Annotated in this window: 467 protein-coding genes, 5 tRNA genes, 1 other RNA gene, 3 pseudogenes and 1 riboswitch (2 of these 477 only partly in view); of the genes and pseudogenes, 209 read left to right on the plus strand and 267 right to left on the minus strand. The window is 60.5% G+C overall.

The window, feature by feature from the left end:
* On the plus strand, positions 1-318 hold the final stretch of the coding sequence (locus K6118_RS03560) for an esterase-like activity of phytase family protein (RefSeq protein WP_247118844.1). Its footprint begins 711 nt before the window's first position; only the last 318 of its 1,029 coding nucleotides appear in the window; its start codon lies off the left edge, out of view; it ends in the stop codon at positions 316-318.
* 9 nt (positions 319-327) lie between these two features.
* The gene (locus tag K6118_RS03565) at positions 328-1,221 is read left to right on the plus strand and encodes a sulfotransferase family 2 domain-containing protein (protein ID WP_247118845.1); all 894 of its coding nucleotides are present in this window, start codon (positions 328-330) and stop codon (positions 1,219-1,221) included.
* Positions 1,222-1,306: 85 nt separating this feature from the next.
* On the opposite strand, the gene rpmB is transcribed toward K6118_RS03565, so the two are convergent.
* Positions 1,307-1,594 carry a 50S ribosomal protein L28 gene (gene rpmB / locus K6118_RS03570; protein ID WP_247118846.1) on the minus strand — a complete coding sequence of 96 codons (288 nt, stop codon included), beginning with the start codon at positions 1,592-1,594 and terminating at the stop codon, positions 1,307-1,309.
* A 241-nt stretch (positions 1,595-1,835) separates the two neighbouring features.
* Between rpmB and K6118_RS03575 the strand changes: the two genes are divergently transcribed.
* Positions 1,836-2,387 carry a hypothetical protein gene (locus tag K6118_RS03575; protein ID WP_247118847.1) on the plus strand — a complete coding sequence of 184 codons (552 nt, stop codon included), beginning with the start codon at positions 1,836-1,838 and terminating at the stop codon, positions 2,385-2,387.
* Here the strand turns inward: K6118_RS03575 and K6118_RS03580 are convergent.
* Both K6118_RS03580 and K6118_RS03585 read right to left on the minus strand, forming a co-directional pair.
* Complete coding sequence (locus K6118_RS03580; RefSeq protein WP_247118848.1) at positions 2,384-2,902, minus strand: O-acetyl-ADP-ribose deacetylase; 519 nt, start codon at positions 2,900-2,902, stop codon at positions 2,384-2,386. The two genes, K6118_RS03575 and K6118_RS03580, sit on opposite strands and share 4 nt — an antisense overlap.
* A gap of 2 nt (positions 2,903-2,904) precedes the next feature.
* Positions 2,905-4,647, minus strand: coding sequence for an amidase (locus tag K6118_RS03585; protein WP_247118849.1), 1,743 nt, complete (start codon positions 4,645-4,647; stop codon positions 2,905-2,907).
* A gap of 120 nt (positions 4,648-4,767) precedes the next feature.
* On the opposite strand from K6118_RS03585, the gene K6118_RS03590 reads away from it, so the two are divergent.
* A complete protein-coding gene (locus K6118_RS03590) occupies positions 4,768-7,788 on the plus strand; it encodes a helicase-related protein (protein ID WP_247118850.1) in 3,021 nt (1,006 codons plus the stop codon).
* 3 nt (positions 7,789-7,791) lie between these two features.
* On the plus strand, positions 7,792-8,247 hold the full coding sequence (locus K6118_RS03595; RefSeq protein WP_247118851.1) for an RNA-binding S4 domain-containing protein: 456 nt from the start codon (positions 7,792-7,794) through the stop codon (positions 8,245-8,247).
* Positions 8,248-8,263: 16 nt separating this feature from the next.
* On the opposite strand, the gene K6118_RS03600 is transcribed toward K6118_RS03595, so the two are convergent.
* Complete coding sequence (locus K6118_RS03600; RefSeq protein WP_247118852.1) at positions 8,264-8,629, minus strand: hypothetical protein; 366 nt, start codon at positions 8,627-8,629, stop codon at positions 8,264-8,266.
* Between the two features lie 230 nt (positions 8,630-8,859).
* Between K6118_RS03600 and fdxA the strand changes: the two genes are divergently transcribed.
* The 6 genes from fdxA to K6118_RS03630 all read left to right on the plus strand — a co-directional run bounded on the left by fdxA (position 8,860) and on the right by K6118_RS03630 (position 13,596).
* Positions 8,860-9,195 (plus strand): ferredoxin FdxA, encoded by a 336-nt coding sequence (gene fdxA / locus K6118_RS03605; protein ID WP_247118853.1) that lies wholly within the window; start codon positions 8,860-8,862, stop codon positions 9,193-9,195.
* A gap of 538 nt (positions 9,196-9,733) precedes the next feature.
* The gene (locus K6118_RS03610) at positions 9,734-10,234 is read left to right on the plus strand and encodes a CarD family transcriptional regulator (protein WP_247118854.1); all 501 of its coding nucleotides are present in this window, start codon (positions 9,734-9,736) and stop codon (positions 10,232-10,234) included.
* Positions 10,235-10,401: 167 nt separating this feature from the next.
* On the plus strand, positions 10,402-11,718 hold the full coding sequence (locus K6118_RS03615; protein WP_247118855.1) for an ATP-binding protein: 1,317 nt from the start codon (positions 10,402-10,404) through the stop codon (positions 11,716-11,718).
* Positions 11,719-11,741: 23 nt separating this feature from the next.
* Positions 11,742-12,062, plus strand: coding sequence for an STAS-like domain-containing protein (locus K6118_RS03620; RefSeq protein WP_247118856.1), 321 nt, complete (start codon positions 11,742-11,744; stop codon positions 12,060-12,062).
* Positions 12,063-12,070: 8 nt separating this feature from the next.
* Positions 12,071-12,499: a hypothetical protein gene (locus K6118_RS03625; RefSeq protein ID WP_247118857.1), complete on the plus strand. Its 429-nt coding sequence runs from the start codon at positions 12,071-12,073 to the stop codon at positions 12,497-12,499.
* 215 nt (positions 12,500-12,714) lie between these two features.
* Positions 12,715-13,596, plus strand: a complete 882-nt coding sequence (locus K6118_RS03630; protein ID WP_247118858.1) for an RNA polymerase factor sigma-32 — start codon at positions 12,715-12,717, stop codon at positions 13,594-13,596.
* A gap of 3 nt (positions 13,597-13,599) precedes the next feature.
* Here K6118_RS03630 and K6118_RS03635 read toward each other — a convergent pair whose 3' ends face one another.
* Positions 13,600-14,415, minus strand: a complete 816-nt coding sequence (locus tag K6118_RS03635; RefSeq protein WP_247118859.1) for a thermonuclease family protein — start codon at positions 14,413-14,415, stop codon at positions 13,600-13,602.
* Positions 14,416-14,468: 53 nt separating this feature from the next.
* Here K6118_RS03635 and K6118_RS03640 point away from each other — a divergent pair, with 53 nt between their 5' ends.
* Both K6118_RS03640 and K6118_RS03645 read left to right on the plus strand, forming a co-directional pair.
* The gene (locus K6118_RS03640) at positions 14,469-15,404 is read left to right on the plus strand and encodes an aminotransferase class IV (RefSeq protein ID WP_247118860.1); all 936 of its coding nucleotides are present in this window, start codon (positions 14,469-14,471) and stop codon (positions 15,402-15,404) included.
* Complete coding sequence (locus K6118_RS03645; RefSeq protein ID WP_247118861.1) at positions 15,401-16,147, plus strand: sulfotransferase-like domain-containing protein; 747 nt, start codon at positions 15,401-15,403, stop codon at positions 16,145-16,147. Before K6118_RS03640 ends, K6118_RS03645 begins: the two co-directional genes overlap by 4 nt.
* A 15-nt stretch (positions 16,148-16,162) precedes the next feature.
* On the opposite strand, the gene K6118_RS03650 is transcribed toward K6118_RS03645, so the two are convergent.
* Positions 16,163-17,713: a sensor histidine kinase gene (locus K6118_RS03650; RefSeq protein ID WP_247118862.1), complete on the minus strand. Its 1,551-nt coding sequence runs from the start codon at positions 17,711-17,713 to the stop codon at positions 16,163-16,165.
* A 282-nt stretch (positions 17,714-17,995) separates the two neighbouring features.
* Between K6118_RS03650 and K6118_RS03655 the strand changes: the two genes are divergently transcribed.
* Positions 17,996-18,763 carry an alpha/beta fold hydrolase gene (locus tag K6118_RS03655; RefSeq protein ID WP_247118863.1) on the plus strand — a complete coding sequence of 256 codons (768 nt, stop codon included), beginning with the start codon at positions 17,996-17,998 and terminating at the stop codon, positions 18,761-18,763.
* Between the two features lie 33 nt (positions 18,764-18,796).
* Here K6118_RS03655 and K6118_RS03660 read toward each other — a convergent pair whose 3' ends face one another.
* Positions 18,797-19,357 carry a Crp/Fnr family transcriptional regulator gene (locus K6118_RS03660; RefSeq protein WP_247118864.1) on the minus strand — a complete coding sequence of 187 codons (561 nt, stop codon included), beginning with the start codon at positions 19,355-19,357 and terminating at the stop codon, positions 18,797-18,799.
* Between the two features lie 58 nt (positions 19,358-19,415).
* Here K6118_RS03660 and K6118_RS03665 point away from each other — a divergent pair, with 58 nt between their 5' ends.
* Together K6118_RS03665 and K6118_RS03670 are read left to right on the plus strand one after the other, a co-directional pair.
* Positions 19,416-19,994, plus strand: coding sequence for a hypothetical protein (locus tag K6118_RS03665; protein WP_247118865.1), 579 nt, complete (start codon positions 19,416-19,418; stop codon positions 19,992-19,994).
* A gap of 89 nt (positions 19,995-20,083) precedes the next feature.
* Positions 20,084-20,160: transfer RNA gene (locus K6118_RS03670), tRNA-Arg, on the plus strand.
* A gap of 203 nt (positions 20,161-20,363) precedes the next feature.
* Here K6118_RS03670 and K6118_RS03675 read toward each other — a convergent pair.
* Positions 20,364-20,438, minus strand: a tRNA-Gly gene (locus K6118_RS03675).
* Positions 20,439-20,613: 175 nt separating this feature from the next.
* On the opposite strand from K6118_RS03675, the gene K6118_RS03680 reads away from it, so the two are divergent.
* From K6118_RS03680 to K6118_RS03695, 4 genes are all read left to right on the plus strand, one after another.
* Positions 20,614-21,129: a prolyl-tRNA synthetase associated domain-containing protein gene (locus tag K6118_RS03680; RefSeq protein ID WP_247118866.1), complete on the plus strand. Its 516-nt coding sequence runs from the start codon at positions 20,614-20,616 to the stop codon at positions 21,127-21,129.
* Positions 21,130-21,269: 140 nt separating this feature from the next.
* The gene (locus tag K6118_RS03685) at positions 21,270-22,214 is read left to right on the plus strand and encodes a tetratricopeptide repeat protein (protein ID WP_247118867.1); all 945 of its coding nucleotides are present in this window, start codon (positions 21,270-21,272) and stop codon (positions 22,212-22,214) included.
* 8 nt (positions 22,215-22,222) lie between these two features.
* On the plus strand, positions 22,223-22,888 hold the full coding sequence (locus K6118_RS03690) for an LON peptidase substrate-binding domain-containing protein (protein ID WP_247118868.1): 666 nt from the start codon (positions 22,223-22,225) through the stop codon (positions 22,886-22,888).
* Positions 22,889-22,921: 33 nt separating this feature from the next.
* Positions 22,922-23,116, plus strand: coding sequence for a Trm112 family protein (locus tag K6118_RS03695; RefSeq protein ID WP_247119423.1), 195 nt, complete (start codon positions 22,922-22,924; stop codon positions 23,114-23,116).
* On the opposite strand, the gene K6118_RS03700 is transcribed toward K6118_RS03695, so the two are convergent.
* From K6118_RS03700 to K6118_RS03725, 6 genes are all read right to left on the minus strand, one after another.
* Positions 23,113-23,310, minus strand: coding sequence for a hypothetical protein (locus K6118_RS03700; protein ID WP_247118869.1), 198 nt, complete (start codon positions 23,308-23,310; stop codon positions 23,113-23,115). The two genes, K6118_RS03695 and K6118_RS03700, sit on opposite strands and share 4 nt — an antisense overlap.
* 11 nt (positions 23,311-23,321) lie before the next feature.
* Entirely contained in the window at positions 23,322-23,690 is a 369-nt protein-coding gene (locus K6118_RS03705; protein WP_247118870.1) for a histidine triad nucleotide-binding protein, read from the minus strand.
* A gap of 268 nt (positions 23,691-23,958) precedes the next feature.
* Entirely contained in the window at positions 23,959-24,477 is a 519-nt protein-coding gene (locus tag K6118_RS03710) for a hypothetical protein (RefSeq protein WP_247118871.1), read from the minus strand.
* Positions 24,478-24,601: 124 nt separating this feature from the next.
* Complete coding sequence (gene hslU, locus K6118_RS03715) at positions 24,602-25,909, minus strand: ATP-dependent protease ATPase subunit HslU (RefSeq protein ID WP_247118872.1); 1,308 nt, start codon at positions 25,907-25,909, stop codon at positions 24,602-24,604.
* A 4-nt stretch (positions 25,910-25,913) separates the two neighbouring features.
* Entirely contained in the window at positions 25,914-26,483 is a 570-nt protein-coding gene (gene hslV, locus K6118_RS03720; protein WP_247118873.1) for an ATP-dependent protease subunit HslV, read from the minus strand.
* Between the two features lie 83 nt (positions 26,484-26,566).
* Positions 26,567-28,108, minus strand: a complete 1,542-nt coding sequence (locus tag K6118_RS03725) for a UDP-N-acetylglucosamine--peptide N-acetylglucosaminyltransferase SPINDLY family protein (RefSeq protein ID WP_247118874.1) — start codon at positions 28,106-28,108, stop codon at positions 26,567-26,569.
* Positions 28,109-28,270: 162 nt separating this feature from the next.
* On the opposite strand from K6118_RS03725, the gene hisB reads away from it, so the two are divergent.
* The 5 genes from hisB to K6118_RS03750 are packed head-to-tail and all read left to right on the plus strand — an operon-like array spanning position 28,271 to position 31,360.
* Positions 28,271-28,870, plus strand: a complete 600-nt coding sequence (hisB, locus tag K6118_RS03730) for an imidazoleglycerol-phosphate dehydratase HisB (RefSeq protein ID WP_247118875.1) — start codon at positions 28,271-28,273, stop codon at positions 28,868-28,870.
* An 18-nt stretch (positions 28,871-28,888) separates the two neighbouring features.
* Positions 28,889-29,545: an imidazole glycerol phosphate synthase subunit HisH gene (hisH, locus tag K6118_RS03735; RefSeq protein ID WP_247118876.1), complete on the plus strand. Its 657-nt coding sequence runs from the start codon at positions 28,889-28,891 to the stop codon at positions 29,543-29,545.
* On the plus strand, positions 29,545-30,276 hold the full coding sequence (hisA, locus tag K6118_RS03740; protein WP_343269906.1) for a 1-(5-phosphoribosyl)-5-[(5-phosphoribosylamino)methylideneamino]imidazole-4-carboxamide isomerase: 732 nt from the start codon (positions 29,545-29,547) through the stop codon (positions 30,274-30,276). Before hisH ends, hisA begins: the two co-directional genes overlap by 1 nt.
* Entirely contained in the window at positions 30,270-31,034 is a 765-nt protein-coding gene (hisF, locus tag K6118_RS03745; protein WP_247118878.1) for an imidazole glycerol phosphate synthase subunit HisF, read from the plus strand. The genes hisA and hisF overlap by 7 nt, the downstream gene beginning before the upstream one ends.
* Complete coding sequence (locus K6118_RS03750; protein ID WP_247118879.1) at positions 31,034-31,360, plus strand: phosphoribosyl-ATP diphosphatase; 327 nt, start codon at positions 31,034-31,036, stop codon at positions 31,358-31,360. The genes hisF and K6118_RS03750 overlap by 1 nt, the downstream gene beginning before the upstream one ends.
* A gap of 59 nt (positions 31,361-31,419) precedes the next feature.
* Here the strand turns inward: K6118_RS03750 and K6118_RS03755 are convergent, their stop codons facing one another.
* The 4 genes from K6118_RS03755 to K6118_RS03770 all read right to left on the minus strand — a co-directional run bounded on the left by K6118_RS03755 (position 31,420) and on the right by K6118_RS03770 (position 35,488).
* The gene (locus K6118_RS03755; RefSeq protein WP_247118880.1) at positions 31,420-32,742 is read right to left on the minus strand and encodes a globin-coupled sensor protein; all 1,323 of its coding nucleotides are present in this window, start codon (positions 32,740-32,742) and stop codon (positions 31,420-31,422) included.
* Positions 32,743-32,818: 76 nt separating this feature from the next.
* Positions 32,819-34,384: a PAS domain-containing sensor histidine kinase gene (locus K6118_RS03760; RefSeq protein ID WP_247118881.1), complete on the minus strand. Its 1,566-nt coding sequence runs from the start codon at positions 34,382-34,384 to the stop codon at positions 32,819-32,821.
* 55 nt (positions 34,385-34,439) lie between these two features.
* Positions 34,440-35,123 carry a Crp/Fnr family transcriptional regulator gene (locus K6118_RS03765; protein ID WP_247118882.1) on the minus strand — a complete coding sequence of 228 codons (684 nt, stop codon included), beginning with the start codon at positions 35,121-35,123 and terminating at the stop codon, positions 34,440-34,442.
* Positions 35,124-35,399: 276 nt separating this feature from the next.
* A tRNA-Ser gene (locus tag K6118_RS03770) sits at positions 35,400-35,488 on the minus strand.
* Between the two features lie 390 nt (positions 35,489-35,878).
* Here K6118_RS03770 and K6118_RS03775 point away from each other — a divergent pair.
* A complete protein-coding gene (locus K6118_RS03775; RefSeq protein ID WP_247118883.1) occupies positions 35,879-36,271 on the plus strand; it encodes an energy transducer TonB in 393 nt (130 codons plus the stop codon).
* A 459-nt stretch (positions 36,272-36,730) separates the two neighbouring features.
* Here K6118_RS03775 and K6118_RS03780 read toward each other — a convergent pair whose 3' ends face one another.
* The gene (locus K6118_RS03780) at positions 36,731-39,019 is read right to left on the minus strand and encodes a methyl-accepting chemotaxis protein (protein WP_247118884.1); all 2,289 of its coding nucleotides are present in this window, start codon (positions 39,017-39,019) and stop codon (positions 36,731-36,733) included.
* A 265-nt stretch (positions 39,020-39,284) separates the two neighbouring features.
* Here K6118_RS03780 and K6118_RS03785 point away from each other — a divergent pair, with 265 nt between their 5' ends.
* Entirely contained in the window at positions 39,285-40,463 is a 1,179-nt protein-coding gene (locus K6118_RS03785; protein WP_247118885.1) for a BaiN/RdsA family NAD(P)/FAD-dependent oxidoreductase, read from the plus strand.
* 285 nt (positions 40,464-40,748) lie between these two features.
* Here the strand turns inward: K6118_RS03785 and K6118_RS03790 are convergent, their stop codons facing one another.
* The 6 genes and pseudogenes from K6118_RS03790 to K6118_RS03815 all read right to left on the minus strand — a co-directional run bounded on the left by K6118_RS03790 (position 40,749) and on the right by K6118_RS03815 (position 48,298).
* On the minus strand, positions 40,749-42,977 hold the full coding sequence (locus tag K6118_RS03790) for a HAMP domain-containing methyl-accepting chemotaxis protein (protein WP_247118886.1): 2,229 nt from the start codon (positions 42,975-42,977) through the stop codon (positions 40,749-40,751).
* 644 nt (positions 42,978-43,621) lie between these two features.
* A pseudogene (locus K6118_RS17485) lies at positions 43,622-43,855 on the minus strand (RrF2 family transcriptional regulator); the annotation flags it as partial.
* A 62-nt stretch (positions 43,856-43,917) separates the two neighbouring features.
* Positions 43,918-45,177, minus strand: a complete 1,260-nt coding sequence (locus tag K6118_RS03800; protein ID WP_247118888.1) for a molybdopterin molybdotransferase MoeA — start codon at positions 45,175-45,177, stop codon at positions 43,918-43,920.
* Complete coding sequence (locus tag K6118_RS03805) at positions 45,170-45,505, minus strand: hypothetical protein (RefSeq protein WP_247118889.1); 336 nt, start codon at positions 45,503-45,505, stop codon at positions 45,170-45,172. The genes K6118_RS03800 and K6118_RS03805 overlap by 8 nt, the downstream gene beginning before the upstream one ends.
* Before the next feature lie 14 nt (positions 45,506-45,519).
* A complete protein-coding gene (gene moaA, locus K6118_RS03810) occupies positions 45,520-46,497 on the minus strand; it encodes a GTP 3',8-cyclase MoaA (RefSeq protein ID WP_247118890.1) in 978 nt (325 codons plus the stop codon).
* Positions 46,489-46,637, minus strand: a riboswitch (molybdenum cofactor riboswitch). It overlaps the preceding gene by 9 nt.
* Positions 46,638-46,693: 56 nt before the next feature.
* A complete protein-coding gene (locus tag K6118_RS03815; RefSeq protein WP_247118891.1) occupies positions 46,694-48,298 on the minus strand; it encodes a nitrate- and nitrite sensing domain-containing protein in 1,605 nt (534 codons plus the stop codon).
* 170 nt (positions 48,299-48,468) lie between these two features.
* Between K6118_RS03815 and K6118_RS03820 the strand changes: the two genes are divergently transcribed.
* The 10 genes from K6118_RS03820 to K6118_RS03865 all read left to right on the plus strand — a co-directional run bounded on the left by K6118_RS03820 (position 48,469) and on the right by K6118_RS03865 (position 61,973).
* Entirely contained in the window at positions 48,469-49,821 is a 1,353-nt protein-coding gene (locus K6118_RS03820; RefSeq protein WP_281500627.1) for an MFS transporter, read from the plus strand.
* A 46-nt stretch (positions 49,822-49,867) separates the two neighbouring features.
* A complete protein-coding gene (locus K6118_RS03825) occupies positions 49,868-51,511 on the plus strand; it encodes an MFS transporter (RefSeq protein WP_247118893.1) in 1,644 nt (547 codons plus the stop codon).
* A gap of 28 nt (positions 51,512-51,539) precedes the next feature.
* Positions 51,540-55,283, plus strand: a complete 3,744-nt coding sequence (locus tag K6118_RS03830; protein ID WP_247118894.1) for a nitrate reductase subunit alpha — start codon at positions 51,540-51,542, stop codon at positions 55,281-55,283.
* A gap of 11 nt (positions 55,284-55,294) precedes the next feature.
* Positions 55,295-56,854, plus strand: coding sequence for a nitrate reductase subunit beta (narH, locus tag K6118_RS03835; protein ID WP_247118895.1), 1,560 nt, complete (start codon positions 55,295-55,297; stop codon positions 56,852-56,854).
* Positions 56,851-57,561, plus strand: a complete 711-nt coding sequence (gene narJ / locus K6118_RS03840; RefSeq protein WP_247118896.1) for a nitrate reductase molybdenum cofactor assembly chaperone — start codon at positions 56,851-56,853, stop codon at positions 57,559-57,561. The genes narH and narJ overlap by 4 nt, the downstream gene beginning before the upstream one ends.
* Positions 57,562-57,573: 12 nt before the next feature.
* Positions 57,574-58,254: a respiratory nitrate reductase subunit gamma gene (gene narI / locus K6118_RS03845; protein WP_247118897.1), complete on the plus strand. Its 681-nt coding sequence runs from the start codon at positions 57,574-57,576 to the stop codon at positions 58,252-58,254.
* Between the two features lie 2 nt (positions 58,255-58,256).
* Complete coding sequence (locus K6118_RS03850; protein ID WP_247118898.1) at positions 58,257-58,709, plus strand: hypothetical protein; 453 nt, start codon at positions 58,257-58,259, stop codon at positions 58,707-58,709.
* Positions 58,710-58,726: 17 nt separating this feature from the next.
* Positions 58,727-59,380 (plus strand): carbonic anhydrase, encoded by a 654-nt coding sequence (locus tag K6118_RS03855; protein WP_247118899.1) that lies wholly within the window; start codon positions 58,727-58,729, stop codon positions 59,378-59,380.
* Between the two features lie 128 nt (positions 59,381-59,508).
* Positions 59,509-60,738 carry an alginate export family protein gene (locus tag K6118_RS03860; protein ID WP_247118900.1) on the plus strand — a complete coding sequence of 410 codons (1,230 nt, stop codon included), beginning with the start codon at positions 59,509-59,511 and terminating at the stop codon, positions 60,736-60,738.
* A gap of 65 nt (positions 60,739-60,803) precedes the next feature.
* A complete protein-coding gene (locus tag K6118_RS03865) occupies positions 60,804-61,973 on the plus strand; it encodes an NnrS family protein (protein ID WP_247118901.1) in 1,170 nt (389 codons plus the stop codon).
* Between the two features lie 24 nt (positions 61,974-61,997).
* On the opposite strand, the gene K6118_RS03870 is transcribed toward K6118_RS03865, so the two are convergent.
* The 4 genes from K6118_RS03870 to ubiT are packed head-to-tail and all read right to left on the minus strand — an operon-like array spanning position 61,998 to position 66,182.
* Positions 61,998-63,746 (minus strand): pyridoxal phosphate-dependent decarboxylase family protein, encoded by a 1,749-nt coding sequence (locus tag K6118_RS03870; RefSeq protein WP_247118902.1) that lies wholly within the window; start codon positions 63,744-63,746, stop codon positions 61,998-62,000.
* Positions 63,747-63,754: 8 nt separating this feature from the next.
* Entirely contained in the window at positions 63,755-64,681 is a 927-nt protein-coding gene (ubiV, locus tag K6118_RS03875; RefSeq protein WP_247118903.1) for a ubiquinone anaerobic biosynthesis protein UbiV, read from the minus strand.
* Entirely contained in the window at positions 64,672-65,655 is a 984-nt protein-coding gene (gene ubiU / locus K6118_RS03880) for a ubiquinone anaerobic biosynthesis protein UbiU (protein WP_247118904.1), read from the minus strand. The genes ubiV and ubiU overlap by 10 nt, the downstream gene beginning before the upstream one ends.
* Complete coding sequence (ubiT, locus tag K6118_RS03885) at positions 65,652-66,182, minus strand: ubiquinone anaerobic biosynthesis accessory factor UbiT (RefSeq protein WP_247118905.1); 531 nt, start codon at positions 66,180-66,182, stop codon at positions 65,652-65,654. Before ubiT ends, ubiU begins: the two co-directional genes overlap by 4 nt.
* A gap of 514 nt (positions 66,183-66,696) precedes the next feature.
* On the opposite strand from ubiT, the gene K6118_RS17290 reads away from it, so the two are divergent.
* Positions 66,697-66,822 carry a hypothetical protein gene (locus tag K6118_RS17290; protein WP_281500576.1) on the plus strand — a complete coding sequence of 42 codons (126 nt, stop codon included), beginning with the start codon at positions 66,697-66,699 and terminating at the stop codon, positions 66,820-66,822.
* A 46-nt stretch (positions 66,823-66,868) separates the two neighbouring features.
* Here K6118_RS17290 and K6118_RS03890 read toward each other — a convergent pair whose 3' ends face one another.
* On the minus strand, positions 66,869-67,213 hold the full coding sequence (locus K6118_RS03890) for a PilZ domain-containing protein (RefSeq protein ID WP_247118906.1): 345 nt from the start codon (positions 67,211-67,213) through the stop codon (positions 66,869-66,871).
* 169 nt (positions 67,214-67,382) lie between these two features.
* Between K6118_RS03890 and K6118_RS03895 the strand changes: the two genes are divergently transcribed.
* The 3 genes from K6118_RS03895 to cysK all read left to right on the plus strand — a co-directional run bounded on the left by K6118_RS03895 (position 67,383) and on the right by cysK (position 70,100).
* Positions 67,383-68,144, plus strand: coding sequence for a lysophospholipid acyltransferase family protein (locus K6118_RS03895; RefSeq protein ID WP_247118907.1), 762 nt, complete (start codon positions 67,383-67,385; stop codon positions 68,142-68,144).
* A 141-nt stretch (positions 68,145-68,285) separates the two neighbouring features.
* Entirely contained in the window at positions 68,286-69,140 is an 855-nt protein-coding gene (gene epsC, locus K6118_RS03900; RefSeq protein ID WP_247118908.1) for a serine O-acetyltransferase EpsC, read from the plus strand.
* 42 nt (positions 69,141-69,182) lie between these two features.
* Positions 69,183-70,100, plus strand: coding sequence for a cysteine synthase A (gene cysK / locus K6118_RS03905; RefSeq protein ID WP_247118909.1), 918 nt, complete (start codon positions 69,183-69,185; stop codon positions 70,098-70,100).
* A gap of 86 nt (positions 70,101-70,186) precedes the next feature.
* Here cysK and K6118_RS03910 read toward each other — a convergent pair whose 3' ends face one another.
* The 5 genes from K6118_RS03910 to bamJ all read right to left on the minus strand — a co-directional run bounded on the left by K6118_RS03910 (position 70,187) and on the right by bamJ (position 75,062).
* Entirely contained in the window at positions 70,187-70,534 is a 348-nt protein-coding gene (locus tag K6118_RS03910) for a hypothetical protein (RefSeq protein WP_247118910.1), read from the minus strand.
* A gap of 88 nt (positions 70,535-70,622) precedes the next feature.
* Positions 70,623-71,690 (minus strand): AI-2E family transporter, encoded by a 1,068-nt coding sequence (locus tag K6118_RS03915; RefSeq protein ID WP_247118911.1) that lies wholly within the window; start codon positions 71,688-71,690, stop codon positions 70,623-70,625.
* Positions 71,691-71,807: 117 nt separating this feature from the next.
* Positions 71,808-72,581, minus strand: a complete 774-nt coding sequence (locus K6118_RS03920; protein ID WP_247118912.1) for an SDR family NAD(P)-dependent oxidoreductase — start codon at positions 72,579-72,581, stop codon at positions 71,808-71,810.
* A gap of 99 nt (positions 72,582-72,680) precedes the next feature.
* The gene (locus K6118_RS03925) at positions 72,681-73,724 is read right to left on the minus strand and encodes a ZIP family metal transporter (protein WP_247118913.1); all 1,044 of its coding nucleotides are present in this window, start codon (positions 73,722-73,724) and stop codon (positions 72,681-72,683) included.
* Positions 73,725-74,024: 300 nt separating this feature from the next.
* Positions 74,025-75,062, minus strand: a complete 1,038-nt coding sequence (gene bamJ / locus K6118_RS03930) for a BamJ family beta-barrel-assembly machinery protein (protein ID WP_247118914.1) — start codon at positions 75,060-75,062, stop codon at positions 74,025-74,027.
* Positions 75,063-75,216: 154 nt separating this feature from the next.
* Here bamJ and K6118_RS03935 point away from each other — a divergent pair, with 154 nt between their 5' ends.
* Together K6118_RS03935 and K6118_RS03940 are read left to right on the plus strand one after the other, a co-directional pair.
* Complete coding sequence (locus tag K6118_RS03935) at positions 75,217-75,483, plus strand: DUF3253 domain-containing protein (protein ID WP_247118915.1); 267 nt, start codon at positions 75,217-75,219, stop codon at positions 75,481-75,483.
* 24 nt (positions 75,484-75,507) lie between these two features.
* Positions 75,508-75,867, plus strand: coding sequence for an Hpt domain-containing protein (locus K6118_RS03940; protein WP_247118916.1), 360 nt, complete (start codon positions 75,508-75,510; stop codon positions 75,865-75,867).
* A 14-nt stretch (positions 75,868-75,881) separates the two neighbouring features.
* On the opposite strand, the gene yihA is transcribed toward K6118_RS03940, so the two are convergent.
* The 5 genes from yihA to rpmH all read right to left on the minus strand — a co-directional run bounded on the left by yihA (position 75,882) and on the right by rpmH (position 79,308).
* A complete protein-coding gene (gene yihA / locus K6118_RS03945) occupies positions 75,882-76,535 on the minus strand; it encodes a ribosome biogenesis GTP-binding protein YihA/YsxC (protein WP_247118917.1) in 654 nt (217 codons plus the stop codon).
* Positions 76,536-76,547: 12 nt separating this feature from the next.
* Complete coding sequence (yidC, locus tag K6118_RS03950) at positions 76,548-78,323, minus strand: membrane protein insertase YidC (RefSeq protein WP_247118918.1); 1,776 nt, start codon at positions 78,321-78,323, stop codon at positions 76,548-76,550.
* 17 nt (positions 78,324-78,340) lie between these two features.
* On the minus strand, positions 78,341-78,658 hold the full coding sequence (gene yidD / locus K6118_RS03955; protein ID WP_247118919.1) for a membrane protein insertion efficiency factor YidD: 318 nt from the start codon (positions 78,656-78,658) through the stop codon (positions 78,341-78,343).
* On the minus strand, positions 78,658-79,065 hold the full coding sequence (gene rnpA / locus K6118_RS03960; protein ID WP_247118920.1) for a ribonuclease P protein component: 408 nt from the start codon (positions 79,063-79,065) through the stop codon (positions 78,658-78,660). The genes yidD and rnpA overlap by 1 nt, the downstream gene beginning before the upstream one ends.
* 108 nt (positions 79,066-79,173) lie before the next feature.
* Positions 79,174-79,308 (minus strand): 50S ribosomal protein L34, encoded by a 135-nt coding sequence (rpmH, locus tag K6118_RS03965; RefSeq protein WP_081611445.1) that lies wholly within the window; start codon positions 79,306-79,308, stop codon positions 79,174-79,176.
* 303 nt (positions 79,309-79,611) lie between these two features.
* On the opposite strand from rpmH, the gene K6118_RS03970 reads away from it, so the two are divergent.
* On the plus strand, positions 79,612-81,006 hold the full coding sequence (locus K6118_RS03970) for a sensor histidine kinase (protein ID WP_247118921.1): 1,395 nt from the start codon (positions 79,612-79,614) through the stop codon (positions 81,004-81,006).
* A 9-nt stretch (positions 81,007-81,015) separates the two neighbouring features.
* Positions 81,016-81,930: a P1 family peptidase gene (locus K6118_RS03975; protein ID WP_247118922.1), complete on the plus strand. Its 915-nt coding sequence runs from the start codon at positions 81,016-81,018 to the stop codon at positions 81,928-81,930.
* On the opposite strand, the gene K6118_RS03980 is transcribed toward K6118_RS03975, so the two are convergent.
* Complete coding sequence (locus K6118_RS03980) at positions 81,914-82,450, minus strand: hypothetical protein (protein ID WP_247118923.1); 537 nt, start codon at positions 82,448-82,450, stop codon at positions 81,914-81,916. The two genes, K6118_RS03975 and K6118_RS03980, sit on opposite strands and share 17 nt — an antisense overlap.
* Before the next feature lie 162 nt (positions 82,451-82,612).
* On the opposite strand from K6118_RS03980, the gene K6118_RS03985 reads away from it, so the two are divergent.
* Positions 82,613-82,689: transfer RNA gene (locus K6118_RS03985), tRNA-Arg, on the plus strand.
* A gap of 67 nt (positions 82,690-82,756) precedes the next feature.
* The gene (locus K6118_RS03990) at positions 82,757-83,308 is read left to right on the plus strand and encodes a hypothetical protein (protein WP_247118924.1); all 552 of its coding nucleotides are present in this window, start codon (positions 82,757-82,759) and stop codon (positions 83,306-83,308) included.
* A 21-nt stretch (positions 83,309-83,329) separates the two neighbouring features.
* On the opposite strand, the gene K6118_RS03995 is transcribed toward K6118_RS03990, so the two are convergent.
* From K6118_RS03995 to K6118_RS04010, 4 genes are all read right to left on the minus strand, one after another.
* Positions 83,330-83,920 carry a GNAT family N-acetyltransferase gene (locus K6118_RS03995; protein WP_247118925.1) on the minus strand — a complete coding sequence of 197 codons (591 nt, stop codon included), beginning with the start codon at positions 83,918-83,920 and terminating at the stop codon, positions 83,330-83,332.
* Between the two features lie 97 nt (positions 83,921-84,017).
* Positions 84,018-84,869, minus strand: a complete 852-nt coding sequence (locus K6118_RS04000; protein WP_247118926.1) for a dienelactone hydrolase family protein — start codon at positions 84,867-84,869, stop codon at positions 84,018-84,020.
* A 106-nt stretch (positions 84,870-84,975) separates the two neighbouring features.
* On the minus strand, positions 84,976-85,206 hold the full coding sequence (locus K6118_RS04005) for a hypothetical protein (protein WP_247118927.1): 231 nt from the start codon (positions 85,204-85,206) through the stop codon (positions 84,976-84,978).
* Between the two features lie 26 nt (positions 85,207-85,232).
* Positions 85,233-85,448, minus strand: a complete 216-nt coding sequence (locus K6118_RS04010; protein ID WP_247118928.1) for a DUF3126 family protein — start codon at positions 85,446-85,448, stop codon at positions 85,233-85,235.
* Between the two features lie 198 nt (positions 85,449-85,646).
* On the opposite strand from K6118_RS04010, the gene K6118_RS04015 reads away from it, so the two are divergent.
* Together K6118_RS04015 and K6118_RS04020 are read left to right on the plus strand one after the other, a co-directional pair.
* The gene (locus K6118_RS04015) at positions 85,647-86,057 is read left to right on the plus strand and encodes an Hpt domain-containing protein (RefSeq protein ID WP_247118929.1); all 411 of its coding nucleotides are present in this window, start codon (positions 85,647-85,649) and stop codon (positions 86,055-86,057) included.
* Between the two features lie 100 nt (positions 86,058-86,157).
* A complete protein-coding gene (locus tag K6118_RS04020; RefSeq protein WP_247118930.1) occupies positions 86,158-86,616 on the plus strand; it encodes an MmcB family DNA repair protein in 459 nt (152 codons plus the stop codon).
* On the opposite strand, the gene K6118_RS04025 is transcribed toward K6118_RS04020, so the two are convergent.
* Positions 86,586-88,610: an HD domain-containing phosphohydrolase gene (locus K6118_RS04025; RefSeq protein ID WP_247118931.1), complete on the minus strand. Its 2,025-nt coding sequence runs from the start codon at positions 88,608-88,610 to the stop codon at positions 86,586-86,588. The two genes, K6118_RS04020 and K6118_RS04025, sit on opposite strands and share 31 nt — an antisense overlap.
* Positions 88,611-88,779: 169 nt before the next feature.
* On the opposite strand from K6118_RS04025, the gene K6118_RS04030 reads away from it, so the two are divergent.
* Both K6118_RS04030 and K6118_RS04035 read left to right on the plus strand, forming a co-directional pair.
* Entirely contained in the window at positions 88,780-89,445 is a 666-nt protein-coding gene (locus tag K6118_RS04030; protein WP_247118932.1) for a transglutaminase-like cysteine peptidase, read from the plus strand.
* Between the two features lie 84 nt (positions 89,446-89,529).
* A complete protein-coding gene (locus K6118_RS04035; RefSeq protein WP_247118933.1) occupies positions 89,530-90,906 on the plus strand; it encodes a YuxH family protein in 1,377 nt (458 codons plus the stop codon).
* 33 nt (positions 90,907-90,939) lie between these two features.
* Here the strand turns inward: K6118_RS04035 and K6118_RS04040 are convergent, their stop codons facing one another.
* From K6118_RS04040 to K6118_RS04055, 4 genes are all read right to left on the minus strand, one after another.
* Entirely contained in the window at positions 90,940-91,488 is a 549-nt protein-coding gene (locus tag K6118_RS04040; RefSeq protein ID WP_247118934.1) for an ActR/PrrA/RegA family redox response regulator transcription factor, read from the minus strand.
* Positions 91,478-92,833: an ActS/PrrB/RegB family redox-sensitive histidine kinase gene (locus tag K6118_RS04045; RefSeq protein ID WP_247118935.1), complete on the minus strand. Its 1,356-nt coding sequence runs from the start codon at positions 92,831-92,833 to the stop codon at positions 91,478-91,480. The genes K6118_RS04040 and K6118_RS04045 overlap by 11 nt, the downstream gene beginning before the upstream one ends.
* 2 nt (positions 92,834-92,835) lie before the next feature.
* Positions 92,836-93,594, minus strand: a complete 759-nt coding sequence (locus K6118_RS04050) for a hypothetical protein (RefSeq protein ID WP_247118936.1) — start codon at positions 93,592-93,594, stop codon at positions 92,836-92,838.
* A gap of 250 nt (positions 93,595-93,844) precedes the next feature.
* Entirely contained in the window at positions 93,845-94,414 is a 570-nt protein-coding gene (locus K6118_RS04055) for an ankyrin repeat domain-containing protein (protein WP_247118937.1), read from the minus strand.
* Between the two features lie 226 nt (positions 94,415-94,640).
* Here K6118_RS04055 and K6118_RS04060 point away from each other — a divergent pair, with 226 nt between their 5' ends.
* Genes K6118_RS04060 through K6118_RS04070 form a run of 3 tightly spaced genes read left to right on the plus strand, consistent with a single transcriptional unit; the run spans position 94,641 to position 96,317 of the window.
* On the plus strand, positions 94,641-95,171 hold the full coding sequence (locus tag K6118_RS04060; RefSeq protein ID WP_247118938.1) for an SCO family protein: 531 nt from the start codon (positions 94,641-94,643) through the stop codon (positions 95,169-95,171).
* Positions 95,168-95,599 carry a YcgN family cysteine cluster protein gene (locus K6118_RS04065; RefSeq protein ID WP_247118939.1) on the plus strand — a complete coding sequence of 144 codons (432 nt, stop codon included), beginning with the start codon at positions 95,168-95,170 and terminating at the stop codon, positions 95,597-95,599. Before K6118_RS04060 ends, K6118_RS04065 begins: the two co-directional genes overlap by 4 nt.
* A 13-nt stretch (positions 95,600-95,612) precedes the next feature.
* A complete protein-coding gene (locus K6118_RS04070; RefSeq protein WP_247118940.1) occupies positions 95,613-96,317 on the plus strand; it encodes a M48 family metallopeptidase in 705 nt (234 codons plus the stop codon).
* On the opposite strand, the gene K6118_RS04075 is transcribed toward K6118_RS04070, so the two are convergent.
* Complete coding sequence (locus tag K6118_RS04075) at positions 96,314-96,694, minus strand: group III truncated hemoglobin (RefSeq protein ID WP_247118941.1); 381 nt, start codon at positions 96,692-96,694, stop codon at positions 96,314-96,316. The genes K6118_RS04070 and K6118_RS04075 overlap by 4 nt on opposite strands.
* Positions 96,695-96,794: 100 nt before the next feature.
* Complete coding sequence (locus tag K6118_RS04080; RefSeq protein ID WP_247118942.1) at positions 96,795-98,798, minus strand: transglycosylase domain-containing protein; 2,004 nt, start codon at positions 98,796-98,798, stop codon at positions 96,795-96,797.
* A 173-nt stretch (positions 98,799-98,971) separates the two neighbouring features.
* Between K6118_RS04080 and K6118_RS04085 the strand changes: the two genes are divergently transcribed.
* Complete coding sequence (locus K6118_RS04085; protein ID WP_247118943.1) at positions 98,972-99,535, plus strand: TetR/AcrR family transcriptional regulator; 564 nt, start codon at positions 98,972-98,974, stop codon at positions 99,533-99,535.
* Positions 99,536-99,630: 95 nt separating this feature from the next.
* On the plus strand, positions 99,631-100,194 hold the full coding sequence (locus tag K6118_RS04090) for a NifU family protein (protein ID WP_247118944.1): 564 nt from the start codon (positions 99,631-99,633) through the stop codon (positions 100,192-100,194).
* Positions 100,195-100,223: 29 nt separating this feature from the next.
* Here K6118_RS04090 and K6118_RS04095 read toward each other — a convergent pair whose 3' ends face one another.
* Entirely contained in the window at positions 100,224-101,270 is a 1,047-nt protein-coding gene (locus K6118_RS04095; protein WP_247118945.1) for a polysaccharide deacetylase family protein, read from the minus strand.
* Positions 101,271-101,475: 205 nt separating this feature from the next.
* Between K6118_RS04095 and tsaB the strand changes: the two genes are divergently transcribed.
* The gene (gene tsaB, locus K6118_RS04100; RefSeq protein WP_247118946.1) at positions 101,476-102,129 is read left to right on the plus strand and encodes a tRNA (adenosine(37)-N6)-threonylcarbamoyltransferase complex dimerization subunit type 1 TsaB; all 654 of its coding nucleotides are present in this window, start codon (positions 101,476-101,478) and stop codon (positions 102,127-102,129) included.
* 14 nt (positions 102,130-102,143) lie between these two features.
* Positions 102,144-102,638 (plus strand): ribosomal protein S18-alanine N-acetyltransferase, encoded by a 495-nt coding sequence (rimI, locus tag K6118_RS04105; protein ID WP_247118947.1) that lies wholly within the window; start codon positions 102,144-102,146, stop codon positions 102,636-102,638.
* A 14-nt stretch (positions 102,639-102,652) separates the two neighbouring features.
* Here the strand turns inward: rimI and K6118_RS17610 are convergent, their stop codons facing one another.
* Positions 102,653-102,955, minus strand: a complete 303-nt coding sequence (locus K6118_RS17610; protein WP_425531535.1) for a sulfurtransferase TusA family protein — start codon at positions 102,953-102,955, stop codon at positions 102,653-102,655.
* A gap of 119 nt (positions 102,956-103,074) precedes the next feature.
* Between K6118_RS17610 and K6118_RS04110 the strand changes: the two genes are divergently transcribed.
* From K6118_RS04110 to K6118_RS04195, 18 genes are all read left to right on the plus strand, one after another.
* Positions 103,075-103,485 (plus strand): Ros/MucR family transcriptional regulator, encoded by a 411-nt coding sequence (locus tag K6118_RS04110; protein WP_247118948.1) that lies wholly within the window; start codon positions 103,075-103,077, stop codon positions 103,483-103,485.
* Between the two features lie 135 nt (positions 103,486-103,620).
* Positions 103,621-104,055, plus strand: a complete 435-nt coding sequence (locus K6118_RS04115; protein WP_247118949.1) for a Fur family transcriptional regulator — start codon at positions 103,621-103,623, stop codon at positions 104,053-104,055.
* 21 nt (positions 104,056-104,076) lie between these two features.
* Complete coding sequence (locus K6118_RS04120) at positions 104,077-104,982, plus strand: lysophospholipid acyltransferase family protein (RefSeq protein WP_247118950.1); 906 nt, start codon at positions 104,077-104,079, stop codon at positions 104,980-104,982.
* Positions 104,983-105,131: 149 nt separating this feature from the next.
* A complete protein-coding gene (gene miaB / locus K6118_RS04125; RefSeq protein ID WP_247118951.1) occupies positions 105,132-106,535 on the plus strand; it encodes a tRNA (N6-isopentenyl adenosine(37)-C2)-methylthiotransferase MiaB in 1,404 nt (467 codons plus the stop codon).
* A 43-nt stretch (positions 106,536-106,578) separates the two neighbouring features.
* The gene (locus tag K6118_RS04130; protein ID WP_343269907.1) at positions 106,579-107,616 is read left to right on the plus strand and encodes a PhoH family protein; all 1,038 of its coding nucleotides are present in this window, start codon (positions 106,579-106,581) and stop codon (positions 107,614-107,616) included.
* A gap of 11 nt (positions 107,617-107,627) precedes the next feature.
* On the plus strand, positions 107,628-108,203 hold the full coding sequence (gene ybeY, locus K6118_RS04135; RefSeq protein ID WP_247118953.1) for an rRNA maturation RNase YbeY: 576 nt from the start codon (positions 107,628-107,630) through the stop codon (positions 108,201-108,203).
* Entirely contained in the window at positions 108,187-109,086 is a 900-nt protein-coding gene (locus K6118_RS04140; RefSeq protein WP_247118954.1) for a hemolysin family protein, read from the plus strand. Before ybeY ends, K6118_RS04140 begins: the two co-directional genes overlap by 17 nt.
* Positions 109,079-110,725 carry an apolipoprotein N-acyltransferase gene (gene lnt, locus K6118_RS04145; RefSeq protein WP_247118955.1) on the plus strand — a complete coding sequence of 549 codons (1,647 nt, stop codon included), beginning with the start codon at positions 109,079-109,081 and terminating at the stop codon, positions 110,723-110,725. Before K6118_RS04140 ends, lnt begins: the two co-directional genes overlap by 8 nt.
* A 38-nt stretch (positions 110,726-110,763) precedes the next feature.
* Positions 110,764-111,495 carry a tRNA (guanine(46)-N(7))-methyltransferase TrmB gene (trmB, locus tag K6118_RS04150; protein WP_247118956.1) on the plus strand — a complete coding sequence of 244 codons (732 nt, stop codon included), beginning with the start codon at positions 110,764-110,766 and terminating at the stop codon, positions 111,493-111,495.
* A 253-nt stretch (positions 111,496-111,748) separates the two neighbouring features.
* Complete coding sequence (rimP, locus tag K6118_RS04155; RefSeq protein WP_247118957.1) at positions 111,749-112,276, plus strand: ribosome maturation factor RimP; 528 nt, start codon at positions 111,749-111,751, stop codon at positions 112,274-112,276.
* A gap of 60 nt (positions 112,277-112,336) precedes the next feature.
* The gene (nusA, locus tag K6118_RS04160; protein WP_247118958.1) at positions 112,337-113,995 is read left to right on the plus strand and encodes a transcription termination factor NusA; all 1,659 of its coding nucleotides are present in this window, start codon (positions 112,337-112,339) and stop codon (positions 113,993-113,995) included.
* 36 nt (positions 113,996-114,031) lie between these two features.
* Positions 114,032-114,661: a DUF448 domain-containing protein gene (locus K6118_RS04165; protein WP_247118959.1), complete on the plus strand. Its 630-nt coding sequence runs from the start codon at positions 114,032-114,034 to the stop codon at positions 114,659-114,661.
* Position 114,662: 1 nt separating this feature from the next.
* Positions 114,663-117,290, plus strand: a complete 2,628-nt coding sequence (gene infB, locus K6118_RS04170; protein WP_247118960.1) for a translation initiation factor IF-2 — start codon at positions 114,663-114,665, stop codon at positions 117,288-117,290.
* Positions 117,291-117,326: 36 nt separating this feature from the next.
* Positions 117,327-117,749 (plus strand): 30S ribosome-binding factor RbfA, encoded by a 423-nt coding sequence (gene rbfA / locus K6118_RS04175; RefSeq protein WP_247118961.1) that lies wholly within the window; start codon positions 117,327-117,329, stop codon positions 117,747-117,749.
* Positions 117,750-117,752: 3 nt separating this feature from the next.
* Complete coding sequence (gene truB / locus K6118_RS04180) at positions 117,753-118,652, plus strand: tRNA pseudouridine(55) synthase TruB (RefSeq protein ID WP_247118962.1); 900 nt, start codon at positions 117,753-117,755, stop codon at positions 118,650-118,652.
* Positions 118,653-118,672: 20 nt separating this feature from the next.
* The gene (gene rpsO, locus K6118_RS04185; protein ID WP_247118963.1) at positions 118,673-118,942 is read left to right on the plus strand and encodes a 30S ribosomal protein S15; all 270 of its coding nucleotides are present in this window, start codon (positions 118,673-118,675) and stop codon (positions 118,940-118,942) included.
* A gap of 235 nt (positions 118,943-119,177) precedes the next feature.
* Positions 119,178-121,346: a polyribonucleotide nucleotidyltransferase gene (pnp, locus tag K6118_RS04190; protein WP_247118964.1), complete on the plus strand. Its 2,169-nt coding sequence runs from the start codon at positions 119,178-119,180 to the stop codon at positions 121,344-121,346.
* Between the two features lie 136 nt (positions 121,347-121,482).
* Entirely contained in the window at positions 121,483-122,877 is a 1,395-nt protein-coding gene (locus tag K6118_RS04195) for an NAD(P)H-dependent flavin oxidoreductase (protein WP_247118965.1), read from the plus strand.
* 69 nt (positions 122,878-122,946) lie between these two features.
* Here the strand turns inward: K6118_RS04195 and K6118_RS04200 are convergent, their stop codons facing one another.
* From K6118_RS04200 to K6118_RS04215, 4 genes are all read right to left on the minus strand, one after another.
* On the minus strand, positions 122,947-123,414 hold the full coding sequence (locus K6118_RS04200; RefSeq protein ID WP_247118966.1) for a GNAT family N-acetyltransferase: 468 nt from the start codon (positions 123,412-123,414) through the stop codon (positions 122,947-122,949).
* Positions 123,411-123,929 (minus strand): GNAT family N-acetyltransferase, encoded by a 519-nt coding sequence (locus K6118_RS04205; protein ID WP_247118967.1) that lies wholly within the window; start codon positions 123,927-123,929, stop codon positions 123,411-123,413. The genes K6118_RS04200 and K6118_RS04205 overlap by 4 nt, the downstream gene beginning before the upstream one ends.
* Positions 123,901-124,878, minus strand: a complete 978-nt coding sequence (locus K6118_RS04210) for a bifunctional helix-turn-helix transcriptional regulator/GNAT family N-acetyltransferase (protein WP_247118968.1) — start codon at positions 124,876-124,878, stop codon at positions 123,901-123,903. Before K6118_RS04210 ends, K6118_RS04205 begins: the two co-directional genes overlap by 29 nt.
* Positions 124,879-125,023: 145 nt before the next feature.
* On the minus strand, positions 125,024-125,386 hold the full coding sequence (locus K6118_RS04215) for an SH3 domain-containing protein (protein WP_247118969.1): 363 nt from the start codon (positions 125,384-125,386) through the stop codon (positions 125,024-125,026).
* A gap of 260 nt (positions 125,387-125,646) precedes the next feature.
* Between K6118_RS04215 and K6118_RS04220 the strand changes: the two genes are divergently transcribed.
* From K6118_RS04220 to K6118_RS04230, 3 genes are all read left to right on the plus strand, one after another.
* Positions 125,647-126,639, plus strand: a complete 993-nt coding sequence (locus K6118_RS04220) for a 2-hydroxyacid dehydrogenase (protein WP_247118970.1) — start codon at positions 125,647-125,649, stop codon at positions 126,637-126,639.
* A gap of 105 nt (positions 126,640-126,744) precedes the next feature.
* Positions 126,745-128,547 carry a translation elongation factor 4 gene (lepA, locus tag K6118_RS04225; protein WP_247118971.1) on the plus strand — a complete coding sequence of 601 codons (1,803 nt, stop codon included), beginning with the start codon at positions 126,745-126,747 and terminating at the stop codon, positions 128,545-128,547.
* A gap of 329 nt (positions 128,548-128,876) precedes the next feature.
* Complete coding sequence (locus tag K6118_RS04230) at positions 128,877-129,677, plus strand: hypothetical protein (protein WP_247118972.1); 801 nt, start codon at positions 128,877-128,879, stop codon at positions 129,675-129,677.
* Positions 129,678-129,681: 4 nt separating this feature from the next.
* Here the strand turns inward: K6118_RS04230 and K6118_RS04235 are convergent, their stop codons facing one another.
* Positions 129,682-129,894 (minus strand): hypothetical protein, encoded by a 213-nt coding sequence (locus K6118_RS04235; RefSeq protein WP_247118973.1) that lies wholly within the window; start codon positions 129,892-129,894, stop codon positions 129,682-129,684.
* 15 nt (positions 129,895-129,909) lie between these two features.
* The gene (locus K6118_RS04240; protein ID WP_247118974.1) at positions 129,910-131,520 is read right to left on the minus strand and encodes an EAL domain-containing protein; all 1,611 of its coding nucleotides are present in this window, start codon (positions 131,518-131,520) and stop codon (positions 129,910-129,912) included.
* A gap of 195 nt (positions 131,521-131,715) precedes the next feature.
* On the opposite strand from K6118_RS04240, the gene K6118_RS04245 reads away from it, so the two are divergent.
* Positions 131,716-133,764: a S9 family peptidase gene (locus K6118_RS04245; RefSeq protein WP_247118975.1), complete on the plus strand. Its 2,049-nt coding sequence runs from the start codon at positions 131,716-131,718 to the stop codon at positions 133,762-133,764.
* Positions 133,765-133,886: 122 nt separating this feature from the next.
* Complete coding sequence (locus tag K6118_RS04250) at positions 133,887-134,321, plus strand: hypothetical protein (protein ID WP_247118976.1); 435 nt, start codon at positions 133,887-133,889, stop codon at positions 134,319-134,321.
* A gap of 352 nt (positions 134,322-134,673) precedes the next feature.
* On the opposite strand, the gene K6118_RS04255 is transcribed toward K6118_RS04250, so the two are convergent.
* Positions 134,674-136,554, minus strand: coding sequence for an amidohydrolase (locus tag K6118_RS04255; RefSeq protein ID WP_247118977.1), 1,881 nt, complete (start codon positions 136,552-136,554; stop codon positions 134,674-134,676).
* Between the two features lie 129 nt (positions 136,555-136,683).
* Between K6118_RS04255 and K6118_RS04260 the strand changes: the two genes are divergently transcribed.
* Positions 136,684-138,012: a putative O-glycosylation ligase, exosortase A system-associated gene (locus K6118_RS04260; RefSeq protein ID WP_247118978.1), complete on the plus strand. Its 1,329-nt coding sequence runs from the start codon at positions 136,684-136,686 to the stop codon at positions 138,010-138,012.
* A gap of 4 nt (positions 138,013-138,016) precedes the next feature.
* On the opposite strand, the gene K6118_RS04265 is transcribed toward K6118_RS04260, so the two are convergent.
* Positions 138,017-138,370, minus strand: a complete 354-nt coding sequence (locus K6118_RS04265; protein WP_247118979.1) for a hypothetical protein — start codon at positions 138,368-138,370, stop codon at positions 138,017-138,019.
* Positions 138,371-138,411: 41 nt separating this feature from the next.
* Positions 138,412-139,431, minus strand: coding sequence for a phage shock protein operon transcriptional activator (gene pspF / locus K6118_RS04270; RefSeq protein ID WP_247118980.1), 1,020 nt, complete (start codon positions 139,429-139,431; stop codon positions 138,412-138,414).
* Positions 139,432-139,642: 211 nt separating this feature from the next.
* On the opposite strand from pspF, the gene K6118_RS04275 reads away from it, so the two are divergent.
* From K6118_RS04275 to K6118_RS04305, 7 genes are all read left to right on the plus strand, one after another.
* Positions 139,643-139,810, plus strand: a complete 168-nt coding sequence (locus K6118_RS04275) for a hypothetical protein (protein ID WP_247118981.1) — start codon at positions 139,643-139,645, stop codon at positions 139,808-139,810.
* A 162-nt stretch (positions 139,811-139,972) separates the two neighbouring features.
* Complete coding sequence (pspA, locus tag K6118_RS04280; RefSeq protein WP_247118982.1) at positions 139,973-140,710, plus strand: phage shock protein PspA; 738 nt, start codon at positions 139,973-139,975, stop codon at positions 140,708-140,710.
* A 41-nt stretch (positions 140,711-140,751) separates the two neighbouring features.
* Complete coding sequence (gene pspB / locus K6118_RS04285) at positions 140,752-140,979, plus strand: envelope stress response membrane protein PspB (protein ID WP_247118983.1); 228 nt, start codon at positions 140,752-140,754, stop codon at positions 140,977-140,979.
* On the plus strand, positions 140,966-141,355 hold the full coding sequence (pspC, locus tag K6118_RS04290) for an envelope stress response membrane protein PspC (protein WP_247118984.1): 390 nt from the start codon (positions 140,966-140,968) through the stop codon (positions 141,353-141,355). The genes pspB and pspC overlap by 14 nt, the downstream gene beginning before the upstream one ends.
* Before the next feature lie 110 nt (positions 141,356-141,465).
* A complete protein-coding gene (locus tag K6118_RS04295; RefSeq protein WP_247118985.1) occupies positions 141,466-142,050 on the plus strand; it encodes a nuclear transport factor 2 family protein in 585 nt (194 codons plus the stop codon).
* A gap of 85 nt (positions 142,051-142,135) precedes the next feature.
* Positions 142,136-142,696, plus strand: coding sequence for a PAS domain-containing protein (locus tag K6118_RS04300; RefSeq protein ID WP_247118986.1), 561 nt, complete (start codon positions 142,136-142,138; stop codon positions 142,694-142,696).
* 165 nt (positions 142,697-142,861) lie between these two features.
* A complete protein-coding gene (locus K6118_RS04305; protein ID WP_281500635.1) occupies positions 142,862-143,413 on the plus strand; it encodes a PAS domain-containing protein in 552 nt (183 codons plus the stop codon).
* On the opposite strand, the gene K6118_RS04310 is transcribed toward K6118_RS04305, so the two are convergent.
* Positions 143,410-144,744, minus strand: a complete 1,335-nt coding sequence (locus K6118_RS04310; RefSeq protein WP_247118988.1) for a spinster family MFS transporter — start codon at positions 144,742-144,744, stop codon at positions 143,410-143,412. The genes K6118_RS04305 and K6118_RS04310 overlap by 4 nt on opposite strands.
* Before the next feature lie 142 nt (positions 144,745-144,886).
* Here K6118_RS04310 and K6118_RS04315 point away from each other — a divergent pair, with 142 nt between their 5' ends.
* Positions 144,887-145,303 (plus strand): SufE family protein, encoded by a 417-nt coding sequence (locus K6118_RS04315; RefSeq protein WP_247118989.1) that lies wholly within the window; start codon positions 144,887-144,889, stop codon positions 145,301-145,303.
* Between the two features lie 72 nt (positions 145,304-145,375).
* Here K6118_RS04315 and K6118_RS04320 read toward each other — a convergent pair whose 3' ends face one another.
* From K6118_RS04320 to pdxR, 4 genes are all read right to left on the minus strand, one after another.
* Positions 145,376-146,743 (minus strand): sodium-dependent transporter, encoded by a 1,368-nt coding sequence (locus K6118_RS04320; protein ID WP_281500580.1) that lies wholly within the window; start codon positions 146,741-146,743, stop codon positions 145,376-145,378.
* A gap of 143 nt (positions 146,744-146,886) precedes the next feature.
* Positions 146,887-147,669, minus strand: a complete 783-nt coding sequence (locus K6118_RS04325) for a hypothetical protein (protein WP_247118990.1) — start codon at positions 147,667-147,669, stop codon at positions 146,887-146,889.
* Complete coding sequence (locus tag K6118_RS04330; RefSeq protein WP_247118991.1) at positions 147,653-148,402, minus strand: carbonic anhydrase; 750 nt, start codon at positions 148,400-148,402, stop codon at positions 147,653-147,655. The genes K6118_RS04325 and K6118_RS04330 overlap by 17 nt, the downstream gene beginning before the upstream one ends.
* Positions 148,403-148,471: 69 nt before the next feature.
* Positions 148,472-149,887: a MocR-like pyridoxine biosynthesis transcription factor PdxR gene (pdxR, locus tag K6118_RS04335; RefSeq protein ID WP_247118992.1), complete on the minus strand. Its 1,416-nt coding sequence runs from the start codon at positions 149,885-149,887 to the stop codon at positions 148,472-148,474.
* A gap of 107 nt (positions 149,888-149,994) precedes the next feature.
* Here pdxR and K6118_RS04340 point away from each other — a divergent pair, with 107 nt between their 5' ends.
* The gene (locus K6118_RS04340; protein ID WP_247118993.1) at positions 149,995-150,657 is read left to right on the plus strand and encodes a pyridoxamine 5'-phosphate oxidase family protein; all 663 of its coding nucleotides are present in this window, start codon (positions 149,995-149,997) and stop codon (positions 150,655-150,657) included.
* Between the two features lie 352 nt (positions 150,658-151,009).
* Here the strand turns inward: K6118_RS04340 and K6118_RS04345 are convergent, their stop codons facing one another.
* Complete coding sequence (locus K6118_RS04345; protein WP_247118994.1) at positions 151,010-151,969, minus strand: DMT family transporter; 960 nt, start codon at positions 151,967-151,969, stop codon at positions 151,010-151,012.
* A 146-nt stretch (positions 151,970-152,115) separates the two neighbouring features.
* Here K6118_RS04345 and K6118_RS04350 point away from each other — a divergent pair, with 146 nt between their 5' ends.
* A complete protein-coding gene (locus tag K6118_RS04350; RefSeq protein WP_247118995.1) occupies positions 152,116-152,586 on the plus strand; it encodes an Lrp/AsnC family transcriptional regulator in 471 nt (156 codons plus the stop codon).
* Positions 152,587-152,595: 9 nt separating this feature from the next.
* Here the strand turns inward: K6118_RS04350 and K6118_RS17295 are convergent, their stop codons facing one another.
* Both K6118_RS17295 and K6118_RS04360 read right to left on the minus strand, forming a co-directional pair.
* Positions 152,596-153,111, minus strand: coding sequence for a J domain-containing protein (locus K6118_RS17295; RefSeq protein ID WP_281500581.1), 516 nt, complete (start codon positions 153,109-153,111; stop codon positions 152,596-152,598).
* Positions 153,112-153,247: 136 nt separating this feature from the next.
* Complete coding sequence (locus tag K6118_RS04360; protein WP_247118996.1) at positions 153,248-153,631, minus strand: VOC family protein; 384 nt, start codon at positions 153,629-153,631, stop codon at positions 153,248-153,250.
* 164 nt (positions 153,632-153,795) lie between these two features.
* On the opposite strand from K6118_RS04360, the gene K6118_RS04365 reads away from it, so the two are divergent.
* Both K6118_RS04365 and K6118_RS04370 read left to right on the plus strand, forming a co-directional pair.
* Positions 153,796-154,467, plus strand: coding sequence for a DNA-3-methyladenine glycosylase I (locus K6118_RS04365; protein WP_247118997.1), 672 nt, complete (start codon positions 153,796-153,798; stop codon positions 154,465-154,467).
* Positions 154,468-154,572: 105 nt separating this feature from the next.
* Positions 154,573-155,010: a tellurite resistance TerB family protein gene (locus tag K6118_RS04370; RefSeq protein ID WP_247118998.1), complete on the plus strand. Its 438-nt coding sequence runs from the start codon at positions 154,573-154,575 to the stop codon at positions 155,008-155,010.
* 62 nt (positions 155,011-155,072) lie between these two features.
* Here the strand turns inward: K6118_RS04370 and K6118_RS04375 are convergent, their stop codons facing one another.
* Positions 155,073-156,767 carry a phosphoenolpyruvate carboxykinase gene (locus tag K6118_RS04375; protein WP_425531540.1) on the minus strand — a complete coding sequence of 565 codons (1,695 nt, stop codon included), beginning with the start codon at positions 156,765-156,767 and terminating at the stop codon, positions 155,073-155,075.
* Between the two features lie 256 nt (positions 156,768-157,023).
* Between K6118_RS04375 and K6118_RS04380 the strand changes: the two genes are divergently transcribed.
* From K6118_RS04380 to trxA, 14 genes and pseudogenes are all read left to right on the plus strand, one after another.
* Positions 157,024-157,734, plus strand: coding sequence for a response regulator transcription factor (locus K6118_RS04380; RefSeq protein ID WP_247119000.1), 711 nt, complete (start codon positions 157,024-157,026; stop codon positions 157,732-157,734).
* Positions 157,703-159,403, plus strand: coding sequence for a stimulus-sensing domain-containing protein (locus tag K6118_RS04385; RefSeq protein ID WP_247119001.1), 1,701 nt, complete (start codon positions 157,703-157,705; stop codon positions 159,401-159,403). Before K6118_RS04380 ends, K6118_RS04385 begins: the two co-directional genes overlap by 32 nt.
* A gap of 3 nt (positions 159,404-159,406) precedes the next feature.
* The gene (locus tag K6118_RS04390) at positions 159,407-159,871 is read left to right on the plus strand and encodes an HPr kinase/phosphorylase (protein ID WP_247119002.1); all 465 of its coding nucleotides are present in this window, start codon (positions 159,407-159,409) and stop codon (positions 159,869-159,871) included.
* A complete protein-coding gene (gene rapZ, locus K6118_RS04395) occupies positions 159,849-160,757 on the plus strand; it encodes an RNase adapter RapZ (RefSeq protein WP_247119003.1) in 909 nt (302 codons plus the stop codon). The genes K6118_RS04390 and rapZ overlap by 23 nt, the downstream gene beginning before the upstream one ends.
* Positions 160,758-160,789: 32 nt before the next feature.
* On the plus strand, positions 160,790-161,188 hold the full coding sequence (locus tag K6118_RS04400; RefSeq protein WP_247119004.1) for a PTS sugar transporter subunit IIA: 399 nt from the start codon (positions 160,790-160,792) through the stop codon (positions 161,186-161,188).
* Between the two features lie 12 nt (positions 161,189-161,200).
* Positions 161,201-161,482: an HPr family phosphocarrier protein gene (locus K6118_RS04405; protein WP_247119005.1), complete on the plus strand. Its 282-nt coding sequence runs from the start codon at positions 161,201-161,203 to the stop codon at positions 161,480-161,482.
* 105 nt (positions 161,483-161,587) lie between these two features.
* Complete coding sequence (ahcY, locus tag K6118_RS04410) at positions 161,588-162,874, plus strand: adenosylhomocysteinase (protein WP_247119006.1); 1,287 nt, start codon at positions 161,588-161,590, stop codon at positions 162,872-162,874.
* A 24-nt stretch (positions 162,875-162,898) separates the two neighbouring features.
* A complete protein-coding gene (metK, locus tag K6118_RS04415; protein ID WP_247119007.1) occupies positions 162,899-164,068 on the plus strand; it encodes a methionine adenosyltransferase in 1,170 nt (389 codons plus the stop codon).
* A 130-nt stretch (positions 164,069-164,198) separates the two neighbouring features.
* Positions 164,199-166,559 (plus strand): sensor histidine kinase, encoded by a 2,361-nt coding sequence (locus K6118_RS04420; RefSeq protein WP_247119008.1) that lies wholly within the window; start codon positions 164,199-164,201, stop codon positions 166,557-166,559.
* An 8-nt stretch (positions 166,560-166,567) separates the two neighbouring features.
* Positions 166,568-167,047 (plus strand): tRNA (adenosine(37)-N6)-threonylcarbamoyltransferase complex ATPase subunit type 1 TsaE, encoded by a 480-nt coding sequence (gene tsaE, locus K6118_RS04425; protein ID WP_247119009.1) that lies wholly within the window; start codon positions 166,568-166,570, stop codon positions 167,045-167,047.
* Positions 167,044-167,775, plus strand: a complete 732-nt coding sequence (locus K6118_RS04430; protein WP_247119010.1) for a nucleotidyltransferase family protein — start codon at positions 167,044-167,046, stop codon at positions 167,773-167,775. The genes tsaE and K6118_RS04430 overlap by 4 nt, the downstream gene beginning before the upstream one ends.
* Entirely contained in the window at positions 167,772-170,804 is a 3,033-nt protein-coding gene (gene addB, locus K6118_RS04435) for a double-strand break repair protein AddB (RefSeq protein ID WP_247119011.1), read from the plus strand. The genes K6118_RS04430 and addB overlap by 4 nt, the downstream gene beginning before the upstream one ends.
* On the plus strand, positions 170,801-174,241 hold the full coding sequence (addA, locus tag K6118_RS04440) for a double-strand break repair helicase AddA (RefSeq protein ID WP_247119012.1): 3,441 nt from the start codon (positions 170,801-170,803) through the stop codon (positions 174,239-174,241). The genes addB and addA overlap by 4 nt, the downstream gene beginning before the upstream one ends.
* Positions 174,242-174,380: 139 nt before the next feature.
* Positions 174,381-174,704, plus strand: a pseudogene (gene trxA, locus K6118_RS04445) (thioredoxin); the annotation flags it as partial.
* 71 nt (positions 174,705-174,775) lie between these two features.
* Here the strand turns inward: trxA and K6118_RS04450 are convergent.
* From K6118_RS04450 to K6118_RS04510, 13 genes are all read right to left on the minus strand, one after another.
* Entirely contained in the window at positions 174,776-175,117 is a 342-nt protein-coding gene (locus K6118_RS04450; protein WP_247119014.1) for a cupin domain-containing protein, read from the minus strand.
* Positions 175,117-176,436: a bifunctional folylpolyglutamate synthase/dihydrofolate synthase gene (locus K6118_RS04455; RefSeq protein WP_247119015.1), complete on the minus strand. Its 1,320-nt coding sequence runs from the start codon at positions 176,434-176,436 to the stop codon at positions 175,117-175,119. The genes K6118_RS04450 and K6118_RS04455 overlap by 1 nt, the downstream gene beginning before the upstream one ends.
* Before the next feature lie 69 nt (positions 176,437-176,505).
* On the minus strand, positions 176,506-177,378 hold the full coding sequence (accD, locus tag K6118_RS04460; RefSeq protein ID WP_247119016.1) for an acetyl-CoA carboxylase, carboxyltransferase subunit beta: 873 nt from the start codon (positions 177,376-177,378) through the stop codon (positions 176,506-176,508).
* Positions 177,378-178,217 (minus strand): tryptophan synthase subunit alpha, encoded by an 840-nt coding sequence (gene trpA, locus K6118_RS04465; protein WP_247119017.1) that lies wholly within the window; start codon positions 178,215-178,217, stop codon positions 177,378-177,380. The genes accD and trpA overlap by 1 nt, the downstream gene beginning before the upstream one ends.
* Positions 178,218-178,220: 3 nt before the next feature.
* Entirely contained in the window at positions 178,221-179,429 is a 1,209-nt protein-coding gene (trpB, locus tag K6118_RS04470) for a tryptophan synthase subunit beta (RefSeq protein ID WP_247119018.1), read from the minus strand.
* A gap of 45 nt (positions 179,430-179,474) precedes the next feature.
* A complete protein-coding gene (locus K6118_RS04475) occupies positions 179,475-180,119 on the minus strand; it encodes a phosphoribosylanthranilate isomerase (protein ID WP_247119019.1) in 645 nt (214 codons plus the stop codon).
* A gap of 71 nt (positions 180,120-180,190) precedes the next feature.
* On the minus strand, positions 180,191-181,027 hold the full coding sequence (locus K6118_RS04480) for a crotonase/enoyl-CoA hydratase family protein (RefSeq protein WP_247119020.1): 837 nt from the start codon (positions 181,025-181,027) through the stop codon (positions 180,191-180,193).
* 74 nt (positions 181,028-181,101) lie between these two features.
* Positions 181,102-182,457, minus strand: a complete 1,356-nt coding sequence (locus tag K6118_RS04485) for a M1 aminopeptidase family protein (RefSeq protein ID WP_247119021.1) — start codon at positions 182,455-182,457, stop codon at positions 181,102-181,104.
* Positions 182,458-182,562: 105 nt separating this feature from the next.
* Positions 182,563-183,222 (minus strand): B3/B4 domain-containing protein, encoded by a 660-nt coding sequence (locus K6118_RS04490; protein WP_247119022.1) that lies wholly within the window; start codon positions 183,220-183,222, stop codon positions 182,563-182,565.
* A 134-nt stretch (positions 183,223-183,356) separates the two neighbouring features.
* Complete coding sequence (locus tag K6118_RS04495; RefSeq protein WP_247119023.1) at positions 183,357-185,579, minus strand: 3-hydroxyacyl-CoA dehydrogenase NAD-binding domain-containing protein; 2,223 nt, start codon at positions 185,577-185,579, stop codon at positions 183,357-183,359.
* Positions 185,580-185,602: 23 nt separating this feature from the next.
* Positions 185,603-186,808, minus strand: a complete 1,206-nt coding sequence (locus tag K6118_RS04500) for an acetyl-CoA C-acetyltransferase (RefSeq protein WP_247119024.1) — start codon at positions 186,806-186,808, stop codon at positions 185,603-185,605.
* A 20-nt stretch (positions 186,809-186,828) separates the two neighbouring features.
* Complete coding sequence (locus K6118_RS04505; RefSeq protein ID WP_247119025.1) at positions 186,829-188,622, minus strand: acyl-CoA dehydrogenase C-terminal domain-containing protein; 1,794 nt, start codon at positions 188,620-188,622, stop codon at positions 186,829-186,831.
* 63 nt (positions 188,623-188,685) lie between these two features.
* Entirely contained in the window at positions 188,686-189,141 is a 456-nt protein-coding gene (locus tag K6118_RS04510) for a MerR family transcriptional regulator (protein ID WP_247119026.1), read from the minus strand.
* A gap of 228 nt (positions 189,142-189,369) precedes the next feature.
* On the opposite strand from K6118_RS04510, the gene K6118_RS04515 reads away from it, so the two are divergent.
* From K6118_RS04515 to K6118_RS04530, 4 genes are all read left to right on the plus strand, one after another.
* Positions 189,370-189,735 carry an Mpo1-like protein gene (locus tag K6118_RS04515; RefSeq protein WP_247119027.1) on the plus strand — a complete coding sequence of 122 codons (366 nt, stop codon included), beginning with the start codon at positions 189,370-189,372 and terminating at the stop codon, positions 189,733-189,735.
* A 122-nt stretch (positions 189,736-189,857) separates the two neighbouring features.
* Positions 189,858-190,703 (plus strand): hypothetical protein, encoded by an 846-nt coding sequence (locus K6118_RS04520; RefSeq protein WP_247119028.1) that lies wholly within the window; start codon positions 189,858-189,860, stop codon positions 190,701-190,703.
* Between the two features lie 96 nt (positions 190,704-190,799).
* Positions 190,800-191,741 carry a sulfite exporter TauE/SafE family protein gene (locus tag K6118_RS04525; RefSeq protein ID WP_247119029.1) on the plus strand — a complete coding sequence of 314 codons (942 nt, stop codon included), beginning with the start codon at positions 190,800-190,802 and terminating at the stop codon, positions 191,739-191,741.
* Positions 191,741-192,499 (plus strand): TIGR02186 family protein, encoded by a 759-nt coding sequence (locus K6118_RS04530; RefSeq protein ID WP_247119030.1) that lies wholly within the window; start codon positions 191,741-191,743, stop codon positions 192,497-192,499. Before K6118_RS04525 ends, K6118_RS04530 begins: the two co-directional genes overlap by 1 nt.
* A gap of 11 nt (positions 192,500-192,510) precedes the next feature.
* Here K6118_RS04530 and K6118_RS04535 read toward each other — a convergent pair whose 3' ends face one another.
* Positions 192,511-192,780, minus strand: coding sequence for a sulfurtransferase TusA family protein (locus tag K6118_RS04535; RefSeq protein ID WP_247119031.1), 270 nt, complete (start codon positions 192,778-192,780; stop codon positions 192,511-192,513).
* A 158-nt stretch (positions 192,781-192,938) separates the two neighbouring features.
* On the opposite strand from K6118_RS04535, the gene K6118_RS04540 reads away from it, so the two are divergent.
* On the plus strand, positions 192,939-193,811 hold the full coding sequence (locus K6118_RS04540; protein WP_247119032.1) for an SDR family oxidoreductase: 873 nt from the start codon (positions 192,939-192,941) through the stop codon (positions 193,809-193,811).
* A 27-nt stretch (positions 193,812-193,838) separates the two neighbouring features.
* Here the strand turns inward: K6118_RS04540 and K6118_RS04545 are convergent, their stop codons facing one another.
* The 4 genes from K6118_RS04545 to K6118_RS04560 form a co-directional block, all read right to left on the minus strand.
* Entirely contained in the window at positions 193,839-194,624 is a 786-nt protein-coding gene (locus tag K6118_RS04545; protein WP_247119033.1) for a helix-turn-helix transcriptional regulator, read from the minus strand.
* 241 nt (positions 194,625-194,865) lie between these two features.
* Entirely contained in the window at positions 194,866-195,090 is a 225-nt protein-coding gene (locus K6118_RS04550) for a hypothetical protein (RefSeq protein ID WP_247119034.1), read from the minus strand.
* Positions 195,091-195,321: 231 nt separating this feature from the next.
* Positions 195,322-196,017, minus strand: coding sequence for a dethiobiotin synthase (bioD, locus tag K6118_RS04555; protein WP_247119035.1), 696 nt, complete (start codon positions 196,015-196,017; stop codon positions 195,322-195,324).
* Positions 196,014-197,171 carry an aminotransferase class I/II-fold pyridoxal phosphate-dependent enzyme gene (locus tag K6118_RS04560; RefSeq protein ID WP_247119036.1) on the minus strand — a complete coding sequence of 386 codons (1,158 nt, stop codon included), beginning with the start codon at positions 197,169-197,171 and terminating at the stop codon, positions 196,014-196,016. The genes bioD and K6118_RS04560 overlap by 4 nt, the downstream gene beginning before the upstream one ends.
* A 234-nt stretch (positions 197,172-197,405) precedes the next feature.
* On the opposite strand from K6118_RS04560, the gene bioB reads away from it, so the two are divergent.
* Positions 197,406-198,359 carry a biotin synthase BioB gene (bioB, locus tag K6118_RS04565; protein WP_343269908.1) on the plus strand — a complete coding sequence of 318 codons (954 nt, stop codon included), beginning with the start codon at positions 197,406-197,408 and terminating at the stop codon, positions 198,357-198,359.
* A gap of 3 nt (positions 198,360-198,362) precedes the next feature.
* On the plus strand, positions 198,363-199,622 hold the full coding sequence (locus K6118_RS04570; protein WP_247119037.1) for an adenosylmethionine--8-amino-7-oxononanoate transaminase: 1,260 nt from the start codon (positions 198,363-198,365) through the stop codon (positions 199,620-199,622).
* A 21-nt stretch (positions 199,623-199,643) separates the two neighbouring features.
* On the opposite strand, the gene K6118_RS04575 is transcribed toward K6118_RS04570, so the two are convergent.
* The 6 genes from K6118_RS04575 to K6118_RS04600 form a co-directional block, all read right to left on the minus strand.
* On the minus strand, positions 199,644-200,990 hold the full coding sequence (locus tag K6118_RS04575; RefSeq protein WP_247119038.1) for a methyl-accepting chemotaxis protein: 1,347 nt from the start codon (positions 200,988-200,990) through the stop codon (positions 199,644-199,646).
* 180 nt (positions 200,991-201,170) lie between these two features.
* Positions 201,171-202,142 carry a zinc transporter ZntB gene (locus tag K6118_RS04580; protein ID WP_247119039.1) on the minus strand — a complete coding sequence of 324 codons (972 nt, stop codon included), beginning with the start codon at positions 202,140-202,142 and terminating at the stop codon, positions 201,171-201,173.
* Complete coding sequence (locus tag K6118_RS04585; protein ID WP_247119040.1) at positions 202,139-203,122, minus strand: mechanosensitive ion channel family protein; 984 nt, start codon at positions 203,120-203,122, stop codon at positions 202,139-202,141. Before K6118_RS04585 ends, K6118_RS04580 begins: the two co-directional genes overlap by 4 nt.
* Positions 203,123-203,287: 165 nt before the next feature.
* The gene (locus K6118_RS04590; RefSeq protein WP_247119041.1) at positions 203,288-204,040 is read right to left on the minus strand and encodes a Bax inhibitor-1/YccA family protein; all 753 of its coding nucleotides are present in this window, start codon (positions 204,038-204,040) and stop codon (positions 203,288-203,290) included.
* 120 nt (positions 204,041-204,160) lie between these two features.
* Positions 204,161-206,695 (minus strand): ABC transporter permease, encoded by a 2,535-nt coding sequence (locus K6118_RS04595; RefSeq protein ID WP_247119042.1) that lies wholly within the window; start codon positions 206,693-206,695, stop codon positions 204,161-204,163.
* The gene (locus K6118_RS04600) at positions 206,692-207,417 is read right to left on the minus strand and encodes an ABC transporter ATP-binding protein (protein WP_247119043.1); all 726 of its coding nucleotides are present in this window, start codon (positions 207,415-207,417) and stop codon (positions 206,692-206,694) included. Before K6118_RS04600 ends, K6118_RS04595 begins: the two co-directional genes overlap by 4 nt.
* Before the next feature lie 77 nt (positions 207,418-207,494).
* Here K6118_RS04600 and K6118_RS04605 point away from each other — a divergent pair, with 77 nt between their 5' ends.
* From K6118_RS04605 to K6118_RS04615, 3 genes are all read left to right on the plus strand, one after another.
* Positions 207,495-208,169: an arylesterase gene (locus K6118_RS04605; RefSeq protein WP_247119044.1), complete on the plus strand. Its 675-nt coding sequence runs from the start codon at positions 207,495-207,497 to the stop codon at positions 208,167-208,169.
* Between the two features lie 53 nt (positions 208,170-208,222).
* Entirely contained in the window at positions 208,223-208,825 is a 603-nt protein-coding gene (gene thpR / locus K6118_RS04610; RefSeq protein WP_247119045.1) for an RNA 2',3'-cyclic phosphodiesterase, read from the plus strand.
* Between the two features lie 149 nt (positions 208,826-208,974).
* Positions 208,975-210,546: an alkaline phosphatase D family protein gene (locus K6118_RS04615; protein ID WP_247119046.1), complete on the plus strand. Its 1,572-nt coding sequence runs from the start codon at positions 208,975-208,977 to the stop codon at positions 210,544-210,546.
* A 3-nt stretch (positions 210,547-210,549) separates the two neighbouring features.
* Here K6118_RS04615 and K6118_RS04620 read toward each other — a convergent pair whose 3' ends face one another.
* Positions 210,550-211,413, minus strand: coding sequence for a fructosamine kinase family protein (locus tag K6118_RS04620; RefSeq protein ID WP_247119047.1), 864 nt, complete (start codon positions 211,411-211,413; stop codon positions 210,550-210,552).
* A gap of 5 nt (positions 211,414-211,418) precedes the next feature.
* Positions 211,419-211,892, minus strand: a complete 474-nt coding sequence (locus K6118_RS04625; protein WP_247119048.1) for a low molecular weight protein-tyrosine-phosphatase — start codon at positions 211,890-211,892, stop codon at positions 211,419-211,421.
* 85 nt (positions 211,893-211,977) lie between these two features.
* Here K6118_RS04625 and K6118_RS04630 point away from each other — a divergent pair, with 85 nt between their 5' ends.
* The 3 genes from K6118_RS04630 to K6118_RS04640 are packed head-to-tail and all read left to right on the plus strand — an operon-like array spanning position 211,978 to position 213,464.
* Positions 211,978-212,676 (plus strand): NAD-dependent deacylase, encoded by a 699-nt coding sequence (locus tag K6118_RS04630; RefSeq protein ID WP_247119049.1) that lies wholly within the window; start codon positions 211,978-211,980, stop codon positions 212,674-212,676.
* Positions 212,677-212,687: 11 nt separating this feature from the next.
* Entirely contained in the window at positions 212,688-212,984 is a 297-nt protein-coding gene (locus K6118_RS04635) for a 4a-hydroxytetrahydrobiopterin dehydratase (protein ID WP_247119050.1), read from the plus strand.
* Positions 212,985-213,044: 60 nt separating this feature from the next.
* A complete protein-coding gene (locus K6118_RS04640; RefSeq protein ID WP_247119051.1) occupies positions 213,045-213,464 on the plus strand; it encodes a cupin domain-containing protein in 420 nt (139 codons plus the stop codon).
* Between the two features lie 3 nt (positions 213,465-213,467).
* Here the strand turns inward: K6118_RS04640 and nudC are convergent, their stop codons facing one another.
* Positions 213,468-214,436, minus strand: coding sequence for an NAD(+) diphosphatase (gene nudC / locus K6118_RS04645; protein ID WP_247119052.1), 969 nt, complete (start codon positions 214,434-214,436; stop codon positions 213,468-213,470).
* An 84-nt stretch (positions 214,437-214,520) separates the two neighbouring features.
* On the opposite strand from nudC, the gene ffs reads away from it, so the two are divergent.
* From ffs to K6118_RS04700, 11 genes are all read left to right on the plus strand, one after another.
* Positions 214,521-214,617, plus strand: an RNA gene (ffs, locus tag K6118_RS04650) — signal recognition particle sRNA small type.
* A gap of 112 nt (positions 214,618-214,729) precedes the next feature.
* The gene (locus tag K6118_RS04655; protein WP_247119053.1) at positions 214,730-216,505 is read left to right on the plus strand and encodes a DNA polymerase III subunit gamma/tau; all 1,776 of its coding nucleotides are present in this window, start codon (positions 214,730-214,732) and stop codon (positions 216,503-216,505) included.
* Between the two features lie 23 nt (positions 216,506-216,528).
* Positions 216,529-216,852, plus strand: coding sequence for a YbaB/EbfC family nucleoid-associated protein (locus K6118_RS04660; RefSeq protein ID WP_247119054.1), 324 nt, complete (start codon positions 216,529-216,531; stop codon positions 216,850-216,852).
* A gap of 10 nt (positions 216,853-216,862) precedes the next feature.
* Positions 216,863-217,390, plus strand: coding sequence for a hypothetical protein (locus K6118_RS04665; protein WP_247119055.1), 528 nt, complete (start codon positions 216,863-216,865; stop codon positions 217,388-217,390).
* On the plus strand, positions 217,387-217,680 hold the full coding sequence (locus K6118_RS04670) for a GIY-YIG nuclease family protein (protein WP_247119056.1): 294 nt from the start codon (positions 217,387-217,389) through the stop codon (positions 217,678-217,680). The genes K6118_RS04665 and K6118_RS04670 overlap by 4 nt, the downstream gene beginning before the upstream one ends.
* The gene (locus K6118_RS04675; RefSeq protein WP_247119057.1) at positions 217,643-218,215 is read left to right on the plus strand and encodes an ABZJ_00895 family protein; all 573 of its coding nucleotides are present in this window, start codon (positions 217,643-217,645) and stop codon (positions 218,213-218,215) included. The genes K6118_RS04670 and K6118_RS04675 overlap by 38 nt, the downstream gene beginning before the upstream one ends.
* Before the next feature lie 86 nt (positions 218,216-218,301).
* Positions 218,302-218,829 (plus strand): ABZJ_00895 family protein, encoded by a 528-nt coding sequence (locus K6118_RS04680; protein WP_247119058.1) that lies wholly within the window; start codon positions 218,302-218,304, stop codon positions 218,827-218,829.
* A 14-nt stretch (positions 218,830-218,843) separates the two neighbouring features.
* Complete coding sequence (gene recR, locus K6118_RS04685) at positions 218,844-219,452, plus strand: recombination mediator RecR (RefSeq protein WP_247119059.1); 609 nt, start codon at positions 218,844-218,846, stop codon at positions 219,450-219,452.
* Positions 219,449-219,790: a putative quinol monooxygenase gene (locus K6118_RS04690; protein ID WP_247119060.1), complete on the plus strand. Its 342-nt coding sequence runs from the start codon at positions 219,449-219,451 to the stop codon at positions 219,788-219,790. Before recR ends, K6118_RS04690 begins: the two co-directional genes overlap by 4 nt.
* The gene (locus K6118_RS04695; RefSeq protein ID WP_247119061.1) at positions 219,787-220,182 is read left to right on the plus strand and encodes a GFA family protein; all 396 of its coding nucleotides are present in this window, start codon (positions 219,787-219,789) and stop codon (positions 220,180-220,182) included. Before K6118_RS04690 ends, K6118_RS04695 begins: the two co-directional genes overlap by 4 nt.
* Positions 220,183-220,326: 144 nt before the next feature.
* A complete protein-coding gene (locus K6118_RS04700; protein ID WP_247119062.1) occupies positions 220,327-220,752 on the plus strand; it encodes a hypothetical protein in 426 nt (141 codons plus the stop codon).
* Between the two features lie 118 nt (positions 220,753-220,870).
* On the opposite strand, the gene dapE is transcribed toward K6118_RS04700, so the two are convergent.
* From dapE to K6118_RS04715, 3 genes are all read right to left on the minus strand, one after another.
* The gene (dapE, locus tag K6118_RS04705) at positions 220,871-222,019 is read right to left on the minus strand and encodes a succinyl-diaminopimelate desuccinylase (RefSeq protein ID WP_247119063.1); all 1,149 of its coding nucleotides are present in this window, start codon (positions 222,017-222,019) and stop codon (positions 220,871-220,873) included.
* Positions 222,020-222,026: 7 nt separating this feature from the next.
* Positions 222,027-222,872: a 2,3,4,5-tetrahydropyridine-2,6-dicarboxylate N-succinyltransferase gene (gene dapD, locus K6118_RS04710; protein WP_247119064.1), complete on the minus strand. Its 846-nt coding sequence runs from the start codon at positions 222,870-222,872 to the stop codon at positions 222,027-222,029.
* A 111-nt stretch (positions 222,873-222,983) separates the two neighbouring features.
* Positions 222,984-223,676, minus strand: coding sequence for a pyrimidine 5'-nucleotidase (locus K6118_RS04715; protein WP_247119065.1), 693 nt, complete (start codon positions 223,674-223,676; stop codon positions 222,984-222,986).
* Between the two features lie 89 nt (positions 223,677-223,765).
* Between K6118_RS04715 and K6118_RS04720 the strand changes: the two genes are divergently transcribed.
* Together K6118_RS04720 and K6118_RS04725 are read left to right on the plus strand one after the other, a co-directional pair.
* Positions 223,766-225,430, plus strand: a complete 1,665-nt coding sequence (locus K6118_RS04720) for a sensor domain-containing diguanylate cyclase (RefSeq protein ID WP_247119066.1) — start codon at positions 223,766-223,768, stop codon at positions 225,428-225,430.
* Between the two features lie 43 nt (positions 225,431-225,473).
* A complete protein-coding gene (locus K6118_RS04725) occupies positions 225,474-226,697 on the plus strand; it encodes a DUF2336 domain-containing protein (RefSeq protein WP_247119067.1) in 1,224 nt (407 codons plus the stop codon).
* Between the two features lie 136 nt (positions 226,698-226,833).
* On the opposite strand, the gene argB is transcribed toward K6118_RS04725, so the two are convergent.
* The 4 genes from argB to K6118_RS04745 all read right to left on the minus strand — a co-directional run bounded on the left by argB (position 226,834) and on the right by K6118_RS04745 (position 230,594).
* Complete coding sequence (argB, locus tag K6118_RS04730; protein ID WP_247119068.1) at positions 226,834-227,736, minus strand: acetylglutamate kinase; 903 nt, start codon at positions 227,734-227,736, stop codon at positions 226,834-226,836.
* Positions 227,737-227,796: 60 nt separating this feature from the next.
* A complete protein-coding gene (locus K6118_RS04735) occupies positions 227,797-228,516 on the minus strand; it encodes a lysoplasmalogenase (RefSeq protein WP_247119069.1) in 720 nt (239 codons plus the stop codon).
* A gap of 136 nt (positions 228,517-228,652) precedes the next feature.
* Complete coding sequence (locus tag K6118_RS04740; protein ID WP_247119070.1) at positions 228,653-229,930, minus strand: MFS transporter; 1,278 nt, start codon at positions 229,928-229,930, stop codon at positions 228,653-228,655.
* A gap of 25 nt (positions 229,931-229,955) precedes the next feature.
* Positions 229,956-230,594 (minus strand): cation efflux transmembrane domain-containing protein, encoded by a 639-nt coding sequence (locus K6118_RS04745; protein WP_247119071.1) that lies wholly within the window; start codon positions 230,592-230,594, stop codon positions 229,956-229,958.
* A 178-nt stretch (positions 230,595-230,772) separates the two neighbouring features.
* Here K6118_RS04745 and K6118_RS04750 point away from each other — a divergent pair, with 178 nt between their 5' ends.
* Complete coding sequence (locus K6118_RS04750; RefSeq protein ID WP_247119072.1) at positions 230,773-231,879, plus strand: succinylglutamate desuccinylase/aspartoacylase family protein; 1,107 nt, start codon at positions 230,773-230,775, stop codon at positions 231,877-231,879.
* 12 nt (positions 231,880-231,891) lie between these two features.
* On the opposite strand, the gene K6118_RS04755 is transcribed toward K6118_RS04750, so the two are convergent.
* Positions 231,892-232,194, minus strand: coding sequence for a hypothetical protein (locus tag K6118_RS04755; RefSeq protein WP_247119073.1), 303 nt, complete (start codon positions 232,192-232,194; stop codon positions 231,892-231,894).
* Positions 232,195-232,359: 165 nt separating this feature from the next.
* Between K6118_RS04755 and hemH the strand changes: the two genes are divergently transcribed.
* Positions 232,360-233,370 (plus strand): ferrochelatase, encoded by a 1,011-nt coding sequence (hemH, locus tag K6118_RS04760; RefSeq protein WP_247119074.1) that lies wholly within the window; start codon positions 232,360-232,362, stop codon positions 233,368-233,370.
* 13 nt (positions 233,371-233,383) lie between these two features.
* Here hemH and K6118_RS04765 read toward each other — a convergent pair whose 3' ends face one another.
* On the minus strand, positions 233,384-233,863 hold the full coding sequence (locus tag K6118_RS04765) for a copper chaperone PCu(A)C (RefSeq protein WP_247119075.1): 480 nt from the start codon (positions 233,861-233,863) through the stop codon (positions 233,384-233,386).
* Between the two features lie 290 nt (positions 233,864-234,153).
* Between K6118_RS04765 and K6118_RS04770 the strand changes: the two genes are divergently transcribed.
* Both K6118_RS04770 and K6118_RS04775 read left to right on the plus strand, forming a co-directional pair.
* Positions 234,154-235,269, plus strand: a complete 1,116-nt coding sequence (locus K6118_RS04770; RefSeq protein ID WP_247119076.1) for a sugar-transfer associated ATP-grasp domain-containing protein — start codon at positions 234,154-234,156, stop codon at positions 235,267-235,269.
* 41 nt (positions 235,270-235,310) lie between these two features.
* Positions 235,311-236,501: a DegT/DnrJ/EryC1/StrS family aminotransferase gene (locus K6118_RS04775; protein WP_425531541.1), complete on the plus strand. Its 1,191-nt coding sequence runs from the start codon at positions 235,311-235,313 to the stop codon at positions 236,499-236,501.
* Positions 236,502-236,524: 23 nt separating this feature from the next.
* Here the strand turns inward: K6118_RS04775 and pip are convergent, their stop codons facing one another.
* On the minus strand, positions 236,525-237,508 hold the full coding sequence (gene pip, locus K6118_RS04780) for a prolyl aminopeptidase (protein ID WP_425531536.1): 984 nt from the start codon (positions 237,506-237,508) through the stop codon (positions 236,525-236,527).
* Between the two features lie 235 nt (positions 237,509-237,743).
* Here pip and K6118_RS04785 point away from each other — a divergent pair, with 235 nt between their 5' ends.
* The 4 genes from K6118_RS04785 to K6118_RS04800 are packed head-to-tail and all read left to right on the plus strand — an operon-like array spanning position 237,744 to position 241,322.
* Positions 237,744-238,883, plus strand: a complete 1,140-nt coding sequence (locus K6118_RS04785) for an MlaE family lipid ABC transporter permease subunit (RefSeq protein ID WP_247119079.1) — start codon at positions 237,744-237,746, stop codon at positions 238,881-238,883.
* Complete coding sequence (locus tag K6118_RS04790; RefSeq protein WP_425531537.1) at positions 238,880-239,692, plus strand: ABC transporter ATP-binding protein; 813 nt, start codon at positions 238,880-238,882, stop codon at positions 239,690-239,692. The genes K6118_RS04785 and K6118_RS04790 overlap by 4 nt, the downstream gene beginning before the upstream one ends.
* Positions 239,693-239,697: 5 nt before the next feature.
* A complete protein-coding gene (locus K6118_RS04795; RefSeq protein WP_247119081.1) occupies positions 239,698-240,672 on the plus strand; it encodes an MlaD family protein in 975 nt (324 codons plus the stop codon).
* The gene (locus K6118_RS04800) at positions 240,669-241,322 is read left to right on the plus strand and encodes an ABC-type transport auxiliary lipoprotein family protein (protein ID WP_247119082.1); all 654 of its coding nucleotides are present in this window, start codon (positions 240,669-240,671) and stop codon (positions 241,320-241,322) included. Before K6118_RS04795 ends, K6118_RS04800 begins: the two co-directional genes overlap by 4 nt.
* Here K6118_RS04800 and K6118_RS04805 read toward each other — a convergent pair.
* The 3 genes from K6118_RS04805 to K6118_RS04815 form a co-directional block, all read right to left on the minus strand.
* Entirely contained in the window at positions 241,298-242,485 is a 1,188-nt protein-coding gene (locus tag K6118_RS04805; RefSeq protein WP_247119083.1) for an MFS transporter, read from the minus strand. The genes K6118_RS04800 and K6118_RS04805 overlap by 25 nt on opposite strands.
* A 146-nt stretch (positions 242,486-242,631) precedes the next feature.
* Positions 242,632-242,976: an antibiotic biosynthesis monooxygenase family protein gene (locus tag K6118_RS04810; RefSeq protein ID WP_247119084.1), complete on the minus strand. Its 345-nt coding sequence runs from the start codon at positions 242,974-242,976 to the stop codon at positions 242,632-242,634.
* Positions 242,973-243,296 (minus strand): NIPSNAP family protein, encoded by a 324-nt coding sequence (locus K6118_RS04815; RefSeq protein WP_343269910.1) that lies wholly within the window; start codon positions 243,294-243,296, stop codon positions 242,973-242,975. Before K6118_RS04815 ends, K6118_RS04810 begins: the two co-directional genes overlap by 4 nt.
* Before the next feature lie 80 nt (positions 243,297-243,376).
* On the opposite strand from K6118_RS04815, the gene K6118_RS04820 reads away from it, so the two are divergent.
* A complete protein-coding gene (locus K6118_RS04820) occupies positions 243,377-244,078 on the plus strand; it encodes an ArsR/SmtB family transcription factor (RefSeq protein ID WP_247119086.1) in 702 nt (233 codons plus the stop codon).
* Here the strand turns inward: K6118_RS04820 and phaR are convergent.
* Positions 244,075-244,665, minus strand: coding sequence for a polyhydroxyalkanoate synthesis repressor PhaR (phaR, locus tag K6118_RS04825; protein ID WP_247119087.1), 591 nt, complete (start codon positions 244,663-244,665; stop codon positions 244,075-244,077). The genes K6118_RS04820 and phaR overlap by 4 nt on opposite strands.
* A 159-nt stretch (positions 244,666-244,824) precedes the next feature.
* Here phaR and K6118_RS04830 point away from each other — a divergent pair, with 159 nt between their 5' ends.
* From K6118_RS04830 to rraA, 5 genes are all read left to right on the plus strand, one after another.
* Complete coding sequence (locus K6118_RS04830) at positions 244,825-244,983, plus strand: hypothetical protein (RefSeq protein ID WP_247119088.1); 159 nt, start codon at positions 244,825-244,827, stop codon at positions 244,981-244,983.
* A complete protein-coding gene (locus K6118_RS04835; RefSeq protein ID WP_247119089.1) occupies positions 244,976-246,217 on the plus strand; it encodes an alpha/beta fold hydrolase in 1,242 nt (413 codons plus the stop codon). Before K6118_RS04830 ends, K6118_RS04835 begins: the two co-directional genes overlap by 8 nt.
* Entirely contained in the window at positions 246,218-246,940 is a 723-nt protein-coding gene (locus K6118_RS04840) for a class I SAM-dependent methyltransferase (protein ID WP_247119090.1), read from the plus strand.
* A gap of 141 nt (positions 246,941-247,081) precedes the next feature.
* Complete coding sequence (locus K6118_RS04845; protein WP_247119091.1) at positions 247,082-247,294, plus strand: SMc00767 family acetate metabolism repressor; 213 nt, start codon at positions 247,082-247,084, stop codon at positions 247,292-247,294.
* 5 nt (positions 247,295-247,299) lie between these two features.
* On the plus strand, positions 247,300-247,806 hold the full coding sequence (rraA, locus tag K6118_RS04850) for a ribonuclease E activity regulator RraA (RefSeq protein ID WP_247119092.1): 507 nt from the start codon (positions 247,300-247,302) through the stop codon (positions 247,804-247,806).
* 123 nt (positions 247,807-247,929) lie between these two features.
* On the opposite strand, the gene metW is transcribed toward rraA, so the two are convergent.
* Complete coding sequence (gene metW / locus K6118_RS04855) at positions 247,930-248,529, minus strand: methionine biosynthesis protein MetW (protein ID WP_343269911.1); 600 nt, start codon at positions 248,527-248,529, stop codon at positions 247,930-247,932.
* A gap of 2 nt (positions 248,530-248,531) precedes the next feature.
* On the minus strand, positions 248,532-249,668 hold the full coding sequence (metX, locus tag K6118_RS04860; protein WP_247119094.1) for a homoserine O-acetyltransferase MetX: 1,137 nt from the start codon (positions 249,666-249,668) through the stop codon (positions 248,532-248,534).
* A 202-nt stretch (positions 249,669-249,870) separates the two neighbouring features.
* Here metX and hisC point away from each other — a divergent pair, with 202 nt between their 5' ends.
* The 3 genes from hisC to K6118_RS04875 are packed head-to-tail and all read left to right on the plus strand — an operon-like array spanning position 249,871 to position 253,102.
* Complete coding sequence (gene hisC / locus K6118_RS04865) at positions 249,871-250,986, plus strand: histidinol-phosphate transaminase (RefSeq protein ID WP_247119095.1); 1,116 nt, start codon at positions 249,871-249,873, stop codon at positions 250,984-250,986.
* Positions 250,979-251,902 (plus strand): prephenate/arogenate dehydrogenase family protein, encoded by a 924-nt coding sequence (locus K6118_RS04870; protein ID WP_247119096.1) that lies wholly within the window; start codon positions 250,979-250,981, stop codon positions 251,900-251,902. The genes hisC and K6118_RS04870 overlap by 8 nt, the downstream gene beginning before the upstream one ends.
* A gap of 3 nt (positions 251,903-251,905) precedes the next feature.
* On the plus strand, positions 251,906-253,102 hold the full coding sequence (locus K6118_RS04875) for an MFS transporter (RefSeq protein ID WP_247119097.1): 1,197 nt from the start codon (positions 251,906-251,908) through the stop codon (positions 253,100-253,102).
* Here K6118_RS04875 and K6118_RS04880 read toward each other — a convergent pair.
* From K6118_RS04880 to ftsE, 4 genes are read right to left on the minus strand one after another with little or no spacing between them, the layout of a single operon-like run.
* Positions 253,083-254,036, minus strand: coding sequence for a DUF2125 domain-containing protein (locus K6118_RS04880; RefSeq protein WP_247119098.1), 954 nt, complete (start codon positions 254,034-254,036; stop codon positions 253,083-253,085). The two genes, K6118_RS04875 and K6118_RS04880, sit on opposite strands and share 20 nt — an antisense overlap.
* Complete coding sequence (locus K6118_RS04885) at positions 254,033-254,617, minus strand: YdcF family protein (protein WP_247119099.1); 585 nt, start codon at positions 254,615-254,617, stop codon at positions 254,033-254,035. Before K6118_RS04885 ends, K6118_RS04880 begins: the two co-directional genes overlap by 4 nt.
* Before the next feature lie 9 nt (positions 254,618-254,626).
* Positions 254,627-255,505, minus strand: a complete 879-nt coding sequence (locus K6118_RS04890; protein ID WP_247119100.1) for a cell division protein FtsX — start codon at positions 255,503-255,505, stop codon at positions 254,627-254,629.
* Positions 255,506-255,508: 3 nt separating this feature from the next.
* Entirely contained in the window at positions 255,509-256,198 is a 690-nt protein-coding gene (gene ftsE / locus K6118_RS04895; protein ID WP_247119101.1) for a cell division ATP-binding protein FtsE, read from the minus strand.
* Between the two features lie 230 nt (positions 256,199-256,428).
* On the opposite strand from ftsE, the pseudogene K6118_RS17490 reads away from it, so the two are divergent.
* From K6118_RS17490 to K6118_RS04910, 4 genes and pseudogenes are all read left to right on the plus strand, one after another.
* Positions 256,429-256,527 (plus strand): annotated as a pseudogene (locus K6118_RS17490) (zinc finger domain-containing protein); the annotation flags it as partial.
* A gap of 78 nt (positions 256,528-256,605) precedes the next feature.
* Positions 256,606-257,496, plus strand: coding sequence for a DUF3426 domain-containing protein (locus K6118_RS04900; RefSeq protein WP_247119102.1), 891 nt, complete (start codon positions 256,606-256,608; stop codon positions 257,494-257,496).
* A 6-nt stretch (positions 257,497-257,502) separates the two neighbouring features.
* Positions 257,503-258,057: a phosphoribosyltransferase gene (locus K6118_RS04905; RefSeq protein WP_247119103.1), complete on the plus strand. Its 555-nt coding sequence runs from the start codon at positions 257,503-257,505 to the stop codon at positions 258,055-258,057.
* 40 nt (positions 258,058-258,097) lie between these two features.
* Positions 258,098-258,586, plus strand: coding sequence for a response regulator (locus K6118_RS04910; RefSeq protein WP_247119104.1), 489 nt, complete (start codon positions 258,098-258,100; stop codon positions 258,584-258,586).
* Here the strand turns inward: K6118_RS04910 and lysA are convergent.
* From lysA to argH, 3 genes are read right to left on the minus strand one after another with little or no spacing between them, the layout of a single operon-like run.
* Positions 258,523-259,797, minus strand: coding sequence for a diaminopimelate decarboxylase (gene lysA / locus K6118_RS04915; protein ID WP_247119105.1), 1,275 nt, complete (start codon positions 259,795-259,797; stop codon positions 258,523-258,525). The two genes, K6118_RS04910 and lysA, sit on opposite strands and share 64 nt — an antisense overlap.
* Before the next feature lie 41 nt (positions 259,798-259,838).
* Positions 259,839-259,955 (minus strand): LPS translocon maturation chaperone LptM, encoded by a 117-nt coding sequence (gene lptM / locus K6118_RS17615; RefSeq protein ID WP_425531538.1) that lies wholly within the window; start codon positions 259,953-259,955, stop codon positions 259,839-259,841.
* A complete protein-coding gene (gene argH, locus K6118_RS04920) occupies positions 259,952-261,319 on the minus strand; it encodes an argininosuccinate lyase (RefSeq protein WP_343269912.1) in 1,368 nt (455 codons plus the stop codon). The genes lptM and argH overlap by 4 nt, the downstream gene beginning before the upstream one ends.
* A 128-nt stretch (positions 261,320-261,447) precedes the next feature.
* Between argH and K6118_RS04925 the strand changes: the two genes are divergently transcribed.
* Positions 261,448-262,035: a TlpA disulfide reductase family protein gene (locus tag K6118_RS04925; RefSeq protein WP_247119107.1), complete on the plus strand. Its 588-nt coding sequence runs from the start codon at positions 261,448-261,450 to the stop codon at positions 262,033-262,035.
* A 40-nt stretch (positions 262,036-262,075) separates the two neighbouring features.
* On the opposite strand, the gene K6118_RS04930 is transcribed toward K6118_RS04925, so the two are convergent.
* Positions 262,076-262,753, minus strand: coding sequence for a glutathione S-transferase family protein (locus K6118_RS04930; protein WP_247119108.1), 678 nt, complete (start codon positions 262,751-262,753; stop codon positions 262,076-262,078).
* 122 nt (positions 262,754-262,875) lie between these two features.
* Positions 262,876-264,507, minus strand: coding sequence for a hypothetical protein (locus tag K6118_RS04935; protein ID WP_247119109.1), 1,632 nt, complete (start codon positions 264,505-264,507; stop codon positions 262,876-262,878).
* Between the two features lie 196 nt (positions 264,508-264,703).
* On the opposite strand from K6118_RS04935, the gene K6118_RS04940 reads away from it, so the two are divergent.
* Positions 264,704-265,573, plus strand: coding sequence for a TrmH family RNA methyltransferase (locus tag K6118_RS04940; protein WP_247119110.1), 870 nt, complete (start codon positions 264,704-264,706; stop codon positions 265,571-265,573).
* A 98-nt stretch (positions 265,574-265,671) separates the two neighbouring features.
* A complete protein-coding gene (locus tag K6118_RS04945; RefSeq protein WP_247119111.1) occupies positions 265,672-266,904 on the plus strand; it encodes a hypothetical protein in 1,233 nt (410 codons plus the stop codon).
* A 78-nt stretch (positions 266,905-266,982) separates the two neighbouring features.
* On the opposite strand, the gene K6118_RS04950 is transcribed toward K6118_RS04945, so the two are convergent.
* The 8 genes from K6118_RS04950 to gluQRS all read right to left on the minus strand — a co-directional run bounded on the left by K6118_RS04950 (position 266,983) and on the right by gluQRS (position 275,530).
* Positions 266,983-267,858 (minus strand): 3-hydroxybutyryl-CoA dehydrogenase, encoded by an 876-nt coding sequence (locus tag K6118_RS04950; RefSeq protein WP_247119112.1) that lies wholly within the window; start codon positions 267,856-267,858, stop codon positions 266,983-266,985.
* A gap of 87 nt (positions 267,859-267,945) precedes the next feature.
* Complete coding sequence (locus tag K6118_RS04955; protein WP_247119113.1) at positions 267,946-268,875, minus strand: electron transfer flavoprotein subunit alpha/FixB family protein; 930 nt, start codon at positions 268,873-268,875, stop codon at positions 267,946-267,948.
* Positions 268,875-269,621, minus strand: a complete 747-nt coding sequence (locus K6118_RS04960; protein WP_247119114.1) for an electron transfer flavoprotein subunit beta/FixA family protein — start codon at positions 269,619-269,621, stop codon at positions 268,875-268,877. Before K6118_RS04960 ends, K6118_RS04955 begins: the two co-directional genes overlap by 1 nt.
* A 187-nt stretch (positions 269,622-269,808) precedes the next feature.
* Positions 269,809-270,375, minus strand: a complete 567-nt coding sequence (locus K6118_RS04965; protein WP_247119115.1) for a cob(I)yrinic acid a,c-diamide adenosyltransferase — start codon at positions 270,373-270,375, stop codon at positions 269,809-269,811.
* A gap of 12 nt (positions 270,376-270,387) precedes the next feature.
* Positions 270,388-270,585, minus strand: a complete 198-nt coding sequence (locus K6118_RS04970; protein WP_247119116.1) for a twin transmembrane helix small protein — start codon at positions 270,583-270,585, stop codon at positions 270,388-270,390.
* A gap of 107 nt (positions 270,586-270,692) precedes the next feature.
* Entirely contained in the window at positions 270,693-273,809 is a 3,117-nt protein-coding gene (locus K6118_RS04975) for a calcium-binding protein (protein WP_247119117.1), read from the minus strand.
* A 485-nt stretch (positions 273,810-274,294) separates the two neighbouring features.
* Positions 274,295-274,513, minus strand: a complete 219-nt coding sequence (locus K6118_RS04980) for a hypothetical protein (RefSeq protein WP_247119118.1) — start codon at positions 274,511-274,513, stop codon at positions 274,295-274,297.
* A 156-nt stretch (positions 274,514-274,669) separates the two neighbouring features.
* The gene (gluQRS, locus tag K6118_RS04985) at positions 274,670-275,530 is read right to left on the minus strand and encodes a tRNA glutamyl-Q(34) synthetase GluQRS (protein ID WP_247119119.1); all 861 of its coding nucleotides are present in this window, start codon (positions 275,528-275,530) and stop codon (positions 274,670-274,672) included.
* A 280-nt stretch (positions 275,531-275,810) separates the two neighbouring features.
* Here gluQRS and K6118_RS04990 point away from each other — a divergent pair, with 280 nt between their 5' ends.
* Complete coding sequence (locus tag K6118_RS04990) at positions 275,811-276,386, plus strand: HNH endonuclease (protein WP_247119120.1); 576 nt, start codon at positions 275,811-275,813, stop codon at positions 276,384-276,386.
* Positions 276,387-276,401: 15 nt separating this feature from the next.
* Here K6118_RS04990 and K6118_RS04995 read toward each other — a convergent pair whose 3' ends face one another.
* Positions 276,402-276,980 (minus strand): DUF7010 family protein, encoded by a 579-nt coding sequence (locus K6118_RS04995; RefSeq protein ID WP_247119121.1) that lies wholly within the window; start codon positions 276,978-276,980, stop codon positions 276,402-276,404.
* Between the two features lie 188 nt (positions 276,981-277,168).
* Here K6118_RS04995 and K6118_RS05000 point away from each other — a divergent pair, with 188 nt between their 5' ends.
* Entirely contained in the window at positions 277,169-277,660 is a 492-nt protein-coding gene (locus K6118_RS05000) for a hypothetical protein (protein WP_247119122.1), read from the plus strand.
* A gap of 78 nt (positions 277,661-277,738) precedes the next feature.
* Here K6118_RS05000 and K6118_RS05005 read toward each other — a convergent pair whose 3' ends face one another.
* The 3 genes from K6118_RS05005 to K6118_RS05015 are packed head-to-tail and all read right to left on the minus strand — an operon-like array spanning position 277,739 to position 279,417.
* A complete protein-coding gene (locus tag K6118_RS05005; RefSeq protein WP_247119123.1) occupies positions 277,739-278,344 on the minus strand; it encodes a demethoxyubiquinone hydroxylase family protein in 606 nt (201 codons plus the stop codon).
* 4 nt (positions 278,345-278,348) lie between these two features.
* Positions 278,349-278,831: a disulfide bond formation protein B gene (locus K6118_RS05010; protein WP_247119124.1), complete on the minus strand. Its 483-nt coding sequence runs from the start codon at positions 278,829-278,831 to the stop codon at positions 278,349-278,351.
* 4 nt (positions 278,832-278,835) lie between these two features.
* Positions 278,836-279,417: a YqaA family protein gene (locus tag K6118_RS05015; protein WP_247119125.1), complete on the minus strand. Its 582-nt coding sequence runs from the start codon at positions 279,415-279,417 to the stop codon at positions 278,836-278,838.
* Between the two features lie 122 nt (positions 279,418-279,539).
* Here K6118_RS05015 and K6118_RS05020 point away from each other — a divergent pair.
* Positions 279,540-279,624, plus strand: a tRNA-Leu gene (locus K6118_RS05020).
* 178 nt (positions 279,625-279,802) lie between these two features.
* Complete coding sequence (locus tag K6118_RS05025) at positions 279,803-280,564, plus strand: sulfotransferase family protein (RefSeq protein ID WP_247119126.1); 762 nt, start codon at positions 279,803-279,805, stop codon at positions 280,562-280,564.
* Between the two features lie 125 nt (positions 280,565-280,689).
* On the opposite strand, the gene K6118_RS05030 is transcribed toward K6118_RS05025, so the two are convergent.
* Positions 280,690-281,427: a hypothetical protein gene (locus K6118_RS05030; protein WP_247119127.1), complete on the minus strand. Its 738-nt coding sequence runs from the start codon at positions 281,425-281,427 to the stop codon at positions 280,690-280,692.
* Positions 281,428-281,592: 165 nt separating this feature from the next.
* Here K6118_RS05030 and K6118_RS05035 point away from each other — a divergent pair, with 165 nt between their 5' ends.
* Positions 281,593-282,882, plus strand: coding sequence for a serine hydrolase domain-containing protein (locus K6118_RS05035; protein ID WP_247119128.1), 1,290 nt, complete (start codon positions 281,593-281,595; stop codon positions 282,880-282,882).
* Positions 282,883-282,958: 76 nt separating this feature from the next.
* Here the strand turns inward: K6118_RS05035 and K6118_RS05040 are convergent, their stop codons facing one another.
* The 11 genes from K6118_RS05040 to pabB form a co-directional block, all read right to left on the minus strand.
* Complete coding sequence (locus K6118_RS05040) at positions 282,959-283,372, minus strand: ExbD/TolR family protein (RefSeq protein WP_247119129.1); 414 nt, start codon at positions 283,370-283,372, stop codon at positions 282,959-282,961.
* 9 nt (positions 283,373-283,381) lie between these two features.
* Positions 283,382-283,993: an energy transducer TonB gene (locus tag K6118_RS05045; RefSeq protein WP_247119130.1), complete on the minus strand. Its 612-nt coding sequence runs from the start codon at positions 283,991-283,993 to the stop codon at positions 283,382-283,384.
* Positions 283,994-284,250: 257 nt separating this feature from the next.
* The gene (locus K6118_RS05050) at positions 284,251-285,603 is read right to left on the minus strand and encodes a tetratricopeptide repeat protein (RefSeq protein WP_247119131.1); all 1,353 of its coding nucleotides are present in this window, start codon (positions 285,601-285,603) and stop codon (positions 284,251-284,253) included.
* Between the two features lie 4 nt (positions 285,604-285,607).
* Positions 285,608-286,228: an energy transducer TonB gene (locus K6118_RS05055; protein WP_247119132.1), complete on the minus strand. Its 621-nt coding sequence runs from the start codon at positions 286,226-286,228 to the stop codon at positions 285,608-285,610.
* Complete coding sequence (locus tag K6118_RS05060; RefSeq protein ID WP_281500646.1) at positions 286,228-286,629, minus strand: ExbD/TolR family protein; 402 nt, start codon at positions 286,627-286,629, stop codon at positions 286,228-286,230. The genes K6118_RS05055 and K6118_RS05060 overlap by 1 nt, the downstream gene beginning before the upstream one ends.
* 66 nt (positions 286,630-286,695) lie before the next feature.
* Complete coding sequence (locus tag K6118_RS05065) at positions 286,696-287,115, minus strand: ExbD/TolR family protein (protein WP_247119134.1); 420 nt, start codon at positions 287,113-287,115, stop codon at positions 286,696-286,698.
* Between the two features lie 20 nt (positions 287,116-287,135).
* Positions 287,136-287,663, minus strand: a complete 528-nt coding sequence (locus tag K6118_RS05070) for a MotA/TolQ/ExbB proton channel family protein (RefSeq protein WP_247119135.1) — start codon at positions 287,661-287,663, stop codon at positions 287,136-287,138.
* Complete coding sequence (locus K6118_RS05075) at positions 287,650-289,014, minus strand: MotA/TolQ/ExbB proton channel family protein (protein WP_247119136.1); 1,365 nt, start codon at positions 289,012-289,014, stop codon at positions 287,650-287,652. The genes K6118_RS05070 and K6118_RS05075 overlap by 14 nt, the downstream gene beginning before the upstream one ends.
* Position 289,015: 1 nt before the next feature.
* On the minus strand, positions 289,016-289,789 hold the full coding sequence (locus K6118_RS05080; RefSeq protein WP_247119137.1) for a DUF3450 domain-containing protein: 774 nt from the start codon (positions 289,787-289,789) through the stop codon (positions 289,016-289,018).
* Between the two features lie 967 nt (positions 289,790-290,756).
* On the minus strand, positions 290,757-291,638 hold the full coding sequence (locus K6118_RS05085; RefSeq protein ID WP_247119138.1) for a fumarylacetoacetate hydrolase family protein: 882 nt from the start codon (positions 291,636-291,638) through the stop codon (positions 290,757-290,759).
* 12 nt (positions 291,639-291,650) lie between these two features.
* The gene (gene pabB / locus K6118_RS05090; protein ID WP_247119139.1) at positions 291,651-293,495 is read right to left on the minus strand and encodes an aminodeoxychorismate synthase component I; all 1,845 of its coding nucleotides are present in this window, start codon (positions 293,493-293,495) and stop codon (positions 291,651-291,653) included.
* Between the two features lie 246 nt (positions 293,496-293,741).
* On the opposite strand from pabB, the gene K6118_RS05095 reads away from it, so the two are divergent.
* Complete coding sequence (locus tag K6118_RS05095) at positions 293,742-294,623, plus strand: transporter substrate-binding domain-containing protein (protein ID WP_247119140.1); 882 nt, start codon at positions 293,742-293,744, stop codon at positions 294,621-294,623.
* Positions 294,624-294,718: 95 nt separating this feature from the next.
* Here the strand turns inward: K6118_RS05095 and K6118_RS05100 are convergent, their stop codons facing one another.
* Positions 294,719-295,108 (minus strand): MAPEG family protein, encoded by a 390-nt coding sequence (locus K6118_RS05100; RefSeq protein WP_247119141.1) that lies wholly within the window; start codon positions 295,106-295,108, stop codon positions 294,719-294,721.
* Positions 295,109-295,117: 9 nt separating this feature from the next.
* Positions 295,118-295,507 carry an MAPEG family protein gene (locus K6118_RS05105; RefSeq protein WP_247119142.1) on the minus strand — a complete coding sequence of 130 codons (390 nt, stop codon included), beginning with the start codon at positions 295,505-295,507 and terminating at the stop codon, positions 295,118-295,120.
* Positions 295,508-295,610: 103 nt separating this feature from the next.
* On the opposite strand from K6118_RS05105, the gene K6118_RS05110 reads away from it, so the two are divergent.
* Positions 295,611-296,204 (plus strand): SRPBCC family protein, encoded by a 594-nt coding sequence (locus tag K6118_RS05110; protein WP_247119143.1) that lies wholly within the window; start codon positions 295,611-295,613, stop codon positions 296,202-296,204.
* Positions 296,205-296,216: 12 nt separating this feature from the next.
* Here the strand turns inward: K6118_RS05110 and K6118_RS05115 are convergent, their stop codons facing one another.
* From K6118_RS05115 to K6118_RS05135, 5 genes are all read right to left on the minus strand, one after another.
* Positions 296,217-296,396: a hypothetical protein gene (locus tag K6118_RS05115; protein WP_247119144.1), complete on the minus strand. Its 180-nt coding sequence runs from the start codon at positions 296,394-296,396 to the stop codon at positions 296,217-296,219.
* A 132-nt stretch (positions 296,397-296,528) separates the two neighbouring features.
* Entirely contained in the window at positions 296,529-297,518 is a 990-nt protein-coding gene (locus K6118_RS05120; RefSeq protein WP_247119145.1) for a glycosyltransferase, read from the minus strand.
* A 97-nt stretch (positions 297,519-297,615) separates the two neighbouring features.
* Positions 297,616-298,752, minus strand: coding sequence for an acyl-CoA dehydrogenase family protein (locus tag K6118_RS05125; RefSeq protein ID WP_343269914.1), 1,137 nt, complete (start codon positions 298,750-298,752; stop codon positions 297,616-297,618).
* Positions 298,753-298,938: 186 nt separating this feature from the next.
* Entirely contained in the window at positions 298,939-299,307 is a 369-nt protein-coding gene (locus K6118_RS05130) for a hypothetical protein (RefSeq protein ID WP_247119147.1), read from the minus strand.
* A 113-nt stretch (positions 299,308-299,420) separates the two neighbouring features.
* Complete coding sequence (locus tag K6118_RS05135) at positions 299,421-300,197, minus strand: hypothetical protein (protein WP_247119148.1); 777 nt, start codon at positions 300,195-300,197, stop codon at positions 299,421-299,423.
* A gap of 213 nt (positions 300,198-300,410) precedes the next feature.
* Here K6118_RS05135 and K6118_RS05140 point away from each other — a divergent pair, with 213 nt between their 5' ends.
* Positions 300,411-300,896 carry a hypothetical protein gene (locus K6118_RS05140; RefSeq protein ID WP_247119149.1) on the plus strand — a complete coding sequence of 162 codons (486 nt, stop codon included), beginning with the start codon at positions 300,411-300,413 and terminating at the stop codon, positions 300,894-300,896.
* A 130-nt stretch (positions 300,897-301,026) separates the two neighbouring features.
* Here K6118_RS05140 and K6118_RS05145 read toward each other — a convergent pair whose 3' ends face one another.
* The 3 genes from K6118_RS05145 to K6118_RS05155 form a co-directional block, all read right to left on the minus strand.
* A complete protein-coding gene (locus K6118_RS05145; protein ID WP_247119150.1) occupies positions 301,027-301,557 on the minus strand; it encodes a hypothetical protein in 531 nt (176 codons plus the stop codon).
* Between the two features lie 15 nt (positions 301,558-301,572).
* Positions 301,573-301,872, minus strand: a complete 300-nt coding sequence (locus tag K6118_RS05150; RefSeq protein ID WP_247119151.1) for an SCP2 sterol-binding domain-containing protein — start codon at positions 301,870-301,872, stop codon at positions 301,573-301,575.
* A 68-nt stretch (positions 301,873-301,940) separates the two neighbouring features.
* Positions 301,941-302,684: a DUF748 domain-containing protein gene (locus tag K6118_RS05155; protein ID WP_247119152.1), complete on the minus strand. Its 744-nt coding sequence runs from the start codon at positions 302,682-302,684 to the stop codon at positions 301,941-301,943.
* Between the two features lie 290 nt (positions 302,685-302,974).
* On the opposite strand from K6118_RS05155, the gene K6118_RS05160 reads away from it, so the two are divergent.
* On the plus strand, positions 302,975-304,408 hold the full coding sequence (locus K6118_RS05160; protein ID WP_247119153.1) for an EAL domain-containing protein: 1,434 nt from the start codon (positions 302,975-302,977) through the stop codon (positions 304,406-304,408).
* Positions 304,409-304,419: 11 nt separating this feature from the next.
* Entirely contained in the window at positions 304,420-305,310 is an 891-nt protein-coding gene (locus K6118_RS05165; protein ID WP_247119154.1) for a TIGR01459 family HAD-type hydrolase, read from the plus strand.
* 11 nt (positions 305,311-305,321) lie between these two features.
* Here K6118_RS05165 and K6118_RS05170 read toward each other — a convergent pair whose 3' ends face one another.
* Positions 305,322-306,323, minus strand: a complete 1,002-nt coding sequence (locus K6118_RS05170; protein ID WP_247119155.1) for a protein phosphatase CheZ — start codon at positions 306,321-306,323, stop codon at positions 305,322-305,324.
* Positions 306,324-306,710, minus strand: coding sequence for a response regulator (locus tag K6118_RS05175; RefSeq protein ID WP_247119156.1), 387 nt, complete (start codon positions 306,708-306,710; stop codon positions 306,324-306,326).
* 358 nt (positions 306,711-307,068) lie between these two features.
* On the opposite strand from K6118_RS05175, the gene K6118_RS05180 reads away from it, so the two are divergent.
* From K6118_RS05180 to mutL, 7 genes are all read left to right on the plus strand, one after another.
* Positions 307,069-308,097 (plus strand): bifunctional riboflavin kinase/FAD synthetase, encoded by a 1,029-nt coding sequence (locus K6118_RS05180; RefSeq protein ID WP_247119157.1) that lies wholly within the window; start codon positions 307,069-307,071, stop codon positions 308,095-308,097.
* Positions 308,098-308,234: 137 nt separating this feature from the next.
* Positions 308,235-308,774 carry a response regulator gene (locus tag K6118_RS05185; RefSeq protein ID WP_247119158.1) on the plus strand — a complete coding sequence of 180 codons (540 nt, stop codon included), beginning with the start codon at positions 308,235-308,237 and terminating at the stop codon, positions 308,772-308,774.
* Between the two features lie 242 nt (positions 308,775-309,016).
* Positions 309,017-311,851 (plus strand): isoleucine--tRNA ligase, encoded by a 2,835-nt coding sequence (gene ileS, locus K6118_RS05190; protein WP_247119159.1) that lies wholly within the window; start codon positions 309,017-309,019, stop codon positions 311,849-311,851.
* Positions 311,851-312,390, plus strand: a complete 540-nt coding sequence (gene lspA / locus K6118_RS05195) for a signal peptidase II (protein ID WP_247119160.1) — start codon at positions 311,851-311,853, stop codon at positions 312,388-312,390. Before ileS ends, lspA begins: the two co-directional genes overlap by 1 nt.
* Positions 312,387-312,833: a DUF3035 domain-containing protein gene (locus K6118_RS05200; protein WP_247119161.1), complete on the plus strand. Its 447-nt coding sequence runs from the start codon at positions 312,387-312,389 to the stop codon at positions 312,831-312,833. Before lspA ends, K6118_RS05200 begins: the two co-directional genes overlap by 4 nt.
* 225 nt (positions 312,834-313,058) lie before the next feature.
* Complete coding sequence (locus K6118_RS05205) at positions 313,059-313,418, plus strand: hypothetical protein (protein ID WP_247119162.1); 360 nt, start codon at positions 313,059-313,061, stop codon at positions 313,416-313,418.
* Positions 313,419-313,475: 57 nt separating this feature from the next.
* The gene (gene mutL / locus K6118_RS05210) at positions 313,476-315,371 is read left to right on the plus strand and encodes a DNA mismatch repair endonuclease MutL (protein ID WP_247119163.1); all 1,896 of its coding nucleotides are present in this window, start codon (positions 313,476-313,478) and stop codon (positions 315,369-315,371) included.
* Between the two features lie 3 nt (positions 315,372-315,374).
* On the opposite strand, the gene K6118_RS05215 is transcribed toward mutL, so the two are convergent.
* Positions 315,375-317,759: a patatin-like protein gene (locus K6118_RS05215; protein WP_247119164.1), complete on the minus strand. Its 2,385-nt coding sequence runs from the start codon at positions 317,757-317,759 to the stop codon at positions 315,375-315,377.
* 248 nt (positions 317,760-318,007) lie between these two features.
* On the opposite strand from K6118_RS05215, the gene K6118_RS05220 reads away from it, so the two are divergent.
* Entirely contained in the window at positions 318,008-319,048 is a 1,041-nt protein-coding gene (locus tag K6118_RS05220; protein ID WP_425531539.1) for a hypothetical protein, read from the plus strand.
* A gap of 101 nt (positions 319,049-319,149) precedes the next feature.
* Here the strand turns inward: K6118_RS05220 and K6118_RS05225 are convergent, their stop codons facing one another.
* The 3 genes from K6118_RS05225 to K6118_RS05235 all read right to left on the minus strand — a co-directional run bounded on the left by K6118_RS05225 (position 319,150) and on the right by K6118_RS05235 (position 324,421).
* A complete protein-coding gene (locus K6118_RS05225) occupies positions 319,150-322,185 on the minus strand; it encodes a TonB-dependent receptor domain-containing protein (RefSeq protein ID WP_247119166.1) in 3,036 nt (1,011 codons plus the stop codon).
* Between the two features lie 521 nt (positions 322,186-322,706).
* Positions 322,707-323,273: a 16S rRNA (guanine(966)-N(2))-methyltransferase RsmD gene (rsmD, locus tag K6118_RS05230; protein ID WP_247119167.1), complete on the minus strand. Its 567-nt coding sequence runs from the start codon at positions 323,271-323,273 to the stop codon at positions 322,707-322,709.
* Positions 323,270-324,421, minus strand: coding sequence for a pseudouridine synthase (locus K6118_RS05235; RefSeq protein WP_247119168.1), 1,152 nt, complete (start codon positions 324,419-324,421; stop codon positions 323,270-323,272). Before K6118_RS05235 ends, rsmD begins: the two co-directional genes overlap by 4 nt.
* Before the next feature lie 113 nt (positions 324,422-324,534).
* Here K6118_RS05235 and K6118_RS05240 point away from each other — a divergent pair, with 113 nt between their 5' ends.
* Complete coding sequence (locus tag K6118_RS05240) at positions 324,535-324,990, plus strand: nucleoside deaminase (protein WP_247119169.1); 456 nt, start codon at positions 324,535-324,537, stop codon at positions 324,988-324,990.
* 26 nt (positions 324,991-325,016) lie between these two features.
* On the opposite strand, the gene K6118_RS05245 is transcribed toward K6118_RS05240, so the two are convergent.
* Positions 325,017-325,637, minus strand: coding sequence for a class I SAM-dependent methyltransferase (locus tag K6118_RS05245; protein ID WP_247119170.1), 621 nt, complete (start codon positions 325,635-325,637; stop codon positions 325,017-325,019).
* Between the two features lie 155 nt (positions 325,638-325,792).
* Here K6118_RS05245 and K6118_RS05250 point away from each other — a divergent pair, with 155 nt between their 5' ends.
* On the plus strand, positions 325,793-327,127 hold the full coding sequence (locus tag K6118_RS05250) for a mechanosensitive ion channel family protein (protein WP_247119171.1): 1,335 nt from the start codon (positions 325,793-325,795) through the stop codon (positions 327,125-327,127).
* Between the two features lie 107 nt (positions 327,128-327,234).
* Positions 327,235-327,672, plus strand: a complete 438-nt coding sequence (locus tag K6118_RS05255; RefSeq protein WP_247119172.1) for a hypothetical protein — start codon at positions 327,235-327,237, stop codon at positions 327,670-327,672.
* A gap of 12 nt (positions 327,673-327,684) precedes the next feature.
* Here the strand turns inward: K6118_RS05255 and K6118_RS05260 are convergent, their stop codons facing one another.
* Both K6118_RS05260 and K6118_RS05265 read right to left on the minus strand, forming a co-directional pair.
* A complete protein-coding gene (locus K6118_RS05260; protein WP_247119173.1) occupies positions 327,685-328,536 on the minus strand; it encodes a D-amino-acid transaminase in 852 nt (283 codons plus the stop codon).
* A 12-nt stretch (positions 328,537-328,548) separates the two neighbouring features.
* Positions 328,549-329,781 (minus strand): MFS transporter, encoded by a 1,233-nt coding sequence (locus tag K6118_RS05265; protein WP_247119174.1) that lies wholly within the window; start codon positions 329,779-329,781, stop codon positions 328,549-328,551.
* Between the two features lie 262 nt (positions 329,782-330,043).
* On the opposite strand from K6118_RS05265, the gene K6118_RS05270 reads away from it, so the two are divergent.
* Positions 330,044-330,622 carry a class I SAM-dependent methyltransferase gene (locus K6118_RS05270; RefSeq protein ID WP_247119175.1) on the plus strand — a complete coding sequence of 193 codons (579 nt, stop codon included), beginning with the start codon at positions 330,044-330,046 and terminating at the stop codon, positions 330,620-330,622.
* 8 nt (positions 330,623-330,630) lie between these two features.
* On the opposite strand, the gene K6118_RS05275 is transcribed toward K6118_RS05270, so the two are convergent.
* The 9 genes from K6118_RS05275 to cysG form a co-directional block, all read right to left on the minus strand.
* Positions 330,631-331,560, minus strand: coding sequence for an alpha/beta fold hydrolase (locus K6118_RS05275; protein ID WP_247119176.1), 930 nt, complete (start codon positions 331,558-331,560; stop codon positions 330,631-330,633).
* Positions 331,561-331,579: 19 nt separating this feature from the next.
* Positions 331,580-331,879: an HNH endonuclease gene (locus K6118_RS05280; protein ID WP_247119177.1), complete on the minus strand. Its 300-nt coding sequence runs from the start codon at positions 331,877-331,879 to the stop codon at positions 331,580-331,582.
* Positions 331,880-332,004: 125 nt separating this feature from the next.
* Complete coding sequence (locus K6118_RS05285; RefSeq protein ID WP_247119178.1) at positions 332,005-332,763, minus strand: GGDEF domain-containing protein; 759 nt, start codon at positions 332,761-332,763, stop codon at positions 332,005-332,007.
* A 229-nt stretch (positions 332,764-332,992) separates the two neighbouring features.
* The gene (gene gcvA, locus K6118_RS05290) at positions 332,993-333,922 is read right to left on the minus strand and encodes a transcriptional regulator GcvA (RefSeq protein WP_247119179.1); all 930 of its coding nucleotides are present in this window, start codon (positions 333,920-333,922) and stop codon (positions 332,993-332,995) included.
* Positions 333,923-334,039: 117 nt separating this feature from the next.
* Positions 334,040-334,795, minus strand: coding sequence for a phosphoadenylyl-sulfate reductase (locus K6118_RS05295; protein ID WP_247119180.1), 756 nt, complete (start codon positions 334,793-334,795; stop codon positions 334,040-334,042).
* Positions 334,792-335,316, minus strand: a complete 525-nt coding sequence (locus tag K6118_RS05300; RefSeq protein ID WP_247119181.1) for a DUF934 domain-containing protein — start codon at positions 335,314-335,316, stop codon at positions 334,792-334,794. Before K6118_RS05300 ends, K6118_RS05295 begins: the two co-directional genes overlap by 4 nt.
* Positions 335,303-336,958: a nitrite/sulfite reductase gene (locus tag K6118_RS05305; protein ID WP_247119182.1), complete on the minus strand. Its 1,656-nt coding sequence runs from the start codon at positions 336,956-336,958 to the stop codon at positions 335,303-335,305. The genes K6118_RS05300 and K6118_RS05305 overlap by 14 nt, the downstream gene beginning before the upstream one ends.
* Positions 336,959-336,969: 11 nt before the next feature.
* Positions 336,970-337,293 (minus strand): DUF2849 domain-containing protein, encoded by a 324-nt coding sequence (locus tag K6118_RS05310; protein ID WP_247119183.1) that lies wholly within the window; start codon positions 337,291-337,293, stop codon positions 336,970-336,972.
* A gap of 12 nt (positions 337,294-337,305) precedes the next feature.
* Positions 337,306-338,718, minus strand: a complete 1,413-nt coding sequence (gene cysG, locus K6118_RS05315) for a siroheme synthase CysG (protein ID WP_247119184.1) — start codon at positions 338,716-338,718, stop codon at positions 337,306-337,308.
* Positions 338,719-339,181: 463 nt separating this feature from the next.
* On the opposite strand from cysG, the gene K6118_RS05320 reads away from it, so the two are divergent.
* A complete protein-coding gene (locus K6118_RS05320) occupies positions 339,182-339,844 on the plus strand; it encodes a Fe2+-dependent dioxygenase (protein WP_247119185.1) in 663 nt (220 codons plus the stop codon).
* A gap of 3 nt (positions 339,845-339,847) precedes the next feature.
* Here the strand turns inward: K6118_RS05320 and K6118_RS05325 are convergent, their stop codons facing one another.
* From K6118_RS05325 to gloB, 3 genes are all read right to left on the minus strand, one after another.
* Positions 339,848-340,885: a hypothetical protein gene (locus K6118_RS05325; RefSeq protein WP_247119186.1), complete on the minus strand. Its 1,038-nt coding sequence runs from the start codon at positions 340,883-340,885 to the stop codon at positions 339,848-339,850.
* Between the two features lie 103 nt (positions 340,886-340,988).
* A complete protein-coding gene (locus tag K6118_RS05330) occupies positions 340,989-343,136 on the minus strand; it encodes a prolyl oligopeptidase family serine peptidase (protein WP_247119187.1) in 2,148 nt (715 codons plus the stop codon).
* A gap of 79 nt (positions 343,137-343,215) precedes the next feature.
* A complete protein-coding gene (gene gloB, locus K6118_RS05335) occupies positions 343,216-343,980 on the minus strand; it encodes a hydroxyacylglutathione hydrolase (RefSeq protein ID WP_247119188.1) in 765 nt (254 codons plus the stop codon).
* A gap of 143 nt (positions 343,981-344,123) precedes the next feature.
* Here gloB and K6118_RS05340 point away from each other — a divergent pair, with 143 nt between their 5' ends.
* A complete protein-coding gene (locus K6118_RS05340) occupies positions 344,124-345,860 on the plus strand; it encodes an N-acyl-D-amino-acid deacylase family protein (RefSeq protein WP_247119189.1) in 1,737 nt (578 codons plus the stop codon).
* A gap of 126 nt (positions 345,861-345,986) precedes the next feature.
* On the opposite strand, the gene K6118_RS05345 is transcribed toward K6118_RS05340, so the two are convergent.
* Both K6118_RS05345 and K6118_RS05350 read right to left on the minus strand, forming a co-directional pair.
* Positions 345,987-346,760, minus strand: coding sequence for a hypothetical protein (locus K6118_RS05345; protein WP_247119190.1), 774 nt, complete (start codon positions 346,758-346,760; stop codon positions 345,987-345,989).
* Entirely contained in the window at positions 346,742-348,148 is a 1,407-nt protein-coding gene (locus K6118_RS05350; RefSeq protein WP_247119191.1) for an FAD-binding oxidoreductase, read from the minus strand. The genes K6118_RS05345 and K6118_RS05350 overlap by 19 nt, the downstream gene beginning before the upstream one ends.
* 247 nt (positions 348,149-348,395) lie before the next feature.
* Here K6118_RS05350 and K6118_RS05355 point away from each other — a divergent pair, with 247 nt between their 5' ends.
* Positions 348,396-350,756 (plus strand): bifunctional diguanylate cyclase/phosphodiesterase, encoded by a 2,361-nt coding sequence (locus tag K6118_RS05355; RefSeq protein WP_247119192.1) that lies wholly within the window; start codon positions 348,396-348,398, stop codon positions 350,754-350,756.
* A gap of 15 nt (positions 350,757-350,771) precedes the next feature.
* Here K6118_RS05355 and K6118_RS05360 read toward each other — a convergent pair whose 3' ends face one another.
* Positions 350,772-351,056, minus strand: coding sequence for a hypothetical protein (locus K6118_RS05360; protein ID WP_247119193.1), 285 nt, complete (start codon positions 351,054-351,056; stop codon positions 350,772-350,774).
* 357 nt (positions 351,057-351,413) lie between these two features.
* On the opposite strand from K6118_RS05360, the gene K6118_RS05365 reads away from it, so the two are divergent.
* A complete protein-coding gene (locus tag K6118_RS05365) occupies positions 351,414-353,114 on the plus strand; it encodes an alpha-amylase family glycosyl hydrolase (protein ID WP_247119194.1) in 1,701 nt (566 codons plus the stop codon).
* Positions 353,115-353,449: 335 nt separating this feature from the next.
* On the plus strand, positions 353,450-354,205 hold the full coding sequence (locus K6118_RS05370) for an SDR family oxidoreductase (RefSeq protein ID WP_343269915.1): 756 nt from the start codon (positions 353,450-353,452) through the stop codon (positions 354,203-354,205).
* Here K6118_RS05370 and K6118_RS05375 read toward each other — a convergent pair.
* The 3 genes from K6118_RS05375 to folE form a co-directional block, all read right to left on the minus strand.
* Positions 354,202-355,059 carry a trypsin-like serine peptidase gene (locus K6118_RS05375; RefSeq protein WP_247119196.1) on the minus strand — a complete coding sequence of 286 codons (858 nt, stop codon included), beginning with the start codon at positions 355,057-355,059 and terminating at the stop codon, positions 354,202-354,204. The genes K6118_RS05370 and K6118_RS05375 overlap by 4 nt on opposite strands.
* Entirely contained in the window at positions 355,049-355,474 is a 426-nt protein-coding gene (gene hisI, locus K6118_RS05380; RefSeq protein ID WP_247119197.1) for a phosphoribosyl-AMP cyclohydrolase, read from the minus strand. Before hisI ends, K6118_RS05375 begins: the two co-directional genes overlap by 11 nt.
* Positions 355,475-355,573: 99 nt before the next feature.
* Positions 355,574-356,203 (minus strand): GTP cyclohydrolase I FolE, encoded by a 630-nt coding sequence (gene folE, locus K6118_RS05385; protein WP_247119198.1) that lies wholly within the window; start codon positions 356,201-356,203, stop codon positions 355,574-355,576.
* 303 nt (positions 356,204-356,506) lie between these two features.
* Here folE and K6118_RS05390 point away from each other — a divergent pair, with 303 nt between their 5' ends.
* Entirely contained in the window at positions 356,507-356,935 is a 429-nt protein-coding gene (locus K6118_RS05390; RefSeq protein ID WP_247119199.1) for an iron-sulfur cluster assembly scaffold protein, read from the plus strand.
* Positions 356,936-356,999: 64 nt separating this feature from the next.
* Positions 357,000-357,257, plus strand: coding sequence for a hypothetical protein (locus tag K6118_RS05395; protein WP_247119200.1), 258 nt, complete (start codon positions 357,000-357,002; stop codon positions 357,255-357,257).
* A 70-nt stretch (positions 357,258-357,327) separates the two neighbouring features.
* Here K6118_RS05395 and K6118_RS05400 read toward each other — a convergent pair whose 3' ends face one another.
* Positions 357,328-357,501: a hypothetical protein gene (locus tag K6118_RS05400; protein WP_247119201.1), complete on the minus strand. Its 174-nt coding sequence runs from the start codon at positions 357,499-357,501 to the stop codon at positions 357,328-357,330.
* 579 nt (positions 357,502-358,080) lie between these two features.
* Between K6118_RS05400 and K6118_RS05405 the strand changes: the two genes are divergently transcribed.
* Positions 358,081-359,592 (plus strand): FMN-binding glutamate synthase family protein, encoded by a 1,512-nt coding sequence (locus tag K6118_RS05405; protein ID WP_247119202.1) that lies wholly within the window; start codon positions 358,081-358,083, stop codon positions 359,590-359,592.
* A gap of 126 nt (positions 359,593-359,718) precedes the next feature.
* On the opposite strand, the gene K6118_RS05410 is transcribed toward K6118_RS05405, so the two are convergent.
* The 5 genes from K6118_RS05410 to K6118_RS05430 all read right to left on the minus strand — a co-directional run bounded on the left by K6118_RS05410 (position 359,719) and on the right by K6118_RS05430 (position 363,312).
* A complete protein-coding gene (locus K6118_RS05410) occupies positions 359,719-360,195 on the minus strand; it encodes a tetratricopeptide repeat protein (RefSeq protein WP_247119203.1) in 477 nt (158 codons plus the stop codon).
* Entirely contained in the window at positions 360,196-360,555 is a 360-nt protein-coding gene (locus K6118_RS05415; RefSeq protein ID WP_247119204.1) for a B-box zinc finger protein, read from the minus strand. It abuts the gene before it with no gap.
* 219 nt (positions 360,556-360,774) lie between these two features.
* Positions 360,775-362,190, minus strand: coding sequence for a protein adenylyltransferase SelO family protein (locus K6118_RS05420; RefSeq protein WP_247119205.1), 1,416 nt, complete (start codon positions 362,188-362,190; stop codon positions 360,775-360,777).
* Between the two features lie 2 nt (positions 362,191-362,192).
* Positions 362,193-362,780 (minus strand): nitroreductase family protein, encoded by a 588-nt coding sequence (locus K6118_RS05425; RefSeq protein ID WP_247119206.1) that lies wholly within the window; start codon positions 362,778-362,780, stop codon positions 362,193-362,195.
* A 22-nt stretch (positions 362,781-362,802) separates the two neighbouring features.
* A complete protein-coding gene (locus K6118_RS05430; RefSeq protein WP_247119207.1) occupies positions 362,803-363,312 on the minus strand; it encodes a GNAT family N-acetyltransferase in 510 nt (169 codons plus the stop codon).
* A gap of 135 nt (positions 363,313-363,447) precedes the next feature.
* On the opposite strand from K6118_RS05430, the gene K6118_RS05435 reads away from it, so the two are divergent.
* The 5 genes from K6118_RS05435 to K6118_RS05455 are packed head-to-tail and all read left to right on the plus strand — an operon-like array spanning position 363,448 to position 367,896.
* On the plus strand, positions 363,448-364,743 hold the full coding sequence (locus K6118_RS05435; protein WP_247119208.1) for a PQQ-dependent sugar dehydrogenase: 1,296 nt from the start codon (positions 363,448-363,450) through the stop codon (positions 364,741-364,743).
* Positions 364,730-365,137, plus strand: coding sequence for a c-type cytochrome (locus tag K6118_RS05440; protein ID WP_247119209.1), 408 nt, complete (start codon positions 364,730-364,732; stop codon positions 365,135-365,137). The genes K6118_RS05435 and K6118_RS05440 overlap by 14 nt, the downstream gene beginning before the upstream one ends.
* Positions 365,088-367,127, plus strand: coding sequence for a TonB-dependent receptor (locus K6118_RS05445; protein ID WP_247119210.1), 2,040 nt, complete (start codon positions 365,088-365,090; stop codon positions 367,125-367,127). Before K6118_RS05440 ends, K6118_RS05445 begins: the two co-directional genes overlap by 50 nt.
* 33 nt (positions 367,128-367,160) lie before the next feature.
* Positions 367,161-367,592, plus strand: a complete 432-nt coding sequence (locus tag K6118_RS05450; RefSeq protein WP_247119211.1) for a hypothetical protein — start codon at positions 367,161-367,163, stop codon at positions 367,590-367,592.
* A 40-nt stretch (positions 367,593-367,632) separates the two neighbouring features.
* Positions 367,633-367,896, plus strand: coding sequence for a hypothetical protein (locus K6118_RS05455; RefSeq protein WP_247119212.1), 264 nt, complete (start codon positions 367,633-367,635; stop codon positions 367,894-367,896).
* A gap of 113 nt (positions 367,897-368,009) precedes the next feature.
* On the opposite strand, the gene K6118_RS05460 is transcribed toward K6118_RS05455, so the two are convergent.
* From K6118_RS05460 to K6118_RS05475, 4 genes are all read right to left on the minus strand, one after another.
* Positions 368,010-368,216: a cold-shock protein gene (locus K6118_RS05460; protein WP_247119213.1), complete on the minus strand. Its 207-nt coding sequence runs from the start codon at positions 368,214-368,216 to the stop codon at positions 368,010-368,012.
* A 217-nt stretch (positions 368,217-368,433) separates the two neighbouring features.
* The gene (locus K6118_RS05465) at positions 368,434-369,033 is read right to left on the minus strand and encodes a methyltransferase family protein (RefSeq protein WP_247119214.1); all 600 of its coding nucleotides are present in this window, start codon (positions 369,031-369,033) and stop codon (positions 368,434-368,436) included.
* 25 nt (positions 369,034-369,058) lie between these two features.
* On the minus strand, positions 369,059-370,315 hold the full coding sequence (locus tag K6118_RS05470) for a serine hydrolase domain-containing protein (RefSeq protein WP_247119215.1): 1,257 nt from the start codon (positions 370,313-370,315) through the stop codon (positions 369,059-369,061).
* A gap of 66 nt (positions 370,316-370,381) precedes the next feature.
* The gene (locus K6118_RS05475) at positions 370,382-371,305 is read right to left on the minus strand and encodes a fatty acid desaturase family protein (protein ID WP_247119216.1); all 924 of its coding nucleotides are present in this window, start codon (positions 371,303-371,305) and stop codon (positions 370,382-370,384) included.
* A 192-nt stretch (positions 371,306-371,497) separates the two neighbouring features.
* Between K6118_RS05475 and K6118_RS05480 the strand changes: the two genes are divergently transcribed.
* Positions 371,498-373,378, plus strand: a complete 1,881-nt coding sequence (locus K6118_RS05480; RefSeq protein WP_247119217.1) for an alpha/beta hydrolase family protein — start codon at positions 371,498-371,500, stop codon at positions 373,376-373,378.
* A gap of 183 nt (positions 373,379-373,561) precedes the next feature.
* Entirely contained in the window at positions 373,562-375,100 is a 1,539-nt protein-coding gene (locus K6118_RS05485) for a peptide MFS transporter (protein WP_247119218.1), read from the plus strand.
* 108 nt (positions 375,101-375,208) lie between these two features.
* Here K6118_RS05485 and K6118_RS05490 read toward each other — a convergent pair whose 3' ends face one another.
* On the minus strand, positions 375,209-375,976 hold the full coding sequence (locus tag K6118_RS05490) for a c-type cytochrome (RefSeq protein WP_247119219.1): 768 nt from the start codon (positions 375,974-375,976) through the stop codon (positions 375,209-375,211).
* Positions 375,977-376,349: 373 nt separating this feature from the next.
* On the opposite strand from K6118_RS05490, the gene K6118_RS05495 reads away from it, so the two are divergent.
* The 3 genes from K6118_RS05495 (at position 376,350) to K6118_RS05505 (ending at position 379,655) form a co-directional block, all read left to right on the plus strand.
* Positions 376,350-377,783, plus strand: coding sequence for an amidohydrolase (locus K6118_RS05495; protein ID WP_247119220.1), 1,434 nt, complete (start codon positions 376,350-376,352; stop codon positions 377,781-377,783).
* Complete coding sequence (locus K6118_RS05500) at positions 377,780-379,042, plus strand: amidohydrolase family protein (protein WP_247119221.1); 1,263 nt, start codon at positions 377,780-377,782, stop codon at positions 379,040-379,042. The genes K6118_RS05495 and K6118_RS05500 overlap by 4 nt, the downstream gene beginning before the upstream one ends.
* A 106-nt stretch (positions 379,043-379,148) precedes the next feature.
* Positions 379,149-379,655, plus strand: coding sequence for a GNAT family N-acetyltransferase (locus K6118_RS05505; RefSeq protein ID WP_247119222.1), 507 nt, complete (start codon positions 379,149-379,151; stop codon positions 379,653-379,655).
* Positions 379,656-379,661: 6 nt separating this feature from the next.
* On the opposite strand, the gene K6118_RS05510 is transcribed toward K6118_RS05505, so the two are convergent.
* The 4 genes from K6118_RS05510 to K6118_RS05525 form a co-directional block, all read right to left on the minus strand.
* Positions 379,662-380,264 carry a cytochrome b family protein gene (locus K6118_RS05510; protein WP_247119223.1) on the minus strand — a complete coding sequence of 201 codons (603 nt, stop codon included), beginning with the start codon at positions 380,262-380,264 and terminating at the stop codon, positions 379,662-379,664.
* Positions 380,265-380,596: 332 nt separating this feature from the next.
* Complete coding sequence (locus tag K6118_RS05515) at positions 380,597-381,172, minus strand: LemA family protein (RefSeq protein WP_247119224.1); 576 nt, start codon at positions 381,170-381,172, stop codon at positions 380,597-380,599.
* On the minus strand, positions 381,160-382,230 hold the full coding sequence (locus tag K6118_RS05520; protein WP_247119225.1) for a hypothetical protein: 1,071 nt from the start codon (positions 382,228-382,230) through the stop codon (positions 381,160-381,162). Before K6118_RS05520 ends, K6118_RS05515 begins: the two co-directional genes overlap by 13 nt.
* A gap of 58 nt (positions 382,231-382,288) precedes the next feature.
* Complete coding sequence (locus tag K6118_RS05525; RefSeq protein ID WP_247119226.1) at positions 382,289-383,185, minus strand: hydrogen peroxide-inducible genes activator; 897 nt, start codon at positions 383,183-383,185, stop codon at positions 382,289-382,291.
* 260 nt (positions 383,186-383,445) lie between these two features.
* Here K6118_RS05525 and K6118_RS05530 point away from each other — a divergent pair, with 260 nt between their 5' ends.
* Positions 383,446-383,895 (plus strand): hypothetical protein, encoded by a 450-nt coding sequence (locus K6118_RS05530; protein WP_247119227.1) that lies wholly within the window; start codon positions 383,446-383,448, stop codon positions 383,893-383,895.
* Positions 383,896-383,907: 12 nt separating this feature from the next.
* Here the strand turns inward: K6118_RS05530 and K6118_RS05535 are convergent, their stop codons facing one another.
* The gene (locus K6118_RS05535) at positions 383,908-384,876 is read right to left on the minus strand and encodes a contractile injection system protein, VgrG/Pvc8 family (protein ID WP_247119228.1); all 969 of its coding nucleotides are present in this window, start codon (positions 384,874-384,876) and stop codon (positions 383,908-383,910) included.
* Positions 384,877-384,899: 23 nt separating this feature from the next.
* On the opposite strand from K6118_RS05535, the gene K6118_RS05540 reads away from it, so the two are divergent.
* Entirely contained in the window at positions 384,900-385,283 is a 384-nt protein-coding gene (locus K6118_RS05540; protein WP_247119229.1) for a hypothetical protein, read from the plus strand.
* Here the strand turns inward: K6118_RS05540 and K6118_RS05545 are convergent.
* From K6118_RS05545 to K6118_RS05765, 45 genes are all read right to left on the minus strand, one after another.
* Positions 385,280-385,483, minus strand: a complete 204-nt coding sequence (locus K6118_RS05545) for a tail protein X (RefSeq protein WP_247119230.1) — start codon at positions 385,481-385,483, stop codon at positions 385,280-385,282. The two genes, K6118_RS05540 and K6118_RS05545, sit on opposite strands and share 4 nt — an antisense overlap.
* Positions 385,483-385,875 (minus strand): phage tail protein, encoded by a 393-nt coding sequence (locus tag K6118_RS05550; protein WP_247119231.1) that lies wholly within the window; start codon positions 385,873-385,875, stop codon positions 385,483-385,485. Before K6118_RS05550 ends, K6118_RS05545 begins: the two co-directional genes overlap by 1 nt.
* 3 nt (positions 385,876-385,878) lie before the next feature.
* On the minus strand, positions 385,879-388,587 hold the full coding sequence (locus K6118_RS05555; protein ID WP_247119232.1) for a phage tail tape measure protein: 2,709 nt from the start codon (positions 388,585-388,587) through the stop codon (positions 385,879-385,881).
* A gap of 280 nt (positions 388,588-388,867) precedes the next feature.
* Positions 388,868-389,146: a phage tail assembly protein gene (locus K6118_RS05560; protein ID WP_247119233.1), complete on the minus strand. Its 279-nt coding sequence runs from the start codon at positions 389,144-389,146 to the stop codon at positions 388,868-388,870.
* Positions 389,147-389,189: 43 nt separating this feature from the next.
* Positions 389,190-389,699: a phage major tail tube protein gene (locus K6118_RS05565; RefSeq protein WP_247119234.1), complete on the minus strand. Its 510-nt coding sequence runs from the start codon at positions 389,697-389,699 to the stop codon at positions 389,190-389,192.
* Between the two features lie 30 nt (positions 389,700-389,729).
* Complete coding sequence (locus tag K6118_RS05570) at positions 389,730-390,905, minus strand: phage tail sheath subtilisin-like domain-containing protein (protein ID WP_247119235.1); 1,176 nt, start codon at positions 390,903-390,905, stop codon at positions 389,730-389,732.
* 22 nt (positions 390,906-390,927) lie between these two features.
* Positions 390,928-391,407, minus strand: a complete 480-nt coding sequence (locus tag K6118_RS05575; RefSeq protein WP_247119236.1) for a transglutaminase-like cysteine peptidase — start codon at positions 391,405-391,407, stop codon at positions 390,928-390,930.
* Positions 391,408-391,588: 181 nt separating this feature from the next.
* Positions 391,589-391,906 carry a hypothetical protein gene (locus tag K6118_RS05580; protein WP_247119237.1) on the minus strand — a complete coding sequence of 106 codons (318 nt, stop codon included), beginning with the start codon at positions 391,904-391,906 and terminating at the stop codon, positions 391,589-391,591.
* 12 nt (positions 391,907-391,918) lie between these two features.
* Positions 391,919-394,504, minus strand: a complete 2,586-nt coding sequence (locus K6118_RS05585; protein ID WP_247119238.1) for a phage tail-collar fiber domain-containing protein — start codon at positions 394,502-394,504, stop codon at positions 391,919-391,921.
* Positions 394,501-395,052, minus strand: a complete 552-nt coding sequence (locus K6118_RS05590) for a phage tail protein I (protein ID WP_247119239.1) — start codon at positions 395,050-395,052, stop codon at positions 394,501-394,503. The genes K6118_RS05585 and K6118_RS05590 overlap by 4 nt, the downstream gene beginning before the upstream one ends.
* A 4-nt stretch (positions 395,053-395,056) precedes the next feature.
* A complete protein-coding gene (locus K6118_RS05595) occupies positions 395,057-395,944 on the minus strand; it encodes a baseplate assembly protein (RefSeq protein ID WP_247119240.1) in 888 nt (295 codons plus the stop codon).
* A complete protein-coding gene (locus K6118_RS05600; RefSeq protein WP_247119241.1) occupies positions 395,941-396,282 on the minus strand; it encodes a GPW/gp25 family protein in 342 nt (113 codons plus the stop codon). Before K6118_RS05600 ends, K6118_RS05595 begins: the two co-directional genes overlap by 4 nt.
* On the minus strand, positions 396,279-396,494 hold the full coding sequence (locus K6118_RS05605; protein WP_247119242.1) for a hypothetical protein: 216 nt from the start codon (positions 396,492-396,494) through the stop codon (positions 396,279-396,281). The genes K6118_RS05600 and K6118_RS05605 overlap by 4 nt, the downstream gene beginning before the upstream one ends.
* 13 nt (positions 396,495-396,507) lie before the next feature.
* Positions 396,508-397,116, minus strand: a complete 609-nt coding sequence (locus K6118_RS05610; protein WP_247119243.1) for a phage baseplate assembly protein V — start codon at positions 397,114-397,116, stop codon at positions 396,508-396,510.
* Positions 397,106-397,678 carry a hypothetical protein gene (locus K6118_RS05615; RefSeq protein ID WP_247119244.1) on the minus strand — a complete coding sequence of 191 codons (573 nt, stop codon included), beginning with the start codon at positions 397,676-397,678 and terminating at the stop codon, positions 397,106-397,108. The genes K6118_RS05610 and K6118_RS05615 overlap by 11 nt, the downstream gene beginning before the upstream one ends.
* Complete coding sequence (locus K6118_RS05620; RefSeq protein WP_247119245.1) at positions 397,679-398,188, minus strand: hypothetical protein; 510 nt, start codon at positions 398,186-398,188, stop codon at positions 397,679-397,681.
* Complete coding sequence (locus tag K6118_RS05625; RefSeq protein WP_247119246.1) at positions 398,188-398,841, minus strand: hypothetical protein; 654 nt, start codon at positions 398,839-398,841, stop codon at positions 398,188-398,190. Before K6118_RS05625 ends, K6118_RS05620 begins: the two co-directional genes overlap by 1 nt.
* Before the next feature lie 135 nt (positions 398,842-398,976).
* A complete protein-coding gene (locus tag K6118_RS05630) occupies positions 398,977-401,328 on the minus strand; it encodes a Mu-like prophage major head subunit gpT family protein (protein ID WP_247119247.1) in 2,352 nt (783 codons plus the stop codon).
* A gap of 2 nt (positions 401,329-401,330) precedes the next feature.
* Positions 401,331-401,702 carry a hypothetical protein gene (locus K6118_RS05635; RefSeq protein WP_247119248.1) on the minus strand — a complete coding sequence of 124 codons (372 nt, stop codon included), beginning with the start codon at positions 401,700-401,702 and terminating at the stop codon, positions 401,331-401,333.
* A 296-nt stretch (positions 401,703-401,998) separates the two neighbouring features.
* Positions 401,999-402,895, minus strand: coding sequence for a phage minor head protein (locus K6118_RS05640; RefSeq protein ID WP_247119249.1), 897 nt, complete (start codon positions 402,893-402,895; stop codon positions 401,999-402,001).
* Complete coding sequence (locus K6118_RS05645) at positions 402,892-404,364, minus strand: phage portal protein (protein WP_247119250.1); 1,473 nt, start codon at positions 404,362-404,364, stop codon at positions 402,892-402,894. The genes K6118_RS05640 and K6118_RS05645 overlap by 4 nt, the downstream gene beginning before the upstream one ends.
* 4 nt (positions 404,365-404,368) lie before the next feature.
* A complete protein-coding gene (locus K6118_RS05650) occupies positions 404,369-406,015 on the minus strand; it encodes a hypothetical protein (RefSeq protein WP_247119251.1) in 1,647 nt (548 codons plus the stop codon).
* Entirely contained in the window at positions 406,012-406,602 is a 591-nt protein-coding gene (locus tag K6118_RS05655; RefSeq protein WP_247119252.1) for a phage protein Gp27 family protein, read from the minus strand. The genes K6118_RS05650 and K6118_RS05655 overlap by 4 nt, the downstream gene beginning before the upstream one ends.
* A 2-nt stretch (positions 406,603-406,604) precedes the next feature.
* Positions 406,605-406,913, minus strand: coding sequence for a VpaChn25_0724 family phage protein (locus K6118_RS05660; RefSeq protein WP_247119253.1), 309 nt, complete (start codon positions 406,911-406,913; stop codon positions 406,605-406,607).
* Positions 406,910-407,227 (minus strand): DUF2730 family protein, encoded by a 318-nt coding sequence (locus tag K6118_RS05665; protein ID WP_247119254.1) that lies wholly within the window; start codon positions 407,225-407,227, stop codon positions 406,910-406,912. The genes K6118_RS05660 and K6118_RS05665 overlap by 4 nt, the downstream gene beginning before the upstream one ends.
* Positions 407,224-407,481 carry a TraR/DksA C4-type zinc finger protein gene (locus K6118_RS17495; RefSeq protein ID WP_247119255.1) on the minus strand — a complete coding sequence of 86 codons (258 nt, stop codon included), beginning with the start codon at positions 407,479-407,481 and terminating at the stop codon, positions 407,224-407,226. Before K6118_RS17495 ends, K6118_RS05665 begins: the two co-directional genes overlap by 4 nt.
* Positions 407,474-408,082 carry a 3TM-type holin gene (locus K6118_RS05675; RefSeq protein ID WP_247119256.1) on the minus strand — a complete coding sequence of 203 codons (609 nt, stop codon included), beginning with the start codon at positions 408,080-408,082 and terminating at the stop codon, positions 407,474-407,476. The genes K6118_RS17495 and K6118_RS05675 overlap by 8 nt, the downstream gene beginning before the upstream one ends.
* The gene (locus K6118_RS05680) at positions 408,079-408,660 is read right to left on the minus strand and encodes a glycoside hydrolase family 108 protein (protein ID WP_247119257.1); all 582 of its coding nucleotides are present in this window, start codon (positions 408,658-408,660) and stop codon (positions 408,079-408,081) included. The genes K6118_RS05675 and K6118_RS05680 overlap by 4 nt, the downstream gene beginning before the upstream one ends.
* An 81-nt stretch (positions 408,661-408,741) precedes the next feature.
* The gene (locus tag K6118_RS17500) at positions 408,742-409,164 is read right to left on the minus strand and encodes a helix-turn-helix domain-containing protein (RefSeq protein ID WP_247119258.1); all 423 of its coding nucleotides are present in this window, start codon (positions 409,162-409,164) and stop codon (positions 408,742-408,744) included.
* Between the two features lie 3 nt (positions 409,165-409,167).
* Positions 409,168-409,884: a gp16 family protein gene (locus tag K6118_RS05690; protein WP_247119259.1), complete on the minus strand. Its 717-nt coding sequence runs from the start codon at positions 409,882-409,884 to the stop codon at positions 409,168-409,170.
* Positions 409,885-409,894: 10 nt separating this feature from the next.
* Entirely contained in the window at positions 409,895-410,164 is a 270-nt protein-coding gene (locus K6118_RS05695; RefSeq protein WP_247119260.1) for a hypothetical protein, read from the minus strand.
* A gap of 3 nt (positions 410,165-410,167) precedes the next feature.
* A complete protein-coding gene (locus tag K6118_RS05700) occupies positions 410,168-410,338 on the minus strand; it encodes a hypothetical protein (RefSeq protein WP_247119261.1) in 171 nt (56 codons plus the stop codon).
* Positions 410,339-410,439: 101 nt separating this feature from the next.
* A complete protein-coding gene (locus K6118_RS05705; protein ID WP_247119262.1) occupies positions 410,440-411,282 on the minus strand; it encodes a ParB N-terminal domain-containing protein in 843 nt (280 codons plus the stop codon).
* On the minus strand, positions 411,279-411,947 hold the full coding sequence (locus tag K6118_RS05710; RefSeq protein ID WP_247119263.1) for an MT-A70 family methyltransferase: 669 nt from the start codon (positions 411,945-411,947) through the stop codon (positions 411,279-411,281). The genes K6118_RS05705 and K6118_RS05710 overlap by 4 nt, the downstream gene beginning before the upstream one ends.
* Positions 411,944-412,315, minus strand: a complete 372-nt coding sequence (locus K6118_RS05715) for a hypothetical protein (RefSeq protein ID WP_247119264.1) — start codon at positions 412,313-412,315, stop codon at positions 411,944-411,946. Before K6118_RS05715 ends, K6118_RS05710 begins: the two co-directional genes overlap by 4 nt.
* The gene (locus tag K6118_RS05720; RefSeq protein ID WP_247119265.1) at positions 412,302-412,511 is read right to left on the minus strand and encodes a hypothetical protein; all 210 of its coding nucleotides are present in this window, start codon (positions 412,509-412,511) and stop codon (positions 412,302-412,304) included. Before K6118_RS05720 ends, K6118_RS05715 begins: the two co-directional genes overlap by 14 nt.
* Positions 412,489-412,851, minus strand: coding sequence for a hypothetical protein (locus tag K6118_RS05725; RefSeq protein WP_247119266.1), 363 nt, complete (start codon positions 412,849-412,851; stop codon positions 412,489-412,491). Before K6118_RS05725 ends, K6118_RS05720 begins: the two co-directional genes overlap by 23 nt.
* The gene (locus K6118_RS05730) at positions 412,848-413,585 is read right to left on the minus strand and encodes a DUF3164 family protein (protein WP_247119267.1); all 738 of its coding nucleotides are present in this window, start codon (positions 413,583-413,585) and stop codon (positions 412,848-412,850) included. The genes K6118_RS05725 and K6118_RS05730 overlap by 4 nt, the downstream gene beginning before the upstream one ends.
* 84 nt (positions 413,586-413,669) lie before the next feature.
* Positions 413,670-413,939 (minus strand): hypothetical protein, encoded by a 270-nt coding sequence (locus K6118_RS05735; protein ID WP_247119268.1) that lies wholly within the window; start codon positions 413,937-413,939, stop codon positions 413,670-413,672.
* Between the two features lie 109 nt (positions 413,940-414,048).
* Positions 414,049-414,237 (minus strand): hypothetical protein, encoded by a 189-nt coding sequence (locus K6118_RS05740; protein ID WP_247119269.1) that lies wholly within the window; start codon positions 414,235-414,237, stop codon positions 414,049-414,051.
* 16 nt (positions 414,238-414,253) lie between these two features.
* Positions 414,254-415,198: an AAA family ATPase gene (locus K6118_RS05745; protein ID WP_247119270.1), complete on the minus strand. Its 945-nt coding sequence runs from the start codon at positions 415,196-415,198 to the stop codon at positions 414,254-414,256.
* Positions 415,199-415,215: 17 nt separating this feature from the next.
* Complete coding sequence (locus K6118_RS05750; RefSeq protein ID WP_281500590.1) at positions 415,216-417,147, minus strand: transposase domain-containing protein; 1,932 nt, start codon at positions 417,145-417,147, stop codon at positions 415,216-415,218.
* Positions 417,144-417,638: a hypothetical protein gene (locus K6118_RS05755; RefSeq protein ID WP_247119272.1), complete on the minus strand. Its 495-nt coding sequence runs from the start codon at positions 417,636-417,638 to the stop codon at positions 417,144-417,146. The genes K6118_RS05750 and K6118_RS05755 overlap by 4 nt, the downstream gene beginning before the upstream one ends.
* Positions 417,635-418,525 (minus strand): ParB/RepB/Spo0J family partition protein, encoded by an 891-nt coding sequence (locus K6118_RS05760; RefSeq protein WP_247119273.1) that lies wholly within the window; start codon positions 418,523-418,525, stop codon positions 417,635-417,637. Before K6118_RS05760 ends, K6118_RS05755 begins: the two co-directional genes overlap by 4 nt.
* A 200-nt stretch (positions 418,526-418,725) precedes the next feature.
* Positions 418,726-419,025 (minus strand): helix-turn-helix domain-containing protein, encoded by a 300-nt coding sequence (locus tag K6118_RS05765; protein ID WP_247119274.1) that lies wholly within the window; start codon positions 419,023-419,025, stop codon positions 418,726-418,728.
* 221 nt (positions 419,026-419,246) lie between these two features.
* On the opposite strand from K6118_RS05765, the gene K6118_RS05770 reads away from it, so the two are divergent.
* Complete coding sequence (locus K6118_RS05770) at positions 419,247-419,672, plus strand: hypothetical protein (RefSeq protein WP_247119275.1); 426 nt, start codon at positions 419,247-419,249, stop codon at positions 419,670-419,672.
* Positions 419,673-419,843: 171 nt separating this feature from the next.
* Positions 419,844-420,170 carry a hypothetical protein gene (locus tag K6118_RS05775; RefSeq protein WP_247119276.1) on the plus strand — a complete coding sequence of 109 codons (327 nt, stop codon included), beginning with the start codon at positions 419,844-419,846 and terminating at the stop codon, positions 420,168-420,170.
* A gap of 925 nt (positions 420,171-421,095) precedes the next feature.
* On the opposite strand, the gene K6118_RS05780 is transcribed toward K6118_RS05775, so the two are convergent.
* The 12 genes from K6118_RS05780 to K6118_RS05835 form a co-directional block, all read right to left on the minus strand.
* Positions 421,096-422,088, minus strand: a complete 993-nt coding sequence (locus tag K6118_RS05780) for a type II secretion system F family protein (RefSeq protein WP_247119277.1) — start codon at positions 422,086-422,088, stop codon at positions 421,096-421,098.
* A 3-nt stretch (positions 422,089-422,091) separates the two neighbouring features.
* Positions 422,092-423,084, minus strand: coding sequence for a type II secretion system F family protein (locus K6118_RS05785; RefSeq protein ID WP_247119278.1), 993 nt, complete (start codon positions 423,082-423,084; stop codon positions 422,092-422,094).
* Between the two features lie 2 nt (positions 423,085-423,086).
* Positions 423,087-424,745 (minus strand): TadA family conjugal transfer-associated ATPase, encoded by a 1,659-nt coding sequence (locus K6118_RS05790; RefSeq protein WP_247119279.1) that lies wholly within the window; start codon positions 424,743-424,745, stop codon positions 423,087-423,089.
* Between the two features lie 174 nt (positions 424,746-424,919).
* Entirely contained in the window at positions 424,920-426,134 is a 1,215-nt protein-coding gene (locus K6118_RS05795; protein ID WP_247119280.1) for a CpaE/TadZ family protein, read from the minus strand.
* Positions 426,135-426,146: 12 nt separating this feature from the next.
* Complete coding sequence (locus K6118_RS05800; protein WP_247119281.1) at positions 426,147-426,902, minus strand: CpaD family pilus assembly lipoprotein; 756 nt, start codon at positions 426,900-426,902, stop codon at positions 426,147-426,149.
* A 15-nt stretch (positions 426,903-426,917) separates the two neighbouring features.
* Complete coding sequence (locus K6118_RS05805) at positions 426,918-428,375, minus strand: type II and III secretion system protein family protein (RefSeq protein WP_247119282.1); 1,458 nt, start codon at positions 428,373-428,375, stop codon at positions 426,918-426,920.
* Positions 428,375-429,271: a Flp pilus assembly protein CpaB gene (gene cpaB / locus K6118_RS05810; RefSeq protein ID WP_247119283.1), complete on the minus strand. Its 897-nt coding sequence runs from the start codon at positions 429,269-429,271 to the stop codon at positions 428,375-428,377. The genes K6118_RS05805 and cpaB overlap by 1 nt, the downstream gene beginning before the upstream one ends.
* Positions 429,272-429,388: 117 nt before the next feature.
* Positions 429,389-429,877: an A24 family peptidase gene (locus K6118_RS05815; protein ID WP_247119284.1), complete on the minus strand. Its 489-nt coding sequence runs from the start codon at positions 429,875-429,877 to the stop codon at positions 429,389-429,391.
* Positions 429,878-429,981: 104 nt separating this feature from the next.
* Positions 429,982-430,173 carry a Flp family type IVb pilin gene (locus K6118_RS05820; protein WP_247119285.1) on the minus strand — a complete coding sequence of 64 codons (192 nt, stop codon included), beginning with the start codon at positions 430,171-430,173 and terminating at the stop codon, positions 429,982-429,984.
* A 472-nt stretch (positions 430,174-430,645) separates the two neighbouring features.
* Complete coding sequence (locus K6118_RS05825) at positions 430,646-431,203, minus strand: TadE/TadG family type IV pilus assembly protein (RefSeq protein ID WP_247119286.1); 558 nt, start codon at positions 431,201-431,203, stop codon at positions 430,646-430,648.
* Positions 431,190-431,786, minus strand: a complete 597-nt coding sequence (locus K6118_RS05830; RefSeq protein WP_247119287.1) for a TadE/TadG family type IV pilus assembly protein — start codon at positions 431,784-431,786, stop codon at positions 431,190-431,192. Before K6118_RS05830 ends, K6118_RS05825 begins: the two co-directional genes overlap by 14 nt.
* A 21-nt stretch (positions 431,787-431,807) precedes the next feature.
* Positions 431,808-433,355, minus strand: a complete 1,548-nt coding sequence (locus K6118_RS05835) for a pilus assembly protein TadG-related protein (protein ID WP_247119288.1) — start codon at positions 433,353-433,355, stop codon at positions 431,808-431,810.
* 309 nt (positions 433,356-433,664) lie between these two features.
* On the opposite strand from K6118_RS05835, the gene K6118_RS05840 reads away from it, so the two are divergent.
* From K6118_RS05840 to K6118_RS05855, 4 genes are read left to right on the plus strand one after another with little or no spacing between them, the layout of a single operon-like run.
* The gene (locus tag K6118_RS05840; protein WP_247119289.1) at positions 433,665-434,927 is read left to right on the plus strand and encodes a TadE/TadG family type IV pilus assembly protein; all 1,263 of its coding nucleotides are present in this window, start codon (positions 433,665-433,667) and stop codon (positions 434,925-434,927) included.
* A 4-nt stretch (positions 434,928-434,931) separates the two neighbouring features.
* The gene (locus tag K6118_RS05845) at positions 434,932-435,435 is read left to right on the plus strand and encodes a TadE/TadG family type IV pilus assembly protein (RefSeq protein WP_247119290.1); all 504 of its coding nucleotides are present in this window, start codon (positions 434,932-434,934) and stop codon (positions 435,433-435,435) included.
* 14 nt (positions 435,436-435,449) lie between these two features.
* Positions 435,450-435,932, plus strand: coding sequence for a TadE/TadG family type IV pilus assembly protein (locus tag K6118_RS05850; RefSeq protein ID WP_247119291.1), 483 nt, complete (start codon positions 435,450-435,452; stop codon positions 435,930-435,932).
* A gap of 33 nt (positions 435,933-435,965) precedes the next feature.
* Positions 435,966-437,057, plus strand: a complete 1,092-nt coding sequence (locus tag K6118_RS05855; RefSeq protein ID WP_247119292.1) for an alpha/beta fold hydrolase — start codon at positions 435,966-435,968, stop codon at positions 437,055-437,057.
* Here the strand turns inward: K6118_RS05855 and hisN are convergent.
* Complete coding sequence (gene hisN / locus K6118_RS05860; RefSeq protein WP_247119293.1) at positions 437,049-437,843, minus strand: histidinol-phosphatase; 795 nt, start codon at positions 437,841-437,843, stop codon at positions 437,049-437,051. The genes K6118_RS05855 and hisN overlap by 9 nt on opposite strands.
* Before the next feature lie 122 nt (positions 437,844-437,965).
* On the opposite strand from hisN, the gene K6118_RS05865 reads away from it, so the two are divergent.
* Positions 437,966-439,072 (plus strand): NAD(P)/FAD-dependent oxidoreductase, encoded by a 1,107-nt coding sequence (locus tag K6118_RS05865; RefSeq protein ID WP_247119294.1) that lies wholly within the window; start codon positions 437,966-437,968, stop codon positions 439,070-439,072.
* Positions 439,073-439,087: 15 nt separating this feature from the next.
* On the opposite strand, the gene K6118_RS05870 is transcribed toward K6118_RS05865, so the two are convergent.
* Both K6118_RS05870 and K6118_RS05875 read right to left on the minus strand, forming a co-directional pair.
* Complete coding sequence (locus K6118_RS05870; RefSeq protein ID WP_247119295.1) at positions 439,088-439,348, minus strand: GlsB/YeaQ/YmgE family stress response membrane protein; 261 nt, start codon at positions 439,346-439,348, stop codon at positions 439,088-439,090.
* A 24-nt stretch (positions 439,349-439,372) separates the two neighbouring features.
* Positions 439,373-439,579 carry a YqaE/Pmp3 family membrane protein gene (locus K6118_RS05875; RefSeq protein WP_247119296.1) on the minus strand — a complete coding sequence of 69 codons (207 nt, stop codon included), beginning with the start codon at positions 439,577-439,579 and terminating at the stop codon, positions 439,373-439,375.
* Positions 439,580-439,813: 234 nt separating this feature from the next.
* On the opposite strand from K6118_RS05875, the gene K6118_RS05880 reads away from it, so the two are divergent.
* Positions 439,814-441,472 carry a pentapeptide repeat-containing protein gene (locus K6118_RS05880; RefSeq protein WP_247119297.1) on the plus strand — a complete coding sequence of 553 codons (1,659 nt, stop codon included), beginning with the start codon at positions 439,814-439,816 and terminating at the stop codon, positions 441,470-441,472.
* A 9-nt stretch (positions 441,473-441,481) separates the two neighbouring features.
* On the opposite strand, the gene K6118_RS05885 is transcribed toward K6118_RS05880, so the two are convergent.
* The 3 genes from K6118_RS05885 to typA form a co-directional block, all read right to left on the minus strand.
* A complete protein-coding gene (locus K6118_RS05885; RefSeq protein WP_247119298.1) occupies positions 441,482-441,919 on the minus strand; it encodes a gamma-glutamylcyclotransferase in 438 nt (145 codons plus the stop codon).
* A 104-nt stretch (positions 441,920-442,023) separates the two neighbouring features.
* Positions 442,024-442,329: a putative quinol monooxygenase gene (locus K6118_RS05890; RefSeq protein ID WP_247119299.1), complete on the minus strand. Its 306-nt coding sequence runs from the start codon at positions 442,327-442,329 to the stop codon at positions 442,024-442,026.
* Between the two features lie 153 nt (positions 442,330-442,482).
* Complete coding sequence (typA, locus tag K6118_RS05895; protein WP_247119300.1) at positions 442,483-444,318, minus strand: translational GTPase TypA; 1,836 nt, start codon at positions 444,316-444,318, stop codon at positions 442,483-442,485.
* 260 nt (positions 444,319-444,578) lie between these two features.
* Here typA and K6118_RS05900 point away from each other — a divergent pair, with 260 nt between their 5' ends.
* Complete coding sequence (locus tag K6118_RS05900; RefSeq protein WP_247119301.1) at positions 444,579-445,448, plus strand: hypothetical protein; 870 nt, start codon at positions 444,579-444,581, stop codon at positions 445,446-445,448.
* Here K6118_RS05900 and K6118_RS05905 read toward each other — a convergent pair.
* The 3 genes from K6118_RS05905 to K6118_RS05915 all read right to left on the minus strand — a co-directional run.
* Positions 445,445-446,494: a glycosyltransferase family 4 protein gene (locus K6118_RS05905; RefSeq protein ID WP_247119302.1), complete on the minus strand. Its 1,050-nt coding sequence runs from the start codon at positions 446,492-446,494 to the stop codon at positions 445,445-445,447. The two genes, K6118_RS05900 and K6118_RS05905, sit on opposite strands and share 4 nt — an antisense overlap.
* A 9-nt stretch (positions 446,495-446,503) precedes the next feature.
* Entirely contained in the window at positions 446,504-447,385 is an 882-nt protein-coding gene (locus tag K6118_RS05910; RefSeq protein WP_343269916.1) for a UDP-2,3-diacylglucosamine diphosphatase, read from the minus strand.
* 682 nt (positions 447,386-448,067) lie between these two features.
* A protein-coding gene (locus K6118_RS05915; protein WP_247119304.1) for a TonB-dependent receptor plug domain-containing protein crosses the window boundary here: on the minus strand, positions 448,068-450,061 show its 3' portion. 622 nt of this gene lie beyond the right edge of the window; only the last 1,994 of its 2,616 coding nucleotides appear in the window; its start codon lies off the right edge, out of view — the gene reads right to left on this strand; the stop codon is at positions 448,068-448,070.

The following is a 450,061-nucleotide window of genomic DNA, read 5'->3' on the forward strand; positions in this document are numbered from 1 at the left end:
CCGCCCAAGGATTTTGCCGCCACCGATGCCGCGACGCTTTCAAACGGCGATGTGCTTCTGCTCATGCGCTATTATTCACCGCTCAAGGGCAGTGCCGCCAAAATCCTCCGCATCAAGGCGGCGGACATCAAACCTGGTGCTGTGGTGCATGGCGAGCTGCTGGCGACCCTGCGGCCGCCCCTCAGCGTCGACAATATGGAAGGCCTGACGGTGATCGAACGGCCGAATGAGCCGCCGCTTCTCCTGATCATCTCGGACGATAATTTCCGCCTGACCCAGCGCACGCTTCTTATGGCCTTCACGCTGGGCGCCGGGTAAGAAGGCCCGATGGACAAGGGACAGAATGAACAGGTCTCGGCGCTTGTCGAGCAGGCCCAGGCGCTTCTGTATGACGAGGCGGCCGAGGAAGCGCACGCGCTGATCCGGTCCGGCCTTGAGGTTCATGACCATGTGCGGCTGTGGCGTTTCCTGCGCCGGATACTCCTGATCCTCGGGGAGGAGGAAGAGGCCGCCGCCGTGATGAAGCGGGTGATCGATCATATCCATGCGCCCACGCCGGGGGAGCTGGCGCTTGCGAGCTCACCCAAGTCGGCGTTCACGCGGCTTCAGAAGCACAAGATGCTGTTCCTGCATATCCCGAAATGCGGCTCCACCACCATCAAGGACATGCTCTATTATTCGCTCACGGGTGCGCGTGGCGAAGGCCATGCCCATTCGCTTCTGGCGAAGGAAGCGCCCTATGCCTATGAGGATCGGCGCACGCTGGGCCGGGACTATGCCGACTGGTTCAAATTCCTGGTGGTCCGGGACCCCATAGCCCGGCTCAGGTCCTATTACCGGTTCAACCTGGTCTTCACCAATGACCTGTCGAAGGAAGTGCCGGGACGGGAAACCTATTTCGGGCTCGACCTGCAGCCGGACTATGACACGTTCCTCAAACACCTGCCACGCTACCGGCAGATATTCCGGACCTTGCGGGCCCATACCAACCGGCTGTCTGACATTGCAGGCCATGACCCGGCCATTTTTGATTGGATCGGCACCGTTCGGGCCATGGATGAGCTGCGCGCGCGGCTTAGCGCCCAGTCGGGGGTCGACATCCCGCCGATCCATAATTTCCGGTCACACGAAATGGCGACCATTGAGCCCAACCAAGCCCTTGAGGCTCAGGCGCGGGAGCAGTATGGCGCCGACTATGCGGCCTTCGGCCAGTATTTCTGACGGCCCGCCCCGACGTTCCCACAAATGAAAAGCGCCGCAGCCGGTGGGCCGCAGCGCTTCATGGAATTCTTTGTAAGAAAGAAGCTTAAGCTGCAGCTTGCTTCTTCTTGATTTCCTTCTTCAGCTTCAGTGCAGCAGCCGACAGGTCTGCGTCACGGGCTTTGAGGAGGAAATTGTCGAGGCCGTTGTTGTGCTCAACGGAGCGCAGAGCGTGCGCGGAAACACGCAGGCTGACGGAGCGGCCGAGAATGTCTGAAAGCAGCGTGGTTTTCAGAAGGTTCGGCAGAAAACGGCGGCGGGTTTTGTTGTGAGCGTGGGATACGTTGTTACCCGTCATCACACGCTTACCGGTCAATTCACATACACGCGACATGTTTCGTTATCCTTGTTTTTCTATCAGGGAACAGCCCCTGAGAATCTTTATGATCCATGTAGCCAGGGCGCTGACGTGCGCTATGACTGGCGGCGTGGATAGGCGATTCGCGGCGAGAGGTCAAGCTTTATTGGCTTCTAAGGCCCAGAAAAGCGCCCTATTCGCCTATTTTACACCCCCGTTCAGGAGGGATTGACAGCGCTCCCACACCGGCGCAGGTTATGCCGTCGATGGGGGTTTTATGAACCATAGTTTACTGCGCTCGGGTGAGAGTCACCAGTTCGAGAATTTCTGGCGGTCGGCCTGGCCGCGCCAGGGAATGCCGACAAGCGACCAGCTTGATTTTGACCGGTTGGGGTCCCTCAGGGACTTTCTGATCATCGGCCGCTATACGCCGGGTATGACGCCCTCCATGGTTATCACCCATGTCGGCAAGGGCATCACCGATATCCTGAATGCCGATGTCACAGGCTCCAATTATTTCGATACGCTGGGGGAAGCGGACCGTTCGGTCGTGATCCGCGTCTATGATGCCCTCATCGCCAACCCGTGCGGGCGCTGGCGGATCATGCGCTACGGCTACGAAAAAGGCATCCAGCTACCTGTCGACACCACCACCTTCCCGTTCCGGGATGCAGAAACCGGGGCCATTTATATGGGGGCGCTGAACATTCCGCTTGATGATGCTGTCCCCGCGGGGCTTGCAGGCCGGGCGCTGACGACCGAAACCGGCAGCATGGCGGAATGGCTGAATATGGGCCAGGGTATGCCCCATGACCTGATGCTGGCTTAGGCTGTGGTGTTTACCGCACGCTGATATTGCCGTGTCGCGCTTGCCCCGAAACAGACGAACCGAATGTCCTGAAGGCTGGTTGCCGGATGCTCGGCCAGCCATGCCCGAACGGCTTTGGTGGCAACTTCGGCGGCCTGTCCGACAGGGTAGCCATAAGCCCCGGTGCTGATGGCAGGGAAGGCGATGGAGGTGAAGCCGTGGGCTTCAGCAATATCCAGGCTCGTGCGGTAACAGCTGGCCAGCAAATCGGCCTCGCCTGCATCTCCCCCACGCCAAATCGGACCTACGGTATGGATGACGAAGCGGGCGGGCAAAAGGTAGCCTTTGGTAATCTTGGCATCCCCCACCTCACAGCCACCGAGCGGGCGGCATTCTTCCTGAAGTTCAGGCCCAGCTGCGCGGTGGATCGCACCGTCGACACCGCCGCCACCCAGAAGCGAACGATTGGCTGCGTTGACGACAGCATCGACTGCTTGGGCTGCGATATTGCCCTCAATGACATTGAGTACGGTCACGGCTAAAGAGCCGGCCGGTTTTTCGCGAATCCGGCGGCGGCCTCAAGCTTGCGTCCGACCGCGAGAAGCTGGTCTTCGCGGAACAGGTTGCCCCACAGGGTAATCGCGTGCGGTACGCTCCTTATCGGGCGTGGGCCGTCGGCCTTGGTGCCGGTCAGCAGCTTGGTCTCACGCTTTTCCATGGCGGTTGGCAGCGTCAGGCTCGGGTAGCCGGTGTAGTTGCTGATCACCAGGATATCGTCGTTCCAGTTGGGGCAGACGATGACGTCCACATCCTTATAGATATCGGCCATCATTACCATCACCTGGCGGCGGAAGCGGTCCAGCTGCAGTGATTCGACCGCCGAATGGAAGCGCGCGGCGCGGAACAGCGTCGGCCAAGCGTTGGTCTGCTGGGACACAAGCAGGTCGTCCCGGTCGGAGAGCGTCAGCTCTTCGAACGCGGCGGCGGCTTCCACTTCCAGGTTGGTCAGCAGGGTTTTATAGGGCAGGTCCGGCAGGCTGATCTTCTTGAAGCGGAAACCGAGGCCCTTGAGCGTCTTGAGCGCGGCGCGGTCCGCGTCTGTTGCCTCCGCCTCGAACCAGGCCGGGTCGTAGCCGAGGGTGATGTCGGCGTCCTTCATGGCTGGGCCGTCGTAGGCGAAGCCCATGTCTATGGCATAGGGGTCCTTGCCGTCCGGGCCATTGAGCGCCGCAATCACCAGCGGCGTGTCCTCGACCCCGCGGCACAGGGTGCCGACCTTGTCGAGCGACCAGCATAGCGGCATCGCGCCGGTGCGCGGCACCCGGCCGAAGCTGGGCTTGAGCCCGGTCACGCCACAGCGCGAGGAGGGCGAAACGATGGAGCCGTATGTCTCCGTCCCGATCGAAAAGCCGCATAGCCCGGCGGCGGTGGCGGCGGCCGACCCGGCGCTGGAGCCCGATGAGCCTTCATCCCGGTTCCAGGGGTTGCGGGTGACGCCGCCGAACCATTTGTCGCCCCACGCCAGCGCCCCCATGGTGCTTTTGCCCAGGAGGACGGCACCGGCCTCACGCAGGCGGCTTGTGACAGCGGCGTCATCCTTCGGCACGCGGTCGCGGTAAGGGGCCGCGCCCCAGGTGGTCAGGATATCCTTGGTGTCGAACAGGTCCTTCAGCACATAGGGGATGCCGTGCAGCGGCCCCCGGTCATGGCTCGCCTTCAATTCCGCGTCTGCCTGTTTGGCCTGGGCGCGGGCGAGGTCGGCGGTCAGGGTGACGAAGCATTCCAGCTCCCCGGCGTATCGGTCGATCCGCTTCAGGTAAATCTCGGTCAGCCGCGCCGAAGTGATCTGCCCGGTATGGACCCAGTGGCTGAGCGCGGTCAGCGGCGCGAAGGCGATGTCTTCATCGCGCTTGGGCAGCGCACCCGGTTTTCCCCCGGCGAGCGTGACCTTATTCTCCTGCGCGGCATAGGTCCGGCCCGGCAGGCGCGGGTCGAAGATCAGCGCCGGAACGTCATGTTCTGTCAGTTTCACGTGGGCGCGGCGGAGGCGGATCCGGTCGACTGCTTCTTCGAGCGTGTCGAAAATCTGCGCGCGCTCAGCCGGGGTATAATGGACGTCCATCAGCTTTTCGGCGACGCTCAGCTCTTCCGGGCTTTTGATCGGAACATCGGCTTTGGCGGGTGCCCCCGCGGCGACACTGCTGACGATTCCGGTGGCGGCCAAACCGCCGACGGCCCCCGCGCCTTTCAGGATCTGGCGCCGGTTCAAAAGATTGGACATATCGCGTCCCCCTTATTTTCTCCCACGAACGTTCCTAACTATAGGGTTTCCTTTTGGCGCCGGAAACCGCTATTAGGCGAAGAGGGCCACACGAGTAACGGAATTTAGTACGAGCGTACCATGGCGGGGATCATCAAGGCGGTATTGGGGCCGACCAACACGGGCAAGACCCACTATGCGGTTGAGCGGATGCTGGGCTACGCCTCGGGCGTCATGGGCTTCCCGCTAAGACTGCTCGCGCGCGAGGTCTATGACAAGGTCGTCGCCATCAAGGGCAAGCGCCAGGTCGCCCTCTTGACCGGTGAGGAGCGCATCGTGCCCGAAGGCGCGCGCTATTTCCTCTGCACCGCCGAAGCCATGCCGCGTCATACCATGGCCGACTTTGTCGCCATCGATGAAATCCAGATGGCGGCGGATACCCAGCGCGGCCATGTTTTCACCGACCATCTTCTCAATACCCGCGGCCGCCATGAAACCCTGTTCCTCGGCGCCAGCACCATGGCGGGCATCATCCGAAGGTTGGTGCCGGAAGTCGAAATTGTCGGGCGGGAGCGTTTTTCCAACCTGTCTTTCGCCAAGGCCACGAAGCTCACGCGCCTGCCGCGCCGGAGCGCGATCGTCGGGTTTTCGGCAAGCGATGTTTATGGCCTCGCCGAGCTGATGCGCCGGCAAAAGGGCGGTGCCGCCATCGTCATGGGCGCTTTGTCCCCGCGCACGCGCAACGCGCAGGTGGAGATGTACCAGTCGGGCGAGGTGGAATATCTCGTCGCCACCGACGCCATCGGCATGGGCCTCAATATGGATATCGCCCATGTGGGCTTCTCATCGCTGACCAAGTTCGACGGCCGTACATTCCGGGACCTGACCGCGGCTGAAGCCGCGCAGATCGCGGGCCGCGCCGGGCGTTACCAGAAGGACGGCACCTTCTCGACTCTGTCGGGCGGTGACCCGATGGACCCGATGATGGTGGCGCAGATTGAGGAGCATCAGTTCGATGCGGTGAAGCGGCTTTATTGGCGGAATCACCGGCTCGATTTCGGCACGCTTGCCCGGCTCGAACGCTCGCTGGAGATGCCCGCGACCATCGATGGCCTTCACCGCGTGCGCGATACGGTCGACCTTCTGGCGCTCAAGGCGCTCAAGGCCGATCCGAAGATCGCTGAGCGCGCGACAGACCCGGCTGCGGTCGAAAGGCTTTGGAATATTTGCCAAATTCCGGATTTCCGCAAACTTTCCCGGGAAGATCACGTCGGCTTGCTTCGCCGTATTTTCGTTGACCTGATGGGTCCGGCGGGTGTGATCCCGCATGACTGGGTCGCGGCTCAGGTGAAGCGCCTTGACAACTGCCACGGTGACATAGATACCTTGGCCGGTCGAATTGCCAGCATCCGCACCTGGACGTACGTCTCGCACCGGAAAGGCTGGCTTGAGGATGCCGCCCATTGGGCGCATGTAACACGCAGTGTCGAGGACAAACTGTCCGACGCGTTGCACGAAAGATTAACCCAGCGTTTTGTGGACAGGCGTACAGCTGTCCTCATGCGCTCGCTCAGGCAAAGGGGCCAACTCAGCGTGAGCATCGATGCTGAAACGAACCAGGTCTCGGTCGAAGGACACGAGATCGGCGAACTCCAAGGTTTTTCCTTCCGCGTAGACCCGGAAGCTGGCGGCGACGAACGGAAGACCCTGCAATCGGCTGCGGAAAGCGCCCTGCAGGTTGAACTGACCCGGCGCGCCAAACTGTTTGCCAATGTCGGCTTTAAGACGCTGGCCTTCGACTTTTCCGAAGGACTCGACAAGCCGAAGGTCTTGTGGGAAGGCGCGGCGATCGCGACCGTCCATGACACAGGCGCGTTGTTCGCACCCAGGGTGAAGCTGGTCGCTTCGACCCTGCTGACCGGTGAAAACGCTGACCTCGTGCGCGAAAAGACCCAGGAATGGCTCGATACCCGCATCGCCGAGAAGATGGAGCCGCTGGTCAAGCTGGCCCAGGAACTCAACGGTGACATCGAAGCCCCCGAGGGTGCCGCGCCTTTGAGCGGGCTTGCACGTGGTGTTGCATACCGGCTTGTTGAAAATTACGGCGTCATCAGCCGCGCGGCTGTGGCGGAAGACCTCAAGCAGCTCGACCAGGATGCGCGCAAGGGCCTGCGCCGCTTCGGCATCCGCATTGGGGCCTCCAGCCTTTATATCCCGCTCATTCTGAAGCCGCACGCCAACGAACTGCGCCTGATGATGTGGGCGATGGCAGGCAAGCGCGAAGGCCTGCCGGCCCTGCCGACGCCGGGCATGGTCTGGGTCGACATCCAGGAGGGTGCACCCAAGGAATTCTATGAGCTTGCGGGCTTCCAGATCGCCGGTAAAAAGGCCGTGCGCGCGGACATGCTCGAGCGTCTCGCCGACGCCGTGCGCCCCTTGGGCCAGGGCGGCGAATGGTTCGAAGTCACTCCGGAAATCATGGGCCTCGTCGGCCTGTCGGGTGAGGATTTCGCCGACGTGATGCAGGCCGCGGGCTATAAGCACGAGGTCCGTCAGGTCCCCGCCGCCAAGAAGGCTGAGACGACTGAAAAGTCGTCTGAAGAGGGTGCAACTGTTGCAGAGGCGCCTGTTGCAGATGCAACAGAAGCGGCCGCAACTGTTGCAGAATCGTCGGCTGAGACGACTTCCGAAGCGCCTGCCGAGACCGCTGAACCGGCCGCTGAGGCACCCGCCGAAGCATCGGCAGAATCTCCGGCAGATGCATCGGCAGAAGCGCCGGCAGAAGCTCCGGTCGAGACGCCTGCTGAGACTCCGGTAGATGCCTCCGCCGAAGCCTCCGAAGAAGCTGCCGCTGAGGTACCCGCCGAAGCAGGCGAGGGTGAGCTGGTTGACCGTTTTGTCTTCCAGTGGGCCCCGCGCCGCAAACCCCGCCCGGAAGGCGCTGGCCGTCCGCGCAAGGGTGGCCGGGACGCGAAGGGCGGTGCCCCGCGCGGTGACCGTGGCAAAGGCAAGCCGGGTGCCCGCAAGGGCGGCGACCGTGGCGACCGTGGCGGTGCCCGCCCCATGAGTGCGCGTCCGCCGAAGAAGGACAAGCCGGTCGACCCCGATTCGCCATTCGCGGCGCTGATGGGGCTCAAGGACCAGCTCGCCAAGAAGAAGTAAGCCATGCCGGGTAAGACCGGAAAAGGCAGCAAAAGTAGCGGGGCGGCAAGCCCCGCTGCGTCCTCCCCGCCATCAGACGCTAAAATCCGCCTCGACAAATGGCTGTGGCACGCGCGCTTTTTCAAGACCCGCACGCTGGCCGCCGGGGTGTGCCGCGCGCGCTCAATCCGCCTCAACGGTAGCCATGTCAGTAAGGCAAGCGTGAGCGTCGGCGCGGGCGACGTGCTGACCTTCCCGCAGGGCGACCGCATCCTCACCGTGCGCGTGCTGGCGTGCGGCGAGCGCCGGGGTCCCGCGCCCGAAGCGCAGGCGCTTTATGATGACCTGACGCCGCCGCCCCTGAAGCCGGATGACCCGGAAACGATGAAGACCGCGCCGGTCGCCACGCGTGACCGCGGCGCGGGCCGCCCGACCAAGGCCGAACGCCGCGCGACCGATAAACTGAAGGATTGGGACTGAGAGTCGAACCCGCTTTTCAGCTCTGGTTCCTGCGGAGCATCCGCCGATGGTTCATGGCACGCAGAAGCGCACGGTATTGGCGATAATAGGGCACAGAAACCGTGACAAGTATGGCGGAGATGCAAGCAATTGCGATCGCGCCACGGCCCAACGGTCCCGGCAGGGTATTTTCAATCAATATGCTGATCGTAGTTGGCAGGACCAGAACCGTGACCATTCCGATCAGAGCTGAAGCAATGCCCATGTACAGGACGTACCCTGCCGGCTGGTACTCCGACCTCAGGTGCCATTTCCATAGCTGCACGAAAACAGGCAGGGCGATGCCCGCCGATACCGCCATGGCGGCGACCACCGCGAGAATATGGAGCAGGATATCTGCCACGGGGATGTGCCTCCTTCAGGGTTGTCGGTAAAGCTGCGTTCTTGCCTCAGCCTATATTGGCCGTCCCCCCGCGCCCACGCAAGCCCGCCGCACAGTCCCAACCTTCGTTCACTTAAGAAACTCTTTGCCCGGCTGCGGCATAAAATCCATTGCCCCCACGCGCGCTTTTGGGCATAAAACCTTTCAAACATGCATGTATTTTGCCCACGGAACGTTAAGGGAGACACCCGATGACCTATATCGTCACGGAAGCCTGCATCAAATGCAAATATACCGACTGCGTTGAAGTCTGTCCGGTCGACTGCTTCTACGAAGGCGAGAATATGTTGGTCATCAACCCCAACGAATGCATTGACTGCGGCGTGTGTGAGCCCGAGTGCCCGGCCGAAGCCATCCTGCCGGATACCGAGGACGGCCTGGAGGAATGGCTGGAAATCAACACCAAATATTCCGAAAGCTGGCCGAACATTACCGTCAAGCGCGACCCGCCGGCCGACGCCGACGACTGGAAGGGCAAGGACGGTAAAGCCGACCTCTTCTCCGACAAGCCGGGCCAAGGCGACTAAGATACCGACTAAGTCAGGCGCTTACCGCCCAAGCCGCTTGCGCGCACGGCTACAGCCTGTCCGTGCAGCACGCTTAGGCGTTGAAATACCGTCGAGAATCCGTCTGAACCGGGCCATGTGCCCGGTTTTTTCGTGGGGGCCGGGCGGCACCCCGAACCCGTGAAAAACCGTGAAACAAAGCAATAGAGCCAAAAACGCGCGGTTTATGCTGTAAAAAACACAATTTTTGTGCTATATAATAGCCATTGGCGTGGCCTGTGTGGCACGGGCCATGTGCGTGGGTGGCTGGCACCACCATAAAATCTTACGCGAAAAAAGCTCCCGATGTGTCCTGCGCGGCATAGGGATTTTTTTGGCGCACAAGAAACGCAGGACAGCGTGTTTCCCTGTCCTGACGGGTTTCGTGACGGACCGGGCCGGGAAGCTTGCCCTCAGTCCTCCCCGGCGGCGGAAGCGCCCCTGGGGTTTCGCGCAACCCGATGCCAAGGTCAGGCCCCTCCGGGGGTCCGTTAACAGTTAAGAAGGACAAAAGACCACCATGGCAAAATCGAACAAGCATCCCTATGCCGTTGGCGATTACATCGTATACCCGAAGCATGGCGTCGGCCGGATCACCGAGCTGGAGACGCAGGAAATCGCCGGGCTGGCGCTGGAGCTTTACGTTATCCGGTTTGAAAAAGAACGCATGACCCTGCGTGTCCCGACCAACAAGGCGGAAGTCAGCGGTATGCGCCGCCTGTCGTCCGACGCGACGCTCAAGGAAGCCTTCACGACCCTCAAGGGCAAGGCCAAGATCAAGCGCACGATGTGGAGCCGCCGGGCCCAGGAATATGAAGCCAAGATCAACTCGGGGGACCTGGTCTCCATCGCCGAAGTGGTGCGGGACCTGCACCGCGGCGCCGACCAGCCTGAGCAGTCCTACAGCGAACGCCAGATCTATGAGGCCGCCCTCGGCCGTCTGGCCCGCGAACTCGCCGCGGTCGAGGATATCGACGAAGCCGCCGCGATGGTGAAGCTGGAGAAGGAACTGGCCGCTTAATAAGCCGCGCCATTTTCTGAAGCGATCAAAGAACCCGTCTCACACCGAGGCGGGTTTTTTGTTGGGGGGGGGAGCGGTCACTAACGGCTTTTTTCTTATATTGGATCACGGCCATTGACGCATGAGCGTCACATTCAAGTCGGGCGTTATTATAAGAGAAAGTTGAAGTGATGAAGTTTGAGATATCAGGCTCAATGTTTCCGGTTAATAAACTTAAAAATAGAGCTTCGGAGACAAGTGGGCACATTATCGCTCAGAATTTCATAACAACATTTCCAAGGGATTTCATAATTGGCTTTGCTTCTCGTTTGCCTGCGATACTATTATTAATATCCTCTGACACAGGTATTGGTAGTGAAGAAGGATTTGAGTCGTATATGAAGCTGAGAACGGCAGCTCAAAAAAAGCGGAATACTATTCGTGCCCAGAAGCTGCATCGGCGTGCGCAGGCATACAAACATTGGCGTCGTACGGAGAATATCCGCAAATATATAAATCCAAATTATCGTGAGGGCTCACGATGGCGCTTACGTTATGAGAAATATGAACGGCAGTATTTGGCTTTACCAGCACAGCTGAGTCTTAGTCATAACTATGAAGAGACAGTTTCTTTTTTACATGATTTTAGGAAGTGCATCTTCGAGGATCGCTGTCCCCTTCAATTGGATTTTACAACGTTGAAACATGTCAGCCCTGGGGCGGCTCTTGTGTTAGTTGCGGAAATTGATCGATGGCGGAAACTATTCAAGTTTCGCCCTAAGGCTGTCGACCTTGAAAAATGGGACACAAAAATTCGCCACCTACTTAAACAAATGGGCTTTTTCAATGTATTAAATGTGTCCAACGCCCCGACGGATGAACTTTCAGAGGTTGATGCGGCCCCAGACGGCGTTATTTCGGAGTTCTTAGAATTTACATCTTCAGATAAAGTGGTAGGAGAACTGGCGATCTCCCTTAGGCAGAAGCTGGAAGAGCTCGCGGGAGAGGGTATGCCTGAACGTGGAGGACTATATCGTTCAATCTCTGAGGCTATGACGAACGTTTTAAAGCACGCCTACCCTGACGAAATTAGAAACAGCGTTTCATGCCTACCTGATCGGTGGTGGATGTCTGGGTCATTTCGTAGGGATCAGAGACGCATGACGGTTATGTTCTTTGATCAGGGTGTTGGGATTGCAAAAACGCTTCCACGTAGGTTTGGCTGGGAACAGATCCAAGGCTTCCTAGCGAAGCTAGGGCTTACTCAAGATGACGCGTCGATGATTCGAGCTGCTATGGAAATGGGAAGAAGCCAAACAGGAATGCCGTATCGAGGTAAGGGGTTGCCTGATATCCGTGCCTTGATTGACAAACTTGGAGAGGGACGTTTGCGTATTGTCAGCGGTGCAGGTCACTACCAGTATACTTCAGAAACTGACGTGACCTTGAAAAACCACTCAAAATCATTAGGTGGTACGCTGATACAATGGGACTTTATGATTTAGAAACCAAATGAACCGGAATCAGTATGGACACCGTTATAATTGATGTCGGAAAAGATTTTTCTGTTGCTCCAGCGGGGCGCAATCTTTCGGATGGGCCCAATAGCGGCGAGCGTTTCCGAAAAGACTTTCTTGTGCCAGCTCTGAAAGAAAACAGGCACATCCTCATAAAGCTTGATACTGCCGAAGGCTACGGCTCTTCATTTTTAGAAGAAGCCTTTGGGGGGCTTGTTCGAGAGGAAGGTTTTTCGGCTAAATTATTATCAACGCTTTTAGATTTTGAAACCATAGATGCGAACCTAGTCCCTGAAATTCAACAATATATTCTTGAAGCTCAGTCTAAGTAGCGTGCATCATGACGTTTGATGCTTCGAACATAATTACAATTGTTATAGCCGTACTTGGAATTCCTTGCGCAATTTGGGCTGTTCGTAGGTCGGAACTGACCAAGAGAATTGAAGACGTAATTAATTTGATTGACGCGACGGAGAACCTTGGCGAGGTCTACTGGCAAAAAGAGCATCCGGATCCAGATGCCCTAGCTATGGAAATTAAGCTCAAGAATTGTTTGTCCAGAATTTCGCTAGAGATTGAGCAGCTCGCAAACAACTATTTTTCGTTCAGGCCTAAAGCACAAATTCAATATATTGCTTTCAAACAAGCGATCACTGACGGGACATTTGAGCAGCGTCCTCATGCCCCTAACATTTCCAAATTAGACAGAATATATAATAGCCGCCAGAATCTTGACCAGGCGGTAAGGGACGGTAGGAAGCTGTTATAGCTCCGAGTTGCTCTATTAAGCGGATATTCTTAAACCACTAGCCAGGGCAGCCTTCGGGGCGCCGATTTCTTGTCTTACGCAAAACGTCCCCCCTCACCCCCCACCCCAATCGCTTTTTTTCATCTCTCGGCTTCACAAAATCGTCGCTGCTCTCTTGACAGACTGAACGAGTAATGCCATGCATTAATCAAGGTCATTAAAACGGGAGGGAAGGGATGTCCCGGCTTAATTGGGCTACGGGCGACGACCGTCGTCTCATTCGCTTTGCCATGCGCGCGCCGATGCTGGACCGCGCCGAAGAATCCGAGCTTGCCATCGCCTGGCAGCAGGAGCGTGATGAACACGCGCTCAAAAAACTCACCGAAGCACACCTGCGCCTCGCCGTCGCCGCGGCCAGCCGCTACCGCCATTATGGCCTGCAGACCGCCGACCTCATCCAGGAAGGCTCCGTCGGGCTGATGGAAGCCGCCTTCCGGTTCGAGCCCGAGCGCGATGTCCGCTTCTCCACCTATGCCTCCTGGTGGGTGCGCGCCGCGGTGCAGGATTATGTCCTCCGCAATTGGTCGATCGTCCGCACGGGCACGACCAGCGCGCACAAGGCGCTCTTCTTTAATTTGAAGCGCCTGAAGGCCCGCATGGGCGTGGACCCGGACCGGCCGCTCAGCTTCACCGCCCGCAACCAGATCGCGGATGAAATGGGCGTGCGGCTGTGTGACGTCGAGGCCATGGAAGGCCGCCTGACCGGCGTTGACCGTTCGCTCAATGCGCCGGTGGCCGACGAATCGGCGCAGGAATGGCAGGACCTGCTCATCAGTGACGGCCCGGCGCCCGAACAGGTGTGCATGGAACATCATGACGGTGACAGGAAGGCCCAGCTTCTGGCCGAAGCCATGACCCACCTCACCGAACGCGAAAGCTTCATCATCCGCGAACGCCAGCTGAAGGATGAGGGCGTGACCCTCGCCGTGCTCGGCAACCAGCTCGGCATCTCGAAGGAGCGGGTGCGCCAGCTTGAGGTGCAGGCGCTCGGCAAACTGAAGGATGCGCTGGTGCAGACGGTGGGGGACCCGGTCTCGGCCGGTCTCGCGCACGGTTAAGGGCTAACGCGCTTTAGAATTTGTTCTCTCCAGAACACGGAGGCGGCCCGGGCCTGGGACTATCAGGCGCGGGCCGCTTTTTTGGTCCACGAACCCGCGCAGCTCGACCGTCGCCCCGGTGAGGGTGAGCGGGTCGAGGCCTTGAGCGCGGAAGGTACGCAGGGCACGCACGGGGATTTCCGCGGTGACGTCGCTGCGCCAGGTGGGGCCGAAATTCAGATAGACGGTGTCGCCGACCCGCGTGGCCCCCGTCACTTTGCCGCGGACGATCTGGAACCAGCCGGGCCTCACGTTGCCGGGCTTCGCGGGCACGGCGCGGAAGCTCTTATAGCGCCACAGCCCGAGGCGCTTCGCCCGCGCGGCATCCTCGGCCTTATAAAGCGCGGTGAGCCCGGCGTGACGGCGGGGGCTGGGGAACACCAGCACCGCGCCCATCGCCACCAGCTTTTCCTGCAGCCAGCTGCCGTCCGGCAGGACCACGGCCGCGACCCTTTCGCCCAGCCGGTCCGTCTGTTTGCCCTCGCACGCGAGCGTGAGGGTCTGGCCCTTGATGAGCTTTGCCAGCGCGTCCCGCGCCTCACGGGCATAGGGCCAGCTTTTATAGGCAGCGCCCTTCCCCCACAGCTCCGGCGCCTTGACCATCGCGAGCCGCACGGTGTTGCCGTCCTTCGCGGTGAAACGCGCGCCGTCGAGCACGCGGGTGACCGTCGCCTGCCCGCACGCGCTCAGGTCCTCGGGCAGGGGCGTGGCCCCCGCCGCGAAAGTATGCGCCAGGGTCATGAGCGCCATCAGCGCCGCTTTATGGAATTTCGTCCGCATCCTGTGCCATGCTATTCACGAACAAGACTGTTTGACAAGAAAGGCGACCCCCTGTGGCCCACGGTACCCATGATTATGTCGACGACCCGCGCAACCGCGATATCCTGATCAACATCAGCGGCACGCTTTACCCGCGTGAGGAGGCCAAGGTGTCGGTGTTCGACAGCGGCTATATCCTCGGCGATGGCGTGTGGGAGGGCCTCAGGCTGCATGACGGCGTGCTCGTCTTCCTCGACCGTCACATGAAGCGCTTGTACGAGGGCGCCAAGGCGATCGACATGGATATCGGCCTGACGAAAGCCGAGCTTGTCGCGCGGATTTATGAGACCATCGAGGCCAACGGCATGCATGACGGCGTCCATATCCGGCTGATGGTCACCCGCGGCATCAAGGCGACCCCGTACCAGGACCCGCGCATCACGGTGACGCCGCCGACCATCGTCATCATCCCGGAATATAAGACCCCGAAGGCGAGCGAGACCGAGGCGGGCATGCGGCTCTTCACCGTGCATGTGCGCCGGGGCGCGCCGGACGTGCAGGACCCCAAGCTCAACAGCCATTCCAAGCTCAACTGCATCACCGCCTGCATCCAGGCCGCAAAGGCGGGTGCGGACGAGGCGCTGATGCTGGATCCGCACGGCTTTGTCGCCACCTGCAACTCGACCCACTTTTTCATCGTGCGCGACGGTGAGGTCTGGACCTCGACCGGGAAATACTGCCTCGGCGGCATCACCCGGCAGATGGTGATCGAAGTCGCGCGCGCAGCCGGGATAACGGTGCGGGAGAAGGACTTCAGCCTCACCGATGTCTACGGTGCCGATGAAGCGTTCGTCACCGGCACCTTCGCGGGGCTGGTGCCCGTGAGCGAGGTAGACGGCCGGGTGCTGGGCGAGGACAGCCCCGCGATACCGGGGCCGATGGTCACGCGCCTGCGCACGCTGTACCGTGCGGCGATCGAAGCCGAGGTCGCGAAAGGGCGCGGCCAATGAGTGCGGGAGCCGACGGCGTCACCCGCATCGCCATGTGGTCGGGGCCGCGCAATATCTCGACCGCGATGATGCGCTCGTTCGAAAACCGGCCCGACACGGTGGTGGTCGATGAGCCTTTCTACGCCACTTTCCTCAAGGAGACCGGCATCGACCATCCGGGCCGCGACGCCGTGCTCGCCTCCCAGTCGACCGACTGGCGCACGGTGGCGGATCAGCTCACCGGGCCTGTCCCTGCGGGCAAATCCGTCTTCTACCAGAAGCATATGAGCCACCATATGCTCCCCGGCATGGGGCGCGACTGGATGGCGGGGCTGACCCACGCTTTCCTGATCCGCGAACCCGCGCGCATGCTGGCGAGCTATGTCAAAACCCGCGAGGAAGTCACGCTCGAGGATCTCGGCCTGCCGCAGCTTTCCGATCTATTTGGGTGGGTGTCCGACCGGCTCGGCAGCGCGCCGCCAGTGGTGGACAGCCGCGCCGTGCTTGAGGACCCGGAAGGTCAGCTTTCGGCGCTGTGCGCGGCGCTCGGCATCCCGTTCGACCCGGCGATGCTGTCCTGGCCCGCGGGCAAGCGCGACAGTGACGGCGTGTGGGCGCCCTGGTGGTACGAAAGCGTCGAACGTTCGACCGGTTTCATGGCGCCGCCCGAAGGCCCCGCGCCCACGCTTGATGCCCGGCTGCAAAGAATCGCCGACGCCGCCCAGCCCTATTATGACGACCTGGCGCAATACCGCCTCGGCTGACGCTCCGCAGGGGCGTCAGGGGACGTCCGGCAGGTTCTTTTCCCGCATGTTACAGGGGAAGGTGAGGGTGATGCAGGTGCCTTCGCCCGGCGTGGACTGGATGTCCATGCTGCCGTCGAGGAGCGTCATGAAGCGGTGGACGAGCGGCAGGCCGAGCCCGGTGCCGGCATGGCTGCGGGCATAGTCGCTCTGGATCTGGCCGAACAGGCTCATGGCGATCTCGATATCCTTTCGGCTCATGCCGATGCCGGTGTCCCGGACCGTGATGACATAGCCGTCTTCCGCCGGGTGGCCAGCGATCGTCACCTGTCCGCCGGAGCCGGTGAATTTCACCGCGTTCGACAGGATATTGAGCACCACCTGGCGGATGATGCGGGCGTCGCTTTTGATGCTGCCGTCTTCGCATTCGTTCACGAGGGTCACGTTGCGTTCGATAGCGTTGGAGGCGACGATCTTCAGGCAGGCGGCGACTTCCTCGGCCGGGTTCACGGTTTCGGCATAGATGTCATAGCGCCCGGCCTCCAGCTTGGAGATGTCCAGAATATCGTTGATGATGGTCAGAAGATGCTGGCCGCTATCGCGGATCAGCTTCAGATATTCCTTGTTCTTCTTGCCTTCCACCTTGCCGTAAAGCTCCAGCGAGACCAGCTCGGTAAAGCCGATGATGGCGTTGAGCGGCGTACGGATTTCATGGCTCATGGACGCAAGAAAGGCGGACTTGGCCCGGTCGGCTTGCGCCAGTTGGTCAACCATCTTGCTGGCGCGGCGAAAGAAATAGCCGAGCGACATCACCACCACGAGCAGAAGCGCGAGCGCCGGCACGGCCATATCCCTGACAAGCTGCATCCCTGGCCGGCTCGCCCGCCAGGTGAAACCGCCCAGCGCTGCCCCGAACGGGTCATAGGCGGCGAGCATGGCCTTTCCCTTATCGGTGCCGGGGGCGCTGAATCGCAGGTGTTGAATAGCGTTGTTATCGCCCAGCTCTTTGAGAATGGCTGGGGTCATGTGACCGAGGAACACAATCAGCGGCCGCTTCTCCGGCAAGCTGTTCTTGAAATCGATGGCGCCGGTTTGGGTGAGGCGGCTGGCCCCGAAGGCGAGCAGGTCGCCCTGGACCCGGGCAAGCCCGGACACGGTAGACGGTGTATGGCCGTTCGTCTTGGGCATGATGGCAGGCAGGCGGCTCAGGACCGCATCGACAATCAGGTGCGGGGCGGGCAGGCCTGCATCGAACCGGCTATAGATCACGCTGGCGTCAGGCCGGAGGACAATAACCCCCTGCACCTGTTTGATGCCGTCGACACTTTCACCCAGGGTGGCGTCGATCCAGGCGATATCTTCCTTGAGGAGGATATGTTCAATCGCTACATCCCACCAGGCATTGTCTTCGGCGAGGACGGCAAGCTGTTCGCGGTATGCGGTGATGGTGCGGCCGACCACTTTGCGCTCGGCCGAAAAGGACTCCGCGTCACGGCTTTTGGCGGCGATGAAGCCGAAACCGACGAACGCCACGATGCTGACGGCCACCGCGATAATTACAGGGGTTATAAGTTTGCGGAAATACATCCAATGCCTCAATCCGACCCACCAGCATTCATATGACAGACTAAAGATTAATGTTCGGTAATATTCATGGGTGAAAGTGAGGGAATCGGTTGGAAATGCACTTTTTGCCCCAAAAGAGACGATGCCTGCACCGGGATCACTTGCAGGCATTTGTGCGTTCCCTTATGGATTGAGCCGAAAAAACCGGACGTAGTTTCCGGGGGTGGCGGTGCTTGCAGATTCCAGACCTTTCCCCACCCTTCGAATCGCTCTTAAAAAAATGCCGTGAAAAAAAGCGAGGATATGATGAGATCATTTTATTCAGCAAAGCACGATGGTCGGCTCAGATATCACGATCTGCCGGGGGACGGCATACCGCTGATTTTCTTCCATGGCCTTGGCTGCGCGTCGTCTTGCGACTATCCGGCCGTGGCGGCCGATGAGCGCCTGCGCGGCCGCCGGATACTGCTCGTGGATTTTCTGGGCTCCGGCTTCAGCGACAGGCCGGAAAGCTTCGCCTATACGGTTGACGCCCAGGCCGACCTGATGGCGGTTTTCATCCGGCATCTGGGGGTCGAAAAAATAGACCTGTTCGGCCACAGCATGGGCGGCACGATCGCGATTGAAACCGCGTACCGGCTGGGGGCTATCGTCGACCATCTGATGTTGGGGGAACCCAATCTCGAAGGCGGTGGTGGCACGTTCAGCCGCCAGGTGGCAGGTATGGCCGAAGCAGACTATGTCGCGCACGGCCATGACAATCTGGTGCAGGCCGCGGCTGCCGACGGCAATGATATCTGGGCGAGGTCGATGGCGGTGAGTGCGCCCTATGCCGTCCACCGTGGGGCGGCATCCCTGGTCGCGGGCAGCGACCCGCTTTGGCGCGACAGGCTGTTTGGCCTGACGTCCCGCCGGACCATGATTTTCGGCGAACGATCGCTGCCGGACCCGGACATGCAGCGCATGAAAGACGCGGGCGTCGGCGTTCAGGTCGTGGCGGACGCCGGCCATTCGATGGCGTGGGAAAACCCGGCGGGCCTTGCCGCCGCCATCAAGGCCGCGCTCGGCTAAACCGCACAGACGGTTTAGCCCGCCTCACTCTATCTACGGAGTGGTATCCACTCGCTTTTGCCGTTTGGCCATTTCGCGATAAAGCGCCTCGGGGCTGACGCCGATCTCATCGGCTAGCTGCCTCCACTCCCCTTTCGGGGGCAACTGACCGTACCAGCCCTGCCAGGTATCCAGCCGTGCCGACACCGTTCTCAGCGAGAGTATCTCACTGCGGAGGCGGGCATTCTGCACAGTTCTCGCCAGATGGGCCGTCAGCCCCTCGGCGAAGTCCGGGTCGGCGCGAAAGCGTCCGAGAAGTGCCCGTTTCGGAATATGCGCCACGCTGGCGGCTGTTGTGGCGACCCCGTCACAGTGGTAATGCGCCGAAAACAGCGACGCCTCGGCCAGAATTTCACCCGGGCCCGGTCGTTGCAGGATAAGCGTGCTGCCATCTTCTTGACGGCGGACCAAATTCAGCTGACCGGTCAGCACCACATGCAAGGCGCCTGCAGCCTCCCCCTGACGGAACAGGCATTGGTCAGGGGCCAGGGACAGCTCTCGGTCCTGCATGGAAAGAAGGGAGGGGATAATGTCATGTAACATGATCAATATCATGTCTTGTGACCCGGTCCTGTGGCAAGCTGCAAAAATTATATCAAATGAGGATCTCCCGATGATCAGATATCTTCTTGCCGCCACCCTCCTGTGGGCTTCGGGGGCCGCGAGCGCGCAGCAGCCTGCCTCACACCCTGCAGCCATGATGCACCATGGCGAATCTGGGATGATGGATATGCCGACCTCTGCCGAGCCCAAGGAGACGGGACAGGCGGCGTTCGCGGCCATCCAGGAAATTGTTTCCATCCTTAACGCGGACCCGGATACTGACTGGTCGAAAGTCAACATCGAGGCGCTCAGGCGTCACCTCGTCGACATGAACAATGTGACGCTCTATGCGCAGTCCACAGCGACCCCTATTGCGCATGGGATGCAGTTCACTATCACCGGCCAAGGGGCGGTTCGGGGCTCGGTCCAGCGGATGGTCCTGGCCCATGCAAAAACCATGAACGGGTGGCACGGATGGTCGTTCGCCGCCAAGACGACCCCTGATGGCGCGACCTTGACTGTTACGGTGCCGACTGCGGCAGACCTTGAAAAACTCAGGGGGCTAGGTTTCATCGGTGTCATGGCGAGCGGGATGCACCATCAGCATCATCACCTGATGATCGCCACCGGTATGGCGCCGCATAAATGAACGAACCCACCGGCAGGCGGGCACAAAACGTATCGGGCGGATTGATCACCCCTTGGGGCTATGATACAAGGCACGCGGTTTTCTGGTCTGGCCCCGTAGCTCAGCTGGATAGAGCATCAGATTCCTAATCTGAGGGCCACTGGTTCGAATCCAGTCGGGGTCACCAATGATTTCAAGAGGTTATGTGCCATGATGGCGCTGACCTCTTTTTTCATGTCCGCCCTATGTCCGCAGTTTTGGGTTGGGAGAGCTCTTTAGCTATCCAAGCGGAACATGGCGAGGTTTTTCCTGAAACGGCATTTTGGGAAGGGCCGGAAAAACAAAAAGCCACCGTTATCGGTGGCTTTGTTTTCTCCCCCGGAGGGAGAATGGAGCGGGCGATGAGATTCGAACTCACGACCCTAACCTTGGCAAGGTTATGCTCTACCCCTGAGCTACGCCCGCTCAATCAGCGTATCGCTTGCGGTCAGTACCGCTTGCGTGGCGGGATAATAGCCAACCGCCTTTCCTTTGCAAGGGGTTTTTTTACATTTTTGTATTTTTCGGGTAACTGTATGATAAATAATTAATTTCACGCATTTTGCGTGCCTTATTCCGGTGCCCGAAAGGACCCTTGTTTATGGAATCACCCGCGACCGAAGCCGACCTGATGGCTTTCCTCCAAGACCTTGGAATCGAGACCGAAACTGTGCGCCACGAGCCCGTCTTCACGGTGGAGGAAGCGCAGGAGCACAGGGGCGAGCTTGCGGGCGGTCACTGCAAATGCCTGTTCGTGCGCGACAAGAAAAAACGCCGGGCGCTGATCGTGGTCGATGAAAACCGCCGGGTCGATCTGGCGGGGCTTGCGGAACAGACCGGCCTTGGCCGTCTGTCGTTCGGAAGCGCCGACAGCCTGAAGGCCATGCTCGGCGTGGTGCCCGGCTCGGTCACGCCGTTCGCGCTTGTCAACGCGCGGGTGACGGACGGGGGTGAACCGCCGCTGATGGTCGTGCTCGATGCCGCGATGCTCGGCCACGCGCTGCTTCATTATCACCCGCTTCATAATGCCGCGACCACCGCGATTGCGCCGGATGACCTGTTGCGTTTTATCCGGGCCTGCGGCTATGAACCGCTGATCGTCGATATGGACGCCTGACCCAGCGGCCGCCCGGCTGAGAATCTTCGCAGAGAATCTTCGCTGAGAATCTTAGCGGAGAATCTTCATTGGCAAGAGGGGGCTCCCCGTCCTATGGTCGGGGGGAATCGGGCCCCAAAAGTATAAGAGCATTAAAGACCATGACTGACATGATCGCAGGCGGCGCTGGCGCCACCGAAGACCTGATAAAATCGGCCGACCTCAAAAGCTTTGGCGAGGATGTGATTGTCGCCTCACGCGAGGTGCCGGTCATCGTCGATTTCTGGGCCGACTGGTGCGGGCCGTGCAAGCAGCTGATGCCGGCTTTGGAAGCCGCGGTGAAGGCGGCGGGCGGCAAGGTCCGGCTCGTCAAGGTCAACGCCGATGAAAACCAGGCGCTGTGCGGCCAGCTGCAGGTTCAAAGCCTGCCGACGGTGCTCGCCTTCTGGCAGGGCCAGCCGGTGGACGGCTTCCAGGGCGCTATCCCGCCAAGCCAGCTGAATGTGTTTATTGACCGCCTGACTAAGCTGGCGGGCGAAGGCGGCGCACCCGCCAATGACGATGAGGCGATGATCGCCGAAGCGCTTGCCCACGCCGACGAGCTTCTGGCCGCGGGCGAAGCCATGCAGGCGGTGCAGATTTACCAGCAGATCCTCGGACACGATGACAAAAACGCCGGCGCGCTCGTCGGGCTCGCTGATGCAGCGGTCAAGCTGGGCAAGGCCGATCAGGTTCAGGAAATTCTGAACCAGGTGCCGGAAGACGCCCTCAAGGACGCGAAACTGGCCGACCGCGTGAGCGGCATCAAGACGGTGCTGGAGCTCGCCGAGCAGGCCAAGGGCCTCGCCTCCCCGGTCGAATATGAAGCCATGATCGCCGAGGACCCGCAGAACCATCAGGCGCGCTATGACCTGTCGCTGGCGGAAGCCGCGCGCGGCAACATGGACGGTGCCGCCGATGCGCTTCTCGGCATCATCATGCGGGACCGCGAGTGGCAGGACGATGCCGCGCGCAAGCAGCTTCTGAAGCTGTTCGAAGCCGCCGGGCCCACCGATCCGTTCACGGTCAAATACCGCCGGCGCCTGTCGTCGGTTCTGTTCAGTTGAGGCCGGGGATGACGGAACAAAAACAGCGCACGCTTGTCCTGCCGTCCGTCATCCCGGTTTTTCCGCTGAGCGGCGTTATCCTGCTGCCCGGCTCCAGCCTGCCGCTCAATATTTTCGAACCCCGCTATCTCCAGATGGTGCGCGACGCGGTCGCGGGCCACGGCCTCATCGGCATGATCCAGCCGGAGGAGGCGGACAGCATACGCGAAAACCCAGCCCTCAAGTCGGTCGGTTGTGTCGGTATCCTCGGCCCGGTCAAGGAAACCGGGGATGGCCGCCTTGTGGTCCGGCTGAAGGGTGTGTCGCGCTTCCGTGTAGGCAGCGAGCTTCGGGTCACCACGCCTTACCGGCAGGTGCAGGCGGACTGGTCGCCTTATGAGACCGACCAGACCGACTGGCACCAGGGCGACCACGGCGTGGAGCGTGGGCCGCTTCTCGATGCGCTCAAGCGGTATCTGGACCTGCGTGGGCTGGAGGCCGACTATGACGCCATCGCCTCGGCGCCCGATACGGTGCTTGTGAATACGCTGTCGATGATCGTGCCGTTCGGCCCGGCCGAGAAGCAGGCGCTTTTGGAGGCCCGCACCGTGGGCGAACGCGGCGGCATCCTCACCGGGCTCTTGCTCATGGCGCTCAGTTCCACTATGCACCAGGCACCGGGCGCCCGGCACTGAGGCGCAGCCCATCAGTAAGAAGGATTCGTGACCATGCCGACCGCCAAGCAGCGCAGCAGCACCGACCCCAAGCTTCTCGAAATCCTCGTCTGCCCGGTGACGCGCACGACGCTGGAGTATGACGCGGAAAAGCAGGAGCTGATCAGCCGTGCGGCCGGGCTCGCCTTTCCGATCCGTGACGGTATCCCTATCCTGCTCGCCGACGAAGCCCGCGAGCTGGACGGCTAGCGTCCCTTATCCAGCTTATAGACGAGCGCGAACCCTGCGAGGCAGGCGGCGATGACAAGGACCATGTTGGCCTTGAGGAAGCTGCCCCAGGGCTCGCCGAGGTCGAGATAGCCGACCGCACCGCCCACCGTGATCACGATGATATCGAACAGGATGAAGGCCAGAAGCCGGACGGCGTGCCGCTGTAGCTGCATGAGGCTTGGGCTCAGAGCGTTTCGCGCGTGAGCATGGGCCCCAGCGGGCGGCCACCGAAGATGTGGATATGCAGGTGCGGCACTTCCTGGTGGGCGTTCACACCGGCGTTCGCGAGGATGCGGTAGCCGGGTTCGACCAGTTCCAACTGCTTCGCGACCGTGCCGACCGCGCGGAAGAAGCCGGTGACCAGCTCGGCGGGCGCGTCGGCTGTGAAGTCCGCCATCGAGACATAATCACCCTTCGGGATCACCAGTACATGGATGGGCGCCTGCGGGTTGATGTCATGGAAGGCGAGGGCGAAGTCATCCTCATAGACCTTGTTGCACGGGATCTCGCCCTTCAGGATTTTCGCGAAGATATTATTCTGGTCATAGGCCATGGCGGGCTCCCTTCCGGCAAGGCGCGACAGGCGCCATTTTCTTGATCAGTGTCACCCCGGGACTTGATCCCGGGGTCCATACCCCAGTGGATACAGCGGTATATGGTTCAGGTATCGCATGGATACCGGGGTCAAGCTCCGGTATGACAAGCTAGGGGATATGAGGGGTGCAATCAACGGCCATAATGACTGTGTGGTCACCCTACAGAATGAATTCCGACAGGTCGCTTTCGGCGAGGATGTTTCACCCGTTTTATCTCAGTGGCCTTCAACGGGAAGGCAGGCCCAAGTTCGGTAGAACCTCGCCGCGAATTTGCTCATAATAGTCCTGAATTGCGGTCACGACCTCCATCGTGGGTTTGACCAGATAGCCTAATCTCATTTGGATAGGGGTCAGCTCGTGCGTGGATGGGTTTGGCGTCAGATACAGGTAAAACCGGAAGCCGTGGTATATAAAAATCACGCCGAAGCCTTGGATTGTGTCCCACGGATACAGCTGATCACCCCAGGTGAGACCTTCGGGGGCCAGAACGAGCTTTGGCCGTGTCAGGGCCCATTTCATCAAGTAAAACCCGATGCCCAGGAAAAGGACCCCCAGTATCCAAGCCAAAGGATAGTTTGTTTCAAAAGCCGGGTGTGGGACAAGGTCAAGCGCGAGCGCGATGAACGCGGCCCCAAGAATCGGCACGGTACTGAAGATGAGGCCATACTGGAATGTAGCAGGCGGGAATTCTATCCTGTCAGGTAGGGCGTCGGACTTATATCTTGCTTGCTGACCCTCATTCATCCGTCACCCCCTCCGTGTTCGTAAAAATATGGCCCCCGGGATCAGGCGGCGCAGGTGCCAGTTTTGCAACCCCGGGGTGACACGGTAGGAGATTCGACCGGATCGTTCAATCCGCTGAAGCGGCCTACAGAATAAACTTCGACAGGTCGCTTTCGCCGGTGACTTCGCCCATCTGCTTGCCGACGAAGGCGGCGTCGATGGTCACGGTGGCGCCGGCCTGGTCGCTGGCGGTGAAGGAGATGTCCTCCAGCACTTTTTCAAGCACCGTATGCAGCCGCCGCGCGCCGATGTTTTCCACCGTCTCGTTGAAGTGGGCGGAGATGCGGGCGATCTCCTTGATGCCGTCCTCGGTGAAGTCGAGCGTCACCTCCTCGGTGCCCAGAAGCGCTACATACTGGCGGATCAGGCTATAGTCCGGCTCGGTCAGGATGCGGACGAAATCGGCTTCGCTGAGCGCGTCCAGCTCCACCCGGATCGGCAGGCGGCCCTGCAGTTCCGGCAGCAGGTCCGACGGTTTCGACAGATGGAACGCGCCCGAGGCGATGAACAGGATATGGTCGGTCTTGATCACGCCATGCTTGGTGGAAACCGTGGTGCCTTCGATGAGCGGCAGCAGGTCCCGCTGCACGCCTTCGCGGCTGACATCCCCGCCACGCATGTCGGCGCGCGCGCAGATCTTGTCGATCTCATCGATGAAGACGATGCCGTGCTGTTCGACGAGGAAGATGGCCTCGCGGGTGATGACATCCTCATCCACCAGCTTGTCGGCTTCCTCGGCCATTAACTGCTCGTAAGCGTCGGAGACCTTCAGCTTTTTCTTCACCGTGCGGCCGCCCATGGCCTTGCCGAACATGTCGGAGAGGTTGAGCATGCCGACGCTCGCGCCCGGCATCCCCGGCACCTCGAACTGCGGGAACGGGCTCGTGGTGTCGGCCAGTTCCAGCTCGATTTCCTTGTCGGCCAGCTCGCCCTCGCGCAGCATCTTGCGGAATTTCTGGCGCGTGGCGTCGCTCGCGCCGGGGCCGGTCAGCGCATCGAGCACCCGGTCCTCGGCCTGGATCTCGGCCTTGGCACCGACTTCGGCGCGCTTCTTCTCGCGCGTCATCAGGATCGCGCTCTCGATCAGGTCACGGATGATCTGCTCGACATCGCGGCCGACATAGCCGACCTCGGTGAATTTGGTCGCCTCGACCTTGATGAAGGGCGCTTCCGCCAGCTTGGCGAGCCGGCGGGAGATTTCGGTCTTGCCGACACCGGTCGGCCCGATCATCAGGATATTCTTGGGCAGCACCTCTTCGCGCATCTGGCCGTCGAGCTGCTGGCGGCGCCAGCGGTTCCTGAGCGCCACGGCCACGGCGCGCTTGGCGTCCTTCTGGCCGATGATGAAGCGGTCGAGCTCGGAAACGGTCTCGCGCGGGGAAAACTCGGGCATACCCTTACTCCTTACTGTCGCTCTCGAGGCTCTCGAGAATGATATTATTGTTGGTATAGACGCAGATATCGGCGGCGATGCCCATGGCCTTGCGGGCGATATCCTCAGCCGGCAGGTCCTGGTCATAAAGCGCGCGCGCGGCGGCGAGCGCATAGTTGCCGCCCGAGCCGATGGCGACCACGCCGTGTTCGGGTTCCAAGACATCGCCGTTGCCGGTGACGACGAGGCTCACGTCCTTGTCGACCACGATCATCATCGCCTGAAGCTGCCTGAGGTATTTGTCCGTCCGCCAGTCCTTGGCGAGTTCGACACAGGCGCGGGCCAGTTGCCCGGGGTGGCGCTCAAGCTTGGCCTCGAGCCGTTCGAACAGGGTGAAGGCGTCGGCGGTCGCGCCCGCGAAGCCGGCCAGCACCTTGCCGCCGCCCAGGTGGCGCACCTTGCGCGCATTCGCCTTCATCACCGTGTCGCCGACCGAAACCTGGCCGTCGCCCGCGATGACGACCTTGCCGCCCTTGCGCACGCTGCAGATGGTGGTGGCGTGCCAGGTGGGGAGCTTGTCGTTGAATTGGGTCATGGGAAACCTTCTTGTGTTTGTCTGAAGTCTGGTCTGGATATATGGAGCCTGGGCGATATTCTCAAGGGCCTGTTTCCCTGACGCTATTTCACCGCGATTTGTCTCCAGGCTGCCAATTGTGCTGTGTCCTGGTTATCGTTGGTAACTGGCAGGATATTGAAGGTGGCGGAATAGTTACTGAAACTCTTGCCGAATTTTTTGGAATTCTTATAGCTGTATCCAGTCGTAACCGTCTGCAACAGGAATGATTTTACTCCTTTGTCGGAGGCAGCCTTTTGCGCCGCCCGCATTGTTTCTAGCCAGACACGATAAGCTCCCATGGGGTTATCATCGTGGACCTCAACTGTTAGCGTGCTGCCTGAATACGAATAGCTTCTTACTTTTGGAGAACCAAAGTAATATCCGGTGGTGAAATGTTCGAGTGGAATGGATGGCAAACCAAGAATGAAAGAGGTTTCCCAGTTGTTTGCATAAACATTGGAAATTTTGTCCACTGAGTGAGCGATTTTTTCTTTTAATTTGTCAGCTTTGTCATGGTCTCCCGCAGCCTCTGCTACTGCAGCCTCAAGCTTCATACAGCGCAGATTGGTACATACTAGCTGTTGTTTGGCCGCTATCGAAACCGCGCCCGGAATATCGCCGCGCTCTAGTTTATTGTATGCAGTTTCGAGCTTTACGTCTTCGTTGAAAGAATAGCTCTTGCTGATCCATAGGTGTCGATTAGCCAAGGAGGGATACTGAGCAAATACTTGCCTTTGCAGCGTCCTGGCCTTTTCTCCACTCATTTCGGGCGACAACATGCTCAATAATTGCGAGGCATTGTCAAAACGATGGGCCAGCCCTTCAGACCTGCTGTATGCGATCAGCAGATTACCAAGGTCATGGTGTAGTTCAGCGGAGCTTAGAGCATGGATCAATAGCTGACTTGCTTCGTCGGGACGTCCTTGGTTTTGGAGAATAAGAGCGAGGCTAATAAAGCCGTTATCCGAGGGACTGATCCGGAGTAGCCGTTGGTAGCCAATTATAACGTCATCAATGCTGTGAGCTTTGAATGCAATATTTTCATATAGCATGTGCGCGAAAACGAAATCGGGATTGGCATTGGAAAAGGCGCGGGCCCGCTTGAGCCAAACAGGCGACCTCTTGTCGAAATAGCCGACAAAAATGTCGAGAGCTTCGACAGTTTGTTGGCGTATGTGGGTTTCTAAGGGGTCATCGGGTACATTGGTGAGATTTTGCGCCTCGGCGAGATCGGCCTTCATCTGCGTATAATTATGTGCTTCGTAATCCAGTTTAACCCGAGCAATGGCTACGGCATATCGCTGATCCGGGGTCAGCTTGTCCTTATATTGAGCTAGGAAGTGATCGCATGTTTTGGCTTTCTTGTAGAAAGCTGGCGGAGTTAGCTTTTGTGCTGGTTCTGTTGCGCTGAACAGACAGTCCCGGAGCGGTAGGTATTGGACGCTGGTGTTCACGGACGAGGGCTTTTCGTCTGGTAGGCCAGGGAATGATAGCTGGCCTTCAGGGTGATCATCGCCGGGTAGACGGCCTATTTCCTGAGCAATGGCTGCGGAAGGCGCGCCAAGGATTCCTACAGCAAGTATAGCAATAAATAAGCTTTTCATCGGGGCCCCCTTCCCTGTCAAAACACGTAGGTTTATCAACTGTTTCAAAAGAAATTGTTCGTCTGATGCCCAGAATATGCTTATTAGCAAGGCTATCAACCGTTTTACCGGCCTTTTTTGTCCCATAATGGGCAAGGTCGATAGGAAGCAGGAGCGAGAGACATGCGCATTGCCGCATATGACAGGAAAACCAAGGAGACGTCGATCGACGTCGCGCTCAATCTGGATGGCACCGGTATCTACGATGTCCATACCGGTATTGGCTTCCTCGACCATATGCTGGAGCAGCTGTCGCGCCATTCGCTCATCGATATCGAACTCAAGTGCGAGGGCGACCTGCATATCGACGGCCACCACACCACGGAGGACTGCGGCATCGCGCTCGGCACCGCGGTGAAGAAGGCGCTGGGCGGGATGAAGGGTATTACCCGTTACGCCAATGCCTATATCCCGATGGACGAAACGCTGACCCGCGCGGCGATCGATATTTCCGGCCGGCCGTTCCTGGTCTGGCGGGTGGAGTTCCCGCGCGACAAGATCGGTGAAATGGATACCGAGCTGTTCGAAGAATTCTTCCGCGCCTTCGCGTTCGCCGCCGGTGTGACGCTGCATGTGGAAAATCTCTACGGCACCAACAGCCACCATATCATCGAAAGCTGTTTCAAGGCGCTGGCCCGCGCGCTGCGTGCCGCGGTCGAGATCGACCCGCGCAAGGCCGATGCGGTACCCAGTACCAAAGGCACCCTGGGCGACAGCCTCTAAGCGACGACGGAGAGTGTGATGAGTGAAACCGTCGCCATTATCGATTATGGCTCCGGCAACTTGCGGTCGGCAGAGAAGGCGCTGGCCCGTGCAGGCGTCGAAGCCGGCCTTGATAGCCGTATTATTGTAACCGACAAGCCGGACGTGGTGGCATCCGCCGACCGCGTCGTGCTGCCGGGCGTTGGCGCCTTCGGTGACTGCCGCCGTGGGCTTCTCGCCATCGATGGCCTCAAGGAGGCGATCCGCGAAGCGGTGCGGGTAAAGGGGCAACCCTTCCTCGGTATCTGTGTCGGGATGCACCTGATGGCGCGCGAGGGCCATGAACACGGCACCCACCAGGGCATGGGCTGGATCGACGGCGTGGTCGAGAAAATGGAACCTGCTGATGGGAGCCTCAAGATCCCCCACATGGGCTGGAACGAGATCGAGCTGACCGATGCGGGCCGCGCCCATCCGGTCGCTGGTGTCATCGAGCCCGGTGACCACGCCTATTTCGTCCATAGCTACCATATGGCGCTTGCCGACAAGTCGGCGCTATTGGCGACCACCGACTACGGCATGGCGGTCACCGCCATCGTGGGCGAGGGCAATATCATCGGCACCCAGTTCCACCCGGAAAAAAGCCAGAAGGTGGGGCTGAAACTGTTGCGTGCGTTTCTGGAGTGGCGGCCATGATTACCCTTTACCCCGCAATCGACCTCAAGGACGGCAACTGCGTGCGCCTCTTCAAGGGCGACATGGACGCGGCTACTGTTTTCAATGACGATCCGGCAGCGCAAGCCGAAGCCTTCGTGCAGGCAGGCTGCCCGTGGCTGCACCTTGTCGACCTCAATGGCGCTTTCGCGGGTGAGCCGGTCAACGCCGCGCCTGTGGAAGCGATCCTTAGCCGCGTCGATGTGCCGGTGCAGCTCGGCGGTGGTATCCGCGATATCGCGACGATGGAACGCTGGCTCGCCGCCGGTATCTCACGGCTTATCCTCGGCACGCTCGCGGTGAAGAACCCCGCGCTTGTCAAGGAAGCCTGCCACCTGTTCCCGGGCAAGATCGCCGTCGGTATCGACGCCAAGGGCGGTATGGTCGCGGTGGAAGGCTGGGCCGAAGCCAGTGAACTCGAGGTGACCGAACTCGCGCGTCAGTTTGAGGACGCGGGCGTGGCCGCGATCATCCATACCGACATTGACCGGGACGGCACGCTCACGGGCGTAAACGCCGAAGCGTCCTCCGCGCTCGCGGAGGCGGTCAGCATTCCGGTGATCGCCTCGGGCGGCGTGAAGGACCTTGAGGACATCCGCCGCGTGGTCGCCGCAGGCAACCTTGAAGGCGTGATCACCGGCCGGGCGATTTACGACGGCGGCATGGACCTCCACGCGGCCCTCAAGATCGCGGCAGGAGAAGGTGAATGCTGAAAGCACGCATTATCCCTTGTCTTGACGTTAAAGACGGCCGTGTTGTGAAGGGCGTAAATTTTGTCGACCTCAAGGACGCGGGTGACCCGGTCGAGCAGGCGCGGGTGTATGATGCCGCGGGCGCCGACGAACTCACCTTCCTCGACATCACCGCGAGCCACGAAAAACGGGATATCCTGCTGGATGTGGTGAGCCGCACGGCCGAGGCCTGCTTCATGCCGCTGACCGTCGGCGGCGGCGTGCGCACCGAAGAAGATGTGCGCAAGCTGTTGCTCGCGGGCGCCGACAAGGTTTCGCTGATGACCGCGGCGGTCAAGAACCCGGACATCGTCCGGCAGCTCGCCGAGAAATTCGGCTCCCAGTGCATTGTTGTCGCGGTGGACGCCAAGGAAGTGGCGCCCGGTAAGTGGGAGGTTTTCACCCACGGTGGCCGCACGCCCACCGGCATTGATGCTGTGGAATATTCCAAACAGGTGGCCGCGCTGGGTGCGGGTGAAATTCTGCTGACCAGCATGGACCGGGACGGCACGCGTGAGGGCTTCAACATTCCGCTCACGCGCGCGATTTCGGACGCGGTGTCGGTGCCGGTGATCGCCTCGGGCGGTGTCGGCACGCTCGACCATCTGGTCGAAGGTATCAGGGACGGCCACGCCTCGGCGGTGCTGGCGGCGTCCATTTTCCATTTCGGCGACTATTCGATCGCCGAAGCCAAGGCCCATATGATCCGGGCCGGAATCCCGATGCGGGAGATTGACTGATGACCGACCGATTGGACACCCTCCGCCGTCTTGAGGCCCTGCTGGCTGAACGTAAAAACGCCGACCCGGACACCAGCTATGTCGCCAAGCTCTACAAGAAAGGCGACCGCAAGATCGCCCAGAAGGTGGGCGAGGAAGCGGTCGAGATCGCCATGGCGGTGGCGATGGATGACCAGGACGGCATTGTGGGCGAAGGCGCGGACCTTCTGTTCCACCTGATGGTTCTCCTTGAAGCCCGCGGCCTGACGCTCGGCGATATCGCCGACGAGCTTGCCCGCCGTGAAGGCCTGTCCGGCCTCGTCGAAAAGGCATCCCGCCCAGACTGAAACCCGGCAGGGGGTAAGCCTGGGTCCGAATCTGGGCGGTGCAGGATGCGCGGCGCTTTCTAGCGCGCCACGCCTTCCAGAAATTTGTCCACCGAGGTATTCAGCTGTTCTGTCAGCATTTGCAGGTGGCCTGTTGCTTCTAAGACTTCCGCGGCGTTGCCCTGGTTCTTCTGGGTGAAGCTGGACACAAGCGCGATGCTGCTGGAGACATCCTGCGTGCCGCGCGCGGCCTCCTGAACATTCTGGGCGATCTCGTGGGTCGCGGCGGTCTGCTCCCGCACGGTATGGGCGATCTGGCCGGAAATCTGGCCTACCGATTCGATGGTTTCCGCGACCGATTTGATCGAGTTCACGGTGGCGTCCGTTGCGGTCTGCATGCCGGCGATCTGCTCGTCGATCTCCTCGGTTGCGCGCGCGGTTTCCTGCGCCAGGCTTTTTACTTCGCTGGCGACGACGGCGAAGCCGCGCCCGGCATCGCCCGCCCGCGCGGCCTCGATGGTGGCATTGAGCGCCAGCAGGTTGGTCTGCGCGGCGATATTCTGGATCAGGCTGACCACCTTGCCGATGCGCTCGGCGGCTGCGCTGAGCGAGGTGATGTCCTCATTGGTGGTGCGCACCTGTTCGACCGCGCGGTCGGTCGAGCTGGCCGATTGTTGGACCTGGCGTTCGATTTCCTGCAGCGATGCCGACATTTCCTCAGCTGCGGCCGCGACGGTGCGGACGCTGGTCGAGGCTTCCTCGGATGCGGCGGCCACCGCGACGGTCTGCTGTTCGCCGTCCTGGGCGTTTTCCGCGACGATTTCGGCGATGGATTTCAATTGCCCGACCGAGGTCGCGACCCCGGCGAGGGACTGACGCACCTCATCTACGAACGAAAGCGAAGCTTCGAGCGTGGCCCTTTGTTCGTGGGTCATGGCCTCGAAATAGACGCTGATCGCCATGTCCATGTCCAGATAGATGGCGCGGGTGATGGCCGTGTTGGCAAGCGCCGCGCGCTCCAGGTCATTATGATACTTTCGGAACATGATCTGGCAGATTTTGCCAAGCACGAAACTGTAGGCGGCCAGATACCAGCGGGGTTCAAGCCCGATGCGGTTGTGGGCGAGGCCGATGCGTTTGACGCTTTGGAAATAGCTGTCATTGAAGCGGTCGCACATGAGGCTCCGCCAGTGGTTATGCTGTGCTTTCTTCAGGCGTGGCAGGCGGGCCGTGTCGCCAATGATGGCGGCAAGCCCGGGTACGCGCATCACATGCTCATAGAAACTGTCCAAAATGTCCGGTAGCGCCGGTTCTATGGCTTCCCACAGTTCCGGCAATATGGCGATATGATCTTCGCCGACGGCCAGGAAGGCCAGCCTGTTTTCCCTGTCGAATTCATCCAATTTTTCTCTCCCTAACCGCACCCATGGTGATCGCTGCTCTGTGTCAGCTTTGAAAAGGGGCGGGTGCCTGTTTCTATTATGGTGGTCCTATGGTTCGTGATGGGGGAAAGTCTACGAAAACGGTCGTGCCTTGGCCGGGGTCGCTTTCGATGGTGAGGTCTGCTTCGTGCAGGTCGCAATAGGCCTTGGCCATGCTGAGACCGAGGCCAAGCCCGCCCTGATATTGGCTCTTGAGCGGGCTATGGAGTTTGGTGAATTTCTTGATGGCATCTTCGATGCGGTTTTTTTCCATGCCGCAGCCATTGTCGGCGACCGAAACGCGGACACCGCCGTCGTCGCGTTCATAGGCATCCACATGCACCCAGCCGCCGCTGTCGGTGAATTTGATGCTGTTGACGATCAGGTTGAGCAGCACTTGTTTTATACGCAGGGCGTCGCCGGTTACCCGGGGCAGGGCCGGGGCGATCTTGGTCCGGAGGATGACACCCCTTTCGTTGGCCCGGCCGTTGGCCATGGTTTGGACGGCATGGATGACGTTCTCGAGGTCGACGTCGTCTTCATGCAGGTCGACGATGCCGAGGTCGACCTTGGACATTTCCAGAATGTCTTCCACAAGTTCGCTCAGATGGGTACCCGCCATGTTGATGTCACCGGCATATTCCTCGATCTTGTCGAAGGCGGCGTCGGTTTTCGGCAGGGTCGCGATCAGGCTCGAATAGCCGATTACGGCGTTGAGCGGCGTTCTGAGTTCATGGCTCAGGTTGGCGAGAAATTCGCTTTTCGAGCGGTTGGCCTCGGTCTCGCGGATCAGCGCGGAGGCCATCTGTTCCTGCAGGCTCTCGCTTTCGGTGATGTCCTGTACTGATCCGATCATCAGGCGCGGCTTGCCATCCTTGTCCATCTGGGCTTTACCGATTTCCCGGACGGTGCGGATTTCACCGTCGGGCCGGACGATACGGTGGTTGATGTCATAGCGCTCCGCCGGGTCCTCAAGCGACCGCGCGACCGCGGCTTCCACCGCGGCACGGTCGTCCGGATGGATGAAACTCAGGAAGATGTCGTAGGTGGGCGTCAGGACTTGCGGCTCCATCCCGAAAATGCGGTAGACCTCATCGGACCAGAAAAGCTCGCCATTGGCGATCTGCCAGTCCCAGCTGCCGATCTGGGCCAACTGCTGGGCGAGGACGAACCGTTCCTCGGCGCGCTCCAGCTGTTCCAGCGATTGCTTGAGCTTGATTTCCCGGTCCACCACATATTGGAGCGCGGTCTTCAAGGGCGACAGGTCGGTCAGGATCACGCCGAAATAAAGCTGGCCGTCCACCATCTTGCGGCTGATGGTGGCGCCGACCTCATAGATATGATCCCCCTTGCCCAGAAGCGGCACGGTCCCGCGCCGGCTCATCAGATAGGTTTCCTGGCCGCTGTCGACGAAACTTTTGAAAAGTCCGGCGTGGGCGGCCCGGCGCTGTTTCGGGATCAGCATATCGATCGACATGCCGATCAGGTCTTCCCGGTCATAGCCGGTCAGGTCCCGGGCGCCATTGTTGGCAAAAACGATATTGCCATCGGCGGTTACGACCAGAAAAGCGTCCTGGGCGATATCGATCAGCTCGGAGATCAGCGGTTGCAGGCCTTGTGTCATGCAGTGCCCCCGCCTTGATGGGCAGCTATATGCTGGCTGACCTTGAAAGGATACATCACCCCGCGCATGGCAACATCGCTTTCAGGTCCCGGATGGCGTTTCTCAGGAACTCGGCATCATTGATCAGCAGGGTATCCCCATCCTTGAGGAAGTATCCCGCGGCGCACAGGTCGCCCAAGGTCCGGCTGACCTGGGCTTTCGACAGGCCGGAAACCAGGCTCAAGTGCGTTTGGGTCATGGCAAGTGGAATTGGTTCGCCTGCAACAGGCATAATATTGTTGCCGTGGGTCCTGATCCAGATTTCGGCGATCAGGGCGGTCAGTTTAGCGGTGGCATCGCCAAAATTGGTGACTGTCCCGCGCATCCCGCAGTGGAGGACATTCTGTCTCAGCGCCCTCAGGATCCATTCCTGGTTCTCGGGGCGGTCCTGAAGCCACGCCAGGATGGTTTTCCGCGGGACGGACGTTACCGTTGTTCTGGAAAGCGCGATCATGTCCACCTTGATCTCGCCTGGGATCAGGGCGAAGGCAGGGGCATAGTCCCCCGGGACAAAGATTTGTGGGCAAAAAATGCGGCCGCAGGGCAGATTGGCCGTGGTGGCCAGACAGCCTTCGCGGACAAGATAGAGCGACCCAAGCGGTTGATGCCGTGAGGCAATCTTTGACCGCTTTTCGAAACGCTCGATCCGTCCAGAATCCGTTATGACACGTTCTAGAGTAATGTTCCGCTCGTCCAGCATAGACCCCCGCTTCCATGCCTCGATTCCCCCGCTATTTTACAAGCCAACCTGTAACTAAGCTCTTAACAGCCCTAGCGATATCGGCGGCTCATCGTATGCAACAATCATAGAATTTTGATATTTCAAAACCAGCGCTATGTCGTTGCATATGCAACAAAGTGATCACATTCTGCCAGCGGGACGGGAATTATTGTCGGGGTGGGGGTATTTGTCGCTCATCCTGCGTTTTCGCGGCCAGCGAGGCTGGGGAAATTAGGATATTTTTTCCAGGATGAATGGCGGAGCCGGAGGGATTCGAACCCTCGAGGGGCAGGACCCCAACACGCTTTCCAGGCGTGCGCCTTAAACCGCTCGGCCACGGCTCCGTTCGAGAGAGCATACCAAGCCAGCCCCATAGGGGCGCTCAGCTGCGGGGCGCACTATAGCTATCCTGATCCCGATGGCAAGAGGGAAATACAGCTACACCGGAATTCTGCGCCGGAATTCTGCATCGGAATTCCGCATCGGGGAAAGCCCGGTAGGGGCCGGGTGTTAATCATCTATCGCGTCTATAGTGCTACTTTCAGGCGCAACCCGGTTTGACAGATTGGAAAATAGGCTAGATTACCGAGGGGAACCCGTGCTCGGGGGTCGACAGGCTGCCGGAAATAGTGCAGGTAACCTTAATGATAAATTAACCATAATTCTTATCAGTGTCTTTACCTGCGTTTCATATCATACGCTGGTGTCCGGTAAGAGAAACGGGGAGAATACGCATGATTCAAAGGGTAACGGCAGGCCTGGCTGTCAGGCGTGCTATCGCCGCCGCGATGGTCGTTTTGGTGACAGGCTTTACCATGTCGATGCCTGCGCGCGCCGACGCAATGTCCGATTGGCGCCATAAACTTGTCCAAAAAATTGGTCACGCCCACATTTACCCGCGTGCTGCAATTGCACGTGAGATCGAGGGTGTCGCCAAGGTAAAAGTCACGATCGACCGTGACGGCAAGATCACTAATTATGAAGTGGTGGAAGCGACGGGGCAAAGCGTCCTCGATAACGTAATCCCCAAAATCATGAAAAAGCTGGATCCGCTGCCCAAGCCGCCGGCAAGCCTGTCGGATGCGAACCTGACGTTCGTTATTCCGTTTGCCTGGCGTTTGCGCTAACGCAGCCAGTATATATATAGCGATCTGATGTGAAGAGCCCGCCTGAGCGCGGGCTCTTGCTTTTTCAGGGGCCGAAAAGGCGTATGGTCCGCCGGGTGAAGGCTCTGGGGCGAGGGGGGCTTGTTCTTGTCGGCCGTGCGAAAACGCAAGCCAGGTCTTATGCCTCTCCCCTCCTCTTTAATCTCTCCTCCTTAAGGCGCCAGAGCGGTACGGTGTGGCTGGGGCCAACTTGGGGCCGCCGGTCCCCGTATGTCCGGCCTAGGGGCGTGTACGGCGAAGGGCGGTATCCGCGGCGTCCAGCAAGGCGTGCCATGCGCTAGAACCGTGCGGAATGCGGGCACAGGGCATGGTGGCGGTGAATATGCCGGAACAGGCCCTCATCTCCTGCAAGAGAGGCGCGGCCATAAAAAAAGCCCCGCCGGAGCGGGGCTTTTGTTCTGGATGAAGGCGGATGCTCGCTTAGGTGCGGATCGTCTTCAGGAAGCTTTCGACCTGGCCGCGAAGCTCGTCCGACTGCTGGGTCAGCAGTTGAGCGGCGGACAGAACCTGCGTCGCGGCGGAGCCGGTCGAGGTTGCGCCCTGGTTCACGGCATGGATGTTCGAGGTCACTTCTTCCGTACCCGTGGACACTTCGGCCACGTTGCGGGCGATTTCCTGGGTCGAGGCATCCTGCTCTTCAACCGCCGAAGCAATCGATACCGACGTGGATTCGATCTCGCCGATGATCGACTTGATCTGGTCCATGGCACGGACGGCCAGGTTGGTGGCCTGCTGCATGCCGTCGACCTGTTCGCTGATTTCCTGGGTGGCCTTGGCGGTCTGGTTGGCGAGGCTCTTGACCTCGCTGGCGACCACGGCAAAGCCCTTGCCGGCATCACCCGCGCGCGCCGCCTCGATGGTGGCGTTGAGCGCGAGCAGGTTGGTCTGCTCGGCGATATCGTTGATCAGCTTGACCACGTCGCCGATCTTCTGGGCGGCGTTCACCAGTTCAGCCACGTCATTGCTGGCGTTTTCGGTCCGGCTCACGGCGTCGCGGGCAGAAGCGGACGACTGGTTGGTCTGGCCGGTGATCTCACGGACGGAGGACGACAGCTCTTCGGCTGCCGATGCCACCATCTGGGCATTGGAGCTGGCCTGCTGGGCAGCGTTCGCCACGACTTCCGATTTTTTCGACGTGTCGTCTGCGGTTTCGGCCATCGAGCGGGCAGCGTTTTCCATTTCGCCTGCCGAGCGGGACACGCCTTCCACAACAGCCATGACCGATGCTTCGAACTGGTCGGCAAGGTCCAGCATCGCCTGACGGCGTTCCTCGCGGGCAGTTTCTTCCTGCTCCTGTTCGCGGATGCGGCGGGCTTCTTCTTCCTCGCGCTGCTTGCGCTCGGCTTCTTCCTGGCGGACGCGCTCGGTTTCTTCACGTTCGCGCTGTTCGGTCTCAAGCCGCTGGCGTTCGACAGCGTTTTCCTTGAACACCTGCACCGACCGGGCCATGTCGCCCATTTCGTCGTTGCGTTCGGCGTTCGGAACTTCGACTTCCAGGTTGCCCTGGGCCAGCACCATCATGGTGTTTGACAGAGCATTGACCGGGCGGACGACACGGAACAGGACCACGATACCCGCGGCACCGCCCATGGCGATCACGAACAGCAGCAGGAAGCCGGCCGTCCACAGGCTGCCGGTTGCAGCGCTGACGGCGTTTTCATTGAGTTCCCTGGAAAGCTTGCCGGCATAGTCCGCCATCGCCATTACGGGGGCGGCGGATTTCTGGCTCAGCTGAACCCATTCCATCGGCGTCATGCCATAGTTGACAACATAGTTGCCGTTTTCATCGGCATCGGCTTCATCCGACAGGTCATAGAGGTTGAAGCGGGTGTTTTCGAAATCGGTGAAGAAGGTGTCCTTGATCGCCTTGATGCGTTTCTGCAGGGCATCTTCGGTGGTGTCCGGGCGGGCAATCGAAACCGAATGGATGATCGCCATCGCCTGGTTCCAGGCAGCCTGGCCGACACCGCCATAGCGGGCGCCCTGTTCACGCTTGATCGCGGAAATCTGCTCGTGCGCAGCGATGTTCTCACCCAGCGAGGCCGACTCGCGGGTGGCATATTCGATCATCAGCCACAGCTGGTGCTTGAGCATCATGACTTCGCTGATGCGGTCGTCGCCGAAATCATAGTTCTGTTCGAGCGCGTCCCGGATCGATGCTGCGGTTTCGATCAGGTCGGTCATGTAAAGGGTGGCGCTGCGGCCGCGCATTTCTTTCTTGCCGGTGGAGGTCAGGTCGGCGTCAATTTTGCTCAGGTGGTCCTGATAGGCCTTATACTGGTCGGTGAGCTTCTTCTCGGTGGCCTGGAAGCGCTTGTTGACGGCCTTGTACATCTGCTCGTTGTAGGACTCGCCATCGAACGGCGGCAGCTTCTTGAGCCGCGCCTGGATGTTGTTATAGGCATCTGCCACAACACGCCGGTTGGTCTTGATCAGGTTCAGGAAGTCCGCGTCCGCGGCGCCCTTGAAGCCATAGGCCGTATAGGTCGCGGTCCGTTCGGCACCGAGCGCCATTTTCATCTGGACGATGTCGTCGATCAGGACGTTGATGCTCATGGCATCCTCGGCACGCTCGCGCTTATCCCAAGCGTTCTTCATCTGGAGGCCTGCCAAGGCCATGACGATCAGCATCAAGGTTGCTGTCACGGCAAAAAGCAGGTTTCGGATACTGAAAAGACGTCCTTTGGAGACGGTATCAAGCGCGGCCATATGGAATGCCCCTTGTCATTCGACGAACAAAAACATTAGAGAACAGAGGTTATTTGACCCAATACATTGCACAAGGCAGTTAATGAATCATAAAGACAGGTGTCCCACTGCCTATTTCCCTGGAGTTCCCCTTTAGGTTGGCATGATAGTAACGCTTCATTTCTTGTTATCAACAGTCTCGTTGGATAAAAGCGCCATCAGCGCGAAAATTGAGGCCAGCCGGTCATTGATACCTTGTCGCAGTATGGAAAAGGACATCTGAGGAATGGCTGAATGGGATGCGATCATCGTTGGCGCCGGGGCCGCAGGGCTGATGTGCGCCCAGGTCGCGGCCGGGCGGGGCCTCAGGGTTTTGGTGTTGGAGCGCAGCAAAAAGCCGGGGGCCAAAATCCTTATCTCCGGGGGCGGGCGCTGCAATTTCACCAACATCGATGTGCGGCCGACATCTTACCTCAGCGAGAATCCCCACTTCGCCAAATCGGCGCTCAGCCGTTACACGGCGTGGGATTTCATGGATCTTCTGGCGCGCCACGGAATCACCTGGCATGAAAAGACGCTGGGGCAGCTTTTCTCCGACCAGGGCGCGCGGGCGGTGCTCGATGCCCTGCTGGCGGAATGCCGCACGGCAGGGGCCGAAATTCGCTGCGGCCAGGCGATTGAGACGGTCGGGTATGAGGATGGCCTTTACCGGCTCACCCTGGAGGACGGCGGCCATCTCACCGCGCCCAGGCTGGTGATCGCGTCGGGCGGTGTCTCCATCCCGAAAATGGGGGCGACAGGCTTCGCCTATGATATCGCCCGCCAGTTCGGGCTTGAGATCGTGCCGCCCACGCCGGCGCTTGTGCCTTTCACCTTCGCGGATGACGACCTCGCCTTCATGCAGCCGCTGGCGGGCGTTGCCGCCGACAGCATTGTCAGTGTCGGGAAAACCTCGTTCCGCGAAGCCTTGCTGTTCACCCACCGCGGGCTTTCAGGCCCGGCGATCTTGCAGGTGTCCTCCTATTGGCATCCGGGGGAGGCGGTGACGATCAACCTGCTGCCGGATGGGCCTGAGGTGCTGGGCTGGCTGAAGGCCGAGCGGCAGCACCGCGCCAAGGCGGCCCTCAAGACCGTGCTTGCCGAAAAGCTGCCGGCCCGGCTTGCCGACGCCATCGCTGCGTCCTGGCCGGGGACGATGGCGGGCCTGTCGAACAAGGACCTTCAACAGGTAGCCGACAGGCTGGGCGCCTGGACGCTCACACCTTCGGGCACCGAAGGCTTCAAGAAAGCGGAGGTCACGCGCGGCGGCGTCTCCACCGACGACCTCAGCTCCAAAACCCTGGAAGCCAAGGCCATGCCCGGCCTCTATTTCATCGGCGAATGCGTCGATGTCACCGGCTGGCTCGGCGGCTATAATTTCCAGTGGGCCTGGGCCAGCGGCTGGGCCGCCGGTCAGGCGCTGTAAGTAACTAAAATATATATGTGACGGTACAGCATATATTGTGAATATTCCCCCTTTTAGTCACCCTAAAAGAGTCCTGGAAGCGAAAGTCGGAGAGCTTCGCTGTACATCAAAAATCGCTGAGGGCCTTTTGGCGCTGAAAGCCGGCTACCCTGATTTTTCGGCCGATGTCGACGATGCTGACTATTGCAAGGACCTGGAATTCGCCAGTCCCAACCAACTGGCGAAGATCATTTCCGGGGAAATCAACGCCACACTCTACCCTGCCGAAAGCTTCCGCCGACAGCCCTATCCAACTGCGGCCATAACCTTGCGGATATTTGCAAAGAAGCTGTCGGTCGCCGCCTTTACCCGGTTGGATACGCTGGAGACCTCCTGCGCGGCGCTCAGCACTTGTGTCGCGGCCGCCTGTGTTTCGGTCGCGCCGGTTGCGACATGGGCTATATTCTCGTTTACCTCGCGTGTGCCTTTGGCGGCCTCCTGAATGTTGCGGGCGATTTCGCCTGTAGCCGCCTGCTGCTGTTCGACCGCAGCGGCAACAGCGTTCGCCAGTTCAGCCGTTTCACGTACGGCAGCCCGAATTTCACTCATCGAACTTGTCGCAATACCGGTCTTTTCTTGCACGGCAAGAATTTGGCGTTCGATCTGCTCGGTCGCCTGTGCCGTTTGGCTGGCCAGGTTTTTCACCTCGCTGGCAACAACAGCAAAGCCCTTTCCGGCCTCGCCTGCACGGGCCGCCTCAATTGTGGCGTTGAGTGCAAGCAGGTTGGTCTGTTCGGCGATGTCGTTGATCAGGTGCACGACCTCTGATATCGCCTGAGATGCAGCAACAAGTTCCTCCATCACGGTCGCCGCATGTTCGGTCTTGTCAGCTGCCTGATTGTTGGCCTGATACGAGCGTTCGATTTGTTGACCGATTTCCGAGATCGAGGCTGTCAGCTCTTCCGTCGCGCTCGCCACGGTTTGGACATTTACAGTCGCTTCCTCGGCTGCCGCGGCAACGGTGTTGGATTGGGAGCTTGTCTGGCCTGCCGTGCTGCTCATGGACCGGGCTGTGCTTTCCAGTTCTGCGCCCGCAGAGGTTACCATCTGTAGTAGCTCGGACGTTTGCGTATCGAACTCGCGTGTCAGGTCTGCCATGTTGCGGGCAAGGGCTTCCTTGCGTTCGGCTTCCTCTCTTTCTCGACGCGCTTCTTCTTCACGCCGCGTCCGCTCAGCATCCATCTGGTCTTTCTCCAGCTTGCGGCGGTGTTCCTCATCGGCCTTAGCTTGGGCCTCAAGGCGTAATCGTTCTATGGCGTTTGCCTTGAACTTCTGTATGGCCTGCGCCATGGCGCCTAACTCGTCGCCCCGGCCAAGGTTGGGGATGTCGACATCATTATTCCCGTCGGCCAGAACGCCCATTATTCCTGTCATATTGACGAGCGGTTTTATTACAGACCTGTTGAGGAGGAAAAGAACCACGATAGAGATTACCATGCCGACGGAAAGCAGCAGCCAGTTCAGGGTAACAAGGCTGTTCACCTGATCGACCGCCTGTTTCGAATCCTGATCCAGAAGTTTCTTCTGATTGGCAGTCATGCCACCTGTGCGGTTACCTGTATCGTCTTGGATGCCCGCCAGGATATCCAGGATCGCGTTCGCTCGGGGGGCGGCTTCGGTTACCAGCATAAAGTTCGCCATGTTCCATTTATTCGAGGAACGAATTTCAAACATGCGCTGCGGAATTGGGGCGAACTGGTTCCGGGCTGCGGACAAGGCCTTGAAGGCCGTCCGCTGAGACTTCGTCATCAGGCGCACATTCTTGCTGAGGTCCGCGAAGCGCTTCTCGTTCTTGGCCCAGGTGCCATTGAAATTGTCTCTGAAGCGGGTATCGCCTGACAGCAGATATGCTCGAATGTTCGCCAAGCTCATCGCCATGGAGCCTCGCACGTCCGCCATGATACCCAAAAGGTTCTTGCGGTCCTTGTTCGCAGCAAGCGTGATTTCTTCGTCGATAAGCGCTGTGATCTGCTTGATGATTTCGCCTGCGAGCGGGGCGGCTTCGTTCAGCAGAATTTCACTTGCAGGCAATTCCGCAGGGCTGTGGGCTATGACTTCCACTTTTGCCTGGGCGTCGCGGAATTCTGCCAGAGTGGTTTTGACCTTGGCGAAGTCCTTCACGTTCTCCTGGTTTGTCCAGGAATTGGATAAACCTTCCATGGCCGTAACGGTTCGGTCGATGTCTTTCCAGACTGCGGCGCGTTCTGCCTTGAAGGACGGATTGCCTGTCAGCATCCAGCCCCTCAGTGCGGCAAGAGATGCATATATGTCGGAAACCAAAGTCGCACTGGCATTGGCTGTAGGAACCCTCAAGGTTACGGTTCGCTGTGAAATATCGCCGATATTTGAGCTTTTGCTAACACTTAGCAGAACCGCGACGATGAAGATTGCCATCAAGCCTGAGAATGCTGCAATCAGGCGCGTCCGTATGCTGGTGTTTCCAGAAAGGAGGGAACTCAGAGATTTTTGTGTCATATTCTACCCTGTGGCGTACGAACGCCCCTTTTTTGTATTGTAATCACGCAGCGCCGGCCAGAAGACATTCCTCGAACCACAGGCCCCGATCTGTGTTGGAAATTTTTCGAAATTTCCCAACGCAATTGGGTTCCAATAGTGAGAAGGCTGACAGTGAAAACCTAATTTTCTATAAAAATCCCATCACTTAAAATAGTGGGGAAACCGAGACATCATATTTTGGAAAACTACGTACAACCTGAAGCGCCTACGCTGCAGAGAAAATAGGGGAACCATGCCCCTTATTATCTGGCAAAGACCAAGGATTTTCATCGTATTTTTATGTGTCGTTTAGTCTGGCCGATTGAATCTAATTCACATCAGATAGTTGTAAGGGCTTGCTCCATCATACCGTGAAGTTTCCGTACGCTGGCTCACGTGCCAAGCCAGATAAGATGCGTTTTGGATTGCTCAGGCGCAGCAAGTTGAAGATCTATCGCAGCCTGGGTATGAAAGTGGATGGTGAAAGTGGGGCACCAAATTTATGGCCACCTCCAGAGTACCTGTATTTCATGATTCTGAGGATATGCTCCCGGGCTATCTTATGCTGTTTCCTCACAGGTTCAGTGTCGGGGGGGACACGGTATAAATCTATAGATGTATAATTAAAGAAATTCCCGCAATCTGGTGCTCTGCTCCAAGGGGACCAGATCGGCAAGGCTGTATCGGTCAAGCGTGTCAAAGAAGCTGCCGAGCGCCTCATTCAGGACGCCCTTAAGCCGGCAGGCTGGGGTGATGACGCACCTGTTGCCAGCACCGAAGCATTCGACGAGCGGGGTTCCCTGCTCGATCTCCCGCACCAGCTTGCCGATATTGATATTTTCCGGGCGGTCCGCGAGCGCGAGGCCGCTCCTGTTTGTGGGGCTGGGTCAGGCCTTGTTCAAGAGCACGACCTTGCTGGTTAAAGAACGCCCGGCCGTATGGGCAGCCAGTCCACCAGCGTTCCGGCGGGCAAACAATCCGTTCCTTCGGGCAAGATGAGCCAGGCGTTACTGGCGGCAAACGGCCGTGTCTGGAAGGACTGCTGGCATGTATCCGGCGTGGCGGACACCATGCCATCGTCATCGACGCTTACAGTCCCCATCAGGAAGGCTGTCTTATCGGCAGGGCCTTTGCAATCGGCGGCCAGCCGCGCCTTCCGGGGAGCTTCCGGCGTATCGCCGGTGAGCGCGCGCACGAAAGGATAGACAAAGACGCGGAGCGCGAGCGCGGTCGAAATGGGGTTGCCGGGGAGGCCGAAAAAATAGCGGCCATCGGGCAGGACCGCGAACAGCACCGGTTTGGCGGGCTTGATCCGCGCTTTATGGAAGATGATGTCGGCGCCCATGTCTTCCAGCACGGGCCGGACGAAATCATACTGACCAGCGGAAATGCCCCCGGTGGAGAGAATAATATCCGGACCCTGGTCGAGCGCCTTTTCAAGGGCTGCCGCAAAATCTTGCGGCGTATCTCGGACAGTCATTGCGCCTTTGATTTCCATCCCGAGCTCGGGCAGGTGCCGTTCGCCATAATGCCGCGTGGCGTTGTAGATATGGCCGGGTAAAAGGGGCGTGTCGAAATCGTCGGTAATTTCCTGGCCGGTCGAAATCCAGAAGGCCGAGGGCGCCTGATAGACCGGCACCCGGCCCAACCCGACCGCGCTCAGGAGCGGGATATGCGCGCTGGTCAAGCGGGTTCCTGCGGCCAGCAAGGGCTTTCCGGCCTCAATATCCTGACCGACGCGGCGGACATGCTGGAAGGCGGGATAAGGCGCCGTGAAGGTTAGCTCTTCATGATTCCAGCTGGCGGCTTCGACCGGCAGGACCGTGTCGGCGCCTTCGGGCAAGGGCGCGCCGGTCATGATCTTGACGGCGGTACCGGGATGAAGGTGTGACAGCTCGGCACTGTCACCGGCGATACTGGCGCCCGCAACGCGCAACACAATGGGGGATTCTGCTGTCGCACCCGCAACATTTTCGGCGCTGAAGGCGAAACCGTCCATGGCCGAATTGTCGAAGCTCGGAACCGAGATGGGTGCGGCAAGGAACCGGGCCAGCACCTTGCCGACGGCATCAGCGGGGGACAGATTCACGAATGGAAGGGGCCGCGCCTCGCCGAGCAGGATATCGAGGGCGTGATCATAGCCGATCATGCTTCTGTTTACATGGCAGCAGTCAGGCATCGTAAATCTCCCCATCCGTGGCGGAGCGGGGTTTTCGGTCCCGCCGGATATCGACCTGAAAGGCCACTTCCAGGTCTCCGATCGTTGTCTGAAGGCCTTCGCGCGTGGTGCGTTCGATAAGCTCCGACGCGATCATGTGACGGGGGACCGTGAGATTGAGGCCGTCGAGCTGCATCTCGGCTTCCGCTGTGGCGGCGACGGTCCAGCGCAGCGATGTCATGCCCGGCGGTGTGAATTCGGCCGCGAGCTCTCGCCCCATGACCAGGGCGGTGGCCTCGGCGCGGGCAAGCTTGAACAGGATTCTCTTTTCTTCAAGGCGCAGTTTCACCGGATTTTCCTCCTCTAGCCGCCGATGGCGGAAAGGTTGCGGGTCATGCCGGTCACACCGTCGGCGAGCCTGTGACCCGCTGTCTTGCGGCGGACGGCTGCGATAAGGCGGTCCCGGAACTCGGTCATCTGGTCGTCGGACTGAAGCCACTGGCGCATGGGAATGCCGAAATCACCGAACAGACACAGATGCAGTTTGCCGAGGCTTGAAAAACGAAGGCGGTTGCAACTGGCGCAGAAATCCTTGGAATAAGGCGCGATCAGACCCACGCTGCCTTTGAAATCCGGATGGACGAAATCATTAGCCGGGCCGGCATCCGCAGCCTTCAGCTTCGGCGTCCAGCCCCCGGCCGCGAGTTTTCCGGTGATAACATCGGCGTCAATATGATGGTCGCGGAAGAAAGCGGCATGGTCGCCGGTTTCCATGAGCTCAATGAAGCGCACATCAAGCGGCCTGTCCTTGGCGAGCGCAAGAAAGCCATCGATCTCATGGTCATTGACCCCCTTCATCAGGACGGCGTTCAGCTTGACGGTTTCGAAACCGGCCTCAAAGGCAGCGTCGATACCGCGCATCACTTCGAGGCAGCGGTCATGCCCGGTGATGGCATGGAAGGTTGCGGGGTCGAGGCTGTCGAGGCTGACATTAAGGGCCCTGATACCGGCAGTCGCCCAGGTTTGTGCGCGCTTTTCCAGCCGGTAGCCATTGGTGGTGAGCGCCAGCTTCTGGATGCCGGGCACGGCGGCAATGGTTTCGGCGATGGCGTCGAAATCCGGCCGGATCGTTGGCTCGCCACCGGTGAGACGGATTTTCGTAAGCCCGAGCGACGCAAACACTGTCGCCGCGCGCCGAAGCTCATCCAGCGTCAGTGGTCCCGGCCCCGCGCATTTTTTAAACCCGTCCGGCAGGCAGTAGCTGCAGCGGAAATTGCAGGCCTCGGTGAGCGAGAGCCTGAGATAGCGAAATGTCCGGCCGAAGCCATCCTCAAGCTGCACAAGCGGTCTCCTTTCCAAATACGAGAGGCCGGTCCGTTTCCGGTTCCGACCCGGCAGCCGTTCGGCTGCGGCCTGACCGCCCTATCCTTTGTTCCCTTGCGGGGGACGTAGGCGGCCAGGCTTCGGAGCTCAGCAGTCTGAGAGAATCAGTAACCCGGCGGAGAAGGGACCAGCTTGATTGAGATCAAGCGTCTGTTCAGGTCCCGGTCAGAATTTCGATATCGCCATATTCGGGGTGCGGGCAGGCGTCGTCGCCGACGCGCGGACATTGGCTGGCGAGATCGGCATCGCAGAAGCCGCACAGGGCGTAGGCATCCGGCATCTTGAGCCGGTCGCTTTCGACCTCGAACCCGTCGTTACGAAACTTCTGCAGCGTGCGCGAGAATGTTTCCGGCCGCATATCAAGATAGGCGGCAATGATGGATTTCTCATACGGCAGGTGGATGGTCATATCCGGGCTTTTCTGGTTGATCGCCAGCCGGAGCAGGAACCAGCCCACGCGTTCCTGCACAGTACGGAGCCGCGATAGTTCAATCTGCTGCACCAGGCGCTGGGAACGGAGCGAAACGGCATTGAGCATATTGACCGCAAGCCGCGGATTGGAATGCAGGCGCTGGCGGATGATCGGCGCCGGGATGGACAGCAGAAGCGCCCGTTCGACCACCTGGGCGTTCACGGGTGCGGGCACGTTGAGGAAGACGGCGGACTCGAGAAGCGTTTCGCCAGCGCCAAGCATCTGCAGGATCGCCTCCTCGCCGCTTTCGAGGCCGTTATAGACCTTCACCCAGCCTTCGAGAACGATATAGAGACGAGGCGCAGGCTCGTCGCGCAGGAACAGGAGCTTGTCCTTGCCGTATTCGCGTACCTGGGCGAAGCTCAGGAGCTCATCCAGTTCATTGTCTTCAAGGCCCGAGAAGGTCGGCAACGATTTCAGGAACGGCCGGAAATGACCGACATGGCTGATCATCGCCCTGGTTTGACCCGTTGATGCCGCTTCCTTTAGTCCTGCGCCGCAGAGTGTCTCGACCAGGCGTGCCTCGACCGTGTGCAGGCAGTCGATCATGCGGGTCAGGAGGTCGTACCAGGTTTCCCCTGAATAGCGCTCGACCTCATGGGGCGGGGCGCCTTCTTCCAGAAGCGTGTTGATGTCCTTGAGGGCATCCATGTCGCGGTCTTTCACCACGTCCTGAAGGAGCGCAATCTGTGACGGCGACGCCAGGGCCTTGAAGGTTTCGAAATAGGTTTTCTGTTCCGCGATCAGGGCGACGAACCGGTCGCAGAATTCCTGGTTTCGGAAGGCGAAAGTATGGAACCCGCGGGCGCCGAGCGCGCGTTCCATCCCGACGCGCTCCTTCCATTGCAGGAAATTGGCGTAAGCCGAAACCAGTGCGGAGTTGTGCCCAGGTTCACGTTGCGCCAGCTCGATCATGGCATCGATCGTCGGGACGGTCAGGCTGAAGGTATAGCTGTTGAGCGCTTGGGTGTAGCGGACGGACAAGAGCCTGATCTTGTCACGAAGCTTGCCGATGTCGTCATACTTTACGAAGAGATATTTGAGCCGACCGGCGAACCCTGACGGCAACACGGCCATGACATCTTCGCGCGCCTGAAAGGCGCGCAGATCTTCGACCGCAGCATCGACAGCCTGATTCTGGTCCTGAAAGCGCTCCGCAAACACTTTTCCCAGGCTATCCAGGAAAAGCCCTGCACAGCCGCGCTCGCGCTGGATTTGATGAACCACTTCCCCCAGCTTGTGCAGAAGCTCCTGCACCAGCTTGGTTTTTTCCGTCGTTGCTTCCATTTCTGTGTCTTCCCTGTCCAAGAAGGTGAGCCACGAGCAAAGGCCGGTGCAACTCCCCACCTTCGGACGTCCTTCTTGTCTACGTCCCTGCCTTGCTCACCCGGCTTACAGAGAAAAGTCCGCAAAACCCTTGATATGGATCAAACGAGCACCAGCCCCTTCCAGCAATGATGCGGTCAATCTTGGAGTCGAATCTTTGTCAGGAGGCAAATGTGACAACCGAACCGGCAACCCTTGGAGAGAAGCGACAGGCCCTTACGGCCAGTACGCTCGCCTTCACCGTCTGCTTCGCCGTCTGGACGATCTTTTCCATCATCGGGATCAAGATCAAAAGCCAGCTCGGCCTTAACGACACCGAATTCGGCCTTCTGGTCGCAACCCCCGTGCTCACCGGCTCCTTGAGCCGATTGTTCCTCGGTATCTGGTCTGACCAATATGGCGGACGCATCGTCTATGTCAGCCAGATGCTGTTCACGGCCGTGGCGGCTTTCCTGCTGACCAAGGTCACAAGCTACGAAATGTTCCTCCTCGCCGCGCTCGGTGTCGGTTTCGCCGGTGGCAGTTTCGCGGTCGGCGTCGCTTATGTCTCGCGCTGGTACCCGAAAGAGCAACAGGGCACGGCCCTTGGTATCTTCGGCATGGGTAACGTCGGCGCGGCCGTCACCAACTTCGGTGCTCCCTTCCTTTTGGCGGCCATGGGCGGTCGGTGGCAAGGTGTCGCCCAAGTCTATTCGATCATACTGGCGATCACGGCGGTGCTGTTCTTCGTGTTGACCAAGGATGACCCGGTTCACGCGGCCAACAAGGCGTCCGGTCACAAGCATCCGGGCTTCTTCGAACAGCTTGAGCCTCTGAAGAACCTGCAGGTCTGGCGCTTTTCGCTCTATTACTTCTTCGTCTTCGGTGGCTATGTCGCCTTGGCCCTGTGGCTGCCGCGCTACTATGTCGGCGCCTATGGGCTGGACCTGAAGACCGCCGGTATGCTGGCGGCGGCCTATGCCCTGCCGGGCAGCATCTTCCGGGCCCTAGGCGGCTGGCTGTCCGATAAATATGGCGCCCGGACGGTGATGTACTGGACCTTCATCGCAGCTGTGATCTGCACCTTCATCATGTCCTACCCGGCCACCGACTATACGGTCGCCGGCATCAAGGGCCCGATCGCCTTCAACATCACCATCCCCTTGGGGGTCTTCGTGGGCCTCACCATCGTGCTCGGCTTCTTCATGTCGCTCGGCAAGGCGGCCGTCTACAAGCATATCCCGGTCTATTACCCGAACCATGTCGGCTCGGTCGGCGGCACCGTTGGCCTGATCGGCGGCTTGGGCGGCTTCTTCCTGCCTGTGACCTTCGGGATCATGAACGATGTCATCGGCGTCTGGACCAGCTGCTTCATGCTGATGACCATACTGGTCGCCCTCGCCCTTACCTGGATGCATTTCGCCATCCGGCGGCTTGAAAAGAGACGCATCCCCGAACTGCGCGGACCGCGCAATCTGCCCGAACTCGAAGGCCTCAAAGGCTAGGTCCATGGGCCCCGCAAGCGCGGGGTCCCATACCCGGAGAAAAACAATGCATGACACTAACGCAAAAACCGAGCTCAAAATTACGGGCCATGACATCAGGGGCTGGAACCCGGATGACGATGCCCAGTGGGAAGCCCAGGGCAAGAAGATCGCGACCCGCAATCTGTGGATTTCGATCCCGTCGCTCCTGTGCGGTTTCGCGGTCTGGCTTTACTGGGGCATCATCACGGTTCAGATGCTGAACCTGGGCTTCCCCTTCAGCCAGGGACAGTTGTTCACCCTCTCGGCGATCGCCGGCCTGTCGGGAGCGACGCTTCGTATCCCCAGCAGCTTCTTCATCCGGATCGCGGGCGGGCGCTATACCATCTTCCTGACCACTGCACTCCTGATGATCCCGGCTGCGGGCACCGGCTTCCTGCTTCAGGATCCGAACACGCCCCTGTGGCAGTTCCAGCTGATGGCGCTCCTCAGCGGCTTCGGCGGCGGTAACTTCGCATCCTCCATGTCGAACATCAGCTTCTTCTATCCGAAGAAGGTGCAGGGCTATGCCCTCGGCATGAACGCGGGCCTCGGCAACTTCGGTGTCACCACCATGCAGATTGTCGTGCCGCTCGTGATGACCTTCGCGCTGTTCGGCGGCGCGGGCCGGGTGCTCAAGAACACGTCAGGCACACTGATCGGCAAAATTCCGGCGGGGACGGAGACCTATATCTTCAACGCCGGTTGGGTCTGGCTGTTGTTCCTGGTGCCGCTGGCCTTCGCCGGCTGGTTCGGCATGAACAATATCCGGGATGAGCATGTCTCGCCCGATGCCGGTGCGGCGCTACCTGCCTTCGGCAAAATCCTCGGTATGCTCGGGATCGGCCTCGCCACAGCGGCCTTCGGCCTGTGGCTGATGCTGCCGGCCGCCATCGGCGGCTCCGGGCTCGAACTCAACAAATGGATCGTCCTGCCGATCGTGATTGCGCTCACGCTCCTCTTGATGAAGCTGATCCCGGGCAAGATCCAGGCGAACCTGAAGCGCCAGTTCCAGATTTTCGACAACAAGCACACCTGGGCCATGACCATCATCTATACGATGACCTTCGGCTCCTTCATCGGCTTCTCGGCCGCCCTGCCGCTCGCCATCAAGGTGGTGTTCGGCTACCAGCACCTGATGGTGGACGGCGCCATGACCCACACGACCGTCAACCCCAACGGTCCGTCGGCTCTGATGTTCGCCTGGATGGGCCCGTTCATCGGCGCGCTCATTCGCCCGATCGGCGGCATGTGGGCCGACAAGATGGGTGGGGCCAAAGTGACCCAGATCATCAGTGTCGTCATGGTCGCTTCTGCGCTCGGCGTCGCCTACTTCATGAAGGCGGCTTACGGCTCCGCGACCCCGGAACAGTTCTTCTATCCGTTCCTGGTGCTGTTCATCATCCTGTTCGCGGCCACCGGCATCGGCAACGGCTCGACCTTCCGCACCATTGCCATGGTGTTCAACAAGGAACAGGCGGGTCCCGTGCTCGGCTGGACCTCGGCGGTGGCAGCCTATGGCGCCTTCATCATCCCCAAGGTGTTCGGTGAAGAGATCAAGGCCACCACGCCTGAGTATGCCCTCTATGGCTTCGCGGTCTTCTACACCGTCTGTGTCCTGATCAACTGGTGGTTCTACCTGCGCAAGAACGCCTACGTGAAAAACCCTTGAGCGCAGCCTGAGATAACGGAGACAAACCATGAGTAACTTTATCGACAGGCTCAGCTACCTGACGCAAACGCCGGAGACCTTCTCGAACGGGCACGGCATCACCACCGACGAAAGCCGGACCTGGGAACGCGGCTACCGCGGCCGCTGGGCGCACGACAAGGTCGTACGTTCCACCCACGGGGTCAATTGCACGGGCTCGTGCAGCTGGAAAATCTACGTCAAGAACGGCCTGGTCACCTGGGAAACCCAGCAGACGGATTATCCGAAAACCCGGACCGACCTGCCGAACCATGAACCGCGCGGTTGTGCCCGGGGCGCCAGCTACAGCTGGTATCTCTATAGCGCCGCCCGGCTCAAATACCCGATGATCCGCAGCCGCCTTCTCGAGCTCTGGCGCAAGGCCAAGGCCGAGCATGGCGACCCGGTCGACGCCTGGGGCAGCATCGTCTCCGACCCCAAAAAGGCGCGGGAATACAAGAAAGTCCGCGGTCTCGGCGGGTTCGTGCGCGCCGACTGGGATGAGGTCAACGAAATCATCGCCGCCAACAATATCTATACCGCCAAGGAATTCGGCCCCGACCGGATCATCGGCTTCTCGCCGATCCCGGCCATGTCGATGGTCTCCTACGCCGCCGGCAGCCGCTACCTGTCGCTGATCGGTGGTGTGTGCATGTCCTTCTATGACTGGTACTGCGACCTGCCGCCTTCTTCGCCGCAGACCTGGGGCGAACAGACGGACGTGCCCGAAAGCGCCGACTGGTACAATTCGGGCTATATCATCGCCTGGGGCTCCAACGTGCCGCAGACCCGCACGCCCGACGCTCACTTCTTCACCGAAGTCCGCTACAAGGGCACCAAAACCGTGTCGGTGACGCCGGATTATTCCGAGGTTGCCAAGCTGACTGACATCTGGCTCAACCCGCGCCAGGGCACGGACAGCGCCATGGCCATGGCCATGGGCCATGTGGTGCTCAAGGAATTCCACGTTGCCGGCAAGTCGGAATATTTCGACGACTATTGCCGCATGTATACCGACATGCCGTTCCTGGTCCGGCTCGATGAGCGCGACGACAAGCTGATCCCGGCCCGCCTGCTCAGGGCGTCCGACTTCGCGGATGGCCTCGGTGAAAGCGAGAACGCAGACTGGAAAGCCACCATCCTGGACGGCAACACCGGCAAGATCTGCGTGCCCAACGGCACTATCGGCTCGCGCTGGGACAAGTCCAAGAAATGGAACCTTGAGCTCAAGAATGTCGCCGATGGCAGCGATGTCTGGCCGAGGGTGTCGCTGGAGAAGGTGGTCGATACCATCGAAGCGGTTGCTTTCCCTTATTTCGGCAATCTGGAGCATGAGCAGCCGATCTTCCAGCATACCGACCACGAAAGCGTCCTGGAGCGTAACATTCCGGTCAAGACGATCGAGACCAAGGACGGCCCCGTGAAGGTGGCCACGGTCTATGACCTGATGGTTGCCAACTATGGCGTCGACCGTGGCTTCGGTGGCGGCAATGTCGCTGCGTCCTATGACGACGATGTGCCCTACACCCCGGCCTGGCAGGAGAAGATTACCGGCGTGCCCAGGGACCGGGTTATCCAGGTTGCGCGCGAGTTCGCCACCAATGCCGACCAGACCCGGGGCCGCTCGATGGTCATTCTCGGCGCTGCCGTCAACCACTGGTACCATATGGACATGATCTACCGCGGCATCATCAACCTCCTGGTGATGTGCGGCTGTATCGGCAAATCCGGCGGTGGCTGGGCCCACTATGTCGGCCAGGAAAAGCTCCGCCCGCAGACCGGCTGGCTGCCGCTCGCGTTCGGGCTCGATTGGTCCCGCCCACCCCGGCAGATGAACTCCACCAGCTTCTTCTATAACCACTCCAACCAGTGGCGCTATGAGAAGCTCAGTGTCGATGAAATTCTGTCGCCGCTGGCTGATAAGGAAAAATGGGAAAACATCACGCTTCTCGACTGCAACGTGCGTTCTGAACGCATGGGCTGGCTGCCGTCGGCCCCACAGCTAAACGTCAATCCTCTTAAGGTGGGGGCCGACGCAGCCGAGGCCGGCCAGAAGGCAAGCGACTATGTGGTGGCAGGCCTCAAGGCCGGCACCATCGGATTTGCCTGCGAGGACCCGGACGACCCGAAAAACTTCCCGCGCACCATGTTCATCTGGCGCTCGAACATCCTCGGGTCTTCCGGTAAGGGCCACGAATATATGCTGAAGCACCTTCTGGGGACCCAGCATGGCCTTCTCGGCAAGGACCTGGGCGAAACCGGGGGCCAGAAACCCAGTGAGGTGGTCTGGCACGATGAAGCGCCTGAAGGTAAACTGGACCTGGTGGTCACGCTTGACTTCCGCATGTCCACCACCTGTGTTTACTCGGACATCGTGCTGCCCTCTGCCACTTGGTACGAGAAGAACGACCTCAACACGTCCGACATGCACCCTTTCATCCATCCGCTGACCCGCGCGGTCGACCCGGCGTGGGAAAGCCGCAGCGACTGGGACATCTACCGTGGCCTTGCCGAGAAATTCTCGGCCCTGTGCGACGGTCACCTGGGGATGGAGCGCGACGTGGTTACCCTGCCGATCCTGCATGACACGCCGGGTGAAATGGCCCAGGCGCTTGATGTCCGGGACTGGAAGAAGGGCGAATGCGACGCTATCCCCGGCAAGACCATGCCGGCGATCGTCGAGGTGGTCCGGGATTACCCGAGCACCTACAAGCGCTTCACGGCCCTTGGGCCGCTCCTTGGCAAGCTTGGCAACGGCGGCAAAGGCATCAACTGGAACACCGACGACGAGATAGAGCTCCTGGGCCGTCTCAACGGCACGCATATGGAACCTGGTGCCAATGAAGGGATGCCCAAAATCGTGACCGACATTGACGCGGCCGAAGTGGTGCTTTCTCTGGCGCCGGAGACCAACGGTCATGTCGCTGTCAAATCCTGGGCGGCGCTGGGGAACGTCACGGGGCGTGAGCACACGCATCTGGCGCGGCCGAAGGAAGATGAGAAAATCCGCTTCCATGACATCAAGGCGCAGCCTCGGAAAATTATCAGTTCGCCGACCTGGTCCGGGCTTGAGGACGAGCATGTCAGCTACAACGCCGGTTATACCAACGTCCATGAACTGATCCCCTGGCGGACGCTCACCGGCCGTCAGCAATTCTATCAGGACCATGCATGGATGCGTGATTTCGGCGAGGGCTTCTGCGTCTACAAGCCGCCGGTCAATACCAAAACCATCGCACCGGTGATCGACAAGTTCGCCCGCGGCCACAAACAGGTGACCCTGAACTGGATCACGCCGCACCAGAAATGGGGCATCCACTCCACCTATTCCGACAACCTTCTGATGCTGACGCTGAACCGGGGTGGCCCGGTGGTGTGGGTTTCGGAAATCGACGCCCGCAAGATCGACGTCAAGGACAACGACTGGATCGAACTTTACAACACCAACGGCGCCATCATGGCGCGGGCGGTGGTGAGCCAGCGTGTCCCCGAGGGCATGACCATGATGTATCACGCCCAGGAAAAAACCATCAACACGCCGGTCTCTAACACCACGGGCGGCCGCGGCGGCATCCATAACTCGGTCACGCGGGCGGTGGTCAAGCCGACCCACATGATCGGCGGCTATGCCCAGCTTTCCTACGGCTTCAACTATTACGGCACGGTTGGCTCTAACCGGGACGAGTTCGTGGTCGTACGCAAGGTCGACAATATCCAGTGGGGCGAAGAAGCCGCCACGACGGCAGCCGAGTAGGAGCAAGAGACATGAAAATACGTGCACAAATCGGCATGGTCCTGAACCTCGACAAATGTATCGGCTGCCATACCTGTTCGGTAACCTGCAAGAACGTCTGGACCAGCCGCGAAGGCGTTGAATATGCCTGGTTCAACAATGTTGAATCCAAGCCGGGCGTCGGCTACCCGCGCGACTGGGAAAACCAGAAGCGCTGGAACGGCGGCTGGGAGCGCAAGGCCAACGGCAAGATCCAGCCCAAGCTTGGTGGCAAGTTCCGCCTGTTGGCCAAGATTTTCGCCAACCCGGACCTGCCGGAGATCGACGATTATTACGAGCCCTTCACCTTCGACTATGCCCATCTTCAGAACAGCCCGGAGGTAAAAACCCCGCCGACCGCGCGGGCGCATTCCATTATCACCGGGCAGAAGATGGAGAAGCCGGAATGGGGCCCCAACTGGGAAGAAATCCTGGGCGGCGAGTTCGAGAAACGCAGCCAGGATTATAACTTCCAGGGCGTCGAGAAGGAGATTTACGGCCAGTTCGAAAATACCTTCCTGATGTATCTGCCGCGCTTGTGCGAACACTGTCTGAACCCGACCTGCGTGGCCTCGTGCCCGTCGGGCGCCATCTACAAACGCGAGGAAGACGGTATCGTCCTGATCGATCAGGACAAATGCCGCGGCTGGCGCATGTGCGTGTCCGGTTGCCCCTACAAGAAGATTTACTTCAACTGGCAATCCGGCAAGTCGGAGAAATGCACCTTCTGCTACCCGCGGATCGAGAACGGCGACCCGACGGTGTGCTCGGAAACCTGCGTCGGTCGTATCCGCTATCTGGGTGTATTGCTCTATGACGCCGACCGGATCGAGGAAGCCGCCTCCACCGAGGATGAGCAGAATCTCTATGATGCCCAGTGCGGCGTGTTCCTGAACCCGCACGACCCTGAGGTGATCAAGCAGGCCAAAGCGGACGGCGTGCCGGACAGCTGGATCAGTGCTGCCCAGCGGTCGCCGGTCTATAAGATGGCGATGGAATGGAAAGTGGCCTTCCCGCTGCACCCGGAATACCGGACGCTGCCGATGGTCTGGTACATCCCGCCGCTGTCGCCGATCCAGAGCGCCTACAATGAAGGCAAGATCGCGGGCGATGACATCATGCCGGATGTGAAAAACCTGCGCATTCCGGTCAAATATCTCGCCAACATGCTCACGGCGGGTAAGGAAGAGCCGGTGGTCCATGCGCTGGAGCGTATGCTGGCGATGCGCAGCTATATGCGCGGCAAAAGCATCGGTGGCCAAGGCAATGTGGATGTGCTCGACCGGGTCGGTCTCGATGAGGCCACGGTCGCGGATATGTACAAGATCATGGCGCTGGCCGACTATGATGACCGCTTCGTGATCCCGACCAACCACCGGGAATATGCCGGCAAAACCCCATTCGACAATGACATCGCCTTCGAAAGCAAGGCCGCTTGCGGCTTCAGCTTCGGCAATGGCTGTGCGTCGTCGGCACGGTCCGGCGGCCTGTTCGGTGGCCCGACCCACCATAACACCATGAACGGCAAAGCCGGCGACGTAAGGAGATCATGATGAAAAGCCTCAAGATACTCGGCCTTCTGCTGGCCTACCCGACCGATGAGCTTAAGGCTCATGCGGGCGATCTTCGGGCGGTTCTTGAAGACGAAGCCTTGGTGCCAGCGAAAATTCGCCGCCGCCTGGATGCTTTCATCGGTGAGATCGGCCGCCGGAATATTCTTAATCTGCAGGAAGAGTATGTCCGTCTGTTCGACCGTAGCCGGGCTCACTCGTTCTATTTGTTCGAGCATGTACATGGCGAAAGCCGGGACCGCGGCCAGGCCATGGTTGACCTGACGGACCTTTATAAGCGCCATGGTTTTACGCTCGCCGCGCGCGAACTGCCGGACTATCTGCCCTTGTTCCTGGAATTCCTGTCGGTCCTACCGTTCGAGGAAGCGCAGGAGCTTCTGGGCGAAACCGCCCATATCCTCGCCGCTATAGGCGCCAAACTGAAGGCGAAGAAAAGCGGCTATGCCCATGTGTTCGCAGCCCTGGAAGCGCTCACGGGTGTCGAAGTCGACCCGCGCTTTGTCGAACAGGCGGTCGAAGAGGCGAAGAGCGAGGACACCAGCCTCGAAGCACTCGACAAGCAGTGGGAGGAAACCCCCGCTTTTGACGGTGCGGGTACCCCCGCAGCCTGTGGGGTCTGCCCCCAGGCGACGCATCATCTGGCCAACACCGCCCCGACCGGGGCGGACCATCAACAAAGTCAGCAATAGGAGGGCCGAGCCATGACATATCTCAATGATTTCTTCTTCGGCATCTATCCCTATATCGCCATCGTCGTCATGGTGGGAGGGTCGATCCTCCGCTATGATCAGGACCCCTATACCTGGAAGGCGAGCTCAAGCCAGCTTTTGAGCCGGCGGGGTGTGCGTGTCGGCAGCAACCTGTTCCATGTTGGTATCCTGCTTCTCTTCATGGGGCATTTCGTCGGGCTTCTGACCCCTGAAGCGCTCTATGAATGGGTGATCACGCCGGCGGCGAAACAAAAGCTCGCCATGATCGCGGGCGGCATTTTCGGGACGCTCTGCTTTATTGGCATGACCATCCTGATCATCCGTCGGCTGTTTGACCCGCGTATCCGCGCCACCAGCCGGCCGGCCGATATCCTGATCCTCCTGATCCTCTATGTGCAGCTGATCCTCGGGCTCGGCACCATTCCGTTTTCGGCGGAACATGCTGACGGTAGTTCGATGATCGCGCTCGCCGAATGGGCCCAGCATATCGTTACCTTCCGGTCTGGGGCTGCGGCTTACGTGCTGCATGAGCCGGTCGTGTTCAAACTGCATATCGTGCTGGGGCTCACTATCTTCCTTCTGTTCCCCTTCACCCGGCTCGTCCATATCCTGTCGGCCCCGGTCAAATACCTGTTCCGGTCCGGCTACCAGATCGTCCGCAGGAGGGCCTGACCATGCCGCTTTATGTCAATACTGTCGAAATCACCGACGACGAGGTGTTCCGCGAAATGCAGTTCCATGCCGCCGCCACCCGCGAAGCCGCGCGGGATGAAGCCGCGCGGGCACTCCTGATCCGGGAGCTGCTGCGCCAGCGCGCGGTCGAGAAAGGCTTTCTGGCTGAGGATGCCACCGGCGAGGACTTCGACGCCGGAATCATGGACCTACTGGGGGCCGAGGTAACGACGCCCGAACCCAGCGCGGAGGTTTGCCGCCGCTATTATGAGCAGAATGTCGACCGCTTCGCTGTGGGCGAAAACAGTGCTCTGCCATCGCCGTTCGAGGCGGTGGAAGGCCGTATCCGCCAGTATCTGCAGACAAGGAGCATTCGTCATGGAATTCAGTCTTACCTGCTGGACCTTGCTCATCAGGCAAGAATTGCGGGCTTTGATCTGGCCGCAAGCCTTTAAGCGCGGGGGCAGGTATCATGGTGGATGCATACCAGGGTCTGATCGAAGGATACCGCACGTTCCGGCGGGAATATCTGGACAAGCAGTTCGATGCATACCGGTCCTGGGCTTCGAAAGCCCAGAACCCTCGCACCCTGATTATCGGCTGTAGCGACAGCCGCGTGAACCCGGCGATCCTGACCCATGCCGGTCTCGGCGAGATTTTCGTCGTCAACAATGTCGCCAACATCGTGCCACCCTATGAAAAGGGCAAGTCGCACCACAAATCGCTCGGCGCCGCGATCCAGTTCGCGGTCAATCATCTGAGGGTCGAACATATCATCGTCATGGGCCATTCGGGCTGCGGCGGAATTGCGGCCTTGATGGCGGCAGATCCCGCGGCCCGGTATGACGCCGACGATGACGATTATATTGCCGATTGGGTGTCGATCCTTCAGCCCGCGCGTGAGGCTGTTGAGGTTTGTTGCGACGCCCATGTGCCGGACCATGAGAAACGGGCGCTTGCCGAAATGGAGGGCACGCTCGTCTCCGTCAGCCACCTGATCAGCTACCCATGGGTCAGGCAGGCAGTGGACGCAGGCGTGCTCAGCCTGCACGCCTGGTATTTCCATGTTGATTCCGGTGAGCTCCTGACCTTCAGTTCAGAAAAGGGCCGTTTCTGTCGGGTGTGACTGATTGGCAACATGCTCAGGTATTTTTTGTGGTTTGTCCAAATAAAACATGGACTTGATCTGGATCAGGCAAAGACGGGTCAGGGGCCGATAAAAGGAAGCATACACGGCTTTCAAGGAGTAGACCGATGAAAAAAAGCCCCCTCATGCTGGCTGCAAGTGCTCTTGTTCTGATGAGCGCGATGCCGGCAGTCGCCGCCGAGACTGAAGACAATGCGTCTGACATATTTGCCAAGGGCAAGGCCGGGCTCGATTTTCGCTACCGGTTAGAGAATGTCGACCAGACCGGCTTCTCGAAGCAGGCAACCGCATCCACGCTTCTGACGAAACTTCATTATGAAACAGCCTCTTACAAAGGTTTCAGCGGGTTTCTTGAGGCCACGAATATCACTGTGCTCGGTGAAGCGACCTACAACAGTACGGTCAATGGCAACACCACCCGCCCGGTGGTCGCCGATCCGTCGGGGACCGAGCTCAACCAGGCTTATCTCCAGTATAAGGGTGACCAGGTCACGCTTAAATTCGGTCGTCAGGGCGTCAACCTGGATGATCAGCGTTTCATCGGCACCGTTGCCTGGCGCCAGAATGACCAGACCTACGATAGCGCGGTCGCCATACTCACGCCGGTCAAGAACCTGACGGCCATCTATGGCTATGTCTGGAACGTTAACCGCGTGTTCGGGGACGATCATCCGCTTGGTAATCTCTCGACCAACGCACATCTGATCAATGTCAGCTATTCGGGTTTCGACTTCGCCAAGATCACGGCTTACGGCTACCTGCTCGACCTGAATGACGTGCCGGTTTACGGCCTGTCATCGGCCACCTACGGTGTGCGCGTCGCGGGCAGCCACAAGGCAGGCTCGGTCAAGGTCGGCTATCAGGCTGAATATGCCACCCAGTCGGACTATAAGGATAACCCAAAGAATTTTAGCGCCGATTTCTGGCATCTGGGCGCCAGCGCGGGGGCCTCGGGCGTGACGGCCAGCTTGGACTATGAGCTTCTGGGTGCCGATAATGGCGTCGGTTTCCAGACACCGCTGGCCACCCTCCATAAGTTCAACGGTTGGGCCGACAAGTTCCTGTCCACCCCGGCGACCGGCCTCAAGGACGTCTATGGCAGTGTCGCCTACAAGGTTCCCGGTGAGGGTGCTTTGAGCGGCCTGCTGGTGAAGGCCGTCTATCACGACTTTTCGGCGGATGTCGGCGGTGCCCACTATGGTCATGAATGGGATTTTCTGGCGTCCAAGAAGTTGACCAAAAGTGTGTCCGCTTTGGTGAAAACAGCCTTCTATAGCGCGGATAGTTTCGCTACCGATACGACCAAATTCTGGGTCATGCTCACGGCGAAATTCTAAGGTGATGCCTCCGGGGTGTGGCTTGCCGTGCCCCGGGGGACAAGACAGGGACAGAAAGGTATATTATGGCACGCGCGCGATACCAGGGTCCGGCTTTCCTGAGCCACGGTTTTCGTCCCTTCTTTCTGGGGGCGGGGGTCGTGGCGTTCCTGCTGGTTCCAGTATGGCTGTGGCTTTTCCTCACAGGCCAAGGGCTGCCCTCCGGCATGGCGCCACTAGATTGGCACCGCCATGAAATGATTCTCGGTTATCTGGGGGCCGTGGTTACAGGCTTCCTCTTGACGGCGATCCCGAACTGGACCGGGCGGCTGCCGCTCAGCGGTAAGCCCCTGCTTGCACTGTTCCTGCTGTGGGTCGCGGGCCGGGTGGCTCTTCTCCTGCCTTTGGGGCCGATGGGGGCGGTGACCGACAGCCTGTTCCTGCCTGTCGTCGCCTTTTTCGCGGGGCGTGAGGTGGTCGCGGGCAAGAACTGGCGTAATTTGCCGGTCGCTGTCTTTGTCGGCCTGTTTGCGCTGGCGAATATCCTCTTTCATCTTGAGGCCGCTGGTGTGCTGGCGACGGCATTTTCCGTGCGCGCTGCCCTCGGTGTCCTGATCTTGCTGATTTCGCTGATCGGTGGGCGGATCGTGCCCAGCTTCACCACCAATTGGTTGATCAAATCGGGTGCCTCGGCGCGCCCGGTACCCTTTGGCCCCTATGACAAGACCGTTCTTGTCCTCACAGGTCTTGCCCTGGGCCTTTGGGTATGCCTGCCGGATGGCGCGGTGACGGCTGCTTCCCTCCTCACCGTTGCCGTCCTGCAGGCGGTCCGGCTCTGGCGCTGGAAAGTGTGGGCCGTGGGACCGAGCGCCATCGTGCTTGTTCTCCATGTCGCCTACGCCTGGCTGCCGGTGGGTCTCGCGCTATTGGCGGCGTCTGACCTCCTCCCCCCCAAGGTTGCGCCAAGCCAGAGCGCAGGGGTTCACGCCCTCACGGCCGGCCTCATGGCCATGATGACCGTGGCGGTGATGACCCGCGCCACCCTTGGCCATACCGGTCGGGCCCTCGCAGCCGGCAGGGCCGGGACGGTGCTATATGGTCTTTTATTCCTGGCAGCGGTTACCCGTGTGGCCGCACCGCTCGTCGCGGCGTATGAACCGCTCCTGATGGCGTCGGCGACATTTTGGAGCCTTGCCTTCCTCCTGTTCACGCTGCACTTCGGCAGCATGATGCTACGGCCGCGCGCCGGGGGCTAAGCTTTGAGGGTATCCTCTGCTCCTTTAAGTGTTCAGGAAGGTTGCCAGCTCCTCACTCAGTTGGTCGCGTAATTTATCCTCGGCCCAGAAGGGGTTCATGAACACCATGCGCAACAGCACCAGATGGTCGTCATCCAAGGGTCCGTCATAGGTGCCCGTGTGGCGTTCGATCATGAGGCGGTGGCTTTTGACCCCCAGCGTGGTTTTGGAAACCGCAAAATCCGGGCTTGTGGCAAAGCGGTCGTACATGGCCTCGGTCGCGGCATTGGCGGCCTTGAGGCTGTCGCCCTCCCGGGCCAGTGAGAAGCACAGGATATTGGTGTCCGTGGGCTCAAGCGGGCGGAAGGCAGGTACCAACTGCGCCAACCGGTCCTTGACCTGGCGGCAGGCCCCAATGGTTGCCGCGATCACACCGCCCATGCCGCCCGCGTCGAAGCCCAGGGTTTTGCCGGTAAGCCAGGTGGCGGTAGCGCCTGCGGCCGAGCGTGACCCTTCAAGCGTGGTCGACCATTTGTCCGGCATCTCGAGCTGACGCTCAAGATAGGGCGCCTTGAAACTGGACACGGCATAGGCCTGGGTATCACGGGTCAGGATGGCCCCGCAGGCATAGGGCACATAGCCCAGTTTGTGCGGATCAATGGTGACCGAATGAACCCGCGAGATGCTGGCCAGTGCTGCTGTGTTGGAAGGGCTCAGGGCGTCGGCTGGGTTCGGCCCCCGCAGCATGGAACACAGGAAGCCGCCATAAGCGGCATCGACATGATGCCAGATGTCCCACCCGCGCGTGGCGCGGGTTTGGTCCAGCACGTCCTGGACCCGGTCGATCGGGTCGATCTTGCCGGTCTCGGTGGTGCCGGCGACACTGACGACCATGGTGATCGGACGCCCGGCCTTGTCGGCGTGGTCTATTTGCTCCTGAAGCGAGGCGATGTTGAGCCTGCCCATATCATCGAGGGCGATGGGCCAGAAGCTCTCCTCGCCGAAACCGAAGACATTGGTGGCCTTGGTCCAGGAGAAATGCTTGTTCTCCGGCACCAGAAGCACGGGGCCACGGTAGGGCAGGCCGAAGGCCGCCGTCATGCGTTCGCCGAAAGCATAGGGATTGCTGGCGATGCCGCTGTAGCCGCGCAGGTCGTCAAGTCGCACGTCATACTCATTGAGGAGCGCGCCGAACCGGTGCCAGCCCATGTGGCCCGCCTCCATCAGGGGGAGCGTCAGGCCGCGTTTCTCCGCCAGATAGAGCGCCAGGCTCAGCCAGTGATCCTGGCGGAAGCGGGCGCGCCAAACCGCTTCGAAATTGGCTACGGTCCCGCCGCCGGTTATGTGGCCATGGGCCTTGGCTGGGTCGTACCCCACCATGGTGGCCAACATGGCGATGACGTCGGTTTCGATCCGGGTTCCGACCCAGGACGCGTCGCGGCAGGTATTGTTCGGGTTGTGGAGCAGGGCGGCGAAATGGCCGAGAAGCGCGGGCAAGCTCAGGTCCGCCACCATATGGCCGATATAGCGCGGCGTATATTTCGGCATCTCGTGGCTCAGAAGTTCCGTCAGCGTCTCAAGCCCCTCGGTCATGGCCGCGCGGGCCCTGAGGTAGGGGGCTGACTGCCGCTCCTCGGCTGTGGAGATGGGCGGGTCGCCCGGAAACAGCCCCTTGCGCCAGTTGAACCAATGGTCGAGCACGGCCTGAAACTCGGCGCCAGTCCAGGCTGCGTTCTCGGCCTTGGGCCCCAGGAAAAAGGCCTTGTAGGCCTTGGATATAGTCGTTTCTGGCATGATTGACCTCAACAGGGCTGAGCGGCGGCGCTTGCTTCAAGGGTGGCAAGGCCTTCCATGCCGTGGAAGAAGCCGTTGGCAAACCGGGCATCCGGCAGCAGGGCCGCCAGCCGGTGCGTGGCCTCCTCGCCGCTGATCCAGCCGGCCAGGCGCGCCCGAAACAGGTTCGTGATCTTGATCATGTCGGCCGCATGGGGTGACAGGCGGAACCCCCGGATGCCGATCTCAGCCAGCCGGGGCATCTCCTCCAGCAGGTTCACATAATGGTGCGACAGTGTCTGTAGGCCGTTGATGGCCAGGAAGGACTGATGGTCGAGGGTTTCGACCGTCAGGCCGTCCGGGTCCTTCTCGCAGACATATTGGCAGCTGTTTTTCGCAAGGCCATGCGCCCGGGCATGGAAGCAGCGTGCGGAGATGGCGAGCGGAATACGCCCGAACACCTGTACTTCCAGCCGGGCGGTTGCGACAGAGGCCAAGGCTTTCAGGCTGTCTTCCGGGAGCTCGGCATTGAGGCTGATGCGCCGGGCGCCTTCGGCCTCGAAGAATTTGAGCGTGGCTTCGTTATAGACATTGACGGTTGGCCCAACGGCATAGGCCTTGCCCGCCAGCAAACTGCAGGCCGCCATATCGCCCGCTTCCACCAGATACTCGTCCGCCATCGCCACCATGTCGGACACGGCGGCCATGTCTTTCCGGTCCATCGCCAGCTGAAGGCACGAAAGGATGACCTGCTTGCCGCCTGCCTTGAGCCTGTCGAGGATGGCTTCATAGTGCGGCACCAGAAACGGCCTGCGTTTGGCGCAGACGGCTTCGCCGAAATAGACCACATCGATATCGGCCTCATCGGCGATGCGGAAATAGAAGTCGCGGACTTTCTCAGGGGCCCAATTGAACAGAAGCGGGCCGAGGGACAGGTCTTTGGTTGCTACATCCATTTTTTTGCATACGCTCCTGTCGTATTCTGATGGCCTTCCGACAGCCCGGCCATGTCGAGCGTTGCCCGGCCCCCGGCCGCCGCGGTGTCGACCGCGCGGCGGAAGTCCGTTACCACCTGTTTGACATAGGCCTTGCCGCGCTGGCGCCCTTCGATCTTGAGGGCGGTGACGCCTGCCTTGGCCAGCTCCGGCAGGATCGCGGAAATATCAAGGCTCGTCGGCTCCTCGAACAGGTAGCCCGCCTCGCCGCCTGCCTTGAAACGGCCCTTGCACAGGGTCGGGTAGCCTGCCTGTTCATGCGCCCCGAAGCGGTTGATGGTGAAACCGCCCAGCCGGCTTGTCAGGATGTCCCCCTCGTTGACATAGGCGACATGGCTCGCGGGCGAACAGACACCATTGCGGTTCGGCGACTTGCCGGTCACGTAGGAGGACAGGGTACAGCGGCCTTCCGCCATCGGGCACATGCCGCCGAAAGCGAAGACCTCGGTCTCGATATCGATCTCGCCATTGAGCTTGGTGATGTCCGGCACGGTCAGCACGCGCGGCAGCACCACCCGCTTCACGCCGAACCGCTGACCGTAGAAATTGATCGCCTCGGCATTCGAGGCCGACGCCTGCACCGATAGGTGCAGCCGGAGGTCCGGGTAGGTTTCGCGTGCGTAAGCCAGAAGCCCGATATCGGCGAGGATGAGCGCATCGACCTTCAGGTCATGCGCGGATTTGATGGCGGCGCGCCACGGCGCATCGTCGCCCGCGCGGGCATAGGTGTTGACGGCCAGGAACACCATGGCGCCGCGCGCGTGGGCATAGTCCAGCGCTTCGGCCAGCTCCTCGCGCGAGAAATTGAGGCCGGGGAAATTGCGGGCGTTGGTCTCGTCCCGAAAGCCCATATAGACCGCATCGGCGCCGGCATCGACCGCAACACGGAGCGCCGCCGGTGTACCGGCAGGACAGACAAGTTCGAGCTTTTTCATCGTGCCGGGCTCCCGTTCAGAAAGCCTGTCCCGCCTCCGTACCGAACCCAAAGGCTTGTTCCGGCATCGAGGAGCCGCGCAGCAGGACTAGCCAACGGGCCGCAGGCGGACAGGACCTCAGCTCTCAGGTCTATATCCTCACTGTCGATGGCATTCCGGAGCGTAAGCATGGCTTCGGTGTCGCCTTCGATGCTGATCTCGCGGGAGAAGAACAGAGCGTCGCCATCCAGCGAGCCTTCGAGCATCTGCACGAGCCGGACAAAATTGCCGCTGATTCGGACATCGGCTGGCAGACGACTGTTGCGGGTCGCCGTCGCGGTCACCCTGTGGGCATGAATTTCCAGGAGGAAGCCGATGTCGGAGCCATCGGGCGTGATGAGAAAATGGTGGCCGACGATCGGCTGCAGCCGCCGGACCACCGCCTGATGACGGCGGCACATATGCCGCGTGATCAGGCTGAGAAGGTGATTGAGCGGCATCAGCGGCAAGGGGCGTACGAGCAATCTTGCGATCGTGGCCGGGGGCATAATCCGAGGCATTTTTCCTGGTCCTCCATACTCTGAATGGCAGGACCTTAAAGGGGCACACAGGTGTCCGGCTTGATGTCAGTCAAGTGGTTCAAGATTGAGCGGCGGGCACTCAGCTTTTTCAACAACCGCATCGATATGGGTGCGATCGCCATGCGCTCCTTCCTTCTCGCCTGAGGAGGGCTGTTCGGTTGCGGACAGCAGACTGTACGTTTCCGGACACCTGCAGCACCGGCAACAAAAGGTCAAAAATACAAGTCATTGAATTATAATGGTTTTACATGTTGGCACGCCGGTTGCTGAGAGAAGGCTACATAAAACAAATATAGACACCGACAGCAAAAACCCGAGCGCTCGACAGCCCTGCCTAAAGACAGTCCCGAGTTTCTCGACAGCGAGGAGAATAAAAATGTTCATGACCCAAGTCACCGCAGCAAAACCCCGTGCCGGTTTCGCCCCGGCTCAACCCGGTTTCATCCGGCGCCGCAGCCGCCGCTACAAATAGCAGGTTCCGATGACCAAGACCCTCACTGCCCCCGGGCGGCGCAGGCACAGTCGTGCCGCCGCCCGGTCTTTTTCATTTTCATTGATGACGCTCGGCTACCGCTACCGCCGGTTCCGCGCGCGCGTGCTGAGCTGACGGACCTCCGTCCGCCGCGTCCAACGCTGGCTGTGTTTCCGGCGGGTTATTGAAGGCCGAGCGGGTCCTCGGCCGGCGCGACCGGCTTTTCCGACAGGGCGGCGCCCGATCCTTCCGCGAATTTCTTGAGCATCAGGTCAGGTCCGGCGATGATGGCGAGCCCCAGCTGGGCCGACCCCTGCCATTTCACCTCGGTCGCGAACTCGCCCAGGCCGTCAATCGTCAGGATCAGCTCATCTCCGATGCTGAGGTCGGTCTCACAGGTGATCAGCGTCCCGGCGGTTGATACGTCCCGCACCTCGCACGGAAATTGCCGGTCATCCTCTGTCGTCAGCGTGCCGTGCCACAGCACGGGCAGGCGGTTATCGCGGCGTTTTTCCATGGTTGTCATGGCGGTCGTCTCTCCCACATGAGCCAGTTTGCCGTGGCAGGCTAACCGATTTTTTTCTTGTGTAAAACCCGCTTAAGATGGCAATGGCTAAAGCCAGCCGCAGCGAGGGCGGCCCAAAGCCATGACGGCCAGCGTCATAACGAAAAGTGCCACAAAGGGGAGCAAAAGCGTGTCCGGTATCTTCAATGCCATCAGGTCGGTTCTGTTCAATGTGGTCTTTTATCTCTATATCACGCTGTTTCTGGCGTTCATCATGGTGCCGCTTGCGCTCCTGATGAAGTCGGACAGGGGGGTCCGTGGCGCCATTCTGGTTTTCTGTAAAACCACCCTGTGGCTTGCCCGTGTCATCATGGGCATCAAGCTGGAAATCCGCAACGCCGAGATGCTGCCCAAATCCGGCGCCTTCATCCTCGCCGCCGCGCACCAGAGCTATATGGACCCGATCATCACCTATACGCTCAGGAGCGACGTCACCGCGCTGGCCAAAAAGGAACTGTTCAGCCTGCCGCTTCTGGGCACCGTGTTCCGCAAGATCAAGATCGTCCGCATCGACCGCCAGTCCAAGACCGCGCACCGCGCCATGGATGCGGTTGCTGACCATGTGGTTGAGCTTGGCCGCCCGCTGATCATCTATCCGCAGGCGACGCGTGTGCCCATCGGCCAGACCCGCAAGCTCAAGAGCGGCAGCTACTTCCTGCAGGAGGACACCGGCCTGCCGGTTTATACCGTGGCCACCAATACCGGGCTTTTCTGGACCAAGGGCTTCTGGCACAGAAGCGGCACTGCCGTGTTCGAAATCACCGGCGAAATTGCTGCGGGCACCAAGAAAGAAGACTTCATGGCCGAGCTTGAGGACAAGGTGGTCGCGCGCTCCAATGCGCTGGTCGCCGAGGCGGGCTATGCCGCCCTGTTGCCGAAACCGTCAGCCTAATAATGGGCGATAGGGGGAAATATATTTTCTCCCGGTAAAGTTATTGTCCTGTCAGTGTGAAGAAATTCTAGTGTGCGGCGGCTCTTGTAGATAGCCCCCGCCCTCCTAACCTGTTATAAATAGCGAGGGAGAGCCCCTGATATGACCAAAATTACCGATACATCCACGAGCCTTGAAGATATCGCCGCGCGGCTGAAGGAGCAGCATGCTGTTTACGGCAGCCTGACCGGCCTGTCGCTCGGCAAGATCGGCGACCTATTGAACCGCACCACGGCGGTTATGTTCCCACACTATTCGGTGGCTGAGGAAGACGGGCTGAGCCTTGAAGACAGGCTCGCCGGTCTTGAAGACGCTTTCTTCAAGCTCGTCGACCGTCTGTGCAAGGACAATGTCGGCTGCGCGCGCCGCCTGGTGCAGGGCTTCCTGGCTGACCTGCCGGATATCGCCGCAGTGGCCTACACGGACGCCAAGGCGCTGTATGAAGGCGACCCGGCGGCCGAATCGATCGAGGAAGTCATGCTGTGCTACCCCGGCTTTTATGCCGTGGTGGCCTACCGCATCGCCCATGCGCTGATGAAGCGCGAGGTGCCCTTGCTGCCGCGCATGATTACCGAATATGCCCACCAGAAAACCGGGGTCGACATCAACCCCGGCGCCCGGATCGGCCATTCGCTGTTCATCGACCACGGCACTGGCGTGGTGATCGGTGAAACCGCGGTTCTCGGCAACAATGTCAAAATCTACCAGGGGGTCACCCTGGGCGCGCTGCGGGTCGACCGCGAAGAACGCGCCAAGAAACGCCACCCGACCATTGAAGACAATGTGGTCATCTATTCCGGCGCCACGATCCTGGGCGGCGACACGGTCGTCGGTCATAATACGGTGATCGGCGGTAACGTGTGGCTGACCCGCTCGGTCCCTGCCTGGTCGCGCGTGATGTTCCGTCCGTGCGACACCGAAGAGATCGTCCCGATCCGGACCCGCAAGAAGGCCTGACCCGCCTTCAAAGCCTGACAAGAAAAGATAAAGGACAAGCCCATGAAAGCTCAGTCGATCCTCGACACCATCGGCCGTACGCCCCATGTGCGCATGAGCCGCCTGTTCCCGGACCATGAAGTCTGGGTCAAACAGGAACGGGTCAACCCCGGCGGGTCGCTCAAGGACCGTATCGCCCTTTCGATGATTGAGGCGGCGGAAAAAAGCGGTGAGCTGGCGCCGGGCGGCGTGATTGTTGAGCCGACCTCCGGCAACACCGGGATCGGCCTTGCCATGGTCGCGGCCGTCAAAGGCTACCGGCTGATTATCGTGATGCCTGAATCCATGTCGGTCGAACGCCGCCAGATCATCGCAGCTTATGGCGCCGAACTGGTGCTGACGCCGAAGGAAGAAGGCATGAAGGGCGCGATCGCCAAGGCGCTGGAGCTGGTGGAAAGCACCCAAGGCGCCTGGATGCCGCAGCAGTTCGGCAACCCGGCGAACCCGGCGGTGCACCGCGATGTCACCGCCCATGAAATTCTCGCCGACTTCCCGGAAGGCATGGATTATCTGATCACCGGTGTCGGCACCGGTGGCCACCTCACCGGCACGGCCCAGACGCTGAAGCAGGCGTGGCCGGGCCTGAAGGTCATCGCGGTGGAGCCGAGTCTGTCGCCGGTTCTGTCGGGCGGGGCTCCGGGCCCGCACCCGATCCAGGGTATCGGTGCCGGTTTCATCCCGGACGTGATGGAGACCGACCTCCTGAGCGGCGTTCAGCAGGTGGATCCCAAGGACGCGATGGACATGGCCCGTGCGGCCGCGCGCACCGAAGGCGTGCTCTGTGGCATTTCCTCAGGCGCCACGCTGGCGGCCATCAAGGCACAGCTGAAGGAAGCCCCGAAGGGCACCCGCGTCATCGCCTTCTGCTACGACACCGGCGAACGCTACCTTTCAGTCCCGGACCTGTTCCCAGCGCCCTGATAGAGCGACTGCCAAACCAAATAAAAAGGGCCCTGCCGATCGATCGGCGGGCCCTTTTTCATGCACTTGGTCGTGCAGAAAGCTGGTTATTCGTCTTCGTCAACCGGGCTCATGCCGCCCGATTCCATGCGCACGATCAGGGCGACATGGTCGCCGCGGATCGCCAGTTCCTTGTAGGCGCCGCGCGGCAGCGGAATACCGCGTTCAATACAGTGGTTGAGGACTGCCGCGCCGACTTCACGGCTTGAGAAGACGATCGAGTCCGACCCATCGGTCAGGTCGAAGCGGACGGTCACGTCCCCATCTTCATCCAGGAAGGAGATCACGTCCTTGAGCGGCGGGTTGCCGGACATGCCCTTGCCTTCAAGGATTGGACGCAAGGCGAGGACGAGTTCCTCGTCGGAAAAAATGAGACTGCGTGATTCGAGAATCATACCTCGGCCTAACCTGATACCCTTTGAATTTTCGCCAATTTAGTCAGAAATCGCCTTGAAAGGAAAGGGCTTTTCTTGCGTACACGCGTCAGCTGGCCTGTGCCTCGTCATGGGCGCGGGCCCGCCAGGCGCGGATGACGGCGTTGGCCAGTGTCGCCAGCGGGATTGCGAAAAACACGCCCCAGAAGCCCCACAAGCCACCGAACAGCAGGATTGAGATGATGATGGCATTGGGGTGCAGCTTCACCGCCTCAGAGAAGAGCAGCGGCACCAGAAGGTTGCCGTCCAGCGCCTGCAGCACGAAATAGGCGGTCGCGGCGATGACGAAATCGGGGCTCATGCCCCACTGAACGTAGGCGACCAGAAGCACGGGCACTGTCACCGCCGCCGCGCCGAAATAGGGGATGATGACGCTGAGACCGGTCGCCACCGCAAGCAGCGTGGCATAGCGGAGGCCAAGCACCTGATAGAGGATGAAGGCGGCGATGCCGCAGATCAGGATTTCATAGACCTTGCCGCGGGCATAGTCGCCCGCGCGTTCCAGGCTTTCGTGCCATACCTGTTCCAGCACCGGCTTGTCATGCGGCAGGAAGCCGGTGACCCAGCCGAGGATCTGCTCCTTGTCCTTGAGGAAGAAGAAGACCATCACCGGCACCAGTACGGTATAGACGATCAGGCTGACAGCACTTGTCAGGCTGGTCAGGGAATATTGCACTAGGCGCGGGCCCAGGTTGGCGACCTCGTTGCCCATGCGCTCCAGCCAGCCCTGCGCCTGCACCTCCGAGATAATGTCCGGGAAGCGGGCATGGAGGCCGAGGAAACCGGCCTGAAGCCGGGCGATCATCTTGGGGCTGTCATTCACGAACTGGCCGATCTGCTGGACAAGCGGCGGCATGACCGCGAGCAGCGTGATGACTGACAGAAGCAGGAAGCTGATGAACACAAACAGAAGCGCGATCATCGGCCGCGCGCCCCGGCGTTCCAGCCAGCCGATCGGCCCGTCCAGCAGGAAGGCGAGCACAATGGCGGCGATGGCGGGGGCCAGCATATGGCCGAAGAAGCTGAAGGCGAGCACGGCAAACAGCAGCACGACCAACAGGAGAACGACCTGCGGGTCCGACAGGGTCCGGCGGAACCAGTTGCTGATCATGTTCATGCCCTGTGTCTCCTTAGGGGGCGCCTTCATTGTTGGGGTCAACCCCTTATCTGGCGCGGGATATGGGCGGTTTCAAGGCCGTGATAGGTGTCCGGTGTTTTCCGGCAAGCTTTGGTATCAGCCGTGCTGGCCGGTAGAGGTGCCGCCGTCGACCACGACATTGGCGCCGTTCATATAGGCGGCTTCCTGGCTCGCGAGATAGAGCACGGTTTTGGCGACATCGGCCGGGTCGGCGGGGCCGCCCTTCGGCAGGCCGCCCGCGAACTTGCTCATGTCGCCGCCGATATCGGCGAGCGCGCGCTCGAACATCGGGGTGCGCATCGGCCCCGGCGAGACCGCATTGATGCGGATGCCTGCGTCGGCGTAATCCAGCGCGGCGCTTTTGGTCAGGCCGATCACTGCGTGTTTGCTGGTGCCGTAGGCCGCCATCCATTCCGCGCCCGAACGCGACAGGATCGACGCGATATTGATGATGGTGCCGCCGGGCTTCGGTGCGTTCTTCAGCATGGTGCGGATTTCATGATGCATGGCGTGCCACACCCCCATGACGTTGGTGCGGAACACGTCCTCGACCATGGCGATGTCCTGGTCGGCGAACCGGGCGGCGGTGTGGCTGATCCCGGCGTTGTTGACCGCGATATCGAGCCTGCCTGCCTCAGCTGTTGCAGCGGCAACAAAATCGGCGACCAGGCTGTTGTCGCGCACATCGGCGTGGTGATAGTGGGTTTTGCCAGGGTAATGGCGGGTTTCATGGGCCACGCGCGCGCCTTCTTCGTCGATGAGGCCGCAGAAATGCACAGTCGCGCCTTCGCTCGCGAAAGCCTTGACGATGGCTTCACCGAACCCTGACGTGCCGCCGGTTACAAGCGCGGTCTGGCCTTCAAAACGCATGGAACATCCTTTCGAAACTCGCGCATGGCTACCCTTTTTCGGGGCCGCGGGGCAAGTAAAATCAACGCCTGAGCAAGGGCAGAGGTCGCGGGGGGAAGCCTAGTGGCTGTGGCTATGGCCGTGGTGGTGGATGTGCACTGTGGGCAACAGGACCGAAAAGAACTTGCGCGCGCCGGTGTGTATGAGGATCGCGCAGACGCACGCCAGCCACAGCGAGAACAGCACATAGCCCCCGGACGGCAGTTTGACATCGAAGGGCAGCAGTTCGACCACGAAGGCCGCCGCGATCCAGAGCGCAACAGTCCAGGGCGCGATTTTCTGCAGGCCGTGATAGCCGCCAACCACAAGCGTGCGCACCCCGGTGTCATGTGGCTGCTTGTAAAGCTGCAGGAGAATGCCGCCCGCGACCAGGATCAGCAGAAGCCCCGGTGCGATGAAGCGGCCGACCGCGGCAATGGTATCGACGGCATGATAGGCGCCGTGCACCAGCGTCGTGTCGAGCGGTCCCGCGACGTGATAAAGATAATGGGCATAGATAAGCGCGGTCACGAACAGGATGCCGAGCGCGGTACCGACCCTGTGGGCGCGCATGGTCTCCGGCTTCGGGGCCGTGCTGTGGTGCTCCAGCGGGTGCAGGATGACATGGAGGAGCGAGCCCGCGGCGAACGCCTGCCAGTAGCCGATCAGCGGTACGCCCCACCAGTCGGAAGCAAAGATCGCCATCAGATAGCCGATCACGGTCATGGCGCCGAGCGCGGCCAGCACGGCGATGCCGCCGGTGGTCGTCAGCACGGGGCGCAAGAGCCACCACACGGCGATCGCGACACCGATCCGGTGCAACAGAACCCCGCCGGCCACAAAGTCCCCTTGCGGGCTGTTTTTGGCCAAGGCGAGGATGGCGCCGTCACTGGTGGCATGGACCACAAGCGCAAGGGCAGCGACCAGCATCACGATACGGTGCGTCGACTGTTCGGGCTTATGGAAGACGAATTCGGCAATCCAGGGCAATGAAAAGCCGAGGATGGCGATCATAAGGCCTAAGAGACCGGCGTGTTCCAGCGCTTCAGGCAGCAGGGTCAGCGTGATAAGCCCGAGCACGGTCATCAGTACGAATCCGTCCAGCCCGCCCTTAAGCGCAGGCATACGCGTCACCGCGCGCGCAAGCAACGGCGCGGCCAGAAGGACCAGGACGGACAGTATCAGGGCGTAATCCAAAACAGATGACCTTAACGCAACATATGATGTACAGTTATAATATCACAATATGGAAAGCCAACCTAAATCTTCAAGGGTGACGATTTTATCAGGCCTGAAGGCTGGCCGGTTTGCCCCGGTTTGAGCGCCTAATCCATGCGGAAACGGCGCCCCAGGTGGGGATTTCGTAAGAAAAAGGGGCGCCGCATGGGCACCCCTTCATAATCTTTATGGTTTTACCTGAATGACTTAGCTGTCGACCGAGATCAGCTCGACCGTGAAGATCAGCGTGGCGTAGGGCGGAATACCGGCGCCTGCGCCATGCTCGCCATACGCCAGGTCATACGGCAGGAAGAATTCATATTTGCCGCCTTCTTTCATCAATTGCAGGCCTTCGGTCCAGCCTTTGATGACGCGGTCAAGCGGGAAGGAGGCCGGTTGGCCGCGCTTGTAGCTCGAATCGAACACGGTGCCGTTGGTCAGCTTGCCTTCGTAATTCACCGTGACGTTGGACGTGGGGCTCGGCGATTTGCCGGTGCCTTCGGTGATGACCTTATACTGCAGCCCGCTGTCCGTAACGTGAACGCCGTCCTTCTTGGCATTTTCTTTCAGGAAGTCAGCCTGCTGGGTCTTGAACTTTTCCATCTGGACCTTGGCTTCGGCTTCAGCTGCCGCCATGTCTTTCACGCCCAGAAGCTCGACATCGAAGATCAGCGTCGAGTTCGGCGGGATGACATTGCCAGCGCCATGTTCGCCATAGGCGAGGTCAGCCGGGATGGTGATTTCCCATTTGTCGCCGACATGCATCATCTGCAGCGCTTCGATCCAGCCGGGGATCACGCGGCCAAGCTGGAACTGGGCCGGGCCGCCATGGCGTTCGCTGGCATCGAACACTTTACCGTCGATGGTGCGGCCTTCGTAAGAAACCTTGACGATGTCTTCCTTGGTCGGGCTTTTGCCGGACGCATCACCGGATTTCAGGACTTTATACTGCAGCCCGCTGTCGGTGACATGGACGCCGTCCTTGTCCTTGTTGGTTTCGAGATAGGCCTCGTTTTCCGCCTTGTAGGCGTCAGTGTCGGTCATGGATTTCGATACTTTCTGTTCCGGGGTGGTGGCGCCAGCCTGATTGTCGGCCGCCTTTTCGACCGGTTTTTCAGCTTGGGCCTCAGCTGCCGTTGTTTTATCGGCCGCTTTGTGGGACTGGTCCTCATCCTTCTTGCCACAGGCTGCCAGGGAGGCGCCGAAGGCGAGAAGAAGAACTGCCGTCTTGATTGAGCTTTGCATAGAAGGCTTCCTTTTTGGCATGATGGCGGACCCTACCCTGTGGGGCCCATGCGCGAAAGAAAAAAACGCGGAACTTGGGTGGAAAAACCAAGGAAAGGCTTGGTGCTCCGGCAGGAGGGCGTATTGAGTATATCCAGACAAGGAGACAGGCCCCATGGCCGTAGGTGATGACGCGATCCGCAGTGAAATACTGAAGCAGATTACAGGGGACAAATCGGTCGCCCCCCGGGAGGTTGCCGAAGCGCTGGCGGAAGAAGGCTCCGATTGGCGCAAGCTGTTGCCGCGCGTGCGCCTCGCGGCCACCAAACTGCACGGGGAAGGCCTCCTGGTTTTCATCCGCAAGCGGAAAGTGGTGGGCCCCGAAGGCCTGAAGGGCGTTTACCGGCTGGCGCGTCCGGGGCTGATGGACGACAGTGAATAAGATGAACAGGAGAGGATAACGGCGATGGCGGAGACTTTGGCAATCGTGGATCAACGGGTACTCGACCAGCTTGCCGAAGATGTCGGCGCGGAAACCCTGCCTGTGTTGATTGCGTCGCTCAAGCGTGAGATTGCCGGGGCGCAGGCTGCGCTGCCGGAGCATCTGGCCGCGGGCGATATGGAGCAGCTGGAGATCGGCTCCCATGCGCTCAAAAGCGCGGCGCGCAGTTTCGGGGCCATGCGGCTGGGGGAAGCTTGTCTGGCGCTTGAGGAAGCTGCCCGTGACGGTGCGGGAGAGGAGGCCCTTCACGGCCTGATGGATAAGTTTCTGGCGCAGGCGGAAGAAACGCTGGCGGCGTTCGAGCTGATGTTCGGGGCGCTGTAGGCTTGAGGTGCAGCTCAGCTTGACGTCAGTGAGGCGACTTCGGCGCGAAGCTCCGGCAGGCCCCAGCCCTTTTCGGAGGAGCTCGGCATCACCAGCGGGTGGCAGGCGATGAAGGTTTTGGCATCGGCTTCCGTCTTGGCGATGATTTTTTCCTGCTCAGCTTTGTTGAGCTTGTCGAGCTTGGTGAGCACGATCTGGTAATTGACCGCGGCCTCATCAAGCATCTTCATGATCTCGCGGTCGTTTTCCTTCAGCCCATGGCGGCTGTCGATCAGCAGCATTACGCGCCTGAGGTTCGGCCGTCCGCGCAGGTAGGTCTTCACAAGCTTGGTCCATGCCTGGACCTTCTTGCGTTCGATCTTGGCATAGCCATAGCCCGGCAGGTCGACCAGATAGGACAGCTGGTCCAGCTCCCGGCCCATTTCGAAATAGTTGAGCTCCTGCGTGCGCCCCGGCGTGTTGGAGGTGCGGGCGAGCGACTTGCGGCCGGTCAGCGCGTTGATCAGGCTTGATTTGCCGACGTTCGAACGCCCGGCAAACGCCACCTCCGGCCGGTCGGCCGTCGGCAGGGTCTCCAGCGACACCGCGCCTTTGATAAACTCCACCGGGCCGGCAAACAAAAGCCGGCCACGGTTGAGGTCTTCATCGCTGTAAGTCTCTTCGCTCACGCAGGGCGTCCTTTAGGAAGATGTCTTCGACAGGCCGGCCAGACGGGCGTCTTCCCGGCGCATGATCACCCACTGCTGGAGGATCGACAGCGTGTTGTTGCAGGTCCAGTAAAGCACCAGGCCGGCGCTGAAGCGGGCCATGATGAAGGTGAACACCAGCGGCAGGAACTGCATTACCTTCGCCTGGGTCGGGTCCATCTGGGCTGACTGCGGGTTCATCTTCTGCTGCAGCCACATGGTGAAACCCATCAGCATCGGCAGCACACCGATGGCGATCGCGGTCGGCGGCGTCCAGGGGATCAGGCCGAACAGGTTGACGATGGTCAGGTGATCGGCGGCCGACAGGTCATGGATCCAGCCGAAGAAGGGCTGGTGGCGCATCTCGATCGTCACATACAGCGTTTTATAGAGCGCGAAGAAGACGAACGTCTGCGGGATCATCGGCAGGCAGCCTGCGGCCGGGTTGATCTTCTCGGCTTTGTAAAGCGCCATCATTTCCTGCTGCTGGCGGGCTTTGTCGTCCTTGTAGCGTTCCTGGATCGCCTTGATCTTCGGCTGGGCCCGTTTCATGTGGCTCATGGAGCGGTAGGATTTGCTGGCGAGCGGGAACAGGAGCAGCTTCAAGATCATGGTCATCAGGATGATGGCGACACCATAGTTGCCGGTGATCTGGAACAGCCAGTGCAGGCCGTGGAAGATCGGCTTGGTGAAGAACCAGAAATAGCCCCAGTCGACCGCCTTGTCGAAGTCGGTGATGCCATACTTGGCCTTGTATGCGTCGATGACCTTGACGATCTTGGCGCCGGCATACAGGTGGTTCGTGGTCTCCACGGTTTGGCCCGCGGGAACATCCGTCCAGTTCTGGACGAAATTGACGTCGTAGCTGATTTGCCCGGCACTGTTGGTGTTGCGCTCCATCCGGGCGCGGGCCACCTTGGCTTTGGGGTCCGGGACCAGCGTTGCCATCCAGTATTTGTCGGTGATGCCGATCCAGCCGCCGGTACCGTCGGTGCCTTTGGTTTCGAAGTCGCCATCTTTGGTGAGGTTCTTGTAGGTCTTTTCCTCATAGATGCCGTCGAAGACGCTCATCGGGCCTTCATGCAGGATGTAGAGGCCGGAGGTCTTCGGCTCACCCTTACGCGTGATGATGCCGTAGGGCGCTACTTTCATCGCGGCGCCGCTGGTGTTGATCACGCTCTGGTCCACGGTGAACATGAATTTGTCGTCGACCGAGACTTTCATCAGGAAGCGCGTGCCCTGGCCGTTGTCCCACGCCAGTGTCACCGGCTGGTCCGGGGTCAGCGTGTCATGGTCGGCGGTCCAGACGCTCATGTCGGTCGGCAGGGCACCTGCCGGGGTGCCCGCGGGGGCGACCCAGCCGAAGCGGGCGTAATAGCCGTCCGGCTTGTTCTCGGACGACAGCAGGCGGACCTTTTTGGAATCTTTGTCGAGGCTGGTGGTGAAATTGTTGAGGATGATATCGTCGAAGGTGGCGCCGCGGAGGTTGATGGAACCTTTCAGTTCCGGCGTGTCCACGGTGACCTGGCCGACATTCTCAAGAACCGGGGCCTTCTGGGCCGGGGCGCTGCTCGGGACGCCGCTTTCCGGCGGGGCGATCTTGTCGCCGGCCGCTTTCGCGGTTTCACCGGTTTTGGCCTCCTGGGCGATCTGAGCCTGCTGCGCCTCTTGCGCTTTCTGCATCTTCGGGCCGAGGACGAAATACTCGTAGCCCATAAAGAACGCCAGCGACAGCACGGCGAAGAGGATAAAGTTCTTATTGTCACCCATGAGACGAAACACCCTGATTAGTCTTGCCGGTCTTGGCCGGCCTGGTCAGTCTTGTCATGCCTGCAGCCCGGCATGGTATCGCCTTTTGGCACAGGATCGTAGCCGAATCCACCCCAAGGATGGCAGCGTGCGACGCGCTTTATTGCCAGCCATCCGCCCTTAAGTCCACCATGAAGACGAATTGCCTCCAAGGCATAGGCGCTGCAGGTGGGCTGATACCGGCAACGGGCCGGGAAAAGCGGTGAGATGAAAAGCTGGTAGAAGCGCACAAACCCTACGGCCAGAAGCCCGATCGGAGAGAGGGGTTTTTCCCGGTTTTCCGCTGATTTTGGCACTATGGCTTCCTGGGCCCCTTGTTGGCGTCGCGGGGTCTTAGATCGGCACCCTCGGCCAGTTTTGCAAGGGCCCACTTGAGATCGGACGCCAATTTCGTGAAGGGATATTCGATGGCGGCCTGGCGTCCGACCACGACATAGGACCATCCCTTTTGGCCCTTTTCCGGCAGAATCGCCCGTGCTGTTTCCTTCAGCCGCCTGCGCGCCCTGTTGCGCATGACGGCGTTGCCGACCTTTTTGGAGACGGTGAACCCGGCCCGTGGGTCATGGTCGCCGTCGCCGGGCATCGCCTGGATGATGAAAGCGGGCGTCACCCATTTGCGGCCGGTGCGGGCCACGGCAAGATACTCGGGCCGCTTTTTCAGGCGGTCCATCTTGGTATCCGGCATGTCCTTGGGCTGCGACATCGTGGGATATGTCCCTGAAAACAAGAAAAGCCGACCGGATATCTCTCGGTCGGCATTCTCTATCGTGTGGTGTGGCACCCTTTCGGGCACCAGGCCTTGCTGCCTGTCTTAGGCGGACAGACGCTTACGACCGCGGGCACGACGTGCGTTCAGCACTTTACGGCCACCAACAGTAGCCATGCGCGCACGAAAACCGTGACGGCGTTTGCGGACCAGCACACTCGGTTGATAGGTGCGTTTCACTTGTCTTACTCCAGCTTATCGCCCGGCAGGGTGCGACTGCGCAAAAGCCCGGCGTCCAAATTTCGAGCGCGGTATATAGCCGTGCATAAAAGCGAAGTCAACAGCGTAAGCCGTGGTATCTCCGCCATGAGGGAGCTTTTTTATCATATTTTGATGTCTCACGCCCCCGGTTTTTGTGGTGGCGGTGGCGAATCCCAGTTAAACAAATGGTCTGAGCCCGGTTCCGCGTAATATTATTACCCGGTCTCTCAAGAGGCTTTTGTTTACTTGCTTTTAAACGCCGGATGGGATTCATAGCGTTCTATGCCCGAGCATTACCGACCTTTCACCTCAAGCCTGAGGTCCCGGCTTCTGATTCTCACCTTCCTCTTCATGATGGTGATGTCGGCGTTCGTCTATGTGCCGGCGATTGCGACCTACCGCCAGGATTTCCTGGAAAAACGCATGGAAAACGCCCAGATCGCGGCGATGGCGCTGGAGGAAGCGCCGAATCATGCTGTCAGCCCGGCCCTGGAGCATGAGCTGTTGAAAACGGCCGGGGTTATCGCGGTGATTCTGAGGCGGGAGGACATGAGCCTGTTCCTGGGCTTCGATGTCATGCCGGAATCGGTCGACGCCACCTTCGATATGCGCAATGCGTCCCTGGGTACGCTGATTGTGGATGCCTTCGGTACGCTCAAGGCCCGTGGCCACAGGATCATCCGGGTGGTCGGCATGCCGATGGTGCCCAACACGCGCTGGCTCGAGGTCACGCTCGATGAGGGCGAGCTCTATGCCGCGCTCACCAATTATTCGAACAATGTCCTGATTCTCTCGATCGTCATTTCGCTGTTTACCGGGATTCTCGTCTATCTCGCGCTCCATTGGCTTATGGTCCGGCCGATGCGGCGGGTGAAGGACAGTATCGTCGCCTTCCGCCGCCAGCCTGAAGCGGTGCGCCGTGCGCCCAAAACCAGCCCGCGGACGGATGAGATCGGCCTGATGGAGCGGGAGCTTCTGAGGATGCAGGATGAGGTGCGCCAGAGCCTCCTGCAGAAAAGCCATCTGGCCGCGCTCGGGGAAGCGGTGGCCAAGATCAACCATGACCTCCGCAATATCCTCTCGACCGCGCAGATTGCGTCCGATGCCCTGCAGACGGTCGAACATCCGCGGGTGCAGAAGATTTCCCGCCGCCTTATGACGGCGGTAAGCCGGGCGGTGGCCCTGTGCGAAAGCACGATTCGCCACGGCAAGGCCGACGATCCGGAACCGGAGAAGGAATGGGTGCCGCTGCTGCCCATCGTCGACGATGTCGCGCTGCTGCTCGGGCTTAATGAAGAAGAACATTTCACTTTCGATGTCGATATCACCGAGGACCTGAAGGTCCTTGCCGATGCCGAACAGCTGCACCGGGTGCTTCTGAACCTGTGCCGCAACGCGCGCGAGGTGCAGACCGCGGAAGGGGCTATCGCCATCCAGGCGCGCAAGGATGCGGACGGCACCGTGCATATCACCATTACCGATAAGGGCCCCGGTATCCCGGAGCATGTGCTGCCGTCGCTCTTCAAGGCGTTCAGCTCGGCCCGGGCAGGCGGTACCGGCCTCGGGCTCGCCACCGCGCGGGATATCGTGCTGGCCCACGGCGGCCAGATCATGCTGGAGAAAACCGGGCCCGAGGGCAGCAGCTTCCTGGTCTGCCTGCCGGGCGTGGAAGACTAGGGGCCCGCGATGGTCACGATCAGCGCCAAACCCGGCCCCAGCGATTCGTTTACCGATATTGACGGCCTCCGCGTCGGTCAGGCCCATGATGCGGCTGTCCGCACCGGGGTGACCGTGATTCTGCCGGACGCGCCTGTCGCCATGGGCGTGGATGTACGTGGCGGCGGCCCCGGCACGCGCGATACCGATGCGCTCGACCCCACCTGTCTTGTGGATAAGGTCCACGGCCTTGTTCTTTCCGGCGGCTCCGTCTTTGGCCTGGCCGCCGCGGACGGTGTTGCCGCGGCACTGTCTGAACGCGGCATCGGCCTGCCGCTGGGTCCGCGCGCGGTGCCGGTGGTGCCGTCGGCGATCCTGTTCGACCTGATGAACGGCGGCGACAAGGATTGGGGCACGGAGCCACCCTACCGGCGCCTCGGCGTGCAAGCACTTGATGCTGTAAGCGTGGATGTGACCGAAGGCGCGGCGGGTGCTGGCTATGGTGCGCGCGCGGGTGGCAGGGCAGGCGGCATCGGCACGGCAAGCCTGGTGACGGATGACGGCCTGATGGTGGCGGCGATTGTCGCGGTCAACAGCTTCGGGGCGGTGATGGACGGCACGCCGGAGCATGGCACGGTCGACCTACCCAAGCTGGGGCTCGTCGGTGCCAACACCACCATCGGTGCGGTGGCCACCAACCTCACACTCGATAAGGCCGCCTGCACGCGGCTGGCCATCATGGCGCAGGACGGCTTCGCCCGGGCGATTCGCCCGATCCACACCCCGTTCGATGGCGATACGATCTTCGCCATGTCCACCGGTGCAAAGCCGCTAGACGGCCCGCTCGCGCCGGTCATGGCGGTCCTGGGCACCTTGTCTGCGGACTGTATGGTCCGGGCGATAGGGAAAGCGGTGAAGGCGGCAGGCGTTACGACTGGGGCTTGAGCCCGGCCAGCCGCTGACGCTCATCCACGACAAATTTCTCGATAATTCCAGCTTGTGATTCTGCGGCTTCCGCGACGCTTGCGAGCGCCGGGTCGGTGGCGGCGATGAGCTTATCCAGCCGGCTCGCGGTCTGGCTCAGCCGCGTCAGCGCGGCTTGCGCGTCATACCAGGCATCCAGCCGGGCCTCAGCCGCCGCTTCGTCAACCTTGGCGACAGCTTCGCGGTAGGCCAGCGTGTCGGCCTTGAGGTCGGTCTTGATTTCAGTGAGGAGCGCATCGGCCTCAGCGGCGGTTTTGGGCAGGGTGTCCTCGGTCCGTCTGGTCGGGGCTGCGGGCTCCGCATGGGTGCTGGCGCGCTGTTGGTCGGCGGGCTTTTTCGCGGGATGAAGCGGCTTGGTGCGGGCGGACTGGTCCGGCAGCGGTTCGGAAAGAGTCGGCCATGTGTCGCCCCTGCCTGCGCAGGCCGCCAGAAGGCCACATAAAACGAGTGGAAACAGGTTTTTAGCGCTGCCGAATTTCATGAAAAGGCCTTATTTTCTATGTGCTTCCTACCCTAAGGCTAACTTTCCTTTGTGGCGGAAACAAGAAAAAGCGATTTCCCTCTTGCAATATAAAAGCAATCTTATTAGGTTCCGCCGCACACCGCAGCCGGAACACTGGTGGTGGTGACATTTCGATGGTATGCGCCGGTAGCTCAGCTGGATAGAGCATCAGACTACGAATCTGAGGGCCGGGGGTTCGAATCCTCCCCGGCGCACCACTCGAAACAGAACAAACCCGCCTCCCCGGCGGGTTTTTTGTTTTGGGCTTAGGCTGGGGAGGTGGTGATGCGGTTGTTTCTGGACGAGGGCGAACGGCAATTGCTGGCGCGACTGGGTGCAGGTGTGTCGAACGTATCCGTTTATCGGACGGGGATGTATCCAACTGCCGTTGTGTTCACAGTACCGGACTGTAGCCAAATCAAACTTTTTGCCACTGAAGAAGTGATAGATTCGGAATTCGAGGTGTTTCCGGCACGGGCCTCTGCTGGAGGTGTCGGTGATGCGCCCGGCATGACTATGGATTGGATGGTAGGCCTACCTGTGGTGCGTGTCAGTATATTGCGAAAGTCGGAGTGGATTGAAGCAGCTGACAACGAGACGAAAGCCTTGATGTTGGGTGGCTCCGAAGGGGCGACAGTTCAGCATGAGGGTAAGTCACAAGATATTCCGGCAGGGGCCTTATCTGAGGTCAGTTTGGATGCTGGAATTGAAATAGAGTTCGATGACGGACGGACCCTCCTTGTGGCGACCTCTATGTTTCCATATGCGCTATACGTTTCGGGGTGTGATTTTTCAGAGTCATCCGATGCCCAGATTTATGAACGGCAGTCACTCTAAGGTCAGTATGTCGCCGCTAGCTCAGCGCGCTTTCCGCCACATGCGCCAAAGCGGCGGGCTTCCCTTTACGGGCGTGACCTCTTCCATAAGCTCGAACCCGTGGTTTTGGTAGAAGCCCAGATTGTCGCGCTTCGAATTCTCCAGATAGGCCGGCATGTGGGCTGCATCGATGGCCTTGAGCGCCTGGCGCATCACAAGGCCGCCGAGTCCCTTGCCCTGCTTGCCGGGGCGAACGCCGATCGCGAACAGATAATAATGTGGTTCCGCCGGGTGATTCTTGGTCATGAAGGCGTCGATCGCCAGCGAGCGGAGAACCGCGCGCGGGCCGCCATAACGCAGGATGGGGTATGCAAGCGACAGCGTGCTCAGGAGGCTGAGGTCTTTGCCTACGCCCGGCGGCAGCCATAAGGCCCCGGCGCTGCCGTCCGCCGTGACATGGCCGAAGCCGTCCTTCAGATACAGGTCCCGCGCGAGCCCCGTGAAGGTGGGCTTAAGCGCCTTCACGTTCCGGAATGTCCACAGGTTCATCGGGTCGTCGGCGAAGGCATCGGCAATGATGCCCCCGATCAGGGTATGGTCGGCCGGGGTCAGGGGTCTGACGTCAGGCTGCATCGGGCGTCTCCACAAAAATGAATATGTTTCACTTTATGGGGTGAGACGGGAAATGCAAGCCCGGGCTGACGGTATGCGCAGGCCCGGGCAAGCTGGGTCAGCCAAGTTTATCCTTCAGGAAGGTCATACTGCGCCCCCAGGCCAGGTCGGCGGCCGCCTTGTTGTAGCGCGCGGCGTTGGTGTCATTGTTGAAGGCGTGCTGGACGCCGTCATAGATGAAAAGCTGATAGTCGACGCCAGCCGCCTGAAGCGCCGCCTTGTAGGCGTCGATACCTTCGCCGATGCGTTTGTCGAGCCCGGCGTAATGCAGCATCATCGCGGCCTTGATATGGGAGGCCGCCTCGGCGGAAACCTGCCTGCCATAATAGGCGACACCGGCACTGAGGTCCGGCGCGTGTGCTGCGAGCTGGTTGACCATGCCGCCACCCCAGCAGAAGCCCATGGCCCCTACCTTGCCGCTTGAGGCAAAATGATCGACCGCGGCGACCAGGCTCGCCACCGTGTGGGGATCCTCGAGCTGATAGATCATCTTGCGGGCTTCATCCTCATCCGCAGGTGTGCCACCCATGGGGGACAGCATGTCCGGCGCGACGGCATGAAAGCCTGCCAGCGCAACCCGGCGGGTGACATCCTTGATGTGCGGGTTGAGGCCTCTGTTTTCATGGATGACAAGAACGGTCGGTCGTTTTTCCGCCGGGCTGTCCGCCCGATCGGCGACATAGGCCATCAAGGGCCCGGTGGACAGCTTGAGCGTGACGGACCCGGTCTTCAGCCGCGGGTCGTCTTCGGGGATGACCGCGGCGGCGGCATAGTTATTCTGGAGAAGCGGCAACAAGGTGGCCGCGGCGGCGGTACCTCCCGCCAGAAACGCCAGACGTTTGAGAAACGCCCGTCGTCCCATCGTGCCGTGGGTGAAGCTGTCGTAAAGATCGATGATATCCTGGCGCATGGCATCCTCCCCTTTGATCAGGGCAGTTTACCATGAAATGGCTGTGGCCAGAATAGAGCCAGAATAGAAGATGGGAAGGGGGCGGAGGCCCCCAGCTCTTGCCCTGCTAGTCTTTCTTCAGGCTGACGATGTCTTCCATCATTTTGCGCTGTGACCGGTCCCGCACCACCATGAAGGCATGGATGGCGAGGATGGCCCAAAGCACGAAGCCCGCCCCGAAAAAGACGAAGGTGAACCAGGATACGACCCAGAAGATGCCGCTGATGATGGCCTGGATCGGCTTGCCGGACAGAAGAAGCGCCAATGGCGGCGCGAGAAAAGCGATGAGATACAGCATGGTCAGTCCCCCCTGTTTGGCCTGCCTTACACTTTGGGCAGGTCTTCCTCGATGACGCACATATGGAACTGGAACGACACCTCGCCCTCGTCTTCGTCCCGGTAGGCGACGCCGATGAATTCGTCGGCGAGCATGACCTCAACGGAATCGTCGGCGTTCGGGCGGCGAACCAGTCTGATCTTGTCATTGTTGAAAGTGGTCTGCAGATAGGCTTGCAGGCGTTTGATTTCAGTCGGGTTCACCCTGGTTGCTCCTTATTCTTGTGCACTATGCAGTTGCCATGGTTTATCCAAGCCGAGGGACAGGATGCAAGAAAAACTGGACCAAATGGCTCATTCGATGCCGATTCGGTGCGTTGAGACTTGTCTGGGCCGTGGGATCGGGTAACGTGAGGCGCCATAAATACCCTCTAAAAATACCCTCTAATGGGCGGAGTTTGTATGAGCGACACCGACGACAATGAGTTTTCCTACGCCAATGATGCGGAACTGGTCGGTCAGTTCCTCAGCTGGACTGAGGGAGCGCTCACCGAGCTTCGGGAATTGACGGACGGGATGGCGGAGGTCGAGTCGAAATCGAGCCCGACGGTGGAACGCGTCTATGACCTCGCTCACAATATCAAGGGTATGGGCGCCAGCTTCGATTATAGCCTGATGACGGAGGCCGGCGCGTCCCTGTGCAATTACATCAAGAAGCTGGAGGACGGCGCCACCGCCAGCCGCCGGGTGATTGATGCCCATGTACGGGTGTTCGAGGTGGTGATCCAGAACAAGATACGGGGGGACGGTGGTCCGTCCGGCCAGGCGCTCATCGATCGTCTCGCAGCCATGATTGCCGAGGAACGGGGCTAAAAGTTCCCTTTTTGTTCTTTTTTCTTGCCTTTAAATCGAGGGCTTTTCATCCTGTCTGCCTGTCATGGCTGCGCCCATGGCTTCAGGATGGGGACACCTGATGACCCAAACAGACACAATCACCCGCGGTGCCGCCCGGCTGTTGACCGAGCTTGGTTTTGCCCCGCTTGCTGAGGTGCCGCTCACCAACGGGCGCCGGGCCGATTTGGTCGGTATCGGCCGTACGGGGGAGCTCGTGGTGGTGGAGGTCAAGTCCGGTCTGCAGGATTTCAGAAGCGACAATAAATGGCCCGAGTATCTGGCCTATGCCGACCGCTTCTTCTTCGCGGTCGATCGCGATTTCCCGTTTGAGGTGTTGGACGAGGAAGCGAGCTTGCCCGCACGCACCGGCATCATCATCGCTGACCGCTTCGGTGGCGATATCGTGCGGGAGGCCGCCGTCCATAAAGTCAATGCCGCGCGGCGGAAGAAGCTGACGCTCAGTATCGCGCGGCTCGGCACCTCCCGGCTTGCAGCCGGGCTTTATGGTCAGGTGTCGTCGCTCATGCGTTCGCCGTAGCTCTGCCAGCGCGCGCGGCCACCCTTGTTTTCCAGAATGTTCTGGAGCGCGGCCACCGTGCGGCGTTCATAACGCGTCCCGGCATCCCCGTGCAGGATGTCGATGGCTTTGTCGAAGCCGAGGCCGTCCCGGTGCGCGCGGGCTGAGACCATGCCGACGAAGGCGTTGGCGACCGACAGCACCCGGGCGCCGGGTTCGATCGCCTCACCCTTGAGGCCGTCGGGTTCGCCGCTGCCGTCCCAATGCTCGCGCATCTCACCCAGGATGCGGGCAACCGGGCCTTTGAAATCAAGACCTGCCACAAGGCTGGCGCCTTTCTGCATACTGTCACGCACAAGCGCCAGCTCATCGGGCGTGAGCGGGGTTTCTTTGGTCAGGATATCGATGGGCACGAAAATTTTGCCCAGGTTCACAAGCTGTCCGGCGATGCCGACGCTTTCGACCATATCCTCATCCCAGCCCATCTCACCGGCGATGACGCTGGCGACATCGGCCACGCGTTCGGAATGGTGGCGGCTCCAGGGGTCACGCGAATCGATGATTTCGGTCAGCGTGGTGACCAACTGCTTGAACAGCGTCTCGCTGCGTTCGCGCGCGCTGACAAGTTCGGTGATATCCTGCATCACCAGAAGCGCGTTTGCGTCTGCGTCGCCGCGCGCTTTCAAGGGCAGGGTTTCGGTCTGGAATGTCCGGGTGTCGCCGCCGACTTTGAGGTCGAGCTGAAGCTGGCTTTTCGTACCCTGGGCCGCTTTGGTCACCGCGTCCTGCAGCAGGGTGGTGGTTTCATTGTCGAACGCGGTGCCGAGGCGCCGGTCCTTAAGCTCGCCCACCGGCAAGCCGGTGATTTCCCCGACCTTCGTGTTGGCGAAATGGACGGTCATGCTGTCATCAAGCGCGGCAATCGCGGTTGGTTGACTGTCGCTGACCGACTGCAGGAACTCACTGAGCGCACGGTTGCTTTCGCTGAGTGCGGTCTGTTCGCGGTAGGAGGCTTCCAGCCGTCTCGACACACCGTGGCGCCACACCAGGATAAGGGCGGCAAGCACGAACAGGGTGGCGAGCGATAGTGTGATGATCAAGCTGTTGCGGCGGCTGTTGATATCGGCGAGCGCTTCATCAGCATCGATGGTGCGCACCAGAATCCACGGCACCGGAGCGCTAAGCTCGCGGCCGGTGACCAGCACCTTCACCCCGGCGTAATTGTTGAGAATTTTGAAGGCCCGGGGTTCGCGCGCGGCGAAGCTTGCGGCCGGGTCTACCCGTGCCTCGCCCAGGCGGCCGCCGCCCTTGAGCGGGGTGATCGGGTGGACGAGGTCACCATCACCGCGGGTGACGATGTAGGTTTCCGCCGTCTGGCTTTGGGCGCCGGGTTGGTCCAGGGTTTTGAGGAATTCGCCATCCAGCGGGCGGGCACCGATGACCCACACGGTTTCCTTGCCCTTTTGGCCGCCCATGCCTTCGTCTGAGGTAACCGGTGCACCAAACAGCACAAGCGGGGTCTTGTCAGCAAGCTCGGGGCCGAGGGCGATGAAGGAACCGCGGCTGTCCGCCGGCCATTCGCCGGGGCGCAACACCGGCATCCCCGTGGTCATGACAAGCGGGGTGCCGTCGCTCTTGATCAGTGCGAGCCCGGCGCGGCGCGGCCGTTTGACGTTGGCGGCGACCTTGTCGATCGGCGTGTTCTGGTGGAAGCCGCTGCGTTCCGCCGTGGCGGAGAGCAGGGAGTAGACATAACCGCGCTGGGCCTCGGCGGCTTCGGGTGAGGCGGCAGCCATCATCTGGCCGGCATAAAGCTGGATGGAGGCATCGCCCGCGACATCCTCAACGCTGGACAGGTAGCGGTTGAGCCAGGCGGAAACCTCGGCTGTGCGGCTGTCGGCCACCAGGTCCAGCCGGTCATGCCAGCGTTCCATATTGCGTTGGGATTCGGAGGCGGCGAAGCGGAGGATGAGGAAAAGCCCGGCCGCCAGTGCGATCAGAAGCCCTCCTGCCACGATGAGATATGATTTCCCTGATCCGCTCGACTGTGCCACCCTTTGCCCCTTTCCGTATCCGTTTGACGCATCCGCGTCAGGCGGTATGTTGGTACAGAATACCGATTGGCTCAAACTATTTCGATTTGATTTTATGGTTCACCGCAAGGGGTTGAGTAAGTTTATCTGTTTGGCGCTGCTGTTTTTTGCGGCCTCGCCCCTTCATGCCGCGCCGGTGCCGATGAAACTGTTCGGCAGCCGGGAGATCATGTCGACCAACATGAAGGCTTTCACGAAATGGTCCGACATGTGGCGCAAATATAATTTGCCGCGTACTGCCGACCAGCCGCAAACGTCGCTGCCGCCCCAAAATGAGGGCGCGGAGCTGAAGTGCGCCGGGCTTGAACGCATTGCCTGCGGGCGCAAGGCCTGGAACAGCCTCATCGAGGCCCAGAAGGGCAAGCCCGAGCGGGAACAGCTCGATGCCGTCAATCTCTATATGAACAAGTCGCCCTATATCATCGACCCGGTGAATTGGGGTGTGCCGGATTATTGGGAAACGCCGGACGAGTTTTTCCTCAAAGACGGTGATTGCGAAGACTATGCGATCAGCAAATATATCACGCTCAAGCGCCTGGGTGTGGACCCGGACACCATGCGGCTCGTGATCGTACAGGACGAAAACCTCCGCGCGGCCCATGCCATTCTGGCTGTCGCCCTGAAGGGGGTGACCTATATTCTGGATAACCAGGTCAACACGGTTTTGCCGGACACCCAGATCCTGCATTACAGGCCGGTTTATTCGATCAATGAAAGTGCATGGTGGCTGCATCAGGTGCGCCGTTTTTCACACTAAATTAAGGACTTGTGTGTTGAAGTTGCGCCGGTCCGATGTGGCAGATTAAGGGCCCAATCAAGGGGCGAAGTACGAGTAGCGGGTATGAGCAGTAAGACAAAAGTCATTGAACAGATGGTTGATTATGTGCACCAGCTGCGCCGTCACACGGACGGTCGCCGCGCGGTTCACATCAGGCTTTCTGCGCTTGAACGCCCCTACCGTGAGGAACATTACCGGCTGTTTTGCGCGTCTACGTTGCGCGGCGTCATCACCAAGTTCGGGGGCACGATCTTTTCCCTGCCCAATACCGACCTTGTCCTGATCACAAAGGGGGCAGCAGTAGACAATATCGATCCGCAATTGACGCTGATCCGGCGCAAGCTCCGCGGCTCCAGCCTGATCGCAAGCCAGGACCCGGCCCAGGGGGTCAGCGACGCCTTCGTTGAATGGTTCGACCTTGAAGCCCAGTATGCGGATTTCCGCAGTTATATCGATGCCCTTGCGGCGTCATTGAGTGGGGATGAGGAGGCTGCGCCCGCGCAGACCACCCGCAAGGCCCCGGCCAGGAAAGCCCAGCCCCCGCTTGTGGCGTTGCCGGCAGAGTTCGAAGGCGATGAAACTTCAAACCTGCTCGCGGAAATCAAGCGCAAGATATTGGATGGCGACGCGATGACGCCGCCCCGGCCCGCGCCCAGCCGTAAAATTCGTTTCGTCCAGATATCTGCTCCCAAACAGGCGGTTGAGCAGAAGGAGCTGGACCCCGACCTGTTGATCACGCTTTTCAAGGCGCTGCGCGGCACCGACGTGACAGGGCTTCTGAGGCGTCAGTGCGTGATGGCGATTATGGGCGATGAGGAACCGATGGAGGTTTTCGTCCATCAACAGGTGCCGCAGAAGCTGCTTTTTCAAAAGCTGTTTAAAAGCGAAGTGCTCGCGCCCAACCGCTGGCTCAGCGGCTATCTGGATGATTATGTCACCACGCGCATACTGCATTCGCTGCCGTCGATGGAGGCGGAAAAATCCCTGGCATCCAGTATCCGGGTAACATCCTCGGGGGTGATGTCGGAGGCTTTCGAGATGTTTGACCAGTCTCTCGGTCCGCAGCCGCGCAGCCGGGTGATTTTGGAATTCACCGTCCTCGACATGATGGCCAACCCGCATCTCTATATGGCGGCCGTGCGCAAGGCGACGGGCAAGGGGTTCCGCCTCGCCCTTGCCGATATGGACCCGATTTCCTTCTCCTGGCTCGACCAGGCCCATTTCACGGCGGCCTTCGTCAAGATCCGCAAACCGGACTTGCCGGAATCCGAATGGCTGACACCTGAACTGGAAAGTTCCATCAGCTACAAGGTGGACAGGATCGGTATGGCCCGCGCGATCTTTGATGGCTGTGACAGCCCGGAAGACATCGAACTCGGCCACAGGCTCGGCTTCACCCTGTTCCAGGGCGACGCCGTCGACCCGCTGACCAAGGCCTGATTTTCAAGCTATTTTGGAAGCCCGCGCGGCCCCTTATTGGGGCGAGCGTTTGGCGAGAATACGCTGAAGCGTACGGCGGTGCATGTTCAGGCGCCGGGCGGTTTCCGACACATTGCGGTCGCAGAGCTCATAGACGCGCTGGATATGCTCCCATTTGACCCGGTCGGCCGACATGGGGTTTTCCGGCAAGGGCGGGGTGCCGCCTTCGATGTTGAGAAGCGTGTTGGCGATCTCTTCCGGGTCGGCGGGCTTGGCGAGGAAATCGACCGCGCCGGCTTTCACCGCCGCCACGGCGCTTGCGATATTACCGTAGCCGGACAGCATGACGATGCGCATGTCACTGCGGATCTGCCTGAGCGTCGGGACGAGGTCGAGCCCATTGCCGTCCGCCAGCTTCATGTCGAGTACCGCATATTGCGGGCGCTGGTTGGCGGCGATCAGCGCGGCTTCTTCCAGCCCCTCAGCGTCAAAGACGGTGAAACCGCGTCGTTCCATGCTGAGTTTCAGGCGCGAGCGAAACGCCTTGTCGTCTTCAACGATCAAGAGACGCTTTTCGTCGCTCCGGCTCACATCATCCGTCATCGCTTTCCTCCTCATCCGCATCCGTATATTCGTCGAGGTCGCCACGGCGCCAATCAATCGCGACCCTGGCACCGCCTTGGGGCGACCGGTCGAAGGTCACCGTTGCGCCCGTGCGTTCTAGCAGGGTTTTGGCGATAAACAAGCCCAGACCCAGCCCACCATCGCGGCCTGCGGCCAATTGGCGCGTCGTAACATAGGGTTCCCCCAGCCGTTTGACAATCTGCGGGTCGAAGCCTGGGCCATCATCGTCGACCGTAATCGAAATACTGTCCGGGTCCCAATAGGTGCGGATTTCCACCACGCTATTGGCATAGCCTGTCGCGTTTTCGACAATGTTGCGCACGGCATGGACCAGCTCGGGCAGGCGCCTGACTGTCAGCATCCCCTCCTTGACCGTGGCGAAGCGGATATCGACACCCCGGCCTTCATGCGGGGCGGCGGCTTCCCGGAGGATGGCCTCAAGCGCCATATAACTGAAATGGTCCTGTCCGTCCGTGCGGCGCAGTTCCCGCAGCTCCGACAGGATGCCGCGGCACCGTGTGGCCTCCGCAACGATAAGTTCCAGGTCGTTTTCCGTGTCCGGGTCGCCCGCTTGGGCCTTAAGGGTTTCAAGCCTGTCACGGGCAGCCAGCAGGATGGTGCCGAGCGGTGTGCCCAGTTCATGGGCTGCCGCCGCGGCCAGTGTGCCGAGCGCGGACAGGCGCTGTTCCTGCTCAAGCGCGATCTGCGTGGCGGTCAGGGCCTGGGCGCGGTACCGCCCTTCGCGCACGACCCGCGCCATGTAAAGCGCCAGGAACATCAGCGTGAAACACAGGCTGACCCACAGCCCGGCCATGACCAACCGGTGGATCTTGGGCGGCGTGCCGTTCCAGGGCAGCGGAAACGGGGTGAAAGCAAGGGCCGTAACCAGGATCAGCGACAGGACGATCAGGAACTTGGTGCTGGTCCTGCCGAGGATCGATGCGGACACGGTTGTCGGCGCGAGCAGGAGGATCGAGAACGGGTTCGCCAGGCCGCCGGTGACGAATAGAAGCGTCGCCAGGTGGGCAAGGTCGAACGCCAGATGCGCGGCCGCCTGCCTGTCGCTCAGCCGCGTGTTGGCATCGGCCCGAAAGGAAAACCACAGGTTCAGCATGGCTGACGTCAGCACGATCGGGACCGTGATATGGGGACGGACATCGAAATGCAGCACCAGGCCAACGACACCGAGCGCGGCCAACTGGCCCGCCACGGCCATCCAGCGGATCAGCACCAGCGTGCCGAGGCGGACACCGCCGCCGTGGGCGAGGTCGAGGTCGCTGTCGACCAGGATCAGGTCGTCCGAGGCTTTGTGGCTTTGTGGCACGGTTACAGGCCTCCCGTCAGGAAAAAGGATGTCGCCATCATGATTATAAGCAGGATTAACGCTTCTGCCACCAGCACCATGCGGCCTGCCTGGGCGATGTCTATCGCATTCAGGCGGGCGCGGCCGTCCTTGGGGCCGATCCAGCGTGGGGCACCGTCGCCTTTTTTGATTGCGGGGCCGGAATCGAACGCGAGCGTCAAGCCTTCAGCGACCACGGCCAGCGGCCACAGGCGAAGCGGCAGCCTACCGGTGACGGGGGCGGCAAGTCCCCGGACGGCACCGGCCCTGGACCCCGGCAGGATGAGGGGGCTCATCGCAAGCGCAAGCGCCGACAGGGCCGCGGCAGGGAGCGACGTGAGGGTATAGAAAAACGTGGCGGCAGCATAGAAAGGCCCGCTGGGTCGTCCGGCGCCTTCCGGCGCGCCACGGGCAATCAGCGCGGCGAGAAAGCGGAACGGCAGGAAAAAGGCAAACCCGCCCGCGGCGAACAGGGTCAGCCCCGCGACCACGGTTTCCGAGAAGGTGAAGACCAGCCGTTCGGCCCCGCGCCGCGCCGCATTATAGTGGTTTTCCGATTGACGATCGGGGCCGCTGCTCGCACTTTTCCGGGCATCCTGAAGAACCTTGTCCCAGCCGCGGCGCTGTCTGACCATCAGGGTCAGCAATACGGCGCCGACCGCCATGCCGGTTGAGCCACTGGCGACCAACTTGTTCAGCCACAAGCCAGCCCATGCGAGCGCAGGGAGCAGGGCAAAAAGCACGATTAACCCACGGACCCGCCGTTCCGTGGTAGAGCGTTGCGGCCGGTTGAGACGCGTGTCCAACAGGGCGGCGAGACGTGCGATAAGGTCGTCCGGTCCCGGCAGCTTGCCAAGAAGGGCCTGCGACCCGAGAACAAGGTCAATAAGGAAAGCCAGGCCAAACAGGGTTAGCCAACTGACGATTGCGTGCCCGTAAGCCAGAAGGCCCTCCCTGTTTTATCCCGTGTGTTGGATGGTGACCCGGCCTGGATCAATAATCCATGGCGCCGGCTTCTTTCAGCACGTCGATCATGCGGCGGCTGCGGCTCAGCCGGGCATATTCAAGCGCGGATTTGCCGGTAAGGTCCTGGACGTTCGGGTCCGCCCCGGCTTCGAGAAGCAGGGAGACGACACGAAGCTTACGGCCGCGGACGGCCTTGATCAGCGCGGTTTCCTGGGAGATGTCGGTCTTGTTTGGGTTGGCATGATGCTCAAGAAGCAGTTTGACCATCGGGACATCCCCGGCCCCGGCTTTGCGCATGAGCGCGGTTTCGCCGCGGGTTTCTTCGGCCACATCCGGGTCTGCATGATACTTTAGCAGCAGCTTCACGACGTCCATGTCACCGCCATCCACAGCCATCATGAACGCGGGCATTCCGTCGCTGCGCTGGCGCGTATCGGGCGAAACACCCTTGGAAAGAAGCTCGGTCATCTTGTTGATATCCCGGTCCTTGATCGCCTTCATAAGGTCATATTGCGGGGACATGGCATGAGCGACCGAGAAGAAACCGCCGACGAGGACGATGGTCAGGAAGACGAACGCGCGTTTAATCGCAAACATGGAAACTCCGTTTTCACTTATTTGTCATTGAGGCTGTCGGGGTGACGGTCTTTCCGTGACATGTGCGGTACATATTTCTATAACACCGGCAGGATCACAAGCCCTCCGGTGGTTTTTTCGGGTCTGGGTAGATCACAAAAAATGGAGATGTGACATGAAAATTGTACGGCTGATGTTATGGGCTGCCGTCGTTTTGGTCGGGATATTTTTTGTAGGACGCCATTTCATGACGGCGCAAGACGCGGGATCCGGCCCCGGCGGACCGTTTACCCTGACATCGCAGACCGGTCAAAAAGTCTCCGATACCGATTTTCGTGGCCGTTTCATGCTGGTTTATTTCGGCTACACCTACTGCCCGGATGTCTGCCCGCTTGAGCTTGAAAAGATGAGCCGCGCGCTTGAGACCCTGGACAAGGAAGGCTACGACACCACGCCCTTGCAGCCGATCTTCATTTCGATCGACCCTGAGCGCGACACGGTCAAGGAAATGGCCGAATACGTGCCGCAATTCTATCCGCGCCTTCTGGGCCTGACGGGGACACCTGAAGAAATTGCCAAGGTCGCCAAGGAATATAAGGTTTATTATAAGAAGCGGGTTGTGAAGGACTCGGACGGTTACCTGATGGATCACCAGTCGATGATCTTCGTCATGGGGCCGGACGGCAAGTTCCAGCGCATTTTCTCCAGCCGGAATACGCCTGACCAGATGGTGGCGGCGCTCCGGCCGGTTCTAACGAAGGTCAAAGACACCAAGTGACAGCTTTCTGGAAAGAAAAATCGCTCACCGAGATGAGCCGCGAGGAGTGGGAATCGCTCTGCGACAGCTGTGGCAAATGCTGCCTGCACAAGCTGGAGGATGAGGATACAGGCGAGATCCATTATACCGATATCGCCTGCCGCTTCCTCGACCCGGAGACCATCAAGTGCGGCAAATATTGGGTGCGCCAGCGCTTTGTCGGCAACTGTGTCGTCATGACTGCGGATATGCTGGACAAGCTGCCCTGGATGCCGTCCACCTGTGCATACCGGCTGCTTTATGAAGGCAAGGACCTGCCGGAATGGCACCCGCTTGTGAGCGGCGACCCTGACAGCATGATCAAAGCCGGAAAAACCGTGAAAGGCCGTGTGGTCGATGAGCGGGAAGCCGGTGACTTTGAAGACCATCTGGTCGATTGGCCAGCCTGAAGGAAGGGCGCTGATGGCGGAAGAACTCCGGCTGATACTTGATGGTCAAGACGTGCCGGTAAAGGTTCGCCGTAACGCACGCGCGAAAAAAATGATCCTCCGGGTCTGCAGCCGCACGGGCGACGTGCGGCTGACGCTGCCGACGCGGGTCAGGCTATCCGCCGCCGAAGATTTCGTTCTAAAACATACCAGCTGGCTGGTTGCCGAACGCGGCAAGCTCATCTCTACCGAAAGCCTCGGGGACGGCGATAGGGTGTCGTTCCGGGGGCAGCCGCATACCATCCGTTTCCTCGGGTCGGGCGGTCGTACCGTCACCCTGCAGGATGGGCAGTTGCTGATCGGCGGTCCTGCCGATATGGCGCCGTCCCGGTTGGAGAAGTGGCTGAAGGCTGAAGCGCGGATACAGCTGAATGCCCGCGCCCAGTATCACGCCGGGGCGCTTGATGTGGTTTTTGCCCGTGTCAGCATCGGCGATATGCGCAGCCGCTGGGGCAGCTGTTCAAGCCGGGGCACGCTTCGCTTCAACTGGCGCCTTATCATGGCGCCCGATGCCGTGCTCGATTATGTCGCCGCGCATGAAGTTGCGCACCTTCTGGAAATGAATCATTCGGACCGCTTCTGGGCCCATGTCGAACGCTGTGTGCCGGATTACCGCGCGCACCGCCGCTGGCTCCGCTCCGACGTGGGCGCGGGGCTCATGTCGGTCAGTTTCGGCTAGCTTGCCTGCGGGCGGAAGAACAAGCCTTGTTGCAGGCTGTCGGCGATGCGGTGGGCGCGTTCAACGGCCTTCTCTGCAAGCGCGGGGGACAGCATTTCAGGCGCGGTCTGTTCAAACAGGGTCAGCCACTCGGTGAACAGCTCGGGCGTCAGGTCGGGCAGCATCTGATGCACTTCGAACGGATTGCCCTTATAGGCGGGCGTCCCCAGAAGGATGGTGACCCAGAAGTCGGTTAGCCGTTTGAAATGGACGGCCCAATGACCATCCAGCCGTTCGTTGAAGATCGGCCCCAAGTCTTTATGCGCGCGGACGCGGTCATAAAAGGCGACGACGAACGCATGGATTTCTGCCCGGCGGGCCGGATCTGTCTGCGGCATGGTATTGTCCCTGAGCTTACGCATAACTGTTTGTTGGCTTCATCGGGCATATCCCTTCGGGCGGTGAAGCGCAAGCGAGCGATTGACGCAGGCTGTCGGCTTAGTCTCCGCCGAACAGGCGGCTGAAAAAGCCCTTCTTCTTTTTCTTCTTCTGCGGCGGCGGGACCTGTTCCGCGGTTTTGGCTGCGGCGTCATACATGCCGGCGTCCGCGAGGAGCGGCCTGACCGGATGGCCGATATGGGCATCGAGCATATAGTCCGCCCAGATGCGGGCGGGCAGGCCGCCGCCTGTTACCCATTTCATCGGTGAGCCGTCGTCATTGCCGACCCACACGGCGGTCGTCAGGTCGCTGGTGAAGCCGACGAACAGCGCATCGCGGCTGTCCTGCGAGGTGCCTGTCTTGCCGGCAATCGGGCGGTCGATCGCGGCGTGGCGGCCGGTGCCGGACCTGACAACCGCGGTCAGAAGCTCGACCATCTTGTCGACGATCGGCCGGGCGAGCACGGGCACGAGCGGCGTGGGGGCACGCCTATACAGGACTTCGCCTTCAAGCGAGGTGATCTCGACAATGCTGTAGGCCTCAGCCCGGAAGCCGCCGTTGGCGACGGCGTCATAGGCGCTGGCCAGGTCGGTCAGGTGAATTTCCTCACTGCCCAGCGGCAGGCTGGGAACCGGCTGCACAGGGGTGGTGATGCCCAGCCGGTGTGCCATGGCGACCACATTGTCGAGCCCGACCTTCTCGGCGATTTGGACTGCAATGGTGTTGATCGAGTGGGCGAAGGCATCCTTCATGGTCATTTCGCCACGGAATTTATTGTCATAGTTCTTGGGTGCCCAGCCGTTGATCATGATCGGGGTGTCGTCGAACTTATCATCCGGCTCGATCCCGGCTTCGAGGGCGGTGAGGTAAGCGAATAGCTTGAAGGCCGACCCCGGTTGCCTGAGGGCCTGTGTCGCCCGGTTGAACTGGCTTTTGGCATAATCCTCACCGCCGACCATGGCGCGCACGGCACCGTCCAGGTCAAGCGAGACAATCGCCCCTTCCGTGGCGTGGTGTTTGGCGCCTTCGGTCTTGAGGCCGCGGTCGAGCGCGAGGGTGGCGGCGCGCTGGGCGGCGGGGTCGAGCGTCGTGTAGATGATCAGCGATTGCCCGGCCGCTTTCGGCAGCAGGCGATAGGCCTCCCCGGTCACCCAGTCGGTAAAGTAGCGCACGTCGCGCCCGGCAACGGCGCTGACGATATGGGGCGGTTCCTTCTTCAGCTTGATCGCGGCAGATGGCGTCAACACGCCAGTTTCGACCATGGTGTCCAAAACCACCTTGGCCCGTTCCCAGGCACCGTCCGGGTTGATGTGGGGCGCCAGGCGCGAGGGTGATTTCACCAGCCCCGCCAGCATGGCCGATTCGGTGATCGACAGGGTGCGGGCGCTGTGGCCGAAGAATTTGCGTGAAGCGGCATCGATGCCATATGCGCCACCGCCGAAATAGACCCGGTTCAGATACAGCGTCAGGATCTGGTTCTTGGTGAATTTCTGTTCCAGCCATAAGGCGAGCAGCAGTTCCTGCGCCTTGCGCTTGATTGTCCGGTGGCTTGAAAGAAACAGGTTTTTGGCCAGCTGCTGGGTCAGCGTGCTGCCGCCTGCGCGCACGCCGCCTGCCCGCAGGTTGGTCAGCACCGCCCGGGCAAGGCCGCGGAAGTCGATGCCGACATGTTCGAAAAAGTGCCTGTCTTCCACAGCGACGATGGCGTGGACCATCGAATCCGGAATTTCGCGGAAAGCGACCCAGTCACCATAGATCGGGCCGGTGCGCACCAGCGTCGCACCGTTCGATGCCTTGACGATCACCGCGGGGTCGGTTTCGCCGGGCAGCGGTGGGTTATCCAGGTCCGGCATGTCGAGCGACAGGTAGAAGATGCCGACAAGCCCGAGGATGAAACCCCAGACCCCGGCGACTGCAAGGCCATACACGATCCGCCTGATAAGCGGCTTGCGGGCTTTTTTCTGTGCCGTGTCGGTGGGGGCGACGGGCTCGCGGCGGCGGCCCTTATGGGGGGCATCCGACTTTTTGGCCTTCTTCGTCTTGTTGTCCGTGCGTTTCGCCACGCGCTTCCTTTCCGTCCCACAGTCCAGGCACGCCCATTTCGGGCGCATGCCAGCATGGCGGCAAAATAAGGCAAAGTTACGGGGGGCGGCAAGGCTTGTCGCACCATGGGGTTATTTCAATTTGACCGAACATTCGGTTGGGAATAACATGAGGATGTAAACAGGAGACTGCCATGGCCCGCCCGGCGCGACTGACAAAGACAGGCCTTGCCGAAAAACTGAGCCCGGTGTTTGAGCGCTACGGCTATGACGGGGCGAGCCTGTCGATGCTGGCAGCGGCCACGGGGCTTTCGAAGGCGAGCCTTTATCATCATTTTCCCCGCGGCAAGGAAGACATGGCGCTCTATGCGCTCGCCCACGCGGGCGCCCGGCTTCAGAAGCTGATTTTGGCGCCGCTTGCAGGCAAGGACGACCCGCGCGACCGGCTTGAGGCATCGCTTGCCGGCACCGGTCGCTATTATGGCGGCGATATCCCGCACTGCCTGATGAACAGCTTGCTCCTCGGTGAAGGGCGGGTGCTTTTCGCCGACAGGATTGCGACGGCCGTGACGGCATGGCGCCAGGGTTTGATGGCGGCTCTCAGCGACAGTGGTGTGCTGGGTGCCGAAGCAGATTCCTGGGCGCGGGAGATGATAGAACGTATCCAGGGCGCCTTGGTTTTGTGCCGGGTTTCTGGCACGCGGGAGCCCCTGGAGACTTGCCTGGATGCGCTGATTTCCGAGCTTCCTCTTTCCTAAAATTTGACGGCTGTCTATAAGGTGCGGCGCATTGACCCTTGACGCGCGCGCTCAAAAGCCCCAAATCAATCCCGAGAAATAAGAAGGATTCAGTCATGTTTATCGAAACCGAGCCGACACCGAACCCCGATACGCTGAAATTCCTGCCTGGGCGCGTGGTGATGGAGCGTGGCTCCGCCAACTTCCCCGATGCGGAGAGCGCCGTGGGCGCCAGCCCGCTTGCCGAGGCGATGTTCGCCCTGTCGGCCGTGCGCGGCGTGTTTCTCGGCTACGATTTCATCACCATCACCAAAGATACCGGTGAAAACTGGGACAGCCTGAAGCCTGCGGTGCTGGCGGCACTGATGCAGTTTTATGCCTCCGGCATTCCTGCCTTCATCGAACATGCATCCTCAGGGGAAAATGCGGTTGATGAAGATGAGGCCGATGCTGACATCATTGATCAGATCAAGACCCTCCTTGATGAAAAGGTCCGCCCGGCGGTCGCGGGTGATGGCGGCGACATCGTCTATCGCGGCTTCAAGGAAGGTGTGGTTTATCTGCAGATGCAGGGCGCATGTGCAGGCTGCCCCAGCTCGACCCTGACCCTCAAGCACGGGATCGAAAACCTGCTCAAATATTATGTGCCGGAAGTCACCGACGTCCGCGCCGTTGAGTGATCAGGGCCATTGAGTAAGCGGCAGGCCGGTTAGTCGAGCTTGCCGCCCGGCACCAGGAAGAATTTCCCATACCAATACCAGCGGCCATGGCCTGCGGGCATGGTGCAGTTGATGCGGTTCCGCCCTTTGGGGAACGGCTTGTCGAACCGGACTTCGATCCGGTTACCGGCAAGCCGCATCAGCTTGGCCGGGCCGCCCAGATGGCTGGGGTAGCAGGCCAGCGCGCCCAGGCCCTTTACCATATCATCGACGGTAAAGCCGAAAAGCGGCGGGTTGCGGTCATCGGTCACCAGCGGGTTGAGGGGCACGACATCGCTGACCGGCAGGGCGATCGCCTGGCTCACCAGCTTGAAGCGGGTCATGTCGCCATAATGTTCATTGATCGGAAAGCGCGGCAGCGCGAAGGGGTCGCTCCACTGCGCCGCGGCGCCTGAAACCTGAGCGAAAGCGGCCGTGAAGCCTTCTTTCATGACCGCTTTCTTGATGTCCAGATCATACTCACCATAAGGATAGGCAAACAGGGTCGGCTTTTCCCCCAGTTCATCTTCGAACCGCTTGTTGGCGGCTTTGATGTCGGCGATGGCGGCTTTGACCCCGGCGTGCGGCATATGCATGTGGCTGGCCGAATGATGGCCGATTTCGACACCGTCGGCTTTAAGCGCGCGGATGTCGTCCCAGGTCATGTAATTGCTGCTGCCTCTGTCGACCGCATCGGTGGAGACAAACAGGGTCATGGGGATGCCGGCGGCCTTGAGGCGCGGCCAGCCGTTCACAAAAACAGACTTGTATGCGTCATCGACAGTGATGGCGATGGTGCGCGGGGGCAGGTCCTCACGCGCCTTCAACCTGCGGACAATTTCCCCTAAAGGCAGAAAATGGTAGCCGCCGGATTTGAGCAGGGCGATCTGGGCCTCGAACTGGTCTATGCGGATATTGGTCGAGGGGATGCTATCCTCGCCGATGCGGTGATAAAGCAGGACCACGGCCGACTGGTCAGCGGCGGCAGGAAAGGCAAAAAACCCTGTCGTGGCCAGCCAGATTGATAGAAGCCTCAGGACAAATTTAAACCGATACACCGTCATTTCCCCTTGTCATCAGGACGCTAGTCTTGCCTTGTTTGCGCCAAGCTGGCAAGACGATGTGCGAATATTGGTGCATCAAGGTGCGCCATGTGGGAAGCGTGTCCGGGGTGCATGGAAGCCGTTGATACCTCTCCGGGTTGAACCCGTCTGCCCACGCTATGGTATAATGACTTTCGTCTCAAAGCAGGACCGCTCATTCATGACGATTCTCGCCATCGATACATCGGAGGCTTATTGCAGCGCCGCACTTGTGCGAGGAGGCAATGTGCTGGCTTCCCGCTGTGACAATATCGGCCGGGGCCATGCCGAGCACCTGCTGCCCATGATCGAAGGGCTCCTGGAGACAGCGGGCACGGGCTACCCGGATATAAGCCGGGTCGCGGTCACGTGTGGCCCCGGTACCTTCACGGGGCTCAGGATTGGCTTGTCGGTTGCGCGCGGTTTGGCGCTGGGGCTTGGCGTTCCCTGCCTTGGCCTGTCCGGGCTTACCGTTTTGGCGGCAGCGGCTGAAGGCGATGGCCCTGTTCATGCCGTGATGACCGGCAGGGGCGGTCAGGCTTATCATCAGGCGTTCGAGGGCCGCAGTGAAGACGGCTTGCCCATGCCGATATCCGAGCCCGCTTCCTTGCCGGTTGATGAAATCCTCCGCCGGATCACGGCGACCCCGGGCCGGATTGTCGGGAGCGGCAGCCCTTCCGTGATGCCTGGGGCGGTTCCCACAGGGGGCATTGACCCCGAGGTTCTGGCATCGCTTGCAGAGACCCTTGCGCCAGAGAGCTTCCCGCCTGATCCGCTTTATCTGCGGGCGGCGGACGCGGCCAAAGCAAAGCCGCTGCTACCTGTCGCGCCATGACGGGGCACGGGCGAATGGCTGCTCTGCACATGGCTTTCGTCAGCCTGGAGGGCGAAAACGGGCCTGACCTTTTGTCTCATCTGCATGAATTGGCATTTGCCGGGCAAGACGAAAAGCCGTGGTCGGCAGAAGAGTTTCGCCAAATGGTGGTATTGCAGGGAGTATCGGCTGCAGTGGCCTATGTCGATGAAATTCCTGTGGGATTTGCTCTTTGGCGTCGGGTGCTCGATGAAGCGGAGCTTATCACCATCGGGGTGGTGCCGGCAGCCCGCGGCCAAGGGTATGCCCGGCACATGCTGACTTTTATCGGGGAACAGCTAAAAGCGGCGGGTGGAGAAAAACTGTTCCTTGAGGTCCGGGCAGATAATGCGCCCGCAATTGACTTATACCGGAGTTCGGGCTTTCAAGAGATCGGCCAAAGAAGGCGGTATTATCAAACTCAAAGTGGTAAACGTGTTGATGCGCTTTGTTTAATGTTAATTCTAAATAATCCAGATGCTGATAAATGAAATAAAATGATTCATTACTTCTTTACTTGAACTTCAATTACGATTAACTGTAGCGTGTTGACAGGGGGACGGCTGGCAGCGTCGACGTCCGCAGATATGAATGATGGGAGCGAATGGGTGTCGGTTTCCGACAAAATCTCATGCCCCAAGGACCGGATCGAGCGTACCAGCGGTTCGTTTGACCGTGTTTTTTCATAGACGATGCTTGCTATATCCCCGTTAACCAATGTGTCCAGGAACAGACGTGTTTTCACGAATGCCATGGGGCACGTGGTGCCGCGTAGATCGAGGGTCCGCCGGGGGCTGGTGGTCTGCATAGGAAGACGGCTCCGGGAAGTTAAATATTATTTTGTCTCAATAAGGCTTTCGGATCGGGAAAGCAAAGGCAAGTAGGAAAAACGTGGCCACAGCCGCCTGGTAAAGTGGAACGAGGGTTATGGAAGACAAAGATATACAGAAAGAAGAATTGCTGGCACTGACGACAGATATTGTGGCGTCGCATGTTGCCAACAACGAAGTTGCCGTTGACGATCTCCCCAATCTCATTCGTCAAGTTTATGGCACGCTGGCCGGTTTGGGTGGGTCACAGGCAGCTGAAGAAGAAAAGCCTCAGCCTGCTGTGCCGATCAAGAAGTCCATCACGCCGGACTATATTGTCTGTCTGGAAGACGGCAAGAAGCTCAAGATGCTGAAACGCCATCTGAAGACACAATATAATATGACCCCGGAAGACTATCGGGAACGCTGGGGTTTGCCCATGGACTATCCCATGGTTGCGCCCAATTACGCCGACCAGCGGCGGGAACTGGCCAAGAAAATCGGCCTGGGCCGCGGACGCAAGAAATAATCTAAAAATCTACTATTTTTACAGCAAGCCGGGTGTCCCAAATCAGGGGATGCCCGGCTTGCTCTTGCCTGTCCCATGTGCCATCTTGCGGACATAAAGTATCAGTATTGAAAACCCGAGGAGCCTGACGAGGTCATGGATAACGCCAACCCGGACATTGAAGCCCTTTGCCTGCAAAAAGGTATGCGGATGACGGACCAGCGACGGGTCATTGCCCGTGTACTGACCGAGGCAACAGACCATCCGGACGTTGAAGAGGTCTATCGCCGGTCGACAGCTGTCGATTCGGGGATCAGCATCGCCACCGTATACCGGACCGTGCGGCTCTTTGAGGAAGCAGGCATCCTGGAGCGTCATGATTTCCGTGATGGCCGCTCGCGCTACGAGGCCGTGACGGAAGAACATCATGACCATCTCATCAATGTGGAAACCGGCGAAGTGCTGGAGTTTCATAATGATGAAATAGAAGTGCTTCAGGAAGAAATTGCACGCCGGCTGGGATTCAAGCTGGTGGATCACCGGATGGAGCTGTATGGCGTGCCGGTGGACCGGGACAAAAAGGGCTCTTGAGTAGGGGCCGCGGAGTGAGCGATGGCGGAAGAATATGGCGGGCTGAAATCCAACCTGGGCTCTGAGGGCTGGTCCCTTCTGGGCTATGCCCGCGTTGCTGCCGCGCTTGTCGTCACGGTTCCCCTGGCTTCCCTTCAATATCTGATGGTCAATTTTGTGCCTGGCGCCTGGTGGCCGGTCGCGGGGCTTTGGCACCGGACAATCACCGCCCTTCTGGGGATCCGGGTTACGGTTGTCGGGCAGGAACGGCATGAAGGGCCGGTTCTCTATGCCGCCAACCATATCTCCTGGCTTGATATCATGGTGCTCGGCGGCTTGTTACCGAACGCCAGCTTTATCGCCAAATCCGAAATTTCCGGTTGGGGGGTCATTGGCTCCCTGTGCAAGCTTCATAAAACCGTATTTGTAAACCGCTCGCGCCGCACCGATAGTGTGCGCCAGCGCGACAGCCTGACCGAGCGGGTGCGCGGCGGCGACAGCCTCATCCTGTTCCCTGAAGGCACATCGACAGATGGCATGCGTGTCTCGCGCTTCAAGTCGGCGCTCTTTTCCGTGGCCGAACAGGCGGATGCGGCGACGGAACATAATCTGGTCATCCAGCCGATCACGCTGGCCTATACCGAAATGAATGGGATGCCGCTTATCCGCTCGCAAAAGCCCTGGGTTGCCTGGGTTGGCGATATGGAGCTTTTCTCCCACCTCCGGCAGTTCCTCGGCCGGGCCCGGGTGGAGGCGACGCTGGAATTTCATGCTCCGATCACGCTTGCGGAGGCCGGTGGCCGTAAGGAACTGGCCGCTTATTGTGAGCGCGAAATCCGCATGGGGCTCGAGCGGGCACACCGTGCCGAACTGCGCCATGGTCCGCGTGCAGGCCTGCCGGCACCGGCCGAGTCTCCGCTTCTGGGCGGGGACCAGCGCCTGGCCTAGGCCTTGGGCCCGCTTCCAAGGTTGACTCCTGAAGCTTGTTTGGTAGTCTCCGGCACCTTTTTGAGGGTCCCGGTGATGGCACGAAAATGCCCGATAACCGGGGCTGTGGCTGAGATAGATGATGTCCGAGCAGTGGACAGGAGTGCGCCGTGAGTAAGAAAGTCCATATCAAGACCTATGGCTGCCAGATGAATGTTTACGACAGTAAGCGTATGGCGGATGTCTTGAAGCCGCATGGCTATGAACTGTCGGACGACGCTGAAAACGCCGATCTTGTCATCCTCAACACCTGCCATATCCGTGAAAAAGCGGCCGAGAAGGTCTATTCCGAAATCGGCCGCCTGCGCGCCACCAAGGATGAGAAGGCGGCCGACGGCAAAAATATGTTCATCGCCGTTGCTGGCTGCGTCGCCCAGGCCGAAGGGCCGGAGATGATGCGCCGCGCGCCCGCGATCGACATGGTCCTCGGGCCGCAGACATACCACCGCCTGCCGGACATGCTGAAGGCAGCGGAAGAACAGCGCACCGGTGGGCGCCGGTCTGCCCGGGTGCTCGATACCGACTTCCCGGTCGACACCAAGTTCGACCACCTGCCGGATGACAGCACGTTCGACGGCCCGGCCGCGTTCCTGACCGTGCAGGAAGGCTGCGATAAATTCTGCACTTTCTGCGTGGTGCCCTATACCCGCGGCGCCGAATATAGCCGCCCGGTGGCGGACATTGTTGCGGAAGCGAAACGATTGGTCGCGAAGGGTGTGGTCGAGATCACGCTCCTCGGCCAGAACGTCAACGCCTATCACGGCGATGACGGCCAGGGTGGCACCGCCTCCCTCGGCGAGCTCATCGCTGAGCTCGACAAGATCGAAGGCCTCGGCCGTATCCGCTACACCACCTCGCACCCGCGCGATATGGATGATGAGCTGATTTTCGCGCACCGCGATGTGGCATCCTGTATGCCTTACCTGCATTTGCCGGTGCAAAGCGGGTCTGACCGTATCCTCGATGCCATGAACCGCAAGCATACCCGCGAAGACTATTTCGCCATCATCGACCGACTTCGGGCAGCAAACCCGGACCTGGCCCTGTCGTCCGACTTTATCGTCGGTTTCCCGGGCGAGACGGATGAGGATTTCGAAGCCACGCTCGACCTTGTGCGCCGGGTGAAATACGCCCAGGCCTACAGCTTCAAATACAGCCCGCGCCCGGGCACGCCCGCGGCAATCCTGGAGGAGCAGGTCCCCGAAGATGTGAAAAGCGAGCGCCTGGCCCGCCTGCAGGACCTGTTGAATGAGCAACAGTTGGCGTTTAACGAAGCTTCTGTCGGCAAGGAAATGGACATTCTGCTGGAGCGCGAAGGCAAATATCCCGGTCAGCTTCTGGGCCGTAGCCCCTACCTTCAGGCGGTCCATGTGGATGTCTCATCGGCTGACAATGCGCTGGACGCGGGGGCCGATAAACCATACAGTGAATACATGGGCCGATTGGTTCGCGTGAAAATCGTCGAAAGCGGACCGAACAGTCTCAAAGGGGAACTTGTCAGCACGCTTTCGTGAGGACGAAGGAGGCTGGCAAACAGGAGCCGCGAACCATTTGAATATGCACGCCAAGGCCAGCTCAGCGCCCGCACTCTCGGGTAAAGCGTCCGACAACCGCAAGAAAGTGGTTGAATTCGAAGATAACCGTCTCGCCGCCGTCGTTTTTGGACAGCATGACCGAAATCTAGCCCGTATCGAACAACGCCTCGGCGTTGTGCTCATCAACCGTGGCAACCGCATCGCGATCGAGGGCTCACCCGAGAGCACCAAGGTGGCGCGCGAAGTCCTGAACGATCTTTATGAAATGGCGCGTGATGGCCGCTCGATCGACATCGGTGATGTCGACGGCGCCGTACGCATGGCCGAAGGCTTACGCCCCGAAGGCACGGAGCCGCCGGCCTCCAACCGCCCGACCCAGATGATGCCGCGCGTCGACAGCGACATGAAAATCACCACCCGCAACCGGGTGATCATGCCGCGCACGCCCGGCCAGGCGGACTATATCCGCAAGCTTAGCAAAAACGACATGGTGTTCGGTGTCGGCCCCGCGGGGACCGGCAAGACCTACTTGGCCGTCGCCATGGCGGTCGCCCGGATGCTGGCGGGCGAGATCGACCGCATCATCCTGTCGCGCCCGGCGGTGGAAGCGGGGGAGAATCTCGGCTTCCTGCCCGGTGACCTGAAGGACAAGGTCGACCCCTACCTGCGACCGCTTTATGACGCGCTTTATGACATGATGCCGGCCGAACAGGTTGAAAAACGCATCGCCAGTAACCAGATCGAGATCGCACCGCTTGCCTACATGCGTGGCCGGACGCTTTCAAACGCCTATGTCATCCTGGACGAAGCCCAGAACACGACGCCGATGCAGATGAAAATGTTCCTCACCCGTTTTGGTGAAAACAGCCGCATGGCGGTCTGTGGTGATATAAGCCAGGTCGATCTGCCGAAAAATACCCGCTCGGGTCTTGCGCACGCGCTTGATGTCCTTGATGGTATCCAGGGCATCGCCGTAACCCGTTTCACCGGAGCGGATGTGGTACGCCACCCGCTTGTGGGCCGAATTGTCGACGCATATGGTGACGACGACGGCCGCTGATATAGAAGACCATGACAGACGATATTCCTCCCAGTAGCATCGGCCGGCCGACGATTAACGCGTTGCCCGGCCTCACCTTCGATCTTGATCTTGCCGATCCTGGCTTGGGGGACGATGCCGCCGTTCAGGCGACCCTTGAAGCCGCTGCCGTTCAAGCCCTTTCCGAAGCGCTGACACATCCCGATGCCGCGATGGAGCTTTCCGTGCGTGTGGTCGGGAACGACGAAAGCCAAACGCTCAACCGGGACTATCGCGGCAAGGACAAGCCGACAAACGTGCTGTCATTCCCGGGGGTTGAGCCCGATGACCTGTCGGATGCTTTCCGCCTGTCCAAAATGGGCGGTCCGCCCGTGATGCTGGGGGATCTTGTGATCGCGGCACCCGTTGTGGTGCGCGAAGCGGCGGAACAGGACAAACCCCTCCTCGACCATTTGAGCCACCTGACGGTGCACGGCATCCTGCATTTGCTCGGCTACGACCATATCGAGGATGAAGAGGCTGAGGAAATGGAAGCGTTTGAAGCTGAAATCCTCGCGCATCTCGGCATAGAGGACCCCTACAGGGTGGAGCATGACGATGACCGATGACCGCGCCAAAAACGGCGGCGGCTTCTGGCGCGGCCTGAAGGAAAAACTGGGGTTCCGGTCCCAGGAAGTCACCTTGCGCGAAAGCCTGGAAGAAGCGCTTGAGGAGCATGAGGACGAAGCCCACGGCCAGACCCTGGGCCAGGAAGAGCGCAAGATGCTCTTCAACGTGCTCGAATATGGCGCGCTGAGGGCCTATGACGTCATGGTGCCGCGCGCCGACATCATCGGCGTCCCTGTGGATACGGACTTCAACGGCCTGATCCGGCTGTTCGCCAATGCGGCACATTCCCGGATGCCGGTCTACCGCGATACGCTCGACGACGTTCTCGGCATGGTTCATGTCAAGGACGCGCTCAAGGTCATGGCGGACGGTGATAACACGTCCGATTTCCGGATGGCGTTGATCCAGCGGCCCGTTCTCTATGTCGCGCCGTCAATGAAGGTGATCGACCTTCTGGCTCGGATGCGGGCGACCCGGACCCACATGGCCATCGTGGTCGACGAATATGGTGGTACGGACGGCCTGGTGACGGTTGAGGATATCGTTGAGGAAATCGTCGGTGAGATCGAAGACGAGCATGATGTCGTCACCGAGCCCGAACTGGTGCCACTGCCGGGTGGCGGCTATGACGCCGATGCCCGCCTGGAGGTGGAGGAACTTGAGGAAGTGCTCGGGTTCGACCTACTGCCTGAAGGCGACCGCGAAGATGTCGATACGCTCGGTGGGCTGGTGTTCAGCCTCGCGGGTTCCGTGCCTGAAATCGGAGAAGTCATCGTTCACGATAGCGGATGGCGTTTTGAGGTTGTCGATGCCGACCCCAGGCGCATATACAAGGTACGCATCCATCCGCCCGTGAAGGACCAGCTGCCAAGCGATGACTGACCAAAACACGCAGACCTATGGTGCGGGGCCTTATGTTGCCCGCGCGCTCGACTGGCTTGACAGCCGCCCGGGGATAACACGACGCGCCTTCGCTTTCCTGCTCGGGCTTTTGCTGTCGCGCACCTTTTCGCCGGTGAACGCGTTCCCGCTTCTGTTCGTTGTGATCCCCTTCATGATCCTGCTGATCGACCGCGCCCGAAATGGCCGCGACGCTTTCGCCCAGGGCTGGTGGGTTGGCTTCGGCCTTTTTGTCATGGGGATGAACTGGGTCGGCTATAGCTTCACCCAGCAAAGCGCGATCCCGGCCGCCCTGGGGCCTGTGGCCGTCATCATCATGGCAGCGGTGCTGGCACTTTATATTGCCGTGACCTTCTGGGTCGCCTGGCGGCTGTGGCCCAAGGGCCCGTCGCGTATTCTTTATTTCGCGGCGGTCTGGACCCTGATGGAAGTCGCGCGCGGGACCTGGTTTACCGGGCTGCCATGGCTGCTTGTCGGCTCCGCCTGGTCGGACTGGCTTCCGGTTGCGCAGAGCGTTCTGTGGCTCAGCGTTTACGGCCTCACCTTCCTGACCATGCTGACCGCGGGCAGCCTCGTGGTGCTGATCGACAAGGGGACCGGCTGGCGCCGCTTCGGCTGGGCTGTGGGCGGGACACTGTTGATGGCGGCGGTCGCGCTTGCCGGTTTCATCCGGCTGGAAGAGGGCAAGACCCATTATCATATCGGTCTGTCCATGCGTCTTGTGCAGGCCAATGTGCCGCAGAAGGAAAAATGGGTCACACGGCTGATCGACGATCATTTCGAGCAGTATATGAAACTGTCGCGCCAGGGGGATGCCCATGGCCGCGCCCACGGTATTCGCCTGCTCATCTGGCCGGAAACGGCAGTCCAGCGGGAGGATTTCGACCGGGAAGGCTCGCTCCTGCGCTGGCAGGTTTCGCGGCTTCTGGAATATGGCGCCTTCGCCATCACCGGCGCCCCCCGGTATGAGCGCAAGGCGGATGGCCTCCATTTCTACAACAGCCTGTTCGCGATTAATTCCCAGGCAGACCTGTTTGCCCGCTATGACAAGGTCAAGCTGGTGCCGTTCGGCGAATATATCCCGTTCGAAAGCTTCTTCAAAAAGCTGGGCCTTGAACAACTGGTCGGTGGGTCGGCTTTCACGTCGGGGGAACGCCATCAGGTCATCCACCTGCCGGGCATCCCGACCTTCTCGCCGCTTATCTGTTATGAGGTCATCTTCCCGGGCCATGCTTTCCCGCCGGGGCAGCGGCCGGACTGGCTGCTGAATATCACCAACGACGGTTGGTTCGGTATGACCGAAGGTCCGCACCAGCATCTGGCGCTTGCGCGGCTTCGGGCGATCGAGGAAGGCCTGCCGCTCGTCCGGTCCGCCGGTACCGGCATCAGCGCCGTCATTGACCCCTATGGCCGGATCATCAACCAGATGGGCCTGGGCCGGAAGGGCGTGCTGGAAAGCCCCTTGCCGCGTCCGAACCCGGCGCCGATGATCCCGTCCGCGCTCAGGATTATGCTGACGCTCATCCTGTCGGCGGTGATCATCATGGTGCGCATGTGGCGTCACACCATCCCGGGGACGTCCGCGGATCAGGATTCCAAGGACGCCGAAGAGGCAAAATAGCCTTTGCGTGCGCCCGCCTTTGCGCTATAGGGCGGGCCATGACCGATACGCCTGAAAATAACACCGAAGACAAGACCGGCTTTGTAGGCCCGGAGCGCCGCTTTTTCGGCCGCCGCAAGGGCAAGCCGCTGTCGGGCCGCAAGCAGTCCATGATGGATGAGCTGTTGCCGCGCCTTTCTGTCACTGTGCCTGAAGGCGACACCATGATCGACCCGGCGGCGCTGTTTGGCGCGCCGAAGAAAGAACTATGGCTAGAGATCGGGTTCGGCAAGGGCGAACATCTGGCCTGGCAGGCCCAGGCGCACCCGGACGTGGGCCTGATCGGCTGTGAGCCGTACCTCAACGGTGTGGCCGGTCTTCTGGCGCACATCGAGGATAACGATATCCAGAATATCCGCATCTATGGCGACGATGCCCGCCATGTGATCTGGAAGCTGCCGGACGCGTCGGTTGACCGGGTCTTCCTGTTGCATCCGGACCCATGGCCGAAGACGCGCCATGCCCGCCGGCGGTTCGTTGGCCGCCATAACCTGGATGATCTTGCGCGGATCATGAAGGACGGGGCTGAATTCAGGGTGGGCACCGACCATCCGATCTACCGCGAATGGACCGCGCTTCAGATGAGCGGCCGGACCGATTTCGAATGGCTGGCGAACGGCCCCGAAGACTGGCTTACCCGCCCGGACGATTGGCCGGAAACCCGCTATGAAGCCAAGGCGCTTGAAGGCCGGGCAACCTATTTCCGCTTCCGGCGCGTGCCCCGCGGCTAAGGACCGAATCGGTCCTCGCTTCAGACCCCGGCAAGCCCATGTGGCTTTGGCGTCTCAAAGGCAGGCGGTGCCTATAATTCTTCACTTGCCCGAGCGGCCCACAGGCGTTATATAGATGCCGCTTCTCCTAGAGTATTGGTCTTTATTCCGGGAGTGGGCTTAGGCCCACTGTTGCGATAGCCTATACCCTAAGAACTGTGGCCGTGTAGCGTTTTGGCCCCGGCAAGAGCCGGAAGCAGAAAGGACTGGATTGGTGAGCGAAGCCGCGAATCAGATTGCTGAGATCATTGAAAATACCGTCGAATCCCTGGGGTTTGAACTGGTACGGGTCACCTATGGCGGTGGCCGGAAACCGACTCTGCAAATCATGGCCCAGCGGCCTGACGGCACCATGAGCGTTGATGACTGTGCGCGCCTGTCGCGTGAAGTATCGCTGATCCTCGATGTCGAAGATCCACTGCCGGGGGAATATCTCCTCGAAGTCAGTTCACCCGGTATCGACCGGCCGCTGACCCGGCCGAAGGATTTCGAACAATGGGTCGGCTTCGACGCCAAGGTCGAGCTCGGTACGCAGATCGATGGCCGCCGGCGGTTCCGCGGGCGTATGCTGTCCTTCGATGGCAAGACGCTGGTGATGGATACCGACGAAGGTGAAGTTTCGCTGGACTTTGATGATATTGCCAAGGCGAAGCTGCTCCTGACGGATGAGCTTCTGGAAGCGGTGCAGAAACAGGCCCGTAACCATGACGATGCCGAGGCGGAAGTCCTGGCGGAAAAATAGAGTTTTTGGCAGGCGCCGGGGGCCTTGGTCCCGTGCCTCAAAAGCAATGGAGTGAATGTAATGGCACCTGCTGTCAGTGCAAACAGGCTGGAACTGCTGCAAATCGCGGACATGGTTGCCCGCGAGAAGGCGATTGATAAAGATATCGTGTTGGAGGCGATGGAAGAAGCCATCCAGAAAGCAGCGCGGTCTCGCTATGGTGCGGAAAACGAAATCCGGGCCCAGATCGACAAGAACACCGGCGACATTCGCCTGTTCCGCGTTCTGGAAGTGGTTGAAGACGTCGAAAATCCGGCGGTGGAAATCAGCCTCGAAGACGCCCGCGAAGACAAGCCGGACGCCGAAGTGGGTGACTATCTGGCCTCGAGCCTGCCGCCGATGGACTTCGGCCGTATCGCGGCCCAGACCGCCAAGCAGGTCATCGTCCAGAAGGTGCGCGACGCTGAGCGTCAGCGCCAGTATGACGAATATAAAGACCGTGTCGGTGAAGTGATCACCGGCATCGTCAAGCGCGTTGAATATGGCAACGTGATTGTGGATCTCGGGAAAGCCGAGGCGATCATGCGCCGGGATCAGGTTATCCCGCGGGAGCATATCCGCCAGAACGAGCGTATCCGTGGTTACATTTACGAAGTCCGCCGGGAAAACCGCGGCCCGCAGATTTTCATGTCGCGGACGCGCCCCGAATTCATGGCCTCCCTGTTCGCGCAGGAAGTGCCGGAAATCTATGATGGCATCATCGAGATTCGCTCGGTCGCCCGTGATCCGGGTTCGCGCGCCAAGATCGCCGTTATCTCGAATGACAGCTCGATCGATCCGGTCGGTGCCTGTGTCGGGATGCGCGGCAGCCGCGTGCAGGCTGTTGTGAACGAGCTTCAGGGCGAGAAGATCGACATTATTCCGTGGTCGCCCGATGTGGCTTCCTTCATCGTCAATGCACTGCAGCCGGCCGAAGTGACCAAGGTGGTGCTGGATGAAGAACGTACCCGGGTTGAAGTCGTGGTGCCGGATGAGCAGCTTTCGCTCGCCATCGGCCGTCGCGGCCAGAACGTGCGTCTGGCGTCGCAACTGACCGGCTGGACCATCGATATCATGACGGAAGCCGAGGAATCGGAGCGCCGTCAGGAAGAGTTCATGGCGCAGAGCCGCCGCTTCATGGAAGCGCTCGATGTCGATGACACGCTGGCGCACCTCCTGGTGGCTGAAGGCTTCACCGAGCTTGAAGAAATCGCGTATGTCGAGCCGGAAGAACTTCTGTCCGTCGAAGGCTTCGATGAAGACCTGGTGACCGAACTTCAGCGTCGTGCCCGTGACTTCCTGGAAGCCGAAGCCCGTGCCGCTGATGAACGCCGGGTCGAGCTGGGCGTTGAAGACGCGCTCGCCGATGTTGAAGGCCTGACGCCGCAGATGCTGGTTGCTCTCGGTGAAGCCGAAGTGAAGACGCTTGAAGACTTCGCCGGCTGTGCCGCCGATGAGCTGACGAGCAAGGAAGATGGTATCCTGAAGGGCTTCTCTCTCGCAGAGGATGTCGCCAGCGATATGATCATGTCCGCACGTGTGGCTCTGGGCTGGATTTCGGCTGAGGATGCTTTCGGCGGCAACGAAGAAGCTGCGGAAGAAGGTGATGTTGAAGCGGAAGCTGCGGCTGAAACTGAAGCTGAAACTGAAGCCGCTCCGGCTGCTGAGGCACCGGCCGTGGAAGAAGAGCCTCGGGCCTAAGGTCCGGGGCCCGCACCGAAGATCGGCAGGGTAACCATGCGGGAACGACGGTGCGTCTTGAAAATGCAGGCCGAAGCAGAGGAAAGTCTGGTTCGGCTGGTCCTTGACCCTGATGGCACCCTGGTGCCGGATGTGGCGGCCCGTCTGCCGGGACGCGGTGTATGGGTCAGTGCCGATGCGGCGCTGATTGACGCGGCGGTAAGTTCGGGGCAGCTCGCGAAAGCGGTTAGCCGGTCCTTGAAGACCGGGGTTCCGCGGAGCGCGGTGCCAGAGGACCTTTCGGCGCAGATCGACCGGCTTTTGGTCAGGCGCCTTCTGGACCGGTTGGGGCTTGAACAGCGCGCCGGTCACGTGGTGACAGGCTTTGACAAGATCAAAGCCGCGCTGGCGAAAAGAGGGGCGGGCAAGCCGCGCCTCCTGCTCGCCGCCACCGACGGTGCCGACGACGGGCGCCGGAAATTGAAGGCCGCTGTGGGCGATACTGTGCCCGTGGTAGCGCTGTTTGACCGGGAAGCGCTTTCGAAAGCGCTCGGTCGGGATAATGTTGTGCATGTGCTGCTGATGAACAGCGGCGGTGCCGATAAGTTTGAGGCCGATGTTGGCCGATTGATGATGATGCGTGGGGTTGCCCCACTGACTTGTGACGCACAAGGGAACGAAGGTTAATATGAGCGACGAGAAAAAACTTACGCTGTCTGGACGTACGCTGGGTGTCAACAAAGGTGTTGAGACCGGGCAGGTACGTCAGAGCTTCAGCCATGGGCGCAGCAAGGCAGTGGTGGTTGAACGCAAGAAAAAGCGCGTTCTGACCAAGGGTGAAACCCCGGCTGCGCCACAAACCGGACCGGCCCAGAAACAGAAAACTTATGTGCCCAAGCGCCCGGCATCTGACGCAGGTCAGAGCCTGACCAACGCCGAGCAGGAAACCCGCATGAAGGCGCTTGAAGACGCCAATCGTCGTGCCGAGGAAGAAAAGCGCCGAGCCGAAGAAGAGGCCGAGCGCCGTGCCAAGGAAGACGCTGAGCGCAAGAAGCGCGAAGCGGCTGAAGCGGCGGCTCAGGAAGCCGCAGCCCATGACGATGAAGCCGATGCCCGCAAGCGCGCGGAAGAAGATGCCAAGCGCAAGGCCGGGTTAGAGGCCAAGCGCAAAGCCGAAGCCGAAGCCGAGAAGAAGGCTGCGGACGAACTGAAAGTACGTGAAAAGGCCGAAGCGGAAGCCCGCAAGAAAGCCGACCTTGAAGCCCGTACCGTGCAGCTCAAGAAGGCGAGCGAGGCGCGTCAGGCTACGACGACCGAACAGGACGAAGAAGGCCGCCGTCGTGGTGGCAAGCGTACCAAGAAGGCCGGCGTCCCGGCACAGCAGGAGCGCCCGGCCCGTGGTCGTGGCCGTGGTGATGACCGCCGTTCTGGCCGCCTGACCCTCAACCGTGCGCTTGAGGGCGAAGAAGCGCGTCAGCGCTCGCTCGCAGCTTACAAGCGGGCGCAGGCCAAGAAACGCGGCAACCATGGTATGGACGCCAACAACCAGCCCAAACAGGCGCGTGAGGTCACGATCCCTGAAGCCATCACGGTCCAGGAACTTGCCAACCGGATGGCCGAGAAAGCCACCAGCGTGATCAAGACGCTGATGGGTATCGGCGTCATGGCGACGATCAACCAGACGCTTGACCAGGATACCGCCGAGCTGGTGGTTACCGAATTTGGCCATGCACCGAAGCGCGTGAGCGCGGCCGACGTTGAGATCGGCATGGTGGGCGAGGCCGATGCGGCTGAGGATCTGCTGCCGCGCGCGCCGATCGTGACTGTTATGGGCCACGTCGACCACGGTAAAACCTCGCTTCTCGATGCTCTCCGCAAAGCTGACGTGGTGTCGGGTGAGGCCGGGGGCATTACCCAGCATATCGGCGCCTATCAGGTCGATGTCGGCAATCAGAAGATCACCTTCCTTGACACGCCGGGCCACGCTGCCTTCACGCAGATGCGGGCGCGCGGTGCCAGTGTGACCGATATCGTGGTTCTGGTGGTGGCAGCCGATGACGGCGTGATGCCGCAGACGATCGAAGCCATCAACCACTCGAAGGCTGCTGGCGTGCCGATGATTGTTGCCATCAACAAGATGGACAAGCCGGCTGCCAACCCGGACCATGTCCGCCAGGAACTGCTGCAGCATGAAGTTGTGGTCGAAACCTTCTCGGGTGATACCCAGGAAGTGGAAGTTTCCGCCAAGACCGGTGCTGGTCTCGACAAGCTCAAAGAAGCCATCGCGCTTCAGGCTGAAATCCTTGAGCTGAAGGCCAACCCGAACCGCTCCGCCGAGGGCGTCGTTGTCGAAGCCGAGCTGGACAAGGGCCGCGGGCCTGTGGCCACCGTGCTCGTGCAGCGCGGTACCCTTCGGGTGGGTGACATTTTCGTCGCCGGTCCGGAATGGGGCCGTGTGCGGGCGCTTGTCAACGACCGTGGCCAGCAGGTGAAAGAAGCAGGCCCCAGCCAGCCGGTAGAGGTTCTGGGCGCCAATGGCACGCCGGGTGCTGGTGATGAGTTCGCCGTCGTTGAAAACGAGGCGCGTGCCCGTGAAGTCACGGCGTATCGCCAGGATCTCATGCGTGACAAGCGCCATGCCGCCGCCGCCGCACCCAAGACGCTGGAGTCCATCTTCTCCCAGATGAAGGAGAATGAAGGCCTCATGCAGTTCGACGTGGTTGTCAAAGGCGACGTTCAGGGCTCGGTCGAAGCCATCACCCAGGCGCTTGCCAAAGCCGGGAACGAGGACATCCAGTGCCGCGTGATCCACGGGGCTGTTGGCGGTATCACCGAAACCGATATTGCGCTTGCGCAGGCTTCCGGTGCCCTGGTGATCGGCTTCAACGTCCGCCCGAACAAGCAGGCGCGTGACCTTGCCGAAGCCGAGGGCATCACCATCAAATATTATTCGGTCATCTATAACCTGATCGATGATGTGAAAGCCGCGATGGCCGGTGAGCTTGGCCCCGAATTCAAAGAGAATGTCGTTGGCCGTGCCGAAATCCGCGATGCCTTCCAGGCTGGCAAGGCCGGCAAGGCCGCAGGCTGCTTCGTGGTCGAAGGCAATATCCGCCGCGACTGCAAGGCCCGTATCCTGCGCGACGATGTCATCATCTATGAAGGCGAGATCGACAACCTTCGCCGCTTCAAGGATGACGTCAAGGAAGTCCATTCCGGTCAGGAATGTGGTCTGACGTTCGAAAATTACCATGACTTCAAAGCCGGTGACGTGCTTGAAGTTTACGAACTCGAAGAAATCCAGCGCACGCTCTAGGCGGCGCTGGTTTTCCAGGAAAGACGAGGGCACATCATGTCCAGGTCTCAGCATTCAGGCGCGGGCGGGCCAAGCCTGCGTCTCTTGCGCGTGGGGGAGAACATCCGTCACGCCATGTCCGCTATCCTGACCCGCGGCGAGGTTCAGGACCCGGCGCTGAATACCGCTTCGATTACGGTCTCTGAAGTCAGGGTCAGCCCGGACCTCCGGAACGCGACCATTTTTGTCATGCCGCTCGGCGGTGACAAGGAGGGGGCGATCGTGAAGGCGCTCAACCATCATGCCACCTTTATCCGCGGGCAATTGAGCCGCTCGGTGACCATGAAATATATGCCGCGGCTGAGGTTCCTCATCGACGAAAGCTTCGATGAAGCCAGTCATATCGAGGCGCTTCTGAAGGACCCGCGTGTGGTCCGGGATCTCGAGCACGACGAGCCCCAAGAAGGCGATGAAGACTAGGCCATGGCCCGTAAGCGTAAAGGTGAAAAGGTTGATGGCTGGCTGGTCATCGACAAGCCGCTTGGTATCTCCAGCGCCAAGGTGGTCGGCACGGTCAAACGTGTGACCAACGCGCAGAAGGTCGGCCATGGCGGCACGCTCGATCCGCTTGCCAGCGGTATCCTGCCCATCGCGCTTGGCGAAGCCACCAAAACCATGCCCTATATTGTCGATTCCACGAAGGAATACGCCTTCACCGTCGGGTGGGGCAAAGCGACCGATTCGGACGACCTTGAGGGCGCTGTCATCCACGATGGCGGCAGGGTCCCCGATCGGGCGGAAATCCTCGCGGTTCTGCCGGAATTTACAGGCATCATCGAACAGGTTCCACCCGCCTACAGCGCCATCAAGGTGGACGGCAAGCGCGCCTATGCCCTCGCACGCCAGGGTGAAACGGTCGAACTGAAGCCAAGAAATATTGAAATTCAATCACTTAGTGTAACAGGCCATGATGCCGAGAAAGGTGAGACCACCTTCCATGTGAGCTGCGGCAAAGGCACCTATGTGCGCTCGCTCGGACGGGACATTGCGCTCAGGCTCGGCACCTATGGTCACATCACTATGCTCAGGCGTTTGCGCGTTGGTCCGTTCGGTCTTGAAGGATCGATTTCTCTGGCATTGCTCAGTGACTTAGGCCATAGTGCGCGCGCTCGGGCCGTAATTTTACCGCTTACGACTGCGCTGGACGACATCCCGGCGGTAGCCGTGACGGTACCGGAGGCAGACCGCATCAGATGCGGACAATCCCTCCACCTACCCGATGCCAAGCTTGGTACGATTGTACTGATGGATGGTGATACGCCTCTGGCGATTGCCGAAAACATCGATGGTACGGTTAGGTCCAGGCGGGTCTTCAATATGTAATCTTTTTTAGGAGAAGATCGATGTCGATTACTGCGGAACGCAAACAAGAAGTTATCAACGAATACGCCGTCAAAGAAGGCGACACCGGTTCGCCGGAAGTACAGGTTGCTATCCTGACTGAGCGTATTGTTAACCTTACCGAACACTTCAAAGACCACAAAAAGGACAATCACTCCCGCCGTGGCCTTCTGAAGCTGGTGAACCAGCGGCGTAGCCTGCTGGATTATCTGAAAGCCAAAGACAGCGCGCGCTATCAGACTCTGATTGGCCGCCTGGGTCTTCGGAAGTAAGGTTCTTCAAAGCAGGGCCGGTTCCAAGGAGCCGGCCCTCCTGCTTTTCCCGGGGGCACTTCACGGAACCGATTGGTCGGAAGGGCTTCTGCTGATAAGTCAGGAAATCACATCGCCTGGGCTTTAATGAGGGAGCCCGGGTTTATTCGCAAAGCGGGGCATATCCATAGGGGGTGTGCCGGGGTCAGACGGCAAGGTTAGTGCGATACCCGTCTGGCTGCTGAAAGGTTAGAAAATGTTCAATATTCATCGCAAAGAAATCGAATGGGGTGGTCGTACCCTGGTACTTGAGACCGGCCATGTGGCCCGTCAGGCAAGCGGTGCCGTTATGGCAACCTATGGCGACACCACCGTGCTGTGTACGGTTGTTGGTGCCAAATCCCAGCGCCCTGGGCAGGACTTCTTCCCGCTCACGGTAAACTATCAGGAAAAATTCTACGCAGCCGGCAAGATCCCGGGTGGCTTCTTCAAGCGTGAAGGCCGTCCGAGCGAGAAGGAAACGCTGACGAGCCGTCTTATCGACCGTCCGATCCGCCCGCTGTTCCCGGATGGGTTCAAAAACGAAGTGCAGGTTGTCTGCACGGTCATGAGCTACGACATGGAAAACGATTCCGACATCGTTGCCATGATCGGTGCTTCTGCCGCCCTGACGCTGTCCGGTCTGCCGTTCTTCGGCCCGATCGCCGGTGCCAAGGTTGGTTACAAGGATGGCGAATACATCCTGAACCCGACCATTGAAGAACTTAAGGAAAGCGAGCTTGAGCTCACGGTTGCGGGTACCCGCGAAGCCGTGCTGATGGTGGAAAGCCAGGCCAAGGAACTTTCCGAGGAAGTCATGCTCGGCGCCGTTGTCTTTGGTCATGAGCAGCAGCAGAAGGTTATCGATGCCATCATCGACCTCGCCGAAGCTGCCGCCAATGAGCCGTGGGAACTGCCGGAAGGCCGTGACAACACGGACCTCAAGGCGAAAATCGCCGAGATCGCGGAAGACGACCTGCGTGCTGCTTACGCCATTACCGCGAAGCAGGACCGTGTCCTCAGCATCAAGGCCGCCAAGGACAAAGTCTTCGAAGCCCTCGCCGACATGATGGCGGAAGATGCGGAAATCACTGACCAGCTGGTCGGCGGCCTCCTCAAGAAGCTCGAAAGCGACATTGTTCGCGGCAACATCATCAAGACCGGCAAGCGTATTGACGGCCGCGCCCTTGATGAAGTCCGTACGATCGTTTCCGAAGTTGGCGTTCTGCCGCGCACCCACGGGTCGGCTCTCTTCACCCGCGGTGAAACCCAGGGCATGGTTGTTGCCACCCTCGGCACCGGTGACGACGAGCAGATCATCGATGCGCTTGAAGGCAGCTATCGCTCCGGCTTCATGCTGCACTATAACTTCCCGCCCTATTCGGTCGGTGAGTGTGGTCGCATGGGCTCGCCTGGGCGTCGCGAAATTGGTCACGGCAAGCTTGCTTTCCGTGCGGTTCAGGCGGTTCTTCCTCCCAAGGAAGAATTCCCTTACACCATCCGTCTCGTGTCCGAGATCACCGAATCGAACGGCTCGTCCTCGATGGCGACCGTCTGTGGTTCGGCTCTTGCCATGATGGATGCCGGTGTGCCGATCACGCGTCCGGTTTCCGGTATCGCCATGGGTCTGATCAAGGAAGGCGACGACTTCGCCGTTCTCTCCGACATCCTGGGTGACGAAGATCACCTCGGTGATATGGACTTCAAGGTTGCCGGTACCGAAAAGGGTGTCACTGCACTGCAGATGGACATCAAGATCAACGGCATCACCAAAGAGATCATGGAAGTCGCGCTCCAGCAGGCCAACGGTGGCCGTGCGCACATCCTCGCTGAGATGAGCAAAGCGCTGACCGGGGCTCGTGAAGAGCTGTCGGCTCACGCTCCGCGCATCGAGACGATCAAGATCCCGACCGACAAGATCCGTGAAGTGATTGGTACGGGTGGTAAGGTGATTCGCGAAATCGTCGAAACCACTGGCGCCAAGATCGACATCGAAGACGATGGCACGATCAAAATCGCATCGGCTGATCTTGCGAAGATCGACCAGGCGAAAAACTGGATCCTCGGCATTGTGGCCGAGCCGGAAGTTGGCGCGATCTATAAAGGTAAGGTTGTCCGCATCATGGACTTCGGTGCCTTCGTCAACTTCATGGGCAGCCGCGATGGCCTCGTCCATATCTCGGAACTCGTTGAAGAACGTGTGGAAAAAGTCACCGATGTCGTCAACGAAGGCGACGAGGTTTACGTGAAGTGCCTCGAAATCGATGGCCGTGGCAAGGTTCGCCTCTCCATGCGTGTCGTGAACCAGGAAACTGGTGAAGAGATCCCGGATGCGCGTCCGCCGAAATCCGGCCCGCCGAAGAAGGACCGTCCGAAGCGCGACTAAGAGCAGTTGACGCTACGGCATTAATTGAAAAGAAACCGGCGTGTGGTAAAGTCACGCCGGTTTCGCCCTTTAAGGGAAGGGCGCAAAATACCCCGTAGGGGACCGGATTTCGGTGGGGGTGTATTGGGAGAGTTTGATGAGTTTTTCGCTGAATTCGATCCGTCTGGCCGGTAAGGACGTTCTGCCGCTTATTGAAGGCGGCAAGGGCGTTGCCATTTCGACCGGTGCGAGCTCCGGCCCATGGGCTGGCGCAGGCGGTATCGGTACCGTGTCCGCCGTCATTACCGACGCGTATGACGAGCATGGCAATGTTATCCCGCATATCTACAATGGCCGCACCCGCCGGGAGCGCCATGAGGAAATGATCGACTTTTCGATCCGGGGCACCATCGACCAGGTGCGCAAGGCGTGGGAGCTTTCCCGCGGTGAAGGTTTCATAAATATCAACATGCTGTGGGAGTTGGGCGGCGCCCAGCGCATCCTGCATGGTGTCTTGGAAAAGACCCGCGGCATGATCCACGGTGTGACCTGTGGCGCCGGTATGCCTTATAAGCTTGCCGAGCTCGCCCAGAAATACGGCGTGCATTATTATCCGATCGTATCTTCCGGCCGCGCGTTCAACGCGCTGTGGAAGCGGGCTTACAAAAACGTCGCCGACCTTCTGGGCGGTGTCGTTTACGAAGACCCGTGGCTCGCCGGCGGTCATAACGGCCTCTCGAACGCCGAAGACCCGACCAAGCCGGGGGACCCGTACCCGCGTGTGCTTGAGCTCCGCAAGATCATGCGGTCGCTCGGGCTCGACCATGTGCCGATCATCATGGCCGGTGGCGTGTGGAACCTGAAGGAATGGAAAGACTGGATCGACAATAAAGAGCTCGGCCCGATCATGTTCCAGTTCGGTACCCGTCCGCTCTTAACGAAGGAAAGCCCGATTTCCGACCGCTGGAAGAAGAAGCTCATGGACCTGAAACCGGGTGACGTGCTTCTGCAGAACTTCAGCCCGACCGGCTTTTTCTCGTCGGCGATCAAGAACCGCTTCCTGGGTGAACTGGTGGGCCGCAACGAGCGCCAGATCGAGTTCCGCACCGAGAAGGATGAGGACTTCAACGCTGAGCTGACGGTCGACCGCAAGACCTATATCGTCCGCCGCGAAGACCTGGGCAAAGCCGAAGCCTGGATCCGTGAAGGCTATGAGCGCGCGCTCAAGACCCCGGACAACAGCATCATTTTCGTCGACGCCGAAAAATGCGCCGAAATCCGCAAGGATCAGGCCGATTGTGTCGGCTGTCTAAGCCAGTGCCGCTTCTCGGCCTGGGCGGACAACGAAAAGAACAGCAGTGGCCGCCTGGCCGACCCGCGCAGCTTCTGTATCCAGAAGACGCTGGATGATGTGGCGCACGAAGGCTCGATTGACGACAACCTCGTCTTCGCCGGTCACAACGCCTTCCGCTTCGCGCGCGACCCCTTCTATTCGAACGGCTTCATCCCGACAGTGAAGCAGCTCGTCGACCGGATCGTCACCGGCGACTAACGGCCACGAACATGAAATCAAAAAAGGCGGGGCCTCGGCTCCGCCTTTTTTGTTGCTTAGCTCCGGGCCTCAAAAGTCTTCAAGCGCCCGCTTCATGTAAACCACGTCGGCTTCGGGGTTGAAGTTGTAGGGCTCGATGTCCTCGAAGCCGAGCTTGCGGTAGAGCGCGACGGCGGCCTCCAGCCGTTCCAGGCTATCGAGCAGCATGGTCTGGAAACCGAACGCTTTGGCGTCCGTCATCAGGCGCTCGCAAATCTTGCGGCCCGCGCCGGTGCCTTGCGCTTCCGGCAGCACATAAAGCCGCTTCATTTCGCACACGCCGTCCCCGAGGTCCCGGAGGGCGACGGCGCCCACGGGTTTGCCGTCCAGCTTGGCCAATAGCACATGGACGAAACCTTCGGGGAAGCGCGCCATTTCACCCTCAAAATCCTGGAAGCCAAGGTCGATGGGCAGCCACTCGGAAAAGGCGCGGAAGATTTCCTTGGCGGCGGCCAGGTCTTCCGTGCTTTCAGCTTTTTCTATGGTCAAGTCCGTCATGATGGTCGCCACTCCATATAACAATCGGTGCCTTCATACTCGTCTGCACCGGGGTTTTTCGTGAGCCTGAAGTCCAGGGCCTCGTAAAGATGCATCGCCGGCTTCAGTTTGGTGTGGGTTTCCAGAAAGAGACGCACACCGTCGGGCTGGGCCTTATACCAGTCGATGACGGCTTGGCACAGTTTGCGGCCGATGCCATAGCCTTGCGCCGCAGGGTCGACGCCCAGCTTGGTTAGCTCGTAGGCGCCGCCGCCGTCCGCGCGTACCGCAACGGTGCCGACGGGCTTGCCGTCCAGAAGTGCGAAGAAAATCTCACCGCCCTTGGCGATAATCTCCCCTTCCGGGTCGCGGAGCACCTTCAGATGCACGGGCTCAACTGTGAAATATTTTTCAAGCCAGGCGAGGTTAAGGTCATGAAAGGCCTGGCGGTGCACAGGGGCGTACGGCACAAGGCTGACGGTCCCGCGCCCGGCCAGGCGACTGCCTTCAGGCTGCTTCGGTCGTGCGGTCGGCATTGCGGCCCTCCCATTCCATATAATAGTTGGCACGCTCATAAGGGCTGGGCGCGGGCGGCTCCTTGGCGACGAAATTCAGGGTTTCATACAGCCGGATCGCGGGCTTGAGGACCGTGTTGGTCTCGAGGAACAGCAGCGTGCCGCCGCGGGCCTCGAACCGGCGGATGACTTCCTCGCACAGCGCCCGGCCCATGCCGCCGCCCTGTGCCGTGGGGTCGACGCCCAGCTTGGTCAGCTCGAACACGCCTTCCGAGGTCGGCTTCAAGGCCACGGTGCCGACGGCCCGGCCGTCCCGGATTGCGAAGAATATCTCGCCGCCCTTGGCGAGAATCTGGCTTTCGGGGTCACTGAGCACGGTTTCATCGATGGGTTCGATGACGAAATATTTCTTCAGCCAGTCGACATTGAGGTCATAGAAAGCCTGCCGGTATTTGACGTCAAACGGTTCAATGGTGAAGGGCGCAGGCTGGCCCGCGGCCAACTTCTCACTGGCGCGGGCATACAGTCCCTTGTTGGCAAGGCTTGTCTCCAGTCCGGTGATGCCGGCCAGAATGTCGGCGCCGCTTTCCTCGACCGCTTCCTTGACCGCACCTTCGAGGGCTGCCCACAAAGGGGTGCTGCGCTTCACGATTTCCGCGCCTTTTTCGGTGAAGCCGATCACCTTCTGGCGCGCGTCATCACCAGGCTCAGCCTCCAGATAACCAAGACTGATCAGCTTCTTCACCGTCTGGCTGACGGCCGAATGGGAAAAACCGGCGAGCCGGGCAATATCGCTGATCGGCATGGCACCGCGCTCGGCCAGGGCATAGACCACATAGAAATAGCTGGCCTTGAAGTCCATCCCGGCTTCTGCGTAAAGCCGTTCGGCATCGGTGCTGAGGGTTTCCAGGAGGCGGCGCATCCGCGTGCCGAGTCCCAGTTCGAAATATAACTCGTTAGACGACTGCATGGGGGGATCCTTACATCATACTATGCAAGAAATTATGTAAGTACTTATATAAACCGGTCAATCAAAATAATCTGACGCTCAGATAAGCGATATTTGTCTGTGGGAAAAAGCGTGGAAATCCATCAGGAATGCAGGATTTCCGCGCTTATTTGAACTCTTCGCGCGGGAAGACACCCCAGAGGTACTTGCGCTCGGTCCAGGCCTTGGTGCCATCGATCTCAAGCCGGCACCAAGTACCCTGGCAGGCGAGCAGGTCCCCGATAACCCCCGGGTCCGCGGTCAGGCGCAGGGGCGAGCGTGGGTCCGGGTCGGCATACAGCTTATGCATCCGGCCCGTGATCATCGCGGTCCGGTGCCCGGTCAGTAGGGTCACGTGAATCCAGCCGGTAGCGCCGTCGATATCCTTGACCTGGCGCCAGGGGCCATCTTCGTCCACCACCTCGAACGGTAGCCCCTTGAGGGTATAGACCCATTCGATCGGATACTGGCGGCCGGGGCCTGTGCGCATATAGGCCTTCTCGGCGTGAAGCGAAACATAGCGTGGCAGCGGTGCGCCGCTTGGCCCTGTGGTCGCGGCCGATGATGGCAGGGCGCTAACGCTAGAGAGTAGGCTAAAGGTCAGGATCAGTGAAAAAATGCTGAAAAAGCGCCGCATCTGTGCATGTCCCCCGTCGCTTGGCGTTTGATTGAGGCGCCACCTTCTGGTACAGAAGCCTGAGTCTGAAACCGGGCAGCCTTTTCGCCCGTCAGAAAAGGTTATTTTACCGCATGAGTCAAACAGGAAACCGAAACCGGCCCAAGGTTGTGGTCACGCGTAAGCTGCCGGACATTATTGAGACCCGGATGGCAGAGCTGTTCCATGTGTCCCTCAATCTTGCCGACAAGCCGTATGACCAGGAGGCCCTGAAGGCCGCCGTGGCGGATGCCGACGTGCTGGTGCCCACCGTGACGGACAAGATCGATGCGGACGTCATTGCCGCGGCCGGTGACAAGCTGAAGCTGATTGCCAACTTCGGTGTCGGGGTCAACCATATCGACCTGGCCGCCGCGCAGGCGAAGGGCATCACCGTTACCAACACGCCGGGTGTGCTGACCGAAGACACAGCGGACCTGACGATGGCGCTTTTGCTTGCTGTGCCGCGCCGCCTGTTTGAAGGCGAGAAAATTCTGCGCGCAGGCGACTGGACCGGCTGGACGCCTACCTTCCTGATGGGCCACCGTATCCAGGGTAAGCGCCTTGGCATCATCGGCATGGGCCGCATCGGCCGCGCGGTCGCGCGCCGCGCCCAGGCCTTCAACATGGCGGTGCATTACCATAACCGGACCCGCCTGCCGGAAGAGGTGGAGACCGATCTCGAAGCCACCTTCTGGGAGGATCTGGACCAGATGCTGACGCGGATGGATTTCGTCTCGGTCAACTGTCCGCTGACCGAAGAAACCCATCATCTTCTGAACCGGGACCGGTTGAAGAAGCTGCAGGCCCATGCCGTGATCATCAACACCGCCCGCGGTGAGATCATCGATGAAGAAGCGCTCGCCGACCTCATCGAAGTCGGCCGTATTGCAGGCGCGGGCCTTGACGTGTTCGAGGCCGAACCCGAGATCAACCCCAAGCTTCTGGAGCTCGATAACGTGGTGCTGACCCCGCACATGGGCTCGGCCACCATCGAGGCCCGTGTGGCGATGGGGGAAAAGGTGCTGATCAATATCCGCGCCTTTGTCGACAAACACCGGCCGCCTGACCGGGTGCTGCCCTACTGACGGGCGCTGAGGCGACTGATTAAAACGGGGGGCGGCAACTGGTGCCGTCCTTCTCTTGTTCCGGCGGTGTGCGGAGCAGCTTTTGAAACGAGTAACTGAACGGCCATGACCGAGCTTAAAAATATTCGCAACTTTTCCATCATTGCCCACATCGACCATGGCAAGTCGACGCTGGCGGACCGGCTTATTCAGTCCACTGGCGCGCTGACCGACCGGGAGATGAAGGCGCAGATCCTCGATTCGATGGATATCGAGCGCGAACGCGGCATCACCATCAAGGCGCAGACCGTGCGGCTGGAATATAAGGCCCAAGACGGTGAGCATTATGTGCTCAATCTGATGGATACGCCCGGTCACGTCGACTTCGCCTATGAGGTCAGCCGCTGCCTTGCTGCGTGCGAGGGCTCGCTTCTCATCGTTGATGCTAGCCAGGGCGTTGAGGCCCAGACGCTGGCCAACGTCTATCAGGCGATCGAGAACGACCATGAGATCGTGCCTGTTCTCAACAAGATCGACCTGCCGGCAGCCGAGCCCGAAAAGGTGCGCGAGCAGATCGAGGATGTCATCGGGCTCGATGCGTCGGAGGCCGTGCTGTGTTCGGCCAAGTCCGGCATTGGCATCGACGACGTGCTGGAAGCCATTGTGACGCGCCTGCCGGCGCCTGAGGGCGACAGGAATGCGCCCCTCAAGGCCATGCTGGTTGACAGCTGGTATGACAGCTACCTCGGCGTTGTCGTGCTTGTGCGCGTGATCGACGGCAGCATCAAGAAGGGCCAACTGGTCAAGATGATGGCGGCAGGGACCGACCACCAGATCGACCGGGTCGGTGTCTTCACGCCGAAAGGCGTCATGGTACCTGAACTCGGCCCGGGCGAGATCGGCTTTATCACCGCCTCGATCAAGGAAGTGGCCGACACCCATGTGGGCGATACCATCACGGATGCGAAAAAGCCGTGTGCCAAAGCACTGCCGGGCTTCAAACCCAGCCGGTCGGTGGTCTTCTGCGGTCTGTTCCCGGCCGATTCGTCCGAGTTTGAGCGCCTGCGCGATGCGCTGCAGAAGCTTCGGCTCAATGACGCCAGCTTCGAGTTTGAGGCCGAAAGCTCGGCCGCGCTCGGCTTCGGTTTCCGCTGTGGCTTCCTTGGGATGCTGCACCTGGAGATTATCCAGGAGCGCCTGTGGCGGGAATTCGATCTGGAGCTCATCACCACCAGCCCCAGCGTTATCTATAAAATCTATATGACCGACCGCACGATGGTCGAGCTGCATAACCCGGCCGATATGCCTGAGGTGGTGCGGATCGACCATATTGAGGAACCCTGGATCAACGCTACAATCCTGGTGCCGGATGACTATCTCGGCGCGGTCCTGAAGCTTTGTGAAGACAAGCGCGGTATTCAGGATGACCTGACCTATGCCGGTAACCGGGCGATGCTCAAGTACCGTCTGCCGCTCAACGAAGTGGTCTATGATTTCTATGACCGCCTGAAGTCGGTCAGCCGCGGCTATGCGAGCTTCGATTATGAGCTGGCGGGCTATGTGGAATCCGACCTGGTGAAAATGTCGATCCTTGTCAATGCCGAGCCGGTGGACGCGCTTGCCATGCTTGTACACCGTAGCCAGGCTGAGGCCCGTGGCCGCGCGCTGTGTGAACGCCTCAAGGACCTGATCCCGCGGCAACTGTTCAAGATCCCGATCCAGGCGGCGATCGGCGGCAAGGTTATCGCCCGCGAGACTATTTCCGCTATGCGCAAGGACGTGACCGCCAAATGTTACGGCGGCGACGTCACCCGGAAGAAGAAGCTTCTGGAGAAGCAGAAGAAGGGTAAGGCGCGTATGCGCATGTACGGTAAGGTCGAAATACCGCACGATGCCTTCATCGCCGCACTTAAAATGCGCGAAAACTGAGGTAATTCAATCCGTTCGGTGAATTCTTTATATCTTCAAGTTCATCTTGGCGGTTACTTGAAATAAAATAGATCAGGGTGCTTTTTTGTTTACCCGTTGTTAACAGCTCTTCGGGTATAAAGAAGCTGCTGATACAGCTCAATAGCTCCCTTGATCTGACTGTGTCGCGCGGAACCGTCTGTCCTCCCCCGATAGCGGTTCCGCATTTTTTTGTGCCGCATTCGTGGCTTAGCCTCTTGCATCAAATCGATGAATGACTTTCAATGGCCCAAAGCAGGAGCAGGCACTTTATGCGGGCATTTTGGAAGCTATCAGGCGTACTAGCGGCAATGGTCTTATGGGCCGTGCCGGTTTTCGCCCAAAGTCTTGACCTTCAGAACGACCCGCGCCAGCTGGGGCTTGATATCTATGGTGATATCAAGCGCGAAGTTCCGCCCGCAACCGTCGGGCTCAAGCTCGGCGAGCTGATCCAGATTTACCGGTTCCGCTGCACGCGCGTGACCGATTATCAGCTCTTCACCGTCCGCGCCAACCTCATCGACATCAAGGTCAAATGCAGCGGCGACCCGCTTTATGGTGTGACTGTGGCGTCGAACGGCTATGTGGCTGTGTATGGCGGGAATGGCATCCTTGGCGAGCTCGACCGGCGGGATGCGGTGATCTACAGCTTTGCCGCCGATGGCGCGCTCGCCCGCGATTCCCGCCTGACGGTCAAGCAGGCTGTCAGCGAAACCGTTGACCGTATGGACCTGACCCAGGGCTATAACTGGGTCTATATGTTGGGTATGGCCGGATTGATCCTGCTGATCGGGGTCGGGGGGGTGATGATCTGGTTCAAGGCCTGGCGCCGCCGCAAAGGCCGTCCGCGCAAGCGCCGGATCAGCGAACCCTTAAGGCGCAGTTCCACCCTCACGACAACGGCCGCCAAGGATATCCTGGTGCTCGAAAGCGAGCGCGTCATGCCGCATATCTACAGGCACCCGTCGGGGGTTTTCATCGCGCAGGGCCGGCGTGGCAAGCGGCGCTTTTTCAACTCCATCATCTGGGCTGTGACCTATCGGATACTGGGGTGGAAACTGTTCCAGACCGTTCCGCCCAAGGTGGAAACTGCGCCCGAAGATCATCAGTAGGCCATCAGTGGCCTGTGGGGGACTTCCAGTTGATGCCGGTCACCAGCGAAATCAGGTTCGCGGTCAGGACCAGGAACGCCACCAGGGCGGCGAACTGGATATAAAAGGCGGGGATCAGCGGTACCTCCCCCAGCTTGGTGCGTTTCTCACGCCAGCGGGCGAACAGCCACACGACAAGCGACGCCACAAGCCCGACGATATTCATTCTAAGCGACACAGGGGTATCTCACGGTTATTCGGTTTTGGGGCTGAAGTCGGGCTTGCCGAAATAGAAGCCCTGGCCGAAATCGACATTGAGTGACCGTAGGAAGTCGGCCTGATACTGGGTTTCGACATGTTCACCGATGGTTTTGATGCCGAGGTCCGCACACAGGCGCACGATCGACAACAGGAAGGTGGGCGAATACTCGGGCTCGGCCATGCCCTCGACGTAGGAGCCGTCGATCTTGACATAATCGACGTTGAAGGCGCGCAGATACTGATAGCCTGATGCCCCGGCCCCGAAATCATCCAGGCAGAGGTGATAACCCATCGCCTTGATGTCATTGAGGATGCCCTGCACGGTATCCAGGTTCTTGATCGCGGTGGTTTCCGTCAGCTCCAACAGGATGGAGCGGGACACATCCTTGGACTGGGACAGCAGTTTTACCAGCTGGTCGACATAACGGCCGCTATCGAGCGTCCGGCCGGAGATATTGAGCGCCAGCTTCAGCGGCGTGCCCAGCTTTTTCATCTTGCGGATATAGTCGGTCGCCTTGCGGCAAACCGCCAGGTCGAACTCCTCGATCATGCCGACATCTTCGGCGAAGCGGATGATCTCGGTCGGGGTTCCGTCCTGTATGCCGTCGTCGAACCGGCTCAGCACTTCGTTATGGTGGACCTCGCCGGTGGTCAGCGACATCACCGGCTGGAAGGCGATCTTGAAGGTGCCGGTCTCGATCATCGAACGGATGCTGGAAACGCGCCGCTGTGTGGCGCTTGCCATATCGTCATAAGCGGCGGACAGGCGGTCGAAGCTGACACTGCCGGGGTCTTCGCAGAATTTGGCGAGAATATAGGAAAGCGTCCGCAGGACCTGGTCTTCCGAAATCTGCTGGGTGTCGGATGCCAACGTGGAATAGGCGGTCTTGAGCCGGACATTCTCATCCACCTTGCCGAGACTGTCGCCCAGGATGCTGCCGTCGGCCTTGGCCCGGTGCAGGAAGGCGAAATGCCGGTCGCCGATCTGGCCCGCGAGCTCCCCGTCCACGGACAGGGTCTTGAGGTGGGCGGCAACGCGGTGGAGGAGGGCGCGCATATATTGCGGGCCGAACTTCTGGCGGGCTTCATCCAGCCCTTCCACCTCAACCGCAGTCATATAGAGATTGTTGCCTGCCGGGTTCTCTTTCATCGTGCGAGAGGCAAGGTCCATGAATGTCTGCTGGCTCAGGAGGCCGGTTTCCCGGTCCATGCCGTCATCGCGGCTGCTGCTGCCGAGCGGTGCGGCACGGAGCGCGAGGAAGATACGGCCGTCCGCGTCCGGCATCCGGAGCGCAAAAAGCCTGAGGGCATGGTTGCGGCCGCTGCCGGCGATAAAGCGGATCGGGATCGGCCCGATACGGCCTTTGTGGGTCAGGTGCAGGAGGAGGGCGGCGAACACGTCGCGGTCATCGCTGTCGATTGTGTTAAAGATATTGCCGCCAACAAGGCTGGCGCCCGGCTTGGCGCCGATGCGTTCCACGGCCCCGCCTTCGAAAAGGATCAGGCCGTCCTTGTCGATTTCAAAGAAGATTTCCGCCGCAGCAAAAGCAAACGCGACAAATCGCTCACGTTCCTTTTTCAGCTCTTCCATCTGGCCCGTCATACCGTCTCCGTCAGTCGGCCCCCGCGTCTTACCCTACCTATAGGAGCCTTGCGCGTTAAAGGCTATCCAAAATGCCTGGCTGGTCAGTTCGGGAGTAAATTTTCAGGGCGTACACCGGAATTTTACTTGCCCCGCGCCGGTTGGCATGGCTTCTGGTAGGACGCATTATAAACAAATCAAAGGGGGAGGATGACGATGTTCCTACGTGGCATTTTCATGGTGGCCCTGGCGGCGATGAGCCTGAAGGCCGTCGCCGACGACACCAAAATCGACTATCAGGATATCTTCAATCTCGAATACGCCTCAGATCCAAGGATCACGCCGGACGGCAAATCGGTCGTCTATGTGCGCAATTCCATGGACATCATGACCGACAGCACCCGCGCCAACATCTGGACTGTGGGGCTCGACGGCAAGGGCCATAAGCCGATCCTGTCCGGCAAGGCCAACTACCGGATGCCGCGTTTCTCGCCGGACGGCACGCGCATGGCTTATGTGTCCTCGGTCGAAGGCAAGACGCAGATCTATGTCCGCTGGCTCGCCACGGGGGAGACCGCGCGGGTAACCGACTTGCAGTTTGGTCCCAGCTCGCTGGCCTGGTCGCCGGACGGCACCCAGATCGCCTTCACCATGTTTGTGCCCAAGAAGCAGAAGACCTTTTTCTCCCTGCCCGCGAAGCCCAAGGGCGCCAAGTGGGCCGGTCCCGCGCAGGTGATCGATCGCGCCACCTACCGCATCAACGAAGTCGGCTATCTGCCGCACGGCTATACCCAGATTTTCGTGGTCCCCGCCGATGGCGGCACGCCCCGGCAGGTGACCAAGGGGGACTATAACTACGGCGGCCAGATGGCCTGGATGCCGGACAGTAAAACCATCGTCCTGTCGGTCAACCGCTCCGAAAACTGGCAGCTCAACCCGCTTGAGAGCGAGATTTACACGCTGGGCATCGATGACGGCAAGCTGACGCAGCTCACCCACCGCAAGGGCCCGGACGCAGGCCCACAGGTGTCGCCGGACGGCAGTCTGATCGCCTATGTCGGCTTCGACGACAAGGGGATGCAAAGCCAGAACCAACAGCTTTATGTTATGGGCGCGGACGGCAGCAACCCACATATGCTGACGCCGGACCTGGACCGTGCCATCGCCGAGTTCCAATGGAGCAAGGACGGCAAGGGCCTTTACTATAGCTATGACGACCGTGGCACCCGCCATGTGTCCTACGTCACGCTCGCAGGTGCTGGCCGCAAGATCACCGGCAAGGTTGGCGGCCAGTCGCTCGGCCGTCCCTACACCAGCGGTGATTTCCGCGCGGCCCCTGATGGCCGTGTCGTCTTCACGCTGGGCCGCACCGAACGTCCGGCTGACCTGGCGGTTGTGGACCGGATCGGCCGCGTAACGCCGATCACCGCGCTCAACGAGGACATCTTCGGCCACAAGAAGCTGGCGGGTGTTGAGGAGCTGAATTTCGATTCCTCCGTCGACAAGACGCCGATCGAAGCCTGGCTGATGAAGCCGGTGGATTTCGACCCATCGAAGAAATATCCGCTGCTTCTGGAAATCCACGGCGGCCCGCACGCGGCCTACGGCCCGGATTTTGCCGCCGAGGACCAGCTTTATGCCGCCCATGGCTATGTGGTCGTTTACGTCAACCCGCGCGGCAGCACCTCGTATGGCGCGGCGTTCGCCAACATGATCCATCATGACTATCCGTCGCACGACTATGACGACCTGATGGATGCGGTGAACCTGGTGATCGGCCAGGGCTATATCGATACCGACCAGCTTTATATCACCGGTGGCTCCGGCGGCGGTGTGCTGTCGGCCTGGACCATCGGCCACACCAACCGCTTCCGCGCGGCCGTGGTGGTCAAGCCGGTCATCAACTGGACCAGCTTCGTGCTGACCGCCGACTTCAGCCCTTATTTCGTCAAATACTGGTTCCCGGACATGCCGTGGAACGCGCAGGAAACCTACTGGAAGCATTCGCCGCTCGCCTACGTCGGCAATGTGAAGACCCCGACCATGATGATGGTCGGCCAGGAGGATTACCGCACCCCGGATTCGGAGACCGAGCAATTCTATGAAGCGCTTAAGCTTCAGGGCATCGATTCCGTCATGGTGCGCATCCCGCAGTCCGGCCACCATATCGCCGCCAAGCCCAGCAACCTGGTGCAGAAGGTCGGCAACATCCTCGCCTGGTTCAAAGACCATGACGGCAAGGACGAGAAAAAAGCGGCCGAGTAAGAGGCTCACTGCTGAAGCAATAGAAAAGGGCCCCGCTTGGGGCCCTTTTTGTTTGGATAAACGCTGCGACTTCTGAATATTGGACTATGTTGAATTTATATTTGCCAGGGGAGAGTCACTAAGTGACCGGTGTAGGGAAAGGTGTGGAGAGATTGGGTATAAAGGTATTGGCGTTTTGGCTCGTCCTTTGCCTGCTATTCCCTCTAATTGAGAAGGTTTCTCCAGTCGGGTCAATTTCCCCTTTTCTGCTGGTTCTGGATAAATGCATGGGACTGGCAAATGACACCAATTGGGGTTTTTTATTTGCAGCCCTCATTATGTCGTTCATCCATATCCTTCTCTATTGGGGAGGTGGGCGGTATGTCGCAAACCATAAGTACCGAGCCACGCATTTGGCATTGGCTGCGGGGACTTTGTTGGGGGTCGGTGCTTTGAGGGGAGATGTATTTCCGGTGTACGGTCTTTTGGCCCTTGGTTTGGCCTGCATATATTTTTTCGGTAAGCGTGCTGGCCCTGCATTTTGGTGGGTTAGTTCGGTGTTGTTAATTATGATGTGACTGCCTCTGGGCATTCTGGGAGTAAGCCTAATTCCCCAGTCACAAGCTCCCGGCCTTAATCTGAAGCTGGGTACGTCGGGCAACTGGTTTCCAGACGAAAAAGAGCAGAAAATTAATTGCGGTGGCCGGTTTTCAGAGGCCTCTTGAGAAGTGAATAAACTATGAGAGCAGACATTAAAGCAAATCTACTGACGTTAGCGACGCCGGTGATTTTTATTGGTTCCGCATTTTTGTGGCCGTGGCCGTATCCACTTATTTCTCTGGTGTTTTTATTGGGACTCAATCTCGCGATCATGGAAATTGGCAGTTGTCCGCATTGTGGTAATAGCTTGTTCTGGAGGGCAAACGGATACTATGCGCCGTGGGCGTCTAGAAGATGTAGCCAGTGTGGTTCACTGGTTGACGAATAGAGCACAATACCTACACGACTACAATAGAAGGCTCCCGGCCTTGACCGGGAGTTTTGTTTTATAGGCGTTTGGGCTTGCTGCGCAGCAGGGGCCTCAGCACCTTCTTCCGGTGCCTCATAGACCACCTTGCCTTTCACCATCGTCAGCACCGCGTGGCCCTTGGGGATTTCCATGGGGTCGACGGTCATCAGGTTGATGTTGAAGGCCGAAAGGTCCGCATCCTTGCCCACGGTGATGCTGCCCAGGTGATCTTCCTGGAAACTGGCATAGGCCGGCCACAGGGTGAACATCTTCAGGGCCTGTGCGCGGGTGACAGCCTCCTCCGGGTGCCAGTCCGGCGCCTGGAAGCCCTTCAGGTCATGGCGGTAAACGGCGGCGTAAAACTCGATCATCGGGTCACCGCGCTCGACCGGCGCGTCCGAGCCGCCGGGGACGATGTTACCGTCCTTGATCAGCGTCTCCCACGCGTAAGCGCCTTTGAGGCGGTCTTCCCCCAGGCGGGCCGGGGCGAAGTGGAAGTCCCCGATCGCGTGCGAGGGCTGCATCGACGGGATGATGCCCAGCGCGTGGAAGCGCGGAATGTCCGCGGGGTTGATGATCTGGCTGTGTTCGTCGCGCCAGCGCGGGTTGGCGATCTTGCGCTCGCTCACCGGCACATCGTTGAAGGCCTCCTGGTACCAGTCCAGCAGCAGCCGGTTGCCCCGGTCACCGATGGCGTGGGTGCAGACCTGGAAGCCCATCTTGAGCGCCTGTTCCATCACCGGCAGCACGTCGCTTTTTTCCGATACCAGCAGGCCGCTGGTGTCAGCGTCCGAATAGGGCTGAAGAAGCGCCGCGCCGCGGGAGCCGAGCGCGCCATCCATATAGAATTTGATCGCGCGGGCGATGATGCGGCCGTCGGCATTGCGGCTGATGCCGCCTTCGAACAGATAGTGCGCGTCTTCCGGGATCACGGCGTTATAGACACGGATGCCCACGTCGCCCGCATCGGCTTCGCGTTCCAGAATTTTCACGTCGGTCCAGGGCACGGACATATTGTGCAGCCCGGTCCAGCCGTAATGGGCGTATACCTCGGCGCCGGTCTTGAGCGCCTTGGCACGGGCCTCCGGCGTCTCGGCCGGGATCAGCGCGTGCACCAGGCCTTGCGCCGCGTCGATCAGCATGCCTGTGGGCTCACCCATCTTGTTCTTGAGGATTTCGCCACCGAACGGCGGTTTGGTGCTGGCGTCGATGCCAGCCGCCTTGAGGGCGGCGCTGTTGGCCACCACCGCATGGCCGTCAGCCCGGCCCAGGATCACCGGAATATCGGGGATGACATCATCCAGGTCCCAGCGGGTGGGGAAGCGGCCTTCGGGCCAGCCGGTCTCGATCCAGCCGCGACCGATCAGCACGTCGGACGGGTGGCCCGTACGCCAGTCGAGGATTTTGGTCTTCAGCTCGGCGATGGATTTGGTGCCTTCGAGGTTGAGCGTCAGCTCGCGCTCGCCGATGCCGGCCAGGTGCGCGTGCGCGTCAACAAAGCCGGGGAACAGCGTGGCACCTTTGAGGTTGATGACCTTGGTATCCGGCCCCACCAGCGCCTGCGCGTCGGCCTTGTTGCCGACATAGACGAAGCGGCCGCCGCTGATCGCCACGGCTTCGGCCTCAGGGTTGCTGTCATCCGCCGTATAGATGGCGCCGCCCCAGACGACGGTGTCGGCAGGGGCCATGGCTGGCGCTGCGGCGGTGTCCTGGGCCGCGGGCGCGTCCTGTGCCCAGGCGGAGGTCGTCCAGGCGGCGGCCGCCAGTGTGAAAACGGCGCATATACTAGTAATCAAGCGCATCAAGCCTCTCCCAATTTTGTGTTTCCTGAATGCTATGGCCGAAATCGGCCCTGTCAAGCGATTGGCTTGCTTGGGGCATACGGTTTCGGGCAGTATAGCGCCGACGAACCGAAGGGGCAGACGGGGTTTATGCGCGGTATTCTGGTTTCATTGCTGATTTTCATGTGGGTGCCGATCATGGCGTTCAAGCCCCATATCGGCATTCTTGTGTGGTCCTGGGTGTCCACCATGAACCCGCACCAGCAGACTTTTGACTTCGCGCGCACCTTCCCGTTCCTGAACTTTGCCGCTGCGGCGACCATACTGGGGATTGTCCTCAGCAAGGAAAAGCAGCGCATACCCGCGCATCCGATCATCATTATCCTGGTTATGTATTTCCTGTGGGTGTGCGTGACCACGGTGCTGGCGATGGACCCATCGGAGAGCTTCGGCAAGTTCAGCCAGTTCTCCAAATCGCTGCTGTTCGCGGCCCTGTCGGTGGCTGTGATGCGGTCGCCCAGCCGCCTCAAGGCTTTCGTGTGGGTGCTTGCCCTGTCCATGGGCTATTTCGGCATCAAGGGTGGCCTTTATACCATCATGACCGGCGGTAGCGGCCGTGTGCAGGGCGGCGGCGGTATGCTGGAGGATAACAACCAGCTTGCCATGGCCATGGCGATGACCGTGCCGCTGGCTTTCTATCTCTGGCGGTATCCGCCGATCGAGAAGCTGAAAATGCCGCTTCTGGGCGCGGCCGGGCTTGTGATGCTGTCGGTGATCGGCACCCAGTCCCGCGGTGGTTTCGCGGCCCTTGCCGCCGTGATGGCGATGATGCTTCTCAAGACCCGGCGTAAGATCGCCATGGTGGCGCTTCTGATCCCGATCGCGATCGGTGCATATGCCTTCCTGCCGGACAGCTATAGGAACCGGATCAAAAGCTCTGAGCACGCCACCGAGGATTCGAGCTTCCTCGGCCGGGTGGTCATGTGGAAATTCTCCTCCAACCTGGCGGACGACCGGCCGGTGCAAGGCGGTGGCTTCAACGTCTTCTATGTGCCCAGGGCGTTGGAGCTTTACCTGCCGCCGGGCCATAAGGGGCGCGCGCCACACTCCATCTATTTCGAGGTTCTCGGCGAACATGGCTATACCGGCCTGTACCTGTTCCTCACCATCATCTTTACCGGTTATTATGCGGCTGGAACGGCGGCTAGGCGGTTCCGGCGACATGAGGAAACGCGCTGGATCGGGGACTTATGCGGCGCGATCCAGCTCAGCATCATCGGCTATGCGGTTGGCGGGCTGACCGTGAATATCGGTACCTTCGAATATTTTTACGACCTGCTGGCTGTGATCGTCATGGCGACTGCCGTGGGCGATAAAATCCTTGAGCGCGGTGAGGAGAAGGTGCCCGTGCTGGCATCCGCCGAACCGGAGGATGAAGAACTGCCGGACAAGGACAAGAAATGGTCCCCTTACGGCTGAGGCCTTAGGCCTGGCCGTCTTTCTTGCCGTCTTCTTTGGGGGGCTTCTGTGCCTTGTCGAGCCGGTCGGTGAAGGCGCTTGAGCGGCTGCGGCGGAACAGCGCCGCCAGAATGCCGACGATCGCCGCAAGGACAAGTACGATGCCGAAAAGGATGGCAAAGCCGAGAATCCAGGTGGTGAGGCTGTGCATCGAGCCGCAATCGTCGCCACACAGGGCGGCATAAGGGTTGCCGACCCAGAAGCGGAAACCGCCATACACCGTGATCGCCAGCACCAGGAGCACGATAATCTGCCGCGTGGTGACGATGGCTCCGGCGCGGCCGCGTTTGCGTTTCTCTATGAAGACTTTCTCTGACATGGCGGCACTATGATCGGGCAGAAGCCAACAATCAAGCCATATCAGAGGAGACCATGCTTCCTGAGGCCATGGCGGAACTGGTCGTAGCTGAGGCCGGTGTAACCGGCGGCGGCGCGCTGGTTGAAGCGGCAGGCTTCAAGCGCGGTTTCATAGAGCTTCTTTTCATAAGCGGCGGCATCGTTGCGCAGGTCGAACGGTTCTGTCGGCAGGGCAGGCGTGACGGGGGCGGGGGTCCCGGTCGCGGCGCTTTCTTCCTTTACCGGTTTGATGGCGGCTTTCGGGCGGAAGGGGCTTTCGAACGGGTCGAACACGATGTGGGAGACGGGCTCCTCGCCGTCCCAGGCGCAATAGAGCGCGCGTTCGACCACATTCTTGAGTTCCCGCACATTGCCGGGCCAATGGTAGGCCAGCATGGCCTGAAGCGCGTCATCGCTGAAGCCGGGAAATTGCAGCCACTCCAGCTCCCGCGCCATCGCCCGGCCGAAATGGTTGGCGAGCACGGGAATGTCCTCAGGCCGTTCCCTGAGGGGCGGCACGGTGATGACGTCGAACGCCAGCCGGTCCAGCAGGTCGTGGCGGAAGGTGCCGCGCTCAGCGGCAGCGGGCAGGTCGATGTTGGTGGCGCCGATCACCCGGACATCGACCGAGATGGTCTCATTGCCGCCGACGCGCTCGAACTCGCCATATTCGATGACGCGCAACAGCTTTTCCTGTGCCGCCATGCTCATGGTGCCGATCTCATCAAGGAACAGGCTGCCGGTGTCGGCGGCCTCAAAACGGCCGGCGCGGCGGCCCCTTGCGCCGGTGAAGGCACCGGGTTCGTAACCGAACAGCTCACTTTCCAGCAGTGTTTCGGCAAGTGCGGCACAGTTCATCTTCTGGAACGGCTGGTTCCAGCGGTTGGACAGATAATGCAGGCGCGCGGCAATCAGCTCCTTACCGGTGCCGCGCTCGCCGATCACCAGCATCGGCCGGTCCAGGGGCGCGGCGCGGCTGATCTGGTCCATCATGTCGAGGAGGGCGGGGGAAGAGCCGAGGATCTGGTCGTTTGTGCGTGCCATGTGCCACTATTTAGTAATTTTCACCATATTATGGTAAATAATATCAGGCTGAGATTGTGAATATTCAAGGTGAAAAATAAAAATATAAATAAATCAATGACTTACGAATTTTATAAAAACTGGCACACCCGATGCAAATAAGGGAAATGTCAGCGACACAAAGACTGACAGTCACAATAAGACAGCGAAACAAGACTGAAGGACTAAAGAGATGAACAAGATGATGCACCTGACCCCCGCCCTTTCCGTTTTGAACGGTTCGGTCCGGGAATTCGACGGGATCGTTGCCTGCTTCGGCATGACCCGCACGTCGGATGAGCGTCTGCCGCTTGCCGGCCGTCGCCAGCGTCGCCAGGCTCGTCGCCGCCGTCTGATGTAGTCTTGACCTTAGGCCCGGCACCCGGAAAACCGGGGTCGGGCCAGCGAAAAAGAGGCCTAAGCCCATTCGCCCAGGGAGACATCCTGAAAAGGGAGACAGTCCTAAAAAAATGGCTAACAAAGCCCGGGACACACGCGAGGAAAAATCGAAAGGACAATAAAAATGGGTATCTTTTCCCGACTGAGTGACATCGTTAACTCGAACATCAACGCCATTCTCGACCGGGCGGAAGATCCGGACAAGATCATCCGCATGGTCATCCAGGAAATGGAAGACACGCTTGTCGAGGTGCGTTCGAGTGCCGCCAAGACCATCGCCGACCGCAAGGATATCGAGCGCCGGATCACCAAGCTTGCCCACGTCCAGCGTGACTGGGAGAAAAAGGCCGAGCTCGCTATCTCCAAGGGCCGCGACGACCTGGCCAAGGGTGCGCTCATCGAGAAAGCCAAGGTTGCCGATATGGCCGCCCATCTTGAGGAAGAGCTGAAGCACATCGAAGATGCGCTGACCCGCAACGAAGAAGATGTGATCAAGCTTGAAGCCAAGCTGCGTGAGGCCCAGGCCAAGAAAGCGTCCATTCAAGCGCGGCACAAGTCTGTCTCCAATCAGGTGCGCGTACGCAAGAACCTGTATGACAACCGCATCCATGACGCCTTCGAGCGTTTCGAGAAGGTCGAACACCGGCTGGACCGCATGGAAGGCGAGGCTGAGGCGCTCGGCATGGGCCGTACCGAAAACCTGGCGGATCAGATCGGCGCTCTTGAAGCCGATGACGATATCGAAAAGGAACTGGCTGCCATGAAGGCGAAGGCCCAGGGCGGCAAATCCACCTCGGTTCCGGCCAGCGCTCCGGCCTCGAAAACCAAGAAAGCCACCCCAAAGAAGACGGCGTCGAAATAATCGGCGCCGCCCCACAAGAAGAATAAAGGGAGGCCTAAGCCATGGACGTACTGCCGATACTGCTAGCGGTTATCGTCGCCCCGATCTGGATTATCTTTCACTATATAACCAAGTGGAAACAGATGAAGGGCATCTCGGCCGAAGACGAAGCGTCGCTCGGTGACCTGCGTACCTCAGCCGACCGGCTGGAGGAACGCCTGCGGACGATGGAGCGCATTCTGGACGATGAAATCCCCGACTGGAGGAGCCGTCATCATGACAAACTTTAACAAACGGCCGACCCGGCTATACAAGGACCCGCGCCACGGGCGTGTCATGGGTGTCTGCGCAGGCCTCAGCGACTATTTCAGCATGAATGTCCGCGCCATCCGCATCCTGGCCATCATCGGGGTGTTCATGTCCGGTGGCTGGCTGATCCTGGCCTATCTGGTGCTCGGCTTCGCGCTCGACCCCAAGCCGGAGGACCTCTACACCGACGACCGGGAAGAAGAATTCTGGCGTCAGACGCGCCGCTCGCCGGACTATACCGCCGCTGAGCTCCGCCGCCGCTTCCGTGACATCGAACGCCGCACGGCGGACATGGAAGCCTATATGACCAGCAAGCGTTTCCGCCTCGAACGCGAGCTTAAAGCGCTCGAGGACTAGGAGAAGGTCTTAACGAGATTTCCCTTTCTCCCAGAAAGAGAAAATCCAAGGACGGAGTTCACCATGAAACTCCGTCCTCTTTTTTAGAAAAAATAAGCGAGGAGGAAGCGATGTCATTCATTCATACGGTTCCGGCGGTGGCGATGGCCGCGATTGCCATATCTGTGCCCGCGGCAGCTGGAGATGCTGATCCGGTGGTAGATGTAGGACCGGGCGTGACCATGCCAGAGGCGATGGGAAGCGCTGCTGCCACACATGGTCCCCTGTATGACGCGATCAGGGCGGCGGACCTGCGTCTTTTCCATGTCTCATTCGACCTGTGCGACCCTGATGCCCTTGCCACTATGGTGACGGACGACCTGGAGTTTTTCCATGACCGCAACGGCGTCGTTGCCACGTCCGGCGCCCAGTTTATCCGGGACTTCCGGGACCACTGTCGGAAGCAGAAGGCCGGGACGGACTTTCTTTCCCGCCGGGAATTGATCCCCGGCAGCCTCCGGGTTTACCCGCTTGGCCCCAACCGGGCTTTCGAGATGGGCAGCCACCGCTTCTTCAAACTGACGCCGGGCGCGCCCGATCAGCTGACCGAAACCGCGCTCTTTGCCCATGTTTGGGCAAAGGTGGATGGCAGCTGGAGGCTGGAACGGGTCATAAGCTATGATCATAAGGATGCCCCGAAACCAATGCCCAGATAGGTACTGTGACACTTTTTCAGTGTTGCTAGTTGCCTGACATCGTCCCCGCATATAGTATGTAAATGTCTGTGTTGGGGACGGATTTATGCATCAGATTATTGAGAGCAGCCCGCTCTTCCGCACCATTTATAAGGTGTGGGACAAATTAAGAGACGAAGACCAGGTCGTGCCGACGCGCGACCGGTTCAATCCGATGGCGCTCGGGTCGGATTTGGAGAATGTCGTGTTGGTCGAACGCGTGGACCGGGGCCGGTATGAATACCGGGTCATGGGAACCGCGGTCAGCACCCGGATGTCGTCAAATCCTGTCGGCACCAATATTCTCGATTATTTCCTGCCAGACGCTCAGGAATTCCTCACGGACTGGTTTGAGGCCATGACCTTCCAAGCCTGCGGCGTGGTCACTGAGCTGGACATGGTCTACAAGAACGATCCGAACCGGTCGGTCTGTATCTTTGGCCTGCCGATCCGCGGCAAGGGCGGTAAGGGCTATTATTATCTGTTTGGCAACCAGGCCAGGAAGCCGAAGCCGGGCGAACAGCAGCTCGACGGTGTGGTCAGCGCAGGCGAATATTTCCTGGAATGCACGGGCATTGATATCGGGGCCGGGTTGCCGGACCTGCCTAATATGCCGGCGCGCCCATAGCTCCCTCCCAGGGGTGATAAACGGCTCTATATTTACTTTGGTTTAGCCTTCTTTAACATGACGTCGGCTATCTTGGACCTAGCTTGAGGTGCGAATGCGTATGCCGCCATGTTCGCTGGCGGTCTCAGGTGTATGGTGCGGCAGCCATGTAAACGCGAATATGTCATGCAGGAGGTGCATGTGCCGGGTGGCCATTTCTCCAAATTTTTTAATATCTGGGCATCTTTCCGCAGGGATGGAGAGACCGTGCCCTTATGGCCGAGCGTCAAGCCCATGGCGTTTGGTGATCTCCTGACCGATGTTATGCTTGTGCGGAAAAATGAGGACGGCGAGTATCGTTTCCGTCTACTTGGCTCGGCCATCAATCAGCGTATGGGGTCGGACCCCGTCGGTCAGAGCATCCTGAGTCTTATGCATCCACGAGTCCATGAGTATATTCTTCGCTGGTTCGACCTGGTTATTACCCAGCCGTGCGGGGCCATCAGCGATGCGGACATTCTGTTCGAACGGCCCTCTAACATACGGGTCAAGTCGATCTGTCTGCCCATTGCGGATGCCAGCGGGAAGATAGACACATTCATGTACTGGAATGATATCCAGGGGCTTGCCGGCTATGGCAATTTCGGCGCCTTCCGGATGCTTGGCGCCAAATATTTCATGGTCGAAGCGGTCGATATCGGCGCCGGTGTTCCCGAAGGCCCGGCTTGGGCCGGTTAAGACTGTTCAGCCAGCCGTTCCTCTTCCGCGATCACGGCCTTGGCGAAGGCCTTGCGGCCCCACAGAAGAAGCCCAAGACACAGCGGCGTGGTAATCGCCGCCACCAGTGCCATGGAATAATTGAGCTTCATCTCATCACCGAAGACATGGTCGGTGAAAAAGCCGATGAGCCAAGGGCCGGAACCGTAGCCGATGATGTTGGTACACAGCACATAGAAGGCCGTCACCTGCCCGCGCATCTGGTTGGGGGTGATGATATGAAGCCCGGCAAAGGCCACACCCGAAGGCAGGTTCAGAAACAGGTTGGAGACCGCCAGCACCATCCACACCACATGGGTGTCCTGGATGAAGGGCAGGGTCATCGCCGGGATCGCGAAGCCAAGCGGGGCGACGATCATGGCCCGGATATGGGCATCCTTATAACCTTTGCGGAACAGGCGGTCGGCCAGCGTGCCGCCGAGCAACAGCCCCATGGGGCCGGTGATGATGGCAATGCTGCCAAAGGTCTTGCCGACCTCGGCCGGGTTCAGGCCATGGAAGCGGTTGAAGAAAAGCGCGAGGAACATGAGCGTGCCGAAGCCGAGCATCGCCACCGCCGAAATGCCGAAACAGATACCGGCATAAGCCCGGAACCGGCTAAGCATGTGGCGGGCAACCTCCGACACCGGGACAGCCTTGGCAGCCCCCACCATGCCCTTGCGGGACGGTTCCTTGATCGTTCCGATCAGGAGGGCGAGCAGAATCCCCGGCAGGCCGACAAGGACGAAGGTCTTCTGCCAGTGGCCGATGGTCCCCAGGCCGGGAACGGTCCAGTCCGGCATATGCGCGGCAATCTGGATCACCCAGCCGCCGACGATGAAGGCCAGGGCCGACCCGACGGGAATACCCATGGAATAAACCGAAAGCGCGGTCGCAAGCCTATGTTTCGGGAAACTGTCAGCCAGCAGCGACCCGGCAGCGGGGGCCAGGGTGGCTTCGCCCGCGCCAACCCCGATCCGGAGGAGAAACAGGTGGATGAAGTCCCGCGCGAAGGCGCCCAGGGCGGTCATGATGCTCCAGACAATAAGCCCGACGGTGATCAGCCCGCGGCGGCTTCTGCTGTCGGCGATGCGGGCGCAGAACAGCCCGAAGACGGTATAGAAGATCGCGAAGGCATAGCCTGTCAGCACCCCGAATTCGGTATCGCTGATCTTGAAGTCGGCTTTGATTGAAGGGCCGAGAAGGCCGAGGATCTGCCTGTCGATGAAGGAAAAAGTGTAGATGATCAGAAGCAGAAACACCATATACCAGGCGTAGGCCGGGCGTGGATACCCGGTTGGCTGATCTGACATAAGGCCTCCCCTTTTTCCCGTGTCAGGCGTTTGGCCTCTCGGCGATTTGGCCTTTTCTTGAGGCTGCCGATCCGATAGACCTTGCCTTCATTAAGTTGGGCACTGGCGCCCGCTGTCAAGCAAGTTGGAGCGAAAAGCGAGAATGGCCACCCTGGATACGACCCTTGAAGACGTGATCGATACCTTCGAGTTTCTGGACGACTGGGAGGATCGTTACCGCTATGTGATCGACCTTGGCCGCAAGCTGCCGCCCCTCGACGCCAGCGAAATGACCGACACCTACAAGGTGCGCGGTTGCCAAAGCCAGGTCTGGCTCATCCCCGAAATGGACGCCGAAGGCCGCATTCAGCTGCGCGGCGACAGTGACGCTCATATCGTCAAGGGCCTGGTGGCCTTGATGCTCTTGATCTTTTCCGGCAAGACGCCCGCGGAAATCCTGGCGACCGACGCCCGCGCCATCCTCGACAAGCTCGGCCTGTCCGCGCATCTGTCGCCCATGCGGGCGAACGGGCTGTTCTCGATGGTCGAACGCATCCGGGATATTGCCGAAAAGGCCTGATGCGGGCTTTTCGCCGGGCAAGAAAAAGGGGCCACGTGGGCCCCTTTTGTGTGTCTGATGAGTGTCGCAGCCTTAACCGGTGATCGTCGCATAGATAATATTGGCGAAAATCACGGCGATGGCGATCGGGCACACATAGCGCACCAGGAAGTACCAGACCCGGAAGCTCTTGTCCTGGATTGCCAGCTCTTCCATCATCGCCTTGCGGCTGACGAACCAGCCGACGAAAATCATCATGAACATCGCGCCGATAGGCATCAGGATGTTCGAGGCGATATAGTCCTTCAGGTCCATAATGCTGAGACCGAAGATATGGACATTGGCAAGCACGTTGCCTTCCTGGCCGAGCGACGAGAAAATGCCGAGGGCGAAGGCCGCGAAGCCCATGGTGGCCGTGGTCTTGATCCGGTTCCAGCCCATGCGCTCTTCCATGTAGGATACAGCCGGTTCCAGAAGCGAGATCGAACTGGTAATCGCTGCGACGCCCAGAAGCGCGAAGAAAAGCGGCCCCACAATGGTGCCACCCGGCATCTGGCCAAAGGCGATCGGCAGGGTGACGAACACCAGGCCCGGGCCTTTGGAAGCCTCAAGGCCCGGATAGCCGAACACGATCGGGAAGATCGCCAGGCCAGCCAGCAGGGCAACCATGCTGTCGGAGGCTGTGATGATGAAGGCCGAGCGTGGGATGTTGACGCTTTTCGGCAGGTAGGAACCGTAGGTCATCATCGAGCCCATCGCGAGCGAGAGCGAGAAGAAGGCGAGGCCCATGGCGCTGAGTATGTTGTTGACGGTCAGCTTATGGAAATTCGGCTCGAACAGGAACTTGATCGCTGCGTCGAAGTTACCGGTGACACCGGAATAGACCACCAGCAAGATGAGGATGATGAACAGTGCCGGCATCAGGACTTCAACTGCTTTTTCAAGGCCGCCCTGCACACCGCGTGCGACGATGCCGACGGTGATGGCCATGAACAGGAAGTGGTAGACGATCGGCTCGAACGGTTCGGCAATAAAGCTATTGAAGGTCGATTCCGACGTCGCTGCGGTCCAGCCCGTGAAGCCCATGGCAGCCTTGCCGATATAGGCAAGGACCCAGCCACCGACCAGCGAATAGAAGCTGATGATGATAAAGGCGCCGACGATGCCCGACCAGCCGAGCAAGCTCCATGCTTTGCTACGGCCTTCTTCCGAGGCGATCTTGGTCATGGAGTTAACCGGCGACATCTGCCCGCGTCGGCCAAGCGACAGCTCGGCGATCAGGCACGGTGCGCCGATCATGAAGGCGCAGATAAGATAGACCAAGACAAAGGCGCCACCGCCTCCTTGGCCTGCTACGTATGGAAATTTCCAGATATTCCCCAAACCGACGGCACTGCCCACCGCGGCCATAAGGAATGCCCAGCGTGACGACCACTGAGCATGTTGTGATGATCCAGCCATGTAACCCGTTCTCCCCTGTTACATATTTTCATTGGGTCCCGCCTCCCCAGCCGGCGGGTGTGAATCGGGCGCCATCATAGGACCACGAAAGCGGCTCGGCCACCTGAAAATGGAGGGGCTCCGGCGGGAGGGGCCGGTCGCGGCTATTTCTGGGTATCGAGGACCGCGCAATATTGGCCTTGGGCCTTGATGCTTTGGCACAGGTTCTCGGCTTCCTGGTGGTCGTTGAGCCGGACACCAAGCCTGACGGCGAAGCCATGCACGTCCACTTCCCACTGGTCCAGGATACCGGCGAGCGCGGGGAACATTTTCTCCAGCGTCGGCTTGTTTGCTTTCGCGTGCTCCAGCGACCGGTAGGAGGCCAGATGCACGAACCAGCGCCCAAGCGGGGACTGGGACGCGGGCCGCGTCACCGTCATGGCGTGGCTGCTCGTGTGCCGGACCGTGGCCCGGTGGCTGCTGGTCATGCTGCTCATCGACGGCAGGCCGTTCCCAAGCGTGGGCATGGGTGCGGCCGCGACATCCATGGCCTGAAGCTGCTGGGCGATCATCGCCAGGTGGCGTCCGGCTTCATCGCTGATCGTGCCGTTGGCCAGATAGTCGTTGCCGCAGCGCAGGGAAACATTGCCCTGATAGCCGGCATTCATCAGCTCGGCATACAGCTTGCGGGCGACGATCGGCTGGCCGCCGGTTTCATAGGCCAGCGCCTTATAGAACTGGTCGGACGGGGCCGCGAGCGGCTCGGAGGACAGGATCTTGATGGCATCGTCTGCCCGGCCTTCGCACAAAGCGGACTGGACCGCGGGCGATGCCGCACGGGTCGGGCCTGGCCCCATGGCGCTGGGAGACGGGCCGCCGACGCAGGCCGCCAGCATGGCGAGGGGCACAAGGCCCAGGACGGCTTTAAGCTTAGTGAGGCTGCGCATCGAGGATGATCCGGTTGTTGCGGGGCTGCTGGTTGCGGGCGTTTTCCCCCATGATCGACTTGATGGCGTTGATCTGTTTGGCGGAAAACTCGATCGGGGTCTTCAGCACGTACCAGTTGACGCCCTCGGTACAGGGCGGTGTGGTCAGCGACCCCATATAGCGGTAATAGGTCTTGTTGTTCGGCATCAGGTCGCGGGCATTGATCTTGATGTTGGGCAGGTCGATGGCCTGGTCCGGTTCGATCGGCAGGTTGGGCCAGATCTCCTCGGCGGCGAGGTTTTCTTTGCCTTCGCGGACAAGAACCGCGACCACAGCGAGGCTGCCGTCCTTGGCCTGATGAACGAAATGAATTTCCATCGGAAACTTGAGGCCGACGACCGTATGCTCAGCCGGGGTATGGAAATGGAAGCTCTTGAGCTCGTAGCGCTTGTTGCCGACGTCCAGCCAGCTGCCGCTCGGATAGCTCATGACAATGGTATGGCGGTTGTTCTTCAGAACCAGGGGCGCGACCTGATAGTCGGTCTTCAGCTGGTGCAGGATCGCGGGCTCCGTGCCTTCGATATTGATGGGCGATTGCATGGCCCCGCCGTCGCACGTGGCATAGGCGGGGGACAGGCTACCCCAGGCCTTCTGGCCGTTGCTGCCTGAATAGCTCCAGCTGGTGTCGGCGGATGCCGCGGTCGATACAGCCATGACGCCGGCCAGGAACGCCAGCGAAAATTTCCCAAACATATGCAAGTCTCCCTGTGTCGCCCCCTTGTAGGGAGGCGTCCGCGCAAGGCTACTATGCCGGGCGGCCGATTAAAAGCCTGTTTCTTGGCGGATGGCGCTGGCCAAGTTCTTGAGCCGGTTATCGATTTCACCGTCCGGCATATTGGCGAAGCCGAAGAGAAGCCCATGTCGGGGCGTGGCTTCCCGGTAGGTGGCGGACAGGGGCACGGCGCCGATACCAGCTTTATGGGCCAGGGGCGCCAGCTGTGTATCAGGTATATGGGCCAAGGCCGGGCGCCGGAACGCCGTGACATGCAGGCCGGCATCGGTGTTATCAAACTCGAAATAGGCGCCCAGATGTGCGGCAGCCTTCTGGAACAGCGCGAGCCGGTGCCGGTGCACAGTGCGCAGGTTCCTGAGGTGGCGGGCGAAATGGCCTTCCTCAATAAAGCGGGTCAGTTGAAGCTGCGGGCCGATTGCGGGGAAGCCCTCGGTCGCGGCGCGGTGGCGTACCACGCGCTCCACCAGCTCATGCGGCAGCACCAGGTAACCGAGCCTCAGCGCGATATAAAGCGCCTTCGAGAAGCTGCCGCCATAGATCACGCGCTGGCCGCCATCCAGCCCTTGCAGGGAGCTCACCGGCCGTCCGGCATAGCGGAATTCGCTGTCGTAATCGTCCTCCAGGATCAGCGCGCCGGTCCGGGCCGCCCAATCGAGAAGCTCCAGCCGCCTTTTAAGCGGCATGGTCTGCCCCAGCGGATACTGGCGGGAGGGGCTGACCACCAGAAGACCCGCCGCACCCTCCGGCACCATGGCACCGTCCGCATCGACGCCCGTGTGTCGCTTGGGGTGGGGCAGCGTGGAGACCGCGGCGCTCAGGCCCGGATAGCCCGGGTCTTCCAGAACAAGGGCCCGGTCCGCGGGCACCACGCTTTCCGCCAAAAGCCTCAGCCCCGGTTGCACGCCGGAGATGATGATGATCTGGTCCGGGTCCGCCACCACCCCGCGGGCGGCATGGAGGTAGGTGGCGATCGCCGAACGGAGCGGGCGATACCCGGCCGGGTCCATATGCTGCAGATGCTCCTTGGTGGCATGACGCCAGACACTGCCGCCGATCCGCGCCCACAGCGCGGTGGGGAAGGCATCAAGCGCGGGCATGCCGGCAAGCGGCCGGTTGGGCGTGAAACGCTGGTCCCGGACCGGAGTGTCGGCGGATGGGGCCAATTGCAGATACTGGTCCGGCAGGTCGGCGGTGATGAAGGTGCCTGCCCCTTGCCGGGTTTCCAGGTAGCCTTCGGCGATCAACTGGTCATAGGCTGCCAGCACGGTATTGCGGGAAAGGGAGAGCCGCGTGGCCAGGGCCCGGCTTGCTGGCAGGCGTTCGCCCGCGCTCAATTGGCCCTTCAGCACCGCATGCCGCAGCAATTGGGCCAGCTGTTCGTTAAGCGGGGTATCGCCGTCAGCGTCCAGCCCGGGAGTGAGGAGTGACGCAACCATATCCTTCATGGAATTGGACCTGTAAATTTTACAATATTGGACCTTTTGACAGGTTCAATTATGCACCAGTCTGGCCCTCAAGCATAGAGCTTCTGAAACGGATGAAGGCCAGATATATGAGTGATTTTGTAAGGCATGACCGCAACCGCGTCCGGCGCGGCCACAAGCGCGCGACCTACGACCGGGACACGGTCTATGCCATTTTGGACAGCCACTTCCTGTGCCATGTCGGCTTCGAGATGGATGGCCAGCCCCATATCATCCCGACCAGCCATTGGCGGGAAGGCAACCGGCTTTACTGGCACGGCTCGTCCGCCAGCCGGATGATCCGGCACCTGGCGGCGGGCAACCCGGCGTGCGTGACCGTGACCCAGCTTGACGGGCTGGTGCTGGCGCGTTCGGCCTTCTCCACCAGCGTCAATTACCGCTCCGCCGTCTGCTACGGCACGCCCGGGCTTGTGGAAGACGACGCCGAGTTCGACCGCCAGATGAAACTGTTCTTCGACCGGCTCGCCCCCGGGCGCTGGGAGCAGCTACGGCCCATGACGGATCAGGAGCGCAAGGCCACCTCCATGCTGGTGATGGAAATCGACGATGCTGCCGCCAAGGTGCGCGCGACCGGCCCGGGGGATGGCGAGGAGGCGGACTGGCCCGTCTGGGCGGGGCATGTGCCCCTCCATACGGTCCAGTCCGTTCCCGTCCCGGCACCGGAAGGCGCCCGCGCACCGCTTGATCATCCATTGATGCCCGCTTACGGCTGGCGTGCTGAAACCGCCTGACTGAAAGCGCGTCTCATGCTATAACGCTTCCCCGGCCATAGGGGCCGGATGACCGCAAAGGAGAAGCGACATGGGCAAGACGTCCAGCCGCGTCACCGTGCGGAACCCGGTGGTGAAAGCCGCCGCAGTCCTCCGCAAGGGTGGCGCACACGGTAAAAGCCGCAAGGCGATGCGCCGAGATGACAAAGTGAAACTGAAACGGGAGACCGAGCGTGAAAGCTGGCCTCCCGTTTTTCATTTATGGGGGATAAAAGAGCCCGGCCCAAAAAAGAACCCGGAAAGATGCCGGGGAGGCGTCTGTCCGGGTCAGGGGGAGAGCCCTCTGGGGTGAGAGCTATGGAGGTCCGTTAGATCATTGCGGTTGGTCGGTCTCAGTGCACAGCACGGGGGTCATCGGGCGGTTCCTGCTGGTCCGGCGTTTGAGGGCGGCGAAGGCGCTGCGGACGTTCAGGCCAAGGGCCGTGACCATGCCGGTAAAGATGAAGGCGAGGCCCAGCCATTCTGCCGGTCCTGGGTGCGCGCCGAGGATCAGGATGCTGAGGACAAGGCTGACCGCCGGTGTGGCCGTATTCAGAACCGAAGCCCGGCCCGTGCCGAGGGTGGCGATGGCGCGGCCGAACAGCAGCACGGCGACGATGGAGGACACCACACCCTGCCAAACGGCCTGAAGGACAAGCTCCTTCGTGGGGAGCGCCATCAGCGCGGGCCAGTGGGCCACCAGGACAGGCAGCAAAAGAATAGCGGAGATGAGCGAGATACGGGCCGTCGCAGTCCGCGCATTGACCTGCCACTTCTTGAGCATCAAGCCGAAGCTGGCCCACATCAGGCCACCCATGAGGAACAACAGGTCACCCCGAAGGGATGTTCCATGATCGGCCGCACTGAGGGCGAGCCCGCCGATGCCTGCGAGGATGAACAAAGCACCAAGCGCCCTGTTGCGGCTAATCCTGTCACCCAGGATAAAGTGCCCGCCGATCAGGCTGAAGACCATCACAGCGGATGGGATCAGGAGCCCGGCATGGGCGGCGGGGGCATAGGTCAGCCCTTCCGCGACCGTAAGCGTATAGCCCGCGCCCGCAGCGGCCGTCATCGCCAGTGCCTGACCCCAGTCCTTGAGCCGCATGGGTCCGCGAAACGCGAACGGCAGCAGGATCAGCCCGGCAACGGTGAAACGGAGCAGCACGATCATGAGAGGCGAGAAATCGCCCGTGACACCAAGGGCGGTGACGATGGGCCAGCCGCCCCAGATGATGGCGGCACCGAGCCCGGCGGCGAGGCCGGTTTTCATGTCTTTGGAGGTGACGTTGGACATTTTTGTCTCCTTGCTGTCGGAAACAAAAATATAGGTGGCCGTGCGTGTTGATTCTTCGCAAAGACATCGGATATGTGATAAAAATATATGAAAAATTCACCATGTAAGGTGAAAAAAATAATCAATAGCCAAAATGGAAAGAATTAATGACTGAGCACGATAGTTTTGATATCAAGATCATGAATTGCTTGCAGGAAAACAGCCGCCAGACCGCTGAGGTGATCGCAGCAAAGGTCGGACTGTCGCCTGCCGCGACCCAGCGCCGGATCAAGGCGCTTCGGGATAATGGCACCATCCGCAAGGAAGTGGCGATCCTGTGCCCGGATGCCCTTGGCGGCCGGACGACTTTGATCGTGCAGGTGAATTTCTCCTGCGGGGGTGAAACCTCGATCGAAACCTTCAAGCAGCAGATGCTTCAGGTGCCGGAGGTTCAGCAGTGCTATTATGTCACCGGAGAGTTCGATTTCATCCTGGTCATGACGGTGAAGGATATGAAGGATTATGACCGCATCACGCGGAAATGGTTTTTCAAGAACCCGGCGATCGGCCGTTTCCAGACCATCGTCGCCATCGATACCTACAAGCAGGGTTTCAACATACCACTGAATGCGGCGTGAGGCTGGGCCTCAGGCGGATTTGTCCTTGAGGAGGTCGTAAGCCATCTGGATCGCGTGGAAGCGTTCGGCGGCGGCCGGGTCCCCCCGGTTGGCGTCCGGGTGGTAAAGCTTGGCAAGCTTGCGGTACTGGCTTTTGACCGCATCGGCACCGGCGCCGGGGTCCAGTTCCAGCGCGTCATAGGCGGCATGCTCGTTCGCGGTGAAACCGTCCTCCCCCACAGCGCCGCCCCATTCGAAGGTGCGGGCGCTGGCGAATGCGTCGGACGACTCGCTCGCGTCATTCATGTGGCGGCGGGCTTCTTCGTCGCTCATGCCGGCGAAGAAATCCCAGTTTTTGTTATATTCCGCGGCGTGCGGACGGCAGAAATACCAGCGTTCGCGCGTGCCGGGGGATTTGGGAGCCGGATGGTCGCCGCGTTCGGTGCAGCCGGAATAGTCGCACATGCGAACGGGCTCGGCGTCCGTGTTGCGGCCGTATTCGCCCCAGCGGGGAAATCCAAAGCTTTTGATATGGTCGTTTGCCATAGCGCTCAGTATATCAGGTCCGGATTAAAATTTTGCTAGCCGGGCGGACAGTCCACCTCGGCGCGGGGCAATGGTTTAGCGCACGCTTAGGGTCGCTGTCCATGACTGACTTTTCTGGCCCTGCGGGCGCTTTGGATCAGTCCTTCAGCCGCCAGGGCGGATAGCGCCGGTTTTCGCCCGCATGATACAGGCAGAGGCGGTTGCCCGCGGGGTCCCGCAGATAGGCTTCCCGCCACAGCCAGCGCTGGTCGGTCGGCTGGGCCTCGAAACGGATGCCCTCGGCTTCGAGGCGCTTCACCTCGGCGTCGACGTCCGGCACTTCGAAATAGACGAGGCCGGTGCCAGTATTGGTGCTGTCACCCTCAACCTTATGGAGGGAGAAGGTGGCCTTGCCGTTCGGCAGCTCGAACCGGGCATAATGGTCGTTCGAATGCACGATCAGCCTCAGGCCCAGGGTGCGGTAGAAAGCGATGCTGGCATCCAGGTCGGTGGCACCGAGCGTGACTTGGTTCAGGTCCATGCTGTCATCCTTCAAGGCTTATTTGTAAATAATTTTCTTTATAAATAAGCGCGTGCGCGCGAAATGCAAGCGGCCAGCCCGGGCAACAGTGCCCTTGTCCCAAACCGGTCCCGGCGCTAGCATCGCGCGCATACAAGAATATAAGCGGCGTGGAGGAGCATGAGATGCGCACATTCGATGAAATCTGGGCCATCGCGGCGGAGCGTAAGGGTGGGGACGCCGCCGTGGAAGCGCTGATGCCGGAGCTCAGGACGGCAGATGAAATCCGTGCGCTTAGCGACGACCGCGTGCTCGCCACCATGGCGCGGGTGGTGTTCAATTCCGGCTTCAACTGGAAAGTCATCGACAAGAAATGGCCGGGGTTCGAGGAAGCCTTCGAAGGCTTCGTGCCTGTGCGCTGGAAATTCATGTCCGACGACGACCAGGACAGCCTCCTGAAGGATACCCGCATCGTCCGCCACGGCGCCAAGATATTGTCGGTCCGGGACAATGCCATTCTGGTCTGCGACCTGGAGGACGAGTATGGCAGCGCGGCCGGTGCCATCGCCGATTGGCCGGTGACGGACCAGGCCGGACTTCTTGAAATGCTGAAGAAACGCGGCAGCCGCCTCGGCGGCCACACCGGGCAGTATTTCCTGCGCTTTCTAGGTAAGGACGGTTATGTGATGTCGAAGGATGTGGTCGCCGCGCTCGTGCGTGAAGGCGTGGTGGAAAAGGAACCCACCTCCAAGGCGGCGTGGAAAGCCGTGCAGGATGCGTTCAATACCTGGGCCGCGCAGTCCGGCCGCCCGGTCGCGCATATCTCCCGCACGCTCGCGCTGTCGGTTGGTGTTTGAGCCGCGCTTTATCGCGCCGGGAATGCATTTTGCCGCGTGGGGGCTTCGGTCCGGCGCTGTGGTCTGCTACAAGACAAGTTACGAAGAATAAGAAACGGATATCCGATGTTTGACCGTGTAAGTCACCTTCTTGGTCTCAAGCCCAAACACCATTCCCACCATGACGGCCTCGCGCTCGCGACCGCCGCCCTTCTCGTGCAGGTCTCCAAGGCTGACGGCGACTTCTCCGCCGATGAACGCGCGCTGCTTCTCGGCTGCCTTGAGGACCAGTTCAATCTGGAATCCGATATCGCCGACGAAATTCTCGCCCGGGCCGAGCGCGAACAGGATGACGCCGCCAGCCTCTATGTCTTTACCCGTGCGGTCACGCGGGAGCTGGACCAGGATGGCCGGCAGGAGATCGTGCGGCTTCTGTGGCGTGTCGCCTTCGCCGACAACCAGATCGACAATTTCGAAGAAAACGCCCTCGCCAAAATCGCCGGCCTCCTCGGCGTCACCGCCCACGACCGCATCCGCCTCAAGCACGAGGTGATGGCGGAATAGGCAAAGAAAAACGCGGAGAGTTGAGCCCTCCGCGTTTTCTGCATTCCGGAATTTGAACCGTTTTATGCCACTTTGGGCGCAGCGGCCATTACAGCGTCGTCGACATGGTCGGCGAACGTGTCGAAATTCTCGATGAACAGACCCACAAGATGCTGGGCCTTGGCGTCGTACGCGTCCTTGTCCGCCCAGGTTTCGCGCGGGTTCAGGATCGTCGCATCCACGCCGGCGACTTCTTCGGGGACTTCGAAGCCGAAGTGCGGGTCGATGCGCATGGGCGCGCTGTTCAGGCTGCCGTCGAGGGCGGCGTGCAACAGCGCACGGGTCGCCTTGATCGGCATCCGGCTGCCAACGCCGTAGACACCACCGGTCCAGCCGGTGTTGACGAGCCAGCAGTTGACGCTGCCTTCCGCGATCTTCTTGCGGAGCAGGTCGCCATAGACGCTCGGGTGCCGGGGCATGAACGGGGCGCCGAAGCAGGTCGAAAAGGTCGCCTGCGGCTCCTTCACGCCGATTTCGGTGCCGGCCACTTTGGCGGTGTAGCCCGAAAGGAAGTGGTACATGGCTTGCTCAGGCGTCAGCCGGGCGATCGGCGGCATCACGCCGAAGGCGTCGGCGGTCAGCATGATGATGTTCTTCGGCTTGCCGCCACGGTTTTCTTCCGAGGTGTTCGGAATGAAATGGATCGGGTAAGCGCCGCGGGTGTTCTCGGCCAGCGTGGCGTCGTCCAGGTCCAGTTCGCGGGTCATCTCGTCCATCACCACGTTTTCAAGCACGGTGCCGTAGCGTTTGGTGGTGGCGTGGATTTCCGGCTCGGCTTCTTCCGACAGGCGGATCATCTTGGCGTAGCAGCCGCCTTCGAAGTTGAAGACGCTGTCGTCCGACCAGCCGTGCTCGTCATCACCGATCAGCGTACGGGAGCTGTCCGCCGAAAGCGTGGTCTTGCCGGTGCCGGAAAGGCCGAAGAAGATGGCGACGTCGCCTTCCGGGCCGATGTTGGCGGAGCAGTGCATCGGCATGATGCCCTTCTCAGGCAGCAGATAGTTGAGGATCGAGAAGACCGATTTCTTGTTCTCGCCGGCGTAGGACGTGCCGCCGATCAGCACCAGCCCGCGCTTGAAGTTGACGGCGATCACGGTTTCCGAATTGGTGCCCATGGTCGCGGGGTCGGCTTTGAAGCTCGGCAGGTTGATGATGGTGAACTGCGGCGCCATGGTCGCCAGTTCGTCTTCGGTCGGGCGGACAAGCAGCGTGCGGCAGAAAAGGCTGTGCCAGGCCAGCTCACCGACGGTGCGGACGGCAACCCGGTGCTCGGGGTCGGAACCGCCCCACAGGTCCTGCACGAAAACGTCCTTATCCTGCATGTGGGCAAGGAAGGCCTGATAGATGGTCTCGAATTGCTCCGGGCTCATGGGCTGGTTGGTCTTGCCCCACCAGACCGTGTCTTCGGTGGTTTCGTCGCGGACAGTGAATTTGTCCTTGGCCGCGCGGCCGGTGTGCTTGCCGGTCTTGACCACGAGCGGGCCGTGCTTGGCCATCTGGCCCTCGCCGCGGCGAATCGCTTCTTCATAAAGGTGGGGAGTATCGAGATTCCAGTATTGATTAGCGGTGCCGGTAATACCCTGGTCTTCCAGGCCGACACTGCTCAGACGGGCGCCAAAGACTTGCAACGTCTTGTCCTCCAAGTGATAGTTAGGGGCGGCTTTGCGTGTGGCTTGCAAAGCATTAAGCGCCGGGCCCTGCCTGCCGCTAAAAAGCATCTGGGGTCCGGTCATATTGTTGCCCGGTCGAGCGATCGGGAATGACGGCTAAATTTGCGGAAATGGCCCCCAAAATCAACTTGATTCTGACCGTAAATCAATTGATAGCGCTGTCATTTCAGGGACTTATGAAATTCTCTATAAAGCAGGGGGCCTTACGGTTGCCGTGCCGCGGCCACGATTTTGTCGCAAATGCTTCTTAACCGTGGCAATGAGGTGGTTTAAGGTACAGAACAACGAGGTAGAGGGGAGCCCCATGACAGCAACGATCGCCCTGGTGGATGACGACCGGAATATCCTGACGTCGGTGACGATGGCGCTGGAGGCCGAAGGCTTCCGTGTGCGCACGTACCCTGACGGACAGAAAGCGTGGGATGCGCTTCAAGGCAACCCCGCAGACCTTGCCGTCATCGATATCAAGATGCCCCGCATGGACGGGATGGAGCTTTTGCGCAAGCTGCGTGAAATCACCGACATGCCGGTAATTTTCCTGACCTCCAAGGATGAGGAGATCGACCAGCTTCTCGGCCTCCGGATGGGCGCGGATGATTATATCGGCAAGCCCTTCTCCCAGCGGCTGCTGATCGAACGGATCCGGGCTTTGCTGCGCCGTGTCGAAATGAACAAGCGCGCGCCGGAAGCGACCCCGACTGAGGAGGTGGAGGAAATCCTGATGCGCGGCAAGCTGGTCCTGGACCCGCTTCGCCACCGTGTCACCTGGGACGGCAAGGACGTGACGCTGACGGTGACTGAGTTCCTGATCCTGCAGACGCTGGCACTCCACCCCGGTCACGTCAAAAGCCGGGACCAGTTGATGGACGCGGCCTATACCGACGACGTCTATGTGGACGATCGGACGATCGACAGCCACATCAAGCGCCTGCGCAAGAAGTTCCGCGCGGTCGCCGAGGATTTCACCGCCATCGAAACCCTCTATGGTGTCGGTTACCGTTACCGAGACGCCTGAGCCCGTGAAAGACACCCCGACAAGCGACCGGTCTTCCTCCTCCTTGTCTGAGGGGAGCGCGTCTGCCAACCAGCCGCGCCATTATACCCGCGGCCTGTCGCCCTTGATGATCCGCATCATGGCGATCAACGCCATCGCGCTTCTGATCCTGGTGGGCGGGGTGCTTTACCTCAATCAGTTTCGCCAGAACCTGATCCATGCCCGGGTTGAGGAACTGACGGTACAGGCCGAGATTATCGCAGGCGCCCTCGGTGAAGCGGCGGCAGGCGGGCCGGAAGCGACCGAGATCGACCTTGCCCCCGCGCGCCAGATCATCACCCGTCTCGTCGGGCCCACCGACAACCGGGCGCGCCTGTTCGCGAACGACGGCCGCATGATCGCCGACAGCCGCTTTCTCGCGGGCGACAAGCGCCTGATTGAGGAGGAGCTGCCCCGGCTCGATTCCGAACCGAGCCTCAGGGACGACATCAGCGAAACGCTGCACCGGTTCCTCGACAGCATCAGCCGCAAGATAGACGCGCCCGAAAATGTCGACCGCCCCGGCATGCGCGCGGAGGATTTCATCGAGGTCCAGTCAGCGCTGGCAGGCGCGCTTTCGGTTCAGCTCAGGAAGCGGGAGGACGGCAAGCTTGTCATCAATATCGCGGCACCCGTGCAGCGGTTCCGCCGCGTCCTCGGGGCACTGCTGCTGACCGCGCAGACCGAAGATATCGACGCCATTGTCCGCGCCGAACAGATGGTCACCCTGAAGGTCTTCTTCGGGGCGCTTGGGGTGACGATCCTCCTGTCCTTCTTCCTGGGACGCACGCTTGTGCGGCCGGTCCGGGTGCTGGCACGCGCGGCTGAACGCGTCCGCCGCGGGATCGGGCGGGAGGAAAGCATTCCGGAATTCGCCGAACGGCTGGATGAGATCGGCGACCTGTCCCGCTCGCTCAGTGACATGACACGCGCGCTCTACCGCCAGATCGACGCGGTTGAACAGTTTGCGGCCGATGTCGCCCACGAAATCAAGAACCCGCTGTCGTCGATGCGGAGCGCGCTCGATACCCTGCCGCTTGCCACCAAGCCCGAGCAGCGGGACAAGCTGTTTGCCATCCTGCAGGAGGATGTGAAGCGTATCGACAGGCTGATCACCGACATTTCCGATGCCTCGCGCCTGGATGCCGAACTGACAAGGGGGGAGGCCGAGACGATCGACCTCGGCTATATGCTGTCGGTTTTGGTGGATGCCTACCGCACCACGCAGTTGCCGGAGGGGATCAGCCTTCAGTTCGAAGAAGGCGTGCCCGGCGTCTATATGGTCCGGGGGATCGAGGCGCGGCTTGGCCAGGTCTGGCGCAATTTCATCGATAATGCCGTCAGCTTCAGCCCCGATGGCGGCACCGTGAGCGTGACCCTCGCCATCCGGGAAGGCTTCGTTGTACTGGCGGTGGAAGATGACGGCCCGGGCCTGCCTGAGGGGTCTGAAGAAAAAGTGTTCAGGCGCTTCTATTCCGAACGGCCGGAAACCGAAGCCTTCGGCGGTCATTCCGGGCTTGGGCTCGCCATTTCCAAACAGGTGATTGAAGCCCATGGCGGCTGGATCATGGCTGAAAACCGGCTGGATGAGGACGGCAATGTCTTGGGCGCGCGTTTCATGACCGGCTTGCCGGTTGCGGCGGAGGACTAAGCCATGTCCGGCCTGCCCTCCCTTCATGGCACTGTGATTGCGCGCTCTGGCGCGGGCATCCTGCTGATCGGCCCGTCGGGCGCGGGCAAGTCCGACCTGGCGCTCAGGCTGATCGACCGTGGCGCGCAGCTGGTTGCGGATGACCAGGTGCTGGTTGAGGTGCGGGACGGCCTTATCCATGCCACGCCGCCTGCGCGGTTGGCGGGGCTGATGGAGATCCGGGGGCTCGGTATCGTGCCCATGCCCTATGTTCATGATATCCCGCTCTCCCTGGTGGTTGAGCTAGCCGCCGCTTCCGATGTGCCCCGCCTGCCTGAAAAGCAACAGTTCAGCCTTTGTGGGGTCGATCTGCCGCTTGTACGGTTGAATGCGTTTGAAGTTTCCACCCCGAATAAAATAGAGTTGGCGCTCACCCACCCTGAATGGATTGCAAGTGAGGGCGACAATGACCGAGACACCGATAGCTGACCCGGCTGAAGACGGCAGGCGCCAGCTTGTGATCGTCACGGGGCTTTCGGGCGCGGGCAAATCCTCCGCGCTCAATGCGTTCGAGGATATCGGCTACCAGGTTATCGACAATCTGCCGCTGACGCTTCTGTCCGACCTTCTGAACGAAATGATGACCGGTGACGACAGGCGGCCGATCGCGGTCGGGATCGATTCCCGCACCCTGCATTTCTCGCCTGGCCAGTTTACCGAAGCCGTTCAGGGCCTGAGGACACGCCCGGACATTCATCTGCATGTGCTGTTCATGGATGCGGCCGACGATGTGCTGATGAAGCGCTTTTCGGAAACCCGCCGGGTGCATCCGCTGGGGGAGGGCAAGCTGCTCAGGGCAGCCATACGCCAGGAGCGGGACCTGATGGCGGCGATCCGCCCGGTGATTGACGGCCTTATCGACACCAGCACGCGCACGGGGGCGGAAACCCGCCGGGTGGTCCTCAGCCGGTTTGCCGCGCACCAGTCCCCCGATATGATCGTCACCTTCATGTCGTTCGGATTCGCGAATGGCGTGCCCCGGGACGCCGATCTGGTCTTTGATGTGCGCTTTCTCAGGAACCCGCATTATGTGCCTGACTTGAAGCCGCTCACGGGCAGGGAAGAGGCTGTCGCCAACTATGTGCGCGCCGATGAAGCCTTCGGTCCCTTTGTCGATAAGGTCACGGACCTTCTCGGCTTTTTGCTGCCGCGCTACCAGGCGGAGGGAAAATCATACCTGACGCTTGCTTTTGGCTGCACGGGCGGCAAACATCGGTCTGTAACGATGGTCGAAACCCTTGCCCCGCAAATGGCGCTGGACGGGTTGGCCGTCAACCTGTACCACAGGGAGCTTAGCGGTGACGAAGGCCGCTGAAGGGGTCTGATGCTGAGGGAGAGACGACTAAGATGATTGGCATGGTGTTGGTAACGCACGGCCGGCTGGCGGAAGAATTCGTCGCAGCGACCGAACATGTCGTTGGCGGGCAGGATCAGATCCGGGCGATTTGTATCGGCCCCGATGACGATATGGAACGCCGCCGCCGTGAAATCATGGATGCCGTCAATGAGGTCGACAGCGGCCAGGGCGTCGTGCTGCTGACCGACATGTTCGGCGGCACACCCTCAAACCTCGCCATTTCGCTTCTGGAAAAGGACCGGGTCGAGGTCATCGCCGGGATCAACCTGCCGATGCTGATCAAGCTTGCCAGCGTCCGCCAGGGCGCCACGCTGCCTGAAGCGGTTGAAGCCGCCAAGGAAGCCGGGATCAAATATATCAATGTCGCCAGCCAGGTGCTTGGGGGCTGATGGCGGCGCGGTATGAGTGACAGTAGCTTTTCCCGTGATGTAACCATCGTCAACACCCGTGGCCTTCATGCCCGCGCCTCCGCCCGGTTCGCCCGCGAGGCAGGCACCTTCGATGCCATCGTCCATGTCGCCAAGGACGGTACCCAAGTGGTCGGCACGTCGATCATGGGGCTGATGATGCTGGGGGCGGCAAAGGGCGAAACCATCATCATCTCCACCGAAGGACCCGCCGCCGGGGACGCGCTCGACGCCTTGTGCGCGCTCGTTTCCGACAGGTTCGGGGAAGAAGACTAGGCTTCAGCAACGCCTTCCCTTGTCTATATAAAGAAATCTTTATCTTACGTTTGATGCCTGCTATAAGGGCCGCTAAAGGTACCTATAGTATAAGCAGGATGTCTCATGACCGATTATAAAGTAGCCGATATTTCGCTGGCCGACTGGGGGCGGAAAGAAATCAACATCGCTGAAACCGAGATGCCGGGCCTGATGGCTCTCCGTGAAGAATTCGGCGAAGAGCAGCCGCTCAAGGGCGCCCGTATTGCTGGCTGCCTGCATATGACCATCCAGACTGCGGTTCTGATCGAAACGCTGACGGCGCTTGGCGCTGAAGTGCGCTGGTCCAGCTGCAACATCTTCTCGACCCAGGATCATGCCGCGGCCGCGATTGCCGCGACCGGCGTGCCTGTCTTCGCCTGGAAGGGTGAGACCGAGGAAGAGTTCGACTGGTGTATCCATCAGACCATCAAAGGCCCGGACGGCTGGGTCCCGAACATGATCCTCGATGATGGCGGCGACCTCACGGTCATGATGCACAATGATTATCCCGAGCTGATGGACGGCGTGAAGGGTATCTCGGAAGAGACCACCACCGGTGTGATGCGTCTTTACGAAATGGCCAAGGAAGGCCGCCTGTCTGTACCGGCCATCAACGTCAACGACAGCGTGACCAAGTCCAAGTTCGACAACCTTTATGGCTGCCGCGAAAGCCTGGTCGACGGCGTCAAGCGCGCGACCGACGTGATGATTGCCGGTAAGGTTGCTGTGGTCTGTGGCTACGGTGACGTGGGCAAGGGCTCGGCCGAATCGCTCCGGAGCCAGGGCGCGCGCGTCATGGTCACTGAAATCGACCCCATCTGCGCGCTGCAGGCCGCGATGGAAGGCTATGAAGTTACCACGATGGAAGACGCCGCGGCGCAGGGCGATATCTTCGTCACCTGTACCGGCAACAAGGACGTCATCACGCTCGACCATATGCGCGAGATGAAAGACCGTGCCATCGTCTGCAACATCGGCCACTTCGACAGCGAGATCCAGATCGCGTCGCTTTCCAACTACAAATGGGAAGAAGTGAAGCCGCAGGTCGATGAAGTCATCTTCCCGGACGGCAAGCGCCTGATCGTGCTCGCCAAGGGCCGCCTCGTGAACCTCGGCTGCGCCACCGGCCACCCGAGCTTCGTGATGTCCGCCAGCTTCACCAACCAGGTGCTGGCGCAGATCGAGCTGTGGCACAACCACGCGAACTACGACAAGAACGTCTATGTGCTGCCGAAGCACCTGGATGAGAAAGTGGCGACGCTGCACCTGGGCAAACTGGGCGCGAAGCTGACCCAGCTTTCCGCTGAGCAGGCCAAATATCTCGGCCTCAAGGTCGAAGGCCCGTTCAAGCCTGATCATTACCGTTACTAATTCAGTCCTTCGGAGGGCAGCCGTATGAAAGACTATCTCTTCACCAGTGAATCGGTATCCGAAGGCCACCCGGATAAGGTGGCCGACCGGATTTCCGACAGCATTGTCGACCTGTATCTGGGGGCAATGCCGGAAGCCCGTGTGGCGGCCGAAACAATGGTTACCACCAACCGGATTATCGTGGCTGGTGAAGTGCGCGGGCCCGACAGCGTCACTCATGACGATATCGAGCGCGTTGCCCGTCAGGCCGTGCGCGATATCGGCTACGAGCAGGAAGGCTTCCACTGGAAGACAGCGGATTTCCAGAATTACCTGCACGAACAGTCGGCTGACATTGCCATGGGCGTTGACGCCGCGGGCAACAAGGATGAAGGCGCTGGCGACCAGGGCATCATGTTCGGCTATGCCTGTGACGAGACCGAAAGCTACATGCCGGCCCCGATCGACTATGCGCACCGTATCCTGAAATCGATGGCCGAAGCCCGTCATTCGGGTACGGCGCCGATGCTGGAGCCGGATGCCAAAAGCCAGGTGACCCTCCGCTATGTGAACGGCCGCCCGGTTGGTGCCACCAGCGTTGTGGTCTCGACCCAGCATAACGCCGCCATCAGCCAGGATGACCTGAAGGAACTGGTGCGCGGGCATGTTGAAGGCGTCCTGCCTGAAGGTTGGATGTGCCCCGAGGATGAGTTCTATGTGAACCCGACGGGCCAGTTCATCATCGGCGGGCCGGACGGTGACGCGGGCCTCACGGGCCGCAAGATCATCGTCGACACCTACGGCGGGGCTGCCCCGCATGGTGGCGGTGCCTTCTCCGGTAAGGACCCGACCAAGGTTGACCGCTCGGCCGCTTATGCCGCGCGCTACCTTGCCAAGAACGTTGTGGCGGCGGGGATCAGCTCCAACTGCACCATCCAGCTTGCTTACGCCATCGGCGTTTCCAAGCCGCTCGCGGTCTATGTCGACCTCTGGGGCGGTGAGCATAATATCGATCCGGCGCGTCTGTCGGACGTGTTGCAGCAGATGGTGAACCTGAGCCCGCGTGGCATCCGGGAGCATCTTCAGCTCAACAAGCCGATCTATACCCGCACCTCGTCCTACGGTCACTTCGGCCGCAAGCCGACCGACGATGGCGGCTTTTCGTGGGAAAAGCTCGATCTTGTCGACGCGCTCAAGGCGGAGTTCGGCCTGTAAGCTGCTGGCCGCTTGAAAACAAAAGCATACCTTGTCTAGCCCGGCCCTGCCGGGCTAAACTTTTTCCTGACATTTTCCTGGCCATTTAGCAGGCCATCTATCTGGCCGCTTCGGGGGAGACACACGGCAGGTGACGGTGGATATAGGCGTTCATCCTTGGTACTGGATCGCCGCGGTGCTGGCTGCGGTCGCCTGGGCGTCGCTCGGCCTCTATGCGCTTTGGCGCGCGGGCCGGATGACCGACCGGGCGCAGGGCCTGCAGGACTTGGCCGATTTCCTCGATTCCATGATCCGCACCGACCATCGGCATCCGATCTGGCTGTGGCCGGACGGGCGGCTTCAGGCTGACGCCGGCACGCTGATGCTGGTGGGGCGTCCGTCGGCTGCCACCCTGGATGACCTGGCGGACAGCGGCGGCCTGCCCGCAAGCACGGTGGCGGAAATACGCACCGGGCTCGACAAGGGCGGCGATGTGCCCACCCCGTTGGTGATCGACCGGGGACAAGGCCGTCCGCGTCTGATCGTCGACCTCCAGTGGCTGCCGGTCGGTGACGCGCGCTGGCCCAGCTGCATCCTGTGGCTGGAAGAAAGCCTGGAACGCCCGGCAAGCGCGGGCCGCCAGGGCGTACGGGCGCTGGAGCTCAGGCTCAAGGAACTGACGCGCGTCTTCAACAGCGTGCCGTTCCCGGTGTGGGTGCGCGGCCCAAATTATGAACTGGTTGAGGTCAACCAGGCTTATGTCGATGCAGTCGATGGCGATAGTGTCGCCGATGTGGTTGGCCGTGGCCTGGAGCTGTTCGACCGTGGCAGCCTAAGCGCCGCCCGCAAGGCGCGGGAGGAAGGCACCCGCGTGCGGGAGCGCCGCTTTGGCGTGATCGACGGCCAGCGCCGCGCCTTTTCGCTGACCAACCTGCCCCTGAAGGACGGCACCATCATGGGCATCGCGGTCGATGTCACCGGTGAGGAAGAAGCGCTGAATGAGCTGAGCCGTGTGCTCGAAGCCCAGTCGGAGACGCTCAACCGGCTCAGAAGCCCAGTGGCGATTTTCGGACCGGGCCAGACGCTCCGCTTCTACAACAGCGCCTTCGCCCGCCTGTCGCACCTGTCCGAGGACATGCTGTCCTCCGAAATCCGCCATAGTGAGCTTCTGGATGCCATGCGTGAGAAGCGCCGCCTGCCTGAACAGGCCGATTTCTCCGCCTGGAAGAAAAGCGTGCTCAGGCACTATACCTCGCTTCTGGAGCCCTATGAGGAAATGTGGCACCTGCCGGACGGCACCGCCCACCGTGTTGTCACCCAGCCGCATCCCTTGGGTGGTCTCCTGATTCTGTTCGAGGATGTCACCGACAAGCTGGCGCTTGAACGCTCCTACAACACGCTGATCGCCGTGCAGCAGGAAACCCTGGATAACATGCGCGAAAGTATCGCGGTGTTCGGCTCCAACGGGCGGCTGCAGCTGTCGAACCCGGCCTTCCAAAGCCTGTGGCGGTTGGATGATGATGCGCTTGACGGCAACCCGCACCTGTCGGAGCTGGTGAAAAGCCTGGACCTCAAACCGGCCCCGAAGGTCGGGAAAGGCCAGCCGGATTTCAAAAAGAACCTGGCAAGCTGGGTTGCTGCCCGCAAACACAAGACCGGCCGCTGGTACCGGGGCGACGGTCTGGTGATCGACTATACCATCGTGCCCCTGCCTGATGGCGGCGTCATGCTGACCCAAAGCGACGTGACCGACAGTTTCAAGGTCGAACAGGCCCTGCGTGAACGTTCCCACGCGCTTGAAGCCGCCGACAAGCTCAAGAGCGAGTTCATCACCAACATGTCCTACGAACTCAGGACACCGCTCAACTCCATCATCGGCTTTACCGAGCTTCTGGACCAGAAAATCTTCGGGGACCTCAACGACCAGCAAAGCAGTTATGTGAAGGACATCCTGTCCGCCGCGGGTACGCTCAAGGACCTGGTGGCAGACGTGCTTGACCTCGCCGTCATCGAAGCCGGCGAAGCCCGGGTGGAACTGGGCGAGGTAGATGTCGAAGCCGCGCTCAAGGAAGCGGCGACCCTGGCACAGGAACTCGCCCGCAAGGTCGATGTGTCCTTGAAGGTCAGCTGCCCTGTCCCGACCGGACTTGTGGAGGCGGACGAGCGCAGGCTTCGGCAGGCTTTCTACAATATGGTCTCCTCCATGCTGAATTTCGCGCGCTACGGCGGCGAATTGGACATCACGCTCACCGGCCGGAAGAAAGATGTCACGGTGACGATTTCGAACGCCGATTCGGGCCTGACCCCGCGGGAACGCGACCGTCTTGTCGAAACCGTCGCCATGGGCGCGAGCCCCGGCGGGCGGCGGGCGACCGGTCTTGATTTGGCGCTGGTGCGCAGTATTGTGGGCCTCCATCATGGCAGCCTGGTGCTCGACCCGTTTGAAAGCGAAGGCCTGCTTCTCAGCCTCACCCTGCCGCGGCATCACCCCGCTGGCAAAGAACCGAAGTAACCGCCTCCATGGCTGCGACCGTCCGTATGCAAATTGACTGTGCCGATGAACAGGCGACCGCGGCGCTTGCCGCCCGGCTTGCCGCGCGTCTGCAGGCCGGTGACCTGGTCGCGCTGACCGGGGACTTGGGGGCCGGGAAAAGCACGTTCGCCCGCGCCTTCATTCGCGCCCGTCTTGCGGACGATATGGCCGAAGTCCCTAGCCCGACCTTCACGCTGGTCCAAACCTATGACGACCCCGAAGGCGGGGAGATCTGGCACGCCGACCTCTACCGCCTGACCGAGCCTGAGGAAGCCTACGAACTCGGCCTCGATGAAGCGCGCGAAGACGCCATCTGCCTGATCGAATGGCCGGATCGGATGCCGGCTGACTGGTGGCAGGGCGCCCTGTCGCTCGATTTCACCATCGGTGAGAAGGGTGTTCGTCATGTGGTCGTCTCAGGCGACAATGCGGCTTGGGTCCCCCGGCTTGAGGGGCTGGCGCCATGAAGGCGCTGCAGGACATGAAAGCCATGGTGCTGGCCGCTGGCAAGGGCACACGCATGCGCGCACTGTCGGACCGTCTGCCCAAGCCACTGGTGCCGGTCGCGGGCCGCACGCTGATCGACCGTATTCTCGACCATCTGAAGGCAGCTGGCATTCAGAAGCCGGTGGTGAATATCCATCATCTGGCCGACCAGATGGAAGCGCATCTGGGGGACCGTGTCGTCATATCCGACGAACGCAACGCGCTCCTCGAAACCGGTGGCGGCGTCAAGAAAGCGCTGCCGCTTCTGGGCGATGACCCGGTGTTCGTCATCAACAGCGATGCGCTCTGGACAGATGGCCCCGGGGACAGTGCGCTCAAGCGGATGCATGATCATTTCGTATCCGAAACAATGGATGTCCTGCTCCTGCTCGTCGCCCGTGAAGATGCGCTTGGCTATGACGGCAAGGGTGATTTCCTGTGTGATGTCACGCCGGATAAAGCCGTGCCGCTGACCTTCCGGGGGGAAGCGCCAGAGGCTCCGGTCATGTTCGGGGGCGTGATGATCGTCAAGCCCACGCTCTACCGTGACATGCCCGAAGGCGCCTGGTCGAACCTGCTGATTTTCAAGCAAGCGGCCGCTGCGGGGCGGCTTTACGGCCTCCTCCATGACGGCGCCTGGATGCATGTGGGTACGCCCGAAGCGATCGAAGCCGCTGAAGCGCGCCTGAAGGCCCTGGGGGCGGCATGACGCGCGCGCCCCAGATGCCAGCCGCGCGGATGCCGGTCTATACCATCGCGGCGACCGACGCGTTCGCGGATGCGCTTGCGACCGGGCTCATCGCCCAGGCCGATGCGGGCGCTACGCCGCTTGTCGATACCACCATCCTGCTGCCGAACCGACGCGCCTGCCGGACGCTGCGTGAAGCCTTCCTGCGCGCCTCAGGCAACCGGCCGATGATCCTGCCGGTCATGCGGCCGATCGGCGACGTGGAGGATGAGGATATCAGCTTCCTCGGCGCCGGGTTCGGGCTCGACCTTTCGGGCCTCATGCCCGCCATCCACCCGGTCCGACGTCAGGCGCTTTTGATGCGCCAGGTCGAACGCCTGCCGCTTGGCCCCGGTGACAAGCCGGTCGCCCCGGCGCAGGCCTGGCGGCTGGCGGGGGAGCTCGCCCGCCTGATGGACCAGGTGGAAACCGAGGGCAAATCGTTCGAAGGCCTCAAGGATCTGGTGCCGACCGAGCTTGCCGCCCACTGGGATGTTACGCTTGAGTTCCTGAAAATCGTCTCCGAAACCTGGCCGCAGATTCTGGCGGATGAGGGCGCGATGAACCCGGCCGCGCGCCGGGATCGGCTCATTCGCATGCTGGCGGAAAGCTGGCAGGCCAACCCGCCCAAGGGCCGGATCGTCGCGGCGGGCTCCACCGGTTCGGTCCCGGCGACGGCCGAGCTTCTTTCCGTTATCGCCCGCCTGCCAAACGGCGCCGTGGTGCTGCCGGGGCTCGACCAGGGCCTTTCCGATACGGCGTGGGACGCCATCAGCTTCGATGACCCGTCGGCGGCGGCCAGCAGCGTCACCCACCCGCAGGCGGCCCTGAAGGCGCTTCTGAATGTCATGGGCGTCAACCGGCATGAGGTGCAGCCCTGGACCGGTTCTGAGGGCATGCAGGCGCCAGCCGTGCGCGCCCGGCTGATCCGCGATGCGCTTTTACCCGCGCAGGAAACCGACAGCTGGCAGGCGATGGGCTATCAGGCCCTGCCGGATGCTGAGCTGTTCCGGGGCTTGACCACGCTTGTCGCCCCGACGCGGCGGGAAGAAGCCGACGCCATCGCCATCATGATGCGGGAGGCGTTGGAGACATCCGCGCGTACCGCGGCCCTCATCACGCCGGACCGGCAGCTCGCCCGCCATGTGCAGGCGGCGCTCGGCCGCTGGGGCATCAAGGTGGACGATTCCGGCGGTACGCGGGTTCTCAATACCATGCCGGGACGCTTCCTTGGGCTGATCGCCACGGCGGCGGGCGAAAATTTCGCGCCGGTGCCTTTGCTGGCGCTCTTCCAGCATCCGCTGACGGCGGTGGGGCAGACGCGGGAGGATTTCCTTGCTGCCGTGCGCCGGTTCGACCATTTTGTCCTCCGAGGCGTGCGGCCGGCGGGCGGCCTTGATGGCCTTCTCGCCCGTGCGCGGCTGGTGGCGAAAGACAAGAAGGCCGACTTTTCGGACGCCGACCTCGCCATCATCAAAAAGGCCTGTGCGGCCCTGGCGCCGTTTGAAGCTGCGTTTGAGGCCAAAGCCCCGCTTGCCGAGCTTCTGAAAGCCCACCTGACCGCCGCCGAAGCGCTGGCGGCGACGGACGCGGATGAAGGCAAGGACCTGATCTGGAAGGCCGAGGACGGCGGCGCGCTTGCGAACGCGCTCAGTGACCTGATCGCCGAGGCAGACGGCCTCCTTGGCCCGGTCGCGGCGGAAGGTTACGCCGCGCTGTTTGCCGAACTGTTGGCCGAGGTGACGATCCGCCCAAGCTGGGGCCGTCACCCGCGCCTCAATATCTGGTCGCCCTTGGAAGCCCGCTTGCAGCGCGCGGACCTGATGATCCTCGGCGATCTCAATGAAGGCACCTGGCCCATGGAGATCAAGCCGGACCCCTGGATGAACCGGCCGATGCGCCATGCCTTCGGGCTCAAGCCGCTCGAACGCCGGATCGGCCAGTCGGCGCATGATTTCGTGCTCGCCGCCTCCGCCCCTGATGTGGTGCTGACCCGGGCGGAAAAGGTGGACGGCTCGCCCACGGTGCCGAGCCGCTGGTGGTTCCGCCTCGAAGCCTTGGCAGGCCGGTCGCTCCCGCGTGCGGACCGCTACCTCGCCTGGGCGGAAAGCCTGATCAGCGCTGAGCGCCCGGCCCCGGTGAAACCGCCCGCGCCGCGCCCGCCGCTGGCTGCGCGCCCGAAAAAGCTCTCCGTCACCCAGGTCGAAAACTGGATGCGGGACCCCTACGGTCTTTACGCCCAGAAGGTCTTGGGCCTTCGCCCGCTCGACCCCGTGGATGACAAGCCGAACGCTGCCAAGAAGGGCACGCTGCTTCATGAAGCGCTGGAGATTTTCCTCTCAGAAGATGGCCCTGTCACCGGCCCCGCGGGTCTTACCCGGCTTTTGGAGGTGGGCAAGCGGGTGTTCGATACGGTCGCGACCCAGCCTGCCGTTCACGCCTTCTGGTGGCCGCGTTTCGTGCGCATCGCCGAATGGTTTGTGGCGCATGAAGCAAAGCGCGCCGAGACGTTTGAGGTGGCGGCGGTCGAAACCTGGGCCGAGATGGCGCTCAGGGGCACCGACTTCACGCTGATCGCCAAGGCCGACCGCATCGACCGCAAGCGCGAGGACGGCGCGCTCACCATCATCGACTATAAAACCGGGAATGTTCCGTCATCGAAACGGGTTGAGGCGGGCTATGCGCCGCAGCTGCCGCTTGAGGGTCTGCTCGCCGAAGCGGGGGCGTTTGAAGGTGTTGCAGCTGCAACAGTTGACGACATGGTGTTCTGGGAGCTCAAGGGCGGGGACCCGGTTCAGAAACAGAGCCGCCCGATCAAGGATGTGCCGGCCACGATCGCAGGTGCCGAAGCCGGCCTCCGCCGCCTGATCGACGCCTTCTCGGATGAGGCCACGCCTTATCTTTCCAACCCACGCCCGACCATCACCGGTTACGGCGACTATGACCATCTGGCGCGGGTCAAGGAATGGCGCAATGCTGACGATCCCTTCGATGAAGGGAGCAGTTTATGAGCACGCGCATGACATACGAACAGGCGCGCGCGACCGACCCGATGCTCACCGCCTGGGTGGGCGCGTCGGCGGGGACAGGCAAGACCCACGTGCTGACCGCGCGGGTCTTGAGGCTGATGCTGACCGGCACGCCGCCTGAGAATATCCTGTGCCTGACCTTTACCAAGGCCGCGGCGGCGGAAATGAAAACCCGTATCTTCGCCGAGCTTGGCCGTTGGTCTTTGATGAGCGATGACGTGCTGGCCGAGGAGATTTCCCGCCGGACCGAAGAATATGCCGATGAGGCGATGCTTTCGCGTGCACGACAGCTGTTCGCGGCGGTGCTCGATCTTTCCGGCGGGCTGCAGATCCAGACTTTCCACAGCTTCTGCCAAGCGCTTCTGGGCCGCTTTCCGCTGGAGGCTGGCATGGCGCCAGGATTCGAAGGCATGGACGAAGCCGAAGCGCGGGAGGCCATGGCGTCGGCCCGCGACCAGATGCTGTCCGCGACCCGCGCGAAGGGCGCAGGAGACCTCTCCGGCGCGCTGGATACGGTCGCGGGGCTCGTGACCGAAAACACGTTCGACGAAGTGGTGGCGAGCCTGAGCTTCGAGGCTGCGACACTCGACAAGGCTGAACGCACCTATGGCGGCCTTCTGGGCATGACGGCGGCGCTTTACCGCGCGCTCGACCTCACGCCCGGAGAACAGGCGGAGGACTTGATCCGGGCGGCGGTCCCCGATGCGGCGTTCGATGCCGCAGGCGTTCGGGCACTGATGACCGGCCTGCTCGCGGGCACGGTGGCGGAAGCCAAGATGGGGCAGGCGCTCGCCGATTTTCTCGCGGCTGAAGATGGCAAGCGGCCCGACCTGTTCGCGGACTACGCGGGTGTGTTCCTTACCCAGAAGGATGAACCGCGCGCCCGGGTCGCCAACAAGAAAACGCTGGAGGCAGGTACCGGCCTCGACGAGGTCATCGAGAAGGAACAGGCGCGCCTGATGCGGCTGATGGACCGGCTGAAGCGGCTGAAGGTCGCCACCGCCACCACGGCTTTGATGACGCTCGGTGTCGAGCAGCTTAGCCGCTACCGTCATATGAAGGCCGAGCGCGGGCTGGTGGATTTCGACGATATGATCGACCGCACGGTGAAGCTGCTTGACCGTGCCGAGGTCGCGCCGTGGGTGCTGTTCAAGCTCGACAGCGCCATCGACCATATCCTGGTTGATGAAGCGCAGGACACCAACGCTATGCAGTGGCAGGTGGTGGAAACGCTGGCGGCGGAGTTTTTCTCGGGTGAAGGCGCGCGTGATGTGGTGCGCACGCTGTTCGCGGTGGGGGATGCCAAACAGTCGATCTTCTCCTTCCAGCGGGCTGATCCGCGCGAGTTCGTCGCTGCGCGCGACCGGGTGTTCGCCCGCGCGTTCGAGGCCGACTATGAAGCCGAGACCGTGCCGCTCAACCTCTCCTTCCGCTCGGGCGGGGCTGTGCTCGGGCTCGTTGATGCCGTGTTCCACGCGGAAGCGGCGGCCAGCATCGGCCTGTCGGCGGACGATGAGGCGGTGGAGCACCGCTATATCCGCGAAGGCCATGGCGGCCTTGTCGAGCTGTGGCCGCTTGAGGAACCGACGCCGGAAGCCGATGACGCCGCTGAGGATGAAGGCTGGGTGCCGCCGACCCGTCAGGAAAGCGCGCACGATGCCGAGCAGCGCACCGCCTGGCGCATTGCCCGCCGTATCCGGGCCATGCTGGACGAGGGTGAAATCCTCGAATCGAAAGGCAGGCCGATCCGGGCGGGGGATATTCTCGTCCTCGTGCGCCGCCGCACTGCTTTCGTCGATCATCTGGTGCGCGCGCTCAAAGCCACGGGCATCCCGGTCGCGGGCCGGGACCGCATGGTGCTGACAGATGAGCTGCCGGTGATGGACCTGCTCGCGCTCGCGCATTTCGCGCTGTTGCCGACCGATGACCTGACGCTCGCGACCGTGCTCAAAAGCCCGTTTGTCGGGCTGGATGACGACGCGCTGTTCCGCCTGGCGCATGGCCGCAAGGGCACGCTGTGGCAGGCGCTCTATGCCAAGCGGAATGAGACGCCTGAGTATAAAGCGGCCTACCGTGACCTTGTCGACATCATGAACGCGGCGGACAGGCGCACGCCGTTCGAGTTCCTGAGCCATGTGCTGACCGAGCTTGGCGGCCGCATGAAGCTCTCGGCCCGGCTGGGGGCTGAAATCCATGACCCGGTCGATGAGCTACTTGAGGAAGCGCTCAGGTTCGAGCTGACCACGTCTGCGTCCCTGCAGGCCTTCGTCCAGCGCGTCGAAGGCGGCGGTACCCAGATCAAGCGGGATATGGAAGCCGCGGGCGGCATGGTGCGCATCATGACAGCGCACAGCGCCAAGGGCCTTCAGGCGCCGATCGTGTTCCTCTCGGACCTCGTCGGCCTGCCGGACATAGGCCGGGACGCGCGCGTGCTGCCCTTGCCGTCCGCCATTCCGGGCCAGCCGTCGCTTCTGATCTGGACATCACAGGGTAAGGACCTTGCCTTCATCGAGGAGATGAAAGGCGCGCTCAAGGCCAAGCAGTTGGCCGAATACCGGCGGCTTCTCTATGTGGCGCTGACCCGCGCGGAGGACCGGCTCTATGTCGCCGGATGGCAGGGCGCGGGCGAGCCCGATGAGCATAGCTGGTTCGGTGCGATCACCGACGGCTTTGACCGCATCGGTGCCGAAAGCCTGGAGCTGACGCCCGGCTATAGCGTCCGCCGTTTTACGGTACCGCAAACAGCCGAGGTAACGCCTGAGAAGACCACCGAGGCCGCGCCCACGCGGGCTGCCGCCCCGGCGTGGCTTTATAATCCGCTTCCCGAAGAACCGCTGCCGCCACGGCCGCTGGCGCCGTCCCGCCCCGATGACGAGGACCCGGCGGCCACCAGCCCGCTGACGCTGACCAAACGCGGGCGCTTCTTCCGCGGCCGGGTGATTCACGCACTCCTTGAATGGTTGCCGGATATGGCACCCGAAAACCGCGAGGCCGCGGCCATGGCTTATCTGGGCCGTTTGCCGGAGGTGCCGGGCGGCGAATCGGCTTCGCTGTGGGCGGAGGTGAAGGCCATCCTCAATCATGCCGATTTCAGCGCTCTGTTCGCGCCCGGCAGCCGTGCCGAGGTGCCTGTCGCCGGGATCGTCGGCACGCGGGTGATCTCCGGCCAGGTCGACCGTCTGGTGGTCACCGAAGGCGAAGTGCTGATTGTCGACTATAAAACCAACCGCCCGCCGCCGGATGACGTTGCCGCGGTGGCGGCGGCTTACGTCAAGCAGATGGCGCTCTATGCCCGGGCGCTCGAAGCGGTCTATCCGGGCCGCACGGTGCGCGCGCTTCTGTTGTGGACAGATGCCGCCCGGTTGATGGAAATCCCGAAAACCTTGATGGATGAAGCCCTTAGCCAGATGGGGCTTTAGGGTATATCTTGCGTTTTTTCACGTGAGCGTTACTAAACCTTGACCCGTGACGGCACCATTCTTACCTTAAGAAACGAAGCGCCCTTTTGGCAGAATTTAGTCCCGCCGCCGTGGCCGGACTCCGCGTAAGAAAGAAAGACAGATTATGGCAACCATCACCGTTACCGATGAGGATTTCGAAGCGAAAGTCGCGAATTCCGACAAACCCGTTCTTCTCGATTTCTGGGCCCAGTGGTGCGGTCCGTGCAAGATGATCGGCCCGGTTCTCGAGCAGATTTCCGGCGAGCGTGACGATATCGTCATCGCCAAGATGGATATCGACGACAACCCGGAAACCCCGACCCGCTTTGGCGTGCGTTCGATCCCGACGCTCCTGATCTTCAAGGGTGGTGAAGCTGTTGCCTCGACCATGGGCGCCAAGCCGCGCGCCCAGCTGGAAGCCTGGATCAACCAGTCGATCTAAACTGGTCTCCCCAGAATGACGAAAGGCGCCTTTCCGGGGCGCCTTTTTTGTTATCCGACCATTTCACCCGGTCAGTGCGCGGGCGTGTCCTCAAGCGGGATATAAGTGCGGTTCGGGTCATCGAAAATGAGCGTCACACGCGCCGGTGCGTTCGGGTGGTTGACGATCTCATGGGGCGTACCGGTGGGGATAAGGCGGCTGTCACCGCTTTGAAGTTCCACCGGGTCCTGATCTTCGATTTCCAGGGTGACCGAGCCTGCGCTCACGATCAGCATTTCATTGGCGTTGTCGTGGCAGTGTTTGCCGCAGCGCGCGCCTGAATGGATGAACATGCTGGCGGCCTTGAAGTTGGACGGGTTGGCGCTGTGCCAGACAAGGTCACCCCACGGGTAGGTTTCTGTCACGTCAGTCATCAGGCCGGATACTCCCCAATTTCCCTCAGCACGTTGCCTGCCAGGTAAAGCGAACCCCCGATCAGCACGAAGGGCGGCCTGTCGGCATGTGCCTTGTCTGTCACCATTTGTAGGGCGGAAGGCACGTCCTTGGCAAGGACACCGCTGATGCCGACATCGGTGGCGGCGGCGGCGAGGTCCGCCGGGTTGGCGGCGCCGTCTTCACCTTCGATCGGTACGGCGATCACGCGGTCGACCAGGCCTGAAAGCTGTTTGAGGTAGCCGGGGGCGTCTTTCGTGCCCATCATGCCCAGGATCAGCGTCACCGGCCGTTCAACGGCATCGAGGCGCTTGATATAGTCGCGGATCATCTCCGCCGCCCCCGGGTTGTGCCCACCATCGAGCATCAGGATCGCCCCATCAGGCAGGATATCGTTATAGGACGTGTTCCTCAGCGCCTGCAGACGCGCGGGCCAACGTACCCAGCCGAGGCCAGCGCGGATCGCGGCATCGGGGATGCTGACGGCTTGCTGTGCGTGGGCGAGGGCAATCGCCATGCCGGCGTTTGTCACCTGATGCGCGCCCGGTAGCACCGGCATCGGCAGGTCGATGGCTGAGCCCCAGTCCTCATAGCGGAAGCCCTTGTCCCCGGCGAGAAGGGTGGTCTGCCAATCCCGGCCATTCAGTTTGGGAGTGACGCCAAGGCTTGCGGCGACAGCGCTGATGCAGGTTAGCCCTTCGGCCGACTGCGGCCCGACGATAAGCGGTGCACCGGCCTTGATGATCCCGGCCTTTTCGCCCGCGATATCGGTCACCGTGTTGCCCAGGAACTGCTGGTGGTCAAGGCTGACGGGTGTGATGCCGACAGCCGCTGGGTTCGTGATGACGTTGGTGGCGTCCAGCCTGCCGCCGAGGCCGACTTCCAGGATGCACAGGTCCGCTTCCACGCGGGAGAAGGCGAGGAGGGCGGCGGCGGTCGTCACCTCGAAGAAGGTGATGGCGTCCGGGCCGTTCGCGCGCTCGCATTCCTTCAGGATGTCGGTGAGGTCGTCTTCCGGGATCAGCTGGCCCGCGACCCGGATGCGTTCGTTGAAGCGCACCAGATGCGGCGAGGTGTAAACATGGACACGGTGTCCAGCGGCTTCGGCGAAGGCACGGAGGCTCGCGACCGTGGAACCCTTGCCGTTGGTGCCGGCGATATGGACGACCGGCGGCAGTTTCCGTTCCGGGTGGCCCAGCTTTTCAAGAAGCCGGTGCATCCGCCCGAGCGATAGGTCGATCTTCTTCGGGTGCGGGCCCATCAGGCGGGCAAGGACGGCGTCGCTCTTCGGTGCGGTCATGATGGTGGCCGGATGCCCCCTAAGGTATGGGGGGCTCATGGCCCCCCGGATACGCGTTGATACTGTAGCTTATTCGGCGGCGCGGCGTGTGTGTCTGCCGCCCATCAGGAGGCCGAGCACCGTGCCCAGCTGGTCCTTCATTTCATGGCGGTGGACGACCATGTCGACCATGCCGTGTTCATGCAGATATTCGGCGCGCTGGAAACCGTCCGGCAGCTTTTCGCGGATGGTCTGCTCAATCACGCGCGGGCCGGAGAAGGCGATCATCGCGCCCGGTTCGGCAATCTGCACGTCGCCCAGCATGGCGTAGGAGGCCGACACACCGCCCGAGGTCGGGTCGGTAAGGACGACAACATATGGGATGCCAGCGTCCCTAAGCATCTGCACGGCAACCGTGGTGCGCGGCATTTGCATCAAGGACAGGATGCCTTCCTGCATCCGCGCGCCACCCGAAGCGGTGAACATCACGAACGGGGCTTCGATTTTGAGCGCATGACGGGCGCCAGCGATGATGCCGTCACCCACGGCCATGCCCATGGAGCCGCCCATGAAGAAGAAGTTCTGGATCGCGACGACGGTTTCAACACCGCCGATCTTGCCGACAGCGACCTTGATGGCGTCCTCGTCACCGGTTTTGGCGCGGGCGGCCTTCAGGCGCTCGCTATAGCGCTTGGTATCTTTGAACTTGAGGGGGTCAACCTTCACCGACGGCAGGTCGATAAGGTCATAGACCTGATTGTCAAAAAGGGCGTCAAACCGGTTGGTTGGTGGCACGCGGTCATGATGGTCGCAGTGCGCACAGACATACTGGTTGGCGATGAATTCCTTCTGGAAGATCATCTGGCCGCAGCTTTTGCACTTGTGCCAAAGATTGTCCGGGGTCTCCCGCGGGTTCAGCACTTTTTGCAGTTTCGGTTTAACATAGTTGGTGAGCCAGCTCATCAGCAGCACCCCTTTTCTTGTTTTGCCGTCCTCACACCTTCGGCGAGATGACGGGTAAAGTCCAGCACATCCTTGACCATGCCGGCCGTGGCCTTGCCGCTCTCATCCAGCCCGCTTGCGATGGTCTGCACGATGGCGGAGCCGACAACGGCGGCATCGGCGACGGACGCTACGGAACCGGCCTGTTCCGGCGTGCGGATACCGAATCCGACGGCAACTGGCAAGTCTGTTTGTGCTTTGATGCGGTCAACCGCGGCTTTGATGTCCTCGGTCGTGGCAGATTTGCCGCCGGTCACCCCCGCAACCGCGACATAATAGACGAAGCCGCTGGCGCCATCGAGGATGGTGGTCAGGCGCGCGTCGTCGGAGGTCGGTGTCGCGAGGCGGATGACATCGATGCCCGCCTTGTTGGCGGGCAGGCGCAGTTCTTCGTCCTCCTCGGGCGGCAGGTCGACGATGATCAGGCCGTCGACACCGGCGTCAGCCGCGTCGGTCACGAACCGGTCGATGCCGTAAGCATAGACCGGGTTGAAATAGCCCATCAGCACGATCGGCGTGCCCGCGTTACCCGCGCGGAAGTCCCGCACCATCGACAGCGTCTGCTTCATGTTGGCACCCGCGTGCAGCGCGCGGTGGGCGGCCAGGTCGATCGCCGGGCCGTCGGCGGCCGGGTCGGTGAAGGGCATGCCGAGCTCGATGATATCGGCGCCTGCGTCCGGCAGGCCCTTGAGAATCTCAAGCGAGCTTGCATGGTCCGGGTCGCCCGCGGTGATGAAGGTCACGAACGCGGAACGGCCTTCGGCCTTCAGGGCGGCAAAGGTAGCTTCAAGTCGGCTCATAACTCAGATCTCCTGCCCAAGCGCAGCTGCGACGGTGAAGATGTCCTTGTCGCCGCGGCCCGACAGGTTGAGGACGACGATATGGTCCTTCGGCAGGCTTGGCGCGGTGCGGATGATATGGGCGAGGCCGTGGCTGGATTCGAGCGCAGGGATGATGCCCTCGGTCCGGCAGCACAGCTGGAAGGCTTCGAGCGCCTCATCGTCGGTCGCCGAGACATAATTCACCCGGCCCTGTTCATGCAGCCAGACATGCTCCGGCCCGATACCCGGGTAATCGAGCCCGGCAGAGATGGAGTGGGCTTCGATGATCTGGCCGTCTTCGTCCTGCAACAGGTAAGTGCGGTTGCCGTGCAGCACGCCCGCGCGCCCGCCGGTGATGGAGGCCGCGTGCTTGTCGGTGTCGACACCGTGGCCCGCGGCTTCAACCGCATACATGGCGACGTCCGCGTCATCGAGGAACGGGTGGAACAGCCCCATGGCGTTCGAGCCGCCGCCGACGCAGGCGACAAGGCTGTCCGGCAGGCGGCCTTCGGCCTCCATGATCTGCTCACGCGTTTCGCGGCCGATGATCGACTGGAAATCCCGCACCATCATCGGGTAGGGGTGCGGCCCCGCGACCGTGCCGATGATGTAGAAGGTATCATGGACGTTGGTGACCCAGTCCCGGAGCGCGTCATTCATCGCGTCCTTGAGGGTGGCGGAGCCGGAGGTCACCGGCTGGACCTCAGCGCCCAGAAGCTTCATGCGGAAGACGTTCGGTTTTTGCCGCTCAATGTCCACCGCGCCCATGAAGACGGTGCATTTAAGCCCGAAGCGTGCTGCGACGGTGGCGGTTGCGACACCGTGCTGGCCCGCGCCGGTTTCGGCGATCACCCGGGTCTTGCCCATGCGCTTGGCCAGAAGCACCTGGCCGATGGCGTGGTTGATCTTGTGCGCGCCGGTGTGGTTCAGCTCTTCGCGCTTGAAATAGATTTTCGCGCCGCCCAGGTGCTCGGTCAGCCGTTCGGCATAATAAAGCGGGCTCGGGCGGCCGATATAGACGCGGTTCAGATAGTCCAGTTCCTTCTGGAAATCCGGGTCGGCCAAAGCTTCGCGGTAGGCGCGCTCGACATCGTGCACCAGGGGCATCAGGGTTTCGGAAACATATCGGCCGCCATATTTGCCGAAGTGGCCCTTCTCATCCGGGCCGGTGCGATAACTGTTGAGCGCCATGACCAAAAACTCGCGAAAAAATACTTGGTTTATATCTGGGGTTCCTTACCTAACGGCTTTTGCCGCCCTAAGGAAGGCCTCAATTTTGTCGCTTGATTTTTGTCCGGGGGCACTTTCGACGCCGGAGGAGACATCAACCGCGATCGCGCCGCTCGCCTTCACCGCCTCGGGCAGGTTTTCGGCGGTCAATCCACCCGCCAGCAGCCAGGGCCGGCCGAGCGTTTGGCCTTGCATCAGCTCCCACGGGAAGCTGACGGCATTGCCGCCCGGAAGCGTGGCGCCCTCAGGCGGTTTGGCGTCGAACAGGAAGGCGTCCACATAGGGCGCGAAGGCCTTGGCCGCCTTGATGTCAGCGGCGTCGCGGACACCGAATGCCTTGATCACGGACACGCCGAAATCGTCCTTGAGGGCGATCACGTCCTCAGGCGTTTCGTCGCCGTGAAGCTGCACCCAATCCAGGTCGAGCGCATCGACGGCGGCTTCGATCATGTCATGGTCTTCATTGACGAACACGCCGACCCGCTCGGTCGAGCGCGGCAGGTGCGGGCGAAGCGCGCGGGCTTCCCCCAGTGTCAGGTGGCGCGGGGAGCGGTCGAAAAAGACAAAGCCGAGCCAGCGGGCGCCATAGAAGGCGGCGAGGTTGGCATGGACGGCGTCACGGATACCGCAAACTTTGACACGAACGGACATGGGCACTGCTCAGAAGGCCGATAGGTTACACCAAGCGGGTCGGCGCCGACTGCATGGCCCGTGGGGCACTGTCAGTCATCGCTTTCCATCAGGGGGGCGAACGTGACCGTCTGGCGTGTGAGCGCGGCTGTGGCCGCTTTCATCAGGTCCTCACCCAACAGCATGCCGCTGTTCCAGGTAGCGACATAGTCCAGTCCGTCCGCGACCGAATGGTCCCGCGAATGATTGAGTACCGCCTTTGTGCCTGCAACCGCAAGCGGACTTTTGCTCGCAATCGTTTCGGCAAGGGCGAAGGCGGCTTCGATGGCCTCACCCCGGTCGGGCGCCACGGCATTGACGAAGCCGTATTTGTCGGCCTCCTGCACGGTGAATTTGCGGCCCGTGAGTGCCAGTTCGCGCAAGATACCGTTCGGCAACAGGTAAGGCGCGCGCTGAAGCGTGCCGACATCGGCGACGATGGCGACATTGATTTCCTGAATCGCAAACCAGCAGTCTTCCGACGCCACGCGCATGTCGCAGGCGGAGATAAGGTCGATCCCGCCGCCGAGGCAGGCACCGTGGATGGCGGCGATCACGGGGGCGCGGCACTGTTCAATCGCGGTGAAACAGTCCTGCAGCCACAGGATATGACGGCGGAGCTTTTCGCGCACGCGGGCCGGGTCGGCGTCACCGGGGGTGAAGAGGCTTTCCCCGCTTTCCTTGAGGTCGAGCCCGGCGGTGAAATGCTTGCCTTCGCCCGACAGCACGACGGCGCGGATGTCGGATTGTGTGTCCAGATGCCGGAAGACCTCACCGATCTCCCGGAACATGGCCCGGTTCATGGCATTGAGCTGGTCCGGCCGGCTCAAGGAGACATGGGCGACGGCGTCCTTCACCGTCAGGGTCAGGGTTTCATAGGTCTTGGTCATCCGTGTGCTCCCATCCATTTTGGCCGCGCGGCCTTATTCCCAATATTGGGCAAAGCCGCGCCAGGGCCAGCGGATCAGTCCACTTTTTTCAGGAGGCTATGATAGTCGGCGGCCCGCTGGAGGGTCTTTTGGGCCTTGCCGTCCTGCATCCAGTGTTCAACCAGCTTCTTCACCGCCTTGTTGGGGGCATGAGCCACCAGATAGGGGGCAAGTTCGCTGTTTTTGGTGCTGATGCCGGTGAAGGTCTGCCTGAGCGCGCCGACCATCTGCCGGAAGCCGCCTTCGCCCGCCAGATCGTCGATCAGGCAGAACATGAGCTTGGCGGTCGCGGGCGAGAAACTCTTGCCCGAGCTGTCGGCCTTGGCGGCACTGAAGGCAGCCTCCTTGATCGCCTTCATGTCCATGCCGTTCGCGAGGTCCATCGCCAGCGACATGAGGCCAGCACGCCAGCTGCCCTGGTCGCCCGTGGGCGCGTCCGGCATCCACTGGATGACCATGTCCTGGCGCAGGTCCGTGAGCTCATCCGCGGTCGGCGTGTAGGCAAGCGGCAGGGCAAGGAAGCCCGGCGCCGTAGCGTGGCCGTCCCCCGCGGGCAGGTCGATCACCGTGGTGGTGGCCCCTGCCGGAGCCGCACCCAGCCAGGTGCTCAGAAGTTTTGAGGTTTCGGCCAGCTTGACGCCGAGGCTTTCGGCAAGCTCACCGTTGCCGTCCATATAGAAGGCATCGACACCCGGGAAATGCGCGTTTTCATATGGCCCGACCGCGACCATGGGCGGCGGCAGGTCCCGCGTGCCATGAAGGCGAACGGTTTTCCGGCCCCCTGCTTCTTTCTCGCCAACGACCTGCAGCGCGCTGGCGACTTTCAGGTCAGCGGGGATTTCAAGCTGCATGTCGGCCTTATAGTGGCTGGCGGCATAAAGCGCCGTCAGGGCATCCACATTTGCCGCCGCCGGGGCGGGGTAGGCGAAATTCCAGAACTGGATCAGCGAAAACTGGGGTCCCGGCGTGCCGACACCATAGATGCCACCGGCATATTGCGGACTGAAGCTGCCGCGATAATAGAGGTTCAGGTCCATACTGTCGCCCGGTGCCAGCGGGGTGGCCAGCGTGACAGTCGCCTGGTTTACCTGCACCTCGGGGGCGCCTTGAAGTTTCGTCAGCTGTTCCGAGACGGTCAGTTGCTGTTTATTGCCGTCAAGCGCCTTGCCGATATGAAGCCCGCTGTTGAGCGTGACGGGCAGGCGGGTCAGCGTGCGGCCGCTTTCGTTGCGGATGCTCAGGCGGCTTGCGCCCAGAAACTGGCGCCGGGCCACATCCATCTTCAGCACCACATAGGCGCTTTGGATGCTGACAACGGGACGGCTCGCCGCAGTTGCGGGCACGGCCCAGAACATCATGAAGCTGAGACAAATCAGAAGACTTTTGCGCATGTCAGGCATTTCCCCAAAAGCATTATGCGTGGTTTGTTTTTGTAACTTCGCTACACCGACAAAATTCTAGGCCAAGATCAAGGCGAAAATGGTGCGGGCCCGGCGTCATTCCGGCGCGGATTCCACAAGGCCGTCCTGGCAGTAGCGGAGGATCAGGGTGTCCGCAATTTCCGCGGCCGCCTCAACATGGGCGACATCGACATTGAGGCCATAAAGCACGAAGATCAGCTTTTCCGTTTCCTCAGTCACCGCCGTGCGCGCGCTGTCCGAAAACGGTGTGCCGAACGGGCCTTTGTCATCGGCCAGAAGCGGCAGGCCTTCAAGGTTGACCGGGCCGCGGCCCACGCCTTCGTAACTTTCACCCGCGCGGCCAACGCGCAACAGGATGTCCCCATCAATCTTGCCCGCGTCATAACAGCCGATCGGCAGGCCGGTCATCAGCGAGGTCAGGTTGCCGCTGTCGACCACATTATTGATGCGGTAAAGCCCCTTGCCAGCGACGATGCGGCGCGTGAGCGATTCCGAGGACGGCCGGTAGCGGCTCGGGTCCTTGCCGCAAGCCTTGAAGGCCGCCCGGACGTTTGCGATCACCGGGTCTGAGCTCGCGGCCTCGCCCATCAGTTCCGAAAGCCTCAGCTCCGCGCCTTCTTCGAGCGACCGGAGAAGCTCATCGGGCGACGGCCCCACCGTCACGTCATAATCCAACATGCCCACATGAACGGGAAACCCCAACCCCGCAAAGGCCGGGTCAATCTTGAACGCCATAGAAAACTCCTTGATGGCGCCAGCTTAATCCATTCGCAGAAGGCTTCAAGTCCGGGCTGGCCCCTCCAAGCAAAAAGGGCCGCCGTGGGGCAGCCCTTTTCGGTTGGTTCTGTAGGTCCCGGAAGACGTGCGGATTACGCCGCTTTCTTGGCCGGGATTTTGCCGCGGCTGTCGCCCGGCTTGTAGAAGGTCTCACCCTTCGCGGCCATGTCCCTGAGAAGCTGCGGCGGCGTGAAGCGTTGGCCGTAGGCTTGCGCCAGACGGTCGGCTTCAGCGACGAACGCAGCCACACCCATGGTGTCGATGAAACTGAAGGGGCCGCCGGTCCAGGGGGCGAAGCCCCAGCCGAAGATGGCTCCGATGTCACCCGATGCGGTGTCACGCAGAACACCTTCCTCGAAGCAGCGTGCGCATTCGACCGCCATGCGGACCATCAGGCGGGATTCAACTTCGTCCACGCTCGGCTGGTCAGCGGCCAGCGGGAACTCCTCCGCGAGGCCCGGCCACAGATATTTCGGGCTGCCGTCTTCAGGATAGACATAAGCGCCCTTGCCGTTCTTGCGGCCGAAGCGTTCCAGGTCCACCACCATCTTCTCGACAAAGCCGTCAGCGGGCGAGGGCACATACTTGTCACCCAGCGCCTTCTTGGTGGCCTGGCCGACCTTGTAGGAAAGGTCGATCGCGACTTCGTCACCAACCGCGAGCGGGCCCACCGGCATCCCGGACATTTTGCCTGCGTTTTCGATGAGGGCAGGGTTCACGCCTTCCTTGACCATGGCATAGCCTTCCTGCACGTAGGTGCCGAAGCAGCGGCTGGTGTAGAAGCCGCGGCTGTCGTTCACCACGATCGGGGTCTTGCGGATCTGGCTGACATAATCAAGCGCGAGCGCGAGGGTTTCGTCATCGGTTTTCTCACCCATGATGATTTCCACGAGCGGCATCTTGTCGACCGGCGAGAAGAAGTGAATGCCGATGAACTGGTGCGGACGGCCGAAGTTTTTGGCCAGGCCGGTGATCGGCAGCGTCGAGGTGTTGGACGCGAACACCACATCCTTGCCGATAACGGCTTCGGTTTTTTGGGTAACGTCCTTCTTGATGTCCTCGGCTTCGAACACGGCCTCGATGATCAGGTCGCAGTCCTTGAGGTCATCATAGTTATCGGTCGGGATGATGTGAGAGAGCAGCGCATCGCCCTTTTCCTTCGTGGTCTGGCCACGGCCGATGCCTTTTTCAACCAGCTTGCGGCTATAGTCCTTGCCCTTTTCGGCGGCGGCCATGTCGCGGTCCAGAAGCACCACATCCATACCGGCTTTCGCCGAAACATAGGCCACGCCCGCGCCCATCAGGCCCGCGCCCAGCATGCCGAGGCGCTTTACTTGTCTGCGCTCGAAACCTTCAGGCCGCAGCGAGCCTTTCTCGACCGCCTGCTTGTTGATGAAGAGCGAGCGGATCATGTTGCCGGCTACCGGGTCCTTCAGCAGGCTCATGAAATATTTGCTCTCGATCCGGATCGCGGTGTCGAAATCGACGATGCCGCCTTCATAAAGACACGACAGGATCGCCTGGATCGCCGGATAGTTATGCTGCGTCTGCTTCTGGGCCATGGCGTTGGCGCCGATGAAGGTTTGAACGGCCGCCGGGTTCATGGCACCTGCGCCACCCGGATATTTGAAACCCTTCTTGTCCCACGGTGCGATCGCGGACGGGGACTTCTTGACCCAGGCTTTGGCCGCTTCGACCACTTTGTCGGTCGGGACCATTTCCTGGACGATCCCCATGCCGAGCGCAGCCGGGCCTTTGAAAGGCTTGCCGGTGGTGATGGCACCGGCTGCCGCCTGGATACCGATGATGCGCGGCAGGCGCTGGGTGCCACCGGCGCCTGGCAGCAGGCCAACCTGGACTTCCGGGAAGCCAAGCTGCATGGAGGCGTCATCGGTGATCACGCGGTAATGGCAGGCCAGCACCAGCTCGAAACCACCGCCGAGCGCGAGGCCATTGACGGCGGCTGCGAACGGCTTGGTGCCTTCCATGGCGAGCACTTTCTTCGGCTTGCCGCCGGTTTCGATCTTGCGGAAGATTTTATTGAGGCGGAAAGCGCCTTCGAACTGTTCCTCAAGCGACTGTTTGCCGCCGGCTTGCGCGCCGAGCATGTTGAGGTCGGCGCCTGCGAGGAACGCGGGCTTGCCGGAGGTGATGACGGCGCCTTTGATGGCGTCGTCGGCCAGAACCTTATCAACCAAGGCGTCGAGGTCGTTGATCAGGTCTGCGTTGAAAACATTCATGCCGGTGTTCGGCAGGTCGATGGTCAGCGTGGCGATACCGTCGCTGTCGACGTCAAAACGGATGGTGTCAGTCATTGTGTCTACTCCCCGTGACAGCGTTACACACGTTCGATGATGGTGGCGGTGCCCATGCCGGCGCCGATGCAGAGCGTGGCGAGCGCGGTGGACTTGCCCGACCGCTCCAGCTCATCCAGCACGGTGCCGAGGATCATGGCGCCGGTGGCCCCAAGCGGGTGGCCCATGGCGATGGCGCCGCCGTTCACGTTCATGTCCGAATGGTCGACATTCAGGGCTTCCATGAAGCGGAGGACGACCGACGCGAAGGCTTCGTTAAGCTCCCACACGTCAATGTCGGACGCGGTCATGCCGGCGCGCTTGAGTGCCTTCTGGGCCGCGAATTCCGGACCGGTGAGCATGATCGTCGGCTCGGAGCCGATCGAGGCGGCAGCGCGGATACGGGCACGCGGCTTCAGGCCGAGGCGCTCACCTGCTTCCTTGGTGCCGACGAGGATCGCGGAGGAGCCGTCCACGATGCCGGAGCTGTTGCCGGCGTGGTGAACGTGGTTGATCTTTTCGAACTCCGGATATTTCTGCAAGGCGACATTGTCGAAGCCCAGGTCACCCATCTGGATGAAGGACGGCTTCAGGGCGCCAAGCGACTGCATGGTGGTTTCCGGCCGCATATGTTCGTCATGGTCGAGCACGGTCATGCCGACAACGTCTTTGACCGGCACGATGGATTTGGCGAAGCGATTGTCATCCCAGGCGGCTTTCGCGCGCTTCTGGCTTTCGACCGCGTAGGCGTCCACGTCATCGCGGCTGTGGCCGTATTTGGTGGCAATCAGGTCGGCCGAAATGCCCTGCGGCACAAAGTAGCTGTGGAAGGCAACCGACGGGTCCACCGGCCAGGCGCCGCCGTCCGAGCCCATGGGCACGCGGCTCATGCTTTCGACACCGCCACCGATGGCCATGTCGGCCTCGCCGGAGATAACCTTTGCGGCAGCGATGTTCACGGCTTCAAGACCTGAGGCGCAGAAGCGGTTGACCTGGAAACCGGCGGTGGTTTCGGCGTAACCGGCGTTGATGGCGGCGACGCGGGCGATATCCGCGCCCTGTTCACCGACCGGCGACACGCAGCCGAGGATCACGTCGTCAACCGCCGAGGTGTCGAGGTCATTCCGGTCCCGGACGGCTTGCAGCATCTGGGTCGCCAGCTGGATCGGCGTGATCTCATGCAGGCTGCCATCGGCGCGACCGCGGCCGCGGGGCGTGCGGACTGCGTCGTAAATATAAGCTTCGGTCATTCTCTTAAGCTCCCTTGGAATTAGAAGTTGGCGGCATCAAGCGCCATGACTTCGTCGGCACCGGCTTCAAGTTCTGCAAGCAGCGCCCCCGTTTCAGGCATGCGGCGTTTCATGTAGTAGCGGCCGGTCACAAGCTTGGTTTCATAGAAGGTAGGATCGTCCGTGCCTGCGTCCAGCGCGTCGGCGGAAACTTTTGCCATTTTGGTCCACATCAGGCCCAGAAGCACATGGCCGAACAGGTGCATATAGGCAACCGAACCAGCCCCGGCGTTGTCCGGGTTGGCCATGCCGTTCTGCATCAGCCACATGGTTGCGGCCTGAAGGTCCTTGAGGCCAGCGCCCAGGGCGTCGGTGAAGGGACGCAGGCGGTCATCGCCCTTGGCGGCTTCCCGCACTTCGGTGGCATATTTGAAGAAGGCCTGCATGCCGCGGCCGCCGTTGGCGCCCAGCTTGCGGCCAACGAGGTCAAGCGCCTGGATGCCGTTGGTGCCTTCGTAAATCTGGCAGATACGGCTGTCGCGTACGAACTGTTCCATGCCGTGTTCGGCAATATAGCCGTGGCCGCCGAACACTTGCTGGGCGTTGACTGCGTTCTCGAAGCCGCGGTCGGTGAAGACGCCCTTGATGACCGGGGTCATCAGGCTGACCATGTCATCGGCCCACTGGCGCTCTTCCTCGGTTTCAGCCTTATGGCTCAGGTCGACCAGCAGCCCGCACCACAGCGCGGCGTTCCGTGCGGCCTCATTGAAGGATTTGCTGTTCATCAGCATGCGGCGCACGTCCGGGTGCACGATGATCGGGTCGGCCGGTTTGTCCGGGGTTGCTGCGCCCTTGAGCGAGCGGCCCTGAATACGGTCTTTCGCATAGTCGACCGCGTTCTGGTACGACACTTCCGAATGCGACAGGCCCTGGATACCAACGCCGATCCGCGCCGCGTTCATCATGATGAACATGGAGCGGAGGCCCTTGTTGGCTTCGCCGATCAGGTAGCCGGTGGCGCCGTCATAGTTCAGCACGCAGGTCGAGTTGCCGTGGATGCCCATCTTTTCCTCGATCGACCCGCAGACGACACCGTTGCGGTCGCCCAAGGTACCTTCGTCATCGACCATGACTTTAGGGACGAGGAACAGCGAAATGCCTTTCACGCCCTTGGGGGCATCGGGCAGGCGTGCGAGCACCAGGTGGATGATGTTCTCAGCCAGGTCATGTTCGCCCGCCGAGATGAAGATTTTGGTGCCGGTGACTTTATAGGACCCGTCTTCCTGCGGCTCGGCTTTGGTGCGCAGAAGGCCAAGGTCGGTGCCGCAATGCGGCTCGGTGAGGTTCATGGTGCCGGTCCAGCGGCCCTCGATCATCGGCGGCAGGAACTTGTTCTTGAGTTCATCCGAGCCGTCAATGTTGATGGCGGCGATGGCGCCTGCGGCCAGGCCATTATACATGGCGAAGCTGTGGTTGGCCGAAACCATCATTTCCTCAAGGCAGAAGCCGAGGACGTGGGGCAGGCCTTGTCCGCCATATTCCGGGTCCTGGGTCAGGCCGGCCCAGCCGCCTTCGACGAATTTCTCGTAGGCTTCCTTGAAGCCCTTCGGTGTGGTGACCGAGCCGTCTTCGTGGCGGGTGCAGCCTTCCTGGTCACCCGAATGGTTGATCGGCTGAAGCTCGTTTTCGCAGAATTTAGCCGCTTCATCGAGGATCGCGTTCACAAGGTCGGGGGTTGCGTCGGCAAAGCCGGGCAGGTTCGAATACTGACCGATGTTCAGCACGTCATTCAGCAGAAAAAGCTGGTCTTTCACAGGGGCGCGATAAATAGGCATGATAATCCTCAGATAGTGGGTTTGATCTTTATGGTCTGTTGAAAGCGGGGGGAGAGCGGTGGCTCAGGCGGTTTTCCGGGGCGCGTAAACGCCCAGGGGCTCGCCCGTGTCACGGCGGACCCAGGTCCCGGTCTTCCGGTTTTTCTTCAGGTTGGCCAGGAGTTCGCAGAACTCCTGCAGCTCATCGATGGTGGCGTTGATGTCGTCACGCTGGGCTTCAAGCGCGTCGATCCGGTCACGGCAGCGTTCGATGGTGACGGCGCGCTGGGTTTCCCGCCCGTCGCCGACGTCATAGAGATCGAGCATTTCACCGACTTCCTGCAGGCTGAAGCCGACGCGCTTGCCGCGCAATATCCAGGCGAGGCGCGCATGGTCGGCGCCACTATAGATGCGGTTCTGTCCCTGGCGTTCGGGCAGAAGCAGCCCCTGGTCCTCATAGTGCCGCAAGGTCCGGGGCGTGACCCCAAACTCATCGGCGAGTTCTTTGATGCTGTATGTCTTCGACGCGACCGTGGTCATGTCACCCTTCCCTTAACTTAATGCACGTCATTAGGTAGTTGACGTTAACGTTAACGTCAAGTCCCGTAAAGATGCCGGATAGATCGGATTTGCTAGGGGCTTGGTTTCGCACTATATTTTCTGGACGGGAGAGTTTGATTTTAACGGGAGGTCTGGGAGGCCGTAGCGGAAACGGCAGCGACTCAGACTGCAAGCGCCTGGATAGCAGCGCTTTAAGGGGAGACCAAAATGGCACCGAAATTCGAGAGTTTCAGGGAATTTTTCCCTTATTATCTGGCAGAGCACGCCAACCCGGTATGCCGCTCGCTTCATTATGTCGGCACTTTGTTGGCCACCGCGGTGTTCGCCTATGCGCTCTATAGCCGCACCTGGTGGCTGCTGCTCGTCTACCCGCTGATCGGCTACGGCTTCGCCTGGGTCGGCCATTTCGTGTTTGAGAAAAACAAGCCCGCCACCTTCGATTATCCCCGCTGGTCGCTGATCGGCGATTATAAGATGCTCGGTCTGTGGCTCACCGGTCGCTTGGCGCCCGCGATGGAAGACGCGCTCGAAAAACATGGCCGCCGCAACAGCAAAGGGGCCGCCGCCCACTGACGGTTATGTCGCTGCGGATACGTGCCCATCGGCAGGGTTTGTCTACAATTTAATTTATATTGTTGTCTTCATGCGCCCGTGCCAAAAGCAAGCGTTGGGTGGCGTGACTTTCGAGGATGGCAATGGGCAGCAGTGAAGGGCGGGTGCAACAAGCTGGCGTGCGGACGAAAATCCTTTTTTCGCCACAGCCGAGTTGGGAACCTGCGCTTAGGTACTTTCTGCCCGGCCTTTCCCTGACATTCCTCCCATTCGACACGCCGGGGCTGGACCCTGATGCCTATGATATTGTGGTGCCGTTGTCGATCGAGTGGGAACGCTGGCTGAACCAATCTGCACCAGGGGCGTTTGCCAGCCGGGCCCTGTTCCCTTCGGACGAGGTGATCTCACTGTGCGATGACAAGGTCGCTTTCTCTCGCTTCATGGTCGCCAAGGGGTTAGGCAATTATGTGCCCGCTATCGGTGGTGACACTGGCTATCCTTATGTCCTCAAGCAGCGGCATGATGTGTGGGGTAGATATACCAAGGTCATCGCGGAACCGGCGGATGAAGCAGCCCGCTTGAAAGAGCTTGAGCCCGGGGAATGGTTCAAACAACAATTCATGCCAGGCAGAGATGAATTCACAACGCATATGCTTGTCTCGGAAGGCTTTGTCGTCTTTGCCTGCACAGTCAAATACGAGTTCGCCAAAGATCAGCATGTGCATAGTAAAGGCGACCAGCCCACGAGGCGGTCCGTTGTGGATCACGGACATTTATACCGCCTGTTTGCCGGTATTCTCGGGCTCTTGGGCTACGAAGGCCTGTGTTGCGTTGACTATAAGCTGGCTGACGGGGTGCCGAAGATTTTCGAGATCAACCCGCGAATGGGGGCGTCGCTGTGTTATGCGGCTGGTCCAGCCATGCAAAGCTATCAGAATGCCGTGGCGCGCCGCTTTTTGAGTCAGCAGCCAGAAGCCCGGCGGGCTTAAGGGCGCAATTCTGTCGGCTTTATTTGCATTTGCGGGTAAGTTTGGGTACCACAGAAAAATAAGCCTTTTCTGTCCTCTTTTTAGGTCGGATTCAGCATGACCCTTTATCTACCCATCGCTGAGCTTTCGATGAATGTTTTCATTGTGCTCGGTATGGGAGGTCTTGTGGGCTTCCTTTCTGGGGTTGTCGGCGTCGGTGGCGGCTTCCTGATGACCCCGCTCCTGATCTTTATCGGCATCCCGCCCGCGGTGGCGGTGGCGACACAGTCCAACCAGATCACCGCGGCATCGGTTTCCGGCGTGGTCGCCCATTGGCGGCGCGGGACAGTTGACGTCAAGATGGGCGTGGTGCTGATCGTCGGCGGCGCCATGGGGTCCTTCATGGGCGCGACCGCCTTTTCCTACCTGCGCGCGCTTGGCCAGGTCGATCTCCTGATCTCGCTCGCTTACGTCCTGTTCCTCGGCGCCATCGGCGGTTTGATGTTCTGGGAAAGCGTGCGTGCGATCGTCCGGGCGCACCGCGGCTATGTGCCGCCGCGTAAACCGCGGGAGGACCGGCACAAGGCGTGGATCCACGCGCTGCCCTTCAAGATGCGCTTCCGCAAGTCCAAACTTTTTATCTCGGCGCTGTTGCCGCTGGCGATCGGCATGTTCGTCGGCCTTCTGTCCGCCATCATGGGCGTCGGCGGCGGCTTCATCATGCTGCCGGCGATGATCTATCTCCTCAATATGCCGACCAATGTGGTGATCGGGACCTCACTGTTCCAGATCATCTTCGTCACCGCGCTCACGACCGTGTTCCATTCGGTTAATACGCAGACGGTGGATATCTTCCTCGCCATGCTGCTCCTGCCCGGGGCCGTCATCGGCGCACAATTGGGCGCGCGCGTCGGCGTCCGGCTGAAGGGCGAGCAGCTCCGCGCCATCCTGGCTGTGTTGGTTCTCATCGTCTGCGTCAAGGTCGCGCTCGGCCTTGTGGTACAGCCGGATGAGGTCTATTCGGTGGCCGATGTGGATGAGACGGGAGGGCAGCACTGATGCGCATCCGTCTTGCCGTCTTTCTCGCGCTATTCTTCGGGGTTCTGGCCTCGCCCACGCACGCGCTGGTGACCGATCTTTCGAACCGGCATATCGAAATCCGCTACAGCTTCTCAGGCGCGGACCTCATTCTGTTCGGCGCGGTCGGCGCGACGCCGATCGGGGCGCCGCATGACCCCTATGATGTGGTGATCGTTGTCCGCGGGCCCGAACTGCCGACCCTGGTCCGGCGCAAGGAGCGCGTGGGCGGTGTGTGGATTAACCGGCATGTGGCCAGGTTCCCGTCCGCGCCCGGCTATTATGCCGTCGCCACCAACCGGCCGCTCAATGAAATCGCGGCGCCGACCGTGTTCGCGACCTACGGAATCGGTTACGAAAACCTGCCGCTTGTGGCCGAAAGCCCGCGCGGCCTGGTGGCGCCGGACCCGAACTTCAGGAAGGCGCTTTACCGGCTCAGGAGCGAAGAGGGCCTGTACCGCCAGGGCCTCGATACCGTCAACCTGATCTCGGAAGGCCTGTTCCGGACAGACGTGCACCTGCCCGCGAATGTGCCGATCGGCGAGTTCCAGGTCGATACCTTCCTGTTCCAGCAAGGCAGCCTGAAGGCGCGCAACCGCATTAACCTGACTGTGGGCAAGGAAGGGTTTGAGCGCACGGCTTATACCTTCGCCCACTCGTACCCGTTCTTTTACGGCATCACGGCGGTGTTCGTGGCATTGTGCGCGGGCTGGCTGGCCGGGGTTATCGGCCGCAAATAGGCCGCTTAGGGCTACTCGCTTTCGCTTTCGCTTCCGCGGTCGCCTTTTTCAATTTCGAACAGATATTTGCCGTCCTGGACGTGGGCCATGATCAGCGCATGGCCGGCCATGCGGCAGAAGGCGGGCATGTCATGCACAACAGCCGGGTCGGAGGCGACGACGAGCAGCATGTCCCCGGTGTTCAGCTCATCCAGTTTACGGCGGGCGCGCAGGACGGGCATCGGGCATAACATGCCGGTGACATCCAGGCGGGCCGCAAAACGATCTTCGGGGGTCTTCACTACTCTACTCAACCTTTGGCTTGGTTTGGCGCAGGCGGAAACTGCGCTACCATCATGTTGATTAAGAATAAAGTTAATTTCTCAATACCACGTTAACGGTCCCGTGATCGCGGGGGTGTGCGGTGGTTGGGAAAGGCATCAAGGGAAAGGGCAGCAGCATGTTTCAAAACGACCTGATGAAAGGGCAGCGTATCCTGGTTACCGGCGGGGGCACCGGGCTCGGCAAAGCCATGACCGAACGCTACATGAGCTTAGGGGCCGATTGCGTCATCTGGGGCCGGCGCAGTGGTGTTCTCGAAGAAACCGCCGCCGAGCTTATGGCCAAAACCGGCGGCGTGTGTGAGGCCATGGCGGTCGATATCCGTGACCCGATGGCGATTGAGGCCGCGGTGGAAGCCATTTGGGACAAGGCGCCGCTCACCGGCCTCGTCAACAACGCCGCGGGCAATTTCGTCTCGCGCACGGAAGACCTGTCGCCCAACGCGTTCAACGCCATCGCCAGCATCGTCATGCACGGCACCTTCAATGTCACCAACGCGGTGGGCAAGCGCTGGCTTGAGGGTGGCCTCAAGGGCAACATCCTCTCGATCGTCACCACCTGGGTTTGGACCGGGTCGGCTTATGTGGTGCCGTCCGCCATGTCGAAGGCGGGCGTTGCCGCGATGACCCAGTCGCTGGCGGTTGAATGGGGCAACCGGGGCATTCGCCTCAATGCCATCGCGCCGGGGCCGTTCCCGACCAAGGGCGCGTGGGACCGGCTGATGCCGGGCACGGGCGAAGGCCGGGACTATATCGACACCGTGCCGATGAAACGGGTGGGGGAGTATGGTGAGCTTGCCAACCTCGCCACCTTCCTGATGGCGCCGGGGGCGGATTATGTTACCGGGCAGATCATCGCCATCGACGGCGGCCAGATGCTGACCGGCGGCGGCACTTTCTCCATGCTCGAACAGCTCACGGACGACCAGTGGCAGATGATGCGCGCCCAGGTCAAAAGCGCCAATGAAGCCAGCCGCAAGGAACGCGGCTGACCGGCACGGGGGCGTAAAGGCCGGGGTCTATTCGTGCAGGAGGCCGAGCCTCAGCGCCATGGGCAGGATTTCGCGGGTTGAGGAAACCGCAAGGGCTTCGCGCAGTTCCTTGATGTGGAAGCTGACGGTGGGGGCGGAGACCCCCATCCGGTCCGCGATCTGGCTGTTGGTATAACCGGCATACAGCTGTTCCAGCACTTCAAGCGGACGACCCTTGATGCCGACCTTCGCGGCCCGCTCCCGCCGTTCGAGCGGCTGGTAGAAGGTGTGCATATAAAGCGCTGCCAGATGCACCTGGTTGCCGTATTCGGCCATGATCTCACGCAGGCGGTCTATCGGCTCGGCACAGTGAAAGGAAACCTCGCCGTGGCTGCGGCTGAGCGGGTGGTAAAGCGGGAAGCCGATGGCCGAACGGATGCCATAATGCGCGGCCCGCGCCAGAAGATGATCATAATCGGCATAGTTGGGGTCGTTAGGGTCAAGAATTTCCCGCGCCATATAAAGTGGCTGCATGGAATGGGTCTCGATCTGATGGAGCATCGGGTGGATGTTCTGATAGTTCCGGGCCAGGTATTCCTGCACGGCCTCCTTGGGCAAGGTGGTGATCCAGGTGCGGCCCGAAAGCGCTGCCTTGAGCGAGACGGTATCGCCGGTTTCAACTTCTTCGACCGTGGACCGGGGGGACATATAGCCGTAGCCATAACTGGCAGCCTTGAAGCCGCGTTCGGTGATGTAATCCAGAAGTAGTTGCCATACTTCGTGGCTGGTTTCGGCTTTCTCCATCTGGCCGATCAGCGTGCTAACGCTTTCCACTGAATTTGCTCCAAACTGACAATCGTTACTGATGCATTGTCCGCGTCAAGTAGGGCACAAGGTGCCGGGGCAAGCAACAGAAACTTCCCAAGGATAATCTCTGGTTTAGGTGCGCGGGGAACTAGAAGGCCCGCTCCCGGGTCAGGGAGCGGGCCTTTGACCGGAGTTGGGTTTGCTCCGGTCTTAACGGGCGGTTTGGGTGCCGGGTGCTGAGAGAAGCCCGCCCGTTATCTCTTGAATTTTAGTGAAGGACCACTTCGTCCGGCCGCATGGAACCGGCGGCGCGTTCGGTCAGATGCTGATGGATCGACAGCCACAGGCTGAAGCCTTCCTCATCCCCGAGCGCCTTCATCTTGACGAGGGCTTCATCGGCATAGACGAGTGCTTTCAGGCCAAGGTTTTTGAGGAGATTGTCTGCAACAAGACCGAAATAGAAATTGGGGTCGAAGGCTTGAGGCTGTTGCATGATATGGCTCCTTGGCAATGCGAACTGGGGCTCGGGTCAACTTGCCTAAGGAGAGAGCAACAGCCGTGCCAGTTTTGCCATTCGCCGGAAAACCGGGGGCTTGCACAGGATTGATCCGGAAGTGGCCATCCGCAGCGGCCTGTCAAGAGGACAAAGCTGCCGGGCGGGCGGCAAAAACAGTCGGTAAGGCTTGCCTGTGGGAAACCGGTTTATGGAGGTGTGTGGGGCGGGTCAGACCGCGGGCGGGTCCAGCTCGACAAGGCCTGTCAGGTCCGGCGCCTGTTGCCAGGGTTCAGCCCCGTGAAGGCGGGGAATGCCGATGACGGGAAGCTTGGTCCAATGGCGGATTTCGGCCAGCGTATCGTCAAAATCAGGGGTGTCGCCCGTGCTTTCGCTTACGACGATGCCGCGCACGTCAAGCCCGCGCGCCTGCATGGCCTCCAGCGTGGAAATAATGTGGGACAGCGTGCCCAGGTAGCTGCCCGCCACGATGATGGCGCTGAGGTCCAGGTCCCCAATCCAGTCGGCGACCAGCTTGTCGTCAGTCAGCGGCACGAACGCACCGCCGACGCCTTCAACCAGCGTGAAGACGGGATGGTCAATCACCTTCCGGCAGGTCTCGATCAGCAGGTTATAGTCCAGCACCTTGCCTTCAAGCGAGGCCGCCATCGAGGGCGCAAGTGGGGCCTTGTAGCGGAAGGGCGAAATGGTATCGAGCGTGGCTTCATCAAGCCCCTGGCCCATGGCGGAGGCGATGATTGCGGTGTCGGTGCCCTCCATCTCACCCTCGGTGATGCCGCTGATGATCGGCTTGATCGCACCGACCACATGGCCCGCCTGCCGCAGCTGGTGGGTGAGTGCAGCCGTGACCAGCGTCTTGCCGATCTCGGTGCCGGTAGCGGTGATGAATAGGCCTTTCATGGTCATCTATTTAACCCCAGTTTTGTCGCAACTTCAATCAGCCGGGCGACATCTTCGTCCCGGTGGCTCGCCGAAAAGCTGAACCTGAGGCGCGAGGTGCCTTCAGGCACGGTCGGCGGCCGGAAGGCGATCACCTTGAAGCCTTCGTCCGCCAGCCTGGCCGAGGCCGCAAGCGCGTCGGTTTCGGTGCCGATCACCAAGGGGACAATCGGCGTTTCCGGCGTGGGCAGGCCCATGGCGGACGCGAACGTGCGGGCAAGCTTCACCGGCCGCGCCACCATCTCGGCATCGCTTTCAATCAGCTCCAGCGCCTTGAGGGCCGCGCCCACCGCTGCGGGTGGCAGGCCGGTGGTGTAGATGAAGGACCGCGCGCGGGTCTTCATCAGGTCGATCACCGGCTTGGATGCCGCGAGATAGCCGCCGTAGGCGCCAACCCCTTTCGAAAGCGTCCCCATCTGCAAGGGCACAAGGCCTTCCGCGCCGGTGGCGTGGGCAGACCCGCGCCCGCCGCCGATGGTACCAAGCGCGTGGGCGTCATCATTCATCAGCCAGGCGTCGTGCGCCAGGGCAAGTTCGCCGAGGTCCTTGAGCGGGGCAATGTCACCGTCCATCGAATAAACGCCGTCGACGACAATGAGGGCGCGTCCGTGGTTCCCGCGTTCGCGCGCCATCAATTCTGTCGCATGTGCAACATCATTATGGCGGAAGGTAAGGACCCGCGCGCGGCTCAGCTGCATCCCGGCGTGGATGCAGGTGTGGACCAGTTCATCGGCGAGGATCAGGTCATCCTTGCCAACCAGCGTCGGGATAATGCCGACATTGGCGAGGTAGCCGGAGCCGAACACGCAGGCATCCTCCGTGCCCTTGATGGCGGCGATCTTCGCTTCGAGCGCGGCATACAGCGGGTGGTTGCCGGTCACCAGCCGGCTTGCGCCTGCGCCTGCGCCGTAGCGCGCGGCGGCGTCGCGCGCGGCTTCAACCACGTCCGGGTGGGTTGAAAGACCGAGATAATCATTGTCGGTGAAGCTGATAAGCGAAGGGCCGCCTGCGACCGACAGCGCCATCGCGGCCGTCCGTTCCGTATCGACAAGGCGGCGGCACTGGTTCTTGGCTTCAAGGGCCGCGAGTTTTTGGACGGCAAAATGGTTGAGGCTCAGCATTGGGCTCCCTTTCCTGCCCGCCTTCCCTAAGGCTAGGGGACCGTACCGTCAAGTTAGCTTTTGCGCCGCTCACGCCTCAGTGTTTTTGCTTGACTTCGGCCCTGCCCCCCGCGAGGGTGCCGCCAAATGGTCGTAAAACCAAAAACAAGGAAGAGGCCCATCATGAACGCCCCGATCACCGTCACCCAGGAAGACAAACAGCCCCAGCAATCTCCTGTCGCCGGCGCGCCCGCCATGGATGCCCCCGTAAGGCATGACTGGACGCCCGATGAGATCATGGCGCTGTTCGACAAGCCGTTCATGGACCTTGTCTATGAGGCGCAGGGCGTTCACCGGCTCTATCACGACCCCAACAAAGTGCAGTTGAGCCAGCTTATCAGCATCAAGACCGGTGGCTGCGCCGAGGATTGCTCCTACTGCTCGCAGTCGTCCAAGCACCAGAAGACCACGGGGCTTTCCGCCACCAAGCTGATGGAAGTTGAGCGTGTGGTCGCCGCGGCGAAGAAGGCCAAGGCCGGTGGCGCCAGCCGCTACTGCATGGGCGCCGCCTGGACCAGCCCGAAGGAGCGCGATATGGACACGCTCCTCGCCATGGTCGAAGGCGTAAAGGCCGAAGGGCTGGAAACCTGCATGACGCTGGGGATGCTGGACAAGTGCCAGGCAGACCGCCTGGCCGACGCGGGCCTCGACTATTACAACCATAATGTCGACACGTCGGAAGAATTTTACGGCGAGATCATCACCACCCGCACTTATCAGGAACGGCTGGATACGCTCGCGCATGTGCGCGCGGCGGGCATCAATGTCTGTTCGGGCGGCATCGTCGGCATGGGCGAAAAGCGCGAGGACCGCGCGGGCATGCTGCGTACGCTCGCCAACCTGCCGGAGCATCCGCAAAGCGTGCCGATCAACATGCTGGTCGCCGTGCCAGGCACGCCGCTTGAAAATGTCGACAAGCTCGACCCGTTCGAGTTCGTCCGCACCATCGCGGTCGCCCGTATCATGATGCCCAAGTCGGAAGTCCGTCTCTCCGCAGGCCGTCAGGAAATGTCGGAGGAATTGCAGTCGCTCTGTTTCCTCGCGGGTGCGAGCAGCATCTTCTATGGCGAGCAGCTCCTGACCACGGCGAACCCGGAAAACAACAAGGACATGGCCCTTTTCGCGAAGCTGGGCCTGAAGCCGGCGTAAATCATGACCGGCACTCCTGATTGGTTCCGTGAGGGCGCAGAGCATATCTGGCTGCCCTACACGCAGATGAAAACCGCGCCCGCGCCGCTCCCTGCGGTCAAAACCGAGGGCGTGCGCATCACGCTCGCGGACGGGCGGGAGCTGATCGACGGCATCGCCAGCTGGTGGGCCGCAGCGCACGGCTATAACCATCCGCACATCCTTCAGGCAGTGAAGAGCCAGCTTGAGACCATGCCGCACGTGATGTTCGGCGGGCTGGTCAACGAACCCGCGCTCAAGCTTTCCACCCGCCTCGCGGCGATGCTGCCGGGGGACCTGAACCGCTGCTTCATCGCCGAATCCGGCTCGGTGTCGGTGGAGGTCGCCATGAAGATGGCAGCGCAATATTATCTGAATCGGGGTGAGCGCAGGTCCAAGTTCGTGCATTTTCGCGGCGGCTATCATGGCGATACGCTCGGCACCATGTCGGTCTGCGATCCGGATGAGGGCATGCACGGCCATTTCAAGGGGCTCCTGAAGGAGAACCTGCTGGCTAACCTGCCGCGCACCGAGGCGGAAGCCGCAGCCTTCACCGATTTTCTGATCGCCAACAAGGACGACGTGGCGGCCGTGATCACCGAGCCGCTGGTGCAGGGCGCGGCGGGCATGGTGTTCCATGGCCCGGAAACACTGCGCTGGCTGCGCGAAGCCTGCGATGCCGCCGATGTGCTTCTGATCGTCGATGAAATCTTCACTGGCTTCTACCGGACCGGCACCCAGTTCGCCATTACCCAGGCCGGTATCGTGCCCGATATCGTCACGCTTTCGAAGGCGCTGTCCGGCGGGGTATCGCCCCTGTCGGTCGCAGTTGCGCGCGATGCGGTGTTCGATGCCTTCTATGACGATGACCCGCTGAAGGCGCTGATGCATGGGCCCACCTATATGGGTCATGCGCTCGGCTGCGCCGCCGCCAATGCCTCGCTCGACCTGTTCGAGCGGGAAGACTACGGCGTGCGGGTCACTGCCATCTCGGATCAGCTCGCCACCGAGCTAGCGCCGTGCCGGTCGCTCCCCAACGTCAAGGACGTGCGGGTTAAAGGCGCGATCGGCGTGGTGCAGCTTGAGGACGCCTCAGCCATCCAGGCACTTCGCGCCAAATTCGTCGAGGTGGGTGTGTGGATCAGGCCGTTCCATGACATCGTCTACCTGACGCCGTCGCTGACCATCGGGGCGGACGACCTCAGTTTCCTGACGAATGCTATTCACAAGGTGCTGAGCATCTGACTTTTAGCGTGCCCCTGCAGGTCAGGCGGCGTGTTCCTGTCTGGCGGAACCACCAGCCAGCGCTTTGTCGGCAATGTCATCCAGAAGCCGCATGACTTCTTTTGATGCCTCGCAGGCTTCATGAACACATTCGATGGCCCCGCTGAGGTCCCCCATATTGTAGCAGCGGACGGCTTCGATGCCCGCGGCATGAACATGGCGGTGTGGGTCCTGCAGCGCGTGCCATTCCGGCAAGGCGGTGAAGGCCGGGTCTTTCTGGGTGTCGTACCATTTGCCGAGACGGCAGCCATGGTGGTCCAGAAGCTCGTCGGCATTCAGTTGGGCACGCCCGGCCAGCATCTGCGACAGCTTGCGCATCCAGACCATATGGTCCGACTTGGCGGCATAGACGGTGGCGACCTTGCCGGCGCGGTCCATCAGCGGCGGCATCGCATCCACGGCGGTCTGTTCCGAGCCTTCCAGCATGGTGATGACCTCTTCCACGCTGGCGACGTTCTTGGTGCACATCTCGGCAATCACCGCCACACCTTCGGAGACTTCCTGCGAGGCCTGGGTCTGCTGGGTCAGCGTGGCACTGACTTCCTGCACCCGCAGGATGACATTGTCGACCTGGGCGGAAATCTGGCGGATTTCTTCACCCGAGGTGTGAATAATATCGCGCCCACGCGCCACCCGTTCGCCGCCTTCATGCATGGAGGTGACGATGGCGGCCATGTCGGACCGCAGGTGGTTGATGCGCTCGCGGATCACCTCGGTTGCCTTGGCTGTCTGGTTGGCGAGGCTTTTGACCTCCCCGGCGACGACCGCGAAACCTTTACCAGCCTCCCCCGCGCGGGCGGCTTCGATGGTGGCGTTGAGCGCCAGCAGGTTGGTCTGCTTGGCGATGTCCTCGATTTCCTTGACGATGGCGCCGATCTGCTCGGACGCGGCGGAGAGGGAATCGACCTTTTTGGCGGCCCCTTCCACGGCATCGGCGATTTCTTCCATGGTTCGTTCAGCGCCTGCTGCGGCCTCGGTACCGCGGGCCGCGCTCTCGGCGACATGGCCCACTTCATCGGCCACGCCTTCGGCGCTTTCTGCAATGGAATTGACGGATGCTGCCAGTTCTTCCACCGCGGCGGCAATGGTCTGGGACTGGCTGTCCACTTCCTTGATCTCGCGCACCATCTCCGCAACGCTGGTGACACTGCTTGTGGTCGTCACCGCCATATCGACCGTACGGGCGAGGCTGGAGATCGCGCGCTTTTGGCTGGTTATGGCAAGGCTTTTGATTTTTTGGGTGAGGGGGTCGTGCCCTTCCGGCACATCGTCAAAACGGCCTTCGATCAACAGATCGATCAGGCCTTCCACGTCCGAACGCTCGGTCATAACTGCTCCCATGTCAGATGGGGAAGCTGTGCTCCCGCACTGGCCTCCGCCCGTCTCTTCTCCCCCGCAGATGCACCTGTTTCCAGGCCGCATAGCGACAGATACAATATTTAAAATTCTAGGGAAATCGGAAAAATCAATTTCTGGTAGCTAGGCATGGTGAGGTGGTGGAATGCCGTTCTAAAGCCAGCCGCCGCGCCGGAAATAGAGGAGAAGCGCGACCGCGACGCTGACACATCCGGCGGTGACCCACCAGAAGGCGGAGGCATCGTTCGCCCCCGGCATGCCGCCGACATTGATGCCCAAAAGCCCGGTCAGGAAACTGAGCGGCAGGAAGATCGCCGCAACGATGGACAGGGTATACATGTTGCGGTTCAGCCGGTCCGAACTTTCGGCCACAAGCTGTTCCTGGCTGAACTGCAGGCGTTCGCGCGCGGCGTCCAGATCCTCGATATGACGGGCAAGAACGGCATGGCCTTCGCGCAGGCGCCTTGTCGCCTTCTCGCCCAGCCATTCGACCGCCAGTTCGCGCAGTTCGCCAACGGCCTGCCTGAGCGGGGTGAGATACCGGCGCAGCGCCAGCACACGCTGGCGCAGGTCGATAAGCGTGTGGCGCATTTCAATGTCGGCGCTTTTGAGCATGTCTTCCTCAAGCGCGTCGACTTCGTCGAGCAGGTCGTTCACCGGCGGGCCGAGGTTGTCGATGATATTGATGGTGAGACCGACGATAACCTCAGATGCCTTTGCGGGCTTGCCGCTCGCCTTCAGCCGGTCGATCAGCTTCTGCGCGGCAAAGACACGGCGGCGCTGACCGCTGATGATATGCCTGCCGTCGCTCCAGATACGCAGCGAGACCATATCCTCCGGTTCTGATTCCGGGTTCAGGTTGGCGCCCTTCAGGATGACCAGATATTCCTTGCCGAATTCTTCGACCCTCGGCCGGGTGTCCTCGGCGCACAGGGCGTCGATCGTGGTTTCGTCCAGGTAAGGGGCGGCCTTGTGGATCGCTTCCTTCGCGCCCTTGCCGGAGACGTCGAAATGCAGCCATACGGGCGGCATCTCCTCGCTCAGGCTGACTTCTTCGCCGCTCCCCGGTTCCTTTTGGTCGCCGGGGTCGAGATAATAGCAGTTGAGAAGCGCCTTCTTGCTCATGACTGGACCTCAGGGCTGACTGCGGCGGCAGGCAGGCCGCCCTTGATATGCAGGTCACGCTGCGGGAACGGAATTTCGATGCCGTTTTCCGCGAACTTGTGCCAGATCGCTTTCATGACGTCGGACTTGGGGCCGCGCCGGCCTTCGGTGACGTCATCGACCCAGAAATAGAGCGCGAAATTGACCGAGCTGTCCGCGAAGGCATCCAGGAAGCATTGGGGCTCCGGCTCATGGGCGCAGCGCGGATGTTCATGCGCGGCCTCCAGCAGCAGCTTTTCCACAAGATCGATATCGGAGCCGTAGGCGACACCGACCGGAATCTCGACCCGGCCTTTTTTGGTTGTCAGCGTCCAGTTGGTGACCCGGCCGGTGATGAAATCCTCGTTCGGCACCATCACCTCGCGGCCGTCGAAGGTCTCAATGAGGCTGTAGCGCGCGCTGGTGTGGCGGACGAAGCCCTGCGTGCCGTCGGAAAGCTCGATCAGGTCGTCGACCTCCACCGATTTTTCAACCAGCAGGATGATGCCTGAAATGAAGTTGGAGGTGATCTTCTGCAAACCGAAACCGACACCGATGCCGACCGCGCCGCCGAGCACGGCAAGCGCGCCGAGATTGATGCCGAGAAGGTCGATCGCCGAGATGCCGAACACCAGGTAAATCAGCAGCGTCAGCGCCTTGGCCAGCAGCGTGCGGTTGCTGGCGCGCACGCTGTGCAGCCGGTTCACCTGCTTTTCCGCCATGTCGGAGACAAGGCCCGCGAGCCACATGAACATGGCGACGATCAGAAGCGCCTTCACAAGCCGGTAAGGCGTGATGGAGACATCCATGAAATGGAAGGTCAGCGCCTCCGAATCGAGGAGGGTCTGGACAGGCGTGAGATAGCCGAGCGCCCCCGCGGCGAACAGCGCGGCGAGGAGGGCGAGAAACCCGAGCTTCGCCCAGGATGATTTCGGCAGAATGATCGACCCAAGGACCGACATAACGGCGGTAAGCTCCCCTATGAGTAGAATTTGGGCCATCATCCCCGAAAAAAGCCCGTTTGTCACGAGCTTAGCTGAAGCGCCCTTTGGGGGAGGGGTGGGGCAGGACAAAGAAAAAGCCCGGCCAAGAAGGCCGGGCTTTCCGTGTGGTTATGTCCCGCGCGTTTAGCGGCGGTCGCCCATGAGGCGCAGCAGCATCATGAACAGGTTGATGAAGTCGAGATAGAGGCTCAGGGCACCCATTACGGCGCCTTTGGCTGCCATTTCACCCGACTGCATGTGGAAGTAGCTGTCCTTGATACGCTGGGTATCGTAGGCGGTCAGGCCTGCGAAGATCAGCACACCGGCGACCGAGATGACAAACTCCAGCATCGTCGAATGCATGAAGATGTTCACCACGCTCGCGATGATCAGGCCGAAGAGGCCCATCATCAGGAAGGTGCCCATGCCCGAGAGGCTTTTCTTCGTCGTGTAGCCATACAGGCTCAGCGCGCCGAACGAGGCGGCGGTGATGAAGAAAGTACGGGCGATGCTGACATCAGTATAGATCCAGAAGATCGAGGCCAGCGACACGCCGAAGCAGGCGGCGAAAGCCCAGAAGATCATCTGAAGCGCTTGGGCGCTCAGCTTGTTGATACCGAAGCTCATCACCATCACGAACGCGAGCGGCGACAAAGTGGCAGCCCAGCCAAGCAGGGTCGGCTTCATCTGCATCCCGTACTGGGTCAGCTGCTGATGGAAAAACACACCGCTCAAGGCGTCGCTGTGTGCAACCAGCATGGCGATGATGCCTGTGAGCAGCACGCCGGAGGCCATATAGTTATAGACCTTCAGCATGTAAGCCCGAAGGCCTGCATCAAACTCGGCAGTTTGGGTGTGCGTGCGCGCACCCGTTTGGAAATTGTAACGTTCGACCATTTCTTCTCCCCTAAAGGGTTTATTGTCAGTTGCGCCTAATATGGGGATTAAACCCCCGGCTTGCAACAGATACCGGATGAAATTCCCGCCAGTTTCGGACGGACCGTTCCTGGCGCGCGATTACTCGTTCCGAAGTACCGCATTTGGCTTCACTGAAAGCGCCCGCCAGCTTGAGGCCATGCCGATCACAACGGTGACGACAAGGCTGACAGAAACGGTCAAAAGCATGGGCACGGGCAGGAAATGGAACTCCATTTCCATCACATGCTTCACCACGATCCAGCCCGCCAGGCTGCCGAGCCCGAGCGCGATCAGCGCGGTGATCAGGCCAATGAGCGCAAACTCCATCAGGTAGGCGCCCAGTACCTGTTTGCGGACCGCGCCGACCACCTTGAGGATGACGGAATCATACACCCGCTGGCGGAAGCCGGCGGCGATAGCACCGGCGAGCACCAGGATGCCCGCGATGATGGAAACAAGCGCGGTCGCGCGCACGGCGGTGCCGACCTGGCCGAGCATGTCATTGAACTTACTCAGCACATCCTTCATGCGCACGGCGGTGATGTTGGGGAAGGCGTTCGTGAGCACGCGGTGGGCGTTCGCCTCCGCATCCCCCGCGGCCTTCAGGGTCGCCATATAGGTATGGGGCGCGGCCCGCAGCGTATGCGGGTCAAACAGGATGACGAAGTTGAAGCCGAAGGTACCCCAGTTGATCTCCCGGAGCGAGGCGATGCGCGCCTTCACGTCGCGCCCGAGCACCGTGATGGTCATAGTGTCACCGACCTTGAGGCCGAGCCCGTCGGCGGCTTCCTTGCCGAGGCTGATCTCGGGCGGGCCGTCATAGCCCGCGGGCCACCAGTTGCCCGCGACCACATGGCTGCCTTTCGAGAGCGTGTCCATATAGCTGAGGCCCCGGTCGCCGCGCAGCACCCAGCGTACATTTTCCGCCACCTTTTTGGGGTCCGCGGGCACGCCGTTCAGCAGTTTGATGCGGCCACGCAGGGACGGCACGACGGTGACGTCACTCACGCCCGCAAGGCCCTTGGCGGTCTTTTCGAAATCGGCGAGCTGATAGCGCTGGATATCCAGCATGAAGAAAGCGGGCGCCACGCTCGGCACCTGGTCCTTGATGCGCTTGTCCATATTGCCTTCGATGAGTGCGAGCGTGGCGAACAGCGTGAGGCCGAGCCCGAGCGACAGGACGACGGCACCGGTGGCAGCACCGGGCCGGTGCAGGTTCGCGACCGCGAGACGCCTTAGCACGCCTTTGGGCCGGGGGGCGTGCGCTGCCGTGCGTTCAAGAAGCCAGCTCACGAAGCGGAGCAGAAGCAGCGTCAGCGCGGCGCCGCCCATGAACCCGGCGGCAAGCAGATGGTTGGTGGCAACCCCGACCGCGAGGGCGGCGATGGCGAGCGCGGCCATGATCACCAGCAGGATATAGCGCTTGCGCGGCCGCCGCTTTTCAGGCGCAACCAGCGCGCGGAACAGCCGCACGGCAGGCAGGTCCCGCGCTTTCGCAAGCGGCCAGACGGTGAAGGCGACGGTGATCAGGATGCCGTAAAGGGCCGCAAGCCCAAGCGCGACCGGGTAGACCCCGCCGTCCGGCCTGATGGGCAGGCTGTCCGGCAGGAAGCGGGCCAGGATGCCGGGCAGGAAGGCCCCCAGGATCAGCCCGGCCACGATGGCGGCAAAGCCGATCAGCAGCACCTGGGTGAAATAGGTCGCGAACACCGTACTGCCGGGCGCGCCCAAAATCTTGAGGGTGGCGATGGTGCGGGTCTTCCGGTCCATATAGCCCTTGACCGCGTTGCCGACACCGACGCCGCCGACCACCAGCGCGGAGATGCCGACGAGGGTCAGGAACATGCCCATCTGTTCGATGAAGCGGCGCATCCCCGGCGCGCCGTTTGACCGGTCACGCAAGCGCCAGGTGGCGTCCGGGAAGCGGGTTTTCAGGGCTTTCACCACCGTCTTCGGCGGCAGGGTTTCCGGCAGTTTGACCTTGTAATAATAGTTGACCAGGCTGCCGAGCGTCACGAGGCCGGTTTTCTCAAGGGCGGCGCGTCTTATCATTACGGTCGGGCCGAGCTCGAAGCCCATGTTGGCCTTGTCGGGCTCACGCCCAATAAAGGCGCGGATATCGGCGGTGATGTTGCCGAAGGTCAGCTTGTCGCCCAATTTCACGCCCAGTCTGTCAGCCAGCATCGGGTCCACCGCGGCGCCCCATGAACCTGCGCGTTCCTCAAACAGGGCGGCGTTATCAAGCTCCGGCGTGGTGACGAATTTGCCGTATAGCGGATAGGCGCTGTCGACCGCGCGCAGTTCCACAAGGGTCGAGCGGTCACCGCCCTGTTTTCGTGCCATGGTGCGCAGCCGGGCGGATTTGGACACCGTGCCCTGGCTTTCAAGATAGGCGAGCGCGTCAGGGGCGATCTGGTTCTGGAAAATATTGACCTCGATGTCCGCGCCGAGGATCGACCGGCCTTCCCGGTCCATGCCGTCTTCGATCGCGCGGGTCAGCGAGCCGACCGCAGCGATGGCGGCGACACCGAGGATCAGGCAGGCCACGAACACGCGGAAGCCGGACAGCCCGCCCCGGAGCTCCCGGATCGCCAGCCTTATGGCGACCGGCAGGCCTTCGTTGCGGCTGATCATGGCTTGGCCGTTTCAGCGACAGTGACGGAGGCGGTGTCGCCCGTGTCATCCACGATGCGGCCATCCGCCATTGAAATCACCCGGTCGCAGCGGTCCGCCAGGTTGGGGTCGTGGGTGACGAGCACGAGGGTGGAGCCGCGTGTCTTCGCCATGTCGAACAGCAGGTCGATTACCGCGCGGCCGGTCTTGCCGTCCAGGTTGCCGGTCGGTTCATCGCCAAACAGGATCGAGGGTTCAGGCGCCAGCGCGCGGGCCAGCGCCACGCGCTGCTGTTCGCCGCCCGAAAGCTGGGCCGGATAATGCTCCATCCGGTGGGCGAGGCCGACGTTTCCAAGCTCGTGTGCTGCGCGGTCGAAGGCATCGTTGATACCGGCGAGCTCCAAGGGCACGGCGACATTCTCAAGGGCGGTCATGGTCGGGATCAGGTGGAAGGCCTGCATCACGATGCCGATGCGGCTGAGACGGTGACGGGCCAGCGTGTCTTCATCAGCGCTTTCAAGGCGGAGGCCATCGACCGTGACGCTGCCTTCAGTGGCCTGCTCAAGCCCGGTCATCAGGCTCATCAGCGATGACTTGCCGGAGCCCGACGGCCCGACGATGCCGACGCTCTCGCCCTTCATGATACTGAAACCGATGTGCTTGAGGATGTTCACAGGCCCCGCCCCGGAGGAGAGGGTGAGGGAGACATCTTCAAGGGAGATGAGAGCCGTTTTGTCAGCCATTGTAATTTTCCGCCTTCGCTGCCACGTTTATAGGGTCAGATGTTTTTATCATTCAGGAAAAGGTAGGAGCGCCACCAATGCCGGTCAACCGCCAGCGTCGTCACTTTCTGTTGTTTTCCGCGCTTTTCACCCTTTTTTGTACGGTTTTCGCCCCGGCGCAGATCTTTGCTGCCGATAAAGCCGTGCCCGCCTACCGCATCCTCGCCTTTGGCGACAGCCTGACCGCGGGCTACGGCCTCAATGTCGGCGAAGGCTTCACCGAGGTGCTTCAGGCGTGGCTGACCACCCATATGGGCAAGCCGGTTGAGGTGGTGAATGGCGGTGTTTCGGGTGACACGTCCACCGGTGGCCGCTCCCGGCTTGATTGGGCACTGGGGGGCTTTAAGGACGGCAAGCCCGATCTGGTGATCCTGGAGCTCGGCGCCAATGACGGCCTGCGCGGCGTTGACCCGCACATCACCGCGGGGAATATCGATGCCATGGTGAAGACGCTGACGGACCGCGGCATCAAGGTGCTGGTCGCGGGCATGAAATCACCGCCGAACCTCGGGCAGGATTATGCCGATGTGTTCGACCCCATTTATGAGACCGTCGCCAAAAAATATGGCGCGATGCTGTATCCTTTCTTCCTTGACGGTGTCGCCGCCAACCCGGCGCTCAATCAGGCGGATGGGCTGCACCCGAACCCGAAGGGCGTAAAAATTGTCGTCGGACGCATTGGACCGGTGGTGCAGGCGGCACTTTTGCGCTAGAGTTAGTATGTCGGGCGGCCCTTAGCCCGATATCTTGATATAGGGGACAGGCTATGGTGCGTTTGTTTGTCGGCCTTGAACTACCGGACACCATGCGCGATGCGCTATGGGATGTCCGGGCAGGCGTGGAGGGCGCGCATTGGCAGCGCGATGATCAGCTCCACCTCACCCTCGCTTTCATCGGCGATGTTCCACACAAAGTCATGCGGGAAATAGAAGGCGAGCTGTCACGCGTCAGCTTCACGCCGTTCGCGCTTCAGCTCAAGGGTGTCGGTCTCTTCGGCAAGCCCGGTCAGCCGAAGGCCCTGTGGGCCGGGGTCGAGAACCCGGAGCCGCTGAGGCACTTGCATGAAAAGATCGTTCATGCCCTCGGCCGGATCGATGTCGAGGTGGAACGGCGCAAATACAAGCCGCATGTCACGCTCGCGCGCTTCCGCCGTGGGGCTTATGCCCGCATCGGCGACTGGCTCACCGAAAATGAAAAGCTGACCACCTTCCCTGAGACCATCGAGCATTTCACGCTCTTCTCCAGCCAGCTTACCCACCAGGGCTCCTACTATACCGCAGAGGCGCGCTTCGGCCGCGCGCTGGCGGGGGAGCCTGAGGCGGATGAGTATGATGAGCCCCATGCTTTCGCTGAGGCCCACGCCTGGTAAGCCCACTTTTCGCCGTCCGTCCGGGGCGGCGAAAACATATTTGTAAACTCCCTTTCCCAAGGTAAGGCTGAAGGGTATGACAGTGCTGTCATCCTTTTGTCACCCATAGGCTTTTAAGACGTATAGAGTCATTCGTTCGGGGAGTTATCATGAGCAAAATTTCACGGCGCGAGTTGATCCGCGCAGCTAGTCTTCTGGGTCTTGCGGCTTTCAGTCGCCCGGTCCTGGCAGTGCCACAGTGGATCACCGGCAAGCCCAGGTTCATCGATTACCCCTTCAAGCTCGGCGTCGCTTCGGGGGACCCAACCCCGACCGGTGTCGTCCTTTGGACCCGGCTGGCACCAGCGCCGCTTGACCGCACGGCCGTAGGGGCGGACCCGATCCCGGTCGGCTATGAAATCGCCGCGGATGACCGTTTCCGCAAGATCGTGCGGACCGGCCATGTGGTTGCCCACCCGGAAAACGCCCATGCCGTCCATGTCGATGTGGAAGGCCTCGAAAGCGGCAGGCCTTATTGGTACCGCTTCCGCGTAGGCGATGAGGTCAGCCCGGTGGGCCGTGCGATGACCGCCCCTGCCATGCTGGCGCCCACGGACCATCTCCGCTTCGCCGTGGCCTCCTGCCAGCATTATGAGCAGGGCTATTATACCGCCTACCGCGATATGGTGGCGCAGAACCCGGACCTGGTCGTGCACCTGGGCGACTATATTTATGAATTCAGCTATTCTGGCAGCAAAGTGCGGCGGGCTCCGGTTAAGGTGGCGCGCACGCTCGATGAATACCGCCTCCTCTATGCCACCTACAAACAGGACCCGGACCTGCAGGCCGCGCACGCGCACACCAGCTGGTACCTCAACTGGGACGACCATGAGGTGGCGAACGATTATGCCGGCATCTATGACGCCAAGTATGAGCCGACCAAGAGCTTCCTTCTGCGCCGCGCCGCCGCCTACAAAGCCTATTTCGAGCACCAGCCGCTGCGCCGCGCGGCCAAGCCGATCGGCCCGAACGCCTTTATGTACCAGCGCGCGGCTTTTGGTGATCTCCTCGAATTCAACATGCTGGATACCCGCCAGTACCGGGACGACCAGCCGTGCCAGACCCCGGAAAACGGCGGCTGGCGCCTGATCGACGACACCTGCAAGGAACGGCTGGACCCCAAACGCACCATTCTGGGGATGGAACAGGAACACTGGCTTCTCGGTGGCTCGGGCCTCGGGCGCAGGCCGGTCAAATGGAACGTCATCACGCAGGGGATGCTCTTCTCCAAGCATGACTTCAAGCTGGGGCCGGGAGAACAGTTCGGCAGCGAATATTGGGACGGCTATGTCGGCTCCCGCGACCGCGTGCTCGATGTCATCGAGAAGCGCAAGGTTTCGAACCCGGTTATCCTCGGCGGTGACGTGCACGCCTATTATGTCTGCGATGTGAAGAAGGATTTCGACGATCCGAAATCCGCGACGGTGGCGAGCGAGTTTGTCGGCACCTCGATCACCAGTGGCAACAGCCACCATTACCAGAATGTCAAATCGCTGCCTGACAACCCGCACATCAAGCTCTATGACGGCCGCTACCGCGGCTATATCCTGTGTGATGTCGACAAGAAGCGCTGGCAGAGCGACCTGCGTATCGTGAAGGACGTTACCTCGCCTGAGCTGAACGCCTCGGTGCTCAAAAGCTATGTGGTTGAAGACGGCGTGGCCGGGCCGCAGGAAGCGTAAGCGTCAGACTCCGAAGCGGTCGAGGATACGCTCGACCGCGCCCACATAGCCGCCACCGAACAGCCGCACATGCACGAGAAGCGGCCACAGCTGGTAAAGCGCCATGCGGTCCTCATGGAAGCCGGGCGCGAGCGGCATGATGTCCCCATAGGCCTCAAAAAATACCGGGTCGAGCCCGCCCATGAGCGCGATGAAAGCCAGGTCCATCTCCCGGTCGCCATAGGAGATGGCCGGGTCGATGAAGGCCGCTACCCGGTCACCATCGATCAGGATATTGCCGGACCAGATGTCGCCATGCAGCAGGCTTGCCTCCGGCCGGTCCGGGATCAGGGACGGGAGTTTTTGGGCGAGCTTTTCGGTGCGCATCATGGTCGCGGGGCTCAGCCGCCCGGTGCGGGTGCAGGCCCCGGCCATGGCAAGCAAGCGGCGTTCGCCAAAGAAGCTGCACCAGCTGTCGCTTTCCGCATTCTCCTGTGGCAGCGGGCCGATCACGGTGTCTGTTTCGAATCCGTAACGAAGGCCTGTTACCTTATGAAGCGCGGCGACATGGTGCGCGACATCGATGCTGGCAGCGTGTCTGTCGGTTGGTCCCGCGTGCGTGATATGCTCCATCACCAAGATGCCGTCGGCCTGGAACAGAACCTTCGGCACCGGCAGCGGTGAGTGGTCCTTAAGGTAAGTGAGCATCATGGCTTCAAGGCCGGTGTTGTCCGCCTGATCGGCGCGCGGGCGCTTGGCCACCACCTGTCTGCCGTCCGCGAGTGTCAGGCGTGAGACATCGGCGACATCACCACCCGCCATCGGGCGGCTGGCCACGACCGCGGACCCCAGGGCTTTTTCAAGCTGTATTTTGAGGGGCGCGGCCATGGCGGTCAGAAATGTGTGTCGCGGATTTTGGCGAGGAGCCCCTCGGCCGCATCCATCGCCGCGGCGTAGCAGCTGTCGAACTGGTCGCGGTGGCCATAATAGGGGTCCGGCATTTCATCGAGCGGCAGCTCCGGTGCATGGGTCAGGAACAGGCCGATCTTGTGCTTATGCGCGTCGGGAGAGCGCTCCATCAGCGTGTCGTAATTGTCCCGGTCCATGGCGAGGATATAGTCGAAGGTCTCGAAGTCTTCCTGGGTGACCTGCCGGGCGCGCTGGTAGGAGATATCCACCCCGCGCTTCTTGGCGGTTTCCTGCGCGCGTCTGTCCGGTGCTTCGCCTGCGTGGTAACGGGTGGTGCCGGCGCTATCGATGGTCATCTTGTCCAGAAGCCCGGCTTTCTCCGCCGCCGCCCTGAACGCGCCCTCGGCCATCGGCGAGCGGCAGATATTCCCCATGCAGACAAAAAGTACCTTGACCACTTTGCACTCCCTTAAAGCTGGTTTAATAACAGGTAACCCATCGGGGCTGATATAAAAAGGGGTGCGGGAAAAAGTGGGGGACGCCATGGGGACATTCAGTAACATCGTGATCCTGACCGGCGCGGGCATTTCCGCCGAATCCGGGATCATGACCTTCCGGGATGCTGGCGGCCTGTGGGAGCAGCAGCGCATCGAGGATGTGGCGACGCCTGAGGCTTTCGTGCGCGATCCGGCCCGTGTGCAGGCCTTCTATAACGAACGCCGCGCGGCTCTTTATACGGTGGCGCCCAACCGCGCGCATGAGGCGCTGGCCCGGCTTGAGCGCGAGTATCCCGGCACCGTTACCATCGTCACCCAGAATGTGGATGACCTGCATGAGCGCGCGGGTTCAAGCCGTGTCGTCCATATGCATGGCGAGCTTCGGAAAGTGCGCTGCCGCATGTGTGGCAATGTGATCGAGTGGGAAGACGATGTCGAGGAGGACAGTGGCTGCCCGGATTGCTGTACGGTGGGTAGGCTCCGGCCCCATATCGTCTGGTTCGGTGAGGTGCCGCTATACATAGACGAGATCAGCAGCCTTCTTGAAGAGGCGGACCTGTTCATCTCCATCGGCACCAGTGGCGAGGTTTATCCGGCCGCGGGCTTCGTCATCGAAGTCAAGGAGCATACCCACACCATCGAAATCAATCTGGAGCCGAGCCGCGGCGCCAGCCTGTTCGACGAATGCCGCCAGGGCCCGGCGGGGATCCTGGTGCCCGCGCTAGTCGATGAACTTTTAAGCTAAAGGAACAGAAAATGAGCCGACCGACCGAACTGAGCGCTGACGCGCGCGACGAAGCCATGAAGACCCTGCCGGGCTGGGCTTACCATGAAAGCGGCAAAGCGATTAACAAGAGCTTCAAGTTCGCTGATTTCTCCGAAGCCTGGGCCTTCATGAACCGCGCGGCACTTCTTGCCGAAAAAATGGATCACCACCCGGAATGGTTCAATGTCTATAACCGCGTCGAGGTGCGCCTGACCACGCATGACGCCGGTGGCATCACCCAGTTCGATATCGATATGGCCGCCGCGATGGAGCGCTTCGCGGCCTGAAGCCAGAACCGTTCAGTTCCGAGTTCGAAAAGCACTCTGACCCCGTAAGAGGAGGCTGATATGCGGACTTTTCTGATTGCCATGGCGGCGGCTGCCGCACTTACCGGTGCCGCGTCGGCAGGTGAGGCCCACAAGCTTCTGGAAACCGATAAAACGGTGATCGGCGGGCCGATCACTTATCCCTCCGGCCCTGCGCAGATCACTGCGGTGACGGTGACGATCGACCCCGGTGAGGAAAATGGCTGGCACCTCCATCCGGTGCCAACCTTCGGCTATATCGAGACCGGTGTCTTGACTGTCTATTACAAAGGCGGAGAGAAGCGCGTGTTCCGGGCAGGTGAAGCGGTGGTCGAAGCCCAGAATGTCATCCACAAGGGCCGCAACGAAGGCACGGAGCCTGTGACCATGCGGGTTTTCTATGCCGGGGCCACCGGTGTGCCGACAACCGTCATGAAGCAGGACTATAAGGGCGGGGACTAAACCTTAAGCTTCGTCCAGCCAGGTCTTGACCAGCGAATGGGCGATGGCGAAGGACGGCGGCACCAGGCGGTAGGGGTGCTCGCCCCGCATGCTGGCGCGCACGTCATCCTTGGTGATCCAGACGGCATCGGCGATTTCCGATTCCTGCAGGCTGATCTCTCCTTCCTCGACCCAGGCTTCGGCGCCGATCATCAGGGACGAGGGCCACGGCCATGGCTGGCTGGTGATATAGCGCACCTTGGTTGCCCTGAGGCCGACTTCCTCGAACACTTCGCGCGCGACCGCTTCTTCCATGCTTTCGCCCGGCTCCATGAAACCGGCGAGCGCGGAATAGTGGCCTTCGGGCCAGCCCTTGCCGCGCCCGACCAGCGCCATGTCGCCCCGGCGCACCAGCATGATGACCACCGGGTCGGTGCGCGGGAAATGGTGCGCGCCGCAGGCCGGGCATTCGCGTTCATACCCCGCCTTGATAAGGCGGCTTTCCGCCCCGCACTTGGCGCAGAAGCGGTGGCTTTCGTGCCACAAAAGCATGCTTTTGGCATGCGCGATGATGCCGAGGGACGGGTGCGGCGGTGTGCTTTCCAGCTTGAAGGCGATGCCGCGGCCGTCCCGGAACTTGGCGCCTTCGGGCTCGAACATCTCGGCGAAGTCATCGGCGCTGCCGTCCAGCAGGCAGGCGTAGCGCGGGGCGCCCGCGTCGAGGCCGAGGAAGATGGTGTTCAGCGTTGGCAGGAAGCGGAGCCGCGAGGGTTTCTGCCAGGCGATATCGCCCATGGCGTCGGTCAGGATTCGGGTGTCCGCTGTCAGCTGGAGCTTACCGTCTTCCGCTTCGCGGCTTTCCCCGGCCATCAGGACGACTCGCGCATCATCCTGCGTCAGGTAATCCCCGAAAATCTCGGGGTCGGTGCGCAGATGTTCGGCGCGGTCGAGCGGATTGCCGGAAAAGGCGGTCTGGACGGCTGAAAGCGGCATGGAAAACTCCTGATTTGCACCCCCATTACCTAGAGCGGTCACATAACCCTTGCAAGTGCGCACAAGAATCGCCATATACAGCCGCGGGAGAGCCGGCGGACATTCCGCTCGCCAACCCGGTCAGGTCCGAAAGGAAGCAGCCGTAACGAGTTGTGCATGGGTCGTTTTGGCCCTCCCACCCTTCCAAAATTCCGTGGCAGTTTTTAGTTGGCGCCGTCTGCGCCAAAGCCCTTCCGCTTGCGCGTCGTTCCTGCTAGTCATGACACTCACGTTTTTGAGGGAGATGACGGCCAATGGCTGACGTGAAAGGCGAAGAAAACTACCGCGTGCTCGCGCGCAAATACCGCCCTGCCGATTTCGATAACCTGATCGGGCAGGAAGCGATGGTGCGCACGCTTTCAAACGCCATCGACAGCGGCCGTCTTGCCCATGCCTTCATCCTTACAGGCGTCCGTGGGGTGGGGAAAACCACCACCGCCCGCATCATCGCCAAGGCGCTTAACTGTACCGCGCATGATGGCCCGACCATCACGCCCTGCGGCGTGTGTGAAAACTGTAAGGCCATCGCCGAAAGCCGTCATGTCGACGTGCTGGAAATGGATGCCGCCAGCCGCACGGGCGTGGATGACATCCGTGAGATTATCGAAAGCGTGCGCTATGCGCCGGTCAGTGCCCGCTACAAAATCTATATCATCGACGAAGTGCACATGCTGTCGAAGAACGCCTTCAACGCGCTTCTGAAAACGCTTGAAGAACCGCCGGAGCATGTGAAATTCATCTTCGCGACCACCGAAATCCGCAAGCTGCCGGTGACCGTGCTTTCCCGCTGCCAGCGCTTCGACCTGAAGCGTGTGGAGGCTGATGTGCTGGTCGCGCACCTTGCCAAAATCATCGATCAGGAAGGCTGCAAGGCCGAGGAAGGCGCGCTGAAGCTGGTCGCTCGCGCGGCCGAAGGTTCGGTGCGGGATAGCCTGTCGCTGCTTGATCAGGCCATCGCCCACGGTGCCGGTGACGTGACGGAAACCCAGGTCCGCGACATGCTGGGCCTGGCCGACCGCGCCCAGGTGCTGGACCTGTTCGAATCGTTGATGAAGGGCGATGTCGTTGCTGCGCTTGGCACGCTCAGGAAGCAATATGATTCAGGCGCCGACCCCAGCGTGGTCCTCAATGACCTGCTGGAAGTAACCCATTGGCTGACGCGCCTGAAGGTCACGCCGGAGGCGGGCTCAGACGTGCTGGTCTCGGAAGCCGAGCGCACCAAGGGCGCCGAGATGGCGAAAACGCTGGGGATGCCGCACCTGACCCGGGCGTGGCAGATGCTGCTCAAAGGCCTCGGGGAAGTTCGCACCGCGCCGAGCCCGATCGCCGCGGCTGAAATGGTCCTCATCCGGCTGTGCTATGCCGCCAACCTGCCGAGCCCGGCGGACCTGATCAAGCAGGTTCAGGGCGGTGGTGCCGTGGCGGCCGGGGGCGGCGCGCCCGCGCCCGCAGGCGGCGGCAACGTGACCGCGATGGCAGGCCATGCGGTCAGCCAGGCGGCAAGCGGCGGGCCGACCGCCCAGATGACCAACAGGGCAAGCGCACAGGTGCTGGCGCTCAACCCCGCCGGTGGCGCCGATCATCCGCTCCACCCGATGCCGATCAATTTTGAAAAACTGGTCGCGCTTTTCAATGCCGAACGCGAGCCGACGCTCGCCGTCATCCTCAAGGATCATGTGCGGCTGGTGGACTATAAGCCCGGCTCCATCACCTTCAACCCGTCCGACAAGGTCCCGGCCGATTTCGTCATGCGGGTGAAGGCATGCCTCAAGCGCTGGACCGGGACCGACTGGGCCATCACCATCACCCATGAAGGCGGCCAGTCCACCGTGCGGGAACAGGAAGTCGCGCGTGACAAGAAGCATAAGCAGGAAGCGCTGGAGGAGCCGATCGTCAAGGCGCTCCTCGCCGCTTTCCCGGATGCCCAGCTTCTGGCCGTACGGGACCGCCGCGCGAGCGAAGACGACCTCTCCATCGAGGATGCGCTGCAACACGCGGTGGATGAAGAAACCGGTGATTTCGATTTCTAATATATTTTCCAAGGGATAGCCCGATGAAAAATCTCAGCGAAATGCTCAAGAAAGCCCAGGAAATGCAGTCCAAGATGGGCGACATGCAGGCCGAACTCGACAACGTCGAGGTGGAAGGCACCGCGGGCGCGGGCATGGTGACGGTGGTCCTCACCGCCAAGGGTGACCTCAAGAAAGTCACGCTTGACCCCAGCCTGTTCACCGCTGAGGACAAGGAAGTGGTGGAAGACCTGATCGTCGCCGCCCACGCGCAGGCCAAGGCCAAGGCGGCCGACGTGATGCAGTCGCGCATGAAGGACCTCACCGGCGGCATCGACCTGCCCGCCGGCTTCAAGATGCCTTTTTAAGGGGCCTCAAATGCCGGCGTGGCCTGTCATATTGATGATCGTAATCATTGGTGTACTGGTCTTCATGATTGTTGTCACCGTCAGGCGATTGGCCCAGGAACGAGAGGAGCGAGCTGCTCGTGCCCGAGAAGATGAGCGACTGAGGGCAGCGGAGCAGGCCAAAGCAGAACGCGAGGCTGTCATTGAGCGAGAGAGATGTCAGGAGTTCCGGGAGCGGCTCGTGGTGCAGCTACAGGAAATGCCACTTCTTGAAGGAATGTATAAATTAATTTCATACCAAGAACGTCGGTACAGCTACTCTCTAAAGCAAGCGGCGCCGATTGATCCATTTGAAGTCTTTTCGGCGCATTCACGGCAAGACGTGACCGCCGCAAGAATGGCTGTGCAGAGCCTGGTAGGCTTTACCCACAGAGCTGTTTCCTATCAGCAAAAGAATGATGGGGTACTGCCCCGCGATGATGCCTCAAAAAACTACCCGGGATTTTCCCCCGATGTATATGAAGATGCTTGGGAATGGGCACTTTGGAGCTGTCGTTGACTGACGACCCTAGCTCTTTTTCCTGCTTCGTCTATGTCATCGGCAGCATCAGGGACGGCGAGGTCCGGACCTATGTCGGCTGGACAAACAACCTTGAAAAAAGAATTGCTACCCATAATAGTGGAAAAGGGGCCAAATCTACACGGGGGCGCGAATGGGTTCTTCTCTATAGCGAAGAATTCAAGACCCGTGGCGAGGCAATGAGCCGGGAGTGGCACCTGAAACGGGACCACAAATTCAGGGGGGCATTACGTGACACATTCAGAAAACAATATGGAAGAGACGGCTGAGGCCGTTCCAGTACAATCGGGCGTGACATCGCAAGGCGCAGGGCCATCGGTAGAGCTTCTGCCGGACGCTCAACCGGTTGGCAAATATGTAAAATATTATCTACTGATCAATGTTGCGGTGGTTGTCCTCCTGGGGATTGTCGTCGCTCTCACTGGCTTCGACCCAGGCAGTAGCATCGGGGTTGCCGTTATCATCTGCGCGGCAATGGCGACACATCACAAGTTCATTATGGATAATGGCAGGGCTTTGCTTCCCGTAGAACGCCGCAAACTGGCCTGGTGGGCAAATGTCTTCAACATCCTGCTCACCATAGCTGTGGCTCTTCCTATTGTGGGGCTTGCAGCCTTGGCAGGGCAGTTAGACACTCTTGGAATTAAGGAAGCGGATTTGTCCGTAGTGTTTGTTGCCTTCCTCATCATTGTCGGTGGCGCAATTCAATATTTTGGAATCTGGTTCTCGCTGGGGCGGAGCAGCAAATTCAGCCTGAAGGCTTATGAAGAGAAACGGGCCAAACAGGCAGCGCAGGAAGGCTAAGCCCGGATGAAAAGTGAAAGTTTGGGTTGCGCCGGGCGGTCGGGAGTGGCACCTGAAACGGGACCACAAATTCAGAGGTGTATTGCGTGAAAAATATAAAGATGCCTGCGGCCGAGGATGAGGCCCGCGCGGCCCTTTCTGCTACCGTTTCCACCGACCTGCCGGTAAAGCCCTATGTGATGCGGTATTTGCTGCTGTCCTGGGGCATCGGCCTTCTCCTCAGCCTCCTATTGGTGGTGCTGCATAAAAATGCTTTCGGGACGGTCGATTTTGTCATGCTCCTGGCCGCGCCGTTTGTGGGCTACAGCTTCACACAGCACCAGGGGCGGCCCTTGTCGCCGGGTGAACAGCAGCGTCTGTCCTATTGGGCCATGTTCGGCGGGATAACGACCGAGGTTGCGGCCATTGGGGGCCTCTGCGCCCTGTTGGCGGCGGCGGGGAAACTGTCCGCCCTATTGGCGCAGGTACCGGATACGGTCCTCAAAGCCAATCCCGTTGTTCTTGCGCTTGTGCTCGCCTTGGGGGCTTTCGTGCAATATTTTGTGCTGTGGCTGCTGTTCGGCCTTGGGACCCAAATCCATCCTGTGGCATACAAGGGGTCGGACGACACCTGAACGGGACCTTTTCTATGCCGCGCAGCCACGGAAGTGACATTGATACGCTGATCCAGCTTCTGTCGAAGCTGCCGGGGCTTGGGCCGCGCTCGGCGCGCCGGGCGGTTCTGCAGCTTCTGAAGAAGAAGGACAGCGTCATGGTGCCCCTGGCCACGGCGCTTCATGACGTGGCGGACCGGGTGCGCATTTGCGGGACGTGCGGCAATATCGATACCACCGACCCCTGCCATGTGTGTGTGGACAACAGGCGCGACCGCACTACCGTGTGCGTGGTTGAAGATGTCGCCGACCTGTGGGCGCTCGACCGCTCGGAAACCTATAAGGGGCTTTACCATGTGCTTGGCGGCACGCTGTCGGCGCTTGATGGCGTCGGGCCGGAGGAGCTGAATATCGCGCCCCTGATGGCGCGGGTGGCGGCCGGTGATGTGCAGGAGGTCATCCTCGCGCTCAACGCCACGGTCGACGGCCAGACCACCAGCCATTACCTGGCTGAGCGGATGGCGGACAGCGGCGTCAAGGTCACCGCGCTTGCCCACGGTGTGCCGGTGGGCGGCGAGCTGGATTATCTGGATGACGGCACGCTGGCGGCAGCGCTTAAAGCGCGCGGGATGGTGAGCGCATGAGCGGACTTCTCTATAGCGTCAGGGTCTGGGTCGACCCGGAGCGGGGCGAGGACTATATCGCCTGGCTTACTGGCGGCCATGTGGCGGAAATCGCGGGGGAACCCGGTGTGCTGTGGGCGCACCTGGCCCGGCTCGATGAACCCGACGCAGACGGCTGGGTTGGCTTCCGCACTCTATACGGTTTCGAAAGCCGGGCGGCGTTCGACGCCTACCAGAATGGCGACCTTTACAAATCCTTTGCCCCTGCATGGCAGCAATATGCCGGGCTGTTCCGTATTGAGCGTGAAACAGGCCCTCTCCTTGAAAGCCACGGCAGCGACGGAAAGACTGAACAATGACCGACAAGATTACCCATAAGGGCGGCTGCCACTGCGGCACCGTGCGCTTCGAAGTGCAGGCGCCCGCCGACATTACCGCCAGCCGCTGCAATTGCAGCATGTGCTCGAAAACCGGCTTCCTGCATGTATTCGCGGGCCCGGATGAGTTCACCATCACCTCGGGCGCGGATGCCTTGAGCGAATACCGCTTCAACTCCGGCGTGGCGCGGCATCTGTTCTGCAAGACCTGCGGCGTGAAGGCCTTTTATGTGCCGAGAAGCCACCCTGAAGGCTGGTCGATCAACGCCAACTGCATCGATGCGGATACCATCGCATCCCTCACGATCGAAGAATTCGACGGCGCCAACTGGGAAGCCAATGTCGCTAAACTCAGGGCCGAACACCCGGTTTGACGCAGGTGTGCCCCAGCTGGCTAACCACCTGAAATAAAAGAGCAGATTTGGATAGCTGCCTTTTTTCCGCCACCTTTTCGCCATGGATTTGACGGGGAGCGCTCCTAGAGACTCGCATAGGGTTTTAGTCTAAGGAGATTGTTCATGGCTCACCCTGTTAAACTGCTCGCAGCATCCCTGCTGCTTGCCGGCTCCGCCACGCTTGTGACCCTGCCGGTTCTTGCCCAGGACACCGCGCCCGGGAAACAAGCCCAGGCCGAAACCGCAAAAGCCAAACCCGGCAAAGCGGCCAAGGCCAAACATCATGTCAAACACAAGAAACTGAACCCCCTGCGGACGCGCCAGCGGCAGGAGTGGAAAGACATGGTGGCGGCGCAGAAGAAAGCCCTCGAAAACCCGTCCTTAAGCGCCGACGCCAAGGCCACGCTGAGAAAACAGCAGGTTGAGGAGCGGAAGGCGATGGTCAAACGCCATAAGGAAGAACGGGCGGCTTACCGTGCCGAGCGCAAGAAGAAGGCTGAAGAAAAGGCCAAGCAAAAGGCTGAAAAAGCAGCCAAGAAGGCCAAGTAGGACCAAGGCGTCCCTAACGCCTGAGGTCAAAGCCTGTAGCAGAATGAACAAAACCCCGGACCGTCATGGTCCGGGGTTTTGTTATATTGGGGTTTTGTTGTCTCAGCGTGTCTGTGGATCACCCCAACAGGCGGCTGATGATCTCTTCGTATATGTCGGTCAGCGCATGGATGTCGCTGACGGCGACATGCTCATCCACCTTGTGCATGGTCGCGCCCACAAGGCCGAATTCGACCACCGGGCACATGTCCTTGATGAAGCGCGCGTCCGAGGTGCCGCCGGTCGTCGACAGGATGGGTTTCTTGCCCAGCCGGTGTTCGATCGCGTCGGAGACCGCGATCGACAGCGGGCCTTCCTCGGTCAGGAAGCTGTCGCCCGACAGGTGCCAGTCGATCTCATACGTCACCCCCGCAGCGTCCATGCGGCGGGTCAGCTCAGCCCTTAAGGCCTCCGGCGTATATTCATTATTGAAGCGCACGTTGAAGCGCGCCGAGGCCTCACCGGGGATGACATTATGGCTGTCGTTGCCGACATCAATGGTCACCACCTCCAGGTTCGACGGCTGGAAATGTTCGTTGCCGTCATCGAGCGGTTCCCGGTACAGCTCGGTGACGATCTTGTTGAGGTCCGGGATCGGGTTATGGGCCTTGTGCGGGTAGGCGACATGGCCCTGGATGCCGTGCACGGTGATAACACCGTGCAGGCTGCCGCGACGGCCGATCTTGACCATTTCCCCGACCTCCTCGGGGTTGGTGGGCTCACCCACCAGGCAATAGTCGATGGTTTCGTCCTTTTCCCTGAGCCAGTCCAGCACCTTGCGCGTGCCGTTGATCGCCATGCCTTCCTCATCACCCGTGATCAGGAAGGAGATCGAGCCCGCGGGCTTCTTGTCCCGGTTTTCGATGAAGCGTTCGGCGGCGCAGACGAAGGCGGCGATGGCTGATTTCATGTCCGCCGCGCCCCGGCCGTAAAGCTGGCCGTCTTTCACATCCGCCGCGAACGGGTCCATGGTCCATTTGCCCGCGGCCCCCACCGGCACCACGTCGGTGTGGCCTGCGAAGCAGAAGTTCGGGCCTTTCTTGCCCAGGCGGGCATAAAGGTTCGGTACCGGGTCTGTACCTTCTTCCTCGAACACCAGCTTGTGGCATTTGAAGCCGAGCGTGGTCAGCACGCCCTTGAGGTAATCCAGCGCGTCGCCCTTGTCCGGCGTCACGCTTTCATGGCGGATCAGTTCCTGCGACAGGGTGACAGGGTCAAGCGGCATCATGGCGCGGTCAGTCCCGGAGGAGATCGTTGATCGAGGTTTTGGAGCGCGTGCGCTCATCCACCCGCTTCACGATCACGGCGCAGTAAAGCGACGGCCCCGGTGTGCCGTCGGCAAGCGGCTTGCCCGGCAGGTTGCCCGGCACCACGACGCTGTAAGCAGGCACCCTGCCCATGAACACTTCGCCGGTCGTGCGGTCGACGATCTTGGTGGAGGCGCCGAGGTAAACACCCATCGACAGGACGGAGCCTTCCTCAACCACCACGCCTTCAGCCACCTCAGCGCGGGCGCCGATGAAACAGTTGTCTTCAATGATGACGGGGCCGGCCTGCAAGGGTTCCAGCACGCCGCCGATCCCGGCGCCGCCCGAAAGATGCACGTGGGATCCGATCTGCGCGCAGCTGCCGACCGTGGCCCAGGTATCCACCATGGTGCCTTCGCCGACATAGGCGCCGAGGTTGACGAAGGACGGCATCAACACGGCGCCCTTGGCGATATGGGCGGAGCGGCGGACGATCGCGCCCGGCACGGCGCGGAAACCGGCTTTGGTGAACTCATCCGCGCCCCAGCCTTCAAACTTGCTCGGCACCTTGTCCCACCAGTGGGTATTCTCACCGGGGCCACCGGCGATCAGCGCCATGTCATTGAGGCGGAACGAGAGGAGCACGGCTTTCTTGAGCCACTGGTGCACGGTCCATTCACCGCCGTCCTTGCTGGCGACCCGCAGGGTGCCTGCGTCCAGGAGGTTCAGGGCCTCGTCGACAGCTTCGCGGATTTCGCCTTTTGTCGCGGCGGAAACCTGATCGCGGGTTTCGAAAGCGGCGTCGATGACGGACTGGAGATCGGCGTGGCTCATGGCGGTATTCCTTACGGCTTGCGGCTCGGGACAAAAATAACCCGGGAACAATAGCGGCGGCACCCCGGGAGTCAATCGCGCCGGCGCGCAGTTTACCATAGAAATACTTGCTTACCGGTTCAGGAAAGCGTGCAGCCAGTCGGTCAGGAGCGGGGTTTCGGCGTGAATTTTGTCCGCGTCATGGTCGGCCTCGCCCCACGGTGTGCCGGTGTTGACCCATACGGTGCCCATGCCCAGCGCGTGCGCCGGGATCAGGTTGCGGGCCATATCCTCGAACATCACGGCGCGGGCCGGGTTCACATCATGGTCACGGAGGAACTTGTCATACACTTCGCGCTTGGGCTTGGGCTCAAGCTCGGCCGAATGGATGTCGAACACGGCTTCAAACTGGTCGTCGACCCCCAGCCGCTTCAGCACTTCGCGGGCATAAGGCGCGTCGGCATTGGTGAAGACTAGCTTGCGGCCCTCCAGCTTTTCAAGCGCCGTGCGTAGTGCTGGGTCCTGTTCGATCGGGCTGAAGTCGATGTCATGTACCTCGGCCAGATAGCCATAGGGGTCCACATTATGCTCGGCCATCAGGCCGCGCAGTGTGGTGCCGTGGCTCAGGAGATAGCCTTTCTGCACCTTGCGGGCCTCATCGGGCGGCAGGTCCAGCAGCTTCTGGACATAGGCGCCGATGTTGCGGTCGATCTGGCTGAACAGGTCGCAATCGGCGGCATAGAGCGTATTGTCCAGGTCGAAGACCCAGGTGTCGCGCTTGTCGTCGAAGATGGGGTGAAAAAGGTTTCGGTTTTGGTCCAACATGGTTCTATGCATTATCCCGCTATCATGATTAAATCTACCTTAATAAAAGGCCGGATACACTGCCGGGGGATGAAAAAGATGGGAAGAGTATGAGCCTTCTGAGGTCTACCCGGAAGAATGTCGATATGCTGCCAGGGCTTGGCGGCACAGAGACGTGCGCGATCCGGGTCAGCCGCAAGGGCCTTTTGCTGGACCATTCGCGGTCCTCGACCGCGCTCAAGGACATGTGGCTCGAGGGCGAGAAAACCCTACGCGCTGCGGCGGCCCGTGCTTTTGAAACAAGCAGCCCGGTCGATGAGCGAATCGCCGATCATGACGGCGCCCGCTTCTGGCTTGTTCTCATCCCCGAAGGCGACGACTGTCTGATCATCGCGCGCGATACCACGCTCACGGACCGCATGACCGAGGCTTTGATGAAAAGCCGCACCATGCTGCGCGAACTTCTCGACGGTGCGGCCGACATGGCGTTCGAAATCGACACCGCAAAAAGCTTCATTTTCCTGTCACCGGACGAAGCCTTCGGTGTGAACACGGATGACTGGCTCGGCCGCAATGCCACGGATATTTTCTGGCCTGATGGTGTCGTCCCCGCCCGGAACCCGCTTACGGCGGTGGAGCCTGCGAGTTTCGACGCTGTGCCCGTATCGCTGGAAGGCCAGCCCAAACGCTGGCTGCATTTTTCGGTCCACCCGCAAATGGGGGAGGACGGCAAGCTCCTGTCCCTCAGGGGCACGTGCCGGGATATGACCAAGCGTTACCTGGCCGAACGCCAGACCCGGCTGGACAACCTGCGCCTGTCCTTGCAGCAGCGGATTACCGAACTTCTGAACACCGAGGAAAGCGCCCAGGACCTTCTGGACAGCGCCTCTAAAATCCTCGCCGATATCCTCAGGGCAGACATGGTCTGGGCGGTGGTGAAATATCAGGAAGGCCTGGTGCCTGTCTCGGTCGAAGGCACGCATTACGACATTCTGGACACCGAAAGCATCTGGCAGACGCTCAGCGTTTCCGAAGGCAAGGTGGCAGCGATTAAGGGCGAAGGGCGCCAGCATCTGGCCATCCGGCTGGAGCGCGCGGGCGAGGGCCTGGGCATGATGATCATCAGCCGGGACACCGATGCCAACCCCTGGTCGGCGCAGGAGGAACAACTCCTCAATGCCGTTGCCGGGGTGTTGACGGCTGCCTTCGGCAAGGCTGAGCTGATTGACAAGCTTTACAGGCTGTCGAGCAAGGACGAGCTCACATCGCTCCTCAACCGCCGGGCGCTTGGCGAAACCATCGACCGCAGGCTGCGCTATCAGGCGCGCACCGGCCAGCGCGGCTGCCTGCTGTTCATCGACCTCGACCATTTCAAGGAAGTGAACGACACGCTCGGTCATGCTGCGGGCGACAAGGCGCTCAAGCTGGTGGCCGATCATATGCAGGCGATTATCCGGCCGTGCGACTATGCCGGGCGCTATGGCGGTGATGAATTCATCGTCTGGCTTGAGGATGTTGACGGCGACCATGCCGCCGAGAAAGCGCAGCGGCTCATTGACTTTATGCCCGAAGTCCGGGCAAAGCTCGGACAGCCGGGTTTGAGCCTGTCAGCGTCTGTGGGCATTTGCGTTACTGATGCCGGACAGGATCTGTCTTTCCAAAGCTTGGCGCACCGGGCTGATAAAGCGTTATATGAAGTGAAAAAGGCGGGCAGGGGTGCTATCGCCTTCGCCGTGGAGGGAGAAGAGCCGGACATGACGGGGGAAGGGTCATAGGATGCTAGGGAAGCTGAAAGCGCTTTTGGGGGGTGGCAAGGGATTGCCTAAGATACTGTCCCAGGAAGATGAGCGGAACATCCTCGAAAAGGGGTCCGACGACCAACGTGCCGAACTGGCCGCCCGCGCCGATGCTCGGCCGGAAGTGCTCTATTATCTCGCGGAAGACAAGGCGCCGAAAGTCAGGAAGCTGATTGCCGCCAACCCTTCGACGCCGATGCAGGCCGCCGAGAAACTGTCCGATGACGAGGATGATGAGGTTCGGGCGGAACTGGCGCGCAAGATCGGCCGTTTGGTGCCGGGGCTGAAGCGGGGCGAACGCAACGCGCTTCGGGAGAAGGCGATCAAGCTTCTGGAAACGCTGGCCGAAGACCAGTTGCCGAAAATCCGTGCCGTCGTCGCCGAGGAGATCAAAAGTTCGGACAATGTGCCGAAGGAGATTGTCGACAAGCTGGCGCGCGACGTGGCCGACATTGTCTGCGGGCCGATCCTGCAATATTCGCCACTTCTGAACGATGACGACCTGCGTGAGATTATCGCAGCGGGCGCGAGCCAGACGGCGCTGCAATCGATCGCCAGCCGGACCACCGTCAGCGAAGAAGTGGCAGATGACCTTGTCGCCACGCTCGACATTCCGGCGATTACCGCGCTTCTGACCAACGCCAACGCCCAGATTCGTGAAGACACGCTCGACCAGATCATCGACCAGGCGGAATCGGTTGAGGACCTGCACAAGCCGCTTGCCATGCGGCCGCAACTTTCCATCCGGGCGATGAAACGCATCGCCGGGTTTGTCGCTTCAGCGCTTGTTCACGCCATGATGGAACAGAATGATCTGCCGGAAGACCAGGCGGAGGAGCTTCTGGAGCGCGTGCGGGAACGGCTTTCGTCCGAACGGCTTGGGGAAGGCGATGAAGCCAAGCTGGCCCGCGCCGCGCAGGACTATTACCAGCGCAGCATGCTGACCGATGATTTCGTCATCGAACAGATCGAGGCCAACCGGCGTGAGCTTCTGCTCCAATGCCTGTCGGTGATGGCGGACATTCCGGCGGCGACGGTCAGGCAGATTATCCAGTCGAAAAGCGGCCGGGCTGTCACGGCGCTTGCCTGGCGGGCCGGGCTCAAGATGCGCACGGCGTATGAGCTCCAGACCCGCTTCGCGCTGGTGCCGAAAGCGCAGCTGTTGCACCCCAAGGACGGCACCAAATATCCGATCGACGATAACGAGCTTGATTGGCACCTCAGCTATTTTGTCGAGCAGGCCTGAGCGCCGGATAGAAGGCCGGGTTCATTCGGCAGACACAGCAAAGGGGCCATTCGGCCCCTTTTTCATTTTGCAAATGGACCCTGAAACAAGTTCAGGGTGACGGTGCTATAAGTGTCCGCCTTTCCGGGTGGCCACCTTAGGCGCGGATCAGCGTGCCAGCGCCGTGCTCGGTGAAGATTTCCAGAAGCACCGCATGTTTGACCCGGCCATCCAGGATAACCGCACCATTGACGCCCTGGTCCACCGCGTTCAGGCAGGTTTCGACCTTGGGCATCATGCCGCCGGTGATGGTGCCGTCGGCGACCAGGCGGTCGATGTCGGTGCGGGTCAGCTCGGTCATCAGCTCGCCCTGTTTGTTGAGCACGCCGGGCACGTCAGTCAGCAGGAAGAAGCGCCGGGCGCCGAGGGCCCCCGCAATCGCGCCTGCCATGGTGTCGGCGTTGATATTGTATGTGGTGCCGTCCTCGCCCGCAGCGATCGGCGAGATCACGGGGATGATGTCGCTGTCGATCGAATGCTTGAGGATATAGGGGTTCACGATGGTCGGCTCACCGACATAGCCAAGGTCGATCACCTGTTCGATGTTCGAGGTCGGGTCGATTTTCGAGCGTTCCATCTTGGTCGCGGTGACCATGGAGCTGTCCTTGCCGGAAAGCCCGATGGCACGGCCGCCCGCGCGGTTGATGTCCGCGACGATCGATTTGCAGATGCTGCCGCACAGCACCATTTCGGCGATGTCCACGGTGGCCTTGCAGGTGACGCGCAGGCCATCGACAAATTCGCTTTTGATCGACAGGCGCGACAGCATTTCGCCGATCTGCGGCCCGCCGCCGTGCACCACCACGGGGTTGATGCCGACCTGCTTGAGAAGGGTGATATCTTCCGCGAACTGGCGGGCCAGTTCCGGGTCACCCATGGCGTGACCGCCATATTTGATGACGAAAGTCTCGTCGGCATATTTGCGCATGTAGGGCAGCGCTTCGACAAGCGTGGCCGCCTTCTTCTGTAATATCTTCTTATCCCGTTCCACGACGTGCATGGCCCTTTGTCTTTCTATAAGGGGAAAACCGTTAAGCTTTAAATGCGGCGAAACCGGCGCTTAGTCAAACCGATACGAGCCGAAACTGGTGGATCGTCGGTCCTCGCCGAGCATGACGCCAAGCGTCATCAGAAGCTGGGCGGTGAAATAGACACCCCAGACAAGCTGGCCGACAAACGCCGGGACATTGAGGAACTGGTTCGCGCCCAGAAGCGCGTCCGAGATCAGGAACAGGACGGCGCCGAGGCCGACCAGCTTGAGCGAATAGCCGCTCAGAAGCGCCGTGGTGGTCATCAGCGCGAGAAGCGCGGAATAGCCGATCACAGGCCACAGAAGCGCGCCCAAGTGCGGGTACATGACGATATAGCTGATCCCGGTTGCGACCCATACCAGCACGGCGGCATTGAAGCGCGCCCGGCTGATGTCCGAGCCCGGAAGGCGGTTCCTGAAATAAAGGATGACGAACATGATATGCGCCGTCAGGAAGCCAAGCAGGCCATGGAGGAAGGCCTCGGTATGCGGCAGAACCAGGAAAACATCCCCGGCGACCGAGGCGCAAAGCGCCAGAAACAGCAGGAGGTGGTTGAGGTTCTGGCTGCTGATCAGCACGAACAGGGCAAGGAGGCCGACAGCCGCACCCTTGGCAACAGCCTGGGCGAGTACCCCGTCAGGGTACCAGCCAGCGCCATACGCCACCGCAGCCGCAACCGACAGCAGGATCAAAAGCTGACCCAGCGTCTCAAGGACCGGACTGCGGCGTTTGCTGAAAATACGGGTCACGACCTCTCCTTTTCACCACCACTATAGGCAGAGCCGGGGGCGTGGGACAAGTCTTTGATTCAAATGTAGGTATCCGGTCCGCCCGCCTTTGGGGTTACCTTTTCAGCGGTGGGCCGGTGCGCTGCCGGGTTTGGCGTCAAAGCTGCCGTTCAAGGTGGCGTGCCGTCCTGAGGAACATGAGGCTCGACAGGCTGGTCAGCAACAGCACCATCGGCGTAGTCATGCCGAAGGCGATGAGGATCGATGCCAGGATAGACCCACCGGCCATGAAGCCGCTGTTGACGATATTGGTCGCGGCGATCATGCGCGAGCGCTCCTCGCGTGCGGTGCGGTCCTGCAAAATGGTGTAAAGCGGCACCACCACAACCCCCGCCGCCATCGCGATCAGGAGCAGGACGGCCACCAGCGCGACCCCGCGGATATCCGACAGGAAGACGCCAAGGCCGATCAGATGGTCACCCGGACCTGCGGGCAGCAGCAGGAACAGGGCGGCGCCGAGCACGCTGAGGGCGATGAGCGCGGGTGCTGCCAGATGCGCGGAGATATTGCCCTTCAGAAGCTTGCTCGACAACATCGATCCCGCACCGATGCCGACCGAAAAGCAGGCGAGGATCAGCGTCGCGACCGACTCATCGCCGCCGATACGGTTTTTGACGATGTCGGGAATCTGGGTGATGAACAGCGAGCCGAACAGCCAGATCCAGCTGATGCCGATGATGGCCGGGCGCGCCACCGGGTGCGCCCAGGCGGCCTTCAGCTGCGCGCCTGTGGCTTTGAAGATATTGACGGTCAGCTCCAGGTCCGGGGCGGCGCGGCCGGTCTTCGGCACCATGCGGCCCGAGATGGTGCCGATAACCGCGACCAGGATGGTCAGCGTGGCGATTACCGAGACGCCGCCGGACTTGAGGACCACATAGCTGCCGATGATGGTGCCCATGAGAATGGCGATGAAGGTCCCGGCCTCAACCAGGGCGTTGGCGCTCAGGAGGTCTTCCTTTTTCATCAGGTCCGGCAGGATGCCGTATTTGATCGGCCCGAAGAAGGTGGACTGAAGCCCAAGGCCGGACAGCACGCCAATCAAAAGCGGCAAGCTGTGGAGGTAAAAGCCCAAGGCGCCCATGAGCGCGAGCCCGATTTCCCACACCTTGATCCAGAATATCTGGACCGATTTCTCATGCTTGTCCGCCAGTTGCCCGGCGAGCGCGGAAAACAGGAAAAAGGGCAGGATGAAAAGCCCGATCGCCAGGTTGTTCAAGACCGCGGGCTTGACCGCAAGCTGCTCGGCGATCCGGTAGGTGATCAGCATGATGAGCGCCTGCCGGAACAGGTTGTCATTCAGCGCCCCGAGGAATTGGGTCACGAAAAGCGGCAGGAAGCGCCGGCTCGTGTAAAAACGGGTTGAGCCTCCGGTCACAGTCGTCCTTTCCTTGTGCTCCACCCTATTCGGCGGCGGCATGATGATGGTTTTGATGTTTCAGTTCGGCGCGGGCCTGGCGGATGATGCTGAAGGCACCATAGACGAACAGGCTGGCCATGACGAACGCGATAATCAGATCGGGCCAGCCGGTTTTCGTGGCCCAAACGCCCGAGGCGGCCAGCATGACCATAAGGTTGCCGATGGCGTCGTTGCGGCTACACAGCCAGACCGAGCGCACGTTGGCGTCCCCGTCCTTGTAGCGCATTAGCAGGAAAACGCTGGTGAGGTTGGCGGCGAGGGCAGTCGCGCCGACCGTGCCCATGATCCCCGCGGCAGGCGTGTGCAGCACGAACACGGCATAAATGGTTGAGCCCAAAACCCAAAGCCCCATCAGGAGGAGGCTGATGCCCTTGATCAAGGCCGCCTTCGAGCGGACATGCAGGTGATGGCCGATCACGGCGAGCGACATGGCGTAGGTGATGGTGTCGCCGAGGAAATCGAGCGCATCAGCCTTCATGGCCTGCGAATGGCCAACGAAACCGAGCGGCATTTCAACAAAGAACATGATGGCATTGATGAGGATAACAGCGATCAGCGCGCGCTTGTAGCGCCCGTCCATGCCGTCGAATTGAGTGTTATGACACCCGCAGTTCGCACCCATATGCCTGTCCCTTTTTCCTCTACCCTATTTGGCATTAGCAACCTGTGGTATGCAATAGGCATTGTTATTAACCATAATGTTCCGATTCTTGCCAATCGGGCCATTGCAAAGCATCCCCGGATGCGGCCATGATGACAGGCGGCCGGGTCCGGTCCCTATCGTCTTTGAGGAATACAGCGTGACGTCAGTTCAACAGAAAACGCGACCCCGCGGCCCATGGCTTGGCGCCTTTTTACTGGCGTTTCTGGTGATGGCCATCATGGCGGCGGCGCCGGGGGACAGTTTCGCCGAACCCCGCCTGCCGGACCGGGTGGGCGGTGTTCCGGTCATCGATGCGCTTGATACCGACAAGCTCAGCGTCGGGCGGCATGATTTCTATTTCGCCGCCGGGTGGCGCAACAGCGGCCAGCCCATTTATGTGCCCGTGATCGTCATCAAGGGCGCGCACCCGGGCAAGCGCCTGCTGCTTACCGCGGCTGTGCACGGCGATGAACTGAACGGTATCCGGGTGATCCACCGTCTGGCGGCCGTGCTGAAGCCGGACCAGCTTCACGGTACCATCGTTGCCGTACCGGGCCTCAACCAGCCGGGGATGAACGCCAACAGCCGCTATTATGTCGGCGCGTCCGGTGGCGGTTTCCAGGCCGACCTCAACCGGGAATTTCCGGGCGCGACCGAAGGCGGTGGCACCGCCGAGCTTTATGCCGGTAAACTGTGGAGCCACTTACTCCGCGTGGGCACCGACCTTGCCGTCGACCTCCATACCCAGACGCAGGGCTCGGCCTATCCGCTGTTTGTTTTTGCCGATTTCACCAACCCAACCGCGCGGGCGATGGCGTTTGCGCTGATGCCGGACATCATCAAGAATGACCCCGGCGAAAAAGGCACGCTGGAAACCACCTTCATTGAGGAAGGCATCCCCGCCGTGACCTTTGAGATCGGCGCGCCCAAGCAGTTCCAGGTCCACAAGATCGACCGGGCGGTTGCTGGGCTCGAAAACCTGATGGTCCAGCAAGGGCTTTTGAAGGGGACTGTGGACACGCCCAAGGTGCCGCCGTTCGTCGGCACCAGCTACACCAACATCTATGCCGGGGTAGGCGGCATCGCCGTTTTGCATGTCGGGCTCAATGACAAGGTGGAAAAAGACCAGCTTGTCGCCACGCTCTATGACCCGTTCGGGCATGAGATCGAGCGTTATTACGCGCCGCACGATGGCCGCGTGCTCGCCATCGCGACCGACCCGCTCCGTGAAGCCGGGGCCATGTTGGTGCGTATCCTTCACTGAAGGGAGAGCCCTTTAACGGGGCAGATAGGGATAGGGCTGTGCACGCCGTGCCGTGCGTTTCGGCTTCGCCTCGGCTGCTTTCTCCCGGTGGTGGGCTTCGACGATTTCCTTGAGGCGGCCTTCCAGCTCATCGGTACAGCGGCGTTCCGCCAGCGGGCACAGGCCGCAGTTGTCATCGCTGCACCAGCCATGTGTGCTGCCCTGGATACGATACAAGGCACCGAGGAGGGACATCTGCCGGTTGTCGAGCGCCTTCTCAATCGCCTGATCAAGCTCGCCCTGTAACCGCTGACTGTCATCAATATTGTTTATCACACATGTGCTCTTGTTAGTTGCATATAAGCAACCTTAACATGGTTTTGATCCAATAGCCAAATATCGTCGTATCAGGGGTTCGGCATCTCGGGAATTTCACTCCTGCGCGAATGATGCTATCAGCAGGACCAAGCGCCAATGCCAAGCGCCAAAGATGGAGATACCATGACTGACACCCATCCGCCCGTGAATCATGGCAAGACCGGTGTGCTGCTTCTCAGCCTCGGGACGCCCGACGCGCCCACCTATGGCGCGCTCAGGCGCTATCTGGCTGAGTTCCTGTCAGACCCGCGGGTGATTGAGGTGCCGCGGCCCTTGTGGCTGCCCATTCTGTATGGCCCCATCCTCACGTTCCGGCCCGGCAAGGCGGCGAAGGCCTATGCCAAAATCTGGGACCGGGAGCGGAACGAATCGCCGCTTCGGGGCTATGCGCGCGCGCAGGCTGAGAAGCTTCAGGGGATTCTGGGCGGGGATGTGAAGGTCGATTGGGCCTTCCGTTACGGCACGCCGTCGGTTGAGGAGCGGCTCACACGGATGAAGGAAGACGGCTGCGACCGTATCCTCCTGTTCGCGCTTTACCCGCAATATAGCGCCTCGACGACCGCGAGCGCGCATGACAAGGCGTTCGAGGTGCTGACGCACATGCGCTGGCAGCCTGCCATTCGCACGGTACCGCCTTACTATGACAAGGCAGTCTATGCCGATACGCTGGCGGCGTCGGTGAAAGCCTCGCTCGCCACGCTCGATTGGCAGCCGGAGAAAATCCTCGCCTCCTACCATTCGATCCCGAAAGCCTATTGGGACAAGGGCGACCCGTACCCGTGCCAGTGCATGGCCACGAGCCGGATGCTCAAGGAACGGCTCGGCCTCGATGACGAAAGCTTCGTCACCTGCTTCCAGTCCCGCGTCGGGCCCGCCGAATGGGTCGGCCCCTATAGCGACAAGATGGTGGAACAGCTCGCCCGTGATGGTGTGAAGAAGATCGCCATCCTCGCGCCTGCTTTCAGTGCCGACTGCGTGGAAACGCTGGAGGAAGTGGATATGGGATTGCGGGAAACCTTCATGGAACATGGCGGCACCCACTTCCATTATATCCCGTGCCTCAATGATACGGACGCGGGCATGGATATGCTGGCCTCCGTCGTCAGGACGGAACTCTCAGGCTGGGGTGGCTAAGGCCCGTTGTGGCTTATTTCTTCGGCCCCGCGATCCCGGTGACCTCGACATAAATCTGCACGTCGCCCGCATGGGTGAAATGCAGCGTCATCGGGAAAACGTCGCCTTCCTTGAGCGGCTTGGTCAGGTGCATCATCATGATGTGGTAGCCGCCAGGGCTGAAGGTCAGCGTTTCGCCCGGGGCGATCGGCAGGTTGGGCACATGGTCCATATGCATGATGCCGTCTTTTTCATATGAGCGGTGAACCTGCGCCATTTTGGCAAGTGGGGTCGAAACATCGGTTACCGTGTCGGCGATCTCGGTCCCGTTATGGATGCTGAGGTAAACCGCGGCTGACATGGTGCGGTTGCCGGTCTGGCGCGCCCATGGCTGGCCGATGGTGATGCTGTGCGTGGCGCCGGGCCCTGCGTGCGCTTCGGCGGAGGATACCTGCGGCGCCAGAAGGCCGAGGCTCATGAAGCCGATCAGGAACAGTTTCGTCAGGCGCAGCATACAACTCTCCTATCGAGGGATCTATCCATGGACCCTTTTTCCTTAGCAGGGGCAAAGGTCGCTGCCAAATGGTGATTTGTCGCAGGAGGGGCGGGCCTCACCGCTAATTTCGATACAATTTTAGCATTAAGGCCCCGTTTACCGTTCCTCTGCCTAAAATGCCCTATCAGGCAACGACTTCGGACAACAACCGCAGCGAACCGGCTTCTCGAAATAGGCTGGCGTGCGGTTTGTAGCCCGGACACCTGCCCCCAAGGCACCAGTTCCAAGGGGCGGGAAAGGAGATAAGAATGTCCACAACGGACGCTGTTTCACGGGATCAGGCCCTCTATAGCAAGAAGAAACCGGGCGACCTGGAATTTCTGCAATATGCCGCCAAACAAAGCGGTCGCGGCCTCATGTCGCTGATCATGGAATGGCGCAAGCTCAACCGCGGGCGCGGCAAGCTGCCGCTGTCGGAATATGTCGGCTACCGGGTCTATGACCCTGAACTTTCCGATGAGGCGCGCGGGCGCTTCATCTCCAACCTTCTGCATTGGCCGATCACCCATATCTGCTGTGACATGACCTGGCAGGCCGCGACCGAAGACAAATGGCTTTGCTACCACACGCTCAAGGACTCGCCCGTCCGGGTACCGGAAACGCTGGCGGTGTTTGACCGCACGGGCCGGGCCTATCCTGGCACGCGCAAGCTTTCGGGCGCGGCGGATTTCAAGGATTTCCTGGCCGCGAACGGCGACAAGCCGGTCTTCTGCAAGGAAAACCGCGGTATCGCCAGCTTCGGCGCCTTCTCCATTCTGGGCACGGACGGGGACCGGGTGAACATCAGCGGTGAAGGCTGGATGGATTTTGACAGCTTCGTCGGGGACTTCATCGGGGACAAGGCCTACCTCCTCCAGTCGGTGGAGACGAACCATGGCTTCTTCGGCCAATTCACCGCGAACCTGGCGACGGTCCGGCTGTGTATCCTCGCACGCGAGGACGGCATTCATGTGCCGTTCGCGGTCCTCAAGCTGCCGACGGATGACAATGTCGCCGATTCCTTCTGGCGTTCGGGCAATATGGCCTGCGCGCTCGACCCCGCCACTGGGGAAATCCTGAAGGCGCGGACCCGCCAGCCGTTCGGCACCGACGACCATACGGTCTATCCGGGCAAGGACGTGGCGCTGATCGGTCAGACCCTGCCGCACTGGCAGGAGGTTCTGACGCTGGCGGAAAACTGTTCCGCCGTGTTCGCGCCGCTCAGGTACCAGTCAATGGATATCGCCATCACGGACGACGGGCCGGTTCTTATCGAAATCAACACGGGTGGCGGCTTCGACCTGCCGCAGTTCGCAACCGGGCAGGGCTTCCTGACCGACGATGTTTGCGATTTCTTCAGGCAATGCGGGTATCAAAAGCTATGAACATGGAAACCAAAGCACCAAAAGCCCAGATGGATGGGCAGATGGGTGACCAGGCGGCGCCCGCGAAGCACCAGATGACCGAACCGCTCCCGGCTGCGGCGCGGGCGGATGTGGACGCGCTTTTCGAAAGTGGTGAGCTGTTCCGCTACGGCGTGGAAGGCGACTCCCCGGTCACGCGGCTCGAACGCACGTTCGCCGAAGCCGTCGGCGCGCCGTTTGCGCTTGCGGTCAACAGCTGCTCATCGGCGCTGTTCCTCAGCCTGAAGGCCTTGGGGTTGGAGCCCGGGGCGCGGGTGATCATCCCGGCCTTTACCTTCGCCGCCGTGCCCTCCGCCGTTATCCATGCGGACTGCGTGCCGGTGCTTGTGGAAACCGGCCCGGACCTCCGGCTCGATCTTGACGATTTCACCCGCAAGTTCGATGACAGTATCGACGCGGTGCTGATCAGCCATATGCGCGGCCATATCTCGGACATGGACGCCATCAAGGCGGCGTGCGATGCCCGTGGCGTGCCGCTCATCGAAGACGCCGCCCATGCGCTCGGCGCCACCTGGCGTGGCCGGCAAAGCGGGCTCGTGGGCCGGGTCGGCTGCTTCTCCTTCCAGTCCCACAAGCTTCTGAACGCCGGGGAAGGCGGGATTTTGGTGACCGCCGATGAGGACATCATCGCGCAAACTATCCTGCTGTCGGGCGCCTATGAACATAACTGGACCAAGCATCCGGTGGTCAGCGACCGTTTCGCTTACTGGCAGAACCGCCTGCCGCATTACAATATGCGCATGAACAATCTGTCGGCCGCGGTGGTGCTGCCGCAGGTCGCGGAAATTCCGCGCCGGGTGGCGGAAGGGCGGGCCCGGTATGGCCAGGTCGCGGCGATCCTTTCCCGCGCGCCCTGGTTCGATGTCCCGCGCGCGCTCCCGCACGAACATCGCGCGCCGGATTCGATCCAGTTCGGGCTTGTGGGGTTCGAGCACGATGATCAGGTGCGGGACTTTATCGCCCGCGCCGCTGCGCGCGGCGTCAAGCTCGACGTCTTCGGCCTGTCGGCGGACAATGCCCGCGCCTTCTGGAACTGGAAATTCCTGCCTGAACAGGCGGAGCTTCCGAAAACGCGCGCGCTTCTGATGCGCTCCTGCGACCTGCGCCTGCCGCCCCGGATGAACGCGGAGGAGCTGGACGTCCTCGGTGATGTGATTGTCGCGGCGGCGGCCGAGGTGATGGCGGGGCGCTAAGGCCCCGTTTTCAGCGCTGGGGCTCAGGCGGCGTCGGTCGCGCAGATCAGCTCATGCTGGATCGCCGGTTCGAACGCCGAATGACCCGCTACCGGCACGATCTTCAGCTTTGCCCACGGCATTTCGCAGGCAAGCTCCCACGCTGAAACCGGTGGGCAGATAGCGTCGTACCGGCCCTGGATGATCGTGGTCGGTATGCCGTCTAACTTCTTGGCGTCCCTCAGGATCTGGTCATCCGATTCCAGGAAGCCCTTGTTGATGAAATAGTGTGCCTCGATACGGGCGAACGCCAGCGCGAACACCGGGTCGACCGAATGGGCCCGCTGTTCCTCGTCCGGCACCAGCGTCACGGTTGATCCTTCCCACAGGCTCCATTCCTTGGCGAAGGCCAGCCGGTCGCGCTCATGCGCAGGGTCAGTCAGCCGCTTGTAGTAAGCGCCGATCAAATCGTCCTGTTCTTCATGCGGTACCATGCCCGCGAACCTGTCCCACGCTTCCGGGAATACCGAGCGTGTCCCGCCCTGGTAAAACCAGTTAAGCTCTTGTTGGCGCATGAGGAAAATACCGCGCAGGATCAGGCTGTGGACCCGTTCCGGGTATTTTTCAGCGTACAGAAGCGACAGGGTGCTGCCCCAGGAGCCGCCGAAAAGCTGCCATTTGTCGATGTCCAGATGGCGGCGAATCGCCTCCATATCCTCGATAAGGTCCGCGCTGGTATTATTCTCCAGGCTGGCATGGGGCCTGCTGCGGCCGCAGCCGCGCTGGTCGAAAAGGATGATGCGGTATTTATCCGGGTTGAAGAAACGCCGCTGGATCGGGCTGGTGCCCCCACCCGGGCCGCCATGGACGAACACGGCGGGAAGCCCGTCCGGGTTGCCTGACTGTTCGATATATATTTCGTGCCCGCCTGAAACCGGCAGCCGTTCGCTCGAATAGGGTTCGACCGAAGGATAAAGCGTGCGGAAAGTGGTTGAGGCGTCTGCGCGCAAGGTCCCGTCCTTTGTCATTGTTCTGTGCGCGCAGGATAATGGCTCCATGGCGTGAACACAACTGAACTGTGGCCCAGTGGGGCGGCGATCCCCCGCCGCGAACCAGCCTGGCCGGACGTGCGTTCTTATCATTGGGGGTTGTGCCGCGCGGCAATTTCGGCAAGGGTTAATGCTAATCCTTTCAGCGGGTTGCGCCTGGGACAAGGCCCATGCTTGCTGAAAGTCGAACCGGTAGACAGAAGGTGGAAAACGGGTGCCCGAAATATTGTTCGAAAGCGCTCATATAGCGGTGGAACGTGGTGCCCCGGCCGCGATGGTCCGTCTTGTCGGCGACTGGACGATCGATCATGCCGTTGCCATCGACTGCGACATGGCGGCCACCGTTGCCGCCTGCGAGGAAGGCGCCGTGCTCGACTGTTCTGAAATCGGCGCGCTCGACACCACCGGCGCCGTCCTCATCCGCCGCTATGCGGAGGAGATCGAAAAAGCCGGGCACGCGGTGCTGACCGGCGTTCAGGGCGCCCATAAAACCTTGCTGGAAGTCATCAGCTCTGCGCCGCCTGAAGTGTCGACCGAACCCGAGCACATGACCTGGTACCTGGTGCCGCTCATGCAGGCGGGGGCCGCGACGATGGATTCCATCAGCTCGCTCGGGCGGCTGCTCAGTTTCCTCGGGCTTGTGCTTATCCGGCTTATCGGCTCGCTTCTGAACCCCGGGCGCCTTAGGCTTATCCCTATTCTGCACCAGATGGATGTGGTGGGCTTGCGGGCCATGGGTATTGTCGGGCTCATTTCCTTCCTGATCGGCGCGGTGATGGTGAACCAGGGCGCGATCCAGCTGGCCAAGTTCGGTGCCGATATTTTCGTGATCGACATGCTCGGCATTGCGCACCTCAGGGAGTTGGGCATCTTGCTTACGGCCATCATCATCGCGGGCCGGTCCGGCAGTGCCTTCACCGCCCAGATCGGGTCGATGAAGCTGCACGAAGAAGTCGATGCCATGATGACCCTGGGTATGAACCCCATCGACGTTCTGGTGCTGCCGCGGCTGATCGCGCTGGTCATTTGCCTGCCGCTCCTGACCTTCTATGCCGATCTCATCGGCATTATCGGCGGTGCCTTGATGGCGTGGGTGCAGCTCGATATCACGCCCGCCAACTTCTTCGTCTATTTCCGCGATGTCATTTCCATCGACCATTATTGGGTCGGTATCATCAAGGCGCCTTTCTTTGCCGCGGTTATCGCCACCTGCGGCTGCTACCAGGGCCTGCAGGTGGAAGGCAGCGCTGACGCACTCGGCTCCCGCACGACCAAAAGCGTGGTGCAGGCCATCTTCCTGGTGATCGCGCTTGATGCGCTCTTCTCCGTCTTCTTCACGGCGATCGACCTATGAGCACGCCCATGGATACAGCCCCGGATACGGCGAAAACGGAAGACGCGGCACCGATCATCAGTGTGCGCGGGCTCAAAACCGCGTTCGGTGACCATGTGGTGCACGACGGGTTGGACCTTGACGTCCGCCCTGGGGAGATCCTCGGCGTCGTCGGCGGGTCGGGCACCGGTAAGTCGGTGCTCCTCAAAGCCATCATCGGGCTTCTCAGACCGGTCGAGGGCGAGATCGAGATCAACGGCAAGAACCAGTCGCTCCTGACCGGTGAGGAAGCCCGTGCGGCCCGCCGCGAATGGGGCGTGCTGTTCCAGGATGGTGCGCTCTTTACCTCGCTGACCGTGGCCCAGAATATCCAGGTGCCCTTGCGCGAACATTTCCACATGACCCAGGACCTGATGGACGACCTGGCGCTTTCAAAGCTCAGCATGGCCGGGCTTGAACTGGAAGCTGCGTGCAAGTTCCCGGCGGACCTTTCGGGCGGGATGCGCAAACGCGCCGCGCTCGCCCGCTCGCTCTCGCTCGACCCCAGTGTGCTGTTCCTCGATGAACCGACCGCGGGGCTTGACCCGATCGGCGCCGCCGCATTCGATAAACTGGTCAGGGAGCTCAGCCGCTCGCTTGGGCTGACGGTCTTTCTGGTGACACACGACCTCGACACGCTGGTGACAGTGTGCGACCGTGTTGCCGTGCTCGGTGACGGCAAGATACTTGTTTGCGCGCCGCTTAAAGACGTGGTGGACTATGACCACCCGTGGGTGCAGGAATATTTCAAAGGCCCGCGGGCACGCGGTGCAGGCATAATTAGGGACTGAACGGCATGGAAACACGCGCATCATACATCATGGTCGGCGGCTTTGTGCTTACGTTCCTCGCAGGCCTTATCGCCTTCGCGGTCTGGATCGCCAAGGTCGATCTGGACGCCGAATACACCGACTATGACATCTATTTCCACGGCACGGTTTCGGGGCTTTATAAGCGCAGCGTCGTCTATTATCTCGGTATTCCGGTGGGCGATGTGCGGGATATCGGCCTCGCGCCCAATGACCCGCAAAAGGTGCGCGTGCAGGTGCGCCTGCGCTCAGAAGTGCCGGTGACCGAAGGCGCAAAGGCGCGGCTTGATTTCCAGGGCCTGACCGGTGTCGCTTATATCGAAATCAACGGCGGCCCGCCGGGCGGTCAGCCGATCAAGCCAGTGGGGGACCAGGAACGCGCGGTTATTCCGTCCGAACTGTCGCCGATCATGGAGGTCTTCACAAACGCGCCGAACCTCGTCAATGAGGCGATCGAGGCGGTGGTGCAGATCCAGAAACTGCTGGACGACAAGAACCTCTCCCACGTCGGCCATATCCTGAAGAATACCGATAAGCTGAGCGCCAACCTCGCCAACGGTACAGAGGACCTGGACAAGCTGGTCGCCGACACCCGGACGCTGATCAACAAGGCCAGCACCACGGCCGACAAGCTGAGCAAGCTGGCGGATAGCGGCAACGCGCTGATCGATGACGACGGCAAGCAGATGGTGGCAGAAGCGGTCAAGACGCTGCAAAGCGCCCAGCAGGCCATCGGGCGGATCGATGCGCTTGTCGCCGCCAACAGCGACAATGTCACCGATTTTATCGGCTCCAGCCTGCCGGAAATTACGCGGATGATTATCGACTTGCGCGCAACGGCGCGGAACCTGTCCCGCCTGTCGAAGCGGATCGAACAGAACCCGGGGGCTGCCATCTTCGGCACGCCTCAGCCCCAGTATGATTTGAAGACCCGTTCCGAGAAGAAGGAGAAAGGCAAATGATGCCGATTTTTTCGAAACCCGGCCGGGCCATCGGGCTGACAGTTGCCGCCGCGATGCTGCTGGGGGGCTGTGGTCCCTTGATCTCCTTCGGGAGCAATGGCCCCGCAGCCGATGTCTATACGCTCAATTACGATGGGGCGTTCGGGCCGGAACTCAAGGAAGGGCCGCTCCTCTATTTCGATGAACCCCACGTGGCCGAAGGTCTCTCCGGCCAGAAGATCGCTGTGCGGCTCGGGGCCCACAAACGCTCCACGCTTGCGAACGCGCGCTGGGTGACGGGGCTGACCACGCTGGTCCGGGACTATCTGACCCGCTCGCTCTCCGATGAGGCAAAGACGCGGGCGATCGGAGAAGGCAGCCTCGATGTCAAGGTGGACTGCCGCCTGGGCATGAAGGTCTGGAGCTTCGATTTCGTGCCGGGTCAGAAAGGCGAGGACGATGCTGTCGATGTCACCATCGAACTGTCGCTCATCCGGCTGCGGGACGGGCATTTCATCGGCCAGCACACCTTCGTGCAGACACCGTCTGTCAAAGGGCCCAGCGATGACGATGTGATGGATGCCTTCAATGTGGCGATGCGCGCCAACAGCCGTGACATGGCCAAATGGCTGTCGGCCCTCAAGGATCAGTGCGCGGCACCGGCTGGCTGAGGCCGGCTTTTACGGGCTTCCAGCACGCTCCAGACCAGCACGCAAATTCCCCCTGCGCAGACCATGACGAAGGGTCGCTCCGGCGTGGCCGCGGCGAACAACAGCCCGGCGCAGATAGGGCCGATCACCCGGCCGAGGGCTGACAAGCCGTTCGACAGGCCAAGCGCCGTACCCTGCAGCCGCCGGTCGGTCTTCTTGGACAAAAGACTGTTGAGCGCGGGGAAGGACAGGGAAAGGCCGGTCAGGATCATCGGAAAGGCGATCAGCGCGGTCAGGACCGTGCCGGGTGCCAGGAGCAGGATCAGGCAACCAGCCACATGCACCGCAGCCCCACAGGCGAGCGCGCGGGCTTCGCCGATCCGCTGGAACAAGGGGCCGATCAGCAGCCACTGGATCACCACGATCAGCGCGCCAACCCCGGCATAGAGAAAACCGACGTCGCTTTCGCTCCAGCCCAACACCGCCTGGGTCCAGAAGGGGGTGATGGAGAAGCCGGTGCTTTGCGTGATCGCCGTCACCACGAATATGGAAAAGAGCGTGATCCGCCCGGGGGCCTTCAGCACGCTCGACCAATGTGGGGCTTCGGCCTCCGGCTCATCGGCCGTGTCTCCCGTGGGTTTGGGATTTGTTTCGGGGACGAAATAATAAGCGAGGGACGTGGCGAGGAACGACAGCGCGGCCGCGGCCAGGCCGGGCAGCAGGATATTGACCTCATCGCCGACACCACCAAGCAGGCCGCCGACGAAGGGGCCGAAGGCGAAGCCAAGCCCGAACATGGCACCGATCCGGCCCATGGTCTTGCCCCGGTTCTGTTCGTCGCTGAGGTCGGCGGCGATCGCCATCACGATGCCGATGTTCCCGGCCATCAGCCCGGACAGGGCACGGGCGACAAACAGCGTGGCCAGACTGTCCGCCAGCGCCAGCGCGATATAGGAAAGCATGGAGCCAAGGAGGGCGGCGATGAGGGCGGGCCGCCTGCCGAACCGGTCGGACAAGCGTCCCCACACGGGCCCGGCGGCAAAGGCCGCGAAAGAATAGACCGACATCAGCACCGTGCCGTCGAACGCATCCCCGCCATACTTGAGCGTCAGGAACGGCAGGATCGGGATGATCAGGCCGAACCCGAGCAGGTCGATGAAGATGGTCAACAGGATGACAGGCATGGCGGTTCCGGAAAATTACTGAGCGCAACACCTAGCACAGTGCGGCAGTCATCCCTAGAGCAACACATTGTGATCGGGCTGCTTGAGCCGATGGATTGTCATCTGGTGCGGCCCTGAAGCGACAGCAGGCCCAGGGCCGCGTAGCTTCAGGGGTGGGCGTCTTTGCTGTCTTCCGGGGCGCCGGCCCGGTCATGCATGCCATAGTCTCGGATAATGGAAGCAATCCTCAGCCGGTAGTCCGTGAAAATACCCAGTCGCCCGGCAGCCTGGGCCTGTCTGTGCTCGGCGATGTTGCGCCATGCCTGCACGGCCGCTTCATTCTCGAAAAATGACAGAGAGAGTAGCTTGGAGGGAGTGCTCAGGCTCTGGAACCGTTCGACCGACAGGAAACCGTCCAGGGTGTCTAGCTGTGCCTTAAGCTCGGCGGCAATCCTGAGATAATCCTCCTTGCGGCCCTGTGCGAGCTCGACTGCGAATAGGACAGCAATCATCGCGGCGTTCCATGAGGGGCTGATACCAGCTTCAGGAAGGTTCTGTCCTCGCGCAGCAGGAACTTTTCCCTGAGCGCAAACTCATAGTTTTCGCGGCCGAGCGGGTCCTCGGCAAGGCGGGCGCGGTAAGCTTCATAGGCGGCGAGACTTTCGACATTATAGATGCCATAAGCAAGGGTGCTGGAGCCCTCATGGGGCGCGAAATAGCCGATAAGGTCCGCGCCGCAGCGGGGAATCGCCTCCCCCCAGTTGCGGGCATATTGATTGAAGTCATCCTTCTTCGTCGGGTCGATGTGATAGCGAATAACGCAGGTGAGCATGGTAAGTGTCTCCGATAGTTGATTGATCATGCTCACTCTACCGGTTTGATTGTTTCAAATGCTTCGATTAAGGTCGAACTATGAAAGAAGGACCAGATATTGCCTATATCGCCGCGCTGATTGGTGACCCGGCGCGTGCGAACATGCTGACCGCCCTCATGAACGGCAAGGCGCTAACAGCGACAGAGCTTGCGGCCGAAGCGGGCGTTACTCTGCAGACGGCCAGCTCTCATCTGGCCAAGTTGCAGGACGGAGGGCTTCTCCGCCTGCGCCGTCAGGGGCGACACAAATATTTCTCCCTGGCGGACAGTGGCGTGGCCGCCGTGCTGGAGAGTCTGATGGGGCTAGCTGCCGGTGCCGGGCATCTGAGAACGCGAACCGGCCCGAAAGACCTGGCGCTCCGGACCGCGCGGGTTTGTTACAACCATCTTGCTGGCGATATGGGTGTGCAGGTTTTCGAAAGCCTCATGGACCGGAAATATCTGGAATTTCGGGGTGATGAGCTTTGTCTCTCCCCGGCAGGAGCAGCGTTTGTTGCCGACTTTGGGGTCGACCTGGATGGTTTGGCCAGAATCCGTTCGCCCTTGTGTCGCGAATGTTTGGACTGGAGCGCGCGGCGGTCTCATTTGGCGGGGAAACTTGGACGCGCGCTACTCAGCCGGTTTGCGGGGCTTGGTTGGGCACGGGTAGACAAGAAAACCAGGATCGTCCATTTTTCGCCCGAAGGGGAAAAGGGGTTCAGAGCCATGTTTCCTGTTCCCCGGACTGCTCCTATAGACTAGCGCGACAGCGCGTCCACCTTGTCCTTGAGGGCGGCTAGCTGGGCTTTGAGCTCGTCGATCTCCTGCTCTTTGGCAGTGTCGTCGGTGGTGGCCGTCTTGCTTTCAGGGGCCGGTTCTTCCGGCCGTTTTCCCATGGCGAACAGCTGCATCGATTGTTCGAAAAGCGCCAGGTTCTGGCGGGCGATTTCCTCGAAAAGCGGCATGAAATTGCCGGTGTCCGAGCCTTCCTCGAGTGCGGCGCGCAGGTCGGCCTGATTGCGGGTCAAAACTTCCATGGCGCTTTGCAGATAGCCCGGCACCATCGCCTGCAGGCCGTCACCATAAAAGCTGATCAGCTGGCGCAGGAAGGAAAGCGGCAGCATGTTGCTTTCCTTGGTTTCCTTCTCGAAGATGATCTGCGTCAGCACGGCGTGGGTCAGGTCTTCACCGGTCTTGGCATCGCGGACGACAAAGTCCTCGCCGTCCTTGATCATGGTGGCAAGGTGATCGAGCGTGACATAGCCTGACGTCTCGGTATTATAGAGACGCCTGTTGGCGTATTTCTTGATGACGATCGGCTCGCCGGGTTCACGTTTTTTGCGCGCCATGGTCCGTCCCTTTTTGGCCCGCTTACGGGCTTATTGGTGGCAGATTGTGCTGGTGCGAGAGAAACGCCATACAGCTCAAAACCTATGAATTGCAGGTGATTAAATGGTATTTGATGCGCTGCCGCAAGGAAAATTGTGCGTTTGCACAGTGAGGTGCGCATGACCGACACCGAAGACATGACAGCGTTGGCGGAACGCTTCCTGGACCTGTGGCAGGACAATGTCCGCGCCTGGGCGGCCGAGCGTGACCTGCTTACGCCGGAAGACCTGGCTGATCTTCTGAAGGATCACATTCAAACAGGGGGCGGCCATGACTGAACCGCGCCCGCATCTGAAGCCGTCGGCGATCCGGGGGCCGCGCCCGATGGCGCTGCATCTGCAAAACAGCCTGACGCTGTGGCAAACCGCGCCCGGCGGGCTGGCGCGCCTGGGCACCAAGAACGGTTTCTGGCATCCCGCGGTGGCGGCGGAAGCGGCGGCCCTCGCAGACGCGTTTGCCGGGCTCGATGACACAGCGCAGGCGGCTTTGCAGGCCGCGGTTGAGACCGGGGCCGGCGCGCGGGCACAGGCCTTTCTCCGCGGTATCAACGCCTATCTGACCCACCCTTATACCCGGCCGGAGACGCAGGCGAGTGTGGCGCTCAGGCTCGGCGGGGCCGAGCTGTTGGATTACGGCGGGGACGGTCAGCCCCTTCTGATGATCCCCAGTCTCATCAACCCCTATTATATCCTCGACCTCAAGCCCGGCCGCAGCCTGGCGGCATACCTGAAGGCGCGGGGCTTCCGGCCCTTCATCGTCAATTGGGGGGAACCCGGTGCGGCGGAGCAGGGCTTCGAGACCGGTGCTTATGTGATGGAGCGGCTGGTGCCGTTCCTCAGGCATGTGGCGGGAATTGCGGGCGCGCCGGTGCCGGTGATCGGCAACTGCATGGGCGGCACGCTGGCGCTCGCGCTCGCCGCCCGCGCAGGCGGGCACATCAGCCGCCTCGCGCTTCTGGCCACGCCGTGGGATTTCGCCGACAGCCTGCCGCACGCGGGCCGCAAATATGCGCCGATGCTGGCCGAATTCATGACCCGCCTGCCGGAGACAATGCCGCTGCCGGTCGATGCGCTTCAAAGCTTTTTCACCAGTGTCGACCCCTCGCTATCCAGCCGCAAATTCCGCCGCTTCGCCGCCATGGATAAAACCAGTGAGGCCGCCGAGTTTTTCGTCGCCATGGAAACCTGGGCCAACACGGGCGCACCGCTGGCCCGCCCGGTGGCGGAGGAATGCCTGGTCGGCTGGTACCGGAACAACAAGCCGGGGCGGATCGAATGGCAGGTGGATGGCCGCACGGTGAATCCGGCGGATATTACATGCCCGGTGTGGGTCGCGGGCCCGACCGAGGACCGGCTGGTGCCGCAAGCGAGTGCTTTTGGTATCCTCAAGCATCTGAAAAACGCCGAAAGCCATGCCCCCGGCGCGGGCCATGTGGGGATGCTGGTCGGCAGCAAGGCGGAAAGCGGGCTGTGGGCACCGCTCCATGCATGGCTTTTAAGGGAGGGCTCATGAATGCGGCCTGATGTTCTTGGTCTTTACCGGTTCTACCAAACCCCGCTTGGCCGCGGGGTGGCGGACGCCATCGGTGCGCGCCTCAGCCGCATGTGGCTGCCGGGTACCGGTCAGCAGACCATCGGCTTCGGCTTCGCGTTGCCTTATCTCGATAAGGTCAAGGAGGCGGAAGGTGACCAGGCCTCCCGCTACCTCGCTTTCATGCCGGCGCAGCAGGGTGTGTGCCACTGGCCGCAGGCGATGGGAAGCAGCACCGCGCTCGTGGAGGAATATAACCTGCCACTGGCCGATTCGTCGGTGGACCGGTTCCTCCTCATCCATGCGCTTGAACACGCCAACCGCCCGGCCAACCTGCTCAGGGAAGTCTGGCGCGTGCTGGCGCCGGGGGGCCAGGTGATCGCAGTAGTGCCGAACCGGCGCCGCACCTGGTCGGCGGTCGACGCCACGCCGTTCGGCCACGGCAGGCCCTATTCGAAAGGCCAGCTTTATGAGCTGATGGACGAACAGATGCTGCCGCCCGAAGGCTGGGACACGGCGCTGATGCTGCCGCCTTTCGGCCTGCCCGGGATGCCCCGGCTGATGCGCATGACCGAACGGACGATCCATGCGCTCGGCCGCAACCTCGGGGGCGCGCTGATCGTGTGTGCCCGCAAGCAGGTGTATGGTGCTGTACCGAAGGCGGAGAAACGCGCCCGGATCATGCCGGTACTGACCGGTTCCTGACGGCGAGCCTGCCCGGTGCGGCCATTTTTTCGTGTCCTGCGGTAAAAAGTCACCTCTGCAACCCTTGTATTATTGTTGCGTAAACACTATTGTTTTGGTTATAAAATTATCAAACAGCCCCTTGGTATTTTGGAGACGATAATGACGACTAAGCCCACCGAAGAAACGACGATGGACGAGAGCAAGGAAATGGCGATCCGTCAGGTAGCGAATGCGCTCCACCGCCTGAACGATGCTGTCATTGCCGCCGTGGGCAAAGGCGTCACGGTTGAATTGATGCGCGCCTCGCGCTATCATAATGAACAAGGTGCCTGGGGCGATATGCTGGTACCGATCATCCATAAGCAGGACTAGAACTGATGCCGCTTGGCAAGATAGTCGCGCCTGCCCTTGCAACTGCCGATGTTTGCGACGCGCTCGGCAAGAAAGTGGCGGTTTTGCCGGTGGATTTTCAGGACTTCGGCGGGGTCAGCGATTTTGCGGGCCCCGCCGTTACTCTTCAAACGCTTGATGACAACACCAAGGTGCGCGCGCTCCTCGAGACCGAGGGCGAAGGCCGGGTGCTTATCGTGGATGGTGGCGCGAGCGACCGCGCGGCGCTGGTGGGCGGTAACCTCGCCGCCCTTGCCGCGGGGAACGGCTGGGCCGGGCTTGTGGTCTATGGCCGCGTGCGGGACCGGCATGAGCTGTCGGTCGAAGATGTCGGCATCAAGGCGCTGGGCAGTTGCCCGCGCAAAAGCGAAAAGCTGGGCCGAGGTGACGTGAATGTGGAAATCGCCATCGGCGGCGTGACCATTCACCCCGGTGACTGGATCATTGCCGACGCCGACGGTGTCGTCGTTTCCAAAGAACTGCCGTCGCTCTGAACAGCATAGCATGGACCCTGAAACAAGTTCAGGGTGACGACGAGAAGCAACGTCTGCAGCATACCCCCTTCCGTCATGCTGAACTGGTTTCAGCATCCATGGGGTTAGGTCAGTCTTATCTCTTTATTTTTCCAGAAGAAACAGCGCCTGATCGGCGAACCAGTTGGCGCGGCCGCGGCTCATTTGCAGGCGGGTGCCGTCGGCGCTGTGGGGCACGAATTCCTTCACCGTGATGCCTTCGGCTTCGATGAGGTCGAAAAGGTCGAGGATGGTACAGAAATGGATGTTATCCGTGTTGTACCAGGTTTTCTCCAGGGCCTTGGTCACCGGCATCCGGCCGCGGAACATCAGGCTGGACCGCACTTTCCACTGGCCGAAGTTCGGAATGGTCACCACCGCTTTTCTGCCGATCCGCAGCAGCGATAACAGCACCTCGCGCGGGTGGTAAACCGCCTGCAGGGTTTTCGACAGGATCACATAGTCGAAGCACTGGTCCGGGTATTCGGCCAGGTCATTATCGGCGTCACCCTGCACCACGAACAGGCCCTTGGCGACGCATTCGTTCACGCCGGACTGGCTGATTTCGATGCCGCGGCCGTCCACATCCCGGTTGGCGCCCAGCCATTCCAGCAGTTCGCCGTCACCGCAGCCGACGTCCAGCACGCGGCTGCCCGGTTCGATCATGTTTGCGATCAGTTTCAGGTCGGGGCGGAGGTTGGTCATGGTCATGGCGCCAGCCCCCGTGTCCGGGCTGCGGCGGTCATGAAGCCCCTCAGCATATGGTCCATCTCCGGTACGTCGAGGAGGAAGGAATCATGCCCGTGCGGTGCCTCGATCTCGGCGAAGCTCACGGGCACGCCTGCGGCATTGAGCGCATGGACGATGCGCTTGTTCTCCGCCGTCGGGTACAGCCAGTCGGAGGTAAAGCTGATCACGCAGCAGCGCACGTGCGAAGCGCCCTTGAAGGCGTCGGCCAGACGGCCATCATGCCGCCCGGCGATATCGAGATAGTCCATCGCCCGGGTGATATAGAGGTATGAATTGGCGTCAAACCGGTCGACGAAGGTGCTGCCCTGATGGCGCAGGTAGCTTTCCACCTGGAAGTCGGCGTCGAAGCCGAAGGTGACGGCCTCGCGCGCTTGCAGGTTACGGCCGAATTTCTGCGTCAGCGCATCTTCGGACAGGTAGGTGATATGCGCGGTCATGCGCGCGACCGACAGGCCCTTGTCCGGCTTGGAATCATGGTCGTAATAGCGGCCTTCGCGCCAGCCCGGGTCCGCCATCACCGACTGGCGGCCGACCTCATGGAAGGCGATATTCTGGGCCGTGTGGCGCGCGGCGGTGGCCAGCGCCACGGCGCTATGCAGCCGTTCGGGGTAAGTGGCCAGCCATTCCAGCACCTGCATCCCACCCATGGAGCCGCCGATGATCGCCATCAGCGTCTCGACGCCCAGATGGTCCAGCAGGGCGGCCTGCACGCGCACCATGTCGCGGATGGTGATGACTGGGAAATCAATGCCGTAAGGCTTGCCGGTCGCCGGGTTGGTCTCGCTCGGCCCCGTGGTGCCCAAACAGCTCCCCAGCACGTTGGAGCAGACGACGAAATATTTATCGGTATCGATCAGCTTGCCGGGGCCGACGAGGCGGGTCCACCAGCCGGGCTTGCCGGTGATCGGGTGGTCGCTTGCCACGAATTGGTCGCCGGTCAGCGCATGGCAGATGAGGATGGCGTTGGAGCGTTCCGCGTTCAGCGTGCCGTAGGTCTCGAACCCGACATTGACCGGAGACAATAGGGCGCCGCTGTCGAGCTTTAAGGGCTCGGCCTCGAAAAGGGTGGCGCGCTGTCCGGTCGCGGGTGTCATCGTCTCTGCTCCATCAGGCCCACGCACGGGCCTCAAGTGGCGGACAGGAAAGCCTCCCTCGGGGGCTATTGTCAACGCCCGTAAAACTTTCGCAGTGGATTAGGAAACTTTCCTTTGCCTTTAAGGAGCTCTGTGGCTAGTTCTATTGCCCTGAAACCCTTGGTTTCCTTACGTTTGAAACCTTTTTGTTGGAGAGACTGCCATGACGGCGCCGAAGGCACACGCCTGGATCGATGAAATGAAGCCCTATGTCCCTGGTAAATCCAAGGCATATGGCCATCATCATCCGGTCAAGCTGTCGTCGAACGAGTCCGTCTATGGCCCGAGCCCGAAGGCCATGGAGGCCTACCGCGCCGCCACCGAAGGCATGATCCGCTATCCGGACGCGGAATCGGCGGAGCTGCGTGCCGCGATCGCCGAGGTGCATGGCCTGGATGTCAGCCGTGTCATCTGCGGCGCTGGTTCGGACGATATTCTCACGCTGCTGATTCACTCCTACGCCGGGCCGGGGGATGAGGTGATCTACAGCCAGTATGGCTTCATGGTCTATCCGGTGCAGACGGAAGCCGTGGGCGCGACAGGCATTGCGGTCCCCAACAAGAACTGGGCGCCGGATGTGGACGGTATCCTTGGGGCGGTGACCGAACGCACCAAGCTTGTCTTTATCGACAACCCCAACAACCCCACAGGCACCTATGTGCCGTGGAATGAGATCGAGCGCCTGCACGCGGGCCTGCCGAAGCATGTGCTGCTGGTGCTGGATGGCGCCTATGCCGAATGCGTGACGGCGGCGGACTATCAGGCGGGGGCGGCGCTGGTGGAACGCGCCGAGAACGTCATCATGACGCGGACCTTCTCCAAAATGTATGCGCTGGCGGGTCTAAGGGTCGGCTGGGGCTATGGCCCTGCGGCGGTGATCGATGTTCTCAACCGTGTGCGGATGCCGTTCAACGTCAGCGTGCCGGCGCAGGCCGCGGCCGTGGCAGCCGTGAAGGACCAGGACCACTTGAAGGCTTCGGTTGCCTTCAACGCCGAATGGCGGGCGTGGGAGACGGCGGCGCTGAGTGCCCTCGGACTCGATGTCGTCCACAGCGAAGCCAACTTCCTGCTCGTCGGCTTCCCGACCGAAAGCCCGTTCACGGCGCTGGAGTGCAACGAGTATCTGATGAAGAACGGTTATATCGTGCGCGCGCTTTCCGTGCTGCCGGATCACCTGCGGATTTCCATCGGCAGCGAGCAGCAGAACCGTGGCGTCATTGCGCTGATCACAGACTTCATGAACGGCTCGCCCGAGGCGGGGGAGGCTTCCGATGGCTGAGCAGATCCATTTCGACCAGATCACCATCATCGGCGCTGGCTTGATCGGCTCCTCGATTGCGCGCGCGGTCCAGCGCGGGCAGCTGGCCGACCGGTTGGTGCTGGCGGATGAAAGCATCGAGGTCTGCACCGAAGCGCAGCGGCTCAAGCTTGCCGATGCCTGCATGACAGATGCCGCTTCGGCGGTGGAAGGCGCGGACCTTGTGGTGCTCGCCGTGCCCGTGGGGGCCATGGCATCGGTGGGGGCGGCGATCGCGCCCAGCCTCAAGGCCGGGGCTATCGTCACCGACGTGGGCTCGGTCAAGGAAAGCGTTTTCAAGTCGCTCAGTCCCCTGTTGCCCGCGCATGCGCATCTGATCCCCGGCCACCCGGTGGCGGGGACGGAACGGTCCGGCCCCGCGGCGGGGTTTGCCTCGCTGTTCGATAGCCGCTGGTGCATCCTCACCCCGCCCGACGATGTGGACGCGGCCGCGCTTGAGCGCCTGTCCGCTTTCTGGACCGCGCTCGGCAGCAAGGTGGAAATCATGACCGCGCCGCACCATGACCTGGTGCTGGCGATTACCAGCCACGTGCCGCACCTGATAGCCTACAATATCGTCGGTACCGCCTCCGACCTTGAGACCGTGACCCGGTCCGAGGTGATCAAATATTCCGCGGGCGGCTTCCGGGATTTCACCCGCATCGCCGCCAGTGACCCGACCATGTGGCGGGACGTGTTCCTCAATAACAAGGATGCGGTCCTTGAGATGCTGGGCCGCTTTAGCGAGGACCTGACCGCGCTTCAGCGCGCGATCCGTTGGGGGGACGGCGACCAGCTTTTCGACCTGTTCACCCGCACACGGGACATCCGCCGCCGCATCATCGATGCCGGTCAGGACGAAGCCGAGCCGGATTTCGGCCGTACCCACAAAGGCTAGGCCATGACAGACGCGCCCGACCCCCAAAGCCCCAAGCGGACACTGCCGCGGGGCATTTGGGTGCTTGGGTTCGTGAGCCTGATGATGGATGTCTCCTCCGAGATGATCCACAGCCTGCTGCCGCTTTTCCTGGTGACCAGCCTGGGCGCGAGCGCGGCGGTGCTTGGTCTTATCGAAGGGCTGGCTGAGGCGGTGGCGCTGATCATCAAGATATTCTCCGGCGCGCTTAGCGACTATCTCGGGCGCCGCAAGGGGCTGGCGCTTCTGGGCTATGGCCTCAGCGCCGCCACCAAGCCGCTGTTCGCGCTTGCGGGCACGCCGATGGCGGTGCTGGCCGCCCGCCTCGCCGACCGGGTCGGCAAGGGCATCCGCGGCGCGCCCAGGGATGCGCTGATCGCCGATATGACCCCACCCGAGAAACGCGGCGCCGCCTTCGGGCTCCGGCAATCGCTTGATACCATTGGCGCGTTTCTGGGGCCCTTGATGGCGACCGGGCTCATGCTCCTGTGGGCCGGGGATTTCCGGGCGATTTTCTGGGTCGCGCTCGCGCCCGCGCTCCTTGCGGTCAGCCTCCTGGGCTTCGGCATCAAGGAACCACCCCATGCGGGCGACGGCAAGCGCACCAACCCGTTGAAGGCGGCCGCCCTCAAGCAGCTCAGCCCGGCCTTCTGGCGCGTGGCGGTGATCGGCGCCATCTTCGCGCTCGCCCGCTTCAGTGAGGCCTTTCTGCTGTTGCGTGCCACCGGTGAGGGCCTGCCCATCGCCTATGCGCCCCTGGTGATGGTGGCGATGAATATCGTCTATGCCCTGTCGGCCTATCCGTTCGGCTGGCTGTCCGACCGCCTGAGCCGGGAGCGGCTTCTGATGCTTGGTCTCTTCGTGCTCATCGCCGCCGATGTGGTGCTGGCGTCGGCCGCGCACTGGGGGCTGGTGTTTGTCGGTGTCTCGCTGTGGGGGCTGCATATGGGCATGACCCAGGGCTTGATGGCCGCGATGGTGGCAACCACCGCGCCGGCGGATCTGCGCGGTACCGCCTTCGGCTTCTTCAACCTGTTGAGCGGGATTGCCATGCTGGCCGCCAGCGTCGCGGCCGGGCTTATCTGGGATAAGCTCGGACCCAATTATACCTTCTATGCCGGTGCCGGTTTCTGCGTGCTCGCGCTTCTGGCGCTGGTGATGCCTAGTCGATCACGGGCTTAAGCGCCATCACCTCGGTGCCGTCCACCATGACCGCGCCATTTTGCAGCATCACCGAAATCGGCGTCGCCTTGGCGCCAAGCGGGGACAGGGCGTCCCCGGTATCCATGCCGAAGGTGTCCTTGAAGTAGGCGGCTGCGGCCTTGCCGCCGGCGACTTCCAGGCTGATGCTGCCAAGCGGCTTGAAATTTTCATCAAGCGCGAGGCTGCCGTTGCCTTTGATGCGGGCGCCGTCCAGGTTCAGGCTCAGGTCGCTGAATTCCATGATGCCGCCGCCGTTCGTCCAGGCGGTCAGCTCGTCCCTAGTCCAGTCCTCGACGACCGGGCCTGAAATGCCGCCTTCGGCGTCAAACTGCACGGCGCCTTTACGGGCGGTGACTTTGAAGTCCAGGAAGCGCGCGCCATAAAGCCCACTGTCCTTGCCGTCTTTCACCGTGCCGGGCCGCAGGAACACTTGCCAGCCATCCAGCGAGGTCGGGGCATCGAGGCCGGGGGCCTTCTCAAGCGTGAAGTCATCTGTTGTGTAGCTGTCGACCACGATGATCGGGCGGCCGTCTTCGTGGGTACGGTAGCTTGCGCGTACATACCCGTCTTTCATTTCCCACGCGTCATCCGCGGCGTTGGCTTCCACGCCCCAGGCTTCGGCCATCCAGTGACCGGGGGTCCAGAGGTGGCTGACCAGCGTCAGCTTGTTCGCCCGGAAGCCGAACCCGCCCGAGCGCGTGCCGACGCGCGGTTTGTCGATGGTGATCATGATCCGGTAGGGGAAGCCCTCCAGCTTCACCCGCCCATGGTCCGCCTTCAGGCCACTGTCGCGCCAGCTATCCATGGTGGCGACAATGTCTTTCTGCACCTTCATCCCGGCGGTGTACCAAAGCCCGGTATAGAGAAGCACGGCAAGAAGAACGGAACCGAGGAGGGCGTGAAAGCGGGTCATGGGGCATACTCATAAACTTGGTCCGGCAACAACTGCCCGACCACGGTAAACAGATATTTGGTATATTCCTTGACGAGAAGATGCAGCGGTCGCCCGGTGTTCACCGGGAAGGCGATTACCTCGGCCTCCGGCATCACGTGGCGGAACAGCAGCAGGCTTCTCGGCATATGGTAATCGGCGGTTACCAGGATCAGCCTGTGGAAGCCGTGTGCCTCGACCCAGGTGCGGGATTCCGTGGCGTTACCATACGTGTTGCGTGCAATACGGCCCAGGTCGACGCAGCAGTCGAACAGCGCCGGGTCGGCACCCGTCAGCTTGCTGAGCTCGGACCGGACGACCGAGGGGTGCACGCCGGAAATGAACAGCCGCTTGGCGCTTTTCCGCGCGAGCAGGTCCATGCCCGCTTCCAGCCGCCCGGCGCCGCCTGTCAGCACGATGATGGCATCGGCGTGTGGGGCAGCCTGGGCGTCAACATGGGGCAGGCGCATGACATAAAGCCCGAAGCCAAGCGCCCAGAAGACCAGCAGATACAGCGGCAGTCGGATCAGATAGCGCCTGAGCGTTCGTTTGCTGCCTGCCATCAAAGGTCCCTACATCAGCTCAAGAAGGGCGCGGCGCACGGTAATACGTGCGGTCACCATGGTGATCAGGCCGGACATCAGCGGCAAAAGCGCCAGCCACATCAGGCTCGATGCGGCAGGCAGACCGGCCTGGATAAGCCCTTGGCCCATCTCGGCCGCGAGCCGGATCAGCACATAAAGCGTCAGCCCCGCCATCAGCACGCCGAACAGTCCACCCTTGAGCCCGTGGCCCAGGTAGCGTTCGTCGAACGCCTTGGAGATGGTTTTATCCTCCGCCCCCATCAGGTGCATGATCTCGATGCTTTCCCGGTGGCTTGCAAGCCCGGCGCGGCAGCCGAAGATCACGATGGCGACGGTACAGAGCACGACCATCACCACGATCCCGGCCAGCAGAAGCTGGACAACACCGGCAAGGTCGAGGATCTGGGTCATCCAGGCCTGATGGTCATCCAGCCGGGCGCCGGGGGCGGTGGCGCGCAGCCGTTCGCCCAGGCCCTTGATGTTGACCGCATCGGCCTTGGTGAGCTTGACCTCAATCAGCGTCGGCAGGGGCAGGCCGGTATCGGTCGGCATATCGCCGAGCCAGGGCCTCAGGAGCCCGATCACGTCCTCTGTCGCCATCACGCTGGCTTCCTTCACCCCCGGCGTGGCCCGGAGCATGGTGAGGACGGCGTCGGTCTGCTGCTGGCGTTCGTGGGGCTCATCAACGACGATCTGGACGGAGAGGTTGGAAGTCAGCCCGGCGCTCCAGCGTTCAAGGCCACGGCCAAGCGCGAGCGCGGAGGTCAGCGACAGCGCGCACAGGAACAGCATGACGCCGATCACCCAGGGCAGCAGCCCTTCGCGCTGGTTCTGTTTCGGCAGGAATTGAAGCGTGCGTCCCCACATGGCTCAGTCCTCCCCCGGGTCGAACGGTGTCCCGCCCTCAATCTGGCTCAGTTCGCCCTTGTCGAGGCTGAGGATCGGCGCGCCGATCATCTCCACTAGTTCCTCGTCGTGGGTGGCGACCACGATGGTGGTGCCGATTTTATTGAGCTCGACAAACAAATGCATCAGCCGCCGTGCCATTGTGGGGTCGACGTTACCTGTCGGTTCATCGGCGACCAGGAGGTCGGGCTTGTTGATGACTGCGCGGGCGATGGCGACGCGCTGTTTTTCCCCGCCGGACAGCGTGGCCGGGCGGGCGTGCATCCGGTCTTCAAGGCCAACCCAGCTGAGGAGTTCCTCGACATGGTCGGCGACCTGGGCCTTCTTGGCGCCCTGGATACGCAGCGGCAATGCGACATTTTCAAACGCTGTCAGGTGGTCAAGCAGGCGGAAATCCTGGAACACGACGCCGATCCGGCGCCTGAGGCGCGGCAGGGCTTCCCGCTCCAGCGTCGCCAGGTCGCGGCCAAAAAAATTGACGAGCCCGCGTGACGGCCGGTGCGCGAGATAAAGAAGCTTCAGAAGGGTCGTCTTGCCCGCACCCGACGGACCGGTCAGGAAATGGAACGATCCACGGTCGAGCGAGAAGCTGATGTCGCGCAAGACTTCGGTACCCATTCCGTACCGCATGCCGACATTTTCGAATGTAATCATGACTGCTCCTGCTTGCCCGCGCGCAGAATTACACAGGACGTGGTTCCAGTCCAGAGGCGGGCAAATTTGTCGCGCAGGGCCTGCCTCATCGCCAATAAGTAGGCCATATAGCCTGATTATGTCGGCTCATGCTTGTGTTTTTTGCCTGATTCCCTATAGAGTTGGACAACCTCCCGGTCTAAGATCGGGGGACGTGATTCAACGACCATGTTGATGTTTGGACCGAATGTATGATCCTCGTTTGCCCGTCGTGTAAGGCGAATTTCAAAGTTCCTGATGGGGCGATCCCCCCTGAGGGGCGCAAGGTTCGCTGTGCCAAATGCAAACATAGCTGGCACGCCACCCCCAATCAGGCCTTGAAGCCCAAGCCCACCGCCCGGCCGCAGTCTCCTGCGGCGGCGTCAGTTATGGCGGGGTTGGCAGGCGATATGGATGCCGGGATGGCCGCGCGGACAGTGCAGATGCGGCGGGAGCTTGGTGCCAAGCCCCAGGCGTATGATGCCGGTCTGCCCGCAGACGATGAAAGCTTCGACGAAGACGGCGACTATACGGGCCGGGAAGTGCCGGACTTTGCGGAAGACGAGGTCGAAAGCGCGGACGATTTTGGTGTCGGTGCGGCGCTCAGGAGCAGCCTTGCCGATGTCAGCGATGAGATCGATGCCCTGTCAGACGAAGCCTATGACGGCGAAGAGGCAGAGGATGAAGACGCCTACGACGATGATGACTTCCTCGCCCGTCGCCGGGCGGAGCAGCGCCGTCAGGGCGAACGCGATGCCCAGGTACGCATGAAGCGGGTCATCATGGCCGGGTGGGGCGTGCTGCTTATCGCGATCCTGTCGCTCCTGTATGTCGTGATGTTCGAACGTGCCGCCCTTGTCGAGAAATGGCCGGCGAGCCAGGTGCTGTACCGCTGGCTGGATAGCGGGCGGGATATTGACCGCCTGCGCCCGGATGATGGCCGCAAGTTGACCAAGCCGATCACTGAATCGGAGGTCAAGCTTTCTGCCTCGCTTGAGGAGCCGAAGGTCGAACAGCGGGACGGCAAGATGGCCTTGGTCCTCAATGGCTATGTGGTCAATGAAGGCAACCGGGCCGCCAATGTTCCCAAGTTGCAGATCAACATCACCGATGGCAGTGGCAAGGTTCTGGATAGCTGGACGTTCGATCCGCCGGGCCTGGTGCTCCGCCGGGGCAGCCGCTTGCCGTTCGAGCAGGCGCGCAGCCCGATCCCGATCGGGGCAGCGCGGGCCGAGGTCAAGGTGCTGGACGGCACCAAGTCGACGACCAGCGCGGAGTAGGGGCCCATGCATTATTTCTTCGACTGGGGACAGGCAGGCGATCAACACCACGGTGTGGAACCGGTGTTCACCAGCGATGAAATCCTTGCCCGGGTCGATGAACTGGCCGCCCAGCTTGTGCGCTGGTTCGACGAGGAGCCTGTCGCCCAGGTGGTGATGAACGGCGCCATGATGTTCGCGGCCGACCTCACCCGGGCCATGTCCAGCCGGGGTTGTGTGATGGAGATGGACTTCATCCATGTCAAAAAAGACCGCCGCAAGGACAATGTCGACCTCGTCGCTGCGTCAGAATTGCCTGTCGAAGGCCGCGAAGTATTGGTGATCGACGACATATTCGAGAACGGCCGGACGCTGTCTTTCGCCAGCAATTATTTTATGGCGCAGGGGGCTCAATCGGTCACAAGCGTTGTGTTGCTTGACAAAAGTGGGGGTCGAGCGACTAATATTAAGCCTGATTTCATTGGTTTCGAGTGCCCCGATATTTTTGTTATCGGTTATGGAATGGACATTGCATACAGATATAGGGAGCTGCCCTTCATCGGCAAAATGGGGCGCGCCTGAAAAATATTAATTTTTAAGTCCATCGCGGGAAGGAAATCCTGTGGCTCGAATTTTGGTTGTAGAGGACGAGGAGTCCGTCCGCGAATATGTTTCGCGGGTGCTCAGCATGCACGGCCACAGCGTCCTGACAGCCAATGACGGCGCCGAAGGCGTGGACCTGATGTCCGACCATCATTTCGACCTGCTGATCACCGATATCGCCATGCCGCTGATGGACGGTATTTCGCTTGCGCTCAAGGTGCGGGCAAGTCGTCCGCATGTCCCGATCCTGATGATGACGGGCTATGCCAACGAACGCCAGCGCGCGCATAACCTGTCGCTGCTCATTGAAGGCGTGCTGTCGAAGCCCTTCTCGATGGACCAGCTTCTGTCAGCGGTGAATGATGCCCTGAAGAAAAGCCGGGAGGCCCGGGGGCTTACACAGCACCCGGCGGCTCATCCATCACCAGCAGCGCAGCCTGCGCCTCAGCCCGAACCTGTCAGCCAGGTCGGGACCTCATCGAGCGACAAGAGCTCTTCCAAAGACTGACGTTTGCGCACCACCGCGTAGCGCGTGTCATCCACCAGCACTTCCGGCACCAGCGGCCGGCTGTTGTAGGTGGAGGACATAACGGCGCCATACGCCCCGGCTGACTTGATCGCGACCAGGTCCCCGGCCTTCAAGGGCGTGGTCTTGCGCGCTTTCGCGAAGGTGTCGCTGCTTTCGCACACGGGGCCGACGAAGTCCGCCTCCAGCGTGGCGTCGGTTTCGGCTTCGCGTACCGGCACGATGGCGTGATAGGCGTCATACATCGCCGGGCGGCCGAGGTCGTTCATCGCGGCATCGAGGATATAGAAGGTGCGGTCGACGCCTTTTTTCTCATAAAGCATCCGCGTGACCAGCACCCCGGCGTTCCCGGCGATCAGGCGGCCGGGCTCCAGGATGATGCCGCAATCGAGGTCACCCAGGACTTCACGGATCATGGTGCCATATTCGGCGGGCGCGGGCGGCGCGGCCTGTTCGGGGTCATACGGAATGCCAAGGCCGCCGCCGAGGTCGATATGACGGATGTCATGGCCTTTCGCGCGCAGGTCCTTCACCAGCGTGACCACCTTGGCGAAAGCCTCACGGAACGGTGCGAGGTCGGTGAGCTGCGAGCCGATGTGAAGATCGACGCCGACGGCTTCCAGATGCTCCAACTCCTTGATACGGGCATAAACCGCATCCACCCGCTGCCACGGAATGCCGAACTTGTTTTCCGACTTGCCGGTGGAGATTTTGGCGTGGGTCTTGGCGTCCACGTCCGGGTTCACCCGCACGCTGACAGGCGCCGTCAGGCCCATTTCCCCGGCGACGAGGTTGAGGACTTCAAGCTCGGCTTCGCTTTCGGCGTTGAACTGCTTGATGCCCGCGCGCAAGGCCGCGTGCATTTCCTCAGGCGTTTTGCCGACACCGGAAAAGACGATGCGGTCACCCGGAATACCGGCCATCAGGGCGCGGGTCAGTTCGCCCAGGGACACCACGTCAGCCCCGGCGCCTTCACGCGCCAGGGTGCGCAGGACCGCCTGGTTGCTGTTGGCCTTGACCGCGAAGCAGACGAGGGCGTGAACGCCCTGAAAGGCTTCGGAAAAGACCTGGAAGTGGCGCTTGAGCGTCGCCGTGGAATAGACATACACCGGCGTGCCAACCTCGAGCGCGATGGTCTCCAGCGCGACGTCTTCGGCGGAAAGCTTGCCTTCTTTATAAGCGAAATGGTCCATGGGCGGGACTCCTTCAGGGGCGCGCATGCGGGCCGGGGTTGTTACCCGGCCGGTTTTTCCTGATAGGCGGGCGGCGGGTTCACGTCACCCTTCTTGCCACAGGCGCTGAGGTTGAGGCCAAGGGCAATAAGCCCGGCAATCATGACCAGCTTTTTCATTTCAGGCTCTCCTTCGCGGCCTTGACGGCGGCGCGCACATTTTCGGGCGCGGTGCCGCCGAACGAGGTGCGGCTCATGACCGAGGCGTCGACGGTCAGCACATCATACACATCCGCGGTAATGCGCGGCTCAACCGCCTGCATGGCATCGAGCGGCAGGGCGGAAAGGTCGATGCCGCGGGTTTCGGCTTCCTTGACCACGGCGCCGGTCACATGGTGCGCGTCCCTAAACGGCAGGCCCAACACGCGGACGAGCCAGTCAGCCAGGTCGGTCGCGGTCGAGAAGCCCTGGCCCGCGGCCTTTTTCATCGCGCTTGTGTTGGGGCGGAAGTCCTGCATCATGCCGGTCATGGCGGCGAGGCACAGGGCGAAATCGTCCACGGCCTGGAACACGGGTTCCTTGTCTTCCTGCATGTCCTTCGAATAGGCGAGCGGCAGGCCCTTCATCACCACCATCAGCCCGTTCTGCGCGCCCATGATGCGGCCGACTTTTGCGCGGATCAGCTCGGCGGCGTCCGGGTTGCGCTTCTGCGGCATGATCGAGGAGCCGGTCGAGAAGCCGTCCGACAGTTCGAGGAAGCGGAAGGCGGCGCTGGCCCACAGCACGATCTCATCAGCCAGGCGGGACAGATGCACGGCCGAGATGGTCAGGACGGACAGGAACTCAAGCGCGAAATCCCGCGCCGAGACGGCGTCGAGCGAATTGGCCATCGGCCGGTCGAAGCCGAGCGCTTCGCTGGTCATGTGCCGGTCGATCGGGAAGCTGGTGCCCGCAAGCGCAGCCGCGCCCAGCGGGTTCTCGTTCACGCGCTTGCGGCAATCGGCAAGGCGGGCGCGGTCCCGGCTCAACATTTCATAGTAAGCCATAAGGTGATGGCCGAGCGTCACCGGCTGCGCGGTCTGCAAATGGGTGAAGCCGGGCATGACATCGCCCGCATGCTTTTCGGCCTCGTCAACGATCGCACCCAGAAGGCCAGCGTAAGCCACATCGAGCTGGTCGATGGCGCCCCTGACCCACAGGCGAAAATCGGTCGCGACCTGGTCGTTGCGGGACCGGCCGGTATGGAGCCGCGCGCCGGCGTCACCGACGAGCTCGCGCAGGCGGGCTTCCACATGCATGTGAATGTCTTCAAGCTCGGGCTTGTATTCCATTTCCCCGGCTTCGATTTCGGCCTGGACCTGGTCCAGCCCCTTATGGATGGCGTCCTTGTCGGCCTCAGTAATGATGCCCGCTTTCGCCAGCATGGCCGAATGCGCCTTCGAGCCCGCAATATCCTCACGGTAGAGGCGCCGGTCAAACCCGATCGAGGCATTGATTTCCTGCATGATGGCCGACGGTCCACCGCCGAAACGGCCGCCCCACATGCTCTGGCCCTTGCCCGCATCAGCAGCTGTGCGCTGATTTGTCCCGGTTTTGTGATCGGTCACGGCCTTGCCTTTCTCATTGGTCTTACTATGGTGGTCGCTCATGTTTCTAATACCTGGAGGGATACATGCCTAAGAAGGCCCTCATCCTTATCGTTGGTCTCATTGTTGCCATCGGCGCTGGCGCCGCAGCTTATCGGGCAATGATGCCCGGCACAATGTCTGATGCACCGATAAATTCTTATCTGAAGGGCGAGATGGCCAAGCTGTCCTTGCCCGAGAAGCCGGTGAATATTGGTGACTATCGGGTCCTTATCCCGGGGGAACGCGCGATCAGGATCAGCTCCCTCAAGGGCAAGGCGCTGCTTGTCAATATATGGGCGCCCTGGTGTGCCCCGTGCCGCGAGGAAATGCCGGAACTTGCCAACCTCCAGAAGAAGCTGGGCGATGACAAGTTCGAGGTTGTGGCCATCAGCGTCGGCAAGGGCAGCCTCGGTGAAGCGCAGGACACGCTGGATGAATGGGGCATCAAGGGCCTCAATGTTTATGCAGACCCATCTATGAAGATCGCGTTCGAGCTTGCCAAGGGGGCGCTGCCGACCAGCTTTATCGTCGGTGCCGACGGCAAGGTCCGCGCCATGTATCTCGGCCCGCTCAAGTGGGACGGCGATGACGCGGTCAAGCTCTTCACCGCGCTGAAGGCAGGCAAGATCTAAATCCGCCAGCCTTCAGGTCAGCCTTCAGGCCTGTAAAGAATTAGCCCAGGTGTGTGGCGTCAGGGGCGATCTCGTCCTGCGTCACCACCTGGGTTTCCTTTGCCGCGGCTTCATACCAGGCGTTCACAAACGGATAGGCGCGCACGGCGTCCCGGTAGGCGCTCGCGGTTTTGCTGAGGCCGATGCCATAGCTGAGGAAGCGCGCCACCACCGGGGCATACATCATGTCCGCCGCGGAAAAGCCGCCGAACAGGAAATCGCCACCCGCGCCGAAACGCTCCCGCGCTTCTGCCCACAGGGCATCGATCCGGCTGACATTTTTCTGAACCGCGTCTGAGAGCGTGAGGCCGTGCCGCTGATCCCGCAGGTTCATTGGTGCCGCCGCGCGGAGCGCCATGAAGCCGCTGTGCATTTCCGCGACGATCGAGCGGGCAAAGCCGTAAGCTGCCATCTCGTCCGGCCACCAGAAACGCCCGGGCGCCAGCCGGGCGCAATAATCGATGATCGCCAGCGAATCCCAGACCTTCACATCGCCATGCTGAAGCGCGGGCACGAAGCCGGACGGCGACAGCGTCTTGATGCGCTCATGAAATTCAGGGGTGTCGAGCGGAAGGTTGATTTCCGAGAACTCGAGCCCGGTGTGGGTGACCGCCAGCCAGCCGCGGAGCGACCAGCTTGAATAGGTTTTGGTGCCGGTGATGATGGTCAGGTCTGTCATGAGGAAGCCCTTTTGCCAAATGATGAAAACACGAGTATGAAGTCCTGCTCTCCCTGGCAGGGTGGAAGCAATTTTTTTAAGCCACCTACTATTGATCAAATCTGGGTAATTGTCCCCATGGTTTATTTTGTTAGTCCCGTTAGTCCCGCGATTAGGAAAGTGGCCAGGACATAGCCCATCAGGGTGTGGACATAGAAATAATAGCGGACACAATCTTTTTTGAGTTCAATTGCATAGTGAGCGTCCCTGAGTTTCACAAAGGGAAGTAGCATGTCTAGAGAATAGATGAGGCCCAGCGGCTGGTCATCTAGGTCCTTCTCCTCGTTGTATCTGAGGAAAAAGTAGCCTACGAGCACCAGAATGCCAATCCACCAGAGAGACCGGAACTGATAGTTTCCGTAGCCATATCCTATGGTGGCCATAAGCAGGGTCTGCCATATCCATTCAAGGCAGTTTGTTTGGTGCCGGACGTGTTCGCGACCGGCAAAAAGAATGTGGTTGGCCTCGTTATATTTTCCGTAGTAGCGCAGGACGGAAGCTAATTGCTCATAAGGATAGGTGGATGATGCGGGGTCGCGCGCCAGCCAGTCCTGATATTGGCTAACGGGCCGCTCCAGAACGTCAGACTGATGTTCATTCAAGATGGGGCCCCCAAGGCGCTGATATTTGAAGCCTTGCAGATCAATTGTTGCAGGCCATGAGTCATTTGAATCCACCAAAGTGGTAGCTGCAGTATTCCGCAAAATCAGCTTTGCTCCTTCACGCCATGTTGGCGGGCCTCTTCGCCTAGCGGAAGGGTCATCTTGTGCGGCCAGGATATTCTGCCGGGTCATGGTGCCAAGATTGAGATCACCCTCGATAACCGTGCTTGTCAGGTTCACGGTGCTAAAGTTTCCGCCCGATATATCGACATTGCCAATGTGGGCGAGATTGATCCTAACTTCTTCTTCAGCTGTAAACTGTTGTCGCAGCCAGACATTGCCTTTGACTTGGATTCCACCCATGAGCAGCTTGCCGTGAACAATGGCGCCGGAAAGGTCGACGAGCCGGTCGATGTTTGCGATGGACATGTTTAAAGTCTGAAATTCTGTTGGGGTGTGGGCAATCAGTGCGTCTCCCACGGTAGTAGAGTCCAATCTGACGTTCTTGAGGAATTTTGCGCCAGTCATGTTGAATCTTCCGTTTATGGTGGAAGCAGCAAAAGACGTGTCGTCAGCAAATATGCTGTTTTGCAGGAACAGGAATCTTCCTACCTGCGAGGTTTCCATGGTGAAACGGCCGGAAATGTAGCTGGATCGTATTACAAGAGCATTTGTCAGTATGCTGCGAGAGAGATCAACGCCCTTTTCAAAGCGAGATCTCTCGATGAACAACGTGAAGGGGATCTTGCCATCAGAAAGGTGGAGAGTTTCATTGAACCAGGCACCAGATATGAATATGCCATGCCTGTTGATACACTCCCGATAAGGTTTATCGAACAATATCGTCTCGATGAACGCACTACTGAGCTTCCTGGTTTCATCCCAACCATCACTTTTGTTAACAGCAGGAGAGGCGCCGGCTTTTTGGTTGAAGTCTGCGCTCAGGTGGTTGGATATTTGCTGCCATGCCCAGCGTTCGGCAGATGTCCAACTGGATTGAGGCGGGGTGGGACAGTCCGAACGGGCGGATGTGCTGGTTGAAGAGGCTTCTACGGGAGGCCCGATAACAATAATGGCCAGAGCAATGACCATATACCCCCATATCGTACGCATGTTCTATGCCCCCTAATATGTACTCCATTGGCCTCAATACTGCACAATTATATATTATAATAATACAATTGATAATTGTTATTGTGTTGACATAGGAAGTGTCCCAGTTTTGGTGTCCGTACTTTTCTTTATATTCCTGCTGTTTTTTGACCCCCATTGCTCATAAGAAGAGAGCCGGATAGAAGCGAGGTTTTCAATGGCGCATATGGACAGGTTTGGTCCGCTGGTTACAAGCCAGCAAAACGCACGGGTGAAGGCGGCGCGGTCGCTGGCGCAGAAGAAGTTCCGCCAGAAGGACCGGACGTTCCTGGCCGAGGGCGAAGCTTTCCTGCGCATGGGGCTCAAGGCCGGGTTCGAGCTTCGCGAAGTCTTCGTGATCGATGACAGCCTCAGCCGTATCGACGACCTGCTTCATGCGGGCCATGTTCGCGCGCGCGATGTGGCGCTGACCACGCCTGCGGTGCAGGCCTCTCTCGCCGGACGGGACAACCCGCAGGCGGTGATCTCGGTCTTCCGGCAGAAGGCGCTGACGCTTGATGAGGTCGAGCTGAAGGAAAATGCCCTGTGGGTGGCGCTGCAGGAACCGCGGGACCCCGGCAACCTGGGGACCGTCATCCGCACGGCGGATGCCGCAGGCGCTGACGGTGTCATCCTCCTCGGCGGCGGGTGTGACCCTTACGGTCCTGAGGTGGTGCGTGCCAGCATGGGCTCGCTGTTCGCGGTGCCGGTTATCCGCGCCGATCTGAAGGCCTTCCGCGACTGGCAGACCATGGCGGCCACGCCCGGGCAGACGGTCGGTCTCGCGCTTGAAGGCAGCACGATCTATACCGACGCCGAGTATAGCGCCCCGCTGATCCTGATGGCCGGGAACGAACAGACCGGCCTGCCGGAGGCCTACCGCGCGGCGTGTGACCGCCTCATCCATATCCCGATGGCGGGGGAGGCGGAATCACTCAATCTCGCCGTCTCAACCGCGATCGTGCTCTATCATGCCGCCCATGCGCTGCACCGGTTCCAGGGCGAACGCGCTACCCCGTCCACGCTGGATTTCAAGCCGCAGGGCTGACGTCCGGGGCTGCCTTTTTCCGTACCGCCGCAGGTTCACAGAATCCCGTCCCCGTCCGTATTCAGTCTGAACCCAGGCTATAGGACAGGGAGAGCAGCATGATCATCAGTTACGATACGGACTCGGAAGATACCGAAGGCAACAAGGTCCTTCCTGGCCTTGTGAACAACATCAACGCGGCGATCGCGGAGCGGATCGAAGCCTCCGGCGGCCTGGCGAACATTGGCCACTATCAGCTTTTCGGCTCGCCTGAGGGCCAGCATCTTCTGGATGACCTGCCGGGAATGCTGAATTTCACCACGCTCACCTTCTATTTCAAGTCCGGCAAGGACCCGGCGGGCCTGTGCCCGATGCAGGGGCTCGAGGGCACGACCGACACGTCGGCCTCCATCCTTTATGGCAGCAAGGTGACGTCGCAAAGCGCGCCGCTTGCTTTCAGCAATTTCGATGTGATCACCGAGCTGACCACCTTCTATGCCTACACCAATATTACGTCCGAGCAGAAGCGCTATGGCCGCCGGTTGGTGGCGCTGAATGTGGTTGGCTATAAGGACGGCGCCGCCGCCACGGCCTTCGTCATGCCGACCACGAAGGGCAAGCTCTCGGGCGCGACCGACTTGGCTTCCCTGCGGACGAAGGTGGAGGAATTCAATGGCGGCAGCAGCTACCAGATCGGCGAGCTGACGGTGCCGATGAACCTGTCGCTCAAGGCTGGTGACAAACGGGTGAATATCATCAATGTCGGCCTGAACCAGTTCAAGGGGAAGAGCTGCTATTATATCGCCGGGATCGGGCTTTATAGCGGCCTGCCGAACGCCAGTTTCGCCTTTGAAAGTGCCAAGGTCACCAAGGTTGAATTCCTCTTGGATTTCGAGCAGGTGGCGCGCACGGGGGATGGTGACTTCGGTTCCTACGAAGTTACCTTCCAGGCCACCAACAGCAACCGCAACCTGGAAATTTCCCAAACCGGCAGCACCCACACGCTGACTGTGCCGTCGGTCAGTGTCGGGGTCTTTCAGGGTGCCAGCGTCGGTATCGGCAGCCCCTACAGCTACAGCCGGACCTCGATGAAAAGCCGCCAGAAGGAAAAGTCGGACCAGACCCAACTGACCGAAAAGCTGACGGTGGCCCTACCGCAGACCTATTACCAGCTGAAGCATTTCACCGGGGCGAAGGTGGAGGATGTGATGGCGACCATCAGGGTTACCACCAAACCGCGGGAGGACAGCGACGACACCCAGGTCAACAGTGTCTCCGTGCCGCTCGGCCAGAAGCTTTTGTTGTGTGCGACCGAGGATGCCGTGGCCAACACCGTGGTCGCCACGATCTGACGCACAGCTTCGGTGGGGCTATAAGAAAACGGCCCGAGGTGGAATGCCTGGGCCGTTTTTCTTTTGCGTTTTTTAAGCTTAGCGGGTCGGCACAGGCTCGCCCTCACCACGGTAATCATAGAAACCGCGGCCGGTCTTGCGGCCGAGCCAGCCGGCTTCGACATATTTTACCAGCAGCGGGCAGGGGCGGTATTTGCTGTCGGCCAGGCCATCATACAGCACCTGCATGATACTGAGGCAGGTATCGAGGCCGATGAAGTCGGCCAGCTGCAACGGGCCCATCGGGTGGTTGGCACCCAGGCGCATGGCGCTGTCGATCGCCTCGACGCTGCCGACGCCTTCATACAGCGTATAGATGCCTTCGTTGATCATCGGCATCAGGATACGGTTGACGATGAAGGCCGGGAAATCTTCCGAAACCGCGGTGGTCTTGTCCAGGCTTTCGGTGAAGTCCTTGAAATGCTCGAACGTGTCCTTGGCGGTGGCGATGCCCGGGATCAGTTCCACCAGTTTCATCACCGGCACCGGGTTCATGAAATGAACACCCATGAATTTTTCCGGGCGGTCGGTGCTTGCGGCCAGGCGGGTGATGGAGATGGAAGACGTGTTGGAGGCAAGAAGCGCGCTCGACTTCAGGTGCGGGCACAGTTCCTTGAAGATCTGGGTTTTGATCTGTTCGTTTTCGGTCGCGGCTTCGATCACCAGGTCGCAGGCGTGAAGAGCCTTCAGATTGTCGGCCAATGTAATGCGGCTGAGGGCTGCATCCATTTCCTCACTGCTCATGCGGCCTTTGCCGACCGTGCGGGAGAGAAACTCGCGAATGACGCCAAGACCGGCTTTAGCATGCTCCATCGAGACATCGGAGAGCACCACATCCATACCGGCGACTGCACAAATATGGGCAATGCCATTTCCCATTTGCCCGGCGCCGATAACACCTACCTTGTCGACCATGTTTCCCTTCCCTCAGTTTTTCAAAAGCCTTCCTAAGGCCTTTATACAAGAAGGGCGCCCCGAAAGGCGCCCTTTTTTTCAGCTTTTTTAGCCGAGGGCTTTCTCGAGCGCTGGTACCGCCTCGAAGAGGTCGGCCACCAGGCCATAGTCCGCCACCTGGAAGATGGGAGCTTCCTCATCCTTGTTGATGGCGACGATGACTTTACTGTCCTTCATGCCCGCCAGGTGCTGGATCGCGCCGGAGATGCCAACGGCGATGTAAAGCTCGGGGGCGACGATCTTGCCGGTCTGGCCGACCTGATAGTCGTTCGGGACAAAGCCCGCATCCACAGCGGCGCGGGAAGCACCGACTGCGGCACCGAGTTTGTCGGCAACCTTTTCGATGATGGCGAAGTTCTCGCCCGAGCCCATACCGCGGCCACCGGAGATGATGATCTTGGCACTTGTCAGTTCCGGACGGTCCGATTTCGACAGTTCAGCGCCGACGAACGAGGAGATGCCGGCTTTTGCTGCAGCTGCAACAGTTTCAACGGCGGCCGAACCGCCTTCTGCTGCGGCCTTTTCGAAGCCGGTGGCGCGCACGGTGATGACCTTCTTGGCGTCGGACGACTTGACGGTCGCGATGGCGTTACCGGCATAGATCGGGCGCTTGAAGGTGTCGGTGTCGACCACTTCGACGATTTCCGAAATCTGCGCAACGTCGAGGGCTGCGGCCACGCGCGGCATGATGTTTTTGCCCGATGCGGTCGCTGGCGCCAGCACGGCGTCATAATCACCCGCGAGGCTGATCACCAGCGCGGCGATTTCTTCAGCGAGCGGGTGGGCATAAGCCGCATCGTCCGCCATCAGTACCTTGGCAACGCCGTCGATTTTGGCGGCAGCGTCCGCGGCAGCCTGGCAGCCGGAGCCGGCAACCAGAACGGTCACATCACCGAAAGCCTTGGCGGCGGTTACGGTGGCGAGGGTTGCGTCCTTAACGGATGCGTTATCGTGTTCTGCAATGACAAGAGCGGTCATCAGATTACCCCCTTCTCTTTAAGTTTGGCGACCAGTTCTTCGGCGCTTTCGACCTTGATGCCAGCTTCGCGCTTCGGCGGTTCCTCAACCTTGAGGGTGGTAAGGCGCGGGGTCATGTCGACACCGAAATCACCCGGGGTCTTCTCGTCGATCGGCTTGCGCTTCGCCTTCATGATGTTCGGCAGCGACGCATAGCGCGGCTCGTTGAGGCGCAGGTCGGTGGTGACGATCGCGGGCATGTTGAGCTTCACGGTCTCAAGGCCGCCGTCGATCTCGCGGGTGACATTCACGCTGTCGCCGTCCAGTTCAACCTTGGAGGCGAAGGTGCCCTGTGCCCAGCCAAGAAGCTGTGCCAGCATCTGGCCGGTCTGGTTGCAGTCGTCATCGATCGCCTGCTTGCCGAGGATCACGAGACCCGGTGCTTCGGCGTCCACAACGCCCTTGAGGACCTTTGCAACCGCGAGCGGCTCGGTCTCACCGTCATATTCGACCAGGATGCCGCGGTCGGCGCCCATGGCGAGGCCGGTGCGGAGGGTCTCGGTCGCGGCTTTGGGGCCGATGGAAACAACGACGATTTCCTCAGCCTTACCGGCTTCCTTGAGGCGGATCGCTTCTTCGACGGCAATTTCGTCGAAGGGGTTCATGGACATTTTGACGTTGGCGAGTTCAACGCCGGTGTTGTCGGATTTCACGCGCACTTTGACGTTATAATCGACGACCCGTTTGACGGGGACCATGATCTTCATGGGGATACTTCTCCCGGTTATTGTGCGGGGCAACAATGCCCTTAGAAACTTGTTTGTCCGGGCACGGGCAAAAGCGCCCAAACCCTTGGAATATTCAGGGGTACACAGCGTTAAACCATCGCCAAACCCGAGTCAATGCAGCGCAGCAAAAGCGGCGTTGCCGTAACGTCGGATCGTCCCGTTATTATCAGCGATTGGCGCCGGGTACCCAGAGCACATCATCCGCGCCGCCGCGGTTGAGGTGCCTCGATAGGACAAATAGGTGGTCCGACAGCCGATTCAAATATTTTATCGCCGCGGGGTTGATGGCCTCTGACCGGGCAGCGGTGATGGCATGGCGTTCGGCGCGTCTGACCACGGTGCGCGCCAGGTGCAAATGGGCGCTGGCCGGGCATCCGCCGGGCAGGATGAAGCTTGAAAGCGGTGCCATTTCGGCGTTCATCGCATCGATCTCGGCCTCAAGCCGGATGACCTGTTCATCGGTGATGCGGAGGGTCATCTCGGACGGCGTGAAATCCTCTCCCGGGGTGGCCAGGTCGGCACCCAGGTCGAACATGTCATTCTGGATGCGCATGAGCATCTGGTCGGCATCACCCTCGGTGGTCAGCCGCGCGAGCCCGATGACGGCGTTGGCTTCATCGACCGTGCCGTAGGCTTCGATGCGGGCCTCATCCTTGGCGACACGGCGGCCGTCCACTAGGCTGGTTTCGCCCTTGTCGCCACCGCGGGTATAGATTTTGGTCAGCCGCACCATGAGGCAGGGGCCTTAGTTATGCGATGCTGCGAGCGCGAGGATGAAGATCAGAAGCACGGTGACCGCCTGGAAAGCGATGCGAAGCCGCATCAGCTTGTTGCCCCACTTCTTATTGAACTCACCGCCCCTGGCCATGGTGATCACCCCGGTGATCAGGATACCGAGGGTCGCGAACATGGTCAGGATCGCCAGAATGAAAACGGCTTTCATACGCCTAAACTCACCCAAGATTTCAGAATGGCCCCACTATAGGCCTCTCACCTTGAACAGCAAGGGTTAACAAGGGTGGCGATCCGTCGCAGGGGTGCCCATTCCCGTCAGAAGGTGATGTCCATATGGTCGATGTCACTCGTGGTCAGGCCAACAAGGAAGATGGTGTCACTGCCGGCCGTGTCGATCCAGAGGCCGGAGACGCCGCCGATCGTGACGGTGCTGGCGTGCGCATGAATGTCTGCCAGGCTGGTGAAATTTATCCCCGTGGCCGACAGGTTCAGGCTGTCGGCATCGGTGTTGAAATCCTTGATCGTGTCATTGCCGTGCCCTGACTTGAAGACGAACGTATCGGCGCCGTCACCCCCTGTCAGCGTATCGTCGCCGGTGCCGCCATTGAGGGTGTCGTTGCCGCTGCCGCCAGTGAGGCTGTCGTTGCCAGCACCGCCATAAAGGGTGTCATTGCCGTCCACGCCTTCAAGCGTATCGTAGCCGTCGCCGCCATAAAGCAGGTCCTTGCCGGTGCCGCCCAGCAGATGGTCATTGCCGTCCCCGCCATAGAGGGTGTCGTTGCCCACGCCGCCATCCAGGGTGTCATTGGACTGGCTGGCCGGTCCGGGGCCACCATAAAGGATGTCGTTGCCGTCCTGGCCTGCTATGTCGTCATTGCCGACACCGCCCCCCAGCACATCGTGGCCCCCGGCGCCATAAACTTTGTCATCGCCGCTGCCGGCCCAGATGACGTTGGCGCCGTCGCCCGGGTTGTTGCCTGTCTGTGCGAGCGTTACGATGCCGGTGTTGTTGGTGTCGGTCCATGTGCCGCCGACAAGCGTGTCGTTGCCGTCGCCGCCGAACAGGGTGTCAGCGCCGTCCCCGCTGGTGCTGGACGTGCCGAAGGTAACGCTGCTGGTACTGGAGCCGCCGATGACCAGGTCGTCGCCTGGGCCGCCGCCCAGAATATCGTCGCCATTGTCCCCGCGCAGGGCGTCATTGCCAGTCCCGGCGAAGACCTGGTCATTGCCGTCACCGGCTGTCACCGTATCATTGCCGTCGCCGCCTGAGACGAAATCGTCGCCGGCCTGTCCGGCGATGAGGTCGTTATTGTTGCCCCCATTCATGGTGTCGTTGCCGGTGCCACCGAACAGGGTGTCATTGCCATCGGCGCCGTAAACCGTATCGTTGCCGGCACCGCTATAAAACAGGTTGGCGGCACCTGAGCCCGAGATATGATCGCCATAAGCGGTGCTGGTGATATTCTCGATCGCAACCAGTGTGTCATTGCCACTGGCTCCACTGCCTGTGCCAGTGGCGAGGTCGATGGTAACCGCACCCGACGCGCTACTATAGTCCGCGGTGTCGATGCCGTCTCCGCCGTCAAGCAGGTCTCCGCCCGCGCCGCCATCAAGCGTATCATCGCCACTGTCGCCACTGACGGTGTCGTTGCCACTGCCGCCGTCAATAACATCGTTGCCACTGCCGCCATACAGGCTGTTACTGCCGCTATCGCCGGAAATGGTGTCGTCAAACAGTGACCCGGCGATATTTTCGATACTGGTCAGTTGGTCATTAAGTCCGGCGCTGGTGACTGTGCCGGCGGCGAGGTCGGCGACAATGCCTTCGCTAAGGCCGAGCTCATCCCCCCCTAAGCTGAAGGAGTAGAAATATTCGGCCAGGTCCGTTCCGGTCCCGCCATCGAGGTGATTGTTACCGAGGCCTGCTATGATCTTGTCATTACCTGCACCGCCATTGAGCGTGTCGCTGCCATTGCCGCCGTACAGAACGTCGTCGCCAGCGCCGCCATAAAGGCTATCGGCGCCTTCCGAGCCGAGGATAGAATCTCTGCTGCTGGTGCCATATAGGCTCCAGCCATCCGCGAGATAGGCATCATTGAACCGGAGCAGGGGATAGGAAGTCACCGTCTCAAGGTAAGCTTCATGCGTGGTGGGGGACAGGAGCATGACGCCATTGATGCCTTCAAAATAGTCGAGATGGACCTGATACGTGGTGCCGCCAACCTTAATCTGCTCTATGCCCGTTATACGGATGGTCTGGTCGCCGAACTGGATTTGCGGCATATAGCTATAGGTTGTTGCCGTAACGCTACTGCTGGCAATGACACCGAGGCTGAAGCTGAGGTCGGACAGCGATACATTGTCCCCGAACACCAGCGTATCGGTTCCCTCATTGCCTGCGATATCCAGAAATGACGACTGACCATTGCTGACGATGAAACTGTCGTCGCCATATCCGCCTTCAAGGGTTTCGGAGCCCGCCCCCGTGGTGATGGTGTCGTCTCCCAGGCCGCCTGTAATGCTGTCGAGTGCGTGCCCGGTATAGCTCTGCCCGACGAAGGCATTGTCGATAAAGAAGCTGTTATCCAGGTTGGCGGAAGGCACATTGACCACCACGGCCAGAATTTCGTTTGTCGCGGTAAGCCGAACAACGGCAGAGGTCTGGCCGTTAATATCGGTATCGCTGAGGGAAAGGTCAGACCGCTGCAGGCCATCGAGCGCCAACCTCTGGGGGTGGTATGGCGTTGAAGGGGAGAAATCATAGATAAGGTCGGCGTTGGCGACGTCCGCTGCGCCGTCGCCTGCGCGCAGGACAAAATAGGCTTCACCGGACGCGGACATCGTGTCGGCGCCTGTTCCGCCATCGATGATATTATAAAAAGAGCCGGAAATGCTATCATTCCCGCTCCCTCCCGCGAACCAGCCAATACCTGTCATTACGTCATCGCCGGCGCCTGCGTCGACGTGGCCAAACGCCCGGTTGGAGTCGGTGGCCGAGATGGTATCGTTGCCGCCCCCGGTCGCCAGGTCATAGTCGTTCTGGCTCTTCAGGTTGCCGGTATTATTATAGGTGGAGACCACGATATCTTCCGGCGCGTCGGTCGTCGTTACCGAAAAATAATTGTTTTGAGAATAGAGGGCATAGTGCTCGAAATTATGGACAGCCGTAAGGTCGGCAAAGTTGAGCGTATTATGGCTGGGGTCGTATAGGAGAATATCCAGGCGGTCGTCGCCGTTGCCGCCGTTCAGGTCATTGGCGGTCAGGGCTGCTGTTGCCGCGATGCCCAGTGTATCATCACCATTCCCCATATTGACGGTATTGATGCCGCCGGGTTCGAAAACATAGTCGTTTCCATCCAGCATGGTAACTGTGTCATCCGCGCCTGTGCCCCTGAAGATGTCGTGGTTGCTGGTCCCGGTATAGTTGGCCATGGATCGTCCTATAGTAAAATCACATAAAATCAGGGAGAGACGTTATGGGCGTGCCGAAGGAACCGCCAGTATGGGGGTCGTCATGGGAACCGCTGTCATGCGTTTCAGTCACGGCGCGTTAAGACGGCAGTTCTCCGTAAAAAGAAATTCTCACAAGATGCCCCCCCCAAAATACGGCATACCGGTCTTTTCTGTCCGGTTTACCGTCAGGCTGGTCCCCTCAGCCTGTTATGTTCGAAATTGAAATGTCCTGTGCGGCGAAATACAAATTGGCCGTACTAAATTCAGACATTCGGCTAAAATCTTTTCTTTGCTACGGGTAGTCTTTTCGCAAGTCAATATTGCATTTAGGCTGACAGATATTTTTCTGTCCGTGATCTTCCGTAATTTAAACTATGGTTTATTTTTGTGAGGATGCTTCCCGGGTGTTTGATTGACGGAAGAGGGCCGCTGTCAGCAAGGCCCGCATCCACATCTATTTCCCCCTAGAACACGAAATCAGCCTGGCTGATGAGACTGATGTCGATACTAACGAGGATGATGGTATTACCGCTGCCGTGATCGATCAGCACAATGCCACCCAACAGGCTATCGGCATTGCTGTCCCCTATGAGCGTGTCATTGCCGTCGCCGCCAATCAGAGTGTCGCCATTGTTGCTGGCATTAAGCCCGTCGTCTCCGTTGGTGCCCACAATTGTGGCCATCGGTCAGTCCCCCATCAAACGTAACAAAACAGTCTTAAAAGAATCGAGCATTATTGCAGCACGGCCTGCGCGTGCTTTGTAGTCAATAACCGGTTGTGGCTATGGCGCGCGGGGGAGGATGTGTTGCCGATACAACAGGACTTGCCTCTTCTGGCGTTACGCGCTGAGGAGCTGGGCCTTGAGGTCCTCAGGCGTCATGCCGTGCATGCGCATGTCGGCGAGGGTGACGGAGAGGTTGCGTTTGGCGAAGCGCTGGCCGTGCTCGTCAAGCAGCAGGCCATGGTGGTGGTAGATGGGGGTCTTCAGGCCCAGAAGGCGCTGCAGGACCACATGGATGTGGGTGGCGTGGAACAGGTCTTCGCCGCGGATGATGTGGCTGATGCCCTGAAGCGCGTCATCGGTGACGACCGAGAGATGATAGCTCGTCGGCGTGTCCTTGCGGGCGAGCACGATATCACCCAGCGTTTCCGGTTCTGCCGTCACGGTGCCTTTCAACTCATCCTTCCATGTGAGCGGCTCCCCGATGTGCGTGAGCGCGGCGGCGAGGTCGAGCCGCCAGGCGTAGGCCTTGCCGCTCGCCATCAGGGCCTCCCTTTCATCCGCCGAGCGGTGACGGCAGGTGCCGGGGTAGAGCGCCCCGTCCGGGCCATGCGGGGCTGAGGGCGCGCGGGCGATCTCAGCCGCGATCTCCTTGCGGGTGCAGAAGCAGGGGTAGATGACGCCCATGGCTTTGAGCCGGTCAAGCGCGGCCTCATAGTCGGCGAAATGCTCGCTCTGGCGCCGGACCGGGGTCTCCCACGTCAGCCCGAGCCAGGCCAGGTCCTCGTAAATCCCTTCGATATAGTCTTCCCGGCAGCGAACGGTATCGATGTCCTCGATGCGCAGAAGGAAGCGGCCATTTTCTTCGCGTGCGCGGGCATAAGCCAGAAGCGCCGAATAGGCATGGCCCTTATGGAGCCTGCCTGTCGGGCTGGGCGCGAAGCGGGTGACGAAGGTGTCTGGCCGGTCTGTGGTCATGCCTGTGGTCATTACTGGGGTCATGGGCGGAGAGTAGAGAATCCCGGTCCAGATGAAAACAGGAATGATGCCTGTCCCAGGTGTGGCGCACGGGACTCACTTGCCGCCCAAAAGCACTGCCCCGGACCCCGTGCACATACAATATAAGGCTTTGTCATCAAGGCGTAACACTGTATCTTGATTTTCAGACGTGTCGGAGTAGTGCCTCATGTGGCGGGCCGACCCTATCGTCGGCCTCCTACCCGGCGCGGTTGTTGAGAACCAGAACGGGGGATGGACTATGGGTGTGAATTTTACACCCCACTTGCCTTCGCCGGACAGTTGCCCGGCCCTTGTGCTGAACGCCGATTTCAGGCCGCTCAGCTATTACCCACTCAGTGTCTGGAACTGGCAGACGGCGCTTAAAGCCGTGTTCCTGGACCGGGTCAGCATCTTGTCTGTCTATGACCGGCAGGTGCATTCACCGTCAACGGCGGTCAGTCTGCCCAGTGTGATTGCCCTCAAGAAATATGTGCGCCAGCCGCGCTACCCGGCCTTCACCCGCTTCAACCTGTTCCTGCGCGACCAATTCACCTGCCAATATTGCGGTTCGACCGAGGATTTGACATTTGACCATGTCATCCCGCGCTCGCAAGGGGGCAGAACATGCTGGAGCAATATCTCCGCCGCGTGCGCGCCCTGTAACCTGAAGAAGGGCGGGCGAACGCCGGAAGAAGCCCACATGCAGCCCGCGCGCTGGCCCTACAGGCCCACGAACCACGAGCTGCACGAGAACGGACGTCATTTCCCGCCAAACTATCTGCATGAAAGTTGGCGGGATTTTCTTTATTGGGACACCGAGCTCGAGAAAGGCTGAGGCGGCTATGCCTGCCTATGCTGCTGCTTCGGTTTGCTGGGGCAGCGCGCGCCAGCGCCTGTTCAGCACTACCAGCGAAACCAGATAGACCGCGACGATCACCGCCGGGATGACGGTAAAGCGGTGGTCGGGGACCAGATACCAAGCCGCCAGCACGAGCGCCGTGCGGCTGAAGGTGTGGAACAGCCCGACCCAGTGGCCGATGATCCAGCTGACCGGCACCCACATGAGCCCCGTGAGGATACCGAGCGACAGCGGCAGCGACGTCGGGTCCTGCAGCTGGAACGGGATCGCGACCGCGAACACCAGAAGCGCCATCAGGTTGCCGAGCAGGAACAGCGTGTCGAACGTGTTCTTCGGTCTCGACTTGTCGAAAAAATACTCGCCGGTGAAGCGGGATATTAGAAGCCCCAGGTAAAAGATGCAGCCGGTACCGATATAGAAGGTGAGCACGGCCCAGGGTGTGGGCAGGAAGGCCCCGGCCACGCCCAGCGCGGTCCAGACGATGGTGCCGGCAAGCGGTGTGGCAATCAGGCGGCGGTTCTTGAACTCTTCACGCTGCATCTCGAGCGTGCGGGTGGTTTCCGTCGTCACGTTTTCCTCACTGTCTTTTATGCGTTTTGGCGCTGGCCCCCCGCCATGCGCCTTTAGCCTATCTTGGGTGTTTGGGGGCGGGGTCAAGAGGGGAAGGCACGGAATATGAGACTTCAGCGAAGGGTTTGCGCCTTGTGTCTCGTAGCACTCGTTGGGTGACAGGGTGCTATGATCCAGGAGGCTAGACCATGACGACAATCAGTGGCGTACAGGGAGGCGGGCATTTCGGCCCACCGCCAGGGAAGGCGCTGACAGACGACCAGAAAAAGCAGATCAGCGATATCCTTTCCAATTATGACCCCAGCAAGCTGACGAAGGACGATGCGAAAGCAATCGTCAGCCAGCTGCAGGATGCCGGTATCCAACCGGGCAAGGGCTTTGCCGAGGCCTTCAAGGCCGCGGGCTTCGATGCGAAGGCCGTGGGGGAGAAAGCCGGGCTCAAGCCGCCTAAAGGCGGTCCGGGTGGCCCGGGCGGTCCAGGTGGTCTCGGCGGAGCGGGGCAAGGCGGCGGTCTCAATGCCAAGGGTTTGCAGACCCTGAAGGATGTGCTGTCGAACTATGACCTTTCGAACCTGAGCGCGGATGACGAAAAATCGATCGTCGAGGCGCTTAAGGGGGCCGGGCTATTGGGTGAGCAGGGTGAAAGCGAAAACGGCGGTCTTGTATCCGTCAAAGCGTAAGCGGTGTTCACATCTCTAAAGGAAAAGGGCGGCCATGACGGTCGCCCTTTTTCATCGCTGCTTTAGCGTGCGGTAGCGTCAGACGCGTTTGGCGAGCCAGATGGCAGCACGGCACCCGGCCTTGATGGCGCCTGAAAGGATCGGATAGCCCGGGGTGTCCTCAGCACCGTTTTCGAGCGCGATTTCCTTGTGCTCGACCTCTTCAGCCTGGAAGGTCTTGATCATGCCTTCCAGTTCCGGGTCGGCGCCATCCAGCGTGTCCAGCTGGCTCTGGTAATGTTCGTCGATCACTTCCTCGACCGCGGCGGTGCAGGCCATGGCGGCTTTTTCACCCATCAGCGCGGTGGCGGCGCCGAGCGCGAAACCGGCCACGTCCCAGAAGGGCGACAGCGCGGTCGGACGTACGCCACGCTTGTTCATAAGCTTGTTGAAACGGTCGAGATGGACCTCTTCCTGCGCGTGCATGTGGCGCAGCATCCCGGCCATCGGGTGGCGCTCACCCAGCACAGCGCGCTGGCCCGAATAGATGCGCACGGCGCCGAACTCACCGGCATGGTCAACCCGGACCATGCGCTCGGTCAGCACAGTAACATCCCGGTCGCCGGGCAGCGGGCGCGCGGGCGCGGTCTTCTCGGTTACCGCCGGGTAGATGTCGGTTTCAGCTTTTGCTGCAGCTTTTGCCATGGCGTCAGCCCTTTCTGCTTCTGATCAGGCTGAAGAGCGCGAGCCCCAAAGCCACGATGAAATTATAGCCTGCCATGGAAATTCCGAAAAGGGACCATGCGATTTCGTCGCACCGGACCAAGGGTGCGTTCATGATCGCCTTCAGGGCTTCGGCGGGGTCGTCGCTCAAAAGCCCGGAGGCGGTGCATTCGGTCGGTCCCTGCCACCATTTCTGTTCAACGCCGACATGGTAGGCGGCAATGCCCGCATCCGCGAGGAACAGGAGGCCGAGGAGGATGAGCACCGGCTTCACCGGCGCCTTGATGAAATGGGCGATGAAGGCGATGGGGATGATCGCCATATAGGGATAGCGCTGCAGCCAGCACAGGTCACACGGCGCGTAGCCTGCAGCCTGGAACCCATAAGCCGAGCCGAGGATCACAAGCGCGGCCAGCCCGGCGAACAGGACAGGCTGGCGGTTGGGCATGGACATGAGGGTGCTGGGCATGGGTCTATCCGATATATTTGAGCGCGACAAAGCCGCCGATGATACCGGCGACGACAAGCGATATCACGAGGCCGAGCCGTTTTTCGATAAAGCTGCGGATCGGCTCACCGTACCGCCACAACAGTCCTGCGACCAGATAGAATCGTGATGCGCGCGCCGGGATGCAGGTCAGGAAAAACAGTACGGGGTTCAGCCCTGCCACGCCGCTCGCGATGGTGAAGACCTTGAACGGGATCGGCGTGAAGCCGGCGATGAGGATGATCAGAATGCCATAGTCGGCATAATAGCTCTTGAAGGTGTCGAACTGCGTCTCAAGGCCATAGAAGGCGATGATCGGCTGCGCCACGGCTTCATAGAGGAAGGCCCCGATGAGATAGCCGAAGACCGCGCCGATGACCGAGCCGATGAGCGCGAGGGTCGCCAGCCGCCAGGCGCGTTTGCGGTCCGCCAGGATCATCGGGATCATCAGGATATCCGGCGGGATCGGGAAGAAGCTCGCCTCGGCAAAGGCAAGGCCCATGAGCCAGCGTTCGCCTTTGGGGCTTGAAACTTTGGTCATGGTCCAGTCATAGAGGCGCCTGATCATACGGGGCGGGTCCTTGTTGTTATGGTTTCCTTCCTTAGCAACGGGCCGGGGTGATTACAATCTTGCTCGCGTGCTTTTTACAGGCTATATGATGCGCCACGTCAAATGACGTCAGCCTCAGGGCCCCTGTGGCGGAACTGGTAGACGCGCCGGATTCAAAATCCGGTTCTTTCGGGAGTGTCGGTTCGAGTCCGACCGGGGGCACCATTCACCTTCTTTATATCGGTATCCGCATCCGCGCAGGCGCTGGGCCGCTGACCCCGGCGGCAGTCTTGCCGCTCAGCAAGGGACGGCCTATGGTGGCCTGGGCCGCCTCATCGGCATTGTCAACCGGCCCGGTTGAGCGGTGGGCGGTTAAGGTGACGCAGCGGGAAGGGACCCGGTAGTGAACTTGTTTTTCTGCACATGTGCACAGCGGTCGGGTTCGACGCTTTTAACGCGGATTCTCGATAGTCACAGCAGGATTGCCGCACCGTTCGAAATTCCGATGGCGGGCTATTATCTCAATACGTCCGACCAGAATGTCGGGCTCGACAAGATCATCAAGATCAGCAAACTGATCGGCGTGCCGCCCACGCTCGCGCTGGATGACCCCAAGCGGTTTTTCGCGGCCATCCTGGCCCATGAGGGCAAGGAGACCCTGGTGGTGAAGGAGCCGACCAACACCCGGCATCTGCCGCGCATCTTCATGGACTTCGGCGACGTGCCGCTCATCCATATTGTCCGGGACGTGCGACAGGTTGGCCAGAGCGAGGCGCTCATACGCGCCTATGGCTCGGCCAAGAGGGCGATGATGCTGTGGCTCCAGTACAATCTGGATGCGGTCAAGTATCACAGCTATTTCAGCCGTGCCTATCTGATGCATTATGAAGCGCTTACGGCCCGGCCGGAGCAGACCATCAAGGACCTGGTGACATACATGGGGCATGAGTTCGAACCCGCCATGCTGGACTATTGGCTCCATGACCATTCGGACGACAAGCTGACGCTGTGGGACGGCATGAAGCCGAGCGAAACCGAATGGGCACGTGACCTCTATCAGGGCAAGATTGCAGCCAAGGTTCGTGAGCCCTCAGCCGAAGTTCTGGAAATCTACGAGACCACGCCACAAATGCGCTCGGTGAACGAACGGTTCGGCTACCGTTAACGCCCGGTCTGCCTTGCCGGCTTCAAAATCCGGTTCTTTCGGGCGTGCCGGTTCGAGCCCGGCCTGCCCCCAGCTTTTTTTGATAGCAGTGGGCAAACAGCACGCTTTAGTTGGCGTGATGAGGCCTATTTATCATTGGCGGCAGTCACTTTGTTTACCACCGTTTCCACCTCTGTCAGCATGCCCTTAATGGTATCCGCATTCTCATAGAGACGGTATGAAGTGACCGCCACAAGGTGATGTTGAACGACGGCAAAGCCCATCATCGACGCCATACGCCCCTGTTTGCTTCCCATTTGGACCTGGGTTATCAGGGCGGCAAAGACGCCTTTGTCTGTTTTCTTGAGAAGAGAGGGAGTGCTCCCTTTAATGTCTACCGGTATGGATTTGGTATCAGCGGTAAGCTGGTCGATAGCAGACTGTACCTTATCGGTCGCTTGATCATAGTCGACATGAACGCCGTTTGTGAACTGTTCGGCGATACCGCTAAGCACCTGAGATTTAGGGAGCGTTTGCAGCGCCTTGGCTTCAGTTGGGTCGACGGGGGGTGCAAACATCATCATCATCCGCTTCATCATGACGATTTGACCGATACGGAGCTTTGACAGTGAGTCACAGTCAATAAAGGCACCGAGGAGGGTCCCGCTTTCTGCCGTGACACGTTTCTGAAAATCCAGCCAGCGTTGATCGAAGCGGTATTGCGGGTCAGCCTGGCAATAGCCGGGTTGCAGCTCGAAGGACAGGGTGGTTTCGCCGAAAGGAAGCTGGAAGGTTTCAGCACTCGCAGCTTCCGCGATGCATAAGGTAAATAGAAGTGTGGTCCACACGAGAGCAAGGCGCTTAACGGACGTGGTGAAATTCATAATGGTGTCCCTGATAAAATAGTCCCCGGAGATGACCGTATAAGGTCCCCTTCCCGTATCTCAAGAATTTTCGCAATGAGGGGTGGAGAAATATCGGAGGCAATTTGCCTGCCCGCCCGGATAGGCTATCTTAAGCTGCAAGAAGCCAAGACTGGGAGGTGGAATATGGCGCTGTTGCGGATTTTGCTGGTGTGCGTGGTGTGGCTCGGCGTGGCCACGCAAGGAACGGTGGCGGACCCATTGCCGCGCGCGCGGCCGGGGGCTGAAGGGGTATCGGTCGCCAAACTTGCCGCGCTCGATGCACATTTCCAGGCCTATGTGGATAAGGGAATGCTGGCAGGTGCCACCACGCTCGTGGCCCGCCACGGCAAGGTCATCCATTTCGCTCATTATGGTATGCTGAACAAGGCTGCGGGCGTGCCGATGACGGACGATGCCATCTTCCGCATCTATTCGATGACCAAGCCGATCACCGGTGTCGCCCTGATGATGCTTTATGAAGAGGGGCGCTTCAAACTCAGCGATCCGGTTTCCAAATACCTGCCTGAGTTCGCCCATGCCCGCGTTTATAAAGCCACGGACAAGGACGGCACAGTGGAAACCGTGGCCGCCGACCGGCCGATTACTATCCTCGACCTGATGCGCCACACGGCGGGGCTGACCTACGGCGTGTTCGGCAACACGCCGGTGGATAAGCTGTACCGCGCGAACGGCGTGACCGACTTCAACCAGACGCTGGGCCAGTGGACCAAGAAGATCGCGGCCGAACCGCTTCTGTACCAGCCGGGCAAACGCTGGGTTTATTCTTTCGCAGTCGATGTGCAGGGGCGGCTCGTTGAGGTGCTTTCCGGCATGACGCTCGACCAGTTTTTCAAGAAGCGGATCTTTGAGCCCCTGGGGATGAAGGATACCGGCTTTGCCGCCACCGGCGACCGGGCGGCGCGCCTGGCGGAGATTTACGCGGTCGACGCCAAAACACACGCGCTCGCGGCTTACCGCGGCAATCTCTATCAGGATTTCACCAAACAGCCGGTGCTGTTCTCCGGCGGGGGCGGGCTCGTCTCCACCGCGGCTGATTATTGGCGCTTCTGTCAGATGCTCCTGAACGGGGGTGAGCTGAATGGCGTACGGCTTCTGAAGCCCGCAACCGTGCGGCTGATGGCCACCAACCATCTGCCCGAAGGGCTCAAGGGCATCCACGAAGGCAAGGCGGGCCTCGGCTTCGGGCTCGACTTTGCGGTGGTGAAGGACCCGGGCAAGCAGGGGCACGGCGCGCGGAAGGGCGAATTTTTCTGGGGCGGCATGGCCAACACCATTTTCTGGATCGACCCGAAAAGCGACCTGATTGCCATCATGATGACCAACGTGTTGCCGAGCGATGTGTACCCGCTTCGGGACGATATGCGCCAATATGTCTATGACGCCCTGGAGCCGGCCACCGCGACGGCCCGCTGAGCCCTCAAAGGGTGCGCATGAAGAAAGGGCGGTCCCTGTGGGGGGCCGCCCTTTCTTCATGCGCTTTCAAGCCGTCTTACTTGATGTTGACGGCGATGTGCCCAGGCTTGATGCCGGCCTTGCGGGCTTCGTCATAGAGCCGAACCACCATGTCGGTGTGGGCGGCCGGGTCGGCGACGATCAGCACAGGCGCCTTGGGCCGGGCCGTGCTTTCGGCCTTGACGATGGCGCCGACCGAGAAGGGGGCGATCAGCTGGCCGTTATGGAACAGCCGGTTGCCCGCATCGATGCGGAAGCCGATCGGCTCCATGGGGGAGACCGGGCCGGTAAGCGGACGGCTGAGGTCGGGCGTGAGGCCGGTCGCGCGGACGAAACTCGCCGTTACCACAAAGAAGATCAGCATGATGAAGACGACATCCAGCATCGGGGTGAGGTCGGGGCCTTGCTTCAGGGCATGGGCCCGGGCCATACGGGGCAGGGTGCGTGTCATGGCAGCCTCCTACTTGTCATCGCCGAGGGTGAAGGTCATGCGGTAGCGCACGCCGGTCGAGCGGACGGCATGGCCGTCGACCACCTTGGGCTTGTATTTGAACTTGCTGACGGCACTCAGGCTCGCGTGCTCGAAATAGCCTTTGGGCTGAGCGTCGATAATGACCGGGTTCTCGACCTGGCCGTCGGCATTGACCGCGAATTCAACGACGGCCCAGCCTTCAATACCGCGTTCGAGCGCCCGGCGCGGATATTGCGGCTCAACCCGGACGATGGGGATTTTCTCGCCGTCAACCATGCCAAGGTCGATCCGGTCCGTTGACTTGGGGAGACTGGGGGCGACCGGGGGGATGCCGGTAGGGATGTGGGTCCCGGTTTCCGTACGAGGCGGGAAGTGCGTCTTGGTCTCTGGCGGTTTGACCTGTTTCGGCCTGTCGACGCGGGTGCGTTCGTGGACCGGCTTGTCGGGCTGCTGTGTTAAAACAAAATCGATCGGCACATAGGGCTTGGGTTCCTTGATGTCGATGACATTCGAGGCGACCAGCGCCTGCATCAGATAGAAAAGCCCGAAGGTCATGCCGGTCGCGGCAGCGGTGATTGGCAGTGTGCGTCCAGTAGTCATTTAACCCCTCCATGTATTGTTACAACATAACAATATCACCGAATAGGCATTATGAAAAGTGATAACGTAACAATGTAGATTGTGCCTATAGATAGGGACTGACGGGAGGCGAGGGACGGTCTGCCGTGACCAAGAGCCTGTCAGGCTTTAAGGGGCGTGCGGACGATGCGGGGAAAACGAATAGGTGAGGGGCTATCCCTCAAAATAAAAACGGCGCCGGAAGGGCGCCGTTTTCAGTGTTTTCATGAAGCCAGCACTTAGCCGGTCAGCATCTTTTCACGAGCTTCTTCCGCCTTCAGGTAGTTCTGCCACTGACGGACGGTATTCTTGTCCTTCTTGTCTTTGGCAAGTTTGGCGGCAGTGTCGAACTCCTTGTGGGCGTCCGCAAACTGCTTGAGCTCGGTATAAGCGGTGCCACGCTGCATCAGTGCAGTGAGACGCTTGTGGCCAGCTTTGGTGGACTTGTCGTTCTTCAGGCTATCAAGAACCTGACCAAACGAGTTGATCGCATCCTTATAATGGTCAAGCTGCATCTGGATCTGGCCGATCTGCATCCAGAGTTCCACATCGGACTCCAGCTTGGCAGATTCGGTCATCGGCGCAATCGCCTTGGCCCATTCGTTAGCCATCATATAGCACTGACCCAGAAGGCGCAGGTTTTTGGCGTTTCTTTCGACCCGCTTTTCCTTGAATGCCTTCTCCATGATCCAGGCACACTTGATCGGTGCACCGCGGACGATCTGGATCTGGGCGACGTTCACCAGCTGGGCCGGCTTGTCGTCCAGGAAGCCTTGTTTATACGCGGCTTCGGTCAGAGCGTAGGACGTGGTCTCGTCCCCGAGTTCCTGGTAAACAGCGGCAAGCTGCTGCCAGTAACGGGGCTTCGGCCAGTTGATCAGCAAAGTCTCCAGCACGTCGCGTACCTTTTTGAACTCACCGAGTTCCCAGTAAGCGGACAGTGCCAGCTGGTACCATTGCTCTTTCACTTCGACGAGGTCGGTCGCTTGCGCCTGCTTGATGGCCTTATTGATATATTCAATACAGGTCTTGAAGTCGTTACGCGTGTAATAGAGCTGCGAGATGAAGACCAAGTTGCTGACGCTGATCAGCGTCGGGTCAACCTGGCTCTGCCACTCTTTTACGTAAGCGAGCGATTTGTCGTAGTTTTCGATGCTGTAATACAGTTGGGCCAGGCCGTAGATGATGTTGGTCTCCAGCGCAACCGGGATGCTTTCCCGATATTGCAGGATCTTCTCATACGCGGCGATGGTACCCTTGGTATCATCTTCATCGTAGGCGATCATGGCGCGTAACTGCCACGTAATGGCGCGCTCATAATCGTTTAGGTGTTTGCGCTCAAGGACCTCACCAAGAATTTTATTGGCGGTTACATAGTCCTTGGCATCCATAGCTTCCTGCGCCTTCTGGATATGCTTGTGCGTCTCCAGGGACATTGCAGGAACCTTACGGGTTTTGGCTTGCGAGATGGCGCTCGGCTGCTTGTCTTGCGACGCGTAAGCCGCACCACCGCTGGATGCGGGCAGCATAGCGAGGACCGCTGCTGCTGCCACTGCCATCGGCAGGGATTTGATGGTTTTGATCATCTTCATGACATTACTTCCCATCATCCAGGTTAAAGGTGAAACGATACTTCACACCCGTAACCGCCTGCGGTTTGCCATTCACAACCTTCGGCTTGTATTTGAACTTCTCTGCAGCGCGGGTGGCTGCACGTTCAAAATAACCCTTGGGCTGCGCGTCGAGGATGACGATGGAATCCGGCGGGACAGTCCCGTCTTCACTCACCGTCAGGGACACGATCACGTACCCTTCGATCCCCCGTTCCTGAGCCCGGCGCGGATACTGCGGCTGCACGCGAACGAGCGGCAGATAGTCACCATCCTGGCTGGGACCAAGGTCGATGGAGCCAAGGTCTACACCCGTCCCCTGATTGGCGCGGCCAATCGAGAGGTTCAGTTTATTCGGGCCTTGGACCTGGACCTTCGGGGTTTCGATCTCCGGCGGGGGTGCTTCCACCTCCGGCGGCTTCTCTACTTTCCGCTCCAGATGCTGGGGCGGCTGGTCTTTGATGTTTTGAACAACATCGATGAACCGCAGCTGCTTTTCCTCGTTAAGTTTGACGTCATCGAATGTCACCAGGTTCTGCATGATAAAAAACAGACCAAAGGTAACTAACGTCGAGGCAACAAGTGCGGATCCGTAACGAGTAATCATCAGATTTTCTCCGCAGCTATGGCTATTTTTTCAACGCCGGCAGCGCGCACGGCGTCGTAGACTTTCATAACCAGCCCGGCCTTCGATTTTTTGTCAGCCTGGATCGCCACCGACCCTTTCGGGTTTTCCGCATGAAGCTTTTCGATGGCCGTACGGACACCTGCAAGCTCCACCTTATGGCGGTTGATCCAAATCTCGTCATTGGGCCGAACCGCAACCAGGATACTCACCTGGCGCTGAATAACAGCTGTATGCGCTTCTGGCTCAATAACCGAGACACCGGCTTCCTTCACGAAGACCGCGGTCACGATGAAGAAGATCAGCATGATGAACACGACATCCAGCATGGGTGTCAGGTCAATCTCTGCTTCATCACCTTGTTTTTGTGCGTGGTCTCGCATCACTTTCTCCACTGTGCCCCTATGCGGGGCATCGCCCTGAAGGGCGGGGGCTTGCCCCCACCAAGGTTATTTCTTGGGCGTTAAAACGATCTTGTCGCGCGGGATTCCAATATCGATAGCTGCGTCGTAAATACGAACTGACAGCCCTGTATAGGAACCCGAGGCGGCCTGAATCACGACCGGAGCCTTAGGGCGTTCGACACTTTCTTTCTTGATGATCGACTCCACCGACGAGATGTCGATGGACCGGAATTCATGGAAGATCCGGTTGTTGTCATCAATGATGAAAGCGATCGCACGCTTGTCGTCATCCGGGGGCGGGGACTGATCATTAGCTTGATTGTCCTCCGGCTTATTGATCTCAAGACCGGACTCTTTCACGAAAGTCGCGGTAACGATGAAGAAGATGAGCATGATAAACACAACGTCGAGCATCGGCGTCAGGTTTACTTCAGCTTCTTCCGTTTCCTTTGCGAATTTACGCATTGGTTAAACTCCAATCCGGTCTAGTGGTCCGTGGTCAGGCTGTCTTCAAGCCGTTCCGATTCACGTTGAGCGCGGCGTTCGATATAGGTGCTCAGGAACAGTCCGGAGAGGGCTGCAACCATACCGGCCATGGTCGGAATAGTTGCTTTGGATACCCCGGCTGCCATGGCGCGAGCGTTCGAAGAACCCTGCGTCGCCATAACCTGGAACACTTCAATCATCCCCGTCACGGTACCGAGAAGGCCAACCAGCGGGCACAGTGCGACCAAGGTCTTGATCGTGCCGATGTTTTGGCTCAGCTCGGTGTTGATTTCGGAAATCATGGCTTCACGAATTTTGTGTGCATACCAGGATTTCCGCTCCGGACGGGACTCCCACGCGTCGATGACGCGGTTCTTCTGCTTGCGGTACTCCAGCGTGAAGTACCAAAGACGCTCGACGATCAGCACCCACATGATGAAGGTGACCGCAAGGATCATGAAGAGGACGTTACCGCCCCGCTCCATGAACGCTTGGATCGCGTTGAATGCGTCATTAAGCGCCAGCATGTCCGTGCTCTTTCTCCGCATGAACGGCAATGATGCCAGCGGACTGCTCTTCAAGAACATGGATGACCGACTTGGACGTGCCAGCAACAAAGCTGTGCAGCAGCAGAGTCGGGATCGCGACGACAAGACCTTCAACCGTGGTCATCAGTGCTGCCGAAATACCGGACGCCATCATGGACGGGTCACCGGTACCGAAGAGCGTGATAGCCTGGAAGGTTTGGATCATACCAGTAACCGTACCGAGCAGACCGAAGAGCGGTGCAACGGCGGAGATCAGCTTGATCATGGTCAGGAAGCGTTCAAGAGCCGGCGTTTCCTTGAGGATGGCTTCGTCGAGTTTAAGCTCGAGCGTTTCCACGTCGACAGATTTGTTCGCCTGATAAACAGCCAGAACACGACCCAGCGGGTTGTTGGTGTTAGCAACATCCGTGCGCATCTGCTTCTTCACCTTGCCGTTGACAAGGGTGAGGTAGGTCCACTGAACGACAGCGAACAGAACTGCGAAGAAGCCGAGAACCAGGGTTACGTAACCAATGAAGCCACCCTGAGCCAGGTATTCCGGCAGGGTCGGTTTTTGGATTTCCAGGTTCAGGAGCTGACCACGCGACGGGTCGATGCCGAGCGGGGCAACGCCGGAGGTAGCCTTCTGGAAGTCAGCAACAGTGCCGGTGAAACGGCTGGAGGGCTGGCGCTGCAGCTCTTCAATCGTGCCATCGTCTTTCAGGATGTAGTATTTGCCGTTACCAACCACTTCGAAGTCACCAACGCGGGTCAGTTTAACGGATTCCATGTTGCCCTCTTTGGTGCGGACTTCATGGTTGAAAGTAACAACCTGGCCAGAACCGATCATTTCGGTGATCATCTGGGTCGGCCAAGCGCGGATTTCGTCAATGGTCGGCAGTTCGCCGGAGTCGGATGCTTTAGCAACGAGAGTATCGATGCCTTTCATGCGGTCCGGGGTGTCGACGGTAACGTAGGAGCTCTTGATGGTTGCTTTGGCGTCGCCTGCAGCCTGCTGGAGAACACCGAACAGCTCTTGCAGCTGACCAAGACGGTCACGCTGTACGTCAAGCTGGCGGGTGATTTCAGCTTCGTTGGCACGACGGGTGCCTTCAAGACGGGTCGATTCGCGCTCAAGACGGGCTTCGGTCTGATGCTCTTCTTCAAGCATCTTGGCCTGCTCGGACTTGCGCTTCAGGAACTCAGCTTCGCGAGCTTTGTGCTCAGCTGATTCGGAAACACGGCCTTCGCGAACCTTCATCAGGAGCGAGTTGAGGTCTGCAGACTGGGCGTGGGCCATGGTGGACGCGCCGAGAATCAGAACAGCAGCGGAGGTAAGGATCTTTTTCATATTATTTCTCCTTCGGCGCTTCGATCGGCAAGACCAGGACGTTCAGCGGAACCTGGTGACGGGCCATTTTGATCAGCTGCTTAACCGAGGTAGCGAACTCGTCTTTGCGTTCCCAGCTCTTGGTGTCGCGGTTCCAGACGTCAGTCTCTTTGCCGTCTTTGGTCTGGTAGTAGAAACCAACGCGACCGATACGAACGAAGTTGACCGAACGGCCATCATCAATCGTGCCCTCGTAGGTGTTAAGCGTGCGGCCGTAGGAGACCTCAGCTTTGTATGCGTCAAGAACAACGCGGAAGCGCTCAGGGTCGCTTACGTTCGGGTTGTCCATTGCCTCTTTCAGCTTTTCGATACGGTCTTCCCGTTCTTTAAGCTGGAAGGGGATGTCCGCATGGACGAAGTCGTCGAGGTTGGCGATCATCTCAAGCATCAGAGGTGTAATCTGGCGCTTGATTTCGTCAATCCGACCGATCGAGTTTTTGATCTTCTCGATCTCTTCTTCCTGCTTTTTGATCACGCGGTTCTGCTGAGCGTTGTACGCGCGCAGACCTGCATTGGTCTTCAGGACTCCTTTGTATTCGGCAAACAGTTTAGCGGTTGCGTCGGCAACAGAGTCGATTTTCTTCTGCGACGCTTGCGCGATTTTGTTGGCCTGGTTCACCTCGTCGACGATCGACTTCAGGCGAGCATCCTGTGCGTTAGCAGCAGTTGCACCCAGAAGGATCGAGGCAACCGCGGCCGTCGAGACAGCTATCCGTTTCACTTTAGCCTTATCCATTTTCTGCCCACATGGGTTTTAACAAAGCTACAGCCTGACCCTTCAGGAAGGGGCTGACTGCAGCGGATTAAACCTTGCAAAGATGTGGTGCCGTATCTGGCTCCAAACCCTTACCCTTTTTAAAATTGGGAGCAAGCCGACGTCAAATCATGGACCGAACAACAAGTTGCCCGGTTGATATGCGTCGTATCAGAAGGCTTTCCCGTACCTCTCCCAATTGTGCCGACCGCCTCACGGATTTGCTCCGCTTATGCTGCCTCCTTTATTCACCCCGTATGAGGTGCCAGGAGATCTAGTATTATGTCCTCTCCAACCGCGATGGGTCGGGGGGAGGGTTGAGACGGGCGGTCCGGCTCGGGGCCTATCATCCAAGAATCTTCTACGATTCCAAGCAAAAATTTTACTTTTCGTGTTTCAGCCCCTCTCCCAACATAATTTTAACACTTAAACCCGGGTCCGTTTCCGGCGGATGGGTATGTGATAATGTAACTGAGCCATTGAAGAGTCAATGACTTACCCCCGACTGATCGCCGATGACGCGTAAGTTTAGACCGGGAAGCGGGAAAAGACCGCATGCTGTAACCTTGGTTTACTCTGATCAGCGCCTGACGCTACGTCCACGCTGCATTTCCATCAGAGCGGTCACAACGCCGTGCCACTGATTCTCTGTACTGACCTGGATTGCGGCCTCAAGCCCCATGTGGCTCGAAAGCCTTTGGGCCAGCGCTCGGGTATGAGCGGAAATGCTGCCGTTATCGGCATCAGCCTGCATATTGATGGAGGATGACTCAGAAGATGAGCGCATTGAGTGATGAAACCCTCGACTACCAGAAACGATTCACCCGCAGCCAGCCGCTCCGGGTTGAACCAGATTAAAGGGCACATCTAAAAAACGGGTTAACGGGGTCGTCAATTACGCGCTTAATTTTAGAGGGAATAGCGACAGAAGTTTATCTGTCTCCTCGCGCTACCGGACGCCGTTTGCGCGCATGGCGACGGTCATGCTGAGCGAATCAAGCCCTTCGATTTGCACCTCCACCGTTTCACCGGCTTCTAAAAAGCGGGGTGGTTTACGGCCGGCGCCGACACCGGCAGGCGTGCCGGTGAGGATAATGTCCCCCGGCTGCAGCTCGGTCACGCTGCTGAGGACCGCGATGACGGTGGCGATGGGGAAGGTCATGTCTGCCGTCGTGCCGTTCTGCATCATCTCGCCCTCTACCAGGGTCTTGAGCGTGAGCGCCTGCGGCTCGGGTATCTCCCCGGCGGGGACGATGGTGGGGCCCATGGCGCCGGACCGGTCGACATTCTTGCCGAGGGTAAACTGGCTGGTCCGTTTCTGGATGCGGCGCAGTGAGCCATCATTGGTGGCGGTATAGCCAAAGACATGGTCGAGCGCCTGGGCTTCGTCAATCTGTGCGCCGGGCTTGCCGATGACCACGGTCAGTTCGCCTTCAAAATCGAAGCTCGATTCGCCGGCCGGATATTCGATCGTACCTTCGTGGCCGACGAAGGAGGACGGGAAGCGGATGAATATATCGGGCGCGACCGGGCCATCCGTCGCCATGCCCATTTCCTTCGCGTGGTCGGCATAGTTTTTCCCGACGCAGAAGATCCGGCTTTTGGCCGACAGGGGCGGGGCATAGCGTGTGCCCGCCATTGGCTGCCAGGGCGCGGATGCCGCGGCCGCGCAAAAATCCGCCCATGTGGTGCCGTGCTCTGTAAGCCAGGCGAGGAAGTCTGCCATGTCCGCGGGTGCCTCACGGTTCACCGCGCCAACCGGGACAAAGCGGTCACCGTCAACAAGGCTCAGATGAGGGGTGCCGGCTGATTCGATCATGCCCAGGCGCATGGCGGGGTCTCCTTATATTATGGCGTCTGCCGCCAGGGTTACCGCACGCAGGCCCCTGAGGCTGTTTCCGATATATATAGCGTCGGCGGCGAGAAGGTCATCCCGTGAAATCGTCCGTTCCGTGATTCCCGGGCTATGACTTTCCAGAAGCTCGGCCCGCAACACCCCCGGCAGCAGCCCTGCGGACAGGGGCGGGGTGAACCATTTCCCGTCCTTCACAATAAAGACATTGCTGATCGCGCCTTCGGTCAGTTCATCCCTATCATTGAAGAACAGGATGTCGGCATAGCCCGCGGCGTGCGCGCGGGCGAAGGCAGCGTCATAAAGGCTACGGTTCGTGGTCTTGTGAAACAGGAACGGGTCCGAGGGGTTGGTCCGCTCGGCGGCCAAGCAGACGCGTGGTGGTTCCGGGGAATCTGCAGTGTCGGGAAGCGGGGCGGAACTCACCCCTGGTGTGCCGTCCTGGCTGAGCGTCAGGCGGACACGCAAACGGTTGTGGTCCGCGTCATGGGCCACATGGTCGGCAAGGGCCTGGCGGATAGCCGCCTCATTATAAGGAATATCGAAATAGTCAGCGCTGTCCTGAAGGCGCGCCAGGTGGCGGTCCAGCCGGATGAACCCTTTGCCGGGTTCATGGCCCAATGTTTCGATCAGGGAAAACACGGGGGCAGTGGCCTGGGCGAACCGTGCCTTCAGCAGGCATTCGTCATACTCCCCTTCGGCGTCTGAGTCGGCGACAACGCCGCTGCCGATGCTGAGGCGGCCCTTGCCGTCTTTATCCAGTATCAGGGTGCGGATCGGCACATTGAGGCACCAGTCAGAGCCGTTCCCGGGGGCTTCCGCCGGGCTGAAATGGCCGATGGCACCGCAATAAACCCCGCGGGGTGCTGCTTCCAGTTCGGCGATGATTTCCATCGCCCGCACCTTGGGGGCGCCGGTGACGGACCCGCACGGGAACAGCGCGCGTAACAGCGCGGACGGCATCAGCCCTTCGGCGCATTCGGCGCTGATGGGCGATGTCATCTGGTGAAGGGTGCGGTAGCGCTCGACCTCGAACAGGCGGTCGACCTTGACACTGCCAGGCAGGGCGAGACGGCTGAGGTCATTGCGAATCAGGTCGACAATCATCAGGTTTTCGGCCTGGGACTTTTCATCGGCGGCCAGATCAGAGGCGATCGCTTCGTCTTCAGCTGTTGTCCGCCCGCGCGGGGCTGTGCCTTTCATCGGCCTTGCCACAAGCCGGTTGCCATCCCGCCTTATGAACAGTTCGGGGGATAGCGACAGCACCTGGGTCTCACCCGTATCGATCAGGGCACCGTAGGCCACGGGCTGGCTCACCCTCAGCCTGGCATAAAGCGCTGCGACGTCGCCATGCAGGCGGCACGGCAGGGGGAAGGTATGGTTGACCTGATACACATCGCCGGCCTCGATGTAGGCATGTATCTGCGCGAGCGCGTCCAGATACGCTTCCCGGGTTTGAGCCGGGGTGCCGAAATCGAGGGTGGTATCCGTGTGGGGGTCAGTTTGCAGAAACTGTGCAAGCCCATCTTGGTCCAGCATGTCCCGGTGGCGGGTGGCGATCAGCCAGATCAATGGCTCATCCGCTTGATGACGGATCGCGGCGGCGAGCCTGGGTTCAAACGCGGCGGCACATTCATACGCGATCCACCCAGCGACATGGAGGCCCGCTGCCAGGGCGGCATCAAGCCGTTCAAGCGCCATGGGAATGTCTGCGCGTGTGCGGGCAACTATAATGTCTTCGGGGGAATGGAACAGCATGGTCCGTCCGCCCCGGTGCACCGGGCGGCTGTCGTCCAGAAGGACATAGGGTACATGTCTGCCGGATGGTGTGGTCACCGAACTGGAACTCCATTTCCCGGGGGGCGAGCTTATGGCCTGCCGTATCGGCAGACCTTATGAGCCAGGGCCGGGCGTCCGTCAACATGGAGGGGACTTTTGGGAACCGCTGTCATGTCACTGTCGCTCATTTATGCTTGAACCCCTCCTTCAAATGCTGGCATGGTTCTGCATCAATAAGTATTCAGTATAGAGTACGACCAAGCGAGGGATAGTATGCAAAGAACAGGCAAAAGACGGTTGAAAATGCCGCGTGCCAAAATCATCGAAGCCTTTGCGTGCCTTGTTTTGTTTTTTGCAGCCCCGCCCCTGCGGGCTGATGATAAGGCGCCTGTTGCTGTCCAATGGTATGTCATGGACTATCCCCCGTCCTACATTGTTAGCGGGCCGGAGAAGGGAACAGGCTATCAGGACAAAATCCTCGATTATTTCGCCTCGAAAATGCCGGGCTTCCGGATCGAACGCCACCCTGCGGCGATCGCGCGCCTCTTGTCCAACCTGTCAAATGGCGTTGGCGTATGCTCCGGGTCTCTGGGCCGCACGGCTGAGCGCGAAAAGCATATGGTTTTCTCCGATCCGATCCTCTATTCGCTGCCGACGCGGCTGGTGGTGACTGCGGCCGCAGCGCCCAAAGTACGGGCCCTTCTGGATGCGAATGGCAAAATCCAACCGGAAAAGCTCGCCAAAGCGGGCTTTGTGCGTGCCGGTGTGGTGAAGGGCCGGACCTATGGCCCTGTGGTCGATGCTTTCCTGGCCCGGCATAAAGACGAAGTCAGCAGCACGGGGCGGACCGAACTTGTGTTCCGGATGCTGGCGCGGGGACGGGTGGACTATAGCTTCTCCTACCCTGATGAAGCCGGCTATTATGCCCGTATCCATATGGCGGCGGATGACGATTCGTCTTTCACAACATTCCCGATTGCCGGGTTGCCGGATGTGATGGCCAGCTATTTCGCCTGCTCGAAAGATGCGGTGGGGCGCAAGGTGATCGGAGCGGTCAACAAGGTCATCAGCGAACACAGGTCCAGAACTGTCACCACGCCCTGGACCCATTATTATCTTTCCTGGATCGACAAGAACGCCCGGCATGATATCGAGCTTGCGCAAGACCATCCGGCGCAGCGGTAAAACCCGCCCGTCAGGTGCGGAGAAATAAAGAAGGGCCCCGACGGGCCCTTTTGTGTGTCTGATGTTTTTCGCCAGTCCTTACTGGCGACAGGAGCCTAGAGGCTGTAGGCCAGGATGAGCGTATGGACGGACGCCCACAGAAGGATGACCGCCGTCCCCATGGCCCCAAGGCTTCTGAGCGCATTGGGCTTGTCCGTCTCCGTCAGGAGGCCCCAGGCGTGCAGCACGCGGGCGGCAAAGAAGCCGACACCCAGGATCATCATTTCCAGATATCCGGCGCCCAGGCTTTCAGAGGCGCCCAGCACGATCAGGGTGATCGGTGCCCATTCGGTCAGGTTGGCGTGGGCGCGTACGGCTTTCATAAGCCGCGGGTCATCGCCCATGCCGAGCGAGGTTTTGGTCACGCCGCGCATCCGGCCGACCTGCAGGCCCAGAAGGGCGTAAAGAAGCCCGGTAAAGGCTGCGGTGATAAAGGTAATATGCATTGGTGCCCCCTAGACCAGGTGATAACCGACAAGAAGGCCCATCACGGACTCGACAAGGATGACAACGCCCGTAAGGACAGTGCCCCAGAAGCGGAACAAGTTGGGATCGTCGATTTTGCCCAGCGTCAGGCCGTGCATACAGCGGGCGACCACGAAAGTCGCGCCCAGCACGATCAGAAGCGGCCGGTTTGCCCCCATGCTTTCCAGCAGTCCAAGCAGGATCAGCGCCACCGGGGCATATTCCACCAGGTTGCCCTGCGCCCGGATCGCATAGGTCAGCCCTTCATCGCCGCCATCCCCAATCGATGTCTTGGTTCTGCCACGATGTTTGGTTACGTTATATGATAGGTAAATTAGCAGTAGCCCGATAAAGCTTGCCGTTATAAGCGTGATCGTCATAAGTCCTCCCCAAGATTTCCGGCCGGTCTTTCATTGCAGACGGCACGAGGGTGCTGCTAAACGAAGGCCGGGTCAAGCGACACAGGTAAAAGGACCGTCAGCAATGGCACGGGATAATTTCAAAGACTGGAACCTTCTGCACAAAGTCACAGCGGCTGTTGTGGCCGCCCTTGTGGTCGGCATCGCCATCCATGCTGTCAGGGTGCGGACAGCGGCTTTCAAGTTTGAAGCCAGCCGCGACTATAACGTGAGTGCCGAGACCCTCTGGCCTTGGCTTGTCAATTACAAGGATCGTATCCGCTGGCAGGCTGAACTCATTGACATGTCGCGCCTGATGGGCGATGCGGACAAACCCGGTTCAACCCGCCTCATATTCTGGCAGCGCGGCTATAAAAAATGGTCGGCTGTGGAACGGACCGAAGAAGTAGTCCAGAACCGGCTTTACGCCACGTATCAGGAAGCGGACGGTGACCACCGTTGGTTCCGGGTGGAACTGATCCCGGAAGGTGCGTGCAAGACGCGGGTCGTCATGCATGAAGTGATCAAGCCGCTGACCTACGCGGACCGCTTCTGGTATTTCAGCGAAGCGTCCGACAGGCAGCACCGGCTGGATATTTCACTGGATGCGCTTGGCTACTGGATGAAGAAAACCGCCCCCACATGCAAGGGCGAGACGGCAGGGGATGCCGCCGGGTAACGCTGTCTAGGCTCAGATCTGGGCGACGTCGAAGTCGGTGAATTCCCATTCTTCGATCCGGTCCATTTCGGTCAGGAACAGGTTCTCAGCAGCGACCACTGCTTCTTCTTCGCTATCGGCGTCGACCTCCGTAACCCAATAAAACATGCCGTGGGGGAGTTTTGCTTGCAGGGTAACTTTCTGACGGGCCATACGTGCGTCCTCTTGCGCAAAAAAGCTTGTTCAATGTGGTTAGCGTATGGCGACCTCCTAGCATGAAGGCGCCGGGGCTGCAATGACGTGTGTCAAGTCTGCCGACTTGGGCGCGCGGACGGCCGGATGGTCCTAAAACCAGGCAGGGGCCTCGGGTTTGATGGCTTCCCCTTTGAGAAAAGCGTCATTGAGCGCGTAAAAATAATCGATCGGATGGCGGCGGATGGCTTCGAAGTCCCGGTGGGCCTGCGCGGTGAAGGACCGGCGGCTTTCATACACCTTGCGTGTGGCTTCGGCTTCGGCGGTGGGCAGGGTGGCCAGCAAGGCCCAATAGGCGGCGAAGGCCTTGTCCCCCATCAGGATGCGCGCGGTCGCCAGCTTATTGAAATGCTGGTACTTGATGTGGTCGACCCAGGGCGCGCCGCGGCTATCCCGGTAGATATGGCCAATCTCCACCTCGTTGATCAGCTGGCAGCTACCACCGGCGAGCCAGGCCTTGATGCTGATAAGCGGTTCCTCGCCGCCATAGCGGTGCAGGCCGCGGTAGCCGCCGATCTTCATCAGGAAATCCCGCCGCATGGCATAGCAGCCGCCCAGCACGCAGGGCACATAGGCTGTGCCCGTATCGCCCAAGGGACGCTGGTTCCATTCGGGCTTCAGCGATTCCGTGAAGGTGGCCTCAAGCAGTTTGACGCTGGCGCCGCGGCCCAACGGCGCCCCGGTTTCGACAGCATCCCGGTCTGCGGTTGCCGGGCGTAAGGGCCGGCTGAGCGCGCAATAAAGCGCCTTCGGGTCGGCGGCGATGGTGTCGTTGATGATCCGGTGCCAGTCGCTTGCGTAGAAGCGGACATGGGCATCGAGGAAAAGGACATTCTCGGTCCTGGCCCAGCGCGCGCCCTTGTGGCGGCTGTGGGCCGGCCCGACGCGGGCTTCATTCAGCATGTAGCGGCAGCCGTAACTGTGGGCGACCGTTTCATAATCGACGTCGTCGTCGGAGGCATCGTTGATCAGAAGGATATCGACCTCATGCCCCGCGGTTTCACGGATGCCGCGCACGGTCCGTTCCACCTCGTCGCCTTCATTGGCGAAACAGATGGCGGCTGTGAGCGCGGGTGTGGGCATTGGCATCCTGTCCTGGGTTGATGGTCGCCTTCAGTTAACATGGTTGCGCGCCCGGCTTGCAAGGCAAAACGGGCGCGCAAATGAGAATGGTTCGGGCTTAAAGCGAGCGGCCGATCAGTTCCTTCATGATCTCGGAGGTGCCGCCATAAATGCGCTGCACCCGGCTGTCGGTATAATGGTGCGCGATTTCATATTCCGCCATGAAGCCGTAGCCGCCATGCAGCTGGACGCAGGTGTCCACCACACGGCCCTGCATCTCGGTAGTCCACAGTTTGGACATGGCGCCGCCCATGGCATCCAGCTCGCCTTTCACATGGCGGGCCAGGCACTGGTCGATGAAAGCCCAGCCGACCTCGATCTCGGTTTTCATTTCAGCGAGCTTGAAGCGGGTGTTCTGGAAAGCAGAGATCGGCCGCCCGAACGCCTGACGCTCCTTGACATAATCAAGCGTGATGTCGAAGGCGCGCTGGGCGCCCGCCATGGCGATGACGCCGATCGACAGCCGTTCCTGCGGCAGCTGTTGCATCAGATACATGAAGCCTGCGCCCTCGGCCCCGATCAGGTTGGTGGCGGGCACGCGCACTTCGTCGAAGAACAGCTCCGACGTGTCGGACGAATGCTGGCCGATCTTCTCGAGGTTGCGGCCGCGGCGGAAGCCCTCGCGGTCGGCCTCAACCACGATCAGGCTGACGCCCTTGGCGCCTTCCTTGGGGTCGGTCTTGCAGGCGACGATGACGAAGTCGCAGTTCTGGCCGTTGGAGATGAAGGTCTTCTGGCCCGAAACCACATAATGGTTGCCGTCCAGCTTGGCGGTGGTCTTGATGCCCTGAAGGTCCGAGCCGGTACCCGGTTCGGTCATGGCGATCGCGCCGACCATCTCCCCCGTCGCCATCTTGGGCAGGATGCGTTCCTTCAGGTCGTCCGAGCCGTAATGCAGGAGGTAGGGGGCAACAATGTCGGAATGCACGGCCAGCGCCGCGCCGCCGCCGCGGTTATAGACCTGCTCCTCGTTGATCACGCAGTTGAAGCGGTAGTCACCGCCGGCGCCGCCATATTCTTCCGGGATCTGCGGGCACAGGATACCGGCCTCACCGGCCTTGTTCCAGAAATCCCGCGGGACCTTGCCGGCCTTCGACCATTCCTCGGCGTGCGGGGTCGCTTCCGCCTGGAAGAATTTGCGCACGGCGTCGCGGAAAATATTGTGTTCTTCATCGTATACGGCGCGGTTGGCCAGCATGTCGTCCCTCCCTCAAAAGACATGACCGTGAAGATGGGGGCGGTGTGGGCACAAGTCAAATTTTATGGACCGGATAGTCCAATAAAGATGGCAGTGCTACACCCGAGACCCGGAAATGAAAAAGGACCCTGGCCGGTTTTCCCGGCGGGTCCTTTTGGTATGGCTTAGGGAATTGGGGCTGGCTTATTTGCCGCCTTCTTCCTCATGCAGATGGGCATCGCGGTAGGCGCGGATGGCATCGTTCATCTGGATCTGAAGGTTGCGGCGGCCGTTATGCAGGCTGGCCAGGTCCTCGGCCCAGCGGGCCTTCTGGTCCTTGGTCATGAACGGCATGATCTGCTGCCCCCACGTATCCATGCAGGACAGATATTTATCGACCTTTTCCGAATAAGCGACCACGGCATCGCGGGCCAGCCGGATATGCTCCGTGGTGGCGGTGGCGCCGTTCGGGATCGTGGGCTTGTCAAGCGGCGGCTGGCCGCAATCTCCGGCCGCGGCAGGCAGGGATGCGAACAGGCAGAAAGCAATAAGAAGAGACAAGCGTTTCATCATGGATGTGGGTTCCTGTTACTCTGTGCCGTCACGAAAATCAGTCTGCGGCGATGTCATGACCGGCTGTCCATGCGGAGGTGCCGCAAGGGCAGCCGGCATTGTTTGATACGGGCTTAGTCAGCCTTTTTCTTCGGTGCCGCTTTTTTAGCCGGCGCTTTTTTAGCAGCCGGTTTCTTGGCGGCTGCCTTCTTCGCGGCCGGTTTCTTGGCAGGCGCCGGTTCGGCAGGCTCACCCAGGTCAACGGGCGGCGGCAGGTCATCTGCGCTCAGCGCTTCTGCCTGGACATTCCCTTGAAGGGCGGCCTGCTGGGCTTGCGCTGCTGCCTGCGCCTGGCGCATGGCTTCATCTTCCGCAGCAGCCTGTTCCGGGAACATCTGGCGGTAGACGGCATTGACGCGGCCAGCCACGTCCATCATCGCATCGGCGACAGCCTTCAGGTTATAGGCCATGCCGCGATAGTAGAAGAGGTTGTTGTCCGGGTTATAGGCGCGGAACACACACTCATCCGTCGTGGAACCGTCGCCAACCGTGGCCGGGTCGCCGACAAAGTCGAACACAACCTGCTTGCCTTTGGTGGCGGTGATCCATTCTTCGACCCTCTCGTCACCGCGCTCCCACATTTCGCTGAGACGACGGTCATTGAGCGGATGCTTCTCCGGCAGCTGCAGCACTTTCCGGAGGGCTTCACCCCGGGTGCGAGCGCGCGCGCGCGGCGGCCACAGAAGGGCGGAAACCTGGCTCGCCGGCATCAGCACCATCTGGCCCGCGAAAAGCACGCCGGTGCCTGCGCGGTTGGTCAGCGACTGGTTGAAAAGTTCGAATGCGGCCTGGATATGAATGAACTGATTCCTCAGTTCGTGAATATAGATGGCAAGCGTGTTGTTATCCATTGTGTCCGTTCACTTCATACTTAGCGTTTTGTTTTCTGGTTCTGAAATGCCACGCCCGTACCCCCCTCATGAAGCCGGACATCCGCACTTGCATCGCAGCGATAGCACAGGCGCGGGCCCCTTTTCCAGCCCGTTATTGTCAGGATGGATTGCCAAAGTGGGGGCTTAGACGCTAAAGTGTCCTTGGGTGTTTAAAATTTGGGTGCGTATTTCATGGCGAATACCTCGCTTGCCATGCGTTCGCATGGTACTGCCCCCACTGCGGGAAAACCAACGTCTGCGGCCAAGGCTTCAGGCGCCCAGTCCGCACGTCCGGCTGACGGGGCCAGCTTCGGCCGCAACTTCGGCACGGCACAAACCCAGCAGGCAGCACAAGCGGCAACCACCACCCAGGCCTTCGCAAAGCCAGGCGGTCCGGGGCTTTTGTCCACCGGCGTCCAGTTCCTGCTTGCGGAGACACGGACCCAGGAAGCGACCGCCGGTTTCGCGGCGCCATCTAACCTGGGACGCGCGCGGGATGCTTACCAGCGGGTGCAGAAACGGGTGCGGGAGACGATCAACGCCAGCATCCATGCCGCCAGTTCAGACCTTGGGCTTTCCGAAGCATCGCACAGCTCCTCCGGGCACGCGGCCTATGCGACGGCGGCAGCCGCTTATCAGGACAGCGGCGCGCTCGATGACGATATCGGCGGCGAATAACGCCTGTTTCCCGGCCAAATCCATACCATTCCGTCCATAAGAAAACAGGCCCGGCAGTGCCGGACCTGTATGTGTCTCATGTGTGATTCCCGAGAAGTGGACCCTGGGGCGCTTGGTTGCGTCAGCTGCCCTACGGTTTTTCCAGGCGGCTTCTCAGTTGATGAATCCAGCGTTCGACCCGTTCTTCATGGTCTTTCGACGTGCTTTTCCCGACCGGCTGGTAGCTGTAGATCGCCATCGCGCTCGACAGTTGCCCGGTCTTAACCACCCGGACCGAAACGACGGACGGATAGCTTTGGCCGGGTAGGCGCTCGGTGAAATCGAACTGGCTGTTGGCCAGGTCCACCTTGATGGTCTTGACCGTCGGCATCTGGTCGGCAAAGTCCGCGACCAGTTGGGTCAAGCGCCGGGCGCTGATATCGAAAAGCTCCGAATTGCCATCGGCTTCGGCGTTCTTGCACAGGCTTGGCGAACACAGAAGGTATCCGGCCTTATCAGGCGTGTAGGCAAGCGTCTCGAAATCGGTCGGCGACAGGCTTCCCTGCTTTTCACCGAACAATTTGCTGCCGCCGCCCATCTGCGTCAGGAAAAAGGCCGCGAGGCCTGCCATGACGACGATCAGGCTGACGGCAATAACGAGCGAACGAAACCTTTCGAGCATTGAGCGGAACCTGCCTTAACCGAGGATCGAACCAAGCTGCATGGCGAGGCTCATATCGCCTTCAACGCGCAGCTTGCCGGTCATGAAGGCCATCTGCGGGTTCAGGTCGCCCTGGGCGATCTGGACGAAATTGTCCATCGAAACCTTGACCGTGCAATCGGCTTCCGAATCCTCGTTGTCAACGACGGTCGGCGAGACTTTGCCGTCGATCCGCACCACGCCATCTTCACCGAAATCAAACTTGATAATAGCGGCGAGCGGCGAATGGGCGCCGACACGGCCCCGCAGTTCATCGGTGATTTTAGCAAGTGACATCTTTATCTCCCTTGACGACATCTTTTTGAGTATGCGCTGTATATTGGACTGGCACGTCCAGAAATCAATCAGTTATTGGGCTGATCGGATTTTTCTTCTTCCTTGGGTTTGAGCTTGCCCAGAACATCGCCCAGCTTGCTCTCGAGACCGCCCCGCTGATCCTTTAGCATATTCTGTATCTTGTCGCCAAAACCGGCGGAAACCAGGGCCTTGGTGATCTGGGGCTGAAGCGTGTCCATGATATGGCGGGCGATTTCCCAGGGCGCGAGGCCCTTTTCATCGGTGCCGATATTGGTAAGCGTGAAGTCCGCGAGCGAGACGTCCTTGTCAACCTTGAGCATGGCTTTGCTGTGGATGGAAAGCTTGGGCGCCTTGACCGAAAGCCGACGGATCGTCAGCGTGATATCGCTGGGGTCGGACGCTTTGCTCGGGCCCAGGTTTTCCTGCAGCGCCTTGAAATTGGTCTTGCCCTTGTCGTCGATCCGGACATCGAAAAGCGGGGCTGTCACGTCGATATGGTCGATGATGATATGCTTGGTCAGCAGTGATTTGGGCTCAAGCTTCATGTCGAGCCCTCCGACTGACGCCATCACGCCATCGCCGAAGCCCGTGGGCTGGCCGATGTTGAAACCGTTCACGGCGACCTGACCCGAAAAGGGCGACAGGTTGACCTTCTCCACGCCGACCGAAACCTTGAGCGCTTTGGGCCCACCGGTTTCGATGCCTTTTTTCACAATGCCGTCGAGTTGGCTGTAGCCCACCCCGACGACGATGAGCAGGATAACGATAAGACCGAGAATGATTTTTTTCATGCCAAGGCTCCCTTAACCATTATCGGGCCATGATGGCACTGTTTGATGTTCTTGTTAAGGTGGGGACTGTACGCGCGGCCAATAAAATCCTTAACGAAAACGGTCAGCCGTGCCAGCATGGGGCACCCTTAAGGGGGTGCGATATCAATGTGACGGGAGGGGGTCCTCGGTCTATGGGCTTGGTTACACAGATTCTGCTTTTCATCTCATACGCTATCCTCGGGGTGGCCGTTATGGTGATCCCGCCGATGTTTTTCGGTGTGTCACAGCAGGCCTCCGGGATGCTGGGAATGCTTGTTTTCTTTGGGGCCTGGCAGCTGCAAAGCTTTTTCATGACCCGCAAGGAAGCGACCGAAACCAAGGCGCGTCTCGACCAGCTTGAGGATATGATGACCATCCTGCGCGGCGATATGGAACGCACCCGCCGCGACGTGGACAGCAAGGCCAAGGTCAGCGGGGAGAAGAGCGACAAGCTGGTGTCCGAGTTGAAGGTGCTGCACACGCTTCTGACCCAGGTGATGACCCGCGAAATTGCTCTCAAGAAGGGGGGTAAAGGTCAGCCGCCGCAGAAAGCAGCGCCTCAGAAGGCTGTTTCGGCGCCGGCGGAAGCCGCGAAGGCCGAGTCGGAACCTGAGGTGCAGAAACAGGCCGAGATGGAAGCCAGGGCCGCTGAAGTGGATATCGACGAGGCGGAGGCCCGTGCGGCCAAATCTGTCGCCGCTGATAAAGCCGCAGAGCCCGCGGCGGGAGAACCCGCTGAAGACGCTGAGGAGGACAGGCTCACCCAGGAAGAGATCGAGGAACTTGAACTCACGCCGGAGGAGGCCGCGCTCGCCGTCGTCGATACAGGCGAGGAGGAGGAACCCGCCATTGAGGGGGCCGCAGCCGAAGGCGGCACGGAATCCGCACCGGGGGGTGGTGCCACGCCCCGTGGTATGGCAGGCCGTGGCAAAAAGGCTGCGATTCGCCTGATCAAGCGGGAGGATCAGCTCCTGTCGGTTATCCGCAGTTCGCTGTCTGAAAACCGGGTCGACCTGTATCTGCAGCCCATCGTCGGCCTGCCGGCCCGCAAGATCGTGCATTATGAATGTTTCTCCCGCGTGCGGGATGAGGAAGGGCGGATCATCCTGCCCCGGCAATATATGCGGGTGGCGGAAAGCAAGGGGCTTATCGGCACCATTGATAACCTGCTCTTGTTCCGGCTGATCCAGCTTGTCCGGCGGTTGGGGCGGCGCAAACCGGATGTGCGCTTCTTCTGCAATATGTCCCGCTACTCGATGACCGACGCCGAGTTCTTCCCGCAGTTCATTGACTTCATGACCGCCAATGAGGAGTTCGCGGGCCGTCTGGTGTTCGAGATTTCCCAGGAAGACTTCTACACCCTGGAAACCGATGTTCTTGAACGGCTGATGACGCTGGGCCGCAAGGGGTTCGGCTTCTCCATGGATATGGTGAAGGATTTCGAGCGCGATTTCCCGGCGCTTGGCAAACAGCATTTCCAGTTCATCAAGTCTGACGTCAGGGACCTGATGTCGACCCATCCGGAAGAGGGCGACGTGGAGGCCTTCAAGAGCCAGCTCCGGCGGAACGGCATGGAGCTTATCGCCAGCCGGATCGAAAGCGAGGAAATGGTGCTTGAGGCGCTTGACGCCGAGGTCGAACTGGCCCAGGGCTACCTGTTCGGTGAACCGGCTTCATCGACGAACCTGACCCGCGAACTGTAAGGATTACCCCAATGCCCAATACGAGCGGCGCGGCTGTCGCGCTGATCCCCGGTCTGCGTCATATGGCGGAGGACCTGTCGCTGATCATCTGTGATCTGTGGGGGGTGATGCATGACGGCATGGCCCTGAACCCGGACGCTGTGACGGCGATCGAGGCCGCGCGCAAGGAGGGCATCGAAACCGTGTTCCTGTCGAACGCGCCCAGGCCGCGGACCCATGTACGGGAACATCTGTTGGAGATGGGGCTGCCGAAGGCGTTGACCGACCGTGTGGTCACTTCAGGCGGGCTCGCGCGCGATGAAGTGCGGAACCGCTATGCCGGGGCGCGGCTTTATCATGTCGGGCCGGAAAGCGACCGCAACACCATTGAAGGATTGCCGGTTGAGGAAGTCAGCCACCCGGACGATGCCGACATTATCCTGGCGACGGACCTGGACTATCCATCCGTGGAAGCGCACCGGGACTGGCTGAAGGGCGCGGCGGAGAAGGGCGTGCCCCTCCTGTGCGCGAACCCGGACAGGGTCGTCCATGTTGGCCCGCGCCTTTATACCTGCGCAGGCGCAATCGCCGACCTGTACGGGGACATGGGCGGCGAGGTGCACTGGTTCGGCAAGCCGATGGCATCGGCGCTGACCTCATGCCTGACCGAGGTCGGGATGGCGGCCGACACCGATGGCCGCAAGGTCTTGATGATCGGGGACAGCCTGCAAACCGATATGGCCGGTGCGCGCGCCGCCGGGTTTGGGGGGCTGTTTATCGCGGGCGGCATTCACCGGGCGGAATGGCCCCAGCTTGTGGCTGCGGCGGAGGGGGCGCCGGGCGTCACGCCGGAAGAGTTCTCAAAAATATTCGGCGCGGGAAAAGCTGTTCCCCACGCCGTTATGGAAAGATTGCACTGGTAAGATGAAACGGGTCAGCCGAAGAGGGCGTCGATATCGTCCTGGCTGACTTCTTCGCCCGCCGCGAGGTTGAATTCCTCTTCCTTCTTCTTGCTGTCTTTTTTCTTCTTCTCGTCTTTCTTGGCGTCCGACTCTGCCGCGGCGTCCGGCTTTTTGGCTTCGGCGGCTTTTGCTTCAGCGGCTTTCGCGGCTTCCTTCGCCTCCATATCGGCGATGGGGTCGAAATCTTCCTCGAACATTTTGTCGAGCTGGGCCGGGTTGACCGCTTTCGGCGCTTCCGGCTTGGGCGCTTTCGCTTTTGCCGGGGCCGGCTTCGGGGCAGGCTTCGGCGCCGGAGCGGGCGCTGGTGCCTGCTGGGCCGCAGCAGCGGCATCGTTCATCAAGGCGTCGACCTCGGTCTGGTCGATCCCTTCCCCTTCAAGGGCCGGGCCGGAAAGCAGGGCTTTGTCGAGGTCCTCGACTTCGGCCTGGTGGGCGCTCTTGGCTTCTTCGATGTCGTGGTCGGTGACGCCGAGAAGGTCCCTAAGCTCCATGACGCGCTGTTCGATGTGCGACAGGGTTTCCACCACTTTCGAAATGCGCTGGCCGGTGATGTCCTGGAAGGAACAGGCCTCGAAGATGCGCATCATGCCGTCTTGGGTCGTGGAGACATATTTGTCCATGTCGCTGGGGTCCAGCGCCATGATCTCCTCGGCGGCTTCCATGATGGTGTTGGTGGCTTCTTCGGTCTGCTGGACGATGGCGTCGAGCTCCAGCCCCGCACGCGGGATGCGCGCGCTTTCCAGGTCACCGGGCTGAAGCGCGGCGATTTCCTTGCGGGCGTTGCTGATATAATCAGAAAGCGACCGGCACTCACGGTAGATCGAGGTATCAATCGAGCGGAAGAAGACCTGCATCGTACCGATGAGGACTTCAGTGACCGAGGCAACATCCGTCAAAGAGAGGGCAGCCGTATTTTGCTTCCGCAGACTATCGACCAGAAGTTGGATCTGTTTGGGAAGCTGTTCGGAAGACATTTAGAATTCTCCGAGTACGGCGACCAATTTCGTCTTTAGCGTGGCAGCGTTGAACGGCTTCACGATGTAATTGTTCACGCCGGCTTTTTTGGCCGCGATAACGTTATCGGTTTTGGACTCGGCCGTGACCATGATGAATGGCGTGGCCTTGAGCTGGTTGTCGGCGCGGACTTCCTTAAGAAGTTCATAGCCTGTCATCGGCTCCATGTTCCAGTCGGAAATGATCAGGCCATATTGTCTTGCCCGGGCTTTTTCGAGCGCCTGTGCGCCGTCGGTTGCCTCATCAACATTGTCGAAGCCAAGCTGCTTCAGAAGGTTACGGACAATCCGCAACATGGTTTTGTAGTCGTCGACGATAAGGATCGGCATACCCAAATCAACGGCCATGGTTTTTCCTCAGTTTTCTGAATTGCGCCCTTCCGGAAGCTCTTTTGAAGCCCCGGTACTATTCCCTTTTCGGGACACTAGCCCCTATCTCATGAAGAATTGGTTAACCCAAAGGTGACGAAGTTTCAATCACTTCCGCAGGAGAATGCCTCGAAAGGACAGACAATATCCCCTTATGAACCCTTTGTACATAAGGGGGTGAGGCCGCGCCGCGCGGCCACAGGATATGCCCGCAGGCGATAAAACGGTGGTCCCGTGGGCGCGAATGGTGTATGTCCGCGGTCCGACCGGTCATTCAGATGGATGTTTCGTCCGCCGGTTTTGTCACATTCAAGCGGTATCAGACGCAGGAACAGACATGCGGTTATTCCGGCATATCAATGAGGTAACTTCCTCGGATCGCGGCTCCGTCGTCGCACTCGGCAACTTCGATGGTTTCCATCGGGGGCACCAGGTGGTCATCGGCGAAGCGGGCCGGCTGGCGCGGGAGATGGGTGTGAACCTGACGGTGGTTGTGACCGAACCGCACCCGATCAGCTTTTTCGCACCGAACAAGCCGCCGTTCCGCCTGACCCCGTTCCGGGAACGTTCCCAGCTTCTGGAGCAGTTCGGCGTTGACCAGCTTCTGGTGCTGCCGTTCGACCAGGATCTCGCTGCCATGTCGGCGCAGGATTTCGTAACCGATATCCTTCTGGATGGCCTCGGCGCCTACCATGTCTGTGTCGGCTACGACTACCGGTTCGGCAAGGGCCGCGGTGGCGGTACCGACGTGCTGGCCTGGATGGGTGAGATGGAAGGCTTCGGCCTCAGCGTCATCCGCGCGGTGACCGTGGGCCTCGAAGGCTATGCCGGGGAAGTTTATAGCTCCACGCTCGTGCGGCAGGCGCTGCAGGCGGGGGAAGCCCGCAAGGCAGCGGCGCTTCTCGGTCACTGGTGGTCGATCAACGGCCGGGTCACGTCGGGTGACAAACGCGGCCGCACCATCGGTTTCAACACCGCCAATGTGGAACTGGGCGAAAGCCTGGAACCCAAGCTCGGCGTTTATGCCGTACGCGTCCATATCGAAGGCGATGACCGTATCCTCACGGGGGTCGCCAACATCGGCCGCCGTCCGACCTTCGACAAGCGCGATGTACTTCTGGAGGTTCATCTGTTCGATTTCGATGAAGACCTCTATGAGCGTCACCTGCGGGTTGAACTGGTTGCCTTCCTGCGTCCGGAACAGAAGTTCGACGGCCTCGATGCCCTCAAGGCGCAGATCGCCCGTGACTGCAAGGTGGCCAAAGTGGTGCTGGCGGAACCGGAGAATGCGCGCGACCGTCTGGAGCCGCCGACCCTGGACCGCTATCTCGACCTTTTCCCCGAGCCGCACGTCCGCGCACGCTAAGAGCGCGGCACTCGTTACGGATACGAAACGGAAAATTACCGAAGCCCATGTCTTTATAGGCTTTGTATAAGCTTCAAGTTTTGTTAAGCCTGTCACGTTAACCTTTTATATCAAGGTAAACGTTGGGGGTTTTAACTATGCCGGCAATCAGCCTCGGCTCCTTACATGTCATGGTGGCAATGTCCAGCCAGCAGGTGGCGGAGGGACTGCGTGATATATTGATCATGCAGCGCGTGGGCCGTGTGTTTGTTCCGGCGGATAACCGTGAAGCGGTCGCTGAAATGCAAAGCCGCGGCTTCAACCTCATCATCATCGAACAGGACTTCCCGGAGCTCGGCGGCGTCGATTTCTGCCGCTTCCTGCGCCTGACCAGCGGGCCTGCCTCCGTGGCACCGATCATCTTCGGTATCCCCGCGCCGGACCGGGCCAAAGTACTGGCCGCGCGCGATGCCGGGGCGACCAAGATCGTCGCCGTCCCCTTCACCGGCGCGAGCCTGATGAAAGCGGTGCAGGACGCCGTCAGCGACCCGCGGCCGATCATTCAGACATCCAGCTACAACGGGCCTGACAGGCGCCAGCGCGTCGACCCGAGTTTCCGTGGGCCGGAGCGGCGCCAGAAAATGCCGGACATGATTACCCCGACCCTGCGCACCAAGATCCTGAATGGCGTCGAATAACGCCCGGATACCCCCGTGTTTCCGCTCGACACCCTCTGCCTTCGCTGATAAAAGTTCCGCCATGCAATCCGTACGGACATACAGGCGGTACACGCCCGTCGTCATAGGACGAATTACTGGCCCGGCGCTCTCCAGTGGCGACCGGGGTATTTAGTATCAATTTTTTAAAACCAGTATTCAGTATGCCGTGCCAGCCCTCAGACGCGGGGCCCATGCACCAAGACCAAAGCGAGACCTGATCTATGTCTGCCGATGAAAGCACCAAGCGCGATTATCGCGATACCGTCTTTTTGCCGACCACCGAGTTCCCCATGCGCGCGGGACTGCCGCAGCGCGAGCCGGAATTCCTGGCGCGCTGGTACAAGGACAATCTGTATGGCCGCCTGCGCGCTGAAGCCGCGGGCCGGGAAAAGTTCGTCCTGCATGACGGCCCGCCGTATGCGAACGGCGACATTCACTTCGGCCACGCCATGCAGAAGACGCTTAAGGACGTGATCGTCAAATCCCAGCAGATGCAGGGCAAGGATGCGCCGTACGTGCCGGGCTGGGACTGCCATGGCCTGCCGATCGAATGGAAGATCGAAGAAAAATACCGCAAGAAGAAACTTAATAAGGATGAGGTCGACCCGGTCGAGTTCCGCAAGGAATGCCGCGAATTCGCCGACCACTGGATCAACACCCAGCGTGAGCAGTTCAAGCGCCTCGGCATCATTGGCGATTGGGACAACCCATACACCACCATGGCGTTCGACGCCGAAGCCACCATCGTGGAGGAACTGCTGAAGTTCGCCATGTCGGATGCGCTTTACCGCGGTTCCAAGCCGGTGATGTGGTCGCCGGTCGAGAAGACCGCGCTCGCCGAAGCCGAGGTCGAGTATCATGACCATCTCTCGACCCAGATCGATGTCGCCTTCCCGTTCGTGAAGGCGCCGAGCGAGGAACTCAAGGACGCCCGCGTGGTCATCTGGACCACCACGCCCTGGACGATCCCGGCCAACCGCGCCGTCTGTTATGGCCCGGATCTGGACTATGTGGTGATCGAGGTTACCGAGGTGGCCGAAGGCTCCATGGCGAAAATCGGCGACCGGCTGATCGTGGCCGACGGCCTCGTGGTCAGCTTTGTCAAGCGCGCACACATCGACAATTATCTGCTGATCTCGCACCTCAAGGGCTCGGCCTTCGAAGGCAGCGTGCTCGCCCACCCGTGGCGCGGCCAGGGCTATGACTTCGACGTGCCGATGCTGCCGGGGGACCATGTCACCACCGATGCCGGTACCGGTTTCGTGCACACGGCCCCGGGCCACGGTGACGACGACTATCAGGTCGCTCACGTCAAGTTCGGCATTCCGGTGCCGTTCACGGTCGATGAGGCGGGCTGTTATTACGACCATGTGCCGCTGGTTGCCGGGGAGCATGTCTATAAGGTTGCGGACCATGTCTGTGAGCTTCTGGAAGGCGTTCACGCGCTGATGGCCAAGGGCAAGATCAGCCACAGCTATCCGCACAGCTGGCGCTCCAAGGCACCGCTCATCTTCCGGAACACGCCGCAGTGGTTTATCTCGATGGAGAAGAACGACCTCAGGAAGAAGGCCCTCAAGGCCATCCGCGAGGACGTGAACTGGTACCCGGCCATTTCCAAGAACCGGATCGATGCCATGGTTTCCGACCGGCCGGACTGGGTGATCTCGCGCCAGCGTGCCTGGGGTGTGCCGATCACCATCTTCGTCCATAAGGAATCCGGTGAAATCCTGCAGGACCCGGAAGTCAACGCCCGCATCGTTCAGGCGGTCAAGGAAGGCGGCGCCGATGCCTGGGTCGCGATCCCGGCGCAGGATTTCCTGGGGGATGCCTACAAAGCCGACGATTATGAGCAGGTCACCGACATTCTCGACGTCTGGTTCGACAGCGGCTGTACCCATGCCTTCGTCAGCGAAAAGCGGCCTGAGCTTCAAAGCCCGGCTGACCTGTATTTCGAAGGTTCGGACCAGCACCGCGGCTGGTTCCAGTCCAGCCTTCTGGAAAGCTGCGGCACCCGTGGTGTCGCGCCTTACAAGAATGTGCTGACCCACGGCATGGCGCTGGACGGCGAAGGCCGCAAGATGTCCAAGTCGCTCGGCAATACGGTCGCACCGCAGAAGATCATCGACCAGTATGGCGCCGATATCCTCAGGCTCTGGACCGTGTCGGTCGACTATAAGGAAGATGTCCGCATCTCCGACCAGATCATCAAGGGCCAGGTCGATGCCTACCGGAAGATCCGTAACACCATGCGCTATCTGCTCGGCAACCTGGCGGGCTTCACCGAAGAGGAACGTCTGGACGCCGCCGACATGCCGGAGCTGGAGCGTTTCGTCCTGCACCGCCTGACCGAGCTGGATACGATGATCCGCGCGCGTTCGTCGGAGTTCGACTATAACCCGATCTTCCAGGCGCTGTATCAGTTCTGCATCGTCGACCTGTCGGCCTTCTATTTCGATGTCCGCAAGGACAGCCTCTACTGCGATGACCGCATGGGCATCCGCAGGCGGGCCGCACGGACCGTGCTGGATGAAGTGTTCAAGTGCCTCGCCACCTGGTTCGCGCCGATCCTGTCGTTCACGGCGGAAGAGGTATGGATGTCCCGCTACGGGGTGGACGCCGAAAGTGTGCACCTCCAGCAGTGGCCGACGCTGCACACGTCCTGGCAGGATGATGCGCTCGCTGAAAAATGGTCGAAAATCCGCCGTCTGCGCCGGGTTGTCACCGGGGCCCTGGAAATCGACCGCCGTGAAAAGCGGATCGGTGCCAGCCTGCAGGCGAAGGTCGCTGTCTTTGTCGAAGATCCGGCCTATGTCGAAGCCTTCGCAGGGCAGGATGCCGCCGAGCTGTTCATCACCTCGACTGCCAGCTTGGAGCAGGGCCCGGCCCCTGAAGGCGCCTTCACGCTTGACGACGTCAAAGGCGTTGCAGTTGTTACCGGGCTTGCCTCGGGCGAGAAATGCGAACGCTGCTGGGTGGTTTCCGATGAGGTCACCGAGCACGGCGAGCTGTGCCACCGCTGCGCGGACGCCGTGAAACGCCAGGACGACGCGGCCTGATGCTGAAAGCTGGGCTTCATCTCCGGTTTGGGCTTCTGGTCGGCTTCCTTCTCATGGTGGCCGACCAGCTCAGCAAATACTGGATCCTGCACGGGCTGGACCTGCCGACACGCGGCAGTATCGCCCTGCTGCCGTTCCTGAATTTCACCATGGTGTGGAACCACGGCATCTCCATGGGGCTGCCGATCGGGTCTGCACTTGGCAAGTGGGGCATTGTGGTGCTCACCGGTGGGATCAGCGCATGGCTTCTGGCGTGGCTCGTGAAAACCGCCAGCCGGGTTGAGGCACTTTCGCTCGGCCTCATCATCGGCGGGGCCGTCGGCAACATCATCGACCGGCTGATTTACGGCGCCGTGGTGGACTTTGTGCACCTCCATGCGGGCGGTTACAGCTTCTATGTTTTCAACCTCGCGGACAGTGCGATCAGCATCGGTGTGGCCATCCTGCTCATTGATGGCTTGCGGGGAGGCGCTAAAGGCCCTAAAAATGCCCAAAAGGTCGGCGAGGGTGCGACCGACCGTGAAGGAGAGAGTTCATGAATCTCAAGTCTGTATCGTTGCTGGTGGCTGCTGGCCTGAGTGTCGCGGCCTGTGGCGGCAGCGGCAAAGCAAGCCCTGACGAATTCCAGGTTGTCGACCGGGCACCGCTTGTCGTGCCGCCGGAAGCCGATCTGACCCCGCCGGCGCCGGGTAAGGCGCGCGCGCAGGAGATTGATCCCGGCCGTCAGGCTTTCGAGGCCCTGTTCCCGGGCAAGAAATATACGCCCAAGCCCAAAAGCAAGGGTGAGGTAGCGCTTCTGTCCCGCATTGGCCGCGCTGATGCCGATGTTCGCTCGAACACGAGCGGCAAGAAGGATGTCCAGGTGGTCAAGAAGACCCTGCTTCTGGCGGACCTTCTGAAGGCGACCGACCGCCAGTTCGAGCCGGACAATATCGCCATCCGCCGTGTGGCCGAAGGCTCGAAGGCTGAAGGCGATAACTAAGCCAACCAGGCAGCCAAATGTTTCAAACGCCCGGCCCCTTCAGGACCGGGCGTTTTGCTATTTAGCGCCTCGGCCTCGGGGCACGGGTCTTGCATGGTTTTTGAAAAGTACTGAAAACCACGTCCGAGGGGGATAAATATGCCGGTCGACCCAATTGCTCAATCTGCTGCCGCATCGTCTACGACGCGGGCGGGGCTAGGGGTGACAATAGGTGCCGGCCTGGATGTGAGTTTTCAGGACACCCTGGCCCAGCTTGAGGCGCGGGAAAAAGGCACGCCCATTGAAAGCGTCGATACAGGCGTCGCCGTGCATGGCCTCCTTGGCTGGGCTGCGGTGCGCAAACAGCAGGAAGCGAGACTGCAGGCGCTTTCCGTCATCATCCATGAAATGGGACTGACCACCCAGGCGGTGGAGAAGATGAGCGCGGCGGATCAGGCCGATCTTGAAGCCAAGGTTTCGAAACGGACCGATTCCATGCTCCAGGCGATCAAGGAGGACGCGCTCGAAAAGGCGGAAAAGAAGAAATCCGTGCTTTACCGCCATACCCCGCTCCCACGGGAAAAGAACACCCTGCCGGGCATTTGAGGCAGGGACGGCGCGCGCCCTCTTCCGCTCAGTTTCATTCCCTGATAGGGTCGCGCCATGACCAGCCAGAACAGACATGACCTGCCGGAAAGCGCCGGGATTATCCGGCTTCTCTCAGAACGCACGATCAACCGAATCGCTGCGGGTGAAGTGGTTGAACGCCCGGCGAGCGCGGTGAAGGAACTGGTCGAGAATTCGATCGACGCCGGCGCCACGCGCATCGATGTGGTGATGCGCGATGGCGGCAAGGCGCTCATCCAGGTTACCGATGACGGCAAGGGCATGAGCCCGGACGAACTCAGCCTCTCGGTAGAACGCCATGCCACCTCCAAGCTTACGGACGAGGACCTCGTCAATATCGCCTCGCTCGGCTTCCGGGGGGAGGCTCTGGCCTCCATCGGCGCGGTGGCGCGGCTGAGTGTGACCTCCCGCGCGCGCGGCAGTGATGAAGCTTGGGCGGTGCGGGTCGAAGGCGGTGGAAAGCACGCGCCGGAACCGGCGGCTTTTTCAAATGGCACGCGGGTCGAAGTGCGGGACCTGTTCTACGCCACGCCCGCGCGGCTCAAGTTCATGAAAACCAGCCGCACCGAATATGGCCAGGCGGCGGATGTTTTGAAGCGCCTCGCCATGGCGCATCCGGACATTGCCTTCAGCCTGTCGGACGGTGACCGCACGACTTTTTCGGCGCCGCCCGTGGGCGGACTCGCGGGCGACGCGCGGCTCGAACGCCTCGCCGCCATCCTCGGCCGGGAATTCCGCGATAACGCCATCGAAATCGATGCCGAACGCGAAGGCCTGCACCTGACCGGGTTCGCCGGTCTGCCGACCTTCAGCCGTGGCAATGCCATGCACCAGTATCTGTTCGTGAATGGCCGCCCGGTGAAGGACCGGCTGCTGGTGGGCGCGGTCCGTGGGGCCTATCAGGATTATCTCGCGCGGGACCGGCATCCGGTGCTGGCGCTGTTTCTGGATGTGCCGTCCGAATTTGTCGATGTGAACGTGCATCCGGCGAAGGCGGAGGTGCGCTTCAAGGAGGCGGGGCTGGTGCGCGGCATGATCGTCTCGGCGCTCCGCCACGGTCTCGGCATGGCCGGGCACCGGGCCTCGACAACTGTTGCCAGTGCAGCACTTGGCGCGATGCGCCCGCATGACGGCGGACCGTCGCTGCCGTGGGGTCGCGCGGCGGAACGCCCGACGCTGCCGAGGGGCTTTGCCGCCCAGTTTGATGGCATTTATGCCCCGGCCGAATCCTCCGGCGGCAGCTTCGGTGAGGGCGGGCAGCTGGCCCTCGACCGCACCGGCGATATCGCCATGCCGAGCGCGCGCCCGACCTATGAAACTACAGAGATGCCAGCCGCCCCCGTGCAGGAGGACTTCCCGCTCGGCACCGCGCGCGGGCAGGTGCACGCCACCTATATCGTTTCGCAAACCGCGGACGGCATCGTCATCGTCGACCAGCACGCCGCGCATGAGCGACTGGTCTATGAGCGCATGAAAAAGCAGATCGCGGCCACCGGCGTCGCCCGCCAGACGCTTCTGCTGCCGGAAGTGGTGGAGCTGGAAGAAGGCCCTGCCGAACGGCTGACCGCGCGCGCGGACGAACTGGCCGGGCTTGGCCTGATCATCGAACCCTTCGGCGAAGGCGCGGTGGTGGTGCGCGAAGTGCCCGCCATGCTGGGCAAGATGAATGTTCAGGGCCTTGTGCGGGACCTGGCTGATGAGCTGACGGAACTGGATGAAGCACTGTCCCTCAAGGAACGGCTTGAGGATGTCGCGGGCACCATGGCCTGCCACGGCAGCGTCCGCGCGGGCCGCCGCTTGACGGTGGATGAGATGAACGCGCTCCTCCGTGAAATGGAAGCCACGCCGCATTCCGGCCAGTGCAACCATGGCCGCCCCACCTATGTGGAGCTCAAGCTCGCCGATATCGAAAAGCTGTTCGGACGGCGCTAGGCCTCACTCGCTGAACTGGGCCTTGAGGGTCGCGATGAGGTCGCGGCATTGTTCGGCGTGGTGATATTCGGTGTCGAGGATGGAGAGGTAAAGCCGCTTCTTGAGGCCCTCGAGGTCGAAATCGTCCGGCAGGGCACCCGGTCCCGCGGCATCGAGCACGAAGTCGATCAGCCGGGTGGCGGCGTGGATGCGGCCCCAGATATAGTCATTTTCCCGCGCGCGGCGGCTGAAGAAAGCGCCGAAATTATACAGCTGGTTCCCCAGAAGCGGGTGCTTGGCCGCCCCCTCATAGAGGTCCTGGCAGTCAAGCGGGCTGATGCGGTCGACGCGGATTTCATCCACCTCCAGAAGGTCGAAGCTCTTGTTCATCGGCAGGGTCATGATGTCATAGAAGGCATAGCCCACGTAGGCGCGGAACAGCGTGTGCCGGAGCTCGGTGTTCGGTAGGCCGGAGATGGAGGCCGAGAGCATTTCGTCGGTGTCGAGGTCGAGTGTTTCGAGCCGCATGGCTTCGCCCAGGCTTTTCAGGAAGCTTTCGATGTCGGCGTCGGCCATCGGCCCCTGAACCAGTTTGGTGAAGAGCGCGGGGTCATACACGGTGGCGGTCCAGCAGCTTTTGAAGGCTTCCAGGTCTTCGTAGATGCTTTTCTTCAGCGCCTTCACCTGGATGAATTCCTGGGCGGCTTCCTCATGCTGCATGAAGCGGTTGAGCTTCTGGATCACGAAGCGGAGGCGGCGCACGCGGTAGTCCACATCCAGTTCCCGGAACATCTGGACATGGAGGAGAAAATTGTCTTTCCCGGTCGGGCGGCGGCCGCCTTCGGGGTAGAGCATCCCCTTGTCCTCAGCCCAGGTCTTGAGGGTTTCAAACGTGTCGCCTTCCGAAACGCGCAGGCCCTGCAGGGCGGCACCCTCAACGATCAGCTGGCTGAGCCGTTCCAAGAGCCGCACGGTCTTGGCCTGGACGTAGCTTGCGTAGGTATAGCCGGTGCCCTGGTGGGCGACCTCATGCGCGCGTTCGCGCCAGGAGGCCAGCATGGCGGTATCCAGGCGCCAGTCGCGTTCGAGCACGATATTTTCGTCGACGAGTTCGTTGATCTCGACCTCGACCGACTGCAGCACGGCTTCCAGCCGGCGCGCCGCCTTGTTCTGGCGGCCGATTTCCAGAAGGTCCTCATAGATCGGTTCGTTGCGCGGGATTTCCGCCAGCGACGACAGGATGGTGCGGAAGAAGCCGGGCAGCTCGTCATGGCGGCGATATTGCAGCAATTCCTCCGGGTCGTCCGGCAGCGGGTCGACATAAACGATGCGGCGGTCCACCTCCCGGTGCGCCGGGCGGTCATAGACCGACTGGATCGCGGCGCCGAACGGCTTGTTGTTGGTCACACCGCCATCGATGAAGGACATGGCATTCAGGACCGAACGGTCGCTGGCCAGGTTCGGGAAGTTCTTGGCGATAAATTCATCGCGCTTCGGCCACACCTGCCCGCGGGCGGACAGCCGTTCTTCCAGGTCCATCAACCGCATCGGCGGGAAGGCGCCGGGGAAGCTGGAGGTCGCGCGCGCGGCAAACCCGAGCCCGGCGACATTGTCATCACCGAAATCGCTGGTGATCCCGGCGCCGAGCGCGTTCCGGTAGCCGAAATTGAGGATGACGCTGTGCTGGTGCTCCAATATTTCCGCCGGGTCATGCAGTGTGATGCGCCGGTGCTGGCCGTAAAAATTGGTCAGGCTGACGAACAGTTCCAGCTTGTGGCCGATCGGCATGAGGCTGCTGTCGTCCGTCACCTTGCCCATGTTTTCGCAGGCGTTGAGCATCCAGGTCAGCATCCGGGTGCCGGAGAAGGGCGGCTTGAACCAGCGTGAGCGCACAAAGCGGGACAGCTTGCGCCGGGTTTCCATATCCGGGCGGTTGCGGCCGAAGATACGCTTGCTGAACAGCCACAGGAACGGGTGCATATAGACCTTGCTCCAGCGCTCGGCGAGGGTGCCTGTCTCCATCAGTTCCTCGACATCGCCGAGGTGGAGCCACATGGTGCGAAGGGGGTCCAGGTCCAGGTCGTGGGCCAGCGCACGGGCGAGGAAAATCCCGTTGATGCCGCCCGCCGACGCGCCGGAGACAGCGTCGACGATCACCCGCAGTTCCAGCTTGTGGCCGAGCGCCTGAAGAAGCTCGAAATAAAGCGCTTCGGTGTCGGTGCTGTAGGGCCGTTCCGGGGCGACTTTATCGAAGCTGGTGCGGTGGCGTTCCTGCCGGTCGGTGAGGCTGTGGTAGGCGCGGGAGGCGCGGACGAGCTTCAGGACTTCGTTCGAAATGCCGTTCATATAAACGGCAAGCGAAGCCCCGCCGTAGCATACGAGCGCCAGTCTGAGTTCCTTTTCGCGCATATCCTTTAGCCCTCAGGCCTCTCCCCCGCTGGTCGTTCCGCTAGTGTGCCGTTTTTTAACGTGAATTTCCAATGGCTTTTCGAGGGGCGCTTGTGACGGTGGCTGGAAAACGCTGGCTGTGTGGTCTAACTTTGGTTTGAGGGGGCGCCAAAGCATTTGCGGCACCCGCCCGGCGGCCTTTAAGACCGAAGGAACGGATATCGGCCTCGTCTGGTCATGACAGAGACGACAGGCCCCAAGCGGAAGGAATGCCCGTGGCCCAAACCATGCCGCCAAAGCCCGAGATCGCTGCCAGCGCGGACTGGCTGCCGCACCGGTATGATCCGGTGCGCGACGCTGTGCATTTCCACCATATTCCGCGCGCCCTGCACCGGGGGGCCACCTTCCTGACGGATGACCATCTGCCAACCACGGGCACGCCCGCGGTGATCGGCAGCGCCGAGGCCATGGCTGCGGCGCAGGGTGTGGCCGGGCCCATCCATTATATTTTCCATTCGGCTTACTGCTGTTCCACGCTGCTCGCCCGCGCGGTCGATATTGACGGCGTGGCGATGGGGCTGAAGGAGCCGGTGATCCTGAATGACATGGTTGGTTGGCGCCACCGGGGCGGGGCTGAAGCGAGTGTGAAAAGCCGCCTAGATATGGCGCTGACGTTGCTGGCCCGGCCGTTCAGTCCGGGGGAGGCAACAGTGGTCAAGCCGTCGAACCTGGTGAACGGGCTCGCGCCCGCCATGCTGGACATGCGGCCGGGGGCGCGGGCACTTCTGCTGCACGCACCTTTGCGCGCCTATCTGGCGTCGATCGCCAAGAAGGGCATGTGGGGCAGGCTGTGGGTGCGCGACCTTTTGATCAAGCTTCTGAAGGAAGGCCGGGTCAACCTCGGTATTGCCGACGACCAGTATCTGGCGCTCACCGATATCCAGGTGGCAGCGGTTGGCTGGCTGGCGCAGCATGACTTTTTCACCCGGCTTGCCCGGCACTATGGCCCTGCGCGGGTGCGGACGCTGGACAGTGAAACGCTTCTGGACCGCCCCGCCGAGGTGATGGTGCAGTTGAACGCGCTTTTCGGGCTCGGCCTTTCAGCCGAAGCGGCTGGTGCCATCGCCACAGGGCCCGCCTTCACCCGGCATTCCAAGCTGGGTGGTGATTTCGGCGCCGAGGACCATCGGGCCGAGAATGAAACCTCGGCTGATCATCATGCGGACGAGATCGAGAAAGTCGCCAAGTGGGCGGAAGCCATCGCCAAAACCGCCGGGATAGAGGCCGCCTTGCCGAACCCGATTCTCTGACAGCTCATGTAAAATCAGTTGGGCCGGTCTTTCTGGCCTGGCGGACAAAAGGAAAGGGCGGACCCGAAGGTCCGCCCTTTTTGTTTGGATGTTCGTCAACCTTAGAAGGTGACTTTCGCATTCAGGCCGAAGCGGCGGCCGATCGCGTCGTAGGTCGACGGGAAGGTGTTGCCGCTGTTGAAGGCGGTCGTGCCGGTGTAGAAGCCTACGATCGGCGGACGACGGTTGAACACGTTCAGGACGTTCGCGGTGACCGAGACGTTTTCGGTTACGTTGTAGCGAACCGAAAGGTCGAAATAGTCGTATGCCTTGATCTTGTTGAAGTTGGCGTAGCCCAGATCCTGGAGCTGACCTTCGAACAGTTGATCGGTGCCGTTAGCAAAGTCTTCGTAGGTTTCTTTGCCAATGTGGCGCCACAGGACCGACACGTCGAACTTCTCGAGCGAGAAGGTGTTGCGGAAGTTCCAGCTGATTTTCGGCTGGATCGACGCACAGTTCGCGCTGTAGAGGCCGACGCACTCACGGTTGACCGAAACGCCGGTTACGGCCTGGAACGTGGACCGGTGGGTCCAGTTACCCGTCAGGGTCGAATTCCAGTGTACGTCACCGATGTCATGGCTGTAGTTAACCGTGAAGTCGATACCGTCGGTGTGCAGGTTACCAGCGTTCGACAGAGCGAGCGGCAGGCCTTTCACAACGGCTTCATCACCAGAGAGGCTACCGTCGATCGGCGAACGCACGATCGCGAGGCAAGCTGCGCTGGTCGGATCCGGGTTATCGAAGCAAGCTGCAAGCGCATCGCCCGGTGCCGGGGTGGTGATCGCCTGGTCGATCTTGATGTTGTAGTAATCGACGGTGACGGTCAGGTTCGGAACCACGGACGGCTGCAGGATCATGCCCAGAGTCCAGCTGTTCGAGGTTTCCGGCTTCAGGTTGAGGTTACCACCACCGGTGAAGTTGGCCTGGCCAGCTGCCGGCTGCGGAATGAAGCCGATAGCACCAGCCGGAGCACCCTGAGCGATACAAACGTCGCGAACGACGCCGGTCGGGATGTTGCCGGTCGGGTTGCCCGAGTCGTCAAGCGACGCACACGGATCGGTTGCCAGGTTGGTCAGCTGCGTGATTTGCGGCGTGAACAGCTCAGCAATGTTCGGCGCACGAACAGCGCGGGCGAAGGTGCCGCGGAACGTGACGTCGTCAACCGGGGTCCAGTTCAGGCCCAGTTTCCAGGTCGTGGTCTGATATTTCGGGCTCGAGTCCGCATCGACCTTGTAGGACGAATAGCGGAGACCAGCTTCGAGAGTCAGCGACTTGGCGAAGTCTGCATTTTCAACGATCGGGGCGTTGAGTTCCATCATGCCTTCGATAACGCTGTAGCCACCCGAGATGTTCGGGGACGCACCACCGGCACCACCAAGGTCACCAGACTGCGACAGAAGGTCGGAAGCCTGCGAACCGGTGTATTTCCGGTATTCACCGCCGATAGCGAAGTTAACGGCGTTTTCAGCCCACGGCATGGTGAAGCCGGTTTCGCCGGACAGCGAACCCTTAACCTGGCCCATGTCGAAGCGCGTGGTGATGTTGCTTTCGCCGCCCAAGAGGTAAGCGTTCTGCTCAGGCGTGATCGAGCCGGTCGGGCCGAAGAAGTCAACCGGGATACAGCCGTCGGACTGGTCGAAACAGCCGTTCGGGCCGGACATCAGCGACTTGCGGAAGCGCGACTTGAGCCAGTAGCCCTTCTGAACCTGGGTCTGCTCGCTGGCGCCGTAAGATGCCATGACGTCCCAGTGCATCGACTCATCGATGTCGCCGCGCAGGCCAACTTCAACGTCGAAGTAGGTGGCGCCGAAATCGCTGACACGCGGACCGCCTTCTACGTCACGACGACGCAGCTGGGTGGTAACCGAGCGGAAGTTCGGGTCGGATGCGCTGGTTGCGGTTGCAGCCGCGTCACACTCAGCCTGAGTGTAGAGCGGAACGTAGGAACCAGCAGTCGGGTCGGTGTCGAACGCACAGAAAGCGTTACGCTGAGCCGTCGACAGGTACGGGTTGCTGAGCGAAACCTGAACGGTATCACCGAAGGAGCCCGACGGTGCGATCAGCGTGTTAACCGTGTTCTTGGAGAACATGCCGCGCGCATACATCTCGATCTTGTCGGTGATCTGGTAGGTACCGGCGGTGTAGATGTTGTAGCGCTGGAACGGCGTCTGATAAACGTTCAGCGGGTTGAAGTTGAACGGCGTGTAGGCTGCCGCGAAGGTGCGGTCCGGCTGAACGCCGCCCAGAACCAGGTTGCCGTTGTCGGTACCGGTCGGGTTTACGTTGCCGAAGCGGCTGTTGTAGGAGCCGAGGCCGGAACCAGCGCGCGACCCGTCATAGGAATCGAGGGCGTAGGCGCCATAGTCGCGGTCACCCTGGTAAACCGGGTCGGATTTCTGGTAGCCGACGCTGAGGACGATGTTGCCCTTGCCGTCAGCGAGGTCGGAACCCATGGTGAGTTCAACGCGCTTGGTGGTGCCGTCGCCTTTGAAGCTGGTGCCGTAGTTGGCATCAACCTGTACGCCGGTGAAGTGCTTCTTGGTCACGAAGTTGACCACGCCGCTGATGGCGTCAGCGCCGTAGGTGGTGCTTGCACCGCCGGTCAGCACGTCGATACGGTCGATGAGCGCGATCGGGATGTTGTTCAGGTCAACACGGCCGCCCAGTTCGGACGGAGCAACGCGGTTGCCGTCGAGGAGCGTCACGTTACGGTTCGAGCCAAGGCCACGCAGGTTGACGAACGAGAAGCCGCCGTTGCCGTTGTTAACCTGGGCGCCAATGCTCGGGACCATGCCCGGGATATCGCGCAGGATTTCTTCAGCAACGTTGGTTTGCTTGAAGGTCATGTCGTCTTTGGAAACAACGGAAACCGGTGCAGTCCGAACCAGGTTCGGGTTACGGATCAGGGAGCCGGTTACAACGACTTCCTCAATCTGCATCGTTTTGGTGTCAGCCTTCTTGGCTGCGTCTTTATCCTGTGCGTAAGCGTTCGTTGCCCCAAAACCCATTGCGACCAGTGCAAGGCCGGTGGCAGCGCTGCCAAGATAGGCTGCGCGAAGCCGGCCGTTTGCCGCTCCAGTCTTTTCTGTTTGTGCCATGAGAGTTCCTCCTCTTTCGTTTTGGCATTCAACCTCTCCGGCGGACTACGAAAGCCCACTATTGCGAGGTGAAATGTTTGTCTCATGAGGGGAAGGCGTTTTAGAACTGAAAAGACGTCATTATTATTTAATAATTACAAAATAGTTATGTTTGAGTAACAAAAAAATCACATAAAACCAAGTACTTATTCATTATGTTTAGGCTATTGGTTTATTGATTACTTAAATTAATCTTATGTCCATTCTGAAATAGACCAAATATATAATCCATTTGATTTTATGACTTAAGTTTATGCCTGTGACGGCAATGATATGCTTCCGTGTTTAAGACAGCCAAGAGGGATGCATACCTCATGAAAAAAGACGTGCGGCAAGCCACACGTCTTAAGCTTAGTGGAGGTTATATCGCCCTGGGCATTCATCGGGGGGATTGCGCCGGGCTTACAGGCGGGTGTTTTAAAGCGGTGCTTGGGCACACCGCATCCTGGATGCCTGTAGGGATGATACGGCTATGCGGGCGCTCAGCCTTCGGCGTCCGTGCGCTTTTTCAGGAAAACAATACGCTGCTGGCCCTGCTGGCGTTCATCGACCAGTTCCAGCGCTTCCGGGAAATCGGTGTCGTCATCGCGGGCGAGCTCGCAGATGATGGCGCCGTCTTCCGCCAGCCAGCCGCCGCGGAGGATGGCATCGAGCGCCGGGCGCACCAGCCCCATCCGGTAGGGCGGGTCCATGAAGATAAAGTCGTGGGCGTCCTTTGAGGTGGGCAGCGCGCCAGCGTTCGCGCGCAGGACGGTTGTCTCGGCCTCGGCGTGCAGGGTGGCGATATTGGCCTTCAGGCACTGAAGCGAGGCGGGAGCCTGTTCGACAAAGGTGATATGCGCGGCCCCTCGCGAGAGGGCTTCAAGCCCCAACGCCCCGGTGCCGGCAAAAAGGTCGGCGACGCGGGCGCCGGCCATGTCCGGATAGCGCCGGTGCATCAGCATGGAGAAGACGCGCTCGCGCATCCGGTCGGTGGTCGGGCGAATATCTTTGCCTGGCGGGACATCAAGGCGGCGTCCCTTATGACGTCCGGCGATGATGCGGGTCATTTGCGGCGTCCGCCTTTCGGCCCGGCTTTGGGTGCATGATGGGCCGGGCGCGTGCCCGGCTTACTGGTGGGTTTCCCAGTAGGTTTCCCAGTAGGCTTTCCGGCGGGCTTGCCGCTGCTTTTGCTGACAGGCCGGCCTTCTGATCGTTGGCCAGGTTTTTGGCCCTGGCGTGGCCCCGGCTTCTGGTCCCGCTTCTGGTCGGTCTTCTGATCGCCCGCCCGCGCTTCCGCTTTGCTGCGCGGCCTGCGCATAGACGGGGCCTTGGCGTCGTCACCTTCCAGTTTGTTGAAGGGCCGGCGGCGCCTAGTGCCCGGCTTTACCTTTTTCGGCTTCGGCTTGGCCCATTTGCTGGGGTCGAGTTTCTTTTCGGGGGCGGCGACGCTTTTGGGCGCATCCTTGAAAAAGTCCCCCAGCACGTCATGGAGCTGCTTTTCGCCAACCGAGGCCGACGCCCCCGGCTGCAGCGTGCCCAGAGCGAACGGGCCGTAATGGGTGCGGATCAAGCGGTTCACCACCAGCCCCAGATATTCCATTACCCGCCGGACTTCGCGGTTCTTGCCTTCGCGGATCGCGACGGTCATCCAGGCGTTGGTGCCCTGAACCTTCTCAAGCCGGGCCTCGATGGCGCCATAATGGGTGCCGTCGATGGTGACGCCGTCAGCCAGTTTCTTGAGCGCTTTTTCGTCAACGCGGCCATGCACGCGCACGCGGTAGCGGCGCACGATCTCGGACGACGGCAGCTCCAGCCAGCGGGCAAGCGCACCGTCGTTGGTCAGCAACAGCAGGCCTTCGGTGTTCATATCCAGCCGCCCGACCGCGATCACCCGACCCATATGGTTTGGCAGCTTGTCGAACACGGTGGGGCGGCCTTCAGGGTCCTTGTGGGTCGTCAGCGTGGCCTTGCGCTTGTGAAAGCGCCACAGCTTGGTCTCCGACACTTCGCCGACCGCTTCGCCGTCCACCCTGATGCCGGCCAGGCTTTCCACCAGTATGGCCGGGCTTTCCAGCACCTTGCCCTGCAGGCTGATGCGGCCTTCGCCGATCATGCGCTCGACATCGCGGCGTGAGCCGACGCCTGCGCGCGCCAGCGCCTTGGCGATACGTTCGCCTTTCTGCTCGCCCGTCTGTTCGTCGGTTCCGTCGGTCATAACCTGCCTCATGCTCTTCAAATCGCGCGCACCATATAGGGCGGGGGGCTTACGCGCAAGCAACCCGGTCATGGCTCTTGACCTTTTCATGCACGCAAACGATGCTCGCGGCCATGATAGATCATTTTCCGCATATGCACAGGGCGCTTGATGAAGCCCGCAAGGCGGCTGCGGCTGGCGAGGTGCCGATCGGCGCCGTGATCACCGGGCCGGACGGCCAGGTGCTGGCGGCCGCGGGCAATTCAATCGTCGGCCCGAAGGACCCAACGGGCCATGCCGAGCTTATCGCGATCCGGCAGGCGGCGCAGAGGCTTGGCTCCGAACGGCTGGAAGGCTGTGACCTCTATGTGACGCTGGAGCCGTGCGCCATGTGCGCGCAGGCCATGGCCTTCGCCCGCATCCGGCGGGTCTATTACGGCGCGGAGGACCCGAAGGGCGGCGGCGTCACCGTCGGTGCCCGTATCTTCAGCCAGCCCACCACCCACCACCGGCCGGAGGTGTATGGTGGCATCCTCGAAGACGAAGCGGCGAAACTCTTAAAGGATTTTTTCCGCGCTCGCCGTTCGTGAGGTCAGCATAAGCGCGTTTCGTGGTCTTAGGATGCCGCTTGGGGTTTGGGGCGCGGTAAGTGGCCCCAGGCAACCTGCTGGAGCTGCTCATTTTCATAGACGCCTTTGCTCGCGACCGCCCAGAGGTCGAAATCCGGTGGGTTGCGCCGGACCAGCACGCGCTTGAAGCCTGCGGTATGGAGCGCATTGCCCAGTATCTGTTGGGTGAAGCCGGTCTTGTGCGCCATATAATGGGCACCCTTGGCGAGCGAGCCACGGTGGCCATACAGCATATCCAGCGGGTAAATGGGGCCGGAGGGGGACATATACAGGGGCTCCATGATTTTGCCTGCCGCGATCGCCTCGCAGACCGGCTGGATATCCGGGCAGGTGATGATGGCAAACCCGTCCGGCTTCAGAATGCGCAGGAACTCGGACATGGCGGTCTGCACCTGATGCGGGAACAGATGTTCGATGCTGTGGCTCGAAAAAAGTGCGTCGAATGTATTGTCGTCGACATTGGACATGTCGAGCATGTCGCCGACGATATCGGGCTTGACGGTCTCGTCGATATCGAACCGGACTTCCTGCCAATCAGGGGTGTTGAAGGTGCGGGTTGTCATGTCTTTATGCTTTTTACCGCAGCCTATATGCAGAAATTTTTTCATGAGGGCCCCTTCTTGGCCAGTCCTTATGGGAGTATCCCTGCTATTGAATATTGCGGGGTCGGTCAAGCGCCGATGAAAAGGCGTGCGCTATTCCAAAGCGAGATAAAGATCAAAGACCTAGAGACTTTTTTCGCGCGTGACGCTAAGCTCGGGTTATGGAACAGGAACTTATCGAAAAGATAACAGCCTATGTGATGAAGAGCTGGGCTTGGGCGCAGGCCAATGTGCTAGAGCCCACGCGCCTGATCGAGCTTGCGGTCATCATCGTTATCTTCCTCCTGTCAAAATTTGCCTGCGGGCGGTTGCATAAGGGGCTTACCAAAGCTTTCGGCGACCATCCTGTGTTCACCCGTCTCGACCGGCGCTTCCTGGAACCGGTGATGGTGGCGGCGGTGTCGCTGATGCTGATGTGGACGGCGATCCTGATCCTGCAGCCCTTCTTCCATACCTATTTGCTCAGTATCGCGACCAGCCTGTTCACCGCCTGGCTGGTGATCCGCCTGGCGGTCAGCATGATCGCGAACCGGGAACTGGCGCGGCTTGTCGCCTGGGTTGCCTGGGTGATTGCCGCGCTCAATATCGTCGGACTGTTGGACCCGATCACCGCCGTTCTCGCGTCGGCACGCCTGCCGCTCGGTGAATCGCAGCTGAGCGTTCTGGACATCATCCAGGGTATCTTCACCTTCGCCATCATGTTGTGGGGCGCGGTTGCGCTGTCCGACCTGATGGAAAAAAGGGTCAATACGCTGGCGTCCGTGCCGCCGAGCGCGCGGGAGCTGATGAACAAGTCCAGCAAGATCATCCTGGTCGCGCTGGCTTTCCTGATCTCGCTAAAAGCCACGGGGATTGACCTCACGGCACTCGCCGTCTTCGGTGGTGCCCTTGGTGTCGGTATCGGCTTCGGTCTCCAGAAAGTGGTGGGGAACTTTATCTCCGGCATCATCCTGCTCGTCGATCGTTCGATCAAACCGGGTGACGTGATCGAGACTGCCGGCACCTATGGCACCATCAACAAGCTGGCGGCGCGCTATACCAGCGTCATCACCCGGGACGGCACAGAATTCCTGATCCCGAACGAGGACATGATCACCCAGCCTGTGGTAAACTGGTCGCACAGCCACCGGTTGGTCCGCCGCCATATTCCGGTGCAGGTCAGTTATGGCAGCGATATCCGCAAGGCCATGCAGCTGATGGTGGACGCCGCTTTGGAGGAAAGCCGTGTCCTCAAGGCCCCGGAGCCGCGGACGCTCGTCAGGGCTTTCGCCTCGGACGGCGTGGACCTGGAGCTTCGCCTGTGGATCGAGGATCCGCAAAACGGTGTCGCCAATGTGGCCAGCGAAGTGATGCTGCATATCTGGGACAAGTTCCATGCCGAGGGCATCGAGTTCCCGTTCCCGCAGCGGGTGGTGCATATCACCCACGATATGGACACGCCGCCCGCGGGTATCATGCCCGGCATGGAAGTCGGCGCCCGGGTCGCGGACGAGTAAGCTTTTCCGGAACTACCCTGGCAGGTGTAATGGGGGCGCCTGCCCACTAAAACCACAAACCACCACGACAGGAGGACCATACACCAGCATAACAAGGGGAGGGACCGATGAATGTTGGTAAGTTCATTCTGAATGTTGTTGTCGCGTATGTGTTGTTTGCCGTTCTCTATACGGCGGTCGAGATGTGGGTTCTCGCCGATCAGGTGGCGGCGATGAAGCCGCTGATGAAAGACCCGGCCGAGACCACCATCAGCTATGCCTACTATCTGGTGCAGACCATCGTCTTCGTGTGGCTGTTCGGCAAAGTTGCCGGTGGCCGCACCCTGATGGACGGCGTGACCTTCGGTATCATGCTGGCGCTCTATGCATCAGCCTCCAGTGCGACCATGATGGTGGCATTGAAGGGTTTCCCGGAAGGTCAGATACTGCCCTGGACCATCGCCAACATTGTGGTGTTCGCGGTCATCGCGGCGGTGCTTTCGCTTCTGGATGCGAAAGGCTGGGGCGTGATGGCGACCGCGTCGGACGGCGATGAGGGCGACTGAGAAGGCGACTGATCAGGCGTTCATGAAGTCCATATAAGCTGCCGCAAGGCGGGAGGCGACGGGGCCTGGGGTGCCGTCGCCAATTTTGTTGCCATCCAGCTCGATGATCGGCATCGCCCCGGCGGTGCTGCTGGTCAGGAACAGCTCGGCGGCGTCTTTCGCTTCCTCGAGGCTGAAGGCGCGTTCTTCGATTACCATCTGGTGGCCGTGCGCCAGCTCGCTCACCGTCATCCTTGTGATGCCGGGCAGGATATTGTCGGCGGTCGAGCGGGTGACGAGTGTGCCATCCTTCGTGACCATCCAGATATTGGTGCTGCTGCCTTCGGTGACGAAGCCGTCCTTGTCGACCAGCACTGTTTCGAAGGCACCAGCATCGCGCGCGGCCTGTTTCGCCAGCACGTTCGGCAGCAGGGACACGGATTTCACGTCGCAGCGGCCCCAGCGGATGTCCGGATGGCTGACAGCCTTGACACCGGCCTTGGCCCGCGCGGCGACCTGGTCGAAATCAACCCGGCGGCAGGTGATCACGAGGGCGGGCCAGCTATCTGCCGGGAAGCCGTGGTCACGCTTGGCGACGCCGCGGGTAACTTGGATATAAAGGAAAGCATCCCGCGCCCGGTTCTGGCGGATCACTTCCTTGAAGACGGCGGTCATGGGCCCACGGTCCATCGGGGCCTGAATGCTCAACTCACCCAGCGAGCGCCACAGGCGGTTCAGGTGCGGCTCCAGGTCGACCATGCGCCCGCGCCTGACGGCGATGCCCTCATAAATCCCGTCCGCGAACTGATAGCCCCGGTCCTCGATATGCACATAGGCATGGCTAAGCGGAACATAGGCACCGTTGACATAGGCGATACGGGACATGAGGGACTCCTCTTAGGCGGGTGGATTATCTTCAAGCGGCTTGAGGCGGATAATAAGCAAAAGCGCAGGCGCGACAATCAAAAGAATTGCGCCTGTCACTGCGGCAAGCCCGTAGGGGATCAGCGGTGCGACCAGCGCGGTGCAGCCGGAGCTCACCCCCATGATCGCGAGGATGGCCAGGGCTGAGGCGCGATCATCGTCCCCGCCGCCGGCGGCAATCGCCCGCACGAAACCGGGACCGCCGCGCACGCCCAGCCCGGTGTTCAAAATCCAGAAAAGATAGGCCAGGTGATGCGGGTTGTTAGGGCCGAATGCGCCATATAGCGCCAGCGCCAGCGCACCGAAAGTGGCGATCGCGGTCCCCGCCGTGATAACTGTTTCGATACCGAAACGTTTCACCAGGGTACCTGACATGTTGGCTGTCACCACGAAGGTGCCGACGCCGATCGCCTGCATCAGGATAAAGTCACTGATGGTGCCGCCCATGGTGGTGATGATGACGGCGGGCGCGGAAAAGACGAAGGTCAACAGCCCGCCCAGCACCAGCGCGTGGCTGACGGCGTAGCGCAGGAACGTCGGGTTGCCCGCGAGCGCGCGGTAGCCAGACATCTGGTGGCTGCTCTTGGTGCCGATATGCGGCAACAGGTGCGGGATGAGCGCGACAATGGCGACGACGACCAAGGTGGCGGTGCCGGTCACGGTGAAAGAAGCCTGCCAGCCGTGGGCGACGAAAAGCCAGGCGCCGAGGATCGGCGCAAACCCCGGCACCAGCGATTCAATGCTGCCCATGGCGCTGATCGCGCGGACCGTGCCGATTTCATCGAACAGGTTGCGGATCAGCCCGGGCGCCAGCACCGCGGGGCCGCTGCCGATCGCCCCCTGCAGGACCCTGAGGGCGATCAGTTCCCAGATATTGTCCGTCATGGCGGCGGCGAGCGATACGATCCCGAACCCGGCCAGCGAGGCAATGAACAGCCGCCGGCGGCCGAAATGCCCGGCCAGCACGCCAAACAGCAGAAGCCCCACGGCTGTCCCCGCCACGTAGGCGGCGAGCACAAGCTGGCTTGTGGCGATGTCGGTGCCGAAAATGGCGGGCATGGACGGTACGGCGGGGAGCACCAAGTCAATGCCGGACAGGCCGAGCACGGTCCCCGAAATGACGGTCGCGCAGGCGATGATCGCCCGCGTATGGCCCGGATGACCCTCAGGAAGGCTTGGTCGGTCCGGTGTCGTTTCTGGGCTCATGCGCTGTCTCCGGCTGGTCTTTCGTGTGCCAGCCTCTGTTTTGGTTTTCGTCAGGGCGCACACCCTTGATCAACAAAATGCCAAAATCAAGTGTTAGAGCAGTACGAGGGACGGCTTTTAGGGCGCCTGACTGGCATGAAGGTGCCAAGACGGCTTGACGCGCGGCGGCCGGTCCCGCAAGGAAGACTATGGCAGGATATGGTTAGCGGCGATGGCGCAGATGGTGGCAAACACAGCCGATAAAAGGAAGGCCCCTCAAGCAATGGCTCCCCGTGGTTTTTGGGGACGGGTGTTCGGCTGGCTGATGCAGCTTCTGAACGCGTCTGCCTACCGCTGGGCCCTGATGCGGCTTCTTGAAGGCACGCCGGAGCGTGTGCTGGAACTGGGCTTCGGCACCGGCGCACTGGCCGAACGCTGCTTGGGGGCGGGCAAGACGCATTTTTACGCGGGCGTGGACCCGTCGCCCCTGATGTTGCAGGTCGCGCGGGAGCGGCTGGGCAAGCAGACCGCCGAAATCGATCTCCGTGAAAGCACAGACGCCGACCTGCCGTGGGAGAGCGGCAGCTTCGATGCCGTGCTCGCCGTCCATAGCTTCCAGTTCTGGCAGGACCCGGATGCGACGCTCAGGCGCATTCACGCGCTCCTGAAACCCGGCGGTACGTTTGTGCTGGTCCTCAGGATGCATGGCCGCAAGCCGCCTGCGTGGCTGCCGAACCCCTATAGCCATATGGGGGATGAACGTGCCGGTGGGCGCAGGGCGCTGGCGCGGGCCGGTTTCATCATCACCCATGATAAACGCATCAGCACCGCGTCCTACGGCCTGTCCGCGCGGAAGGCGTGAGGCTGAGGTCAGGCCGTGGCGGTCTGACCCTCGTTTGGGGCCGATTTCCCAATGGTTTTTTTGATGATGCAGTCGTGGAAGCGCAGGATCAGTTCCATCACCGCTTCCGGGGCTTCGACCTGCGGGAAATGGCCGATGCCGGGCAGGCGTGCCAGCTTGGCCTTGGGGACCACTTCAGCGAAACCGTCGGCGGCGTGCCCGCCGGAGACCGGGTCGGCCGTGCCGTTGATCAGCATCATTGGCAGGTGCGCGTCCCTAAGGGCATTCACCCAGCGGTCGGCATATTTGCGCCGCTCAGCCATATAGCGGATACGGCGGCTGAAGGCACCGCGGCCGTTCACGCCGACCATGGTGGGCCAGAAGCCTTCGAGGTCAGCCCCTTGTGGGCGGGTATCCGGGCCGAACACACCGGCGAGGCCCTGAAGCATCTTTTTCTTGGGCGCCAGCCGCGCGAAGAGGGGGCCGAACGGTCCCGCCAGCAGCGTCTGCACGCGCCGGGGCTTATGAAGCGACGGGATCATGCCGCCGTTCAGGAACACCACGCTCTTGATCTGGAAGCTCAACCGGTTTTCATTCTGCCGCGCCAGCAGTTCCTGCGCGACCGTATCGCCGACATCATGCGCCAGCAGGTGCACCTGTTTGATGCCGCGGTGGGCCATCAGGGCCTCCAGCATATCGGCCTGGTCCATGATGGTGCAGGCGCGTTTGAGGCCATTGAGCGATGAGCCGTAATCCAGCAGGTCCGGCACCACCATGTGGAAATGTTCGACAAGCGCGCGCGAAACCCACACCCAGTCCCAGCCGCTGGTGGGGAAGCCGTGCAGCGTCAGCATCACGTCCCCCTTGCCGCCACGCTGGAAGAAGACGTGATGGTTGTTCCACTCAAAATATTTACCGCACTTCTGCCATTGGTCGAAGGCGATTGGCGCTTTGTCCATTATCCCACACCTATTGTTTTTATCGCGAGGTCCGCTTTGTGCGACCCCCGGCCGGTTCGGTACGGCGGTGGAAATCTGGCGGTTTGCCCTTAAGCCACGAAACAAACCGTTTGATTTCCGCATGCTGCCGCAACGCCCCGATGGTGTTGTAGCTTTTCTCCAGCTCTTTCTCGTTAAATAGGGCGTGAATCTTTCGGTGGCAAATCGGATGCAGCGCCACCACTTCCCGCCCGCCTTTGGACTTCGGGATTAAGTGATGCATTTCAATGCGTTCGCCCAAGGGACGCGCGCATAATGCACATGTGTTTTTGTCATCCATGACCGAAAGTCAGCCCGATTTCCTTATCCAGAACCGGTTTTCCTGAGCCCCCTTAACGCGGCAGCGCCCGATCAGCAAGGGTAATGCTGCACGTGTTATTCAGGCGTTAAGGGCGCTGGCATACTTTAGCGGTCGATGACGATCCGGTCGCGGCCAGCTTGCTTGGCGGCATACATGGCGGCGTCTGCGCGGCCGAGGAAGGCGGTCAGCGTTTCGCCCTTCCGCTGTTCGACGACGCCGAGCGACAGGGTCACGCTGACGGGCGGCTGGTCGTCGTCTACGGCAATCTTCAGCGTGCGCACGGCTTTCATGATCCGCTCCGCGAGCTGGGTCGCCTGGTCGAGGCCGCCGATGGCGACCATGACGACAAACTCCTCCCCGCCGACGCGGGCGAAAATCTCGTTATGGCGCAGGATATTGCCGATATGGCGGCTGAGGCCGATCAGGACGGCATCCCCCGCCGCATGGCCGTGAGCATCGTTGATGTGCTTGAAATGGTCGATGTCGAAATAAACCAGCGAGACAGGTTCGCTTTCGCGGACGGCCGTCGCCATTTGTTCGTCAAGCCGTTGGCGGAAATAGCGCCGGTTATAAAGCCCGGTCAGTGGGTCACGCCAGGAAAGCTGGCGCATCCGGGCTTCCTGGCTCCCGACATAATAGCCGAACAGCGCGAACACGGTCATGGTGCCGAACAGCATGTAGGCATAAAGAAGCGGGTCGCGCAGGACGTCGTCTATGGGGGTGATGCCGCGCATGGCCTGAATAAGGGCCCAGCCGACCGGGGCCCCACAGCCCGCGGCCATGCCCTGCAGCGCGCGCCTGAGCGGCCGTCCGTCCCGCATAGCCGGGGCCGGGTCGATTGGTGTCGGCCCCTTGGCTGTCACATCGTCTGTGATTGCTTTGTCCCTTCCCAGCCCCCGCGTGATTTTCAGCGGGTTTCCGGGGCCTTGTAAAGGCAAAAGTCCCTACGGAATCAAGACAAAAACGGTCTGGTTAAGCGATTCTTGGGGTAAGGACAGCCAAAGGTGGAAGCAGGGTCTACCTGCTCACGCAAAAGCTGTCTCGCCTCGACATTCTGGCAGGGGGGCAGGTTAGACTCGTGGGCGTGAAGGCTTATTCATCCGCCTCGGGCGCGGCCTCGCCCTCATGGGCTTCTTCCCTCAGCCAGTCAATGAAGTCCTGCACGCGCTCGTTCTTCAGCTTGTCCTGTGGACAGACGATATAGTGCGCGAAGTTGATCGGCACGGCTTCCCCGAACGGTTTGACGAGCCGTCCTGCCTTCAGGTCCTCTTCCGCGATGGCTGAGCGCGCGAGCGCGACCCCGCGGCCCGCGACCGCGGCTTCAATCGCCAGCGCGTGGGTGTTGAAGTGAAGCGCGGGCATGCCTTCGGGCATTTCCACGCCCGCCGCCTTCAGCCACATGGGCCAGGTGGGGACACTGTCGTCCTCCGCCGTGCTGTCATCATGGATCAGCGTGTGCTTGAGGATCGAACAGGGCGTGGTGGCTGGGGTTTCATGGTCTATGAGGGTGGGCGCGCAGACCGGGAAGATGGTTTCGCGCAGGATTTCCTCAACATAGAGATTGTCATACTTGCCAAGGCCGTAACGGATGGCGATGTCGACATCCTCGGCCTTGAAGTCGGTGATATGCATGGTCGCAGAAATTTTCACGATCGCGTCCGGGCGGCGCTCATAATAGCTGGCCAGCCGGGGCACCAGCCACTTGCTGGCGAACGACGGCGACACGGAGACTTTCAGGACATTGGAGGTTTTCGATTCGGTCAGGATATCGACCGCTTCTTCCATCTTCTCGAACGCTTCCTTGAGCGGCATCAGTGAAAGCTGCGCCGCTTCGGTCAGCACGAGCGACCGGTTGGTGCGGCGGAACAGCTCGACGCCGAGGAATTCCTCGAGCGAGCGGATCTGCTGGCTGATCGCCGCCGGGGTGACGCTGAGGTCATCCGCCGCCAGTTTGAAGCTCATATGACGGGCTGCCGCGTCGAAGGCCCGAAGCGCATTGAGGGGCAACAGGGAGCGTTTCATAGACTGTCCTGGAATTAGAAAAACTTATCCGGGCCCATCATAGAGATGCGCGCCAGAGGCTCCAAGCAAATCTTGCAGCTGCCTTTTAAATTGGGGTGTACGGCCATTTTTAAAGGGCTATTTGCGGCCCGACAGGATTCGGCTGTTTTCACCGAAGGTTAAGTGAATGCCGCATTCGGTCTTGGCCTGGCCGCGCCAGCGGCCCGCGCGCTCGCTTTCGCCTTCCACTACCCGGTCGGTACAGGGCATGCAGCCGATTGACGCGAACCCTTCCGCCACCAGCGGGTGGTCCGGCAGGCCGTGAAGGGCTTTATAGTCTGTCACGTCATCCTTGGTCCAGAAGGCGAGGGGGTTCACCTTCACCCGGCCGTCCGACGCCTCGAAGTGCGGCAGCAGCGAGCGCACGCCGCCCTGGTAGCGCTTGCGTCCCGATGCCCAGCCTTCGAAGCCTTCCAGCACGCGGTCAAGCGGCGCCACCTTGCGGATGAAGCAGCATTTGTTGGTGTCGGTGACCCACAAAGCGCCCTTGGGGTCGTTCGCCTGCACGTCATTGACGTCGGGCGAGATGGAGCGCACGTCGGTGAGGCCGAGAAGGTCGATCAGTTGGTCGCGGTAACGCTTGGTCTCACCGAACAGTTTGCCGGTGTCGAGAAACAGCACCGGAATGTCTTTCGACACCTGCGCTGCGATATGCAACAGCACCGCCGATTCCGACCCGAAGGAGGAGACGAGCGCGAACCGGCGCCCGAAATATTTGAGCGCACCGTCGATGACGTCTTCGGGCTTGGAGCTGCCATAGCGCGCGTCGAGATAGTCGACGGCGTCAAGCGGGTCGAAATAATCGGCCGGCTTGATGGCGGGGGCTGCTGTCATGATGCTTTCCGTTGCTGTTCTGGCCGCCGTTCTTGCACCGCATGGCGCGCGTGGGTGAGCGCGGTGCGGCCGGTATAGTCGCTCTGGTAAAAGACGCTATAGCGCTTGAGCGCGGCCTTGAAGGCAGCCTCGCGCTTGTCCTCCACCTCAACCGTATCGAAGCCCGAGCGCATCAGGTGAATCGCCTGGTCCGGGATCACCGGGCCGGTCGCGCGGATTTCACCGGTGAAGCCAAGGTCTTTCCTCAGCCGTACGGCGAGCGAGAAGCCACGCCCATCGCCGAACGCCGGAAAGTCGATCACCACGAAGCTGAGCTTGTTCGCAAGCGGCGCCAGCGACCGGTAGTCCGCGTCCGTCGACACCACGGCGCCCACCGCTTCCACGGCGGCGAAGAAGCCTTCAGCCTCCTCCGTCAGGCGTGCGAGCGGCGCGGCGACGCGAGTATCTGCCCCGGGCATCATGTCATCCTCAAGGTGTGTCCATGCTTCGGTCGTGATGCCGGTCAGGTTAATGAGTACCATAAACCGCCTCCTTGAAGATATCCGGCCCGAGCCGGCGGTAGGTTGAAAGGAATTCTTCGCCGTCTTCGCGTTCGCCGAGGTAGACGGCGACCACTTTTTCAACGGCGTCCACAATGCCCGCTTCATCGAAACCGGGGCCGAGTATGGCGGCCTTGGACGCATCTTCCGCGCCCGAACCGCCGAGCAGAAGCTGGTAGCTTTCCTCGCCCTTGCGGTCGACGCCGAGGATGCCGATGTGGCCCGCGTGGTGGTGGCCGCAGCTGTTGATGCAGCCGGAAATTTTGATCTTGAGGGGGCCGATATCCATCAGCCGCTTGATGTCATCAAAGCGCGCGCTGATTGACTGCGCCAGCGGGATGGAGCGCGCGTTCGCAAGCGCGCAATAATCCAGCCCCGGGCAGGCGATGACGTCGGTCAAAAGCCCTGCGTTCGCGGTGCCGAGGCCCGCCTCATCCAGGTCGGCCCAGATGGCGGGCAGGTCCTTCTTGGCCACATGCGGCAGGATCAGGTTCTGCTCATGGCTTACGCGGACTTCGCCCTGGCTGTAGCGGTCTGCGAGGGCTGCCACCAGGTCCATCTGGCTGTGCGAGGCGTCACCCGGAATACCGCCATGCGGCTTCAGGCTGATGGTGATGTTCACATGCCCCGGCACCTTGTGGGCGCTGACGTTGTTCTTCAGCCATGCCGCGAACAGGAAGTTCTTTTCGGCGAAGGCGTCCACGGTGGGCACGTCATCGGAAAGCACCGGCAGGGGCGGGGCCTTGAAGAAGGCGTGGATACGCGCGACTTCCTCGGCCGGAACATCGACCGGATGGTGGCGGATGGCCTGCCATTCTTCTTCGGTCAGGCGGGCATATTCCTCCGCACCCAGCGCATCGACGAGGATCTTGATCCGCGCCTTGTATTTATTGTCCCGCCGGCCCTGCTCGTTATAGACGCGCAGGATGGCTTCCAGATAGCTGAGGAGGTCCGCTTCCGGCAGGAAGTCCCGGATGGTTTTGCCGATCACCGGCGTGCGGCCCATGCCGCCCCCAACGATGACTGCGAAGCCGATTTCACCCGCGTCGTTCTTCTTCAGCACCAGCCCGATATCGTGCCATTTCACTGCCGCGCGGTCAGCTCCCGCACCGGTGATGGCGATCTTGAACTTCCGGGGCAGGAAGGTGAATTCCGGGTGGAAGGTGGACCACTGGCGGATCAGTTCGGCATAGGGGCGCGGGTCGGCGACCTCATCGGCGGCGGCCCCGGCGAACTGGTCGGTGGTGACGTTCCTGATGCAGTTGCCTGAGGTCTGGATCGCGTGCATTTCCACGTCGGCCAGTTCGTCCAGAATGTCCGGCACGTCGACAAGCTTCGGCCAGTTAAACTGGATATTCTGGCGCGTGGTGAAATGGCCGTAGCCCTTGTCATACTTGCGCGCGATATGGGCGAGCTTGCGCAGCTGGTCGGCCGACAGCGTGCCGTAGGGCACAGCGACGCGCAGCATATAGGCGTGAAGCTGCAAATAGACGCCGTTCATCAGCCGGAGCGGGCGGAATTCTTCTTCCGTCAGCTCGCCGGACAGGCGGCGGTTTACCTGATCGCGGAATTCCGCGACGCGGGCGTTCACGAGCGCATGGTCATAATCATCGTAAGCATACATCGGTTTGACCCTTATCTTTCCCAGTCCGGCGAGACCTGATAACCAAGGTCCGCCCGCACGCTCGGCCCTTTGGCCTGCATGGCGAATTTCATATGCGCCGGGTGCGGTACGCCGTTATGCACATCCGCTTCGATCACCTCGACCGACAGCACGCGGTTGGCGGCTTCGGACGCGCTGGCGACCGAACGCAGGGCGTCCACGCTCACGTCATCGTCGGCGACGGCGGCATCGGCGGCGCGCGCGCTCCAGTCGCCGCTGCTCGTCAGGAACACCACGCGGCCGTCATCCAGCCGGTTGGCGATCACCATCTGCGGGCCTGAGATTTTCTTGGCCATGGGACTACTCCTTTACGCGGTTGCGGCGAGCGCTTCACGCTCAGCCAAATTCAGCTCGGCGGCGTTCCTGACGACATCGCCGATCAACAGAAGCGCGGGGCTTTTGACGCTGTTTTCCTGGACGAGGGCAGCGAGGTCCCCGAGCGTGCCGTAGAAGCGGCGCTCGGTCGCGCGGGTGCCGTTTTCCACCACCGCCACCGGGGTCGAAGCGGGCACGCCCTCAGCGGTCAGCCCCGCGGAGATCAGCCCGGCATTCCTCACACCCATGTATACCGCCAGCGTGCGGCCCTCACCGGCCAGCCGCGCCCAGTCCTTGTAGGCACCGTCCTTCACATGGCCGGTGACCAGCGTCAGGCTGTTGGAATACTCGCGGTCGGTCAGCGGAATTTGCGTGGTCGCGGCGATGCCCTGGAAGGCGCTGATGCCGGGGATGACCTCCACATGCACGTCACGGTCCCGGAGGGCCTTGAGCTCCTCCCCCGCACGAGCGAACAGGAGCGGGTCGCCGCCCTTGAGGCGCACGACCCGGTCGCCCCGGAGTGCGCGCTCGGTGATCAGATCATTGATGCCGTTTTGGCCGATACCGTGGTCGCCTTCACGCTTGCCGACGAAGATAAGGTCGGCGTCACGGCGGGCGAGCGCGAGCACGTCGCGGCTGACCAGATTGTCATACACGATCACATCGGCCTGCTGGAGCGCGCGGTGCGCCTTGATGGTCAGGAGGTCCGGGTCACCGGGCCCAGCGCCCACAAGCTGCACCTGGCCGCTGGTCGCGCCGACACGGTGCGTGCGGGCGGCATCGACGATCAGACGCTCCACATCATCCGCGTCCAGGTCAGCATAGCGCCCGGCGTTATCATAAAGCCTGTCCCAAAAAAGACGGCGGCGGGTGGCGTCTGGAATGAGCGCTTTCACACGGGCGCGTGCGGCACCCGCCGCCTGAGCGACAGTCCCGAGAGAAGGGGGCAGGATCTTCTCAAGACTGCTTCGGAGGCGCCGAACGAAAACGGGGGCTGCGCCTCCAGAGGAAAATGCAACATGCAAGGGCCCGCGCGTGAACTGGGCCGGGGTGGTGAAGGTGCTTTTGGTGGGCTGGTCGACCACATTGACCGGCAGGCCTCGCGCGGTCGCGAGCCTGAGCGCGCGTTCCTCGGTGAAGCGGTCGTCGGTGGCGATATAGACGAGTGTCTTGCCAGTGAGGTCATCTTCCGTGAACGGGCGGTCGTGGACGTTCAGGCCCGTGTGGCCGGTGTCCTCAGCCGCAAGACCCGAGGCTTTCACGGCGTCGGCCGCGCCGGGGGCGATGATGCTCAGCCGCGCGGGGGTGGCGGAGAACAGCCCAAGCTTGGCCATGGCGGCAGCGTTCGCGCCGACAATCAGGATATGGTGTTTATCCGCCGTCAGGAAAACCGGAATGCTGGTCATGGCCTTCTCCTCATCTCTGTCGTGTCCCGGGTGTCTTGCCTTCGGGATGCCCGCGGCCATCCATCCGGCACGCAAGCGGAACTAATCACTGATGACCTAGATAAGGGCTGTGGCCTAGCGAAACAAACGAGAAGATATTGTGGATATCAGTAGAAAAATTTTACAAAATAGGCAGGATATATCCGCTTAAACCAAATTTATTTTCTAATAAGTGCGATATGGCGATATCCGCCACCCAAGAAAGCGCTGAGCGGGAAATGGTGGGTATCCATAACCGGGCATAGATGAAAAACGCCCGCGCTTCCCGGTCTTCCTTAGAAAAACTTTCCAATATGCCGCGCGGAGGCATGCCATGAACGCGTGCGGCTAAACGAAAGCGTATCTGACGCGCCTCATCCCTGCGTGGTAAGGCAGGATACGCCCCGCGAGAGGGCGAGATTAGCCCAGATATGCGAGAATAGCCGTGTTCCACATCATTCCAGAATTGCTTCTGCCGCAGGAAGTGGCCCGCCTGCAGGCCCTTGCCCAAACCATCCGGTTTGAGGATGGCCGCGCGTCGAACGCCGACTATAGCAAGAAGAACAACCTGCAGCCGAGCCACACGGACCCCGGCTATAAGGAAGCGTCCGGCATCGTGCAGCAGGGCCTGTCCCGGAACGAATATTTCCGGGACTATTGTATGCCGAAGACCATGGCGCCGCCGATGATGACAAAATATCAGCCCGGCATGGCGTATGGTGAACATGTGGACAGTGGCACCATTCCCTATAGCCCGCCGCTCAGGATCGACATCAGCTGCACGGTCTTCATTTCAGACCCGGAAACCTATGAGGGCGGGGAACTCAGCATCCGCCTCGGCGACCGCACGGTCACGGTGAAGGAAAAGCCGGGCGCGGCGGTCTTTTACCCGTCCACCACCTTCCATCAGGTCATGCCGGTCACGAAGGGCGAGCGTATTGTCGCCATCACCTTCATTGAAAGCTGGGTCAGGGATGTGCAGAAGCGCGAAATCCTGCTGGAGCTGACCGAGTTCCTGCATGAAAATGCCAGCAAGGTCGGCATGGACCAGCAGATGCGTCTTGAATATGTCCGGATGAACCTCATGCGCATGTGGCACGGGGCCTAAAGCTCAGCGTGCGTAGCCGTATGCGATGAGCGCCTCCCGCGCCACCGGGTGCGCGCGGGCGAGGGCACGTATCCAGTCAATCCCGCGGGTGATTTCCGCGCCGTTCTTGGCCCGGCTTTCCGTGAGCCGCGCCTTCCTGTCCCCCGCCGTGAAGCGATAGTCCGTCGCCTTCGAATAACGCCCGAGGATCGGGTGGCTGAGGAGGCGGGCGGCATCCTCCGTGCTGATGTCCCGCCCAAAATGCTGCGCGAGCGTGGCCAGCGTGGCCGCCGGGTCCTTCAGATAGCCGTCGAAATCCAGTCGCAGGGCGCGTGCGTCCGCAGCTTCGACACCTAGGTGCAAGTTGATGAGTTCCGCCATATAGGTCATGGCCGCAAGCTCCCCGGCGGTGAGGCTGTCGGGCGCGGGGGCAGCGGCCCCGGTTGCACGCGTGAGCGCCTTCGTGCGGATGGCGGCCCCGCCCTTGAGGTCGGCGACATAGGCGTCGGCGCCGAGGACGGTGGCGATATAAATCTCCGGCGCCATGGCCAGCATCACTGCGCGGTCACCCGTGTAGCGGGTGAGCCAATCCTTGGCCATGAGGCTGCAGAAGCTGGTGGCCTTGACGGTGGCGAGGGCATCCTTATCCGGCGGGCGCGCCCAGAAGGCCCGCATGAGGTCCGTCTTATCCGTGGGCATGTCGCCCGTCTCCGCCTGCAGGGCGGCGAGGTCCCGGAACGGTAACGGTTCACGGAGCGAGAAGAAGCCGGGCACAAGCCCGAGCGCACGGGAAATCAGCGTCGAACCGCAATGGCCGACATGGAAGATAAGGCCAAGGGGCCGCGCGGGGGCGTCCGCCGCGGCCACTTCCAACGCGTCCAGCGGTACCCAGTCCCCCTTGGCGTCCTTCGTGAGGGCGCGCTGGTCCAGAAACGCTGCGGCATCATACCAGCCGTCGGGTGCCATCAGCATCCAGGCCTTCTCCGCTTTCCAATCCACTTGGAAGGGGTAAAGGGCCGGGCTGGTCATCAGGTCATCGGGCAAGGGGGCTGTCATGGTCATCGCTGCTGTTGTTTTCCCCTGTCTACGGCGGCGCAGCGGACGGGGCAACAAAAAGGGCGGGAAACCCGCCCTTCGTTTAGCTCTTTTTTGAAGGCCTAAAGCCTCAGTCTTTCAGCTTCTTGAGCATGAAGACGGTTTCCAGCGCATCGGTCAGCGCCCGCTGCTTCAGGTTCGCGGCGGCGGAGTGCCCGCCTTCGGTGTTTTCGTAGTAAAGCACCGGCTTGCCCATATCGATCATCTTGTGCGCCATCTTGCGGGCGTGGCCCGGGTGCACGCGGTCATCCTTGGTCGAGGTATAGAAGAAGACTTCCGGGTATTTCACATCCGCCTTCACATTCTGGTAGGGCGAATATTTCTCGATCCAGGCGCGCTCGGCCGGAATATCCGGGTTGCCGTACTCGCCCATCCAGGAAGCACCAGCGAGCAGCTTGTTGAAGCGCAGCATATCCAGAAGCGGCGAACCGCAGATAACCGCGTTCCACAGGTCGGGCCGTTCGGTGGTCATGACCCCCATGAGGAGGCCACCGTTCGAGCGCCCGGAGATGCCCAGGTGCGGCGTGCTGGTGAGGCCGGAATGGATCAGGTCCTCACCGACGGCGATAAAGTCGTCATACGCCCGCTGGCGGTGGGACTTGAGCGCGGCCTGGTGCCACTTGGGCCCATATTCGCCGCCACCCCGGATGTTGGCGATCACGTAAGCGCCGCCTTCCTCGAGCCACAGCTTGCCAAGGCCGTTCATATAGCTCGGCGTCAGCGCGATCTCGAACCCGCCATAACCGTAAAGGATGGTCGGCGTGCTGCCGTCCATCGGTACGTTTTTCGGCCGGATGACGAAATAGGGCACCTTGGTGCCGTCCTTCGAGGTGGCGAACTTCTGCTCGGTTACCATGCCCGAGGCATCGAAGCGCGCCGGCAGGGATTTGATCTCCGCCGGTTTGCCGCCGAAGTGAACTTCATAAAGGCTGCTCGGCTTCAGGAAGCTTTCGTAGCGGACATAGGCATTGTCCGACCATGCGTCGGCGCTGACCACATCGAGCGAGCCGTTCTTCGGCATGCCCATGTCGGCGGTTTGCCAGCCGTCCCCGGTCGGGGTGGCGGTGATCAGCTTGCCGGTCACGTCATGCAGGACCGACAGGAAAATTCGGTCCTTGCCGATGCTGACACCGTCGATGGAGCTATGGTCATCGGGGGCATAGATAACGGCCAGGCTGCGCGCCGGGTCATCGGCCATCAGGTCGGTGACGAGGACGGAGATCAGCGAGCCCGCAGGCGCGGTCTTGCCACCTACCGTCCAGTCCTTGCGCATCTGGATGATCATGCGGCCGCCGAAGAAGCCTTTGAAATCGATATCGCGCGGCAGGTCCAGCTGCTTCAGCTCCGGCTCCTGGGTGTCGTCGGTTTTGTCCTTCAACAGATAGATGATCTGGGTGAAGAAGTCCGGACCCTGGATGACGCCGGTGTAGGTGCCGTCCGGCCGGTGGCTCGCCATCGGGAAGTTGAACACCGTCTTCATATCCGCGTTCAGGATCAGCTTGGCGTCGGAAAGCGGGGTGCCGCGTTTCCAGATCCGCACCTGACGCGGGTAGCCACTTTCATTCATGCTGGAGGAGCCGTCGGCTTCCTTGCCGAAATCGGTGGCGATCATCAGCGTGTCACGGTCGATCCAGCTGACCCACTGTTTGCTTTCCGGGGTGACGAAGCCGTCTTTGACGAACTGTTTTGTCACGGCGTCAAACTCGCGCACCACAACGGCATCCGCGCCACCGTGGCTGAGGCGGATGAGGCAACGGCCGAAATCAGGCGCCAGGCAGTCGCGGCCCTTATAGACCCAGTTCTGGCCCTCTTCCTTGGCCAGCTTGTCAAAGTCGATCAGGGTGATCCATTTGGGTTCCTTGCTCGCGTAGGACTTCATGCTGGTCCGGCGCCAGATGCCGCGCACGTGGCTGCTGTCCTGCCAGAAGTTATGGACCGCACCGCCCAGAAGCTGGCCGTAGGCGATCTTGTCCTTGGCGTCATAGTCCTTGAGCGCGCGGGCTTTCAGCTTCTCGAACCGCGGGTCGGCTTCCAGAACACCGAGCGAGCGTTTGTTTTCCATGTGGACCCAGTCGAGCGCCTTTTTGCCCTCAACATTTTCAAGCCACAGGTACGGGTCCTTGTCGGTCATCTGGGCGCTATCCGCGGGCTCGGCCGCGTGGGCGCCGCTTGCTCCCATCAGTGCTGTCATGATCAGTCCTGCCATCCATTTTTTCATGGTCTTCCCCCTTATGTGGGGCGGTCAGGTCACGGCCTCCAACGCTGGAGGCTATGGCGCCACCCCGTCTCTCTTGTGGTTAGAAGTTATCCTTGCGCTTACGCACTTCGGCGAAGACGGCGGGCAAGGGCGCGCCGACAAGGCCGGTTATATCCTGTATTTCCTCGCTCATCGGGCGGAGGAACGGGTTGGTCGCTTTCTCAAGACCGATGGTACTCGGGATCGTCGGGATACCCTTGGCACGCAGGTCTTCGACCTCATGCATCCGCGCGACCAGCTCGGCGTTATGTGGTTCGACACTGAGCGCGAAGCGGCCGTTCGCCAGCGTATATTCGTGCGCGCAGTAAACCTTGGTGTCGTCCGGCAGGCGCATCAGCGTGCTGAGCGAGCGCCACATCTGGTCCGGCGTGCCTTCGAACAGGCGGCCGCAGCCCATGGCGAACAGCGTATCACCGCAGAAAAGCGCGTCTGCGTCCGCGAAATGGTAGGCGATGTGCCCGGCCGTGTGGCCCGGGACGTCATAAACCGTGGCGGCGTTATCGCCCAGATAGACCGTGTCACCATCCCCGACCGCGATATCGATCCCGGGGATGCGCTCGCGCTCCGCCGACGGGCCGTAAATCTTGAGGTCGTATTTTTCCTTGAGTGTGAGGTTCGCGCCGACATGGTCATAATGGTGGTGGGTGTTGAAAATGGCACTGAGCGTCCAGCCGCGGGCTTCCAGTTCGGCCACCACGGGCTCGGCCACGGCCGGGTCAACGACGGCGGTCTCCCCCGTTTCCTCAGCGTGCAGCAGATAGACATAATTGTCCTGAAGGACAGGAATTTGAATGACTTGCAGCATAAATGCGCTCCCCGTATGCGCGCCCACTATAACGGTGGGGAGGGCCTCACGCGAGTCAGAAACCATGCCTGCTCGCGCGAATGTGTACTTGCACCTGACGGCTGCTGCTTTAGTTTATGGGGGCCAACATCAAGGGGGAAAGTATGTCAGGATTCTCATCCGCACTCCGGCGTTTTGTCGCTATCGCCGCCATTGTCACTCTCGCGTCCTGTGGCCGCCCGGCCGAAGAGACGGCGCACTATGACACCATCATCAAGGGCGGCACCGTTTATGACGGCACCGGCGCGCCGGGTATCCAGGCCGACGTCGGCGTCAACGGCGACCGTATCGCCTTCATTGGGGACCTCTCCCACGCCAGCGCGGACAAAACCGTGGATGCCAAGGGCCAGGCGGTCAGCCCCGGCTTCGTCAACATGCTTTCCTGGGCAACGGATAGTCTCGTCATCGATGGCCGCGGTCTTTCGGACACCATCCAGGGGGTCACGCTTGAGGTGTTTGGCGAAGGCTGGTCAATGGGCCCCTTCAGTCCGAAAATCAAAGCCGATTACCAGCATAAGCTCGATCAGACGCCCCAGCCCTACAAGGTGACCTGGACCGGGCTTGGCGAGTATATGGACATGCTGCAGAAGAAGGGGATTTCGCCGAACGTGGCATCTTTTGTGGGGGCGACCACGGTGCGGATGAACCATGTGGGCTACGCCAACCGCGCGCCGACGCCGGATGAGCTGAAGGCGATGGAAGGCGAAGTGGCGACCGCGATGAAGGAAGGCGCGCTCGGCGTCGGTTCCTCGCTCATCTACGCGCCGGCCTTCTATGCCAAAACCGATGAGCTGGTCGCGCTGGCCAAGGTCGCGGGTGAATATGGCGGGCGCTATATCTCCCACATGCGCAATGAGGGCAACCAGCTGATGCCCGCGCTTGAGGAGCTGATCACCATCGCGAAGGACGCCCATGTGCCGGCGGAGATTTACCACCTCAAGGCCGCGGGGCAGCAGAACTGGGGCAAGCTGGATAAACTCATCAAGCGGGTAAATGAAGCCAACAAGAACGGCCTCGATATCAGCGCCAACATGTATAATTACGCCGCCGGGGCCACGGGGCTTGATGCTGCCATGCCGCCGTGGGTGCAGGAAGGCACGCAGGAAGATTGGGCCAAGCGGCTGCAGGATCCGGAAATCCGCAAGAAGCTTCAGGTCGAGATGACCACGCCGACGAATAAGTGGGATAACCTGCTGATGGCAGCCGGGGCGGACGGCGTGCTGCTGCCCTATTTCCAGAACCCGGCACTCAAGAAATATACCGGCTGGACGCTGGCCCAGGTCGCGAAGGACATGAACGAAACGCCTGAAAAGGCGGCGATGGACCTGGTGATCCAGGACGGCACGCGCGTCGCGGCCATCTATTTCCTGATGAATGAGGACAACATCAAGAAGAAGATCAAGCTGCCGTGGGTCGCCTTCGGCTCGGACGCCGGTGCCTATAACCCGGAAGTCGCCAAGAAGTTCGGCGGCGCACACCCGCGCGCTTACGGTAACGTCGCCCGGCTCCTCGGCCACTATGTGCGCGATGAGAAGGTCATCTCGCTCGCCGAGGCCATCCACAAGCTTTCGGGTCTGCCGACCAAGCGGCTCAAGATCCGCGACCGCGGCTTCCTCAAGCCCGGCTATTATGCCGACATCGTGGTCTTCAACCCGAAAACCATCGCCGACCATTCCACCTACAAGGACCCGCATCACCTGTCGACCGGTGTGGATGATGTGTTCGTGAACGGCGTGGAGATCGTGAAAGACGGCAAGCACACGGGCGCGATGGCCGGCCGCTTCGTCCATGGCCCCGGTTGGACCGGCTGGAAGAAAAAGGACGAGGAAGCGAAGAGCTGACGGCGTTCTATATATTTTCTCGTCACCCGCCGGCTTGACCGGCGGGGCCAGGAACACGGGCGCTAGTCGGTTAAGCCAGTGTTCCTAGGTTCGCCGGTCAAGCCGGCGAATGACGAAGAAGAGGGGTCAGCAATAAGCGTTCAGAAGCCAGGCGCCGACCTTGAGGGAGATATCAAGGTCCGGCGCCGCTTCACCTTTTGGGGCTATGTGCCAGTCCCAGGTCTCAAGCGGATCCCCGGGCAGGAAGCTGCGCTCCACCGTCGGGATCACGTGCCGGTGGCCGTCATCTTTCGTCTCGATCCGCGCATAATCGGTGATCAATAGTGCCGGGCAGCCCATCGCCATCAGCGCCTTCACATGCGCCTTCTGGATCGCGGCCGTGAGCGCGCGTTCATCTTCATCCGCGGGCGGGCTGTCGGCGAACGCGAGCGGCAGCTGGCTCAGGATGTTGCAGCTGACTGCCATGCCGTAGCCAACCAGCGGCAAGGGCGCGATGGCGGGCGGGTGCAGGGCCGCGCCTTCTTCCGTGTGCGCATAAGGCGCGAGAAGTCCGGTCACGTCGAAGCGTTCAAAGCGGATGTTGGGGTAACGCCTGAGTTTCCACCGAAGCGACAGCGTCTCAACCGCGTCCATCAGGAGCGCGCCTGCCGGATGGGCATTGAGCGCATCCAGGGGCACATCGAGGCCGAGCCCCGCGCCGATCAGCAGCACGGGTTCGGCTTTGTCGGCCTGGTAAAGATGCGCGGTGATGCATTCCTTGGTGTGTTGAAGGTGTGGCTGCCACGCCTTTTTATGGCGCCGATAACGCCCGCCGATCCCCGCCAGTTCATGGACCAGCCCGGCCGCGCGGGCGCCCGGGGCCGCACGGGCCGTGAGATCTGTCAGTGCTTCCCCGAGCATAGCGCGTCATCCGCGTCCGTGAGGGCGAAGACCTTGCCGGGGTTCATGATGCCGAACGGGTCGAAGGCGGCCTTGATCTGGCGCATGGGCATCAGCGCATGGCCGCGCTCCCACTCCAGGAAGGTGCGTTTGCCGGTGCCGATGCCGTGTTCGCCCGTGCAGGTGCCGCCCATCTCGATCGCGCGGCGCACGATATTCTCGTTCATCTGGTCGGCGAGCGCCATTTCCTCCGGGTTATCCGGGTCGGCGGCGATGATGGTGTGGAAATTGCCGTCGCCGACATGGCCGAGCATGGTGGCGAACAGCCCGCTGGCGGTGAAGTCCGCGCGGGTCGCCAGCATACAGTCCCCCAGGCGGGAGATCGGCACGCACACATCAGTGGTGATGGTGTTTTTGCCCGCCGCCAGCGCGCGGGTGGCGTAATAAAGCTGGTGCCTGGCATGCCACAGGCGGTTGATGTCTTCCTGTTTGTGGGCGAAGTCGATGGCGGAGCCTCCACGGTCGTCCGCCAGCTCCCTGAACAGCTCGATCTGTTCCTCAACCGCCCCCGGACTGCCGTGAAATTCGACAAACAGCGTCGGCTGTTCCGGGTTATCCATGCTCGAATGCTTGTTGACAGCCCTGATGCTCAGCTCATCCAGAAGCTCGATCCGGGCGACCGGGAGGCCGATCTGGATGGTGTCGATCACCGTCTCGATCGCGGCACTCAGGCTCGGGAAGCGGCAGATGCCTGCCGCCAGCTTTTCCGGGATGCCGTAAACCTTCACCGTCATTTCGGTGACGATGCCGAGCGTGCCTTCGGCACCCACGAACAGGTGGTTGAGGTCATAGCCCGCGGCCGACTTGCGCGCACGGGTACCGGTTTCGATAATCTCGCCCATGGGGGTGACGACCTCCAAGGACAGTACCTGTTCGCGCATGGTGCCGTAGCGCACCGCGTTGGTGCCGGACGCGCGGGTGGAGACCATGCCGCCCAGCGTAGCGTCCGCACCGGGGTCGACGGGGAAGAAGAGGCCCTTGTCATGCAGGAAGGCATTGAGCTGCTTACGGGTGACCCCGGCTTCCACGCGCACGTCCAGGTCTTCGGAATGGACGGCGAGGATGCGGTTCATGCCGCTCATGTCGATCGAAAGCCCGCCATAGGGCGCGGTTATATGGCCTTCCAGCGAGGTTCCGGCACCAAAGGGAATGACCGGCAGGCGGTAGCGCGCGCAGATTTTGACGGCATCTGCCACCTCCCGCGTGTTTTCCGGCCGGAAGACGGCATCGGGGGAGGGGCCGTCATGACCGCCTTCGTCGCGGCCGTGGGCGTCCCGGTCAGCCGCCTTCACGCTCAGGCGGTCACCAAAGCGTTCCGATAGTTCCTTGAGGGCCATATCCTTGTTCATGCAGGCATTTTACGCGCTTTTTAGACGAATGCGAGCGTCATGATTGCCTTGCCCGCCTTTCCTTGTGAAGGAAATTGGGGAAATTGGGACTGGCTCTGGTGAGGGGGCTGGCGTTTATGAACAGGCTTTATTAACTTCCTGGCAATAAGGTTCGGGGTAGAAGGAAGGTTCGTGGGGACGAGACCGATTTGCGGACCCCCATGACAGGGTAAGTCGGTGTATGATTGAAAAAATCTTTCAGGGAATTGTGATTGCACATGAATCCCGCCTGTTGATTCTGGCGGTTTTTGTATGCCTGTTCGCGTCCTATACCGCCGTCACCCTGGCGCAGCGCATCAGCTATGCGTCCGAATTCGGCCGCCGCCGCTGGCTGTTCCTGACAGCCCTCGCCACCGGTATCGGCGTCTGGGCCACACACTTTATCGCCATGCTCGCCTACACCCCCGGCGTGCCGGTCAGCTATGCTTTCCTGCCGACGGTCGGCTCGCTCCTGGTGGCGGTCATCATGGCGGGGCTTGCCTTCTTTATCGATACGCGCGGGAAGAAAGTCTCCATCCTTTTGCTGGCTGCGGGGACGCTTGGGCTCGGGATCGGGGCCATGCATCACCTCGGCATGGCGGGTATGCGGGTGGAGGGCCGGCTAAATCACGACCATATCCTGACTGTGCTGGGGGTGGTGTTCGGGGTTGCCGGGTCTGTTGCCATGTTCCGTCTGATCAGGCGGGGCACCAGCTTTGGCCGCCAGGCACAGGCGGCTGGTGCGCTCGCCTTCGCCATTTGCGGCCTGCATTTTACCAGCATGTGCGCGATCACGGTTACGCCGGACCCGACCATTGCCGTGGAGCACGGCTTCCTGTCCGAACAGTTTCTCGCCTTCGGGGTTACGCTTGCCACGCTGACCATCCTGTCCTTCAGCCTGGCCGGGGCCATCCTGGACCGGCACATGGCGGAGCGCCGGTTGATGGAAGCCCAGCGCCTGCGCGGGCTGGCCAACGCCGCGCTTGAGGGCATCGTTCTCCTTGATGAAAACGGCGCGATTGTCGATGCCAACCACAGTTTCCTTGGCCTGTCCGGGCGGCGGTTGGCCACGCTGCAGGGGATGCCGTTTTCGGTCTGTTTCCAGAACCTCAATTTCGGCAGCGGGATCAGGACGGCGGGATATGTGGGGGACGCCATTCTGGTCGGCGCCGGCGGGCAGGAGATTGCCACCGAGGTGTTCTTCCGCCCGGTGCAGGACCGCACCCAGGCCAAACATGTGGCGATCGTGCGTGATATCCGCGAACGCCGCGCCGCTGAGCAACAGATCGATTTTCTGTCGAACCACGATACGGTCACCGGCCTTGCCAACCGCGCGGCGCTCACCGACCGTCTTGAACACAGCCTCATGCTTGCCCGCAAGGGCGGCCGCAAGGTGGCGCTCTATTTCATCGACATCGACACCTTCAAGGACATCAACGCCCAGTTCGGCCAGCGAGGGGGCGATGAGCTCCTGAAGGCACTGGCGACCCGGCTTACGGCGACGGCGTCCGATGTCGACACGGTTGCACGCCTGTCGGCGGACCAATTCTGTATCCTGCAGGAAAATATCGAGAATACCGAAGCGGCGGACTTTCTGGCCCTGCGCATCAGGCGCGCGCTGGTTCAGCCCTTCATCGTCGGCGAACAGATGGTGACGGTGACAGCCTCGACCGGGATCGCCATCTTCCCGGGCGACGCCGATAGCGCCGAAGACCTGCTCCTCAGGGCCGAGGTGGCGGTCAAGCGCGCCAAGACCGAAGGCCGCGGCCGCTACTGTTTCTTCGAGCATGAGATCGACCGCAAGCTGGAAGAACGCCGCGCGCTGAAGCAGGACCTGATGGGTGCGCTGGGCCGGCATGAGCTGTTCCTCGTCTATCAGCCGCAATTCCGCACGGCGGATAGCAGGCTCACGGGCTTTGAAGTCCTACTCCGGTGGAAGCACCCGGAGCGGGGCATGATTTCCCCGGCCGAGTTTATTCCGCTGGCTGAGGAAACCGGTGTCATCAATGACATCAGCCTGTGGATTCTCAATGAAGCCTGCCGCGAGGCCGCGTCCTGGGGCGAACCTCTGGGCGTTGCCATAAACCTGTCGCCGGTCCAGTTCCTGGAGGACGGGCTGGTTGACCTTGTCGACCGCATCACCAAACGCCACGGCCTGCATCCGGAACGGTTGGAGCTTGAAGTCACCGAAGGGGTGCTGATTGCCGATGAGGCTGGCGCGCTCGAGGTTCTGAACGCGCTCAAGGCGCTTGGTATTCGTCTGGCGATGGACGATTTCGGCACCGGCTACAGCTCGCTCAGCTATTTGCAGAATTTCCCGTTCGACAAATTGAAGATCGACCGCGCCTTCGTCATGCAGATGGAGGAAAGGCCCCAGTCCGCCGCCATCGTCCGCGGCATGATCGGCCTTGGCCACGGTATCGGCGTTCCGGTTCTGGCCGAAGGGGTGGAAACCGAAGCGCAGCTTGCCATGCTGCGGGAGGAAGGCTGTGACGAGGTCCAGGGCTTCCTGCTCGGCCGTCCCGAACGCATTGAGGTTTGGGCCGATGTAGTCTCACCGGGCGGCCAGCGTAAGGAGCAGGGCGCTTAAGATCACGGTCGGTGCTCAGGCCGTCTCCTGTTTCGCCAATACCCAGGCAGCAATGCCGTATACGATGAAGCGGAACGGGCCCGACCCGGCCAGCGTCTCCAGCACTGCCGCCAGTCCGAAAATCGTCAGCAGACCATAAAGCCCCACCTGTCGTGCCTTCGGCAGGGCGAAGAGAATCGCCATCAGGATTTCCGTTCCCGCCAGAAGCTTTATCGGCCAACCGTGCTGGGGGGCCAGGAAGGTCTTCAGGCTCATGGCGGCGATGGATAGGGCATAAAGACGGATCAGCCACTTGGTCATGTGGGGTTCCTCTGTTCTCCTGCCGCGCGGGGCAAGCAGGCTTTGTTTCATATGTTATGTACCATGGTACATAGATAACAATATGTCAAAAATAGTCTGTTCCTTTTCCTTTCGCCCCGCTTTCCTGACAGGCGTTGTGGTGCAGTCATAATTGACAGCGCTGTCTTTGAGGCGGTAAACTGCTGCCGAGCGGGTGGAGAAAGACTATCCGTGCCAGGCGGTTCCTTACGTAAGCCGGAGGGGAAATAAGCGGAAGCGTGGCAGTCAGCCGGACAAGGGCTGAAAGCGGACCGACCGGGTTAAGGGGAATACGGGCAGGGAGGCTTCACTTTCCTGTCCCGATGGGAGGAAAAACCGGTGAAACTGCCATTTTTCGGTGGCGCTATGGCTTTGGTCGTGGCTGTCACCCTATCTGTATCCGCCCTCGGTGCAGATGCAATCAACACGGCGCGGAAGGGTATCGACCCGTTCTGGAATGGCGCCACCGTCTATTTTATGCTCACCGACCGGTTCCTGGACGGTGACCCCACCAATGATAATGCCTACGGCAACCCGCATGACGGCGCGGTGCTTAGGAACTTCATGGGCGGTGACATCAAGGGCATCACCAAGAAAATCAACGATGGCTATTTTGACGCGCTCGGCATCGACGTGCTGTGGATGACCCCGCTCATCGAACAGATCCACGGCGCCTGGAGCGAGACGTGGGGCAAAAGCTACGCCTTCCACGGCTATTGGCCGAAGGACTGGACCAAGGTTGACCCCAACTATGGCACCGAGGCCGATATGGCCGAGATGATCAAGGCCGCGCACAAGCACGGCATCCGGGTGCTGGCGGACGTCATCATGAACCACACGGGGCCGGAAACCCCGCGCGACCCGGCCTGGCCGAAGGACTGGATCAGGACCGGGCCGCTCTGTGACTTCAAAAGCTTCGCAGGCACGGTGAGCTGCACGGTGGCCTCCAGCCTCACCGATATGCGGACGGACGTGAGCACCGACGTGCCGCTGCCGCCGCTTCTTATCCGGAAGTGGAAGGCCGAAGGGCGGCTCGCGCAGGAAACGGCGGAGCTCGATGCCTTCTTCAAGCGCACGGGATTGCCGCGCGCGCCGAAAAACTATTTCATCAAGTGGCTGACCGACTGGGTGCGTGAGTATGGCATCGACGGCTTCCGGGTCGACACTGCCAAGCATGTGGACCCGGAGGTTTGGCTGGCGCTCAGGGGCGAAGCCACCAAGGCTTTGGTGGACTGGAAGGCCCGCCACCCGCAGGAAAAGATCGACGACAAGCCCTTCTTCATGGTCGGCGAAGTGTTCGATTATGGCCTCAAGGGTTTCCGCCATGATGTGCCCGGCAGCCGGGATTTCGACTATGGCGACCGCAAGGTGGACTTCTTCGCGAACGGCTTCGACAGCCTGATCAACATGGCCTTCCCGACCCACGCGCATGAAAGCATGGAAAAGCTGTTCTCAAGCTATTCGGCGTCGCTCCATGGCGGGCCGTTCGACGGTGTTGGTATCCTCAATTACGAGGTCTCGCACGATGACCCGGCGCCCTATGACAAGGCGCGCAAACACCCGTTTAACGATGCGCTCAAGCTGATGCTGGCGCCGGGTGCCGCGCAGATTTATTACGGCGATGAGTTGGCCCGCAGCCTGACCATCCCCGGCACTATTGGCGATGCGACGCTCCGGAGCTTCATGAATTGGGATGACCTCAGCCAGGCCAAGACCCGGAAGCTTCTCAGCCACTGGCGGAAGCTGGGGCAGTTCCGGCACGCCCATATGGCGGTGGGGGCTGGGGTCCATAAGATGCTGAGCGCCCAGCCTTATATCTTCAGCCGGGTGCTGGAGGACGGCGGCGTGCACGACAAGGTGCTGGTGGCCTTGCATATGCCGAAGGGGGCCAAGTCCCTGTCCGTCTACGGCCTTTTTGCCGATGGCACGGTGCTCAAGGACTATTATTCCGGCGCGCGGGTAACCGTGAAAGACGGCAAGGTCGCGCTGACGTCGGGCGCGACCATCGTGCTGTTGGGCGAGCCCAAACCGGCCCACTAACCTGTCCGGCAAAAAAATCGCCCTGTCGGGGGTACCGACAGGGCGCAGGGCTAGTTCAGGGAGGAAATCCTGCAGTTAGAAACGAACCTTGCTTGGGAAAGTAGCCGGAGCCCAGGGAAGTTTCGGGAACATGGGCGCTCCGGTCTCATGCGCGGTTCATCTCTGTTACGGAACGTGGACGCTGAACCCTTCGCCCGCAACCGGGCTTGCGGTGAGCTGTGTTGGGACTGCGACAAGGCGCGCAAAGTTATCCATCCCTACTTTAGGACTGACGGACAGTCCCGTTTCTGTGGCAAGCTGGCGCCGGATATTCCATGGCGCGAGAAAGGCAGGACATGACGGCACCACCCAAAAGCGTCCTTGTGACGGGTAGCAGCCGCGGTATCGGGGCGGCAACAGCCTGCCTGGCTGCCGCGCGCGGCTACGATGTCTGCATCAACTACAGCCGGGATGCCGCGGCGGCCGAGGCTGTGGTCCAAACATGCCGTCAGTATGGCGTACGAGCCATGGCCATACAGGCGGATATAGCGGATGAGACGCAAGTCGTACGCATGTTTGAGCTTGCGGACGAAGCATTCGGTCCGCTCGGCCATCTTGTCAACAATGCCGGTATCCTTGGGACGGCCTGCAGGCTGGAAGCAGCCGAGGGGAGCATGATTGGCCGGGTAATGGCGGTCAATGTCGTCGGCGCCATGCTGTGCGCGCGGGAAGCGGTGCGCCGCATGTCGGTGCGGCGGAGCGGCCTGGGCGGCAGCATCGTCAATGTCTCTTCCATCGCTGCGACGCTCGGCAGCCCGGGCGAATATGTTCACTATGCCGCATCGAAGGCCGCGCTCGATACCTTCACGGTCGGTCTCGCCAAGGAAGTGGGGCCGGAAGGGATCCGTGTGAATTCAGTGCAGGCCGGGACAGTTGCAACAACGATCCATGAGGCTTCCGGAAATCCGGACCGCCCCGCGATGGTGGCCGCGACAGCCCCGCTGCGCAAAGTGGGTGAACCCGCGAATATTGCAGAAGCGGTTCTATGGTTGATGTCGGATGCGGCCAGTTACGCCACGGGCGCCGTGTTGCGCGTGGGAGGCGGGCTCTAACGCGCGGAGGTTTCGGTATCCCGCATGGCTTTGAACGCGGGCCAGAAGGCGAGGACGGAAACCCCGAGGCTGGCGTTCCGGGTGCCGAGCCGGGTTGAGGCGGCGTCGATGCCGATGATGTGTAAACCGCCGCCGGGGCCGTCCGCCTGCAGGATGGGCCCACCGCTATCGCCGTGCACGCTGACGCAGTCGGTCAGCATCACCCGGCCCTTGTAGGCGACGGCGCGGACGCGGCAGCCTTCGGCGAGCGACAGCATATGCGCCCGGTCCTGCGGGTAGCCCGCCACGGTGATCTTCAGGCCGTGCAGCCGGGTGGTCAGCGCTTTGTTGCCGGTCTCGCCCTGCAGGTCCTTCGGGAAGGGCAGGAAGCCGAGCGTGGCGCCCAGCGGGTCGGCGAGCTTCAATAGCGCCCAGTCATGCGGCAGGTTCTGCGGCTTAGCGCCGAGCGTGCCATCGAAGGCCGGGTCGGCGGTATAATGCACCACCCTGGAATGGCCCTCATACGCCCCGGCGTGATAGCCCGCGAGGAAATGCACGACCGACGGCACCACCATCTTTTTCTGCGCTTTGTCATAGAGGCAGTGCGCGGCGGTGAGCACGATATCCTCGGCCACCAGACTGCCGGTGCAGTGGGCGCGGCCGCCAATATTCACCCGCCCGACCGCACGCCACGGTGCCTTGGTGCTGTCCGCCACCCGACGGCCGAAGCTGGTGGCGACGCTTTCGGGCGCGTTGCCCGCCGCGCGCATTTTGGCGAGCTTTTTGGCCGGCGTTTCGGTCGCCGCCTGCTCCTGCGCGTGGGCGGCAGTCGCGACGAGCACCAGTAGGCTGAGGAGAAGCGGTTTAATCCGCATCGGTCTTGAGGGGGACGAGGCCGTCACCCGAGAGCGGCACGCCGGTGGCGATCGAGCGGTAGAAACAGCTGGGGTAGCCGACATGGCAGCACTTGCCGCCTTTCTGCTCGACCACCAGCCACAGGCTGTCCTGGTCGCAGTCGACCCGGAAATCCTTCACGATCTGAAACTCGCCCGAGGTCGCGCCCTTGTGCCACAGCTCCTGACGGGAGCGGCTATAATAATGCGCCTCACCCGTTTCGATGGTGCGTTTGACCGCCTCGGCGTTCATCCAGGCCTGCATCAGCACCGCGCCGGTCGCATGGTCCGTCGTCACCACCGGAATGAGCCCACGGTCGTCGAACTTGAGCGCGAGCGCTTCACCGCGCTCCACGGCGGTGCGGTCTGATCGGTCGGCGAACTGGATGTCGGTCATGCGGGTGGTCCTCATAAAAACAAAGCGGCATGTTCACCTGAACACGCCGCTCGTTCAAGCCCGCTGGTGCCAAGCGGGCAAATCTTTTTAGTCCGGGCCTCAGCCGCGGATCAGGTCCCAGAAGCGGCGCTCCTGCTCCGCTTCCTTGAAGCAGCCGCGGAACTGGCGGGTGATCGTATAGACCCCCTGGTGCTTCACGCCGCGGCAGGTCATGCACTGGTGGGTGGCGTCAACGATGACGGCCACGCCCTTCGGCTTCAGATATTTCTCGATCGCATCGGCGATCTGGGCGGTCATGGTTTCCTGTGTCTGCAGGCGGCGCGCGAAGGCCTCGACCACACGCGCGAGCTTCGAGATGCCGACAACCCTTCCGTTGGGCATATAGGCCACGTGCGCGGTGCCTTGAACCGGCACCATATGGTGTTCGCAGTGGCTTTCAACCTGGATGCCCCGAAGCACGACCATGTCGTCATAGCCCTCCACCTCTTCAAAGGTGCGGGACAATATTTCTTCGGGGTTGTCATGATAGCCCGCGAAAAACTCCTCATACGCCTTGGCGACGCGTTTCGGGGTTTCGATCAGGCCTTCTCTGTCGGGGTTGTCGCCCGCCCATTTTATCAAGGTACGGACCGCGGCTTCAGCCTCGGCCCTTGTGGGGCGGTCATCGGCGTCCTGCGGGATTACCTTCAGTTCAGGATCGTTCTTGATCCTTTCAATTACGGCATCCATTCGGATTTCCTTTCTATGGTGGTCCCGCCATTATACGCGGAACCTGTTAAAAAATCTGTTACCGGTTTTGCACTCGGTTTTTCGGCACCTCCAAAGCGTTCGGAACAGTTTACTGATATGGTCAGCTTTAGCCGGTGTTCAAGCTGCGAACAAGCTTTTCCGGGCCTATTCGCGCCTGCGTTCCGGACTTTAAGCCGCCCCTGTTGCCAAAAGCTGTCAGGAGGAAGGCCGACTTTCCGCTTGGCTTTGGTGCGTGAGCGTCTTACGTAACCTGAAGGGTTTTGGATTTGGAATGATGTGGCGATGACCGAGCTTTACAACACGGACATACTGCGCTGGACGACGCGTATCGGCCATCAGGCGCGCCTGGTGGACGCCGATGTCACGGTTACCAAGACCAGCCGCATCTGCGGCAGCCGCATCAGCGCCGATGCCAAGCTCACGCTCGGCGCCATTGCCGCCTTCGGGCAGGAAGTGAAGGCCTGCGCGCTCGGCCAGGCATCGGCCGCCATCGTCAGCCAGCATGTCATTGGCCTGACGTCGGATGAGCTGGATGATATCGCCGCGCGCTTCCGCCATATGGTGAAAACCGGGGAGGCCGACTTCCCCCCTAAATGGGCGGACCTCGCCATCCTCGCGCCGGTTTCCGACCATCCGGGCCGCCACGGCAGTGTCATGCTGCCGTTCGAATGCCTAGAGGCCATTTTCCTCGAAGCCGACCATAAGGGCTGAGGCGATTTAGGCCGCTGATGGCAGATGTGGTACCTTCTTCCTTTCCAAGAAAGGGGAAGTGCTTATGTCCGCGACGGTTATCATTTCCTGTATATTGGCACTTTCGGTGCCGGGTGTTTTGTGGGTCGGCTATCTGAACCGCAGGGGAAACCCGAATGACAAGGCCAAAGGAATCGGCTGGCAGTTCATCCGCTATACGGTCTTGGCAATATCCCTGCCGGTGGTCGCTATTCTCGCGCTCAACAATGCGCTAACCGGGGAAGCCGCGACGCTGATTGCCGGGGCCATGGGGTATGCCTTTGGCAAGAAGGACGACACCTGAAAAAACAAACGGCCGCTCCATCTGGGCGGCCGGGTCGTTTTGCTATAAGTCTGTCGTGCGCTCGGGTATCTCAGGCCTCGTCGCCGCGCTTCTTCTGGGCTTCGCGGCAGGGGCAGCCGGCCTTGCTTTCCATGTGACAGGCCATCGGCTTGCCGTTCGCGCCGGGTTTCGCAACCACGGCACTGGTGCCGGATAGTGCGAAGGACAGCACAAGCGCCGCCTTGAAATAGCCTTTGAATAACATGGGTTCTCCCCCTTCACTGTCGCCCGATATGGGTATGTCCGGTTTTGTTTTCAATACCGTATTGCAGTTACCATAGCACAAAAGCCGCTCCCCCGTGTTCAACATTTCCGGATAGTACGTTATGCGCCCGTGTATGCGCGGCCGACTATGCCCCCATGGAAAGACGGGGCAGCAGGCGGGCTTGTGAAGCGGTTGTCATAACCTCTCTCTCGTCACCCACCCTCTCACCTTTCGTCATTCGCCGACTTGATCGGCGAACCTAGGAACATTGACCTAACCGATTGACGCCGGTGTTCCTGGGCCCGCCGGCCAAGCCGTCGGGTGACGATAGAAAATACAGTGTCACTCCGGGTCTTGAACCCGGAGTCCATGCGATGCTGGAAATGGCTGAAGCGGAGGCCGGTACCGTATGGATACCGGGGTCAGGTGGCGTAAACGCCAGCTTCGCAAACCCGGTATGACAAGAGGAGAATAGGGTGGGGGTGAGCTCTTTTGTCTCCCATCCTTTGTCCTATTGTGGTTGAAGAAATAACCCTTTTGGGCGTATGGCTTTAGGGCGTGTAAAAAGGGAGACCCGTCATGGAAGTTGCTCAACTGCTGCAGTTTGTTCTGGCCGTCCTCAAGGTTCTTGCGGTCGTGTTCGTCTTCGCGCTGGGGCTTTTCATCCTGTGGCTCGGCGTCGCTTATGTGCGGGACAAAACCCAAACCGCCAGCACGCTCAAGCGCAACTATCCGGTGATCGCGCGCTTCCGGTACCTGTTTGAACATCTGGGCGAGTTTTTCCGCCAGTATTTTTTCGCCTTCGACCGGGAGGAACTGCCTTTCAACCGCGCCGAACGCAGCTGGGTCTACCGCGCCGCCAAGGATGTGGACACCACCGTCGCCTTCGGCTCCACCCGGGACCTGCGCCCCGCAGGCACGGTGTTTTTCGTCAACTGCCCATTCCCGACGCTGGCGCATGATACGCCCACCCGGGCGGTGACGGTGGGGCCGCACGCGCGCCACCCCTATACCACCAATTCCATCTTCAATATCTCGGGTATGAGCTACGGCGCCATCTCCATCCCCGCCGTGCGCGCGCTGTCAAAAGGTGCCAAGATGGCGGGTATCTGGATGAACACGGGTGAGGGCGGCCTCAGCCCCTACCACCTCGAAGGCGGCTGTGACATCGTCTTCCAGATCGGCACGGGCAAGTTCGGCGTGCGCACCCCCGACGGCAAGCTGGATGATGACAAGCTGATGGGTGTGGCGTCCCACGCCCAGGTCAAGATGATCGAAATCAAACTCAGTCAGGGTGCCAAGCCCGGCAAGGGCGGCATGCTGCCCGGCGTCAAGGTGACGGAAGAAATCGCCCGCATCCGGGGGCTTCAGCCTGGGGAGGACGCCATCAGCCCCAACCGTCACCCGGAGGTGGACAGCGTCGATGACCTTCTGGACATGGTCGCCCACGTGCGGGAGGTTTCAGGCAAGCCGACGGGCTTCAAGGCGGTGATGGGTGGCAACAGCTTCCTTGATGACCTGTGTGAAGCCATCAAGAAACGCGGGGCCGAAAGCGCGCCGGATTTCATCACCATCGACAGCGCCGACGGCGGCACGGGTGCGGCGCCCATGAGCCTGATTGACAATATGGGCATGCCGCTCAAGGAAAGCCTGCCGCTTCTGGTCGATACGCTCAAGCGCCATGGGCTGCGTGAGCGGATCAAGGTGTGCGCGTCCGGCAAGCTGGTGAACCCGTCCGAGGTGGCGTGGGCCTACTGCGCCGGGGCGGATTTCGTCAATTCGGCGCGCGGGTTCCTGTTCGCGCTCGGCTGTATCCAGTCGCTGCGCTGTAACACCAACACCTGCCCGACCGGTATCACCACCCATAACAAGAAGCTTCAGTATGGCCTCGACCCCGCCAACAAGGCGGTGCGCGTGGCGCATTATGCGCAGAATATGCACAAGGAGATCGAGATCATCGCCCACAGCTGCGGCGTCGACGGCCCGCGCGGCCTGACCCGCCACCACGCCCGCCTCTCGCTCGGCAACGGCCGCTCCGTCGCCATGAACGAGCTGTTCCCGGAGGTCGATGAAGCGAAAGCGGCGGGGTAACCCTCTACCTTCGTCATTCGCCGACTTGATCGGAGGGTCCAGGAACACAGCCTTTAACCGGTAAATTCCGTGTTCCTGGGTTCGCCGATCAAGTCGGCGAATGACAATGAAATGTAGTTTTTTGGACTAATGAGCGGCCAAATCCGCCAGTGCCTTGGCGGCATCAGGGTGGCCCTGTTTGGCGGCCATGCCCAGATATTTGCGCGCTCTGGACAGGTTCACCCGCGCCCCGCGCCCATCCCGGTACATGAGGCCGAGGCGGTATTGCGCTTCGGCAAGGCCGGGGCTCGCCGGGCCTGAATTAACCGGCATGGTATAGCCTGCTACGTCACCTGCGGGCGGCACGTAAATGTAGGTCTGGCCGCTTGAAGCGGCGGCGGCCTGCTTATAATAGCGCACCGCCAGCTTCTCATCCTTCTCCACGCCCTTGCCGGTTTCATAGGCCCAGCCGAGCGCGAAGGCCGACTGCCGGTTGCCCCGGCAACTGTCCGCCTTCAAATCAGCAATCTGCGATCCGTCTGACCGTGTGCTGCACACCAGTCCACCAAGGTTCGCACAGCCGGACAGCATGAGCGCGACGCAGAAGGCGAGAGCGGGTTTCATTCAGCGGGACCGCCTGAATTTCATGGACATGGCCATGCCGATGAGGCCGATACCCATCAGGGCGATGAGGGGGCCTCCGGCCTTGTCGCCTCCAATCATGAGGAAGCCGCCCATGGCGGTGATACAGATTCCTGCCAGCATACCGCCCAAAACCGAGGGGGATCGCCATGACGACCGACGGGCAATGGCTTGCGCGCTCATGCGCATGACCGTGGCTGTCTGTTCTGCCCCATTGGCACATGCGTCATTGTCGCAACTGATGCCAGCCTCGTTCTCCCGTGCGCAGTCCGGGCAAACGCCCTTGTGGCAGGCCTTGCATGTGGCGACGGCTGCGTGGTCATGATGGTTAAAGCACTGCATGAAATCCCCCTCGTTCATGGCATGGTTGCATCCCGCTTACCATGTGGGAATGACAGGACAAAGTGGAAATGCTTGTGCTGCGAAACTCTCAGAAAACACCCATGTCACGCCAGCTTCGCAAAACCGGTATGACAAGGTAGATAGAACCCACCGTCACCCCGAACTTGTTTCAGGGTCCATGGATGCTGAAACAAGTTCAGCATGACGAAGGGAAGAGGGTTAGCCCTTCAGCGCCTCACCCATTTCCCTGATGCGGTCGATCTTGTCATAGAGCGGTTGCCAGTCGTCACGCTCGGCGATGTGGGCCCATATCTCCTCCACTTCGTCGATCAGCATGGTGCAGGGCTCGGCGCGGTCGAAGTAGGGGTGGCTGAGGGCGTTGTCGCGTGCCGGGCCGTAGGCCATCAGCGCGGCTTTCATGTCCTGCCATTTCTCGGCGTTATAGCGCGCGGCCTCCGGGCTTTTCATCGCGCGGTCGAGGCTCGCGGCCCCGCCGTACCAGTCGAAGAAGAAGCGCTCATAGCCCACGTCCTCTTCCAGCATGAAATTATTGACCAGCGTGAGCATGGCATCGTCCGCCGCATCATCCTTGGGCTTCAGCCCCAGCCGTTTCATCAGCGCGGTCCTGAGCGCGGCGACATACTGGTGCGGGAACGGCGCCAGCACGTCCTTGAGCGCGTCTTCGGGCGCAAGGTCGGCCAGCGCGCCGCCAAGCTGGTAGATGTTCCAGTGCAGGGCATCGGCCTGCCGCCCGTAAGCATAAAGCCCGGTCTCATCGAAATAGGCGGCGGTGAAGCCAAGCTCCAGCGTCGGCAGGAAGCGCCAGGGGCCGAAATCGAAAATCTCGCCGGTGATGTTGATATTGTCGGTGTTGAGGACGCCGTGCACGAAGCCCGCCGCCATCAGGTCCGCACCCTGGCGGGCCACCCGTTCGCTCACCCGGCCCAGCAGGTCGAGCGCGCGGTCGGCGGCGCTGCCTTTCGGGGTGACGCCGTAATAGTGCGTGAGGCAATAGTCGACCAGCTTTTCCAGCCGCTCGGTGTCCGTGTAAAACGCGTGGCGCTGGAAGGTGCCGATGCGGATATGGCCGTGGGTCAGCCGGGTCATGACGGCGGAACGCGTGGGCGAGGGCTCGTCATGGCGCATCAGGCTTTCGCCGGTCTCGATGATACTGAAAGTGCGGCTGGTGTAGGTGCCGAGGGCCTCGAGCATCTCACTCGCCATGATCTCGCGCACGCCGCCCTTCAGGGTTAGCCGTCCGTCCGCCGTGCGGCTAAAAGGTGTCAGGCCGCTGCCCTTGGTGCCCAGGTCCATCAGGCGGTTCTGCGTGTCCCGTAGTTGCGCGAACAGGAAGCCGCGCCCGTCGCCGATTTCGGGGTTATAGACCCGGAACTGGTGGCCGTGGTAGCGCTGGGCCAGCGGTTTCTCAAGGCTGCCGGGCAGGGGGGCGAAGCGGCCGAAATGGGCGGCCCATTCGTCGTCCGTCAGGTCCGCGAGGCCGACCTCCGCCGCCGCGCGGTCATTGCGGAAGCGGATTTTGGTCTCCGGGAACTGGGCGGCCTCGACCGGGTCGGCGAAGCCTTCGCCGAGGGTCAGGAAGGCCGTTTCCGGCCGGTATGCGGGGCTCACGGGCATGATTACTCAGGCCAGCCCCACTGGGCGACGTCCTCAAGCGCCGGGCGCGGGCGTTCGGTCGGCGCCTTCGCCTGGTTGCCGAAGAAGATGAAGCCGGCGATCTTCTCGTGTTCAGCGAGGCCGAGGCCCGCCTTCACCGTCGGGCTATAGGACGCCCAGCCGGTCAGCCAGCAGCCGACATAGCCAAGCGCGGTCGCCGCCACCAGCATGTTCTGGCACGCGGCCCCCGCGGACAGCTCCTGCTCCCACACCGGGATCGGCGCGTTTTCCTTGGGGGATGAGATCGCCACCAGAAGGGTCGGGCCTTGCGTCGCGTAGCCTTTCATCTTCTCGGCTACCGCCGGGTTGGTTTCATTCTCTTCAATGAGCGCGCGGGCGATCAACTCGCCCAGGGGCTCACGGTCCGCACCGGTCAGCACGATATAGCGCCAGGGGCTCAGCTTGCCGTGGTCCGGCACGCGCGCCCCGGCGGCGAGGATTTTTTCCATCGCTGCCCGGTCCGGGCCGGGGCCGACCATCTCCCGCGCTTTCACGCTGCGGCGGGTCATCAGAAGGTCGTAGGTTTCGGCATTGGGGCTGTTGAAGGTCATTCGGGGGTCCAGATGTCAGGGGTTATTTCAGATGTTTATAGAAGATGCAGGTGTCGGTCACAACGCCGCCGGTGTCTATCACATAATCGGGGATGATGCCCGCGCGGGTGTAGCCCAAGCGTTCGTATAGCCCGTCGGCGATGTCGCCCCGGCGGGTGTCCAGCACCAGAAGCGTGCGCCCGGCATCGTGCGCCGCCTGCTCGAGCGCGGCCATCAGCGCCTTTGCGGTGCCCTTGCCGCGCGCGGCGGGGGCGACCATCAGCTTCTGCACTTCAGCGCGGTGACGGCCGTTCGGGCGCATCTCAAGCGCCAGTTGAACCGTGCCCAGCACGGTGCCGCTTTCAGATGCGACCAGCATCAGCTTGCTGCCGTCCGCAAGCTGGCGTTCGACCGCGTGCCAGTAGGCCGCCGCGTCTTCTTCCGGCAGCGGGGCGTGGAAGCCGATGGACGCACCGTCCGCCACCGTGTCGATCAGCAATTTCTGAAGGGCGGGCAGGTGCGGTTTCAGGCTTTCGATAGGCTCGATTTTCATGCGCGGGTGATTCCTCATGTGTCCGGGGTCCGTCCGGATTGTTTGCGCGTTCAGATTGATTATCACTTTCTTGTTGTTTTCGAAACCGGGTCGGATGGGCTATAGGTAAAGTTCACCGGATCAAGGGGGAATATCGTGATCAGAGAGATTTTTACCGCGGGGGTCGCGTTTGCCTGCCTGAGCCTCGCCCCTGTTGCACCTGCAACAGCCCAGGTACCGACAGCAGCACCAGCTGCGACAGAAAAAGCCGCGCCTGTCATCAGCGTGCCGGAAGGCTTTAAAGTCGACGTCTTCGCTGCCGGAATCGGCCGGGCGCGCCATATGGCGGTGTCGCCCTCTGGCTGGGTGTATGTGGCGCTGATGCGGCCGCAAAAGGGCTTCGGCGCGGTTGCTCTCCATGACGATAACGGCGATGGCGTCGCTGACCAAAAGCTCTATTTCGCCAAGGGTTTACGCGGCACCGGTGTGGGTATCCATAATGGCCACCTCTATTATAGCACCGACGTCAGCATCATCCGCTGGAAGCTGCCGGACGCTGGTATCCCGACCACGAAACCGGAGCTGATCGTCGGTGGCTTCACCCGCCAGCGCCAGCATTCCGCCAAGCCTTTCACCTTCGATGATGCCGGGCATCTCTATGTCAATGTTGGCGCGCCCTCGAACGCCTGCATGGAAAAGATGCGCCAGAAGGGCTCCAAGGGTATGGATCCGTGCCCGATTCTCGAGAGTTACGGCGGTATCTGGCGCTTTGACGCCGATAAGACCATGCAGGAACAGGCGAAAGCCGAACGTTATGCCACCGGTATCCGCAACGCCATGGCGCTGGACTGGAACCCCTATGTGAATTCGCTCTATCTCGCCATGCACGGGCGCGACCAGCTGGCTGAATTTTTCCCGCAGTATTATTCGCCCAAGGAAAGCGCCGACCTGCCGGGTGAGGAATTCCACAAGGTGGCAGAAGGCGCCAACCTCGGCTGGCCCTACAGCTATTATGATCAGCATGTGGGCAAGCGCATGAAGATGCCGGAATATGGCGGCGACGGTAAAACCCCGGCGGACCGCCCGGGCCAGATGCCTTTGATCGGCTTCCCCGGCCACTGGGCGCCCAACGACCTGCTGTTCCGCCGCACCGGCACCTGGCCCGCGCATTATCAGACCGGCGCTTTCATCGCCTTCCATGGCTCCTGGAACCGCGCGCCGGAACCGCAGCAAGGTTACCGCGTCGTCTATGTGCCGATGGACAAAAAGGGCAACATCACCGGCCAGTGGGAAACCTTCGCGAACGGCTTCGCGGGGAAAGGCCCGATCATGAGCCCGCGCGATGCCTATAGCCGCCCGACCGGCCTCGCCGAAGGGCCGGATGGCGCGCTCTATATTTCCAGCCTCGTCCATGGCGGCCGTATCTACCGGGTGACCTATGTGGGTAAATAAGCTTGCGATCCTAACGCTCGCGGCGGGCCTTTCTGGGCCCGCCTTCGCTGCCAGTACCGACAAGGGCCATGCGCTCTATATGGCCAATTGCGGCGGCTGCCACCAGGCGGACGGCGGCGGCGTGCCGATGATGCAGCCTGCTTTGATTGACAGCGAGCGTGCGAACGGCGAGAAGGGCGCGGTCATTGACATGATCCTTCACGGCAGCGCCATCATCCCGATGGATGAGAGCGACTATTCCAACGAAATGCCGTCTTTTTCCGAGTTGAGCGACGATGATATTGCCGAAATTGCCACCTATGTTCGCACCCATTTTGAAAACCACGGCGGTGCTGTCAGCGCTGATGACGTGCGCGCCCGCCGCGCTGTGCGCCTCCCCGCGGTCCGCAACTGACGAGACCGCGACATCCTTCGATGATGTGATCGTCACGGCCCCGCGCCTGAAGTCCGCGGACAGCGGGCAGGCGGTCACACGCGTCGATGTGGCGGCAGGCGCCCCCATGGCGCGGCTGGACCAGCTTCTGGGCGCGGTGCCCGGTGTCGGCTTGTACCGCCGCGCGGACAGCTTGAGCGCACACCCGACCACCCAAGGCCTGACCATGCGCGGCATCGGCGCCAACGCCGCGGGCCGGGTGCTGGTGACGCTCGATGGCGTGCCGCTCAATGACCCGTTCGGCGGCTGGGTTTACTGGTCGGCGATCGACCCGCGTGCGCTGGGTGAAGTGACGGTGATGAAGGGCGGCAGCCCCGGCGCTTACGGGGCTGAGGCGTTGGCCGGCAGCCTGGACCTGCGCTCCCGCCCCATCACCGAAAGCGCTGTTCGCGCCGCCGGGTCGTACGGCAATTTTGGCAGCGTTTCGGCCTCCGCGTCGGCTGACGTGGCGCTTGATGACGGCTTTTTCGCGCTGGCCGGCGGGCACTTCCGCACTGACGGCTTCTATATCGTGCCCGCGGACCAGCGCGGCTCCGCCGATGTGAAGGCGGCGAGCGATATGAACCGGGTCAGCTTCCGCGGCGGCATGACGCTTTCGGACGGCAGCCAGCTTGAAGGCACGGTGCGCTGGTTCCGGGAGAACCGCACCAACGGCCTCGTGCTGTCGGTCAACCACACCGATGCGGTCGACGCCAGCGTGCGCCTCCTGCATGAGGAGGAAGATGGTGCGCCGGGCTATGAGCTGGTGGCCTACTGGCGCAGCCGCAGCTTCCAGAACAGCTTCGCCGCGGTCGATGATGCCCGCAATGACGAGCGCCTGGTGCTGGACCAATATCACATGCCCGCCCACGGCGCCGGTTTCCTCGCGCGGCTCAAGAAGGGTGCGCTTGAGGTGGGGATCGACGCCCGCAAACTGTCGGGTGAGACCAATGAGCATTTCCGCAACCTCGGTGCGGGCTTCACGCGCAATCGCCACGCGGGCGGCGACCAGTGGACGGTCGGCGGCTATATGGAAGCCAAAGCGGACTATGACCGGGGCAGCCTCTCTGCCACGCTCAGGCTCGACCGGTGGCGCAGCTATAATGGCGTGCGGCTGGAAACCGACCTTGCAAGCAGCGCTGTCACCCGGTCGGACGATGTGCCTGCGCGCGCTGGCTGGCAGGCATCGGGCCGGGTGGGCGCGGACTATGAGCTGTCGGACGACCTGGATTTGCGCGCGGCAGCCTATAAAAGCTGGCGCCTGCCGACGATCAATGAATATTACCGCCCCTTCCGCGTGGGCAATGACATCACCGAAGCCAACCCAAACCTGGTGCCTGAAAAATTGTACGGCGTCGAAGCGGGGCTCGATTACCAGCCGCTTTATAACTTCCGCCTTGGCCTGACCTATTACCGCAACTGGCTGAAGGACGGTGTCGGCAACGTGACCGTGGGCTATGGCCCCGGCTTCTTCCCGCTGGGCGGCTATGTGCCTGCGGGCGGCGTTCTGCGCCAGCGCAGCAACATCGACGAAAGCGTCACCGACGGGGTGGAGGCCGAGGCCGATGTGCGGCTCGACAGCGGCTGGTCGTTCCTTGGGCGCTATCTTTATGCTCGCGCGCGCATCACCCGCTTTGCCGCCATGCCGGAGCTGGTCGGCAACCAGCCGGTGCAGACCCCGCGCCACAGCGGCAGCCTGACCGTGCGCTATGATGACGGCCACCGTTGGCAGGTGGCGGCCGAAGGGCGCTACCTGGGTGCGGTGTATGATGACGATCAGAACACCCGCCGGATCGGGTCCGTGTTCACACTTGCCGCCTTCGGCACGTTACGCATTACGGAGAGCCTCAGCCTGACAGCGTCGGCCGAAAACCTGTTGGATACCCGCGTGGTGTCCGCGCTTTCGGCCACCGGGCTTGAAACGGTCGCGATGCCGCGGTCCGTCCGGGTCGGGCTGCGGGCCGAACTGTAACGCCGGGGCTTGGCCCCCGCGGATGGGGGCTTCATGGACGTTCTTCTGTGCCGTATGAGACCGGTCCTGCCGACGCCGCTTCTGATCATTGGCGCGCGCTTCGGCGCGCGCCTGTTTGTGGCGAGCGAGGAGAAGGAAGTGCGCCGGCTCCTCAAGCCCAGCAATATCGAGCTTGTCATCATGGATACGGCCCTGAAGGCCGAGACGCTTGCGAAACTGGTGAAGGCGAGCTTTGAAAGCCGCTCGATCGCCAGCATCCATATCAGCGCCAACAAGGGCGGCGAAGCGGGGTTCGAGGATTTCGTCGACCGCACGCTGACGGTGTTCAGCCTGTTACGTGCGCCGGTGCCAGTGCCCGAAGCGGTAACGGGGGGCGAGAACATGCCGGAAGAAGAGGAGATCTCCGACGATCAGCCGGAAAAACCTTTGCCAAACGCAGAAGGCGGCGGTAAGGAAGATTCATAAACCAAAAACTTAAACACGACTGACAAGCGAGGAACTTCCCATGAAAGCACTTAACGCCCTTATTGTGTCTGCCGCTGCCCTTACGCTCGGCGCCTGTGATGTGAACATCGGGGACGGCGTCCACGGTTACGACGCCTCCAGCGGTGAAAGCCACATGACCGTGACGCTGCCGGACGGCGACCGCGACAGCTTCAGCTGCCCGTCGGGCACCGATGCCTTCGTTGTCGACAAGTCGAAAGACGGCAAGGGCATGATTTACGGCTGCCGCACCACCGACGCGCCGATGCCCAAGCTGGAGGGCTAAGGAACAGGCCGGGCGGTTTCGTCCGGCTTGGCTCCAAAGAAAAAAGCCGGGGAAAACCCCGGCTTTTCGTATTTTATGGCCCGCACCATCCGGTGCAGACAGTCACCAAAGCATTAAGCGAGCGACAGGTTGGTTGCGGATTCGCGACCGTCACGGCCGGTTTCCAGTTCGAAGGAGACCTTCTGGCCTTCATCGAGGGTCGACAGACCCGAACGCTCAACCGCGGAAATGTGTACGAAAGCGTCTTTGCCGCCTTCATCCGGGGTAATAAAGCCAAAACCTTTGGTGGAGTTGAAGAATTTTACGGTACCTACAGCCATGGTAAGTCCTTTCTCTGTCTTTGTGTTGGACCCGTAGCTAATGCAAACGGGCGAAAGTCCCACCGCACCATGCGGGTCGGGACAGACGTTTGCAGTATCGGGGTAGCCAAGCAAATCCGGCAATGCCGGGAGATCAGATAGCCAAGACGGCAGAAACGTATGCACCCTATATGTGCGCTTTCACTTGAAATTGCAAGGGAATACGGCGACGGGCAAATCAGAGCCAGCGGCGTGTGGCTACGCAGTAGGCGGTGTATTCCTCCCCGAAGGCATCCCGGAGGAAGGTTTCTTCGGCATCAATGACCCTGTTAATGAGCGGCCAGCTTAGGATCAGGCTCAGAATCGTGATGGGGCCGGGGAGGGCGATGACGCTGCCGAGAATGAAGATCATGATGCCCACATAAATCGGATTTCTGCTGAAACGGTACAACCCCCGGGTAATGAGCGCCTGGCTGCGTTCCTTCTTTTCCGGCACGCCGATTCGCCATGCGGTGCCCATATCCACCTGGCTGAGGACGGCGATGGCGATGCCGATGGCCATCACCGCCACCCCCCAATGCGGCTTGGGCGAGGGTGCGGCGAACACCATGAGATCAAGCGGTGGGTATAAGGCACGGGCCAGCAGGTAGGCATCCAGCACGATGGCGACCGCCATCAGCCAGCGTTCGACCGGGCTTTTCTTCCGGCGGAGCACGGCCAGCACCGACACGCGCTGGGCGTATGCCAGATAGCCGATCCGCAAGGCGCCCCACAGCAGCGCGAGCAGGATAAGCGCGGCGGGGCCATAGCGGGTAATGGTGTAAACATGAAGAAGCATGGCCCCAGCTTACCCCTGCTTATGCCTATTCGCCAGCCACAGCTTGGGCTGGGGCTTCTTCACCGGCGCCGAGGCCGACAGAGATTGCCTGCATCGCGGTGATGATCATTTCCTTCTGGTCGGCGTTTTTCGGGTCATTGAAGCCCTTGTTGGAACTGGTCTTGGCGATAACGATGCCGGTTGTCGGGTCGACATAGATGAACTGGTGGTAGATGCCTGCGGCAGTGAAATCGCCATGCGGTTCCACCGGCGTCCACCACTGGAAGCCGTAGCCGAATGGCGAGCTGGAGAGCGGGTTGTTGTGTCCCGGCATCAGGTGCGGCGCGTTCGGCGTGACGGATTCGGTGACCCAGGCTTCCGGCACAAGCTGCTTGTCGCCCCAGCGGCCCTTGTTGAGGTACAGTTGGCCGAAGCGCGCCATATCGCGCAGGCACACCTGCAGGCCGCCCATCGCCACTTCCATGCCTTTGCCGTCCACCAGATAATAAGCGTCCTGTTCCATGCCCATGGGCTTCCAGAGCTTCTCCTCGAGATACTCGGCCAGGGTTTTGCCGGTAACGCGGGTCAGGATCATGCCCAGGATATGGCTGTTGACGCTGATATAGTCATTATAGGTGCCGGGCTCACGGTCGCGCTTGAGCGACTTGGCGAATTCATCGAGCGAGCCGCCCATGCCGATCGCCATCGACATGCGGTTCACGTCGGAGCGCAGGTCGGCGTAATCCTCGGTGAATTTGATCCCGGTCGACATGGTCAGCGCGTCGCGGATGCTGACGCCGTCATAGCCCGTGCCTTTCATCTCCGGCAGGTATTTGGTGACCTGCTCGTCAATGCTGCCAATGAGCCCATCATGGACCGCGATGCCGACAAGCGCTGACAGGAAGGATTTGGACACCGAAAACTGCAGGTGCCGGTCGCTCGCCTGCTCGCCCAGGAAATAGTGCTCATAAAGCACGGTGCCGTTTCGCATCACCAGAAGGCCGGTTGTGTCGGTGTCATCCATCAAGGCGCTGATCGACATCTGCTTGCCGCGGAAGGGGTAAGTGTCCGGCAGGGTGACCTCTTCGTCCGCATACTTGAGCGCGGAGATCGTCTCACCCTTATGGACCGTGTGGGTGGGGAAATTGTCCTTCGCGTGGCGGAAGCTCTCTATGAGGTTGGCGGGCTTGTAGAAGCTGGCCAGCCGGTAGAAGGCCAGGCTTTTCTTGATGGCGGTATAGAGGAAAACCACCAGAACAAGCGCGCCTATCGCCCACAGGGCGTCCGTGAATGTGAAATGCATGTTTTCTCCCCTCGGCCCCGACGGGTGGCATTTGCAGATTGCAGGGCCTTTGTGACCGCCTGCGTGTTACGCGGCGGCGTTTAGTTTGATGATATCCAGATAGCCGGGGCGGATTTCCATCTCGCCCGCGAAGCCTTTGTCTTCCATGATCTTGTGGACCTGCCTCAGCCGCCAGCACGGCACGAAGGGCAGCATGTGATGTTCGATATGATAGTTGACGAAATAGGGCGCGAAGGTCAGGCGCTCAAGCGGGTTCGCGAGCGTGGTGCGGCTGTTCTTCAGCGGGTTCTCAAGGTCCGGCACGGTGGCGTGCTCGGCGATATTGCGGATGCGCAGGAAAAACTGCTGGGTGGTCATCAGGGGGATGAGCCAGCACAGAAGGAAGATATCCAGCCGCCCGGCGAGCGCGAAGCCCGTGATGAACAGGGCGTAGAACAGGACCGGACCGCCATAGAAGGCCTTGAGGCGCGTGAGGCGGCCGTCTTTCTCGCCCGCGATATAGCGGAAGATGCCGACCTGTGTGCGCAGGAAAACGATACCGGTCAGGTCCCGCAGGATCTTGCGCGCCATGCTGGTCTTCGACACCGGGAACGGGGTGTAGAGGTAATTTTCCGGGTCTTCGTCGGTCCTCGTGAAGCGGTGGTGCGCCATGTGGCGGCGTCGGTAATTTTCCATATTCAGGAGAAGCGGCCAGGCCGCGAACCACTGGCTGACGGCTTCATTGAGGCGCCGGGTCTTGAACAGCATGCCGTGGCTGCCTTCATGCATCAGGATCGCGAGGCCAAGCTGGCGCCCGCCGACAACGATCAGCGCGATCAGGAAGGTCCATACGCCGGGCCGCCAGGCATAGAGCGCCATGGAAAGCGCGATCAGCCCCCAGCAGTGCAGCATCATCCAGGCGCCCCTCAGGTCGGAACGCTGGCGCAGCTGGTGTGATTCCTCACGGCTCAGGATGTCAGACGGTTTTATCACCCGCCACTGTGTCGACATGAAGTCTTCCCTTCTGGCCCTTCCCCAAGGGCTGAAATCCATTCTGTACCAGAATTACTGGAACAGCCAGTATGAAATATAGGATCAAATCGGCGTGAGGCCAGCGGGAAAGCCCGCTCAGCCTGCGTGCGCCGCCTTGGCTTTTAAAGGCGGCGTGCTATTCTCATCCTCATGTTGCGTATGGTCGTGTGGATGCGGTGGAGTGTGCTTGTGGGGCTCATGGTCTGGGCCTCCGTGCCCGCGCGCGCCACAGGCGATCCCAAGCTCCTCACTGAACTGACCCGCCCGGCGCTTTATGCCGCGGTGTCGCTATCATCCGACGGGCATTATCTCGCTGCGCTCAAGCGTAAGGGCGACCAGCAGGCGCTGGTGGTCTGGAATGCGGCCAAGAAACCGGAAAGCGCCGATGTGCTGCCCTATGACCGGGCGGAGCTTAACTGGCTGGCCTGGGTCGGCGGTGGGCGGCTGCTGATCTCGCTCAATGAACATGGGCTCGTGCTCTATGACGCCCATATCGGCCGCCTGCGCCCGCTCATTGAACACGGCGGCCCGCGGCCTGAGGACCTGCCACCGGTGCTGCTCTCCGCCTTGCCGGATGACCCGACCACCATCCTGATGCAGTGGGAGGATGACGCGGTTGAAGGCTACCCGGCGGTCTACCGGGTCAATGCCGTCACCGGCGAAAGCCGCAAGGTGGTCAGCGCCTGGAAACCGGTGATCCGCTGGTGGGCGTCGCCCAGCGGGCAGGTGGCCTTGGGGGAAGGCTTCCGCGGGCGGCGGCAGCTTCTCTACAGCCGTCAGGCCGACGGCAGCTGGCGCAAGATCGCCGATCATGACTATTTCAAGGACCCGCCCCTGGATGTGCTGGCGGTTGAGGCGGGCGGGGCGACCGCGCTGGTGCTGTCGGGCCACGCCAGCAACACCCGCGAGCTTTGGCGCATGAATATCCGCTCGGGCACCATGCTCCAGAAGCTGGCGGGCGATGGCCGCTTCGATATGGCGGCGGCGATCCTCGACCCGGAAACCGACCTGGCGGTGGGCGCCTCCTTCACCGCCGACGGCACCCGGGAGATCATCTGGCAGGGCAATACGCGCCGCCAGCTTTCGACGGTTGCGGGCCGCCTGGGTGTCCATCACCTGGGGCTGTTCGGCTCCAGCCGGGATGGCAGACGGGAGCTTTATCACAGCTATAACCCCAGGGGGCCGATCCGCTATTATCTCTATGACCGGGACGCGGACACACTGAACGCCATCCCGCACGACACAGCGGAGGATAGCTGGCCCGCGCCCAAGGAGAGTGGCGTGTGGATCCCCGTCGGCAAGAAGGGGCAGCAGCAAATGCACGCCGTCCTCAGCGTGCCGAAGGACGGGGCGACGGGCCGGGCGGTGGTGCTGGTCCATGGCGGGCCGGTCAGCCGGGCGTCGGTGGGCTATGATCCGCTTGTCACCTGGCTCACCGCGGCGGGATACACGGTGCTGCAGCCCAACTTCCGCGGCTCCAGCGGCTTCGGCGAGGCCTGGCGCCGCGCGGGCTACGGTGAATGGGGCCGTGACATGCAGGATGATGTCCGCACCGCGGGCGAATGGCTGGTGAAGACCGGCCGGGCAAAGGCAGGCAGCCTGTGCGTGATGGGCGGCTCCTACGGCGGCTATGCGGCGCTGATGTCCTCGATCAAGGATTATGACCTTTATGCCTGCGCGGTCAGCCTCAATGGCGTGACGTCCATCCCGCACCTGATCGCGTTTCTGGAAAAGCACCGCTTTTACAAGCTGACGGTGCCGCGCATCCGCGGCCATCAGTCGGATTATGTGCTCAGCCGCCTGTCGCCGCTTTACCGCGCCAGCCTGGTGCGCACCCCGGTGCTCATGCTTCATAGCACGGAGGATGGTAACGTGCCCTATGAGGAAGGGCGGCAGATGGCGCTGATGCTGCATAAATACCATAAGGATTTCAATTTCATCACGCTCAAGGGCGCCCGGCATCAACTGACGAAGCCTGAGGACCGCCGCACCTATTATCAGGCCGCGCTCGATTTCCTCGATGCCCATATCGGCCCGCACGCCCACGATTGAGCGGCAGCTGAAAGTCAGCCTGACATAAGCTCAGTTTGTCCGTGACATCAGAAAAATGGCGGGGGTGGGCCAATTTTGCTTCCGCGCTTCGCCAATTTATGGTTTGTAAAGCGAAACACCCCGGCAAAAGGGGTGACGGGGAAGGCCGCAAGACGGCCCAAACATAAAGACCAAGGGGAAACAATGACCGATACGGTTGATAAAACCGGTTCGCAAGAGCGCGAGCTCCTGGGCCATCCGATTGGCCTCGGCGTGCTGTTCATGACCGAAATGTGGGAGCGCTTCGCCTATTATGGCATGCGCGCCATCCTTATTCTCTATCTCACCAAGCACTTCCTGTTCGGCGCTTCCGAAGCCAGCCTGATCTATGGCGGCTACACCGGCCTCGTATACCTGCTGCCGATCCTTGGTGGCTATATGGCCGACCGGTATCTGGGCAGCCGCAAGGCAGTGGTTTATGGCGGGCTGCTCTTGTCCATCGGCCAGCTGTTGCTGGCGGTCACCGGGGCACCGGCTGAGGATGTGAACGGCCATATCGTCAGGGACGGTTTCTATCTGAACCTGTTCTTCCTGGCGCTGGCGCTCAACATCGTGGGTGTCGGCTTCCTGAAGGCCAATATTTCCACCATCGTCGGCCAGCTTTATGGCCCGAAGGATGCGCGCCGTGACGGCGGTTTCACCATCTTCTATATGGGCATCAACCTTGGGTCGCTGTTCGCCACGATGCTGGTGGGCTATGCCGGGGAAGCCTGGGGCTGGAACTATGGCTTCGCCATCGCCGGTATCGGGATGCTGCTTGGCCTCGTGATCTTCCTTGTGGGGCAGCCGCTTCTGGAAGGCCGTGCCGACCCGCCGAGCGAAGCGCTCAAGGAAAAGGTCGCCGGTTTCCTGACCAAGGAATATCTCATTTATTTCGTTGGTCTCGTCCTCGTCGCCGTCATGTGGAAAGTCGTCCAGTACCAGAATGTGGTTGGTCAATCGCTGACCTTCATCGGCCTTGCCATGCTGGTGGTCATCATCGGTTACGGCTTCATGCGCGGCGGCAAGGTTGGCCGTGAGCGCCTCTTGGTGGCCTGTGTGCTGATCTTCGTACAGCCCTTCTTCTGGGCGCTCTTTGAACAGCAGGGCTCCAGCCTGACGCTGCTGGCTGACCAGCAGTTCGATCTCGATGTCTTTGGCTTCCATTTCTTTGCCTCGCAGGTTCAGACCATGAACCCGGTCTTCATCGTGGTGTTCGCCCCGGTGTTCGCCTGGTTCTGGAGTGCGCTGTCACGGCGCGGGTGGGAACCGTCCACCCCGGCTAAATTCGCCCTCGGGATGCTGATTGTCGGCCTCGGCTATGTGGCGCTGGCTTTCGGCCTCGGCCTTCAGGACGGTCCGAACCGCAGCTTCTTCTGGATGGTCGTTATCTACCTGGCCATGACCTGGGGTGAGCTGTGCCTCAGCCCGGTTGGCCTGTCGATGGTGACCAAGCTGGCGATGCCGGAAATCGTCGGCCTCGTTATGGGTACCTGGTTCCTGTTTACCTCGCTGGGTAACTGGGCCGCGGGCAAGATTTCGTCGCTCATCGGGACGGATGGTCCTCACAGTATGGCTGACAAGCTGGATGTTCCGGCCACGATGCATATGTACAACAGCATTGGCCTGTTCGCGATTGGCGTTGGCGTGTTCCTTCTCGTCATCACCCCGATCCTGAAGAAGGGGATGCACGGGGTACACTAAGCCCCGTTTGATATTCAGGCTGGTCTTCAGGCCGACCTTCGGAAACAAAGAAAGCCCGGCAGGTGACTGCCGGGCTTTTGCTTTGAAGGGGGCGAATGCGGCGCACCCTTAAGGCCGGGTTGCGATCGGCCCTTCATGCACGCGGCCTGTACTCTCGCGGTATTCCGGCGACAGTGACTTGAGGTAGGCGATGATATCGGCCCGGTCGGATGGTTTGCCGAGCTTCTTGAACGCCAGGTGCGAGCCTTGCCCGAAGGGCTTTTTCTCGGTCATGAAGCTGTTGAGCGTTTCGGGTGTCCAGAAACCGCCATGCTCCTTGAGGCGCGCGCTATAGTGGAAGCCCGGCGCGCTGGCGACAGGGCGGCCAACCACGCCATAGAGGTTGGGGCCGATCTTGTTTTTCGCCCCGGCTTCATAGCTGTGGCAAACCGTGCAGGGCCGGAACAGCTTTTGCCCGCGCACCGGGTCACCCTTGTCCAGAATCTGGCTGATCAGGCTGGGGGATACCGGCGGGGCCTTGTGCGCCTGTACGGCTTCAAGCCAGGCGATCAGGTCTTCCCGGTCATGCGGGTTCAAAAGGCCCTTGAAGGTCATGTGCGTGCCCTTGACCGCCATCTGCGGCCGGGCGAGGAAACGGTCCAGCTTCTTGACTGTCCAAATGCCGCCCTCGGCAGACAGCGCCGGGCTATAGTCGAAGCCAGGCATTGACGCGATTCGGCGGCCGATGATGTTATGAAGGTTGGGGCCATAAATGGTCCTGCCGCCCTTGGTCAGGGTATGGCAGTTGGCGCACTGCATGAAGATACTTTGCCCACGTTCGGTACGGGGTGTGGCCTCAGCAGACGCAAGCCCCATGGCAAGGGCCAAGCCGCTCAATGATATGATAGTTTTCAGTCGCAACTCACTACCTCAGCTACCTTGCGACCCCCAGGCAACCTCTCTCGTCCCGTATATAGGGATGGACTGCCAAATTTCCAGTGCTTGCCACCTCTCTCGGCAAGAGGCCTGAGCGGCCTTTCACGGGGACGTACCATGTCAGGTCTCAGTTAACAACGGGTGAATCTGTGCCGGTGGTGCAGATATCCTTAGAATGTCATCCCTTTTGTGAGGGACTTTCATGAAACCGGGGTTTCACGTTTATGTTATTTTCGTCAAACTTTGTGGCGGGGACTAGTGACAAGTCAGCCGCGTGGCTGCTAGGCTCGCGCGGCCTCTGCCTGGTGGGCGGCAGAGTATGGGAGATTATGCAATGAGGACAACAAACAACAGGGGCCGCCGGCTCCTCGCTGGTCTTGCTGTTGCCGCACTCGGTTTGAGTGTCGCGGCATGCCAGCCGAGCGAGAAGCAAGGGGCCCATGTAAGCATCAACCGGGATCCGTTCCCGTCAACCTACACACCGCTGCCGAGCAAGGCGACGCTGATCACCAACGTCACGCTTCTTGACGGTAAAGGTGGTGAAATTGACGGCGCATCGATCCTTCTGGACGGCGGCAAGATCAAGGCCTTCGGCAAGGACGTAACCGCCCCTGATGGCGCCGACGTCATTGACGGCAAGGGCCGCTGGGTTACCCCCGGTATCATCGACGTACACAGCCATCTGGGCGTCTACCCCAGCCCGGGCGTGCGCTCCATGTCGGACGGCAACGAAGTCGGTGATCCGGTTACCGCGGACGTGTGGGCCGAGCATTCGGTCTGGCCGCAGGACGCCGGTTTTATCCGCGCAATGGCAGGCGGGGTTACTTCGCTTGAAATCCTGCCGGGCTCCGCGAACCTGTTCGGGGGCCGTTCGGTGGTTCTGAAAAACGTTCCGGGCCGCACGGTTCAGGACATGAAATTCCCGGGTGCCCCGTATGGCCTTAAAATGGCCTGTGGTGAAAACCCGAAACGCGTTTACGGCGAAGGCAAAAACTCGCCCGCGCACCGTCCGTCGACCCTGATGGGCGATGTGGCCGGGTACCGCCAGGCCTGGGCCGACGCCCAAGCCTACCAGCGCAAGTGGGACAAGTATGAGCGCGACTATGCGGCCGGCAAGGACGTCCTGCCGCCGAAGCGCGACCTCAAGCTTGATACGCTGGCCGGTGTTCTGCGCGGTGATATCCGTGTGCAGATGCACTGCTACCGCGCCGATGAAATGGCCGTGATGATGGATGTGATGAAGGAATTCCATTATAAGATCGCCGCGTTCCACCATGCCACGGAAGCCTACAAGATCGCTGACAAGCTCAAGGAAAACGGCGTCTGCGCCGCCATGTGGGCTGACTGGTGGGGCTTCAAGATGGAAGCCTATGACAGCATCCGCGAAAACATTCCGTTCGTCGCCAAGGCCGGGGCCTGCGCGATGATCCACTCGGATGACCCGTACGGTATCCAGCGCCTGAACCAGGAAGTGGCCAAGACGCTGGCGGACGGCAACAAGGTTGGGCTGGGCATTACCAAGGCCGAGGCCTGGGAATGGCTGTCGCTCAACCCCGCCAAGGCGCTCGGGATCGACAAGGAAACCGGCACCATCGAAGTTGGCAAGGATGCCGACGTCGTTCTGTGGTCGGGTGATCCGTTCAGCGTTTACACCAAAGCCGACAAGACCTTCGTCGACGGCGCCCTCGTTTGGGACCGCCATGACAAGGCGCATCAGCCGATCGTCGATTTCGAACTCGGCCAGCCCGGTGAAGGAGACGTGAAATGAGCATTCTGAAATCTCTGATGGGCGTTTCGCTTGCGGCCGTTATGGCCACCACCGCACACGCCGAAAACATCGCCATCACCGGCGGCACGGCCTTCACCGATGGCGGTAAGGGCAAGGTGGAAAATGCCACCGTGCTGATCGCTGACGGCAAGGTGGTTTCGGTCACCGCAGGCGGCGACGTGCCGGGCGGGTACCGCACGGTCGATGCCAAGGGCAAGTGGGTCACCACGGGCTTCATGGTGTCCTCGACCCAGCTTGGTCTCGGTGAGATCGAACTGTCGGGTGACCTCGACGATGCCCGTGCCGACAAGGCACAGCACACCATCGGCCTTGATCCGATCAACGGCTTCAACCCCGATACCACGCTGATCCCGATCACCCGCATCGAGGGCGTGACCCGCGCGGTCGTGCACCTGACGGGCGGCAAGGACATGTGGATGGGCCAGGGCATGGTGATCGACCTCGGGGACGAGGCGGACCAGATCAACCGTGATCCGGCTTTCATCGGCCTCAATGTCACGGCCTGGGGCGCGCGCTCCGGCGGTGGTAGCCGTCCGGCCATGTGGGATGCCATCTACAGCAAGCTGGATGCGGCTGACCCGCGGGGCAAGAAGGCTGACAAGAAGGACGAAAAGGCCAAGAAGGATGTCGACGCCCTGGCGCTTGAGCGTCTGTTCGCCCATAAGGAGTCGCTGCTTGTCGCGGCAAACCGCAAGGCGGACATCCTGAAGGTTATCGGCCTGAAGGAACGCTACGGCTTTGATGTCATCCTCATTGGCGGTGACGAAGCCTGGCGCGTGGCCGACAAGCTGGCAGCCGCCAAGGTCCCGGTTGTCCTCAACCCGATGGAGAACCTGCCGGACAGCTTTGACGACCTCGCCGCTACCGGTACCAACGCAGCCCGCCTGACCAAGGCGGGTGTGACGGTCGCGTTCGTGGGGCCTGATACCCACAATGCGCGTAACGTCGTGCAGGCGGCCGGTAACGCCGTTGCCATGGGCATGAGCTGGGCTGACGCCGTTGATGCGCTCACGGTTAACCCCGCGAAGATCTTCGGTATCGACAAAAGCTACGGCACGCTCACCAAAGGCAAGGATGCCGACGTGGTGGTGTGGGACGGTGACCCGCTTGAAGTGATGTCCAGCCCGGATGCGCTTTTCATCAAGGGTGAGCAGGTTGCGCTCAAGTCCCGCCAGACCGAGCTTCGGGACCGCTATATCAAGCTTGTCCGTTCGCCCGAATACCGGCGCCCCAAATAAGGTTCAGCCCATATCGCTGAAGACGAAAGCCGGGGTCCTGCCCCGGCTTTTTTTATCGCGGGGAAAAGGCGCCGGATGAGCGCCGAAGGCAGAAAGAAGACACGACATGACACTGGAACTCAAACCGATCACGGATGACGAGCTGGAGGCCTTCTGGGACCATCTGAACGACCCCACCATCGCGGTGATGGCGGGAACCGTGCCGCACCCGGTCACGCTCAAATGGACCGCAGAACGGGTCGCGCGCCGCCGGGCCGAGGAAGCCGAGGGCAAAGCCGCCCAGCGCGGGCTTTATGAAGACGGCGTGCTGGTGGGCGATGTCAGCTATTTTACGGGTGAGGACGGCGACAAGGAAATCGGCTATGCCATCAACCGCGCGCACCGGGGCCGGGGGCTGGCGACCATTGCGGCCAGGCTGGCGGTGGACCTCCTGCGCGACCATGGCCACACTGGGCCGATCTACGCGGGCTACGCCAAGGATAACCCGGCGTCGGGCCGGGTGCTGGAAAAGGTCGGCTTCACCCGTTGCGGCGAAGGGCTGGTGCCGTCCATGGGGCGGGAGGAAGCCATGCCGCTCTGGCGCGTTGTCTACACGGAGCCTGAGCAGGCATAACCAGCCTCAGTGAAGGCTGGGCGGCTGACGCTCGGCCTTCGTCTTCCGACCCATGCGGTAGGCGCTGATACGGAGGGCGAGGGCCGCCGCGCAGAGGAGCAGCATCCAGGCGCGGTCCACCGGCGCGAAGGCGGCGACGGTCAGGAAGACAGCCCACAGCACATAGCTGCCGGTCTTGTGAAGGCGCTTCCAGCGTTTGGCGCCGAGTGCGCGCACCGCCGCGTTGTTGGAGGTCAACACCATCAGGCCAAGGAAGCTATAAGCCACGCCGCCGCCGATCAGGAACGCCAGCGGCTTGGTGTCGTTTGTCATCATCAGGTTCGACAGCACGAACACAAGGTGCGCGCCCATCACCATGGCGAAGCTGAGGCCGATATAACGGCGGTTGCGCACAAGGAAGCGTGTCGTCGGCGTCGGCGCGACCCGCGCGAGCGAGGACGCGGTGAAGACGAACCAGAACAGGATGAAGCCCGCCGCGGCCGTCGGCGCCATCAGTGTATCGAGCGCCAGCACATAAGCGCCCGCGCTTGAAATGGCGCTCATCACCGCCGCAGCCAGGAACAGCGCGATCGGGATCATCAGTCTCTTGCCGTCGAACAGCATCAGCATGGGGTGGTCCTCTCTAGCCCGTGTTTTTGGCCCGTGTTTTTGGTCCGTGTTTTTGACCCCGGGTGATTTGGCGCGATGCTAGCACAGGCGCAGGCACGGCCGAATGCGGCATGATGACCGCCGGATCATAAATCGGATTTGCCGATTAATGTCAGCGTTTCTATCCGTTGGACCAGATGCCTGCGCGGGTCTAGCCTGAAGACTACCATATACCCAAGGTACCCTCGCGGCTTCCGGTTTGCGTGCCTGCGACCGGGGAGCCGACTTCCGCCACCGGCCCATTGGGGTTCGCCAGGGCTGGTGGCGGTTTCTTTTTGTGTGGGGCAGGGGCGCTAGTCTTCCTGTTCCAGCCGGAATCCCAGGCCTTCTTCCGCTTCTTCATTGCGGAAGGGCTTATAGGGCTTTTCATGGGTGGAGAGGCTGTTGATCAGGCTGTTGGGGAAGGTCTGGATGCCGTTGTTGAAGCTTGCGACATTGCCGTTGAAGATGGTGATGGCGGCGGCGATGTTATCCTGCAATTCGCTGATTTCCCGCATGAGCCTGAGCGTCACATCCGCCTGCTTGAGGTTCGGGTAGGCCTCAACCGCCACACGGAACCCCGCCATCAGCGACTGGGTCTGCCGTTCGATCTTGGCCAGGTCCTCGGTGTTCACCTTGCCGGTATCGACATTGTTCAGGGACGAGCGCAGCGCCGTGATGTTGGTCAACAGGCCCTTTTCATGCTCGCCATAGGCTTTGGCATGGCGCTCCAGCTCCGGCAGGGTCATGTTTTTCTGCCGCTCATAGGTGATGACATCCGACCAGGAGCGGATAACCATATTGCGGCGCCTGATGATGCCGTTGTTGATGATAACGCCCCATATGACGAGGAAGAGGCCGAGGCCAATAAGAATGATCAGCGGTTCCATGGTCCGTATTTCCTTTCTGCCTGAAGCGGCACATCGAAATTATTGTCGCTGTATTTCATCAGCGTGTGCAGGAATTGCAGCGCGCTGGTGAGGTTGGGCTGGTCGGCGCAGGCGGCCAATTCTTCGGCGAAGGCACCGGGGGTTTCAAGCCCGTGGGTGCGGTTGATCATGATCATGTTGGCATCCCCGAACGACAGGCACAGGTCCCCGGCGTCGTTGATCTCCAGGTCCATGGATGTCAGGGCGTCGCCGACTTTCTCAATCTCCAGGATGACCTTGGGGACCAGGAATTTCGCAGCTTCAATGTCCGAACGTGCCCGGACCGAGAATTTCCGGTTGAAGCTGGTCGATGCCGTTTTCCAGGTCGAGCTGATAAAGCCGAGCATGGTTTCCGAGATGGTGATGCCGTGCGCATAGCCGAAAGGCACAAGGAAGCCGTAGCGGTCATGATGGTCATACACCGTGCGGGTGCGCACCTGGACCCGGCCCTTGGAATCGGTGGTGGTGTAGGTTTCGGTGCGTTTGTCCACATAATGGAAATGGTAGAGGCGGTATTCGAAGCTGTGTTCTTCGCCCTCATAGCGGCCGTGCAGGATGGAGCGCATCTCCCGGCTATAGTTGCCATGGCGGAAGGCGTTGAACCGTGCACCCAGGGCCTGCGCTTCGGATTTGGGATCGAAGCTTTCAGCCGTCAGCCCATAGTCGAACAGCGAGCTTTTATAGTGAAGCTGGTCAGAGAGGGCGGACAGCTTGCGCATGCCGGAGGAGCGACCGACCAGCCAGACGATCAACAGGATGACAAGCACGGCGCCCGCGCCGATCAGATAGTCCTGGTTACGGGTGTAGGCGAACCACGCGGCCGCGCCTGCGAGCGGAATGGCCGCCAGGAGCGCGAGACCGTCGACAAAGCGCCGGTCGAACTGGAGCGGCGAGCCGAAGGCCTCAAGGCGTTTGACACTTTTGACCAGGTCGTCGTCCGATTGTGCGCGGTTAGCCGCTTTGTCGAGAAGGGCGAGCGCTTGCTTCAGCCGGATATTATGATCCCGGCTCTCTATCATGCCACTGAACATTATTCCCCCATCATGCAGGCGACCAGAGCCGCCTGTGTCGTCATCCTTAGTGATGCATTACTGACTTAATCACTTCCCCAAGCTTTTTAAAGGTTTCGGCGCGCGGGTTGGTTTTGCGCCAGATCAGGCCGATGGTGCGCGTGGGCACGATATCCTTGAAGGTCACCACATCGACACCGGCGCCTTCGGCGAGGCCCGCATCCACCGCCATGCCGGGCAGCAGCGTGATGCCGTGGCCCGCCGCGACCATCTGGATGATGGTGCCGAGGCTGGTGCCGGCCAGCGCGCGCGGGGCACTGCGGCCAAGCAGGTGGCAGGCGGCGAGCGCATGGTCGCGCAGGCAGTGGCCTTCTTCCAGAAGCAGCAGCTTGTTTTCATCCAGCTCGGTGGATTTGACCGTCTCGGCCGGCGCCTGCCCGTGCGGGTAGGCCACCATGAACGGGTCATGGAACAGCGGCATCTCCACCACGTCACCGCAGGCGAACGGCAGCGCGAACAGCACCAGGTCCAGTTCCCCCACCCTGAGCTGGTCGCACAGCTCGGCCGATTTGTCCTCGCGCAGGTGCAGTTCCAGGTCCGGCAGTTCCGTGCGGATCGCGGGCATGACCCTCGGCAGCAGGAAAGGCGCGATGGTCGGGATGATGCCAAGCCGGACAATGCCTTTCAGAGGGTCCTTGGCGGCTGAGGCCATGTCGGTCAGGTCGTCGACGTCATTGAGGATGGTCTGCGCGCGGCGGACGACCTCCTCGCCGAGAGCGGTGAACATCACGCTTCGTTTGGTGCGTTCCACCAGCTGGGCGCCCAGAAGGTTCTCCAGCTCCTGCAGCCCGGCCGACAGGGTCGATTGGGTCACGTGGCATTGGTCCGCGGCCTTGCCGAAATGCATGGTCTTATGCAGCGCGACCAGATAGCGAAGCTGTTTCAGTGTCGGCGGGAAGCTCATCGAACCATCCGATTACAATTATGATTTATATGCGTTGGATCGATTATAGCTGAGGCGGCATCTTAGGCAACGGCAAAGATATCGATGATTGTAGCGCGCCGATCGAATTTATAGCTGCGGACAATTAAACCTATAGCAAAATAATTTGCTCATCCTATTCGCTCTGAGAGCCTTCTGAAGCATATCTGAGAAGCTCTTAGGCTTCCCCTCTCTGATCAAATCATTTAGCCTCAGCCCGCATCACGATAACGGGGAACGACATGTCAGAGAAAATCAAAAAGCTACTCGCGGAAGCCGCTTCACCGCGGCAGGCACAACAGGTCGCTTATAAGCCCGGCTTCCTCGACCGCTATATGAATATCTATATCATGGCCATCATGCTCGGCACCGGCATCGGCATGGGCATCGCAGGCGATCACCTTTATGCCAACTCCCTGGAGAGAAAGCCGGCGCCAACGTCTCAGGTACAGAAGATCGAGCTGGGCATCCGCAATGTCCACGATGCCTTCGGATATGATCCTGATAAAGTAACCATCGCGCTCCTGAAGCATATTAACGAACCCACCATGCTTGACATCAAGGTCAGAGACCTGGAGCCCGCCGCAGTGTTCATCAATGACCTGTATCTCAGCGGAAAGCGCTATGACCTCATGCCAGGTAATGATGATTGCGAACGGGTGCCTGGAACGGTCGTCTGCAAACCACAATAGACATCTGGATCATCAGTCCTTCAACTCTGCCTCGATGCGGGTGCTGAAGCCTTGGGTCTTGGTCAGGCGGTGCATCACCTTCGAGGCTACCCAGCTCCCATCAACGCCGTCCTGGAACTCGCTCAGCTGAAGCGGTGTCTCTGCAAAAATATCGGTGCGCCCTGGTAGGGAAAGCGAAAGCTTGCCCTTGCCCCGGGCATAGCGGTGGTAACGGCTGCGAGCGGCCCTGGTAGCCTGATCCTGGTCTGGGTATGTCCTCCGGATCAGCTGGTTCGGAGAGCCTGAGCCCACAGTGACCGTTTTCAGCTGCGCCGCCTTCAAGTCCTGGAACTGGGCCGAGACAGACTTATAGAGGAACCTATCCTTGAGCGTCGCCCGCCACTTGCTTACCTGTTTCGGGGTCAAGGCCACAGTCGGCAGTTTCTGGCCGCTGGCGGCCTTTTCATCGCCTCGGGTTACAAACACCAGGCGTTGGTGCGTCGGCTTAGCGACGGCATCGAGGTCGACAGCCAAGCGGGTCAGAAGATGCAGGTCGGATTCCGCAGTCTGGTCGATATGATCGAAATGAGTAGCCTTGAGGTCAGCCCCCACCACTGGCGTCAGGCTATGCTCGGCTGCAATTTGCGTTACCAGGTCGCCAAGGGTGATGTTGTCGAATGACCGGCTTTTTGTCTCCTTCAGACTAGCTTTCATATTGGCGGCGTGCGCCTTAACAGTCAGCGTGCGGGGCGGTCCGGCCGTGATCAGCTCGTCAACCGTATAGATGCCCACCTTCTTCAGCTTGGCATCATAGCCAAGCCACAAGGTCAGCTCCGCGCCGGTCCTGGGCAGCTTTAATTTGCCTTCAGGGTCAGTGACCGTGATAGTCACTTCATCGCTGTCATACCCGGCATTGTCGATGACATCGATCGACACCAGTCGCTTGGAAAATATGCCTGTAAGGTTGTTTCCATCGATTTCGATACGATATGAAGGGTTCATGAGATCACCGCGGGGAGGACGTTATGAAACTGACCACAAAGACAATGGGGCTGGCGCTGTCCGTCCTGGCTACGGCCATGCTGACAGCCTGTGGCAGTTCCCATGAACCGAAATATGTCTGGATGGCCAAGTCCGATCTGAAGCTTTTCTACCATGCTCGTATTTATCAGGGCAGCGACGAACCTTGTGAGACGGCACAGCTTGATGGAAAGTGGTACATCAATTGTGGCGGTGAACCTGGCCGGATCGGCGGGCTTTACTACATCGAACCCAAGGGCGACATGGCCTATGTGGCCTATAGCCTGAATGGCACGGCGGGTACGCATCAACTTCGGGCAGGGCGAGAGCCAGTGAAGCTTCCCAAAGCGATCGACCTGGCGCCAATCGTCTCCCTGTTCAAGCATTAATCCCATAGCGACACCTGCTGCACTTCATTATTGGCAACCTCAGGCAGCTCGATATCGATACCGGCCGGGAAAACCGGACCAAGGTCACGGATACCCGGGTTAGCCTCCAGAACCGCTTCGACGGTGCCATCTGTCCGGCCATAATAGGCGTAGCAGATAAGGTCGACCTGGTCGCCTTCCGATGTTCTATAGGTGGCCATCAGCTGCTCCCGTAATATTCGAACTTACCCGTGAATTCGACCTTGGCAGGCGCGCCGTTGGCGATCAGCTTTGTATGCCGCTCAGTCACATTCAGAAGCACCCACTTGCCATACACATTCCCACGACCATCCGTCAGGATTGCCGGCTTACCCTTGCCGCCCTGCGCCCTTAGCGCCTCAATATTCTTCGGTCCGCCCCGGAAGGATGTATAGAGCGTTCCTTGGATGGTAATGGTATCACTGGCCAAGCCCATGAACTGGCGATCGTTTGGTTGCCCCACCAGTGGCTGCATAGCCCACTGAAATGCCGTCGATCGTGATAGCTCCTGGTATGCCCCCCAAGCTACCTCGAAGCGGAAGTCACCCCATGTCATCAAAACACCGTCTGCCATAACCTACTCCACCTCATGCAGGGCATTGCCCCAGCTCGCTTCAAGCTTTATCTTCACCTCATCTGCCAGTTCGTTCACATCGACGCCTGGCGCAGCATTCACCTGAATGGTCACCCCACCCATATTGACCGTAACCGGTCGAGCCATCTGAACCTGTCCCTGCTGTTGAGAGGCTGTAGCCCGCGGTGCCACAGCTGTTACGCTGATTGCCGGTTTCGCCTCGGCAGGTTGCACGGAGACTGCAGGCGCAGCTGGAGCCACCTGGATATTCACCGAGGGTGACTGGATAGCCTGCGGTACTTTCTGGGCCTGAGAAACAGGGTTCCCTGCCGTTTGATTTGGGGTAGCCACAGCTGCAGGGACCTGGTGGGCCACAGCTGGTTGGGGTTGCCCCTTCGCCACTGCCGGCACGGCAACGGTACCGGCAATAACGGCTGCACCGGCCACTTGCTTCAGCTTGCCCTTGGCCTGTTTTATCGTGGCCCCGATTTCAAGCTTTTTCGTACCACCGCCGAACCAGGAGCGGATTTTCTCGAACACCTTTCCTACCTTGTTCCAAGCCGTCATCACCCAGCCCAGGAACTTGTCCCAAATCGGCTTGATCGGCTTCCAAATGGTTTGGAAGAAGCCCTTGACCTTGTCCCAGTTGGTAATCACCAGCCCGGCCGCCAAGGCGATGCCCCCGACGATCAGACCGATCGGGTTGGTCATGACGGCGACAGATAGCGCACGAAAGCCCGTCACCACCATGGGGATCACACGACCGGCAAGACCCGTCAGCCCGCTCACCACGCTGCCAATGATGCCCCCGGCAGACATAAGGCGCATCCGGGCAGCCGTGATCAGCGCCACCGTGTTCCATTCCATCATCTGGATGCGGAGCCCGATCCAGGCGAGCTGCGCGCCTGCGACGATCGCGCGGCCGGTTGCGAAAGCACCGGTGACGAAGGTCCAGGCATATCCTGTTGCCAGGGTCGTTATCTTAAGGGCGGCAAGGCCAACGGTCAGGCCAACAACAGCCGTAGTGACAGTCTGGTGCTCCTGGGCGAAATGGCTAAAGGCCATGACGCCGGCGCCTACCACAGTCAGGACCTGGTTAAGTGGCGGCAAGAGCACATTCCCCAGCTCAATAGCGAGATCAGATACCTTGTTGCTGAAAAGCTTGGTCTGGTTAGCGGCTGTGTCGGCGGCCGTTCTGTATTCCTTCTGCACGGCGCCGGCATATTTGGTCTTGTCGCTGATCATGCCGATCGCTTTTTGGTAGGTATCAAGGCCACCCACCAGCTTGGCAACATCATCGGAATATTCTAGCCCGAACAGATTAAGCAGCACGCCCTGGACATCCTCAGCGCCCTTGACGCTTTTCAGAAACTCTACCAGTGCGCCCTGAGCATCGTTATGAATGGCATCTTTCAGGTCAGTCGCCGTCCAGCCGATTTCATTCAGGGCCTTCTTAAACTGGTCCGTCTGCCGGTCGGCCGTTGCCAGGCGGTTCAGCATACCATTGATCGCGTTTGACGCCACGGATGGCGGCGTCTTCAGCTGCAGGAAGGCTGCACCCAGTGCGCCGACTTGCTGGCCGCTGAGCCCGAACAGCTTACCGGTGCTGCCGGCACGGTTGGCAACGTTCAGGATATCCCGGGCGAAGGCATCCATGTTGTTGCTCATATAGTTATAGCTGTCAGCCAGTAGGACCACGTCTTTCTGGTTCAGGTGAAAGATATTCCGCAGGCCCGTCACTGCCTTACCGGCTTCCCCGGCTGCCATATCCCAGGCAACGCCAATCTGTGCGGCATCATGGGTAAAGCCCGCCAGTTCACCCCGTGGAATGCCAGCCTGGCCCGCCGCAGCCGTGATCTCTGCCAGGCCTGATGCTGCCATGGGTACATCTTCAGTGGCCATCTTGCGGATGGCTCGGCCCAGCTGAACAAATTGTTTCTGATTATCGAAATTGACCGTCTTCTTAACGCCAACCATAGCGCTCTCGAAGTTCATCGCTTGTTTGACCGGTCCGGCGATCGCGGCCGCCAACGCCGCAGCATCGAGCATCTGTGCCCGATATCCAGCCCGGGCAGCGATAATGGCCTTACGGTCCGACATCGCCCTGGAGACGGCCATCTGCTTGCCTCGGAGCATATCGAGCGTGCGGCCGAGCTGGACCTGCTGCCCGCGCAAATCACGGGTGGATTGCCCGGCGGCATCCATAGCACTTCGAGCCTGCTGCAGGGCCAGGCGCTGGTCATTATATTGCTGCTTCAGTTGGCCAGCTTCACGCTTGGCATTCTCGAAGGCCCTGCGCTGCTTAACGGCTTCTTCCTGGCTGCTTTTGAGTTCCTTAGAGAGGTCTTTAACGGCTTTCTGAGCAGCGCGATATTCGGTGCCCTTCAGCTTGTGTTCCTGAGCAGACAAGGATGTCAGCGCGACCTTTGCCTCCTGCAGGGCCTTGCGCTTGCTCTCGACCGTGCTTTCCGCAGCCTTCAGTGTGCGAGCGTAGCCGGCAGTGGACTGTCGCGCCTGATCCATCGCCCGGCCGGTATTGACGGTCTCGCGCTTCAGGCCGACAAAGCGGTCGATATTGCCCTGCTTATGCTCGATCGCGGAAACGGCATCGCCAACGCGGTTGATTTGGGCTACACTCTGCCCGATCGTGGTTTGAAAGCCCGCTGATAGAGCGGCACCCAAAACGATAGAAAGGCCTAGTGTCTTGTCCATGAGGTTAACTCTTCAAATCCTCTTGTTTACCGTCCTTTTGGGCGGCGCTTTCGTATGGGCTTCGATCTATGGCGACAACCACCTGGGCCTGTTCTGGCTTGGCCTGATCTTTGGTGGCCTGGTATGGAAGGGCGCCGGTCTTATCGCCGGCTTCATCCTGCCTTCAGGACGCCCGCCTCAATCCCCGCGGCCGTCCACTCCCCTATCTCGTTGACAGTCATGTCGAGCCAAGGCTCTATGCCCCCGCCCAGCGCCCCGGCGAGAGCCATGATTGTCTGCCTCAGGGCTTTGGGTCCTGCTCTCCGCTAGCCGTGCTGGCCTTGATGAGGGCTTCCTGTGCCCGCTGATAGTCAGGCATCCCCAGGTTCATAATGACCTCGGGGTCGACCTCGCACAGGTTCGCGATCATATGGGCTTCCTGGGCGGCCGGGTTGGCGTGCAGGTGACCGACGAGAACCTGGTCCCGCGCAACCATACGGCGGCGCATCTTCAGTTCAGAATACTTGACCTGGTCAACAGTGACCGGCTCAGAAAGCTTGATGGTAATCTTGTCACTCATGATGTTTCACCTCATAGGGGTTAAGGGTAAGGTGGCGGCCAGGTTATGCCTGGCCGATCGCTTGATTGATTGCGGCGTTCTGGTCGACACCATTGATCTTGCGGGTGCCGGCGATAATGTCGATTTCGACAATCACCTTGCCGTCGATCGTTTCCTTGTAGTGCCGGCAATTCAGGGTGAACTTGACCGGCCCTTTAGCCCCCGCCTTCAGGGTCGGACCATCGACCTTCTTCAGGATACCTTCGCCTTCATACTCGCACTTGCGCACACTGCCATCAGGTGCCTGTTCGGCCCCTACCAGGCGGATGCCGGCACTAGCGCCATTAGCCAGGCCAAAATATTCGAGAACACCAGGTTCACGGCCAGACATGGTGACTTCCATGTCCATCTTGTCCATGCCCTGGTCGATCTCCATATCACCACCCATACCAGCCCCGCGGTAGTCCTCGGTCTTGATGGCCAGGTCAGGCACTTTCGCTTCATCAGCGATGCCCGCGTAACCAACACCTTTCACAAAGGCGTTGAAGTTTTTAAGGATATGTGGCTGAGCCATTTTCTAGTCCTTCCTTGTCCCGCCTGAAGCTTAGGCGGCGTTATTGATCAGGGTTTCGTAGGCACCGGCATCACGCTTGACCACGAAGTTCATAGACTGCAGCGGTGCCGGAGGTTCGACCGTCACGTTCCAGTAGGCAGTGCCACCGGAAAAGGCCGTGATGTTATTCAGCTCGGGGTCCAGCGCGACCGATGCGGCCAAGGTGGCACCCTTACGCTTCAGGCCGCGAAGCGCGCTGTCGATCGAGGACTGCACATCCGTCAGAAGAGTGGGGCTGAGCGGCAGGTCAAGCGCCCAAAGGTGCGTGTCTTCGAGAAGGTCGAGGATCACATCCAGGCCACGCCGTACCGCCAGGAATTGCGTCAGCGGGTCCGCGCCGGTCGTGGTGTTGCCCCACAGGCGGAAGCCATTTTTCTGGACAATGGTGGCCACGTTATTCTGGTTCAGCTGACTCGCCTGGTTGGCGTCATCAGACAGCGAGAAGGTAATCGGCCGGCTGATCCCGACGATGCCGTTGATCGTCTTGTTCGAGGGGCTGTACCAGAAGCCCTTTTCATAGTCTGTCCGGGCGATCACACCGGCAACAAAGCCACTGGCCGGTTGGGCGGTCGGCACGCCACCGACCGATACCATGACCTGCGGGTCAACGATATAGACCCGGTCACTGCCGGCATCGGTAGCTGCGGTCGCCGCATCGGCATCGTTGGTCGCAGGGCCATCGGCAACGATGATCGCCCGCAGAAGGGATGCAACGCCCTTCAGTTCGGCCACAACGGGGTTGGCTGCGGCACCCGGCCGTTGGTGAGTCCAGCCCGGGGCGACAAGGATTGTCGGCTTGGCATAAACCGTTGCCTCGGCGCTTTCGAAGGCATGAACACCGGTACCTTGGGTCGCGTCGCCGACGATATTGGCAAGCGTGCCAGCCTCGTCGATGCCTTCATCAACCCGCACGACGATCACGCTGGCACCAATCTGGTTGAAGATGGCATTCGCGGCATCAAGCAGCGTGCCATTGCCCAGGCTAGTCGGGTCAAGGTTGGCTGCAGCGCGCGGCCCCGTGATCATCACGGGCGTATTGAGGGGGAAAGCCACGGCATCAGCATCAGGTGCTGTGCCGATCAGGCCGATGACGGCAGCCGCTACGGCCGCGACCGGGCGAATGCCGTCGGTGGAAAGTGTCGATTGAATACCATGATAGACAGGCATCGTTTGCTCCTAGGTTCTGTTTCTAGATCACGCTGTGATCTGGGGTTAAAACTCGGATGGTGCGGTCGCCCGCGGGCTTCTCGAAATAGACCCACGGGCCGGCTGCTTCTTTGGGCTCCTGGAAGCACCAGATACGGCCCTTGATTTCATCGATCGGAAAAGGTTCAGGATAGAGGTTGTCCAGGACGTAAACGCCCTTATCGGTATGAGTGAGCAACACCAGGTGATAGTCGATGAAGCCGCCATTTTCATTAAGGCCACTACAGCAACTCGCCAGGCGGAAAGCGCGTGGATGATCCGGGAACCGGGTCACCAGTGCCCTCAATTTGGTGATCGCGTAATTGTCGCAATCACCGAAGCCCTCGCCATAGACCGTTGACCAATGCTCACGCTCGCCAAAGGTGACAATGTCATCTTGCGGCGTGATGTCATCCTGGGTTTGCGCCTGGACATCGTAAAGCGCAGCTTCCAGCTCGCGGGTGAAGGGGATCAGCGTTTGCATAAGCGCGGCTCCCTCTTACACCATGGGCCATACCCGACAGGCGCCGGCGCCGGGACACCATCCTTGACATCGATGGATGATGACAAGTGGTTCCCGGTACAGCCTGACAGGCCGACGCCAAGTGCTAAGACCAAGAACACTACCAGTACGGCTATGATCGGCTTCTTGTTCATAGCGCGCCTCACAGTAGGTCGTAACTCATGTCGATGAGCGCCCCTGACCCATCGACATAGACGCCATATCCAGCAGGAAGCCGAAGGCCCTGGATATAGGCATTTTCGCCGGAAATACTCATACCAAGCGGCAGGTTTGCCGTTGGCGTCACGGTATCTGATCCCACATAAATGGTGGCATCATTACCACTGCGCTTTACGAGCAGGGTGCCAATATCCAAGCCGTTGACGTTTGCGGCTGGTGAAACCTGCCACCCGATCGCACCATCCTTGATCTCGGTCCCGCCGAGTTTGGTCACAGATGACTGTTGTGGAACGAAGGTCACTGGTCTTTCTCCTTAGACGACATGCCAGGCACCGCCGAAACCAACGATGGTCAGGCTCATACCGGAAATATTCATGACAAGGGTGGATGCCCCCTCGATCTGCTCGGTCCCGTTCGGGTCCAGAGTGATATGGAAGCTACTGCAATTTTGCCCGGCGTCCTTGATGACGAATTCAAGGCCATCAGCGACAGGCGGAAGGGTGATGGTGATCGGCGCGGCGGCAGCGTTACTTACAAACAAACGATAATCGCTAAGCGTGATGGCATCGCTACCGGTGATCGCACGGTTCGCCGTGGAATTGACCTTTGGTGCCGTCACGAAACCGCTGACCGTCAGCGAGCCGGTAAGGGCTGCCGTCAGGGTGCTATAGCCCCATTCAAGCCAAGGGGTTGACCCGCTCCTAAAGACCATATCGAAAGCATTAGTAGGGTTCGCTTCCGCATAGAGCTGGATGTTTGCCCCCCACGTAAACCCGCTTGACGATCCCGAAATCGTCATCAGGCCATTGCTGGTCGTGCCGATAATGTTTTCACACTCAAGGATACCACCAACTTTCAGCTTGGCATCGGCCAGCCAATATTGCTCTGTCTCTTTCCACAGGAAGGACCGATCAGCCCCCGTACCGCGGTTGACCGTAAAGCCGCCATCGGTTGTCGGCGCGCCAGTCAGCTGGGCATTCAGCACAATGATGCTGTCACCGATATTGACCTGGTAACTGTTGTTGGTGATGAGGTCACCGGTAACCGTCAGCGAGCCCGCAATGTTAACATTGTCATTAAAGGTGAAGGCACTATCTGCGGCACTATAGCCAAGCTTGGTCGTGCCATTGACGGCCATTTCCATCTTGCCGTTTGACGAAATCAGCAAGCTCGTCAGGTTAAGGCCACTCGAACCCGGAACTTCAAGAAGCAGGTAATCTTCATAAGTGACTGCTGTATAGCCAGCCGTGATTATGGGTTTGCGGGTGAGCGTGTTTGCAGCATTATCAAGTGATAATACAGTACCAGGGCCAATCTTAGTGTAGCCACCGATATTGTATAAGGCTCCTGTGTCAGCAGCCAGCGACATCAACCCAGTTTCGGCATTGTTTTCCCAAAGAAAACCATACTGGGCACCATAGGCAACACGATGCCGGATCATGTAGCCAGTACGGCCATCAAGTGCGCCTGCTGGAGTACCGTCAGATAAGGAAGCGCCGGAACTTGATGATGCCATATAGGCACCCCAATTAGGGTCACCTGGACGCCAAAATAAGATGCCATGACTACTGCCACCATCGACCTCACCCTGCACTCCTAACTTTGCGCCACCATTGGTAGTGAGTACGTCACTGAAATTTCCATTAGTGGCAGATATCGCTCCGCTAAATACACCAACACCAGCCGATATATTCCCAGCAATGCTAACGTCACTGCTGAACTCAGCCGTCTGGTCACTCTTCAGCCGGAAAGCAAGGGTATGCTGTCCGCTCGATTTGGTGGTCAGGAAGTCAAGGCTTCCATAGGAATAGGTGGTGCCCCGCCCTTGGTGCGTGGCGTAAATACCAGCCGTCGCAATGGGCGCTGCCGATCCTGACCCCGTGCCGCAAAATTGCAGGCTCGACAGGTTGCCGACCGTGTCATCCGTATTGACAATGGCGATGGTCGGACCGGCGTTCAGAACCGGCTCTTTGTTGATAACCCCTGAGGGGTCGGAAACGGTTGCCGAAAGAACGCCGAGCACGTCAAAGTCATTCGACGCCTGCCATTTCGTCAGGCTTTCTTTCCATAAGAATGAAACATCGGCCGAGGCACCACGGTTGACGATAAAACCGCCATCCGTTGTCGGTGCTCCGGTAAGCTGGGCATTCAGTTCGATGATGCTGTCACCGATCTGGACCTGATAGCTGTTGTTGGTGATCAAATCGCCATTGACCGTCAGCGTCCCAGTCACACCAAGGTTGCCGCCGATCGTCCCACCAGCCTTATCCAGCTTGGAATCGATCACCGCCTGAAGGCCAGCCACATCCGAAATGTCATGGCCATGCACTTTCAGCGCCACGGCTTGATAAAGCTGCATGGTATTCGTGTCATCATAAACAAGACCAGCCTGTTCGATGAGATATTGAAGGGAAAGCTTCAGGTTAGCTACGTCTACCGCCAGAACTGCAACAACGGGGTCACCGGCGAAGGTAACGTTGACGGCGCTGGCATCGGTGCCTGACCATGCCAGGACGAACTGAATGGCGACGTCGGTCACGCCGCGTTCGAAGAAAGTTGTCGTCGCGCTTGATGCCACGGCAAACAGCGTCCCGTCATCCAGGAACACCCCGATTTCGTTGACGGAGAAGGCCGGCGTGCCGCCGAGCAATGTACCCGCCAGAATAACCTGGTAGGGTCCAAGAGCACCACCAGCTTGAACGGCTATCACCGCCAGCTCATTTTGCAGAGCTGTAGCCGCGAGCGCGGTGGCTGTCGGGTTGCCGTTGACATCACGGGTATCATAAGCCGCATCACCGAAGTGGATTTCGCTGATATTAGCCTGGATGCCGGCACCCGTGGCCGCGGCCAGGGCCGCCCGGCCGGCATCAGTCAGCACCATGGTAAACAGGTCGCTCATATCTCACCTTGCATCTTGAACATAAGGGCCGTGCGGCTGACGGCGGCGAATTGCGCAGCGCCGGAATATTCGGCGCCTATCTCTAGGGTGTAAGACTGGCTTTCGCGCTTGGCCTCATTCACCACATCGAGCAGCTGCGTGATCCTGGCATCATCGATGATGGTTTGGGCTGGCATCACGTTGTCGTTGACCAGCGCCTTCAGAACAAAAGTATTAGGTGTTCCGACCGGTGACTGGTTGAACCATTCGAGTAGCTGCCCATTGACGCCCACAGCCGCCAAGGCATCGGTGACAGCGCCGGCGGTACCGCGCTTACGGTGGACGGGCAAGGCGGCCTTGATGACGGCACGCTGCGTTGCTTCGGTCCAGCTGCTGTTCCATTTTCCGACCTGAAGCTGCCATGCCAGGAGCGGCAGGAAAGACACCGGACATTTGTCCGGGTTCCAGAACTCACTGCCCGGAACGGGCAGGCTATCGAGACGAGCGAGAACAGCCCCTACAGCTTTTTCAAGATCAGTCGCATTCGGTGGGAGAAGTGTATTAGCCATCACATCACCCCACGGTTACCGTTGGTGTGCCGAGATAAGGTGCTTCAGTGGCCGCGGCGACGATATCTGCTACAGGCGAGGTCAGCGTGACATTCTGCACACCCGCCTGGAACAGGCTGGCGGTAATGCCGGCGAGCGTGACAGTAGCACCGATCGCATGGGTTGCGTCAGCATAGTCCTGGAGCGCAGCAAGAGCTGCCTGGCGGACAACTTCAGAATCCGGGCCGGGCAGAACGGTCAGGGTTGCCGTAACGTCGTAGCTGGCCACAGTCGCAGCCTGGACCTGGACGGAATCGCCAAGGGGCCGGACATCATCATTCGTGAGCAGCGAGGTCACGGCATCGAGGACGGCCTGGGTGGGAATACCATTGCCGACCCGCGACAGAATAGTGACGCGGACAACACCAGGTGATGGCTGATCGACTGCCACATCCTTCACATCAGAATGCGCGCTGAGGGCATGGAACTTGTAAGCACCCGCAGGACCCGCAACCGAGAAGGCATAGGGTGCCAGGGTAATCCGAGCCCTGAATTCATCATCGGTTTCATAGGTCGGGTCGATCGGCGGGATCGCATCGGCATTGCCTGCGGCTAGCACCTTACGCTCCAAAGGTACGACGGCAGCCAGGTTATCCAGGTCATTGCCGGTGGCATGGGCGATCATGACACCGAGTGAAGCGGTATTGACCCGCGCCTTCAGAAGCGTGATCCGATAAGCCACCAGCTCCAGGAACTTGACCATGGGTTCGCTTTCAAGGTTGAGCGCATCCGCGATCGCCGGGTAGCTGGCAATCAGGTCATCCTTCAGAGACTGAAGTTCATTCTCGGCCGAAAGAGTTTCGACAATATCCGGACCAGGTAGTTTCGACAGATCGATAGCATTGAAAGTCATATGACGATCCCCTCCATGACAACGCTGCCGCCGGTGAAATTGGACACGCCCTGAAGCGTCAGGCTGGCATAGCCATCACTACCGGCCGCCTCGACCAGTACCTTGGTTAGCGTCAGGCGAGGCTCCCATGCTGACAGGGCCTCGGCTGTATCGGCGACGATATCGGCAACCGTCGTGGCATCGAGCGGAGCATCCAGGTGCTCATGCAGACGGCTGCCATAACTACGGCGCAGCGTCCTGGACCCGATCGGCGTGGTCAGGATGTCGCGCACCGACTGAAACAGATGGTCGAAGCCATCGAGCACCAGGCCCGTTGTATTTGACGTGCCCTGGGTCACTTCTGTTGCTCACTCCCGGTCTTCTCACGGCGCGCCTTTTTCGGCACGGACGCTTCCGCCTTCTTAACGCTCCCCGGCGGGCGCAGCCGGTGGGTCTGATACTTGGCCTGGCCTTCAGTCAGGTCGATCGGTTCACCTTCCTCGCGCCAGCGGCCCATGAAGTGACCGGATACTGCAATCTCAAACTTTGTCGTGGCCGTAGGCTTAGCCATGGTCCTAGCTCCTTCAGTTCATCTTCTGGGTTGGTTTGCCATCGGCAGTGTTATGGCCGGTGTGGCCATCGTAGATGTCGTAAACATCTTGCATGGAATGCTTGGCATCGCTGACATTGGCATCGGATGAGATATCACCCTGGGCGTGAACCGTTGCAGTGACTTCCAACGTGCCCTCGATCCGGGTGGGACCGGTCAGCGTAATCCCGCCGTCGGCATTGATATGCGCGGTACCACCCGCGGGCAAATCAGCTGTCAGCGCATGTGCCGCGCGGTCATAGAGGATCTTCGCTCCGTCGCTATAGAAGATGCCTGACAGATCTGCAGACTGGTCTGGCGCCGGGGATGCATCACTGAATAGGCCGGACAGGGCAAAGGCCTGTGCCAGGTCACCGCCAGGAGCCAGGACCATGACCTGTTCATCTTTCTCAGGCGGCCACCAGGTGCGATCGCCACCCGCCCGGGCTGTCTTCCACGGCAACCAGCCGGAGGTCAGGGTGCCCATGGTGACGCGGCAGCGGGCTTTGACCAGGTCCACCTCAGCGATTGTGCCAAAGCGGATCAGGTTGTCGACCCGGCGACGGATATCGATATTCTCGAAGCTGCTAATCTCATCCCGCATTGGCGATATCCTTATAATCTCCAATGTGAGCTGGCCCGATATTGGGGGCGATGCCGACCTTGGCATCGGTCAGCGGCCCGATCACCGTATTGTCTGGAATTTCGATATAGCTTTGGGTAGCCAGCTCCAGTCGGGCGCCATGGGCAAGGGCATTCACAAGCGTCACAGGCTCAGAGGACATGAGCTGCAGGCCGACCTGGCCATCACGGTTCAAAAGCTTGGTGCCATTGCACAGCCATGTCTCAGCCCTGAAGGCAGCGGCGACGGCATCGAGCATATCGTCGAAATCAAGCTCGCTGGAGCTGGCATCCGTCAGGCCTTTGTAAGCCCGTATGTCCCAAACAGTATCGATATTGATGCTATGACCAGGCGTTGCCTCACGCTCAGTCCAGCGGACCCGGCGGATGTTCCAGGCGAGGATGGAACCATCCTGAAGAGTGAAGAATGCCTCCATAGCGCGGCGATCCTTATCGAAGCGCTCGAACGTATAGACATTGCCGACGGCGCCGGCGCTTTCGATACGGGCTTTGATTGCATCACGGACTGTACGGTGCCAGCTCATCTACCGCCCTCCAATCTCGCTCAGGGCCTGCTCAGCCCGGCGGATATAGATGGTCTCGATCTGCGCCTGGCTAGCCTCAAGGGAACGGGTGAACATCATGACGGCTTTTGTCCCCTTCGTGGCGATCTTACGGGCGACCAGGAAGGCAACGCCGCGCGCTGCATCCGGATTGACGCCAAGCTTGTGGATCACCCAATCAACCAGCGGGATGATCGGTGGGAAATGCGGACGGGCGCCAAGCTCGACGGGCACAGCATAGGGGCTGGGTGTCCCCACGACCGTCTCGATCCGCTCGACGCCGATCCGGCCGGTATGGCTGGTGATGGAACCGCGCAAGCCGCCAGCACCACCCACGCCTACGGGAGTCCGCTCCTTAACCTCGCGCTCCAGGAACAACCCGGCCTCGATACCGCCGACCTCCAGCTCGTCGAGAGCAGCCGCACCAACGGCAAGCAGGGCCTCATTGACCGGCTTCAGCGCCTCGATATTGAAATGCGGCTCAATCAGCATCAGCGATACTTTCCGCTATGCCAGATACGGCTACGTCCGCGGCTGGTCTTGAGGTCCATATCGGCAACCGCGAAGGCTGGTTTCGGCTTGCCTGGCTTGATGCCCAGAAGCTCGTAATACTGTGCCTGCAGGGCCTTGGAGCGGCTGCTATAGCGCTGACTTTGCGTCTGTTGGTTCACAGCATCTGTTTGGATGGTACTATCCTCATCGCCGGCGTGCTTGGTCGCCAGTTGGCCCAGGAGCGCGGCAGCGGCCCAGGAGGCAACAGCCTGCTGGTCGACTGTGCTGATCGTGTAGGTGACGCCATCCGCCATATGCAGGGCGGTATAGACCACCTCGACATTGTCGCCTTCATTCAGGCTACGCTCAGTCTTGATGCTCTGGCCCGCCTGTGTCTCGATGACGGATAGGACAGGATCGATATCGCCCAGGGCGGCATATGTAAATTCACTGAAGCCATCTTCCCAGGCCACGGGAAACGGTAGCTTGCCGTTAGCATCGGCAGTCAGCGTTTCTGTAAGGCGTCGAGGGCGATTACGGCTGTATTGAAAGCGTGCCAGCTCAATGGCCCGGTCGCGCTGCGTGACGCTGATCTCGGTGCCCTCATCGCGGATCAGATCATTTACCAGGTCTTGAAGGTCGGCCAGCGCCATTATGAAGTCCTTAATTCTGTGCCCAACTCCGGTACGGGGACGGCCGTACCAGGCTGGGGCTTTAGGTGGGTCTGGGCTCGGGGGTGGCCTATCGTCCTGCCATCCCGTCTACGCCCGTCCTCGGGGTTTATTCGGTTACACGACGATCGAACCGTCGAGGCCGCGGAAGTCACCCACATTGCCACCGTAGATGTGGCGGATTTTGTAGGTGATCTTGTCGTTGCTGAAGAGACTGCCCGACCGCGGATCATCCTGGATGAACAGCTCCGGTTCCTGCTGACCATCCAGGAAGGAGACCTGGACGCTCGGAACCTCAGCCGTATCGGCGGACAGGAACCAGTTGTTGGCATCGGTCCAGTACCAGACCGGAAGCACGTTCATGGTCAGCGAGGCGACGAAAGTCTTGTCATTCTCGGTATTGCGCCGGAACAGGTCGACCGCTGCTTCCTCAAGCTCAGGCGGCACCCACAGGTTCCTCGGCGTAATGCCGATCGGGTCCAGGGAGCCCGGCTCCTGCTGTTGCATCATCGCCAGACGCCGCGCCGCAAGGCTGACCTTGTCAAGGGCTGCCGATCCAAGGTTGCCATGGGTGGCATGGAACAGCGTAAGGCCGTCATAGATGGTCGGGTTGGTTGCCAGGAAATCCAGGACGAACTTGCTCAGCGTTCGCTTGGCCGCCCGCGAAAGCTTCATCGGAATGCGGCGCAGCGCGAGGGTATCATCATTCTTGATGGCCTCGATCGTCACGCTTTCGGTACCGCCACGCTTGGAGACGGAGTAGCCTGCCGATTCCTCGCTCGGCGAGGTCAAGGCTCCATACGGGCTACCTTCAGTGACGTCCGGAAGGTCACCATAGCCACCAATCCGAGAGATTTTCATCTCTTTGAAGTCATTGGCGCTGCCAACTTCCGCCAGCTGGCGCCAAACACCATACTGGTCCTCGGTCCGGTAGTCGGCCAGAAGACGGCGGTGCATCACGGCTCCCAGCACAGTGGAGAAAGTGGTGCTGTCGACCGCCTCAACAAAAATGCCCATATCATCCGGGATATTGCTGAAGGCTTCGCGCATCCGGGACCGGTTACAATGCTGCATCTGGCCGGTTACGCGGCTATCGCCCGTGATCTCGGCATAGATTTGCTTGATCGACTGAGCATCCCGATGGTTGGCGTGTGAGGGGTCGAAGAAGGCTTCGAGCATATTGACGGCGTTCAGGTTGCTATCCCCAACCTCGAAATGGCTGCTACCCAGGCCCTGGACCCGGCCGCTTTCAGAGAATTGAGCAACATAGTCGCCCTCGGCCTTGATCGCTTTGGTTACGTCGGCCGCAGTATAGTCGTCACGGTCAGCGAAGCCTTCGATCAGGCGGGTCTTCGAGACTGCCGGTAGCTTCGAAGCATTGACAGCTTCACGCATACTGGTATCCCGCGCGATGATCTTGCGCACCTCGCTGTTCACATCACCGCCGTTGCCGTTCTCGGACGAGCTGGCGCCTGCGCCTTCAGGCACCTCAGGTTCAACAGTTGAGACAGCTTCTGCCAGGCGTTCCTGCAGCTGCTCATCGGTAAGGGAGTCGACATCGACACCATCGAGCCGGCCCTTTGCTTCCAAAAGCGCGATAATCTGGTCGCGGTTCATGACTTGGGTTTCCTCTTTCTTTGCTTCGAGAAGGTTGAGGACCGCGCCGCCCGCGCCGGGCTCGACGATAAGGTCCACCGAGTTTACTTTCTGGAACTTGACCGCCTCGCGAACGCGGCGGCCGCTGATTGTCTTGGCCTTGGCACGCGCGAAGGCATCGATCGAGAAGCCAAACAGGCCGGTCATATCCCGGTCCCAGGCTTCCCGGAGCTTCACGCCGATGTCGCCTTCCGGCTCCAGGAGCTTGAAAGTCGCCTGGATTTCACCGGTGTCCGGAGATTGCCCCTCGATGAAGACGGGGTCCTTGAGAACGCCGATGATGTTGCGGACATCCTTGGCAGCACCCTGCAGGTGCTCAGCATCGGATTTGACGAAGACGCGCACCCCATCGAACATGGGCGTGGCTTCCTTCAGGACGGCATCAGGATAATAGTTGCCGTTGCCGCTGACCCCGGCGGCAACTACCCTGATTTTATATTGGCTGCCGGGCGTACCAGTTGCTTCCATGAAAGCAGCACCTGGCACCTGGACACCGGCTTGGGCTTCCTTGACCTCTTGATATGTCAGGGTCACTTCGACCGGGTTGCCCAGGGTCACATCGGTGCCATTGACCGAATAGGCATACTTCATCAGCTTGCCGGATTTGGTTTCGACAATGATGAAGTCATTGAACAGCGCCCGGATATACGGCCACCAGTCTTCCTCGCCGGTCAGCTCCAGCGCCGCCTTGATCTTTCCCTGAAGCAGGTCTGAAAGCTGTCTCAGGTCTCCCTCAAAGGCCTCTCTGATCGGCTCAGCGCCGACCAGGGGCAGCGACCCTATCGTCGCGCGGATGATAGCTGCCAGCTTCATGGTCAAAGCTCCACGGCCACGGTATGCTTGGAGCCATCAGCCAGGACGACCGAAAAGACGCCCGGTGCGGTTTCGCGGTGGGACATGATATCCGCCGCCGTAACCGCCCGCTCCCCGACCTTGTCTTTGTCGAGGCGATCACAGATTTTCTTTTTGCCCAGGACAGCGACAAGCGCAGCGGCCTTGTCTTCCGCCTGGCCAGCATCACCTGCCGGAGCAACATCTTTCACCGTATCTTCAGGCGCAGCGGGTGCGGTGCCCTCAGTGTCCGGGGTCTGATCATCTGTGCTGGTTTGGTCTGCCGGCGTAGTGGCCGCAGCTTTTTCGGCCGCTTTCACCTGGGATTGCGCGCCGGTTTTCTTCTTTGTGGTCATGGTTCCATTCCCTGCTCGGTAATGTTCAGTAAAAAAGCGCCTTGTCGGCGGCCTCTGACTTGTGCAAGGTAGGACCTATGGAGAGGGGCAAGAATAGTGACAGGTGTCACCATCAAGAGCTTGTCCCGGAAGACATCCCCCAAAGCGGCATCACGCTGAATTCATCATCTGATTGCTATAAATATTGACCCTGAGAAGCCTGAGAAGCGTCTGAGAAGGCTAAAGCTATGCCATACATGGGCGCTGGGTGCTTAAAAGGTGTCATGGGGCCTTGTCGGGCCGGAAATCCAATTAACTCATTTTGACCCCAGGGCCGCAGCAAGATCGCGCTTGAACGGATTTAATTTCAGTTCTTCCTGGGTGAAGGCCTGTCGGCCTGGTGTACGCACCTGCCAATGATCCATGATCGGCAGGGACAGGCAGCCGCAGTTAATGGTTTCGGATGCCGGGGCGGCCGGGTCGCGCGGGTGCATCAGCTTGTGCCCGTCAATGATGAAAGGCTGCTCAACAGGGACGATCTGACCATCTGCAGCATCATGGGCCTTGCGGCTATGTATCTTGCCCGACCGGCGCCACTGTTTCTTTAGTCCGGGCAGGTAAGCGCTCGCCATCATCTTGCGCTCCTGTGAGGCCGTAGCATAAGCCCTGCCGACCTCGGTGCGTACGATCGTCCAGGCGCGGGACCTGGTTGTCTCCATATAATGGGCGACGTCTGCCACGGCTTCGCTATGGGTTTTGCTGCCTATTACCACCAGGCCAAGTGAAGCACGCACGCTGGCGGCCGCGTCGATCGTTGCAGCCTTCAGCCGGTCCGTCATGAAGTTACGGATCGCAATAAGCTGTCTGGTATCCACTTCAGGAAGAAAGGCGGCGATATTTATGCCGGCGGCCTGGATCGGCTTGTCAATGAGAGCTTGCCCCATGGCATGAGCTGTCGTGGCACGTTCGCCAGCGTGCCGAGATAAGGCCGTTTCGATCTCGGCCATTACACCGTCGATCGACCGGTTGAGCTGTGGCAGCTGGAAGGCCTGGAAATCTGTCGGTGCGCCCCGCAATATGGCCTGCAACTCGGCCTTGGCCTGCTTCAAAAGCGCCTGGACTTCCGCAGCCGTGTCCCTGTTAGCCTGGATCAACTCTTTGAGCTGCAGGCGCTTGGCTTTCTCGAAGGCCGCGCGGCGTTCAGACGGTGTCATGCGTTATTCGCCAGGTTTGGGTCTACCCCGGGATAAGTATCTGCCTGCTTCTTTTCCTGGGCAGCCTTTTGGGCAGCCTCCAGCTCGACGGACGGATCGATATCGACGCCCAGGCGCTTTGCGATCGAAGACAACAGTACCAGGGCAAGCGTATCGGTGATCAGCCCCTTGTCCAGGGCGATCATGACGCCGCTGACAATCTGGGTGAAGGCAGTGGCATATTTGGAAATGTCCTTGGCGCTCATTTCCGGGAAGTCGATAGTGGGCAGATAATCTTCCCACGGGACTTTGGGGTCGTCACCCAGGATGGCAATGAGCCGCTGGCGTACCACAAAGGTCAGCACTTCCTCCAGAATGAACTTCCAGGTCTGTTGACGCATCGAGAATATTTTGAAGGTCGGCTCATTCATGCTTTCACCGGTCGCGCGGTTTACGTCACCACCACCGCCATACCAGTGTTCGGGGACGGTAACTGAGCCCAGGATATGGTTGCGAAATAGTCGTGCCAGGGAATCCGTGTCGACCGACTTCAGATCAGGCGTAACGACGTCCCATACTTCATTTTCATTATGGACACGTACACCACCAGCTGGCGGAGCATCGATCTGCTTAGCCCGCGCATCGATATCTTCCTGCGTAGCACCATTGATTGTTACATCCCAAATGAAGGCGCGCAGGAAGTCCCACCTATCCAGTTCGCCAAACAGTGCCTGGTCGTACCCATCAAGCCAATCAGCAACGGGTAGAAGGTCACTTGTACCACGGGTCGTGTTCGATAGGTCATTGATCTTGAAATAGAAGCAATCGCCATCGGTGAAGCTGGCCCTGATCTCCTGCGTCCGTTTGGTGAAGACGGACTCTGGACCATTGATAATCACGCGGTATCGCTTGCTATTTCCCTTCTTGTCCTTTTTGGTCACGATGCCGATCGGCTGCTCAGCGTTTTGCGGGTCCATGATGACGTGGCCGATCTGCGCCGGGTCCAGATAGGCCAATTGTACTTCGCCGGTCACGTCATGCACGAAGGCCGGCCAACACTGAACACCATATAACGACAGTTCCCGGACCTTCTTCGGCAGCTTCAAGTCCATCTTGTTGATCGGATGGTTCCAGAACTGGTCAAGCCAGCCCTGTGCTTCCTGATCTGCCACCTTGTAGGTTACACCCTCACCCAGCAGATACGCCATCGGCAGCTCGACCAGGCGGTTGGCTACCGGGTTTGACCGCCACAGGTAGACGGCCAGCTCCAGCATCCGCTCATGCGAAATCCCCTGAAGGTCACGCAAGCTGTCTCCTGTGATCTTCCGATAGCCAGGTTCATCACGTAGATCGACATTGGCTCCGGCAGCCTCTCGCACGGTTGCGGTGGTAGGCTCCTGGTCTTGGTCAGTATCGGCTTCATAGGTGTCTTGCGTGACCTTATCCTCTCCGCTACCGAAGGCAGTACTGAGCCATTTAAGCGGTTTCATCTGACTATCTCCTATGGAACATGCCGAGGAAGCGAAGACCGCTAGGACGCTTAATTATCTGGTCCTGGCCTTGCCCGCGTCGGTTTGATGGTTTGGATTTGTTTTCTGAGGTTGCCCCTGCGCCGGGCTCCCCTTCTTCGAGAGTCGCGAGATAACAGTTCAGACTGGCGATCGCGCTGTCGCCATGGCGGTTCTTGCCGTCGGCAATGCCTTTGTTTTTGGCACCCGACACGGCACAATGACCGCTGACACGAACTAGGCTGCGGTGGTCCTGGATGCTGTCTTCATCCTTCTCGATCAGGAAGGTACGGCCTTCCAGCGCAGCCCGGTATTTGGGCATCGCTTCGTCATAATGTGCCGTCGTGGCCTTCACACAGTCGATCCGCTGCGTGGTGTATTTTTGGGCCATCTTCTCAGCAAGTGACTGGCCGTTGCCGCGGGCATCAAATTTGGCGTGCCTGAATTTGGGAAGGCGATCGAAGATATAGAAGCCGATCAGCTCCTGCATATCGAAGGGGATATTCCGTAGCTCGATCCTGAAGGCGATGCGCCATACTAAGGGCGTATGCCGTTGGGCGATCTTGATAACCGATAAGTCATTGTCCCGGCCAAAGTCCTGGCCGGCTACGGTACGCAGCTCGGGGTCGAGCTGGACCAGGAAGGGCGCTACCTGTTCATCTAGCCAGTCCTGGGTAATCTTCTCCCGGTTCGGGTCGGTGAAGAAGGCATCCTTCTTGGCGAACCGCAACACCGGTACGCCATCGATGCCGGCGTTCTCCACCAGGAGACGGGGGAAGTAAATGCCTGACCCTTTCCTGGGTATGGCGCCCAGCTCCTCATCGGCAGCTTCCTTATCCGGGTAGCTTGCCCAGGCATCCGCCCTGTATTTGGCTTCAGCTTCGGCAGACCACTCCAGGCCCTTTACCAGGCATACCCGCTTATAGAAGCCTTCGGCCAGTGCCTGGTCGAAATCGCATCGGTGCAGCGACCAGGGCAAGTTTCCTGCGCGGATTTCCTTGATATAGGCATTGAACTGACTTTCCTCGGTATTGTGGGTGCCAGTGATCGATATACGGCCACCCCATAGTTTGAAAGCCATGGCGGCATCAATCACCGCTGCCAGGTCCTTATGGTGGCCCGCCTCATCAACCCGGGCATGGCCCTGCCTACCCCGCCAGTTATGCGGGGCAGATGAAAGTGCCTCGATCTTGCGGCCATTAGCCAGGCGTATCCGGTATGTGATGATATCGGTCTTCTCATCCTCGATCAGGATGATCTGTCGGAAGGCCTCCATCTGCGAGGCGACAAGCTGATATGCCTTGGCAAAGAAGGCAGCATCCCCGATGAACTCGGCCGCCATTGCCATATTATAGCCCATGTAAAACTGGTCCATGCCGGCCGGGCCTTTGATGCTGGCCTCAAGTGGAGCTTCGGCCCCATGACAGCCCCAGGTGAAGCCAACGCGGCGGGACTTCTCGCCTATCCGGATCGCGGCCTTGTCGGCGTGCCAACGTGCCTGATAGGGCAGCAATACGTTCGGCACATCCTTCAGCTTCAGCCGGTTGGTGCCGCGCTCGGCCTGGATATCCTCGACAAGCTCCAGTGCCTGCTTTTCCTCGGCCGGTGAGAGCGGTTCGTAGGCTTCGGTCATGGCTGCTCCAGCTGATCATGGACGCCAAGAATTTTGGCGCGGATCAGGGCGGCCTGCTCATCGTTAAGGCCTGCCTCTACAGCGGCATCATCAACAGCTTCCGCTGCCAGCTTGGCCGCTTCCTCACGAGCCTTCTTGACCAGCTCAGCATCCTTCTTCGCTGCGCTGGCCAGGTGGTCGATCGCCTTACACATCAGCATGGCGCCCATGGGGTCGACACGCATGTTTACTTGCCCATCTTCATCGGGCTCCATGTTGGCGGCCATGAACAGGTCCAACATCATGGTGTGGCCCATTTCGATATTGAGGCGAGCGGTTTTGGATTCAGGACCGGAGCCGAACCTGGAAACAAGAACATCGGCAATCTCGCGCGAGCGCCTGACCTTCTCCGTATAGGTATCCAGCTTTTTCTTGTGGTGACCCAGGGCCGAGCGTCCGGGCATCAGCTGCTCAGGAAGATCACCATCTTCAACCAGCTCCCACAGCTTGCCGCGCACCTGGTCGATGGTCTTGCCGGCATTGAATAAACCCGCGATCAGGTCGCGGATTTCTTCTGGCATTCGGTCGATCTTCGCCTTGCGCCCCATGGTCAGTCTCCGCTGGGCACATCGATGCCGGGCACTTCGGTATGGCCGTTTGCCACATCTGTACCACGCTGGGTCAGTGTCAGGATCATGTAGCCTTTGGCCGCTGCAGCTTCGAAGGGCTCTGTCTTGATGACACCCTGTTCCTCAAGCCAGGCTGCTTCAGTTCTGACACGATCGAGCGATACCCGGTGCCCGGCCCCGATTAGGACCTTTTGCATTGATCGGCAGTTGAGCGAGTGTCCAGGCGCACCCTTCAGGATGCGCAGCATAACCAGACGGCGATCGCTTGCGAGATAATCTCCGTAGCTCATTTATTGTGCTCCAAAAGGTATTTTTCGACGCGCTCCATGACACGCTCGCTGCGTTTGACCGTGTCACCAAAACCGCCAAGGCGTTCCTGCATGACCTTCACGGTGCCCCCCATATCGGATAGGCTCAGCATGAGCTGGTGGACGGATTCCTTGCTCGGTGTGTTCTCCACCTGGGCCTCAAGTTTTCCGACCCGTTCCTTCAGGATGACATGCTGTTTCAGTTGGTCCTTGTAACGGGACCACAGCCATCCGCAGACAGGAAGCAGGACAACCTGGACCAGCTGCAGCGCCGTTTTGATATCATCCGTGCTCACCGTGCCTTCCTTTCCGCTGCCTGCTGGCAGTCAATACACAGCATTGCGCCAGGGACCGCCTTCAGCCTGGCCGGCTCGATCGGATCACCACATTCATGGCATTCGCCGAAATGGATTTCCTTCTCCCTTGGGGCAGCCATGGCCATCGCACCTAGCGATGCTCCTGAAAGCGCCCTGGCCTTGGCCCGGGCAGCGGCAATTGTCAGGCCCAGGCGCGTTTCCGTTTGCTCCTGGGCGAGGTCTGCGTCATCCACGCTGCGTTCCTCCAATAAGTCGTTGGGTAATCGCGCCGATAAGCGAAGGCTCCGGCGGGTGCCCAGCTGCGATCTGTTTGTCGCGCGATCGTTGGGCAATGCTGACACCGAGCACGCTGAGAGCGATGGCCCAGGTCGAGGTCAAGGCGCTGCAAATCTGGAACAGGCCATTGAATGTTTGGGTGATATGGTCTGGGTCCCAAATGACCGTATAGGTGCCGACGATCAGCACCATCAGGAATTGGGCCAGGAAACAGATGGCCGTCACATAGCCGAAGAAGGGCCGCCAGCGTCTGACGAACTTATCCTGGCTGGCGATCTCCGCGCGCATCGTCTGGTTTTGCTCATGGACTTCCGCCAGGACGGCTTCCGCATAGAGCTTATCCAGGTCACCCCGGTTTTCGGCCTCGATCTGCGCAAGCTTCGACGCGGCGTTCGGGTCTGCCTGCAGTGCCTGCTGCACAGCTTCAGGGGTTGCCTCGACGCCAAGCTTCTTGGCGATCATGGCGCCCGCGATCGTGCCGGCCGGGCCGCCGATAACAGTGCCCAGGATTGGGGCGACCGGGGCAATGATTGATTTCAAGCCGCTCCACAGGCTCATGCGCGTGCCCTCCTAAGCCACCCGTCGAGATATTTCTTCAGGGCAGGTTTCTCCGCGACCAGGTCGCAATAGAATTTCGCTTGCTCACGACGGATGGCATCCATCAAGGGCTCAGCTGAGCGCATAAGAGCGACATAACTGTCAGCTGCTCCGATGGTTTGGGGACCCATATAGCCATCGACCTTAACCCCATAGCTGCAGGACCTGAGGGCGCGCTGAAGGGTAATATGTGCCTGCTTCGGCCCCATATTCACGCACATATCGAAGGTGCGGGCAGCAATGGTGGTCGGTAGGTCACCATAGCCATAACGGTCCCAAAATTTTGACTTGTAGATGGCGATCGCCTGGTCGCGGGTCAGCGCTTTGATATCATCGGTGTCAACATCGCCATCGCCATCGATATCACCCAGGTCATGCCCGGCGCCTCTGAGGAAGCGAAGCGATACCCCAAATTTGGTGGCACCGCCAGGATCACGCGGATCGTCAACAAAGCCACCTTCAAACTGCAGGGTATGTTTGACGGCCAGGTCGAACTTCTGTTCGCCCGAAAGGTCAAATTCTGCGCGGCGGTCTGACATGCGTTAGCTCCCTGTATCGGAGCCAACTCTATGTGTATGGGGTAAGGGCAAGAATAGTGACAGATGTCACTAGCGGTGGGATTATTCGGTGTCGATGAAGTCGAAAAGAGGGAAGTCCGGGGCCGGCTTTTTCTTGCGGCGAAACACCGTCCGGCGATGCACGCCCGTGGCTGCCGCTATCTTGTCAGCGGATTCGCCGTCGTCAATCATTTTCTGGATTGCCTGCCAGCGGCGTGCCCGTTCGCCTGTTCCTGCCATGGGGATCAGATGGCTTTCGCCCTTGCCATTACCGGCGAAATGATCGGCGATCACCAGGGCATCTTCCATGCCGACGGTTTTGGGCAGCCAGTGGCTGTCATCCTTGAACCTGGACGGGATATAGGCCAGCTGCCCGCCCTTGGCCGCCGCGATCTTGAGCGCAACCTGCACGCTCGTGATCTCGGCGATCTCGGCCAGCAGTCCAGGCAGCTGGTCCCAAGGGGTATTGAACGGGCAGTCGTCCACGGCTCAGCCTTTCGCCTGAAGGGCGCGAATGTGGTTGCCCATGTTTTCGATCGCGGCATCGAGGTCGGATTCCGCATAGTCGGTGCGGCGCATCCGGTAGGTGCCGCCGATCGGTGCCAGCGCTGCCGTCATGTCATCAAAGGCAATGTGCAGCTTGGTGGCGATCACCAGCTGTGCCTCCAGGACGCGCTTGCGGGGGTCGATTACCGGGCCGGAGGCATAGTCCTTGATGAGTGGTGACCAGTCGACACCGGCCTGGCGCGTGGCGATCGCCTTCAGCGCCTCAATCACCTTGTAAGCATCAGCGCCCTGCACCCACTGAAGGCGCGCCTTGCCGTTCTTGCTCTTGCCACCAGTCACACGCCAAGCGAAGGCGCTCAGGGCCTTCTCAGAAGCATCTGAGATGATGCCGAGATGGTACAGAGAAACCCACAGGGCGCGCATCTTGCCTGCCTGGTCATGGTCGGCCGGCTTCTGGCCCTTCGTGGTGGCGGGCTTTGTTTTGAAGCCCTGGTGCTTGAAATAGCGCACGAGCTGGTCGAGCTGCGCATTCGTGAGGCGAGCGGCGGAGTCCTTACCGAAGTGACCCCGCAACAGGCTGCGGTAAGTTTCATCATCCAGGCCAAGCTGTTTCTTGGCGATATGAACCTTGGCCAGCAGTACCTTGCGGGATGCATCGAAGCTGGCGGCTGTTTCATAACCTCGTGACGGGTATCCCATATCAGGCCTCCTATTCTGCCGTGTCTTTGATATTGCGGAAGTCGAGGGTTTCACCGTCGATGACGAACTGATCATCGTCATTCTTACCGGCCAGCAGGAAGAAATGCGTCTGGACCTCGCAGATATTCAGTGAGGCACCGTCAACTCGGTCTTCTGCGTCCCACTGGCGTAGGGCTTCCAGTGCGGCGCCTTCAGGGGATTCAGCTTCCACCAAACGCGCGTTGCCATCACCGCATACCCATGGCCAGTCGCTGTCCTGAACGAGATAGGTATTCATCATGATCTACCCCTTCTCAGAATGGGCTTGGGCGGCTTGAGCAAAGTCAGCATAGCCAGCCTGGCGTGCTGCCCTGTTCAGGGCATCAGTATGTTTCAGGCCCTCGGCCTTTTTCAGTTGCTTTGCCAGGCGTTTGATGCCCTCGATGGTGGTTGGTTTGATATCCTCAAGTGCCATGGTTCTTCCTTTCATGGTGCTAACAGGCGGGGCAGGGTGGCCACTATGGCCGGGGGATAGCCAATCACCCGCAAGGTCTAACCGCCCCGCCTGTATCTCGGTCACATATTCAGGCGGGAGCCCTCGCGCAGGTTCTTGTCATATGCCTTACCGATGACCTTGGCGTAGCCAGCGGAAACGTTGACCGGCTCGAATGAACGTAGATTCTGGCAAGCCTCTTTCCAGCCGTCGTCGTCCCGTTCTGCAATCGTTTCAATCAGCCGATCTGGGTCCAGAACGCCGTTGAAACCATGCCTGGCATAGATCATCACCACGCCTTCTAGGAAGGACGCGCCCAGATAGTTGGAATGGTCATCCCCGGCTTCTACCAGAGCGATCATGGCGTCTTTCACCGCGTCCGCGCCAAATGTCAGAAGGCACTTTTTGAGCCTGGAAATGCAGGTCAAAACCTTGGGCGGCGTAACGCGGTCATTTTGAGGGCCTACTACGGTAGGGTTCTTGGGTATGGTGACGCCCGCCTCTTGGGCGATCTCTGCTACCTGCATGGCGGCTGGATCACCCGCGGCCAGCTCCGCATGGTAGACCTGAAGCGGGGTGATATTCACGCGGTTCTTGTTGATGCCCACAAAACTGTTGGCCTCGGCCGACAGCGCCGTCGCCGGGACAATGTAGCAGGGCAGCTTGTCAACGCCGCATTTTTCGGCGGCGGCGAGGCGGTGCTGGCCATCGACAACAAAATAGGTGCCGTCCGGGCGTTCGGCCACTACGAGCGGCTGCAATTGGCTCCAGTCAAACCCGTCGGCGATCCTGTTAATCAGCGCCGACGAACGCCGGCTCGCAGCATCACGCTGATAGCTTGCATCTATTGCCAGAATGGGCAGCGGCATCCAGTCCAGCCTGCCGGGTTCTCCTATGGTTTGCTTTTCGTCATCTTCCTGGCTCATCCTTCCATCCTTTCAAAGTGATCCACCTGGTTGCCCCAGGCATCGAAGCCAGGGCGCTCCTGGCGGCTGAACAACTCGATACGTTTTCCGCCATACATCCGGCGAATTCTGTCGTGTGCTGTCTCGGGTTTCCGGCTGTGCTCACGGGCTGGGTCCGTGATGATTTGAGGCAGAAGTTTTTCAATTGGTGCAGGAGGTCGGCCGCGGGTGCCGACAAAGCACAGCTCGGCATTTTGAGCGGTATATTTACCCATGCCGCGGTGCCAGTCCCGGTCAGTGATAGCATCGCCCATGAAGGCCTGCCGCGTCTTGACCCATACAAAGGCAAGGGCCTTGCACTCGAACCCCCAAGCCTCCATGACGCTCAGGTGAACGGATTCCCTGTTGCTAAGGGGGCGGATGCTCATAGGGGCACCGATGACTTGCTTGTGGCGGCCGCCTGCGAGCACGGGGGCTGTGATCCAGAGAAACAGGACCGAATCCGGCTTGGCAATATCGGCAACGGGCAGTGCCTCAATATCAGCCACCGTCATGGTGCTATAGTGCCGCTCCGGGCTCCTATCCAAACCTTTGTCCGAATAGGTTTTCCATGGCCAGGCCGGGTCTGCTTCTAACACGTCATAGGTCAGATATGGGATATCCTGGAAGTGGGTATAGACCGTCATTGCAGCGGTCCCCACTCGATCAGTTGCCCCCCGAATATGGGGCCATGCTCCTGCCGGAACCACGTGTGCATTTCGGACCACGAAACGAAACCATCACGGTTAGCGATAGAGTTTAGAATCGGGGTGTGGTTCGGCAGGAGCATACCCCCAAGCACCATGCCATCTTCATGGATGATGACAGGGCTGGTGCCTGTGCATATGGATTCTCCGAGCTTGCGGCAAGCCTTGGTGCGCATACCTGTATAAAGGAAAAGTCGATCACCTTGTTTCACATCGCGGCCATCCTTACGCCAGGCGCGGATCGTCTGGGGCTTTGCGCCAGATTCAACAAGCGGAGCAAAGCGCTTCTGGAAGTTAAGCGCAGGCATCAGCTTCGACCTTTTCATAGTTGAAGGCGCGGGTCTTTGCCTGGACCTCAAGCAGCTCGACCGTGCTGCGTGCAGTCACGCCTGGCATTTCCTGCGCGGCAAGCGTGCGGGCACCCTTGGCATGGCGGGCGATAACGATGATCGATGCATCAGCACCGTAAACCCGAAACACTTTAGTGGCTTTGCGCTTGCTCATGGCCAAGGGCCTCCTTCTTGTGCTGCTGGTAACGCTGGTAAACTGCATCGTTGGCGTTGCGGTTTATCGCCGTTATCAGCGCCTGCCAGTCACCGCCTTGGGCGATGTAATCCCGGATCAGGGCATCGGGGTCTTTGGGGTCGGCAGGGGCGGGGGTAGCCCCTGCCGTGGGGCGGTTCATGACATCACGCGCGGTCACGATCGCCGCCATCAGAAGCTTTTGCGCCTCGCTCCGGCCGCGGCCGTATTGCTTGGCGAACGGGACCGCGCACAGCGTCAGCTCAATGAGCGCGGTCCTTAGCTCCTGGGGCGTCGTATGCTCCCGCGGGTCGGTCATCATGCTGCCGCCAGATCGACTTTGATGGCCTGCCAGGGCGCATCGATGTCTGCGCGATGGTAGAAGCGGCAGTAGGACTTGCTGCCTTCCACGCGGATGCTGTCCGTGATGGCCTGCTGCGCCTTCCGCCAGCGATCATCGTCAATCTCGATCTTGCGCAGGGCGAACAGGGCTTCGCGGTTGACGTTGCCCGGTCTGTCAACATCGAAGGCGTGGTTGACCAGGGCGCGGATTTTGTCGGAAGCATCGGCGGACCAGTCATTGATGCACTGGTCGATCAGTTCTTTGGCAATTTGCAGTTCGGGCCCGAAAGCAATGTGGTCCTGCACCTGTACCGCGACCTTTAGCAGGCCGTCGAAGCTGGTGAAGGTGACATTGCCCTTCTTACCGCCCACGGGCGCACCATATTCTTCCCGAAGGACGTCCATCAGCGCGCCGATATCGTCGAAGGTATGGCCCTTGAAGCGACCAATCTGGTCAGAAAGCTCGCCTGCGTAGCAGATTATCTTGCGCACTGCCTGATCGACCAGCTTGTCCTTGGGCGAGATATTGTCCACCGGGATCGGGCGCCCCTTCGGATCGACCATGCATTCGCGCCCGTTATGCATGATGGTGGGGTCATAACCGATGTCGACAAATTCCACTGTCAGCTTGACGTCGACGTCGTTGGTTTCTGCCTTATCCGGCATGGGGGCGGCGACAAGCCGATCGGATTTAAGTCTGGTATCAGTGCTCACGTCACTTGCTCCATTTTAGGGTTGAAAAGAGGCGCATCCGCAGCCAGCGAAGCTGCGCCAGGAAGACATTGTTGCGGCGGCGGATCATGCGTGGGCCTCCGCTTGTTCCTGGCCACCGGTCAGGGCGGACAGCTGCTGTTCCAGGGCGAGGCAGGTTGCCGCCAAGGTGGTCATTTGGGCATTGATCGGAACACGCACGGCCTCGGCCTGCAGGACAGCTTCAGCGAGGCGCAGGCCATATTCGATCGACTGCGGCCCATGCTTCAGGACACAGATGGTGCCATCAGCCGTCTGTTCGGTGATGTCGACCACCACCCATATGTGGCCGCCGGTGGTGAGCTTGATCTGAAGCACCAGGTTGTCACTTGGGCCTTTGTAGCCGGTGACTTCCCCGCTGACCCATTCATCACCGCGCAGGCGCTACGCAACGGTTGCACCGGTCATGATCCCATGCTCATTCGTCTTAAGCATGGCACCGGTCCTTCAGGGCTTCTTCAGCAGCGGGCAGCAAGGCACCAATGCGGCGCAGCGCTGCCTGTATGTCACACTGGCGGATGATGCCCGCGCCCACCTGGTCGTCGAGCTGGTCAAGCTGTACGGCAACGCGCCGCAGCTCAGGGCTATTCAGTTTTGCTACTGTCGGGTTTGCCATAGTCGCTTCCTTTCGGTCAGTTGAGAGCTGTACTCAGGCGCTCATAGGCAGCCTTGATGAAGTCGGCATTCACGGCAACACCGCTGCCATTGGCGGCGGTGGTTGCCAGCTTCAGCGTCTTGTCAATGTTCCTGAGGCCGCCCGGCTTGCTGCCGATCGTGCAAAGGAGTCCGGTTTCATGCTTGTCCTCGATGCCCCAGGCACTGATCAGCATCTTCATGTCCATTTCGGTCGGCTTGTTGATGTTCAAGCGCATCCCGATACGGCTGTAGAACTGTGAATAGGCGGGGTCACGGCGCTTGCCCTCGATGCGGGCATGGACATTCCTATTGCCAAACAAGGCAAGACCCAGCCCCCAATATTCGTTCATGGCGCGCAGCTGGTTGAGGTGATCGGCAGACAGATATTGGGCTTCATCCACACCCAGCAGGGCCTTGCAGCCAATGACCTTGTCGCGGATCGGCGCGGTCAGCCTCCCACGGTGCCCGGAAGGGTCAATGCCCATGATCTCGCACAGCTCCCACAGGAACACGGTCATGCTTTTGACGCGCGGCTCCATGCGAAGGAGCCAGACGTTTGAATGTGTTTCCTTATAGTGGTCGATCGCTGAGGATTTGCTGACGCCAGGCTCGCCTGAGACGACAACAATCTCGCTCAGGCTTTGGGCATATTCCATCGCCTCCAGGAACCGAATAGATGTCGGCATCGGGATGAAGTCTGGCGAGGTGGCTGCTTGGGCACGGACCCGGGCTTGTGCCTCACGCGACTTCAGCCACTTTTCAATGTCAGCCGCCAGCTTCTCATTATCCCCGGCATAGGTGCCATTCAGGAAGTTGGATACAGTCCCGGCCGGGCGGCCGATTTCGCTTGCCAGACGGCTATGTGACCAGTCCTCAGCTTCTTTGATGCCGAGGACCTTTTCGCGCAGCGCGCTATAGTCTTTTTTGGTGCTATCACTCATATGCGTCTCCATTGGGTCTAAAGCGTGTCATTCGGGACCACGCGAAGGCCCGCCCCTAGGTTCCCGAGGATTAAGTCGCTTTCAGCGGCTTCCTCTGTTGTGGTTGATTGTTTGGTAATGGTGTTGCCGACCTGGACCAGGCGGACGGTCTTCGTCTCAGGTGCGGCCGGTTCCTCATAGTCAGGCAACATGCGCACCAGCTCATCGAGTGCCATATCCTGCTCCAGCTCAGCTGCACGCTTGGTAGACTTGATCATTTCGCGCCGCTTGCGGGCGTGGGTGCGGGCGGCCTGGGTATCGTTAAATCCGGTATCATCGATGCACTCAGCACCGCCGATGTAGGAGCCGTCCTGGCGGAAGACATGGATACCGTCATGAAGGTTGTCTGGGTCGAAGCGGACCGTGACGGGGCGGCCGATATGCTCCAGAAGGCAATCCGAATGATAGCGGTTGCCCAGCAGCTCAATCAGGCCGCTGCGCTTATCTGTCTTCACAACATCGGCAGCGAGCAGGCAATCGCGCAGTTGGTCAGCCGAAGCTTGCTTGATCAGAGAGTCTGCATAGGAATCGCTGAAGGCCTGGTCATAGGACTTGATACCTGCGCACACTGGGGTCCGGCGCTTTGGCCTGGCATTATGGCGCATGATGCCCTGGTCGACGATACGCACGAACTCATCAAATGGCACCGCCTTCTGACCATAGTCCTCAGGCTTTGCCATCGGGTTGTTACCGGTATAGGCGCCCTGGAAAGCCGGGTGCTTCGCAATGGCATTGCAGAGGTCACGGAAGGCACGCTCAATCGGCTTAGATTGGCCGGAATAAGGCGTGGTCCAGTGGATTTGAATCCCCATCGCGGTGAGGATACCGGTTGGGTCTTCTGGCCGTATCTTGAAACGGAAACGTGAGGTGGTTCCGCCCGTGATATATTTGGAAGCGAAGCCTCTGCCGTTATCAAGCCAGGCATGATCCGGAATACCGTATTTGCGGAACACATCGGCGAAAGCCAGACGGACGACATCGGCATTCTCCGACCTGTCAAATCGCCAGGATAGAACCTTGTTTGAATAAAGGTCCTGGATCGCCACCATCATGGGGCGGCCGATCGTGCCATCTGGCCACTTGACGAAAACATCCCATTTGTGACCATCGGCGTTAATCGCTTCCAGGGCGTGGAACATACTGCGGTCACGACGCTGCGGCGGGTATGCGCGCTTGAGGGCTTCTTCACCTTCACGCATCAGGATCATCACGGGTGCCGGGATTTCCTGTTTCATGCGGCGAAACATGGTGCGTTCTGCGGGCATGGCCCACTCATTTGCATCAGCAAGCTCTTTAATACGGCCATAGCTGTCCGCGAAGCGCGGCTTTGAAAGCCTGAGATAATCCGCCTTCAAGGCGGACCAGGCTTGAGGGTGACAATCAGCTGACTTCTTGCCGCCGCCGCGCCGATCGACCAGGTGTGGAAGCCAGTTGCATTCATCCAGGCCGTCAACAGCACGGAACCAGTTATATATGGTCGGCTTGGAAATGCCCTCCAGCCCAGCCACCTGGGCAATGGCATCATCCTTGTTCATGCCGCCGCGCAGATGCAGAGTATTAACGGTCTGGACTATGCGCAGCTTTTCGCGCGCCTTATCCTTCCTGTGCGACGGAAGGCGCTCAAAATAGCCCCATGCTTCAGCATGAGACTTGGTAGGCTTTTCTTCTGTCTTAGTAGCGCGCGTCAGGTCTTTGACGATGTGGGGCTGAACTACATCTGGCAGGAGGGAATAGTGATATTCAAGCCCGCCTCCGCGGCCGCAACGGCGCCTGGCAAGGGGCCTGCTCTTCAGGTCTTTACGGTGTACCCAGCCTTCCCGCTCAGCCATGGCCCGCACAGCACGGTCTGTCCCCGGCATACACGGAAATCCTGCGGCAGCGATTTCTGCTGGCGTCCACCACTCTCTCATGACTGTCCTCCGGTCCACCCTTTGCGGGCGCGCTTTTTTCGTTCTTCGAGTAATTCAAGTTCGTGGTGACGGCGGTCGATCTCATCGGCCAGCATCGCTTCATGGATGGCAGGGAGATATTTGGCTTCGATCACCATCCATCCGCATAGTTCTGCAATGAGGTTGAGCAGGCGGATATCGCGGGTGACGAGGACCAACGCCGCCAGGCGGACAGCGTTTGGCATGGCTTCTGACCGGGCAGCCGAGGCATATCCATTCAGAACATTGACTGATAGCTTCCCAGCAAGATCATCACCCAGAAATGCCCGCATTTCCTCGACCACTTGGTCGCGGTTCTTGCCACAGTCAGAAAGGGCTTCAGAAATCCCGCGTGCAAGTTGGCCGAATAAATGCTGTCCCTTCACCCGTTCCGGGTCGAATTTTGGCGCTACATCTACCGGTGGCTGCCAGTCGAACAGGTCAAGGGTATGGGTGTCACGAATGGCCATCATGCAGCCTCATCAACAGCGGGCTGACAGCTGATAAATTCGTCAAGCTCTCCCTGCTCATGGAGCGCAGATAGGAACCGCTTCTGAGCAGCTGCAGGTGCCTGACGATACGCTGACATCAAGCGCTTGAAGTCGGCATCATCAGCGGCTGTCTCACCCTCGGCCTTGCCCTTGCTGCCAGTGATCAGCTTGAGCGCCCCCATGACCGATTTGGCCTGACTGCCTTCCTGGGAAAGCGCTTCAACAATCTTCTTCTGGATGGCGGGTCCCTGCTTGGCGAGGTTATAAAGCTCCCCTTCCTTGTGGGCGATCTCGGTTTTGCTCAGCGCCGTGCGCAGCTCCGGAGATATACTTTCCGCGATCTTACAGGCCCGCTGGATGGTCCGCTTGCCAATGCCGATCCGTTGCGCGGTCGCTTCTGCAAACGAAAAGATTTCGTTTGCACCATCCCCATGCCGTGCAGCTGCGCCTGCAACCCCTGCTTTGACCTGGGGGAAGGCTTCCTCATAGATGCGTTTGCGTTCAGCTAGGAAGACAGCCCGGTCAAGGGGCGTCAACTCATGGCGGATCAGGTTCTCATCTACTTCTCTAAGGCGGCAGGCTGTTTCAAAGTCGGCAACCTTGCCGTTGAATTTCACGATCTTCGAAATGACGGTGACGTCAGCCTTTTTGCAGCCCTCCAGGCGGTGGGCACCGGCGATCAGGATAAAGGGCTTGCCTTTCTTGCGGGGATTCACGGCAACCTCGATCGCCTGCAGCTGTCCGCTTTCGCTTATGGCTACCGCGAGGGCTTCTGCCCAGAACTGGTCAATGGCACGCAGGCGCGTCGGGACCTCAATATCTTTCGGGTCTAGGGCTTCATGGCCGCGAAGGGTGAAATCGAATTCCATATGCTACTTCCACAAAAGAGCAGCCGGCCGCCGTGAAACGGAAACGCGGTGGCCGGCTGCAGTTAGGAGGATGGTTAGAAGTCGGCGCACCACCCGGCTGACATTGGGGGTGTCAGCGAGCGGTGCGCCTATCTCCGTCGGCCTGCGCAGAAGGCCACCGACAGAGAATTTCGTCTGGTTTATTGCGGACCGAGTCATGTTCAGGCCGCCCGTTCGTTTTGACGTTTGGCTTCACGCGGTTTGCCGCTATAGTTCTCGCGTGGTTGAGGGCGAAGACGGCGACCGTCTTGCCCATAACGGGAAGGCCAGATGTCCTTTGGCTGTTTTCCCAGTTCCGCGGCGATCGCTACTTCTGCCTTTGGATCAGGACGAGAAGCAGCATTCGCGCTGGTGTGATCTGGGAAACCATATTTGACGTCTATGGCTGCATAGGTCAGGCCGCGGCAACGCAGCTCGTACATAATCTCGTGTTCGGGCATGTCTGACTGGTGGTTCGTCATATCATCCTCAACGCGCCCCGGTTTTGCAGAACCGGGTTTGAACTGAATTTGTTTTGTGAGAATTCACAATACGCGGATTTATGCATACTTCAAGCGGAAAAATTCGTTTCCGACTTAAAGTGCAGGCCATAGAGTGCGAAATATCGCCTATCTATATGATATTTAGGCGATATTTCGCTTCTCGGAAGTCGTATTGTGCGGAAGTGAGGATTTTCCGAGTAATGGCAGACAACCCGGAAATGAGACAGAAGGTGATAGGGTGGCTTCGCGAAGCTGAAGCATCTTTCCCGACACAAGCGGAAATGTGCCGGCGGGGCGGCATCTCGCTGAGGTCCTATCAGGACTGGCTTAAAGGGACTGATCCGCGTCTTAGCGGCTTCTTAGGGATTGCCCAGGCTGCCAATAAATCCATCGATAGCATTATATGGCCTGGCCGTAACATGGGGCATGATATCGTCCTGGATGCCTTGCAGGCCCTGGAGGAATACCTTCATGAGAATGACCTGGAGATAAAGGACCCTGCGGCAAAAAGGCGGCTGGTGGAGGCCCTGGCGGAAATGGCTTGGGAAGATCAGCAGAAGCACGGCACCAATGTCGTCGACTTCCACTCATATGCGCCGTTCATGCGCGCAGTCGCGGGCAAGTAAACCGCTCACCCTTATAGGTTGACATACACCATAAGGGTTGTCCTAATGCTCGGCCCCCGAATTATCGGGGGTTCGGGTTCCCCACGAACCCTCACCGCTATCCCGGTAGAATAGCACGTTATACAACACTGTGTTGCGCCGCCCCGTCCGGCGCCGAAACCGGAACATTATATGAGCAAACACGACATTAAGGAGTACCTGAAAGCCGCGACGCCCAAGGAAAATAAGGGCACAAAAGTAAACGAAACCCTAAGGTCCGAGTTAATACAACTCTCGCTGGGCGATTTGTTCGGCAACGTTTATTATAATCAACTCGTAGGCTCCAAAGAGCAACTTATCGTGCGCTCCTTGTTGGCCTATCTCTCAGGCCGACTCGATATTTCAGAGAACAGGCTGAGGGGGGAAATGAAGCGCTATCTCAAACTTAACGCTATTGGTACTATGACTTTAGGCCAATATGAGCGGGCGCTTGACTTTCTGGCCGCTAGGGCACCATGAGAAGCTATTAAGAGGCTATTGACGCTTTGGCCGCCGTCTATAATGTTAAATGGCGGCGGCCACCTTGTTTATAGGTTCTATCAAATTAACCCTGGTGGAGGCCGTTTTTGTGGCGTGTGTACGGAAGTGCCTGGTTTTCCTTGGTTGTCCGGTTATATCCCGGTATCTCCCGGTATATCCGGGTTCCCTTTAATTTAAAGTGTCCACCCACAATGATATCGCCAGGGGCCTGCGCCTGAAGGCCCCAAGCCGGAGGCTCCCCCCAGCCGCCGGGGCGGCCGTTCCCTTTGTCGCCACGATGAGGGACGGCCGCTGAACAGGGATGCCGCCGGGCAACCCGCGAGAGAGACTTTCCCCCAAAGTCCTCCTCCTTATGCCCGGCGGTATCTCCCCCCTTCAAAGGGGCGGGCACGCCCGATTCTGGACATAATTTTCTGGCTGAATAGCCATCGCACCGGGGGGAGCGTCCTGAGGGATGTCCGGGGCCCAGTATTATATTTCCGAGTTATGATTGAGATGCCCCGCAAGCCTGTGGCTTGGCGCTGAGGTGTGGCCCTGCGTGCTGGTTTGTGGCGCGGGGATGCGGCGTGGCTTCAGGGCAAAAAAAATGGCCGGGTAAAAACCCGGCCCGAGTCACGACAGCGAGGATAGTACGGCTGCAGTCACGCAACCGTAATAGGAGTGAGCACGAACGAGTCGTGCCCTCTCGCTCCTCTAAAAAACCAAATATCGGCCGTTTGGTCAATGGTTGTCTGATCACAATGGCCCAAATCATTGAAAAAATGGCTGTTTTTCCCAATGTGACACATTATTTGCAATTTCTCCGGCCCTGAGTTCCCGGCTGATTTGAACAAAACATCCCCTGCGTCGCGTCGTTTGCGACTCATTTGACTGAAAAGCCGGAAGTTTTTGGGCAAAAACAGGCTTACCCGCCCAGGTTCTTGTTGATGAAGTTGTCGCTGATCTTGCAGGCCGCGGGGCCGAGAAGCACGACAAACAGCGTCGGCAGGATGAACAGGATCAGGGGCACGGTCAGGATGGCCGGCAGGCGCGCGGCTTTCTCCTCCGCCTTCATCATACGCTCGTTCCTGAACTCGGCCGACAGCACGCGGAGCGAGGTGGCCAAGGGCGTTCCGTAGCGTTCCGATTGCACCAGCGTGGTGACGACACCGCGGAGCGCGGGCACGTCCACCCGTTCAGCCAGGTTCATCAGCGCCTGGCGCCGTTCGGGCAGGAAGCCGAGCTCGATGGCGGTGAGGCCGAACTCATCGGCAAGCTCCGGGTAGCCGCGGCCCAGTTCCTTGGCGACCCGGTTGAGGGCGCTATCGAGCGTGAGGCCAGCCTCGGCGCAGACAACGAGAAGGTCGAGCGCATCCGGCAGGCCCTTGCGGATCGCGACGGTGCGCTTGGATTTGGCGTTGTTCACATAAAGGTCCGGCAGCTTCAGCCCCGCGAAGACCAGGACGATAGAGAAGATCGGATAGAGCTTCTGGTGGCTGGCGGCCACGCCCATGCCGTAGAACATGATGATGGCGACAAGGCCCATCAGAAGCGGCAGCACAAGGCGCGCGACCTGGTAGATCACCAAGGCGTCCTTGGAGCGGAAGCCCGCCTGCATCAGCTGCACGGTCAGCTTTTTGGTCTGCTCGTTCTGCAGAAGCTTCATCTTGTTGGCGATGGTGCGCAAGACATTGACGCTGTCTTGTTTCTTCAGGGGCGAACGGCGTTTGCTGACGGTGATCAGGCCCGCCTTCAGGGCGTCCCGCCGGTCCTGCAGCGCCTTGACGCGGCCTTTCATCGGGTCGCGCACCAGCGCGCTCTGGTAAATGGCGACCATCACCAGAAGGGCGACAAGACCCGCCGCCACCGACAGGAGGTCAACCATGCTGATACCGAGAAGTTTTTCGACAGACTGCATGGTCTATACCTCGAACTTGATAAGGCGCGACATGATGAAGATACCGATCGCCATCCAGACGAGGGCGATGGAGCCCGCGATGATCGCCTTCGGGTTCGTGAACAGGATCATGCCGTAATCCGGGTTCGCCACCAGGATCACGCCCAGCATGATGAAGGGCAGAACACCGACGATCCAGGCCGAGGCCTTGGCTTCCGACGACATGGCCTTCACCTTCAGCTTCATCGACTGGCGCTGGCGCAGGATGGTGCCGAGGTTCCCCAGCGTTTCGCCGAGGTTACCGCCGGTTTCCCGCTGGACGACCAGCGAGATGACGAAGAATTTAAAGTCAGGGGTATCGAGCCTGTCGGCGGTTTCCCACAGCGCTTCCTCAAGCTGCTTGCCGAGGCGCATGGAATCGGTGATTTTCTGGAATTCTTCACCCGTGGGGGCGGAAAGTTCCTGGCCGACGTTGGCGATACATTCATTGACCGGCAGGCCGGACTTCAGGCCCCGGACCATCAGGTCGATGGCTTCCGGGAACTGCTGGGTAAAGCGTTCGGTGCGTTTCGCGATGCGGCGGCTGACATAGAGGTGCGGCAGCCCGGCCCCGGCGATCACCCCGACCATGAGCGCCAGCACAGCGGGCGCCCCCATCAGGAACAGCGTCAGGAACACGACAACGAACAGCACCGCTGAAATGGTGGCGTAGCGCGCCAGGTCGGTTTCCAGCCCCGCTTTCGCGAGCCGGGATTTGATCTGGTCCCGCCTGGGCAGAAGCTGGGCGATCTGGCCGGCGAGGCCTTCCTGCACCTGATTGAGGCGGATCGACCGCGAGCGTTCGCCCTTGAGGGTGTTCTGTTCTTTGAAGCGCTGCTTGAAACGGTCCAGCTTTTCGCGCGTCTGCTTCCGGCCCGTGCTCAGCGCGCGGGACAGGAACAGGACCGCGCCAACGAGGATCGCGCTCAGGATCACGCCAGCCAGCAGTATGATATTGAAGTTGCCGCCTTCCATCATCCCTATCCGTTCATCGCTTCCATCAGCGCCCGGTCGAGGCCGAAATACTCGGCTTTCGTCAGGAAGTGCGGGCGGACGCCAGTGGAATTGAAGCGCCCGACCAGGCGGCCGCTTTCATCCTCACCGGTGAATTCAAATTTAAACAGGTCCTGCGTGGTGATGACGTCGCCTTCCATGCCCACCACTTCGGTGACATGGGTGGTGCGGCGGCCACCGTCGCGCATCCGCTGGACCTGTACGATCAGGTCGAGGGACGATGAAATCTGTTCGCGGATCGCCTTGGTCGGCAGGTGCAGGCCCGCCATGTTGACCATGTTTTCAAGACGGGTCAGTGCCTCCCGCGGGCGGTTGGCGTGGATGGTGCCCATCGAACCGTCGTGGCCGGTGTTCATGGCCTGCAGCATGTCGATGGCTTCACCACCCCGGATCTCACCGAGGATGATACGGTCCGGGCGCATACGCAGGGCGTTTTTCACCAGGTCGCGCATGTTGATCTCGCCCTGGCCTTCAAGGTTGGGCGGGCGGGTCTCAAGGCGCACCACGTGCGGCTGCTGCAGCTGCAGCTCGGCCGCATCCTCAATGGTGACGACGCGTTCGCCCTTGTCGATCATGCGGGAGAGCGCGTTCAGCATGGTGGTCTTACCGGAACCGGTACCCCCCGAAATCAGGATATTGAGGCGGCAGGCACCCGCGATTTTAAGAAGCTTGGCCAAGGGCGGCGTGATCGAGCCGAAGTCCAGCATCTTATCAAGGGTGATCTTGTCCTTGGTGAATTTCCGGATCGAGATGGAGGCACCATCGATGGCGAGGGGTGGCGCGATCACGTTCACGCGGCTGCCGTCCTCGAGACGGGCGTCACAGATCGGCGAGGTTTCATCCACCCGGCGGCCGACGGCGGTCACGATCCGCTGGGCCACGTTCATCAGGTGCTGGTTATCCCGGAAGGTGACATCGGTCAGGATCAGCTTGCCCTTTTGCTCGACATAAACCTGCCGGGGGCCGTTGACCATGATGTCGGAAATGGTGTCGTCCGCGAGGAGCGGTTCGAGGGGGCCAAGGCCCAGCATGTCATCGAGGAGCAGGGAGACAAGGTCACGCTGTTCCTTGAGGTTCAGGTTGATCTTTTCCTGAACCAGAAGCTCGCCCACCACTTCGCCGACCTGTTCGGCCAGTTCCGGCCGCGGCAATTCCGCGGCGGCGGCGGGGTCGATATGTTCCATCAGAAGCGGTTGGATGCGGGTCTTCGCGTCCTGCAGCGTCTTTTTGCCATCCGCGTTCTTGGCGGGCATCTTGGCGCCGAACCCGTCATCGCCGATCGGGCCGACGGTGGCTTCCAGTTCATTGAGGAGATAGGTGATGAGGTCGGCCTGTTCCGCCTGCGACGGGTTCATGCCTTCCTGCTCGGCCAGGTCCTCGATGATCTTTTCGATCTTCTTGCTGACCTCGCCTTTCGTCGCCATCCTGAGCTCGTCAGGCCGGAAGGTTTTCGGCAGCAGGGTTTCCCCCAAAGCAGCCAGATGTTCGACGACATCGACCCCGCCTGTGGCTGAGGCCGCGGCAGGGGCTGCTGCCGGGGCGGCGGTCGGGGCAGCGGTTGGGGCCGCAGTCGGCGCCGGGGTAAGCGCTTTTGTCAGCTCAGGCGCTTCTGTCAGCTCCGGCATGTTTGCCGGTTCATTCGCCGGGACGGTCGCAAGCGCCGCTGAACCGCGGCCGAAAGCCGCGGGCGCGAGCGGCCGCTTAAGTCCTTGTCTTTTTTTGCCGAATGCCGATGGTTTCATGGCCTGAAAACTATTCCGTCCGTTCTGGTTTATGGCCTGCCTAGCTGCCTTTATGGTTTATTTCTTGAGCATCTTGCCAAGCCAGGATTTGGGTTTTTCTTCCTCTTTACCAGTGTCCTGAATAAGGGTTAACAGATCACCAACAGCGCTACTAACTTTGCTGTTTGGGGCGACCTCCACGACGACTTTGCCCTTCTGCGTGGCGGTCATCATGGTTTTCACGTCCATCGGCACCTGGATGTCGATGTCGTGTTCGACCGAATTCTCAAAATCCTTCTGGTCTACCTCAACGGTGGTACCGCCGACCTTGTTGGCGATGAGATGCACCTTGGCGCTTGGGGCCACTTGCTTGATGTGGGCCAGAAGGCGGATGCAGTCGCGCGCGGCGGTCAGCGAAAAGTCGGTTACCAGCACCACGTCGGTCGCGGCGGCCAGAACGTCCGAATGTTCACCCAGAAGCTGGCGCGGGACATCGACAATAACGGTGCCGTAATTTTCGCCCAGCGCATCGACGAGATGCTCAAGCGCGCCATCCGCCGGTTCCCGGAGCGAGCCCATGGGCGCTTCGGCGGCGAGAATCGCGAGGTTCTTGCTCGGCTTCACCACCGCGCGTTCGAGGAACAGGCCGTCAACCCGGCCCGGGGTGTCGAGCGCGTCGGGCAAGCCGCGGCCCGGCTCCAGGTCGAACTGCATGGCCGAGACGCCAAAATACAGGTCCAGGTCCAGTAGGATGGTGTTCTGGCCCTTTTCGGCGGCAAGCCATGCGGTGTTGCAGGCCAGCGTGCTGGTCCCGAGCCCACCGCGGACGCCGACGAAGACGATTTGCTTGCTTTCGCCCGCCGGATGGTCGGCCGGTGCTTCATCCGGTTCTGCCATTGCGTCCTCAGCGGCGCTGATCGCGGCCCTGAGGATGTCCGCCGTGACCGGCTTGACCAGATAGTCATGCACGCCTGCGTGCAGGAGGTCCCGGTACAGGGTCACGTCATTGAGCGTCCCCATGGCAAGCACGATGGTGCCTTCGTGCGCCACGTCTGCCAGGGCCTGCATGTCGGCCCGCGGGTCCGTGCTGTCGGACAGGTCGACGATCAGGAATTCCGGGCAGGGCATCGCACCAAGGGCACGAACCGCCGACGCGATGCCGCCAGAGAAAATCATATCCGGGTTCCAGCCGCGCTCGGTGATGATCGGCAGAAGGATCTGGCCCGTCATCTCGTCGCAGATATAAGCGGCGTAGAGTTCCCGTTCGGTGGATGGTTTGGCTGCGGTCTTCATTCTCAGCCCCCTTTATCGGTTCATGCCGGTTGAGGACCCGCCACCGGATCCTGTACCGCCAGTGCCACCGGACTTGCTGCTGCCCGTCGTGCTGCGCAGCGGCGTACCGCCTTGCTGCTGGGGCAATTCAGACATCTTGATGGCATTCACGGCCGGGATGGTCGCGTTGGTGCCATCGCCCTGGCCTGCGATCAGGTCCCGCGGGTTAGCGACCATAAGCCCCAGGTTGCCGATATTGGCGCACGAGAGATAGGCGCTCGTGTTGTTGCCCTGGTTGTTCGACACTTCCTTCGGCCATTTGCCGCAGTCGGGCGGCGTGACCACATAGCGTTCGACATACAGCATGATCGTGCCTTTTTTCGGCGTGTCGCCAAGGACAGCCTGGCCGCCGTATGTCAGCCCCTGCTTGCGGATGAAGTTGGCGATTTCATCGACCCGGTCGGCCGAAGCCCCACCGGCATCCACAAGAACGGTATCCGCGGACCCTGCCTGCACGCCTTGCAGGAAGGCGTTGAGGTCAGCGTAGGAAACGGTGGACAGCGTGTCCGTGCCATCGTCCTCCGGCTTGATGGCATGGGCGAGCCGTACCATCTGCACCTGGTTCCGGACCACGGGTTCGGACGGGCTCGGCGTTGCCACATCGGTGTGGTTACAAGCGCTGAGCGTCATGAGGCCGAGGGCTGCTGCCGCAACCTTGATGGCGGTGCCCGCAGTCTTAGCCCTCAGTGTCTTTTGGGACGGGCGCAAGAAGAATGTTTGGTCTGTCATGGCCTGATCCTTTCCCTAGTCCAGCTGGAAGCCAGCGCGTTTCTTGATCGACGGGCCGGGTGCCTGGTCCTGGCTCGTGGTTTTGGCGCTCTTCGACGGTACCCAGTGCTTGCCGCTCAGGTAACGTTCCATATCGTTCGGCGCGACATAGTGATCTGTCGGCAGCATCAGCTTGCGGGCCGATACCGGGCGGACGATATAAGGCGTCACGACGATCAGAAGCTCGGTTTCCTCATGGCGGAACTTGTCCGACTTGAAGAGCGCGCCGAGGATCGGGATATCGCCGAGGCCCGGCAGCTTCGTGGTGTCATGGGTGACATTGTTCTGGATAAGCCCGGCGATCGCGAAGGACTGGCCGGAGCCAAGCTCGATGGTCGTTTCCGCACGGCGCGTGCTGATGGACGGCACGCTGATGCCCTGGATCTGGATCGAGCCCGCTGTTGACAGGTCGCTGACTTCCGGGCGCACCCGCATGGAGATGCGGCCGCTGTTCAGCACCGTGGGGGTGAAGTCCAGCTTCACACCGAATTCACGATACTGGATGCCGATGCCGTCACGGCTCGGAACCGGGATCGGGAACTCGCCACCGGCCAGGAAGTTGGCGCTCTTGCCCGACAGCGCGGTCAGGTTCGGTTCCGCCAGCACTTTCAGGAAGCCTTCGGTGTCGAGGGCGTCGATCGCATAGTTGAGGTCCAGCCCGCCGGGGGTGATGCTGCCAACGAGCGACGACACGTTGCCCGGCTGCACGAACTGCTTGATCGGCATTTCGGTAACCGGGTCCTTGATCATGTCGAAGACATTGCGGCCCTGGAACAAACCGATGCCGAAGTTGGAGCCGTTATAGAAGTTTTCCCAGTTGACGCCGAGCTGCTTCAGGACGCTCCGGGAAATCTCCGCGATGCGGACACGCAGGTTGACCTGGGTCGGCTGCAGGACCTTGAGGTTGTTGAGGACCTTGTCCGTGCCGAGGACCGAATGCGCCAGCTTTTCCGCAAGCGCGGCCTGGTCGGGCGCGCTGACGTTACCGCGCAGCACGGTCATCTGGCCGAGCGCGGAGACCTCGATCGGCAGGTTCGGCAGCATCTGCTTGAATGCGGTCCGAAGGGCGGAAAGGTTACGGCTGACGGCCACACCGCTCGAGAAGATCGTCTTGTCGTTCTTGTCGAGGGCATAGAAGCTGGTTTCGCCCGGGCGCTTGCCGAAGATATAGATCACGCGCGGGGATTTTACCTGCACATCGGCGACGTCGGGGTTCGCGACGAACACCTCGGTTGCCGGGCGGTCCAGCCGGATCAGCGTGCCCTTGCTGACCTCAATGGTCAGGTTGTCGGCGTCCGCGTTCACGATGCTGGCGCCGGCGCGGGTGGTCAGCGCTTTGCCTTCCGCGAAGGCTGGGGCCGTGTGAACCGCGCCGAGGATGCCGACGGCGGCAACAGTTGCGAGCGCGACGGATTTAAGGCTGCTCATGCTCATTACTGGCCCCCTCTTGCGCTGGTTTTTTCATTGAGGTCGACCTCCTGGACGCCGCTGCCGCGATGCACGACGACGGAATCGGATTTATGGGTCTGCCCGGCGCCATCCGGCGACGGCAGATACTTGCTGATGTCACTGCCGAGCGTGACGCTGGTGGTGCGGTCGATCGGCGGGCTGATGGCATCGATATCTTCACCCGCCGTATTGTGGGCGAGGCTGCGGAGGCTGAGCGACAGCGTGCCCACCTTCTCCATCATCGACATTTTCTCAGCCATTTTGGGGGTAACTTCGAGCGTGACGGTCTTACCCACCTTCGCGGGCGAGGCATCGTCAGTGGTGTGCTGGTCGATCGCCAGGACACGGACATTCTGGAAAACGGTTTCGGAAACCGGGGCCTTGGCGCGGCGGTCCATGCCGACCACGTGGGTCAGGATCACGTCGACCCGGTCCCCGGTGAAGAGAAAGCCGCCGATGCTGGTCTCGGCCGACACCTTGACGGCGACGGCGCGCATCCCCGGGCTCAGGGCCGCGGCGAGGAAGCCACGGTCACCCGGTGACGCCATCATCGCCCGGTTGAACGGGGACTGTGCATGGACAGAAGCACGGAGCACGCGGCCGGTCAGCTCCTTGATCTTGTCCTTGGAGGAGACGAAGTAAGCGGCGTTCAGCGCATCCTCGGGCCAGGGCGCCCAAACCATGTCATCTGCCTTGAGAATCGTGCCCGCGGGCAGGTTCTTTTTGGCGACCAGCACTTGCGCGCTGGGGGCTACGGCCTTGGTTGCCTCCACATGCCGGACTTCCTGGCGGACGCCGGTCAGGTAGGACCGGGTCAAGAAGATAACCGCCAAGACGCCGAGCACGGCTGCAAGCATCAATATTAAACTCTTGGGGTTCATGGTCCCCTCCCGACTGCGTTGGCCCCTTCGGCCCGGTTATTCAAGGTGACATCCGTGGGGATCGTGCCCTGAGATGTCGTTCATCGTGCCCCCCGAAGGGTTAACATTCCTTCACTGTCACGCCAGTAGCGTGGCAATCCTGGCGAAACAGACCCAGCACCCGCTGAAAGCGATGGCGACGCCGTAGGGGACTTCAGCCTCCCGCACGGGTTTCCCCGTAAGCTTGGCGTGCGCCAGCGTGGCGAAGGCGACAAGCCCCCCGGCAAGCGCGGTATAAAGGACAAGCCTGAGGCTGTAGTCGGCCCCTGCGAGAAGGGCGATAGCGGCCAGAAGCTTGACATCCCCGCCACCCATCAGTCCGGTGGCGAAAAGCGTAAGCCCGGCCACAAGGACAACGGCGGCTATGATGAGCGGCCAACCGAGCGCGGTCATAAGGTCCGCGCCGGACATGGCCTCAAGGGCGGCGAGTGGCACAAAAAGGCCGGTAAGGATAAGGCTAAGGGCGTTCGGGATTTTTCTTTCCCGAAGGTCATGGAGCGCGGCTGCAGCCAAGACTGCCGCTGCGATCGCATAGAGGCCCGTTTCTGCCATCGGTGCCGCTTGCATGATCATCTGCCTGAGATCTGGTTATTCGGATTGTTTTTAGTAAAAAGGCCGTCGGGGACTGCCTCCCCCGACGGCCTTTTTTCACCTTTATATCACTGCGTATATTACGGCGTGGTCGTGGTGCCGCTTGCAGTGTTCAGCGAGGTCGCTGTTTTATTGAAGACGCCCTGCAGGCCACCCGAAAGCGAGTTCAGGGCGGTAATCAGAGCGATAGCCACGAGGGCTGCAATCAGACCGTATTCAATGGCGGTAGCGCCTTCTTCATTACGGCGGAATTTAGTCAGAAATTTAGTCATGGATTTTCTCCAGCTGCCAAGTTCGAATGACTATTTTGTACGGGGGAACCACTAAACAAATGGTTAATGTGAATTCGAAAAAGCCGTTTGTTTACAGTTACTTATTGTAAAACTATTTGCAAAGTTTCATAAAATTTTAAGGGAATTGATAAGGCTATGAATCTGAGCGTGTTTTCGCATCCGTCTTTGGCGCGCGCGCCGCTGCCGCGGACTTTCCGGCGGGAAAAGTGCCGTCTCATTCGGCGATTTTTTGCATTTTTTTGCCGCCATCGAGGTATCTGAAAAGGGCGAAATTAATAAGAATCTGTCCCGTAAAGGCGCCTAAGTGCCCGAATCGACTCATAGATTTGATGGAAAAGGGTGCCTGTATAGGGGCGATTCTCTATGAGGAGGCCGAGTCATACAGCGGCGTGCGGCAAGGACAGGGCGCCGGAAGGGCGCACTATACTTGGGTTCAGGTCACTGGGGATTGTCAGTTTACTGTCTGAAGCGCGCCGATGCGCGGACGGAAATAGGCGATCTTGTGGAGCGTGGCGCTGGGCAGGAAGTCGAAGATCAGCGGCTTATATTGGTAGAAGATCTCCGTCGCCAGGATGGTTTCATCGTCCCGAAGCGTCAGCCCGTCCGGCAGGGTGTTGACCGGGGAGCCGGTGGTGCCGAATTCGCTCGTCGCGCTCAGGCTGCCGTTTTCACGCTGCCAGTAAACCTGGGTCGGTACACTGGCGCTTTGGCTGATGGCGGTGACGATGGTGGTGGAATCGCCGGTCGTGGGGTAAGGCGCCATGATGGTCGGCACGGCGCTGAATATATCGGTCATGGTGGCGTCAGTGATGGCGTCGTCGCGGGTCACCAGGTCCGACACGGTGTTGACCGTATGCTGAAGCTTCAGATTGAGGATCAGGTAATTCGCCGCTTCCACCACGCCGGACAGCAAAATTATATAAAGCGGCAGCGACAGCGCCATTTCCACCAGGACAGCGCCGCGCTCGTTTCGCCGAAGCTTTTTCAGAAGCCGGTTAATAGGGTTCATTGCGCACCGCCACCGCCGCAGAAATTTTGATGAGTTTGGTTGCCCAGTCGAAGGCGCCCGTGAGGCTCGGCGCATCATAGCTGACGCGGTAGAGCACGATATCCCCGGCGCCGCCCAGTCCTGCGCTGGCCATGTCCGCGTCCCACTTGCCGTTGCCATTGACGTCGGAATAGGGCTCCCCCGCGTCATACGAGCCATTGCCGTTTTGGTCGGTATAGGGTTCGGGCTGGCCGATATCGGCGAACTGCTGATAGACCGAGGTGGTGATGGTCAGCCGGTTCATATCAACCGCGCCGAAGCTGTTTTTCGCGATCAGGCTTTTGACCGTGTCGGCGCGGGTGGTGCCGGTGGCAACCGACCCGGTGATGCCGTAGCGCGACGCCGCCAGCACCGCATTTTCCAGCGTGGCGGACAGATAATAATAATGCGCGATTTCCAGGATGCCGATGATGAGGCTGAGCATCAAAGGCAGGCCGAGCGCGGTTTCGATGATAACGCTGCCGCGGTCGTCGCGGCTGATATCCCATCTGAAGCGGCCCAGATGCCGCCTTTTCTTTTCCTTATGGTGCGCGCCTCGTCTCATACCCTGTTCCATCTCCCGGGCCTATTTCGATAGCCGCAGGTTCGAAAGCTGGCGCCCGATGGTCTCGAACGCCTGGCTGAGCGAATCGGCCGTCGGCGCATGGAAATAGAAGCTCGGCTTGGTGGCACACGCCGAATAGGCGGCCTGGGTGCTGCTGTCCGGGCTCGACCCGAAGGTGATGGTATAGATGATGACGCCCGCGGCCTTGATGTTGCTGCAGGTGGCGGCGAAGCGGGTGTCCAGCTCGGCGCGCGCGTCCGACACATTGCTGAAGCCGAAGTCGGCGATGCGGCCATAGGCGGTATAGTCCGACCCGCCGAGCGCGGCCTTCTGGTTGATGAATTCGTTGACACCGTCGGTCAGGATCACCAGCACCTTGTCCATGAAGGGGGTGCCATAATCGAGCGGCAGGTTCGCGGGGCTGCCGCTCCAGAGCCCGCGCCAGTTGGGGCTCAGTGTCCGCCAGCCCCAGACGAGGCCGACGTTCGACGCCGTGCCGCCGAAAGGCCAGGGCTGCATCTGGTCGATGGCGTTGAGGATAGTAGTCTTTTCGGCCACCAGGGGCTGGATCTGCTGGGCGCATCCGCGGTTGGGGCCCAGCGCGGTCGAGCGGTTGTTGACCTCGTTGATCGTGACCAGGTTGCCGTTGGGGTCATCGATCCAGTTATTGTCCAAATAGAGCTTATAATAGCCTTTGGACCAGCTGTAGCGCGTCTCGTAATAGTCGGTATCGGCCCAGAAGTAGGGCTCGAACGGGGCGAGACTCGGCGGCGTGTCGGTTTCGTCCTCACCGCCCGCGCGCGCCTCAAGGCAGCCCATCCAGCTGGTCTTCAGATAGTCATTGTCCACCTTCGTCTTACCGGCCGCGGACAGCCAGTCATACTTGTCGCCGCCGACATTGACGGCAGCGACATAAGGCACGACCGAGACCCACAGGTTGGGGTCGGTTTCATGGTTGCCGTAAACCGCCTGCACCAGGTTTTTGGCGGCGGTCTTCATGGTGCCGATCTTGTCGTTCTGCGCCATCGACCCGGTGTTATCCATCACCAGTGCCAGTTCCATGCCGCGGGTTTCGCGGCTGACTTCGGTTTGGGCGGTGACGGTAACGTCGCTGAAGCCGAACAGGCTCATGAAGGTGGTGCCAACGGTGGCGCTGGCATTCAGCGTGATCAGCTTGTTGTCGGTGCTGACCGTCACATTCATGTTGGTGGCCTTAGCGACGGCGTTCGCGGCCTGCATGTTGGCGGCGAAAAATTGCTTCGCGTCGGTCGTCATGTCGGTGACCTGCATGGCGTGACCGGCGGCGAGACCGGCCGAGTCGAGCGAGCGCTGCAGCACATCCTTGACGTAATAGAGCCGTGCGCTGTCCACCGCGAGTCCCGTAGCCCCCGTGAGCGCGATGAGGCTCGCCGCCACCATGGGCAACATGCTGGCGCGGGTGTCGCGCCCGAAGCGGACGAAAAGCCCTCGAAAGCCGTCTGTCTGGCGGTTTTTCCGGCAGCTTTTGGGCCAGCTATTGGAGCCGCTTTTCACGGCCGCATTATCTGATTTTGCCGTTCTTATCTTCATTGTGCCTGTTCCAGCCTGATTTCTGTTTTTGGAACGCGAGCACAATGAAACGTCAGGTTTTGTTTATTCGTAAAGGAACGCGGACAGTTTAGATAAAACTGTATTCAAAGAGGGGGCGGCCTGCTTTTGTGTGTTTATCTAAGTCTTTGTATATAAACAAATATATGGACAGAATTTTTGCGAAAATGCCTAAACCTTTTTCCTAAAATGCATCCTTCTTGTGAACCGGTCGGTAAGGAAGTTCCGGTAGGTTGGAACTTCAGGCAAACACACATGATCAAAGAAAGTGAGTCGAGGATGCTTGGCCCATTGATCAGACGGTTCATCAAAGACGAAGGCGCAGGCACGCTGGTGATGACCGCTGTACTATTCCCCATGATCCTGGGCTTTGGCGGCCTGGGGCTGGATGTCACCGGTTGGTACATGCAGAAGCGGGACGTCCAGAACCTTGTGGATATGGCGGCGATCGAAGCCGTCCATACCGGTAACTATTATTCGGGCAGTGGGCTTGCGGACAAGGTGAACACCTTTCTGACCCATTACGGCCTGAACGCCTCCACCGATACCGTCACCTTCAATTCACCGCCCACAAGCGGGGATTATGTCGGCAAGAACGGCTTTATGGAGGTGATCATCAGCAGGAAGGTCACCTTGAACTTCCTGTCGGCCTTTTATGGTCTGTCCGGCAATAACCTGACTGTCAATGTGGCGGCGCGTGCGGTCGCGGGTACGCTGATCATCGGGACGCAATGTATTGTGGCGCTGGATAAGACAGCCGACCGCGCGCTCGAATTCTCCGGCTCGGCTGAGGTTGTGGCCGAATGCGGCGTGGCGTCCAACAGTACGAGCGGCCAGTCCATCTATGTTGGCGGTAACGCCAGCCTGACGGCTGACCCCGCGATGGCCGTGGGCGATATCGTTGTCTCCGGCTCGGCGACGCTGGTGACCAACAGCCCGCTGCAAACTTTCGCGCAGCCGACCAAGGACCCTTATGCCAACCTGCCGATTCCGCCGATCTCGGCCTGTGATGTCACCGGCGCGACCACGGTGAACAACGACCAGGTCATGACACCGGGCCGATACTGTGGCGATATTAACGTCAAGGGCTCCAACGTTACGTTCGAGCCCGGCACCTATGTCATCGACGGCGGCAGTTTCATCGCCAACGCGGGCGCCCAGTTTGCGGGTAATGGTGTCACCTTCATCCTGACGGGGGACACACCGTCGGATGTCGGCACGGTCAGTATCAACGGCGGCTCTAAGGCTGACCTGGTGGCGCCCACGAGCGGCGACTATGAAGGCATCCTGGTTTATCAGGACCCGAAGGCCGACTACAGGACCAGCACGGGCAAGTTTCTCGGGGGGGCCGACCTGCTGTTCGACGGCGTCATCTATATGCCGAGTAGCGACATTCAATTTTCCGGCGGGGCGGCGAGTGATCCGTCCTGTATGCAGATTTTCGGCGCGACGGTTACGTTCGAGGGCAGCAGCACGGTGGGCAACAGCGATGCCATCTGCCAATCCCTCAATATGGACGTGAGCCCGCAAATCCGGATCCAGTTGGTGGAGTGATGGCATGACATGGCGGCATAAAATCAGAGAGGCTAAAGCCAGGCTGGGCACACTGGGGCGCAATGAGAAGGGCTCCATCACGGTGGAGACCGCGCTCATCATGCTGGTGATCATCTTCATGGCGCTCGGTGTCCTGGACTATGGCCTCGCCTACAGCCGCAACCTGGAGCTTGCCAACGCGGTCCGTGCGGGGATGCAGTATGCCCTGGTGCGGAAACCGGTGGACGGCGACTATAGCGCCATCATCAGTGCCGTGAACACCGCGGCCCCGGTGGTAACGGCGGGGTCAGATAGGCAGGTGACAGCCAATATGTTCTGTGCCTGCCCGGACGGCAGCTCGATCGATTGCACCGGCACCAACGGCCAGGACCTGACCTGCACGGACGGCAGCCTGCGCGGCGCCTATCTTGAGATCAAGCTCAAGGAAACCTACGCCATGTTGTTCGCCTATCCGGGGCTCGATAAAAGCCTCAACCTGTCTGAACGCGTGGTGGTGAGGCTGAATTGATGAAGGGCATGGGCATGAAACGCATGGCAGCACGAACCGCAGCATCGCTTTCCCGCGTGGCCAGGCGGTTCCGGGGCTTCCGGCGCGCCGAACGCGGCGTGGCGGCGGTCGAGTTCGCGCTGACGCTGCCCATCTATCTTGGTGCGGTTATTTTCCTTGCTGAAGTGGCGCGCATCGCCTTCACCCAGGGCGTGATCATCCACGCGGCGGAGGAAGCCACGCGCTATGCGCTCGTGCATTATAACGCCACGGTGCAGGACGTGCAGAATGAGGCGCGATCAAACCTGATCGGGCTTGACCCCAATAACCTGAACGCCATCGTCGTCACCGCGCCCGAGGACCCGACCGACCAGACCAAACTCGTCACAGTTGAAGTCCAATATACCTATACGCCTATCCTGCCGATCAATCTGTTCTTGCCAGGTGCCGACACAAATGGCATCCGTTTAACAGGAGAGTCGCGGGGCTTCATCACACAGGAAATCCCCAAGACCTGACAAACGACACCCATCAGGCAGGGGAGGAATGGGTTGACGGACAAGGACAGGCTCCCGACCGCGGCTATTTTAGCCGACGCGAAGGAACACAGGCGCCAACCGCCGGAAGACGCGGTTTTCAATTATTTCAAAGCCGAGGACGGCGAGCAGATCCGCTTCGCCCGCTTCCCGGCCAGCCATGTACTGGAGCCCAAGGGCACGATCATCTTCCTGCCCGGCCGTACCGAATTCATCGAAAAATTCCTTGAGGACGTCCATATCTGGAACGCGCTCGGCTTCGCCTGTGCCGCCATGGACCTTAGGGGCCAGGGCATGTCCTACCGCCCGTATCCGGACAGGGACAAGCACTATGTCCGCACGTTCGACACCCACATCGAGGACCTCAAAAGCTTCTTTGACCAGAAGCTGGTGAACAAGATGCCCAAGCCTTTCATCCTGATGGGCCATTCTGCGGGCAGCCATGTCATCCTGCGCTTTCTGGCCAAATACCCGGGCTATGCCGAGGCCGCCATCACTGTGGCGCCGATGGTGCGCATCAACGCCGGACCGCTGCCCAAGTTTGTCACCTACGGCCTGCCTTATGTGGCGCGGCATCTTGGGCTCGGCGCCGCCTATATCCCCGGCCATACCGCCTTCAAAGAAGGCCGCTGGGGCTGGCGCAAGAAGCTGACGCACGATGATGAGCGTTTCTGCGATGAGGACTTTTTCATCAAGGAGAAGGACCGGCGGCTCGCGGTTGGCGGCGCCACCTACAAATGGCTGTGGGAGGCCCTGAAGTCCTGCGACAAGCTCAACGACCAGGGTGTTCCTGAAAGCATCGAAACCCCGGTCCTGATGATCCAGGCGGGGGAGGACACCATCGTCGACAACAAGGCGCAGGCCGCCTTCGCGGAGCGGATGCCCAACGTCAAGTTCGTGGTGGTCGACGGCGCGATGCACGAAATCCTGAAGGAAAAGGATGAGTATCGGGCTGAGGTCTGGCAGGCGATCGGTGATTTCATGGACCTGAAAGGCCGACCGGTCTTCGGCCATGAGATGCTTGTGCCCGCGCCGCAGCCTGCGCCCAGTAAGGAAGCAGCCGAAGAAGCTTCAGAAGATGCAGGCGAAGACGCGCCGTCAGCCTAGGATTTCACGAACCGCATCATAAAGCGCCGGGTCACCGACCGCCAGCAGGCGGCCGCGCGGGCATTCGCCCATTTCCCGGCCGTCCCAGTCGGTGGCCACACCGCCCGCGCCGCGGACGACGGGGATGAGGGCGGCCATGTCATAGGGCTTCAGCCCGGCTTCCACCACGATATCCATATGGCCCGCCGACAAAACGGCGTAGGCGTAGCAGTCCAGCCCGTAACGCACCAGCTGGGTCTTCCCGAGGAGCGCATCGAAAAGCGGGCGTTCCTCGGCGCTAAACAGCGCCGGATCGGTGGTGGAAACAGTCGCCTTATCAAGGTTCGGGCACGCGCGGGTGTGGATCGGCGCGCCATTCAGGCTCGCGCCCCCCGGCCAACCGAGATAGCGTTCCTTGATATAGGGCTGGTCAATGACGCCAATCAGCGGCTCGCCATCATACATGAGCGCGATCAGCGTGCCCCAGGTCGGCAGGCCGGAGATGAAGGCGCGGGTGCCGTCCACCGGGTCGAGGATCCATTCGAACCGACTGTCGGTTACCTTGCGGGGAAATTCCTCGCCGAAAATGGCGTGGTCCGGGTATTCGGATTCGATGACAGCGCGGATCGCTTCCTCCGCGCCGCGGTCGGCTGCGGTCACCGGGTCGAACACGGCGCCGGCGGCTTTGTCGGTCACGCTGATGGGCGATTTGAAATATTTTAGCGTCACCTCGGCGGCCACATCCGCCAGGCGGCAGGCGAAGGCAGTCAGGGTTTCTATTTCAGACGCGGGCAGCGGGCTGGACACGGGCACTTCCTCAATTTAACTATATGGGCCAAACAGGGCGCGAACGGCTTGATCTGGCCCGGACTTTAGACCACAAATTGCCTGTCTTCGGCAACGAAAGTATCAGTATGGACGTGGATTTTTTGATTATAGGTGCCGGCATTGCCGGGGCAGGGATGGCGTACCGCCTGGCGCCCAAAGGCAGCGTGGCGGTTCTGGATATGGAAGCGCAGGCGGGCTATCACACCACTGGCCGCTCCGCCGCCTTTTATGCCGAGACCTATGGCGGGCCGAAGCTGCAGCCGCTGACCACCGCGTCCAAAGGATTCTTCCGCGCGCCCCCGGAAGGCTTTTCCGAAGCCCCGCTGCAGGGGCCATTGGGCGCGATCCATATCTTCCGGGAAGACCAGCGGGAGGAGGCCGATGCGGCGCTCGCCGAAATGTCAGTGCTGCCGGGGGTGCGGGTGCTGCCCGCTGAGGAGGTGCTGCGCCGCGCGCCCTACCTGAAGCCGGACATGCTGACCGCCGGGATCGATGACCCGGACTGCGCCAACCTCGACGTTGCCGCGCTCCACCAGGGTTACCTGAAGGGTGCCAAGGCGCACGGCGCGCAGGTCCTGCTGGAAAGCGGGCTCGAAAGCGCTGTGTATGAAGGCGGCCGCTGGCAGGTGAAAACCCGGACCGGTGCGCTGACCGCGCGGGTGCTGATCAACACTGCCGGGGCGTGGGCCGACCAGGTCGCCGAACGCGCGGGCGTGAAGCCGCTCGGGGTCACGCCGCTCAGGCGCACCATCGTGACCTTCAAAAACCCGCAAGGCCTGCCGTTCGACCGTCACGGCCCTGTCATCATCGATGTCGGGGAAGCCTTCTATTTCAAGCCGGAGGGCGAAGGCTATATGGTCTCCCCCGCTGATGAAACGCCGAGCGTCCCGACAGATGCCCAGCCGGAGCTGGAAGACATCGCCGTCGCGGTCGACCATTTCGAACGCGTAACTGGCGCCACCGTTGAAAAGCTGGAGGCAAAATGGGCGGGTCTCCGCACCTTTGCGCCGGACCGCGCCCCCGTGATCGGCTTCGATGCCGACCAGCCGGCTTTCTTCTGGTCCGTGGGCCAGGGCGGCTACGGTATCCAGACCTCGCCTGCCTGGTCGGCGCTTGCCGCCACGCTCGTCCTCGGGGAAGACCTGCCCGAAGAGCTGAAGGCACACGGCGTGCGCCCGGAGCTTTATAGCCCCGCGCGCTTTCGCTAATTCTTTGCTGAAGCGTTAGTCGTTCAGGTGACGGCGGTGCCTGCGCGCCTTGGTGCTGCCGAATACCAGCACCAGGATGACGGCGCCGACCACACCGGCAATGATTTGACCGATCATGCCGGTCGGCCCAAGGCCGAGCACGCCGAAGAGCAGCTTACCGACGATCCCGCCCAGGATGCCGAGCACGATGTTGCCGATGGCGCCGAAGCCTTCACCCCGAAGGATGTGCCCGGCCAGAAAACCGGCGACCGCACCAATTAAGATTGTCCACAGCATGATGTTGTTCCCTTCCCCTAGCGTTTAATAACGGCTGTAACGGCGGCCATATTCCATGTCGCGCCGCATTTCCTCGTTACGGTACTGGCTGAGCGCATAAACCGCCCAGATGGCGGCGACAGGCCAGCCGATGATCGTCATCCACAGGATCATGCAGAATATACCCTGAAACGGGCGCCAGATGGTGAAAAACACCAATGGTGGGAACAAGATTGCCAGCAGCAGACGCATGGCTTCCTCCTTTATCCTCGCTGTTATAGGGCCGCTGTTTTCGCGTGCCTCTTATAGAAAAGACATGGGAAAGCGGCTTGAGGGTTTCAAGAGGAAGCGTGGAGTACCCGAGGGCAAGTATTGCTCTGAAAATGTTCAGAAGCCTTTATAATTGCATCATGATTACCAATGGGGGCATAGTTGGAGGATAAGCCTGCCGGGTATTGAGGCGAAAAGCACTACAGAGGGGGGATTATGGCGGATCGGAAGCAGCAATTGATGGACTGCTACAGGGAAATCACAAGTCAGCAACTTGAGTATGCCGACAATATCCCCGATCTGATGAAGTATGAAAACTTCGATGTTGAGTATCTGGTTGATCGTGACGCCCATTTCCAAGAATTGGATGCTATGCCTCCCCTCGACCGTGCCAATAAAGGGGCTGACGAGTGGAACTATTGGGTCCAGTGGGCACAGCTAAATGACGAACGTTGGATGGTACTAGGGACCTTTTCTGGTTACCGCTCCATCTCCCTGCGTCAGGCACCTAGAAGACAAGGCAACGTTGATTATTTTCTTTTGCATGGCATTGATTTTGCGCAAGGACAAGTACGGGATACACAGGGGCGTTATCTAGTCGCAGTGGAGTCATTTGACGAATTTATATTCCCTTGTATCACCTCTTTTGAGAGAGCGACCTTTGCAAAGCAAGTGTCATTCGACCTGGCAGTCTTTGCCAACACAGTATATTTCTTTGACGCTTGTTTTCACAGAGAAGTGGAGTTTTCTGGTGCCCATTTTTTAGCAGGAGAAGCTGTCTTTGATGAGGCCTCTTTCAAAGGGTATGTTAGCTTCGTCGGAGCCCAATTCGCCGGTGTCACTTCATTTATGTGCGCTGAGTTTAGTGACAGTATAGGGCTTGAGGGCGTCTATTTTGGGGCACAGGTGAACTTCCATGAGGCATTGTTTAGAGAATTCACGTGGTTTGCAGATGCAAAATTCCTGAATGATGTGTCTTTTGAACGGGCGATTTTTTGTGGGCCAGCAAATTGGTGCAATTGTCAGTTTGAGAGGTTTTCAAATTGGAGGAGTGCATGCTTTTTAGACGAGGCCTATTTTTCGTTTAGCCAATTTGGTGCTGCGGTTGACTTCGATCATACTCTCTTTGGAAGACCTAAAAGGTTTCAAGACTTTACTCTCTACAAGGGTCTGCGGGACGATTTGAAACGAGCTTATGATTCTGCTCCGGTAGAGGGCAATGCCAGCAAATCAGTGCCCAATTTCAAGGGGACTATTTTCAGAATCCCTCCCAATCTTGGTTTCACACAGGTGGCGGAGCCGGTTGCTGAGCAGGGGCGTTGGTGGCAATGGGGCAAAACCCTGAAGGCTATTTTCGCGAAAACTAGTCGAACGCAGGATGCAGACGCGGGGGCCAAACTGCGCCGCCTTCAAGAGCTAGCAGCGGCCGGGCACCATCACTTAGCGGAAAAGCGCTTTTTCCGGGCCGAGCTTCTCTGTCGGCGGGGGCATGAGGCGACATCATGGCAGGAAATTGCCATGATCAACCTGTTCGAGCTATTCAGCAAATGCGGTCTCAGCTTCTGGCGGCCGATTTTTTGGTGGGCAAATGCGTCCGTCTTTTTCGGCATCCTGTATTGGCTCAGGTCCAGCCGGTTCGGCATCGGTGGGTTATGGACCGACATGGGGCATCTGGTGAATTATACGCTCGCCAACGCCTTTCCCATTGTCGGTGTTTTCCATGCCAGCAATTCGCGGGCGGTCGATGCCCTGTTCGGGGAGGCGAACGGTGTGCCCTTCGATGTCGGGCTCATGGCAGGCGCGCATAATATCGCGTCCACCATCTTCCTGTTCTTCGCGCTCTTGGCCGTGCGGAATTATTTCAAGCTTGGCTAGGCTCGTGCCTCACGCTGCTTTGAAGCTGGCCAGGCGCTCCTGGTACCATTTGGGGAAGCCATAGCTGCGGGCGGATTCCAGGATACGCTCCACATAGGCCGGGTCCGCCTTCCCTGCTTCCATTTCATGGCAGATATAGACCATGGCAGGCACGGTCTTGCCGCCGCGGGTATGCACGATCACCGCTTCCGGGTTATAGACATGGCCCTTCAGGGTATCGGTGGCGTGGCGGTAAATCTGGTCCAGCTCATCATGGGTGAGGTTGGCGAGAATGCCGTAAACCACGCCGTCGCCGCCTTCCACGAGGTTGGCGAGCGGCTTGACCTCAATCACGAAACCATGGATGGCTGCAGGCGCGAACGCGCGGCGTTTGATGCCGGCTTCTTCAAGCGCGGACAGGTTGATGTAGGACCCGTAAAAAAACACTTGGACCTTACGTGCGGCCATAGTGGTACTTCTCCCTCAAATATTTGCGGCACACAGATCATGTTAACCGTGTACCGTCAAACTGTTTTTCGTGCCCAGGGGTGTGCCGGGGCAGGCTTTGCCGGTCAGCGCTTGGCTGGCTTAAATGGCTCGGCCGTGTAGCGCTGGACATTGATTGCCAGCACCTGAATGTCTGCTAGCGCCTTCCGGAACAAGACCGTATAAGGCGCTTTCATATGGCGGATCAGCGCTTCCTGCGCTTCCCATTCCTCATAGACCCGGAACAGGCCGGGGATGTCGATATCCTCGCTGATGTCATAGCGAAGATTGCCGAACTCACGGCGGCTGGCGGTCACGAACTCGACACAGGCTTCCAGTGCCTCGTGCCGGTATTCCGGCGCGACCTCAATGGTGCCGGCAACGATGATCACCTTGCCCCTCCTCGGACCCTTCCACCTGTCCATTCATTTCGGAGACACAATAACCCCTAATATCTTAAGGGGAAGTTGACGGCGTGCGGCTGGGGCTGAAACGAAAAAGCCCCGGCGCGGTGGCCGGGGCTTTGGTGTTTTTATGCGCGCCGCTTATTCGGCGGCGGCCTTGTTCGCGCGCTTGCGTTCGTGCGGCTTCAGGAAGCGCTTGCGGAGGCGGATGCTTTCCGGCGTCACTTCCACGAGCTCGTCATCGTTGATGTAAGCGAGCGCTTCTTCAAGCGTCAGGCGGCGCGGCGTGGTCAGACGCACGGCTTCGTCGGTGCCCGAGGCGCGGATGTTGGTCAGCTGCTTGGCGCGCTGGACGTTCACGTCCAGGTCGTTGTCGCGGCTGTGCTCACCGATGATCATGCCTTCGTAGCATTCGTCACCCGGGTCGATCATGATGAAGCCACGCTCTTCCAGGTTCCAAAGCGCATAAGGCACGGCTTTGCCGGCGTCGTTGGCGATCAGCACCCCGCGCTGGCGGCCGGCGATCGGGCCTTTGTAGGCGTCATAGCGGTCGAACAGACGGCTCATGATGCCGGTGCCGCGGGTGTCGGTCAGGAATTCGCCGTGGTAGCCGATAAGGCCACGGGCCGGGGCATCGAACGTCAGGCGAACCTTGCCGCCGCCCGACGGGGCCATGCCCTGAAGCTCGGCTTTGCGAAGCGACATCTTCTCAACCACAACGCCCTGGTATTCCTCGTCCACGTCAATCTGGACGGTTTCATACGGCTCAGTGCGCTTGCCGTTCTCGTCGGTCTTGAACAGAACGCGCGGGCGGCTGATGGCCAGCTCGAAACCTTCGCGGCGCATGGTCTCGATCAGCACGCCGAGCTGAAGCTCGCCGCGGCCTGCGACTTCGAAGGCGTCCTTGTTTTCGGTTTCGGTGATCTTGATGGCGACGTTGCCTTCGGCTTCACGCGCCAGGCGGTCACCGATCACGCGGCTGGTCACATGCTTGCCTTCGCGGCCCGCAAGCGGGCTGTTGTTGACGGCGAAGGTCATGGCCAACGTCGGCGGATCAACCGGCAGCGAGGTCAAGGGCTCGGTAACCTGCGGGTCGGCGATGGTGTCGGCAACCGTGGCGTCAGCGAGGCCTGCGATGGCAATGATGTCACCGGCTTCGGCGCTATCGACCGGGGTGCGTTCCAGCCCGCGGAAGGACAGAAGCTTGGTGATGCGGCCGGTTTCCACGACGCGGCCACCAGGGCGCAGGGCGTGGATCGGGTCGCCAACACTGACACGGCCGGTCTGCACGCGGCCCGTCAGCACGCGGCCGAGGAAGTTGTCACGGTCCAGCATGGTGACCAGCATGGAGAAGGGCTTGTCAGCCGCGCCTTCGCGCACGGGTTCCGGCGCAGGCACATGCTCGATGATCTTCTCAAACAGCGGGTGCAGGTTCTCACGCGGGCCTTCGAGGCTTTCGTCGCACCAGCCATCACGGCCCGATGCATAGAGGATCGGGAAGTCGAGCTGGTCTTCGTTGGCGTTCAGCGCCACGAACAGGTCGAAGCAGGCGTCGGTTGCCTTGTCCGGGTCACCGTCCGGCTTGTCCACCTTGTTCACAACCACGATCGGACGCAGGCCAAGGGCCAGTGCCTTCATGGTCACGAATTTGGTTTGCGGCATCGGGCCTTCAGCGGCATCCACCAGAAGGACAACACCATCCACCATGGAAAGGATACGCTCCACCTCGCCACCGAAGTCGGCGTGGCCTGGGGTGTCGACGATATTGATGCGGGTGTCCTGCCACATCACGCTCGTGCATTTTGCGAGAATGGTGATGCCGCGCTCACGCTCCAGGTCGCCACTGTCCATGGCGCGTTCGGCGACGCGCTGGTTGTCACGCACGGTGCCGGACTGGCGGAAAAGGTTATCCACCAGCGTGGTTTTGCCATGGTCGACGTGCGCGATGATGGCGATATTGCGAATGTTTTTCGTCATGTGACTTTCAACTTAAAAAAGGCCCACGGAAAACATTCCCCGGGGCCCCCGAATCCAAGATTTGCGCGCCTTATACGCGGATCAGGCCGTTTGAGCAAGGAAAACCGCGTGACAGTTTCGTGGCAGTAGGGCGTTTTCATGCCTGAAAGTGTGATTCCCTCCAAGGCTGCGGTTGTTCTTGGGTCCGGATTGGCGTAAAGTGTTAACGAAATCTTAACAACAGTTACCGGACTGGCTTTTGGCCGCGATGGGGGGTGACGATGGTAAGAGTAAACACGCGGCATGTGTTTTCTGCCGCCTTCCATTTTTTGTGGGCCCGTAAGAACGGCCTCCGCAAGGCTGCGATGGCGCCGGCGGTGTTGATGCTGCTTGTGAGCCTGGTGGCTGATGAGGGCGGCAAACGGCCGCTCGCTGCGGTTTTCTTGCTGATTTACCTGGGCAGTTTTATCGCCTTTTTCTGGGTTCGGCGGATGCTGCGTGGCCCCGGAGGGATGGACCCGGAAGACGGGACATTCCTGGCGGTTGACGGCCATCTGGTCGGGGCCGGGCAGGCCTTCAGGCGGCTTCTCCTGTTCCAATTCTATCTGTGCCTTGTTGGCATCATCATCTATTTGGCCGGTGTGGGACTTGAAAAACTGATGCTGGCTGGAAGGCTGGCTCAGGGCGATATGCTGTTTTATTTCGCAAGTCTTGCCGTCCTTGTTGCCTCACCGCTTGTGGTGCGGCTTGCCCTGATGATGCCGGCAGCAGCCCTCGGTCATCCACATCATGGGCTTTTCGATTCCTGGCGGATGACGAGGGGCCACACGACGGACCTTCTGCGCCTGTTCCTGGCGCTATGGGTGGTGAATATCGGCGTGTCCCTGGTGATGGACGGCCTGCATATGGCGGCGGACTATTTTGTCGGCGGCACGGTGGGGCTGCTCTCCGGCGGGGTTTATGTACTGGTCCATTTTCTGGCCACGGCCAGCACTTACCTGCTGATTGCCTTCTGGGCCGGGGCGGGCAGCATCGTCTTCTATCAGCTATGCTCCAATATCGCGGACTATGCGGTGCCGCGGCCCGACTTCCTGGCGCCGGAAGACGATGAAGCCGCCAGCCATGACGACCCCGTAACCCACGGGGCTTAGGCGGCGAGGGCGGCGAGGAACTGGTCGGTCACGGCCTGCCAGCTATAAAGCCTGGCGAAGCTGGCGGCGGCGTCCCTGTCACAGGTAAGCGCACTGCGGATCGCCGTATCGAGATCAGCATCAAGGGCCGCGATCGGGGTGGTCCAGTCCTCGAACGGGCCTGTACCGTCCGCGCCGACCACATCCAAGGGCCCCTGCACCGGGTAGGCGGCAACCGGTGTGCCGCAGGCGAGCGCTTCAATCATCACAAGGCCGAAGGTGTCCGTCTTGCTCGGGAAGACGAAGACGTCGGCGCTGGCGTAGGCCGCGGCCAGGTCTTCCCCGAACTTGGGGCCGAGGAAGCGGACGTCCGGATAGTCGGCCTGAAGCTTCTTGAGGGCGGGGCCGTCGCCGACCACCACCTTGGTGCCGGGAACCTGGCTCTTGAGGAAGGCTTCGATGTTTTTTTCAACCGCGACCCGGCCGACATAAAGCTGGACCGGCCCTTCCATGCCCTGCATTTCCGACTGGCTGCCGCGCAGGTCCGGGTGGAACTGATTGGTGTCCACGCCGCGCGTCCATTCGACGATATTGCCGAAACCTTTGTCCGAGAGCAGCGTCCGCACTGTTTGGGTGGCGACCAGCACACCGCTGCTTTTCGCGTGGAAGCGACGGAACAGCGGGTATATCCAGTCGGCCTTCACCGGGAAGCGGGCCTCAACATATTCCGGGAAGGCGGTATGGTAGGCGGTGGTGAACGGCCGGTCATGCTTCAGGCACCAAGCGCGCCCGGCCCAGCCAAGCGGCCCTTCGGTGGCGATATGGATCGCATCCACCTGCCAGCGGTCCAGGATCGCGGCGGTCCGTCTGCGGGCATTCAGCGCGATCTTGATCTCCGGGTAGGTGGGCAGCGGCATGGTGGAAAAAAGCTTCGGCGTCAGCATGAAGACCTTATGCCCGCGGGCCTTCAGTTCATGACGGAGCGTATCGAGCGTGCGCACGACACCGTTTACCTGGGGGTGCCAGGCATCGGTGATGATGCAGATACGAAGGCTGCGCTGTTGCATCCAGGGGGCCTATTCAGCCGCGACCGGCACAGGCGCCACATCGTCTTCACGGCGCTTCTTGGCCTTGGTGCGCTTCTTCTTGACGTCCTTGTGACGGGCGGCGACTTCGTCAGCCCAGTACAGGATCTCGAACCGGCCGTCTTCATGCTCCACAAGTGCTGTGCAGCTTTCGACCCAGTCGCCGTCGTTCATATATTCGATGCCGCCGAAAAAGCGGCGTTCGGCATGGTGGATATGGCCGCAGATGACGCCGTCGATGCCGCGCCGGGCCGCTTCAGCCGCCACGGCTTCCTCGAACTTGCCGATATATTCGACCGCGTTCTTCACCTTGTGTTTCAGGTAAGCGGACAGTGACCAGTAGCTGTAGCCCATCTTGCGCCGGAGCCAGTTGACCAGCGTGTTGAGGCGGAGGAGCAGGCCATAGGCACGGTCCCCCACGTGGGCGAGCCATTTGGCATATTTGACCACGCCGTCGAACTGGTCGCCGTGCAGCACCCAGTAGCGGCGGCCGGTGGCAGCGGTATAGATCATGTCCGGCACCAGTTCGACCCCGGCCATATTGTGGCCTTCGAAGCCGCGCAGGCCTTCGTCATGGTTGCCGGGAATATAGGTGACCTTGGTGCCGTGCTTAGCCATCTTCAGCACCTTGCGGATCACGTCGTTATGGTCGGTGTCCCAGTACCAGGATCGCTTGATCGCCCAGCCGTCGACAATGTCCCCCACCAGGAACAGGTGGTCACAGCTGACCGTCTTCAGGAAGTCCAGCAGCAGGTCGACGCGTGCGGCGCGGGTGCCCAGGTGCGTGTCGGATATAAAAACAGCGCGATAATGACGCGCTTTCCTGTGTTTGACGGGCTCCTGGCTGGGCTCGGGTCGCTCGGCCCGCGCCATGTCGCCGACGGGCGGCGTTCCCGGAAGCCCCGGACCGGAAAGGGGGCCCCGGCCGGGCGTGCGTTCAAGCACAGCACCTTGGAGACCGGGGTGGGGAGGAAACATGTTATGTCCAATATCTGTCTTCATGGCGGCCATACTGGCGCATGCACGTGACAGGGACGTTGCGGGCCCGTGACTTTTTTTTGACAGTGGAATGAGGGTGTTTCGAAGGGGGTGAGTCGCGCCAGACAATCTTTGTCATGCTCGCGCCAGCTGCATAAAAATAAAACTTATACGAGCAAAATGTGGAAAAAACTGCAATAAAATATATATTGAAAATAGCAGCTTAGCGACATTTAAGGGTTTTTCAACATTTCTTGGCCTATGCTGCACTTGGATTTTGGCTGTGAAGCTTTTATCTTATGTGTAGCGGGTACCCCCCGCTAATGCCCTCCGTGGGCGTTTCCTCCCTGAGCCTGGGCCACGCTTATGCGTGGCCTCTTTTTTTGTGGATTCGGCCGCCGCGTCCCCTGCGGCCGGGATGTCCCTTCTGACCCCACCTTCTTCGCCATGCTGCCAGCATCCGTTTCATCGGCCTTGGTGCGGCCCCGGTCGTTCCGCCCCGGTAATGGTTTTGTGGCGCGCATAAAGAAAGGGCGCCCCGAAGGACGCCCTCCCAAATCTTTCAGGTCCCTACGCCTTAGAAGGTGTAGCGGGCACGGACATAGTAGAAGCCGCCGGAGAAGCCCATCGGGGAGTTCACCGGATATTTGGCGCCAACGATGCCGGACCACGGGTTCAGGTCCGGATAGTTGTTCAGGAGGTTATCCGCGCCAACGGACAGCTCGAAGTTATCCATGATGTTGTAGCCGACCGAGGCATCGAAGGTTACTTCGGCACCCGGGTTGATCGGCAGGCCGCACGAATCTACGTGAGCTTCGAAGTAGCCAGCGTAGTAGTTGGCGCGCGCCATGATGTTCCACTTGTCGGTCTGGTGCGTGAAGGTGGCATTACCGCGATAGTGCGGCAGGCCGCTTTGCAGGACTTTCACACGACAAGCGTCCAGGGTACCGGTTTTGGTAACCTTGGTACCGGTGTAGTTACCGGCGATCGCGATCTGGCTGCTACCGTCTTTGAACAGATCCAGCGGGATCGTGGCCACAACGTCCACACCCTGCGTACGGGTGTTAAAGTCGTTGACGTAGAAGCGGAACGCCTGCAGGTCCGAGGCAAAGGTGATGCCCGAAGCCAGAAGGTCAGCCCGTTCGGTATCCGACAGGGTATAGGTGCCGGACTGGGAGATACGGTCGGTAACCTTGATGTTGAAATAATCAACAGTGATGTTAGCCGAACCGAGATCAGCCACGAAGCCGACGGAGAAGTTCTTCGACTTTTCCGGACCAAGCGGCTGAGCGCCCTTGGTAACGGCGATCGGGTTGGTCGGCGGGATGGTACCACGCTGAGCCAGTTGCAGGCGGCCGTTCACATTCTCGAACACGGTCGAGATGTTCACAACATGCTGCTGACCAACAGTCGGTGCCCGGAAGCCCGTGCTGTAGCTGGAACGGATGCGGAAGTTGTCGGTGATTTTATAGAGGCCCGACACTTTGAAGTTGGTGGTGTCACCAAAGTCAGAGAAGTGCTCGTAACGGAGGGCCGCACCGAGAATCAGTTTGTCGGTAACGTCGGCTTCGGTATCGAGATAGAAGGCGATGTTCGAACGGTCCCAGGAGCCTGCAACCTGCGGGCTGTAACCGTTAAAGCCGTTGGAACCGATGCCGAAGTTCTGCGAGACCGACTGCAGCTGACCATTCGTGTCAACGTAGGAGATCGGCTTCGCGAGAACGCCAGCTTCGAAGGATTCGGGCTGACCGACATGGGTTTCGAACTGCTCTTCACGCCACTCGAAACCACCTGCGATGTTGATCGGCGAAGCAAGACCGGCTTCAACCGGATAGCTCAGGTCGACGTTGAAGTTCTTTTCAAGCTGAACCGCGCCACCAAGCTTGAAGTCGTTCGGCGAAGCCGAACCCATGCTCGGGTTAACGGTGTTCTTGATGAAGTAGTTGACTTCGTTCCGGCCAACGGTACCGCTGACGTCGTAGGTCATGCCGTTCTTGAGCTCACCCTTGAAGCCCATGGTGATGCCGGCATCGTTCAGGTCACCACCGAACTTCGGCGTGAAGCCGCCCGGGAACATTTCGTTGAAGACGAAACAGTTCGGGTCAGCGGCGATCTGCGCCATCATGGAAGCTTCGCTGGCGGAGCCGATGACAAGCGGGTTCGGGATCGTGCCGGTCGAGAAGTCGATGCCGCCCGGGCAGGTCTGACCGTCATACGGGGTCATGTCACCAACGAGACGGGTGACGCCGCCGTCGCCAGTGTAAACACCGGAACGGGTGTTCGGGTTACGGTAGAAGAAGCCGCCTTCAACCGTACGCTCGGCATAGTTGGCGAAAGCATAGATTTCGTTGCTGTCGCTGGTGTGGATGCCGAAGTTCAGGAAGGTCTTCCAGTTGTTCTTGACTTTAGGCGCGCCCCAGACCTGCGAAACCGGCTTCGGCGTGTCGGTGTTGCCAGCGGCAATCAGCGCCAGCGTGTCGTCACGCTCAACCGAGCGGCTGGTCGGGTCGGTGTCGAGCCATTCGGCCGACAGGTTCAGGAAGCCGCTGTCGGTAACATGCATGCCCCAGT

It is taken from the genome of Kordiimonas marina (assembly GCF_023006325.1).
Lineage (GTDB): Bacteria > Pseudomonadota > Alphaproteobacteria > Sphingomonadales > Kordiimonadaceae > Kordiimonas > Kordiimonas marina.

Bases quoted from the DNA above. Each gene is read 5' to 3' on its own strand.
- K6118_RS03565 (WP_247118845.1), top strand. From the start codon at position 328: ATGGACAAGGGACAGAATGAACAGGTCTCGGCGCTTGTCGAGCAGGCC.
- rpmB (WP_247118846.1), bottom strand. From the start codon at position 1,594: ATGTCGCGTGTATGTGAATTGACCGGTAAGCGTGTGATGACGGGTAAC.
- K6118_RS03575 (WP_247118847.1), top strand. From the start codon at position 1,836: ATGAACCATAGTTTACTGCGCTCGGGTGAGAGTCACCAGTTCGAGAAT.
- K6118_RS03585 (WP_247118849.1), bottom strand. From the start codon at position 4,647: ATGTCCAATCTTTTGAACCGGCGCCAGATCCTGAAAGGCGCGGGGGCC.
- K6118_RS03590 (WP_247118850.1), top strand. From the start codon at position 4,768: ATGGCGGGGATCATCAAGGCGGTATTGGGGCCGACCAACACGGGCAAG.
- K6118_RS03595 (WP_247118851.1), top strand. From the start codon at position 7,792: ATGCCGGGTAAGACCGGAAAAGGCAGCAAAAGTAGCGGGGCGGCAAGC.
- fdxA (WP_247118853.1), top strand. From the start codon at position 8,860: ATGACCTATATCGTCACGGAAGCCTGCATCAAATGCAAATATACCGAC.
- K6118_RS03610 (WP_247118854.1), top strand. From the start codon at position 9,734: ATGGCAAAATCGAACAAGCATCCCTATGCCGTTGGCGATTACATCGTA.
- K6118_RS03620 (WP_247118856.1), top strand. From the start codon at position 11,742: ATGGACACCGTTATAATTGATGTCGGAAAAGATTTTTCTGTTGCTCCA.
- K6118_RS03625 (WP_247118857.1), top strand. From the start codon at position 12,071: ATGACGTTTGATGCTTCGAACATAATTACAATTGTTATAGCCGTACTT.
- K6118_RS03630 (WP_247118858.1), top strand. From the start codon at position 12,715: ATGTCCCGGCTTAATTGGGCTACGGGCGACGACCGTCGTCTCATTCGC.
- K6118_RS03635 (WP_247118859.1), bottom strand. From the start codon at position 14,415: ATGCGGACGAAATTCCATAAAGCGGCGCTGATGGCGCTCATGACCCTG.
- K6118_RS03645 (WP_247118861.1), top strand. From the start codon at position 15,401: ATGAGTGCGGGAGCCGACGGCGTCACCCGCATCGCCATGTGGTCGGGG.
- K6118_RS03650 (WP_247118862.1), bottom strand. From the start codon at position 17,713: ATGTATTTCCGCAAACTTATAACCCCTGTAATTATCGCGGTGGCCGTC.
- K6118_RS03655 (WP_247118863.1), top strand. From the start codon at position 17,996: ATGATGAGATCATTTTATTCAGCAAAGCACGATGGTCGGCTCAGATAT.
- K6118_RS03660 (WP_247118864.1), bottom strand. From the start codon at position 19,357: ATGATATTGATCATGTTACATGACATTATCCCCTCCCTTCTTTCCATG.
- K6118_RS03665 (WP_247118865.1), top strand. From the start codon at position 19,416: ATGATCAGATATCTTCTTGCCGCCACCCTCCTGTGGGCTTCGGGGGCC.
- K6118_RS03680 (WP_247118866.1), top strand. From the start codon at position 20,614: ATGGAATCACCCGCGACCGAAGCCGACCTGATGGCTTTCCTCCAAGAC.
- K6118_RS03685 (WP_247118867.1), top strand. From the start codon at position 21,270: ATGACTGACATGATCGCAGGCGGCGCTGGCGCCACCGAAGACCTGATA.
- K6118_RS03690 (WP_247118868.1), top strand. From the start codon at position 22,223: ATGACGGAACAAAAACAGCGCACGCTTGTCCTGCCGTCCGTCATCCCG.
- K6118_RS03695 (WP_247119423.1), top strand. From the start codon at position 22,922: ATGCCGACCGCCAAGCAGCGCAGCAGCACCGACCCCAAGCTTCTCGAA.
- K6118_RS03700 (WP_247118869.1), bottom strand. From the start codon at position 23,310: ATGCAGCTACAGCGGCACGCCGTCCGGCTTCTGGCCTTCATCCTGTTC.
- K6118_RS03705 (WP_247118870.1), bottom strand. From the start codon at position 23,690: ATGGCCTATGACCAGAATAATATCTTCGCGAAAATCCTGAAGGGCGAG.
- K6118_RS03710 (WP_247118871.1), bottom strand. From the start codon at position 24,477: ATGAATGAGGGTCAGCAAGCAAGATATAAGTCCGACGCCCTACCTGAC.
- hslU (WP_247118872.1), bottom strand. From the start codon at position 25,909: ATGCCCGAGTTTTCCCCGCGCGAGACCGTTTCCGAGCTCGACCGCTTC.
- hslV (WP_247118873.1), bottom strand. From the start codon at position 26,483: ATGACCCAATTCAACGACAAGCTCCCCACCTGGCACGCCACCACCATC.
- K6118_RS03725 (WP_247118874.1), bottom strand. From the start codon at position 28,108: ATGAAAAGCTTATTTATTGCTATACTTGCTGTAGGAATCCTTGGCGCG.
- hisB (WP_247118875.1), top strand. From the start codon at position 28,271: ATGCGCATTGCCGCATATGACAGGAAAACCAAGGAGACGTCGATCGAC.
- hisH (WP_247118876.1), top strand. From the start codon at position 28,889: ATGAGTGAAACCGTCGCCATTATCGATTATGGCTCCGGCAACTTGCGG.
- hisF (WP_247118878.1), top strand. From the start codon at position 30,270: ATGCTGAAAGCACGCATTATCCCTTGTCTTGACGTTAAAGACGGCCGT.
- K6118_RS03750 (WP_247118879.1), top strand. From the start codon at position 31,034: ATGACCGACCGATTGGACACCCTCCGCCGTCTTGAGGCCCTGCTGGCT.
- K6118_RS03760 (WP_247118881.1), bottom strand. From the start codon at position 34,384: ATGACACAAGGCCTGCAACCGCTGATCTCCGAGCTGATCGATATCGCC.
- K6118_RS03765 (WP_247118882.1), bottom strand. From the start codon at position 35,123: ATGCTGGACGAGCGGAACATTACTCTAGAACGTGTCATAACGGATTCT.
- K6118_RS03775 (WP_247118883.1), top strand. From the start codon at position 35,879: ATGATTCAAAGGGTAACGGCAGGCCTGGCTGTCAGGCGTGCTATCGCC.
- K6118_RS03780 (WP_247118884.1), bottom strand. From the start codon at position 39,019: ATGGCCGCGCTTGATACCGTCTCCAAAGGACGTCTTTTCAGTATCCGA.
- K6118_RS03785 (WP_247118885.1), top strand. From the start codon at position 39,285: ATGGCTGAATGGGATGCGATCATCGTTGGCGCCGGGGCCGCAGGGCTG.
- K6118_RS03790 (WP_247118886.1), bottom strand. From the start codon at position 42,977: ATGACACAAAAATCTCTGAGTTCCCTCCTTTCTGGAAACACCAGCATA.
- K6118_RS03800 (WP_247118888.1), bottom strand. From the start codon at position 45,177: ATGCCTGACTGCTGCCATGTAAACAGAAGCATGATCGGCTATGATCAC.
- K6118_RS03815 (WP_247118891.1), bottom strand. From the start codon at position 48,298: ATGGAAGCAACGACGGAAAAAACCAAGCTGGTGCAGGAGCTTCTGCAC.
- K6118_RS03820 (WP_281500627.1), top strand. From the start codon at position 48,469: ATGCGGTCAATCTTGGAGTCGAATCTTTGTCAGGAGGCAAATGTGACA.
- K6118_RS03825 (WP_247118893.1), top strand. From the start codon at position 49,868: ATGCATGACACTAACGCAAAAACCGAGCTCAAAATTACGGGCCATGAC.
- K6118_RS03830 (WP_247118894.1), top strand. From the start codon at position 51,540: ATGAGTAACTTTATCGACAGGCTCAGCTACCTGACGCAAACGCCGGAG.
- narH (WP_247118895.1), top strand. From the start codon at position 55,295: ATGAAAATACGTGCACAAATCGGCATGGTCCTGAACCTCGACAAATGT.
- narJ (WP_247118896.1), top strand. From the start codon at position 56,851: ATGATGAAAAGCCTCAAGATACTCGGCCTTCTGCTGGCCTACCCGACC.
- narI (WP_247118897.1), top strand. From the start codon at position 57,574: ATGACATATCTCAATGATTTCTTCTTCGGCATCTATCCCTATATCGCC.
- K6118_RS03850 (WP_247118898.1), top strand. From the start codon at position 58,257: ATGCCGCTTTATGTCAATACTGTCGAAATCACCGACGACGAGGTGTTC.
- K6118_RS03855 (WP_247118899.1), top strand. From the start codon at position 58,727: ATGGTGGATGCATACCAGGGTCTGATCGAAGGATACCGCACGTTCCGG.
- K6118_RS03860 (WP_247118900.1), top strand. From the start codon at position 59,509: ATGAAAAAAAGCCCCCTCATGCTGGCTGCAAGTGCTCTTGTTCTGATG.
- K6118_RS03865 (WP_247118901.1), top strand. From the start codon at position 60,804: ATGGCACGCGCGCGATACCAGGGTCCGGCTTTCCTGAGCCACGGTTTT.
- K6118_RS03870 (WP_247118902.1), bottom strand. From the start codon at position 63,746: ATGCCAGAAACGACTATATCCAAGGCCTACAAGGCCTTTTTCCTGGGG.
- ubiV (WP_247118903.1), bottom strand. From the start codon at position 64,681: ATGGATGTAGCAACCAAAGACCTGTCCCTCGGCCCGCTTCTGTTCAAT.
- ubiU (WP_247118904.1), bottom strand. From the start codon at position 65,655: ATGAAAAAGCTCGAACTTGTCTGTCCTGCCGGTACACCGGCGGCGCTC.
- ubiT (WP_247118905.1), bottom strand. From the start codon at position 66,182: ATGCCCCCGGCCACGATCGCAAGATTGCTCGTACGCCCCTTGCCGCTG.
- K6118_RS17290 (WP_281500576.1), top strand. From the start codon at position 66,697: ATGACCAAGACCCTCACTGCCCCCGGGCGGCGCAGGCACAGTCGTGCC.
- K6118_RS03890 (WP_247118906.1), bottom strand. From the start codon at position 67,213: ATGACAACCATGGAAAAACGCCGCGATAACCGCCTGCCCGTGCTGTGG.
- epsC (WP_247118908.1), top strand. From the start codon at position 68,286: ATGACCAAAATTACCGATACATCCACGAGCCTTGAAGATATCGCCGCG.
- cysK (WP_247118909.1), top strand. From the start codon at position 69,183: ATGAAAGCTCAGTCGATCCTCGACACCATCGGCCGTACGCCCCATGTG.
- K6118_RS03910 (WP_247118910.1), bottom strand. From the start codon at position 70,534: ATGATTCTCGAATCACGCAGTCTCATTTTTTCCGACGAGGAACTCGTC.
- K6118_RS03915 (WP_247118911.1), bottom strand. From the start codon at position 71,690: ATGAACATGATCAGCAACTGGTTCCGCCGGACCCTGTCGGACCCGCAG.
- K6118_RS03920 (WP_247118912.1), bottom strand. From the start codon at position 72,581: ATGCGTTTTGAAGGCCAGACCGCGCTTGTAACCGGCGGCACGTCAGGG.
- K6118_RS03925 (WP_247118913.1), bottom strand. From the start codon at position 73,724: ATGCCTGCGCTTAAGGGCGGGCTGGACGGATTCGTACTGATGACCGTG.
- bamJ (WP_247118914.1), bottom strand. From the start codon at position 75,062: ATGCAAAGCTCAATCAAGACGGCAGTTCTTCTTCTCGCCTTCGGCGCC.
- K6118_RS03935 (WP_247118915.1), top strand. From the start codon at position 75,217: ATGGCCGTAGGTGATGACGCGATCCGCAGTGAAATACTGAAGCAGATT.
- K6118_RS03940 (WP_247118916.1), top strand. From the start codon at position 75,508: ATGGCGGAGACTTTGGCAATCGTGGATCAACGGGTACTCGACCAGCTT.
- yidC (WP_247118918.1), bottom strand. From the start codon at position 78,323: ATGGGTGACAATAAGAACTTTATCCTCTTCGCCGTGCTGTCGCTGGCG.
- rnpA (WP_247118920.1), bottom strand. From the start codon at position 79,065: ATGTCGCAGCCCAAGGACATGCCGGATACCAAGATGGACCGCCTGAAA.
- K6118_RS03970 (WP_247118921.1), top strand. From the start codon at position 79,612: ATGCCCGAGCATTACCGACCTTTCACCTCAAGCCTGAGGTCCCGGCTT.
- K6118_RS03975 (WP_247118922.1), top strand. From the start codon at position 81,016: ATGGTCACGATCAGCGCCAAACCCGGCCCCAGCGATTCGTTTACCGAT.
- K6118_RS03980 (WP_247118923.1), bottom strand. From the start codon at position 82,450: ATGAAATTCGGCAGCGCTAAAAACCTGTTTCCACTCGTTTTATGTGGC.
- K6118_RS03990 (WP_247118924.1), top strand. From the start codon at position 82,757: ATGCGGTTGTTTCTGGACGAGGGCGAACGGCAATTGCTGGCGCGACTG.
- K6118_RS03995 (WP_247118925.1), bottom strand. From the start codon at position 83,920: ATGCAGCCTGACGTCAGACCCCTGACCCCGGCCGACCATACCCTGATC.
- K6118_RS04000 (WP_247118926.1), bottom strand. From the start codon at position 84,869: ATGCGCCAGGATATCATCGATCTTTACGACAGCTTCACCCACGGCACG.
- K6118_RS04005 (WP_247118927.1), bottom strand. From the start codon at position 85,206: ATGCTGTATCTCATCGCTTTTCTCGCGCCGCCATTGGCGCTTCTTCTG.
- K6118_RS04015 (WP_247118929.1), top strand. From the start codon at position 85,647: ATGAGCGACACCGACGACAATGAGTTTTCCTACGCCAATGATGCGGAA.
- K6118_RS04020 (WP_247118930.1), top strand. From the start codon at position 86,158: ATGACCCAAACAGACACAATCACCCGCGGTGCCGCCCGGCTGTTGACC.
- K6118_RS04035 (WP_247118933.1), top strand. From the start codon at position 89,530: ATGAGCAGTAAGACAAAAGTCATTGAACAGATGGTTGATTATGTGCAC.
- K6118_RS04040 (WP_247118934.1), bottom strand. From the start codon at position 91,488: ATGACGGATGATGTGAGCCGGAGCGACGAAAAGCGTCTCTTGATCGTT.
- K6118_RS04055 (WP_247118937.1), bottom strand. From the start codon at position 94,414: ATGTTTGCGATTAAACGCGCGTTCGTCTTCCTGACCATCGTCCTCGTC.
- K6118_RS04060 (WP_247118938.1), top strand. From the start codon at position 94,641: ATGACGGCGCAAGACGCGGGATCCGGCCCCGGCGGACCGTTTACCCTG.
- K6118_RS04070 (WP_247118940.1), top strand. From the start codon at position 95,613: ATGGCGGAAGAACTCCGGCTGATACTTGATGGTCAAGACGTGCCGGTA.
- K6118_RS04075 (WP_247118941.1), bottom strand. From the start codon at position 96,694: ATGCCGCAGACAGATCCGGCCCGCCGGGCAGAAATCCATGCGTTCGTC.
- K6118_RS04085 (WP_247118943.1), top strand. From the start codon at position 98,972: ATGGCCCGCCCGGCGCGACTGACAAAGACAGGCCTTGCCGAAAAACTG.
- K6118_RS04090 (WP_247118944.1), top strand. From the start codon at position 99,631: ATGTTTATCGAAACCGAGCCGACACCGAACCCCGATACGCTGAAATTC.
- tsaB (WP_247118946.1), top strand. From the start codon at position 101,476: ATGACGATTCTCGCCATCGATACATCGGAGGCTTATTGCAGCGCCGCA.
- rimI (WP_247118947.1), top strand. From the start codon at position 102,144: ATGGCTGCTCTGCACATGGCTTTCGTCAGCCTGGAGGGCGAAAACGGG.
- K6118_RS17610 (WP_425531535.1), bottom strand. From the start codon at position 102,955: ATGCAGACCACCAGCCCCCGGCGGACCCTCGATCTACGCGGCACCACG.
- K6118_RS04110 (WP_247118948.1), top strand. From the start codon at position 103,075: ATGGAAGACAAAGATATACAGAAAGAAGAATTGCTGGCACTGACGACA.
- K6118_RS04115 (WP_247118949.1), top strand. From the start codon at position 103,621: ATGGATAACGCCAACCCGGACATTGAAGCCCTTTGCCTGCAAAAAGGT.
- K6118_RS04120 (WP_247118950.1), top strand. From the start codon at position 104,077: ATGGCGGAAGAATATGGCGGGCTGAAATCCAACCTGGGCTCTGAGGGC.
- K6118_RS04130 (WP_343269907.1), top strand. From the start codon at position 106,579: ATGCACGCCAAGGCCAGCTCAGCGCCCGCACTCTCGGGTAAAGCGTCC.
- ybeY (WP_247118953.1), top strand. From the start codon at position 107,628: ATGACAGACGATATTCCTCCCAGTAGCATCGGCCGGCCGACGATTAAC.
- K6118_RS04140 (WP_247118954.1), top strand. From the start codon at position 108,187: ATGACGATGACCGATGACCGCGCCAAAAACGGCGGCGGCTTCTGGCGC.
- lnt (WP_247118955.1), top strand. From the start codon at position 109,079: ATGACTGACCAAAACACGCAGACCTATGGTGCGGGGCCTTATGTTGCC.
- trmB (WP_247118956.1), top strand. From the start codon at position 110,764: ATGACCGATACGCCTGAAAATAACACCGAAGACAAGACCGGCTTTGTA.
- nusA (WP_247118958.1), top strand. From the start codon at position 112,337: ATGGCACCTGCTGTCAGTGCAAACAGGCTGGAACTGCTGCAAATCGCG.
- K6118_RS04165 (WP_247118959.1), top strand. From the start codon at position 114,032: ATGCGGGAACGACGGTGCGTCTTGAAAATGCAGGCCGAAGCAGAGGAA.
- infB (WP_247118960.1), top strand. From the start codon at position 114,663: ATGAGCGACGAGAAAAAACTTACGCTGTCTGGACGTACGCTGGGTGTC.
- rbfA (WP_247118961.1), top strand. From the start codon at position 117,327: ATGTCCAGGTCTCAGCATTCAGGCGCGGGCGGGCCAAGCCTGCGTCTC.
- truB (WP_247118962.1), top strand. From the start codon at position 117,753: ATGGCCCGTAAGCGTAAAGGTGAAAAGGTTGATGGCTGGCTGGTCATC.
- rpsO (WP_247118963.1), top strand. From the start codon at position 118,673: ATGTCGATTACTGCGGAACGCAAACAAGAAGTTATCAACGAATACGCC.
- pnp (WP_247118964.1), top strand. From the start codon at position 119,178: ATGTTCAATATTCATCGCAAAGAAATCGAATGGGGTGGTCGTACCCTG.
- K6118_RS04195 (WP_247118965.1), top strand. From the start codon at position 121,483: ATGAGTTTTTCGCTGAATTCGATCCGTCTGGCCGGTAAGGACGTTCTG.
- K6118_RS04200 (WP_247118966.1), bottom strand. From the start codon at position 123,414: ATGACGGACTTGACCATAGAAAAAGCTGAAAGCACGGAAGACCTGGCC.
- K6118_RS04205 (WP_247118967.1), bottom strand. From the start codon at position 123,929: ATGCCGACCGCACGACCGAAGCAGCCTGAAGGCAGTCGCCTGGCCGGG.
- K6118_RS04210 (WP_247118968.1), bottom strand. From the start codon at position 124,878: ATGCAGTCGTCTAACGAGTTATATTTCGAACTGGGACTCGGCACGCGG.
- K6118_RS04215 (WP_247118969.1), bottom strand. From the start codon at position 125,386: ATGCGCACAGGCCCCGGCCGCCAGTATCCGATCGAATGGGTCTATACC.
- K6118_RS04220 (WP_247118970.1), top strand. From the start codon at position 125,647: ATGAGTCAAACAGGAAACCGAAACCGGCCCAAGGTTGTGGTCACGCGT.
- lepA (WP_247118971.1), top strand. From the start codon at position 126,745: ATGACCGAGCTTAAAAATATTCGCAACTTTTCCATCATTGCCCACATC.
- K6118_RS04230 (WP_247118972.1), top strand. From the start codon at position 128,877: ATGGTCTTATGGGCCGTGCCGGTTTTCGCCCAAAGTCTTGACCTTCAG.
- K6118_RS04240 (WP_247118974.1), bottom strand. From the start codon at position 131,520: ATGACGGGCCAGATGGAAGAGCTGAAAAAGGAACGTGAGCGATTTGTC.
- K6118_RS04245 (WP_247118975.1), top strand. From the start codon at position 131,716: ATGTTCCTACGTGGCATTTTCATGGTGGCCCTGGCGGCGATGAGCCTG.
- K6118_RS04255 (WP_247118977.1), bottom strand. From the start codon at position 136,554: ATGCGCTTGATTACTAGTATATGCGCCGTTTTCACACTGGCGGCCGCC.
- K6118_RS04260 (WP_247118978.1), top strand. From the start codon at position 136,684: ATGCGCGGTATTCTGGTTTCATTGCTGATTTTCATGTGGGTGCCGATC.
- K6118_RS04265 (WP_247118979.1), bottom strand. From the start codon at position 138,370: ATGTCAGAGAAAGTCTTCATAGAGAAACGCAAACGCGGCCGCGCCGGA.
- pspF (WP_247118980.1), bottom strand. From the start codon at position 139,431: ATGGCACGCACAAACGACCAGATCCTCGGCTCTTCCCCCGCCCTCCTC.
- K6118_RS04275 (WP_247118981.1), top strand. From the start codon at position 139,643: ATGAACAAGATGATGCACCTGACCCCCGCCCTTTCCGTTTTGAACGGT.
- pspA (WP_247118982.1), top strand. From the start codon at position 139,973: ATGGGTATCTTTTCCCGACTGAGTGACATCGTTAACTCGAACATCAAC.
- pspB (WP_247118983.1), top strand. From the start codon at position 140,752: ATGGACGTACTGCCGATACTGCTAGCGGTTATCGTCGCCCCGATCTGG.
- pspC (WP_247118984.1), top strand. From the start codon at position 140,966: ATGACAAACTTTAACAAACGGCCGACCCGGCTATACAAGGACCCGCGC.
- K6118_RS04295 (WP_247118985.1), top strand. From the start codon at position 141,466: ATGTCATTCATTCATACGGTTCCGGCGGTGGCGATGGCCGCGATTGCC.
- K6118_RS04300 (WP_247118986.1), top strand. From the start codon at position 142,136: ATGCATCAGATTATTGAGAGCAGCCCGCTCTTCCGCACCATTTATAAG.
- K6118_RS04305 (WP_281500635.1), top strand. From the start codon at position 142,862: ATGCAGGAGGTGCATGTGCCGGGTGGCCATTTCTCCAAATTTTTTAAT.
- K6118_RS04310 (WP_247118988.1), bottom strand. From the start codon at position 144,744: ATGTCAGATCAGCCAACCGGGTATCCACGCCCGGCCTACGCCTGGTAT.
- K6118_RS04315 (WP_247118989.1), top strand. From the start codon at position 144,887: ATGGCCACCCTGGATACGACCCTTGAAGACGTGATCGATACCTTCGAG.
- K6118_RS04320 (WP_281500580.1), bottom strand. From the start codon at position 146,743: ATGGCTGGATCATCACAACATGCTCAGTGGTCGTCACGCTGGGCATTC.
- K6118_RS04325 (WP_247118990.1), bottom strand. From the start codon at position 147,669: ATGCGCAGCCTCACTAAGCTTAAAGCCGTCCTGGGCCTTGTGCCCCTC.
- K6118_RS04330 (WP_247118991.1), bottom strand. From the start codon at position 148,402: ATGTTTGGGAAATTTTCGCTGGCGTTCCTGGCCGGCGTCATGGCTGTA.
- pdxR (WP_247118992.1), bottom strand. From the start codon at position 149,887: ATGAAGGATATGGTTGCGTCACTCCTCACTCCCGGGCTGGACGCTGAC.
- K6118_RS04340 (WP_247118993.1), top strand. From the start codon at position 149,995: ATGAGTGATTTTGTAAGGCATGACCGCAACCGCGTCCGGCGCGGCCAC.
- K6118_RS04345 (WP_247118994.1), bottom strand. From the start codon at position 151,969: ATGTCCAACGTCACCTCCAAAGACATGAAAACCGGCCTCGCCGCCGGG.
- K6118_RS04350 (WP_247118995.1), top strand. From the start codon at position 152,116: ATGACTGAGCACGATAGTTTTGATATCAAGATCATGAATTGCTTGCAG.
- K6118_RS17295 (WP_281500581.1), bottom strand. From the start codon at position 153,111: ATGGCAAACGACCATATCAAAAGCTTTGGATTTCCCCGCTGGGGCGAA.
- K6118_RS04360 (WP_247118996.1), bottom strand. From the start codon at position 153,631: ATGGACCTGAACCAAGTCACGCTCGGTGCCACCGACCTGGATGCCAGC.
- K6118_RS04365 (WP_247118997.1), top strand. From the start codon at position 153,796: ATGCGCACATTCGATGAAATCTGGGCCATCGCGGCGGAGCGTAAGGGT.
- K6118_RS04370 (WP_247118998.1), top strand. From the start codon at position 154,573: ATGTTTGACCGTGTAAGTCACCTTCTTGGTCTCAAGCCCAAACACCAT.
- K6118_RS04375 (WP_425531540.1), bottom strand. From the start codon at position 156,767: ATGCTTTTTAGCGGCAGGCAGGGCCCGGCGCTTAATGCTTTGCAAGCC.
- K6118_RS04380 (WP_247119000.1), top strand. From the start codon at position 157,024: ATGACAGCAACGATCGCCCTGGTGGATGACGACCGGAATATCCTGACG.
- K6118_RS04385 (WP_247119001.1), top strand. From the start codon at position 157,703: ATGGTGTCGGTTACCGTTACCGAGACGCCTGAGCCCGTGAAAGACACC.
- K6118_RS04390 (WP_247119002.1), top strand. From the start codon at position 159,407: ATGTCCGGCCTGCCCTCCCTTCATGGCACTGTGATTGCGCGCTCTGGC.
- rapZ (WP_247119003.1), top strand. From the start codon at position 159,849: ATGACCGAGACACCGATAGCTGACCCGGCTGAAGACGGCAGGCGCCAG.
- K6118_RS04400 (WP_247119004.1), top strand. From the start codon at position 160,790: ATGATTGGCATGGTGTTGGTAACGCACGGCCGGCTGGCGGAAGAATTC.
- K6118_RS04405 (WP_247119005.1), top strand. From the start codon at position 161,201: ATGAGTGACAGTAGCTTTTCCCGTGATGTAACCATCGTCAACACCCGT.
- ahcY (WP_247119006.1), top strand. From the start codon at position 161,588: ATGACCGATTATAAAGTAGCCGATATTTCGCTGGCCGACTGGGGGCGG.
- metK (WP_247119007.1), top strand. From the start codon at position 162,899: ATGAAAGACTATCTCTTCACCAGTGAATCGGTATCCGAAGGCCACCCG.
- tsaE (WP_247119009.1), top strand. From the start codon at position 166,568: ATGGCTGCGACCGTCCGTATGCAAATTGACTGTGCCGATGAACAGGCG.
- K6118_RS04430 (WP_247119010.1), top strand. From the start codon at position 167,044: ATGAAGGCGCTGCAGGACATGAAAGCCATGGTGCTGGCCGCTGGCAAG.
- addB (WP_247119011.1), top strand. From the start codon at position 167,772: ATGACGCGCGCGCCCCAGATGCCAGCCGCGCGGATGCCGGTCTATACC.
- addA (WP_247119012.1), top strand. From the start codon at position 170,801: ATGAGCACGCGCATGACATACGAACAGGCGCGCGCGACCGACCCGATG.
- K6118_RS04450 (WP_247119014.1), bottom strand. From the start codon at position 175,117: ATGACTGACGTGACAGAAACCTACCCGTGGGGTGACCTTGTCTGGCAC.
- K6118_RS04455 (WP_247119015.1), bottom strand. From the start codon at position 176,436: ATGACCGCACCGAAGAGCGACGCCGTCCTTGCCCGCCTGATGGGCCCG.
- accD (WP_247119016.1), bottom strand. From the start codon at position 177,378: ATGAGCTGGCTCACCAACTATGTTAAACCGAAACTGCAAAAAGTGCTG.
- trpA (WP_247119017.1), bottom strand. From the start codon at position 178,217: ATGAGCCGACTTGAAGCTACCTTTGCCGCCCTGAAGGCCGAAGGCCGT.
- trpB (WP_247119018.1), bottom strand. From the start codon at position 179,429: ATGGCGCTCAACAGTTATCGCACCGGCCCGGATGAGAAGGGCCACTTC.
- K6118_RS04475 (WP_247119019.1), bottom strand. From the start codon at position 180,119: ATGTCCGTTCGTGTCAAAGTTTGCGGTATCCGTGACGCCGTCCATGCC.
- K6118_RS04480 (WP_247119020.1), bottom strand. From the start codon at position 181,027: ATGACCAAGACCTATGAAACCCTGACCCTGACGGTGAAGGACGCCGTC.
- K6118_RS04485 (WP_247119021.1), bottom strand. From the start codon at position 182,457: ATGCGCAAAAGTCTTCTGATTTGTCTCAGCTTCATGATGTTCTGGGCC.
- K6118_RS04490 (WP_247119022.1), bottom strand. From the start codon at position 183,222: ATGGCGTTCAAGATTGACCCGGCCTTTGCGGGGTTGGGGTTTCCCGTT.
- K6118_RS04495 (WP_247119023.1), bottom strand. From the start codon at position 185,579: ATGACTGACACCATCCGTTTTGACGTCGACAGCGACGGTATCGCCACG.
- K6118_RS04500 (WP_247119024.1), bottom strand. From the start codon at position 186,808: ATGACCGAAGCTTATATTTACGACGCAGTCCGCACGCCCCGCGGCCGC.
- K6118_RS04505 (WP_247119025.1), bottom strand. From the start codon at position 188,622: ATGCCTATTTATCGCGCCCCTGTGAAAGACCAGCTTTTTCTGCTGAAT.
- K6118_RS04510 (WP_247119026.1), bottom strand. From the start codon at position 189,141: ATGACCACGGTCGCGTCGAAGACATACAGCATCAAAGAACTCGCCGAT.
- K6118_RS04515 (WP_247119027.1), top strand. From the start codon at position 189,370: ATGGCACCGAAATTCGAGAGTTTCAGGGAATTTTTCCCTTATTATCTG.
- K6118_RS04520 (WP_247119028.1), top strand. From the start codon at position 189,858: ATGGGCAGCAGTGAAGGGCGGGTGCAACAAGCTGGCGTGCGGACGAAA.
- K6118_RS04525 (WP_247119029.1), top strand. From the start codon at position 190,800: ATGACCCTTTATCTACCCATCGCTGAGCTTTCGATGAATGTTTTCATT.
- K6118_RS04530 (WP_247119030.1), top strand. From the start codon at position 191,741: ATGCGCATCCGTCTTGCCGTCTTTCTCGCGCTATTCTTCGGGGTTCTG.
- K6118_RS04540 (WP_247119032.1), top strand. From the start codon at position 192,939: ATGTTTCAAAACGACCTGATGAAAGGGCAGCGTATCCTGGTTACCGGC.
- K6118_RS04550 (WP_247119034.1), bottom strand. From the start codon at position 195,090: ATGCAACAGCCTCAAGCCTTCGACCCCAATTTCTATTTCGGTCTTGTT.
- bioD (WP_247119035.1), bottom strand. From the start codon at position 196,017: ATGACCATGAAAGGCCTATTCATCACCGCTACCGGCACCGAGATCGGC.
- K6118_RS04560 (WP_247119036.1), bottom strand. From the start codon at position 197,171: ATGCTGAGCCTCAACCATTTTGCCGTCCAAAAACTCGCGGCCCTTGAA.
- bioB (WP_343269908.1), top strand. From the start codon at position 197,406: ATGGATGCCCCCGTAAGGCATGACTGGACGCCCGATGAGATCATGGCG.
- K6118_RS04570 (WP_247119037.1), top strand. From the start codon at position 198,363: ATGACCGGCACTCCTGATTGGTTCCGTGAGGGCGCAGAGCATATCTGG.
- K6118_RS04575 (WP_247119038.1), bottom strand. From the start codon at position 200,990: ATGACCGAGCGTTCGGACGTGGAAGGCCTGATCGATCTGTTGATCGAA.
- K6118_RS04580 (WP_247119039.1), bottom strand. From the start codon at position 202,142: ATGAGCAAGAAGGCGCTTCTCAACTGCTATTATCTCGACCCCGGCGAC.
- K6118_RS04585 (WP_247119040.1), bottom strand. From the start codon at position 203,122: ATGTCGGTCCTTGGGTCGATCATTCTGCCGAAATCATCCTGGGCGAAG.
- K6118_RS04590 (WP_247119041.1), bottom strand. From the start codon at position 204,040: ATGGTCGAACGTTACAATTTCCAAACGGGTGCGCGCACGCACACCCAA.
- K6118_RS04595 (WP_247119042.1), bottom strand. From the start codon at position 206,695: ATGATCAGCCGCAACGAAGGCCTGCCGGTCGCCATAAGGCTGGCGATC.
- K6118_RS04600 (WP_247119043.1), bottom strand. From the start codon at position 207,417: ATGGCTGACAAAACGGCTCTCATCTCCCTTGAAGATGTCTCCCTCACC.
- K6118_RS04605 (WP_247119044.1), top strand. From the start codon at position 207,495: ATGCCGGTCAACCGCCAGCGTCGTCACTTTCTGTTGTTTTCCGCGCTT.
- thpR (WP_247119045.1), top strand. From the start codon at position 208,223: ATGGTGCGTTTGTTTGTCGGCCTTGAACTACCGGACACCATGCGCGAT.
- K6118_RS04615 (WP_247119046.1), top strand. From the start codon at position 208,975: ATGAGCAAAATTTCACGGCGCGAGTTGATCCGCGCAGCTAGTCTTCTG.
- K6118_RS04620 (WP_247119047.1), bottom strand. From the start codon at position 211,413: ATGGCCGCGCCCCTCAAAATACAGCTTGAAAAAGCCCTGGGGTCCGCG.
- K6118_RS04630 (WP_247119049.1), top strand. From the start codon at position 211,978: ATGGGGACATTCAGTAACATCGTGATCCTGACCGGCGCGGGCATTTCC.
- K6118_RS04635 (WP_247119050.1), top strand. From the start codon at position 212,688: ATGAGCCGACCGACCGAACTGAGCGCTGACGCGCGCGACGAAGCCATG.
- K6118_RS04640 (WP_247119051.1), top strand. From the start codon at position 213,045: ATGCGGACTTTTCTGATTGCCATGGCGGCGGCTGCCGCACTTACCGGT.
- nudC (WP_247119052.1), bottom strand. From the start codon at position 214,436: ATGCCGCTTTCAGCCGTCCAGACCGCCTTTTCCGGCAATCCGCTCGAC.
- K6118_RS04655 (WP_247119053.1), top strand. From the start codon at position 214,730: ATGGCTGACGTGAAAGGCGAAGAAAACTACCGCGTGCTCGCGCGCAAA.
- K6118_RS04660 (WP_247119054.1), top strand. From the start codon at position 216,529: ATGAAAAATCTCAGCGAAATGCTCAAGAAAGCCCAGGAAATGCAGTCC.
- K6118_RS04665 (WP_247119055.1), top strand. From the start codon at position 216,863: ATGCCGGCGTGGCCTGTCATATTGATGATCGTAATCATTGGTGTACTG.
- recR (WP_247119059.1), top strand. From the start codon at position 218,844: ATGCCGCGCAGCCACGGAAGTGACATTGATACGCTGATCCAGCTTCTG.
- K6118_RS04690 (WP_247119060.1), top strand. From the start codon at position 219,449: ATGAGCGGACTTCTCTATAGCGTCAGGGTCTGGGTCGACCCGGAGCGG.
- K6118_RS04695 (WP_247119061.1), top strand. From the start codon at position 219,787: ATGACCGACAAGATTACCCATAAGGGCGGCTGCCACTGCGGCACCGTG.
- K6118_RS04700 (WP_247119062.1), top strand. From the start codon at position 220,327: ATGGCTCACCCTGTTAAACTGCTCGCAGCATCCCTGCTGCTTGCCGGC.
- dapE (WP_247119063.1), bottom strand. From the start codon at position 222,019: ATGATGCCGCTTGACCCTGTCACCCTGTCGCAGGAACTGATCCGCCAT.
- dapD (WP_247119064.1), bottom strand. From the start codon at position 222,872: ATGAGCCACGCCGATCTCCAGTCCGTCATCGACGCCGCTTTCGAAACC.
- K6118_RS04715 (WP_247119065.1), bottom strand. From the start codon at position 223,676: ATGTTGGACCAAAACCGAAACCTTTTTCACCCCATCTTCGACGACAAG.
- K6118_RS04720 (WP_247119066.1), top strand. From the start codon at position 223,766: ATGAGCCTTCTGAGGTCTACCCGGAAGAATGTCGATATGCTGCCAGGG.
- argB (WP_247119068.1), bottom strand. From the start codon at position 227,736: ATGCACGTCGTGGAACGGGATAAGAAGATATTACAGAAGAAGGCGGCC.
- K6118_RS04745 (WP_247119071.1), bottom strand. From the start codon at position 230,594: ATGGGTGCGAACTGCGGGTGTCATAACACTCAATTCGACGGCATGGAC.
- hemH (WP_247119074.1), top strand. From the start codon at position 232,360: ATGACTGACACCCATCCGCCCGTGAATCATGGCAAGACCGGTGTGCTG.
- K6118_RS04765 (WP_247119075.1), bottom strand. From the start codon at position 233,863: ATGCTGCGCCTGACGAAACTGTTCCTGATCGGCTTCATGAGCCTCGGC.
- K6118_RS04770 (WP_247119076.1), top strand. From the start codon at position 234,154: ATGTCCACAACGGACGCTGTTTCACGGGATCAGGCCCTCTATAGCAAG.
- K6118_RS04775 (WP_425531541.1), top strand. From the start codon at position 235,311: ATGGGTGACCAGGCGGCGCCCGCGAAGCACCAGATGACCGAACCGCTC.
- pip (WP_425531536.1), bottom strand. From the start codon at position 237,508: ATGACAAAGGACGGGACCTTGCGCGCAGACGCCTCAACCACTTTCCGC.
- K6118_RS04790 (WP_425531537.1), top strand. From the start codon at position 238,880: ATGAGCACGCCCATGGATACAGCCCCGGATACGGCGAAAACGGAAGAC.
- K6118_RS04795 (WP_247119081.1), top strand. From the start codon at position 239,698: ATGGAAACACGCGCATCATACATCATGGTCGGCGGCTTTGTGCTTACG.
- K6118_RS04800 (WP_247119082.1), top strand. From the start codon at position 240,669: ATGATGCCGATTTTTTCGAAACCCGGCCGGGCCATCGGGCTGACAGTT.
- K6118_RS04805 (WP_247119083.1), bottom strand. From the start codon at position 242,485: ATGCCTGTCATCCTGTTGACCATCTTCATCGACCTGCTCGGGTTCGGC.
- K6118_RS04810 (WP_247119084.1), bottom strand. From the start codon at position 242,976: ATGATTGCTGTCCTATTCGCAGTCGAGCTCGCACAGGGCCGCAAGGAG.
- K6118_RS04815 (WP_343269910.1), bottom strand. From the start codon at position 243,296: ATGCTCACCTGCGTTATTCGCTATCACATCGACCCGACGAAGAAGGAT.
- K6118_RS04820 (WP_247119086.1), top strand. From the start codon at position 243,377: ATGAAAGAAGGACCAGATATTGCCTATATCGCCGCGCTGATTGGTGAC.
- phaR (WP_247119087.1), bottom strand. From the start codon at position 244,665: ATGGCGCGCAAAAAACGTGAACCCGGCGAGCCGATCGTCATCAAGAAA.
- K6118_RS04830 (WP_247119088.1), top strand. From the start codon at position 244,825: ATGACCGACACCGAAGACATGACAGCGTTGGCGGAACGCTTCCTGGAC.
- K6118_RS04835 (WP_247119089.1), top strand. From the start codon at position 244,976: ATGACTGAACCGCGCCCGCATCTGAAGCCGTCGGCGATCCGGGGGCCG.
- K6118_RS04840 (WP_247119090.1), top strand. From the start codon at position 246,218: ATGCGGCCTGATGTTCTTGGTCTTTACCGGTTCTACCAAACCCCGCTT.
- K6118_RS04845 (WP_247119091.1), top strand. From the start codon at position 247,082: ATGACGACTAAGCCCACCGAAGAAACGACGATGGACGAGAGCAAGGAA.
- rraA (WP_247119092.1), top strand. From the start codon at position 247,300: ATGCCGCTTGGCAAGATAGTCGCGCCTGCCCTTGCAACTGCCGATGTT.
- metW (WP_343269911.1), bottom strand. From the start codon at position 248,529: ATGACCAACCTCCGCCCCGACCTGAAACTGATCGCAAACATGATCGAA.
- metX (WP_247119094.1), bottom strand. From the start codon at position 249,668: ATGACACCCGCGACCGGACAGCGCGCCACCCTTTTCGAGGCCGAGCCC.
- hisC (WP_247119095.1), top strand. From the start codon at position 249,871: ATGACGGCGCCGAAGGCACACGCCTGGATCGATGAAATGAAGCCCTAT.
- K6118_RS04870 (WP_247119096.1), top strand. From the start codon at position 250,979: ATGGCTGAGCAGATCCATTTCGACCAGATCACCATCATCGGCGCTGGC.
- K6118_RS04875 (WP_247119097.1), top strand. From the start codon at position 251,906: ATGACAGACGCGCCCGACCCCCAAAGCCCCAAGCGGACACTGCCGCGG.
- K6118_RS04880 (WP_247119098.1), bottom strand. From the start codon at position 254,036: ATGACCCGCTTTCACGCCCTCCTCGGTTCCGTTCTTCTTGCCGTGCTT.
- K6118_RS04885 (WP_247119099.1), bottom strand. From the start codon at position 254,617: ATGGCAGGCAGCAAACGAACGCTCAGGCGCTATCTGATCCGACTGCCG.
- K6118_RS04890 (WP_247119100.1), bottom strand. From the start codon at position 255,505: ATGTGGGGACGCACGCTTCAATTCCTGCCGAAACAGAACCAGCGCGAA.
- ftsE (WP_247119101.1), bottom strand. From the start codon at position 256,198: ATGATTACATTCGAAAATGTCGGCATGCGGTACGGAATGGGTACCGAA.
- K6118_RS04900 (WP_247119102.1), top strand. From the start codon at position 256,606: ATGGCGGGGTTGGCAGGCGATATGGATGCCGGGATGGCCGCGCGGACA.
- K6118_RS04905 (WP_247119103.1), top strand. From the start codon at position 257,503: ATGCATTATTTCTTCGACTGGGGACAGGCAGGCGATCAACACCACGGT.
- lysA (WP_247119105.1), bottom strand. From the start codon at position 259,797: ATGGACCATTTCGCTTATAAAGAAGGCAAGCTTTCCGCCGAAGACGTC.
- lptM (WP_425531538.1), bottom strand. From the start codon at position 259,955: ATGAAAAAGCTGGTCATGATTGCCGGGCTTATTGCCCTTGGCCTCAAC.
- argH (WP_343269912.1), bottom strand. From the start codon at position 261,319: ATGTGGGGCGGCCGTTTCGGCGGTGGACCGTCGGCCATCATGCAGGAA.
- K6118_RS04925 (WP_247119107.1), top strand. From the start codon at position 261,448: ATGCCTAAGAAGGCCCTCATCCTTATCGTTGGTCTCATTGTTGCCATC.
- K6118_RS04930 (WP_247119108.1), bottom strand. From the start codon at position 262,753: ATGACAGACCTGACCATCATCACCGGCACCAAAACCTATTCAAGCTGG.
- K6118_RS04935 (WP_247119109.1), bottom strand. From the start codon at position 264,507: ATGCGTACGATATGGGGGTATATGGTCATTGCTCTGGCCATTATTGTT.
- K6118_RS04940 (WP_247119110.1), top strand. From the start codon at position 264,704: ATGGCGCATATGGACAGGTTTGGTCCGCTGGTTACAAGCCAGCAAAAC.
- K6118_RS04945 (WP_247119111.1), top strand. From the start codon at position 265,672: ATGATCATCAGTTACGATACGGACTCGGAAGATACCGAAGGCAACAAG.
- K6118_RS04950 (WP_247119112.1), bottom strand. From the start codon at position 267,858: ATGGTCGACAAGGTAGGTGTTATCGGCGCCGGGCAAATGGGAAATGGC.
- K6118_RS04955 (WP_247119113.1), bottom strand. From the start codon at position 268,875: ATGACCGCTCTTGTCATTGCAGAACACGATAACGCATCCGTTAAGGAC.
- K6118_RS04960 (WP_247119114.1), bottom strand. From the start codon at position 269,621: ATGAAGATCATGGTCCCCGTCAAACGGGTCGTCGATTATAACGTCAAA.
- K6118_RS04965 (WP_247119115.1), bottom strand. From the start codon at position 270,375: ATGGTGCGGCTGACCAAAATCTATACCCGCGGTGGCGACAAGGGCGAA.
- K6118_RS04970 (WP_247119116.1), bottom strand. From the start codon at position 270,585: ATGAAAGCCGTTTTCATTCTGGCGATCCTGACCATGTTCGCGACCCTC.
- K6118_RS04975 (WP_247119117.1), bottom strand. From the start codon at position 273,809: ATGGCCAACTATACCGGGACCAGCAACCACGACATCTTCAGGGGCACA.
- K6118_RS04980 (WP_247119118.1), bottom strand. From the start codon at position 274,513: ATGGCCACAATTGTGGGCACCAACGGAGACGACGGGCTTAATGCCAGC.
- gluQRS (WP_247119119.1), bottom strand. From the start codon at position 275,530: ATGACCACAGACCGGCCAGACACCTTCGTCACCCGCTTCGCGCCCAGC.
- K6118_RS04990 (WP_247119120.1), top strand. From the start codon at position 275,811: ATGGGTGTGAATTTTACACCCCACTTGCCTTCGCCGGACAGTTGCCCG.
- K6118_RS05000 (WP_247119122.1), top strand. From the start codon at position 277,169: ATGACGACAATCAGTGGCGTACAGGGAGGCGGGCATTTCGGCCCACCG.
- K6118_RS05005 (WP_247119123.1), bottom strand. From the start codon at position 278,344: ATGGCAAAAGCTGCAGCAAAAGCTGAAACCGACATCTACCCGGCGGTA.
- K6118_RS05010 (WP_247119124.1), bottom strand. From the start codon at position 278,831: ATGCCCAGCACCCTCATGTCCATGCCCAACCGCCAGCCTGTCCTGTTC.
- K6118_RS05015 (WP_247119125.1), bottom strand. From the start codon at position 279,417: ATGATCAGGCGCCTCTATGACTGGACCATGACCAAAGTTTCAAGCCCC.
- K6118_RS05030 (WP_247119127.1), bottom strand. From the start codon at position 281,427: ATGAATTTCACCACGTCCGTTAAGCGCCTTGCTCTCGTGTGGACCACA.
- K6118_RS05035 (WP_247119128.1), top strand. From the start codon at position 281,593: ATGGCGCTGTTGCGGATTTTGCTGGTGTGCGTGGTGTGGCTCGGCGTG.
- K6118_RS05040 (WP_247119129.1), bottom strand. From the start codon at position 283,372: ATGACACGCACCCTGCCCCGTATGGCCCGGGCCCATGCCCTGAAGCAA.
- K6118_RS05045 (WP_247119130.1), bottom strand. From the start codon at position 283,993: ATGACTACTGGACGCACACTGCCAATCACCGCTGCCGCGACCGGCATG.
- K6118_RS05050 (WP_247119131.1), bottom strand. From the start codon at position 285,603: ATGAAGATGATCAAAACCATCAAATCCCTGCCGATGGCAGTGGCAGCA.
- K6118_RS05055 (WP_247119132.1), bottom strand. From the start codon at position 286,228: ATGATTACTCGTTACGGATCCGCACTTGTTGCCTCGACGTTAGTTACC.
- K6118_RS05060 (WP_281500646.1), bottom strand. From the start codon at position 286,629: ATGCGAGACCACGCACAAAAACAAGGTGATGAAGCAGAGATTGACCTG.
- K6118_RS05065 (WP_247119134.1), bottom strand. From the start codon at position 287,115: ATGCGTAAATTCGCAAAGGAAACGGAAGAAGCTGAAGTAAACCTGACG.
- K6118_RS05070 (WP_247119135.1), bottom strand. From the start codon at position 287,663: ATGCTGGCGCTTAATGACGCATTCAACGCGATCCAAGCGTTCATGGAG.
- K6118_RS05075 (WP_247119136.1), bottom strand. From the start codon at position 289,014: ATGAAAAAGATCCTTACCTCCGCTGCTGTTCTGATTCTCGGCGCGTCC.
- K6118_RS05080 (WP_247119137.1), bottom strand. From the start codon at position 289,789: ATGGATAAGGCTAAAGTGAAACGGATAGCTGTCTCGACGGCCGCGGTT.
- K6118_RS05085 (WP_247119138.1), bottom strand. From the start codon at position 291,638: ATGCGCCTGGGCATGATCGAATCAGCCGGCACCCCTCATCTGAGCCTT.
- K6118_RS05095 (WP_247119140.1), top strand. From the start codon at position 293,742: ATGCCGCGTGCCAAAATCATCGAAGCCTTTGCGTGCCTTGTTTTGTTT.
- K6118_RS05100 (WP_247119141.1), bottom strand. From the start codon at position 295,108: ATGCATATTACCTTTATCACCGCAGCCTTTACCGGGCTTCTTTACGCC.
- K6118_RS05105 (WP_247119142.1), bottom strand. From the start codon at position 295,507: ATGACGATCACGCTTATAACGGCAAGCTTTATCGGGCTACTGCTAATT.
- K6118_RS05110 (WP_247119143.1), top strand. From the start codon at position 295,611: ATGGCACGGGATAATTTCAAAGACTGGAACCTTCTGCACAAAGTCACA.
- K6118_RS05115 (WP_247119144.1), bottom strand. From the start codon at position 296,396: ATGGCCCGTCAGAAAGTTACCCTGCAAGCAAAACTCCCCCACGGCATG.
- K6118_RS05120 (WP_247119145.1), bottom strand. From the start codon at position 297,518: ATGCCCACACCCGCGCTCACAGCCGCCATCTGTTTCGCCAATGAAGGC.
- K6118_RS05130 (WP_247119147.1), bottom strand. From the start codon at position 299,307: ATGATGAAACGCTTGTCTCTTCTTATTGCTTTCTGCCTGTTCGCATCC.
- K6118_RS05135 (WP_247119148.1), bottom strand. From the start codon at position 300,197: ATGGATAACAACACGCTTGCCATCTATATTCACGAACTGAGGAATCAG.
- K6118_RS05140 (WP_247119149.1), top strand. From the start codon at position 300,411: ATGGCGAATACCTCGCTTGCCATGCGTTCGCATGGTACTGCCCCCACT.
- K6118_RS05145 (WP_247119150.1), bottom strand. From the start codon at position 301,557: ATGCTCGAAAGGTTTCGTTCGCTCGTTATTGCCGTCAGCCTGATCGTC.
- K6118_RS05150 (WP_247119151.1), bottom strand. From the start codon at position 301,872: ATGTCACTTGCTAAAATCACCGATGAACTGCGGGGCCGTGTCGGCGCC.
- K6118_RS05155 (WP_247119152.1), bottom strand. From the start codon at position 302,684: ATGAAAAAAATCATTCTCGGTCTTATCGTTATCCTGCTCATCGTCGTC.
- K6118_RS05160 (WP_247119153.1), top strand. From the start codon at position 302,975: ATGCTTGTTTTCTTTGGGGCCTGGCAGCTGCAAAGCTTTTTCATGACC.
- K6118_RS05165 (WP_247119154.1), top strand. From the start codon at position 304,420: ATGCCCAATACGAGCGGCGCGGCTGTCGCGCTGATCCCCGGTCTGCGT.
- K6118_RS05170 (WP_247119155.1), bottom strand. From the start codon at position 306,323: ATGTCTTCCGAACAGCTTCCCAAACAGATCCAACTTCTGGTCGATAGT.
- K6118_RS05175 (WP_247119156.1), bottom strand. From the start codon at position 306,710: ATGGCCGTTGATTTGGGTATGCCGATCCTTATCGTCGACGACTACAAA.
- K6118_RS05180 (WP_247119157.1), top strand. From the start codon at position 307,069: ATGCGGTTATTCCGGCATATCAATGAGGTAACTTCCTCGGATCGCGGC.
- K6118_RS05185 (WP_247119158.1), top strand. From the start codon at position 308,235: ATGCCGGCAATCAGCCTCGGCTCCTTACATGTCATGGTGGCAATGTCC.
- ileS (WP_247119159.1), top strand. From the start codon at position 309,017: ATGTCTGCCGATGAAAGCACCAAGCGCGATTATCGCGATACCGTCTTT.
- lspA (WP_247119160.1), top strand. From the start codon at position 311,851: ATGCTGAAAGCTGGGCTTCATCTCCGGTTTGGGCTTCTGGTCGGCTTC.
- K6118_RS05200 (WP_247119161.1), top strand. From the start codon at position 312,387: ATGAATCTCAAGTCTGTATCGTTGCTGGTGGCTGCTGGCCTGAGTGTC.
- mutL (WP_247119163.1), top strand. From the start codon at position 313,476: ATGACCAGCCAGAACAGACATGACCTGCCGGAAAGCGCCGGGATTATC.
- K6118_RS05215 (WP_247119164.1), bottom strand. From the start codon at position 317,759: ATGCGCGAAAAGGAACTCAGACTGGCGCTCGTATGCTACGGCGGGGCT.
- K6118_RS05220 (WP_425531539.1), top strand. From the start codon at position 318,008: ATGCCCGTGGCCCAAACCATGCCGCCAAAGCCCGAGATCGCTGCCAGC.
- K6118_RS05225 (WP_247119166.1), bottom strand. From the start codon at position 322,185: ATGGCACAAACAGAAAAGACTGGAGCGGCAAACGGCCGGCTTCGCGCA.
- rsmD (WP_247119167.1), bottom strand. From the start codon at position 323,273: ATGACCCGCATCATCGCCGGACGTCATAAGGGACGCCGCCTTGATGTC.
- K6118_RS05235 (WP_247119168.1), bottom strand. From the start codon at position 324,421: ATGACCGACGGAACCGACGAACAGACGGGCGAGCAGAAAGGCGAACGT.
- K6118_RS05240 (WP_247119169.1), top strand. From the start codon at position 324,535: ATGATAGATCATTTTCCGCATATGCACAGGGCGCTTGATGAAGCCCGC.
- K6118_RS05245 (WP_247119170.1), bottom strand. From the start codon at position 325,637: ATGAAAAAATTTCTGCATATAGGCTGCGGTAAAAAGCATAAAGACATG.
- K6118_RS05250 (WP_247119171.1), top strand. From the start codon at position 325,793: ATGGAACAGGAACTTATCGAAAAGATAACAGCCTATGTGATGAAGAGC.
- K6118_RS05255 (WP_247119172.1), top strand. From the start codon at position 327,235: ATGAATGTTGGTAAGTTCATTCTGAATGTTGTTGTCGCGTATGTGTTG.
- K6118_RS05260 (WP_247119173.1), bottom strand. From the start codon at position 328,536: ATGTCCCGTATCGCCTATGTCAACGGTGCCTATGTTCCGCTTAGCCAT.
- K6118_RS05265 (WP_247119174.1), bottom strand. From the start codon at position 329,781: ATGAGCCCAGAAACGACACCGGACCGACCAAGCCTTCCTGAGGGTCAT.
- K6118_RS05270 (WP_247119175.1), top strand. From the start codon at position 330,044: ATGGCTCCCCGTGGTTTTTGGGGACGGGTGTTCGGCTGGCTGATGCAG.
- K6118_RS05275 (WP_247119176.1), bottom strand. From the start codon at position 331,560: ATGGACAAAGCGCCAATCGCCTTCGACCAATGGCAGAAGTGCGGTAAA.
- K6118_RS05280 (WP_247119177.1), bottom strand. From the start codon at position 331,879: ATGGATGACAAAAACACATGTGCATTATGCGCGCGTCCCTTGGGCGAA.
- gcvA (WP_247119179.1), bottom strand. From the start codon at position 333,922: ATGAAACGCTCCCTGTTGCCCCTCAATGCGCTTCGGGCCTTCGACGCG.
- K6118_RS05295 (WP_247119180.1), bottom strand. From the start codon at position 334,795: ATGACAGCAGCCCCCGCCATCAAGCCGGCCGATTATTTCGACCCGCTT.
- K6118_RS05300 (WP_247119181.1), bottom strand. From the start codon at position 335,316: ATGGTACTCATTAACCTGACCGGCATCACGACCGAAGCATGGACACAC.
- K6118_RS05305 (WP_247119182.1), bottom strand. From the start codon at position 336,958: ATGTATGCTTACGATGATTATGACCATGCGCTCGTGAACGCCCGCGTC.
- K6118_RS05310 (WP_247119183.1), bottom strand. From the start codon at position 337,293: ATGGCCAAGAAAATCTCAGGCCCGCAGATGGTGATCGCCAACCGGCTG.
- cysG (WP_247119184.1), bottom strand. From the start codon at position 338,718: ATGACCAGCATTCCGGTTTTCCTGACGGCGGATAAACACCATATCCTG.
- K6118_RS05325 (WP_247119186.1), bottom strand. From the start codon at position 340,885: ATGACCATGACAGCCCCCTTGCCCGATGACCTGATGACCAGCCCGGCC.
- K6118_RS05330 (WP_247119187.1), bottom strand. From the start codon at position 343,136: ATGAAAAAATGGATGGCAGGACTGATCATGACAGCACTGATGGGAGCA.
- gloB (WP_247119188.1), bottom strand. From the start codon at position 343,980: ATGCTGCAAGTCATTCAAATTCCTGTCCTTCAGGACAATTATGTCTAT.
- K6118_RS05340 (WP_247119189.1), top strand. From the start codon at position 344,124: ATGTCAGGATTCTCATCCGCACTCCGGCGTTTTGTCGCTATCGCCGCC.
- K6118_RS05345 (WP_247119190.1), bottom strand. From the start codon at position 346,760: ATGCTCGGGGAAGCACTGACAGATCTCACGGCCCGTGCGGCCCCGGGC.
- K6118_RS05350 (WP_247119191.1), bottom strand. From the start codon at position 348,148: ATGAACAAGGATATGGCCCTCAAGGAACTATCGGAACGCTTTGGTGAC.
- K6118_RS05360 (WP_247119193.1), bottom strand. From the start codon at position 351,056: ATGACCAAGTGGCTGATCCGTCTTTATGCCCTATCCATCGCCGCCATG.
- K6118_RS05370 (WP_343269915.1), top strand. From the start codon at position 353,450: ATGACGGCACCACCCAAAAGCGTCCTTGTGACGGGTAGCAGCCGCGGT.
- K6118_RS05375 (WP_247119196.1), bottom strand. From the start codon at position 355,059: ATGCGGATTAAACCGCTTCTCCTCAGCCTACTGGTGCTCGTCGCGACT.
- hisI (WP_247119197.1), bottom strand. From the start codon at position 355,474: ATGACCGACATCCAGTTCGCCGACCGATCAGACCGCACCGCCGTGGAG.
- folE (WP_247119198.1), bottom strand. From the start codon at position 356,203: ATGGATGCCGTAATTGAAAGGATCAAGAACGATCCTGAACTGAAGGTA.
- K6118_RS05390 (WP_247119199.1), top strand. From the start codon at position 356,507: ATGACCGAGCTTTACAACACGGACATACTGCGCTGGACGACGCGTATC.
- K6118_RS05395 (WP_247119200.1), top strand. From the start codon at position 357,000: ATGTCCGCGACGGTTATCATTTCCTGTATATTGGCACTTTCGGTGCCG.
- K6118_RS05400 (WP_247119201.1), bottom strand. From the start codon at position 357,501: ATGTTATTCAAAGGCTATTTCAAGGCGGCGCTTGTGCTGTCCTTCGCA.
- K6118_RS05405 (WP_247119202.1), top strand. From the start codon at position 358,081: ATGGAAGTTGCTCAACTGCTGCAGTTTGTTCTGGCCGTCCTCAAGGTT.
- K6118_RS05410 (WP_247119203.1), bottom strand. From the start codon at position 360,195: ATGAAACCCGCTCTCGCCTTCTGCGTCGCGCTCATGCTGTCCGGCTGT.
- K6118_RS05415 (WP_247119204.1), bottom strand. From the start codon at position 360,555: ATGCAGTGCTTTAACCATCATGACCACGCAGCCGTCGCCACATGCAAG.
- K6118_RS05420 (WP_247119205.1), bottom strand. From the start codon at position 362,190: ATGCCCGTGAGCCCCGCATACCGGCCGGAAACGGCCTTCCTGACCCTC.
- K6118_RS05425 (WP_247119206.1), bottom strand. From the start codon at position 362,780: ATGACCTTCAACAGCCCCAATGCCGAAACCTACGACCTTCTGATGACC.
- K6118_RS05430 (WP_247119207.1), bottom strand. From the start codon at position 363,312: ATGAAAATCGAGCCTATCGAAAGCCTGAAACCGCACCTGCCCGCCCTT.
- K6118_RS05440 (WP_247119209.1), top strand. From the start codon at position 364,730: ATGTGGGTAAATAAGCTTGCGATCCTAACGCTCGCGGCGGGCCTTTCT.
- K6118_RS05445 (WP_247119210.1), top strand. From the start codon at position 365,088: ATGACGTGCGCGCCCGCCGCGCTGTGCGCCTCCCCGCGGTCCGCAACT.
- K6118_RS05450 (WP_247119211.1), top strand. From the start codon at position 367,161: ATGGACGTTCTTCTGTGCCGTATGAGACCGGTCCTGCCGACGCCGCTT.
- K6118_RS05455 (WP_247119212.1), top strand. From the start codon at position 367,633: ATGAAAGCACTTAACGCCCTTATTGTGTCTGCCGCTGCCCTTACGCTC.
- K6118_RS05460 (WP_247119213.1), bottom strand. From the start codon at position 368,216: ATGGCTGTAGGTACCGTAAAATTCTTCAACTCCACCAAAGGTTTTGGC.
- K6118_RS05465 (WP_247119214.1), bottom strand. From the start codon at position 369,033: ATGCTTCTTCATGTTTACACCATTACCCGCTATGGCCCCGCCGCGCTT.
- K6118_RS05470 (WP_247119215.1), bottom strand. From the start codon at position 370,315: ATGCATTTCACATTCACGGACGCCCTGTGGGCGATAGGCGCGCTTGTT.
- K6118_RS05475 (WP_247119216.1), bottom strand. From the start codon at position 371,305: ATGTCGACACAGTGGCGGGTGATAAAACCGTCTGACATCCTGAGCCGT.
- K6118_RS05480 (WP_247119217.1), top strand. From the start codon at position 371,498: ATGCGGTGGAGTGTGCTTGTGGGGCTCATGGTCTGGGCCTCCGTGCCC.
- K6118_RS05485 (WP_247119218.1), top strand. From the start codon at position 373,562: ATGACCGATACGGTTGATAAAACCGGTTCGCAAGAGCGCGAGCTCCTG.
- K6118_RS05495 (WP_247119220.1), top strand. From the start codon at position 376,350: ATGAGGACAACAAACAACAGGGGCCGCCGGCTCCTCGCTGGTCTTGCT.
- K6118_RS05500 (WP_247119221.1), top strand. From the start codon at position 377,780: ATGAGCATTCTGAAATCTCTGATGGGCGTTTCGCTTGCGGCCGTTATG.
- K6118_RS05505 (WP_247119222.1), top strand. From the start codon at position 379,149: ATGACACTGGAACTCAAACCGATCACGGATGACGAGCTGGAGGCCTTC.
- K6118_RS05510 (WP_247119223.1), bottom strand. From the start codon at position 380,264: ATGCTGATGCTGTTCGACGGCAAGAGACTGATGATCCCGATCGCGCTG.
- K6118_RS05515 (WP_247119224.1), bottom strand. From the start codon at position 381,172: ATGGAACCGCTGATCATTCTTATTGGCCTCGGCCTCTTCCTCGTCATA.
- K6118_RS05520 (WP_247119225.1), bottom strand. From the start codon at position 382,230: ATGATAGAGAGCCGGGATCATAATATCCGGCTGAAGCAAGCGCTCGCC.
- K6118_RS05525 (WP_247119226.1), bottom strand. From the start codon at position 383,185: ATGAGCTTCCCGCCGACACTGAAACAGCTTCGCTATCTGGTCGCGCTG.
- K6118_RS05530 (WP_247119227.1), top strand. From the start codon at position 383,446: ATGTCAGAGAAAATCAAAAAGCTACTCGCGGAAGCCGCTTCACCGCGG.
- K6118_RS05535 (WP_247119228.1), bottom strand. From the start codon at position 384,876: ATGAACCCTTCATATCGTATCGAAATCGATGGAAACAACCTTACAGGC.
- K6118_RS05540 (WP_247119229.1), top strand. From the start codon at position 384,900: ATGAAACTGACCACAAAGACAATGGGGCTGGCGCTGTCCGTCCTGGCT.
- K6118_RS05545 (WP_247119230.1), bottom strand. From the start codon at position 385,483: ATGGCCACCTATAGAACATCGGAAGGCGACCAGGTCGACCTTATCTGC.
- K6118_RS05550 (WP_247119231.1), bottom strand. From the start codon at position 385,875: ATGGCAGACGGTGTTTTGATGACATGGGGTGACTTCCGCTTCGAGGTA.
- K6118_RS05555 (WP_247119232.1), bottom strand. From the start codon at position 388,587: ATGGACAAGACACTAGGCCTTTCTATCGTTTTGGGTGCCGCTCTATCA.
- K6118_RS05560 (WP_247119233.1), bottom strand. From the start codon at position 389,146: ATGAGTGACAAGATTACCATCAAGCTTTCTGAGCCGGTCACTGTTGAC.
- K6118_RS05565 (WP_247119234.1), bottom strand. From the start codon at position 389,699: ATGGCTCAGCCACATATCCTTAAAAACTTCAACGCCTTTGTGAAAGGT.
- K6118_RS05570 (WP_247119235.1), bottom strand. From the start codon at position 390,905: ATGCCTGTCTATCATGGTATTCAATCGACACTTTCCACCGACGGCATT.
- K6118_RS05575 (WP_247119236.1), bottom strand. From the start codon at position 391,407: ATGCAAACGCTGATCCCCTTCACCCGCGAGCTGGAAGCTGCGCTTTAC.
- K6118_RS05585 (WP_247119238.1), bottom strand. From the start codon at position 394,504: ATGAGCGACCTGTTTACCATGGTGCTGACTGATGCCGGCCGGGCGGCC.
- K6118_RS05590 (WP_247119239.1), bottom strand. From the start codon at position 395,052: ATGGCTAATACACTTCTCCCACCGAATGCGACTGATCTTGAAAAAGCT.
- K6118_RS05595 (WP_247119240.1), bottom strand. From the start codon at position 395,944: ATGACTTTCAATGCTATCGATCTGTCGAAACTACCTGGTCCGGATATT.
- K6118_RS05605 (WP_247119242.1), bottom strand. From the start codon at position 396,494: ATGGCTAAGCCTACGGCCACGACAAAGTTTGAGATTGCAGTATCCGGT.
- K6118_RS05610 (WP_247119243.1), bottom strand. From the start codon at position 397,116: ATGCGGGATGAGATTAGCAGCTTCGAGAATATCGATATCCGTCGCCGG.
- K6118_RS05615 (WP_247119244.1), bottom strand. From the start codon at position 397,678: ATGAGCTGGCACCGTACAGTCCGTGATGCAATCAAAGCCCGTATCGAA.
- K6118_RS05620 (WP_247119245.1), bottom strand. From the start codon at position 398,188: ATGCTGATTGAGCCGCATTTCAATATCGAGGCGCTGAAGCCGGTCAAT.
- K6118_RS05625 (WP_247119246.1), bottom strand. From the start codon at position 398,841: ATGGCGCTGGCCGACCTTCAAGACCTGGTAAATGATCTGATCCGCGAT.
- K6118_RS05630 (WP_247119247.1), bottom strand. From the start codon at position 401,328: ATGAAGCTGGCAGCTATCATCCGCGCGACGATAGGGTCGCTGCCCCTG.
- K6118_RS05635 (WP_247119248.1), bottom strand. From the start codon at position 401,702: ATGACCACAAAGAAGAAAACCGGCGCGCAATCCCAGGTGAAAGCGGCC.
- K6118_RS05640 (WP_247119249.1), bottom strand. From the start codon at position 402,895: ATGACACCGTCTGAACGCCGCGCGGCCTTCGAGAAAGCCAAGCGCCTG.
- K6118_RS05645 (WP_247119250.1), bottom strand. From the start codon at position 404,364: ATGAAACCGCTTAAATGGCTCAGTACTGCCTTCGGTAGCGGAGAGGAT.
- K6118_RS05650 (WP_247119251.1), bottom strand. From the start codon at position 406,015: ATGACCGAAGCCTACGAACCGCTCTCACCGGCCGAGGAAAAGCAGGCA.
- K6118_RS05655 (WP_247119252.1), bottom strand. From the start codon at position 406,602: ATGGGGCGCAAGGCGAAGATCGACCGAATGCCAGAAGAAATCCGCGAC.
- K6118_RS05660 (WP_247119253.1), bottom strand. From the start codon at position 406,913: ATGAGCTACGGAGATTATCTCGCAAGCGATCGCCGTCTGGTTATGCTG.
- K6118_RS05675 (WP_247119256.1), bottom strand. From the start codon at position 408,082: ATGAGCCTGTGGAGCGGCTTGAAATCAATCATTGCCCCGGTCGCCCCA.
- K6118_RS05680 (WP_247119257.1), bottom strand. From the start codon at position 408,660: ATGTCAGACCGCCGCGCAGAATTTGACCTTTCGGGCGAACAGAAGTTC.
- K6118_RS05690 (WP_247119259.1), bottom strand. From the start codon at position 409,884: ATGGGATACCCGTCACGAGGTTATGAAACAGCCGCCAGCTTCGATGCA.
- K6118_RS05695 (WP_247119260.1), bottom strand. From the start codon at position 410,164: ATGATGAATACCTATCTCGTTCAGGACAGCGACTGGCCATGGGTATGC.
- K6118_RS05700 (WP_247119261.1), bottom strand. From the start codon at position 410,338: ATGGCACTTGAGGATATCAAACCAACCACCATCGAGGGCATCAAACGC.
- K6118_RS05705 (WP_247119262.1), bottom strand. From the start codon at position 411,282: ATGAGCCAGGAAGATGACGAAAAGCAAACCATAGGAGAACCCGGCAGG.
- K6118_RS05710 (WP_247119263.1), bottom strand. From the start codon at position 411,947: ATGACGGTCTATACCCACTTCCAGGATATCCCATATCTGACCTATGAC.
- K6118_RS05715 (WP_247119264.1), bottom strand. From the start codon at position 412,315: ATGCCTGCGCTTAACTTCCAGAAGCGCTTTGCTCCGCTTGTTGAATCT.
- K6118_RS05720 (WP_247119265.1), bottom strand. From the start codon at position 412,511: ATGAGCAAGCGCAAAGCCACTAAAGTGTTTCGGGTTTACGGTGCTGAT.
- K6118_RS05725 (WP_247119266.1), bottom strand. From the start codon at position 412,851: ATGATGACCGACCCGCGGGAGCATACGACGCCCCAGGAGCTAAGGACC.
- K6118_RS05740 (WP_247119269.1), bottom strand. From the start codon at position 414,237: ATGGCAAACCCGACAGTAGCAAAACTGAATAGCCCTGAGCTGCGGCGC.
- K6118_RS05745 (WP_247119270.1), bottom strand. From the start codon at position 415,198: ATGAGTGATAGCACCAAAAAAGACTATAGCGCGCTGCGCGAAAAGGTC.
- K6118_RS05750 (WP_281500590.1), bottom strand. From the start codon at position 417,147: ATGAGAGAGTGGTGGACGCCAGCAGAAATCGCTGCCGCAGGATTTCCG.
- K6118_RS05755 (WP_247119272.1), bottom strand. From the start codon at position 417,638: ATGATGGCCATTCGTGACACCCATACCCTTGACCTGTTCGACTGGCAG.
- K6118_RS05760 (WP_247119273.1), bottom strand. From the start codon at position 418,525: ATGGAATTCGATTTCACCCTTCGCGGCCATGAAGCCCTAGACCCGAAA.
- K6118_RS05765 (WP_247119274.1), bottom strand. From the start codon at position 419,025: ATGACGAACCACCAGTCAGACATGCCCGAACACGAGATTATGTACGAG.
- K6118_RS05770 (WP_247119275.1), top strand. From the start codon at position 419,247: ATGGCAGACAACCCGGAAATGAGACAGAAGGTGATAGGGTGGCTTCGC.
- K6118_RS05775 (WP_247119276.1), top strand. From the start codon at position 419,844: ATGAGCAAACACGACATTAAGGAGTACCTGAAAGCCGCGACGCCCAAG.
- K6118_RS05780 (WP_247119277.1), bottom strand. From the start codon at position 422,088: ATGCAGTCTGTCGAAAAACTTCTCGGTATCAGCATGGTTGACCTCCTG.
- K6118_RS05785 (WP_247119278.1), bottom strand. From the start codon at position 423,084: ATGATGGAAGGCGGCAACTTCAATATCATACTGCTGGCTGGCGTGATC.
- K6118_RS05790 (WP_247119279.1), bottom strand. From the start codon at position 424,745: ATGCCGGAGCTGACAGAAGCGCCTGAGCTGACAAAAGCGCTTACCCCG.
- K6118_RS05795 (WP_247119280.1), bottom strand. From the start codon at position 426,134: ATGAAGACCGCAGCCAAACCATCCACCGAACGGGAACTCTACGCCGCT.
- K6118_RS05800 (WP_247119281.1), bottom strand. From the start codon at position 426,902: ATGACAGACCAAACATTCTTCTTGCGCCCGTCCCAAAAGACACTGAGG.
- K6118_RS05805 (WP_247119282.1), bottom strand. From the start codon at position 428,375: ATGAGCATGAGCAGCCTTAAATCCGTCGCGCTCGCAACTGTTGCCGCC.
- cpaB (WP_247119283.1), bottom strand. From the start codon at position 429,271: ATGAACCCCAAGAGTTTAATATTGATGCTTGCAGCCGTGCTCGGCGTC.
- K6118_RS05815 (WP_247119284.1), bottom strand. From the start codon at position 429,877: ATGCAAGCGGCACCGATGGCAGAAACGGGCCTCTATGCGATCGCAGCG.
- K6118_RS05820 (WP_247119285.1), bottom strand. From the start codon at position 430,173: ATGACTAAATTTCTGACTAAATTCCGCCGTAATGAAGAAGGCGCTACC.
- K6118_RS05825 (WP_247119286.1), bottom strand. From the start codon at position 431,203: ATGAACCCTATTAACCGGCTTCTGAAAAAGCTTCGGCGAAACGAGCGC.
- K6118_RS05830 (WP_247119287.1), bottom strand. From the start codon at position 431,786: ATGAGACGAGGCGCGCACCATAAGGAAAAGAAAAGGCGGCATCTGGGC.
- K6118_RS05835 (WP_247119288.1), bottom strand. From the start codon at position 433,355: ATGAAGATAAGAACGGCAAAATCAGATAATGCGGCCGTGAAAAGCGGC.
- K6118_RS05845 (WP_247119290.1), top strand. From the start codon at position 434,932: ATGACATGGCGGCATAAAATCAGAGAGGCTAAAGCCAGGCTGGGCACA.
- K6118_RS05850 (WP_247119291.1), top strand. From the start codon at position 435,450: ATGAAACGCATGGCAGCACGAACCGCAGCATCGCTTTCCCGCGTGGCC.
- K6118_RS05870 (WP_247119295.1), bottom strand. From the start codon at position 439,348: ATGCTGTGGACAATCTTAATTGGTGCGGTCGCCGGTTTTCTGGCCGGG.
- K6118_RS05875 (WP_247119296.1), bottom strand. From the start codon at position 439,579: ATGCGTCTGCTGCTGGCAATCTTGTTCCCACCATTGGTGTTTTTCACC.
- K6118_RS05880 (WP_247119297.1), top strand. From the start codon at position 439,814: ATGGCGGATCGGAAGCAGCAATTGATGGACTGCTACAGGGAAATCACA.
- K6118_RS05885 (WP_247119298.1), bottom strand. From the start codon at position 441,919: ATGGCCGCACGTAAGGTCCAAGTGTTTTTTTACGGGTCCTACATCAAC.
- typA (WP_247119300.1), bottom strand. From the start codon at position 444,318: ATGACGAAAAACATTCGCAATATCGCCATCATCGCGCACGTCGACCAT.
- K6118_RS05900 (WP_247119301.1), top strand. From the start codon at position 444,579: ATGGTAAGAGTAAACACGCGGCATGTGTTTTCTGCCGCCTTCCATTTT.
- K6118_RS05905 (WP_247119302.1), bottom strand. From the start codon at position 446,494: ATGCAACAGCGCAGCCTTCGTATCTGCATCATCACCGATGCCTGGCAC.
- K6118_RS05910 (WP_343269916.1), bottom strand. From the start codon at position 447,385: ATGGCGCGGGCCGAGCGACCCGAGCCCAGCCAGGAGCCCGTCAAACAC.